366 protein-coding genes, 5 tRNA genes and 4 pseudogenes (2 of these 375 cut by a window edge) are annotated in these 461,373 nt (G+C 71.5%); 164 read left to right on the plus strand and 211 right to left on the minus strand.

The features are described from left to right. A protein-coding gene (locus OV090_RS25900) for a hypothetical protein (protein WP_267707287.1) crosses the window boundary here: on the minus strand, nt 1-357 show its 5' portion. The gene continues 315 nt to the left of window position 1, outside the view; 357 of the gene's 672 nt are visible here — the first part of the coding sequence; its start codon is at nt 355-357; its stop codon lies off the left edge, out of view. 361 nt (nt 358-718) lie between these two features. On the opposite strand from OV090_RS25900, the gene OV090_RS25905 reads away from it, so the two are divergent. Together OV090_RS25905 and OV090_RS25910 are read left to right on the plus strand one after the other, a co-directional pair. Continuing rightward, entirely contained in the window at nt 719-2,317 is a 1,599-nt protein-coding gene (locus OV090_RS25905) for an ABC transporter substrate-binding protein (protein ID WP_267707288.1), read from the plus strand. Nucleotides 2,318-2,737: 420 nt separating this feature from the next. Next, nucleotides 2,738-2,893, plus strand: a complete 156-nt coding sequence (locus OV090_RS25910; protein WP_267707289.1) for a hypothetical protein — start codon at nt 2,738-2,740, stop codon at nt 2,891-2,893. A 48-nt stretch (nt 2,894-2,941) separates the two neighbouring features. On the opposite strand, the gene OV090_RS25915 is transcribed toward OV090_RS25910, so the two are convergent. After that, nucleotides 2,942-3,739, minus strand: coding sequence for a hypothetical protein (locus OV090_RS25915; RefSeq protein ID WP_267707290.1), 798 nt, complete (start codon nt 3,737-3,739; stop codon nt 2,942-2,944). A gap of 168 nt (nt 3,740-3,907) precedes the next feature. Between OV090_RS25915 and OV090_RS25920 the strand changes: the two genes are divergently transcribed. The 5 genes from OV090_RS25920 to OV090_RS25940 all read left to right on the plus strand — a co-directional run bounded on the left by OV090_RS25920 (nt 3,908) and on the right by OV090_RS25940 (nt 10,533). After that, the gene (locus OV090_RS25920; protein ID WP_267707291.1) at nt 3,908-4,810 is read left to right on the plus strand and encodes a DUF1732 domain-containing protein; all 903 of its coding nucleotides are present in this window, start codon (nt 3,908-3,910) and stop codon (nt 4,808-4,810) included. Next, nucleotides 4,800-5,471 carry a guanylate kinase gene (gmk, locus tag OV090_RS25925; RefSeq protein ID WP_267707292.1) on the plus strand — a complete coding sequence of 224 codons (672 nt, stop codon included), beginning with the start codon at nt 4,800-4,802 and terminating at the stop codon, nt 5,469-5,471. Before OV090_RS25920 ends, gmk begins: the two co-directional genes overlap by 11 nt. Next, nucleotides 5,468-7,789, plus strand: a complete 2,322-nt coding sequence (locus OV090_RS25930) for an HD domain-containing protein (RefSeq protein ID WP_267707293.1) — start codon at nt 5,468-5,470, stop codon at nt 7,787-7,789. The genes gmk and OV090_RS25930 overlap by 4 nt, the downstream gene beginning before the upstream one ends. 115 nt (nt 7,790-7,904) lie before the next feature. Then, the gene (locus OV090_RS25935; protein ID WP_267707294.1) at nt 7,905-8,081 is read left to right on the plus strand and encodes a hypothetical protein; all 177 of its coding nucleotides are present in this window, start codon (nt 7,905-7,907) and stop codon (nt 8,079-8,081) included. A 325-nt stretch (nt 8,082-8,406) separates the two neighbouring features. Further along, nucleotides 8,407-10,533, plus strand: coding sequence for a hypothetical protein (locus OV090_RS25940; protein WP_267707295.1), 2,127 nt, complete (start codon nt 8,407-8,409; stop codon nt 10,531-10,533). A gap of 612 nt (nt 10,534-11,145) precedes the next feature. Here OV090_RS25940 and OV090_RS25945 read toward each other — a convergent pair. Together OV090_RS25945 and tmk are read right to left on the minus strand one after the other, a co-directional pair. Further along, entirely contained in the window at nt 11,146-11,439 is a 294-nt protein-coding gene (locus OV090_RS25945) for a hypothetical protein (protein ID WP_267707296.1), read from the minus strand. Nucleotides 11,440-11,566: 127 nt separating this feature from the next. Next, the gene (gene tmk / locus OV090_RS25950) at nt 11,567-12,190 is read right to left on the minus strand and encodes a dTMP kinase (RefSeq protein WP_267707297.1); all 624 of its coding nucleotides are present in this window, start codon (nt 12,188-12,190) and stop codon (nt 11,567-11,569) included. A 329-nt stretch (nt 12,191-12,519) separates the two neighbouring features. On the opposite strand from tmk, the gene OV090_RS25955 reads away from it, so the two are divergent. Then, on the plus strand, nt 12,520-13,362 hold the full coding sequence (locus OV090_RS25955; RefSeq protein WP_267707298.1) for a hypothetical protein: 843 nt from the start codon (nt 12,520-12,522) through the stop codon (nt 13,360-13,362). A gap of 234 nt (nt 13,363-13,596) precedes the next feature. On the opposite strand, the gene OV090_RS25960 is transcribed toward OV090_RS25955, so the two are convergent. Further along, nucleotides 13,597-15,183, minus strand: a complete 1,587-nt coding sequence (locus OV090_RS25960) for a L,D-transpeptidase (protein ID WP_267707299.1) — start codon at nt 15,181-15,183, stop codon at nt 13,597-13,599. Between OV090_RS25960 and OV090_RS25965 the strand changes: the two genes are divergently transcribed. The 3 genes from OV090_RS25965 (at nt 15,182) to OV090_RS25975 (ending at nt 19,111) form a co-directional block, all read left to right on the plus strand. Next, complete coding sequence (locus OV090_RS25965) at nt 15,182-16,045, plus strand: MoxR family ATPase (protein ID WP_346660402.1); 864 nt, start codon at nt 15,182-15,184, stop codon at nt 16,043-16,045. The genes OV090_RS25960 and OV090_RS25965 overlap by 2 nt on opposite strands. Before the next feature lie 4 nt (nt 16,046-16,049). Next, nucleotides 16,050-17,306, plus strand: coding sequence for a VWA domain-containing protein (locus tag OV090_RS25970; protein WP_267707301.1), 1,257 nt, complete (start codon nt 16,050-16,052; stop codon nt 17,304-17,306). A 497-nt stretch (nt 17,307-17,803) separates the two neighbouring features. Further along, a complete protein-coding gene (locus OV090_RS25975; RefSeq protein ID WP_267707302.1) occupies nt 17,804-19,111 on the plus strand; it encodes a hypothetical protein in 1,308 nt (435 codons plus the stop codon). 105 nt (nt 19,112-19,216) lie between these two features. On the opposite strand, the gene OV090_RS25980 is transcribed toward OV090_RS25975, so the two are convergent. After that, nucleotides 19,217-20,008: an alpha/beta hydrolase gene (locus OV090_RS25980; protein ID WP_267707303.1), complete on the minus strand. Its 792-nt coding sequence runs from the start codon at nt 20,006-20,008 to the stop codon at nt 19,217-19,219. A gap of 91 nt (nt 20,009-20,099) precedes the next feature. On the opposite strand from OV090_RS25980, the gene OV090_RS25985 reads away from it, so the two are divergent. Further along, on the plus strand, nt 20,100-21,512 hold the full coding sequence (locus OV090_RS25985; protein ID WP_267707304.1) for a hypothetical protein: 1,413 nt from the start codon (nt 20,100-20,102) through the stop codon (nt 21,510-21,512). A gap of 62 nt (nt 21,513-21,574) precedes the next feature. After that, nucleotides 21,575-22,105 carry a hypothetical protein gene (locus tag OV090_RS25990; RefSeq protein ID WP_267707305.1) on the plus strand — a complete coding sequence of 177 codons (531 nt, stop codon included), beginning with the start codon at nt 21,575-21,577 and terminating at the stop codon, nt 22,103-22,105. A gap of 280 nt (nt 22,106-22,385) precedes the next feature. On the opposite strand, the gene OV090_RS25995 is transcribed toward OV090_RS25990, so the two are convergent. Beyond that, nucleotides 22,386-24,362 carry a CocE/NonD family hydrolase gene (locus OV090_RS25995; protein ID WP_267707306.1) on the minus strand — a complete coding sequence of 659 codons (1,977 nt, stop codon included), beginning with the start codon at nt 24,360-24,362 and terminating at the stop codon, nt 22,386-22,388. 50 nt (nt 24,363-24,412) lie between these two features. On the opposite strand from OV090_RS25995, the gene OV090_RS26000 reads away from it, so the two are divergent. Further along, a complete protein-coding gene (locus OV090_RS26000; RefSeq protein WP_267707307.1) occupies nt 24,413-25,555 on the plus strand; it encodes an ATP-dependent 6-phosphofructokinase in 1,143 nt (380 codons plus the stop codon). Between the two features lie 84 nt (nt 25,556-25,639). Here the strand turns inward: OV090_RS26000 and OV090_RS26005 are convergent, their stop codons facing one another. The 8 genes from OV090_RS26005 to OV090_RS26040 form a co-directional block, all read right to left on the minus strand. Continuing rightward, a complete protein-coding gene (locus OV090_RS26005) occupies nt 25,640-26,233 on the minus strand; it encodes a hypothetical protein (protein WP_267707308.1) in 594 nt (197 codons plus the stop codon). A gap of 122 nt (nt 26,234-26,355) precedes the next feature. Next, complete coding sequence (locus OV090_RS26010; protein ID WP_267707309.1) at nt 26,356-27,213, minus strand: hypothetical protein; 858 nt, start codon at nt 27,211-27,213, stop codon at nt 26,356-26,358. A gap of 132 nt (nt 27,214-27,345) precedes the next feature. Then, nucleotides 27,346-28,287: a ribulose phosphate epimerase gene (locus tag OV090_RS26015; RefSeq protein WP_267707310.1), complete on the minus strand. Its 942-nt coding sequence runs from the start codon at nt 28,285-28,287 to the stop codon at nt 27,346-27,348. Nucleotides 28,288-28,396: 109 nt separating this feature from the next. Further along, entirely contained in the window at nt 28,397-29,359 is a 963-nt protein-coding gene (locus OV090_RS26020) for a hypothetical protein (protein ID WP_267707311.1), read from the minus strand. A 219-nt stretch (nt 29,360-29,578) separates the two neighbouring features. Next, nucleotides 29,579-30,469, minus strand: a complete 891-nt coding sequence (locus OV090_RS26025) for a hypothetical protein (protein ID WP_267707312.1) — start codon at nt 30,467-30,469, stop codon at nt 29,579-29,581. Between the two features lie 18 nt (nt 30,470-30,487). Continuing rightward, a complete protein-coding gene (locus OV090_RS26030) occupies nt 30,488-30,778 on the minus strand; it encodes a hypothetical protein (RefSeq protein ID WP_267707313.1) in 291 nt (96 codons plus the stop codon). A gap of 243 nt (nt 30,779-31,021) precedes the next feature. Beyond that, on the minus strand, nt 31,022-33,406 hold the full coding sequence (locus tag OV090_RS26035) for a hypothetical protein (protein ID WP_267707314.1): 2,385 nt from the start codon (nt 33,404-33,406) through the stop codon (nt 31,022-31,024). A gap of 22 nt (nt 33,407-33,428) precedes the next feature. Next, a complete protein-coding gene (locus OV090_RS26040; RefSeq protein WP_267707315.1) occupies nt 33,429-34,037 on the minus strand; it encodes an RNA polymerase sigma factor in 609 nt (202 codons plus the stop codon). Between the two features lie 378 nt (nt 34,038-34,415). Here OV090_RS26040 and OV090_RS26045 point away from each other — a divergent pair, with 378 nt between their 5' ends. Then, on the plus strand, nt 34,416-35,135 hold the full coding sequence (locus OV090_RS26045) for a hypothetical protein (RefSeq protein WP_267707316.1): 720 nt from the start codon (nt 34,416-34,418) through the stop codon (nt 35,133-35,135). 176 nt (nt 35,136-35,311) lie between these two features. Here the strand turns inward: OV090_RS26045 and OV090_RS26050 are convergent, their stop codons facing one another. The 5 genes from OV090_RS26050 to OV090_RS26070 form a co-directional block, all read right to left on the minus strand. Beyond that, complete coding sequence (locus OV090_RS26050; RefSeq protein WP_267707317.1) at nt 35,312-36,109, minus strand: ATP-binding protein; 798 nt, start codon at nt 36,107-36,109, stop codon at nt 35,312-35,314. A 202-nt stretch (nt 36,110-36,311) separates the two neighbouring features. Next, nucleotides 36,312-37,556 (minus strand): pyridoxal phosphate-dependent aminotransferase, encoded by a 1,245-nt coding sequence (locus OV090_RS26055; RefSeq protein WP_267707318.1) that lies wholly within the window; start codon nt 37,554-37,556, stop codon nt 36,312-36,314. A 133-nt stretch (nt 37,557-37,689) separates the two neighbouring features. Beyond that, on the minus strand, nt 37,690-38,637 hold the full coding sequence (locus OV090_RS26060) for a terpene synthase family protein (protein WP_267707319.1): 948 nt from the start codon (nt 38,635-38,637) through the stop codon (nt 37,690-37,692). A gap of 533 nt (nt 38,638-39,170) precedes the next feature. Continuing rightward, nucleotides 39,171-40,388: an ATP-grasp domain-containing protein gene (locus tag OV090_RS26065; protein ID WP_267707320.1), complete on the minus strand. Its 1,218-nt coding sequence runs from the start codon at nt 40,386-40,388 to the stop codon at nt 39,171-39,173. A gap of 52 nt (nt 40,389-40,440) precedes the next feature. Continuing rightward, a complete protein-coding gene (locus OV090_RS26070) occupies nt 40,441-41,877 on the minus strand; it encodes a sigma-54 dependent transcriptional regulator (RefSeq protein ID WP_267707321.1) in 1,437 nt (478 codons plus the stop codon). Between the two features lie 129 nt (nt 41,878-42,006). Here OV090_RS26070 and OV090_RS26075 point away from each other — a divergent pair, with 129 nt between their 5' ends. After that, on the plus strand, nt 42,007-42,939 hold the full coding sequence (locus tag OV090_RS26075) for an alpha/beta hydrolase (protein WP_267707322.1): 933 nt from the start codon (nt 42,007-42,009) through the stop codon (nt 42,937-42,939). A 165-nt stretch (nt 42,940-43,104) separates the two neighbouring features. After that, nucleotides 43,105-44,070 (plus strand): Rieske 2Fe-2S domain-containing protein, encoded by a 966-nt coding sequence (locus OV090_RS26080; protein ID WP_267707323.1) that lies wholly within the window; start codon nt 43,105-43,107, stop codon nt 44,068-44,070. Between the two features lie 93 nt (nt 44,071-44,163). Here the strand turns inward: OV090_RS26080 and OV090_RS26085 are convergent, their stop codons facing one another. The 4 genes from OV090_RS26085 to OV090_RS26100 form a co-directional block, all read right to left on the minus strand. Continuing rightward, entirely contained in the window at nt 44,164-45,030 is an 867-nt protein-coding gene (locus tag OV090_RS26085) for a thioesterase family protein (protein WP_267707324.1), read from the minus strand. Between the two features lie 130 nt (nt 45,031-45,160). Beyond that, a complete protein-coding gene (locus OV090_RS26090) occupies nt 45,161-45,961 on the minus strand; it encodes a hypothetical protein (protein WP_267707325.1) in 801 nt (266 codons plus the stop codon). Then, nucleotides 45,949-46,362, minus strand: a complete 414-nt coding sequence (locus OV090_RS26095) for a hypothetical protein (RefSeq protein ID WP_267707326.1) — start codon at nt 46,360-46,362, stop codon at nt 45,949-45,951. The genes OV090_RS26090 and OV090_RS26095 overlap by 13 nt, the downstream gene beginning before the upstream one ends. Next, complete coding sequence (locus OV090_RS26100; RefSeq protein ID WP_267707327.1) at nt 46,359-46,907, minus strand: RNA polymerase sigma factor; 549 nt, start codon at nt 46,905-46,907, stop codon at nt 46,359-46,361. The genes OV090_RS26095 and OV090_RS26100 overlap by 4 nt, the downstream gene beginning before the upstream one ends. A 206-nt stretch (nt 46,908-47,113) precedes the next feature. Here OV090_RS26100 and OV090_RS26105 point away from each other — a divergent pair, with 206 nt between their 5' ends. Then, a complete protein-coding gene (locus OV090_RS26105) occupies nt 47,114-48,385 on the plus strand; it encodes an ETX/MTX2 family pore-forming toxin (RefSeq protein ID WP_267707328.1) in 1,272 nt (423 codons plus the stop codon). Between the two features lie 174 nt (nt 48,386-48,559). Here OV090_RS26105 and OV090_RS26110 read toward each other — a convergent pair whose 3' ends face one another. The 6 genes from OV090_RS26110 to coaE form a co-directional block, all read right to left on the minus strand. After that, nucleotides 48,560-49,651: a phosphatase domain-containing protein gene (locus tag OV090_RS26110; RefSeq protein ID WP_267707329.1), complete on the minus strand. Its 1,092-nt coding sequence runs from the start codon at nt 49,649-49,651 to the stop codon at nt 48,560-48,562. Continuing rightward, on the minus strand, nt 49,648-50,712 hold the full coding sequence (locus OV090_RS26115) for a phosphate acyltransferase PlsX (RefSeq protein ID WP_267707330.1): 1,065 nt from the start codon (nt 50,710-50,712) through the stop codon (nt 49,648-49,650). Before OV090_RS26115 ends, OV090_RS26110 begins: the two co-directional genes overlap by 4 nt. A 176-nt stretch (nt 50,713-50,888) precedes the next feature. Then, on the minus strand, nt 50,889-51,677 hold the full coding sequence (locus OV090_RS26120; protein WP_267707331.1) for a nucleotidyltransferase domain-containing protein: 789 nt from the start codon (nt 51,675-51,677) through the stop codon (nt 50,889-50,891). Nucleotides 51,678-51,725: 48 nt separating this feature from the next. Next, nucleotides 51,726-52,667 (minus strand): nucleotidyltransferase domain-containing protein, encoded by a 942-nt coding sequence (locus OV090_RS26125; protein WP_267707332.1) that lies wholly within the window; start codon nt 52,665-52,667, stop codon nt 51,726-51,728. Nucleotides 52,668-52,867: 200 nt separating this feature from the next. Beyond that, nucleotides 52,868-53,968, minus strand: coding sequence for a CaiB/BaiF CoA-transferase family protein (locus tag OV090_RS26130; RefSeq protein ID WP_267707333.1), 1,101 nt, complete (start codon nt 53,966-53,968; stop codon nt 52,868-52,870). Nucleotides 53,969-54,438: 470 nt separating this feature from the next. Next, nucleotides 54,439-55,155, minus strand: a complete 717-nt coding sequence (gene coaE, locus OV090_RS26135; protein ID WP_267707334.1) for a dephospho-CoA kinase — start codon at nt 55,153-55,155, stop codon at nt 54,439-54,441. Between the two features lie 47 nt (nt 55,156-55,202). Here coaE and yihA point away from each other — a divergent pair, with 47 nt between their 5' ends. Further along, complete coding sequence (gene yihA / locus OV090_RS26140) at nt 55,203-55,886, plus strand: ribosome biogenesis GTP-binding protein YihA/YsxC (RefSeq protein WP_267707335.1); 684 nt, start codon at nt 55,203-55,205, stop codon at nt 55,884-55,886. A 237-nt stretch (nt 55,887-56,123) separates the two neighbouring features. On the opposite strand, the gene OV090_RS26145 is transcribed toward yihA, so the two are convergent. Together OV090_RS26145 and OV090_RS26150 are read right to left on the minus strand one after the other, a co-directional pair. Continuing rightward, nucleotides 56,124-56,867: a hypothetical protein gene (locus tag OV090_RS26145; protein WP_267707336.1), complete on the minus strand. Its 744-nt coding sequence runs from the start codon at nt 56,865-56,867 to the stop codon at nt 56,124-56,126. Next, a complete protein-coding gene (locus tag OV090_RS26150; RefSeq protein ID WP_267707337.1) occupies nt 56,864-57,475 on the minus strand; it encodes a sigma-70 family RNA polymerase sigma factor in 612 nt (203 codons plus the stop codon). The genes OV090_RS26145 and OV090_RS26150 overlap by 4 nt, the downstream gene beginning before the upstream one ends. 246 nt (nt 57,476-57,721) lie before the next feature. Between OV090_RS26150 and OV090_RS50910 the strand changes: the two are divergent. From OV090_RS50910 to OV090_RS26165, 4 genes and pseudogenes are all read left to right on the plus strand, one after another. Next, nucleotides 57,722-58,201, plus strand: a pseudogene (locus OV090_RS50910) (lyase family protein); the annotation flags it as partial. 197 nt (nt 58,202-58,398) lie between these two features. Further along, a pseudogene (locus OV090_RS50915) lies at nt 58,399-58,515 on the plus strand (hypothetical protein); the annotation flags it as partial. Nucleotides 58,516-58,578: 63 nt separating this feature from the next. Next, nucleotides 58,579-59,097 (plus strand): hypothetical protein, encoded by a 519-nt coding sequence (locus OV090_RS26160; RefSeq protein ID WP_267707339.1) that lies wholly within the window; start codon nt 58,579-58,581, stop codon nt 59,095-59,097. Nucleotides 59,098-59,151: 54 nt separating this feature from the next. Then, on the plus strand, nt 59,152-59,550 hold the full coding sequence (locus tag OV090_RS26165) for a hypothetical protein (protein ID WP_267707340.1): 399 nt from the start codon (nt 59,152-59,154) through the stop codon (nt 59,548-59,550). A gap of 128 nt (nt 59,551-59,678) precedes the next feature. Here OV090_RS26165 and OV090_RS26170 read toward each other — a convergent pair whose 3' ends face one another. The 9 genes from OV090_RS26170 to OV090_RS26210 form a co-directional block, all read right to left on the minus strand. Further along, on the minus strand, nt 59,679-59,885 hold the full coding sequence (locus tag OV090_RS26170; protein WP_267707341.1) for an MbtH family NRPS accessory protein: 207 nt from the start codon (nt 59,883-59,885) through the stop codon (nt 59,679-59,681). Beyond that, the gene (locus tag OV090_RS26175) at nt 59,882-60,829 is read right to left on the minus strand and encodes a M14 family metallopeptidase (RefSeq protein ID WP_267707342.1); all 948 of its coding nucleotides are present in this window, start codon (nt 60,827-60,829) and stop codon (nt 59,882-59,884) included. The genes OV090_RS26170 and OV090_RS26175 overlap by 4 nt, the downstream gene beginning before the upstream one ends. Next, on the minus strand, nt 60,826-65,118 hold the full coding sequence (locus OV090_RS26180; protein ID WP_267707343.1) for a DEAD/DEAH box helicase: 4,293 nt from the start codon (nt 65,116-65,118) through the stop codon (nt 60,826-60,828). Before OV090_RS26180 ends, OV090_RS26175 begins: the two co-directional genes overlap by 4 nt. A gap of 11 nt (nt 65,119-65,129) precedes the next feature. Next, the gene (locus OV090_RS26185; RefSeq protein WP_267707344.1) at nt 65,130-65,474 is read right to left on the minus strand and encodes a hypothetical protein; all 345 of its coding nucleotides are present in this window, start codon (nt 65,472-65,474) and stop codon (nt 65,130-65,132) included. 229 nt (nt 65,475-65,703) lie between these two features. Then, nucleotides 65,704-68,031, minus strand: coding sequence for a hypothetical protein (locus OV090_RS26190; RefSeq protein WP_267707345.1), 2,328 nt, complete (start codon nt 68,029-68,031; stop codon nt 65,704-65,706). Beyond that, complete coding sequence (locus OV090_RS26195; RefSeq protein ID WP_267707346.1) at nt 68,028-68,870, minus strand: hypothetical protein; 843 nt, start codon at nt 68,868-68,870, stop codon at nt 68,028-68,030. The genes OV090_RS26190 and OV090_RS26195 overlap by 4 nt, the downstream gene beginning before the upstream one ends. Further along, the gene (locus OV090_RS26200; protein ID WP_267707347.1) at nt 68,867-70,714 is read right to left on the minus strand and encodes a sigma 54-interacting transcriptional regulator; all 1,848 of its coding nucleotides are present in this window, start codon (nt 70,712-70,714) and stop codon (nt 68,867-68,869) included. Before OV090_RS26200 ends, OV090_RS26195 begins: the two co-directional genes overlap by 4 nt. A gap of 7 nt (nt 70,715-70,721) precedes the next feature. Next, nucleotides 70,722-71,789, minus strand: a complete 1,068-nt coding sequence (locus tag OV090_RS26205; protein WP_267707348.1) for a hypothetical protein — start codon at nt 71,787-71,789, stop codon at nt 70,722-70,724. Between the two features lie 22 nt (nt 71,790-71,811). Continuing rightward, complete coding sequence (locus OV090_RS26210) at nt 71,812-73,644, minus strand: serine/threonine-protein kinase (protein ID WP_267707349.1); 1,833 nt, start codon at nt 73,642-73,644, stop codon at nt 71,812-71,814. Nucleotides 73,645-73,893: 249 nt separating this feature from the next. Between OV090_RS26210 and OV090_RS26215 the strand changes: the two genes are divergently transcribed. From OV090_RS26215 to OV090_RS26270, 12 genes are all read left to right on the plus strand, one after another. Then, nucleotides 73,894-75,738: an AMP-dependent synthetase/ligase gene (locus OV090_RS26215; RefSeq protein WP_267707350.1), complete on the plus strand. Its 1,845-nt coding sequence runs from the start codon at nt 73,894-73,896 to the stop codon at nt 75,736-75,738. 128 nt (nt 75,739-75,866) lie between these two features. Beyond that, nucleotides 75,867-75,940, plus strand: a tRNA-Val gene (locus OV090_RS26220). 86 nt (nt 75,941-76,026) lie between these two features. After that, nucleotides 76,027-77,799: a threonine--tRNA ligase gene (thrS, locus tag OV090_RS26225; RefSeq protein ID WP_267707351.1), complete on the plus strand. Its 1,773-nt coding sequence runs from the start codon at nt 76,027-76,029 to the stop codon at nt 77,797-77,799. 242 nt (nt 77,800-78,041) lie between these two features. Further along, on the plus strand, nt 78,042-78,752 hold the full coding sequence (gene infC, locus OV090_RS26230; protein ID WP_267712087.1) for a translation initiation factor IF-3: 711 nt from the start codon (nt 78,042-78,044) through the stop codon (nt 78,750-78,752). Between the two features lie 169 nt (nt 78,753-78,921). Next, complete coding sequence (gene rpmI / locus OV090_RS26235; RefSeq protein WP_096333201.1) at nt 78,922-79,125, plus strand: 50S ribosomal protein L35; 204 nt, start codon at nt 78,922-78,924, stop codon at nt 79,123-79,125. A 3-nt stretch (nt 79,126-79,128) separates the two neighbouring features. Then, nucleotides 79,129-79,485: a 50S ribosomal protein L20 gene (gene rplT, locus OV090_RS26240; RefSeq protein ID WP_096333202.1), complete on the plus strand. Its 357-nt coding sequence runs from the start codon at nt 79,129-79,131 to the stop codon at nt 79,483-79,485. Nucleotides 79,486-79,668: 183 nt separating this feature from the next. After that, the gene (gene pheS, locus OV090_RS26245) at nt 79,669-80,748 is read left to right on the plus strand and encodes a phenylalanine--tRNA ligase subunit alpha (RefSeq protein WP_267707352.1); all 1,080 of its coding nucleotides are present in this window, start codon (nt 79,669-79,671) and stop codon (nt 80,746-80,748) included. Beyond that, a complete protein-coding gene (gene pheT, locus OV090_RS26250; protein WP_267707353.1) occupies nt 80,745-83,285 on the plus strand; it encodes a phenylalanine--tRNA ligase subunit beta in 2,541 nt (846 codons plus the stop codon). Before pheS ends, pheT begins: the two co-directional genes overlap by 4 nt. Before the next feature lie 344 nt (nt 83,286-83,629). Beyond that, a complete protein-coding gene (locus OV090_RS26255; RefSeq protein WP_267707354.1) occupies nt 83,630-85,927 on the plus strand; it encodes a Tex family protein in 2,298 nt (765 codons plus the stop codon). A gap of 50 nt (nt 85,928-85,977) precedes the next feature. Continuing rightward, nucleotides 85,978-86,565 carry a hypothetical protein gene (locus OV090_RS26260; protein WP_267707355.1) on the plus strand — a complete coding sequence of 196 codons (588 nt, stop codon included), beginning with the start codon at nt 85,978-85,980 and terminating at the stop codon, nt 86,563-86,565. A gap of 159 nt (nt 86,566-86,724) precedes the next feature. After that, nucleotides 86,725-87,807, plus strand: a complete 1,083-nt coding sequence (locus OV090_RS26265) for a hypothetical protein (RefSeq protein WP_267707356.1) — start codon at nt 86,725-86,727, stop codon at nt 87,805-87,807. Nucleotides 87,808-88,176: 369 nt separating this feature from the next. Further along, complete coding sequence (locus OV090_RS26270) at nt 88,177-88,950, plus strand: hypothetical protein (protein WP_267707357.1); 774 nt, start codon at nt 88,177-88,179, stop codon at nt 88,948-88,950. An 82-nt stretch (nt 88,951-89,032) separates the two neighbouring features. On the opposite strand, the gene OV090_RS50920 is transcribed toward OV090_RS26270, so the two are convergent. Continuing rightward, nucleotides 89,033-91,237 carry a tetratricopeptide repeat protein gene (locus tag OV090_RS50920; RefSeq protein ID WP_267707358.1) on the minus strand — a complete coding sequence of 735 codons (2,205 nt, stop codon included), beginning with the start codon at nt 91,235-91,237 and terminating at the stop codon, nt 89,033-89,035. A gap of 58 nt (nt 91,238-91,295) precedes the next feature. Beyond that, nucleotides 91,296-92,897 carry a hypothetical protein gene (locus tag OV090_RS26280; protein WP_267707359.1) on the minus strand — a complete coding sequence of 534 codons (1,602 nt, stop codon included), beginning with the start codon at nt 92,895-92,897 and terminating at the stop codon, nt 91,296-91,298. Nucleotides 92,898-93,036: 139 nt separating this feature from the next. Here OV090_RS26280 and OV090_RS26285 point away from each other — a divergent pair, with 139 nt between their 5' ends. Next, a complete protein-coding gene (locus OV090_RS26285; RefSeq protein WP_267707360.1) occupies nt 93,037-93,978 on the plus strand; it encodes an FHA domain-containing protein in 942 nt (313 codons plus the stop codon). A 41-nt stretch (nt 93,979-94,019) separates the two neighbouring features. Further along, nucleotides 94,020-96,110 carry an ATP-dependent DNA helicase RecG gene (locus OV090_RS26290; RefSeq protein WP_267707361.1) on the plus strand — a complete coding sequence of 697 codons (2,091 nt, stop codon included), beginning with the start codon at nt 94,020-94,022 and terminating at the stop codon, nt 96,108-96,110. Between the two features lie 389 nt (nt 96,111-96,499). On the opposite strand, the gene OV090_RS26295 is transcribed toward OV090_RS26290, so the two are convergent. From OV090_RS26295 to bcp, 4 genes are all read right to left on the minus strand, one after another. Beyond that, on the minus strand, nt 96,500-97,021 hold the full coding sequence (locus OV090_RS26295; RefSeq protein ID WP_267707362.1) for a hypothetical protein: 522 nt from the start codon (nt 97,019-97,021) through the stop codon (nt 96,500-96,502). Nucleotides 97,022-97,027: 6 nt separating this feature from the next. Continuing rightward, a complete protein-coding gene (locus OV090_RS26300; protein WP_267707363.1) occupies nt 97,028-98,008 on the minus strand; it encodes a glucokinase in 981 nt (326 codons plus the stop codon). Nucleotides 98,009-98,479: 471 nt separating this feature from the next. Further along, nucleotides 98,480-99,517 (minus strand): hypothetical protein, encoded by a 1,038-nt coding sequence (locus OV090_RS26305; RefSeq protein ID WP_267707364.1) that lies wholly within the window; start codon nt 99,515-99,517, stop codon nt 98,480-98,482. Nucleotides 99,518-99,991: 474 nt separating this feature from the next. After that, on the minus strand, nt 99,992-100,798 hold the full coding sequence (bcp, locus tag OV090_RS26310) for a thioredoxin-dependent thiol peroxidase (protein ID WP_267707365.1): 807 nt from the start codon (nt 100,796-100,798) through the stop codon (nt 99,992-99,994). A gap of 590 nt (nt 100,799-101,388) precedes the next feature. On the opposite strand from bcp, the gene OV090_RS26315 reads away from it, so the two are divergent. From OV090_RS26315 to OV090_RS26325, 3 genes are all read left to right on the plus strand, one after another. Next, complete coding sequence (locus OV090_RS26315) at nt 101,389-102,186, plus strand: hypothetical protein (protein ID WP_267707366.1); 798 nt, start codon at nt 101,389-101,391, stop codon at nt 102,184-102,186. Between the two features lie 3 nt (nt 102,187-102,189). After that, complete coding sequence (locus tag OV090_RS26320) at nt 102,190-102,717, plus strand: cytochrome c-type biogenesis protein CcmH (protein WP_267707367.1); 528 nt, start codon at nt 102,190-102,192, stop codon at nt 102,715-102,717. 81 nt (nt 102,718-102,798) lie between these two features. Continuing rightward, a complete protein-coding gene (locus tag OV090_RS26325) occupies nt 102,799-104,442 on the plus strand; it encodes an FHA domain-containing protein (RefSeq protein WP_267707368.1) in 1,644 nt (547 codons plus the stop codon). 217 nt (nt 104,443-104,659) lie between these two features. On the opposite strand, the gene OV090_RS26330 is transcribed toward OV090_RS26325, so the two are convergent. The 4 genes from OV090_RS26330 to OV090_RS50925 all read right to left on the minus strand — a co-directional run bounded on the left by OV090_RS26330 (nt 104,660) and on the right by OV090_RS50925 (nt 108,446). Continuing rightward, nucleotides 104,660-105,217, minus strand: coding sequence for a TerB family tellurite resistance protein (locus tag OV090_RS26330; RefSeq protein WP_267707369.1), 558 nt, complete (start codon nt 105,215-105,217; stop codon nt 104,660-104,662). A gap of 125 nt (nt 105,218-105,342) precedes the next feature. After that, nucleotides 105,343-106,560: a choice-of-anchor L domain-containing protein gene (locus OV090_RS26335; RefSeq protein ID WP_267707370.1), complete on the minus strand. Its 1,218-nt coding sequence runs from the start codon at nt 106,558-106,560 to the stop codon at nt 105,343-105,345. 303 nt (nt 106,561-106,863) lie between these two features. Then, nucleotides 106,864-108,159 (minus strand): sigma 54-interacting transcriptional regulator, encoded by a 1,296-nt coding sequence (locus tag OV090_RS26340; RefSeq protein ID WP_267707371.1) that lies wholly within the window; start codon nt 108,157-108,159, stop codon nt 106,864-106,866. A 62-nt stretch (nt 108,160-108,221) separates the two neighbouring features. After that, the gene (locus OV090_RS50925) at nt 108,222-108,446 is read right to left on the minus strand and encodes a hypothetical protein (protein ID WP_267707372.1); all 225 of its coding nucleotides are present in this window, start codon (nt 108,444-108,446) and stop codon (nt 108,222-108,224) included. 94 nt (nt 108,447-108,540) lie between these two features. On the opposite strand from OV090_RS50925, the gene OV090_RS26350 reads away from it, so the two are divergent. Then, nucleotides 108,541-109,212, plus strand: a complete 672-nt coding sequence (locus OV090_RS26350; protein ID WP_267707373.1) for a hypothetical protein — start codon at nt 108,541-108,543, stop codon at nt 109,210-109,212. Here the strand turns inward: OV090_RS26350 and OV090_RS26355 are convergent. The 4 genes from OV090_RS26355 to OV090_RS50930 all read right to left on the minus strand — a co-directional run bounded on the left by OV090_RS26355 (nt 109,197) and on the right by OV090_RS50930 (nt 114,140). Next, on the minus strand, nt 109,197-110,030 hold the full coding sequence (locus OV090_RS26355) for a succinate dehydrogenase/fumarate reductase iron-sulfur subunit (RefSeq protein WP_267707374.1): 834 nt from the start codon (nt 110,028-110,030) through the stop codon (nt 109,197-109,199). The two genes, OV090_RS26350 and OV090_RS26355, sit on opposite strands and share 16 nt — an antisense overlap. 13 nt (nt 110,031-110,043) lie before the next feature. Beyond that, a complete protein-coding gene (locus OV090_RS26360; RefSeq protein ID WP_267707375.1) occupies nt 110,044-111,957 on the minus strand; it encodes a fumarate reductase/succinate dehydrogenase flavoprotein subunit in 1,914 nt (637 codons plus the stop codon). A 24-nt stretch (nt 111,958-111,981) separates the two neighbouring features. Continuing rightward, nucleotides 111,982-112,755 (minus strand): succinate dehydrogenase cytochrome b subunit, encoded by a 774-nt coding sequence (locus OV090_RS26365; protein WP_267707376.1) that lies wholly within the window; start codon nt 112,753-112,755, stop codon nt 111,982-111,984. Between the two features lie 350 nt (nt 112,756-113,105). After that, nucleotides 113,106-114,140, minus strand: coding sequence for an FHA domain-containing protein (locus tag OV090_RS50930; protein ID WP_267707377.1), 1,035 nt, complete (start codon nt 114,138-114,140; stop codon nt 113,106-113,108). 506 nt (nt 114,141-114,646) lie between these two features. On the opposite strand from OV090_RS50930, the gene OV090_RS26375 reads away from it, so the two are divergent. The 7 genes from OV090_RS26375 to atpC all read left to right on the plus strand — a co-directional run bounded on the left by OV090_RS26375 (nt 114,647) and on the right by atpC (nt 121,107). After that, a complete protein-coding gene (locus OV090_RS26375) occupies nt 114,647-115,108 on the plus strand; it encodes an ATP synthase F0 subunit B (protein ID WP_267707378.1) in 462 nt (153 codons plus the stop codon). Nucleotides 115,109-115,110: 2 nt separating this feature from the next. Then, nucleotides 115,111-115,809 (plus strand): ATP synthase F0 subunit B, encoded by a 699-nt coding sequence (locus tag OV090_RS26380; protein ID WP_267707379.1) that lies wholly within the window; start codon nt 115,111-115,113, stop codon nt 115,807-115,809. 58 nt (nt 115,810-115,867) lie between these two features. Next, the gene (gene atpH, locus OV090_RS26385) at nt 115,868-116,419 is read left to right on the plus strand and encodes an ATP synthase F1 subunit delta (RefSeq protein WP_267707380.1); all 552 of its coding nucleotides are present in this window, start codon (nt 115,868-115,870) and stop codon (nt 116,417-116,419) included. 80 nt (nt 116,420-116,499) lie between these two features. Continuing rightward, nucleotides 116,500-118,038 (plus strand): F0F1 ATP synthase subunit alpha, encoded by a 1,539-nt coding sequence (atpA, locus tag OV090_RS26390; RefSeq protein WP_267707381.1) that lies wholly within the window; start codon nt 116,500-116,502, stop codon nt 118,036-118,038. 1 nt (nt 118,039) lies between these two features. Beyond that, nucleotides 118,040-118,966 (plus strand): ATP synthase F1 subunit gamma, encoded by a 927-nt coding sequence (gene atpG / locus OV090_RS26395; protein WP_267707382.1) that lies wholly within the window; start codon nt 118,040-118,042, stop codon nt 118,964-118,966. Between the two features lie 75 nt (nt 118,967-119,041). Beyond that, nucleotides 119,042-120,667, plus strand: a complete 1,626-nt coding sequence (gene atpD / locus OV090_RS26400; protein WP_267707383.1) for a F0F1 ATP synthase subunit beta — start codon at nt 119,042-119,044, stop codon at nt 120,665-120,667. A 20-nt stretch (nt 120,668-120,687) separates the two neighbouring features. Beyond that, on the plus strand, nt 120,688-121,107 hold the full coding sequence (atpC, locus tag OV090_RS26405) for an ATP synthase F1 subunit epsilon (RefSeq protein WP_267707384.1): 420 nt from the start codon (nt 120,688-120,690) through the stop codon (nt 121,105-121,107). 652 nt (nt 121,108-121,759) lie between these two features. On the opposite strand, the gene OV090_RS26410 is transcribed toward atpC, so the two are convergent. Together OV090_RS26410 and OV090_RS26415 are read right to left on the minus strand one after the other, a co-directional pair. After that, the gene (locus OV090_RS26410; protein WP_267707385.1) at nt 121,760-122,749 is read right to left on the minus strand and encodes a hypothetical protein; all 990 of its coding nucleotides are present in this window, start codon (nt 122,747-122,749) and stop codon (nt 121,760-121,762) included. A 30-nt stretch (nt 122,750-122,779) separates the two neighbouring features. Beyond that, entirely contained in the window at nt 122,780-122,944 is a 165-nt protein-coding gene (locus OV090_RS26415; RefSeq protein ID WP_267712141.1) for a hypothetical protein, read from the minus strand. On the opposite strand from OV090_RS26415, the gene OV090_RS26420 reads away from it, so the two are divergent. Genes OV090_RS26420 through OV090_RS26440 form a run of 5 tightly spaced genes read left to right on the plus strand, consistent with a single transcriptional unit; the run spans nt 122,891 to nt 127,001 of the window. Then, the gene (locus tag OV090_RS26420; RefSeq protein WP_267712088.1) at nt 122,891-124,564 is read left to right on the plus strand and encodes a hypothetical protein; all 1,674 of its coding nucleotides are present in this window, start codon (nt 122,891-122,893) and stop codon (nt 124,562-124,564) included. The two genes, OV090_RS26415 and OV090_RS26420, sit on opposite strands and share 54 nt — an antisense overlap. Continuing rightward, entirely contained in the window at nt 124,548-125,231 is a 684-nt protein-coding gene (gene lipB, locus OV090_RS26425) for a lipoyl(octanoyl) transferase LipB (RefSeq protein WP_267707386.1), read from the plus strand. The genes OV090_RS26420 and lipB overlap by 17 nt, the downstream gene beginning before the upstream one ends. After that, nucleotides 125,228-126,097: a HEAT repeat domain-containing protein gene (locus OV090_RS26430; RefSeq protein ID WP_267707387.1), complete on the plus strand. Its 870-nt coding sequence runs from the start codon at nt 125,228-125,230 to the stop codon at nt 126,095-126,097. The genes lipB and OV090_RS26430 overlap by 4 nt, the downstream gene beginning before the upstream one ends. After that, nucleotides 126,094-126,876: a hypothetical protein gene (locus tag OV090_RS26435; RefSeq protein ID WP_267707388.1), complete on the plus strand. Its 783-nt coding sequence runs from the start codon at nt 126,094-126,096 to the stop codon at nt 126,874-126,876. The genes OV090_RS26430 and OV090_RS26435 overlap by 4 nt, the downstream gene beginning before the upstream one ends. After that, on the plus strand, nt 126,873-127,001 hold the full coding sequence (locus OV090_RS26440; protein ID WP_267707389.1) for a hypothetical protein: 129 nt from the start codon (nt 126,873-126,875) through the stop codon (nt 126,999-127,001). The genes OV090_RS26435 and OV090_RS26440 overlap by 4 nt, the downstream gene beginning before the upstream one ends. Nucleotides 127,002-127,082: 81 nt before the next feature. Here OV090_RS26440 and OV090_RS26445 read toward each other — a convergent pair whose 3' ends face one another. From OV090_RS26445 to elbB, 4 genes are all read right to left on the minus strand, one after another. Then, nucleotides 127,083-129,026, minus strand: coding sequence for a DUF692 family multinuclear iron-containing protein (locus OV090_RS26445; protein WP_267707390.1), 1,944 nt, complete (start codon nt 129,024-129,026; stop codon nt 127,083-127,085). Nucleotides 129,027-129,433: 407 nt separating this feature from the next. Continuing rightward, nucleotides 129,434-129,877, minus strand: a complete 444-nt coding sequence (locus OV090_RS26450; protein ID WP_267707391.1) for a hypothetical protein — start codon at nt 129,875-129,877, stop codon at nt 129,434-129,436. Nucleotides 129,878-129,938: 61 nt separating this feature from the next. After that, nucleotides 129,939-130,862, minus strand: a complete 924-nt coding sequence (locus OV090_RS26455) for a hypothetical protein (protein ID WP_267707392.1) — start codon at nt 130,860-130,862, stop codon at nt 129,939-129,941. 36 nt (nt 130,863-130,898) lie between these two features. Beyond that, nucleotides 130,899-131,588: an isoprenoid biosynthesis glyoxalase ElbB gene (gene elbB, locus OV090_RS26460; RefSeq protein WP_267707393.1), complete on the minus strand. Its 690-nt coding sequence runs from the start codon at nt 131,586-131,588 to the stop codon at nt 130,899-130,901. A 64-nt stretch (nt 131,589-131,652) separates the two neighbouring features. Here elbB and OV090_RS26465 point away from each other — a divergent pair, with 64 nt between their 5' ends. The 4 genes from OV090_RS26465 to OV090_RS50935 all read left to right on the plus strand — a co-directional run bounded on the left by OV090_RS26465 (nt 131,653) and on the right by OV090_RS50935 (nt 135,317). Next, nucleotides 131,653-132,654: a hypothetical protein gene (locus OV090_RS26465; protein WP_267707394.1), complete on the plus strand. Its 1,002-nt coding sequence runs from the start codon at nt 131,653-131,655 to the stop codon at nt 132,652-132,654. Then, nucleotides 132,651-133,247 carry an RNA polymerase sigma factor gene (locus tag OV090_RS26470; RefSeq protein WP_267707395.1) on the plus strand — a complete coding sequence of 199 codons (597 nt, stop codon included), beginning with the start codon at nt 132,651-132,653 and terminating at the stop codon, nt 133,245-133,247. Before OV090_RS26465 ends, OV090_RS26470 begins: the two co-directional genes overlap by 4 nt. Continuing rightward, nucleotides 133,244-134,059, plus strand: a complete 816-nt coding sequence (locus OV090_RS26475; RefSeq protein WP_267707396.1) for a hypothetical protein — start codon at nt 133,244-133,246, stop codon at nt 134,057-134,059. The genes OV090_RS26470 and OV090_RS26475 overlap by 4 nt, the downstream gene beginning before the upstream one ends. Nucleotides 134,060-134,159: 100 nt before the next feature. After that, nucleotides 134,160-135,317, plus strand: coding sequence for a choice-of-anchor L domain-containing protein (locus OV090_RS50935; RefSeq protein WP_267707397.1), 1,158 nt, complete (start codon nt 134,160-134,162; stop codon nt 135,315-135,317). A 421-nt stretch (nt 135,318-135,738) separates the two neighbouring features. On the opposite strand, the gene OV090_RS26485 is transcribed toward OV090_RS50935, so the two are convergent. After that, a complete protein-coding gene (locus tag OV090_RS26485; RefSeq protein WP_267707398.1) occupies nt 135,739-137,661 on the minus strand; it encodes a M1 family metallopeptidase in 1,923 nt (640 codons plus the stop codon). A 319-nt stretch (nt 137,662-137,980) separates the two neighbouring features. Further along, a complete protein-coding gene (locus OV090_RS26490; protein ID WP_267707399.1) occupies nt 137,981-138,709 on the minus strand; it encodes a Bax inhibitor-1 family protein in 729 nt (242 codons plus the stop codon). Nucleotides 138,710-138,886: 177 nt separating this feature from the next. Here OV090_RS26490 and OV090_RS26495 point away from each other — a divergent pair, with 177 nt between their 5' ends. The 8 genes from OV090_RS26495 to OV090_RS26530 all read left to right on the plus strand — a co-directional run bounded on the left by OV090_RS26495 (nt 138,887) and on the right by OV090_RS26530 (nt 146,848). Further along, on the plus strand, nt 138,887-139,378 hold the full coding sequence (locus tag OV090_RS26495) for a YkgJ family cysteine cluster protein (RefSeq protein WP_267707400.1): 492 nt from the start codon (nt 138,887-138,889) through the stop codon (nt 139,376-139,378). Further along, complete coding sequence (locus tag OV090_RS26500; protein ID WP_267707401.1) at nt 139,375-140,367, plus strand: ATP-binding cassette domain-containing protein; 993 nt, start codon at nt 139,375-139,377, stop codon at nt 140,365-140,367. Before OV090_RS26495 ends, OV090_RS26500 begins: the two co-directional genes overlap by 4 nt. Before the next feature lie 52 nt (nt 140,368-140,419). Continuing rightward, nucleotides 140,420-141,226: an ABC-2 family transporter protein gene (locus OV090_RS26505; protein ID WP_267707402.1), complete on the plus strand. Its 807-nt coding sequence runs from the start codon at nt 140,420-140,422 to the stop codon at nt 141,224-141,226. Nucleotides 141,227-141,329: 103 nt separating this feature from the next. Then, nucleotides 141,330-142,115 (plus strand): ABC-2 family transporter protein, encoded by a 786-nt coding sequence (locus OV090_RS26510; RefSeq protein ID WP_267707403.1) that lies wholly within the window; start codon nt 141,330-141,332, stop codon nt 142,113-142,115. A 531-nt stretch (nt 142,116-142,646) separates the two neighbouring features. Continuing rightward, nucleotides 142,647-143,543 carry a tetratricopeptide repeat protein gene (locus tag OV090_RS26515; RefSeq protein ID WP_267707404.1) on the plus strand — a complete coding sequence of 299 codons (897 nt, stop codon included), beginning with the start codon at nt 142,647-142,649 and terminating at the stop codon, nt 143,541-143,543. A gap of 47 nt (nt 143,544-143,590) precedes the next feature. Then, the gene (locus OV090_RS26520; protein WP_267707405.1) at nt 143,591-145,120 is read left to right on the plus strand and encodes a PQQ-binding-like beta-propeller repeat protein; all 1,530 of its coding nucleotides are present in this window, start codon (nt 143,591-143,593) and stop codon (nt 145,118-145,120) included. Between the two features lie 137 nt (nt 145,121-145,257). Next, entirely contained in the window at nt 145,258-145,866 is a 609-nt protein-coding gene (locus tag OV090_RS26525; RefSeq protein ID WP_267707406.1) for a flavin reductase family protein, read from the plus strand. A 58-nt stretch (nt 145,867-145,924) separates the two neighbouring features. Further along, nucleotides 145,925-146,848, plus strand: coding sequence for a hydroxymethylglutaryl-CoA lyase (locus OV090_RS26530; protein ID WP_267712089.1), 924 nt, complete (start codon nt 145,925-145,927; stop codon nt 146,846-146,848). Between the two features lie 295 nt (nt 146,849-147,143). Here OV090_RS26530 and OV090_RS26535 read toward each other — a convergent pair whose 3' ends face one another. Further along, nucleotides 147,144-149,150, minus strand: coding sequence for a hypothetical protein (locus OV090_RS26535; RefSeq protein ID WP_267707407.1), 2,007 nt, complete (start codon nt 149,148-149,150; stop codon nt 147,144-147,146). 111 nt (nt 149,151-149,261) lie between these two features. Here OV090_RS26535 and OV090_RS26540 point away from each other — a divergent pair, with 111 nt between their 5' ends. From OV090_RS26540 to OV090_RS26555, 4 genes are all read left to right on the plus strand, one after another. Continuing rightward, on the plus strand, nt 149,262-150,455 hold the full coding sequence (locus OV090_RS26540) for a cysteine desulfurase family protein (RefSeq protein WP_267707408.1): 1,194 nt from the start codon (nt 149,262-149,264) through the stop codon (nt 150,453-150,455). Continuing rightward, nucleotides 150,452-151,531, plus strand: coding sequence for a tRNA 2-thiouridine(34) synthase MnmA (gene mnmA, locus OV090_RS26545; RefSeq protein WP_267707409.1), 1,080 nt, complete (start codon nt 150,452-150,454; stop codon nt 151,529-151,531). The genes OV090_RS26540 and mnmA overlap by 4 nt, the downstream gene beginning before the upstream one ends. After that, entirely contained in the window at nt 151,528-152,313 is a 786-nt protein-coding gene (locus OV090_RS26550; protein WP_267707410.1) for a ribonuclease III domain-containing protein, read from the plus strand. Before mnmA ends, OV090_RS26550 begins: the two co-directional genes overlap by 4 nt. 469 nt (nt 152,314-152,782) lie before the next feature. Then, nucleotides 152,783-154,009 (plus strand): ATP-grasp domain-containing protein, encoded by a 1,227-nt coding sequence (locus OV090_RS26555; RefSeq protein WP_267707411.1) that lies wholly within the window; start codon nt 152,783-152,785, stop codon nt 154,007-154,009. Nucleotides 154,010-154,220: 211 nt separating this feature from the next. On the opposite strand, the gene OV090_RS26560 is transcribed toward OV090_RS26555, so the two are convergent. The 8 genes from OV090_RS26560 to OV090_RS26595 all read right to left on the minus strand — a co-directional run bounded on the left by OV090_RS26560 (nt 154,221) and on the right by OV090_RS26595 (nt 164,429). After that, entirely contained in the window at nt 154,221-154,718 is a 498-nt protein-coding gene (locus tag OV090_RS26560; protein ID WP_267707412.1) for a hypothetical protein, read from the minus strand. Nucleotides 154,719-155,092: 374 nt separating this feature from the next. Continuing rightward, entirely contained in the window at nt 155,093-156,727 is a 1,635-nt protein-coding gene (locus OV090_RS26565; protein WP_267707413.1) for a VWA domain-containing protein, read from the minus strand. A gap of 274 nt (nt 156,728-157,001) precedes the next feature. Next, entirely contained in the window at nt 157,002-159,209 is a 2,208-nt protein-coding gene (locus OV090_RS26570; RefSeq protein ID WP_267707414.1) for a prolyl oligopeptidase family serine peptidase, read from the minus strand. 117 nt (nt 159,210-159,326) lie between these two features. Continuing rightward, nucleotides 159,327-160,256 carry a tRNA glutamyl-Q(34) synthetase GluQRS gene (gluQRS, locus tag OV090_RS26575; protein ID WP_267707415.1) on the minus strand — a complete coding sequence of 310 codons (930 nt, stop codon included), beginning with the start codon at nt 160,254-160,256 and terminating at the stop codon, nt 159,327-159,329. Continuing rightward, entirely contained in the window at nt 160,253-160,759 is a 507-nt protein-coding gene (locus OV090_RS26580; RefSeq protein WP_267707416.1) for a hypothetical protein, read from the minus strand. Before OV090_RS26580 ends, gluQRS begins: the two co-directional genes overlap by 4 nt. 444 nt (nt 160,760-161,203) lie before the next feature. Continuing rightward, complete coding sequence (locus tag OV090_RS26585) at nt 161,204-161,893, minus strand: hypothetical protein (protein WP_267707417.1); 690 nt, start codon at nt 161,891-161,893, stop codon at nt 161,204-161,206. A gap of 314 nt (nt 161,894-162,207) precedes the next feature. Further along, complete coding sequence (locus tag OV090_RS26590) at nt 162,208-163,281, minus strand: hypothetical protein (RefSeq protein WP_267707418.1); 1,074 nt, start codon at nt 163,279-163,281, stop codon at nt 162,208-162,210. Nucleotides 163,282-163,712: 431 nt separating this feature from the next. Then, entirely contained in the window at nt 163,713-164,429 is a 717-nt protein-coding gene (locus OV090_RS26595; protein ID WP_267707419.1) for an NUDIX hydrolase, read from the minus strand. A 105-nt stretch (nt 164,430-164,534) separates the two neighbouring features. On the opposite strand from OV090_RS26595, the gene OV090_RS50940 reads away from it, so the two are divergent. Next, a complete protein-coding gene (locus OV090_RS50940) occupies nt 164,535-167,378 on the plus strand; it encodes an ATP-binding protein (RefSeq protein ID WP_267707420.1) in 2,844 nt (947 codons plus the stop codon). Then, a complete protein-coding gene (locus OV090_RS26605) occupies nt 167,375-168,355 on the plus strand; it encodes a response regulator (RefSeq protein WP_267707421.1) in 981 nt (326 codons plus the stop codon). The genes OV090_RS50940 and OV090_RS26605 overlap by 4 nt, the downstream gene beginning before the upstream one ends. A gap of 46 nt (nt 168,356-168,401) precedes the next feature. Here the strand turns inward: OV090_RS26605 and OV090_RS26610 are convergent, their stop codons facing one another. The 5 genes from OV090_RS26610 to OV090_RS26630 form a co-directional block, all read right to left on the minus strand. Then, entirely contained in the window at nt 168,402-168,965 is a 564-nt protein-coding gene (locus tag OV090_RS26610) for a TlpA disulfide reductase family protein (protein WP_267707422.1), read from the minus strand. After that, a complete protein-coding gene (locus OV090_RS26615; protein ID WP_267707423.1) occupies nt 168,965-169,528 on the minus strand; it encodes a sigma-70 family RNA polymerase sigma factor in 564 nt (187 codons plus the stop codon). The genes OV090_RS26610 and OV090_RS26615 overlap by 1 nt, the downstream gene beginning before the upstream one ends. 329 nt (nt 169,529-169,857) lie before the next feature. Further along, nucleotides 169,858-171,867: a HEAT repeat domain-containing protein gene (locus OV090_RS26620; protein ID WP_267707424.1), complete on the minus strand. Its 2,010-nt coding sequence runs from the start codon at nt 171,865-171,867 to the stop codon at nt 169,858-169,860. Nucleotides 171,868-172,105: 238 nt separating this feature from the next. Then, a complete protein-coding gene (locus OV090_RS26625; RefSeq protein WP_267707425.1) occupies nt 172,106-174,829 on the minus strand; it encodes an amidohydrolase family protein in 2,724 nt (907 codons plus the stop codon). A gap of 123 nt (nt 174,830-174,952) precedes the next feature. After that, nucleotides 174,953-175,339 carry a hypothetical protein gene (locus tag OV090_RS26630; RefSeq protein ID WP_267707426.1) on the minus strand — a complete coding sequence of 129 codons (387 nt, stop codon included), beginning with the start codon at nt 175,337-175,339 and terminating at the stop codon, nt 174,953-174,955. Between OV090_RS26630 and OV090_RS26635 the strand changes: the two genes are divergently transcribed. Continuing rightward, a complete protein-coding gene (locus OV090_RS26635) occupies nt 175,338-176,762 on the plus strand; it encodes a choice-of-anchor L domain-containing protein (RefSeq protein ID WP_267707427.1) in 1,425 nt (474 codons plus the stop codon). The two genes, OV090_RS26630 and OV090_RS26635, sit on opposite strands and share 2 nt — an antisense overlap. Nucleotides 176,763-176,896: 134 nt before the next feature. Here OV090_RS26635 and OV090_RS26640 read toward each other — a convergent pair whose 3' ends face one another. Then, the gene (locus tag OV090_RS26640; protein ID WP_267707428.1) at nt 176,897-177,868 is read right to left on the minus strand and encodes an NAD-dependent epimerase/dehydratase family protein; all 972 of its coding nucleotides are present in this window, start codon (nt 177,866-177,868) and stop codon (nt 176,897-176,899) included. Nucleotides 177,869-177,888: 20 nt separating this feature from the next. Between OV090_RS26640 and OV090_RS26645 the strand changes: the two genes are divergently transcribed. Then, nucleotides 177,889-178,863: a LysR family transcriptional regulator gene (locus OV090_RS26645; RefSeq protein WP_267707429.1), complete on the plus strand. Its 975-nt coding sequence runs from the start codon at nt 177,889-177,891 to the stop codon at nt 178,861-178,863. Between the two features lie 8 nt (nt 178,864-178,871). Here OV090_RS26645 and OV090_RS26650 read toward each other — a convergent pair whose 3' ends face one another. Together OV090_RS26650 and OV090_RS26655 are read right to left on the minus strand one after the other, a co-directional pair. Beyond that, complete coding sequence (locus tag OV090_RS26650) at nt 178,872-179,759, minus strand: hypothetical protein (protein WP_267707430.1); 888 nt, start codon at nt 179,757-179,759, stop codon at nt 178,872-178,874. 271 nt (nt 179,760-180,030) lie between these two features. Continuing rightward, nucleotides 180,031-183,810, minus strand: a complete 3,780-nt coding sequence (locus OV090_RS26655) for a serine/threonine-protein kinase (RefSeq protein ID WP_267707431.1) — start codon at nt 183,808-183,810, stop codon at nt 180,031-180,033. A gap of 623 nt (nt 183,811-184,433) precedes the next feature. Between OV090_RS26655 and OV090_RS26660 the strand changes: the two genes are divergently transcribed. Beyond that, on the plus strand, nt 184,434-185,225 hold the full coding sequence (locus tag OV090_RS26660) for a hypothetical protein (RefSeq protein WP_267707432.1): 792 nt from the start codon (nt 184,434-184,436) through the stop codon (nt 185,223-185,225). A gap of 145 nt (nt 185,226-185,370) precedes the next feature. Here OV090_RS26660 and OV090_RS26665 read toward each other — a convergent pair whose 3' ends face one another. Together OV090_RS26665 and OV090_RS26670 are read right to left on the minus strand one after the other, a co-directional pair. After that, the gene (locus OV090_RS26665; protein WP_267707433.1) at nt 185,371-186,258 is read right to left on the minus strand and encodes a hypothetical protein; all 888 of its coding nucleotides are present in this window, start codon (nt 186,256-186,258) and stop codon (nt 185,371-185,373) included. Nucleotides 186,259-186,417: 159 nt separating this feature from the next. Next, nucleotides 186,418-188,985 carry a VCBS repeat-containing protein gene (locus tag OV090_RS26670; protein WP_267707434.1) on the minus strand — a complete coding sequence of 856 codons (2,568 nt, stop codon included), beginning with the start codon at nt 188,983-188,985 and terminating at the stop codon, nt 186,418-186,420. Nucleotides 188,986-188,993: 8 nt separating this feature from the next. Between OV090_RS26670 and OV090_RS26675 the strand changes: the two genes are divergently transcribed. Then, nucleotides 188,994-189,833 carry a class I SAM-dependent methyltransferase gene (locus OV090_RS26675; protein WP_267707435.1) on the plus strand — a complete coding sequence of 280 codons (840 nt, stop codon included), beginning with the start codon at nt 188,994-188,996 and terminating at the stop codon, nt 189,831-189,833. Between the two features lie 177 nt (nt 189,834-190,010). On the opposite strand, the gene lnt is transcribed toward OV090_RS26675, so the two are convergent. The 5 genes from lnt to OV090_RS26700 all read right to left on the minus strand — a co-directional run bounded on the left by lnt (nt 190,011) and on the right by OV090_RS26700 (nt 196,262). Next, nucleotides 190,011-191,714, minus strand: a complete 1,704-nt coding sequence (gene lnt / locus OV090_RS26680) for an apolipoprotein N-acyltransferase (protein ID WP_267707436.1) — start codon at nt 191,712-191,714, stop codon at nt 190,011-190,013. A gap of 4 nt (nt 191,715-191,718) precedes the next feature. Continuing rightward, on the minus strand, nt 191,719-193,527 hold the full coding sequence (gene aspS, locus OV090_RS26685) for an aspartate--tRNA ligase (protein WP_267707437.1): 1,809 nt from the start codon (nt 193,525-193,527) through the stop codon (nt 191,719-191,721). Nucleotides 193,528-193,555: 28 nt separating this feature from the next. Then, nucleotides 193,556-194,452 carry a metallophosphoesterase gene (locus OV090_RS26690; RefSeq protein ID WP_267707438.1) on the minus strand — a complete coding sequence of 299 codons (897 nt, stop codon included), beginning with the start codon at nt 194,450-194,452 and terminating at the stop codon, nt 193,556-193,558. Between the two features lie 85 nt (nt 194,453-194,537). Next, entirely contained in the window at nt 194,538-195,278 is a 741-nt protein-coding gene (locus OV090_RS26695; protein WP_267707439.1) for a phosphoadenylyl-sulfate reductase, read from the minus strand. 417 nt (nt 195,279-195,695) lie between these two features. After that, nucleotides 195,696-196,262 (minus strand): hypothetical protein, encoded by a 567-nt coding sequence (locus OV090_RS26700; RefSeq protein WP_267707440.1) that lies wholly within the window; start codon nt 196,260-196,262, stop codon nt 195,696-195,698. Nucleotides 196,263-196,408: 146 nt separating this feature from the next. Here OV090_RS26700 and OV090_RS26705 point away from each other — a divergent pair, with 146 nt between their 5' ends. Together OV090_RS26705 and OV090_RS26710 are read left to right on the plus strand one after the other, a co-directional pair. Beyond that, on the plus strand, nt 196,409-197,098 hold the full coding sequence (locus tag OV090_RS26705) for a Bax inhibitor-1/YccA family protein (RefSeq protein ID WP_267707441.1): 690 nt from the start codon (nt 196,409-196,411) through the stop codon (nt 197,096-197,098). An 88-nt stretch (nt 197,099-197,186) separates the two neighbouring features. Further along, entirely contained in the window at nt 197,187-197,762 is a 576-nt protein-coding gene (locus tag OV090_RS26710; protein WP_267707442.1) for a hypothetical protein, read from the plus strand. A 126-nt stretch (nt 197,763-197,888) separates the two neighbouring features. On the opposite strand, the gene OV090_RS26715 is transcribed toward OV090_RS26710, so the two are convergent. From OV090_RS26715 to OV090_RS26730, 4 genes are all read right to left on the minus strand, one after another. After that, nucleotides 197,889-198,968, minus strand: a complete 1,080-nt coding sequence (locus OV090_RS26715; protein ID WP_267707443.1) for a hypothetical protein — start codon at nt 198,966-198,968, stop codon at nt 197,889-197,891. Then, nucleotides 198,965-202,129: a VCBS repeat-containing protein gene (locus OV090_RS26720; protein WP_267707444.1), complete on the minus strand. Its 3,165-nt coding sequence runs from the start codon at nt 202,127-202,129 to the stop codon at nt 198,965-198,967. Before OV090_RS26720 ends, OV090_RS26715 begins: the two co-directional genes overlap by 4 nt. Nucleotides 202,130-202,563: 434 nt before the next feature. Then, nucleotides 202,564-203,649, minus strand: a complete 1,086-nt coding sequence (locus OV090_RS26725) for a hypothetical protein (protein WP_267707445.1) — start codon at nt 203,647-203,649, stop codon at nt 202,564-202,566. Next, nucleotides 203,646-206,879: a VCBS repeat-containing protein gene (locus tag OV090_RS26730; RefSeq protein ID WP_267707446.1), complete on the minus strand. Its 3,234-nt coding sequence runs from the start codon at nt 206,877-206,879 to the stop codon at nt 203,646-203,648. Before OV090_RS26730 ends, OV090_RS26725 begins: the two co-directional genes overlap by 4 nt. 357 nt (nt 206,880-207,236) lie before the next feature. On the opposite strand from OV090_RS26730, the gene OV090_RS26735 reads away from it, so the two are divergent. From OV090_RS26735 to OV090_RS26755, 5 genes are all read left to right on the plus strand, one after another. Beyond that, nucleotides 207,237-209,081: a SpoIID/LytB domain-containing protein gene (locus OV090_RS26735; protein WP_267707447.1), complete on the plus strand. Its 1,845-nt coding sequence runs from the start codon at nt 207,237-207,239 to the stop codon at nt 209,079-209,081. A 131-nt stretch (nt 209,082-209,212) separates the two neighbouring features. Next, entirely contained in the window at nt 209,213-211,405 is a 2,193-nt protein-coding gene (gene rlmKL, locus OV090_RS26740; RefSeq protein WP_267707448.1) for a bifunctional 23S rRNA (guanine(2069)-N(7))-methyltransferase RlmK/23S rRNA (guanine(2445)-N(2))-methyltransferase RlmL, read from the plus strand. Nucleotides 211,406-211,594: 189 nt separating this feature from the next. Next, complete coding sequence (locus tag OV090_RS26745) at nt 211,595-212,599, plus strand: DUF4215 domain-containing protein (RefSeq protein WP_267707449.1); 1,005 nt, start codon at nt 211,595-211,597, stop codon at nt 212,597-212,599. Nucleotides 212,600-212,706: 107 nt separating this feature from the next. Continuing rightward, nucleotides 212,707-213,966, plus strand: coding sequence for an OFA family MFS transporter (locus OV090_RS26750; RefSeq protein WP_267707450.1), 1,260 nt, complete (start codon nt 212,707-212,709; stop codon nt 213,964-213,966). An 82-nt stretch (nt 213,967-214,048) separates the two neighbouring features. Next, the gene (locus OV090_RS26755; RefSeq protein ID WP_267707451.1) at nt 214,049-214,738 is read left to right on the plus strand and encodes a hypothetical protein; all 690 of its coding nucleotides are present in this window, start codon (nt 214,049-214,051) and stop codon (nt 214,736-214,738) included. 137 nt (nt 214,739-214,875) lie between these two features. Here OV090_RS26755 and OV090_RS26760 read toward each other — a convergent pair whose 3' ends face one another. The 5 genes from OV090_RS26760 to OV090_RS26780 all read right to left on the minus strand — a co-directional run bounded on the left by OV090_RS26760 (nt 214,876) and on the right by OV090_RS26780 (nt 219,597). Further along, nucleotides 214,876-216,504 carry a hypothetical protein gene (locus OV090_RS26760; RefSeq protein WP_267707452.1) on the minus strand — a complete coding sequence of 543 codons (1,629 nt, stop codon included), beginning with the start codon at nt 216,502-216,504 and terminating at the stop codon, nt 214,876-214,878. 152 nt (nt 216,505-216,656) lie between these two features. Then, on the minus strand, nt 216,657-218,165 hold the full coding sequence (gene hxsB / locus OV090_RS26765) for a His-Xaa-Ser system radical SAM maturase HxsB (protein WP_267707453.1): 1,509 nt from the start codon (nt 218,163-218,165) through the stop codon (nt 216,657-216,659). Beyond that, nucleotides 218,162-218,389 carry an HxsD-like protein gene (locus OV090_RS26770; protein WP_267707454.1) on the minus strand — a complete coding sequence of 76 codons (228 nt, stop codon included), beginning with the start codon at nt 218,387-218,389 and terminating at the stop codon, nt 218,162-218,164. The genes hxsB and OV090_RS26770 overlap by 4 nt, the downstream gene beginning before the upstream one ends. Further along, complete coding sequence (gene hxsD, locus OV090_RS26775) at nt 218,386-218,868, minus strand: His-Xaa-Ser system protein HxsD (protein WP_267707455.1); 483 nt, start codon at nt 218,866-218,868, stop codon at nt 218,386-218,388. The genes OV090_RS26770 and hxsD overlap by 4 nt, the downstream gene beginning before the upstream one ends. A 117-nt stretch (nt 218,869-218,985) precedes the next feature. Then, nucleotides 218,986-219,597 (minus strand): NADPH-dependent FMN reductase, encoded by a 612-nt coding sequence (locus OV090_RS26780; protein WP_267707456.1) that lies wholly within the window; start codon nt 219,595-219,597, stop codon nt 218,986-218,988. Nucleotides 219,598-219,644: 47 nt separating this feature from the next. Here OV090_RS26780 and OV090_RS26785 point away from each other — a divergent pair, with 47 nt between their 5' ends. Then, on the plus strand, nt 219,645-220,982 hold the full coding sequence (locus OV090_RS26785; protein ID WP_267707457.1) for an FAD-binding oxidoreductase: 1,338 nt from the start codon (nt 219,645-219,647) through the stop codon (nt 220,980-220,982). Between the two features lie 168 nt (nt 220,983-221,150). Here the strand turns inward: OV090_RS26785 and OV090_RS26790 are convergent, their stop codons facing one another. Next, nucleotides 221,151-221,594 (minus strand): RpiB/LacA/LacB family sugar-phosphate isomerase, encoded by a 444-nt coding sequence (locus tag OV090_RS26790; RefSeq protein WP_267707458.1) that lies wholly within the window; start codon nt 221,592-221,594, stop codon nt 221,151-221,153. Between the two features lie 77 nt (nt 221,595-221,671). Between OV090_RS26790 and OV090_RS26795 the strand changes: the two genes are divergently transcribed. Continuing rightward, nucleotides 221,672-222,412, plus strand: a complete 741-nt coding sequence (locus OV090_RS26795; RefSeq protein WP_267707459.1) for an SDR family NAD(P)-dependent oxidoreductase — start codon at nt 221,672-221,674, stop codon at nt 222,410-222,412. A gap of 51 nt (nt 222,413-222,463) precedes the next feature. Beyond that, the gene (locus OV090_RS26800) at nt 222,464-222,946 is read left to right on the plus strand and encodes a hypothetical protein (RefSeq protein WP_267707460.1); all 483 of its coding nucleotides are present in this window, start codon (nt 222,464-222,466) and stop codon (nt 222,944-222,946) included. Nucleotides 222,947-223,045: 99 nt separating this feature from the next. Here OV090_RS26800 and OV090_RS26805 read toward each other — a convergent pair whose 3' ends face one another. Beyond that, nucleotides 223,046-224,800 carry an ATP-binding protein gene (locus OV090_RS26805; RefSeq protein WP_267707461.1) on the minus strand — a complete coding sequence of 585 codons (1,755 nt, stop codon included), beginning with the start codon at nt 224,798-224,800 and terminating at the stop codon, nt 223,046-223,048. A 162-nt stretch (nt 224,801-224,962) separates the two neighbouring features. Between OV090_RS26805 and OV090_RS26810 the strand changes: the two genes are divergently transcribed. Together OV090_RS26810 and OV090_RS26815 are read left to right on the plus strand one after the other, a co-directional pair. Beyond that, complete coding sequence (locus tag OV090_RS26810) at nt 224,963-226,540, plus strand: MYXO-CTERM sorting domain-containing protein (protein WP_267707462.1); 1,578 nt, start codon at nt 224,963-224,965, stop codon at nt 226,538-226,540. 352 nt (nt 226,541-226,892) lie between these two features. Continuing rightward, a complete protein-coding gene (locus tag OV090_RS26815) occupies nt 226,893-228,119 on the plus strand; it encodes an MYXO-CTERM sorting domain-containing protein (protein WP_267707463.1) in 1,227 nt (408 codons plus the stop codon). 101 nt (nt 228,120-228,220) lie between these two features. Here OV090_RS26815 and OV090_RS26820 read toward each other — a convergent pair whose 3' ends face one another. From OV090_RS26820 to OV090_RS26830, 3 genes are all read right to left on the minus strand, one after another. Beyond that, nucleotides 228,221-229,402, minus strand: coding sequence for a radical SAM protein (locus OV090_RS26820; protein ID WP_267707464.1), 1,182 nt, complete (start codon nt 229,400-229,402; stop codon nt 228,221-228,223). Beyond that, nucleotides 229,402-231,930, minus strand: coding sequence for an aspartate kinase (locus OV090_RS26825; RefSeq protein ID WP_267707465.1), 2,529 nt, complete (start codon nt 231,928-231,930; stop codon nt 229,402-229,404). The genes OV090_RS26820 and OV090_RS26825 overlap by 1 nt, the downstream gene beginning before the upstream one ends. 131 nt (nt 231,931-232,061) lie before the next feature. Continuing rightward, on the minus strand, nt 232,062-232,913 hold the full coding sequence (locus tag OV090_RS26830) for a sterol desaturase family protein (protein ID WP_267707466.1): 852 nt from the start codon (nt 232,911-232,913) through the stop codon (nt 232,062-232,064). A gap of 272 nt (nt 232,914-233,185) precedes the next feature. Between OV090_RS26830 and OV090_RS26835 the strand changes: the two genes are divergently transcribed. Next, entirely contained in the window at nt 233,186-234,631 is a 1,446-nt protein-coding gene (locus OV090_RS26835) for a TIGR01777 family oxidoreductase (RefSeq protein WP_267707467.1), read from the plus strand. A 55-nt stretch (nt 234,632-234,686) separates the two neighbouring features. Here the strand turns inward: OV090_RS26835 and OV090_RS26840 are convergent, their stop codons facing one another. Beyond that, nucleotides 234,687-235,919 (minus strand): DUF4215 domain-containing protein, encoded by a 1,233-nt coding sequence (locus OV090_RS26840; protein WP_267707468.1) that lies wholly within the window; start codon nt 235,917-235,919, stop codon nt 234,687-234,689. A gap of 278 nt (nt 235,920-236,197) precedes the next feature. On the opposite strand from OV090_RS26840, the gene OV090_RS26845 reads away from it, so the two are divergent. Continuing rightward, the gene (locus OV090_RS26845) at nt 236,198-236,494 is read left to right on the plus strand and encodes a hypothetical protein (protein WP_267707469.1); all 297 of its coding nucleotides are present in this window, start codon (nt 236,198-236,200) and stop codon (nt 236,492-236,494) included. Here the strand turns inward: OV090_RS26845 and OV090_RS26850 are convergent. The 6 genes and pseudogenes from OV090_RS26850 to OV090_RS26875 all read right to left on the minus strand — a co-directional run. Then, nucleotides 236,481-237,947: an AMP-binding protein gene (locus OV090_RS26850; RefSeq protein ID WP_267707470.1), complete on the minus strand. Its 1,467-nt coding sequence runs from the start codon at nt 237,945-237,947 to the stop codon at nt 236,481-236,483. The genes OV090_RS26845 and OV090_RS26850 overlap by 14 nt on opposite strands. A gap of 39 nt (nt 237,948-237,986) precedes the next feature. Further along, nucleotides 237,987-238,796: an ADYC domain-containing protein gene (locus tag OV090_RS26855; protein WP_267707471.1), complete on the minus strand. Its 810-nt coding sequence runs from the start codon at nt 238,794-238,796 to the stop codon at nt 237,987-237,989. Between the two features lie 277 nt (nt 238,797-239,073). Next, nucleotides 239,074-242,436, minus strand: a complete 3,363-nt coding sequence (locus tag OV090_RS26860) for a serine/threonine-protein kinase (protein WP_267707472.1) — start codon at nt 242,434-242,436, stop codon at nt 239,074-239,076. Between the two features lie 253 nt (nt 242,437-242,689). Then, nucleotides 242,690-243,859 carry a metallophosphoesterase gene (locus OV090_RS26865; protein WP_267707473.1) on the minus strand — a complete coding sequence of 390 codons (1,170 nt, stop codon included), beginning with the start codon at nt 243,857-243,859 and terminating at the stop codon, nt 242,690-242,692. A gap of 215 nt (nt 243,860-244,074) precedes the next feature. Beyond that, nucleotides 244,075-245,169 carry a hypothetical protein gene (locus OV090_RS26870; protein WP_267707474.1) on the minus strand — a complete coding sequence of 365 codons (1,095 nt, stop codon included), beginning with the start codon at nt 245,167-245,169 and terminating at the stop codon, nt 244,075-244,077. Nucleotides 245,170-245,591: 422 nt separating this feature from the next. Further along, nucleotides 245,592-246,077: pseudogene (locus OV090_RS26875) on the minus strand (thioredoxin domain-containing protein); the annotation flags it as partial. A gap of 768 nt (nt 246,078-246,845) precedes the next feature. Between OV090_RS26875 and OV090_RS26880 the strand changes: the two are divergent. The 3 genes from OV090_RS26880 to OV090_RS26890 all read left to right on the plus strand — a co-directional run bounded on the left by OV090_RS26880 (nt 246,846) and on the right by OV090_RS26890 (nt 248,904). Beyond that, nucleotides 246,846-246,922, plus strand: a tRNA-Arg gene (locus OV090_RS26880). Nucleotides 246,923-247,212: 290 nt separating this feature from the next. Then, on the plus strand, nt 247,213-247,455 hold the full coding sequence (locus OV090_RS26885; RefSeq protein ID WP_346660403.1) for an acyl carrier protein: 243 nt from the start codon (nt 247,213-247,215) through the stop codon (nt 247,453-247,455). Between the two features lie 864 nt (nt 247,456-248,319). Further along, entirely contained in the window at nt 248,320-248,904 is a 585-nt protein-coding gene (locus tag OV090_RS26890; RefSeq protein WP_267707477.1) for a hypothetical protein, read from the plus strand. Between the two features lie 39 nt (nt 248,905-248,943). Here OV090_RS26890 and OV090_RS26895 read toward each other — a convergent pair whose 3' ends face one another. Next, nucleotides 248,944-249,240, minus strand: coding sequence for a hypothetical protein (locus OV090_RS26895; RefSeq protein WP_267707478.1), 297 nt, complete (start codon nt 249,238-249,240; stop codon nt 248,944-248,946). Nucleotides 249,241-250,454: 1,214 nt separating this feature from the next. On the opposite strand from OV090_RS26895, the gene OV090_RS26900 reads away from it, so the two are divergent. Beyond that, the gene (locus OV090_RS26900; protein ID WP_267707479.1) at nt 250,455-250,784 is read left to right on the plus strand and encodes a hypothetical protein; all 330 of its coding nucleotides are present in this window, start codon (nt 250,455-250,457) and stop codon (nt 250,782-250,784) included. 53 nt (nt 250,785-250,837) lie between these two features. Here OV090_RS26900 and OV090_RS26905 read toward each other — a convergent pair whose 3' ends face one another. Further along, nucleotides 250,838-251,308, minus strand: a complete 471-nt coding sequence (locus OV090_RS26905; protein WP_267707480.1) for a hypothetical protein — start codon at nt 251,306-251,308, stop codon at nt 250,838-250,840. Nucleotides 251,309-251,558: 250 nt separating this feature from the next. Here OV090_RS26905 and OV090_RS26910 point away from each other — a divergent pair, with 250 nt between their 5' ends. After that, entirely contained in the window at nt 251,559-252,422 is an 864-nt protein-coding gene (locus tag OV090_RS26910; RefSeq protein WP_267707481.1) for a hypothetical protein, read from the plus strand. Nucleotides 252,423-252,517: 95 nt separating this feature from the next. Here OV090_RS26910 and OV090_RS26915 read toward each other — a convergent pair whose 3' ends face one another. Further along, nucleotides 252,518-253,303 (minus strand): NAD-dependent protein deacylase, encoded by a 786-nt coding sequence (locus OV090_RS26915; protein WP_267707482.1) that lies wholly within the window; start codon nt 253,301-253,303, stop codon nt 252,518-252,520. A 119-nt stretch (nt 253,304-253,422) separates the two neighbouring features. Beyond that, a complete protein-coding gene (locus OV090_RS26920; protein ID WP_267707483.1) occupies nt 253,423-253,596 on the minus strand; it encodes a hypothetical protein in 174 nt (57 codons plus the stop codon). 177 nt (nt 253,597-253,773) lie between these two features. On the opposite strand from OV090_RS26920, the gene OV090_RS26925 reads away from it, so the two are divergent. Then, nucleotides 253,774-254,352: a hypothetical protein gene (locus tag OV090_RS26925; RefSeq protein WP_267707484.1), complete on the plus strand. Its 579-nt coding sequence runs from the start codon at nt 253,774-253,776 to the stop codon at nt 254,350-254,352. 30 nt (nt 254,353-254,382) lie between these two features. Here OV090_RS26925 and OV090_RS26930 read toward each other — a convergent pair whose 3' ends face one another. From OV090_RS26930 to OV090_RS26945, 4 genes are all read right to left on the minus strand, one after another. Continuing rightward, nucleotides 254,383-255,297 carry an alpha/beta hydrolase fold domain-containing protein gene (locus tag OV090_RS26930; RefSeq protein WP_267707485.1) on the minus strand — a complete coding sequence of 305 codons (915 nt, stop codon included), beginning with the start codon at nt 255,295-255,297 and terminating at the stop codon, nt 254,383-254,385. A 6-nt stretch (nt 255,298-255,303) separates the two neighbouring features. After that, nucleotides 255,304-256,800: a GMC family oxidoreductase N-terminal domain-containing protein gene (locus OV090_RS26935; protein WP_267707486.1), complete on the minus strand. Its 1,497-nt coding sequence runs from the start codon at nt 256,798-256,800 to the stop codon at nt 255,304-255,306. Further along, complete coding sequence (locus OV090_RS26940) at nt 256,797-257,411, minus strand: isochorismatase family protein (protein ID WP_267707487.1); 615 nt, start codon at nt 257,409-257,411, stop codon at nt 256,797-256,799. The genes OV090_RS26935 and OV090_RS26940 overlap by 4 nt, the downstream gene beginning before the upstream one ends. A gap of 81 nt (nt 257,412-257,492) precedes the next feature. Next, nucleotides 257,493-258,404, minus strand: coding sequence for a LysR substrate-binding domain-containing protein (locus OV090_RS26945; RefSeq protein ID WP_267707488.1), 912 nt, complete (start codon nt 258,402-258,404; stop codon nt 257,493-257,495). A 299-nt stretch (nt 258,405-258,703) separates the two neighbouring features. On the opposite strand from OV090_RS26945, the gene OV090_RS26950 reads away from it, so the two are divergent. Together OV090_RS26950 and OV090_RS26955 are read left to right on the plus strand one after the other, a co-directional pair. Continuing rightward, entirely contained in the window at nt 258,704-260,062 is a 1,359-nt protein-coding gene (locus OV090_RS26950; RefSeq protein WP_267707489.1) for a DUF4215 domain-containing protein, read from the plus strand. A gap of 48 nt (nt 260,063-260,110) precedes the next feature. Further along, nucleotides 260,111-260,239: a hypothetical protein gene (locus OV090_RS26955; RefSeq protein ID WP_267707490.1), complete on the plus strand. Its 129-nt coding sequence runs from the start codon at nt 260,111-260,113 to the stop codon at nt 260,237-260,239. Between the two features lie 21 nt (nt 260,240-260,260). Here OV090_RS26955 and OV090_RS50945 read toward each other — a convergent pair whose 3' ends face one another. Beyond that, on the minus strand, nt 260,261-262,321 hold the full coding sequence (locus OV090_RS50945; protein WP_267707491.1) for a TlpA disulfide reductase family protein: 2,061 nt from the start codon (nt 262,319-262,321) through the stop codon (nt 260,261-260,263). A 435-nt stretch (nt 262,322-262,756) separates the two neighbouring features. On the opposite strand from OV090_RS50945, the gene OV090_RS26965 reads away from it, so the two are divergent. Next, the gene (locus tag OV090_RS26965; RefSeq protein ID WP_267707492.1) at nt 262,757-262,978 is read left to right on the plus strand and encodes a hypothetical protein; all 222 of its coding nucleotides are present in this window, start codon (nt 262,757-262,759) and stop codon (nt 262,976-262,978) included. Between the two features lie 107 nt (nt 262,979-263,085). Here OV090_RS26965 and OV090_RS26970 read toward each other — a convergent pair whose 3' ends face one another. From OV090_RS26970 to OV090_RS26980, 3 genes and pseudogenes are all read right to left on the minus strand, one after another. Next, nucleotides 263,086-264,396, minus strand: coding sequence for a hypothetical protein (locus tag OV090_RS26970; protein WP_267707493.1), 1,311 nt, complete (start codon nt 264,394-264,396; stop codon nt 263,086-263,088). Nucleotides 264,397-264,545: 149 nt separating this feature from the next. Beyond that, nucleotides 264,546-264,779: pseudogene (locus OV090_RS26975) on the minus strand (50S ribosomal protein L7/L12); the annotation flags it as partial. Nucleotides 264,780-265,146: 367 nt separating this feature from the next. Next, the gene (locus OV090_RS26980) at nt 265,147-265,689 is read right to left on the minus strand and encodes a hypothetical protein (RefSeq protein ID WP_267707495.1); all 543 of its coding nucleotides are present in this window, start codon (nt 265,687-265,689) and stop codon (nt 265,147-265,149) included. Nucleotides 265,690-265,932: 243 nt separating this feature from the next. Here OV090_RS26980 and OV090_RS26985 point away from each other — a divergent pair, with 243 nt between their 5' ends. Continuing rightward, a complete protein-coding gene (locus OV090_RS26985) occupies nt 265,933-266,157 on the plus strand; it encodes a hypothetical protein (RefSeq protein ID WP_267707496.1) in 225 nt (74 codons plus the stop codon). A gap of 103 nt (nt 266,158-266,260) precedes the next feature. Here the strand turns inward: OV090_RS26985 and OV090_RS26990 are convergent, their stop codons facing one another. Together OV090_RS26990 and OV090_RS26995 are read right to left on the minus strand one after the other, a co-directional pair. After that, a complete protein-coding gene (locus OV090_RS26990; protein ID WP_267707497.1) occupies nt 266,261-266,785 on the minus strand; it encodes a hypothetical protein in 525 nt (174 codons plus the stop codon). 326 nt (nt 266,786-267,111) lie between these two features. Further along, nucleotides 267,112-267,414 (minus strand): hypothetical protein, encoded by a 303-nt coding sequence (locus tag OV090_RS26995; RefSeq protein WP_267707498.1) that lies wholly within the window; start codon nt 267,412-267,414, stop codon nt 267,112-267,114. Nucleotides 267,415-267,916: 502 nt separating this feature from the next. Between OV090_RS26995 and OV090_RS27000 the strand changes: the two genes are divergently transcribed. From OV090_RS27000 to OV090_RS27010, 3 genes are all read left to right on the plus strand, one after another. Then, entirely contained in the window at nt 267,917-269,731 is a 1,815-nt protein-coding gene (locus tag OV090_RS27000) for a peptidoglycan-binding protein (protein ID WP_267707499.1), read from the plus strand. A 2-nt stretch (nt 269,732-269,733) separates the two neighbouring features. After that, nucleotides 269,734-272,520, plus strand: a complete 2,787-nt coding sequence (locus OV090_RS27005) for a hypothetical protein (RefSeq protein WP_267707500.1) — start codon at nt 269,734-269,736, stop codon at nt 272,518-272,520. A gap of 173 nt (nt 272,521-272,693) precedes the next feature. Then, complete coding sequence (locus OV090_RS27010) at nt 272,694-273,383, plus strand: SUMF1/EgtB/PvdO family nonheme iron enzyme (protein ID WP_267707501.1); 690 nt, start codon at nt 272,694-272,696, stop codon at nt 273,381-273,383. A 298-nt stretch (nt 273,384-273,681) separates the two neighbouring features. Here OV090_RS27010 and OV090_RS27015 read toward each other — a convergent pair whose 3' ends face one another. The 3 genes from OV090_RS27015 to OV090_RS27025 all read right to left on the minus strand — a co-directional run bounded on the left by OV090_RS27015 (nt 273,682) and on the right by OV090_RS27025 (nt 275,335). Further along, a complete protein-coding gene (locus OV090_RS27015; RefSeq protein WP_267707502.1) occupies nt 273,682-274,029 on the minus strand; it encodes a hypothetical protein in 348 nt (115 codons plus the stop codon). A gap of 484 nt (nt 274,030-274,513) precedes the next feature. Next, a complete protein-coding gene (locus tag OV090_RS27020) occupies nt 274,514-274,786 on the minus strand; it encodes a hypothetical protein (protein WP_267707503.1) in 273 nt (90 codons plus the stop codon). Between the two features lie 261 nt (nt 274,787-275,047). After that, nucleotides 275,048-275,335 carry a hypothetical protein gene (locus OV090_RS27025; protein ID WP_267707504.1) on the minus strand — a complete coding sequence of 96 codons (288 nt, stop codon included), beginning with the start codon at nt 275,333-275,335 and terminating at the stop codon, nt 275,048-275,050. Between the two features lie 399 nt (nt 275,336-275,734). On the opposite strand from OV090_RS27025, the gene OV090_RS27030 reads away from it, so the two are divergent. From OV090_RS27030 to OV090_RS27045, 4 genes are all read left to right on the plus strand, one after another. Continuing rightward, entirely contained in the window at nt 275,735-275,974 is a 240-nt protein-coding gene (locus tag OV090_RS27030) for a hypothetical protein (RefSeq protein WP_267707505.1), read from the plus strand. Nucleotides 275,975-275,997: 23 nt separating this feature from the next. Continuing rightward, nucleotides 275,998-276,300 carry a hypothetical protein gene (locus OV090_RS27035; protein ID WP_267707506.1) on the plus strand — a complete coding sequence of 101 codons (303 nt, stop codon included), beginning with the start codon at nt 275,998-276,000 and terminating at the stop codon, nt 276,298-276,300. Nucleotides 276,301-276,335: 35 nt separating this feature from the next. Further along, nucleotides 276,336-279,158, plus strand: a complete 2,823-nt coding sequence (locus tag OV090_RS27040; RefSeq protein WP_267707507.1) for a hypothetical protein — start codon at nt 276,336-276,338, stop codon at nt 279,156-279,158. Nucleotides 279,159-279,751: 593 nt separating this feature from the next. Beyond that, nucleotides 279,752-279,988 (plus strand): hypothetical protein, encoded by a 237-nt coding sequence (locus OV090_RS27045; RefSeq protein ID WP_267707508.1) that lies wholly within the window; start codon nt 279,752-279,754, stop codon nt 279,986-279,988. Nucleotides 279,989-280,099: 111 nt separating this feature from the next. Here the strand turns inward: OV090_RS27045 and OV090_RS27050 are convergent, their stop codons facing one another. From OV090_RS27050 to OV090_RS27075, 6 genes are all read right to left on the minus strand, one after another. Further along, complete coding sequence (locus tag OV090_RS27050) at nt 280,100-280,648, minus strand: hypothetical protein (protein WP_267707509.1); 549 nt, start codon at nt 280,646-280,648, stop codon at nt 280,100-280,102. 173 nt (nt 280,649-280,821) lie between these two features. Further along, nucleotides 280,822-281,004: a hypothetical protein gene (locus OV090_RS27055; RefSeq protein WP_267707510.1), complete on the minus strand. Its 183-nt coding sequence runs from the start codon at nt 281,002-281,004 to the stop codon at nt 280,822-280,824. Between the two features lie 311 nt (nt 281,005-281,315). Then, nucleotides 281,316-281,663 (minus strand): hypothetical protein, encoded by a 348-nt coding sequence (locus OV090_RS27060; protein WP_267707511.1) that lies wholly within the window; start codon nt 281,661-281,663, stop codon nt 281,316-281,318. A gap of 61 nt (nt 281,664-281,724) precedes the next feature. Beyond that, complete coding sequence (locus tag OV090_RS27065) at nt 281,725-282,459, minus strand: tyrosine-type recombinase/integrase (protein WP_267707512.1); 735 nt, start codon at nt 282,457-282,459, stop codon at nt 281,725-281,727. After that, nucleotides 282,456-283,013, minus strand: a complete 558-nt coding sequence (locus OV090_RS27070) for a hypothetical protein (protein WP_267707513.1) — start codon at nt 283,011-283,013, stop codon at nt 282,456-282,458. Before OV090_RS27070 ends, OV090_RS27065 begins: the two co-directional genes overlap by 4 nt. A gap of 65 nt (nt 283,014-283,078) precedes the next feature. Further along, nucleotides 283,079-283,279 (minus strand): hypothetical protein, encoded by a 201-nt coding sequence (locus tag OV090_RS27075; RefSeq protein ID WP_267707514.1) that lies wholly within the window; start codon nt 283,277-283,279, stop codon nt 283,079-283,081. 846 nt (nt 283,280-284,125) lie between these two features. On the opposite strand from OV090_RS27075, the gene OV090_RS27080 reads away from it, so the two are divergent. Beyond that, complete coding sequence (locus tag OV090_RS27080) at nt 284,126-284,449, plus strand: transposase (protein ID WP_267701425.1); 324 nt, start codon at nt 284,126-284,128, stop codon at nt 284,447-284,449. A gap of 83 nt (nt 284,450-284,532) precedes the next feature. Then, nucleotides 284,533-285,096 (plus strand): DDE-type integrase/transposase/recombinase, encoded by a 564-nt coding sequence (locus tag OV090_RS27085; protein WP_267707515.1) that lies wholly within the window; start codon nt 284,533-284,535, stop codon nt 285,094-285,096. 326 nt (nt 285,097-285,422) lie between these two features. Here the strand turns inward: OV090_RS27085 and OV090_RS27090 are convergent, their stop codons facing one another. Next, nucleotides 285,423-285,926 (minus strand): hypothetical protein, encoded by a 504-nt coding sequence (locus OV090_RS27090; RefSeq protein WP_267707516.1) that lies wholly within the window; start codon nt 285,924-285,926, stop codon nt 285,423-285,425. A gap of 182 nt (nt 285,927-286,108) precedes the next feature. Here OV090_RS27090 and OV090_RS27095 point away from each other — a divergent pair, with 182 nt between their 5' ends. Continuing rightward, a complete protein-coding gene (locus tag OV090_RS27095) occupies nt 286,109-286,918 on the plus strand; it encodes a hypothetical protein (protein WP_267707517.1) in 810 nt (269 codons plus the stop codon). A gap of 338 nt (nt 286,919-287,256) precedes the next feature. Here the strand turns inward: OV090_RS27095 and OV090_RS27100 are convergent, their stop codons facing one another. Next, a complete protein-coding gene (locus OV090_RS27100) occupies nt 287,257-287,742 on the minus strand; it encodes a hypothetical protein (RefSeq protein WP_267707518.1) in 486 nt (161 codons plus the stop codon). Between the two features lie 234 nt (nt 287,743-287,976). After that, nucleotides 287,977-288,714 carry a DnaJ domain-containing protein gene (locus OV090_RS27105; protein WP_267707519.1) on the minus strand — a complete coding sequence of 246 codons (738 nt, stop codon included), beginning with the start codon at nt 288,712-288,714 and terminating at the stop codon, nt 287,977-287,979. A 22-nt stretch (nt 288,715-288,736) separates the two neighbouring features. Here OV090_RS27105 and OV090_RS27110 point away from each other — a divergent pair, with 22 nt between their 5' ends. Beyond that, nucleotides 288,737-289,756, plus strand: a complete 1,020-nt coding sequence (locus tag OV090_RS27110; protein ID WP_267707520.1) for a hypothetical protein — start codon at nt 288,737-288,739, stop codon at nt 289,754-289,756. Between the two features lie 194 nt (nt 289,757-289,950). Continuing rightward, a complete protein-coding gene (locus tag OV090_RS27115) occupies nt 289,951-290,736 on the plus strand; it encodes a DDE-type integrase/transposase/recombinase (RefSeq protein ID WP_267707521.1) in 786 nt (261 codons plus the stop codon). Between the two features lie 368 nt (nt 290,737-291,104). Here OV090_RS27115 and lepB read toward each other — a convergent pair whose 3' ends face one another. Together lepB and lepA are read right to left on the minus strand one after the other, a co-directional pair. Beyond that, on the minus strand, nt 291,105-293,444 hold the full coding sequence (gene lepB, locus OV090_RS27120; RefSeq protein ID WP_267707522.1) for a signal peptidase I: 2,340 nt from the start codon (nt 293,442-293,444) through the stop codon (nt 291,105-291,107). 9 nt (nt 293,445-293,453) lie between these two features. Continuing rightward, nucleotides 293,454-295,265, minus strand: a complete 1,812-nt coding sequence (gene lepA / locus OV090_RS27125; RefSeq protein WP_267712090.1) for a translation elongation factor 4 — start codon at nt 295,263-295,265, stop codon at nt 293,454-293,456. A gap of 282 nt (nt 295,266-295,547) precedes the next feature. Here lepA and OV090_RS27130 point away from each other — a divergent pair, with 282 nt between their 5' ends. The 3 genes from OV090_RS27130 (at nt 295,548) to OV090_RS27140 (ending at nt 298,569) form a co-directional block, all read left to right on the plus strand. Continuing rightward, nucleotides 295,548-296,636: a hypothetical protein gene (locus tag OV090_RS27130; protein WP_267707523.1), complete on the plus strand. Its 1,089-nt coding sequence runs from the start codon at nt 295,548-295,550 to the stop codon at nt 296,634-296,636. A gap of 149 nt (nt 296,637-296,785) precedes the next feature. Next, entirely contained in the window at nt 296,786-297,175 is a 390-nt protein-coding gene (locus tag OV090_RS27135) for a hypothetical protein (protein WP_267707524.1), read from the plus strand. A gap of 269 nt (nt 297,176-297,444) precedes the next feature. Beyond that, entirely contained in the window at nt 297,445-298,569 is a 1,125-nt protein-coding gene (locus tag OV090_RS27140; protein ID WP_267707525.1) for a hypothetical protein, read from the plus strand. A gap of 102 nt (nt 298,570-298,671) precedes the next feature. On the opposite strand, the gene OV090_RS27145 is transcribed toward OV090_RS27140, so the two are convergent. From OV090_RS27145 to OV090_RS27155, 3 genes are read right to left on the minus strand one after another with little or no spacing between them, the layout of a single operon-like run. Further along, on the minus strand, nt 298,672-298,929 hold the full coding sequence (locus OV090_RS27145) for a hypothetical protein (protein WP_267707526.1): 258 nt from the start codon (nt 298,927-298,929) through the stop codon (nt 298,672-298,674). Between the two features lie 46 nt (nt 298,930-298,975). Continuing rightward, nucleotides 298,976-299,428: a D-aminoacyl-tRNA deacylase gene (gene dtd, locus OV090_RS27150; RefSeq protein ID WP_267707527.1), complete on the minus strand. Its 453-nt coding sequence runs from the start codon at nt 299,426-299,428 to the stop codon at nt 298,976-298,978. Between the two features lie 7 nt (nt 299,429-299,435). Further along, nucleotides 299,436-300,308 (minus strand): UbiA prenyltransferase family protein, encoded by an 873-nt coding sequence (locus tag OV090_RS27155; protein WP_267707528.1) that lies wholly within the window; start codon nt 300,306-300,308, stop codon nt 299,436-299,438. Nucleotides 300,309-300,358: 50 nt separating this feature from the next. On the opposite strand from OV090_RS27155, the gene murJ reads away from it, so the two are divergent. The 6 genes from murJ to OV090_RS27185 all read left to right on the plus strand — a co-directional run bounded on the left by murJ (nt 300,359) and on the right by OV090_RS27185 (nt 308,428). After that, a complete protein-coding gene (murJ, locus tag OV090_RS27160) occupies nt 300,359-301,969 on the plus strand; it encodes a murein biosynthesis integral membrane protein MurJ (RefSeq protein ID WP_267707529.1) in 1,611 nt (536 codons plus the stop codon). A 635-nt stretch (nt 301,970-302,604) separates the two neighbouring features. Continuing rightward, nucleotides 302,605-303,558, plus strand: coding sequence for a COX15/CtaA family protein (locus tag OV090_RS27165; protein WP_267707530.1), 954 nt, complete (start codon nt 302,605-302,607; stop codon nt 303,556-303,558). Nucleotides 303,559-303,652: 94 nt separating this feature from the next. Then, complete coding sequence (locus OV090_RS27170) at nt 303,653-304,051, plus strand: CBS domain-containing protein (protein WP_267707531.1); 399 nt, start codon at nt 303,653-303,655, stop codon at nt 304,049-304,051. Between the two features lie 831 nt (nt 304,052-304,882). Continuing rightward, entirely contained in the window at nt 304,883-305,635 is a 753-nt protein-coding gene (locus OV090_RS27175; RefSeq protein ID WP_267707532.1) for a lysophospholipid acyltransferase family protein, read from the plus strand. Nucleotides 305,636-305,739: 104 nt separating this feature from the next. Then, complete coding sequence (proS, locus tag OV090_RS27180) at nt 305,740-307,278, plus strand: proline--tRNA ligase (RefSeq protein ID WP_267707533.1); 1,539 nt, start codon at nt 305,740-305,742, stop codon at nt 307,276-307,278. 214 nt (nt 307,279-307,492) lie between these two features. Beyond that, on the plus strand, nt 307,493-308,428 hold the full coding sequence (locus OV090_RS27185; RefSeq protein WP_267707534.1) for a hypothetical protein: 936 nt from the start codon (nt 307,493-307,495) through the stop codon (nt 308,426-308,428). A gap of 99 nt (nt 308,429-308,527) precedes the next feature. Here OV090_RS27185 and OV090_RS27190 read toward each other — a convergent pair whose 3' ends face one another. The 4 genes from OV090_RS27190 to era all read right to left on the minus strand — a co-directional run bounded on the left by OV090_RS27190 (nt 308,528) and on the right by era (nt 314,680). Next, nucleotides 308,528-310,198: a vWA domain-containing protein gene (locus OV090_RS27190; RefSeq protein WP_267707535.1), complete on the minus strand. Its 1,671-nt coding sequence runs from the start codon at nt 310,196-310,198 to the stop codon at nt 308,528-308,530. A 215-nt stretch (nt 310,199-310,413) separates the two neighbouring features. Continuing rightward, nucleotides 310,414-312,072: a vWA domain-containing protein gene (locus OV090_RS27195; RefSeq protein WP_267707536.1), complete on the minus strand. Its 1,659-nt coding sequence runs from the start codon at nt 312,070-312,072 to the stop codon at nt 310,414-310,416. A gap of 197 nt (nt 312,073-312,269) precedes the next feature. Beyond that, nucleotides 312,270-313,742, minus strand: coding sequence for a ribosome biogenesis GTPase Der (der, locus tag OV090_RS27200; RefSeq protein WP_267707537.1), 1,473 nt, complete (start codon nt 313,740-313,742; stop codon nt 312,270-312,272). After that, on the minus strand, nt 313,739-314,680 hold the full coding sequence (era, locus tag OV090_RS27205; RefSeq protein ID WP_267707538.1) for a GTPase Era: 942 nt from the start codon (nt 314,678-314,680) through the stop codon (nt 313,739-313,741). The genes der and era overlap by 4 nt, the downstream gene beginning before the upstream one ends. A gap of 214 nt (nt 314,681-314,894) precedes the next feature. On the opposite strand from era, the gene OV090_RS27210 reads away from it, so the two are divergent. Together OV090_RS27210 and OV090_RS27215 are read left to right on the plus strand one after the other, a co-directional pair. Then, the gene (locus OV090_RS27210) at nt 314,895-315,242 is read left to right on the plus strand and encodes a PilZ domain-containing protein (RefSeq protein ID WP_267707539.1); all 348 of its coding nucleotides are present in this window, start codon (nt 314,895-314,897) and stop codon (nt 315,240-315,242) included. Nucleotides 315,243-315,302: 60 nt separating this feature from the next. Beyond that, complete coding sequence (locus OV090_RS27215; RefSeq protein ID WP_267707540.1) at nt 315,303-317,207, plus strand: hypothetical protein; 1,905 nt, start codon at nt 315,303-315,305, stop codon at nt 317,205-317,207. A 114-nt stretch (nt 317,208-317,321) separates the two neighbouring features. Here the strand turns inward: OV090_RS27215 and OV090_RS27220 are convergent, their stop codons facing one another. From OV090_RS27220 to OV090_RS27235, 4 genes are all read right to left on the minus strand, one after another. Beyond that, nucleotides 317,322-318,179, minus strand: a complete 858-nt coding sequence (locus tag OV090_RS27220; RefSeq protein WP_267707542.1) for a PAS domain-containing protein — start codon at nt 318,177-318,179, stop codon at nt 317,322-317,324. Nucleotides 318,180-318,277: 98 nt separating this feature from the next. Then, nucleotides 318,278-321,742: an efflux RND transporter permease subunit gene (locus tag OV090_RS27225; protein ID WP_267707543.1), complete on the minus strand. Its 3,465-nt coding sequence runs from the start codon at nt 321,740-321,742 to the stop codon at nt 318,278-318,280. A gap of 34 nt (nt 321,743-321,776) precedes the next feature. After that, complete coding sequence (locus OV090_RS27230; RefSeq protein WP_267707544.1) at nt 321,777-324,959, minus strand: efflux RND transporter permease subunit; 3,183 nt, start codon at nt 324,957-324,959, stop codon at nt 321,777-321,779. Nucleotides 324,960-324,982: 23 nt separating this feature from the next. Beyond that, nucleotides 324,983-326,326, minus strand: coding sequence for an efflux RND transporter periplasmic adaptor subunit (locus tag OV090_RS27235; protein WP_267707545.1), 1,344 nt, complete (start codon nt 326,324-326,326; stop codon nt 324,983-324,985). 298 nt (nt 326,327-326,624) lie between these two features. Here OV090_RS27235 and OV090_RS27240 point away from each other — a divergent pair, with 298 nt between their 5' ends. Both OV090_RS27240 and OV090_RS27245 read left to right on the plus strand, forming a co-directional pair. Beyond that, nucleotides 326,625-327,203: a DUF4203 domain-containing protein gene (locus tag OV090_RS27240; RefSeq protein ID WP_267707546.1), complete on the plus strand. Its 579-nt coding sequence runs from the start codon at nt 326,625-326,627 to the stop codon at nt 327,201-327,203. 62 nt (nt 327,204-327,265) lie between these two features. Continuing rightward, nucleotides 327,266-327,664, plus strand: coding sequence for a glycine cleavage system protein H (locus OV090_RS27245; RefSeq protein WP_267707547.1), 399 nt, complete (start codon nt 327,266-327,268; stop codon nt 327,662-327,664). Nucleotides 327,665-327,730: 66 nt separating this feature from the next. On the opposite strand, the gene OV090_RS27250 is transcribed toward OV090_RS27245, so the two are convergent. Next, nucleotides 327,731-329,284, minus strand: coding sequence for a right-handed parallel beta-helix repeat-containing protein (locus OV090_RS27250; protein WP_267707548.1), 1,554 nt, complete (start codon nt 329,282-329,284; stop codon nt 327,731-327,733). A gap of 377 nt (nt 329,285-329,661) precedes the next feature. Between OV090_RS27250 and OV090_RS27255 the strand changes: the two genes are divergently transcribed. Both OV090_RS27255 and OV090_RS27260 read left to right on the plus strand, forming a co-directional pair. Further along, nucleotides 329,662-330,651, plus strand: coding sequence for a DUF2157 domain-containing protein (locus tag OV090_RS27255; protein WP_267707549.1), 990 nt, complete (start codon nt 329,662-329,664; stop codon nt 330,649-330,651). Continuing rightward, entirely contained in the window at nt 330,648-332,273 is a 1,626-nt protein-coding gene (locus OV090_RS27260; protein WP_267707550.1) for a GDYXXLXY domain-containing protein, read from the plus strand. The genes OV090_RS27255 and OV090_RS27260 overlap by 4 nt, the downstream gene beginning before the upstream one ends. 456 nt (nt 332,274-332,729) lie before the next feature. On the opposite strand, the gene OV090_RS27265 is transcribed toward OV090_RS27260, so the two are convergent. The 8 genes from OV090_RS27265 to OV090_RS50955 all read right to left on the minus strand — a co-directional run bounded on the left by OV090_RS27265 (nt 332,730) and on the right by OV090_RS50955 (nt 341,890). Further along, nucleotides 332,730-333,302, minus strand: coding sequence for a YqgE/AlgH family protein (locus OV090_RS27265; protein ID WP_267707551.1), 573 nt, complete (start codon nt 333,300-333,302; stop codon nt 332,730-332,732). Nucleotides 333,303-333,414: 112 nt separating this feature from the next. Beyond that, nucleotides 333,415-333,499 (minus strand) — tRNA-Leu (locus OV090_RS27270). Nucleotides 333,500-333,726: 227 nt separating this feature from the next. Continuing rightward, a complete protein-coding gene (locus OV090_RS27275; RefSeq protein ID WP_267707552.1) occupies nt 333,727-334,518 on the minus strand; it encodes a hypothetical protein in 792 nt (263 codons plus the stop codon). A gap of 59 nt (nt 334,519-334,577) precedes the next feature. Then, nucleotides 334,578-335,975, minus strand: coding sequence for a hypothetical protein (locus tag OV090_RS27280; protein ID WP_267707553.1), 1,398 nt, complete (start codon nt 335,973-335,975; stop codon nt 334,578-334,580). A gap of 266 nt (nt 335,976-336,241) precedes the next feature. Continuing rightward, complete coding sequence (locus tag OV090_RS27285; protein WP_267707554.1) at nt 336,242-337,138, minus strand: isoaspartyl peptidase/L-asparaginase; 897 nt, start codon at nt 337,136-337,138, stop codon at nt 336,242-336,244. Then, entirely contained in the window at nt 337,135-338,682 is a 1,548-nt protein-coding gene (gene ybeY, locus OV090_RS50950; RefSeq protein ID WP_267707555.1) for an rRNA maturation RNase YbeY, read from the minus strand. Before ybeY ends, OV090_RS27285 begins: the two co-directional genes overlap by 4 nt. Further along, nucleotides 338,679-340,559, minus strand: coding sequence for an HD family phosphohydrolase (locus tag OV090_RS27295; RefSeq protein ID WP_267707556.1), 1,881 nt, complete (start codon nt 340,557-340,559; stop codon nt 338,679-338,681). Before OV090_RS27295 ends, ybeY begins: the two co-directional genes overlap by 4 nt. Nucleotides 340,560-340,627: 68 nt before the next feature. Next, nucleotides 340,628-341,890: an adenylate/guanylate cyclase domain-containing protein gene (locus OV090_RS50955; RefSeq protein ID WP_267707557.1), complete on the minus strand. Its 1,263-nt coding sequence runs from the start codon at nt 341,888-341,890 to the stop codon at nt 340,628-340,630. 364 nt (nt 341,891-342,254) lie between these two features. Between OV090_RS50955 and OV090_RS27305 the strand changes: the two genes are divergently transcribed. Continuing rightward, the gene (locus tag OV090_RS27305) at nt 342,255-343,316 is read left to right on the plus strand and encodes a KamA family radical SAM protein (RefSeq protein WP_346660427.1); all 1,062 of its coding nucleotides are present in this window, start codon (nt 342,255-342,257) and stop codon (nt 343,314-343,316) included. Between the two features lie 21 nt (nt 343,317-343,337). Here the strand turns inward: OV090_RS27305 and OV090_RS27310 are convergent, their stop codons facing one another. From OV090_RS27310 to OV090_RS27330, 5 genes are all read right to left on the minus strand, one after another. Continuing rightward, nucleotides 343,338-343,943 carry a hypothetical protein gene (locus OV090_RS27310; protein ID WP_267707559.1) on the minus strand — a complete coding sequence of 202 codons (606 nt, stop codon included), beginning with the start codon at nt 343,941-343,943 and terminating at the stop codon, nt 343,338-343,340. Continuing rightward, entirely contained in the window at nt 343,940-344,299 is a 360-nt protein-coding gene (locus OV090_RS27315; RefSeq protein WP_267707560.1) for a hypothetical protein, read from the minus strand. The genes OV090_RS27310 and OV090_RS27315 overlap by 4 nt, the downstream gene beginning before the upstream one ends. Nucleotides 344,300-344,428: 129 nt before the next feature. Beyond that, on the minus strand, nt 344,429-346,102 hold the full coding sequence (locus OV090_RS27320; protein ID WP_267707561.1) for a metallopeptidase TldD-related protein: 1,674 nt from the start codon (nt 346,100-346,102) through the stop codon (nt 344,429-344,431). Nucleotides 346,103-346,381: 279 nt separating this feature from the next. Beyond that, on the minus strand, nt 346,382-347,695 hold the full coding sequence (locus OV090_RS27325; protein WP_267707562.1) for an SGNH/GDSL hydrolase family protein: 1,314 nt from the start codon (nt 347,693-347,695) through the stop codon (nt 346,382-346,384). A gap of 705 nt (nt 347,696-348,400) precedes the next feature. Beyond that, a complete protein-coding gene (locus OV090_RS27330) occupies nt 348,401-349,474 on the minus strand; it encodes a PhoH family protein (RefSeq protein WP_267707563.1) in 1,074 nt (357 codons plus the stop codon). A gap of 42 nt (nt 349,475-349,516) precedes the next feature. On the opposite strand from OV090_RS27330, the gene mazG reads away from it, so the two are divergent. From mazG to OV090_RS27365, 7 genes are all read left to right on the plus strand, one after another. Then, nucleotides 349,517-350,440 carry a nucleoside triphosphate pyrophosphohydrolase gene (gene mazG / locus OV090_RS27335; RefSeq protein ID WP_267707564.1) on the plus strand — a complete coding sequence of 308 codons (924 nt, stop codon included), beginning with the start codon at nt 349,517-349,519 and terminating at the stop codon, nt 350,438-350,440. A gap of 229 nt (nt 350,441-350,669) precedes the next feature. After that, nucleotides 350,670-351,272 carry a hypothetical protein gene (locus OV090_RS27340; RefSeq protein WP_267707565.1) on the plus strand — a complete coding sequence of 201 codons (603 nt, stop codon included), beginning with the start codon at nt 350,670-350,672 and terminating at the stop codon, nt 351,270-351,272. Nucleotides 351,273-352,896: 1,624 nt separating this feature from the next. After that, nucleotides 352,897-353,466: a hypothetical protein gene (locus OV090_RS27345; RefSeq protein ID WP_267702518.1), complete on the plus strand. Its 570-nt coding sequence runs from the start codon at nt 352,897-352,899 to the stop codon at nt 353,464-353,466. Further along, nucleotides 353,373-354,443, plus strand: a complete 1,071-nt coding sequence (locus OV090_RS27350) for an integrase core domain-containing protein (RefSeq protein WP_267702519.1) — start codon at nt 353,373-353,375, stop codon at nt 354,441-354,443. The genes OV090_RS27345 and OV090_RS27350 overlap by 94 nt, the downstream gene beginning before the upstream one ends. Continuing rightward, the gene (gene istB / locus OV090_RS27355) at nt 354,440-355,228 is read left to right on the plus strand and encodes an IS21-like element helper ATPase IstB (protein WP_267702520.1); all 789 of its coding nucleotides are present in this window, start codon (nt 354,440-354,442) and stop codon (nt 355,226-355,228) included. The genes OV090_RS27350 and istB overlap by 4 nt, the downstream gene beginning before the upstream one ends. 436 nt (nt 355,229-355,664) lie before the next feature. Next, nucleotides 355,665-357,590 carry a hypothetical protein gene (locus tag OV090_RS27360; RefSeq protein ID WP_267707566.1) on the plus strand — a complete coding sequence of 642 codons (1,926 nt, stop codon included), beginning with the start codon at nt 355,665-355,667 and terminating at the stop codon, nt 357,588-357,590. Nucleotides 357,591-357,700: 110 nt separating this feature from the next. Beyond that, on the plus strand, nt 357,701-359,086 hold the full coding sequence (locus OV090_RS27365; RefSeq protein ID WP_267707567.1) for an adenylate/guanylate cyclase domain-containing protein: 1,386 nt from the start codon (nt 357,701-357,703) through the stop codon (nt 359,084-359,086). A 133-nt stretch (nt 359,087-359,219) separates the two neighbouring features. Here the strand turns inward: OV090_RS27365 and gltX are convergent, their stop codons facing one another. Beyond that, nucleotides 359,220-360,710: a glutamate--tRNA ligase gene (gene gltX / locus OV090_RS27370; protein WP_267707568.1), complete on the minus strand. Its 1,491-nt coding sequence runs from the start codon at nt 360,708-360,710 to the stop codon at nt 359,220-359,222. Nucleotides 360,711-360,766: 56 nt separating this feature from the next. Here gltX and OV090_RS27375 point away from each other — a divergent pair, with 56 nt between their 5' ends. The 3 genes from OV090_RS27375 to OV090_RS27385 all read left to right on the plus strand — a co-directional run bounded on the left by OV090_RS27375 (nt 360,767) and on the right by OV090_RS27385 (nt 364,455). Then, nucleotides 360,767-361,600: a methyl-accepting chemotaxis protein gene (locus OV090_RS27375; RefSeq protein WP_267707569.1), complete on the plus strand. Its 834-nt coding sequence runs from the start codon at nt 360,767-360,769 to the stop codon at nt 361,598-361,600. Between the two features lie 236 nt (nt 361,601-361,836). Continuing rightward, nucleotides 361,837-363,216: a hypothetical protein gene (locus tag OV090_RS27380; RefSeq protein ID WP_267707570.1), complete on the plus strand. Its 1,380-nt coding sequence runs from the start codon at nt 361,837-361,839 to the stop codon at nt 363,214-363,216. A 483-nt stretch (nt 363,217-363,699) separates the two neighbouring features. Beyond that, nucleotides 363,700-364,455: a CPBP family intramembrane glutamic endopeptidase gene (locus tag OV090_RS27385; protein ID WP_267707571.1), complete on the plus strand. Its 756-nt coding sequence runs from the start codon at nt 363,700-363,702 to the stop codon at nt 364,453-364,455. Nucleotides 364,456-364,464: 9 nt separating this feature from the next. Here OV090_RS27385 and OV090_RS27390 read toward each other — a convergent pair whose 3' ends face one another. The 7 genes from OV090_RS27390 to OV090_RS27420 all read right to left on the minus strand — a co-directional run bounded on the left by OV090_RS27390 (nt 364,465) and on the right by OV090_RS27420 (nt 374,989). Further along, nucleotides 364,465-366,189 (minus strand): serine/threonine-protein kinase, encoded by a 1,725-nt coding sequence (locus tag OV090_RS27390; RefSeq protein WP_267707572.1) that lies wholly within the window; start codon nt 366,187-366,189, stop codon nt 364,465-364,467. A 50-nt stretch (nt 366,190-366,239) separates the two neighbouring features. Next, nucleotides 366,240-368,063, minus strand: a complete 1,824-nt coding sequence (locus OV090_RS27395) for an ABC transporter substrate-binding protein (protein ID WP_267707573.1) — start codon at nt 368,061-368,063, stop codon at nt 366,240-366,242. Between the two features lie 40 nt (nt 368,064-368,103). Further along, entirely contained in the window at nt 368,104-368,838 is a 735-nt protein-coding gene (locus tag OV090_RS27400) for a tetratricopeptide repeat protein (RefSeq protein WP_267707574.1), read from the minus strand. A 113-nt stretch (nt 368,839-368,951) separates the two neighbouring features. Continuing rightward, a complete protein-coding gene (locus OV090_RS27405; protein ID WP_267707575.1) occupies nt 368,952-370,742 on the minus strand; it encodes a serine/threonine-protein kinase in 1,791 nt (596 codons plus the stop codon). A 170-nt stretch (nt 370,743-370,912) separates the two neighbouring features. Next, nucleotides 370,913-372,061, minus strand: a complete 1,149-nt coding sequence (locus OV090_RS27410; protein ID WP_267707576.1) for a hypothetical protein — start codon at nt 372,059-372,061, stop codon at nt 370,913-370,915. A 71-nt stretch (nt 372,062-372,132) separates the two neighbouring features. After that, complete coding sequence (locus tag OV090_RS27415) at nt 372,133-373,392, minus strand: choice-of-anchor L domain-containing protein (RefSeq protein WP_267707577.1); 1,260 nt, start codon at nt 373,390-373,392, stop codon at nt 372,133-372,135. Between the two features lie 172 nt (nt 373,393-373,564). Further along, nucleotides 373,565-374,989: a choice-of-anchor L domain-containing protein gene (locus tag OV090_RS27420; RefSeq protein WP_267707578.1), complete on the minus strand. Its 1,425-nt coding sequence runs from the start codon at nt 374,987-374,989 to the stop codon at nt 373,565-373,567. An 841-nt stretch (nt 374,990-375,830) separates the two neighbouring features. Between OV090_RS27420 and OV090_RS27425 the strand changes: the two genes are divergently transcribed. The 5 genes from OV090_RS27425 (at nt 375,831) to OV090_RS27445 (ending at nt 379,589) form a co-directional block, all read left to right on the plus strand. Next, nucleotides 375,831-376,121 carry a hypothetical protein gene (locus OV090_RS27425; protein ID WP_267707579.1) on the plus strand — a complete coding sequence of 97 codons (291 nt, stop codon included), beginning with the start codon at nt 375,831-375,833 and terminating at the stop codon, nt 376,119-376,121. 72 nt (nt 376,122-376,193) lie between these two features. Then, the gene (locus OV090_RS27430; RefSeq protein WP_267707580.1) at nt 376,194-376,730 is read left to right on the plus strand and encodes a hypothetical protein; all 537 of its coding nucleotides are present in this window, start codon (nt 376,194-376,196) and stop codon (nt 376,728-376,730) included. Nucleotides 376,731-376,854: 124 nt separating this feature from the next. Next, the gene (locus tag OV090_RS27435; RefSeq protein WP_346660428.1) at nt 376,855-377,574 is read left to right on the plus strand and encodes an HTTM domain-containing protein; all 720 of its coding nucleotides are present in this window, start codon (nt 376,855-376,857) and stop codon (nt 377,572-377,574) included. Nucleotides 377,575-377,638: 64 nt separating this feature from the next. Then, nucleotides 377,639-379,324, plus strand: a complete 1,686-nt coding sequence (locus OV090_RS27440) for a hypothetical protein (protein ID WP_267707581.1) — start codon at nt 377,639-377,641, stop codon at nt 379,322-379,324. Nucleotides 379,325-379,370: 46 nt separating this feature from the next. Next, entirely contained in the window at nt 379,371-379,589 is a 219-nt protein-coding gene (locus OV090_RS27445; RefSeq protein WP_267707582.1) for a hypothetical protein, read from the plus strand. 11 nt (nt 379,590-379,600) lie between these two features. Here OV090_RS27445 and OV090_RS27450 read toward each other — a convergent pair whose 3' ends face one another. Together OV090_RS27450 and OV090_RS27455 are read right to left on the minus strand one after the other, a co-directional pair. After that, nucleotides 379,601-380,941 (minus strand): AgmX/PglI C-terminal domain-containing protein, encoded by a 1,341-nt coding sequence (locus OV090_RS27450; protein ID WP_267707583.1) that lies wholly within the window; start codon nt 380,939-380,941, stop codon nt 379,601-379,603. A gap of 50 nt (nt 380,942-380,991) precedes the next feature. Then, entirely contained in the window at nt 380,992-381,888 is an 897-nt protein-coding gene (locus OV090_RS27455; RefSeq protein WP_267707584.1) for a hypothetical protein, read from the minus strand. Nucleotides 381,889-381,996: 108 nt separating this feature from the next. Between OV090_RS27455 and OV090_RS27460 the strand changes: the two genes are divergently transcribed. Both OV090_RS27460 and OV090_RS27465 read left to right on the plus strand, forming a co-directional pair. After that, complete coding sequence (locus OV090_RS27460; protein ID WP_267707585.1) at nt 381,997-384,441, plus strand: VIT domain-containing protein; 2,445 nt, start codon at nt 381,997-381,999, stop codon at nt 384,439-384,441. Between the two features lie 16 nt (nt 384,442-384,457). Further along, nucleotides 384,458-385,567, plus strand: a complete 1,110-nt coding sequence (locus OV090_RS27465) for a succinylglutamate desuccinylase/aspartoacylase family protein (RefSeq protein WP_267707586.1) — start codon at nt 384,458-384,460, stop codon at nt 385,565-385,567. A gap of 73 nt (nt 385,568-385,640) precedes the next feature. On the opposite strand, the gene OV090_RS27470 is transcribed toward OV090_RS27465, so the two are convergent. From OV090_RS27470 to OV090_RS27490, 5 genes are all read right to left on the minus strand, one after another. Then, nucleotides 385,641-387,788 carry a hypothetical protein gene (locus OV090_RS27470; RefSeq protein WP_267707587.1) on the minus strand — a complete coding sequence of 716 codons (2,148 nt, stop codon included), beginning with the start codon at nt 387,786-387,788 and terminating at the stop codon, nt 385,641-385,643. A gap of 185 nt (nt 387,789-387,973) precedes the next feature. Further along, nucleotides 387,974-389,320: a DUF4340 domain-containing protein gene (locus OV090_RS27475; RefSeq protein ID WP_267707588.1), complete on the minus strand. Its 1,347-nt coding sequence runs from the start codon at nt 389,318-389,320 to the stop codon at nt 387,974-387,976. Beyond that, complete coding sequence (locus tag OV090_RS27480; RefSeq protein ID WP_267712092.1) at nt 389,317-391,275, minus strand: GldG family protein; 1,959 nt, start codon at nt 391,273-391,275, stop codon at nt 389,317-389,319. Before OV090_RS27480 ends, OV090_RS27475 begins: the two co-directional genes overlap by 4 nt. Beyond that, nucleotides 391,275-392,141, minus strand: coding sequence for an ABC transporter permease (locus OV090_RS27485; protein ID WP_267707589.1), 867 nt, complete (start codon nt 392,139-392,141; stop codon nt 391,275-391,277). The genes OV090_RS27480 and OV090_RS27485 overlap by 1 nt, the downstream gene beginning before the upstream one ends. Before the next feature lie 2 nt (nt 392,142-392,143). Beyond that, the gene (locus OV090_RS27490) at nt 392,144-392,905 is read right to left on the minus strand and encodes an ATP-binding cassette domain-containing protein (RefSeq protein ID WP_267707590.1); all 762 of its coding nucleotides are present in this window, start codon (nt 392,903-392,905) and stop codon (nt 392,144-392,146) included. Nucleotides 392,906-393,155: 250 nt separating this feature from the next. On the opposite strand from OV090_RS27490, the gene OV090_RS27495 reads away from it, so the two are divergent. The 4 genes from OV090_RS27495 to OV090_RS27510 all read left to right on the plus strand — a co-directional run bounded on the left by OV090_RS27495 (nt 393,156) and on the right by OV090_RS27510 (nt 399,166). Then, a complete protein-coding gene (locus OV090_RS27495; protein ID WP_267707591.1) occupies nt 393,156-394,364 on the plus strand; it encodes a hypothetical protein in 1,209 nt (402 codons plus the stop codon). Nucleotides 394,365-394,581: 217 nt separating this feature from the next. Continuing rightward, nucleotides 394,582-395,883, plus strand: coding sequence for a Glu/Leu/Phe/Val dehydrogenase dimerization domain-containing protein (locus OV090_RS27500; protein WP_267707592.1), 1,302 nt, complete (start codon nt 394,582-394,584; stop codon nt 395,881-395,883). 298 nt (nt 395,884-396,181) lie between these two features. Next, a complete protein-coding gene (locus tag OV090_RS27505) occupies nt 396,182-398,296 on the plus strand; it encodes a M13 family metallopeptidase (protein ID WP_267707593.1) in 2,115 nt (704 codons plus the stop codon). 204 nt (nt 398,297-398,500) lie between these two features. After that, complete coding sequence (locus OV090_RS27510) at nt 398,501-399,166, plus strand: crosslink repair DNA glycosylase YcaQ family protein (RefSeq protein WP_267712093.1); 666 nt, start codon at nt 398,501-398,503, stop codon at nt 399,164-399,166. 325 nt (nt 399,167-399,491) lie between these two features. Here OV090_RS27510 and OV090_RS27515 read toward each other — a convergent pair whose 3' ends face one another. Beyond that, a complete protein-coding gene (locus OV090_RS27515) occupies nt 399,492-399,950 on the minus strand; it encodes a ubiquinol-cytochrome c reductase iron-sulfur subunit (RefSeq protein ID WP_267707594.1) in 459 nt (152 codons plus the stop codon). Nucleotides 399,951-400,033: 83 nt separating this feature from the next. Between OV090_RS27515 and OV090_RS27520 the strand changes: the two genes are divergently transcribed. Further along, on the plus strand, nt 400,034-401,170 hold the full coding sequence (locus OV090_RS27520) for a hypothetical protein (protein ID WP_267707595.1): 1,137 nt from the start codon (nt 400,034-400,036) through the stop codon (nt 401,168-401,170). A 225-nt stretch (nt 401,171-401,395) separates the two neighbouring features. Then, nucleotides 401,396-402,379 carry a M28 family peptidase gene (locus tag OV090_RS27525; RefSeq protein WP_267707596.1) on the plus strand — a complete coding sequence of 328 codons (984 nt, stop codon included), beginning with the start codon at nt 401,396-401,398 and terminating at the stop codon, nt 402,377-402,379. A gap of 101 nt (nt 402,380-402,480) precedes the next feature. Here OV090_RS27525 and OV090_RS27530 read toward each other — a convergent pair whose 3' ends face one another. Next, complete coding sequence (locus OV090_RS27530) at nt 402,481-403,482, minus strand: hypothetical protein (protein WP_267707597.1); 1,002 nt, start codon at nt 403,480-403,482, stop codon at nt 402,481-402,483. A 481-nt stretch (nt 403,483-403,963) separates the two neighbouring features. Between OV090_RS27530 and OV090_RS27535 the strand changes: the two genes are divergently transcribed. Then, nucleotides 403,964-404,431: a hypothetical protein gene (locus OV090_RS27535; RefSeq protein WP_267707598.1), complete on the plus strand. Its 468-nt coding sequence runs from the start codon at nt 403,964-403,966 to the stop codon at nt 404,429-404,431. A 245-nt stretch (nt 404,432-404,676) separates the two neighbouring features. Here the strand turns inward: OV090_RS27535 and OV090_RS27540 are convergent. The 5 genes from OV090_RS27540 to OV090_RS50960 form a co-directional block, all read right to left on the minus strand. Next, nucleotides 404,677-404,749, minus strand: a tRNA-Lys gene (locus OV090_RS27540). 43 nt (nt 404,750-404,792) lie between these two features. Then, nucleotides 404,793-404,865, minus strand: a tRNA-Glu gene (locus OV090_RS27545). Between the two features lie 100 nt (nt 404,866-404,965). Continuing rightward, nucleotides 404,966-405,778, minus strand: coding sequence for a hypothetical protein (locus OV090_RS27550; protein WP_267707599.1), 813 nt, complete (start codon nt 405,776-405,778; stop codon nt 404,966-404,968). 280 nt (nt 405,779-406,058) lie between these two features. Then, nucleotides 406,059-406,814 carry a hypothetical protein gene (locus OV090_RS27555; RefSeq protein ID WP_267707600.1) on the minus strand — a complete coding sequence of 252 codons (756 nt, stop codon included), beginning with the start codon at nt 406,812-406,814 and terminating at the stop codon, nt 406,059-406,061. 321 nt (nt 406,815-407,135) lie between these two features. Beyond that, entirely contained in the window at nt 407,136-407,777 is a 642-nt protein-coding gene (locus OV090_RS50960; protein ID WP_267707601.1) for a TrmH family RNA methyltransferase, read from the minus strand. A gap of 51 nt (nt 407,778-407,828) precedes the next feature. On the opposite strand from OV090_RS50960, the gene OV090_RS50965 reads away from it, so the two are divergent. The 5 genes from OV090_RS50965 to OV090_RS27585 all read left to right on the plus strand — a co-directional run bounded on the left by OV090_RS50965 (nt 407,829) and on the right by OV090_RS27585 (nt 414,107). Further along, on the plus strand, nt 407,829-408,200 hold the full coding sequence (locus OV090_RS50965; protein ID WP_267707602.1) for a hypothetical protein: 372 nt from the start codon (nt 407,829-407,831) through the stop codon (nt 408,198-408,200). Between the two features lie 58 nt (nt 408,201-408,258). Then, nucleotides 408,259-410,394: an NAD(P)-binding protein gene (locus OV090_RS27570; RefSeq protein WP_267707603.1), complete on the plus strand. Its 2,136-nt coding sequence runs from the start codon at nt 408,259-408,261 to the stop codon at nt 410,392-410,394. 331 nt (nt 410,395-410,725) lie between these two features. After that, the gene (locus tag OV090_RS27575) at nt 410,726-411,403 is read left to right on the plus strand and encodes a hypothetical protein (protein WP_267707604.1); all 678 of its coding nucleotides are present in this window, start codon (nt 410,726-410,728) and stop codon (nt 411,401-411,403) included. Nucleotides 411,404-411,496: 93 nt separating this feature from the next. Continuing rightward, nucleotides 411,497-412,903: a pyridoxal-phosphate dependent enzyme gene (locus tag OV090_RS27580; protein ID WP_267707605.1), complete on the plus strand. Its 1,407-nt coding sequence runs from the start codon at nt 411,497-411,499 to the stop codon at nt 412,901-412,903. Between the two features lie 19 nt (nt 412,904-412,922). Then, nucleotides 412,923-414,107: a cystathionine gamma-synthase gene (locus tag OV090_RS27585; RefSeq protein ID WP_267707606.1), complete on the plus strand. Its 1,185-nt coding sequence runs from the start codon at nt 412,923-412,925 to the stop codon at nt 414,105-414,107. Nucleotides 414,108-414,482: 375 nt separating this feature from the next. On the opposite strand, the gene OV090_RS27590 is transcribed toward OV090_RS27585, so the two are convergent. From OV090_RS27590 to OV090_RS27600, 3 genes are all read right to left on the minus strand, one after another. Beyond that, nucleotides 414,483-414,995, minus strand: coding sequence for a DUF2505 domain-containing protein (locus OV090_RS27590; protein ID WP_267707607.1), 513 nt, complete (start codon nt 414,993-414,995; stop codon nt 414,483-414,485). Nucleotides 414,996-415,319: 324 nt separating this feature from the next. Then, complete coding sequence (locus OV090_RS27595) at nt 415,320-415,739, minus strand: AgmX/PglI C-terminal domain-containing protein (RefSeq protein WP_267707608.1); 420 nt, start codon at nt 415,737-415,739, stop codon at nt 415,320-415,322. Nucleotides 415,740-415,775: 36 nt separating this feature from the next. After that, nucleotides 415,776-416,474: an OmpA family protein gene (locus tag OV090_RS27600; protein WP_267707609.1), complete on the minus strand. Its 699-nt coding sequence runs from the start codon at nt 416,472-416,474 to the stop codon at nt 415,776-415,778. A 536-nt stretch (nt 416,475-417,010) separates the two neighbouring features. On the opposite strand from OV090_RS27600, the gene OV090_RS27605 reads away from it, so the two are divergent. Beyond that, complete coding sequence (locus tag OV090_RS27605; protein ID WP_267707610.1) at nt 417,011-417,619, plus strand: hypothetical protein; 609 nt, start codon at nt 417,011-417,013, stop codon at nt 417,617-417,619. A gap of 165 nt (nt 417,620-417,784) precedes the next feature. Here OV090_RS27605 and OV090_RS27610 read toward each other — a convergent pair whose 3' ends face one another. The 10 genes from OV090_RS27610 to OV090_RS27655 form a co-directional block, all read right to left on the minus strand. Further along, on the minus strand, nt 417,785-418,390 hold the full coding sequence (locus OV090_RS27610) for a hypothetical protein (protein WP_267707611.1): 606 nt from the start codon (nt 418,388-418,390) through the stop codon (nt 417,785-417,787). A 7-nt stretch (nt 418,391-418,397) separates the two neighbouring features. Continuing rightward, nucleotides 418,398-418,955 carry an NINE protein gene (locus tag OV090_RS27615; protein WP_267707612.1) on the minus strand — a complete coding sequence of 186 codons (558 nt, stop codon included), beginning with the start codon at nt 418,953-418,955 and terminating at the stop codon, nt 418,398-418,400. Continuing rightward, nucleotides 418,952-419,575 (minus strand): hypothetical protein, encoded by a 624-nt coding sequence (locus OV090_RS27620; protein ID WP_267707613.1) that lies wholly within the window; start codon nt 419,573-419,575, stop codon nt 418,952-418,954. Before OV090_RS27620 ends, OV090_RS27615 begins: the two co-directional genes overlap by 4 nt. Nucleotides 419,576-419,599: 24 nt before the next feature. Then, nucleotides 419,600-421,762 (minus strand): PBP1A family penicillin-binding protein, encoded by a 2,163-nt coding sequence (locus OV090_RS27625; protein ID WP_267712094.1) that lies wholly within the window; start codon nt 421,760-421,762, stop codon nt 419,600-419,602. Next, entirely contained in the window at nt 421,663-422,022 is a 360-nt protein-coding gene (locus OV090_RS50970) for a hypothetical protein (protein ID WP_267712142.1), read from the minus strand. Before OV090_RS50970 ends, OV090_RS27625 begins: the two co-directional genes overlap by 100 nt. 238 nt (nt 422,023-422,260) lie before the next feature. Further along, complete coding sequence (locus tag OV090_RS27635) at nt 422,261-423,703, minus strand: hypothetical protein (protein WP_267707614.1); 1,443 nt, start codon at nt 423,701-423,703, stop codon at nt 422,261-422,263. 35 nt (nt 423,704-423,738) lie between these two features. After that, on the minus strand, nt 423,739-426,135 hold the full coding sequence (locus OV090_RS27640) for a transglycosylase domain-containing protein (protein ID WP_267707615.1): 2,397 nt from the start codon (nt 426,133-426,135) through the stop codon (nt 423,739-423,741). 138 nt (nt 426,136-426,273) lie between these two features. After that, on the minus strand, nt 426,274-426,783 hold the full coding sequence (locus tag OV090_RS27645) for a hypothetical protein (protein ID WP_267707616.1): 510 nt from the start codon (nt 426,781-426,783) through the stop codon (nt 426,274-426,276). Continuing rightward, nucleotides 426,780-427,424: a hypothetical protein gene (locus OV090_RS27650; protein ID WP_267707617.1), complete on the minus strand. Its 645-nt coding sequence runs from the start codon at nt 427,422-427,424 to the stop codon at nt 426,780-426,782. Before OV090_RS27650 ends, OV090_RS27645 begins: the two co-directional genes overlap by 4 nt. After that, entirely contained in the window at nt 427,421-428,083 is a 663-nt protein-coding gene (locus tag OV090_RS27655) for a sigma-70 family RNA polymerase sigma factor (RefSeq protein ID WP_267707618.1), read from the minus strand. Before OV090_RS27655 ends, OV090_RS27650 begins: the two co-directional genes overlap by 4 nt. A gap of 149 nt (nt 428,084-428,232) precedes the next feature. On the opposite strand from OV090_RS27655, the gene OV090_RS27660 reads away from it, so the two are divergent. The 3 genes from OV090_RS27660 to csrA all read left to right on the plus strand — a co-directional run bounded on the left by OV090_RS27660 (nt 428,233) and on the right by csrA (nt 433,634). After that, the gene (locus OV090_RS27660) at nt 428,233-431,298 is read left to right on the plus strand and encodes a DUF4175 family protein (RefSeq protein WP_267707619.1); all 3,066 of its coding nucleotides are present in this window, start codon (nt 428,233-428,235) and stop codon (nt 431,296-431,298) included. 134 nt (nt 431,299-431,432) lie between these two features. Then, nucleotides 431,433-433,133 carry a hypothetical protein gene (locus tag OV090_RS27665; protein WP_267707620.1) on the plus strand — a complete coding sequence of 567 codons (1,701 nt, stop codon included), beginning with the start codon at nt 431,433-431,435 and terminating at the stop codon, nt 433,131-433,133. Nucleotides 433,134-433,418: 285 nt separating this feature from the next. Further along, nucleotides 433,419-433,634: a carbon storage regulator CsrA gene (csrA, locus tag OV090_RS27670; RefSeq protein WP_267707621.1), complete on the plus strand. Its 216-nt coding sequence runs from the start codon at nt 433,419-433,421 to the stop codon at nt 433,632-433,634. Nucleotides 433,635-433,965: 331 nt separating this feature from the next. Here the strand turns inward: csrA and OV090_RS27675 are convergent, their stop codons facing one another. From OV090_RS27675 to OV090_RS27685, 3 genes are all read right to left on the minus strand, one after another. Beyond that, entirely contained in the window at nt 433,966-434,964 is a 999-nt protein-coding gene (locus OV090_RS27675; protein WP_267707622.1) for a hypothetical protein, read from the minus strand. 406 nt (nt 434,965-435,370) lie between these two features. Beyond that, nucleotides 435,371-435,757, minus strand: a complete 387-nt coding sequence (locus tag OV090_RS27680) for an aldehyde dehydrogenase family protein (RefSeq protein WP_267707623.1) — start codon at nt 435,755-435,757, stop codon at nt 435,371-435,373. Further along, nucleotides 435,754-436,740: an aldehyde dehydrogenase family protein gene (locus tag OV090_RS27685; protein ID WP_267707624.1), complete on the minus strand. Its 987-nt coding sequence runs from the start codon at nt 436,738-436,740 to the stop codon at nt 435,754-435,756. The genes OV090_RS27680 and OV090_RS27685 overlap by 4 nt, the downstream gene beginning before the upstream one ends. Nucleotides 436,741-436,785: 45 nt before the next feature. On the opposite strand from OV090_RS27685, the gene cls reads away from it, so the two are divergent. After that, nucleotides 436,786-438,255 (plus strand): cardiolipin synthase, encoded by a 1,470-nt coding sequence (gene cls, locus OV090_RS27690; protein WP_267707625.1) that lies wholly within the window; start codon nt 436,786-436,788, stop codon nt 438,253-438,255. A 99-nt stretch (nt 438,256-438,354) separates the two neighbouring features. On the opposite strand, the gene OV090_RS27695 is transcribed toward cls, so the two are convergent. Both OV090_RS27695 and OV090_RS27700 read right to left on the minus strand, forming a co-directional pair. Further along, nucleotides 438,355-438,957 (minus strand): hypothetical protein, encoded by a 603-nt coding sequence (locus tag OV090_RS27695; RefSeq protein ID WP_267707626.1) that lies wholly within the window; start codon nt 438,955-438,957, stop codon nt 438,355-438,357. 43 nt (nt 438,958-439,000) lie between these two features. After that, entirely contained in the window at nt 439,001-442,939 is a 3,939-nt protein-coding gene (locus OV090_RS27700; RefSeq protein ID WP_267707627.1) for an adenylate/guanylate cyclase domain-containing protein, read from the minus strand. Between the two features lie 186 nt (nt 442,940-443,125). Between OV090_RS27700 and OV090_RS27705 the strand changes: the two genes are divergently transcribed. Continuing rightward, nucleotides 443,126-444,172 carry a hypothetical protein gene (locus tag OV090_RS27705; protein WP_267707628.1) on the plus strand — a complete coding sequence of 349 codons (1,047 nt, stop codon included), beginning with the start codon at nt 443,126-443,128 and terminating at the stop codon, nt 444,170-444,172. A gap of 121 nt (nt 444,173-444,293) precedes the next feature. On the opposite strand, the gene OV090_RS27710 is transcribed toward OV090_RS27705, so the two are convergent. From OV090_RS27710 to OV090_RS27745, 8 genes are all read right to left on the minus strand, one after another. Further along, a complete protein-coding gene (locus tag OV090_RS27710) occupies nt 444,294-444,758 on the minus strand; it encodes a hypothetical protein (protein ID WP_267707629.1) in 465 nt (154 codons plus the stop codon). Between the two features lie 18 nt (nt 444,759-444,776). Beyond that, complete coding sequence (locus tag OV090_RS27715; protein WP_267707630.1) at nt 444,777-445,664, minus strand: hypothetical protein; 888 nt, start codon at nt 445,662-445,664, stop codon at nt 444,777-444,779. Between the two features lie 62 nt (nt 445,665-445,726). Next, complete coding sequence (gene recJ / locus OV090_RS27720) at nt 445,727-447,430, minus strand: single-stranded-DNA-specific exonuclease RecJ (protein WP_267707631.1); 1,704 nt, start codon at nt 447,428-447,430, stop codon at nt 445,727-445,729. A gap of 105 nt (nt 447,431-447,535) precedes the next feature. Further along, entirely contained in the window at nt 447,536-448,942 is a 1,407-nt protein-coding gene (gene secF / locus OV090_RS27725) for a protein translocase subunit SecF (protein ID WP_267707632.1), read from the minus strand. Nucleotides 448,943-448,953: 11 nt separating this feature from the next. Beyond that, nucleotides 448,954-451,095 (minus strand): protein translocase subunit SecD, encoded by a 2,142-nt coding sequence (gene secD / locus OV090_RS27730; RefSeq protein ID WP_267707633.1) that lies wholly within the window; start codon nt 451,093-451,095, stop codon nt 448,954-448,956. A 30-nt stretch (nt 451,096-451,125) separates the two neighbouring features. After that, the gene (gene yajC, locus OV090_RS27735; protein WP_267707634.1) at nt 451,126-451,494 is read right to left on the minus strand and encodes a preprotein translocase subunit YajC; all 369 of its coding nucleotides are present in this window, start codon (nt 451,492-451,494) and stop codon (nt 451,126-451,128) included. Between the two features lie 99 nt (nt 451,495-451,593). After that, nucleotides 451,594-452,853, minus strand: a complete 1,260-nt coding sequence (gene tgt, locus OV090_RS27740) for a tRNA guanosine(34) transglycosylase Tgt (RefSeq protein WP_267707635.1) — start codon at nt 452,851-452,853, stop codon at nt 451,594-451,596. Nucleotides 452,854-452,903: 50 nt separating this feature from the next. Beyond that, the gene (locus OV090_RS27745) at nt 452,904-453,836 is read right to left on the minus strand and encodes a C-type lectin domain-containing protein (RefSeq protein WP_267707636.1); all 933 of its coding nucleotides are present in this window, start codon (nt 453,834-453,836) and stop codon (nt 452,904-452,906) included. 65 nt (nt 453,837-453,901) lie between these two features. Here OV090_RS27745 and OV090_RS27750 point away from each other — a divergent pair, with 65 nt between their 5' ends. After that, nucleotides 453,902-454,903 (plus strand): NAD-dependent epimerase/dehydratase family protein, encoded by a 1,002-nt coding sequence (locus OV090_RS27750; protein ID WP_267707637.1) that lies wholly within the window; start codon nt 453,902-453,904, stop codon nt 454,901-454,903. A gap of 63 nt (nt 454,904-454,966) precedes the next feature. Here the strand turns inward: OV090_RS27750 and glgP are convergent, their stop codons facing one another. Further along, entirely contained in the window at nt 454,967-456,646 is a 1,680-nt protein-coding gene (glgP, locus tag OV090_RS27755) for an alpha-glucan family phosphorylase (RefSeq protein ID WP_267707638.1), read from the minus strand. A gap of 34 nt (nt 456,647-456,680) precedes the next feature. Continuing rightward, nucleotides 456,681-459,302, minus strand: coding sequence for a glycoside hydrolase family 15 protein (locus OV090_RS27760; protein ID WP_267707639.1), 2,622 nt, complete (start codon nt 459,300-459,302; stop codon nt 456,681-456,683). Here OV090_RS27760 and OV090_RS27765 point away from each other — a divergent pair. Further along, a protein-coding gene (locus OV090_RS27765; RefSeq protein ID WP_267707640.1) for an alpha-amylase family glycosyl hydrolase crosses the window boundary here: on the plus strand, nt 459,301-461,373 show its 5' portion. It continues 390 nt past the right edge of the window; the window shows 2,073 of its 2,463 coding nt (coding positions 1-2,073); its start codon is at nt 459,301-459,303; its stop codon lies off the right edge, out of view. The genes OV090_RS27760 and OV090_RS27765 overlap by 2 nt on opposite strands.

The following is a 461,373-nucleotide window of genomic DNA, read 5'->3' on the forward strand; positions in this document are numbered from 1 at the left end:
CATCGCCCGCTTCTTGCCCTTCTCGTCGGCCTTGTCCGTGATCCAGATGTGCGGCTGCTTGCCGACCGGGCACTTCTCGCCCTCGGGACACACCGGCGGCTCGTAGATGTCCTGGACGAAGCCCTTGAGCTCGATCTCCTGGCCGGCGTCGCCGACCTTGACGTTCTCCTCGAGCTCCTTGCGCAGGCCGTAGACCGACCAGGCGCCGTCCTCCCACTTCTCGGTGACCTTGCCCTCGTCGAAGTCGGGCGGGGGCGGGAGTTCAAACTTGACGTTGTCCGCCGCCGACGGTCCCTCGTCCTCCTGGGACTTTTTGACCTTGGGAGCCGGCTCGCCTCCGCAGCCCCATGGAGCCATGCAGAGTGCGGTCGTGATCAGGAGCGTAGAAGCAGAGCGCATCATCGGGAGCGTCGTCCTCCGAGCCTTCCCGCGGGGGAAGGCCGACAATCCTGGCTGTATCACGCGCACGCGCGTAGTTTCAAGTGCTCGGGCCGTTTGGTAGACGATGGGGGTGCAATTGCCGAGCGACGCCCGGGCCCCACGCGCGCAGGTGGCGGCCCCACTCCCGGTCCGCCGCCGAAGACCGAGAGAGCGGGGCAAGCAGGCCCTCCTGGGATCTCTGACGGCGGCGTGCCTCGCGCTCGCGGGCGCCTGCAGTAGCCCGCCCGCGGAGCCGGCCCCCGCAGAGGGTCCGAGCGAAGTCCGTCCGCAGACCCCGGTGATCTCGCCTTCCGCCGAAGACACGGTGGTCGTCGCGGTGCGCCGCCTGCCCGCGACCCTGGACCCGTTCGCGGAGCTCGACCCGTGGGGCCAGCGCGTGGTCGACGACCTGCTGTTCGAAGGCCTCGTCCGCCGCCAGGGGGACGGCGCCCCCTGGATCGAGATGGCGCTCGCGGACCGCTGCGAGGTCGACCACGACCCGGCCGGCCGCGGGGTGGTGTGCCACCTCCGCGAGGGCGCGCAGTTCCACGACGGCTCGCTGGTGACGCGCGAGGACGCGCTCCTCAGCGTGAACCAGTGGCTGGGCCCGCGCGGGCAGGGGCTGCGCCAGCGCCACGGGCTCGACGGGCTGCGCGCGGCGGTGGCGGCCGACGGACCGCCATCTGGCCCCAAGGACAGCTCGGGTCGATGGCTGCGCCTGGTGTTCGAACACGACGACCCGCTGATGCTCGAGAAGATCGCGGCGATCAAGATCGTGCCGCGCGGCCGCGTGGCGCAGGCCGATCAGCCGATCGGCTCGGGGCCGTTCCGCTTCGTCGCCGGCGACGACGTCCACCTGATGCTCGAGCGCACGACCAAGGCGCCGGGGCTGGCGGGGCGGATCGTCCTGCGGGCGATCGACGACGGCGCGGCGGCGCTGACGGCCCTGCGCCGTGCGGAGGTCCACGTGCTCGCCGAGGTGGCGCCGATCCACGTGCCCAAGGAGCTGGCGAAGCCGGCGATGGCGGCGCGCTTCGCCGCGTATCTGGTCAGCCCGGCCCGCTTCGATCTTCTCCTCTTTAACCTGCGCGAGGGCCCGCAGTCGGGGCCGCGGATGCGGGCGGCGCTCGACCTCGCGGCCCCGCGCGGGGAGCTGGCGCTGCAGGTCTACGGGCTGCCCGGGCTGCCGGTGACCGCGCCGGTCGACCTCCACGCGCCCGCGCCGATCGACCTGGTGGCGCTCGCAGAGGGCCGCGACGGCGAGGCGGGGCTCGGGCCGCTGATGACGCCGCCGACCGCGACTGCCGACACCAACGGACGCGCGGCGGCCGACGCGATCTTGAACGAGCTCGGGTGGATCCACGAGCGCGGGGTTCGGCGGCGCCAGAGCGCGGTGCTGCGCCTGCCGCTGACGTGGGACGCGAGCCCGGGGCTGGCGACGGGGGTCGCCCGCGCGCTGCGAGGGGCGTGGAAACAGCTCGGGGTGCAGGCGCCGAGCGTGACCGCCAGCTGGCCTTACGTACAGGCGAACCTGCTGCGCGCCGGCAAGTTCAGCGTGGCGCTGGCGCGGCTGGCGTCGGGCACCGATGTCGATCTGTACCCGTGGTTTCACAGCCGCGGCGCGCACAACCTGACCGGGGTGGCCGACCAGACGCTCGACGCGGCGATCGACACGTACCGGGCGGCGCAGACCCGGATCGACCGCGACCGGGCGAAGCAGGCGATCGCGGCGCGCCTCGGGGAGCTGCGCCCTGCGATCGTGCTGCACGCGCCGCTGGCGGTGACGCTGCTGTCGCGCACGCTGACCGGGGTGCAGTTCGTCGACGACCTGCCGCGCCTCGATCGCCTCGGCTTCGCGCCGGGCCGGACCGACGACTCGTGGATCCGCGAGCCGTGAGCGGGGAGGCGCGCTCGCGTGACGTGAACGCTCGCGCGCGTGGGTGACCCGCGCTCGCGTGACGCGAGGGCTGGGCGCGCGAGATGACGGGAGAGGCGAGGCGCGGCGAGCGATCGGCGACTTCGCTGGCCAAGCGAGGGCCCGCGCGAGACCGACGCGCGAGGAGCGAGCGGCGATCCGCGCTCGCATGACGCGAACCCTCGCGCGAGGCGGACGGTGCGCGCGTCAAGAATCCGGCGAAGCGGGCCTCCGCTCGCGGTCGTGGCTCGAGATCGGCGAATGTGGATCGAGCGGATCGCGGTCGCTCGGCGAATTTGCGGCTGAATCGGGCTCCTGCGGCCGCTATTCGCCGAATTGCCGAATTGTTGAGGCGGGTGCGACACGCTGCTACTAGCGGGTCAACACGAGGAGCGCAAGCAAATGGCGACCTGGATCCTGTTCCTTCACCTCCTGTTCCCGACCGCGCCGGCCGCCGGTGCCGCTGACCACGACGACGAGGCCGGTCTGCGCTACCGCGGGCTCGAGCAGATGTTCGCCCGCTTCGACGCCGAGGCCGAGAAGGACGACGAGGGCTGATGGTCTTTGCGACATGCTCGTGGGAGCATGTCCGATGGGGAATGTCCTTTAGAACCTGTACAAGACGCCAGCCGAGCCCAGCAGGTGGGTCTGGTGGCGCGGCAGCGGGGCCTGGCGCAGCGCGGCGCTCTCGCCGGCGAACAGCTGGCCGGTCGCGCGAGTGCGGGCCAGGTCGGTGATAACCCCGTAGCCGCGGAGCGAGAAGGTCAGGGCGATGCGGCCGAGCAGCAGCTCGAGGTCGGCGCCGACCCGGACGGTGAACGCGCCGACGATCTGGGCGCCCGCGCGGCCGCCCTCCAGCTCGTAGCGGATCGCGTGCGCGAGGCCGCCGACGCCGGCGTCGAGGGCGAAGTGGCCGATGTCGCCGCGCGCGAGGAAGAGCAGGGCGCCGAACTCGGCCAGCAGCAGGTCCTGCGAGATCAGGTCGTTCTCGCTGCGGTAGCGCACCGAGCCCGAGCGCACCGCCACCTCGAGGGCGATCGGCGGGCGGATCCGGACCCGGCCCAGCGCGCCCACCCCGCCGGCCGCGACCGAGTTGCCGAGGTAGCGCGCGTCGAGGTCGACGACCCGCGGGCGCAGGGGCGGGATCTGCAGGCCGACCCCCTCGACGCCGATCGCCCAGCGCCGCACCGGCACTCGCTCGCTGAGCCGCGGGTGAGCCGGGCGCGCCGGGACAGGCGCGGGAGCGGCGGAGGCCGCGGCGCCGACCACGGGGCCCGGGGCAGGACCGCCGGGGTCAGGCGAGGCCGAGGGTCCCGCGGCGTGAGTCGGGACGGCGAGGCCGACGGCGAGGACGGCCGACAGGGCCCACGGTCCGCGGGCGGGGATCTCGCGAGCTCGGACCATGCGCCGGCGGGAGCATAGGCGCTCGGGCGCCCCCCGCGGTAGCCCCCTGCAAGGCCCTGCAGGCGATCCTCACGGCACCGACGCGTCGGTGCGACCGACCCCGGCTTCCCCCACAACTTGCGGCGGGGGCCGCGGAGGCGATAGTGAGCAGAGGTGCCGCTTCGCAGCATGACAGGGTTCGGCGCGACGAGCTGCGTCACCGAGATCGCCGGACAACCGATGCGGCTCGGGGTCGAGCTCCGCTCCGTCAACCAGCGCTTCCTCGAGGTGAAGATCCGCCAGCCGTTCGGCGCGGCGGCCGAACACGCGCTGCGGCGCAAGGTGGAGGCCCGGCTGCGACGCGGTCGCGTCGACGTCTACGTCCACCTGCAGGCCGCGCTCGGGGCCGCCGCGCTCGGGCCCGCGGAGCTCGAGCGCGTCGCCGAGGTGCTGGCGCAGGCGCGGCAGATCGAGGTCCACGCGCAGACCATCGGCTCGGGCGTGCTCTCACCGTTCACCGCGCTCGACGTCCTGCGCCTGCTCGCGGCTCGCAGCGGCGGCGCGGGCGAGGCCCCGTCCACCGCGCCTGCCGAGCTCGACGGCCTCGTCGACCTGGCCCTCGATGCGCTGTGCGCCATGCGCGAGCAGGAGGGCGCGGCCCTCGAGGGGGCGCTGCGCGAGCTCGCCGGGGCGCTGCAGGGCCACGCCGAGGCGCTGCAGACGGCCCGCGCCGGCGAGTCGGAGCGGCTGCTGACGCGCCTGCGCGAGCGGGTCGCGGCGCTGTGCGAGAAGGCCGGCGTGAGTCCGCCGCCGCCGGAGCGCCTGGCCCAGGAGGTTGCCGCGCTGGTCCAGCGCGGGGACATTGAAGAGGAGCTCGCGCGCATCGACAGCCACCTCGGTCAGCTGCGCTCGACCCTCGACGCCCCGGCCCAGGTCGGGCAGGGCAAGGTCCTGGATTTTCTGGCGCAAGAGCTGTTCCGGGAGCTGACCACGATCGGCAGCAAGATCACGAGCCACGCCGGCTCCGCGCTCGTCATCGCCGCCAAGGGGGACGTGGAGCGCATTCGTGAACAGGTTCAGAATGTCGAGTGATTACAAAGGTTTGCTGCTCGTTGTTTCAAGCCCTTCTGGAGCCGGCAAGACGACCCTCTGCCGGCGCCTGCGGGACGAGTTCGCGCAGATCCAGTTCAGCGTCTCGTACACCACGCGGTCGCCGCGCGCCGGCGAGGTGCACGGGCGCGAGTACTTCTTCGTCGACCGCGACGCCTTCACGGCGATGGCCGCGCGCGACGAGTTCGCCGAGTACGCGCTGGTCCACGGCAACAACTACGGGACGTCGGCTTCGCTGGTGCGCGAGGCGCTGGGCAGCGGCACCGACCTGCTGTTCGACATCGACTTCCAGGGTGGGCGCCAGCTGCGGCGCTGCTTCCCGGGCGACGTGGTGCTGGTGTTCATCCTGCCGCCGTCGCTCGGCGAGCTGCAGCGCCGGCTGCAGGGCCGCAACACCGACGCGCCGGAGGTCATCGAGCGCCGCCTGCGGGTCGCCCGCGACGAGCTCAGCCACTACGGCGAGTACGACTACGTGATCGTCAACGACGACCTCGATCGCGCCTACGCCGCGCTGCGGGCGATCTATATCGCCGAGGGCCACCGCTGCGCGCGCCAGCGCAGCGCGGCCGAGGCGGTGCTGTCGGGGCAACAGGTGCTGGGCATCGCCCGCGGGGCGAGCGGCGCCGGCAAGGAGGGCGCGTGAGCGAGACTGCCTGTGAGCGGCCGTCGGAGCCGAGCGTGACGACCCTGCTGGCCGAGCTGCGCGACCACGGCGTGACCGACACGAGCGCGGTCGAGAAGGCCTTCGCCCTGGCGGAGAAGTGCCACGCCGGCCAGGTGCGCAAGAGCGGCGAGCCGTACCTGACGCACCCGCTGCGGGTCGCGGAGACGATCGCCCGCCTCGGCCTCGATACCAGCAGCGTGGTCGCGGCGCTGCTGCACGACGCGGTCGAGGACAGCGATCTCTCGGTGTTCGATCTGACCGAGCAGTTCGGCGGCGAGATCGCCAGCATCGTCGACGGCGTGACCAAGCTCGGCAAGGTGCCGTATCTGTCGCGCCAGGAGCAGCAGGCGGAGAGCTTCCGCAAGATGTTGCTGGCGATGAGCCAGGACATCCGCGTGCTGCTGGTCAAGCTCGCCGACCGGCTCGACAACATGCGGACCCTCGAGCACATGCCGGGCGACAAGCGCCAGCGGATCGCCCGCGAGACCATGGAGATCTACGCGCCGCTGGCCAACCGGCTCGGGATCCAGTGGATCCGCACCGAGCTGCAGGACCTGTCGTTCCGCTACCTCGAGCCCGCCATCTACGACGGCGTGCAGAGCAAGATCGACGGCCTGTTCGCCGGCGCGCCCGAGTTCGTGGCCCGCGGCCTGGCCGAGCTGCAGGCCGCGTTCCTGCCCCCGGCCGGGGCGATCGCGCCAGCGCCGGCGCCGAGCGACCAGCCGGAGGACGAGCGCGTCGAGTGGCCGGAGGGGCTGTTCGGCCGGGCCAGCGTGCGGGCCAGCGTGCGCCGGCCGTACCAGGTCTACCGCCTGTCCGAAGAGCAAGACGAGGGCGTCGACCAGGTCTCGGACCTCGTCACCTTCCACATCATCACCCGCGACCGCGCCGGCTGCTACGCCGCGCTCGGGGTGGTCCACGGCCGCTTCACGCCGGTCCCGGGCCGCTTCCGCGACTACATCGCGCTGCCGCGGCAGAACCACTACCAGGCGCTGCACACCGCGGTGATGGCCCACGGGGTCCGGCTGACCCTGCAGATCCGCAGCGAGAGCATGGACGACGTCGCCGAGAAGGGCATCGTCTCCGAGTGGCGCCGCGACCGCGCCGGCTCGAAGGGTTGGCAGAACCTGACCTGGCTCAAGAGCCTGATGGACTGGCAGGGCGAGGTATCCGACCCGCACGAGTTCATCGCCGCGGTCAAGGCCGACCTGTTCGCCGACGAGGTGTTCGTGTTCACCCCGCAGGGCGACATCCACACCTTCCCGCGCGGCGCCACGCCGATCGACTTCGCGTTCGCGATCCACACCGACCTCGGCAACCACTGCTCGGCGGCGCGGATCAACGGCCACATGGTGCCGCTTCGCTATCAGCTGCGGCAGGGCGACACGATCGAGATCATCACCACGCCGAACCCGGCGGTGCGCAAGGAGTGGCTCAAGATGTGCCAGACCTCGCGCGCGCAGGCGCGGATCAAGCAGTACCTGCGGCAGCAGGAGCGCGGCCGGCTGCGCGCCCTGGGCCGCAGCCTGCTCGACACGGAGCTGGCCGGGCGCGGGCGCAAGCTGTCCGACTTCGAGGCCCAGGGGCAGATGGCGAGCCGGATCGCCGACCTCGATCTGCCGAAGGATCTGCGCAGCGAGGATGGCTTGTACGAGGCGCTCGGGGCCGGGCAGGTCACGCCGGCGGTGGTCGCCGACGCCCTGGCGCCGGTCGCCGACGAAGAAGACAACCTGTTCAAGCGCGTCCTGCGGCGGATGTCCGGCAAAAAGCCGGGGCCCAAGCTGCCGGGCTTCGGCCGCCTGGCCCCCGGGCAAGGCGCTCCGGGCTCGCCGCTGCTGGTCACGCGCGAGCGGATCGAGGCCGGCACCAGCGGGGCGCCGATGATCCAGCTGGCGCCGTGCTGCTCGCCGCTGCCGGGCGATCCGCTGATCGGCTACTTCATCCCGGGCAAGGGCATCGCGGCCCACGTCGAGGGCTGTCCCGAGGCGCTCGGCCGGATCGCCGAGCGCCGCCTCCACCTCGCCTGGGAGTCGGGCCTGGAGATCGACGGGCCGGTCACCCTCGAGGTCCGCACGACCGACACCGTCGGCCTGCTCGCCGAGATGAGCCGGGCCTTCTCGCACCATGGGATCAACATCAAGCAGGCCAACTGCCGCGCCTACGACAGCGGCCGGCGCGCCATCAACACCTTCCAGACCACCGTCCGCAGCCTCAAGCAGCTGTCGTCGCTGATGGCGACGCTGCGGGACATCACCGGCGTGCTGGCGGTGGAGCGGGTGTTCTCACGCGCCGATTGAGCCAAAAGCACCGGGCGGGCAGGGGGGCCGGCGGGCGCAGGCCCCGTGTGCGCGCGGTTGACAAGCCCGATAAGCCCGGTTATCCCTCCGCCCTCCCGCAAACAGGACCTCCGCGATGGCTTCCTTCACTGCAGTCACCAAGCGCAAGCGCGCTCGTCGTAACAAGAACGCTGGCCATGCTCGCAAGATGAAGCTGGGCAAGCACAGCACGCTGTCCGCCACGGAGCTGTTCGCGGCTCTCGGCGAGCCCGGCAAGGCGGCGCCCAAGGGCGCCGCGCCGGCGAAGGGTTGAGCTCGCCGCTCGCCCTGCAGAACTCAGGCGCACGCCTGCGCGCGCGAGATCGCCGCGGCGACGCCGCCGGTGCCCTTCCACGGCCGTTCGCGGTTCACTGCGCCCGTCGCCCGATCTCCTCGATCGGACGGAACGGGTGCGGAACCGCGAACGAGACGGGTTTCGTGGGGGTGCACGGGCGGGGTCGCACGGCCTCGTGGTTTTCGTCGCGAACGAACCATGCGAAGGTCGCCGTGGCGCCGGGCGCCGGGCCCGCTGTGCGCTTGATCAACTACCTAGCAGCGCATAGTCTCGGAGCGCGACTTCCCTCCCTGCTGGAGAACCCATGACGACAGCGACGACCGGCGCGCCAACTCTCTCACCGGGAACAGTGATCGACGGGACGTACACCCTCGGCGCGGTGGTGCGAGAGCGCGGCGGCAGCGTGACCTACGAGGCCACGGACCTCAGCGGTGGTCAGGTGGAGGTCAGCGTGTACGCGGCCGGCTGCTTCGTCTCGCCGGTGGCGCTCGAGCGCAGCCTCCGCGAGCTGCGCCAGCTCGAGAAGGTCCAGTCGCCCCTCATCGTGCGGGTGATCGACACCGGCAAAATGTCGCAGGGCGGGATCTACGAGGTCCACGAGCGCCTCACCGGGGTGCCGCTGTCCAGCGCGGGCAGCCTGCCTCCGGCCGAGGTCGCGCAGATCGTCCACGACGTCGCCGCCGCGCTGGCGGCCGCGCAAAAGGTCGGGGTGGTCCACCGCAACCTCGGGGCCGACTCGATCCTGCGCGAGGGCAGCGACATCCGCCTGTTCAATTTCGCCGTCGGCGATCCGCAAGGCGGCGTCAGCTTCGGCGCCATCGATTGCATCGCGCCCGAGCAGGTCGAGGGCAAGAACATCGACGAGCGCACGCTGGTGTACAACCTCGCGGCGCTGACGTACCGCCTGCTCGCGGGCCAGTCGCTGTTCACGACAGAGGACACGGGCACTGCGCTGCTGCAGCACGCTGCCAGTCTTCCCCTCGAGACCTCGATGCCGGCGCCGCTGTTCGCGGGCCTGGCGAAGGATCCCAAGGCGCGGCCGGCGTTGTCCAAGTTCCTCGGCGATCTCGGCGACATCGTCCGCGACTTCCCGCGCGACCCTCGCGAGCAGGACGACCCTATGAACGACCCCGACGCGCTCAATCCGGATCGCGCGGCCCCCAGCGGGGCTGCCACGCCCACCCCTGAACCCGCCGCGGCCACGCCGCCGCCGGCCGCCAAGCCGGTGCTCGGCGCGCCGCCGTCGGTCGGGCCCAAGATCGGCGCGCCGCCGTTGTTGGGACCGCCGACGATCGGCAAGCCGCCGGGCGTCGCGCCGCCGAGCGTGGCTGCGCCGACGTTCGCCCCGCCGAGCGTGGCGCCGCCGACCCTGTCGGCGCCCAACCTGTCGGCGCCGCCCGCCGCGGCCCCCAGCGCCACCGCGGGCACGCAGAGCGCCAAGCCCCGCACGCGCGGCTGGACCATGTTCATGGAGGCGACCGACGGCGAGTCCGGCGGCGCCCCGGCGCCCGGCGTGCCGGTCGGCGGTGCGTTGCCGGTGGCGACCCCCGTGGCTGCACCGGCCCCCGTGGCTGCGCCGGCCCCCGCGCCCGTTCAGGCGGCTGCCGCCGCGCCCGCGGCCGCGAGCGGCGAGGTCAAGCCGAGCACGCGCGGCTGGACGATGCTGATGGACGAGCCCGAGGCCGATCCGGCCACGCTCGCCGTCACCACGCCCGCGGCGGCCAGCGCCCCGGCGCCCGCCAGCCCGACAGTGCGCGGCTGGACGATGCTCGAGGAGCTCAACGACTCGCTGCCGGGCGTGCCCCCGCCGGCCGCTGCGCCCGCGCCCGCACCCACGCCCGAGAAGGCGGAGCCGGCCCCCGCGGCGGCTGCTGCGGCCGCCGGCGGTGCGCCGAGCTCGCGCGGCTGGACCATGTTCATGGAGGCCGAGCTGCAGGGCAAGGAGGAGCCGAAGGCCGAGCCTGCGGCCGCCGACCCCGAGTTCTACGACGGCCAGGTCACCACCGACTCGGGCACCGTCGTCGCCTTCGCCCCGACCGCAGGGGCCCCGCAGGCCCGTCCGCGCGCCAGCGAGGCGCCGGCCGACCTGTCCCCAGGGACAGAAGAGATGACCTCGTTCGGCTCGCGCTTCCGCAGCGCCGAGGCCGAGGCGCCGGCGCCCGCCGAGGCGGCCCCGCAGACGCCGCCCGACCTGCCGAGCTTCGCCGGCAACTCGAGCTTCGACTTCGGCGGCCTCACGCCTCCGTCCAAGCCGCAGTCCGAGCCGGCCAAGCCGACGGTGTCGGCCGCGCAGCCCTCGACCCCGCCCGAGTCGGTGTTCGCCACCGCCGAGGCGGCCGAAGGCGCAGGCGGCGGCTCGAAGGTGCTGATCATCGTCATCGTGGTGCTGGTGATCGCCGCGGTCGCAGTGATGGCGCTGACGAGCTCCTGAGCCCACACGAGGCCAGGGAAGGGGCGTCCGGCAGGCCATGCCGGGCGCCTCTTCGCGTTCGTGGCGGTGCGGGTCTCTCGACTGCTCGACCCTCGCGTTCGTGCAGTGCAGCCTCTCGGCCGCACGACCTTCGCACTCATGGCGGCGCATCGCTCGACCGTTGCGCTCATGGCGACGCGTCGCTCCATCGTTTCGGCGTACATCCGTGCGTCCTCGGCCGCTCGAGCTTCGCGTCTTTTGACCGCTCGACTTTAGCGTCGTGGCGGGTTGTGTCGGTGGCTCGGCGCGCACAGCGACACGATCTCGCTCTGCAGCGGCGGGCGACGACGAAGATCTGTAAATCTTCGCCCCGCAGCAGCGACCTCAGGGCCGAGCTCGAGCGCCAGTCTGTGCGGCTGCGAAGGCCTCTCACCGCATATCCCGACCGCCGTTCATCTTCGGGCCGTGTCACCCGCAAATGCCGGCTCAAAATCCCGAGCGCGCCGGTCGATCTACAGCTCGCCTCGAGCGCGAAGGGCCTGTCCTCGTGGACAGGCCCTTCATCTCAGGTCCGTTCCGACATGTCCCCGAGGACATGCCCCTATGGACATGCTCCTTCGGCCAGACGCGTGCTCAGGCCTGCTCTTCTTCGTCGATCTCCGGCAGCTGGTACACGATCGTGCGGTCCTGCTGCTGGCCCTCGACGACCTCGACTTCGCCCTCACCCTCGACCTCGCCTTCACCCTCGCCGGCGTCGACATCAGTGTCGACGATCTCTTCGTCCGCCTCGGCCTCGGCCTCGACCCCCTCGTAGTTGTCGACCACCGACTCGGTGGCGACCGGCGTGGGGCTCGACACAGGGATGTTGAGGGCGTTGCCCGCCTTCCAGTCCTCGATGGCTCTGCACAGCACGGCGTAGTCGATCATCGGCGGCATGGTAGTCCGCGGGCGTGGCGCCGCGCAACCTGGTCGGCCCGCCCATGCGCCGGTGATACGCCGGGTTCGCGGATCCCGGCGCTCGCGGCTGACGGCAGTCGCCCGGGGCCGGCCACGCCTACAGCCCGCGCTGGGCGCAGACCTCGCCGATCTGAGCCGTGACCTGATCGGGGGGCAGAGTGCCGTCCAAAACCACGATCTCGCCCAGGTCTCCGCGCTCGCGGGCCGCGTCGTAGAGGCGGGCGACGCGGCGCTGCAGCTCGAGCGCGTCGAAGCGCTCGCTGACGGCGGCGCCCTCGGCGGCGCGGCGCTGGACGCGGGCGAACGCCACTTCGGCGGGCACGCGGAGGAAGACGTAGAGATCGGGCGCCGGGGCCGCGTGGTTGATCGAGCGGACCCAGTCGAGATCGCAGTCGAGGGACTGGTACGCGAGCGAGGACAGGAGGTAGCGATCGGAGACGACGACGCAGCCGCGGCGGCGGGCCGGATCGATCTCGTGCGCGATGTGCTCGAGGCGATCCGCCGCGAACAGGAGGGCCAGCGCCGCGGGATCGATGGGTTCGGCCTCGACGTGGAGGCGCTCGCGGATAAGCCGGCCGATCGCGCCGCCGCTGGGCTCGCGGGTCTCGTGCACCTCGTGGCCGCGCTGTCGGAGCCAATGCGCCAGCGCGCGCGTCTGCAGCGTCGTGCCGCTCCCGTCGATCCCCTCGATGGCGATGAAACGTCCGCCTGACTCACGCATCGCGGACGAGCCTAGCAAAAGTCGCGCGCGCCTTGGCGCGTCCGGCCTCGGTCGCGGATTCCTCGCTCAGGGAGCGCCCGCGTGGCACACTCGCTCCGGCCCAAGGAGTCTTCGCCTGTGAATCAGCACCCGCCGTCCTCCACTGTACCGCTGGGCAGCTCGCAGAACCCCGCCCAGCCGCAGTACGTGCCCGCACAGCTCGGCGTGGCAGTGCAGCTCCCCGGGTCCTCGCGCAGCCCCACCCGGGCGCGGCGCCGCTGCCGGGGCAACAGCCGTACCCGCAGGCGCAGCATCCGCCGCCGGGCGCCTATCCCCAGGGACAGGTGCCGATGGCCGCCCAGCAGCACCCCGGCCAGTACCCGCCGGGGCAGTATCCACCGGGCCAGTACCCGCCCGGTCAGTACCCGCCGCCCGGCCAGTACCCGCAGGGCGCCTATCCCCAGGGACAGGTGCCGCAGCAGCCGGTGCAGCAGGCCCACCATCACCCGCAGTCGGGTCCGGTGCCGCCGCCGCCCGGCAACGCCCGCATGGACGAGCTGCAGACCGGCGGCTCGCGCACCGTGTTCGAGTTCACGGGCACCCACGCCAAGCCCGAGGCCGGCGGACGCACCTTCGTCGGCAGCCTCGACAGCATGCCTGACCTGTCGCGCGAGCGACCCGAGCGCATGGCCAGCAACCTCAGCCCGGGCATGCCCTCGTGGCTGATCGTGCTCGTCGGCCTGCTGGTCGTCGGCGGTGGCGCGGCCTATGCCGCGTTCCTCGGCGGCAAGGCCACCGAAGAGACCGTCAACGCCGCGCCCGCCGAGACGCCGCCGCCCGCCGCGACCGCCGGGACCCCGCCGGCCGCGGTCGATCCCGCCGCCGCCGCGGGCACGCCGCCCGTCGCGGGTGTGCCTCCGGTCGCAGGGACGCCGCCTGCTGCCGGGACGCCGCCTGCCGCGGGCACGCCGCCCGCTGCCGGGACGCCGCCGGCGACCACGCCGCCTGCGACCACGCCGCCCGCGACCACGCCGACTCCCACGCCCGAGCCGGCCAAGACGACGCCGAAGAAGACGACGCCGAAGAAGACGACGCCGAAGCCGGAGCCGCCCAAGGAAGAGCCCAAGAAGACCATCAAGCCGAGCAAGCCGCCGCGCGAGGGTCTGGGCGACCTCCCGCCGCCGCCCAAGTGAGCGTTACGCGGCCGGCGTGCCGCAGCGTGAGCCGCGAGAGGGCCCTGTCCCGGTGGACAGGGCTCTTCGTTTATGTCGCAAGAGACATGTCCCCGCGCGCAGCAGCCGTCGCCGCGCCGGGCGCCCCGGAACCGCACGGCTCAGCGTGGGGTAAACCTGTCGTTCGCGCCATGCCCCCGGAGACATGTCCCCGAGGCCCTGTCGCGTCGAACCTGTCCTCGAGAACCTGCCCGATCAGACACCCGGCGGCTCGGCGCGGGCGACCAGGACCTCGTCCTCGCCGGCGGGCTCGACCTCGGTCCGGCGGTCGGGCGACGGCTCCAGCCCCTTGCGCACGCGCACCACGCTGCCCGGGCGGTCGCCGTGCTCGTAGGCCGTCATCCAGCCGGGCGGCAGCTGCGGGCCGGTGCGCTCGAACACGTAGCGGGCGTCGCGGGGCGACAGGTTGACGCAGCCGTGGCTCTTGCGGTGGCCGAAGCCGTCGTGCCAGTACGCGCCGTGGAGGGCGAAGCGGCGGAAGAAGTACTGCACCCACGGCACGGCCTCGACGTGGTACGGCGAGTCCTCGGCGTCCTCGGCGCGGTTGCGCATCGGCCCGTAGGCGAGCTTGTTGCGGATCCGGTAGACCCCGCGCGGCGTGGCGGTGTTGGGCTTGTGGCCGGTGCCGCTCGACACCAGGGTCACGAAGATCGGCTGCTGCCCGCGCATCACCGCCAGCGTCTGCTGACCGACGTCGACGTCGACCCAGGTCTCGTCGTCGCGGATGTCGTCGAGGGCCGGGCCGTCGACCCATAGGCGCAGCTTGTCGGCCTCGACGTAAGCGGACACGCCGGGGCCGAAGTGGTCGGGGATCTCGAACCACCGCGCCCCGCCGCCGCGCAGCGGCTCGGGCTTCACGTCGAGCGCCTGGTGGTACTCGAGCTGACCGTCGAGCGCGGCCTTGAGGCTCGGCTGGCGCCGCAACACCGCCTCGCGGGAGACCGTCCACGCGGCCGCGAGCCCGGCCGGGATCGGGCGCACGGTCAGCTCGCGGCCGGAGAACTCGCTCGGCTTCTCGAACTTCAGCCCCTCGAGCGGCACGACCTGCTCGGCCCCGTCGAGCATCACCTTGCCGTGGCCGGGGATCTGGATCTCCTCGACGAACGCGTACTGATGATTGGCCGCCAGGATCTCGAGCGGCTCGGCCCCCTGCGTCAGGGCGAACTTGCTCTTGTAGCGCGGCACCTCGACCAGCAGGTTGCCCTGCCGATCGGCCCGCGGCTTGGCGTAGATGAAGGGCACCAGCAGGCCCTCCGGGATCAGCGGCTGCAGCACCGGCTCGCGGTCGTCGGCCACCGCGTTCTTGAGGCAGGCGTAGCTGTCGTGGTCGACGCGGGCCCAGCCCTCGCCGGGGCAATCTGTCCCCGAGACCAGCTCGAACACGGAGAAGGTGCTGCCGCCGTCGATGCGGCCGCGCATGTCGCTGCCGTGGCGCGGCGCGGCGTAGACGACGATGGTCCGCGCGGCCCCGCGGATGCCGAGCGGGAGCGGCCGCGTCACGACCTCGGGCGTCGCCACCTTCGGCGCCTCGCCGGGCGCGGCGGCCGGGCGCGGCGGCTCCGATGGGGCGTCGCCGGGTTCGGCCCAGGGCTCGTCGTCCGCGTGCGCGGCCTCGCGGACGGCGCCCGGACGGCCGACCGCCACGTACGCGTCCTCGTCGCCGTCCTCGTCGCAGCTCGGCCCGAACGTCAGCAGGGCGGCGGTGGGACCGATGGGCAGCGCGAGGCCGGCGAGGGCAGCCAGCCAGGCGGGGCGTGAGGTTCGTACGGGGGGGGCGGACATGATCGGGGCGGGGGTTGTGCCAAGCTCTTCGGAAGTGCAGAGCTTCTCAGGGACTTCCGAGTACATCGTCTCTCCCGAACTGTCGCGCGCCGTCGACGTCGCGGTCGCACTCGGCCGGCCGCTGCTCGTCAAGGGCGAGCCCGGCACCGGGAAGACGCTTCTGGCGCGAGATATCGCCAATTTCTTCGAGTGTCCACTGGAGCGCTGGCATGTCAAATCGACGACGAAAGCGGTCGACGGACTGTATCAGTACGACGCGGTACGGCGCCTGCACGACTCGCGGTTCGGCGACGGCGACGTGCGCGACATCTCTCGCTACATCAGCATGGGGCCGCTCGGCCGCGCGTTCGCCAGCGAGCGGCGGGTCGTGGTCCTCATCGACGAGATCGACAAGGCCGACCTCGAGTTTCCGAACGACCTGCTCCATGAGCTCGACGCGATGGAGTTCACCGTCCCCGAGACCGGCGCCGTCGTCGCGGCCCGTCAGCGGCCGATCGTGATCATCACCAGCAACAACGAGAAGGAGATGCCCGACGCCTTCTTGCGCCGCTGCGTGTTCCACTGGATCGAGTTCCCCGACAAGGCGCTCATGGCGCGAATCGTCCGCGTCCACCACCCGGACGTCGAGGACAAGCTGCTCGCCGGCGCGCTCGAGGCGTTCTACACCCTGCGGGCGGTCGAGGGCCTGCGCAAGCCGCCGAGCACCAGCGAGCTCATCGACTGGCTGTCGGCGCTCCGCCTGTCGGGGATCGACCCGGCGAAGCTGCTGGGGGCCAAGATCCCCTTCCTCGGCACCCTGCTCAAGAAGGAGCAGGACATCGACAACGTCGGCCGCCGCCTGAAGGCGAGGACAGGTTCCTGAGGACATGTTCGCAACGCCATACGAATCGCCCGGCGGCGCCCTGTTCCTCGAGTTCTTCTACGCGCTGCGCTCGCGCGGCGTGCCGGTCAGCACTCACAACTGGCTGGCGCTGCTCGACGCGCTGTCGCGCGGCCTCCATCAGAACTCGCTCGACGGCTTCTACCAGGTCGCGCGCTGCCTGCTGGTCTCGTCGGAGGTCCACTACGACGAGTTCGACCGCGTGTTCGGCCAGGTCTTCCGCGGCGTCGAGGCCGACTTGCGCGGGCTCCTCGCCGGCGTCGAGGCGTGGCTGCAGGACCCGAAGGCGCTGGCCGAGCTCGACGAGGCGACCCTCGCCGCGCTCAAGGCCCTCGACCTCGAGACGCTGCGGCAGGAGCTGCTCGATCGGCTCAAGCGGCAGAAGGAGCGCCACGACGGCGGCAACACGTGGGTCGGCACCGGCGGCACCTCGCCGTTCGGCCAGGGCGGGCAGAACCCGGCCGGCATCCGCGTGGGCGGGCAGGGCGGCGGCCGCTCGGCGCTGGCCGTCGCCGACGCGCGGCGGTTCCAGGAGTTCCGCAAGGACGTCGTCCTCGACACCCGCCAGATCGCCGCGGCGCTGCGGCGCCTGCGTCGGCTGTCGCGCGAGGACGGCAAGCTCGAGCTCGACCTCGACGAGACGATCGACGCCACCGCCCGCAACTGCGGCGACATCGAGGTCGTGCTGACCCCCGAGCGCCACAGCCAGGTGCGGACGCTGCTGCTGCTCGACGTCGGCGGCAGCATGGACCCGCACGCGCACCTGGTGTCGCGCCTGTTCAGCGCGGCCCACCAGGGCGGCGGCTTCAAGGAGCTGCGCTCGTACTACTTCCATAACTGCGTGTACGGCCGCGTCTACGAGGACGCCCAGTTCCGCAAGCCGGTGCTCACGAGCAACCTGCTGCGCGAGCTCGACCACAAGTGGACGGTGATCGTCGTCGGCGACGCGTACATGCACCCGGGCGAGCTGACGATGACGAGCGGCGACTGGTGGGAGTCGAACCGCGGCCCCTCGGGCCTGACGTGGCTGGCCCGCATCGCCGACCGCTTCCCGCGCTCGGTGTGGCTCAACCCCGAGCAGCCGAGCCTGTGGCGCTCGGGCACGATCGCCGAGATCGCGCGGGTGTTCCCGATGTTCCAGCTGACGCTGGCCGGCCTCGACGACATGGTCAAGTTCCTCCGCCGACCGACCGTGAGCGCCGAGCGGCGCATGCTGATCCAGCGGCTCGCGCGCGCGGCCTGAGCTCCGCGCCGGGCTGCATGTCCTGAAGGACAGGTGGTGCGGACCGGCGCGCGAGCTTCGCCGGTCGCTTGCGCTGACATGTCGCGAAGGACATGTGATGGGGGCGAGGACGGACGCGCGGCGGCGCATGATCTGGCCGAAAGGTCGGAGAGAGCCCCTCTCCGAGATACGTCCCCGGGGCGCGGTCGTTGATCTGTCCGAACGGACAGGAAATGCTTCACCGAGGTCGGCTCGCGCGGGCGAGGCCTGGCCGAACGGACATGGAGGGAGTACCTCGCCGCGAGGCTCCCACCGGACGCCGTCGTCTCCTGTCCGATCGGACATGAACCGCTGCGCCGAGGTAGACGGCGCGTGCGCGGTCTCGACCTGACCGAACGGACATCTGCGTCCCGCTCGGTGACGACCTGACCGCGCGGACATGGCGAAAAGCGCCCCCGATCTGCGCCGCGTTCGCCGCTGCGCCCTCTCGCGCGCGCGTCGCCGCTATAGTCGCGGCCGTGAAGCGAAGCTCGCGCAACTTGTTGATCGGCGGCGGCATCCTCTGTGCGACCTGGGCAGTAGTGGTTCCGCTGATGCTTCGAGAGAGCTACAGCGAAACCTACCTGAAGGGCCCGGTCGTCGACACCTGGTCGGTGCCCGCCCTCGATCCGCCGCCGGTCGTGCTGCCCGGCGCGCTCTGGGCCTCGATCCCCGCGCGCACCGCCGACGGCAAGGTGGCGGGGTGGATCCACGAGGGCGCGGAGGGCAAGTTCGTCGCGCTCGAAGAGGCCACGGGTCGCGTGCTGTGGCAGGCCGCGACCGGCCCGGTGCCGGCCGACCTCGTGCGCAAGAACGGCTGGGCGGTGAATGAGCGCGTACCGGCGGTGGCGCTGACGCTCGCCGGCCCCGGCGCGTACCTCGTGGCCGGGAACCGCACGTGGATGCTCGTCGCCGAGGGCGGCGCTTCGGTCAAGTCCGGCGAGTTCCCGCCGCAGGTCCCGCCGGCCACGGGCGCCGCGTGCCTCGTCGACGGCAACTTCTGGATCGGCATCGCCGACGAGCGCGACGGCGGCATCATGCTCAGCGCCGCCGGGGTGTTGGCCGACGTCCGCAGCGATCGGCCCGCGGGTTGCCTGCACGCGGGCGACCCCACCAGCGAGCTGAGGATCATCAGCCCGCTGCAAAACGCCCACGCCGATCCAACGCCGTACGCGGCCGACGATAACGTCCGCGGCTATCCGCCCGAGCTCTGCGGCAGGTACAGCAAGTCGCAGTATAAGCGGGTCGGCAACGCGTGGTGCTCCGACCTCCGGACCACCGACGGCGATCCCAAGCGATCGGTGCTGCTTCATATCAGCGACGTCGCGTTCCGCCAGGAGGAGGACTGGTTGCAGGTGCGCCTGCCGAACTCGGCGGACGCCATCGACTTCAGCCCCTCGATCACCGGCTTCGAGCTGTCGTGGCCGCGGGCCTTCTTCAACGGGACCGCGTACCGCGGCGTGACCGTCCAGAACAACCCGTCGTCGACCTCGTTCGAGGCCAAGAAGGTCGAGGCGCGCACCGAGGTGACCGAGATCGTGGCCTCGATCGCGCGCACCGGCGAGCTGCAGTGGGCGCGTAGCATCGGGCGCGGCGATCTGCCCAACGTGTCGCCCACCTTCGCCGACAACTGGTATTACGCGCGGTCGCTGCTGCTCGCCTCGCACCCGGGCTCGCCGTCGCAGACCCTGTACGTGTTCAAGCCCGGGATGCTGCTCGCCGTCGATCAGGCGACCGGGGCCCCGCGCTTCCAGGTCGGCGCGCCGCTGCCTCCGCCCACCTGGTGAGCCCCGGCTGCCGGGTCCCGCGCCCCGTGGCCGCGCCGCCTGGCGGTCGTTCAGGACATGTTTCGAAGAGCATGTCCTTCAAAACATTTCGCATCGGACATGTTTTTAAGAACCTGTCTCGGCGAGCAGCTCCTCGACGATCGCCGCGACCTCTGCCGGGCGCTCCGCCTGGACCGTGTGGCCGGCGCCGGCGATCGTGCGCAGCTCGGCGCCGAGCTTGTCGGCCACGACGCGCCCCGCGGCCGCGAGCGCCGGCGAGTCGGCGCCGCCGACGACCACGCGCGTGGGCAGGCGGAGGCCGCCGAGCTCGTCGAGCAGGGCGGGGCGCGAGGCCCAGGCATTCACCGCGCGGGCCATGTCACGTCGGTCCATCGCCTGCAGGTGGGCAGTGGTCGTGCCGCGCACGTCGGCCGCGGCGTCGGGCGCGTGCAGCCCGGCGAGGATGCTGGTGAGGACAGGGCGCGGGCCCAGCGTGCGCAGGATCGTCGCCAGCGCGCCGAAGGTCAGGCGGTCGCGCGCGCTGGCGGCGTACGGGTTGGCGGCGATGAGCACCAGAGCGCCGACCAGCTCGGGGCGCACGCGGGCCAGTTCGACGGCCGCGGCGGCGCCGAGCGAGGTGCCGACGACGATCGCGTCGCGGGCGGCCAGCGTGCCGAGCACCGCGGCGAGGTCGGCGGCCAGATCGGCGGTCGAGAACGCGCGGGTGGTGCCGTGGCTGTCGCCGTGGCCGCGCAGGTCGACGTTGACGACGCGCGCGCGCGTGGCGAGCCGCGCGGCGACGGCGGCGAAGCTGCCGCGGTGGGCGAGCAAGTTGTGGGCGAGGACGACGACGCGGGCCCCGCTGCGGCCGAGCTCGTCGAAGACCACGCGCTGACCCTCGCGGACGATCGCCGGCATGATCCCTCGTCTGCCACGACGTCGCATGAGCAGGCAAGTCCGCGGTTGAGCCGTCGCGATGCCTGCGTTACCGTGGGGTGAAGAGCCCTCCGTGCCGGTCCGCATCATCCCAGGCGCCGTCAGCACCGATCGCCTGCGCGCGCTCGTGATCGCCAGCGGCGACGCGCAGCCCGCCCTGACGATCGAGGCGCTGCAGGGCGGTCCCGCGCCGGCGCTGAAGATCCGCGCGCACGCGGCCGGCGACTCGCGCATCGATCAACACATCCGCAAGGCGGGGCTGTCGCTGTGGGTGTGCGAGGCCGAGGGCCTGCGGCCCGGCGCCGATTATCACCTGCGCGCCGGCAGCGAGCGGCCGGTCCACGTCAAGACGTTCCCCGCCGAGCTGCCGAAGGCCGGCATCTCTCTGGCGCTGGCGAGCTGCTACTACGAGGCGTTCGGGCGCCACAAGGACTACTTGCAGGTGCTGCAGTCGGCGCCGAGCTACGGGCCGCTGGCGGCCAAGCTGCTGGTCGGCGACAACATCTACGTCGACGTCGGCGCCGCGCCCGGGCAGGCCCGCAGCGGCGCTGAGGAGACCGTGGGGCGCTACTTGCAGTACTACTGGCGCAGCGGCTACGCCGACGTGCTGTCGTACCTGCCGACCTTCTGCCTGTGGGACGACCACGAGCTGTGGAACAACTACCCGGAGTGGCAGATCCACCTGGCGCGCAGCATGGCGAACGCGCGCGCCGACTACACCGCGGCGGCCCTGGGCTCGCTCAAGCTGTTCCAGTCAGTGCTGAACCCGCCGCCCGCGGCGCGCTCGGGCCTGTCGTACCGCTTCGACATCCCGCCGGTGTCGTGCTTCGCGCTCGACCTTCGAGCCGGCCGCACTGTCATGAAGACCGCCAGCCCGCGCATGACCAGCGAGGCCGAGCTGGTGGCGTTCGAGCGCTGGGCCGCCAACCTGAAGGCGCCGGGGATCGCCCTGTTCGGCCAGCCCCTGTGGATCGCGCGCGGCAACTGGATGGACTACCAGCCGCCCGACTTCTCGGCCGAGTACTCGCGGATCTGGCGGGCCCTGACGAACGCGCCGTACGACGTGCTGGTGCTCTCGGGCGACGTCCACCACAGCCGCCTGCTCGAGCTCGACACCGCCAAGGACCGCAAGGTGTGGGAGCTCGTCAGCTCGCCGGCGTGCATGATCCCGACCATGGAGTCGATCGGCGCCCAGGCGTTCGACGTGCAGGACAAGGGGCTCCTGACGTTCCCGCTGGCCTATCCCGGCGGCCCGGCGGGCCCGCCGAACCTGCGCGCGTACCACTTCGGCACCGAGATCAGCAACACGGTCGCCTTTATCAAACTCGCGCCCGCCGACGCCGGCGGGATCGCAGTGACCACCTGCTTCATGGACCTGACGACCAAGACGGTCGCCCGCAACACCCGGCCGCGCGTCGCGGCCCCGCTGGCGGCGCCGCAGCCGGAGTGGTGCCAGACCACCTTCGTGCTCAAGAAGCGGGCGTGAGCTGGGCTGTCTGGAAGGGCAGGTTTGTATGACCAGGTGCGATCGGGCATGTCCGAACGGGCATGACGCCGGGGACAGGCGTGGCTGAGCGCCCGCGCGGGCGGGTCCGCTGCCACGTGTGCGGGACGCGATGGAGCGTGCGCCCGGGGCCGCCGGAGAGCCCACGGACCGAGGCCGAGGCGTGCCCCGCCTGCGACGCGCCGCTCAAGCTCGTCGCACCGCTCGGCGAGGGGCTGGCCCGCGGGCTCGTGCTGCTGGCGGCCGGCTTCCCCGCGGAGCAGAAGCACTTCCGCACGATCGGCAGGTACCTGGCCGAGTTCACCCTCACCGAGGGCGACATCGAGCAGCTGCTCGCGCTGGCGGCGGCGCTCGACTACGACGCGTGGGCCGCCGACAACGCCCGCCGCCTGCGGGCGCGTGACAGCGCGAGGGTGCGCGCCGTGTCGCGGTTCCTGCCACGCGTCGCCGCCCTGGCCGAGAGCGGAGCGCTGGCGCAGGCGATCGCTCCGGCCGCCGTGCGGCTGAAGCGACGCTACCGCGCCGAGCGCGAGCGACACCTCGCCGTGTTCGCGGGCCGCAAGGCGCGAGGCTGAGAAGGCGACCGCGCGGGCGTGTCGAAGATCGGCGCAGCCGACGCGAGCCAGGAGCTCACCGAGCCGGACCAGGCGCGGACCTGAAGGACGTGCGCGGATGGACATGTCCATGGGAGCATGCGCGATCGGCCATGCTCGATCGAACATGTCGACCAGGACATGTCGCATCGGCCTGGACCGGGCTCGCTCCGAGAGCGCGAAGCGTCGGCGCCACGCCCACGTGACGCGCCTCTGGGCCGTCGGCCTCGCCGCGCCCACGGAGAGCCCGCCGGAGTACGCGCTACTTCGCCGCCGGCGCCGCGCCGAGCACCGGCAGGCGCACCCGGCTGGCGTGGGCGCCCGCGCGGTGGACCTTGTGCGTCGCTTTCTTAAAATCGCGGGCCTCGGCCTTGAAGATGTTGGGCACGAAGGTCTGCGGGTTGCGGTCGACCAGCGGGAACCAGGTGCTCTGGACCTGGATCATCACGCGGTGCCCCTTCTTAAACGTGTGGAGCACGTCGAGCAGCGGCACGGTCACCTTCGTCATCTTGCCGGGCACGAACGGGGCCGGCTTCTCCGCGCTGTCGCGGAAGCGGCCGCGCACCACCTCGCTGCGGACCAGCATCTGGTAGCCGCCGAGCTTGCCGTACTTGATCTCGTCGCGCTCACCCCTGGTGGCCCCGGTGGTGCCCGGGAGCACGTCGATGAGCTTGACGATCCAGTCGGCGTCCGTGCCGGTGGTCGACACCCACAGCTCGGCATCGACCGGGCCGGCCACGGTCAGGTCCTCGGTCAGCGGCGGGGTCTCGTAGACCAGCACGTCGGGCCGACGGGCGGCGAACCGCTGGTCCTCGGTCATGTACTCCTTCGTCATCCCGCTGGCGATCTCCTGGGTGAAGGGGACCGGGCGGGCCGGGTCGCTGTCGAACGCGTCGAAGCCGGACCTGGTCTTGGGGACATCCGCGGTCAGCGAGCCGCCTTCCCCGAAGTACATGTCCTTCGCGCCAGCCTGCGGCGGCCAGGCGGGGAAGCTGCGCCACGTGTTCGCCCCGGTGTCGAACAGGTGAGCCTCGCCGCTCGGCGGGGCGCCGACGCCCTTGAGGAAGTGCTCGAAGAACGGCAGCTCGAGCCGCTCCTGGTACTCCCGCGAGGTCTTGGCGCCGAACTCGATGTCGCCGAGGCGCTCACCCTCGGTGCGCGACCAGCCGCCGTGGCCCCACGGGCCCATGACGAGGATGTTGTAGGCGCTCGGGTCGTTGTGCTCGACGGTGCGGTAGATGTTGAGCGGGCCGTACAGGTCCTCGGCGTCGAACAGGCCGCCCACGACCATGACCGCGGGGGCGACCTTGCGCAGGTGCGGCAGCAGGTCGCGCCTCTGCCAGAACTCGTCGCGGTTCGGGTGCTCGAGCATCTCGTTCCAGAACGCGATCTCGCCGTGCAGGTGGCGCTCCTGCAGGTTCTTCAGGGGACCGGCGTCGAGGAAGAACTGGTAGCCGTCGCCGGTGCCGTGGTCGAAGCGGCGGTTCCACTCGGTGGTCGGCTCCGGCCGCGGCTTGCCGAACGAGGAGAAGAAGTTGAAGGTGTGCGGCAGGAAGAACGCGCCGTGGTGGTGGAAGTCGTCGTACCACCAGTCGGCGATCGGCGCCTGCGGGCTGACTGCCGCCAGCGCCGGGTGCGGATCGATCATGCCGGCGGCGGCGTAGAAGCCGGGGTAGGAGATGCCGTAGAGGCCGACCTTGCCGTTGTTGGCCGCGACGTGGGCGACCAGCCAGGCGATCGTGTCGTAGGTGTCGGTGCTCTGGTCGACGTCCTTCGGACCTGACTTTTGGGCCAGGTGCGGCGTCATGTTGACGAACTCGCCCTCGGACATGAACGCGCCGCGGACGTCCTGGTCGACGAAGATGTAGCCGGCGCGCAGGAAGATCGGGCTCGGGCCGATCCGCTCGGGGAACTTGTCCGCGCCGTAGGGGCTGCAGCTGTAGGGGGTGCGCTTCAGCAGGATCGGGTAGGTCTTCGAGGTGTCCTTCGGGATGTAGATCGCCGTGTGAAGATGCACCCCGTCGCGCATCGGGATTCGCACCTCGCGCTTGGTGTAGTGCTCGGCCAGGTAGGCGGAGACCGCCTGGCCCTGGCTCGCGGGCGGCGCGGGCGCGGCGACAGACGCCGCCGGGGCCGGTTCCGGGCACGGGGCGCCGGCTGCGGGCGCCTGGACGGTGTAGGCGGGTCGGCACGCCGCGAGGGCGAGGGCCACGGCGAAGGCACGCTGGGCGACGCTCACCGCTCCGGTATACTCCGGCCTCCGCGCGGCGGACAGCCCACGAGCAGCCAATGAGCATCGGAATTCTGACGAGCGGGGGCGACGCCCCGGGGATGAACGCGGCCGTTCGCGCCGCTTTTCGCTGCCTCAAGATGCGCGACCCGGACTGCGAGATCGTGTTCTTCCGCGACGGCTTCCGCGGCCTCGCGCGCCGGCTCGACTCGTCGTCCGATCGCAACGTCGACCGCCGGGCGGTCCGCGACATCATCCACCGCGGCGGCACCTTCATCGGCACCGGCCGCGTGCCCGAGCTGCTGCTGCCGCCCGAGGGCCACGCGAGCTACGCCGAGCGCGTGGCGGCCCGCGACGACTTCCTCAAGGTCGCGGCCATCAACCTCTACCAGATGCGGGTCGACAACCTGATCGTGATCGGCGGCGACGGCTCGTTCCGCGGCGCTCGCATCATCGGCGAGGCGTTCCGCCAGCACTTCCCGCGCCGGCCGTTCCGCGTCATCGGCATCCCCGGCACCATCGACAACGACCTGCACGGCACCGAGTACTCGATCGGCTACGACACCGCGCTCAACAACGTGGTCGACGCCATCCGCAAGCTGCGTGACACCATCGAGTCGCACCGCCGCGCGATCATCCTCGAGGTCATGGGCAACACGTCGGGCTGGCTGGCCCTGCAGTCGGCCATCGCCGGCGGCGCGGCGGTGGTCGCCATCCCCGAGGTCGAGGAGACCTGGGACCACGACCGCATCGTCCGCTCGCTCGACGCCGGCGTCCGCCGCGACTACCGCTACTTCATCATCGTCGTCGCCGAGGGCGTGCGCCGCCGCGCCGGCGAGGACTGGTGCGAGGGCCTGAAGCACAAGCTCGAGTCCGACCGGGCCATCGAGTCGCACCTCGGCCACCCGATGGAGGTGCGCATCAACTCGGTCGGCCACATCGCCCGCGGCGGCAGCCCGACGGCGCTCGACAACACCCTGGCCGGCCTGCTCGGCTCCGGCGCCGCCGACGTGGCCCAGATCGGCGGCCTCGAGGGCCAGCCGATCGTCGAGGGCGACGTGATGGTCGGCTGCCGCGGGCCGCGGACGATCCTGACCGGGCTCGACGAGGTGATCGACCACTCGCCCCGCCTCGTCACCCGCGACAGCGAGCTGTACCAGCTGTCGCAGCGGCTGATGCTGAGCGCCGAGCAGCCGTTCTGAGGCTGGCGCTTCGGGCAGGTGCCGAGGGGCATGTCCGAAAGGGCATGTCGCCGGGGACCTGCCCATAGGGACATGCCCTCGGGTTCAGGTGCCGGCCGGCGCGGCGTGGGCGGCCAGGGCCCGCAGGACCGCCAGCGCCGCGTCGAGCTGGGCGTCGGTCGGCAGCTTGTCCCACGGCCAGATCAGCACGACGATGCCGTTTTGGACCATCAGGTAAGGGCGCGGCAGGCCCTCGAGCGCGGTCCGCAGCGGCGCGTCGCACAGAGCAGCGGCCCGCCGCGGCGGCGAGGCGTGGGTGGCGAAGCGGGCGTCGAAGGCGTCGTCGCCGGTGCGCACGCGGTCGCCGGGGCGCCGCGCGGTGTAGGCGATCGGCGAGCTGAGGGCGAACACCTCGATCACGACCCATGGGCTGCGGTCGATGCGAGCCTCGAGGAACACGCCGAGGTCGCCGTGGGCGAGGGCGCCCTGGCTGAGGTGAAAGGCGACCTGGTCGGCGTTGCCGATGACCGCGAAGCCGCCGGCGCGCTCGACGAGGTGCCAGCCCCGCCGCTCGGCGAGGCCGGACCAGCGGGCCCGGTCGCGGTCGAGGGCGCGGCGGTGGCGGTACCACAGGTTGCCCAGCAAAAAGCCCGCCAGCGCCGCGAGGATGGCGTTCAGGAGCAGGGCCATGGGCGACATGCCGGCGATCATTGCGGCCGCAGTTTAACACGATCGCGGCGCGGGGGCCGCGCGGCACGGCTGGCCGAAGAGACAGATCGTCAGGCCCGCAGCCGCGCGCGGCGGGTGGCGCGGCGGCGACCTCACGCGGCGCGACAGACCCCCAGGTCGGCGTACTCGGGCGGCGGCGCGGCGTCGTAGGGCTGGCACTGTGGCAGCTCGGCCGGGCAGTTCGGCTGGCTCAAAGAACAGAGCGGAGCGCAGCAGCGCTCGCCCGCGCAGCCGCTCACGAGGTCGGCCGGATCACACACGTGCCCGGGCGCGCACTCGGTCTCGCCGGCGCAGGGCACCCCCGCACCCGCCGGCTCGCCCGCGGGCGCGTAGCGACAGATGAAGCCGTCGACGCTGCTCGAGCGCACGCACAGGGTCGCCGGCGGCGGGCAATCCTGCGCCAGCGGATCGCACAGCGGGTAGCAGAGGTAGCTGGCCGACTGCTGCACGTAACAGCGCGCGTCGGGGTCGACGCAGCCGTCGTCCTCGTCGCACAGGCCGAGGCAGCGGCCGCGCAGGTCGGCGTTGCTCTCGAAGTACCAGCACATCAGCCCGGGGCCGCAGTCGTCGATGCCGCTGTGCGGGTAGCCCTGGGTCTCGCACGGCTCGCCGAGCCCCGCCGGATCGGCGGCGAGCGGGACACAGCGCGCGCCGTTCCAGTCGTCGCCCATGTCGGCGGCGAACGGGGTGCACTTGTGGCCGGCCGGGCAGTCCTGCAGCCGCGGGTCGCAGTGAAAGCCGTCGCTCGGCAGCTCCGGCTCGCTGGCGCCGGTGCTGACGGGAGTGGTGCCGGTGGTGCCGGTGGTGCCGGTGGTCGGATCTTGCACCTCTGTGGTCCAGCGCTGCCCGCCGCTCGTGGTCGTGCCGGCGTCGGCGGTGGTGCCCGCGGGGCCGACGGGAGCGCCCGCGCAGGCGCAGGCGAGCAGGAGAAGGACGGCCGAGGTGCGCACCACCGCGAGTGTAGCGCGCCTCGTCGAGGGGCAGGGCGAGGACGCCAGCGAGCGAGCTCGCGACGCCGCTCGCGGCGAGCTGCGACGCCGCGGCGGGATCGAGTCACCGCATCGCCGCGGCCCGACGCTCACTCACCCGGGCAGCGCGCAGACACCGACGTTCTCGTACTTCGGCGGCGGATCGGCGAGCGCGGGAAGGCACTCCTGGCCCTCACCGGGGCAGGTGTTCGGCTGGATGAGGTCGCAGAACGGCACGCAGCAGCCGTAGGTCATCGGGTCGCACTCGGCCGTGAGCTCCGCGGGCAAGCACGCGAGGCCGGGGTCGCAGACGTTGATGTACTCGCACGGATCGAACAGCTCGCCCTCGTCGAGGCTGAGGTCGGGGACGCAGGTGAACACGTCCCGGGACGGGTGCTGGTAGCAGGCGTCGCCGGGCTGGCAGTCCTGCAGCAGCGGGTCGCAGGTCCCGAGACACAGGCTGAGGACGCTGTCGCCGGACACGTTGCAGAAGGCGTCGGGGTCCTCGCAGGTCGGCTCCTCGAAGCTGCCGCTGCACCACGGCACGCAGGTGCCCTGCAGGTTCTGGTCGACCCAGAAGCAGATCAGGCCCTCGTCGCACGAGTCGACGCCGGAGTTGACCGCGCCGACGACGGTACAAGGATCGCCGGCCTGGTCCGGCTGCGGATCGATCGGCACGCACTTGAGTTGGTGCCAGCCGTTGTCGCCGCCGTCGCCGTAGCCGGTGCACTTCTGGCCCTCCGGGCAGTCGTCGGCGAACGGATCGCACTCGACCGGCCCGAGGTCGGCCGGGTCGGGGATGGTGGTGCTCATGACGCCGCTGGTGCTGGTGCTGACGCCGGGCGGGTCCTCGCTGGTGCCCTGCGACGGATCGCCGCTCGTGCCCGGACCGCCGCTGCTGGCGGTGCCGTCGCTCGAGCTCGAGCTGTCGAACATGCCCGGGGTCGTCTTGCCGTCGGTCGGCTCACCGCCCGGGCCGGCCGTGTCGGTGTCGGCCTTGGGGTCGCCGCAGGCGAGCAGGACGAACAGGGGGAGCGCGAAAGATCGGGTGGACATGACGATAACCTCCTTAGGAGCGGTGGACCGGCGATACGTGTGGATGTCCTTCGACATGCTTCATCGGGCATGTCTCATGGAACATGTAAAATAGGACCTGCACGAAAGGCTAGGGCATGGGCAGGAGGCACAGGCCCAGGTCCTCGTGGCCGGCCGGGGCCTGGCCCTGCTCGAAGTACGGCGTGCACTCCTGGCCCGCGCCGGGGCAGCTCGGCGGGGCGGTCAGGTCGCAATACGGGAGGCAGCAGCCGATCGCGTCCTGGTCGCACTCTGCGGCGAACTTGGCCTCGATGCAGAGGAGGCCGGGGTCGCAGAAGTTGACGTATTCGCACGGGCCGAACAGCTGGCCCTCGTCGCCGCCGGCGTCGATGACGCAGGTGAAGCCCTCGCCGTGCGGGTGGGGGATGCAGGTGTCGCCGGGGTTGCAGTCGGGCGCGAGCGGGTCGCAGTTCGGCAGGCAGAGGATGAGCACGCCGTCGCCGGAGAGGCTGCAGGTGGCGTCGGGCTGCTCGCAGCCGGGCTTGTCGGGCGAGCCCGTGCACATGGCGAGGCAGGTGCCCTGGAGCGTGTCGGGGTCGACGTTGAAGCACTGCATGTGCTTGTCGCAGGTGTCCTCGCCGCTGACCCCCGAGCCGATGACGCTGCACGGCTCGCCGAGGCCGTCAGGGTCCGGGACGATGTCGACGCACTTGAGGGCGTTCCAGCTGCTCCCGTCGTCGTCGGCCCACGGCATGCACTTCTGTCCCTCGGGACAGTCCTCGACCCACGGGTCGCACTCGATCTGCGGACCGCCGTCGGGCCCGGGGATGAACGGGGTGGTGGTGAGGGCGTCGGTGGTCGGCTCGGGCGCGTCGGTGGTCGGGCTGCCACCGGTGGGCTCGGTGGTGGTGGGCGCGGGCAGGGTGGTCGCCGGCGTGGTGGTCGACGCGGTCGTCGTGCCGCCGGAGGTGTCGGGGACGGGACCGGTGGTGGTCGCGGGCTCGCCGGTGGATTGATCGTCGGTGTCCCCGGTGGGCCGGGCGACGCAGGCAGCGAGGACGAGCGAGAGGAGGACGAGCGGGCGGCGAGTCATGAGCGACGATCCCTGGTGAAGATGGATAGGTGTCTGAAAAGTCATGTCACGATGGACATGTCCGAAAAGTCATCAGTGGCGGCGTTGCGCGGGTCGAGGCGACAAGGGCGTTGCGGCGTCGCGCCGCGCTGGCGCGCGCGGGGAGGCTCGGGTGAGGAGGGGACGCAAGAGTGATGTGTCCTGGACGGCGGGCTCGATCGCGTGGATGGACGTGAGAGGTCACGGGAGGGCGCACTGGCCGACTTGCTCGAGGCCGGGCGGGGCGTAGCCGGGGGGATACCAGGCGACGCACTCCTGGCCCTGGCCGGGGCAGGTGTTCGGGAGGTCGAGGTCGCACAACGGGAGGCAGCAGCCGGACGCCATCGCGTCGCACTCGACGGCGAACTCGGGCTCGGCGCAGTGCAGGCCGGGGTCGCAGGCGTCGCGGTGCACGCAGGGATCGAAGGCCTGGCCCTCGTCGCCGCTGGCATCGAGGGCGCATACCCAGCGCTCGTCGTACTTGTCGTGGAGGCAGAGCAGGGCGTTGGGGCAGTCCTGGGCCAGTGGGTCGCAGGTGGGGAGGCAGAGGTTGAGCACGCCGTCGCCCGTGATGGCGCAGAAGCTTCCCGGGGCGCAGAGGGGCTCGTCGGACGAGCCGGGCGAGGCGGCGCAGTGGGCCACACAGGTGCCCGTGCTGGTGTCCCAGTCGATGAACTGACACATCACGCCCACGTCGCAGGTGTCCTCGCCGCTGGCGATCGGGCCGAAGACCTCGCAGGGCTCGCCGACGCCGGCCGGATTCGGCACCACGTCGACGCACTTCAGCGTCTCCCAGCTGTTGTCGCCGTCGGCCGAGTGCGGGGCGCACTTCTTGCCCGCGGGGCAGTCCTGCGCGAAGAGGTCGCACTCCTTCATGCCGCCGCCGTCAGGCGCATGGATGAAGGGGTTACTGCCGGTGGTGCCGTCGCTCGAGCTGGTGGAGGTCGTGGGCTCGGCCGAGGTCCCGGTCGTCGAGGTGGAGCCGGTGATGGTGAGCGCGGCGGTCGAGCCGTCGCTGGCGCTCGCGCCCGGAGCTTCGGGGCTGCCGGCGCAGGCGGCGAGGAGCAAGACGATGGATGGCCCGCGGGACATGTCCGAACGGTCCGGCGATCAGGGGGCGACCTCGTCGGGCGAGGGGCACCCCTGGTCGAAGGGACAGGTCGGATTGGGCCGGGTCGACAGGGCGATCGCGCCGGCGGCTGCAAAAGCTGTCCGTAAGGACATGTCCTCTTCGGCAGGCCCGAGCGGGCGCTTCAAGGGCTCGACGCGGGCGGTCGGGGCGAGGTAGGCGGATACGCGGCTCGGCTCGACCGTCAGGCGCGTCGCGGCAGCGACGAGCAGGCCGGTCCAGACACAAAGTCGCGCGATGCTGGCGGTGCGCGTGCGGCGGGAAACTGACATCTCGCCTGCATTGTGACCCGGTTCCGCGGCAAAAGAAATAAAACGAAAGGTAGTTTTTGAAGAATAAATGGTGCAATTGTCCCGATGTCCGATCGCCGTCCGGGTCGGTTTCGGGCACGCGTGCGCCGGTGCGAGACGCGGTGGCGCGGCTCGACGGGGCCTTGAACCGGGAGAAGAGCGGCTGGAGCGAGTTTCGTCGAGCCTGTCCTTGGAGACAGGTCGGGGCTCGCCCGGGTCCACACCTCAGGGCAGGTAGGTGCGCAGGAACTCGAGCCGCTCGGTCCACAGAGTGGCGTCGAGGCGCAGGCCGCTGTCGGCGTCGGGGTCTTCCTGCAGCTCGGCCAGGACGCGGGCGGCGGCGTCGTAGTTGCGCGCGCGGGCCTGGGCCTCGAGCAGCATCAACATGGCGCCGCGGCGCAGCTCGGAGGTCGCGAGCGGGTGCTCGTCGTCCTCGGGGTGGAGCGCGCGCTGCAGCGGCTCGATGGCGGCGGCGCCCTGCTGGACGTTGAGCAGCTGGCGGCCGAGGAGGTAGCCGCCGAGCGGGGCGTAGCGCGGCAGCGCGGCGATCTGCTCGGCCGCGTAGAGGCGCAGCACGGCCTCGCTCGGGTGCTCGGGGTTGGGCTCGAACGGATCGAAGTAGGCGAGGACGCGCGGCGCGAGGGCCGGGTCGGCGGCGCCCATGCGCTTGATCTGCAGCTGGCGGACCTGGTTGTCGCCGAGGCCGCGGGTGAGCGCGCGGTCGTAGTAGGTGAGCGCGACCGGGAGGTCGAAGCGGGCGAGAGCGAGGTCGCCGAGGCGCTCGTCGACCAGGGCGGCGATGGTGTCGGTGAGGTCGGTGATGCGCGAGAGCTCGGCGAGGGTCGCGGCGGCGGCGTCCTGCATGCCGGCTTGCGCCTCGGCCTGGGCCAGCAGCAAGCGGTGCTCGGGCTGCTCGGGCTCGATGCTGCAGAGGTCGCGCAGGACGTCGATGCGCTCGGTCTCGAGGCCGCGGTGGTGGGCGAGGTTGGCCTCGGCGAGCAGATCGGCGGCCCGGTGGGCGCACGGGCGCTGGAAGATCGGCCGCTGCTTGAAGCGCTGGCGCAGCGCCTCGATGTCGCGGGCCCGCAGCGGGCGCGCGCGCAGGAAGGCCAGCCACTCGACCTCGAGCGAGTCGAGGGAGGTGCCGTAGGCCAGCTCGAAGTCGCCGGCGGTGCCGTAGAGGCGGAGGAAGGGGTCGACGCCGCGGGTGTCGATCAGCCAGCGGGAGAACGAGCCGGCCGCGGTGTAGGCCCGCCGCGACGACTTGCCCCAGAAGCCCAGGCCCATGATGTCCCCGAGGACAGGTCGCAGCTCGAGCCGGTCGAGGATCGCGGCCTGGTCGTGGAGGTCGAGGCCCGACTCGCTGCGCGGGGCGAACGCGGTGGCGAAGCCCTCGATCAGCGCGAGGTTGACCCGCAGGCCGCGCCACGACACCGCCGACGAGGTGCCGAACAGCGGCTCGCCGACGGTGTACGAGAACACGTGGGCGAGCTCGTGGTGGAGCACGCGGTGCGGGAAGGCCTGCTCGTTGAGGTAGATGTGGCCGCGCCACGGCGGGGCGACCTCGGTGTTGCCGGCGCCGATCCAGGCCCGCTTGAGCTCGGGGGTGGGGAACACGAAGCTGTGGACCGGGGCCCGCGGCTCGCGGCCGATCTGCGCGGCGAGCCGGCGCCAGGCGAACTCGTGCTCGGCGGCGAGCAGGTCGATGTCGCGGGCGGCGGCCGAGTTGGCGGCGTAGTGGATGACGAAGTGGTCGGTGACGCGGGTGCGCGGCAGGGCGTTGGCCAGGCTGGCCTCGGTGGCGTGGAAGCCGTTCTCGGCGGCGAACACCCCGAGCAGCGTGCCGGGCAAGAGGCAGGCGAACAGGGTGGCGACTGTGAACGGCGAGCGGCGCAGGCTGAGGCCGCGCAGCTGCAACTTGAGACCTGGCCCCAAGGTCAGGCTGAGCAGCGCGAGCGCGGCGCCGGCGATCAGGAAGTTGTAGGCGCGGAACCACCACAGGCGGGCGGTGATCGGGATGGCCTCGTCGTACAGCGGGCCGGCGAAGTAGCCCCAGAACGGGTCGATGGCGTAGACGACCGGGTCGACGTAGATCCGCCACAGGCCGAGCACCAGCGTGAACAGCAGCGGCACGCCGGCGAGCAGCAGCTGGACGCCGCGGCGGTCGGCCAGGACGCCGCCCCACAGCCCGGCGACGAGGCCGAGCAGGCCCGACGCAGTGGGCAGGACGAGGAACCACAGCAGGCCGCCCGGGAGGTCGCAGTTCACCTGCCAGAAGTTGGCGAGGATGAAGGCGCCGAGCGAGAGCGTCAGCAGGCTGCAGAGGTCCCCGAGGCCGCGCAGGAACAGTAGCCGCAGGCGCTCGCCGGATGTCTGAAGGGACAGGGCGTGCGGGTCGGCGGCGTGGGCCTGCCGGGTGTCACGCACCGCGTCGACGCCGACGGCCAGGGCGAACAGGCTGATCAGCGGGGTGAGGACGAGCGCGCCCTCGTAGCCGAGCGCGCCGAACAGCGGCTGGGTGGTGAGCCCGAGGGTGAAGAGGAGGATGAACCACCGCCTGCGCAGGACCGGTGCGGTGAAGTGTCGACGGACGGCGGCGTGGATCGACATCGAGGCGCGCTCACAGTGGTTCTTACCCGATCTGGCCGCGGACGGCCGCAGCCCAGGCGTCGAGATCGCCGAGGCTGTCGCGCAGCTCGGCCGCGCCGTCCTCCAGCGCGGTCATCGCCGCCTCGAGCAGCTGCTTGGCCCGGCGCAGACGGGTGCGGATGGTGCCTTCGGGAACCCCCAGGATGTCGGCGATCTCGCGCGCGCCGAGCTTCTCCCAGAAGTAGAGCTCGAGCAGGACCTGATGATCGAGCGGGATCCGCCGCAGGCCGAGCAGGAGCAGCCGCTCCTCTCGCCGGCGCGCGAGCAAGGTGGCCGGCGTGGGCCGCAGGTCGTGCACGCTGGTGAGGCCGAAGTCGAGGCGCGCCCCCTCGCGCAGCTTGCCGCGCAGGTGCTTGTAGAGGACGTTGTGAGCGACCGCGAACAGGAAGGTGCGGAAGCTGGAGTCGCCGCGGATCCGCTCCTTGCTCTCGAGACAGGCGAGGAAGGTCTTCTGCACGAGGTCGCCGGCGTCGTCGTCGACCTTGTTGCGGAAGAAGCGGGCGATCGCGGGGTAGTGGCGCTCGAACAGCTGGACGCCGGCCTTGCTGTCGCCGCCTCGCCAGGCGACGTAGAGCTCTTCGTCGGGCTGCATGCCGAACGTCAGTGTACCGCAGGCCGGCGGACGCGGCGGCCGCACGGGCCGGCGCGACCGCCGTAAGCCGGCGCGCGTCCCCGGCTCGACCTCACTTCGCGCGCGCGACGGCACCGCACGGGCGCTTCGGAAAATTTCGCCGAACGCGGAGACACGCGAGCGACGACATGCGCCGCACGGCGTCGCGTGGGCGACCTCGAGGTCCCCGGGTCGCGCGCGCGTTGGCCGACGACGGGGAAAATTGGCAATCCGAATTGGCGGCTTGTTGAAAATTAGAATCAAACTTGGAGATGAGAAAGGCCACTTTCTGGCCGCCAGGCGATGGATTGAATTGGTTTTTGAAAATGAATATCATTACCTGGCGACATCGTTGCCGACATGACCACGCGAATTCTTGCCCGATCTCCGCTGTGCCTCCTCCTCGTGGCCGCGCTCGCTTGCAGCGCGGAGCCGACGACCACGACGGAGGCTCCCGCGTCCGCCACCGAGGCGGCGACGACGACGACGACGGACGCCGAGACCTCCGAGACGTCCGAGGCCGGTACCTCCGTGGCGACGACGAGCACTGCGACCACGCAGGAGCCGACCACCGACGCGAGCACTGCGGCGAGCGCGACTGCGACGACGAGCGAGCCCTCGACCACCACCGAGGGCTGCGCGGGCGAGGCGACCGACGAGTGTACGGGCTGCATGCGCGAGGCCTGCTGCGAGGCGCTGGCGGACTGCCAGGGCGACCCGGCGTGCGTCGCCTGCGTGGCCGGCGAGGACGGCGACGCGTGCGAGTCGACGCCCGAGACGCACGCGCGCGTCGACGCGTACCTCGAGTGCAAGGGCGGCGCGTGCCAGGAGGCCTGCATCGGCGCGCCGGTGGGCTCCTGTGAGGACGCGCTGGCCGAGCTGGCGCAGGACGAGTGCACGACGTGCCTGGGCGCGAGCTGCTGCGACGAGGTCGCTAGCTGCCACGGCAACGCGGTGTGCTGGACCGGCTGCTTCACGGTCCACGACGACGCGGTGTGCCACGGCGATCCCGACGGCCACGCGCTCTACCACGCGCTCAGCGCCTGCGCGTCGGGGTCGTGCCAGGCGGAGTGCTTCTAGAATTTAAATTTCCAGCTGGCCGGAGGCGGATCGCTCTCTGCCGCGAGCGTACACGCGGCCCCGCCTCCGGTCGGCCGGATCCTTGTCGCCCGTAGCGGGCGAATGGGTCTGGCTCTCGGGACATGCGCGCGAGGGCATGTCCCGACGGGCATGCTCCCAAGGGCATGTCCGCAGGGTCAGTTGCCGGAGACGTTGCCCATCGAGGCGTTGATGTACGACGGCAGGACCACGCGCACCTCGGTCTGCGAGGTGTGGAACTGGACGGGGAGGGCAGTGGCGCCGGCGATGCTGCGGCGGATCGCCGGGATCCCGCGGCCGATCTGCTCGAGCAGGCCGAGGTGACGGGCGGTGGCGGCCAGCAGCGGGTTGCGCGGGAACGAGGCGCCGCCGTGCTGGGCCAGCTCGTCGAGCGAGATCGGGAGGGCGAGGCCGCCGGGGCTCCAGATCTCGAGGCGGTCGTTGAAGATCCGCAGGGACACGCGGCCGCTCAGGCGGTAGTCGCGGTGGACGAGGGCGTTGACCAGCGCCTCGCGCACGGCCTCCTCGGGGTACTCGGGCGCGAGCTCGGACGGGACGAGCAGGTTGGGCGCGGCGCGGGTGTTGGCGCGCACGAACTCGAGGCCGAGGCGGACGAGCTCGGCGAGGCTGCCCTCGGCGTCGAGCCGCGCCGCGACCGGGTCGGCCAGCGCGGCGCCGCGGATCCGCACGATCGAGACGCCCCACTCGGGGCGGGCGACCTGCGGGGCTGTCCCAAAGGACATGAGGCCGACGACTGTGGGCGTGGGCTGACCGGCGGTGACGCCGATGAGGCCCAGGCGCTGCGCGGCCCGCTCGTGGACGCCCGGCTCGGTGCCGAGGCCAGGGACGCGGCGGCGGACGTAGGCCTCGAGCGCGGCGAGGTCGAGGTCGTCGACGCTGGTGCCGGCGACGGGGCTGCGCTCGAAGCCGAGCGGCGTGGGGGCCACGAGGCTCATGCCGGGAGTGTAACCGGCCTTGCGTCCGGCGTGGCCGCGCGGTTCGGCGCGGCCTCGCCCGAGGCAGCGAGCTCCGCGTGACGCAACGGGCGCGTCGCGCGGTGCAGCGGGCGATCGCGGGCAGCAGAGAGCGACGAGCGGTCGACGAGCGACCGTCGCGCCCGAGATCGCGGCGACGCAAGAGGCCTGCGTCGCCGGCGCGTCAGCGGGAGGCTCGGTTGTAGGCCTCGAGGCCGGCGCGCAGGATCTCGAGGCAGCGCGCGAGCTTGTCGCGGCCGAGGACGTAGGCGATCCGCACCTGGTTCTTGCCGAGCCCGGGCGTGGCGTAGAAGCCCTCGGCGGGCGCCATCATCACGGTCTCGCCGCCGAGGTCGAAGTCGCGGAGCATGAAGATGCAGAAGTCTTCGGCGTCGGCGACCGGCAGATCGGTGATGAGGTAAAAGGCGCCGGTCGGCGTGGGGCAGGAGACGCCGGGGATCGCGTTGAGGCCGGCGACGATGACGTCGCGGCGGGCGCGGTACTCGTCGACCATGGCGCGCATGTCGGCGGCCGGCGTGCGCAGGGCGGCCAGCGCGGCGTACTGATCGACGGTGGGCGGGGACAGGCGCGCCTGGCCGAAGCGCAGGCAGGCGGAGTACAGCGCGGCGTTGCGGGTGACGAGGCAGCCGACGCGCGCGCCGCAGGCGGAGTAGCGCTTGGAGACGGAGTCGATCATCACCGCGTGATCGGCGAGGCCGGGCACGGCGAGCACCGAGGGGGCACGCGGCGCGGGAGCGTCCGGGGCCGTGGGCTCGTCGGGGTAGACGAACTCGCGGTAGACCTCGTCGACGACGAAGAAGATGCCGGCCTGGAGGCACACCTCGCCGAGCGCGGCGAGATCGGCGGCGCTCAGCACCATGCCGGTCGGGTTGCCCGGCGAGGGGATGATGAAGGCGCGGGTCTTCGGGGTGATGGCGGCCCGCACGCGCTCGGGCGGGACCGCGAAGCTGTCGCGCGCGTGGGTGGAGACGGGCACGACCTCGACGCCGAGGAGGTGCGAGAAGCCGCGGTAGTTGGTGTAGTAGGGCTCGGCGACGAGGATCTGGTCGCCGACGTCGCAGACCGCCGCGATGGCGAACAGGAGCGCCTCGCTGCCGCCGACGGTGACGAGGATCTGGCTCGGGGTGATGGGGCCGCCGCCGCGCGCGGCGTCGAGGCCGTTGTAGTGCTCGGCCAGAGCTGTCCGATAGGCCAGGTAGCCCTCGGACGGGCTGTAGGCGACGACGCTCTCGTCGTAGGCCCGGTAGGCGGCGAGCATCGGCTGCACGGTGGCGAGGTCGGGCTGACCGATGTTGAGGTGATGCACGGTGACCCCGCGCGCCCGCGCCTGATCGGCGTAGGGGGTGAGGCGGCGGATCGGGGACGCGGGGGCGTCGAGCCCGCGGCGGGACAGGCTGGGTGCGGTCATGGGCACGCGGAGTGTGAGACGGTTTGCCGCCGTTGAGAAGACCGCCGCGACCAGGGCCCGCGGACGGGCGCAAACGCGGCGCAGGCAGAGGCCCGGGCGGCGCGCCTCGCGGACCGCGGCCGGTGCGATCGCGTCAACGCACGGCGCCGTCTTCCCCGGGGTGGTAGCGGCCGGTGCTGCGCGCCCAGTCGTCGTGCCCGGCGATGAAGTGGATCAGCACCTGGACGTAGCGGCGCAGCTGCTCGTCGATGTCCTCGTCGAAGCTCGGCAGGTCGGCGACGAGCCGCGAGAACTCGCGCATCTCGATGTTGTGCAGCTGGACGGTGCGACTGATCGCCTGGTCGAAGCTGAGGCCGTCCTCGTGCATGAGCACCAGCACGGTGTTGTTGACCTCGCCCTTCGCTCGCTCTTTCTCGACGGTGTAGATGTCGTTGGCGAAGCCGACGATGGTGCTGGCGGTGCGCTCGAGCGCCCGCACGGACTCGTGCTCGAGCACGTCGGGCGGGAGGAAGATGTGCTCGGTCAGCTCGCCGAGGAGGAAGCCGGTGTGGAGGCCGACGGTGATCTGGCGGATCTTGTTGTGGCTGGCGAAGGCCGGCACGACGCCGGCGGCGCGGTACTTGGCCTCGTCGATGAAGGCCTTGAAGAGGCGCTCGACGCAGGCGGAAAACCGGGGGATCCAGTTGGGCACCCGCAGCTCGAGCATGCGCTCGCGCAGGTCGCCGAAGGCCTGGGCGATCGGGTCGACGAGCTGCGGGCGGGCGCCGTCGCGGAACACGCCGAGGAGGGTGCGGAGGTAGGCGGCGACCAGGACGGCGCCGTGGATCTGCTCGAGGCGATCGTCGAGGCAGCAGAACAGGGTGGTCCAGTCGACCGCGACCTGCAGCGCGACCATGTCGGCGGTGGCCGGGAAGGTGCGGGCCAGCAGGTGGCCGATCCGGCTCTCGCGCAGGGCGTCGATGTGCTTCTGGCTGCGCGCGAAGCCCATCGCCTGGGCCCACTCGACGGTGCGCTCGTGGATCCTGTCGGCCGCGGGGTGGACCGACGGTTGATAAGGACACTCGAGCGTGGGGAGCTGCATGGCGCGCGGTCGCGGTACCGACGCGGAAGCGAAGCGGTTCGTCGCGACCTGCTGCCCGCCGATGGCCACCAGCGCGGGCCCCGTCCGGTTCAGCGCCGACGACGTAGCAATCGCTTCGAGGCGGACGCTGAACGGGCTGGCTGCGAACTGGGGAGGCATGGGGGTCTTTCGGTCAGCGTCTGTGATCCTGCGTCGGATCACTCGTCGCAACAAGCTGGCGCACGCTTGCACCTGCCTCCGCTGCTTTGTAGACACTCCGACGACCACGCCACTCCAAGCTATACCGGATCCGCGTGTGGACCGCACTTTGGCGACAATTGGGTGGGGTAGTGTGCACGCGGCACTGCACCCACTACGGCCGGCTTTCGCCACGCCGCCGGCACCCACCTGCGGAGCCGTGACCACGGGGGCGATGCAGGTGTGACTGCGACTGGAATGCGTGTCAGTACATCGAATCGCGCAGAAGGCGCGGGGGCGATCCCCGGCCCTCCGCGCCCGCGGCTGTCTCTCGGGTCAGCCGCCCTGGCAGCGGCTCATCCGGCGAAAATTTGGAGGTTTTCGCCGATGTCGTCGCTGATCGACACGAGCGCCTGCAGCTCGGGGTGGCGCAGCATCAAGAAACCGTCAGACACGAGGGTGTTGCGCCAGTTACGGCGCGGGGCGCCGACGGGCAACAAATTGTCCCAGACGATGTGCTCGCCGTAGAGTTTGCGGATCCGGTCGAGCCCGACGATTCGCTGGATCCGGCCCTGACCCAAAGCCCGCTTGTAGATCGTGCTGACGTTGTACTTGCGCTCGATGTTGACGTCGAAGCGCCCCCAGGCGACGGCCCGACCCCATTCGCGGAATACGTCGAAGTCGCAGGCGTAGTTCATCTGGTCGACCTGGTGGGCGCCGGGCGGACGGGCGCCGATCTCGCCGAACACCACCTCGCCGTCGGCCTTCAGGTACCACTCCATGTGGGTGAAGCCGGACCGGAAGCCGAGGGCGCGGATGACGTCGTGCCCGAGTTTGACGCCGCCCGCGAGCGCAGGCTGGTCGACGTTGCGCAGGGCGATCACCTGGGGGCTGACCCACTCGTTGCTGCGCGCGACGAGCGGCCGCGGGCGGTACCAGGCGACGTTGAAGTAGGCGACCTGACCCTCGATGCAGACGGTGTCGAAGGTGAACTCCGAGCCGTCGACGAACTCCTCGACGCTGACCTCGGGGACATGTCCGAGGCGCGGCAGCACGGCCCGCAGCTCGTCGGCCGAGTCGACGCGGTAGGTGTCGGCCGAGCCGGCGCCGGCGATCGGCTTGATGATGATCGGGAAGCCGATCTGCTCGGCGGCGTCCCAACACTCGGCGGTGGTGTTGCAGCGGACGTGCTTCGGGGTGCGCAGGCCGGCGGCGTCGAGGACCTGCTTCATCCGCTCCTTGTCGCGGAACGGCAGGGTCTCGGCGACGCCGAGGCCGTCGACGCCGAGGCCCTCGCGCAGGCGCGCGGCCAGGAGCATGCCGGGCTCCCACAAACACTCGACCTTGTCGATCCGGCGCGCCTCGGGCCAGCGGCGCACGGCCTCGACCACGGCGGCCTCGTCCCACAGCGAGCGCACCTGAAGATAACCGGCGAGGCGCTCGCGCACCGACTCGGGCAAGGCGCTGGGGTGCTGGTCACCGACGCCGTAGACGTGCGCGCCCACGTCGGCGAGGCCGCGGGTAAAGCTGGGCATCTCGCCGGGATAGCCGGGGGACAAGAGCAGGATGTTCATGCGAAAGCTCCCGCCTCGATGGGTATCAGGGCGCCCGGGCGGGCGCAACGATTCAGCTCTGCTTGAGCTGCCGCTCGAGGCTGATCCCGAGCCGGTCCATGCGGCGGTAGAGGGCCTGGCGCGACAGCCCCAGCTCGGCGGCGGCGCGGGCGATCACGCCGCCGTGGGTCTCGATGGCGGCGATGATCGAACGCCGCTCGGCCTCGATCTCCTCGTTGTTGCCGACAGCCGCCGGTTTGGCGTCCGACGTGGGGTGGCTGCGCGGGGTGACGGTGCCGTCGGCGGCCGGCGCCTTGTCGTCGAGCCCGAGGTCGGCGGGGGTGACCTCGCCGCTCTGACACAGCAAGGTGGCGCGCTGGATCCGGTTCTGCAACTCGCGCACGTTGCCAGGCCAGTCGTGGCCGAGCAGCGCGCGCATGGACTCGTCGCCGAGCCGCAGCGGGTCGCGCCCGGGGCCGACCTGAGACTGCAGGAAGGTCTCCGCGAGCGGCAGGACGTCCTCGCTGCGCTCGCGCAGCGGGGGGATCCGGATCTCGATGACGTTGAGGCGGAACAGCAGGTCCTCGCGGAACACGCCCTGGGCGATCATCTGCCGCAGGTTGGCGTTGGTGGCCGAGACGATGCGGACGTCGACCTTCTTGGTGCTGGTGCTGCCGAGCCGCTCGAACTCGCCGGTCTGCAGCACGCGCAGGAGCTTCATCTGGCCCTTCTGCGACAGGTTGCCGATCTCGTCGAGGAACAGGGTGCCGCCGTCGGCGGCCTCGAAGCGGCCGATCCGGCGCTTGGTCGCGCCGGTGAAGGCGCCGATCTCGGCGCCGAACAGCTCGGCCTCGAGCAGCTCGTCGGGCAGGCCGCCGGCGTTGACCTTGACGAACGGCTGCAGCTTGCGCGGGCTGTTGGCGTGGACGATCTCGGCCAGCTTCTCCTTGCCGGAGCCGTTCGGGCCAGTGATGAGCACCGGCGCGTCGGCGCGGGCGACCGAGGTCGCGAGCGAGACGACGCGGTGCATCGCCTCGCTGGCGTAGACCAGGCCGCACAGGTCGTAGTGGCGCTGCAGCTCGTTGCGCGCGCGGGCCGACTGGGCCCGCAGGCGGTGGTTCTCGAGCCCGAGCTCGCGCATGCGCAGCATGTTCTTGACGGTGGTGACGACCTTGGCGTCGTCCCACGGCTTGCCGAGGTAGTCGGCGGCGCCCTCCTTGACCAGCTGCACCGCGGTCTCGAGCGAGGTCCAGGCGGTCATGAGGAGGACCGGCAGGTCGGCGTCGAGGCGCTTGATCTCGCGGAACAGCGCCGCGCCCTCCTGGCCCGAGGTCGAGTCTGTCTGAAAGTTCATGTCCTGAACGACAGCCCCGACGTCGCCCCGGGCGATGATCTCGAGCGCGGCCTGCGGGGTGTGGGCGACCTGAGTGCTCATCCCGTGGACGTCGAACAGGATCTCGAGGGCCGTACAGACCGAGGGGTTGTCGTCGACGATGAGCACCTGCTGCATGACCAGGGTTTTACCCTTCCTTGATGCGCTGCGGGTATTTCGCGGCGAGCGCGAGCCCACGCCGGTTTCGCCCGCGTCCGCACGGCGGTCCTCGCGCCTGGGCGGCCCCGGTGGTACCTCTTGGACGGCATGGAAGCGAGCTTCCCGACGACTACTTTGTCCGTGGGCGGACTACAGTTCACCGCGCTGGAGGGATCGCGCTCGTCGGCGCGGGACCGCCGGCGGCCGCTGGTGCTGTGTCTGCACGGCTTTCCCGACCATCACCGGACCTGGCGGCTGCAGATCCCGGCGCTGGAGGAGGCGGGCTTCCGCGTGGTGGCGCCGCTGCTCCGCGGCTACGAGCCGTCGTCCCAGCCGATCGACGACGACTACCACACGATCCGGATGGTCGAGGACGTGCTCGGGTTCATCGAGTACCTCGGGTGCTTGCGCGTCCACCTGGTCGGGCACGATTGGGGGGCGGTGATCGGCTACCAGGTGGCGGCGCGAGCGCCGGAGCGGCTGTCGTCGCTGACGACGATGGCGGTGCCGCATCCGAAGCGGCTGGCCTCGGTGGCGGCGCTACGGCTGCTGCCCCGGCAGCTGCGCAACTCCTGGTACATGTTCTTCTTTCAGCTGCGGCTCCTGTCCGACGTGGCGCTGCGGCGCAACGACTTCGCGCTGGTCGACAAGCTGTGGCGCGACTGGTCGCCCGGGTTCACGCCGCCGGCCGAGGAGATGCGGCTGCTCAAGCGCACGTTCCGCCAGCCGGGGGTGGCCGCGGCGGCGCTCGGTTATTACCGCGACATGTTCGACCCGATCACCCGTGCGGCCGCGACCTCGCGGGCGCTGATGCGGGCGCCGGTGTCGGTGCCGACGCTCGCGCTGACCGGGGCCGACGACGGCTGCCTCGACACGCGGCTGTTCGACCTGATGCGGAACGAGGACTTCCCCCACGGCCTGTCGGTGCAGCGGATCGCGGGGGCCGGACACTTCCTCCACCAGGAGCGGCCGGACGAGGTCAATCGGCGGCTGGTCGACTTCCTCCGTCGCCACGAGCCGGGCGACGTCGGCTGCGACTAGGTCGCCGCGTGCGCATCGCCGCGGCTTGGACGGCGAGCTCCCGACCGGGCTGCAGGTGAACGTGGTTCGCACGGCGGTGCGCCGCGGAGGGCGGCGATAGCGGCGCCCGTCACACTCCCGCGGTGCGGGGGCTGCCCACGTTTGCCCGCACAAGGGGGCTCCGAGATGAGCAGTCGCTTTCCGTTCACCGCCAACCCGATAGGTTGGTTCATGGTCGCCTACTCCGACGAACTGAAGCCGGCCGGCGTGATGCCGCTGCACTACTTCGGGCGCGAGCTGGTGCTGTTCCGCGGGCAGGACGGGGCCGCCCGTGTGCTCGACGCCCATTGCCCCCACCTCGGCGCGCACCTCGGGCACGGCGGCTGCGTCATCGAGAACAACATCACCTGTCCGTTCCACGGCTGGCGCTTCGACGGCTCGGGGAGCTGCGTGGGGATCCCCTATGCGAAGAAGATCCCGCCCGCCGCGATGCTGCGCCGCTGGCCGGTGAGCGAGAAGAACGGGATGATCTTCGTCTACCACGCGCCCGAAGAGTCGTACGCGCCGACCTGGGAGGTGCCGGCGCTGGCCGAGCACGAGTCGCAGGCGTGGACCAGCTACACGCGCCGTCGCTGGCGCGTCCGCACCAACGTCCACGAGATCGTCGAGAACGCGTTCGACGTGGCCCACTTCTGCTTCGTCCACGGCGCGATCCGCCTGCCCGAGTCGAAGGTGACGATGAACGGGCCGCTGTTCCAGGTCAACTCGCACACCGCCTTCGACACCCCGGCCGGGGTGATGGAGGGCGACATCGACATCGACACGTACGGCTTCGGCATGTTCACCGCGCGCTACAGGGGGCTGATCGAGGGGCTCATCATCGCCTCGCTGACGCCCATCGACGACGAGTTCGTCGACGTCCGCTTCACCTTCACTGTCAAGCGCGTGCCCGACGAGTCTGCCACCGCGTTCGTGACCCAGCAGTTCGTGGAGGACGCCTGCCACCAGTTCGAGCAGGACATCGCGGTGTGGGAGCACAAGAAGTTCCTGGCCCGCCCGCTGCTGTGCGAGGGCGACGGGCCGATCGGGCTGTTCCGCAAGTGGGCCCGCCAGTTCTACCCGGCGGCGACGCTGCGCGCCCGGGCGATCTGACCGGGTGAAGGATTGGACATGTCGTGACGGGCATGTCCGAATGTGCATGTACTCTGGGACATGTCCGCGAGGGCATGTCCGAGAGAGCGCCGCTCAGCGCGACGGCGGGAGGGCCGGGCGCCGGCGCAGCACCATGCGCTGGTTGCCCCAGGCGACCAGCCGGCCCTCGTCGTCCCAGATCTCGATGTCCGCGGTGGCGTAGCCGGCCCGCGCGCGACGGCAATGGGCATGCGTCAGGAGCCACTCGCGGCGGGTGTCCTCGAGCCAGTGGACGGTGAGGTCGAGGCTGGGGGCGACGGTGTCGGCGAGGACGGGGCCGCCGATCTGGAACATCGCCGGGGGCATGGTATCGACGAGCGGCGGCAGGGCCAGCGGATCGAGCTGTCCGTCGGCCGAAGTCTGCGGGACCAGGTGGCGGTACCAGTAGGCGGCGCGGTCGAGACCCGGGGCCCAGCGATCCTCGCGCCACCACGGCTGGCCGAGCGCGCGCCGGCAGTCGTAGTTGCGGAAGAACGGCGGAGAGCCGCCGCTCTCGCCGCGCGCGTCGATCGAGGGCAGCTCGTGCGGGCCGGGCAGGGCGGGCGCGCGGACGAGGCCGAGCTCGGGGCCCGGGCGCTCGCGGCCGAAGGTGGCGACGACCTCGAGGCCGGGGGACGGACCGCCCGCCGCCGACAGTGCAGCGCGGACCTGGGTGGCGAGCTGGCCGCGGCGCAGGACGACGACGTCGATGACGAGCGGACCCTCGCCGACGGGCACGCAGAAGATGGCGGTGGCCGACAACGGCTTCAGCGTGGGATCGTCGAGCTCGGCGGCGATCGCCCGCAGGGCCGCGGTCATGAGCACGCCGCCCGAGGGCATGAAGTAGTTCCAGTGCGGTGGGAGGTCGAGGACGTAGCGGCCGGGGCCCTCGGGGCTGCGGACGACGGCGGTGTCGCGCGCGAGATCGGCGGGGTGCGTCATCGCCCGCGATGATAGCTGGAATGCCACCGAGAACAATGTTCCACGGCGCGCCCGGGCGGGTGAGCGTTGCCGCGGGGCGCCGGCGGCGAGGCACGCGGCCTGGCGTTCGGAGCATGCCGCGAGAGACATGTCATCTCTGCGACCCCAGCGCGCGCAGGCTGGCGCGGAGGTCGGCGGTGCGGGCGAACATGCTGCGGCGGAGCTCGAGCTGCGCGAGGCCGGCGACGCCGAGCAGCGACCAGCCGCCGATGATGAGGCCGCGGATCCACAGCCGCGGCAGCGGCAGGCCGACGAACAGCGGGATCAGGTCGCTGACTGCGAAGATGCCGGCGGCCGCGGTGACGAGGAGGAACGGGCGCGCCGCGGCGCCGCCCCACAGCGGGTGCAGGGCGCCGAGCAGCCACACGCCGGCGACCAGGACCACTGCGTCGCACAGCTGGACGAAGCCGAGGTGGTAGAGCCTCGGGCCGGTGATCGTCGGGTAGACGGGGCTGCCGTGGCGGACCACGGAGGCGACCTGGAAGGCGACGGCGAGGCCGACGAGGACGGCGGCGGCGAGGGCCCAGCGCCACGGTCGCGCGAGCGGAGGGACCAGCGCGCCGGCGACGATCTTGCGCCGGGCGTCGAGCAGCGAGGCGCACCACATCGCGTTGGACAGGGCCATCAACCACGTGGCGAGGCCGGGGCCGATGATTGCGTGGAGGGTCTCGCCGCCGACCGCGAGCCAGGCGGCGCACGCGAGCCAGACCCACGCGCGCCGCGGAGGATCGCCGGGCTTGTAGGCGCGCGCGACGGTGACTGTGAGGACGATTGCGACGAGCCCGAGCAACGGCACCAGCACGCCGGCGTCGAGGACGACGCGAGCGACGGCTCCGACGGCGCACAGGCCGAGGAAGGCGGCGAGCAGGCGCGGGCGGCTCAGGTCGCGCACAGCTCCCTCCACAGCGACGCGCCGAGCGCGAGCTGCTGGCGCACGAGGCCGGCGATGTCCTCGCCGACGAGCGGTCGCAGGTGCGTGAACAAAGACGCGCCGATCGACTCGACCTCGGGCCACGCGATCGGCAGGTCGGGGGCGTCGGTGCGGGTGAGGTCGAGCGCGCGGCGAGCGACCGCGGGTCCGAGCAGCGGGTTCAAGCGCGCGAGGATGAAGGCCTCGGGGCGGGCGAGCGCGGCCTGCATCGACCGGCGATCGTCGGCGCCGAGGGTCGAGACGGCGGCGAGCAGGCGCGCGCGCGCCTCGGCATGCAGCTCGGGCGTGCGCGCCGCGGCGCGGGCGTGCTCTTCGTCGACGGCGAGCGCGGCGAGCAGGGCATCCAGAGAGCGGTCGGTCATGGTCGTCCCTTCTCCACCCAGGTGAGGAGGATGGCGTCGCGCGCCGCGAGCTTATCGAAGCGAGCGCGGGCGCGGGCGAGTCGGCGCTTGATGGTCGCCAGCGACACGTCGCAGGCGTCGGCGACCTCTTCGAGCTCCATGTCGTCGAGGTAGCGCAGGGCGAACGGGATCCGCTCGTCGACCGGCAAGCGCTCGATGACGCTGCGGACGCGATGGACGGCGAGGACGACGTCTGGGCTGGCGGTGGCGGCCGGCGGATCGGGCAGGGGCTCGTCGGCGCCGGCCCAGCGCAGCCACCAGCGGCCGCGCTTGCGACGGATGTGCTCGCGCGCGACGTACACGGCGATCCCCGTCAACCAGCGCGGCAGCACCTCGGGCGCGCCGCGGACGCGATCGATGCCGCGGAAGGCCCGGAGGAACACCTCCTGCATCAGGTCGGGGGTCTCGGGGTCGAGGCCGAGGATCCGCGTGAGCACGCGAGAGACGTGATCGGCGTGGCGGTCGAACAGGTCGGTGATGGCTCGCTGGCGCTGCGCGTCGCTCAACCTTCACACGCCTCGCGAGGGTGATGCGCGACGCGGACGGGGAAGTCAAGCGCGCGCCCGCGCGACGACCTGCGAGCGCCGACTCGCGAGCGCGAGGACGCGACGAAAAATTGCTGAGCCGCGATCACGACGGCTCGCCACTTAACGGGACCCGCACCCGGCGCGCCGTCACGGCCGCGGGTCTGCGGAGCATTGGGAGGGTGGAGATGCCGACGATTACGGTCGAGATGGTGCGAGAGATGAACAAGCGGCTCGAGGCGCGCGGTTCGGCGCTGGCGATCGCCGAGCGCGAGTACCCGGACGCGCTCTACGACAAGAACCTGATCGCGCAGCCGGGTACGAGCGACGTGGCGCCGCTCATCATCGACGAGATCACGTACACCAACTGCGGCTCGGCCAAACAGTCGATCACCGCGGCGGTCGAGAAGAAGGTGGTGGACACCGTCTCGGTGAAGAAGACCCACGGGGTCAAGCTCGGCTGGAAGGTCGGGTTCGAGTTCAGCCTCGGCATCAAGTTCAAGAACGAGGTCGAGGTCGGCTACAACTTTCAGTCGGAGGACACGCAGACGACGACGGAGGAGATCCTCTACAAGTTCTCGACGCCGATCGACGTGCCGCCGATGAAGCGCGTGGTGTTCCAGGCGGTCGTGCAGCAGGAGAAGGTCAAGGACGTCCCGTTCACGATGATGGTGTTCCTCAAGGGCGGCGCGGTCTCGATGGTGCCGAAGGGGCTGGTCAAGCTGACCCGCTGGTACAACGGCACCGACCACTTCTACACCGCCGACGTCGAGCACCCCGAGGACCACGGCTACCAGGAGGAAGCGTCGCCCGGGTACCTGTTCCGCACGCAGGTCGCCGGCACCGTGCCGCTGTACCGCTACTGGAACGGCACCGACCACTTCTACACCACCGACTACAACGAGCTCCGCGAGGGCGCCCACGGGTGGAACAAGGAAGGGATCGCAGGCTACGTGTACGCGTCCGCGCAGCACGGCGCGGTGCCGCTGTACCGCTACTGGAACGACGAGGACCACTTCTACACCACCGACTTCAACGAGCTCGGCGAAGGTCGTCACGGCTACAAGCGCGAGGGCATCGCCGGCTACCTCGTCCCGCAGTCGGTGATCGAGAACGGGGTCGTCCAGGACGTCACTGCGCTGCTGCCCGAGCTCGCCGATCGCACCTTCGAGATCGCCGGCACGTTCCGCGGCGAGTCGACGGTGCGCCAGGCCAGCATCCTCCTGCTCGAGTCCGAAGCGACCGCCCAGGAGTGCCAGATCCTGGCCAGCAAGCTCGGCGGCGGCAGCAACGCCCGCTCGGCCCCGAAGGGCTTCTACGAGGTGCGCACGCCGGAGGCCGAGTTGGTCGGCAAGCAGCCGATCCAGCCGAAGGCGACCCCGAGCCCGGGGGTGCGGCTGGAGGCGAAGCCGGTCAAGACGATCCAGGCCTCGAAGCCGCCGCGCGCCGGTCGCAAGTGATCCTCGACCGCCGCCGCGCCGGCCCCGGCCTCCGGCGCGGCGATATGTCTATGGGGACATGTTCGATATGAAATGTCTATAAAGACATGTCCTGTATGACATGACCGTTGGTGACGCGGTGCTCGTACGCGGGAGCCGTTCGCGTCGCTCGTCGCTCGTCGCTCGTCGCGAGAGTCAGTCGAGCAGGCGGATGCCGAGGAAGCGGTGCTGCTGCCGGCGGAAGCGGGCCTCGTGGTAGATGCCGAGGTAGTTGATCTCGGACTCCCAGCGCGGGCCCGGCCGCTGCAGGTTCTCGAGCGAGCCGATCGCGTCCTCGAACGCGTGGAGGAAGCGCGGCACCGGGCGGCCCATGGTCGACTCGGCGGCCGCCAGCTCGCGCGACATCCGCTCGATCGTGCCGAAGTGGAGCACGCCGCGGCGCATCAGGTCTTGCAGCGAGTTGGCCAGGCGCTCGGGGGTGTAGCCGTCGGACTCCATCGCCGCGGTGACCGCGAGCAGGCCGCGCGGCTCGAGCGCGCCGGCCTCGAACAGCACCGCCGCGCCCTGGAAGTAGTTGTAGATGGCGACGACGCGCGCGCCGTAGCCGGCGAAGCGATCGAGCGGCGAGCGGCGCTCGAGGTGGATGAAGATCCGGCGGACCACCTCGCCGGAGCCGAACAGCTGGCGGTGGTACGCCATGATCTCGTCGACGTCGCCGCGGTAGACCTTGCAGGTGCTGAGGATCGCCGCCAGGCCGACGGCGTCGATGCGGCCGGCGAGGATGTCGGCGTAGACGCTGTAGATGAACGCGTCCTGCTCGGCGTCGTCGCCGAACAGGTACTCGTCGACGTGCTCGGCGGCCATGTGGCTGAGCAGCAGCGCCTTGAGCTTGTAGCCGACCTGGCCGCGGATGGCCCGGAAGCGGCCGCGCAGCAGGTTCTCCAGGTTGGGCTTGAGGATGAACATGTCGGGCTCGACGCCGTCGAGCGCGAGCTTGGCGGTCAGGACCTTGCGCATCTGCCGGGGCGAGCCGCTGATGAAGGTGACGCGCCGGTGGCTGCGCTCGCGCGGGTCGAGCAGCGCGCGCAGGAGGGCGCTGGCGCCGGCCACCGCGACCTTGTCCTCGGCCTTCTGGCGGAAGGTCCGGATCAGGTCTTTGACCGTGTCGAACTCGGTGCGCAGGTAGGTCTTGTCGAGGTCCCAGCGCAGGTGCATGAAGCGGCGCGGCTGCAGCGCCTGTCCTTCGGGACTGGTGGGCTCGGACGGGTCGGTGGGATCGGTCGTCATGTCGCCTCCGGGTCGGGCGGGCTCGCCGGCGACGCGCTCAGGCCGTGGAACTCGGCCACGCCAGCGCTGATGGCGGCGATGACTTGCAGGCGGTCGATCTTGGCGCCGAGGCGGATCGCGTTGAGGAAGGCGCGCCGGCCGGAGTCGGCCTGGGTGACCATCACCGCGCGATCGAAGCCGAGCAAGGGCGCGCCGCCGTAGTTCTCCCAGTCGGTGAACTCGCGGATCGCCGAGATGCCGTCGCTCAGCATCTGCACGCCGACCCGCCACTGGAACTTCTCGGCCGCGCGCCGCAGCAAGCTCTCGCCGGTGGCCGCGACGCCCTCGAGCGTGCGCAGCAGGACGTCGCCGGAGAAGCCGTCGGTGACGATGACGTCGGCGTCGCCCGAGGTCACGCTGTCGGCGCGGATGCAGCCGACGTACTCGAAGGCCGGCCGGGCGGCGAGCAGGCGGCGATGGGCCTCGCGCGCACGGGCGGGCGCGTTGGAGATGCCGTGGCCGTTACACAGGAGGGCCACGCGCGGGCGATCGATGCGCGAGATCTTGGCGGCATAGGCCGCGCCCATGGCGGCGAAGGTGACGAGGTCGTCGCCGCTGCACTCGACGGTCGCGCCGACGTCGAGCAGCAGCGCGAACAGGTCGGACACCGGGCCGTGCGGGCGCAGGGTCGGGTAGACGGCCGCGAGGGCGGCGTGGGGGACGCCGGGGATCCGGCCGAGGATCTGCTGCGCGCTGGCGACGATGAGGCCCGGCGCGCCGGCCGAGACGAACACCGCGCTCGGGTCGCGGGCGGCGATCTCGAGGCCGACGACGACGCTGTTGCGCGGGGCCTGGCGCAGCACCTCGGCCGCGTCCAGGTCGGGCTCGCAGCGGTCGCGGGCGTGGGCGACGCGCAGGCGCTCGGCGTCGTGGGCGATCTTCGCCAGCGCCGACGTGATGTCGGATTCGTCGCCGACGACGGTGATCTGGTGATCGAGCTGCAGGCTGGCGATCGCGGCGGCTTCAAGCGCCTCGCGCCCGCCGTCGCGACCTGCACAGCTGTCGAGGACGATGTGAGCCACGGCGTCAAAGCTGTTGTAGCAGAGTCCGGGGGGCGGGCGTGCGGCGGCGCGGGGCCGATCCCGGGCCCCGCTGCGGACGAGCGCAAGCTCGGGCAAGCAGGCCCGGCGGGCCGTGGAGCACGCGATGGGCCGCCGGGGTCGGGCGGGACACGAGCGGGCGCGCAGCGGCGCGGCGTTCACAGGCGTCGACGCCGCAATTCGACCAACCACGCCTCGCACGCGACCTCGTTCGGGGGATCGGCCGGCAGCGGGCTGTGCTCCAGGGCCGCCTGGAGGTCGGCCTCGAGCCTGGGCCAGGCGGCGCGGTGCAAGGCGTCGATTTCCTGGGATACCGCGCCCTTTTCGGCGCCCTCGACCTTGATGCGGATCAGCGCGAGCGCGTCGTCGTAGCCGTAGAGCGGGGCGAGGCGCCGCAGGTCGGCCTCGAGCTCGCCGGTGCGGAGCAGGTGGACCCCCGTGAGCGCGACACGGTAGGCGTAGAGGAGGCTCTTCGCCCGCGGCACCGGCTCGCGCTCGTGCTCGCGGCACATGCCGCGGAAGAAGCCCTGGTAGTGGCGGATGAACCGGCGCGACACGGCCCCGCGCGCCAGCGCCTGCAGCTCCTCGATCTCCGGCGACTCGTAGAGCTGAAACGGCGTGAGCAGGCGCTCGATCATGTTGCCGTTCCCGGAGAGCAGCAGGGACAGCGCGCGGCCGACCTCGGTGAGGCTGAGGTCGCACTCGAGGCCCTCGAACTCGGTGAGGCGCTCGACGGCGTCGTTCGGCCGGCGCAGGCCCAGCAGCGAGCGCGTCGGGGCGATGAACACGCCCTTGAGGTCGAGGTCGCTGTCGGGCGAGCTGAAGCCGTAGTCGTGGCTGCCGGTGACGCCGCACTGGAACACGTCGCCGGGCACGGCGCAGGTGAAGATGAAGCGGCGCCCGAGGTCGAGGTCGGGCAGGGCGTTGGGCGGCAGATCGACGGTCATGATGGCCTTACGGACATGTTGGAACGGGCATGTCCTTTGGGAAAGACGTCAGGAGGGGCCGCGCGCGGACACCTGGGCGAGGGCGCGGCCGACGAGGTCGGCGCACAGGGCGTCGAGGGCGGCCTCGTCGGGCGCGAGCGGCAACGGCGAGCCGGCGACCGCCGCCTGGGTGCGCTGGTGGAGGGCGTCGGCGGCCTCCATGAGCTTGTCGTAGCTCCACGCGCCGCCGCGGATCGACAGCAGCTCGTCGCGGTCGTCGCGGCGGACCTTGAGCGTGCCGGTCTCGACGATCTCGGCGCCCATGCGCAGCAGGCGGATGAGGTGCATGCCGTGCTTGGTGTCGTAGCCGTACTCGGCCTCGAGCGCGCTGCGCCTGGGGTTCCGCGTCTTGAGCCAGCTCTGGTAGGCCTCCCACTCCTTGCGCGCGGCCTTGTAGCGGCGCTCGCGGTCGAGGACGCCGAGGAAGTTGGTGGTGAGGTCGGCCTCAGCCATGCGCCCGTCGGCGAGCATGGCCTCGACCGCGCCCATCTGGTCGCGCGAGATCAGGCGGGTCTCCGGCAGGTCGAACTCGGCGCGGGTCGGCTCGTGCGTGGGCGGGTGCATGACCCACTTGCGGTGGGTCTTGATCCGCGCGAGCTGGCTCATCGCGTAGCCGGAGAAGCTGTCCTTGACCCGCAGCGACAGGAACCTGTCGCGCTCGGCCAGCAGGCGCTCGCCCAGGGGCGTGCACACGGTGTGGCAGTCGGGCGGCGTCCACAGCAGCTCGAGCACCGTGGGGTTGGCGGCGGCGGCGAGGCGGCAGTACTTGCGGATCTCGAAGCGGACGTGATCGGCCGACAGCTCGATCTGCTCCGGGCCGCCGATGAAGCCGTGGTACCAGGCCGCCGGCCCGACGAGGATGCCCTTGAGGTCGACGTCGGAGGTGGGCGTCTGGAGGCCGTAGGCTTGCGAGCCGTGGACGGTCTCGTAGAGGAGCAGGCTGTCGGCCATGAGAGGGCGACGATAGCACGGGGCCATGCTGCCGGCCGGGGGCCTGCGGTGCGCGTGTTCGTGGAGTGAGCGGCGTTCGGCGGGGCGCGTGTCTCTGGGGACAGGTTGCGTCGCTGCGGTCGAGTTCGCGCGCGGCGGTGCTTTCGGGACAGAGCGAGCGCGAGCCGGCGGGGCGAGTCGCGGCTGGTCTTCGGGACAGGTCAGCGGCGCGCGAACTCGGCGAGGACGGCGTCGGTGTCCTGGCCGAGCGCGGGGGCGCTGCGCTCCGGGGTGCGGCCCAGCGAGGGGAAGAACGGACCGACGCCGCGGAACGAGCCGGCGGGGGTCGGCGTCGCCTCGGTGAGGTCGTCGAGGCGCGGCTCGTGCGGGGCGGCGTCGAGGTCGTGGACCGGCCAGACCGGGAGGTCGTGGGACGCGAGCAGGGCCAGCCAGTGGTCGCGCGGGTGGCCGGCGAGGTGCTGCTCCATCGCCGCGGCGGCCTCCTGCCCGGCGGGCCCGGTGTCGAGGCCGAGGCCGGCGAGGTCGGGGCGGCCGACGACCTGGGCGAAGGCGAACCAGAACTTGGGCTCGAGGCAGCCGACCGACAGCTCGCGGCCGTCGCCGCAGCGGTAGGCGCGGTAGGCCGGGGCGCGACCGCCCAGGACGGCCTCGGACATGCCGCCGCCACCGCCCGCGCGCTCGGCCCAGGCCCAGGTGACGAACGGCAGCGGGCCCGAGAGCAGCGGCTGTTGGACGAGGCCGCCGCGCCCGGTGCGAGCGCGCCGCAACAGGGCCGCGAGCACGCTGCTGCAGGCGAGCAGGCCGCTGGTGACGTCGGCCAGCTGGAGGCCGACGATGCCCTCGGTCCGCAGCGCTCGCAGCAGGCCGGTGAGGCCGGTGAAGTTGAGGTCGTGGCCGACCGCCGAGCTGACCGAAAAGCCAGGTAGCGAGCAGAGCACGAGGCCGGGGTTGTCGGCCAGGAGCTCCTGCTCGGGCAGTCCGAAGCGCGCCATGGTGCCGGGACGGAAGCTCTCGATCAGGACGTCGGCGCCGGCGGCCAGGCTGCGCAGGGCGGCCGCTCCCGCCGGAGTGCGCAGGTCGAGGCCGACCGACTCTGCCCCGCGAAAGAAGGCGATGAAGCCGGCCCCGACGCCGTCGATCAGCGGCGGGGCGTGACGCATGAGGTCGCCCGTGGCCGGATCTTCGACCTTGATCACGCGCGCGCCGAGGTCGAGCAGACAGCGCGCGAGCACGGCCCCGGGCAACATCCGCGAGACGTCGACGACCACGGTGCCGGCGAGAGGGAGAGAGTCGCTCGTCATCGCCTCCGGCTATATCACGAGCGGCCCAGGGGAGCGGCGAGGCGGCGACGGGGCGAGCGGCGAGGCGGTGAGCGGCGAGGCGGCGACACGGCGAGCGGCGCGGCGGCGCGGCGGCGACGCGGCGAGGCAGTGACGAGGCGAGGCGGCGAGCGACGATCTGGCAGGCAGCGAGCAGCGACCCGGCGACACGGCGAGCGGCGCGGCGGCGAGGCGGCGACGAGGCGAGGCGGCGAGCGAGGATCTGGCGGCAGCGAGCGGCGACGCGGCGAACGGTGAGCGACGAGGCGGCGAGCGGCGTTTCGGCGAGCGACGAGCCCAGCAAGCGCCCCGGGCGGCCGCAGCAGGGCGACCGCGTGCGCGGACTCTTTGGAACATGTCCGAGCGGTCATGCTCCGAGCGACATGTATTTGAGAGCATGCGCGAACGGGCATGTCCGATGGGACAGGCCCTTCAGGACAGCGTCGCCGGGCTCAAGGCTTGGGCAGCGGCGGCGGGCGCGGGGGGCCGCCGGCGGCCGGGCGCGGCGGGGGCGGCGGGACGGCGGGCCGGGCGGGGCCGCCGTCCTTGGCCTCGCCGGCGGGCCGCGGGATCGTGACGCTGCGCAGGGCCGGCAGGAGGTCCAGGACCTGCTGCTTGAGGTGCCCGAGGTCCTTGTCGTTCTCGAGGATGAAGTGGGCGCGGGCGCGGCGGGAGGCGTCGTCGAGCTGGGCGGCCAGCCGGGCGCGGACCTCGGGCTCGGTGAGCCGGTCGCGGGTGACGACGCGGGCGATCCGCTGCGCCTCGGGGGCCGAGACCAGGATCACTGCCTTGACCTGCTTGTCGAGGCCGGTCTCGAACAGCAGCGGCACCTCGTAGACGACCAGCTTGTGCCCGGTGGCGGACAGGGTGGCGAGCACGTCCTGGAAGCGCTCGCGGATCCGCGGGTGCAGGATCGACTCGAGCTTCTGCCGCAGGGAGGGATCTTTGAAGACGAGGGCGCCGAGCTTGCGGCGGTTGAGCTCGCCGTTGTCGTCCAGCACGCCCTCGCCGAAGGCCGCGACCACCGCGCCGAGACCCTCGCTGCCGGGGGTCACGACGACGCGGGACAGCTCGTCGGCCGAGACGACCGGGATCCCGCAGTCCTCGAAGATCTCGGCGGCGGCGGACTTGCCGCTGCCGATCCCGCCGGTGAGGCCGTAGACATCCATGACCTCGGAGCTTAGGTGGCGGCGCGCTTTTAGTATAGTCCGCGCCCATGACCCAGCCGTCCAAACCCGAGAAGAGCAGCACAGGCGGCTGGCGCGTGACGTCGGCGACGTTCGAGCGCAGCGCCGACAAACTGGGGGCGGCACCGCCCGGGGATCTGCCCGAGATCGCCATCACCGGCCGCTCGAACGTGGGCAAGTCGAGCCTGCTCAACGCGTTCGCAGGCCAGCGCGCGCTGGCTCGCGTGAGCTCGACGCCGGGGCGCACGCAGCTGCTCAACTTCTTCCGCGCGACGCTCCGGCATCCGCGCCACGGCGACATGGGGCTGCGCTGGGTCGACCTGCCCGGATACGGCTACGCGGCCGCGCCGCACGCGGTGCGAGCGTCGTTCGGGCCGATGATCGAGGGCTACCTGCGCAAGCGCGAGGCGCTCAAGGGGCTGGTGCTGCTGATCGACGCGCGCCGCGAGGTCAGCGAGTACGACCACGCGCTGCTCGACTTCATGGCCGACCGCGCGCTGTGGACCATCGTCGCGATCACCAAGGCCGACAAGCTCAGCAAGAGCGAGCGCGGGCTGGTGACCAGCGGCATCGCTCGCGCGCTGGAGCTGCCGCGCGGGCAAGTGCTGGTGACCAGCGCGACCAGCGGGCTCGGGTTCACCGACGGCGGGCTGGCCGAGGCGGTGGCGCGACGCCTGCGAGCGGACGCGCCGGACCTGGCCGAAGAGACATAGAGGCGCCCTACAGGCGAACGCTCCGTTTGCCGGCGAGGGCATCGGGCCCGCAGCAAAGGGGCGCCGAGCGGGACCGAGAGCGAGAGTCCGTCTACGCCGACGCGGGGCGGGCATCGAGTCCCGCTACTGTCGGAGGGGTGCGTTCACCCGCAGCATGCATCCAGTCGCGTGAGGGCGCCGCGGGCTGACCGATGAGACATGCGCTCGGGGCATGCCTGAACGGACATGTCTCGGAGGTCAGCGAGCGCGCGGGGCGTCGGCGCTGGTGCGGACCAGGTGGCCGAGCTCGAGCAGGGCCTCGAGGCTCTGCTCGAGGCTGACCTCGCCGACGCGGTCCGGGTCCTCGCGCAGGGTGTGACGCACGCCGCCCACGTCGAACACGACCTGCGGGCGGCCGTCGGCGCCGCGGCCGAGGTGGTAACGGGAGCCGCGGTACAGCTGCACGCGCTCGGGGAGCGCGTCGGCGCTGGCCTGGTCGCGGTGGTCGATGACGCGGCGCGGGCCGACCTCGTAGATGACGTCGTCGCCGGTGGGCAGCGCGACCGGCTGCAGTGGGCTGCTGTCCTCGGGGACATCCACGAGCCGCACCGCGAGGTCACGCGGGCCGGCGTCGCGGGTGGGAGCGGCCGGGCCGGGCAGGGTGCGCGCGACCAGGAACAGGCCGAAGGCGGCGGCGCCGGCGGGGAGCATCAAGGCGCTGCCGCGGAGGAAGTTGCGCCACCGCGACGGCTGCGGCGCAGCGGCCGGCTTGGGCGCAGTCTCGCGGTCGATGGCGTCGAGCTCGAGCAGGACGCGAGCTCGCAGCGCCTGCGGGGCGGTCGCCCGCGGCAGGTCGCGCAGGAGCTGGCGGATCCGCAACTGCTCTTCGGCGACCTCACGCAGGGCAGGATCGCGGGCGAGCTGGGCCTCGACTTCGGCGCGCTCGGCTTCGGTGAGCTCGCCGTCGATGAAGGGCTGGAGCGTGTGAAGATCGTGGCTCATGAGCGGGCAGAAGCGGCGCGGTTGCGGTAAGCGTCAAGAGATACGGGGGCGTCGGGTTCTTCGGCGAGGCCGGCGTCGACGGCGTGACGGTAGAGCAGGCTGTGCAGCTGCCGGCGTCCGCGGTGGATCCGGCTCATCACGGTGCCGATCGGGCACTCCATCGCCTCGGCGATCTCCTTGTAGGAGAGGCCCTCGATGTCGGCGAGCACCACCGCCATGCGGTAGTCGGGCGGCAAGCGCTGCAGCGCGGCGTCGATCTCCTCGCGCAGGTGGAGCTGCGAGGTGGCGGCCTCCGGGCTCGGCGGGGCGGCGATGGGACCCTCGCCGACGGCCGCGAACTCCTGCTCCAGACCCTCGGCGAGCGCGCGCTCGCGGCCCTGGCGGTGGTAGCGCGTGATGAAGGTGTTGCGCAAAATCGTGAAGACCCACGCTCGCACGCTCGATCCCGGGCGGAAACTGGCCCAGAAGCGATACGCGCGGACCAGGGTCTCCTGCACCAGATCTTCGGCTTCGGCGCGGCTGCGGGTGAGCCGCAAGGCCGCGCCGAAGAGGCTGTCGACGTGGCCCAGCACGGTGGACTCGAAGGCCCTGCGAGCGGTGGCGTCCATGCGGTCGGGGTACCGGGGGGGGTTGGAAGTTATTTCAGGCCGGAACGCCGGTCCGTGAAATCGGGGCGTAAAACTTGGATGGGCCTGCGGCGGCTGCGCGGGAAGTGGTCGAAATCGTGCGCTTTCTCGTCGCGCTGGGGTGCTCGGGAGGCGGGGGTGCGACAAGCGCGCGGTTAAGCTCTCGCCGCCATGGAAGCCGTGGATCGCTACGACAGCCCCCTCGCCACCCGTTATGCCACGCCGGCGATGGTCGCCAACTTCAGCGACCGACGACGGGCGCTGCTGTGGCGCGACCTGTGGATCGCCCTGGCCGAGGCGGAGCGGGCGCTCGGGGTGCCGATCTCGGACGCGCAGGTGGCGGCGCTGCGGGCGGCCCGCGAGCGCATCGACTTCGCCCGGGTGGCCGAGCACGAGGCGCGGCTGCGGCACGACGTGATGGCCCACATCGAGCACTTCGGCGAGGTCGCCGGGGCCGACGCGGGCAAGGTGATCCACCTCGGAGCGACGAGCTGCTACGTGGCCGACAACGCGGAGCTGGTGATGATCCGCGACGGGCTCGAGATGCTGATGGACCGGCTGGTGGCGGCGCTCGACGCCCTGGCGCGGTTCGCCGGTCAGCACCGGTCGCTGGCGACGCTGGCGTACACGCACTTCCAGCCGGCGCAGCTGACGACGGTCGGCAAGCGGGCGTGCCTGTGGGCCCAGGATCTCGGGCTCGACCTCGAGACTCTCGAGCAGCTGCGCGCGCGCCTGCCGTTCCGCGGGGTCAAGGGCACCACCGGGACGCAGGCGTCGTTTTTGGCGCTGTTCCACGGCGACCACGCGAAGGTGCGGGCGCTCGATCGGGCGGTGGCGGAGGCGATGGGCTTCGCCGGGTCGATCGCGGTCAGCGGCCAGACGTACACCCGCAAGATCGACACGTGGTGGTCTCGGCGCTGGCCGACGTCGCCGGCTCGGCGGCCAAGATCGCGGTCGACCTGCGGCTGCTCGCGCACAAGCGAGAGGTCGACGAGCCGTTCGAGGCCGATCAGGTCGGGTCGTCGGCGATGGCCTACAAGCGCAACCCGATGCGGAGCGAGCGGATCTGCGGGCTCGCCCGGTTCGTGCACTCGCTGGCGACGAGCCCGCGGGAGACGCACGCGAACCAGTGGTTCGAGCGCACCCTCGATGACAGCGCGAACCGCCGACTGACCATCACCGAGGCGTTCCTGGCGACCGATGCGATCCTCAACCTGTTGGTCGACATCACCTCGGGGCTGGTGGTTCACCCGCCGGTGATCGCGGCCAACATGCGCGACGAGCTGCCGTTCATGGCGACCGAGAACGTGTTGATGCGGGGGACCAGCGCCGGTCACAGTCGACAGGAGCTGCATCGACTGGTCCGCGCCCACAGCCTCGAGGCGGTGGCGGGGATGAAGCGCGGCGAACCCAATGACCTGATGGCGCGCATGCAGGCGGACGCGGTGCTGGGACCGTTCGTCGACGCGGACCTCACTGCGCCGGCGCGCTACGTGGGGCGGGCGCCCGAGCAAGTCGACGAGTTCCTGGCGGAGTTCCTCGGGCCCTTGCTGGCACGCCACGAGGCGCGTCGCGGTCGCTTCTCTGCCGGTGTGCGGGTGTAGCGGACGAGCGGCCGGGACGGGCCGCGCGAGGCGTGTGCTATCCTCCGCGCGCCCATGAACCTCCACGTGCATGCCCCCTGGCTCCGCGCCGCCGGTGACGAAGACAACGCCCCCGACGAGGAAGCCCTCGACGAAGAGTACGACGAGGACGAGGACGAGGACGAGGACGACGACGAGTACGAGGACGACGAAGAGGGCGAGGACGAAGAGGACGAAGACGAAGAGGACGAGGACGAAGAGGGCGAGGACGAAGAGGACGACGAGGAAGAGGACGACGAGGACGACGACGACGAGGAAGAGGACGACGACGACGACGACGACGAGTACGAGGACGACGAGGAGTACGACGACGACGACGAGTACGACGACGACGACGACGAGGATGACGACGACGACGAGGAAGAAGAGGACGACAAGGAGAACGACAAGGACCCCGGTCGCTTCGTCGTGTAGCTAGCCGCTGGTCGAGCGCGCCCCCCGAGTGCGCGGCCACGAGATGCCGCGCCCGTTTCTCCTCGAAAAGCCCCTGGAACTATGTCCGGGAGCAAAATCGTTCAGGGCCCGCCGTGATCCGTGCGGCGCTACTCCTCGGGCTGGTCCATGCGCTTGCGCAGGCTCAGCGGGCGCATGTCGGTCCAGACCTCGTTGATGTAGGCCAGGCACTCTTCTTTGAGCCCGGACTTGCCGGCTTCGCGCCAACCGAGCGGGATCTCGCGATCCTCCGGCCAGATCGAGTACTGCTCTTCGTGGTTGACGACGACCTTGTAGCGGGTGGTGTCTTCGCTCATGCGCCGCGATCGTAGGCGGGCGGGCGCTCGAGCTGCAAGGCGGCGGTGAAGTAGGCGCACACGCCGGACACATCGTTCTCGACCCAGGGCGCCGGATCGCGCGGATTGAAGCGCCAGAACACGCTCGGCGCGCGCCAGTGCTGACGCCAGCTGGCGAAGATCGTGAACGTCTCGACGCACACCGCCCACGTGCCGTGGACGTGGTGCTGGTGATCTTCCTGCTCGCCGGTGAAGGTGTCGAAGATCCGGCTGGCGAGGCGGAAGTAGCGGTGGTGCGGCTGAGCCCGGCGAAAGGTCCGGCACAGCCGGCGATACGTGGCGTAGGCGCGCCGATCGGTGACGCGCGCCGGGATCAGCGTGCCCATGAACGAGTGGAAGTTGGCGGCGACGACGAACTTCTGCGCGCCGAACAGGCGATCGAGGGCGGCCGTCTCGGGCTCGCTGAGCGGATGCGGGCCCCGGTAAGTGGCGTCGCCCGGGCGATCGGAGCCGGCCCCGGGCAGCCAGCTCGGACCGGCGCCGCCGGGGCGCGGATAGTTGCGGTTGAGATCGACGCCGTGGGCGTTGCCTCGCAGGTGCGGCAACCGTCCGTGCCCGCCGGCGGCGAAGGTGCGGGCATAGCCGTCCGGGTTGATGCTCGGCACCACCCACAGCTCGGCCTGCGAGCGCAACGAGACGAGGCGCGGATCGCCGTCAGCGAGCGCGCGCAGCAGGCCGATGGCGACCCGGCCGGCGATGAACTCGACGCCGTGGATGTTGGCGCCGCAGAAGACACGTGGCCGATCGGACAGGGTCGAAGGGACACGTACGGCGACCAGCGGTCGGCCCTCGACGCTGGTGCCGTACTCGACGAGCTCGCCCCCGACACGGGCCGCGAGGGCGGCGACCTCGGTCGCGCGGCCCTCGGGGCTGGGGTAGGGAGCGAGCTCGTCGGCGGGGTTCACGTGCCCGGCTCTTCGGCCAGCGGGAGCACCGACTCGAACTCGAGCGGGTCGAGCCGGATCTCGGTGGCCTCGCCGCGCGGCGCGTCCTCGAAGTCCTCGGGCAGCGGCGCCCGCAGGTCCTCGCGCGTGTTCTCGGCCCGCTCGAGCGCGAGGCCGATGCCGTCAACGACGACGGCGGTGAGGACCGAGTGGCAGCGCTCGATCTCGGAGTCGTGGATCCGGAACAGCGTGCTGGCGTCGCGCACGGTGAGGTCGCGGATCGACCGGCCCTCAAGGCCGAGGTAGTCGCGCAGCAGGTTGCGGATGCTGGACGACTTGTGGCCGTGGACGCGCCCGAGGTTCAGCTGAACCTTGGTGTACTCGCGGTCGTCGGCGTCGGCGGTGGCCGAGGCGGCCGGCCGCGCCGGAGCGCTGACGGGCGTGTGCTGCCGCGGCGGACGAGTGGGCGCGGGGCTCGGCGCGGCGGCCACGGGCGCGGCGACAGGCGCGGGCGGCGGTGCGACGGGCTCGGGTTCGACGTTGGTCGCGCCGAACTTGCTGTCGTCGAAGTCGCGCGCGGAGTACTTGCTCGACCAGACCTCCCAGAAGTCCTTGTGCGGCGGCGCGGTCAACTCCGGCGGGGCCGCGGGGGCGGCCTTCTTGCGGCGACGACGGCGGCGACGCTTCTTCGCGTCGGCGTCGGTCTCGCCGGGTTCGGCGGTCGGACCCGCGGCGACTTCGGCGTCGGCGTCGGCGTCGGCGTCGGTCTCGGTCTCGGCCTCGGTATCGGACTCGGACTCGGTCTCGTCGTCCTCCTCGGTCTCGACCTCGGCCGACTCAACCTCGGCGTCGCGCCGCGACACGTCCTCGAGCTCGACCTCGCCCTCTTCCTGCAAGGTCTCGATCACCGCCTGGCGACGGTCGAGCAGCGCGAACTCGTCGATGTTGTCGAGCTCGCCGAACTCGCTGGTGACGACCTCGAGCTCGGCCTCGTCGATGTCGATGACGATCTCCTCCTGCGAGGGCCGCCGCGGGGCCGGCGGGGGCAGGGGCTCGGGCGCGGCCACCACGGGCGGAGCCGCGGGACGCGGACCCTCCAGGCCCGGACGGCCCCGCCGCTTGCGCCGGCGCTTGCGGCCGCCGGGCGCCAGAGCGAGGTCATCGTTCCTGGCCTCGGGGCCAGCCTCGCCGGCGGACGCCTCGGCCTCGCCGGACTCGTCGTCGCCCTCGTCCTCGCCGACGACGCCACCGGCCTCGCTGACCGGCGCCGTCTCTTCACCCGGGCCGCCGCGCCGCCGACGCCGCTTGCGACGCCGCTTGCGCCGCTCGCTGGCCTCGTCGAACGACTGGCCGGGGGTCGCCGTGCCGATCAGGTCGCCGGCGCCACCTGGCGTTGCGACCATGTCCGCCGGGACAGGCGCGGGCTGACTGGTCGCGTCGAGCTCGACCCCGCCCGGGACCGCGGCGCGGACGCCCGGCTGGATGTGGGGCCACTGGACGAAGCGACCGCGGTCGCCACGACGGCCGCGGAGGCCGAAGGGGATCCAGCGGCCGGTCTCGCCGGTGCTCTGGACCAGGTCGACGGAGGGCGCGGCCACGGGCGCGGCCCCCTGCACGGCGGTCGCGGCCTCGGCGGACGCAACCTCGGCGGCCGGAGTGAGCGGCGCTTCGGCGTCGCGGCGCGGACGGCGGTCGTCGTCGCGGCGCGAGCGACGGTCGTCGTCACGGCGCGGTCGACGGTCGTCGTCGCGGCGCGAGCGACGGTCGTCGTCGCGGCGCGGTCGACGATCGTCGTCGCGACGCGGGCGGCGATCATCGTCGCGGCGCGGGCGATCGTCGTCGCGGCGCGGACGATCGTCGTCGGCGCGGCGGGGACGATCGTCGTCACGGCGGGGACGATCGTCGTCGGCGCGGCGGGGACGGTCGTCGTCACGGCGGGGACGGTCGTCGTCACGGCGGGGACGGTCATCATCACGGCGCGGGCGGTCATCATCACGACGCGGGCGCTCGTCGTGGGAGCGCTCGTCGGCGCGACGAGGGCGGTCGTCGTCACGGCGCGGGCGCTCGTCGTGGGAGCGCTCGTCGGCGCGACGAGGACGCTCGTCTTCGCGGCGCGGACGCTCCTCCTCGCGGGGGCGCTCGTCGGCGCGGCGCTCTTCGTCGCCGCGGGGCTGCTGCTCGTCGAGGCGCGGGCGCTCGTCGTCTCGGCGCAGGCGCTCCTCGTCGCGGCGGCGGCCGAACCGCTCGTCGCGCTCGGGCCGGCGATCGCGGCGGTCACGACGATCGTCGCGGTCGCGGCGGCCGAAGCGATCGTCGCGGTCGCGGCGCTCGCGGTACTCGGGACGACCGGCCGGGCGCTCCTCGCCGTCGCGCGACTCGTATGTCCGCGGGGACAGGTCGGCGCGGGGCGCCTCGCCGTCGACGGGGGCGGCCTCGGCGGCCGGACGCTCGCCGTCCTCGACCTGGGCCTGCGGGGGCGGCTGCTTCATCGCCCGCTCGAGCAGGAGGCCGATGACGCGCTCGCCGCGGGGGTCGGCCATGAGGTTGCGGGCCAGGAGGACCCACTCGGGCGAGACCAGCTCGGGGAAGCGCTTGCTGATCCCGTCGAGCTTGACCTCCATGCGCTGCGCCGCCAGCTGATCGGCGGGCGGCAGGAAGCGCTCGCGGAACACGATCGTGTCGTACTGCAGCTTGAGGTAGTAGAAGTTGCCGAGCTCGCGGGCGTGGATCAGCGAGATCGCGGTCCCCGTGCGGCCGGCGCGGCCGGTGCGGCCGGTGCGGTGGATGTACACCTCGGCGGCCTCGGGGAACGAGTAGTTGATGACGTGGCTGACGTGGCTGATGTCGATGCCACGCGCCGCGACGTCGGTAGCGACGAGGAAGCGGAGCTTGTGCTCGCGCATCATCCCCATGACCTTCTCCCGCGCCGCCTGCGTCAGGTCGCTCGACAGCTCCTCGGCCTGGTAGCCCTCGCGCCGCAGCACCGAGGCGACCAGCTTGGTCTCCTCGCGCGTGTTGCAGAACACGATCGCCCGCGCCGGCTCCTCGACGACGATGACGTCGAGCAGGTCGCGGGTCTTGATGGCGCCGCTGACGATGTAGTAGGCGTGGTCGATCTCCGCCGCGGCGACCTGGTCGCCGGACAGCTGGACCTCGACCGGCGACTTCATGTAGCGCTTGGCGATCCGCTGGATGTCGCTCGGGATCGTGGCCGAGAACAGCGCGGTGAGGTGCTTGCCGGTGCAGGCGTCGAGGATCGCGCGGATGTCCTCGAGGAAGCCCATCGACAGCATCTCGTCGCACTCGTCGAGCACCACTGTGGCGACCTTCGAGAGATCGAGCGAGCGGCGACGGATGTGGTCGAGGACGCGGCCCGGGGTGCCGACGACCGCGTGGACGCCGGCCTTGAGCGCGGCCAGCTGCGGCTGCATCGGCGTGCCGCCGTAGATCGGCAGCACCTCGACCGGGGTCTCGACGGCCAGGCGCCGCAGCTCGTCGCAGACCTGCTTGGCGAGCTCGCGGGTCGGCAGCAGGACGAGCAGCTGGACGCCCGTCTGCTGGGCCGGACGCGGGTCGAAGCGACCGGCGAGCCAGGGCATGCAGAAGGCGCCGGTCTTGCCGCTGCCGGTGTGCGACTGGACCAGGACGTCGTGGCCGGCGTGCAGGGGCGGGAAGCTCAGCGCCTGCACGGGTGTGGGACGGGTCCAGCCCATGCGAGCGATCGCTCGCCGCAGCGCGTCGGGCAGCTCGAGCTCGTCGAACGACTCGGGCAGCTTCGGCGGCTCGGGCTCGGCGACGGCCTCGACCGGAGCGTCGATCGCGGGCGCCGATTCGGCGGCGACCGCCTCGTCGACGGGCGCGTCGGCAGCGACCGGAGCCTGGTCGACGGGCGCGTCGGCAGCAGCCGGGGTCTCTTCGGCAGCGATCGCTTCGGCGTCGGCCGGGGCCTCGTCGGTGGCGACCACTTCGCTGGCCGCGTCGGCGACGACGGGAGCATCGGGGGCTGCCTCGTCGGCCGCGATCGCGGTCGCCTCGGACGGGGCATCGCCGGTGGCGTCGGCGACCGCCGCTTCGAGGGCGTCAGGCGCATCCGCGGCGATGCTCGGCGCAACGGCCTCCGCGGGGGCAGGGGCCTCGTCAGCAGCGGCTTCGGCGGCCGGGTTCGAGATCTGGGGGGGAACGGAGTCGCTGGGAGGCGGGGACTGCTCGGCGGCCTGGGCGGGCGAAGCGTCGGACCCGGCGTCCTCAGCGGACGGGGAAGCGATCGGGGCTCGGTCCGGCTGGTCGCCGGACGAGGGATTTTGGGACATGGTGAGGAATCCTAGAGCGCAAGGAGCTCCCGGCGTGCGTCGGCGTGTCGTCGACCCCGTTCGGCAAACTCGCGATGAAGCGCGATGAGCCGATCGATTCGTCGTCCGAGATCGGTATCCGAGCCGGCGCATAGCGCCTGGGTCTCGCGGAGGAGGTTGGAGAGATCCGCCGCAGCATTCGCGTCTTCCTCGGCCCATCGCTGGGGCTTCTGGTCGAACAACGCGACCAAGCGATCACGGAGAAGATCGATGCGATACCCGCACTCGACCGTGGCCGGTCGGGCCACGATGTCTTGTTGCGCGAGCCCCGCGTAGATCCCAACCAGTGCGTAGAGGATGGCGACAACGGCGGCCACCACCCACAACACAATGAGTTGCCGATCACGAGTAAGACGTCCTGGGGCGGCTTGGGTCAGTGCGCGGCAAGTCTCCCAGGTTCCCCCCAAGGGGTCAAGCGGCCCAGCGGCGCCCGAGGCGCTTGTCGACCCACGCCGCCGCGGGTGAGGCCGCTTCGGGTGAGGCGCCGGGGCACCAGGCTGGCTCACAACTCACGCCGGCACCGAAGCTGTCTTTTATGCCAGGTGGCTACTCGGCCGCGGCGGCCGCCGCTCGGGCGACGAAGCGGACGATCTGATTCTGCGGCACGCGCAGCGGGCTGGAGACCGGACGGATTCGGCGGATCTGGCAACCCTCTCCGGACAGACAGGTGCCGGGGGCGTTGAGGTCCAGCGGCTCGCCGTCGGGATCGAGGAGACCCTCGCCGCTCGTGAGGTCGAGGGGGATCACCCGGCTGTTGCTGACGAAGTCGTCGAGCTCCAGGGTGTACACGGAGCCGGAGGTCAGGAGGAGGGCCTCGTCGTCCAGGTCGGCGACCAGGAGCCCGTCCTCCTCGACGAGCAACGGGCTGTCCTCGCGGAGATCGACGACGACGATCGGGGCCGGGCCGGTGGCGCTGTTCTGCGGGGTGGCCATCGGCAGCGCGGTCACGAGGTAGACGCCGGGGTTGACCGGGAGGACGAACTGACCCTCGACGGTGGGGGTGTTGTAGAAGTACGGGCCGAGCAGGGTGTTGGGGTCTTCGCCCCGGATGACGCGCTCGGCGAGGACCTCGGCCGGCATGCACGCAGCGCCGTCGCAGTCTTTTTGCCCGGCCTTGCCGCGCAGCAGCACGCGGGGCACGAGCTCCTGCTCCGGCAACTCGGTGGCGTCGGAGGTGATCGTCGCGGGCATGAAGGTGGAGCGGAACAGCGAGCCGACCGGTGGTTCGATCCGCAGCGTGTAGGCCTGCCCGTTGCCGCTGGCAGGGCCGGGGCTGAGGTTGACGCTGCAGGCTTCACCGGCGGCGTTGCAGTCGGCGGAGCCGTAGTTGACGCGCACGGTGCCCTGCTCGTCGGCGCCGCTCAGCGGCATGCAGGCGGCAGCCGCCCAGGTGGCCGGGTCGGGGACGGCGAAGTCGCCGACGATGGAGATCGGAGCCTTGATCGGGCACGTCTCGGGCGCAGCGGGCGGTGGTTTGGTCGCGGCCTCGGCCAGGCACGAGGTGTCGCAGCAGGTCCACTCCTGCCCGGCCTTGTTCTTGAAAAGGCGCGCCGGCGTGCCCTTCAGCGGGACCAGGACCTCGACCGCGCGCTGCCACGTGGGCAGGCAGATCCGCCCGAGCGGAGTGCTGCCCATGGTGTCGCCGACGAGGAAGGTCAGGACGACGCGGTAGTTGAGGCGCGGCAGCCCGATCCGGGCGTCCGGAGTGGTGCTGACGACGAACTCCATGGTCCGGTCGGCGGCCGGATTCTCCTCGCAGTAGGTGTAGACCCACGCCGACACTGCGGCGTCGTCCTTGGCCTCGGCGGTGATCGGCTTGATGGCCGGCCGGTCGGTGAGGTCGAGCGCGCACTGCTGCAGGTCGACGCGGCACACCTGGCCCTGGGGACACTCCGCGTCGCGCTTGCAGCCGCACCGCTTGCCGTTCCCGTCGGGGTCGGCGTAGCACTGGAACGGCTCGGGGCACTGGCCGCTGGTGGCGCAACTCGGATAGGACGAGTTGACGATCGTCTCGACCGAGCAGGTCGCCGGGGTCTGGCCGATCGGGTTCGGGTCGCACACCGGCGTCTCGGGGTCGCCGTCGTCGGCCCGTCCGGCGTGGCGCATGTTGACGACCACGGTCGCCGGCGGCTCGAGCGGCGGCTCGCTCGCCAGTGGGCCGTCGGGGAAACGGATGTTGCCGAGCACCCGGCGGTGACACTCGCGGATCGTGCGGATCGTGAAACTGTCGTCGCCCGCCTCGACGGTCTTCTTGCGCATCAGCTGGCGCGCGACGATCCCGCGGCCCCACAGGAACGGCTGGTCGCCGGCGACGTCGTCCTGGTACGTCAGCTTGGCGTAGAGCGGCTGATCCGCGTTCTCGTCGCCGACGTCGTAGCGCGGCCAGGCCTTGAAAAGCACCGGATCGGAGTCGACCGAGCCGTCGAGGGTGGGCGGCGGAAAGCTGAGGTCGGTGACGACGAAGGGGGAACGGGCGAGCCGCGACGGCTGCTGCAGCTCGATGCTGGCGGCCACCGGGACGCCCTCTCCGGTGTCTTCTTCGAGCTCGTCAAGCGGCCATTCCTCCAGCTCGATCCGGAGGCGGTCGCGGATCGCGTCGCGGTGGACGTAGTAACGGTTGGGCACGCGATCGAGGATTCGGCTGAGCGCCTCGTCTTCGCCGAGGAGCTCGAAGCGGAACGGCGGCTCGACCGTCTGCACGTCGATGGCGATGCCCTCGGGCGGCGGCAGCCCGTTCTCGAAGCAGATGTTGTTGCTGCAGACCTGTCCCGCGAGACAGTCCATGTCGGACTTGCACGAACGGTCCTGGTCGTCGGGCGCCTCGGTCGAACACGCCGCGGCCAGCACGGCCGCGACCAGCGGCCGGGCCTTCACGACGACTCCTTCTCCGGCCGGCACCGCTTGAAGCAGTCGTGCTTGTCGTCGTTGGCCGGGGCCTTGTCGCAGCTGAACACGTAGTGGGTGCTGTCGTACGTGGCGCCGTTGTCCATGTCGGGGACGCCGACCTGGCGCGCGAGCCCGTCGGGCCTGAACCACGCGCGGTCGCTGACCATCACCGTCAGGGTGTGGAAGCCCTTCGACAGCCGCGTCCGACCGCCGTTGCACAGGTCGATGCCGGTCTGGTCGCCGCCGACGACGAGCTGGCGGAGCTGCGGGTCGCGGCGTCCGGCCGGCTTGTACGGGGTGTCCAGGCGGTCGAGCTGCCGCTCGGGGTCGTAGTAGCGCAGGTAATCGACGAAGTTGTACGGGTACCAGGTCCCCTGCGGCAGGTCGAGGAGCAGCGCGGCGAAGATCTTGTCCTTCGCCTCGCGGGTGCGCGGGTCCTCGTCCTGATCCTCGACGAACAGGACGAGGTCGAACCCCTTGTTGTCCTTCTGCTCTTCGGGGCAGGTGCAGAAGGCGTAGGGGTTGGTGATGGTGTTGTCGAAATCGTCGATCTCGGTGTAGGCGGGGTCGAGGAAGTGCGGCGAGGCCTCCCGCGGATCGGACTCGCCGGGCTGCGGGCACACCTGCGGTATGTCGTCGTCGAGGTTCGGATCGCAGGCCGTCTCGCCCTCCACCGAGAGCAGCACCGACTCCAGGATCCGCACCGCGTTGCGGTTCGTGATCGCCGTCTTCTCGAACACGATCTCCTTGTCGGGCAGGACGCACGAGAGCGCGCCTGTCGCAAGGGACAGGGCGACAAGGACAGGTCCGAGGACGGGGCGATTCATCGCGGGGCGGCTCCCTTGTCGCCTTCCTTCTCGAGGTGGCGGAAGATCGTGCGCGGGTCGACGCCGAGGTCGCGGGCGGTCTTGGTGCGGTTGCCGGAGTTCAGCGCGAGCACGCGGTTGATGTAGTCGCGCTGCCACAGCTCGCGCGCCTCGGCGAGCGGGAGGATCTGCTCGGGGTTGGCGATCTCGACGGGCCCCGGCTGACCGGGCACCTCGATCTCGAGGTCGAGGTCGCGGGCCGTCAGCGACGGGCCGTCAGCCAGCACCAGGGCCTTCTTGATGTGGTTCTCGAGCTGGCGGATGTTGCCCGGCCAGGCGAAGCGGAGCAGGCCGCGCTCGGCGCTGGCGTCGAACGGCCGCGCCGGATCGATCTTCGACCCGTACTCGCGGGCGTAGCGGGTGACGAAGTAGCGGGCGATGAGGAGGATGTCGTTGCCGCGCTCGCGCAGGGCCGGCAGGTGGATGTCGATGACGTTGAGGCGGTGGAACAGGTCCTCGCGGAAGCGGCCGGCCTGGACCTCCTTGGCGAGGTCGCGGTTGGTGGCCGCGACGACGCGGACGTCGATCGGCTGGGTGCGGGTGTCGCCGACGCGCTGGATCTGGCGGTCCTGCAGCACGCGCAGCAGCTTGACCTGCAGCTGCATCGGCATCTCGCCGATCTCGTCGAGGAAGATGGTGCCCTTGTCGGCCGCCTGGAACTTGCCGACCTGGTTGGTGACCGCGCCGGTGAAGGCGCCCTTGATGTGGCCGAACAGCTCGGACTCGATCAGGTTCTCGGGGATGGCGCCGCAGTTGACGGTGACGAGCGGCCCCTTGGCCCGCGGCGAGCGGTTGTGCAGCTCCTGGGCGATGAGCTCCTTGCCGGTGCCGGTCTCGCCGGTGACGAGGACGTTGATGTCGGTACCGGCGACCTTGTCGACCCGCTTGAACACCTCGATCATCTGCGGACAGGCGCCGATGATCTGGCCGAACTTGACCTGGTCGAGGCGCTTCTGCAGGCCGGCGCTCTCGTCGCGCAGCTCGCCGAGGGTCTGGGCGTTCTTGATCGAGAGCGCGGCCTGGGTGGCGTAGACGCGCAGCATCTCGAGCTGGCTCGGCTTGAACAGGTTCACCACCGAGTTGTTGCCGACGTAGATCAGGCCGATGAGCTCGCCGCGCACGATCATCGGCGCGCACATCACCGAGCACAGCTTGAGGTTGATGACCGACATGCTGTTTTGGAAGCGGCCGTCGTTCAGCGCGTCGGAGATGATCTGCGGCTCGCGCGAGGTGATGACCTCGCGCAGGATCTTGTCGCTCAGCAGTTGCTCGGGATCGTCGACCGGCTGGCGATCGAGGCCGCGGGCGACGCGGATGGCGTAGCGCTCGCCCTCGATCAGCACGAGGAAGCCCTTGCTGGCGCCGGTCAGCGAGACGACCTGATCGATGAGCTCGGACAGCAGGCCGTCGAGGCTGCTCTCGGCCCGCGCCAGCAGCTCGGAGAAGCGCTGCAGGTTGCGCATGGCGTCGATCTGCAGGCGCGCGGCGCTCTCGGGGTCGGCCGCGGGGGCCGGCGGGTCGACGGCCGAGAAGGTGACCTCGACGTTGCCGATCAGCAGGACGTCGCCGTGGCGCAGGACGTGCTCGCGCAGCTTCTTGCCGGCGATGAAGAACACGGCGCTGCGGCTCGAAGACTCGACCTTGAAGCTGCCGGCGGTGTGCTCGAGCGTGCAGTGCGAGGGTGCGATGTCGGGGCCCTGCAAGACGAGGTGGCAGTCGCGCGAGGAGCCGATCTGCGTGATCCGGTGGCGCAACAGGAAGCGCTGGGTGACGCCGTCGGGGCCGGTGTATTGCAGGTGGGGCATGCGGTTCTCAGAAGCGGATCTTGACGCCGAGACCCCCGCCGCCCGGGACGAACGTGGGAGCCGGCGCCACCTGCAGGATATCACTTCTGCGCAGCTCGCTCGACCGGGGGCCGGGCTTGCCCGAGGGCGCTTTGCCGGGCTTTTTGCCGGCTGCGTCGTCGTCGTCGCCCTTGAGCTCGCTGCGCGGCACTCGGACCCGCTTGGCCGTGGTGAACGGGCGGAACAGGATCTGCGCGAGGACGATGTCGAGGGCCAGGGCCCCGAGGAAAATCGTGCCCATCGCCTGCTCGGCGTTGCGCAGGGCCAGGCCGGGACCACCGTCGGGTAGATCGCAGACCAACGAACTGTCCTGGAAGCCGTTGAGCCGCTCGCAGGCGGTCACGCGCCGGATGAACAGGCCCAGCGCCGCGGCTCCGATCGCCAGCTCGCCGCCCAGGAAGATGCCGCCGAGGGCCTTGTTGCCGTTGTAGAAGTGGCCGACGCCGAACGGCACCAGCGCGACGGCGCGGTTGCGGGCGACCTTCTCGACGACCTCGACCTCCTGCTGCTCGTAGGCCTTGCGCAGCTGGTCGTGATCGCGGCCGAGCGCGCTGTGGCGGACCTTGAGCTCGTCGAGGTCGGCGATGCAAGCGGCCCGCTCGCCCTTGCACATGTTGAAGCTGGCCCGGTCGCGCTCCTCGCGGAGGCTGTTGTAGAGGTCGTAGAAGGCCTTGCTGTGGGTGTCGGCCGGCGGCCGCCAGTCGGGCGAGGAGGCCAGCAGGCGCTTGATGTAACCGGTGGCCCACTCCTGGCTGACGGGGGCGATGTCCGGGTCCTGCAGGGTGGCGTCGGAGAGGTAGCGCAGCGCGGCCTCCTCGAGCAGCGGATCGCCGAGCTTGCGCCCGTCCACCAGCATCGGCTCGAGCAGCGCGCGCACGCGGGCCCAGTTGCCCTGCGTCCACGCCTGGATGGCGGCGTTGACCTTGTCGACCTCGGTCGTCGGCACGAGCGGCGGCGCGGGGGTGGTCGGCGGACGCGCGTGGACCGGCGACGTGACGGCGACACCGAGAGCGAGCGAGCAAGCGAGGAGGCGCATGCGGGATCGGTGGAACGCGGCGCTAGAGCGGCGTGAGGGCGATGGGGAACGAATTGCGGCCGGGGCCGATCCGCTGCTTGAAGGTCTTGCCGGCGTAGCCCTGCGCGCGCACCTCGATGACGATCTCGGCCTCGAGCTGGACGCCGAGGTCGATGTCGGGGAAGCGCTCGACGTCGAGGAGGTGCGGGCGGGTGTCGGGGCAGGGGCCGCTGACGCACACGACGGTGGTCTGCTGCGGGTTGCCGGTGAAGTCGAGGATCGCCTTGACGGGCTTGACCGGCAGCTCGATCGGCGTGCCGGGGCGACAGTCGCCGCGCTCGACGGTGACGTGGCCCTTGTACTTGGGGCCGGCGACGTGGACCAGCGCGCGCTCGCCGGGCAGCTCGAACTCGACGACCTCGTTGCGCAGCGGCTGCTTGAGCTTGCCGATCTGCAGCGAGTGCAGGCCGCCCTGCAGCAGCACGACCGGCATGCCGACGATCCGCACGGAGCACGGCGTGGTGGTGGACGCGGCCTTCGGCGTGGCCTTGGTCGGCTCGACGGGGCGCACGCCGGCGCTCTTGCGCGGGGTGGGGGGCTCGACGATCGCCTTGGGCTCCTCGCGCGGCGGCTCGCTCGGCTTGGCGGTCTTGTGCTCGGGCCGGACCGCCGTCGACGGGACGATGCTGCCGCCCGGGCCCTCGTCGCCGGGGCGGAAGTTCTCCTCTGTCGGCGGGGTCATGTACAAAAGGACAGCTCCGCCGCTGACCGCCGCCGTGGCCAGCAACGCGGCGCCGCCGGCCATGAGCCGCTTGACGGTGCGCTCGCGGGTCCGCAACCGCGAGAGCATCAACTTGGCCTGCTTCTGGTCGCGCTCGAGCTCGAGGACGCGGCCGAGCAGGCGGATCGCCCGGGCGCTGTGGCCGGCCCGGGTCGCGCCCTCGGCCCGGGTCATCAGCGCGTTGCAGATGCGCTTGTCGAGCTGATCGACGTAGCGGTCCGGATCGGTGAAGTAGGTGGTGACCTCTTCCTGGGTGGCGGTGACGCCGACTTCTTCGAGGTAGCGCTCGAGGTCGCGGACGAGGTCGTCGGCGGTCTGGTAGCGCTGCTCCGGCTCGCGCGCGAGGGCGCGGTCGATGATGGCCTCGAGCTCGTCGTCGACCAGCGAACAGATGATGCTGGGCCGCGTGTACTCGGCCTCGGCGATCCGCGCGAGCACCTCGTGCGGGTTGCGGCCGGAGAACGGCAGCTCGCCGGTGGCCAGCTGGTAGAGCATGACGCCGACGGCGAACAGGTCGGTGCGCGAGTCGATCGGCTTGCCGTTGATCAGCTCCGGCGCCATGTAGGCCGGGCTGCCGAGCAGCTGGCCCGTCATGGTCAGCTTCTGATGGTCGATGATCTGGGCGATCCCGAAGTCCATCAGTTTGATGCAGCCGTCGCTGCGGATCATGACGTTCTCGGGCTTGATGTCGCGGTGGACGATGCCCGACTTGTGCGCGTGGCCGAGGGCGGCGCACAGGCGGTGGATGATCAGCGCGGCGAGGGCCGGCCGCGGCCGCCAGCGCGTGTCGAGCCACTCGCGCAGGGTCATGCCGTGGATGAATTCGGTGACGAGGTAGCTCTCAGCCTCGCTCTCGCCCGAGTAGTCGTAGATCTCGAGGATGTTCTCGTGCCGCAGCTTGGCGACCGTGATCGCCTCGCGCCGCAGCCGGGCCCGCGACTCCTCGCGCCCGGCCATGTGCGGGTGGAGGACCTTGATCGCGACCTCGCGGCTCAGGACCGTGTCGATGCCGCGGTAAACCACGGCCATGCCCCCATGCCCGACCTCGCTCTGGATCTCGTACTTGTCGAGCTTGGTTCCGACCAGGGTGGGCATCGCGGGAAGAGGACTCCGTCCGTGTACTACAGATCGACCCCGGAGGGGCACAAGGCCGGTTCCGCGCTGCGGGCAGATCGGCTCCAGGGGCGATTTTTCGGCCCCGGAGAGGCCGATGCCCGGGCGCAGAACGCGACCGGACGGGGACGGACCGGCCCTTAGACACCACGTCCGCGCCCCTCTCCGGCGCGAAGGTGCGCCCGGGCTCCGCGCGCCGGGCCGATCCGTGGTAGGGGAAAGCAGCGTTCCATGCCCCGCTCCGGTTTCGTGCCCCAGCCCGCCGAGGGGCTGACTTTTCCCAGCGCCCTGGACATGTTCGCCGCGCGCGTGCGACGCACACCGGCGGCCACGGCGCTGCGCTACAAGCTGCGTGGGAGCTGGCACACGCTTCAGTGGCGTGATTGGCACCAGGCCAGCCGGGCCATCGCGGCCGCGCTGGTGCGCATCCACGGGGTCCAGCCCGGCGACCGGATCGCCATCCTGGCGCGCACCCGCGTCGAGTGGGCGCTCGTCGACCTGGCCATCGCCATGGCCGGCGCCGTCAGCGTGCCCATCTACCCCAGCGTGACGCCCGAGCAGGCGGCGTACATCCTGCGCGACTGCGGCGCGCAGCTGGCGTTCGCCGACAGCCCCGGCTGGCCCGAGCGCCTGCGTGGGCGCGACCACGCGCTGCGCCACACGTTCTGCTTCGACGAGGCCGGGCCGCTGGCGGCCGACTGGAGCTCGTTCGAGGCGCTCCAGACCGCCGGCGAGGGCGCGCTGCCAGGGACCGAGGCGGCGCTCGAGGCGATCGCCGAGGAGCTGTCGCTGACCGACGACTTCACGTGGGTGTACACGTCGGGCACCACGGGCCGCCCGAAGGGCGCGGTGCTCACCCACCGAAACATTGTTTACGAGGCGTGGGCGATCAAGAGCGTGATCGCGGCCGATCACGCCGACGAGCAGTTGATGGTCCTGCCGCTGGCCCACGTGTTCGGCCGCCACCTCCTGTGGGGTGCGGTGGAGCAGGGGGCGGTCTCCGCGTTCGCCGCCGACCCGGCCGAGCTGGAGCTGGATCTCGTCGCGGTCGCGCCGACCTTCATGGGCGCGGTCCCGCAGATCTACGAGCGCCTCTACGCGCAGATCCGCGCGGAAGTCGCCGCGGCCGGCAAGCTCGCCGAGGCCAGCTTCGCCTGGTGCCTGCAGGTCGGCCGCAAGGTCAGCATGTGCCGCCAGCGCGGCCAGGCGGTCCCGGGCGCCCTGGCGGTCAAGGCGAGCGTGGCCGACAAACTGTTCTTCGCCCGCATCCGCCAGCGCCTCGGCGGTCGCCTGCGCTTCTTCGTGTCGGGCGGGGCGCCGCTGGCCCGCGAGGTGGCCGAGTTCTTCCACGCGCTCGGGGTCCTGATCCTCGAGGGTTACGGGCTGTCGGAGACGACCGGCGCCTGCACCGTCAACCGCCCCGACCGGTTCCGCTTCGGCACCGTCGGCCCGACCATGCCGGGCTGCGAGCTGCGGATCGCCGACGACGGCGAGGTGCTGGTGCGCGGGCCAGGGGTCATGCGCGGCTACCACGACCTGCCCGAAGAGACCGCGGCGGCGATCGACGCCCAGGGCTGGCTGCACACCGGCGACATCGGCGAGCTGCACGACGGATTCCTGACGATCACCGACCGCAAGAAGGACCTCATCATCACCTCGACCGGCAAGACGATCGCGCCGCAGCCGCTCGAGCGGCGGCTCGAGCTGGCCGAGGGGATCGCCCACGCGCTGGTGGTCGGCGACGGGCGGCCGTACCTGGCGGCGCTGATCGCCCTCGACGAGGAGGCGATGCTGGCCCGTTCGCGTCAGGAGGGGCTGGGCGCGCGCCGCTTGGCCGATCTCGTGCGGCACCCGCGGATCTTGCAGCTCGTCCAGGGCCACATCGACGCGCTCAACGCCGATCTCGCCGGCTACGAAGCGATCCGCCGCTTCTCGGTGGTGACCACGCCGCTGACGATCACCGGCGGCGAGCTCACCCCGACCGGCAAGCTGCGCCGCCGCGAGGTCCAGGACCGCTATGCGGCCCAGATCGCCGCGCTCTACCCGGATTCCGGGCAGCGGGCGGTGGCCGGGTGACTCGGCGCGATGACCGCGAGGCCGGGGGCGCGGCTGTCGGCGACCGTTTCGCTTTGTGCTTGACGTCCCCGGGCGGTTGCGCTACCTAGGCAGCCCCTCGCCGGCACCGGCGAGCAGCACGAAAAAGCAGGGCCGTAGCTCAGTTGGTTAGAGCGCTACCTTGACACGGTAGAGGTCGACGGTTCGAATCCGTCCGGTCCTATGGAACGCCGCTGAGGCTCGCCTCAGCGGCGTTTTTCTTGTTTCTCGCTCGCTCCGGCGGCTCGCCTTGTGTACGCTTCGCGCCCCATGGCGGACGAACACGCGCAAGAGATCGAGCACATGATCGACCCTTCGGTGCCGAGTCTGTCGCCGGTCGAGACTTTGCGGCACAGCGCGGCCCACGTGATGGCTTCGGCGATCAAGCGGCTGTGGCCGGAGGCCAAGCTGGCGTTCGGGCCGCACACCGAGGACGGCTTCTACTACGACATCGACATGCCGCACCGCCTCGTGCCCGAGGACTTCGCGGCGATCGAGGCCGAGATGCAGAAGGAGGTCGAGGCGCGCCACCCGTTCGTGCGCGAGGAGATCGCCCGCGACGCCGCCATCGAGCTGTTCCGCGGCCTGAACGAGACCTACAAGGTCGAAGCGATCGGCTCGATCCCCGCCGGCGCCACCCTGACGCTGTACCGCAGCGGCGACTTCGTCGACCTGTGCCGCGGCCCCCACGTCAAGAGCACCGCCGACGTGCGCGCCTTCAAGGTGATGAGCATCGCCGGGGCCTACTGGCGCGGCGACGAGAAGCGGCCGCAGCTGCAGCGCGTGTACGGCACCGCGTTCGCCGACCGCAAGGAGCTCAAGGAGCACCTGCGTCTGCTCGAGGAGGCCAAGGCCCGCGACCACCGCAAGCTCGGCAAGGAGCTCGGGCTCTTCTACTTCGACCCGATCGCGCCGGCGAGCCCGTTCTTCACCGGCCGCGGGGCCACGATCTACAACCTGCTGCAGGCCTACGTGCGCGGGCTGTACCGTCGGCACGGCTACCAAGAGGTGATCACCCCGCAGATCTTCGACATGGATCTGTTCCGCACCTCGGGCCACTACGATCACTACAAAGAGAACATGTTCGCCTGCACGGTGGACGAGCGCGAGTTCGGGGTGAAGCCGATGAACTGCCCCGGCCACTGCGTGCTGTTCCGCCAGTCGCACCACAGCTACCGCGATCTCCCGCAGCGCCTGGCCGACTTCGGCCGCCTGCACCGCTATGAGCGCGCCGGCGTGGTCCACGGGCTCACGCGCGTGCGCAGCTTCTGCCAGGACGACGCCCACATCTTCTGCACGACCGACCAGGTCGGGCAGGAGATCGCCAACGTCACGGCGATGATCCTCGAGTGCTACAAGACCTTCGGCTTCGACCGGCCGGACATCGAGGTCAGCACCCGCCCGGCGTCGTTCCTCGGCGAGCTCGAGACGTGGAACCGGGCCGAGGCGGCGCTGATGGCCGCGCTCGACGGCGCCGGCCTGCCGTACACCATCAATCACGGCGACGGCGCCTTCTACGGGCCGAAGATCGACTTCAAAGTCCGCGACGCGCTGCGCCGCAGCTGGCAGCTCGGCACCGTCCAGCTCGACTTCCAGCTGCCCGAGCGGTTCGGCCTCGAGTACGTCGCGCCCGACGACTCGCGCGGCCGGCCGGTGATGATCCACCGGGCCATGCTCGGCAGCCTCGAGCGCTTCTTCGGCGTCTACCTCGAGCACGTGGCCGGTCGCTTCCCGACCTGGCTCGCGCCGGTGCAGGTGGCGATCTTGCCGATCACCGCGGCGCACCACGCGTGGGCCGGCGAGGTCGAGGCGGCGCTGGTCGCCCGCGGCCTGCGGGTCCACACCGACCTGCGCAACGAGAAGCTCGGGCTCAAGATCCGCGAGGCCACGCTGCTGCGCGTGCCGACGATGCTGGTCCTCGGCGACAAGGAGGTCGAGGGCAGGGGGGTCGCGCCGCGCACCCGCGACGGTCAGACGGGCGCGCTCGAGCCCCTGGCCGGCTTCGTCGATCGCATGGCCGAAGAGGCCCGGATCCCGTCCTGAAGTCGTGATGGCGCGGTCACGAATGTGACGGCGCGGGCACAGTCACGGACGAGGCGGGCCGGGCTGGGGCCCGCCGCGCGCACCGTCCCGGACGCCGCCGTGGTCGGCTACGCGGGGCGCAGTGTGCTGCGTGTCGAAGGGGCTTGACGGCGCGTCCAGAATTGCACACAAAATGGCGCCCCGGCTGAGGAGGTGCGCGAAGCTCGCCTCACTCGCCGCTTTTCTCTTGAAGGAGTACCGCCATCGGCCGCAGACAACAGAAGCCCAAGCCCCGCGTCGAGACCCATCGCGTAGGTCGCCGGATCCGCGTCAAGGAAGTCCGGGTGATCGACGCCAATGGCGAACAGCTTGGGATCATGCTCACCCAGGATGCCATGGCGCGCGCGGAGGAAGCGAACCTTCAGTTGGTTGAAGTCAACCCGAAGGCCAGCCCTCCCGTGTGCAAGATCATGGACTACGGGAAGTTCAAGTACGAGACCGCCAAGCGCGACCGCGAGGCGAAGAAGAACCAGAAGACGACGGAGCTCAAAGAGGTCAAGTTCCGCCCGAAGACCCATGACCACGACTTCGACTTCAAGACCCGGCACATCCGCCGCTTCTTGGACGAAGGCGACAAGGTCAAGCTCGTCGTCCAGTTCCGCGGTCGCGAGATCACCCACCCCGAGACGGGTCGTGCGATCCTCGAGAAGGTGATCCGCGAGCTCGTCGACGTCGCCACGGTGCTCCAGCTCGCGCAGATGGAGGGCAACCGTATGAACATGGTGCTCGCCCCCAAGCCGCAGCGCCCGGGCGTGGTGAAGCCCAAGCCGCCCGAGGGCCCGATCGCCCGTCCTGTCGCTCCGCCGGCGCCGGCGCCGTCCACTGACGGCGAGGACGACGACGAGGGTTACGACGACGACTTCGACGACGACACGACGGGTCTCGACGACCCGGACGCTGACGCCGCCAACTAATCCGGAGCACGGCGGGGCCGTCCGCCTGCTCGAATCCGTGAGTCAACACAAAACCAGCGGCCAGCCCCGGACCTCGCGTCCGTGGGCGAGCTGGGGTATCTCCAGCCCCCCGTCACGCTTCAAGGCGCCCAGCGCCTGAACTGGCCCTCGCTCTCTAGAAGACGCCATCATGCCCAAGATGAAGTCCCACTCCGGCGCGAAGAAGCGCTTCCGCTTCACCGCTTCCGGCAAGGCGAAGCGAAAGCACTCGCACAAGAACCACATCCTCACCAAGAAGCACAGCGACCGCATTCGCAAGCTCAAGGGCATGACGATCGTCTCCGAGCCCGACCAGCGGCGGATCGAGATCATGCTTCCGAATGGGAGGACCTGAACCATGCCTCGCGCAAAACGTGGATTTAAGGCGCGGCGCCGCCGCAATCGTATTCTCAAGGCCGCGAAGGGTTTCCGTGGCGGCCGCTCGCGGATGTTCCGCCGCGCGCTCGAGGCAGTGCATCACGCGTGGATGCACATGTACACGAGCCGCAAGGGCCAGAAGCGCGTCATGCGTCGGCTCTGGATCGTCCGCCTCAACGCCGCCGCTCGTCTGCACGGCCTCAGCTACAGCCGCCTGATCGAGGGCCTCGGCAAGGCCGGGATCGTCCTCGACCGCAAGGTGCTGTCCGACCTCGCGGTGTTCGACAACGCGGCGTTCGGCAAGGTCGTCGCCGAGGCTCGCGGCGCCCTGGCGTAGCGAACCCTCCTCCTCGGGCCCGTCGTGCTGCTCGCGCGTCGGGCCCGAGTCGCGACCTGAACCCGGCGCGCCGCGCCAGACCGCGGCACGCTCTCGCCCCTGAGACATCGTTCGAGCCGCGCTGCCGGCTCGTCGCCGTTTAAGCGGGCGGCGAGGCCGGCGGAAAAGAGGCACACTCTCGCCATGCCAGCACGTTTGGCCACGCAGCTCGCGGCCTTCCAGGAGGCGCTCGCCGGCGTCGACTCCGAGGCCGCGCTCTACGAGCTCCAGGTCGCCTACCTCGGCAAGAAGGGCACCGTCACCGCGCTCCGCGGCGAGATGGGCAAGCTCCCGCCGGAGGAGCGCAAGGGCTTCGGCGCCGAGTGGAACCGGGTCCGCGACGCCATCGAGGCCGCGCTCGAGGAGCGCCGCACCTATCTCAAAGACCAGGCGCGCCGCCTCGACCTCGCGCGCGTCGAGGACCTGACGCTGCCGCCGCTGCGACCGCCGGCCGGCACGCTGCACCCGCTGTCGCAGACGCGCCGGCGCCTGAGCGAGAGCTTCCAGCGGCTCGGCTTCTCGCTGGCCGTCGGCCCGCACGTCGAGCACAGCAAGTACAACTTCGACGACCTCAACGTGCCGAAGGACCACCCGGCGCGCGACATGGCGGACACCTTCTTCGTCCGCCCGCACCGCCACCCCGGCTTCGACGACCACTCCGACAACGACGCGGCGATGCGCCTGCGCGCCGGCGAGCTGGTCCTGCGCACGCACACGTCGCCGGTGCAGGTGCGGACGATGCTGGCGCAGAAGCCGCCGATCCGGATCGTCGCGCTCGGCACCACCTTCCGCTGCGACGACGACGCGACCCACAGCCCGATGTTCCACCAGATCGAGGGCCTCTACGTCGACCGCGGGGTGACCATGGCCGACCTCAAGGCGACGCTGATGGACTTCACCCGCGACTTCTACGGCCGTCGCCTCGACGTCCGCTTCCGGCCCAGCTTCTTCCCGTTCGTCGAGCCGGGCGCCGAGTTCGACATCGGCTGCCCGTTCTGCGGCGGCGAGGGGTGCAACCTGTGCAAAAGGACAGGTTACATCGAGATCGGCGGCTGCGGCATGGTCCACCCGGCGGTGTTCGAGGCCTGCGGGATCGACCCCGAGGTCTACACCGGCTGGGCGTTCGGCTTCGGCGTCGACCGCATGACGATGTCGCAGCACGCGGTCCCGCACCTGCGGCACATGTTCGAAGGTGATGTCCGGTTTCTGGAGCAGTTCCCGTGAAGATCTCGCACCAGTGGCTCAGTGAAATGTTCGCCGAGGGCGCGCTCGAAGCGGCGCTCGCGGCCTGGTCGGCCGAGGGCAAGGCCGCGGCCTACACCCGCCTGCTCACCGGCCTCGGTCTCGAGGTCGAGGCCGTCCACACCGTGGGCGAGGGCGTGCGCTCGATCGTGGTCGGCGAGATCCGCGGCAAGTCGCCGCACCCGAAGGCCGACAAGCTGACGGTCGTCGAGCTGTTCGATGGGACAGGTGTCGTCCAGGTCGTGTGCGGCGCCAGCAACCTGCCGCCGCTCGGCGGCAAGGTGGCGTTCGCGCCGGTCGGTGCGGTCCTGCCGGGCGGCCTGGCGATCGGGGCCCGCGAGCTCCGCGGCGTGCCGTCGCAGGGCATGATCTGCTCGGAGGCCGAGCTCGAGATCGGCGCCGACGACAGCGGGATCCTCGTGCTGCCCGAGGACTGGCGCGCGGGCGATCGCCTGGTCGACCGCGTGCCCGGGATCGTCGACACGGTCCTCGAGCTGGGCGTGACGCCGAACCGGCCCGACGCGCTCGGGCACATCGGTGTGGCCCGCGACGTCGGCACCAAGCTCGGGCTGCCGCTGCGGCCGCCGCACGTCGACCGGCCCGAGGCGGCGAACACCCCGGGGCTGGTGACGATCGCTGCGCCGGAGCTCTGCGGGCGCTACCTCGGGTATGTCCTCGAGGGCATGTCCGTTCAGCCATCTCCGCTGTGGATGCGGGTGCGACTGCACCGCGTCGGCCTGCGGGCGATCAGCAACGTCGTCGACGTGACCAACTTCGTGCTGATGGAGTGCGGCCAGCCGCTGCACGCGTTCGACCGCGATCGCCTGGCCGAGGGCCGGGTGGTGGTCCGCCGGGCCGAGCGCGAGGAGCCGATGACCACGCTCGACGGCACGCAGAAGCTGCTGACGACCGACGATCTGGTGATCGCCGACGCCGGCGCGCCGCAGGCCCTCGCCGGCGTGATGGGCGGCGCGCAGTCGATGGTGCACGCGGGCACGCACCACCTGCTGCTCGAGGCGGCCTGGTTCGCGCCGCCGGGGATCCGCGCGACCGCTCGCCGCCACGGCTACGCCACCGACTCCAGCTACCGCTTCGAACGCGGCGTCGATCACGGGGTCGGGCTCGAGCGGGCGGCCCTGCGCGCGCTCGGGCTGCTGCTCGAGCTGGCGGGCGGCCGCTGCACTGCCTGGACCGATGCGGCCGGCGAACGGCCGCAGCAGCCGACCATCCCGCTGCGCCTGCCGCGGGTCGCGGCACTGCTCGGCGTCGAGGTCCCGGCCGACACTGCCCGCGCGGTGCTCGGCGGCCTCGAGGTCCAGGTGCGCGAGGACAGCCCCGAGGCGTGGACCTGCGTGGCGCCGACGCACCGCCCGGACCTCCGCCGCGAGGTCGACCTGATCGAGGAGCTGATGCGCTTCCACGGGCTCGACAAGGTGCCGGCGCGGCTGACGGTGCCGGCCGAGGCGCGCGCGGCGGCCCACAGCGACCCTATCACCGAGCTCGGCGATCGCCTGGCCGAGGGCCTGCGCGACGCCGGCCTGCACGAGCACGTGGCGATGGCGTTCGTCGCCGAGTCGAAGATCGAGTTCTTCACCGTACCGCCCGAGCGGCGCGTCCGCGTCGAGAACCCGATGCGCGCGGCCGGAGTGATGCGCACGCACATGCTGCCGGGGTTGCTCGACGCGCTGACGCACAACGTCGCCCGCCACACCCGCCCGGTTCGCCTGTTCGAGGTCGGCCGCACCTACGCCTGGCCCGAACGACCTGTCCCGAAGGACGGGCCGACGGCGGCGATCGACGTCCTGCTGCCGCGCGAGCGCGCGGTCGCGGCGGCGCTGATCTACGGCGGGGCGAAGGGCGGGGCGAGCGCACGCGAGATCACCGGCGCGGCCGTGCAGGCGCTCGCGCGCGTGGGCCTGCGGGCGCGGCCCGTCGATCCGCCCGCGCCCGCCGCCCACCTCCACCCGGGCGTGCAGGCGGCGCTGGCGGTCGACGGCGCGGTGGTCGGCGAGGCCGGCGAGGTCCACCCGGACCTGGTGCGCGCGTGGGACCTGCCCGAAGGGACACGTGTGTACTACGCCGAGATCGACATCGAGGCGGTCCCGCCGCGCGTGACCGCGACGGCGCGCGATCTGCCGCGCTTCCCGTCGACGGCCCGCGATCTCTCGCTCGAGATCCCGCTGACCCTGAGCGCGGCGCGGGTGGTCGCGGCGCTGACCGCCGCGGCCGGCCAGGTGCATCGCACCGCGATCGAGGCGGGCCAGCGCGCGAGCGGCAAGACGACCGCCGGCGAGGTCCGCCTGGCCACCGACTCGTTCGGCGAGCCGGCCGTCGAGGTGCTCGAGGACTACCGCGGCGCCGGTGTGCCGGTCGGCCATCGCGCGCTGCTCCTGCGCCTGCACTACGCGGCCGAGCAGCGCTCGGTCACCGACGACGAGGCGCAGGCGCTGCACAACGCCATCGTCGCCGCGGCCTGCGAGTCGCTGCGGGCCTCGGCGCCGACGGTGCGCCCGCGCTGAGCGGGAGGCACGCGAGGGCATGGCGCCCGCACATCGCCTGTCCGTGAGGACAGGCGGTGTCGACGCATGACATGTCCCCGAGGACACGTCCATCGCGTCATCGGTGCGCTTCGATCACCTGTCCTGATGGACAGGTCCGGGTGTCGCGTCGGCGCGGCTTTGCTGGCCACAGGTCGCGTGCCTCGCAGCCGGTCGCTCGCCCTGTCGAGATCACGCCGGCGAGATCTTCCAGCAGGCCGCGAATCCCGGGTCTGGCGGGGGCGAGGGGAGGATCGGCGCCCGTCGGCGCGACCCGCACGGGGGTCGACATCGGCCGGCTCCGTGTGCCAGGTTCCCCGCCCGCGATGACCACCCCGGCCGAATTCAATCCCGTCCCCGTGCTCGCCCGCGACCTGCAGCTGCCCGAGCGGGGCGTCGCTGCCGTGGTCCGACTGCTCGCCGAGGGCGCGACCGTGCCGTTCATCGCCCGCTACCGCAAGGAGGCCACCGGCGGGCTCGACGAGGTCCAGATCCGGGCGATCGAGGAGCGTCGCACCTACGTGCTCGAGCTCGAGGATCGCCGGCGCGCCGTGCTCGACACGATCGCCGCGCAGGGGCTTCTGACCGACGAGCTGCGGGCCAAGATCCTCGCCTGCGACACCAAGGCCGCGCTCGAGGACCTGTACCTGCCGTTCAAGCCCAAGCGGCGCACGCGGGCGATGGTGGCGCGCGAGCGCGGGCTGCAGCCGCTTGCCGATCGGATCCTCGCCCAGCCCGACGACGGCGATCCGCAGAGCGAGGCGGTCAAGTTCATCAAGACTGAGCTCGAGGTGCCCGACGTCAAGACCGCCCTGGCCGGGGCGCGTGACATCGTCGCCGAGGTCCTGGCCGAGTCGCCCGAGGTGCGGGCGATGGTCCGTGAGGCGTTCGCCAAGGAGGGCACCGTGCGCTCCGAGGTGATGGCCGACAAGGCCGGGCAGCCGACCAAGTTCGAGCAGTATTACGAGCACGAGGAACCGGCCGCGAACATGCCGTCGCACCGGTTCCTGGCCGTCCGTCGCGGCGAGCAGGAGGGCGTCCTGCGGGTCAAGATCGGCGTCGGCGCCGAATCCATCACCCCGCGGATCGAGGCGCTGGCCAAGGCGCGTGCGGGCACTCCGTTCCACGCCGAGATGGTGGCCGCCTCGCGCGACGCGTTCGTGCGCCTGCTGGCGCCGACGATCGAGACCGACGTGCGCATCGAGCTGAAGATGAAGGCCGATCGCGAGGCCGTGCAGGTGTTCGGCGACAACCTGCGCGCGCTGCTGCTGGCGGCCCCGTTCGGCGGCCGGCGCGTCATCGGCCTCGACCCCGGCCTGCGCACCGGCTGCAAGTGCGCCGCGCTCGACGAGACCGGCACCTACCTGGCCCAGGTGACCCTCTACACCAGCCAGGGCGCGGCCGCGGCGGCGCGGGCCGAGCAGGAGCTGGTCGCCTTCGTCAAGACGCACAAGCCCGACGCGATCGCCGTCGGCAACGGCACCGGCGGGCGCGAGGCCGAGGCGTTCGTGCGCGCGGCGCTGGCCACGGCTGGCCTCAAGGACATCATCGTCGTGCCCGTCAGCGAGGCCGGCGCGAGCGTCTACAGCGCCTCCGAGGTCGCACGCGAGGAGCTGCCTGACCTCGACGTGACGATCCGCGGCGCCGTCTCGATCGCGCGCCGCTTGCAGGACCCGCTGGCCGAGCTGGTGAAGATCGATCCCAAGGCGATCGGCGTCGGCCAGTACCAGCACGACGTGTTCCAGCCGCTGCTGGCGAAGAAGCTCGATCAGGTGGTCGAGAGCTGCGTCAACGGCGTCGGCGTCGACCTCAACACCGCGAGCGCGCCGCTGCTGTCGCGGGTGGCCGGCCTGCGACCCACCGTGGCCAAGAGCGTGGTCGAACACCGCGCCCGCAACGGCGCCTTCGCCAGCCGGCAAGCGCTGCTGACGGTGCCCGGGCTCGGGCCCAAGACCTTCGAGCAGGCGGCCGGCTTCCTGCGGATCCGCGGCGGCGAGCACCCGCTCGACGCGTCGGCCGTCCACCCCGAGCGCTACGCGCTGGTCGAGGCGATCGCCACCGACCTCGGCGTGCCGCTGGCGAAGCTGGTCGGCGACGCCGCGCTGGCCGCCAAGATCCCGGTGGCGCGTTACGCCACCGACAGCGTCGGCGAGCCGACGCTGCGCGACATCGTCGCCGAGCTCGGCAAGCCCGGCCGGGACCCGCGCGATCGCTTCGACCCGCCGAAGTTCCGCGCCGACGTCACGACCATGAACGACCTGAAGGTCGGCATGACCCTCGAGGGCGTCGTCACCAACGTGACTGCCTTCGGCGCCTTCGTCGACGTCGGCGTCCATCAGGACGGCCTCGTCCACATCTCGCAGCTCTCCGACCGCTTCGTGAAGGACCCGCACGAGGTCGTGAAGGCCGGCGACCGCCTCAAGGTGCGCGTGCTCGAGGTCGATCTCGAGCGGAAGCGCATCGCCTTGACCGCCAAGAGCGAGGCGCCGCGTGGACAGGCCCCGCAGCCCAAGGTGCACGAACGCACGCCGCTGAACAAGGGGCGGGGTCCGAAGCCCTCGGAGCAGCCGCGGGCCCAGCAGACCTTCAGCAACAACCCGTTCGCGCGCCTGCGCAAGCCGTGATCCACGCGAGCAATCCCCCTGCGGGACCGCTATGATGGGGCGTTCGCCCCATGTCCGACGAGACGCCCGCGATCCGCGCCCATTACGCCAAGCTGGCGCTCAAGCGCCTGCGTGCCTATCCCGAGGGCAAGGGCAGCGGGATCCGTGAGCGCGTCGGCAGCGAGCGCCTGACCGCGATCCGCGACGCGGCGAGCCTCGACTGGGTGCCTGCGGCGACGGTCGTCGCGCTGTGCGACGCCATCCTCGAGGTGCTGGGCGAGGAAGCCGCGCGTGGGTTCTGGACCGACCTCATGCGTGACAGCTACGACCACGGGATCCTGAAGCCGCTGACGATGCTCGCCGGCTTCGGGCTCGGCAAGTCGGCGATGTCGGGGCTCGTCAAGACTGCGCCGCGGGCGTGGCTGCTCTCGAGTCAGGCGTGCGGGACCCTGGAGGTCATCGACGACGCCGCGGGGCTCAAGCTGCGCAGCCACGACATGGCCCCTGAGATCTTGCACAGCCGCGGCTTCCTCTGCGTGTTCTACGGGGCGTGTCGGGCGATGCTCGACGTGCTGAAGAGCCGCGCGAGGCTGGAGATCTACGCCCACGAGGTCGACGGGCAGCCGCAGCTCGGGTTCAGCTTTCAGCTCGACCCGTAAAACGCCGCCGGAGAGGCGCGAGCCAGGCGGTGCCGACGCCGTCGCTCGCGGGCAGGGGCGTCAGGGCGAGTTCGCCCACACGCGCGTGCGGGCCCGCGGGTGCGCGTCGCTGCCGCGACGGCGCCGCTTTGTGATAGCTTCCCGTCCCCAGGAGACAGCATGTTGAAGCGCTCGTTGTTCATCGCCGCGGCTTTTGGCCTGTTCGTGGTCGCCGACGCCGGATGCAAGAAGCAGGAGGAGTCGACGGCACCCGACGAGGTCGCCGAAAGCACCCCGAAGAAGAAGGGGGTGAGCGAGGACAACGAGGACAGCATGGTCGCCGCCGGGCCGTCTTCGAGCGAGGGTGAAGGCGAGTCCGCGCCCGCGACCACCGACATGGACGCCGCGGTCGCCAAGGAAGACGCCAAGGTCAAGAAGCCGGAGGTCAAGGAGGTCTGCAAGACCAAGACCGTCGGCAAGGGCAAGGCGAAGAAGAAGGAGACCACCTGCGAGATGGTCGACAGCAACCCGAAGCTCAGCGCGTCGATCGGCGTGAACTCGCTGATCAAGGGCTTCGAGTGGGGCATGAGCCCCGATCAGGTGCTCGCCAAGCTGGGTGAGTCGATCAACAAGTACTTCGACGACCAGCTCAAGGAGACCAAGAACCCGATGGATCAGGATCGGATCCGCAAGGAGCGGAACGATCAGATCAACGAGCTCAAGAAGGGTCACATCAAGTTCGCGTCGTCGACCAAGCACAAGTGGGGCGTCTCGCTCATCCAGTACGAGTTCGCCGACGACAACAACGAGGAGATGATCTGGGTCAAGGAAGGCTCGAAGCTGCGCAAGTTCTACTTCTTCAAGGACGGCCAGCTGTGGAAGATCGTCTACGCGTTCAACAAGGAGAAGTGGCCGGACAAGGACTACGCGGGCGTGGTCGACGGTTCCTTCAAGAAGTGGTTCGGCGTCAACCCGGCCGCGAAGACCAAGCAGGACCCGAAGACCGCCGCGGTGCTGCTCCGCTACAACGAGTGGACCGGTGAGAAGAACGAGAAGGTCCGCTCGTTCGACATGACCGAGGTCCACGGCGTCGTCGTCGTCGCCGTCGTCGACGGCGTGCAGGAGACCAGCATCGGCGAGCGCCTGCCCAACATCAAGGGCGACGACAAGTTCACCGACACCGTCGGCGACGTGCTCGGCACCTCCGATGTCGCCTACGACGAGAAGGGCAACATCATCGAGGGCAAGAACCCGGCCAAGTGAGCCGCCCGGCGCCGATCGGGTAGACGATTCAGGCGCCCTGTCCCGACGGCCATGTCCTCGCGGCCCTGTTCTTCGGAGCAGGGCCGCGGCGCTTTCTGGGCCCGGTGGCGCTCGCGCTGTCGGTCGTTCGCCTCGCGCTCGCGCCGACGTCCGGCCCGACGCCGCTTCACGGCCGCGTGACGATGGTGTTTCAAACATGTCCCGAGAGACATCCTCTCGCGGCCTTTCCGCGTCGCGGGTTCGCCGCGACGGGCGGTCTCACGCGGGCGCGGCAGCGCGAGCGGAGCGGTTCGGCGGATCGGGCCCGGTGAAGCGACGACGTCACGGATGGGCTTGCGACCGCGAGTCCGCCGCGCTACACGCCCGCCGATGCGACGCATGACCTTGACCTTCTTGATGACTTCGCTGCTCGCCTGCGGTGAGACCGGCGACACCACGACGACGACCGGGACCGTCGTCACTGCCGGTGACGACACGACCACCACGAGCGAGACCGACTCGACTGCGAGCGAGCCGACGACGGCGAGCGAGCCGACGTCCGGCACCGAGGGCGCGAGCGAGACGGGCACCACGACGAGCGACACGACCAGCGTGACGACGGTCGAGACCACCGAGGCCACGACCGTGGACACGATCGCGACGACCGCGGTGGACACGACGAGCGAGACGACCGGCGAGACGACGACCGAGACGACCGGCGAGATGACCGGCGAGACGACCGACACCACGACCGACACCACCGGCGACACCGAGGGGACCTCGCCCCTCGTGATCGCCATCGTCGACGCTTACCTCTACGCCGACTGCATGCCGGTGTCCGAGCCCGATCCGGTCCAGGGCACCTGGTACGTCGAGTTCGACAACACCGACAACCCGAACGACACCGCCGCGGTCCTCACCGGCGCCTCGCTGTCGCTCGCGGGCGCCGACCCGCAGGTGATCGAGCCGATCCAGGTCCAGCCGCTCGAGAGCCCGCCGCTGCCCGCCGGCGAGTACATCAGCGTCGAGATGGCCAAGCTGCCCGGCATGGCCCACAGCGCCTGCGAGCACTGCGACGAGTTCTACGACCTGGTGCTCGAGTACGACGAGGACGGGGTGAAGCACCACGTCCTGGAGGAGGTCACGATCTCCTGCTCGTTCTGAGCGCGACCGCCTCGTTCGCCGAAGAGACATGTCCTGAGGAACATGTCTCCGAGGGCATGCCCCTGAGGGCATGCCCTCAAGTTCAGCGAGGCGCTCGGGCCTTTGCGGGCAGGTCGTCCCACTCGAGGTAGCTTCGGGCCATGTCGTACTCGAAGAAGGCCATGCGGCGGGTGTCGAGGACCTTGCGCATCAGCTCCTTCGCGCCGGCGGTGTTGCCGCTGCGCCAGCGGCGGAGGGCCTCGTAGAAGTAGGCCTCGGCGCGCTCGCCGGAGTCGGAGGCGCCGCGCAGGAGGTCGTCGAAGCTGAGCTTGCCCTGGGCGTGCTCGGCCAGGCGGGTCGGCCAGCGCTCGCCCTTGTAGGCCTCGAGGAACGCGATGACGCCCGGGTCCTGCGGCCGGTTCTGCCGCGCCGCCATCTCGTGCAGCCACAGCGCGAAGTACAGCTTGAGGCTGCCGCGCAGGTCCTCGCGCGGGGCCGCGGCGCGGAAGATCGCCAGAGCGTCCTCGTAGTAGCCGTGGCTGACGAGGAAGATCATCGGCTCGGCGTAGGCCTCGGCGCGGCCGTCGGCGGTGTCGCGGGCCTGGCGGAAGTCGGCCACCGCCTGCTCCACGTCGCCCATGTAGAACAGCAGCTTGCCGCGATCGATGAGCCGCGAGGCCCGCTCGCCCGGCGGGATGCTGGGGAACGCGATCAGCTTGTTGAGCTGGCGCAGGGCCGTCTGCATCTCCTGCTTGGCCTCGTCGGCCTTGCCCTCGCGGCGGGCGATCGCGGCCAGCTGGGCGCGGCCTTGCGTCTCCCAGCGCAGGCGCAGCAGCTGGTTGTCGAACGGCAGGCCGAGCAGGGTCTCGTAGTGGCGGCGGGCCTCGGAGACCTTGCCGTCCTTGAACTCGATGGTGCCGAGCAGGTCGAGCGCGGCCGGCTGCGGCTCGCCGCGGACGCTGCGCTGCAGCAGGTCCTTGGCCCGGTCGACGCTGCCTTGCTCGTAGAGCGCCTCGGCGAGGGTGTACTGGGCCTCGGCGAGGCCGGGGCGGATCGGGCGGTCGCGCCACAGCTCGACCGCGCGGGCGTGGAACTTCTCGAGCTGGGGCATGCGCGCGAGCGCGGCGTCGAGGTCGATGGCGGCGATCCGCTCGAGGCTGGTCTGCTGCATCGAGGCCAGGTCCTGCCAGGCGTCGAAGATGTCCTCCTTGAGCTCGACGGTGCGCCGCAGGTGGGCGATCGCGGCGTCGACGAGGCCCTGCTTGCGCAGCGCGCGGGCCAGCAGCAGGTGCGCGAACGGATCGTCGGGGAAGCGCTGGACGGCCCGCCGCGCCAGGTTCTCGACGATGCCCCAGCCCTGGGTGAGGAAGGCCGGAGGTATCCTTTCGGACATGTCCTCGTCGTCAGGCAGGAACTGACGCGCCAGCTCGAGCAGCGGGCGCGCGCTCTTCTTGGCGTTGCGCGCGCTGTCGAGGTACTCCATCAACTTGCGCGTCGGCATGTCGAGCTCGACGCGGGCCAGCGCCTGGCCGGCGCCGTCGAAGTCGTCGGCGCGCAGGTAGAGGCGCGTGACGAGGTAGCCGGTGACCTCGGCCCGGTGGCGCGCGGCGAGCCCGAGCTCGAGGTTCTCGCTGCTGCTGGCGACCTCGATCGCGGCCTCGTAGCGGGCGACGTAGAGGTCGGTCAGGCGCTGGACCACGAACGGGGCCGGGAAGTCGGCGGCGATCTCCTCGAGCGACTCCTCGAGCTCCTCGTGGCGCAGCACCGGCTCGTCGGAGAACGGGCTGTTGCGCACCACCCAGCCCTCGATCTCCGTCCAGCTGGCGATCGCCCGCTTGCGCACGTCGTCGTCGCCGAACTGCTGCTCGATGGCGGCGGCGAACAGCGCCGGCGACTCGTTGCCGCGGCGCGCCGCGGCGACGTAGATCCGGTGGGCCGCGGCGCACAGGCCGGGCTCGATCTGCCGGGCCCCGCGGAGCTCGCTCGGCCGCCACAGCCCGGCCGCGAACTGCAGCGCCTCGACCGCTTCCTCGGGGCGCTCGTCGTCGAGGGTCTTGTCGATGTAGCGGACCAGGAAGTCGAGCAGGACGCGGCGGAAGTCGGCGCGCTTGGGGCTGTTCTCGGGCAGCAGCGCGAACTGGTTGAGCGCGAGCGCGAAGTGGTCGAGGTCGGGGATCGACTTGGGCGCCTCTGGCGCCTGCAGCTCGCCGCGCGGGGCCCGGGCGCAGGCGGGCAGCAGCGGGGCGGCGGCGAGCACGAGCGCGAGCCAGCCCGTGAGAGGCGAGGTGCCGGAGAGAAAGAGGCGCACGATGTTGAGTGTACGCAGACCCTCGGTCCGCGGCCACCCAGGAGGGGCGCGCGGGCCGCTATTCGCGGCCGGGCGTGCGCTCCGCCCACCGCAGGGTCAGCATGAAGGTGTGCACCGCGCCGGTGTAGCGGCCGGCGTTGCTCGGTCGCCCGCGCCCGGCGAGCACGAGCGCGGCGTCGTCGCTGTTGATGTCGCCCCCGGCGGCGGCGAACCGGGTCGCGGCCGCGGGATCGAAGTCGCCGGGCCGGCCGGTGCTGCTCGGCAAGTAGAGGTCGAAGCCGTAGCCGGGCACGATCTGCAGGTTGCTCGAGCCGACCCGCAGCGGCACGCCGACGGTGATGCCCGCGCGCCAGCCGTCGTTGTTGCCGGGCTCGCGCGCGGTCCTGCGGACCACCGGCGACGAGAAGTGCCCCCCGAGCACCGCCGCGAGGTTCGAGCGGGCCTGGTAGGTGGTGTAGATGTCGAAGCCGAACAGGTCCTGGCGGCCGCGATAGCGCGTGCTCTCGGGCAAGAGCACGCTGTTGCGATCGAGGCCGACGAGGCTTATCTGCTGGCTGCCCGGATCGGCGCAACTTCGCACGCCCGCGCCGCGGCCGACGACGTCGTTGCAGAGGTCGATCCAGTAGAGGTTGGTGTCGATGTGCCAGAACCGGCCGCGATCGAGGACGAAGGCGGCCCCGATCGCGGCCTCGCGGCTGACTCGTTCGGTCATCGTGGCGTCGATCGGGCTGGCGACGCTGCACGGCAGCACGTCCGAGTCGGTGCCCTCGGTGGTGTCGGGCCGGCACACGAGGGCGTCGCCCGCGAGCGTCAGGTCGCCGCCGCGCACGAGCGGGCGCGTGCGGTAGCGCAGGCCGAGCGTGACGCGATCGCTGACGTCGACGGCGAGGCCGAAGGTGAGGGCGACATCGAAGCCGGCCGGCCTGTTGTCGCGGTCGGGCAACCACCGCGTGCGCCCGTTGAAGCCGACTCGCTCGGCGCACAGCGGGTTCTCGACGCGGTTGCAGCGCGGGCCGTCGTCGCGGTGCTCGGACAGGACGGTGCTGTTGTCGTACGAGAACCGCTGGCGCAGCCGCGGCAGGTGGATGCCGATGCCGATCCGCAGGCTGGCGAGGATGTTCCACGCGACGGCGACGGTGATGTCGGTGCGCTGCGTGGCGGCGCCGCCGTTGAGCTTGCAGTTGGGATCGTCGCGGCGGCAGAAGAGCGGGGGGCGGCCGTCTTCCTCGGGCGCGAGGTGCCAGCGCAGGCGATCGTCGCTGGTGTAGTGGATCTCGCTGCCGAGATCGTAGGCGCCGATCCCGACGGCGAACGGCTCGAAGTAGAGGCTGCCCCCGACGAAATAGCCGCCCAGCGGGTTGTTGAGGTTGATGCGCGGGCCCAGCTCGCCGGTCGGGGTGCCGTCGGCGGCGACGGCTTCGCGCCGGATCCACCGCTGATCGAGGCCTCCGGTGCCGCTGAACTGGAAGCGAAAGCCCTTCATTCCGGCGAGCATCGCCGGGTTATGGTGAAGGGCCGTCAACGAGCGGCTGGCGGGGCCCTGCGGCTCCGCGCCGCCGAGTCGCTGCGCCTGGCCGGGGGCGGCGTGCGCGAGCGCCGGCACGCCGAGGAGGCCGGCCGCGAGGAGGCCGCAAAGGAGGTTTTGCGCGATTTCGCGCACACGCCCGCGGACGGATCGGAGGACTCGTGGTCCGTCCGAGGTTCGCCGCGTCCGTCGCCGAGAGCGCATCGCGGGGGGCAGGATAACCCGGTTTGACCGCGACGGCCGCAGTTGACCCGCGCGCCATCAACTTCTTAGGATGCCGGGGCGTACCGAGGACCACGCTCGCGCCACCCGGGCGAGCACCTCGGGGGGGACGTGCATGAGCAAGACGCTGCGCCAGTTCCAATGTCGTGATGACCTCTGGGCCCGGGTCGAGGCCCTCGCCAAACGCCGTGGGATCGCCACCGACGATGTCGTCCAGGCGGCGCTGCTGCAGCTGTTCAAGGGCGCGGCCAAGGGCAAGAAGGACGAGAGCTCGGGCATGACGGCCCCGCCCCCGGCCGGCCCCAACACGCCGCCGCGCTCGGTGCTGTCGACCCAACCCGGGCATCCCGGCGCCGCTCGCCCGGGCTCGGCCCCGCTGCCCAGCGCGGCCCCGGTGCCGCGTCCGCCTGGCGTGCGGCCCCCTCCGTCGGGTCCGATGACCTCGCCGCCGCCCGGCCCCGCAGCGCCGCCTGCGAGCATCAGCTCGAGCCAGAATCGCTCCCCGAGCGCGCTGCCGCAGCCGCGTCTGCCCAAGCCGGCGACGGCCCCGTCGACGCCGGTGCCGCCGCCGGCGTCCATCCCCGCGGCCCCGCCGACCCTCGGCGCGCCGAGCCCCGCCAAGGTGGCACCGTCGCTGCCGCGCCCGCCGACCGGGGCCTCGCGCCTGCCGCCCCCGACCGGCGCGCCGGTCAGCAAGCCGCGCCCGCTGTACGTGCTGTTCGAGGGCCAGTGGTACGAGATCGACAAGGAGGAGTTCGTGATCGGCCGCGGTCAGAAGTTCTCCGACCTGGCGATCAAGGACGCCAACATCTCGCGCCGCCACGCGTCGGTGGTCCGCCGCGGCCACGACTACTTCATCAAGGACCTCGGCAGCACCAACGGCATCGAGTTCGAGGGTCAGCGCGTCGACAACCACAAGGTCAACGACGGCAGCGTGTACTTCCTGTGCGACCACGAGCTGCGGTTCACGTTCACGCCGCCGAACCCGAGCTGACCTGAGAGACCTGTCTCTCGCTACCTGAACGATCGGTCATCGTGCCGCCGCGCGACAGCGAGGCCGGCGAGCTCGGCACCCTGCCGGGCGTCGGCCCCAAGACCGCCGCCAAGTTGGCCGCCCACGGGCTTCACACGCTGGCCGACCTGGCCCGCGTGGTGCCCTCGGGCTACCGCGACCGCCGCCACCGCACGCCGCTGAGCCAGGCGGCCGACGGGGCCGAAGCCGCGGTGGTGGCGACGATCCGCAAGTTCTCTCAGCGGTTCTTCCGCGGCCGCTTCTTCGCCGGGCTCGACTGCGTGGTCGAGGAGGGCGGCCGCGAGATCGGCCTGCAGTGCCAGTGGTTCCACCGCGTCGGCGGCCTGGCCGAACGCGCGCAGGCCGGCAAGCGCGTGCTGCTGGTCGGCCGCGTCAGCCGCAAGAAGGGCAAGCTGGCGCTGATCCACCCCGAGATCCGCGACCCCGAGGCGCCGGGGCCAGCGATCTCGGTGCGCTACCCGGAGGTCGAGGGCGTCGGCGAGGTGACTCTGGCCAAGCTGTGCCGGGCGGCGATCGAGCGGCTCGGATCGTCGCTGGTCGATCCCCTGCCGCCCGAGCTGTGTGCACGCCTCGGCCTGATGCCGCTCGCGCCGGCGCTGGCGCTGCTGCACGCGCCCGACGAGGCGCTGCCGGCCGAGGCCATCGCGGCGCTGCAGGCCGGACGCTCGCCGGCGCACCGGCGCATGCTGTTCGAGGAGCTGCTGGTGGCCCAGCTGGCGCTGCTGCGCCGCCGCGCGGCCGCGCAGGCGCTGCCGGTTACGGTGACGCTGCTGCCGGACGAGGGCACCCGCCGCGAGCAGCTGCGCGCGTGCGTGCCGTTCGAGCCGACGCGAGCGCAGTGGGCGGCGATCGACGAGATCGAGGCCGACCTGGCGCACCCGCGGCCGATGCTGCGCCTGCTGCAGGGCGACGTCGGCTCGGGCAAGACTCTGGTGGCGTTCGCGGCCAGCGCGGGCATCGTGGCCGCGGGCGGGCAGGCGGTGTGGATGGCGCCGACCGAGATCCTGGCGCAGCAGCACACGGCGACGCTGCGCCCGTGGTGCCTGGCGGCGGGGATCCGCCTGGCGCTGCTCACCGGATCGATGACCCGCGGCGAACGTGCGGCGGTGGTCCAGGCGGCGGCCGCGGGCACGGTCGACCTGGTCGTCGGGACACACGCGCTGCTGACCGAGGACGTGCAGTTCCGCCGCCTCGGGCTGGTGGTGGTCGACGAGCAGCACCGCTTCGGGGTGCGCCAGCGGGCGACGCTGCGCGACAAGGGCCGGGCGCCGCACCTGCTGGTGCTGACCGCGACGCCGATCCCGCGCACCCTGGCGCTGTCGCTGGTCGGCGAGCTCGACGTGTCGACGCTGCGCGAGGCGCCGCCGGGCCGCCGCCCGCCCGACACGACGCTGATGGCGGGGCCGGTGGCGCGGGCGCGCTTCCGTCTGGCAGAACATGTCCGCCGGGACATGTTGCAGGGCTTCGTGGTGTGTCCGCAGATCGAGGCCGGCGCGCGCGAGGCCAGCGACGTCGACGAGGCGGCGGCGGAGCTGCGGACGTTGCTGCCGGGCAAGCGGATCGAGGTGGTCCACGGCCGCGTCGAGCCGGCCCGCCGGGCGGCGGCGATGGCCGAGTTCCGCGCCGGGGCGATCGACGTGCTGGTGGCGACGACGGTGATCGAAGTCGGGGTGGATGTCCCCGAGGCCAGGTTCATGCTGATCGAGCACGCCGAGCACTTCGGCCTGTCGCAGCTGCACCAGCTGCGCGGACGGATCGGCCGCGGGACCGCCACGTCATGGTGCCTGCTGCACACCGGCGCCGAAGCCGGCAGCGCCGCGGCGCGCCGCCTTCAAGTGCTGGCCGACACCCACGACGGCTTCGTCGTGGCGGAGCGCGACCTGGCCGAACGCGGCCCCGGCGAGCTGTTCGGGCTGCGCCAGGCCGGCCGCGTGGCCTGGGCCGGACTCGCCGGCGAGGGGGTGGCGCTGCTCGAGGCGGCCCGCACCGCGGCGAGCGAGCTGCTGGCGCGCGACCCGGGGCTGAGCGGCCACGCGGAGCTGCGCGCGCGGGTCGAACGCCACGCGCGACCCGAGGCCGGCGACGCGGGGTGATGCGGCAGCTGTACCTCGGGACAGGTTCTGGCGACCTGCGCTTCAGGACAGGACGGACGCGCCGAGTGCGTGCGGCTCAGCATGCCCCTTCGAACATGCTCGAAAGAGCATGATCATCGAGACATGTCCATGCAGACATGTCGATTAGGACATGTGATGCACGTGAGGCTGCGCGGCTCACGACGGTAGGCGAGCAGGAGCAGGCGGCGAGCGTGAGGGCACAGCGCTTCGCGCAATGTGCAAAGCGCGAGGTGGCGGCTCAGCGGATCGATTGGGATATTTCCGGCGCGTGAAGCTGCGCGGCTCACGGAGGTGGACGAGCCAGGAGCAGGGGGCGAGGGCGAACGTGAAGTCGTCGCGCGTCGCTACGGTGCGGAGCGCGAGGCGGCTCAGCGGATGGTCGCGGGCTCCCAGGTGTGGACGAGCCACATGTAGCCGGCGAGGGCGAGCGTGAAGCCGACGAGGTAGATCGGGCCGATCGTGCGCCAGCGGTCGCGGGCCCGCGCCTCGGTGAGGCGGACGACGCCGGCGCGATCGAGGCTGCGGGCGAGTTCGGGCCGCTCGTCGGGCGGGAGGTTGAGGTCGACGAGCAGGCGCGGCATGAGCTCGGGCCGCAGGCGCTCGATGGCCTCCCAGGCGTCGTCGGCGAGCGCGGGGTCGGGGCCGTGGAGCGCCCTCACCACGCCGGGGACCTCGTAGTAGAAAGCAGTGACGATGCCCGACAGGCCGGTGACCATCGCGACCAGGTTGAGGCTGATGTAGAACGGGTCGTCGAGGCCCAGGACCATCAACAGGTAGACGTAGAGGCCCGCGAGGTAGAGCGAGACGAGGCGGCCGCCCCAGCTGAGGAGCCAGCGGTTGCGCACCTCGGCGCGATAGCCTGCCACCAGGACGTCGACGCGCGTGGCCATGGCGCCTCAGCCGAGACCGGCGATGCCGGCCCCGAGCAGGCCGACTTCGGTGTTCTTGACCACTGCCACGTGCATGTCGCGGAGCAGCGGGCTCATGCGGCCCTTGTCGCCGAAGGCGGCGACGAACCGGCCCTGGCGCAGGCGCGGCAGCAGCTTGCCGGCGATCCCGCCGGCGACGTAGAGGCCGCCGGTCGGCAGGACCTTGAGCGCGAGGTTGCCGGCCTCGGCGCCGTAGAGGTCGAGGAAGATGTCGACGGCGCGCACGCAGGCCGGGTCGCCGCCAGCGAGGGCGCGCTCGCCGATGACCGCGCCGGGGTCCTCGGCGGCCATGCGGGCGCGGGTGTCCGAAAGTTCAGGTTCGAGGCCCTCGGCGACGACGAACTCGTAGGCGGTGACGAGGCCGGGGCCGGACACGATCCGCTCGTAGGAGACGCGGTGGTGCCGCTTCAGCAAGAAGCGGAGCAGGGCGATCTCGAGCTCGTTGCGCGGGGCGAGGTCGCAGTGGCCGCCCTCGCTGGCGACGAAGCGCGGACCTCCGGCGGTCGGCACGAGCACGGCCTCACCGAGGCCGGTGCCAGCGCCGATCAGGGCGATCGGGCCCGCCGGATCGCGCTCGCCCTCCTGCAACACCTCGAGGTCGTCAGGGCCGAGCACGCGCAGGCCGAGCGCGACTGCGGCGAAGTCGTTGACCAGCGCGACCGACTGCAGGCCGAGCTCGCCGGCCAGGACGTCGGCGTCGATCTGCCAGGGGAGGTTGGTGACGCGGCTGCGCCGGTCGACGACCGGGCCGGCGACGCCGAAGCCGGCCCGGGTGATGTCGGGGACGTTCGTGCGGGCCAGGAAGTCGCGCACGATCGGCGCCAGGCCGGGGTGCTCGGCGCTGACGTAGCGCTGACGCTCGAGGACGTGGAGCCGACCGTCCGCCCGCCGCTCGAGCACCGCGAGCAGGGTCTTGGTGCCGCCGATGTCGCCCGCGAGGACACGCATGGGCCCACCGATAGCACGTCGCCCGCACGAGCGCGAGCGAGGCAGAGCGGCAGGGCGGGGACGGGCCGAAACGCGCGCGACTGCGGTCGACGATGCCCGAACGGTGGGCGGGTCGCAGCGCCCGGCACGACCGCCGGGACCGCGACCCGCAGGCGGCGGACGGCGAGGCGGCGGTCGCACTCCGCCTGACTTTCACGGCATGTCCTAGAGGACAGGTAAGAGCGCTCCGGAGTAGGACGCATGTCCTTCACGACATGTCGCCGAGGACATGTGGGACCGGCCCATCGGCGTACGTCGCCTGTCTTTCATGGCATGTCGCCGAAGACATGTGGCGCCGGCCTTTGCAGAGGTCGCCGTCTCTCGTGACATGGCGCCGAAGGCGTGTAGAGGCGGCCTTCGGAGGACTCGCCTGGCTTTCATGACATGGCGAGAAGAACCTGTCTGACTGTCTTTCGGAGCATGTCCTCCGGGTCAGCGCGGGCGGGCGTCCATGGTCGCGTCGAGGGCGATCCGGCGCGGGGCGGCGCCGGCGAAGCGGACCTCGGCCCAGTCGCCGTCGACGCTGAGGGTGGCCTCGGGGAAGGCGTCGCCGGCCAGCGGGGCCTCGAGGGTGAGGCGGTGCACGGCGTTGTCGCGCGCGCGGGCGATGAGGATGAACTGGGCAACGTCGCCGCGGGTGCCGCTGGGGATCAGCTGCGCCCGCGGGAGCGCCCCCTGGCCGCGGCGCCAGTCTTCGACGAGGGCGACCTGAAAGGCAGGCAAGTAGCCGGCCTGGAACCGCTCGCCGTCGCGGGCCACGACCTGGTACCAGCGCAGGCAGACGCGCGCGGGCTGGCCGGCGGCGCCCGGTAGGGGCGAACGGTCGTCGCAGCGATCGAGGGCGCCGAGGACGAAGAGGCTGCCGGAGCGGCGCGCGAGGGCGAAGCGCTCGCTGGTCGGCGGGACGCGGGCGGCCGGCGCGGCGAACAGCGGGGCGCGATCGGGGACCAGCGCGGCGGGGACCCACGCGAGATCGGGCGGCAGCAGCTCGGCCTGGTCCTTGGGCCACTGGACGGTGCGCGTGCCGCCGTCGGGGCTGCGGCCCTGGACGGTGAGCGCGACCAGGACTGCGCCGTGCGTCGGCAACAGATCGCCGCCGGGGACCGGGGCGGGCGCCTGACGCAGGGTGCGATCCCGCGGCGAGCCGACGACCGCGGCGAAGGCCCAGCGGGCGACGAAGCGCATGGCGTCGTGAATGGTGGTGACCTGGCCGACGACGGCCCCCACCGAGGTCGGTGCGCCCTCGACCGAGGTGCCGAGCGACATGGCCTCGGTGGCCGCCAGCACGCCAGGCCCGGGGCCGAGCAGGTGCGCGCCGAGCCAGTAGCCGCCGCTGGTGGGTGCGGCGGGCGCGGCAGGCGCGGGCGGCTCGGCGGCGGCTGTCGTACAGACCAGGGCGCAAAGGACAGGCACGATCGGCCAGGTCCTCGAGGACAGGCGGCGCAGGACCGGGCGGGACGGCGCGCTCATGACGAGCGGAGGGTACCGCAAAGCCCGCGCGAGCGGGATCTGCTGGGGCCCGGTCTTTCTTTCCTGCGTCGCGGGCGCGGCCAGGAAACGAGGGGCGGCGACGGCGTGAGGATCCCGGGCGCGGCGGGGCAGGGACGCAGGCGTCCACGAGGGCGGCGGATGCGGCGGGCGCAGCGATTGCCCCGTGCAAGGGGCGTGACGCGCACGATGTCCGTCGTCGCGGGGAGCCGATGAGGGCGACCGCGGTGACGGACTTCGGCTTCGAGGCCCGCGGTCGACGACCTGGGTAACCCCGACAGGGGCTCGCTCTCGGTCGAAACGCAGCAAGGCCCGCGACGAAGCGGGCTCGGCAGTGCGGGCGTCAGCTCTTCACGAGGTCGCGACGAGGCGTCCCGAGCCAAGCCGAAGAAAAACACGCCGGCCCTCGGCGGCGCGACGCGCTCCGGACTTGGAGGCGCGCCGAGGGCGGGCGTGTCAGGCGGGCAGAGCCGCGAGCAGGGCGTCGGCGTGGCCGGCGGCCTTGACGGGGCTGTGGACGGCTTCCAAACGGCCGTCCGGGCCGATCACGAAGGTGCTGCGGATGATGCCCTGGACTTTGCGCCCGTACATCTGCTTCTCACCGTAGGCGCCGTATGCGGCGGCGACCTGGTTCCCCGGGTCGGACAACAACGGGAAGTTCAGGCCGAACTTGGCCCGGAACTTGGCGTGCGAGGCGAGGCTGTCGCCGCTGACGCCGAGCACGGTCACGCCCGTGGAGGCGAAGCGTGTCTGGCGGTCGCGGAAGTCACACGCCTGCGTGGTGCAGCCGGGGGTGTTGTCGCGGGGGTAGAAGTAGAGGACGACCCGGCGCCCGGCGAAGTCGCGCAGGGCGTAGGTCTTGCCGTCGTCCGCTGCGAGCGAGAAGGGCGGCGCGGGGTCGCCAGGCTTCAGTCCAGGGCCTATTTCTTCCTCCTCTTCGGAGCGGCTGGACGCTGCCTTCTTGGCCGGGCCCCGCTTGGCGGCCTTCTTGGCCGGAGCGGCCTTGGCAGCCTTCTTGGCGGCGGTCTTCTTGGCAGCCGTCTTCTTGGCGGCCTTCTTGGCCGGGGCGGCCTTGGCGGCCTTCTTGGCCGGAGCGGCCTTGGCAGCCTTCTTGGCCGGAGCGGCCTTGGCGGCCTTCTTCTTGGCAGCCTTCTTGGCCGGAGCGGCCTTGGCAGCCGGGGCGGCCTTCTTGGCGGCCTTCTTGGCCGGGGCTTTCTTGCTGGCGGTCTTCTTGCTGGTCGCGCTGGTAGTGCGAGGTGGCATGGCTCTCCGTGGCGTTGAGTTGTTCAGCCACGGCGAGTCTACAGACACAGCATCAAAGAACAACCAGCGGCGACGATGTCGCGGCGCCGTCGAGGCGGCTGTCGGCCCGACCGTCGCAACGCTGAAATGTCGCCACCAACACACGCTCGTGCGCAGGTCCCGTCCGATCGGACAGGTCGCGTGCGGACGGTGATCGAGGCGATATCTCGTGGATCGAGGCAGGGATCGATCCGCGTGGCGGCGACGCGGCGCCAGTCGGCGCGGCGATCGTCGAGGCCCAGCTCCGACGGTCGAGCAGGCGACGACGCGTGATCGGGGCAGGGGAGAGATCCGGCAGCGAGCCGCGGCGAGTCGGGGCCACCGAGCGGACGCAAGCCTCCCCCCGGTGGCCGGTAGCGAGGAGCCGGCCGCGGACCCGAGCCGGCGCGGCCGAGAGCGCGGGCTCGAGTCGAAGGTCGCGCCCGCCTGCAGACGCGTCGCAGCGGGGCCTGGCGGCCGCTCCCGCCGCTGGCCGCGCGGACCGCCGGCGCCGCGCTTTACACGGGCGCGGGCGGCCGGCTAAAGTGGCGACCGAGCTCAGGATCTTCGATATGTCCGCACTGCGATCGTCCCTCGGTGTTCTGGCCAGCCTGATCGTCCCCCTGTCGCTGATGTCCTCCGGCTGCGGGGGCGACGGGAAGACCCTGGCCGACAAGCTGGCCGAAGACCCCGAGAAGAAGATGCTGGAGGACGCCGGCTACGTGAAGAAGGAGATCAAGCGGCCGCCTGCAGGTCTCCCCCCGCCGTCCGACGAGGAGTTCAAGGCCTGGGACCGCAAGGACCCGGAGGGCGAGAAGCACCTGCACAAGTTCGACAAGGCGAACTTGAAGAAGATGCTCAACTACTTCGGCGAGCTCGAGTGCTTCCGCGACGAGATGAAGAAAGAGGGCGCCAAGGGCGCAGGTGCGGAGCCGGGCAGCCCGACCGAAGAGCAGTGGTACCAGTTCAAGCAGAACTTCATCCCGCTGGTGAACACCTGGCAGCAGCGCCTGTTCTCCAACGAGCCGCGGATCCTCGAGAAGTCGAAGCTCATCGGCCACTTCCTCGAGGCCCACGAGCTGGTGATGCACGGCTACCCCGACGCGTTCAACAACAACGACCAGAACGCGGTCGCCCAGGCCGACGCCCACTGGCTCATCATCGAGAACAAGATCACCAAGTACCTGAAGAACATCACCGACGAGCCGCTGCCGAAGCCGGATCTCAACGACCCGAAGCAGAAGGAAGCCCACGACAAGTTCTGCCTGGCGGCCCTGAACCCGCCGAAGAACACGGGCAAGGCCAAGGTGAAGCACGTCGGCGGCGGCGGACGCGGCCCCAAGAAGCTGAACATGGGCAGCGAGGACTGAACCATGGCCGCCGCGCCCGCCCCGGCGCCGGCTTCGGGCCCTGCGGCGCCTGAAGCGGCCACCAGCGTCCGCCCCGAGGCCGAGGCCGAGGCGCTGATGCTCGAGCTCAGCCACGATCTGATGTCGCCCTACTGCCCGGGCCGCACGATCGCCACCTGCCCGTCGCCCCAGGCGCGCAAGCTCGAGGCGCAGATCCTCGACCAGGCGCGCCACGGCGAGTCGCGCGAGACCATCGAGAACACCCTCGTGGCGCGCTTCCCCGACATCCGCGGCTATATCGGCCGCCCCGAGCTCGTGTGGGGCACGGCGGTGGCGGCGTTGGTGGCGTTGACGCTGCTGTTCTTCGTCGCCCGCCGCTGGGTGCGGGGCACGCAGCGCACGGCGGCGGCGGCGGCCTCGCCGGACGCGGCCGCCCTGGCCCGGCCCGGCGCGGCCCGCAGCGCCTCGGCGCCCACGGGGAGCCCTGGCGGGCCGTCACAGCGCGAAATCGATGCTCTCGACGACGCGCTCGACCGCGTCGACGAGTTCTAGCACGCCGGCCTGCGCCCGCCGGGGCCGACTGTCCCGGGTGCAGGTCTTGAGCATGCGAGGGCTCCGCGGTAAGAGCGGTCTGTGCTGACGGTAGTAGTCCACGAAAAGGGCGGCCAGACCCAGCGTTTCGCGTTCGCAGGCGAAGAGTTCACGATCGGTCGCGAGGACGACAACGACCTCGTGCTCGACCGCGTCAACGTGTCGAAGCATCACCTGTGCTTCCGCAAGATCGAGGGCCGCATCGAGGTGGTCGACCTCGAGAGCACCAACGGCACCTATCTCAACGGTCGCAAGGTCCAGAGCCCACGCACGGTCCGTCGCACCGACCGCGTCTACGTCGGCGACTACATCCTGATGCTCGACGGCGAGGACACTGCGATCGTGCTGTCGGCGGCCGACGACAAGCGCCGCCGCGAGGAGCAGGACGACACCGGCCTCGTGACGTCGGCCCAGCGCGTGGCCGCGGCCGGGGTCGAGAGCACGTACCTCGACGGCCTGGCGGCGCAGATCCACCAGACGCTGCTGAAGGCGGTGCCGCGGATCGATCCGATGACGTCGGGCGAGGTCGGCGAAGAGGAGCGCAAGGAGGTCATCGAGCTGGTCGACGGGATCCTCGCCGACTTCCGCGACTCGCAGCAGATCGAGGCGACGGTCGACGTCGGGCCGTTCCGCGAGCGGATCCTGCGAGAGATGCTCGAGTGGGGCCCGCTCGGCGACCTCATGCGCGACGACTCGGTGCGCGAGATCCAGGTCGTCGGCACCGCGCCGATCCACGTCGTCCGCGACGACGGCAACGGCGAGCGGCTCGAGCTGCGCTTCACCGGCGAGCGCGCGCTGCTGATGGCGATGCAGCGGATGTGCAAGAAGCGCGGCCTGTGGGTCGAGGGCGCCCACGTCATCGAGGGCATCGTCGATCACGGCTTCTACCTCTACGCGCTGCTGCCCCCGCACCCGGCGCGGCAGTACGTGATCAGCCTCCGGCGCATGCGCACCGACGCCAACAACCTGACCGCGCTGGTGCAGGAGGGCGTGCTGTCGGCCGACATGCGCGAGTTCCTGGTGGCGGCGCTGAAGTCGTGCCGGCGCGTGCTGGTGTGCGCCTCCGGCGGCGTCAACCTCGACCGCTTCATGCGCGCGCTGGTCGGCGAGATCCCGGAGTCGCTGCGCGTCGCCTGCATCTCCGACTCGGGTCGGCTGGGCAGCGCCCGCAAGGGCTGGATCCCGGTGCGCCGCCTGACCGAGGCCAACGACAAGATCGAGCTCGGGCCGGTGCTCGGGGTCCTGCTGCGCGGCGGGCTCGACCTGCTCATCTCGCAGCAGTGCGGCCACCAGGACGCGGCCGCGGTGATCGACGCGCTGGCGGGGGCGAGCCGCGGCGCGGTGGTGTCGCTGTGGGGCATCAACACCGCCCACGCGCTGTCGCGCCTGGCCGCCCTCGGCACCGCGTCCGGCGGCGCCGTCCAGGGCCTGACGCTGTCGCTGGCGCACGCGATCGACGTGGTCATCCGCCTCAACAGCGGGGTCAACCTCGAGTCGATGCAGGTGATCGAGATCATCGAGCCCGACACCCGCGCCGACAGCAGCATCGAGTACCGCCAGCTGTTCGTCACCGGCAAGTCCGAGGACGGCGCGACCGAGTTCAAGGACACGCCGGCGCTGCAGCAGGTGCTGCGCAAGATGATCAATCAGGGCGGCGAGGTGCCGCAGCGACTGCTGCGCAGCTGAGCTCCGCGCGAGCTCGTGCCTTCACGGGCGGCGAGCTCGCGCGCAGTCGGGGACATGTACCGCAGGACATGTCCCCTTCGACATTTCCTTTCGGCCCTGTCCACGAAGACCTGCCCGCGAGGACAGGGGAGGGACGCCGCCGCCCGGACGTGCGAGACCCGCGGAGCGCCCCCCTCGGGGAGCCGCGCCGCGGGTCGCGGAGGAGAAGGGGCCGGCTTCAGCCGAGCTGCTTGTTGAACTCGGCGATCGCGGGGCCGCCGAGCTGGTTGGCGATCTGCTCGATCAGGGCGCGCTCCTCGTCGGAGACAGTGCCCATGTTGAGGAAGCCGCCGCTGGCGCCGGCGACCTGGACGCAGAGGTCGACGATGTTGGCGGCCCGGGCGCCGCCGACGGCCTCCTTGAGCACGGCGATGGTCTGGTCGAGGAAGGCCTGCGACGGGCGCTCCTCCAGCAGGCTCTCGACGGTGCGGAACGCCTCGGTGCCGGGCTGGATCCCGCGGCCGCGCAGGACGTCGAGGATGGCGGTCCGCTCCTTGCGGCTGACCGAGCCGTCGGCCCACGCGACGTGGACGAGCGGCAGGAGGTCGAACACCTTGAGCTTCTCGCCGGTGAAGCCGAGCGCGGCGATCCGGTCGGACAGCGAGAGGGTGTCGTTCTTGCGGTCGTCGCGGAGCTCGCCGGCCGCCTTGTCGAGCTGCTCGCGGAGCTGCTCGCGGAGCTCTCGCTCGCGCTGCTGGAAGTACGCGTCTTCGTTGTCGCTGGGCGTGACGGACATGCGCCAGGGACGCTACCAGGGGCCCGCTGCTTGTCAATTGGATCCGGCCGGTCCTGCCGGGGCGCGAGCGAGCGCCCGGCTGAGCCGGCCGGAACGGAGGCGGTGACGGGCGATGCGGACGCCGATCAGCCGGGCGGCATGGTGCTGGGCTTGCCGGTCGGCTCGCAGCCCCACTTGAAGTTGTCGAGGAACACGTAGCTGTCGAGGATCGAGTCGCTGATGTCCATGATGGCGAACACGACCGTGATGGTCTCGCCGGGGCTGACGCCGGCGGTGGTCTGCAGCCAGTTGGTGCCCGCGTGCTGGCGCATGCAGGTGTTCTGGAACTGCGGGATCGGGTTCTGGCCGCTCGGGTCGTCCTTGAACTCGAGGAAGCCGGCGTTCAGCGAGATCGGGTTGCCCTGCTGGTCGAACGAGATGTTGCCGGTCCACTTCTCCGACTCGAGCCAGCCGATGTACATGTCGTTGAAGGCCGACTGGTAGTAGTCGGGGTACTCGACCGAGAAGAACGCGAAGTCGTAGCTGAACGAGGTCACGTCCTGCGGGACCTGCATGACGAAGCGCAGCTCGGTGTAGTCGTTGGCGCCGAAGTTCTGGAACTGGCCCTGGATGGTGTTCGAGCAGTCGCCGCTGCCGAGCAGGCCGGCGTTCTGCGTGCAGTCGCCGCCGACGTCGTTGGTGCGCAGCGGAGGCGGCAGGTTGTTGCCGGGGTCGAAGGCGCCGACATCGGCGTTGCAGAAGGTGGGCTCGAGGTTGAAGTCGCCGACCGGGGTCTGGTTGTTCAGCTCCGAGACCAGGCCGCTGCCGATGACGGCGTAGGAGGCTCCTTCGCGCGGGTTGAAGGTGCCGCCCTGACCGAACACGTAGCGGACGCCGATCGCCCCCGGGGAACCCGACTTGGTGGCCGTGACTTGCAGTTCGCCCGGACAGTTGAGGCCCATGGCCAGGAAGGGATCCTGGGTCCCGTTGTCGCACGGCACGTGGTCGGGAATGCTGCACATGCAACCAGGGTCGTTGGGGCTGTTGCACGGCTCGACGCCGGTGTCGGCCATGCCGCCGTCGGGCGAGGCCTCGAGGTCGAACTTGGGCCCGGCGGTGCCGGGGCTGGTGGTGGTGACGGGCTCGCTCGTGACCCCGTCGGTCGCGCCGTCCGTCCCCCCGGTCTCCGTCGCGCCGTCGCTGTCGCTCCCCCCGCCGCTCGGCAGGGTCGTGGGGAGCGTGAGGATCCCGGAATTGCCCGGTAACGTGGTCGCCGAATCTTCAGCATCCTTGCTCTCACAGGCGGCGAGGCCGCCGATCCCCGTGAGGCCCGCGAGAACAACGTTGAGGCTCAATTTCCGCATGACGCCACGGTACCCGGGTCGTCCGAGGCGCCAATAGCCAAATCCGGCGGCCACTGCGCCTCGCCGCGGGGGTGTCCCGGGCGTCGGCAACCGCCCCCAGGCGCCGGATTGCGCCAAAGCGCTGTTTGGCAGGTATTCACCGCAATCTGGGTACATCACTGGGAAAAACCTGGGATGCGAGGTGATCGGCCTCACGACATGTGGGAGGATCCGATCACAAGGTAACGACCCGCCCACAGGTGTGGGCCTCTGCACGGGATGTCCTTGGGGGAAGGTCGCATGGGACATGTCCTGAAAGACATCTCATGCGGCCTCGTCCTTGAGCCAGGCGCACAGGGTCGAGCGCGGGACGTCGAGCTGGGCCGCGGCCTTGCGGATCGATCCGGCCTCGCGCACGACCAGCTCGAGCATGCGCCGGTGCATGGCGGCGTAGGTGCCCCGGGGCACTGCGAGCGCGTCGACGGCGGTGGGCGCCGCGGGGCCGGCCGGGAACAGCTCGTGAGGACCGAGCGGGCCGTCGTGGACGGCGGCGGCGCGCAGGAGGATGTTGCGGAGCTCGCGGATGTTGCCGGGGAAGCGGCGGAGGGCGGCGGCGCGGAGGCCCTGCTCGGTGACGCGGACGGGTCGGCCGAACTCGGCGGCCAGCTCGGCGGCGAAGTGGGCCATGAGCTCGGGGATGTCGCCGGGGCGCTCGGACAGGCCAGGGATGTCGACCGCGAGCACGCCGAGGCGGTGATAGAGGTCGCTGCGGAACCGGCCCTCGGCGACCAGGCGCTCCATCGGCTGATGAGTGGCCGAGACGACGCGGACGTCGATCGCCTGCTCCTGCTCGCCGCCGACGGGGACGACGCGCCGCGTCTCGAGCACGCGCAGCAGCTTGGCCTGCAGGCCCAGCGGCAGCTCGGCGATCTCGTCGAGGAAGAGCGTGCCGCGGTGGGCCCGGACGAACGCGCCGACGTGGGCCCGCGCGGCGCCGGTGAAGGCCCCGCGCACGTGGCCGAACAGCTCGCTCTCGAACAGTCCCTCGGGGATGGCGCCGCAGTTGACTGCGACGAACGGGCCGCCGGCGCGCGGCCCCTCGGCGTGCAGGGCGCGGGCGGCCAGCTCCTTGCCGGTGCCGGTCTCGCCGCGGAGGAGCACCGCCTGGGCGAGGCCGGCGAACTTGCGCAGGCGGGCGAGCATGTCCTGAAAGACAGCCGAGCTGCCGATCATGCCGGGCGGGTTGGCCAGGCGCGGACGCGGCGCGGCGCTCTGGGCCACGACGGTGGCCTGAAAGCCGCCCAGGCCGAGGCGCACGCCCGGCGCCAGCCAGGCGCGCTGGACCCGGACGCCGTCGACGTAGGTGCCGTTGGTCGAGCCGAGGTCCTCGACGACCATGCCGCGGCCGTCGCCGCCGATCCGCGCGTGCCGGGCCGAGACGGTCGGATCGCCGATCCGCAGGTCGGCCGAGGGGGCGCTGCCGACGAGGATGATGCGCGCCGGGTCGAGCGCCACGGGGCCGCCCGCACGGTCGAGGTCGAGGGCGAGGGCGAGGTCGCGGGCCGGGTCGGACTGGCGCGGATGAAGGTGGAGGGTGGTGGCTTCGGAGGACGCTTGCACACGAGTAGGTCGCTGCGAGCCGGCCGAGTTTTGCAGCGCGCGCGAAAAATTGTTGCAGCGCTTCAAGGCGCGGGGGCGGCGCGGCGCGGACGCAGGCGCAGCATGGCCTCGCGCGCCTCGTCGGGAGCCTTGCACCACACTGCGCTGTGACCCGCACGCGTCGACTCGACGCCCCGCTCGCAGTCGACCACACCGGCGCGGACGATGTACTCGCCGAGGTGGACGAGGAAGTGACGCGCGGTGCCCTCGGCGTCCGGGCCGTAGTAATCCCAGTAGAAGATCGTCACCCGCGCGAGTGTGACCCGAGACGCGCGCGGACGACAACAGCGGCCGCGGCCGTGGCCGTTTGACGGGCCCGGAGGCTCCGCGTAGCCTGCCTTCGTGCGCAAGACGTGGCTTAGACATGGAGTGGTAGCGAGTGCGGTCGTGCTGACGGCGGCGCTGGCGGCGTGTGGGGACAGCGGCGGCGATTCGAACTCTGCCTCGGCCGGCAACAGCCAGAGCCAGGGCTCGAGCGAGGGCTCGGAGCCGACGAGCGAGGGGTCGCTGTCGGGCACGATGTCGGACTCGGAGCCGACCGACTCGGGCATGAGCGCGTCGGGGACCGGCACGACCGAAGTCAGCGGCAGCGGCAGCGACAGCGAGACTCAGGGCGGCGGCGGCTCGGGCAACGAGACCGAGGGCATGTCCTCGGGGACAGGTCAGGAGAGCCAGGGCGGCTCGGGCGGGTCGACGTCGACGTCGACCGGCGAGGTACCCGGCACCACCGCCGAGCCGGTCGACTGCGAGGCGGCGATGAGCAAGGACGAGTGCGTCATGCTCGGCTGCCTGCCGGTCGAGGGCCAGGCGTTCGAGTTCGACGGCGCGATCTGGTGCCTCAACGATCCGCTGAGCTTCCTCGGCTGTCTGCCGCAGATGGGCTGCGACGACGCGATCACGACCGTGTGCAAGGGGCAGAACATCTACCAGCTGCCCAGCGGTTGCTTCCCGGGCAGCTTCGAGGCCTGCGACCCGCCGCCCGACCCGGGCATGGACGGCTACCCGAGCTGCTGAACCTCGAGCCGCAAACGCGAACGCGGCCGGCGGGGGTCCCGTCGGCCGCGCTGCGGCAGGCTCCGGCGCAGGTCAGTCGTTCGTGACCTGGGCGCGCATGTACTCGAGGTGAGCAGCTCGATCGCGTCGAAGCTGATCTCCTTGGGGCAGGCCTCGGAGCACTCGCGGTGGTTGGTGCAGGCGCCGAAGCCCTCGAGGTCCATCTGCTCGACCATGCGGAGCACGCGGCCGCGGCGCTCGACCTGGCCTTGCGGCAGCTTGACGAGGTGACCGACCTTGGCGCCGGTGAACAGCATCGCGGCGGCGTTGGGGCAGGCGGCCACGCAGGCGCCGCAGCCGATGCAGGCGGCGTAGTCCATCGCCTCGTCGGCGTTCTTCTTGCCGATCGGGGTGGCGTTGGCGTCGACGGTGACGCCGGTGTTGACGGACACGAAGCCGCCGGCGGCGACGATGCGGTCGAGCGAGCCGCGGTCGACCACCAGGTCCTTGATCACCGGGAACGCCTTGGCGCGCCACGGCTCGATCGTGATGGTGTCGCCGTCCTTGTAGGTGCGCATGTGCAGCTGACAGGCCGTCGTGCCCTTGCGCGGGCCGTGCGGGCGGCCGTCGATCACCATCGAGCACGAGCCGCAGATGCCCTCGCGGCAGTCGTGGTCGAACGCGACCGGGTCCTGGCCTTCCTTCGTCAGCTTGGCGTTGAGCACGTCGAGCATCTCGAGGAACGACATGTGCTCGTTCACACCCTCGAGCTTGTAGGTCTGCATCGACCCGGGCGTGTTGGCGCTCCGCTGGCGCCAGATCTGCAGGGTGAGGGTCATCGTCTTCGACATATCAGGCGTAGCTCCGGGTCGCGAGCTTGACGTTCTTGAACTCGAGCGGCTCCTTGTTGAGCCGCGGCGCGCTGCCCTCGCCGGTGTACTCCCACACGGCGGCGTACGAGTAGTTTGCGTCGTCGCGCAGCGCCTCGCCGTCGGGGGTCTGGAACTCCTCGCGGAAGTGGCCGCCGCACGACTCGTTGCGCTCGAGCGCGTCGAGGCACATCAGCTCGCCGAACTCGAGGAAGTCGGCGACGCGGCCGGCCTTCTCGAGCCACGGGTTGAGCTCCTCGTTGGCGCCGGGGACCGCGACGTCGGACCAGAAGCGGGCCCGGATCTCGGGGATCTTCTGCAGCGCGACCTTGAGGCCCTCGGCGGTGCGGCCCATGCCGCAGTAGTCCCACATCACGAGGCCGAGCTCGCGGTGGAACTCGTCGACGGTGGTGCGGCCCTTGATGCCGAGCAGGCGGGTCGTCTGCGCGCGCACGCCGGCGAGGGAGCGCTGGACCTCGGGGTGGTCGACCGTGATCTTCGGCAGCTTGGCCTGCGCGAGGTAGTTGCCGATGGTGTACGGGATGATGAAGTAGCCGTCGGCCAGGCCCTGCATCAGCGCGCTGGCGCCGAGGCGGTTGGCGCCGTGGTCGGAGAAGTTGGCCTCGCCGAGCACGTGCAGGCCGGGGATCGTGCTCATCAGGTCGTAGTCGACCCACAAGCCGCCCATCGTGTAGTGGACGGCGGGGAAGATCCGCATCGGCGTCTTGTAAGGATCTTCGCCGGTGATGCGCTCGTACATCTCGAACAGGTTGCCGTAGCGGTCGGCCACGACGTTCTGACCGAGGCGGCGGACGGCGTCGCCGAAGTCGAGGAACACGGCCATCTTGCTCGGGCCGACGCCGCGGCCCTCGTCGCACACGGCCTTGGCCGCGCGCGAGGCGACGTCGCGCGGGACGAGGTTGCCGAAGCTCGGGTAGCGGCGCTCGAGGTAGTAGTCGCGCTCGTCTTCCGGAATCTGCTCGGGGCGGCGGACGTCGCCTTTCTGCTTGGGCACCCACACGCGGCCGTCGTTGCGCAGCGACTCGGACATCAGGGTAAGCTTCGACTGATAGTCGCCGCTGACCGGGATGCAGGTCGGGTGGATCTGGGTGAAGCAGGGGTTGGCGAACCCGGCGCCGCGCTTGTGGGCGCGGTAGCTCGCGGTGACGTTGCTGCCCTTGGCGTTGGTCGACAGGTAGAAGACGTTGCCGTAGCCGCCGGTGGCGAGCACGACGGCGTCGCCGACCCACCCGCGGGTCTCGCCGGTGACGAGGTTGCGGGTGATGATGCCGCGGGCCACGCCGTCGATGACGACCAGGTCGAGCATCTCGTGGCGCGCGTACATCTTGACCTTGCCGAGGCCGATCTGGCGCTCGAGCGCCTGGTAGGCGCCGAGCAGCAGCTGCTGGCCGGTCTGGCCGCGGGCGTAGAAGGTGCGCGAGACCTGGGCGCCGCCGAACGAGCGGTTGGACAAGAGGCCGCCGTACTCGCGGGCGAACGGGACGCCCTGGGCGACGCACTGGTCGATGATGTTCACGCTGATCTGCGCCAGGCGGTAGACGTTGGCCTCGCGCGCGCGGAAGTCACCGCCCTTCACCGTGTCGTAGAACAGGCGGTAGATGCTGTCGCCGTCGTTCTGGTAGTTCTTGGCGGCGTTGATGCCGCCCTGCGCGGCGATGCTGTGGGCCCGGCGCGGGCTGTCCTGGAAGCAGAAGCAGTCGACGTTGTAGCCGAGCTCTGCCAGGCTCGCGGCCGCCGACGCGCCGGCGAGGCCGGTGCCGACGACGAGGATGTTGTACTTGCGCTTGTTGGCGGGGTTCACCAGCTTCATCTCGAAGCGGTGACGGTCCCACTTGCCCTCGATCGGGCCGTCCGGGATTTTGGCGTTGAGATCCATGGCGGTGCGGTGGAGCGAGGGGCGTTAGAGGTGGACGAGGCCGGCCTGGACGGCGATCGGGAAGGAGAGGTTGCCGAGCACGACGACGGCGGCGATCGCCCGGCCGATGTTGATGTTGCGCTCGCGCGCGGCTGTCCCCTTGGACAGGCCGAGGGTGTGCAGCATGCTGGCGACCGCGTGGCTGAGGTGCATCGCCAGCAGCAGCTGGGCGACGATGTACGTGCCGGCGATCAGCGGGTTCGTGAAGCCGCGCACGAACATGCTGTAGACGTCGTGGCGCACCAGCTCGGGCGGGAGCTTGGCCAGCAGCTGCTCGTTGTCGTTGCGCACCCACGTCTGGGTGGCGACGTCGAGGACCTCGTGCAGGTTGAAGTCGGCCGGGTTGGTGGCGCCGACGGTGAAGTGCAGCAGGTGGTAGACGATGAACGCCAGGACCACGAGGCCGCTCAGCAGCATGAAGCGGGCGGCGCTGCTGGTGATGCGGTAGCGCCGCGGCACCGCGTACGCCTGCGGGCGGGCGGCGTTGTTGAGCCCCTTGAGCCGCACCGCGGCCAGCACGTGCAGCACGAGGCTGACGAGCAGGACGGCGCGCACGCCCCAGAGCAGCGCAGGCGTGCCCTTGAGCGTCTGCGCGTAGTGATTCATGGTGTCGGGCCCGAGATAAATCTGCAGGTTGCCGAGCATGTGCACGACGAGGAACCCGACGAGGATCACGCCGGTCGTCGCCATGACGATCTTGGCGCCAATCGTGGATCGGGCGAGGGTGCTCAGGCGTCCGGGCCGCTTCGCGTCTGTCATGGGATTGTCCGGTTGAGGCCAGCTGGGCGACCAGGACGGAGGCGCGGGGTGCCGCATGTCGCGACCCGCAGGACGCGGGCGCTGGCGCGGCGGAAGGCCGTTCCGGGCCTGGACGCAATGGGGCAGATAGCACAGTCGCACGGCGTTGGCTCCGTCAAAGCGCGGTCTGCGGTCGTGTGCATGCGCAAGCGCCAGCGCACCGCGCGGACCGCCGACGACGGCCGTCACGGCCGGCCGCAGCCGCGGACCTGTCGGCACCGCAAAACGGGCGCGCAGCGGCGAAAATTGGCCGACTCCGCGCGAGGACATATGGCCATGGCAACTCGGCAAGCGCCGGAGGCCGTCGGCCGTCAGTGGACGCGGATGCGCTCGGCCGGGGTCCAGCTCAGCTCGAAGTGGCCGAGCATGACCGGCTCGTTGTGGCGGAGCCGGACGACGCTGTGCGACGGGCCCTCGGTCTCGTGGCCCGGGCGCACGCCGTTGGTGCTGGCGAGGTCGTAGACGAGGAGGGAGTTGGGGCCCTCCTCGGTGACGAGCGCGTGGACGCGGGACAGGTTGCGGCCCGAGCCCGCGAGCGAACAGCGGTCGCTGTAGCGGCCGATCAGGAGGCCGCGCTGCAGCTGCTCGCTGTCGACCTCGAGCTCGCGCGAGGCCTCGGCGCCGCGCTGGGACTTCGACTTCAGCGAGCGCAGGCGCAAGATGCCGCGCGGTTGCGGACGGGCCTCGACGTCGATCGGCCGGTAGCCGCCAAGCTGGGCGACGCTGGGCTCGGCCATCGCCGAGATGGCGAGGCGGATGCCGCCGCCGTCGCGGTCGATGCCGGTGAGGCGCTGAAAGGCCTGGTCGGTGTTGCCCTCGAGCAGCGACAGCCCCGCAGGGCCGCCAGGCAGTACGACGAGGCCGGTGCGCCCGAACGACAGCGCGACGTGTCCGAGCGCGGAGAAGCCGGGCACGCGCTTGCCGTCGGCGAGGACGATGCCGGCGCGGCCGCCGAGGTCATAGCCCCGCAGACGCAGAGCGCCCTGGCCCGGCCACGCGGTGAGCAGGATATGGCGCAGGCTGACGCGTGAGTCGTGCGGGATCGATAGGGTACAGCGGTTGTGACGGCCGAATACGAGGGCGTAAGGTAGGCTCTCGGGCCGGCGGATGGCGCGTTGGCCGACCGGGAAGCCGAGCTCGTTGGTGACGACCACCAGGGTGTCACCGGTCGGCGTGCTGCGGACCATCTCGGCGACCACCCCGCGAGCCCGCCCGAACACGTCGATGAGGTCGATCGGCCGCGTGTCGCCGCGCAGATCGGCGTCGATATCGCGATCACTCTCGTCGTCGTCCGCGGCCAGGGGGCTCATCGCGCGGTCGTACGGGTCGGGCCGTTTGCTGCTCACGGACCAGCAGCGTAAGCGACGGTGGCCGCGAGCGCTATGCAAATTGTCTCCGCCGGGCGGCTCAGGGCGCCTGGCGGCGCGGGCCTGGGGGCGGAAACAGCCGAGCGGGCGAGGCCCGCGACGAGGGTCCGAGGTGCGCCGGCTCCGACGCCCGTGGCCCCACAATTCTCACGTCCCGCGACGGTTTATGCGCCCGATTCAGGAGCGCCGTCCAGACCTGTCCCAAGGGACGATCGAGAGGTCTGGGGATGGCCCCAGGGCGGTGTGCAAGGCCCTGCGACACGGCGCTCGCATGTGAGCTCGCGTCCGTTGACCACCCGCATTTCGCGTGGTAGATGCCCGCCGCTTCTCGGATCTGCCAGCGCGCTCGTCAAAGCCGCCGGATTCTCTCGGGCCGAAGGACTTGCGGCCCCCCCGGTGGCCCCGACAGCGCCAGTGCCAGCGCAAAGCATCGCTCCGCCAGCCTCACGGCCCGCGGGCGGCCCCCCGAACAAGCTCACGGCCCCATGCACGCACCTCTCTTCGCCGCAGCAGCCGCTCCCGTCGTCGACATCGACGGCACGTTCTTCATCCAGGCGGGCATCTTTCTCCTGTTGATGGCGATCCTCTATCCGCTGCTGTTCAAGCCGTGGCTCGCCACGCAGGCGCGGCGCGAGCAGGCGATCACCGGTACGACGGCGGCGGCGACGGATCTCCGCGCCCGGGCCGACGAAGAGGGTCGCCGCTACGACACCCGCCTGGCCGAGGCCCGCGCCCGCGCCGCCGGGATCCGCTCTGAGGCCGTGAAGGGCAGCGAGGGGGAGCGTCAGCGCCAGCTCGCCGAGGCGCGCGCCGCCTCGGGCAACGAGTCCGAGGCCCTGCGCGAGCGCCTGAACCGCGAGGCCGAGGAGGCCCGCGCCACTCTGGCGACGCGGGTCGAGGATCTGGCCCAGGATATCGCCACCAAGTTGCTCGGGAGGACGGTGTGACCGTGCGTCGCGCGCTTCATCAAATCCATGCGCTCACCAGCCTCGCCATTGGCTCGTTCATCTGTCTGATCGGGCAGGTGGCGTCGGCCTCGCCCGCCGGCCACGAGCCGGTCGGTCACGAGGCCGCCGAGGCCGCCGCCGAGGCCGTGCACGCCGTCGAGCACGGGGCCCACCACGCCGGCATCACCTGGTTCAACTGGCCCAACGCCGCGGATCACCGCATCGGCCTGGTGTACCTGCTGATCAACTTCCTGGTGCTGGCGTTCCTGCTGCACCGGCTGATCATCCGCAAGCTGGTGGCCGACAACGCGGCGCGCCACGACGCGATCAAGACCCAGGTCACGGCGGCGCAGCAGGCGATGTCCGAGGCCGAGTCGGTGCTCTCGGAGTACAAGCGGCGGGTCGACCGCCTCGACCAGGAGACGCGCGAGATCCTCGAGCAGGCCCGCGTCGGCGCCGAGACCGACCGCCAGCGGCTCATGACCGAGGCGCGCGCCGAGGTCGAGCGCTTCAAGGCGCAGGCGATCGCGGCGGCGCAGCGCGAGGTCGCGGTGCGCAAGCAGGCGGTCGAGAACGAGGTCCTCGACCGCGCGATCGCCCGGGCCGAAGAGATTCTGCGCACTCGCTTCACCGACGCCGACCAGGCCCGACTGGTCGACGACTACGCGGTCGAGGTCGTGAACGGCCGCCCGGCCGCGTGACCGGCCCATTTCTCGGCCTCCGGGCCCCGACACCGAAACCACTCCAGGACGAGCTCTCATGATCCCCGGCAGCCTTGCCCGTCGTTACGCCCGCGCGCTCCTCCAGCTCGCGGACACGCCGATCCAGCGCGAGATCTTCGGCCGCGACATCGCCAGCTTCGTCCGTGTCGCCGCGACCAACGAGCTCGGCAAGCCGTCGCTGCTGACGGTGCTCGAGTCCGGCGCGTACCCGGTGCCCGAGCGCCACGCGGTGCTGCAGAAGGTGCTCGAGCGCATGTCGCTCGACGCGACCGTCACCAAGTTCCTGCTGTTCGTGTTCGATCGCGGCCGGATCGCCGGCGTGACGCAGATCGCTCACCAGTACGCCGAGATGTCGGACGCGCTGTCCGGCCGCGTGCACGCCAAGCTGACCTCGGCGCGGCCGCTCCCGACCGACGCGGTCAACAAGATCAAGGCGGCGCTCGAGCGCGCCACCGGCAAGACCATCCTCCTCGAGTCCGCCGTCGACCCCGAGCTCATCGGCGGCGTCGTCACCCAGGTCGGCAGCGTCGTCTACGACGGCAGCCTGAAGACCCAGCTCGGCAACCTTCGCACCTCTCTCCGCGGCTAGCCTCCGGCTTCTCCGCGACACCGTCACCCCATCGATCCCAACTTCAGGTCCAGCCGCCCGGCGGACCGCGCGAGCGCACCATGGATATCAGAGCCGACGAGATCAGCCGCATCATCAAGGAGCAGATCCAGGGCTACGAGACCAAGGTCTCCGTCGAGGAGACCGGCACCGTCCTGACGGTGGGCGACGGCATCGCCCGCGTGTACGGCCTCGACCAGGCGATGGCCGGCGAGCTGCTCGAGTTCCCCCACGGCGTGAAGGGCATGATCCTGAACCTCGAGGAGGGCAACGTCGGCGTCGCGCTGCTCGGCAACGACCAGCTCATCAAAGAGGGCGATGCCGTCAAGCGCACCAAGCAGATCATGAGCGTGCCGGTCGGCGAGGCGCTGATCGGCCGCGTGGTCAACGCGATCGGCGAGCCGATCGACGGTGGCGCGCCGCTCTCCGGCGTCGAGATGAAGGTCGTCGAGGTCAAGGCCCCCGGCATCATCACCCGCAAGTCGGTGCACGAGCCGATGCAGACGGGCCTCAAGGCCATCGACTCGATGATCCCGATCGGCCGCGGCCAGCGCGAGCTCATCATCGGCGACCGCCAGACCGGCAAGACCGCGATCGCGATCGACACGATCATCAACCAGAAGGGCCAGAACATGGTCTGCGTGTACGTGGCGATCGGTCAGAAGCAGTCGACCGTCGCCATGGTGGTCGACCGCCTGCGCCGCGAGGGCGCGATGGATTACACCATCGTCGTCGCCGCGACCGCGTCCGAGTCGGCGCCGCTGCAGTTCCTCGCGCCGTACACCGGCGTGACCATGGGCGAGTTCTTCCGCGACCGTGGCGGCCACGCGCTGCTGGTGTACGACGACCTGTCGAAGCAGGCCGTCGCGTACCGCCAGCTGTCGCTGCTGCTGCGCCGCCCGCCGGGCCGCGAGGCGTACCCGGGCGACGTGTTCTACCTCCACAGCCGCCTGCTCGAGCGCGCGTGCAAGCTGTCGGAGGCCGAGGGCGCGGGCTCGCTGACGGCGCTGCCGATCATCGAGACGCAGGCCGGCGACGTGTCGGCGTACATCCCGACCAACGTCATCTCGATCACCGACGGCCAGATCTTCCTCGAGTCGAACCTCTTCTACCAGGGCATCCGTCCCGCGGTGAACGTCGGCATCTCGGTGTCGCGCGTCGGCGGCGCGGCCCAGGTCCCGGCGATGCGCCGCTACGCCGGTCCGCTGCGCCTCTACCTCGCGCAGTACCGTGAGCTGGCCGCGTTCTCGCAGTTCGCGTCCGACCTCGACAAGGCCACGCGCGACACTCTGGCCCGCGGTCAGCGGCTCACCGAGCTGCTCAAGCAGGACCAGTACCAGCCGCTCTCGGTCGCTCAGCAGGTCATCTCGATCTTCGCCGGCACCCGTGGTCACCTCGACGAGCTCGAGCTGGCCGAGGTCCGCGCCTTCGAGCGCAAGCTGCACGCGTGGCTCAAGGACAACCGCGCGGACGTCATTGACGCGGCCAACAAGGCCTCGAGCAAGACGGAGCTGGTCGAGCTCGACAACCTGCTCGAGACGGCGATCAAGACCTTCAAGGCCGAGTACCTCCGCGACCCCGCGCGCAAGCAGAAGGCATGACATGGCCAACCTGAAGGAGATCCGGAACCGGATCACGTCGGTCAAGAACACGCGCAAGATCACCTCGGCGATGAGCCGAATCGCCGCGGCGCGCCTGGTGAAGGCGCAGCAGGCGGCGATGGGGGCGCGGCCGTACGGCGAGCGCCTCGATCAGGTGGTCGGCTCGCTGGTCGCCAGCCTCGGCAGCGGCGAGGGCGAGGGCGAGGCCGGAGAGGCCGGCGCGGCGCATCCGCTGCTGCTGAAGCGCAGCGGCAACGGTCGCGTGGTGATCGTCCACATCACCGCGGACCGCGGCCTGGCGGGCGGCTTCAACGCCAACCTCAACCGCGCGGTCGGCAACTTCATCCGCAAGGAGCGCGAGGCCGGCAACGACGTCGTGCTGCTGACGGTGGGCAAGAAGGGCCGCAGCTTCTTCCAGCACAGCGGGCAGCGGCTCGTCCGTCACCACGACGCGCCGACCCTCGGCGACCTCGTCGTCAAGGCGAAGATGGTCGCGGCCGAGGTCATGGCCATGTTCACCGGCGGCAAGGAGGGCGGCGACACCGAGCTGCCGCAGGTCGACCGGGTGTACTTCGCGTACAACTACTTCAAGAACGTGCTGACGCAGCAGCCGAAGATCGAGGTGCTGCTGCCGTTCGAGTCGCGCGAGGTCGTCAACGACGAGCGCGTGCTGCCGGTGCTCGAGCCCGGGCGCGACGCGCTGCTCGGGCACTTGCTGCCGATCGCCGTCGAGTCGCGGCTGCAGCAGGCGTTCTTCAACTCGATCGCCGGCGAGATCGCCGCCCGTCGCACCGCGATGGACTCGGCGTCCGACAACGCGACCCAGCTCATCCGCGAGCTGACGCTGTTCTACAACCGCGAGCGCCAGGCCGCGATCACCAAGGAACTCATGGAGATCATCGGCGGCGCCGAGGCCCTCAAGGGCTAGACGGGCCAGCCGGCCCGAGCGCCTCTCGAATTTCCGCCAGTCTTCTCGGCCCGCCGGGCCGCCTTTCGGAGCACCATGTCGAATCTGCCGCCTCCGCCGTCCAACCCGCCGTCCAACCCCCTGGGTAAGGGCAGCATCTTCAACACTCCCGCGTCCTTCCTCGGCGGCGCCAAGCCGGCGAGCGGCACCCCGCCGCAGAGCGCGACGCCCGGCGTCAACACCGGCAAGATCACGCAGGTCATCGGCCCCGTGGTCGACGTCGAGTTCTCCGGCTCGCTGCCCGAGGTGTTCACCGCGCTGAAGGTGACCAACCCGCGCATCAACGACGTGGTCGACAACCTGACCCTCGAGGTCGCGCAGCACCTCGGCGAGCGCACGGTGCGTGCGATCGCCATGGACACCACCGACGGCCTCGTCCGCGGCATGGAAGTCCGCGACACCGGCAAGCCGATCATGATGCCGGTCGGCAAGGGCGTGCTGGGCCGCATCATGAACGTCACCGGCGACCCGGTCGACGAGCAGGGCGCGATCGAGGCGACGGAGTTCCGCCCGATCCACCGCCACGCCCCGCCGTTCACCGAACAGAGCACCAAGGCCGAGATCCTGGTCACCGGCATCAAGGTCATCGACCTGCTCGCGCCCTACCGCCGCGGCGGCAAGATCGGCCTGTTCGGCGGCGCCGGCGTCGGCAAGACGGTGCTCCTGATGGAGCTCATCAACAACGTCGGCAAGAAGTTCGGCGGCTACTCGGTGTTCGCCGGCGTCGGCGAGCGCACCCGCGAGGGCAACGACCTGTACTTCGAGATGATGGAGTCCGACGTCATCAAGGCCGACTGGGACCACAAGACCCGCAAGGTCCACAAGGTCGACAGCGAGCACAGCAAGGTGGCGCTGGTCTACGGTCAGATGAATGAGCCCCCGGGCGCCCGCGCTCGCGTGGCCCTCAGCGCCCTGGCCCAGGCGGAGTACTTCCGCGACGAGATGGGCCAGGACCTGATGCTCTTCATCGACAACATCTTCCGCTTCACGCAGGCGGGCTCCGAGGTGTCGGCGCTCCTCGGTCGTATCCCCAGCGCGGTCGGTTACCAGCCGACGCTGGCGACCGAGATGGGCGGCCTCCAGGAGCGCATCACGACGACCAGCAAGGGCTCGATCACCTCGGTGCAGGCGATCTACGTGCCCGCCGACGACCTCACCGACCCGGCGCCGGCGACCGCGTTCATCCACCTCGACGCGACCACGGTGCTCAGCCGCGCGCTGACCGAGATCGGCATCTACCCGGCCGTCGACCCGCTCGACTCGACGAGCACGATCCTCACCCCCGAGGTCGTCGGCAAGGAGCACTACGAGACCGCGCGCAAGGTCCAGCAGATCCTCCAGAAGTACAAGGAGCTGCAGGACATCATCAAGATCCTCGGCATGGACGAGCTCTCGGAAGAGGACAAGCTCACCGTCGCCCGCGCGCGCAAGATCCAGAAGTTCCTCAGCCAGCAGTTCGACGTCGCCAAGGTGTTCACCGGCAACGACGGCGTCCAGGTCGAGCTCGCCGACACGATCCAGAGCTTCCGCGAGATCGTCGAGGGCAAGCACGACAGCCTGCCCGAGGACGCGTTCTACATGGTCGGCGGCATCGCCGACGCGATCGCCAAGGCCAAGCGCCTGGCGGACGAAGAGGCCAAGAAGGCCAAGGCCGCCGGCTGAGCCGGGAGTAACCCACCACCATGGCCGAGACCACGATTCAGCTCGACATCCTCACGCCGCTGGGCCCCAAGCGCCACGGCGTGGTGGTCCCCGGGGTCGAAGTCCCCGGCCTCCTCGGCGAGCTCGGCGTCCTGCCCGAGCACGTCCCGTTCATCACGCCCGTCGTCCCCGGCGTGGTCCGCTTCCGCGACGGCGGAGAGTCGGTCCGGATCGCCGTCGGCGCCGGCTTCCTCGAGGTCACCCGCGACAACCGCGTGGTCATCCTCGTCGAGCGCGCGCTCGAGGTGTCCGAGATCGACGCGAACAAGGCCCGCGAGGACCTCAAGCGCGTCCAGGCCGACCTGTCGCACGACCTCGGCTCGATCGACGCGGCAGAGCACCGCAAGCTCGTCACCGAGCAAGGCTGGCTCGAGGCCCAGATCCGCGCGACCCAGCCCTGAAGGCCCACGAGGCGAACGAAGAGACCGCGCGCGAGGCGACTCGCCGCGGTCTCTTTGCTTTTCGGGCTCGCGGGCAGTCGCGGGGAGGGGCCGAGCGAGTCTCGCGGCTCGCCGTCGGCGGTGCGAGGGAAGTTCCGGCTGCTCTCCGTCAGCAACGCGATCGACGTCACCGTGAGTCCGCCCGACCAGCCGCTCGACGGGCGCGAGCTGGTCGAGCGCAGCGCGGCTTCGTCGACGATCTCGACGCTCCTCGTCCTGCGCCCTCGGCCGATGACACCGACAGCGTTCCGCGAGCAGGAGCGCCTCGGGCAAAGCGAGCGCCCGGTCACCGCCGGTCATGCGCCCGGGGCGATGAGATCGATGGCGACGAGCCGGCGCGCGCAGGCTCGCTTCGGGAGGGACTCAGACAGCCTGCGAGCTCAAGGCACACGGCCCGCGTCCTGCGGTCCATGGCGGGCCATCCGTGGCTGCCAGCGTGATGCCGGACCTCGTGGGCGGCCGTCGGAAGGGCGCGGGAGGACGGCGACGCCGCGGCCCGCCGGGGCGAGCACGAGCGAGCCCCCGCAAGACCTTTTAGACAGGTCCTCGGGGGCAGGTTCGTTGCGACAGGTGCGAAAGAACAGGTCCGTGGGAGCAGGTCCCACGGGACAGGTCACTGCAGCACGGCCGGCGAGGCCTCGACGACCGGAGCCGGGGCGCGGCGGACGCTGCGCGCGGGGGCGACGCGCTCGGGCACGTCGACGAGCCCGCGCAGGAGCTCCTGGACCAGCGCCTCGTAGCGCAGGCCGGCGGCGCGGGCGACCCGGGCGACCACGCCGGCGCGGCGCAGGTCGGGGCAGGGCTCGGCCTCGAGGATGACCTCGTTGTGGCGCGGGTGGACCAGGATGTCGACGCGCGCGGCCCCGCGGACCAGGCCGAGAGCGCGGGTGGCGTGCTCGGCGAGGTTGCCGATGCCCTTGAGCTGGCTGCGGGTGAGGCCGGGTGGGCAGGTCATGGCGCGGATCTGCGCCAGATCGTCGGCCTCGCGCACGACCTCCATTGCGCCCAGGACCTTGCCGTGCAGTAGCACGACCTGGACTTCGCGGCCCAGGACGGCCCGCTCCAGCAGGAATTCGCCCCCGCCGTCGGCGGCCTCGGTGGCACCCGCGACGGCGTCGGCGTCGGTCAGCAGACGCACCCCGGCCGCGTGACTGCCGCGACGGGGCTTGAGGACGCAGGGCCAGCCGAGCAGGCCGAGGTCGTGGCGGCTGGGCGGCTGAGCGCCGCCGAGGGCCAGCGTGGTGGGGACCGGGAGGCTGTGATAGGCCAAGATCTGGCGCGCCCGCAGCTTGTCGTAGGCGAGGCCGGCGGTCTGCGCCGAGGGGCCGACGAACGGGATCTTGCGCAGCTCGAGCAGGGCCTGGATCCGGCCGAGCCCGCCGGCGAGGCCGTGGGCGGCGAGCAAGCAGGCGCGCAGGCGGGTCCGCCGCAGGGTGACGTCGAGCGCGTCGTCGGCGGCCAGCGAGACGGGCACGAGGCCGAGCCGGCCCAGCGCTTCCGCAAGATCGCTGCCACTTTCGCGGTCGATTTGGCTATCATTGTCCGCGCCCACCGAGCGAGCGGTGGCGGTCGAGATCAGGACGCCGACGTTGTGCGCACGCATGTCGTCCGCGGCTAGCAGACTCCGACCTCGTCACGCAAATTTTCTGCACAACTCTCCGTCGCCGTCGCCCGGCGCGCCGCAGTCGTACACATGACCTTCCTTGAAGCTGCGATCGAAGTCCTCCGCCTCGAGCCCGAGCCACTGCACTTCTCCGAGATCGTGAAGCGAGCCGTCGATCGCAATCTGCTCTCGCACGTGGGTCGTGATCCGGTCGCAGCGATGCAGGCGAGCCTCAACGCGGCCGTCCGCGGAGACAGCGCGCTGCTCGTGCGCAGCAAGCCGGGCTACTTCCAGTTGCGCCCGGGTGCCGCGCCGCCGCCCGCGGCCGTACCCGAGCCGCCCGAGCCGCCCCCGGCTCCGGCCCCTCCGCCCGCCCCGGCTCCGACCCTCGAGCTGCCCTTCGAGGCGCCTCCACCTCCCGCGAAGAAGTCGAACGATGTCGGAGCTTTGCAGCCAAAAGTTGAAGCGAATTCGATGCTGACTGAAGACACCCGTGACGAGGAAGAGACGAGCGAGGGCGCCGAGGAGGGGACGACCGAGGAGGGCGGCGGTCGACGCCGTCGCCGGCGGCGGGATCGATTCGGCGTCCGCGGCGAAGCTCCGGCCCCGCAACAGGTGGCGATCAAGCCGAGCCGCCGCGGGGTCGACACCGGCAAGCGGACCGAGGTGCTGCAGCGCGTGACCCCCAACCTCGAGTTCGAAGCGCCCAAGGGCGCGGGCCTCGACGGCGTCACGGACGTGGCGGTGGTGATGGCGAACGCGATGTCGCGGCTGGCCGAGGAGCGCCCCGAGCTGCGCACGGAGCTCGAGACCATGCAGCGCCCGCCGCAGCCTCCGCCGCCGCCCGCGAGCCCGCCGGCGGTCGAGCACCGCAGCCTGCGTCGTCCGGGTCCGATCGGCGCCCCGCCGCCGCGTCAGCAGCAGCCGCAGCCCCCGCCGCAAGCCGCGAGCGACGACGAGGATCGCCCGGGTCGCCGGCGTCGCCGTCGTCGCCGCCGCGGTCGCCGCAGCGAGGGCGGGCTGAACGAGCTCCGCACGGTCCGCGACGAGGCCTCGGAGTCGCTGCTGCAGCAAGTCGCGCAGGTGATGACCGACGCCGGGCCGCGCTCGCTGCACATCCGCCAGATCGCCGAGACCCTCGCCGGCATGGGCGTGCTCGGCGGCGAGATCTCGGAGATCGAGCGCGCAGTGACTGCCGCGATCCTGCTCGACATCCGCCACGGCGGTCGCGCGTCGCGGTTCATCGCCCGCGGCGACGCCCGCTATCAGCTGCACGCGAGCCGCGTGCCCCCGGCGGTCACCACCGCCGAGCAGGCGCTGCACGCCGCCATCGCCGCGCTCAACAACGAGATCGCCAACGCGTTCGTGCAGTGGTTGCAGACGCTTGGGCCGCGAGGCCTCGAGGCCGTCGCACGGATCTGGCTGACCCGCGAGGGCTATCCGGTGCTGGCGACGCTGCCCCCGAGCCGCGGGATCGCCAAGCTCGTGATCGGCGACATCGAGGGCGAGTCCGACTCGGAGTCCGAGGAGGAGGAGACGAACCCGAAGCTGCTGGCGCTGATCCTGCCGCGTCGCGCGGGGATCGACGCGTCGGCGTGGGCGGGCGATCTCGAGCGGACGCAGGCGAGCGGCTGCCTGGTGTTCTGCATGGGTGACGCGCCGCCGGAGGCGCCGTGGGGCGACTCCCGAGTCGTCACCGCCCACGAGCTCGCCGCGTGGCTGCGCGCCCAGGGCGTCGGCATCAGCCCGTTGCCGGTGGCGATCGGCGCGCTCGATCCGACCGTGCTCGAGTCGATCAGTGGCCTCGACACCTGAATCACTGCGCGCCGTGTGGCTCGGCCGCATGGGCTTCGACGAGGCGCTCGCGCTGCAGCTGGCTGCGCGCGAGCGCGTGATCGCGGGCGAGCCCGGGGTGCTGTTCCTGGTCGAGCACCCGCCGGTGCTGACGCTGGGTCGCCGCGGCCGACGCGAGGACATCCTGTGGTCGGAGGAGCAGCGCGCGGCCGCAGGCGTGTCGGTCTACGAGGCGCCGCGCGGCGGCGAAGTGACGCTGCACGGGCCGGGTCAGCTGGTGGCCTATCCGATCGTGGCGGTGGGCCGGCGGATCCGCGAGCATATCGTGCGCCTCGGGGACGTGGCCATCGCGGTCCTCGGCGAGCTCGGGGTCGACGGCTGCGAGTTCCGCATGGAGCACCCGGGCGTGTGGCGCGGATCCGAGAAGCTGGCGTCGATCGGGATCCACGTGAGCCGCGGTGTGGCGGTGCAGGGGATCTCGATCAACCTCGCGGTCGACCCCGAGCTGTTCGGCGCGCTGGTGTCGTGCGGGCTGCACGGCGTGACCGTGACCAGCGCGGTCGCGGTCGGCGGGCGAGCGACCTCCGTCGAGGCGGCCGCTCGCCGCTTCGCGGCCGTCTACGCGGCGCAGTTGGGCCTGCCGCTGGTCTGGGAGGACGCGGAGGGGTATGGTAGCGATCGACGATGATCCGACTCCGCGCGGCGCTCGCCCTCGTCCTGTTCGCCTCGGCGTGCGGTGAATCGGACGGCGGCCGCTACCCGGTACGGCTGAGCCTGGCGCTCCCCGGAGAGGCGGCTGACCTCGAGAGCCCGGTGTCCGAGGCGCTGCAGGTAGCACTGCGCGACAGCGCGATCTTCGCTCCGGACGGGGCGTCCGGGTCCACGGTCCACGGCGAGGCGACGCTGACCCGCGAGGCCGCCGAGGCGCCGTGGATCCTCCACGTGGGCATGGCGGTGCCCGACGACCTGCGCTCGAAGTTCGCGGTGTCGGCGATCACGAGCTCGGCGTCGGCCGGCACGGACGCGTTCCGCCCGTCGCCCGAGGCGCTGGCGGAGGCGGCGCGGCGGGCGATCACGGGGCTCGAAGCGCAGTGTCGGCTGGCCCGCGGCGACGCCAGCGGGCTCGAGGTGCTGCTGTCGTCGGGCGAGCCGTCGCAGATCCTGGTGGCGCTCCGCTACGTGAGCGACCGCGAGGCGAGAGAACACGCGGGCCGACTGTTGCCGCTCCTGCGCAGCGAGGACACGCGCGTGCGCATGGCGGTGCTGGATGTCCTCGGCACGGTGGGGACTTTCGACCACGCTGCGGCGATCGTGCGCGAGGTGCATCGCCTGGACCCAGGGGCCACGCGCGAGGCGTATCGGGCCCTGGCGCGCCTCGGCGGGACCGATGCCGTCGGTTTCCTGCGATTCGCGGCCGCCAACGAGGATGATCCCGAGCTGCGCGCGGAGGCGGAGCGTGCGCTTTCATCGGCGCTTTCCGGAAAGCCGCCGAGTGCCGCGGAGGTCCCGCGTGGTGTAGATCTTCCGAAGTTAGCGCGAGGGCACCGGCAATGACGCTCGCTCACATCCGTGCGGTCCTGATCTGTCTCACCGGCGTGCTCGCCGCGACGCCGGCGCGAGCGCAGGAGCCGACACCGGCGCCCGCACCTGCTGCTGCGCCGGCAGCTCCCGCGCCCGCCGCACCTGCGCCCGAGACTGTGGCGACCCCGAGCGCGACGCCGGAGGCCGGTGTGCCGGTGCCACCGCCGTCGGCGACGCCCCCGCCGGTCGCGCCGCCAGTCTCCGTGCCGCCGACCCCCGCGCCCTCGACCGCAGCTGCCTCCGCGACCCCGTCGACGCCGGGCGCCGCGCCCTCGTTCGACTGGGGCGGGCGTCAGGTCGAGCCGCTGCCAGCGCCGCCGACCCCCGCCGATCCAGCGAAGATCCGGCGCGACTCCTGGCGCGGCCGCTTCTGGATCGCGCCGCGGCTCCTCATCACGGGTCCCATCGGCGGCGACAAGCCGGCCCGGCCGACGCTGCTGACGATCGGCGGCGGCTTCGACTTCGGCGTCCGCCTCAACAACCGCTTCGGCTTCGGCATGGGCCTGTCGGGTCAGACGCACACCAGCATCCGCACGACGCTGCCCGGCACCACCGACAAGACCATCAAGAACGGCGGGATGTTCTTCTTCGACCCGGTGTTCGTCCGGGTGTACTTCCTGAAGAAGCGCTTCCAGCCGCTGCTCGAGTTCGGCGTCGGCTACGCCCGCGCCAAGATGCCGCTCGGCGATGTGCTGCACGGGGCCCAGATCCGCGCCGGCTCGGCTTCGACGCGTGGGTGTCGAGCCAGGTGACGATCGGCTTCACGACGGTGTACCGGATGATCGCGCTCAACATGCCGAAAGACGGCATCACTCCGGCACACTGGGAAGTCGGCCACGCGCTGCAAGGCGCGCTGCAGCTCGGACTGCACTGGTAGGCGCGAGCGCAGTGGGTCCTCGCCAGCCGCTCTAAAGGGCGGCTGAGCAGAGCGCGGCGAAGGACTTCGCCGCAGCCAATTTCAGCGAGCGCCGAGGACTGCGCCGCGTTCGCCGAGGTCGGCCAACAGGACGCTGACACGGCCGAGGAGCTCACCGTCGAGCGCGCTGCCGGTGGCCGCGGCGGCCTCGTGGACGGCCTGCTCGACGGTGGTGCCGCGCACCAGCAGGGCGTCGAGCAAGGCCTCGGCGAGCGGGCTCAGCTGCAGGGTGCGGACGGTGTGCTCGCGGTCGCGGTAGAGCAGAAGGGCGGTCGGCTCGCGGCGAGGGACGGCGTCGGGCTCGTCCGTCAGCTCGTGGACGGCAAAGGCGAACCGACCCAGGCGGGCGCTCGGATCGAACTCGAGGCGAGCGTCGAGGGCGAAGGGGCGCGAGTCCGCGGGCGGGCGCAGCGGCGCAGCTCCGACCTCGTGGGCCAGGAGCTCGTGACGCGCGAGGTCGCCGATCCAGGCTGGCGCCTGGGGCATGCCTTCGGGGACATGTTCGATCGACCAGCGAGAAGCCGCCCACGCGGCGAACTCGCCGGGCAGGTCGCGGAGGAGGCGGGAGCGCGGGCCGAGCTTGGCGAGCCAGGCGTCGGCGTCGGCGTCGAAGACGGCCTGGCCGCGGGCCGCAGCGGTGCGCGGCAGCAGGTCGGCGAGCACACCCCGCACCTGGCGACGGATGAGCTGGCGGTAGACCAGGAGCCGCTCGGGGTCGACCCCGGCCAGCGAGGCGACCACCGCCGGACCGACGCCCCGCTCGCGCAGGAACTCGGACAGCTCGGCGCGCGTTGTCGGCTCGACGTCGAGGTCGACGATCAGCCGCGAGAGCGCGCGCTGAATGTCGTCGAGCTCGGGGCTCGCCTCGAGCCCGAAAGTTCCAGCTTCAAGCCCCGGTGAGGGGACGGCGTCCACGGCCTGCGGGAGGTGGGTGGAATGCATGTCCCCGAGGACATGCGCCGGGTGACTCGCCGTGGAAACTTCGAGTGCGGGTTGCCCGAGAGCTGCGGGATGGGAGGCGCGCATGTCCCCGCGGACATGTTCCGTTTGAGTTCCCAGGGAGCCGTCCAAGGGTGCTCGTTCAAAAATGTCCTTTTGGACATGTCCTTGCGACCCGGTCGCTCGGTCGGCCAGCGCGGCGTCGTAGATCGCCGCCAGCTCGCGGACCTCGGCCACCAGCTCCGCGTACTCCGGGATGTTGTGGTCGCGCTCGTAAAGGACGGGCAGGGGGCCGAGGCGGGCGACGACGCGGCCCATCAGGGCGCGCACCTCCGCAGGCACCGGCGCGCCGTGGGTGTCGATGACGAGGCCGCCGAGGTGCGGGCGGACCTCGCCGCCGGCGACGTGAAGGCGGACGACGCGCTCGAGCGGCAGGTCGGCGACGAAGGCGTCGGCGTCGAAGCCGTGGTTAGTGGCGTTGACCACGACGTTGTTGACGTCGAGCAGCAGGCCGGCGTCGGCGCGTTCGAGCACCTCGTGGAGGAACTCGAGCTCGCGGGCCGCCAGAGCGGCGCCGCGATCGGCCCCGGGCGGGGCGCCGGCCGCCGCGTAGTAGCTGATGTTCTCAAGCGCGAGCGGCCGCGCCAGCGCGTCCTGGGCCCGGCGGATCTGGTCGGCGACCTGCTGGGCCGCGCGCCTGGAGAACGGCAGCGGCAGGAGGTCGTGCAGGCACACGCCGTCGCGGCCCGTCCAGCACAGGTGATCGGTGTGCTCGGCGACGCCGAGCGCGTCGAGGAAGGCGCGCAGCTCCGAGAGGTAGACGTCGTCGAGGCCGGTCGCGGCGCCCACGTTGAGCATGAGGCCGTGCGTGAGGAGCGGGCGGCGCTCGGCGATGGTCGCCAGGGCGGCGGGGAAGTAGCCGCCACGGCGCATGTAATTCTCGGGCGAGATCTCGAAGAACGCGAGCGCCGGGTCGACGGGCGCGGCCAGGGCCTCGTCGAGGAAGGCCCAGCGCAAGCCGAGGCCGATGCCGGTCGGGCGGTTCATCGTCGTCTCATGTGCGCTGGTCGAAAGGACAGGTCAGAGGACCGTCCGGGTACGCTCTCGGACTGGTCGAAAGGACAGGTCACGGACAGGACTGACGAGGATGACCAGCCCCAGTGCTCGTCCGGCTGGTCGAAAGGACAGGTCACGGACAGGGTTGACGAGGATGACCAGCCCCAGTGCTCGCGGGGCTGGTCGAAGGGACAGGTCACAGACGGACAGGACGCGGATGACCGCCTGGCTGCGCGCCCGGGCGGGTCGAAGGGACAGGTCACAGACGGACCGGACGCGGCGACCGCCCGGCTGCGCGCCTGGGCTGGTCGAAGGGACAGGTCCGAGACAAGACCGACGCGGACGGCCGCCCGGGGGCGCGCCCGGGCGGGTCTAAGGGCAGCCTGCGAGTTCGGCGATCAGCCGCAGGTGCCCTCGCCGCAGGCGGCCTCGCCTTTGGTCTTCTTGGCGGCCGGCTTCTTCTTCTTCTCGGTCTTGGTGGTGGTCGGCGAGGCCGCGGTGTTGGCCGGGGCGGTGGCGGTGGCGGTGGTCGCCGGGTCGGCGGCGGCGGGCTCGGTGGCCGCGGTCTCGGTCGGCTTCGAGGCGGCGCAGGTCGTGTCGCCCTTCACGCCGCTGCAGCCCTTCTCGCCGCCGCAGCCCTTCTCGCCGCCGCAGCTCTTCTCGCCCTCGGCGTGGCCACCGCAGCTCTTGTCGCTGTCCCCATGGCCCTTGCACGACTTCTCGCCCGCGGCGCCGGTGTTGCCCGGCACTTCGGTGGCGTCGGTCTGGGCCTTGTTGCAGCCGCCGAGAGTGAGGCCAGAGCCGAGCAGGGCGAGGGTGGCGGAGATCGTGCGAATATCCATGATTGAGTGCTCCTGTGCGTTCGTTACGGGGATGGACGCGCGTCGGATCGTCGCGCGTCGGTCACTTGGCTGCGGCCGCGGGCGCGGGCTCGGCAGCGGGCGGGGATGGGGTTGCAGCGGCGGGCGACGGGGCGGTCGAGCCGGCGGGGTTCGGGTCCGTCGACGGGCCGGTCGCACCGGGGGTCGCCGCCTTGCTGTCGGGTCGGGCGACGAACTCGAGCGAGACCGCGGCCTCCTTGGCGACCTTCGGCGAGAGCTGCTCGAGGGTCTTGGCGGCCAGCTTGCTGAAGCCGGTGCGCGGGCGGACATCGTACTCGTCGAGGCCGATGGTCAGCGGCTCGACGCTCTTGACGTGGACCTCGCGCAGCGCGTCGCCGTCGTAGCGGAAGACGGCCTCGAGCTTGACCGACTTCTCGGCCTTGCGCTGGTGGAGCAGGAAGTCGCCGCTGGCGGTGAAGGTGACGGTGCGCTCGGGGCCTGTCACTTTGGACAGGTCCGTGACGGAGGCGTCGGTGATCCGCGTCAGCGCGAACTCGACGACGGTATTCTTGGCCAGCTCCTCGGCGGGCGTGTCGGGCGAGATCTCGAGCCACTGGCGAGCGTGCTGGTTCTGAGTGTCGTCCTTGACCTCTTCACCGAACTCCTTGCCCGCCTCCGGAGCGGTGCGCTGGTAGAGCTCGAGGTCGCGGAGATCGACGCGCACGAGGCCGCGTGACTTGGCGAGGTCGGCCGGATCGAGCCAGACCTCGCCGCTGAGGGCCGAGGCAGGGACCTTGCCGCGGATCTTCTCGATCGGCGCTTCCATGTCGAAGCCCAGCTTGCCGGTCGCGCCGTCGATGGCGAGGTGCACGGTGGTCGGGGCCGGCGGCGGCGGCTTTACCTCGAGCTTCTCGGCCTTGGGCGCCAGCTTGACCGGCTCGCCGCCGCCGCACGCGGAGGCGAAGACGACGAGGAGGACGAGAGCACGGGGGAAGCGGCGCGGCATCGAGAACTCCTCGGCAACGGTGCGACCGGGCGAATGTTACACGGGCCCGGTCGCGCCGCGCAGCCAGCCGGCGAGGGTCGCAATCGCTTGCTCGATGCCGGCGCCGACGTCGCGCGGGCCAGGGCCGAGCATGTAGGCGGGCGTGGAGACGATGCGGAGGCGCTCGTCGACGATCGCGCGATCGACGGGGCAGACCTCGTGACGGGCGCCCAGCGCGGTGACGGCCGCGGCGGTGCCGGCGTCGTCGCCGATCGTGAGGCGAGCGCCGCCGATGCCGAGCTTGTGCAGCACTGCGGCGAGGATCGCGGGGCTGATGCAGATGCCCACCAGCGGCTTGCCGCGCGAGAGCGCCTCGCCGACCAGGCGCACCAGCTCGGTGTCGACGTCGGCCTCGGGGCCGCGGGCGGCGAAGTCGCTGAGGTTCTTGGCGACGCCGAAGCCGCCCGGGAGGACCAGCGCGTCGAGCTCCTCCATGCGCGCGCGATCGAGCGGCTCGACCTTGCCGCGGGCGATCCGCGCCGACTCGACGAGGATGTTGCGCGCCTCGCCCGTGGGCTCACCCGTGAGGTGGTTGACCACGTGCATCTGCGGACGATCGGGGGCGAAGCAGCGAGACTCCAGACCGGCGCGCTCGAGGAAGTAGAGGGTGAGGACGGCCTCGGTGATCTCGGCTCCGTCGAGGTAGCCGCAGCCGGCCAGCACGACTCCGACGCGTTTTTGCTGCATCGCGGGGACCTTACCACGAGATGCGACTGGCCAGGCGCGGCCCAGGCGACGCATCCTGGGGGCGGTGCTCGTCACCCTGACCATCGCCGGCCTGCTGCTTGCGCCCGCGCCGGCGCCTCCGTCTCCGCGGCCGCTGCGGGAGGCGCTGCGGGTCGAGCCGGGCGCGACGTGCTTGACGGCGGACGCGCTCGCCGATGCTGCGACGACCTGGCTCGGACGCGACACGGTCGATCCATCGGTCGCGCGCATCGATGTCCGCGGCGATCCGGCGCGGCCGCACTCGGTGGCCATCGCGCTCGAGATCCGCGGCGAGCTCGTGGAGCGCACGCTCGATCCGCCGCGACCGACGTGCAGCGACCTGCATGCGCTCGTCGGTCTGGCGATCGCCATCGCAGTCGACGCGGCGGTGCTCGAAGGCCTCGGCTACGAAGTCATCGAGCCGGGCGAGGGGAGCGTGCCGCAGGCGCAAGACCCGGAGCGACCGCCACTGCAACGACGCTCGCGGCGCGGCGAGGCGAGCGAGGGACCGGTGCGGCGCGCGTCGGTGTCGGTGGTCGCGGCGGTGCGCGGCGGGGCGTGGCTCGGGGTGTTGCCGGGGCTCGCCGGCGGAGGTGGGGCGCAGCTCGAGCTCGGGTGGCGCAGGTGGGTCGACCTGCGTGCAGGGCTGTTCGGCGGCTACGGGGGTCCTCGCGCGATCGACGCTGACACCGTGGTGAAGCCGAGTCTCGTGGGCGGTCGGCTCGACGTGTGTGCCGCGCTTGCGCGTCCGCGTGTGCGGCCCCGCCTGTGCTTCGGGGCAGCCGGCGGCGCGCTGCAGAGCGGCGCGAAGACGCCCGGCGTGCAGGCCGTGGTGGCGCCGTGGGTGGCGTTGATGGTGGCGCCGGAGCTGCGGATCTGGGCCACCAAGCGGTTCGCCATCGACTTCGCGGTCGACCTGGTCGTCCCCGTGGTCCGGCCGGTGCTCGCCGAGCGCGATCCGAGCAAACAAGGTATGGTCGGTGAATCGCTGCCGGTGCCGCCCGTGGGCGCCGTGGTGAGCCTGGGCATAGCGTTCACGATCCGGTGAAGGATTTGACGGACACGCGACATACAGCCAAGCGTGACGGCTCTCAGGTCCTCGATGCGGCGCGCCTGTTCCGCGACCACGCGGAGTTCGTCGCCAACTTCGCGGTCCGCCTCGGGGTCGGCCGCCCCGAGGTCGATGACGTGGTCCAGGAGGTGTTCCTGGTCGCGCACCGCCGCGGCGGCTTCGTGCCGGGGCCCGCGCGGCCCACGACCTGGCTGGCCGAGATCACGCTGCGGGTGGTGTCTGCGAGCCGCCGCAAGCGCCGACGCTCGTGGGAGGACGCCGACACCGAGGCCGTCGCCGCCGCGACCGCGCAGGCCGGCAGCTCCCCTGGCGAGCAGGCCGAGGCCAGCGAGGCGCTGCGCCGGGTGCAGCAGGCGCTCGACACCCTGGAAGAGGGAAAGCGCGCCGTGTTCATCCTCTTCGAGCTCGAGGGCGAGAGCTGCGAGGCGATCGCCGCGGGCCTGGGGATCCCCATCGGAACGGTGTATTCGCGGCTTCACAAGGCCCGCAAGCAATTCATGGAGGCCCACGCCCGCCTCGTCGCGGCGCCGCCTCGGCCGCTCGCTCGCTCGCAAACGGTGACGTCATGAACCAAGAGCCCACCCGCCTCCTCGACGACGTGACGGCCTCCGCCGGGCTTCGCCGCGACCTCGCGGCCGCCGCACGCCACCGCGTGCCCTACGACGCCGGCGCGGGCGCGGCCCGCTTCGAAGCCTCGCTGGCCAAGGGCGCCGGCGCGGCCTCTTCGAGCTGGGGCGCGGGTACGTTCGGGATCGGGGCGCTCATCCTCGGCGGGCTGATCGGCGGCGGCTTGTGGCTGTCTCAGCCGCCGGCGCCGACGACCCCGACGACTGCGATCGCGGGGGCAGGGGACGGGCGGCAGATCGAGGCTGTCGATGAGGACATGTCCGCAAAGCCAGCTGCGCTGCCGACACCATCGGCGCCGGAGGCTGTCGTTCAGGACATGTCTCCAGAGCCAGCCACGGCATCGGCCGACGCGCCCGAAGAGGTCGTCGAGGACATGTCCGAAAAGCCAGCAGTGGCGTCGGCCCGCAGCGAGGCGAAGAAGGCGCGGACGGGCAAGTCGGGGCGCGCCGAGGCGGCGCGCGGGGGGAGCCGGGCCGGCGACGGCGGGGCCGATTACCTCCGCGAGGCCCGAGGCCTGCAGGCGGCCCGCAATTTCCTCGGGCGCGATCCGGCCGAGGCGCTGGCCCGGGCCGAGGCGGGGGCGGCCGAGTTCAAGGCCGGGCAGTTCGCCCAGGAATGGGAGGGCGTGGCGGTGCTGGCCCTGTTCGAGCTGAGCCGCAAAAGCGAGGCAGAACGGCGCGCAGCGGCGTTCTTGAAGCGGTTCCCGAACGGGCCCTACGCGGCCCAGGTGCGCGAGGCGCTGGACCGACCGTGAGCGACGGCGGGCGGAATCGTCCGCGTTCGCCACAGATCTCACATGCCAGGCCGCCGCTGGGCCGGTGCCGTGAGTTGACTCCGGTGGCATGCTCGCCAAAGTGCGCTCCCCCCACTCTGCGCTGATCGTGGCCGCGGCATGCCTGCTCGAGAGCGGCTGTCTCATCACGGTCTTCGTCAAGGACGCGGGGGACGAAGAGTACGCGACCGGTGGGGGCGCCGGCTCCTCGGCAGCCAACGACCAGATGACCCAAGAGTCAGGTGTGGACGACACCTCGACCACCACGGGCGAGCTGACGACCACCGACCCACTGATGACGACGACAGTCGGCTTCGACGTCGGCGAGCAGGACCACTGGGAGTTCTGCGCCTCGGTGCTGGTGCCGTGCGACGCGGACAACGAGGACATCGACCACGCGCTCGGCCTCAATTGCGAGGGCGGACTGCAGACCGACGGGGCGCTGACGTGGTCGGGTCCCGACAGCTCGCGTCGGGTGCTGTCGGAGCAGCTCGGCATCACGGACGTGTTCGCACCGACCGAGGGCGCACGCCGCGTGGTGCTGTCGACCGGCGACGCGGGCCACGTGCTGCTGTCGCTGGCGCAGATGCCGAGCCTGGGCGACTGTCCGATCTCGCAGACGTGTCCGTCGACCGACTGGCCAGGCAACGACCTGTCGGAGCTGCCGCCGCCGATCGAGACGATGCCGCTGCAGTGCGAGGCCAACAAGCAGCCGCCGGGCCCCGGTGACTGCAGCGAGACGATCCTGACCCAGTGGGGCCTGGGCGGTGAACCGCTGGTCGCGTACGACTACACGGAGCTGCGCTTCAAGGCGGTGGCGCCGTCGTACACGGCCGGGTTCGCGTTCGACTTCGCGTTCCTGACCTCGGAGTACCCGCCGCGCTTCCCCGAGGGCCACAACGACATGTTCGTCGCCTGGGTGGCGAGCGAGCGCTACACCGGCAACATCGCCCTCGACCCCGACGGCAACCCGATCGCAGCGGAGACGCTTCCGTACGAGATCAAGCTCGACCCGATGCCGGTCGCCTGCGACGACGATTGCGTCGACATCCCGCTGCGGGAGTTCGCCTTCGAGGGCCACGCCGGGACCGCCTGGTATGAGGGCGAGGTCGGCATCAACCCCGGCGAGTCGATCGAGGTCGTGTTCGCGCTCTTCGACGTCGGCGACCCGATCGTCGACAGCGCGGTGCTCCTCGACGGGGTCCGCTGGCTGTGCGCCCCCCCGCCCGCGAGCATCTGAGCTCGACTTCGCGGCAATCGAAAAAAAAATCTCGCGACCGTGAAGGACGGTCGAGGCTCCGGACATGAAAGAGATGTGAGCCACGCACGAAGCTCGCGCCTCGGGTCCACCCGGAGCGCCCTTCCTCTCCGCGTCTGCCCGAGCGGCGGCGCGGGGTGCCGCGGTCCACAGTCCGAACTCGCCGAGCCCCGCGCTTCCCGATCACGGCGGGGGTTGTATGGGGGGTCCGAACACCGCTCACATCGTCGGGCGCACGTCGTCGTCGCGCCCTGGAGTCCGCGGGGGTCTCGTCGAGTCTCGGACATTCTTGTGTAGTGGTGCGTCGGAGCACTGGGGGGTGCTCCGCCGCGGCGCGCGTCAGACAACTGACGCGCGCTTTTTTTTGCGCCGAGAATGACATGTCCCGAAGGACATGTCACGATCAAGGCACGCCGAGCAGGGCGTCGAGGCTGCCGCGGGTGATCGCGTGGTACCCGGGACGGGCGACCGCGAAGACCTCGCGGGCCAGCGCTGCGCCCTCGGGGGTGGCGAGCAGAGCGTCGTAGATCGGCAGGACGTACTTGCGGCGGCCGACGCCGGTGAGAAACTCGCGGATCCGCGCGTCGGCAGGGCGATAGCCGTGACGGGCGGCGAGGATCAGCCACTCGGACAGCAGCTCGGCGTTGCCCGTGGCAGTGAAGTGGTAGGCGGCGTCGAGCTCTGCGAGGAGCGCGGCGGCCGGGCGTGGGCCGTCGGTCAGCGGCAGGGCGCGGAGAAAGTGGATCCACTGCAGGGGCGAGAAGGCGCGCGCGTCGATCTTGCTGCCGGCAGCGAAGTCCCGCGCGCCGTCGGCGGCCAGCGTGAGCGCGGCTGCCTGCGGATGCGGCGCGTCTTCCGGCAAACCGGGCGCCTCGAGCCAGAGGTCGACGTCGGGGGCGGTCTGGCCAGGGAGCAGCGGCGCCTTGAGCTCGGCGCCCAGGAAGGCGCGGAACGCCTCGGTGGTCTGGCCGGTGAAGGCGTGGCGATCGAACCAGGCGCGGACGAACGGATCGAAGGCGTCGCGGCCGTAGGCCTGCTCGAGGCGACGGAGGAACAGCGCGCCCTTCTCGTAGGCGACGTCGGTGACCGCGTCGTCCGGATCGCGGCCCGAGAGGTCGAGGTGGAGGATCTGGTCGCCTGGCCGATCGGCCATGTCCGCGAGCTCGATCTCGAGGTGCTCGCGCCCGAGCACGGCCTCGATCTCGGCGCGCTCGCGGCCGTAGATGGCCTCGAGGATCCGCCGCTCGACGTAGACTGTGAAGCCCTCGTTGAGCCAGAAGTCGCGCCAGGTCGCGTTCGTGACCAGGTTGCCGGACCACGAGTGGGCGAGCTCGTGGGCGATCAGGGACACGAGGGAGCGATCGCCGGCGAGGATGGTCGGGGTGACGAAGGTGACGCGCGGGTTCTCCATGCCGCCGAACGGGAAGGCGGCCGGCAGCACGAGGACCTCGTAGCGACCCCAGCGGTACGGCCCCACCGCCGCCTCGGCGGCCGTCAGCATGGCCTCGAGGTCGGCGAACTCGGCGCGGGCGCGCGGGAGCACGCCGGGCTCGGCCCACACTGCCGTGCGCGGGCCGAGCTCGACCGACTCGAGCCGCCCGACCGCGAGCGCGAGCAGATAGGCGGGGATCGGCTGGTCGAGCTTGAAGGTCCGAAGGACATGTCCGTTCGGACCTGTCTCGTGAGACAGCTCTTCGGCGGCCATGACTGCGCGGTACGGCGCGGGCGCGGCGATCTTGGCCGCCACGGCGACGCGGATCCCCGGGCTGTCCTGGCACGGCACCCACGAGCGGGCGTGGATCGCCTGCGACTGGGTGTAGAGGAACTCGCCGGCGCGATCGCTGGTCTGCTCGGGCCCGAGCCACTGCAGGCCGGTGCTGGCAGGGCTGGTGCGGTAGTGGACGCGCACCCGGTCGGCGCCGGGGGGGAGGTCGATGGTCAGAGCTTGGCCGAGGAGCGGGTGGGAGCCGGCGAGCTTGTGCGTGGTCGCGACCCAGTCTGTCCGATCGGGCAGGTGCGCCTCGACCCGCTCGATGGTCAGGTCGCGGGTGTCGAGCACCAGCGGGGCGTCGGCGACGGTGCGGGTGAGCGCGAGGGTGGCGCTGCCGCGGAGGACGTGGGCGTCGAAGTCGACGGTGAGGTCGAGCTCGACGGCGTCGACGCGGACCTCGTCGGGGCGCGCGAACGAGTGAGGATCGCGGCCGGGCTGGGGAACGGCGGGGAGCTGCACGACGGTGGCGGGCGGAGTGACTGTCGGCGTCGCCGGCGGAGGCCCGGAGCAGGCCGTGACGGTGAGCGCGGCGAGAGCGACGAGGAGACGGGGCAAGACGCCGTATTGTAGCGGCTCGACCGGGACGGCCTAAGCGCGAAGAAGTGAGTCGGCGCCGCGAGCGTGACGCACGCGGCTGCGCAGCTCGGCGCCGCGATCGTGGCGTACGTTGGCGGCGCCGAGCGAGGTGAAGCAATGCGCGTCGCCTCCGCGCTCTTGCTGCGTGAGGCGTCGCCCGCGACGGTGCGGCCGCGGCTTCTCGCGATGGGGAAGGTCGACGCAGCGATCGCGGCGCAGGCGGCGAACCTGCGGGCGGAGAAAGCGAAACGGGCGCGGGGGGAACCCGCGCCCGTTCAGGCGTTGCGGTGCGCGGAGCTCACTCGCGGCTGAGCGAGAGGAGCAGGCGGAGGACGTACCAGAACATCAGGGCGACGGAGGCGAACAGGGCCAGCGCGGCGGAGATGTACTGATTCTCCTCGTAGTGATGCACCACGTTGGAGGTGTCGTAGAGGATGTAGCAGGCGGCCAGGATGATCATGCCGATCGTGAAGCCGAGCCCGAGAGTGAACCCGAACAGCAGGCTGGCGACGATCAGGCCGAGGACGCCGAAGCTGACGATCATCAGGGCCGAGCGCATCCACGAGAAGTCGCGCTTGGTGGCGAGGACGATGCCGGTCAGCGCGGCGAACGTGGCCAGGGTGGTCACGCCGGCGGTGAGGATGATGTTGTTCTCGGGGCCGCTCAGGGCCTGCGCGACGAGCAGCAGGGGCAGGAAGATGACCGCCTCGAGGACCACGTAGAGGCCGAGGCCGAGGTACTGCATCGGCTTGGAGCGGGCCGACTGGGCCAGGTGGGTGGCGACGGTGCCGACCAGCATGAAGAGGCCGAGGACCACGAGCCAGCTGGTCGTGCTGCCGGTCATCTGGATCGCCAGCTTCAGGGTCGCCGGGGTCCGGAGGAGCACGAACTCGAGGGCGACGAACAGGGCGATCGCGCCAGCGAGGTGGATGTACGTGCGCTCGATGAACTTGGCGCGGCCCGCGAGGGCGGCCTGGGGGGTGGCGGTGTCGGCGTAATACGGCTGCTGTTGCTGGTTGAATGACACGGGGGCGGCCTCCTCGACCGTGAGAGCGGGCCTCACGGTACCTGAGAAATGCGATCGGTGGAGGAGATTAGCCAGGGACTCCCACCGGAGCAAGTCCGCGCGCGTCCGCGAGCCGGGGCGGGGGCGTGTGGCGGCGAGGCTCGCGTCGCGCTCCAAGGTGCGCTACAGCCCCCCACGATGCCGCCGCGCGACCCCCTCGGGCCCCTGATGAACCTGAACGTCGGCCACGTGCCCCTGGTCGCGCTGCAGCGCCTGGCCAATCGCATGCGCGCGGCGAAGATCCCGGTCACCGCGCTCACGGAGCAGAGCTCGGTGGATCCGGAAACGGGCGCCGTCACACGGGCGCTGACGCTGTGTCACAGCTGCGCAGGGACGTGTTGCACCAGCCTGCGCGTGCCGATCACCCGCACCGACGCGCGCCGCCTGGCGCGCCACGTCGGGACGACGATCCCCGGGCTGAAGCTGTATCCGCGGCAAGGTGGCGAGGAGGAGGCGGACGACGTCGCCGGCTACCTCACGCTCGGCGATCGGCCGTGCCGCTTCTTCGCGGCGGGCTGCACGGTGCACGTGGCGCGGCCCGACGTGTGCCGGAGCTTCGGCCTCAACGCGTGCACGAAGGTCGGCACCTTCGTGCCCCTGCAACAGGTGGCGCGGCGAGGCAAGGCATGACGGCGGCGATGGTGCGCGTCGAGGGGCTGTGCAAGCGGTTCTCGGTGCCGCGGCGCGAGGCCGGGCTGCGCGCCGCGCTGCGGGCGCTGGTGCGGCGGGAGTACCGCGTGGTCGAGGCGGTGCGCGACCTCGAATTCTCGCTGGCGCCGGGCGAGCGCGTCGGCTTCCTCGGGCCCAACGGCGCCGGCAAGACGACGACGCTGAAGATGCTGGCGGGGCTCATCGTGCCGTCGGCGGGCCGGGTCGAGGTCGCAGGCTTCACGCCGAGCGACCGCCGGCCGGAGTTCCTGCGCCGCGTCAGCCTGGTGATGGGCCAGAAGCGGCAGCTGAGCTGGGACCTGCCGGCGATCGACAACTTCGAGTTCAACCGCGTGGTCTACGAGATCGATCCGGTCCACTACAAGCGCCGGCTCGAGGAGCTGACCGCGCTGCTCGACGTCGGCGAGGTGATGCGCCGGCCGGTGCGCCAGCTCAGCCTCGGCGAGCGCATGAAGTGCGAGCTGGTGGCCGCGCTGCTGCACGGGCCGCAGGTGCTGTTCCTCGACGAGCCGACGATCGGGCTCGACGTGTCGATGCAGCTCGGGATCCGCGAGTTCATCCGCCGCTACAACGCGGAGCACGGGGCGACGGTGATCTTGACGTCGCACTACATGGAGGACGTCGCGGCCCTGTGCCCGCGGATCCTGGTGATCGACGGCGGCCGCCTGCGCTTCGACGGCAGCATCGAGGCGCTGCGGCGGCAGATCCGGCCGCTGCGGCGGGTCTCGGTGCGGGCGGCGGCGCTGCCGGACGACCCGACTGCGATGGGGCGCGTGGTGCTGCGCGAGGGCGGACGACTCGTCCTCGACGTCGCGCCCGAGCGGGTGCCGGAGGTGGTCGGCGCCCTGGTGGCGCTGCCGGAGGCGCAGGACCTGGCGGTCCAGGACGCGCCGCTCGAAGAGGTGATGCGCGCGCTGTTCGGGCGCGAGGAGGCGGCCGAGCTCGGCTGAACGATCGGGCATGCCCGCGGCGCCAGGTACAGAAGGACATGCGCGAAGGAGCATGTCCCAACGAGCAGCCCAGCTGGCGCGCGTGATCGCGGCGGTGTGGCGGATCAGCCTGGCGGAGGCGATCGCCTACCGGGTGTCGATGCTGATGTGGGTTCTGACGACGACGTTCCCGCTGGTGTCGCTGGCGCTGTGGTCGGGGCTGGCGGCGGGGGGCCCGATCGGCGACTACGCCCGCCCGGACTTCGTGGCGTACTTCGTGGCGGCGTTCCTGATCCGCCAGTTCACGGCCAGCTGGGTGGTGTGGGAGCTGTCGGGGCAGATCCGCAACGGCGACCTCAACACGCTGCTGATGCGGCCGATGTCGCCGATGATTTACCACGCGATCCAGAACCTGGCGGCGCTGCCGATCCGCTGCGCCCTGGCGTTGCCGATCGGGGTGGTGGTGCTAGTGCTGGCCGGCGGGCTGGCGTGGCCGAGCCCGGGGTCGCTGGCGCTGCTGGGGCTGTCGCTGGCGCTGGCCTGGCTGCTGAACCTCGCGGTCCACGTGGCGATCGGCTGCCTGGCGTTCTGGGTGACCGAGTCGACGGCGCTGTTCGAGGTGTGGCTGGGGCTGTACCTGGTGCTGTCGGGGGCCGCCGTGCCGACCAGCCTGTACCCGGCCGGCCTGGCGGAGGTGGTGCGCGCGCTGCCGTTCCACGCGTCGCTCGGCTTCCCGGTCGAGCTGGCGATCGGTCGCGTGACCGGGTCCGAGGTGACGCACGGGCTCCTGCTGCAGGCGTTGTGGGTGGCGGGGTTCGGCTTGCTGGCCGCCGTGCTGTGGCGCCGCGGGGTGCGGGCGTACGAGGGGGTCGGGGGGTGAGCCTGTCGTTCTCGACATGTCTCGAAGCGCAGCCGCGGGAGGCGCGCGCGTGAGCTCGAAGGCGGCGGAAAGGACAGGTCCGATGAGACATGTCCCTCGGGCCATGTTCTACCTGCGGCTGGTGGCGGCCCAGCTCGAGATGAGCACGCTGACGGCGCTGCAGTACCGGCTCGGGTTCTGGACGGAGGGGCTCCTGGGGCTGCTCTGGAGCGTGATCGGGATCGCGCCGCTGTTCGTGGCGGTCGATCACCTGGGCGCGGTCGAGGGCTGGGGTCGGTGGGAGCTGGTGGTGCTGACAGGGTGCTTCACGATCCTGTCGGGGCTGTTCACGGCGGTGCTGCAGCCGGCGCTGCGCGAGAGCATGACGCACATCCTCAAGGGGACGCTCGACTACGTGCTGCTGCGGCCGGCCGACGGGCTGGTGCTGTGCCTGACGTGCGCGTTCCAGCCGTGGCACCTGGTGGAGGTGCTGGGCGGGCTCGTCCTGGTGATCGCGGGGCTGTGGCTCGGGGAGGTGGAGGTGACCGCGACGGGGCTGCTGGCCGGGCTGGCGACCGGGGCGGCCGGATTGATGGCGCTGTACGCGTTCGGGGTGCTGGTGCTGTGCGCGTCGTTCCGGGCGCTGCAGCTGCAGGCGCTGACGCACGTGATGGAGGCGCTGATGGACTTCGGTCGCTGGCCGGCGCAGGTGTTCCCGCCGGTACTGCGGCTGCTGTTCACGTTCGTGATCCCGCTGCTGGTGATGACGAGCTACCCGGCCGAGGCGCTGCTCGGCCGCCTGTCCTGGGGGACAGTCGCGGAGCTGGCCGCCGTGAGCGCGACGCTGCTGGTGCTGGCCCGCCTGGCGTGGGTGCGATCGGTGCGCGGGTACACCTCGGCGTCGAGCTGACCGGGAGGCGGGGGCAGGCGCTACGGGGCACGCCTGTCCTCTTGGACAGATGGGCAGCCTCGAAGCGAGTCGTGTCAGGCGGGGCGACATGGCCTGAAGACCATGTCACAAGCATCGCAAGCCCCGGCGAAGCGCGTCGCAGCGCCGCGTATACGGACATGGTCTCTAGGACATGTCTTTTAGGTCATTCACTCGTCACTCGCTCGCTTGCGGGCCGGCAAAGCAGTGCCTCGAGGCAGGTGACATGGTTTCGAGGACATGTCTCTGGGAACTCTTTTTGAAGGTGGCCCGCCTATGGTCCGTGCCGATCGGGGGGCGAGGCGGTCGGCGGGCCGGCGGGCGCCGGCCGGGCAAGCGAGGGGACGGTCGCAGGTTGCGCCGTTGGCGCAGGTCGCGGCAGGGGCCTCCGGAGGGGTCGCAGGCGCCTGCGCGAGGCGCGGCGGGGGGCCGCGAGGGAGGTCCGGCGCGGGCCCGGGGCCGGCCTGGGCGGCGATGGTGGACAAAGCAGCCACGGCCCGGTAGACAGCCCCGGTGAGCGAAGAAGACAAGGCGCCACCGACCGGGCAGGGCGTGCGCATGGAGCTGCCGACGTGGGACCACAGCCGCAGCAAGCGCCGCGGCGGCGACGCGGGCCCGACGGAGGACGCTTTCGTCACCGGCGTGAAGGAAGCAGGGCGCACGGCCAAGGCGCGCAGCGGGCTCGTGATCGGCGGCGTGGTCGTGGCGCTGGCGGTGCTGGTCGGCGTCATCGTGATCTTCAACAGCCGGCAGACGGCGTCGGCGACGGCGACGCGCCAGCTGGCGACGGCGGCGCGCTACGAGTCGGAGGCCGAGGTCGGCGATCCGGCGCTGCTGCTCGGGGCCAACAAGGGCAAGCCGGTGGCGCCGATCGTCAAGGACGAGGCGGAGCGGACTGCGGCGGTCAACAAGGCGCTCGACGAGCTCGACGCGTCGGCGGCCAGCAGCGACGCGGCGCAGGTCGGGGCGCTGGTGCGGGCTTCGGGGCTGCTGCGCGCGGGCGATCCGGCCAGCGCCGAGGCCCTGTACCGCGAGTTCCTCGGCAAGGCCGGCGCCGGCCACCCGCTGCTGTACTCGGCCCGCGAGGGGCTGGCGTTCGCGCGCGAGGCTCAGAACGACCTCGACGGCGCGCTCGCCGAGCTCGAGACGCTGGCCGGACAGAAGGGCGCGTTCTACCGCGACATGGCGCTGTGGCAGAAGGGCCGCATCCTCGAGCGCCAGGGCAAGACCGAGGCGGCGCTCGAGGTCTATCGCCAGTACATCGCCGAGTACCCGCTGCAGCAGCCGTCGATCGCCCAGAACGAGGTGCGCAAGCGGCTGGAAGAGCTCGATCCGCAGGCGCTCGCCGGTCAGCCGCCGTCCGACTCGCCGATTCAAATGGTGGACGCACCGGGAGCGCCGACCCCGTGACGCGCGCGGCCCGGGCTTACTGTCTCTGGGGACATGTCGCTCTCGCCATGTCCCTCGGGGCATGCGCGGGCGAGACCCGCACGGTCATGCCTCACCCCGAGCTGACGCCCGGCGCGCGCGCGAACCTCGAGCTGGCGCGGGTGCAGCAGATCGCGCTGCACGACTACGGCGTGCTCAACCCCGACGAGTTCGCCGGCGTGGCGCCGGATCCGGGTCGCCGGCTGATCTACGTCGGCACGCGCGCGGGCACGCTGCTGGCGCTGTCGATGGAGACCGGCGAGGTGGTGTGGGAGCAGCAGTTCCCCGGGGCCATCTCGAGCGTGCCCAAGCTGGCGGCCGACGGCGAGCTGATGCTGCTCGGGACCGACAACGGCGACCTGCTGGCGATCGAGCTCGACACCCGCAAGACGCGGTGGAGCTACTCGACTCTCGGGACGATCCGCAACGAGCCGCTGGTCCGCGGCGGCACGGTGTTCGTCGTCAACTCGCGCGACCAGGTGTTCGCGCTCGAGCTGACCACGGGGGCGTGGCGCTGGCAGTACGAGCAGCCGTATCCGACCGAGTTCACGGTCCACGGCCACGCGGGGCTGTCGTTCCTCGAAGCCGAGGTGACGCAGGCGCCGGACCAGGCCGCGAGCGCGAGCGGGATCTCGGCCGAGGCGGTGCTCGGCGAGGGCGGCGCGGCCGAGGACGAAGAGGCGGAGACCAGCGGCGACGCGCCCGCGGAGGGCGACGATGCGGCCGTTGCGGGCATCGGGGCACCGAGCGGCGCCGGGACTGCTCCGCCGGTGACGAGCGCGGCGCCTGCAGGCGGCGCGGCTGCACCGGGCGCGGCGCCTGCGGGTGGCGCGGCTGCGCCGGTCGCCGGTGCGCCTGCCGGCAAGAGCGGCGAGGCGGCGAAGGCGGCCGGGAATGGTTCGACCGGTGGTCCGTCGAGTCCGTCGAGCCCGCCGAGCGGGACGATCTTCACGGGCTTCAGCAACGGCAAGGTCGCGGCGATCGGGGCTCAATCGGGCGAGCCGATGTGGCTGGCGAACGCGGCGCCGCCGGCGGGCGGGGACTTCGTCGACGCCGACGGCACGCCGCTGATCCTCACCGACCGCGGTGAGGTCGTGGTCACCGGGCAGAGCACGGGCGTGTACGGGCTGGCGCTGAGCGACGGGCTGCAGCGGTGGTACCGGCCGCTGCGCGGGGCGGGGTCGGTGGCAGCCGGTCCGCGCGGGCTCATGATCGTGGCCTCGGCGCTCGAAGGGGTCTTCGCGCTCGAGCACGGCGGCCGCGTGCGCTGGCGCCAGCAGTTGAACCCGGGGTTCGTGCAGACGCCGCTGATCGTCGGTGACATCGCGTTCATCGCTCACTCCGACGACGGCCTGCTCGCCTACGACGTCGAGACCGGCGAGTTCCTCGCCAACCTCAACACGGGCAGCGGGATCTCCGGTCCGCCGGTGTACGACGGCGAACTGGGCCGCTTCTACACGATGTCGAACCGGGGGATGCTGGTGGTGTTCCGCACGGTCGAGGACGACGCGCGAGGCTTCGTGCGCGGCGCGGTGGAGTCTGTCCCTTCGGTCAGGTGATGCCGCGGCCGCGGATGTGAGGGTCCAGACGGGGCTGGTGCGGAAGGTCGACGGGCTTTTCTGCTAATCACAGGAGTATCCCCGTCCACACCGAGATCCCCGCGCCGAGCATCGGCGCCGCCGAGACGTACCGGCTGATGACCGACTTGGTCGCGCCGCGGCCGATCGCGTGGGTGTCGAGCGTGAGCGACGAGGGCCGCCGCAACCTGGCGCCGTTCAGCTACTACCAGGCGGTCTGCTCGCGGCCGCCGATGGTGGTGTTCAGCGTGGCGTGGTGGCCCGACGGGCGCATGAAGGACACTCTGACCAACGTGCTGGCGACGCGCGAGATGGTGATAAACCACGTCACCGACGCCCACGCGGAGGCGATGAACGCGACGTCGGCGGCGTTTCCGCCCGAGACCTCCGAGTGGGACGCGTGCGGAATCGCGGCCGAGCCGGCTGCGGTCGTTGCGCCTCCTCGAGTGGCTGGTGCTCTGGCCTGTCTCGAGTGCAAGCTCGTCCACGCGCTTCCGCTGGGGGGCGGCGCCCCCGGCAAACCGTCAGCCACACTGGTCGTGGCCGAAGTGGTTCATTTCGCCGTCGCCAGCGAGCTGCTCCGTCGCGACGCACGCGGCCGCCTGCTGCCGATCGACGCGGGGCAATTGCAGTCGATCGGCCGCCTCGGCGGGATCGCGTACACTCGCACGACGGATCGCTTCGAGCTTTTGCGCCCCGAGGCGCCCGGGAGCAAGGCCAGTGACTGATTCGTCCGAACGACCCTCCGGAACCGATACCGTCGAGCCGACGCGCCTGTTCGGGTCGATGCCGGCGGAGGTCTCGATCTACGAGGTCGGACCGCGCGACGGGCTGCAGAACGAGGCGACGATCCTGTCGGCCGACCGCAAGATCGAGATGATCGAGGGCCTGGTCGACGCCGGCGTGAAGCGCATCGAGGTGACGAGCTTCGTCAACCCGCGCTGGATCCCGGCGCTCGCCGACCACATGGAGGTCGCGACCCGGATCCGTCGCAAGCCCGGCGTCACCTACAGCGCGCTGGTGCCGAACCTCCGCGGCCTCGACGCGGCCTCACGCGCGGGCATGCAGGAGATCGCGGTGTTCATGGCGGCGTCGCAGACGCACAACCGCAAGAACATCAACAAGACCACGGAAGAGGCGCTGGCGACCTACCGCGAGGTGGTCACCGAGGCGCGGTCGCGCGGGATGACGGTGCGCGGCTACGTGAGCACGGTGTACGGCTGCCCCTACGAGGGCGAGGTGCCGTTCGAGCAGGTGCTGCGGGTCGGCAAGAGCCTGCTCGACATGGGCTGCTACGAGCTGAGCCTCGGCGACACGATCGGCGTCGGCACGCCGCGACAGGTCGAATACATCCTCGACGGGCTGCTGCACGCGGGGATCCGGCTCGACCAACTGGCGGTCCACTTCCACGACACGCGCGGCACGGCCCTGGCCAACATCACGGTGGCGCTGCAGCTCGGGATCCGCACGGTCGACTCTGCGATCGGCGGCCTCGGCGGCTGCCCGTACGCGCCCGGCGCGTCGGGCAACGTGTCGACCGAGGACGTGGTGTACATGCTGCACGGGATGGGCTGCCGCACCGGCATCGACCTCGATCGCCTGGTCGCCATCAGCGCCCGCCTCGGCGGCCACCTGGCTCGCGAGCTGCCCAGCAAGTACCTCAAGGCCCACCTCGGCCACTGCGCGCGCGTCGGCAAGCCGCTCGTGTGAGACGCACTTTCGCCCACGTCGAGGCAGGCGAGGGTCGGCGACGGGCGTTCGAGACGGGCTCGTAGCGACTCTCGAGCTTCCGCGACGGGCGGACGCCATGGGCCTCACCGTTGTGCGCGAGCGTCCGCGACCGCGCTCGACCGAATGAGTCGCGGCCCTCGGGTGCATGACCGCGGACGACCTCGACGGTGGGCCCGAGCGACATGTCTTCGGGACATGTGCGTTCGAGCATGTCCGAATGCGCATGCGCCAACGGGCATGCCCTTGAGGACATGCCCGTCAGGTCAGGCGCCGATCACTTACCGCGGGCCTTCTCGATCACGATGATGCGCTCGAGGGCGGCGGCGACCTCGTGGGTCAGCTCGTGCAGGCTGCGCGGGTCGACCGGGTTGCTCGAGCCCGAGGCGAACACGATCAGCGGCACCTTCTCGCGCAGCAGGACGGGGAGGACGAGGATGACGCCCTCGACGCCGCCGAGCGCCGAGAAGAAGGCGGCGTCGATCGGGGTGTCGGTCCGCATCGAGCCGAAGTAGGGGGAGCGGCGCTCGATCACGCCGGAGAACACCGAGGGGCCGCCGGCGGGGATCCGGATCTGGCGCACCGCCTCGACCAGCAGGTCCTCGCCGCGGGCGTCGCGGCCGCGGATCTCGCCCTTGACGTGGACGAACATGATGACCCGCGAGAAGCCCTCGGCGAGGAAGTCGAGCAGCAGGTCGGTGACCTCGTCGCGCGACTTGACGGTGGCGAAGCGCGGCAGCAGGCGGTGGAACGCCTCCGGCGACAGCGGGATGATCTCGTTGGCGGCGGTGAAGCTCGGCGGGATCCAGGTCTGGGTCTTGGCGGCGTCGAAGGTCGCCTCGCCGGTCGTGGACTCGGAGGCGCCGCCGCGGTCGGACTCGAGGTCGTCGAGCGGGATGTCGAGGTCGTCGGCGTTGCGGGCCGCGCCGGACAGCGTCTCGGCGGCGCTCTCGGTGCCCGGCTCGGTGCGGCCGCGCGAGGTGTCGACCTCCTCGGCGGGGCGCAAGGTCGCCATCGCGCCGGCGATCACCGGGACGGCCTTGCCGTCGGCCGGCTCGGCGGCGGTCGTGGCGGGGCTGGCCGAAGGGACAGGTACCGTGGGCGCCGTCGACACGGGGCTCACGGAGTCAGGCTCGCGGGGGATGCTGCCCGAGATCGATCTGGACGACGAGCTCTGCGCGGCGGGGTTCGGCGCGGTGATGCTCGAGGAGGAGAACGGCTGGGTGACGTTGCCCGGAGCGGGGCTGGCCGAAGAGACAGGTGTGGCAGCGGCCGCCGGCGGCGCGGTCAGGTTGGACGAGCCGACCGGCTGGGTGACGTTGCCCGCGGGTGCGGTGGCGGAGGCGGGCGTGGCGGCGAGCGCCGCGGCGAGGCTCGAGGAGCCGGCCTGCTGGGTGACGTTGCCGGGCGGGCTGACCGAAGGGGCAGGTCCGCTCGCGGGCGCAGTGACGGTCGGCGCCGCGGCGGTGACGGCCGGCTGCGGCGGGATGCCGTACGGCGAGGGCGCGAAGGCAGCTGCCGGCAGGACTGCGGCGGGTCGCGGAGCGCCGGGCATGAGGACGGCCGACGGTTGGAGCACGGCGGCGGGGCGGATCGCGGCGCCGCTCGGTGCGGAGGGACGCGAGGCGTTCGGGCCCGCGACGACCCCGGCGGCCGGCGGCTCGACGACCGGCGGAGTCGGCACGACCGGCGCTCCGTTCGAGGGCGCGCCGACCGTGGGCGGAGTCACCGTCGGCACGTTGATCACCGCGGCCGGAGCGGCGCGGCTCTGGCTGGCCCCGGGGACAGGTGCGGATCCGCTGGGGGGGATGACCGCGGCCGGGGTCGCAGCGGTGGCCGGCTTGGTCGCCTGCAGCGAGGGCAGGGTGGGCGCCGGGATGCCGTAGTGATGAGCGATCGAGGAGCGGATGACCCGCAGCGGCGCGACGGCGCGGACCAGGTACGCGCCCGTGTGCGCCGAGATGGCGTCGACCGCTTTCATGTCGGTCGGGTCGACCATCGCGAGCGTGAGGTTGCCGGTCTCGTCGCTCGAGATCGGGAGCACGGCGTGGCGCGCGGCCAACTCTCCGGGGATCCGATCGAGCGCGGATCGATCGACGCCGTCGAGGATGCTGGCGCCCACCTTGGGGATCATCAGCTTGCTGTGAAGAAAGCCGACGACGCTGTCTTCATCGGCGAAGCTGTGCGTCAGCAGAGCTTCGACGAAGGAGAGCTTGCGCTCGGCGCTCGTGGCCTGTACCGCGGCTAACTGCTCGTCGGAGAGCAGGCCCGCTCTCACCATCATGGTCCCGAGGAGACTCACGCGCTGTGATGATTCAACGCCGGAGCCCATCACGTCAACAAGCCGGCGTAACCGGGGCTCCACGCGCCGGGCCTCGTGCTATAGCCGCCGTGGGTGCGCTACCTCGACCACAACGCGACGACCCCCCTCGATCCCCGGGTTCGGGACGCTGTTATCGCCGCGCTGGCGGATCCCCTCCTTCAAGGGAACCCGGCCAGCGTCCACAGCACCGGGCAGCGCGCCCGGGCGGCCGTCGAACAGGCGCGCCGCGCGGTCGCTCGGGCCCTCGGGGCCGAGGCGCTCGAGGTGACGTTCACGTCGGGGGGCACCGAGGCCGACAACCTGGCCCTGATCGGCGCAGCCCGGGCGCTGCGGGCCGCCGGGCGCCCTTGCGGACTGCTCACGTCGCCGCTCGAACACCCGGCGGTGCTGGCCGCGGCGGGCCGCCTGCAGCGGGAGGGGCACCCGCTGGCGCTGGTCGCGGTCGACGCCCAGGGCCGAATCGAGGCCGACGCGCTGCGCGCCGCCCTTCGGGCGAACCCGGAGACCGGAGTTGTCTCGCTCGCAGCCGCAAATCACGTGCTCGGCAACACCTACGACATCCCGGGGCTGGTCCGCGTCGTGCGTGAAGTCGCGCCGACCGTCCTGGTCCACTGCGACGCTGTTCAGGCCTTCGGCAAGCTGAACCTCGACTTCCACGCCTGGGATCTCGACCTCCTCAGCGTCAGCAGCCACAAAATCTACGGCCCGAAGGGGGTCGGCGCGCTGGTCCACCGCCGCCGGCTGGCGCTCGACCCGCTGCTCCTCGGCGGACAGCAAGAGCGCGGGCGCCGAGCCGGCACCGAGTCGGTCGCCAACCTCGCCGGCTTCGGCCTCGCGGCTCAGCTCGCCGCCGCCGAGCTGCCGGCCCGCCACGCCCACGTGGTCGCGCTCGCGGACCGGTTGCGAGCTGGCCTTGCGAACATGTCCGATGCGACAGTCCACGGCGACCGCGAGCGCAGGGTCGGCAACACGGTCAGCGTCGGCTTCGAAGGTTGCGACGGCCAGCTGCTGGCGATGAACCTCGACCTCGCCGGGATCGCGGTGTCGTACGGGGCGGCCTGCAGCTCGGGCACGCCGGAACCATCGCCGGTGCTGCTGGCGCTCGGGCTGACGCCGGCGGCGGCCCGCTCGGCGCTGCGGATCTCGCTCGGCGCGGGCAACACCGAGGACGACGTCGACGCGCTGCTGGCGGCGCTGCCGGAGGCGATCGCGCGCGTCCGCGGGGCCGAGGGCGGCGGCGACTGGCGCGAGGTGACGCCGTCATGAGGATCGTGTGCGCGATGTCCGGCGGGGTCGACTCGTCGGTGGCGGCGGCGCTGCTGGTCGAGGCGGGCCACGAGGTGGTCGGCCTGACGATGCGCCTCTACGACGCCAGCGGCCACGAACGCCAGGGCCGCGGCGGGTCGTGCTGCTCGCCGGCGGAGATCGATCAAGCGCGAGACGTGTGCGCGCTGCTCGGGATCCCGCACTACACGGTCGACGAGCAGGAGCGCTTCACTGCCCACGTGATCGACGACTTCGCCCGCGAGTACGCCCGCGGCCGCACGCCCAACCCGTGCGTCCGCTGCAACGAGCACGTGAAGTTCGGGCCGCTGGTGGCCCGCGCTCGCGCGCTCGGGGCCGAGGCGCTGGCGACCGGCCACTACGCGCGCCTCGAAGACGGGGCGCTGCTGCGCGCGGTCGATGCGACGAAGGACCAGAGCTACTTCCTGTTCGCGGTGCCGCCGGCGCTGCTGTCGGGGGTGCGGTTTCCTCTCGGGACATGGCACAAAGACCAGGTCCGCGCGAAGGCCCGCGCGCTCGGGCTGCCGAGCGCCGACACGCCGGACAGCCAGGAGCTGTGCTTCGTCGGCGGCCGCGACCACGGCGAGGTGGTCGAGGCGCGCGCGGCGGCGCTGGGCCTCGGCACGGCCGCTCTGGCGCCCGGCGAGGTGGTGGACGCGGAGGGCCGCGTGCTCGGGGCCCACGGCGGGATCCACCGGGTGACGATCGGCCAGCGCCGCGGCCTGCGGATCCCGGGCACGTCGCCCCGCTACGTGCTGCGCGTGCTGCCGGAGCAGCGCCAGGTGGTGGTCGGCGACGCGGCGTCGCTGCAGACGCACGCGCTGACGCTGGCCGAGTTCCGCCGGCTGGCGCCGCTCGGCGAGCGCGAGGTGGTGCGCGCGGAGGTCCAGATCCGTCACCGCGGCCGACCTTCGGCGGCGCGCGTCGAGCTGGCGGGCGACCGCGCGACCGTGGTGTTCGACGAGCCGGTCCAGGCGGCCGCGCCGGGCCAGGCGGCGGTGGTCTACGCCGGCGAGCGCGTGCTCGGCGGCGGCTGGATCGCGGAGACCGCAGGATGACCGAGCTGCTCGAGGACCTGCCCGATCGCCGCGGGGCGCCGACCTGGCCCGACAACCAGGTCCGCCTGGCGCCGCTGCAGGAGCGCCTCGGCTACGCGTTCGTCCGCCCGGCGCTGCTGCGCGTGGCCCTGACGCACCCGACGTGGGTCAACGAACACGCGCGCTCGGGCTGGCCGAGCAACGCGTGCCTCGAGTTCTTCGGCGACTCGGTGCTGGCGCTGCTGTCGACCGAGGCGCTGTGGCGCCGCTTCCCCGATCTGTCGGAGGGCGTGCTCACGCGCCTGCGCGCGAGCCTGGTGTCGGCGCCGGCGCTGGCCGAGGCGGCGCGGCGGATCGAGCTCGGACCGCTGCTGTGGGTGGCCCATCGTCAGGCCGAGCTGCGCGAACACGACGGGTCGCTGGCCGACGCGGCCGAGGCCGTGCTCGGGGCGGCGTTCCTCGACGCCCGCGCGGCCGGCCGCGATCCGCTGGCGTCCGCCGGCCTGGTGTTCCAGGCGCTGCTGGGGCCTCGCCTCGCCGGTCTGCGCTCCGACGACGGCAAGCCGGCGAAGGCCCGCCTGCAGGAGTGGGCCCAGGCGCGCTGGCGCCGGCCGCCGATCTACGTGCCGCTCGGCGACCGCCCGACGCACGAGCGCTCGCAGTGGCGGGTGCGCGCGGAGGTGACCTGTCCCGACGGACAGATCGTGGTGCTGGCCGAGGGCGAGGGCCCCAACCTGCGCGCGGCCGAGTCGGCGGCGGCCGAGGCGGCGCTCGATCGGATCGACCGCGGCGAGCTCGGGTGACGGCTTGGTCGTTAGGCGGCATGTCCTTCGGGACATGCCCACTGCAGCGAAACGCGGGGCTAGTGGCTGTCCTTCGGGACATGCTCCCTGCGGCGGGGGAGGAGACTGTCCTGCGGGACAGGTTCGGCGAACGAGTGGATAAGTCGTCTGAAAGGACAAGGAGCCCTCGATCCATCGCGTGGGCTGTCCCCGAGGACATGTCTCGTGCGCCGGCTTCACGCTGTTTCGGAAGCTGAGGCTCGGGCCCGCCTTGGCGCGCGGGTCGCCCTGGATCGCTCCTGTCTGTCGGTCGGCCGCGGATCGCCTCGCCGGTCACGCGCTCGCGACTTCGAGGTCCGGACATGGTTCTGCTGCCCGTCGGCCCGAGCGCGGCCAGTCCCCGGGCGTGGGCCCGCCGGGGCCTGACGGAGGATCCCGCAGGCCAGCGCGTCGCCGCGCGGCCGCGGATCTGGCATGATCGCGGCCGCGCATGCCCGTCCACGTCCTCTACGTCGCCCCGTTCTACAGCGCCAACATCCTGCAGTGCCTCGACGCGCTGGTGTCGCTGCCCGATGTCCGGATCGGCCTCATCACCCATGAGCCCGAGACGACGCTGCCCGAGCGCTACCGCGGCCGCGTCGTGGGTCACTACCAGGTCCGCGACTGCCTCGACGCCGAGCAGCTGATCGCCGCGGGCAAGGCGTTCCAGGCCGGGTGGGGCCGGGTCGACCGCCTGATCGGGTTCCTCGAGCAGATGCAGACCCCGCTGTCGATCGCGCGCGACAAGCTCGGGATCCCGGGCATGACCGAGGCGGTCGCCCGCAACTTCCGCGAGAAGAACCGCATGAAGGCGAAGCTGCGCGAGGCCGGGCTGCCGGTGGCTCGCCAGGCGCTGATCGGCTCGGCAGAGGACGCGCGCAGCTTCGTCCGCGAGGTCGGCTATCCGATCGTGCTCAAGCCGCCGGCCGGCCTGGGCTCGCGCGCGACGGTCCGCGCGACCGACGACGAGTCACTGGCCTCGGCGCTGGCCGAGCTGTTCGTGACGCCGTCGAACCCGGCCCAGGCCGAGGAGTTCGTGCGCGGCGAGGAGCACACGTTCGAGACCGTCACGATCCAGGGCAAGCCCGTGTGGCACTCGTCGAGCTACTACCTGCCCGGGCCGCTGCAGGTGCTCGAGAACCCGTGGATCCAGTACTGCGTGCTGCTGCCCCGCGAGCAGCTGCAGCCCCACGCGCAGACGTTCCGCGCGCTCAACGTCCGCGCGCTGCAGGCCCTCGGGATCGGCACGGCGCTCACGCACATGGAGTGGTTCCTGCGCGCCGACGGGTCGATGGTGATCAGCGAGGTGGCGGCCCGTCCCCCCGGCGTGCATCTGATGCCGATGATGGGGCTCTGTCACGGGGTGGACATGTGGCAGAAGTGGGCCGAGCTGATGGTGTTCGACCGCTTCGAGGCGCCGCCGCGCCAGTTCGCGGCCGGGACGGCGTTCTTCCGCGGACAAGGTCCGGGACAAGTGGTCCGCGCGGTCGAGGGACTCGCCGAGGCGCAGGAGCTCGCCGGGGCGTGGGTGGTCGACCGCAAGCTGCCGAAAGTCGGCCAGCCGCGCGCGTCCGGCTACGAGGGCGAGGGCTACGCGCTCGTGAAGGGCGAGACGACCGAAGAGGTGGTGAACGCGCTGCGCGGGCTGGTCAGATCGGTGCGCGTGGTCCTCGGGTGAGGAGAGCCCGCGCTGCCCGCTTCGGCCAGGCGGTGGGCGTACCGCCTGGCTGAAGGGGCATGCTCGCTAGCGCATGCTCGCTCGGACATGTTCCGAAGCGCATGCTCGAAAGGACAGGAGCGGGCTGTTCAACCCGCTCCTGCGGTATGTCGGAGAGACGCGGCCCGGGTCCAGCGCGCTGCATCGCGCCGGTAGCACCATCTGAGCGCGGTCACTCCTGGCCGGACCAGCGCTCGAGGAACATGGTGCGCGCGGCCTCCATCTCCGGCGAGACTGGCTTCTCCGAGGGGAAGCCGGTGACCAGCAGCCAACGACCGGTGAACGCCGAGGCCGAGTAGTAGGGCGGCTCGGCGGGGAGGAGCAGGCGTGGATCCTGGAGCGCGGCGAACATCGCGTTCTGATCGGCGAACTCGAACACGAACAGCCACACGCGCGGGCTCGTGGCCGTGAACACCCGGTGGCTCTGCACGCCCCGGGCCTTGAGGTCGGCCTCGGACAGCGGGGTCGGCAGCTCGAGCGGCTCGACGGGGTTGTGGTCGAAGCGCAGGCGCGACAGGGGGAAGCCCTCGAGAGCGCCGCCGTCGGCGGCCGGCGACGGAGATGTCTTTGTGGACATGTCCGAAGGACAAGGTGACTCGCCGGCGCCGGTGCAACCGATCACCGCCGAGGCCGCCAGCGACAGGGAGAAGAGCGCAGCACGCGAAGACACCGCCGGAGGGTAGCGCCGCGCGGGACGCGAGGCAAACGCCGCTCGGGCGGCCCTGGAGGCGCGGTTGCGGTAGTCGAGGTCGTTGCGAGGCCGGGTGATGACGACGAAGGCGCGGCTCACGGCAAGTCGATGCGGCCCATGCGGTCGTGACGACCGGCGACCGCGAGCTCGCGGGCCGCCGGCGGGTCGCCGGCGCGGGCCGGTCGTGACGACCGACGAGGCCGCGACGCGCGGGCTTGCGGGCGGGTCGATGGCGCGGGCGGGTCGTGACGACCGACGAGACCGCGACGCGCGGGCTCATGGCAGGTCCATGCGCTCAGGAAGGTCGTGGCGCGGGCCGGTCGTGACGACCGACGATGCCGCGACGCGCGGGCTCACGGCTGGTCGATGCGATCGAGAAGGTCTTGGCGCGGGCCGGTGGTGACGACCGGCGAACGCCGCGGCGCGGGCGCGGGCGGCAGGCCGCTCACGCGATCGACGGTCGGCGCGGCGGGCGTCGGCTCACCGGCGTGGCCCGAGAGCTTGGCGAGGGAGCGCTCGAGGGCGAACACGAGGGTGCGCTCCTCGGCGAGGTCGGGGTCGCTATCCTGGCGGTAGAGCGAGGCGAGGGCGTGGACGAGCTGGTAGGCGCCCTCCTGATCGTTCTGCTCGTGGTGCAGCGTGGCGGCCCGGGCGAGCGCCGTGGCCTGGTCGACGAGCCGCGCGCCGCGGACGAGGCCGACGCTGGCGTTTGAACCTGGCTTGTAGACCAGGTCGACCGCGGAGCTGCGCGGCTTGCCGACGGCCGCCTCGGTGTACGCGAGGCTGACCTGGCCGAGCGGGCGATCGGCGACTGCCTTGGGCGTCGGCAGGTTGCGATCGGCGGGGCCGAAGCCGACGAAGATGGCGCCCTTCTTGCGACTGAGGAAGATGGTCTCGACGCTGAGGCGGATCGCGCCGCCGGGCGCCCACTCGATCGCCTTGCCCGGGATGCCGTAGACCCCGGCGATCTTGAGCCCCGCGGCCGGCTTGACCTCGAGCTGGAGGTCGTGGGCGAGCTCGGTGACCATGGTGTCGAAGTCCTCGCGGAAGACCTTGGTCATGCGCGCGGCGTCGGGGAAGAAGAACAGGTTGCCGCCGCGCACGCTGCTGATCGCGGTGGCGAGCTCGGCCCCGAACTGGACGCCGACGCCGATGGTGGTCAGGCCGATCCCGCCGCGCGAGCCGTCGCGCGCCATGCCCATGAAGCTCTGCTTGTCGGTGGCGCCGACGTTGGGCCGCTCGTCGGTGAAGAGCATGACGCGCGTGGTGCCCTTGAAGCCGTGGCCGCTGCGCCGCGCGAGGTCGTATCCGACCTGCAGGCCCTCTTCCATGGCGGTCGAGCCGGCGCTCTCGATGCCGGCGATGCGGGCCGCGATGGCGCGCTTGTCCTTGGCCGCCGTCGGCGACATGTGGACGTGGGCGCGGTCGCCGTAGAGGACGATCGAGAGCTGGTCGTCGGGCCCGAGCTGATCGAGGACCCGGTAGAGGCTCTCGCGCACGAGATCCAGCGGCTGGCCCGACATCGAGCCCGACTTGTCGATGACTGCGACGAGGTTGAGCGGGGCCCGCTTGAAGGTCTTCGGATCGAGGCCGGAGCTGAAGCCGAGCTGGGCGAGGTACTGCACCTCGGGCTGGGCCAGCAGCGCGGCGCCGGTGGCCTCGCCGACGGTACAGAGCAGCTGATCGCAGGCGCGCCCCGCCGCCAGCGGGAGGTCGTGCTCGCTGAACAGACCCTCGGGCGTGAAGGTGTTGGGGTGCGGGATCTCGCCGGCCTTGGCGCGATCGCGGAAGTACTGGATGTCCTGGGCGCCGCCGGGAGTGGCTCCCATGGCGGGCGACGGAGCCATCACGTCGGCCGAGAAGTCATAGGCCTTCATGCGATGGTGCGACTCCTTGCGCTCGCGCTCCCGTTCGGGGGCTGCCTCGGCGGCGGTGGTGAGGAGAGCGAACGCGGCGAGACAGACGAGGGAGCGCAGAGGGATCGGCATGACGGCCCGCGCACCAACGTGCAGGCCGGACGGCAGGTCTACGGAGAAACGCACTGGCCGCGCGGCTGCGGATGCGGACCGCCGGGGGCTGGCGACCCTGCATGGCCGCGAAGACGCACGGGGCGGAGCGACGCGCAGGCTGTCGCATCGGACATGTCTATATGGCCATGTCGTCAGAAACATGCCTCTCAGGGCATGTCCTCGGGAGCATGACGCGCGAAGCCCCGCGACTTCATGGGCGAGGTCGCGGGGCTTACGGGGCGGCGAGCCGCGGTCAGAGGGTCATGCCGAGGTTGTGGACGACGAAGCCCCAGAGGTCGGTCCACTCCTCGATCTGCTTGCTGGTCGGCTTGCCGGCGCCGTGGCCGGCGCGGACGTCGATGCGGATCAGGGCCGGCTTGTCGCCGGACTGGGCGGCCTGGAGGGCGGCGGCGAACTTGTAGCTGTGGCCGGGGACGACGCGGTCGTCGTGATCGGCGGTGTAGACGAGGGTGGCCGGGTACTTGGTGCCGGCCTTGAGGTTGTGCAGCGGCGAGTAGGCGCGCAGGGCCTTGAACTGCTCGGCGTCGTCGGAGGAGCCGTAGTCGGACACCCAGGCCCAGCCGATCGTGAACTTGTGGAAGCGGAGCATGTCCATGACGCCGACGCCGGGCAGGGCGACGGCGAACAGGTCGGGGCGCTGGGTCATGGCGGCGCCGACGAGCAGGCCGCCGTTGCTGCGCCCGCCGATGGCGAGCTTGCCCGGCGAAGTGACCTTCTCGGCGACGAGGTACTCGGCGGCGCCGATGAAGTCGTCGAACACGTTCTGCTTGTGAAGCTTGGTGCCGGCTTCGTGCCACGCCTCGCCGTACTCACCGCCGCCGCGCAGGTTGGCGACCGCCAGCACGCCACCGAGCTCGAGCCACATGAGGTCGGGGACGGAGAAGCCGGGGGTGAGGGCGACGTTGAAGCCGCCGTAGCCGTAGAGGTAGGTCGGGTTCTGGCCGTTGCGTTCGAGGCCCTTCTTGTGGGTCAAGAACATCGGCACCTTGGTGCCGTCCTTGCTGGTGTAGAAGACCTGGGTGGTCTCGTACTTGCTCGGATCGAAGGCGACCTTGGGCTGCCGGAAGACCTCGCTGGTGCCGGTCTTGAGGTCGTAGCGGAAGATGGTGGTCGGCCAGGTGTAGCTGGTGAAGGCGTAGAAGGTCTCGCCGTCCTTGGCGCGGCCGCCGAAGCCGGCGGCGGTGCCGAGGCCCGGCAAGGTGATGTCGCGCTCGAGCTTGCCGCTCTCGTTGAACACGCGGACCTCGCTGCGCGCGTCCTTGAGGTACGAGGCGATCAGCTTGCCGCCGACGTGGCTGACGCTGCGCAGGGTCTCCGGCGCCTCGGGGACCAGGACCTTCCAGGCCGACGGGTCGCCGGCGTCCTTCTTGGCGGCGTCGATGGCGACGACCTTGCCGCGCGTGGCGCCCTGCGTGGTCTGGATGTAGAGGTTGCTGCCCTTGCTGCCGACGAAGGTGTACTCGGCGTCGAACTTGTTCAGCAGCTCGACGACGGGCTTCTTGCCGACGCCGCCCGAGAGGTCATGGACGAACAAGGCGTTCTTGTCGGCCGAGCCCTCCCACACGCGGATGACGAGCCAGCGGCCGTCGTCGCTGACCTCGCCGCCGAAGCCCCACTGCGGGTGATCCTTGCGCTCGTAGACGAGGATGTCCTTGTCCTGCGGGGTGCCGATCTTGTGGTAGTAGAGCTTCTGGAACTCGTTCTTGCCCTTGAGCGCCTCGCCGTCGCCGGGGGCGTCGTAGCGGCTGTAGAAGAAGCCCTTGCTGTCCTTGGTCCAGGCGGCGCCGCTGAACTTGATCCACTTGAGGTGATCGTCGAGGTCCTTGCCGGTCGCGATCTCGCGGACGCGGTACTCCTGCCAGTCACTGCCGGCGGCGGCGAGGCCGTAGGCGACGTACTTGCCGTCCTGGCTGATCGCGGTGCCGGACAGGGCGACGGTGCCGTCCTGCGAGAGGGTGTTGGGATCGATGAGGACGCGCGGCTCGGCGGCGAGGCTGTCGGCGACGTAGAGGACGCTCTGGTTCTGCAGGCCGTCGTTGCGGCTGTAGAAGTACTTGCCGCCCTCCTTGTAGGGGACGCCGTAGCGCTCGTAGTTCCACAGCTCGGTGAGGCGGGTGCGGATGGCGTCGCGCTGCTTGATGCTGCCGAGGACGCCGAAGGTCAGCTTGTTCTGCGCCTCGACCCAGGCGCGCGTCTCGTCGGTGTCGAGCTCCTCGAGCCAGCGGTACGGATCGGTCACCTGGGCGCCGTGGTAGGAGTCGACGGTGTCGCCTTTGCGCGTGAGCGGATAGTCGTAGGCCGACTTGGCGGCCACTTCGCCGCCGCCGCTGCCGCCACCGGGCGGGGCGTCGGCGGGCCCGGGGGTCGAGGCTGCGGGCTTGCAGGCGGCGAGAGCGAGAGCGGCGGTGAACCACGCGAGGGGCGAGAGGCGGCGATGCATCGGCAGAAGACTCCGGAGAGGGCTCGGGTTTTTTATCGACCCGCGGCAGCGCGGACAAGGCTTCGCGGCGGCGACGTCGGTCGACTCACGGGGCGCCCGAGGACGGGGTCGGCGTCGTCACAGGCCGGCGAGATCGAGCGGCTGCGGCACCAGGCCCGCGAGCGGATCGGCGGCGGAAACGGCGGTCAGGAGCTCTTGCGGCCGCACTTCGCGGACGTCCGGGGGCACGAGGCCCACGCTGCGGGCCAGCGCCGCGAGGACGCCCGCCGGCGAGGCGCCCGCCTCGCGCAAGGCGCCGAGATCGGGGGCCCCGTCGCGCTTGCTGAGCTTGGCGCCGCCGGCCCCGAGGATCAGCGGGACGTGGGCAAAGCGCGGCGCGGGCAACTCGGGGTTCAGGGCGCGCAGGAGGTGGAGCTGACGCGGGGTGCTGTCGAGCAGATCGGCGCCGCGGACGATGTCGGTGATGCCCATGTCTGCGTCGTCGACGACGACCGCGAGCTGGTAGGCCCAGGCCCCGTCGCCGCGGCGCAGGACGAAGTCGCCGACGTCACGGGAAATGTCCTGGTGGTAGGCGCTGCACAGACGATCGACGAAGCCGACGCTGCCCGGCGGGACGCGCCAGCGGATCGCGGCCGGCCGGCCGGGGTGCGACTGTCCGTTGCGACATGTCCCGGAGTACACTGGCTCTCCGGTCATGCTGGTGACGGGAAGGGCCCGCAGCTCGCGCCGGGTGCAGGTGCACGGATAGACGTCGAGGCGCGCGAGCGCGGCGGCGTAGCGGTCGCCGCGCTCGGACTGGCGGTAGGGGGCGAAGGGGCCGCCGACGTCGGGACCCTCGTCCCAGTCGAGCCCGAGCCAGCGCAGGTCGAGCAGCAGCTGGGCCTCGAAGTCGGGCCGGGCGCGCGTGAAGTCGACGTCCTCGATGCGCATGACGAAGGCGCCGCCGCGCGCGCGGGCGTCGAGCCAGGCGAGCAGGGCGGTGCGCGCGTTGCCGAGGTGCAGCGGTCCGGTCGGGCTGGGGGCGTAGCGACCGCGGACGGCGCTCATGAGCGAGGAAGATACGCCGCGGGGATCGGGCAGTCGTCGCGCTCGTCGGTCCAGAGGATCGTGAGGATCCACCAGCGCCGCCCGTCGTGCCTCAACTGGACGCTGTTGATGCCGCGGTAGAGCAGATGATCGCCGCCGTCGTCGGTCCGGCTCTCGTAGGTGGTGAAGACGTGGGCGATCCCGGCGAACACCTCGGTGCGGCGGAACAGCTCACGCTCGACGAAGCTGCGCAGGCCCTGCTCGCTGATCCGGAGCTGCACCCGCTCGACGAACTCGGGGACGCTCATGTCGTCGATGTTGTTGGCGTGGACCTTGATCAGCCGGCCGTGCGGGACGCACAGGCTGGCGAGACGCTCGGCGTCGGGGCCGCGGCCGTCGCTGAAGGAGACCGAGGCGTACATGGCGCGGATGATGGCGTCGATCGAGTTGACGTCGTCCGCCAGCGCGGGCGGGTGGCTCGGCCAGGGACCGGAGCCTGCCGCGAACACCGCGGCGACGGACATGACAGCAGAGGACGAGGACGAACTCGGGCCCGGATCGACAGGCATACCCTTCACTATACCTGAGCGAGGACGCGCGCAAAGGGGCCCACAGGCCACGTGGACGCGCCAGGGCGGAAAACCGGCCGCAGCAGGCCTCGGGGCGGTGGACGGCCCTCGAACGAAGTTCACATCGCTCGCACCGGTCGCGGGCCCGCGCCCCCGCAGCTCCAGTGCGCGCGCAGCGGCCCCAAAGCCGCCGGTGCGATGGGTCACGGGCGCGGCACGCGATGTCGGGTTCGATCGTGCATGCTCTCAAGGGCAGGTCCGTTCGGGCATGTCTCTTGAGGCATGTTCTGAAATACCTCCCACGAAGCGGCGGCGCGCGGGACGGCGGGCTGTCCGATCGGGCAGCTCGCTCGTTGCGCGAGCCTCCAGCGGGATGGCGGGCGCTCCGCGTCCTCGCGCTCAGGGAGGGGCGGCGTCGAGGGCGACGCGATCGGGCCAGGCGCGCAGGGTTCGAGGGGCGCTGGTGGCGTCGCCGGCGAGCAGGCCGCGGCCGGCGAGGACGACGCGGATGGGGGCGGGATCGAGGCGCGCGAGCGCCTGGCCGGGGGTCTCGCTGCGGCGGCGATCGCCGAGCTCCGGCGGGCCGGCCTGACCTTCGAGCCAGCGGCGCAGCTTGCCGCCGGCGCCGGCGGGGACGAGGGCCAGGCGATCGTCGGCGAGGAACACCACGTCGTGGGGGAAGCCGCGCGCGGGGTCCGGCTCGGCCAGAGGTCCGGCGGCGGTGGTGCGGCTGGTGACGCCCCAGGCCCGCGCCAGCGTGGCCTGCAAGACGGCGAGGTCGCAGCGGACGCGCACGATCCACACGACGGCGCCGCCGGGATCGTGAAGGAGGAGCAGTTCGCGCGGGGTCAGCCCGGCGTCGCGGAGCTGGCGGCGGAGGATCTGCAGCTGGGTGCCGAGGAAGCCGAGGCCGAGCGCGGCGACGACCGGCATGCCCGGGGTGGTGGCACTGGCGCGCGCGAGCTCGGCAGCGGCGGCGTCGACGCCGGGATCGCCGAGGTCGAACAGGCCGGCGACCCGGGCGTCGACGGGGATCCACTCGAGATCGCCGATCGTGTCCTGGCCTTCGGGGCATGTCTGTTTGGACATGTCCTGGGGGGCCTGGGCGATCGGACCTGTCGCTTGGGGCATGTCCGCCGGCTGGTCTGCCGGTCGGGGATCGACAGACGGGCTGCCGCAGGCGACGAGCGCGAGGAGCAGGGCGCGAGCCAGGGACAGGGGCGGCCTGCGGGGCGAGCTCACGCGACGGCGCACGGTGGAGGGTCCGGCCTCGGCTCGCGGCTGGCTCACGCAGGGCGAAGCGGCAGCCGCACTCCTGGGCGGCTGGCTCGCGCGAGGCGAAGGGACGGCAGCAGGCATACGCGGCTCGCTCGCGGAGGCCGACGCGGGCCCAGGGGCGGCGCTCACCCGCCGCCTCCGCGACGCAGGGACGTGAGATCGTCGGCGGCGAGCTGGAGGCGGCCGCGGACGATCGGCCCGTCTTGCGTGTAGGCGACGGCCTTGTAGAGGTCGCGCAGCACGTCGGTGGCGGCGCCGGCGGGGACGCGGGCCTCGAGGGCGGCGGCGGCCTCGGCGACGTCGCCCAGCGGCTGGAGGATGACCTCGCCGTCGATGCCGGCGGCGTCGTGGCGGGGCAGCGAGCGCGCGGCGTCGCCCTCGACGAGGCGGCGCAGCGACAGCTTGGCGACCCCGACGTCGTCGCTGAGATCGAAGTGGAGCATGGCGCCCTGGACGTAGAGCTCGAGCAGGAGGGCCGGGTCGGCGGCGACGACCTCGCCGATCGTGCGCGTGAGCTCGGACGGCGGCAGGTCGCGGGCGGCCGTCAGGGGGCTGAGGCCGTTGCCCATCTCGGTGAGCGAGAAGGCGCCGAGCAGGTCGTCGGCGAGGAAGACCAGGCGCCACGGGAACACCAGATCCGGCGCGAGGCCGGGGGCGCCGCCGACGGCAGCCTCGGGCGCGGTCGGGCCGGGCGTCCACACGGCCAGGCCCTCGACGGTCTCGACCTCCATGCCGCCGCTGCGCAACCAGGCCTCGACGTCGGCCCGCGGGACGAGCAGTCGGCGCACGAGGTAAGGGCCGCGCGCGAGCACCGGCTGCATGACGACGAGGTCGCGCGCGAGCCACTGCTCGGGCGGCGGCGCGGCCGGTCCGATGAGCGCGGCGAGGCCGGACTCGAGGCTCAGCGGGGCACGCAGGAGGGCCAGCGCGCGCGGCGGCAGGGCGAACAGCTCGCCGAGCGCCTCGGGCTCGAGGTCGGCCGGGAGCCGCATATAGGCCACTGCGGGCGAGTCGGGGTCGAGCCAGGCGAGGACGCGCCGCTCATCGGGGGTGGCGGGCGCGGGTGGCTCGGCGGGCGCGGCGGCGCTCGTCGGCGCCGGCTCGCTCGCGGGCGCAGGCGCGGGCGCCGGGCGCTCGGGCTCGGCGCGACCGCAGGCGACGAGGAGGGCGAAGGCCCAGGCGGCTGACCACGAGGACATGGCCCGAGAGACAGATGTGGACGGCGACCGCGCCTGCGGGGCAGAGAGGGGCGCGAGGGACATGTCGGGCGGGGTAGCGGCGGATGGCCGCTGCGGTGCTGCGCGCGAGCCAGGAGAGGGCGGTGCGGAGGACATGTCGTCAGGGGCAGGGAAGGACGGCCGCTGCGACACGGCCCGGGGGACAGGAGTCGATGGCGCGAGGGACATGTCGTGAAGGACAGGGAAGGACGATGACTGCGGCATGGCCCGTGGGACAGGAGACGATGGCGCGAGGGACATGTCGTGAGGGACAGAGGTGGATGCCCCTCGAGACATGGTCTCTGGGACACCCTCAGGTGGCGCGAGGGACATGTCGTGAGGGACATTTCCCTTCGCACCTGCTGCCACGGACATGCCCGAACGAGCATGACCCCAGAGCCATGTCCCGAGGGTCAGCACAGGCGCCAGGTCCTCCCGGCGCGGACGAGGCGGTGCGGCAGGTCGGCGACGCGGGCGGGGGCGGGGACGCCGTCGCCGGGCAGGTCGGGGTAGGCGGGGTCGTGCGGCAGGACGACGACGAGCTGGGCCTCGCCGTTGGCGTCGGGCTGCAGGAGGCCCTTGGGGAGGATCGGCTCGTGGACGGCGGCCGACGGGAGGCCGACCAGGCCGGCGCGGCGCTCGTCGGCCAGGCGCATGACGGTGCACAGCGTCGGCGGCGGGAGGTCGACCTCCTCGCGGGCCCAGGCGGCGAGGATCTCGGCGGGGGTGGCCCAGCGGCCCTCGTGGGTCTCGTGGCCGTCGGCGGCGGCGTCCTCGGCCTCGCCCTCGGCCAGGCGGGCCACGTAGAAGCGGGCCAGGTAGCGGCGCGGCTCGGCGGTGGGGGTGAGCCAGGTGTCGAACCAGTGGAGGTCGTGGGCGTCGAGGACCACGCCGGCCTCCTCCCGGCACTCGCGGCGGGCCGCGGCGTCGAAGGCCGCGTCGCTGCCCTCCGGGCCGTCGCCGGGGTCGACCGCGCCGCCGGGGAAGACCAGGGTGTCGGGCATGAACGGGCTCTTGGCGCTGCGCCGGAGCATGAAGACCTGGGGGTCGCCGGCGGCGCGCTCGCGCAGGAGGACGACGGTGGCGGCGAGCCGCACTCCCGCGAGGCGGCCAGGGTCGGTGAGCGTCATCGGCGCGGCAGACTAGCAGGCGTGACCGGGGGGCGCGAGACGGCGCCGCGCGATCTCGACCTCGGGCACCAGGCGGGGAATTTTGCTAAGCATGCCGCCTCACTCGTGGCCCAGGGCTCCAAGACCACCTCGCTGCCGCGCCTCGGCGACGCCGAAGCGACGGTCCGTCTCGGCACTGACGGCGCGCTCGGCGCCTACAGCGAGATCGTCGCGGCGCTGGCGATGCCGGCGGCCGTGCTGACGCCCGCGGGCCTCATCCTGGCCGCCAACCCCGGCCTCGCCGAGGGCCTCGCCGCAGCAGACCTCAGCGGCGAGCCGTTTTTGGCCTACATCGCGCGCGCCAGCGAGCGCAGCGCGTTCGGGCGGGCCTTCACGGGGCTGCGCGGGCGACCCGCGGGGCATAATTTCTCGCTCGAGCTGACGCTGGTGCCGGGCCGCGGGCGGGCGTGGCCGTGCGCGGTGCGGGCCAGCAAGCTCGCCAGCGACAACGTGCTGCTCACGTTCACCGCGCCGGAGCGGTCGCAGACGCCCGACGTCGGCCGCGCGCTGGCCCGCTGCCTCGAGGCGCTCGACCAGGGGCTCTTGCTGCTCGACGGGGCGGGGATGATCGTCCACGCCAATCCGGCCGCGCGGGCGCTGTTCGCCGGCGACGTCCGCGGGCGCATGCGGCCTGGCGCGGAGGACATGTCCATGCGGACATTGTCCTCGGAGCAGGTGGCGCGAGCGGGCGATGCCGTCGACACGGGAGCGTCGACAGGCGCCGCGGACGGGCGGGTCGAGCGGAGCCGCGACGGGGCGTCGCGGGCCGCGGGATCGGGCGCGCCGGGCCGCATCGCAGGCGGAGAAGTCGAGGCGCGCGTGGCCGGAGCCGGCAGGGTCGGGCTTTCGGGGCGGGGACGACCGGGCGCAGAGGACATGTCCGCCAGGACCTGGCCTGGGGGACAGGAGGCGGCCGCCCGGAGCGAGGGCGGTGCGCGAGGGACCGCGGGGCTCGATCGCGCGGCGCCGCCACGGCATGGCGCGGAGGATGTGTCGGGGAGTCCTGGCGTCGCTCGGAGCGAAGCGGCCCAGCGCGGGACCGCGGGGGCCGAGCGTGCCGCCTCGCCGGCGCGGCAGCGACATGGCGCGGAGGACATGTCCGGGAGGCCCTTGCCTTCGGGACAGGACTCGGAGGCCAGGAGCGGGCCGCACCTGGGCGGGCGCAGCCTGCTCGAGCTGGCGGAGCCGGCGGCCGCGCGGGCGCTCAGCGAGGCGCTGACGCAGGCGCGGGTCGGCAACTGGCACGGGGAGATCGAGCTGCGCCGCCTCGACGGGGCGCCGCTGCCGGTCGAGCTGTCGCTGGCGGGCGGGCGCGAGGAGGGGGCGCCGACGGTGGCGCTGCTCCGCGACCTCCGCGAGCGCCGGCAACAGGACTTCGAGGATCGCCTGCTGGCCCAGGTCGACCGCCTGCTGGTGTCGACGGCCCGACCGCACGACAACGTGGCCGCGGCCTGCGGGGCGATCATGGACTCGCTCGGCTTCACCCGCGGGGTGGTGCTGGCGCGCGTGGGCGAGGGCTGGCAGCGGTGGACGCTGCGCACGGGCTGCGCGCCGCGGGTCTCGACGCTGCCGGCCGAGAGCGATCCGCCGGCGGCGTGGGGCAGCGGTCCGGCGGTGGTCGAGATCGACGCGACGGAGCCGACGCACCGGCGATGGTTCGGCGACCTCGAGGGCCGGCGCCACGCGCTCCGCCTGGCGCTCGGGGCCAATCCCCGGGTGGCCGGGTTCTTCGTGCTGGCGGGCGCCGGGCCGCGCGACGCGCCGCCGCTGCGGCTGCTGGCGCTGCTCGCTCCGCAGCTGGCGCTCGGGCTCGAGGGCGGACGGTTGATGATCGAGACGGAGGCGCTGGCGGCGTACCAGGCGCTGCTGCTCGACCAGACCAGCGTGCTGATCAATTCGATCGACGCGTCCGGGCGCGTGGTGACGTGGAACCGCGCCAGCCAGCAGCTGCTCGGGGTCTCGGCGGAGGCGGCGCGCGGGCGCAAGTTCGGGGTCGAGGTCGCGCGACTGGCCGAACCTGCCCGATGGGACAGCTTGTGGGAGAGCCTGCGGAAGGCCGGCGCTATCGCCACCGAGGTCGCGGTGTTGGCCGAGGGCGGGAAGGAGATCCCGCTGCACCTCGAGGGCCGATTGCTGCGCGGGGCCGACGACCCGGGCGCCGGCGCGGTGCTCGTCGCGCTCGACCTGCGGCGGCGCCGGGCGCTCGAAGACCAGGTGCTGCGCACGCAGAAGCTGGCGGCGGTGGGGCTGTTGGCGGCGGGGATCGCCCACGAGATCAACAACCCGCTCAGCGGCGTGGTCGGCTACAGCCGGCTCCTGCTCGAGAAGCCGCTCGACCCGAACGTGCGCGAGAAGGTCGAGAAGATCGCGGCCAGCGGCGAGCGTTGCCGCAAGATCGTCGAGGGCGTGCTGCTGTTCTCGCGCCAGCGCGAGGGCGGCAAGCGCCGGCCGCTCGACCTGAGCGGGCTCATCGACCGCGTGATCGGCATCGGCGAGTACCAGTGGCGGATGCACAACGTCCGGATCCTGCGCTCCGGGCTGCAGGCGGCGATGATCGTCGGCGACGCCGACCAGATCGAGCAGGTGTTCCTCAACCTGTTCTCGAACGCGGTCGACGCCATGCCGCGCGGCGGCCGGATCCGGATCCGCCTCGATCGTGAGGACGGCCGCGTGGTCGTCGAAATCGCCGACGAAGGCTGCGGGATCGCCCCGGAGATCCTCGACCGCATCTTCGACCCGTTCTTCAGCACCAAGGACATCGGCAAAGGCACCGGCCTCGGGCTTGCGATCTCCTACGGAATCATCAAGGACCACGGAGGTGATATCCTCGTGCGGTCGCAGCCCGGACTGGGTACGACCTTCACGATCCACCTCCCGGACGCCCCCGAAGGGCAGCCCCCCAGCGTATGAGCCGCGGACGTACACCAGTCAAAGACACCTACTCCACCCACGACGTCGCGCGGATCTGCTGCGTCACGCCGACCACCGTGATCCGCTGGATCGAGGACGGCCTGATCCCGGCCTTCAAGACGGTCGGCGGCCACCGCCGCGTGCGCCGCGAGGACCTCGAGCGCGTCTGTCAGGAGCGCGGGATCCCGTTCACGGTGCCGACCGGCGACGAGGTCGGCCGCCTGCTCGTGATCGACGACGAGCCGGTCGTGCTCGACCTGGTCCGAGATGTCCTCAAGGACCTGTCCCATCAGTTCGACGTCGAGGTCGCCCGCGACGCGTTCGACGCCGGCCGCCTGGTGGCGACGTTCCGCCCGCAGCTCATCTTCCTCGACCTGATGATGCCCGGCGTCGACGGCTTCGAGGTGTGCGCCCGCCTCAAGCGCGACGCGTCGACGATGCACACCGAGATCATCGCCATCACCGGTTACTACACCGAGGCGAACATGGAGCGGATCCTGGCCGCCGGGGCGTCGGCGTGCCTCAAGAAGCCGCTCGACGTCACCGAGGTCCGCCGCCGCGTGGTCGAGGCGTTCCACCTCCGCGACGAGCCCCGCATCGAGCCCTCGACCGACCCGCGCGAGAACTCGAAGGTGCTGCTCGTCACCCAGAACGCCGACTTCCGCGCGAAGGTGAAGGAAGAGCTCGAGCGCGCGACGCCGCCGCTCGAGATCAAGACCGCCCAGACCGGCGCCGACGCGCTCCTGGTCGCCCAGGCGGCCCCGCCGCGCTACGTCATCCTCAGCATGACGGTGCCCGACCTCAAGAGCACCGACGTGATCGCCAAGCTGGCCGCAGGGCCAAGCAACCCGCAGATCATCGCGGTCCACGACACGCCGACCGACGAGATCCGCGCGGCCGCCCGCGCCGCCGGAGCCCGCATGTGCCTGCCCACCGCGGCGGTGGCAGGCAGCGTGCGCGAGCTGCTCGGGGTCTGAGGCGAAACGCTTTCGGGACATGTCGCGGCGGACATGTCCCGAAGCGCTAAGGCGCGGGCTCGGCCAGGGCGGCGGCCAGAGCGGCGGCCAGCTCGGGGTCGCCGGTGGGGATGAGGCCGTCGCGGCGCCAGCGGAGGTTGCCGGCGCGGTCGATCAGGTAGCTGGCGGGGTAGCCGATGACCTGGAACGGGCCGCTGACCACGTTGCGCTCGTCGTGGATCACCGGGTAGGTGAGGCCGAAGCCCGACACCATGGTGCGCAGGGTCTTGGCGTCGCGGGCAGCGTCGGTGCTGACGCCGAGGACGGTGAGGCCCTCGGGTTCGTGGCGGACGTGGAGCGCCTGCAGGTCGGGCAGCTCCTCGCGGCAGGGGTCGCACCAGGTGGCCCAGACGTTGAGGAGGACGACGCGGCCGCGCAGTTCGGCGAGGCTGAGCGGCTCGCCGCGCAAGGTGGTGCCGGCGAAGGGCGGGACGGGAGCGCCGAGCGCGAGCACCGGGGCAGCGCCGCCGGTCTTGCCGGTGGTTCCGGCAGCGGGCTTGCCCTCGCAGGCGGTGACGAGCACCAGTCCCAAGAGACAGGTGAGGAGGGCGCGGGGGCGAGGGGCGAGCATCAGGCGGCAGCGGCGTGGAGGCCGTGCTGCTGAGCATAGTCCGAGAGCTGGTCGCGGAGGAGACGGCGCGCGCGATGCAGGCGGCTCATCACGGTGCCGAGCGGACAGCCGAGCTGCTCGGAGGCCTCGCGGTAGGCCAGGCCGTGGAGATCGACGAGCTCGACGACCTCGCGGTAGTGCTCGGGCAGAGCGGCGAGCGCGGCGGCCACCTCGTCGGACAGGCCCTCGGCGTGCCACGCGGCCTCGGGCGCGCTGCAGGCGTCGATCCGGGCGGCGTCGAACAGGTGCTCGGCGATGTCGCTGCGGCAGGCGGTGACGTCGACGACGCGCTGGTGGCGGTGCCGCGAGATGAAGGTGTTGACCAGGATCCGCGACAGCCAGGCGCCCAGGCTGCCGCCGGGCCGGAAGCGGTGCCAGTTGGCCCACGCCTTGGTCAGGGCCTCCTGCACCAGGTCCTGAGCCTCGCTGCGCTGCCGGGTGAGGCGCATGCCGACGCTGGTCAGGCGCGGCAGGTGGGGGTTGATCTGGGCCAGGAACTCGTCGGCAGGGGTCACGGCTCGCATACCCGACCTATTGAGCAAGTCTGGGTCCAGACAGAAAATCGTGTGGTTGCGAGAGGTTGAGGTGGAGGCGCGGATCGGGGCGGCGAGGGCGATTGCTTTCTCGGCGAGAAAGCAACTTCTGATGACTTCGGGCCGCCGGCCGGTCGGCTGCACCGACCGCGATACACGATTCGCAACGCGGGGGTGCGGAGGCATCGCGGTGGCCCGATCGCCAGGAGAGGCGGGCTGAACGCCGAATGGCGGCGGAATTGGCGAGGACGGCGAGGGTCGCTTCCTTACTAAAGGAAGATCGCCCCACCGGTGAGCAGCATGCTCAGGCCCGCTCGGCGCTAGTCGAAGACGATGCGCGGGCTGGTCGCCTCGGCGGGTGGACCGGCGAGGTCGCGGATCGTGGCGTCGGCGAGGCCTGGGCCGAAGGCGAGGCGGAGCGGGCCGAGGGTCTCGGCGGGGGCCTGGAACTCGTGGCCGCGCAGGCGCAGGGCCAGCCACGGGCCGGTCTCGCCGGGCGGGGCGAACACGAGGCCCCAGGCGTCGCAGCGCTCAGGGGCGCGGGCGAGCTCGACGGCGCGGAGGACGGCGGGTTCGGGGTCGCGGGCGGCCATCAGCGCGAGCTGGGGCGCGAATTCGGGGTCGGGCCGCTCGCGGCAGGCCAGCGCGAGCGCGGCGCTGGTGCGCACCCGCGCGGAGGCGTCGCGCAGGAGGCCGGCGAGCAGCGGATCGGCGGCGCGCGGCGAGGCCCAGGCGAGGGCGCCGGCCGTGCAGGCGCGCACGCCTGCGTCGGCGGTGGCGGCCTGCTGGGCGGCGACGCGCAGGAAGGTGGCGCCGCCGTGGCGCTGGCGGGCGAGGGCCACGACGGCGAGGCAGCGATCGGCGCTGGCGAGCGACGGATCGGCGGCCCAGAGGCCGAGGCTGGTCGGGAGCGCGGCGTCGACGGCGGTCCAGCCGGGGGCGCTGGCGAGCGCGAGCAGCCAGGGGCGGCGCCACTCCGCGCTGCCGGCGAGCCCCAGGCGCAGGCCGGCGGCGCCGCCGAGCCAATCGGGAGCCCGCGCGCCGAGAGCCGCGCCGGCACGCAGGCGAGCGGCGGGATCGGGCTCGGCGAGGGCGCTCTGCCAGGCGTCCCTTTCGGCGTCGGCCGGCCACGGCGCGGCGAACACTGCGGCGGTGCGCGGCGGGTCGAGGGCGGCGAGCAGGCGCCGGACTTCGCGCTCGAGCGGCGGCTCGAGGCCGCGGGCCAGCGCGGCGGTCAGGGCCGGGCGGGCGGCCTCGCCGAGGCCGAGGAGGGCGTCGAGCGCGGGCTGGCGGAGGGCGTGCGCCTCGGTCTGGCGCAGCGCGTCCTCGCGCAGGCGGGCGACCAGACCCTGGGCCAGCGCGGTGCTCGGGGTGCGTCGGCGCGCGATCGCCTCGGCGACGTGGCGCGGGAGCAGGTTGCGCGGCGGGGCGTCGAGAAGGCGCAGCAGCTCGGCGTCGACGTCGAGGCCGTCGGGGCCGTCGCCGGGTTTGCCCGCAGCGGCGGCGGGGCCGGGCAGGGCCGCGAAGGCGTGCAGGAGGCTGCGGCCGACGTAGGTCTCGTCGCCGACCTGGAGCGCGCGCAGCAGGGCCGGGGCAGCCCGGGGGTCGCGCAGGCGGGCGAGCGCGTCGGCGGTGTCCTGACGGACCTGCGGGTCGGGGTCGACGAGCAGGCGGGTGAGCGGCAGGGCGCCATCGGATCGGCCGCTGCGCGGATCGTCGGGGCCGAGGACGCCGAGGCCGTGGGCAGCGGCGCGCCGGACCTCGGGGGCGGGATCGGAGAGCTTGGCGATCAGGTTGGTGCGGACGATCGCAAGCTGGTCTTTGGGCCAGCTCGCGGCCGCGAAGGTGCGCATCGCCTCGGCGCGGATCAGGGCGTCCGGGTCGCGCAGGGCGGTGAGGAACAGCTGCAGGCGGTCGGGGTCGGGGGCGAGGACGACGACGCGGAGGGCGGCGACGCGGAGCGCGGGGTCGTCGAGCTCGCTCTGCCAGATCTTGCGCGCCGCCGGGGCACAGGCGAGCAGCTGGCGCTCGAGGCAGGCCTGGAGGACCTCGCGGCGGACGGCGCTCGAGCGGTCCTCGAGCGCGGCGACGAGGATCGGTGCGACCAGCGGAGTGGCGAACACGTCGAGGTCGCGCACTGCGGCGACGCGCCGGCTGTCACGGACGAGCCGCAGCTCGCTCTCGGGCGCGCCGACCAGCGGCTCGGCCGCCCGCGAGACCTCGGTCGGCCACAGCGGCCAGCGCCGCGCCGGCTCGGCGGAGGCGTCGGTAGCCAGGAGCGCGGCGACGGTGGCGACGACGAGGACGAGGGAGCGACGGGACGGCCGCACCGAGGCGGTGAAAGAGGCGACGGTCGCGGCGACGACGAGCCGGACGGCGGCGAAGAAGGACCGCCCGGACGGGTGCGGCGGAACGGCGCGCTGCGAGACGGCCGCGGAGGCGCGACGCGAGCGCTGCCCAGCCCGTCGCAGCGACGCGAAACGCCCCGGCCCGAAACGGACCGAGGCGCGGCGAGAAGAGCGGCCTGGAGACACCGGGCGCAAGTTTAGGCGGTCGCGACCGGCGGCGCTACGGCCACGGGTTGCACATGTTGTTGGGCCCGAGGACGATGTCGCTCGTCACGCGCGGCTGCAGCTTGCTGTTGTTGAAGCTGTAGCCGAGCACGCCGGCGATCGACTCGAACTGGGTGCCGACGGGGCAGGCGTTGTTGAGCTGCATGTCCTTGACCGCGTCCGACAGCTGGTCGTCGATGCGGAGGTTGCCGGTGACCGCGAACTCGTCGAAGTCCATCGGCGCGTCGGGGTTGAGGACGGTGATCGTCAGCATGTCGACCGAGACGAGCATCGACTGCAAGGTGACGGCGTCGGCACCGCCGGTGGCGATGTCGGCCGGCTCGACCGGCAGCGGGTCGAACGGCAGGGCGTTGCCGGTCTCGACGATCGAGACCTGCGGGTACGAGATCTCGTCGAGGCCGAAGTACAGCTCGTAGGTGCCGGTGACGTCGACCTTGTCACCGACCTTGACAGCCGGCGAGGTGTTGCCGGTGAACACGAAGATGCCGGTGTAGGGCATCTGCGTGCCGGTCTCGATGTGGAAGCCGCGCGAGGTGCCCGTCAGCGGGCGGATGCCTGTGACGTAAGCGTCGACGATCTTGACGACGGCGCCGTCCTGCGGGTGCTGCGGGTGGTTGGGATCGCGGATGGCCTCGATCGTGATCGGGCACGGCGAGTAGCCCGGGTTGGCGGTCGGGCAGGTGTCGCACTCGTCGCCCTTGCCGTCGTCGTCGCCGTCGGCCTGGTCGCCGTTGGCGACGCGGATGCAGTTGTCGGCGCCGTTGGGCACGCCGTCGTCGTCCATGTCGTCGGCGTCGATGAAGGTGCAGGTGTCGGTGTTGTCGAGCGGGCACGGGTCGCAGGCGTCACCGGCGGCGTCGCCGTCGGCGTTGGGCTGCACGCCCGGCTCGATGAGGAGCGGCGGGTTGAACACGCTCGGGCAGTTGTCGTCGGCGTCGGCGATCGCGTCGCCGTCGAGGTCGTCGGCGACCGCGAGGCCGTCGTACTCGCCCGGACGCGAGGGCACGCAGGTCGGCTCGTCGTCGGGCGTGCCGCAGAAGAACAGCGGGTAGGTGGTCTCGATCGCGGCCTTCATCTGCGCGTACGTGACGCCGCCGGTGTCGCCGCTGACGCAGGCGGTCTTGGCCCGCCCGCACACGTCGATGTCCTCGCAGGTCATGCCGTTGAAGCCGGCCATCACCGCGGTGTCGCCGTAGAGCGGCAGGCCGCCGCGCATGACGAGGACGACGCCCGGGAGCTCGCTGCGGACCACGGCGGCGTGGCGCTCGAGCTCGGCGCCGTCGAACACCCCGATGTCGCCGGCGTAGCCGGGCCGCAGCAGGCCGATCGCGTTCTCGCTGCCGGTCGCCAGGGCGCCGTTCAGCGTCGCCATGGCCCACAGGTCGCGGTCGCTGAAGTGGTTGTCGTAGTAGGTGGTGTTGAGCTCGTCGGCGCAGCGGAGCTCGCGGAGCATGTTCATCGAGCCCGAGGCGACCCAGTCGGTGCCGAGCGCGAGCGGGACGCCGAGGTTGTCGAGGACGGTGACCTGGGCGGTGTTGCCGTAGAGGACGATGTTGGAGCGCGGCGACCAGACGATGCGCGCGCGGTCGGGGTGGATGGTGGCGCTGTCCTCGGCGGTCAGGCCGATGGCGTGGATGATCGCGGTCTGGCCGGCGATGATGTCGCTGGTGCCCTCGCTGAGGCACACGAACTCGTTGCGCGCGTAGTCGTCGATGCCCTCGGCGATGTGCGGCAGGTAGGCGTTCTCGTCGGCGATCTCGGAGGTCAGCGTGATGTCGGGGTAACCGCCGCACATCGACCCGTTCTGGTAGCCGTTGGTGTCGCCGAGCGGGAAGGTGTCGCTGTTGGCGACCGGGATCGGCAGGCCCTCGAGCAGGCCCATGTCGAGGTTGCGGAGCAGGCCCGGGCGGCCGCCCGCGGCCGCGGTCGAGGTGGCGCCGCTCATGATGAAGCGGAACTCGGCCGCGAGCATCTCCTGGGCAGAGGCCCCGCCGGGGACGGTGAGCTTCTGGTGGCCGTTCTTGCCGACGCGCCAGTCGTGGCGGTGCTCGTAGCGGTCGACGCCCTCGCCGATCGGGGCGTTGGCGGCGAAGCTGATGTGGTCGTGGGCGTTGATGAGACCGGGCGAGATGACGCCCTTGGCGCAGCCGAGTTGGGTCGCGTTCTGGGCCTCGGGGAGGTCGAGACAGTCGCAGCCGACGCAGGCGATGACGCCGCCGGAGTCGACCAGCACGGCGCCGTTCTCGTAGACGACGTCAGGGGCGAGGACGGTGCCGCGGATCAAGGTGCCACCTGGCCCTTGGGCCAGGACCTCGCAGGTGCCCTCGGCCGGCGGGACCAGCGGCGGGGCGTCGCACTCGACGACGCCGTCGACCGGGCCGCCGGTGTCGGTCTCGCCGTCGGTGTCGGTGTCGGTGTCGGTGTCCGTCCCGGTCTCGGTGGTGGTCCCGGTCTCGGTGGTGGTGTTGGTCGTCTCGGTGGTCGGCCCCTCGGTGGTGGTCGGGACCGTGGTGACCGTCACATCGCTGGTGGTGTCGGTGGTGGTCGGGGCCGTGGTCGTCGGCACGTCGTCGGTGTCGGTGCCGGGTCCGGCGGTGGTGCCGGTGGTCGAGGTGTCCGTGTCACCCTCGGTCACGGGGGTGCTCGTATCGTCGTTGCAGGCCGGGAGCGAAATCGCGCTCACCAGCAACACCAGGCTGGATCGGGTCCCAAAGTGCATCGAGCGGCACGATACCCGGTTCGTTCCCGCCAACGCAATGACGCCGCCGTCATGAACGAGTGTCCGTTGCAGGAGCAAGTGACAGCGAGGTGTCACGCCCTCACGAGACACCCAGGTCGGCAGTCACGGACGGGTCACGCGTGAGTTGACGGAAGAAGGGCCCACGTGCATGCGCAAGGGCTTTTTGGCATAGCTTGCGCGCTCGCGTCCCGCGAGCCCGGAGGAGCACGCGATGTCTCGTTCTTCACGAATCACCGGGCCGTCCGCGGCCGCGATCACCACGCTGCCGCTGTGGGCACTCCTCGCTTGCGGGGGCGGTCCAGCCGCCACGACCAACGGGTTCGCCTCGGCCACCGAGTCCACCACGAGCAGCGCGTCCACGGCGCCCGGCACCACCTCGTCGTCGACCGGCGACACGTCCACCGGCGAACCGACCACCGGGCCGGAGCCGACGACGGCGGCGACGACGACGACGACGACCGAGGGCGTCGTCACCGAGACGACGACCATGTCCGGAACACCATGTTCTTCGGACCAGGAATGTAAAGACAGCCCGGACGGCCCGGTATGCGACCTCGACGCCGGGGTGTGCACGCGGCCGTGCGAGCCGGGCGAGCAGGAGGCGTGCTACGGCGGCCCTGACGGCACCCAGGACATCGGCGCGTGCGTGTCGGGGGTGCGGACGTGCCTCGACGGCGGCCTCGGGTTCGGCGCCTGCGAGGGCGCGGTGTGGCCGACGCCGGAGGTGTGCGGCAACGCGATCGACGACGACTGCGACGGCGACGCCGACGAGGACGCCGACGAAGACGGCGACGGCTGGGGCGTGTGCAGCGGCGATTGCTGCGACGTCGCCAGCGGCGCGTGCGCCGACCCGGAGCTGGTCAACCCCGGCGCGTACGAGTACGTCGGCAACACGGTCGACGACGACTGCGACGGCAACACCGACGAGGAGGCGCCTAGCTGCGACGCCGCCCTCGCCAGCGACTCGGCCGACCCGCTGGACTACGCGCGCGCGCTCGACCTGTGCCAGATGACGGTCGAGAACCCGCCTGACCCGAAGGACAGGACGTGGGGCGTGATCGGCGGCAAGTTCAGCCTGGCCGATGGGTCAGGTCTGCCGGCCGCCGTGTCGCGCTCGATCCGCCCCGGCTTCGGCGACAAGATCGCGCCGCAGAAGCACAGCCGCCTGATGGTGCTGTCGAGCGGCAACGCCGCCGACGCCAACGACACCAAGCCGCCCTTCGTGAAGTTCGAAGGCGGCGCCAACCTCGGCACGACGAGCCCGCCGCCGCAAGACTGGTGGACGGCGATCGGCGGCAAGCTGCCCAACCCGCCCGGCTGCAACGTGCCGCAGGTGCCGTCGGCCAACGACCCGATCATGCTCAAGCTGCGGATCCGGGTGCCGACCAACGCCAAGTCGTTCTCGACCAAGATGTACTTCTTCTCGGCCGAGTACCCCGAGTACGTGTGCAGCCAGTACAACGACTTCTTCGTCGCGCTGGTCGACTCGGACGCCGAGGGCAACCCCGACGACAAGAACGTGGCGATCTACGACGACGGCAATACGTCGTGGCCGATCGGCGTCAACCTGGTCAAGGTCGCCGAAGGCCTGTTCACCCAGTGCCAGGGCGGCGAGGTCGGCTGCGCGGCGCAGGGCGTGCCGACGTCCGACTACAACGGCTGCAAGAACACGTCGGAGCTGATCGGCACGGGCTTCGACCAGAACGACTTCTCGACCTGCGATCCGGCGCAGACGATGATCGGCGGCGGCACCGGCTGGCTGACGATGACCGGCAACGTCTCGCCGGGCGAGGTCATGGAGATCCGCCTGGCGATCTGGGACACCGGCGGCCACATCTTCGACTCGGTGGTGCTGCTCGACGCGTGGGAGTGGTCGCTCGACCCGGCCGAGCCGGGCGTGACGCCGGGCTGAGGACCACGGCTCGGGAGCCGCTGCGCGCAGCGAGCGTGCAGCGGCGGGGCATGTCCCTTTGGACATGCCTTGAAGGGCATGCTTTTTGAACCATGCCCCATCGGACATCGACGCATCGATCGCGGCAACCCGGCTCACGGGCGGTCGGCGGCCGCGACGGGCCGCGGAGCGAGGCCGTAGCGCTCGCGGGCCCAGGTGGCGACGCGGGCCACGGACGCCTCGACGGGGGGGGCCGACCAGCCGAAGGCGGCGCGGAACTTCGAGTCGTCGAGCTCGAACGGGACCTCCCACTGGTAAATCATCTCGTCCATCTCATGCATCATCGGCGAGACCAGGCCGAGCGTGCGCACGAGCCAGCGCGGGACGACAGTGACGTCGACGGCGCGGTCGAGGGCGCGACCGAGGCGCCGGGCCAGGCTGCGGGTGCTCTCGGCGGGCGGCGTGGGGATGTGCCAGATCTGGCCGAAGCCGCGGTCGCTGGTGCCGAGAGTGACGAGGGCGCGGGCGACGTCCTCGACGTCGGTGTACGCGTGCGGGAGGTCGGGATCGCCGAACACCTGGCCCTTGCGCCCAGCGATGATTCGGCGAAAAAAGTGGTCGCTCCACACTGCGTAGGCCAGATCGGCGCCGAAGAAGTCGCTGGCGCGGGCGATCGCCACCGGGACGTCGCCGCGGCGATCGGCGGCGAGGCGTAGCTCGGCGAGCTGCACGCGCAGCTCGCCCTTCTTGCTGCACGGAGCCAGCGGCGAGTCCTCGCGCATGGGCCCGTTCGGCCGGCCGTACATGTAGAGGCAGTCGAGCGCGACCAGGCGCGCACCGGCGTGCTGCGCACCGTGCAGGGCGCCGCGGGCCATCGGCAGCAGCTCCTGCGGCCAGCGGTGATAGGCCGGGTTCATGCAATCGTAGACGATCGCGGCGCCCTCGGTGGCGCGGCGGGCGAAGTCGAGGTCCCGGATGTCGCCGGCGACGAGCTCGGGGCCGACGCCGACCGCCGTGCGACGGACCTGCCGGACGCGCAGGCCGCGGGCGCGCAGGAGTTCGACGACGCGGCCGCCGATCTGGCCGGCGCCGAGGACGACGTGGAGCGGTGCGGAGGTGGTTTGCATGCTGCTAGGATGATCGTTGCATGAGCGCAAGAAAACCCGCATCGCCGCAATCGTTCTCGGCAAAATTGCAAGGAGGCGAAGAGGGCCGCTGGGACGACGTGCGCGTGTTCCTGGCGGCGCATCGCCTGCGCAACCTCGGGGCGGCGGCGCGACGGCTCGGGGTCGACATCTCGACGGTGAGCCGCCGCCTGACCGCGTTCGAAGCGACGGTCGGGGCGCGGCTGTTCGACCGCGGGCGCCATGGGCTGACGCCGACGCGCGCCGCAGGGGCGGTGCTGGTGGCGGCGGAGGCGATGGAGCTGGCCCACGCACGCCTCGGGCGCGAGGCTTCGGCGGTCGAGGCGGCGCCGGAGGGGGTGGTGCGGCTGTCGGCGCCGCCTGGCTTCGCGGACATGTTCGTGATCCCGGCGCTGGCGGTGCTGCGGCAGCGGTTCCCCGGGATCGTGGTGGAGCTCGAGACGTCGGTGCGGGTGGTCGACCTGACGCGCGGCGAGGCCGATCTGGCGCTGCGATCGGTGCGGCCGACTTCCGCCGAGCTGGTGCTCCGCAAGGTGATGCACGCGCGCTCGGTGGCGCTGACGTCACCGACGCTGGCGCGCTCGCTCGGGGTGCTGCACGACTGGAGCGCGGCGCCGTGGCTGGCCTTCGACCGCGACCTGGCCAGCTTGCCGGCGGCGCAGTGGATCGCGCGCCACGTGGCGCGCCCGAGCGTGGTGCTGCGGACGAGCCACTACGCGAGCCTGCTGGCGGGCGCGGCCGCGGGGATGGGCGTGGTCCTGCTGCCGACCCCGTACGCGCGCGTGCGCGAGTTGGTCGAGGTGCGCCACGACGCGACGCTGGCGGCCAGCGCGGCGCTCTGGCCGGTCGACGATCTGTGGCTGGTCGGGCACAAGTCGCAGCGCGAGTTGCCGCGCGTGGCTGCGGTGTGGCAAGTGCTGACGGAGACGCTCGGGGTGGTCCGCGAGACGGAGCCGCGTCGCGCAGGTAAGAGCTGAGGCGCGCGTCAGCGGCGGCGTTCGAGGCGGTAGCGGGTCGAGCCGCGGACCGCCATGACGATGCCGCCGATCAGCATCGCCAGACCGACCCCGAGGACCACGGAGCCGACCGTGCGCTTCTCGTCGCGACCGATGGCGGTGAGCATGGTGCCGCCCAGCGTGGCGCCGGCGCCGTAGCCCGCCAGGAGCATGCCGCCGATCAACAGGCCGCGCCGGCCGGGCCGGACGCGGGCGACGTACTCGCCCTCGAGGTCCTTGAGGAAGAAGGTCTGCGACGGCAGCATCCGATCGCCGCCGAAGTAGAACGGGTAGCCGGCGCGGCCGTCGATGATCTTGCCGCACGGGGCGCGACAGACGGAGCGAGCCCCGGCGAGCCCGGCGCGGGCTGCCTGCGGGTTGGCGGAGCCGATCGGGGCCACGGCCTCGAGCAGGTGGACGTCGCCGGGGCGCGTGAGCTCGATGTAGATCCGCGGGCGGCTCGGACCCGGAGCCACTTCGTCCTCGGCGACCGCGGCGCTGCTGTCTGCAGGGACATGTCCCTCAGGACTTGTGGTGGCGGCGCCGGCGAAGGTGGTCGAGGCGATGTCGGCCCAGAGGATCGTCCGCGCGCCGCCGGTGAGCTGGATGATGACCTCGCGGTCCTGGTGCAGCTCGAGGATGGTGCCGCGCAGGACGCTGCCGTCGCGCAGGATCACCGTGTCGTAGACGGCCGGCGGCGGGAGCTCCTGCGCAGCCACGGGCGCGGGCGCAGGCTCCACGACGCGCACGGACTCGGCGACGGGGGCGACGGGGGCGACGGGGCCGACGGGGCCGGGCTGCTGCGCGCGGGCGGGCGCGGGGGTGCCGGTGAGCGCGAGCGCGACGATGGTGACGACGGCGGCGCTGCGGCGGGGCATGGGTCGACGTTCTAACACGCCGGGACCGAATGCATCACTGGACGGGTTCGCGCTCGGATTCCAAGCCATCGGAGTGCCGGTACTCGATGCGACGTGTTGTTGTTCCGGCGGCTGGGATTCGGGCTGGGCGGACGCACGAGCTCGGCAGGAGCGGAGCGGGTTTTCGGCCGCACGGTGCGGGTGCTTCGAGCGACGGGTGCTCGCGGCTCCGTCGCCGATCTCGCGTCTTTCCTCGGGTGCTTCGCGCTTCGGGCCCGATGGCTCGGTGAAGTCACTCGACTGATTCGCGCTCGCTCTGGCACGCGGCCGCGTTGGCCTCGGCGAGCGTCGGAGGTTCGCCGAGGAGCTGGCCGCGCTGGCGCGCCGACAGACACACCGGCGAGGCGGCGCGCAGGCGGGCCTTCAAGGTCGCGGGGGCGAAGTCGGCGGTCCACAGCCGCAGCTGGCCGTCGTCGCCGGCCGAGGCGAGGTGCGGGCCGGTGGGCGACCAGGCCAGCGCGCGCACGGGGCCCTGATGGCCGGTCAGCACCACCGGCTCGTCGCGGCCGTCGAGCGGCCACACACGCACGGTCGCGTCGTCGCTGGCGGTCGCCAGCGCGGCCCCGTCGGGGCGCCAGGCCAGCGCGCGCACCGGGCCGCTGTGCTCCTCCAGGACCGTCGGGGCGCCGCCGTCGAGCGCCCAGATCCGGACCCGGCGGTCCCACGAGCCGCTGGCGAGCCGCTGGCCGTCGGGCGCGAACGCCAGCACGGTGACGCTGCCCGAGTGCGGCCCGAGCTCGCGCGAGGCGGCAGACAGATCGCCGGTGCGGTAGAGCCGGGCGGTGCGATCGGCGGCGCCGGTGGCGAGCATCTGGCCGTCGGGCGAGAAGGCGAGGGCGGTGACGCTGCCGCGGTGGCCGGTCAGGGGGCGAGCTGTCCCGTCGGCCAGGTCGATCAGGCGCGCGCCGTCAGGCAGTGCCAGGGCCGCGCGCGCGCGGTCGGCCGACACCGCGGCCGCAGCGGCGCCGGGGTCGAGCGGGCGGGGCGGGAGCGGCCGGCGGGCGTCGTCCCAGCCCTGGAGGGCGCCGGCGCGGGTGACCGTGAGGACATGTCCGTTCGGACCTGCGCCGAGGAACAGGCTCGGGGCGGCCGGGCCGGCGAGGGCGACCGCGAGGGCGACCGGCTCGCGCGCGGGGCCGCTGCGCTCGGGGTCGAGGGAGGTCCGGGCGGTCGCCTGGGCTGGGACGGATGAACCTGTCTGGGAGAGCATGTCCTGCGCGACATGTCCGTCTGGACCTGCTCCGAGAGACTGGTCGTGGTTCTTCCCGTCGGCGCTCCGCCGGCTCGAGTCGGCGTCGTTCCCGGGACCTGGCACGGAGGCCAGGCCCGCAGCGGCCAGGGCGGCGGGGGCGAGGCGGAGGGCGCGGCCGTCGGTGCGGACGGCGTGGAGGCCCGCGGCGGTCCACACCAGGTGATCGACGGGGCCCCCGAGCGGGACGGCGCGGACGAGCGGGTCGCCGCCGCGGACGCGCCACACGCGGGCGGTGCCGTCGCGCGAGGCGGTGACGACGTGGTCGCCGGCGGGGCTGAAGCCGGCGGCGACCACCGCTTCGCCGTGGCCGCGGAGGATCAGCGGCATGTCCCCGGGGACAGGTCCGCCGGCGACCGACCACACGCGGGCGGTGCCGTCCTGCGAGGCGGTGACGAGGCGGTCGCCGCCGGGGCTCCAGGCGACGGCGTAGACCCGGCCGTCGTGGCCGCGCAGGGTCCGCTGGGGGGAGCCGGCGGAGCTCCACAGGCGAGCGCTGCGGTCGAGCGAGGCGGAGGCGAGGCGATCGCCCTCGGGGCTCCAGGCGAGGGCGACGACCTCGTCGGTGTGGCCGCGGAGCAGCGCCGGCGCGCCCGAGCCCAAGGCGTCCCACACGCGCACGAGGCCGTCCTGGGCCCCGGTGGCGAGCTTGCGGCCGTCAGGGCTGAAGGCGGCGCTGCGCACCGCGCCGCTCGGGTGCGGCAGCGAGCGCGGAGGGCCGCCCCGCAGGTCGACGATCCGCGCGGCTCCGTCGGCGCCGGCGGAGGCGACGAGGTGACCTGCCCGATCGAACAGGACCGCATGGACAGGCCCCTCGTGGCGCGCGAGCTCGCGTGGGCGCGGGGGCGCGGCGTCGAGGTCCCAGGCGCGCACACGGCCGTCGCCGCCGCCGGTGACGAGGGTGCGGCCGTCGGGCGCGAGGGCGAAGGCCCGCAGGTCGTCGCCGCCGCCGGCGGGCAGGCGCACCGGCGGGTCGCGCCACACTGCGGCCCCGTTCTCGGCGCCGCTGACCAGCTCGCCGGCGGGCGCGAAGGCGACGGCGCGGACCGGGCCCTGGTGCTCGTGGATCTTCAGGACATGGTCGTCGGGCCAGGACCAAAGGGTCACCTGACGATCCTCGCCGGCGGCGGCGACCCGGGCGCCGTCGGGGCTGAAGGCGGCGGTGAGGAGGGCGGCACCGCGGCCGCGCAGGACTGCGGCGCTGACCGGCTGCTGCAGGGCCCACACGGCCGCGGGCACCCAGCCGGACGCGGCGGCCGGATCTTCGACCTCGCGCAGGAGCGCCAGCACGGTGGTCGGATCGCCGCGCGCGCCGGCGAGGGCCTGGGCCAGGCGGTTGGCGTCGCGAGCCCGCGTGGCCTCGTGGACGGCGCGGCCGGTCTGGCGCTCGGCCTCCTTGCGCTGGGCCTCGGCCTCGCGTCGGCGCCGTTCGGCCTCCGACAGCGCGTGCTCGGCGAGCGCGGCGTGGGCCTCGGCGTTGAGGCGCTGGGCCTCGGCGGCCGCGAGCGCGTCCTTGAGCGCGGCCTGGGCCCGCTGTGCCTCTGCGAGCTGGGCCTTGGCGTCGATGAAGGCCCGGTCGCGCTCCTGCTCGGCGGCGGCCCGCTCGTCCTCGGCGGTCCGCCGCTGGCGCTCGGCGGCGGCCTCGGCCCGCTGGGCCTGCGCGGCGGCGTCGGCCCGCTCGCGCGCGACGGCGATGAGGCCGACGACCACGCCGACGACCGCGAGGCCGACCAGCGCGGCGCCGCGACGGATCCGCCACGCGCGCTCCGGGTCGCGCTCGAGCTCGTCGAGCAGATCGTCGATGCTGGGCCAGCGGGCGGCGGGGTCGACGGCGAGGCCGCGGAGGATCGCGCGCCGCAGCCAGGCGGGCACCTTGCTGTCCTCGGGGACAGGTGAGACTGCGCCTGCGAGCACGCGGCGGACCAGCTCGAACAGGTCGCGGCCGGCGAACGGTGGGGCGCCGTAGAGGGCCTCATAGAGGGCGACGCAGAACGAGAACTGGTCGCTGCGGGCGTCGACCGGCCGGCCGAGGTGCTGCTCCGGGGACATGTAGGCCGGCGTGCCGAGGATCGCGCCGGTCTGGGTCAGGGTGGTCGACAGCTCGACGGGCGCGCCGGCCTGGACGAGGCTGGCCGCGAGGACAGGTGCCGGCGCGGGCCCGTCTTGCGGCTCGTCACCCGCGTGGCGCACGAGGCCGAAGTCGCCGACGCGCACGCGACCGTCGTCGCCGACCAACACGTTAGCCGGCTTGAAGTCGCGGTGGACCAGGCCGGCGTGGTGGGCGGCGGCGAGGCCCCGACCGGCGGCCACGAACACCTCGCGGATCTCCCGGATGTCCCGCGGGACAGCTTGCAACCACTCGCGCAGGTTGGGCCCGCGCACGAACTCCATGGCGACGTAGACCTGCTGCTCCCAGGCGCCGACCTCGTGGACCGCGACGACGTTGGGGTGCGACAGGCGGGCCATCGCCTGGGCCTCGCGCAGCAGCCGCGCCTGGTTGTCGCTCGATTCGCCCGAACGCAGCAGCTTGACCGCGATCCGGCGGTCGAGGCGCTCGTCGTAGGCGGCGTAGACCACGCTCATGCCGCCGGCGCCGATCTGCCGCAGGACGGTGAAGCGGCCGATCTTGGCCGGCGCGGCCTCGCCGGGGAACAGGCGGGCCTTGATCGCCTCCATCGCCAGCCGCTCGGGGGCGAGCGCGTCGCCGCGCCGCGCCTCGCTCGCCAGGCGGCTCAGGTGGCGCGCGTCGTCCGGCGACGGCACGACCGAGGACTCCGGCGGCGTGGCCGTGTCGGCCTGCTCGAAGCTCGCTGACTGCCGACCCGCACGGGCCGTGGACTCTGCGCCTGCCACTGCGAGGACCAGGATCCCGGAAACTGCCCCGAGCTTCAACGCGCCCGCGCGTCCGGCAGGCCTTGTCCGGAGAGAGGGGTGGTCTACCATCCGAACGACGTGCCTGCCGCGATCCCCGCCGCCGTCGTCCGGGCGCCCCCGCGCGCCCCCGCGGGCTCCGCCCGGGCCTGGGCGACCGAGGAGCCCCTCGCGGGCGAGCCGGCAAAGGCGAGCTCGGCGTCATGCGAGGCGGGCGGGTCGGAGGACGCGGCGCCGGTCGGAGCAGACAGGTCGGCATGTGCTGTCCAGACGGACAGGTCGCGGGACGAGCCAGGTCGAGCGGGCAGGTTCGCATCGGATGTCCGAACGGGCAGGCGCTCCGAGATGGATGTCCGAACGGACATGTCGCATCGAACAGGTAAATTTCGCGCGACAGCGATTGGCAGCTCCGGCACGGCCGCTGGTGGCGGGCCGCGCTGACGACCTGGATCGGGCTGGCGCTGACCGCCGCGCCGGCGCCGGGCTTGGCCGCGCCCCCGGAGGGCCGATCGGACATGTCCGAAGAGACACGCGTCGGCGAGGCCGGACCGGCGCGTGCCGGGGCCCAGGACGGGGTCGACGAGGCGGCGGAGCTGTCGGCGGCCGCCCAGGCCCGGCTCGCGGCCGGTGACCGCGACGGGGCGATCGCGCTGTGGCAGCGGGCGTTCCGGGCCCTGCCGGGCGGGTTCGGCTACGCGCCGCGACGGGCGACCGCGGCGCTGGCGATCGCCGACGCGCAGGAGGCAGGGTATCGCGAGACCGGTGACCCGGCCCGACTTCACGCCGCGATCGCGGCGCTCGACGCCTACCTCGGCGGGCTCGACCCGACCGACGACGAGAACCGCGCCGGGGTCGAGGGACGACGGGCTGAACTTTGGGCCATGTACCGAAGCGCATCCGCGCCGGAGGGCCCACGACCGGCCCCGAAGGTCGAGCCGGTGCGCCGCGGGTTCGACCGCAAGGCCGGGCTGGCGGCGGCGGGGCTCGGCAGCGCGGCGGTGGTGGCCGGCGTGGTGGCGCTGGCCGGCGGGCTCACCGGGCGCGCGGTCGACGAGGAGCTGAAGGGCGTGACGGCCCGGCCGTGCGAGGGCGACGACCCGCTCGATCCGTGCGGCAGCGACAGCGCCCGCGAGCAGCAGAAGACCGAGCTGGTGGCCGAGGGGCTGCGCGCGAACCGAATGGCGCTGGTCGGCGGGATCTTGGCGGGGGCCCTGCTGACCGCGAGCGTGACGGCGCTGATCGCCGGGGCGATCCGCGGCCGTACGCGCGTGCAGGCGCGAGCAGGCCAGCTGGTAGTGCGCTTCTGACGGGCAGGTTTGGCTCGCCGCGTGAGCATGGGCTCCGGCGGTGTGTCGTCTGTCTGAAGGGACATGTCTCTCGTTCCCCGCGCAGGGCCCCGGTTGCTCAGGGACACGTGCCGACCGTGCTCCGGCTGACTGAAAGGACAGGTCGCTAGAGCGCCGAGCACAGGCCCAGGCCTGCCGGCAGGCACGCGTCGTCGAATTCGGGGCTGCTCACCGGCCACGGCGCGCAGCTCGTACCCGGCAGCGCCGCGCCGCAGGTGTCGGGGCTCCCGAGGTCACACACGGGCGTGCAGCAGAGATCGTCGGCGCAGCCGGGCACCAGCGCCGCCGCGACGCAGGCGGTGCCTTCGCTGCAGAAGCCAGACGATTCACAAGGTTCGCCCGCCAGGCTCTGACCGCCGTGGGGGGTACAGGCGAAGCGCGGTAGCTCGGCCGCGATCTGGCAGCCCTGGCCGGTCGGGCACGTGGGCGCCCGCGGATCGCAAGGGAACAGGCACACGCCAGCGACGGCGCCGTTCGCGAAGCAGATCGCGCACGCGTCGGAGCACGTCGGCGCCTGCGGAGAACCGCCGCAAATCTCGTGACAGCGCCGGCCCTCCTCGTCCTCGCCGAGGAATCCGTGACACACGGCGCCGCGCTCGCACGTGTCGATGGGGTCCCATTCGGCCGCCTCGCAAGCGCCGCCGACGGGGGTCGCCGGCTCGGCGACCGGCACGCAGCGCGCGTCGCCCCAGGGACCGATGATGAGCGCCTCCGGCTTGCACTTCTGGCCCTCGGGACAGGTGTCCTGCCAAGGATCGCAGGGGGCCGGCAGATCGGGCGAGGGGACGAAGTTCATCGAGCCGCCGGTGGTCGGCGCGTCGCCGGTGCTCTCCGTCGCCGCCGTGGACGAACCCGTGGTCGGCCCGCTCGTGCTGCTCGCGGCGCTCGTCGAGGTCGTCGCGCTCGCGCCCTCGCTCGTCGGCGCCGTCGCGCCCGGACTCTCGGGACCACAACCGTAAACGAGCAGGGCGAAGATCGCTGGCGTGAGGCGCATCGCCGACGGCATAGCACGTCGGCCCGGCCGTTCCCATCGGTGACGACGCTGGGCAGCGGCAGCCGGCGGCGAGACGAGGGGAGGCGCGCGTCGCCGCGCTCGTCGGTCGCCGCCGATTCACCAGGACATGTCTGAACGGGCATGTCCTTGCGAACATGCTCATAAAGACATGCTTTTTCGGGCATGCCGTCGGCGCCGGCGGGCGAGCAAGAGGCCGAGGCCGAACGCGAGGCCGCCGCTGCCCGGAGTGTCGCGGCAGCTGCAGCCCAGGCCGTCGTCGACCGCGTCGCCCTCGGGGCCGGAGCTGGCCGTCTCGTCGCCACCGGGCCCGCTGCACGCGTCTTCGCTGCAATCCCCGGGGCAGCTCACCGAGTCTTCGACGGGGTCGCACACGCAGTCGCCGCACGCGCCGCAGTCGGCCTGGCACGGCGGCTCGCCGGGGTCGCAGATGCCGTCGCCGCACACGCCGCAGTCCTCGGGGCAGTCTCCCCACTCCTCCGGCAGACAGACACCGTCGCCGCACCAGCTCCCTTCGGTCGGTTGCTCGCAGCCCTGGCCGCAGTCCATCCAGCAGTTGTCGGGGTCCTCGTTGCCGTCGCACACGCAGTCGCCGCAGATCGAGCAGTCCCACGGACAGTCGTCGATGCTCTCGCTGCCGCTGCACAGGCCGTCGCCGCACACTTCACAGTCGAAGGAGCACGACTGTTCGCTCTCGAGGGCGTCGCAGATGCCGTCGCCGCACACGCTGCAGTCCTCGGGGCAGCCGATCGCGCTCTCCTGGTCGGTCTGGCACACGCCGTCGCCGCATATGCCGCAGGGCGTGCAGTCGCAGCACGACTCGTCCTCGTGGGGCTCGCACACGCCGTTGTCGACACAGTCGGAGCAGTCGACGGGGCAGGTGACGACGTCTTCGAAGCCCGTGCATACGCCGTCGCCGCAGGTGAGCATGCAGTTCACGCACAGCAGATCGTGGCCATCGTCGCATTCCTCCCCCGGGTCGATCATGTCGTTGCCGCACAGGTCCTGCCGCTCGACGAGGACCGACGTCGCCGGCTCGCTGCAGCCCTTGTTGCCGGCGGCGTCGACGGCACACAGCCGCCACACCAGAAGGTCGTGCGCGACGGCCCAGCTCCCGGGCACGTCGAGTCCGATCCGCCATAACGACTCGCCGTACCACTCGGCGGGGACGAGCATCTTGGCCGGATCGTCGTCGGCCAGCGTGGCCAACTCCGCCGGGTCGGCGAGGTCGAAGGCGAGCTCGAGGTACGGCAGCCGCCGCAGGTGCGCGACGCTTGTCTGGCTGTGGATGTTGTAGGTCGGCAACATCGGGTCGTGCTGGAAGTCGTGCCAGAGCGCGGGGGTGCGGCCGTCGTCGACGCGAGCGCGGAAGAACAGCAAGCCCGGAGACGGGAGCGGGTCCGGCAACGGCTCGAAGATCCCGATCCGCGGCGGTGTGCTGTCCTCCGGGACATCGGGTCCGCCGAACAGGACCGCGTCGGGGGCCTGGTCACTGCGCACTGCGACGGCGAGGTCCGCCCGGCGATCGCGGTCGAAGTCGGCGATCGCCACGCCGAAGCTGGCCGCGAGCTCGAGGCTCGGCGTGAACGCGGCGCTGTCGGGCGCGATCGGGACCAGCGAGCTGCCGTCGTTGCGCATCAGTCGCGCGTGGACATCGCCGGGGTTCTGCTGCGGGCCGAGGACGACGATGTCGGGCGTGCCGTCGTTGTCGAAGTCGAGGCTCGCGGCGTCGAAGTCGAGGCGCAGCGGGTTGTCGACGAGGGCCCAGTAGGCGCCGGGGTTGTCGACGAACCCGCCGCCGCCGTCGCCGACGAGCACGGTGTTGCGCGCGCCGCCGAAGCCGTCTTGCAGGGTGACGAGATCGAGCCTGGCGTCGGCGTTCAGGTCGAGGACGGTGAAGGCGCTGTTGATCTGTTTGTTGGCCAGCGGGGCGATCGGGTGGACGACGAACACGCCGGCGTCGTTGCGCAGGGCCAGCGCGGGGCCGGGACCGCGCGAGGCGGCGAGGATGTCGAGATCGAAGTCGTTGTCGAAGTCGAGCAGCTCGACGTCGAACGACCACGACAGCAGCGAGCCGGGCAAGAACGCGGCGCCGTCGCTGAAGCCGCCGACGCCCGCGCCGAGCCACAGGCGCAGAGGGCCGCCCGTGTCGCCGATCTGGCCGTAGGGCTGCGACACGCCCCAGTCGGCGGCGACCACGTCGAGGAAGCCGTCGCCGTCGACGTCGCCGAGCTCGAGGTCGCCCACGCTGAAGGGCGCGCCGTCGAGGATGTCCTGGCGCATGAACACGCCGTCGCCGAGGTTGAACAGGACGTAGCTCGCCCCCGAGTAGGCGACGCCGACCACGAGGTCCGGGTCGCCGTCGCGGTCGAGGTCGCCGGCCTTGATCACGTAGGCGTTGTCGGGCCCCTCGAACACGCCGGGCAGCAGCGAGAAGCCGAGCCCGCCGTCGTTGTGGACCAGCGCGTTGAGCTGCGCGTCGGCCTCGCCGCCGAGCTCGTCGCCGCGGCTGTTGGCGAACACGAGATCGACGAAGCCGTCAGCGTCGATGTCGACGAGTTCGACCTTCTGCGCGACCCCGCCACCGTCGTCCGGTACAGCCCGGTTCGGGTCCGGCTGCCAGGGGGCGGCGGCCGCACCTCGCGAAATCGCCATGCACAGCAGCGTGAACGTCGCCTTGCGGCGCGAGGAGGAAGCTGAGGCTATCATCGCCGGCCATGATACCGCCGGCCGCGACGCAGCCCGATGCCGAGAAGATCGACCTCTCGGGGGTGCAGGAAACGCTGCTCATCACGCTCCACGCGCGCGCGCTCGAGAGCCGCTCGCCCGATCCGATCCTCCGCGACGAGACTGCCGAGCGCCTGGTCGACACCATCGCGTACGACTTCGCGCGGCTGAAGTCGGCCCAGGGTGACCGCTTCACCACGTCGGTGCGGGCCAAGCAGCTCGACGCCTGGACCCGCGAGTATCTGGCGGCGCACCCCGAAGCGACCGTGCTGCACCTCGGCTGCGGGCTCGACAGCCGGATCGACCGGGTCGCCCCGCCGCCGACCGTGCGATGGTTCGAGGTCGACCTGCCCGACGTGATCGCGGTGCGCCGGCGCCTGTACCCCGAGCAGCCGAACGTGCAGATGATCGGCGCGAGCGTCACCGACCCGGACTGGTTGCAGCAGCTCCCCGACGACAGCCCGACTATGGTGGTGGCCGAGGGCCTGCTCATGTACTTGACCGCGGCCGAGGTCGAGGACCTGCTGCGCCGGATCATCGTCCGCTTCCCCGAAGGCCAGGTGCTGTTCGACGCCCTGGGCTCGCGGGCGCTGCGGGCCCAGGGCCTGCACCGCAGCCTGCGCAAGACCGGCGCGCGGCTGCAGTGGGGCCTCGACGACCCGCACGAGCTCGAGAGCCACGTGTTCGGCCTCGAGCTGATGGACGAGTGGCCCCTGGTCGGCTCGCCCGACGTGGTCAAGCTCGGCTGGATGCAGCGCAAGGTGCTGCAGTGGTGCGCGAAGCGGCCGCGGATCGCCAGGATGCACCAGGCGCTGCGCTACCGGTTCTGAGGCGGGGTCGGATGGCACCAAGGACATGCCCTTGCGAGCATGTCCTTGCGGTCATGCTGCTTCGGACATGCTCGCATGGCGTTCCGGACATGCCCTGGCGAGCATGTCTGTTACGTCATGCCGCTTCGGACATGCCCTTGCAGACATGACCTCGGGGCCACCTCTGCACTGCCGCGCTCACTCGCGCCGGCGGCCGCGGAGGCCGATCCCGCACAGGCCGAGGAGCACCAGCGCGTTGAACAGCTCGCCGGTGCGGGTGTAGAGCGTGCGATAATCGGGGTCGATCATCGGCACCTCGGCGACGAAGCCGGAGGCGGGGAGGGGGCCGTCCTCGTCGGGGTTGGTCGATTCGATGCGCTGCAGCACGCGGCCGACGGGGTCGACGTAGACGCTGATGCCGGCGTTGACGCTGCGCAGCAGGGCCCGGCGGTTCTCGATCGTCCGCAGGACCGCGAGGCCCATGTGCTGGTCCTGCTCCTTGGACTTGCCGAACCACGAGTCGTTGGTGAGGTTGACGAACGCGTGGATGCCCTCGGCCGCGACCCCGCGGGCGAACCGCGGCAGGATGTCCTCGTAGCAGATCAGCGGGCCGAGCCGCCACTCGTGCTGGCCTTCGGGACCTGTATGGACGCGCAGAGCCTTCGGGCCAGGTCCCGGGTTGATGTGCGAGGCGGAGGGGACCATCTCCTTGAACCAGTGCGGGTCGACCAGCGGCGTGTACTCGCCGAACCACAGCGGATAGACCTTGTCGTAGTTGTCGCCGAGGCGGCCGTCGGCCTCGAGCACGCGGGCGGTGTTCCACGCGAACTCGCTGACCTTGCGGTCGGCGGTGACGACTCCGAACACCAGCGGGATGGTGAAGTCGCGGCGGAGGCGGCGCGGGTTGGCCTGCGGCAGGTCGAAGCCGTCGCCGCGCGCGAGCGCGTAGGAGAACGGGTAGGCCGTCTCGCCCCACAGCAGGACCTCGGCGCCCTCGGCCTCGAGGCGGGCCGACTCCTGCTGCTCCTTGCGCAGGATCTGGAACTTCATCCGCGGGTTGCCCCACTCGGTGATGCCGAAGTTGCCCTGGACGACGCCCACCTTGAGCTTGGGCGACTCGGCGATCATCGCGTCGATCTGGGCCATGCGGACCGCGCCGTACAGCGGGGTGCCGACCAGCGTGGCGCCGGCGACCGCGAGCGCGCGGCGGTTGACCGTGCCCGCCAGCAGCCAGTCGCGCAGGGCGGCGTAGAGGCCGGCGTTGATCAGCAGCTGCACCAGGCCGACAGTCGTCACGCCGCCGATCTCGGCGACCTGCAGCCACAGCGGCTGCCAGCACCACATCAGCGCCAGGTACGACGGGAAGATGTGCGGCAGCACGGCCTCGCCGGCGACCCACACCAGCGGCGCGAGCAGGAGCACGTCGCGGCCGGTCCGCCGGCGCAGCCAATTGAGCGCGGCGGCGGGGACGGCCCACTGCAGGCCCTGGAAGGCGGCGAAGATGAAGTGGACCAGCAGGGTCCCCCACGTGGGGAAGTCGGCGAAGCGGATCAGCAGCTCGGTGAGCCAGAAGAAGCCGAAGAACACGGTGGCGACGCCGCACAGCCACCCGAGCCAGAACGCCTTCTTCGGCGCCAGGCCCTCGATCGCGGCCAGCCAAAACACCCAGCCGACGAAGCCGAGGTACCACTGGTTGTAGTCGGGCGAGCCGAGCACCATGCAGGCGGCGCACAGCAGGACGCTGGCGACGCGCAGGAGGCCGCGCCGCCGTGGCGGCAGCTGCTCGAGGCGGGTGTGAAGAGCTGTCTTCTGGGACATGTTCTTCGGGACCTCCAACACCGCCACCGCCGCGCGCAGCGACGCCGACGGCGCGGACGGCAGTGTCGGGTCGGCCTCGGACATCGGCTCAGCTCTCGGGGGTGGCGGGCAGGTCGCGGTGGCCGATGTAGAGCTCGGCCAGCTGGGCGTCGTCGGCCCCGCTCGGGCAGCCGGTCATGAGGTCGGTGCCCTTCTGCGTCTTGGGGAAGGCGATGACGTCGCGCAGGCTCTGGGCGCCGCACATCAGCATGCTGAGGCGGTCGAGGCCGAGGGCGATGCCGCCGTGGGGCGGCGGGCCGTAGCGGAAGGCGTCGAGCAGGAAGCCGAACTTCTGCTGGATCTGCGCCTCGGACAGGCCGAGCACCTGGAAGATCTTGGCCTGCACCTCGGACTGGTGGATCCGGATCGAGCCGCCGCCGACCTCGTTGCCGTTGAGCACCAGGTCGTAGGCCTGCGCGAGCACCTGGCTCGGGTCCGAGTCGAGCAGCGCGAGCTGGTCGAGGCGCGGCGAGGTGAACGGGTGGTGGGAGCTGACGTAGCCGCGCTCGCTCTTCTCGAACAGCGGGAAGTCGGTGACCCAGAGGAACCGCCACGGGTCGGAGTTCGAGTGCTTGACGAGGTCGAGGCTGTCGCGCAGCTCGAGCCGGAGGGCGTTGAGCGCGGCGTGGACGGTGTGCGGCTCGTCGGCGACGACGAGGACGACGCTGCCCGGCTCGGCGCCGACGCGGGCGCTGATCTCGGCCTGGAACTCGGCGGAGATGGCCTTGGTGAGCGGCGAGTTCCACGACCCGCCCTCCTGCACCTTGGCCCACGCGAGGCCCTTGGCGCCGCCGGACTCGCGCTTCTTCACGAGCTCGGTCAGCTTGTCGATGCGGCCGCGCGACAGCGACTCGCTGTGCGCCGCGGGCACGACGATCGCCTTCACCAGCTTGGCCGCCTCGAAGATCTTGGCGCCTGACTTGTGGGCCAGGTCGGTGATGTCGACGAACTCGAGGCCGAAGCGGAGGTCGGGCTTGTCGCTGCCGAAGCGGTTCATCGCCTCGGCCCAGGTCATGCGCGGGAACGGGTCGGGCAGGGTGACGCCGAGGACCTCGCTCCACGCGCGGCGGATCAGGCGCTCGATCGGCGCGAACACCCGCTCGGGCGTGGCGAAGCTCATCTCCACGTCGATCTGGGTGAACTCGGGCTGGCGATCGTTGCGCAGGTCCTCGTCGCGGAAGCAGCGGCAGATCTGGAAGTACTTGTCCATGCCGGCGACCATGAACAGCTGCTTGAAGATCTGCGGCGACTCGGCCAGCGCGTAGAACATCCCCGGGTTGAGCCGGCTGGGGACGAGGAAGTTGCGCGCGCCGCCCGGGGTGTACTTCACCATGTAGGGCGTCTCGAGCTCGAGGAAGCCCTGCTCGGCGAGGGTGATGCGCGTGAGCGTGGCCAGGCGCGAGCGGAGGATGAAGTTCTTCTGCAGGCTGGGCCGGCGCAGGTCGAGGTAGCGGTGCTTGAGCCGCAGGGCCTCGCTGGCGTCGAGCTTGTCGTCGTCGGCGACGTTGAACGGCAGGGTGTCGGCCGGGGAGAACACCTGCAGCTCGGTGGCGTTGACCTCGACCTCGCCGGTGGCCATGGCGGCGTTGCTGTTGTCGCCGCGGGCGACCACCTCGCCCTTGACGGCGACGCAGAACTCGCCGCGCAGGCCGTCGGCGGCCTCGTAGGCGGCGGCGTCGAGATCCTTGCCGAACACGACCTGGGTGATGCCGAAGCGATCACGGAGCTGGACGAAGATCCGCGCGCCGAGGTCGCGGCGGCGATGGACCCATCCGAAGAGGACCACGGTGGCGCCGACGTCAGCGGCGCGCAAACTGCCGCAGTCGTGGGTGCGGCCGTGTTCGAGCAAGGTGGACATGGCCCGGGAATGTAGACGATGTTCGCGGTCAGTGCGAGCCAGTTCCGGTGAGGATCGGCCCCTCCGGCTCGTCCGCCACGAACCCGCCGCCGTCCCAGCGGTGATAGGTGCGGGTCACGCGGCCCGGTCGAACGGTGTAAAGGGAGTAAGCGCCGTGACGACCTGGCTTTTGTGACAGATAGGTGCCCGAGCCGACGCCGTGCACCGGGACGGGGACGCCGCCGGGGCCGGGCAGCGCGCCCTCGAGGCGCCGGTGCTCGTGGCCGTGGAGGACGAGCTCCGCGCCGTGCTCGGCGATCACCCGCCCGAAGGCGTCGAGGTCGAGCAGATCGTGGCGCGGCTTGGCCACGCCGCGCACCACCGGGTGATGGATGAGGATCACCCGCGCCAGGCCCTCGGCGCGGAGCGTGGCCAAAAACCGGCCGAGGCGGGCGAGCTGCTCGTCGCCGACCCGGCCGACGGCGTAGAGCGGGAGCGAGGGGATCGCGGTCGACAGGCCGACGAGGGCGACGTCGCCGAACCGCTGGACGAACGGATAGTCGCTGCCGGGCTCGCGCTCACCCTCCATGAACGTGGACATGTAGTGCTCGAACCGGTGCGACCGCACGGACCCGCGGGTATAGGCGTCGTGGTTGCCGGGGATGACGGTGACCGGCATGCCCACGGCCTCGAGGTGGCGCTTGACGTGCTCGAACTCGGACTCGAGCGCGAGGTTGGTCAAGTCACCCGTGATCACCAGCCGCTCGGCCCCGTGCGCGTGGGCCGCGGCGACGATCTTCTGGAACATGCCGCCGTCGTACTTGCGGCTGCGGTTGAACAGCAGGTTGACGCCGCCGGTCAGCCGCTTGTTGAAGAACCGCTGCGGGGAGTTGCCCGCCAGCTCGAGCAGGTGGATGTCGGAGCAGTGGACGAAGCGCAGGGGCATGGCGGCTCGGGGAGGTTGGTGAGGACAGGTCGGTAGGGACAGGTCGGTAGGGACAAGTGCGCAGGGGCATGCCCCGAGAGACAGGCTAGAGGTGGTGGATCCCGCACTCGGTCTTGCCGGTGCCGGACCAGCGACCGCCGCGCTCGTCGTCGCCCGGCGGACGAGCGGTGCAGGGCTCGCAGCCGATGCTGGTGAAGCCGGCGTCGAGCAGGGGGTTGTAGGGCACGTCGTGGTCGAGGAGGTAGCGCCAGGTGTCCTTGCGCGTCCACGCGACCAGCGGCGCGACCTTGACGACGAGGCTGCCGTCGGCGCGCCGGGCGGTGCCGAGGATCGGGGTGCCGGCCCGCGTGGCCGCCTGATCGCGGCGGATGGCGGTGATCCAGACGTCGAGCTGGTCGAGGACGCGGCGCATCGGCTCGACCTTGCGGATCTCGCAGCAGGCGTCGGGATCGCGGGCGAACAGGTCAGGGCCGTGACGCTCGGCCTGGGCCCGGATGCTGACGAGCGGCTCGACGACGCGGATGTCGGCGCCCTGGGCCCGAAAAGCCTCGCGCACCGCGAGGGTCTCGGCGAACAGGTAGCCGGTGTCGATGGTGTAGACGGGGACGTCGGGCCGGACGCGGCGCGCGAGGTGGATCAGGGCGCAACCCTCGGGCCCGAAGGCGGAGCTGAGGCCGATCCGCTGCCCGGCCCAGCGCTCGAACACCCAGGCGAGGATGGCCTCGGGCGACTGACCCTCGAGCGCGGCGGACTGCTCGGCGAGGTGCTCGATCTCGCGTCCCGAGTCGAGGCCGCCGCTGGCGAGGTCGGATCCGCGTTCAGTCACGTGGGGGTTGTAGCACCGATCGACGGGCGAACCGCCTTTCGAGCGGGATGGTGTTCGTCACGACGCGCGAGCAATTCGCCCTCGACGTGGCCGCAGAGGCGGAGTTGGCCGCCCGAAGTCCGGATTTTGCCGCGGGTGGCTGCAGCGGCGAGCCGAGCGCGAGATCCGCTGCTCGGGCGGGGGCTCGTCGCCGCTTGCGAGCCGGGTCGCGTGCTCGCCCGCGCCCGCGCCCGGCGGCTTCAGCCGCGAGCCCGGCAGGGTTCGCTCGGGCTCGGTGTGCGTCTGTTTCATGAGACATGCCCCGAGAGACAGCCGCTCAGCATCCGGCGCGGCCGATCGAGGCTGGCCCTGGGGGCATGTCCTCGAGGACAGGCTGGCTGCAGACCGGCTCGCCGTCCGCTCGGCCCGCGAGCCGGGTCAGGGGCCGAGGCGCTGGTCGAGCGGGATGGTGATCATGATGCCGTCGATGCGGCCGATCGCGCCCTCGGCGACGACGAACATGCGGTAGGCGAGGAAGCGCTGGTCCTGCGGCTGGCGGGCGATGGCGGCGTAGTTGCCGGGCGGGAAGGTGCCGGAGACGCTGTAGCGGCCCTGGGCGTCGGTGCGCGCGTGGGCGATCTTCGGGCCGGGGTTGTCGAGGTTGAGCGAGACGCCGGCGAGGCGGTGGATGCCGACCTCGACGTCGGCGACGCCGATCCCGGGCTCGGAGGTGTCTTCGGCCTCGGTCAGGACCTTGCCGCCGACGTGGACGACGCGCGATCCCTGGGCGTCGGCGAACGAACAGCGGGCCGCATCCGGCGAGACGCCGCCGTCGCGCAGCGGCGGCAAGCGAGCGTCGGGACAGGTCATCGGCCTGCCGTAGGCCTCCTGGTGCGGGTAGCGATAGCTGGGCCCGCCGCCGACGGTGACGCGGTTGGAATTGCAGGCGACCAGCGACAGGCCGAGGCCGAGGCCGGTCGCAAGCACGCGGAGGCGGGTCGACATGACCGCAGTGTGCCCGCGCCGCTCCCGGCGCGCCATGATGAGGCCGGATGAGGCCGGATGAGGCCGGATGAGGTCGGACGAGGTCGGCCGAGGTCGGCTGCCGCGCAGCGTTGACGGGGAGGGGCGGCTTGTGGCCAGATGGGCCGATGTCGGAGCGGCTCCGCGATCCCCTGGGCATCGACCTGCACGCCGGCGTGGGCCGATTCATGCATTCGGTCTACGCGTGGATGGCCGCCGGGGTGGGCCTCAGCGCCGCCACGGCGATCGCGCTGGGCAGCGAGCCGCGCCCGGAGCTGGCCGCGGCGAGCGAGCTGCGGGTGCTGTTCTGGCCGGGCCTGGCCGTGGCGGTGCTGGTGATCGGCGCGCGCCTGCACCGGCTGCCGCCGACGGTCGCTCGCGTCGCGTTCCTCACGTTCTCGGTGCTGCTCGGCGCGGCGCTGGCGTGGCTGGGCTCGGCGACCCACGTGACGGCCGAGCAGGTGACCACTGCCGCCGGAGTCGCCGCCGGGGTGTTCGTCGGCGGATCGCTGGTCGGTTACTACAGCCGCCGCGACCTCAGCCCGTGGGGCGCCGCCCTGGCGACCGGCCTCATCGGCGCGCTGGTGGCGATGTTCCTCGACGCCGCGGCGCTGCGCCAGCCGGGCCTGCACGTGCTGCTGCAGGCGCTGCTGGCGGTCGTGTTCGCCGGCTTCGTCGCCTACGACGGCCAGCGCGTGAAGCAGATGTACCGGACGCACGGACGCCGCGAGAACCTGGCGGTGGTCGGGGCGCTGAAGCTGTACCTCGACTACGTCAACCTGACTCTGGCGACGCTGCAGGTCACGTCGGGCCAGTGAGGCCGCGGGCACGGCCCCGCGCGTGAACGGTGGCCGCGAGCGGCCACCGCTGCCATGGTTGCGCCTGCAACGAGTCAGGAGGACCACCATGGGAGCTGTACGACTGCATCCGTCGGCGGCGCTGCTGTGTGCGCCGCTGTTGTTCGCCTGCGGGGAGAGCAAGCCGGGCGCACAATCGAAGAGCATCGCGGCGGCGTTCGAGACGCAGAGCGATCCGGCCGAGTCCGCCAAGAAGGCCGGCGAGGACATGCGCCGGCTGAAGGAGAAGGTGGAGGCGGATCGCGCGAAGGCGATCGTGGCCGACATCGACAAGGCAGCGACGGTGCCCGAGTCGCTGCCGGCCGACATCAAGACCGCCTGCGCCGAGATGCGTGCGGCCTACGACGCGTTCGTCGGCCACCGCCTGGGCGGCGACAAGGCAGAGGCGGACAGGTGGGCGGTGATGAAGGACGTCGACCTCGACCCGGCCCAGGAGTTCTGCGTGGCCCAGAACAACCTGCGCTTCGCGGCCTGTCAGACGCACGCGTTCCGCGAGGCGGCCCCGGGCATCGCCCGCGAGCGCGCGCAGGAGCTGATCGACACCTGCGCCAGGAAGACGGGGGCTCCGACGCGGGCGGAGCTGAAAGAAGCGGAGCGCGCCGGCAAGACGCTGAAGCCGTCGTGAGGTTCGCCGGGCGGGTTTGCGGCGAGCTGTCGATCGGGACATGTCGAGACGGACATGTCCGATGAGACTTGGCCTTCAGGGCATGTCGAAACGGACATGTCCGAAGGATGTACCGGACCCGTCGCGTCAGCGGTCGCCGTCGTCGGGACGTCGCGTCAGCGCCCAGCCGATCCGGGCCTCGCGGCGCGCCGAGCCGTGCAGGCGCAGCGAGTATCGGCCGGCCGCGAGCCGGGCGGTGATGCGCTCGCCGGCGCCGACGGTGACGGCCAGGTCGGTGCCGCACTGACTGCACGGGAACAGCGAGAGCGCCAGCGAGGGCGCCAGCGCGGGCTCGTCGGTGATCACTGCGATGTCGTAGGTGCCCTCGACCGGGACGACGAGGCTGCGCATGACGACGACGTCGCCGCCGTAATACGGGCCGATCGCGTCCTCCTGCTCGCAGGCGAGGAGGCGGAACTCGGCGGCGTACTCGCCGTCCCACGCGATCTCGGGGGCGCCGCACTCGCTGAGCTTGGGATCGGCGTGCTCGTGCAGGCAGTCGCCGCCGTCGGCGGTGAAGTCGTCGATGGTGCGCGCGAGGTCGACCTCGAAGTGGTTTTTGAAGGCGCGATCGATGGCGCCCTCGCGAGCGACGAGGCCGAGGCCGGCGTACATCGTGAGGAAGACGTCGAGGCCGAAGCGGGCGATCAGGTAGCTGGTGAAGGCGCCGGCGACGTCATAGTCGAGCGGGGCGATCCAGTTGGCGCTGACGAACTTCCACACGTCGCGCGGCCGCTCCGGCTGCGGCGAACGCCAGGCCTCGAGGCCCTCGTAGGCGCGGGCGAGGCCCTCGACGAAGATCTGCGGGCCGACGCCGTAGGCGAACGAGACGCTGTGGACGAGCTCGTGGTCGAGCGGGGCGACCTTGGAGTAGACGCCGTCGTAGACGGCACAGCCGGCGACGGCGTCGGGGCAGGGGGTGCGCTTGCCGAAGTCCTCGGGATCGAGCCAGTAGTAGGTGAAGCGATCGTCGCCGATCGGCGGGTCGACGCCGAACTCGGCGGACACGCGGGCGACGAAGTCGTCCATGTGCGCGAGGGTGCCGCCGCACAGCTCGAGGCCGGGGTCGGGAGCGACGCGCACGTGCACGCCCTCGTGACGCACCGGCGGCAAGGGGTCGCAGGCGAGGCCGAGGGCGGCGAGGACGAGGGAGAGTCGACGGGTCATGGCCGCTGCCTCACGATCGCGACGCCGGCGCCGCTGCGCAGGCCGAGGTCGAGCAGGCCGTCGCCGTCGAAGTCGGCGGTGACGATGCCGGACAGCCCCTTGAGCTCGAGGTCGTGACGCACGAAGGTGGTGCGACCGTCGAGCTCGCGCCGGCCGATGTGCAGGGCGTCGCCGGTGCCGGCGAGGATCTCGAGCTGACCGTCGCCGTCGAGATCGACGACCGCGCCGGCGCCGGCCTTGGCGAACAACACGTCGGGCCGAGTGACTGCGCCGCCAGGCGATCCGTGGACTGCGACGAGGCCGCCGGCGACGAGCATGGCGAGCTCGGGCCGACCGTCGCGGTCGAGGTCGCCGGCGCCGACGAAGCCGCCGCCGCTCAGCGAGTGCCACGGGCGCGGCTCGGCGAAGCGACCGTCGCCGAGGCCGGGGTGCAGGACGAGGCCGTCGCTCTGATTGGCGAGGAGGTCCAGGCGGCCGTCGCGATCGAGGTCGATCGTTCGGACGCTTGGGGCGGTGCTCTCGAGCGCGATCGGGGACCAGGACGGATCTGCGAAGCCGCCGTGGCCGTCGCCGCGGAGCACCGCGTACTGCGGATCGGGCAGGCCGGCCCAGGCGAGCAGGTCGAGGCCGCGGTCGCCGTCGAAGTCGGCGAGGGCGATCTGGGTGAACACGCGGGGCAGCTCGAGCAGCGGGGGCTCGTCGGGCCGGGCGGCGCGCCCCGGCTCGAGCAGGCGGAGGTCGGAGCGCCAGCCGTCGGCGCGCTGGGCGACGACGATCATCTCGGCGTCGCCGTCGTGATCGAGGTCTTCGACGGCGGCGCTCCAGATCCGCTCGGCCCCCGGCAGGAGGTCGCCGAGCGCGCGCTGTTGCACCGGGGAGAAGCCGCCCTGGCCGTCGCCGTGGGCCACCGCGAGGCCGCGCCCGACGCCGAGCAGATCGAGCGCGCCGTCGCCGTCGAGGTCGGCGAAGCGGTAGCCGAGGTCGCCGGTGAAGACCGGCTCGTCGGCGATGGCTGTCCCGAAGGACATGTCGTAGACGCGCGCCGGCTGATCGATCTCGTCGACCAGCAGATCGAGCCAGCTGTCGTCGTCGAGCCGCACGACGCGGGTGCGCCCGCTGCTGCCCGGGAGGCTCTGGCTCGCCAGCCGGTTCCAGCCGCCGGTCTCGGTCTGCAGCCACAGGCTCAGCAGGTTGCGGGTGGCGCCGCCGCTGCTGTCGCTCTGCTCGGCGAGGATGTCGAGCCGCTCGTCGCCGTCGAAGTCGTGGAGGTCGATCTGGCTGCAGCCGCTGCGATCGATGCGGGTCGGCTCGCCCGGTGGCTCGCCGAACAGGTCGTCGACGCGCAGCATGCCGACGCTGGTGCAGAGGATGGCGTCGAGCCGGCCGTCGGCGTCGAAGTCGTGGAGCGCGAACTCGACGACGCTGCCGACACCGTCGAGGGTGATGGTGCGCGGCTCGTCGCCGCCGTCGTCGAACCGCAGCTGGTTGCCGGCGATGACCAGGAGGTCCTGCGGGCCGCCGTCGCCGCGGTCGACGGTGGCGACGGGGCCGAGCAAGCCGGTGAACGGGCGCGAGGCGAGCTCGCTCAGGCTGCCGTCAGCGGTGAGCTCGACGTGATCGAGCCGGCTGCCGGACCCGAAGAATTGCTTCAACAGCAGCTCCTGGCGGCCATCGCCGTCGCGGTCGACGACGATGACGCCGGTCAGGCCGGGGACCTCGATCAGCTCGCCTGCGACCCATTCGTCCGCGGTCTCGCCGGCGATCACGAGCTGTCCGTAAGACCAGGCGACGAGCTCGCGGCCGGGGCGCTCGTCGAGCTCGCCGACGACCACTGCGTCGACGCGCGGCAGCGGGGCGAGGTCGATGTCGACGACCTCGTCGACGCCGGCGCGCCACAGCTGGAGGTTGGCGGTGCGATCGAGGTCGACGACGGCGTCGGCTTCGGCGGCGGGGACGACGGCGATCTCGTCGTGGCCGTCGTCGTCGAGGTCGAGCGGGAAGGCGCGCCGGGCCGGTCCGGTCTCCCACCGCGGCGCGAGCGAGAAGCCGGGGGCATCGGGGACGACCCGCCCGAGCTCGCGCCCCGAGCGGCTGGCGTAGACGAGCTCCGCCCGGCCGTCGCCGTCGAGGTCGCCGGCGGCGAGGGCCGCGGCCCGCTCACGCGTGGCCCCGACCTGATCGACGCCGCGCCGCAGGTCGAGGCGCTGCATCGTAGATGTCTGATGGGACAGGACGTAAAGGACATGTCCTCCGGTACCGTCGGCGACCGCGGCCAGCGCCCGCGGGTCCGGATCGGTGGGCCAGCTGGCGCGCGCGCGCAGGCGGCCGGCGCCGTCGCCGTAGAGGACGCTGACTGCGTCGGCGAGGGCGTCGGCGGTGGCGAGGTCCTGGGCGCCGTCGCCGTTGAAGTCACCGGCGACGACGGCGAACGGGGCGACACCGACGGGGTGCCGCGGGCCGAGCGAGAGGCCGCCGGCGCCGTCGCCGACGACGAGCTGGACCGCGGCCTCTTCGGCGAGGGCGACTGCGAGGTCGCGCCGGCCGTCGCCGTCGAAGTCACCGTCGGCCAGAGCGACGGGGCCGAGGCCGACCTCGAGCGCGACGAACGGCTTGAGGTCGAGCAGGACGCCGAGGCTGTGCGCGTCGCGGTGGAGGGTGACGATCTCCGCGGGGCCGCGGCCGTCGAGGTCGACCGCGCGCGGCGCGGTGGGCCCGGGCACGAGGGTGGGATGGAGCCGGGCCGGCGCGAGCTCGCGGGCGCCGCGGTTGCGCAGGACGGCGACTGCGTCGTCGTCGGGGGCGGCGGTGACGACGTCGAGGCGGCCGTCGCCGTCGAGGTCGACGAGCGCGAGGCCGTCGATCGCGGCGGCCACCGACCAGGTCGTGGCTGTCCCCGAGGACATGTCCTTGCCGCCCCAGACGACCGTGATGGCGCCGGCGTCGGGGCTGGCGGCGACGAGGTCGGCGACGCCGTCACCGTCGAGGTCGGCGACCTCCACTGCCTCGGGGGCGAAGCCCCAGCGCGAGGCCACTGCAGCGCCGAGGTCGAGGCAACGGCCGCCGAACAGGCGATGGCCGCCGTCGCAGGCGTCGTCGCGGACGCAGGCGAGCGCGCCGGCGCACGCCGCGAGGCCGAACCACACGAAGACCGAGGGGCGCATCAACCCGAGCATCACGAGAGCACTGCCCGGGGCGGGTTGTAAAGCGCTGCGTCGGACGGGCTTCGGACCGCGAGGGCCGGCGCGGGGCTCGCCGGTCGTGGTCCCCGGTATGGCGAGAGCGACGCGGTCCTGGCTGGAGCGGCGTCCGGGCGCGTCCGAAGGCCCGCCGAGGCGAGCGCGGTCGAGGTCCGTTGCTGCTGGAGCCGTGCGCGGCGGCGCGCCGAACGGGCTGTGGTCGTCACACCTGTCTGGATCGACACGTCGGCCGGCGACGGGCGCCGCGGCGAAGCGTCAGGGGGGCGCGAGCAGTTCGGCCTCGCGCTCGGAGGGTCTCGTGGGGGCTGTTCCATCGGACAGGTGACGAGCGCGGCAGAGGGCATCCAGGACATGATTCATCGGACATGCCTCATCGGACATGTACGATCGGGCATGCCTCAGCGCGGGGTCGGGTCGTCGACGCGGGTGATCGACCAGGCGACGCGGGTGTCGACGGTCGTGAGGCCGTGGAGCCGCAGGGCGTGCCGGCCGGCGCGCAGCTCGACGCGGGCCATATCGGTGGTCTCGTGCACGGCAGGCTCGTCGTCGCAGCGGCCGCAGCCGACCACGCTCAGCGTGTGGAAGCCGGACAGGTCGCTCTCGCCGACGCGCGGGTCGGTGACGATCTCGAGCTCGTACGTGCCGTCCTCCGGGACGTCGATGCTGCGCAGGATCAGCAGGGAGTCGCGCCCGAACGGGCCGAGCGCGTCGGGCTCGTCGGCGGCGATGCGACGGTACTCGGCGTGGTGCCGGCCGTCCCAGGCGATCCGCGGGGCGTCGCACTCCATGATCTTGCGATCGTAGGCGAGGTGCGGGCACCGCTCGCGCTCGGCAATGAACTCGGCGACGCTGTCGGCCAGCGAGACGCCGAAGTAATTGCGGAACACGCGATCGATGCCCGAGCGCGAGGCGAGCAGCGGGAAGTGGGGCAGCGCCGCCTGGAATTTGGCGGGGCCGTGGCGATCGAGGAGGTAAGCGACGAAGGCCCCGGCGTCGTCGTAGCTGAGGCCGAACCACAGGACCGCGAGCAGCGAGGACCAGATGTCGCGGCTCGTGATCATGGTGGGCCGCATGTCGTAGACGCCGCCGCCGAGGCCCTCGTAGGCGACGGCGAAGCCCTCGGCGAAGAAGCTCGAGGTGTCGAAGCCGAACAGGTGGACGAGCTCGTGGTCGAGCACCGCCTCGCGAGAGTAGATGGTGTCGAAGACGGTGCAGGCGGAGACCTCGCGCGGGCACGGCGAGAGGTCGACGAAGTCCTCGGCGGTCAGCCAGTAGTAGGTGAAGCGATCGTCGCCGGTCGGCGCCGGGACGCCCGTCTCGGCGGCCATGCGCGCGACGAACAGGTCCATGTGCGCGAGGTTGCCGGCGCACGGCCCGAGGCCCGGGCTCGCGGCGATCCGGACGTGCTGGCCCTCGAGGCTGGGCTCGGGCAGGCGGTCGCAGGCGGCCAGAAGCGCGAGCAAGGAGAGGAGACGGACGGTCACGGCAGCTGCCTCACGATGGTCAAGGATCCGGTGCCCCATCCGATGAGGTCGCGCAGGCCGTCGTCGTCGACGTCGCGGACCCGCATGATCTGGGAGCCGCCGGGCACGGGGTAGCGGTCGAAGCGGAAGCCGCCGTCGCGGTAGCGGCCGACGTGCACTGCGTCGTCGTTGCCGGCGACCAGCAGATCGAGCTCGCCGTCGCCGTCCATGTCGGCGATGTCGACGCTCCTCGCGCCGTTGAAGATCGCTTGCGGCGGCGCGGCCGTCACGCCGCCGCGAAGCCACAGGAGCTGCTGCTGGAACCCAGGGGGCGCGCTGATGAGGAGGACGACGGCCGCCATGTCGGGCCGGCCGTCGCGATCGAGGTCGCCGACGGCGAAGTCGTACGGGTTCACTTCGGTCCACCGGCGAGGCGCTTGGAAGCGGCCGTCGCCGAGGCCAGAGGCCACGTCGAGTCCGAAGCTGTAGGACAGCAGATCGAGGCGGCCGTCGCCGTCGAGCTCGATGAGCCCGCCGACGTTGAAGGACTCGCCGAGCTCGAGCTCGTCCCAGCGAGCCTCGGCGAAGCCGCCCTCGACTCCGCGGAGATTCGCGGTGCGCCGGACCGTCTTGCCCCCGACGCCCCCGGCCGGGCCGACGGGACCGCCGGCGAGGGCCTCGACGGGGCCGACGACGAAGAGGTCGAGGCGGCCGTCGCCGTCGAGATCGCCGGGGAAGAAGTTGACGAACCGCTGCGAGGGGAAGCGGAGCAACCGCTGCAGACGGGGCTCGCCGTCCTCGAGATCGACGCGGACCAGCTCGGTGTGGTCCTGGGCGAGCGAGCGGAGGGTGAGGACGAGCTCCTCGGCGGGGTCGTCGTCGAGCTGGAAGGCCAGGACCTGCAGGCTCGCGACATCGGCGGCGAGGAAGTCGCTCTGCAGCTCGGTCGGCCCGAACCCGCCGTCGCCGTCGCCGAAAGCGAAGCCGTGACGGCTGGCGCCGGAGAACAGGCCGGAGTGGAGGAACAGGTCGATGGCACCGTCGCCGTCGAAGTCGCCGGGCTCGGCGCCGAATCCGCTGCTGAGCCGGGTGCGCGGGCGAGCGGCAATGGCTGGCCCGAGGGACATGTCCTCGGCGACCAATTCGGATCTCGAGCTGTGACGCAGGAGAGCCAGCCGGCCGCCGCCTCGTTGGATCAGACGCGGAGCTCCGAACGCCTCGGTCACGGCCCGGGAGGCGAGCTCGCGCCAGGCGTGGTCGTCGCGGAGCCACGGGGTCAGGACCACGCGCTGGACACCGCTGGCCGGACCGTCGGTGCTCAGGGCGACGACCTCGGTGCGCCGGCCGTCGCCATCGAGGTCGAAGAGGGCGAGGCGCTCGCAGCCGAGCGGGTCGAGCACGACCGGAGCGCCCGGCGAGGGCCCGAACAGGTCGGGCATGAGGACGAGCCCCGGGTTGGCGCACACCATGGCGTCGCGCCGCGGGTGCTCACCGGGGACGAGGAGGAGGTCGACTGTGCGGGCGCTCGCCGGCGAATCGATCCGCCGCGGGGCGTCGAGCTGCAGGTCCTCGATCAGCAGCATCGAGTCGGAAAGATGGACGACGAGGTCGGTGCGGCCGTCGCCGGCGAGATCGACCGCGGACAGGCCGACCGGGAAATCATCGAGCGAGACCTCGCTCTCGACGGCGAGGGCGCCGTCGGACCCGAGGTGCAGGGCCTGGAGCGAGAGGTTGTCGGCGAACACGAGGCGGTCCCGATCGGCGGCGTGGACGACGGCGTACGCTCGCGGCTCGCTGGGCTGCAGCGCGGGCACGCCGGGGGCGAAGGTGCCGTCGGGGAGACCGCGGAGGACGGCGATCGTGCGGCCATCCCACAGCACGAGATCGTTGCGGTCGTCGCCGTCGAAGTCGGCCGCGACCGCGCCGCGCAGCGGACCGCCGAGGTTCGAGTCGAGCTCGAGGTCGAGCGCCTCCGACCCGCGCGCGACCTCGAGGGTGCGCGACGGCGGATCCTCGGGATCGATCGGCGCGGACGGATCGGGCTCGGGCTGCTCCTGGAGATCGATGAGCAGCTCGTCGACGCCGTCGGCGTCGATGTCGAGCGGGACAGTGCCGCCGGTGCGCTGGCGCTGCCACAGCGGCTCGACGTGCAGACCGCGGGCGGGCACGAGCTCGCCGAGGCCGGCGGCGAAGCCGGCGTAGAGGAGCGAGTCGCGGCCGTCGCCGTCGAGGTCGCCGACCAGCAGGTGGTTCGGCTGCGCGGGCGGAGTACCGGTGAGGACGACGCCGCGGCGGGGATCGATCCGCTGGATGTTGCCTGTCTGATCGGACAGGACGAAAAGGGCAGGTTGCCCGTCATCGCCGGGCGCGACGGTGAGGCCGTGCGGCTCGGGATCGATCGGCCAGCGGCTGCGCGCGCGCAGGCGGCCCTGGCCGTCGCCGTGCAGGATGGTGACGTCGTCGGCGAGCACGTCGAGGGTCGCGAGATCGATCGCGCCGTCGCGGTCGAGATCGGCGGCGACGACCGCAGTGGGCGCGAGGCTCACTGCGTGACGCGGGCCGGTCACGAGGCCGCCGTGACCGTCGCCGAGCAGCACCTGGACCGCGCCGGCGTCGGCGACTGCGACCGCGACGTCGAGGTGGCCGTCGCTATCGAGGTCGGCGATCGCCAGGTCGCGCGCGCCGGTCCCGACGCTGACGGGAGGATCGGCGACGAGCCCGCGGACGACCGTCACGGCGCCGGCGGTCTCGCTCACGACCACGAGCTCGGAGGGACCGGCGGCGTCGAGATCGGCGGCGACGAGGCGGCGCGGGCCGTCGCCGACGGCGATCCGCTCGGGCTCGGCCAGCGCCCGCCCGCCCTGGCCGCGGAGGACGACGATCTCGGCGCGGCCGGGCAGGGCGGTGGCGACGTCGAGGCGGCCGTCGCCGTCGAGGTCGGCGACCGCGAGGTCCTGCGTGGAGCTGCCGATCGACCAACTCGTGGCTGTCCCATCGAACATGTCCTGAACGCCACGCGCATCGGCGCGGCCCCAGAACACGCCGACTGTGCCGCGGGCGCCGCCGCCGACGACGAGGTCGGGGCGGCCGTCGCCGTCGAGATCGGCCACGACCGTGGCGTTGGCGGTGAGGCTCCAGGTGTAGGTGCGCGCGCCCGCGAGATCGAGGCACAGCGCGCCGGCCCCCGTGCGGGCGCACGGATCGGCGGGCTGACAGGCGAGAGCGAGCGCGCCGAGCCCGAGCGCGCTCACGAGCCTGGTCCACGGCGATACCCCGCGTCGGGCGCGTCGATCCGCTTCCATCACGTCAGCGACGATCAGAACCGTAGCGCGCTCGGAGCATTCCCGCCGCTGCTCACGAGGCGCGGGCCCAGTGCGGTAGACGCCTGAACTGCAGGTCGGGAGACGGCGCCGGCCCGCTGCCGCGGTCGAAAGGAAGCGGAAGACGGCCAGGAGCGGGTGGATGCGCGAACCGCAGGCGAGTGCGGGGAGCGCGTGATGCCGCGGATGGAGAGGCCCTGGAGGCATCGGGCACGCCCCTGAGTGCACCTCGACTTCTCTTGTAGCGCGAAAGCGCCCCGGGCATGATGACGGGTGGAGGTGTCTGTCATGACCCGCGCCCCGTTCGTCGTGCTGCTGTCGCTCTCGGCCTGTGATCCCGCGCAGCCGGACGGGGAGGTGGCGCGGACCGAGGTCCTGGATGGCCTTTCGGACCTGTCGGAACAGCCAGGCGCGCCGCGCGGCATGGCGCCCACGAAGGACAAGGGCTCGCCGCTGCCCGAGCCGCTGGCGGCCGTGCCGACGCCGATCGGCCAGGCCTACTGCAACATCGTGGTCGAGGGGGTGTCGCGCGCGACCGAGACCGACTACCTGCCGCACGTGATCACCTGCGAGAACGGCGGGGCCAACCTCGAGGCGCTCAAGGCCCAGGCGATCGCGGCCCGCTCGGTGGCCTACTACGCGATGGCCAACGACGGCCAGATCTGCGACGGCCAGGGCTGCCAGGTGTACGGCTGCGGGACCGAGCCGAAGCAGGTCGCGTACGACGCGGTGGCGGCGACTGCCGGGCAGTACCTGTCGTACAACGACTGGCTGACGTACGCCTTCTACGTCGCGGGCGACAGCCAGCAGCCGGCGAGCTGCATCGACACCGACAACGGGACGGCGTCGGCGACCGAGAAGTGGGTGACCTTCAACGAGGGCAACACGGTCTACGACGTCGACCAGACCGAGCTCGGGTTCGTGTTCCCCGAGGACCTCAACTCGAGCGGCTACGGGCAGAACCGCGGCTGCATGTCCCAGTGGGGCGCGCGCTGCCTCGAGAACACGAAGGGCTACAAGGTCGCCGACATCCTCCGCTTCTACTACGGCGACGACATCGAGATCTTGCAGGCGCAAGGAGCGTGCGTGGTGCCGCCGAACACGCCGGCCGAGGGCACGCTCGACGCGGCCGACTGCGCGGCGGGGGTCCAGGGCTGGGCGTGGGACCCGGATCAGAAGGACACGCCGGTCGACGCGATCGTCAGCTTCATGGCGCCGCACGGCGATCCCAACGCGATCGAGGTGACGGTGAAGGCGGACCAGCACCGCGACGACCTGTGCCAGGTGCTGGGCTCGTGTGCGCACGGGCTGTCGCTGGGGCTCCCGCGCAGTCTGCTCGACGGCGCGTCGCACCCGGTCTACGTGTACGGGGTCGACCTCGGCGGCGACGAGCCGACGCAGCTCGACGGCAGTCCGCTGCAATTCGCCTGCGCGCCGCCGGAGCTGCCGCCAGGGGTGCGCCGCCACGTGCCCGATCCGGCGGCGCTGGAGGCGTGGTCGCTGTCGACGCTGTGGCAGATGGCCAAGGTCGACGACGCGACGCTGAACGCGATCCCCGAGTGGCAGGCGATCGCCGGCGCGCCGGCGCTGGTCCAGGTCGCCGGCGACCCGACGCTGTGGCTGGTCGACGTCGGCTTCCGCCGCCGGATCGCCAGCGCCGAGGTGGCGGCGGCGTGGCAGTTCGACGCCGCGACCGCGCAGACGATCCAGGCGGCTGACCTGATGGCCATGCCCCAAGGGACAGATGTGTGGCCGGCGCCGTTCCTGGTCCAGGGGACAGGTTCGGCGGTGTACATGCTCGACGATCCGCAGTGCCCGCCGGACGGCGATCCGTCCGATCCGCTGTGCCCGGTCGAGGGCGGGACCACCGGGGGCACGGGGGGCGGCACGGGGACGGGCGGGGACGAGACCGGCAACGAGGTGCCGACCACCGACGGGATCCCCGGCAGCGGCGGCGAGCCGTCGTCGACCGGCGGCGAAGCGACCGGCCCGGCCAGCGGCGGCGCGCTGCCGCCGGGCTACGGCCAGGACGACGGCTGCCGGATCGGCGGCGCGGCGCAGGGCGGCCTGGCGCCAGGTCTGTGGGCCCTGCTCGCGCTCGCCGGCGCCCGTCGGCGCCGCAGACCGGCGTGAGCGAGGCCCACGTCGCAGATAGCGCACCGCGCTGGATGTCCGTGAGGTCAGCTCGCACGCCCGGCGCAAGTCGACGCACGCACCGGCGGACTCGCGTGCGCGCGCGAAAGTCGCTATAGCCCGGGCGCCACGTGAACGAGCACAACTTCTTCGCCAGCGCCCCGCAAGGCCTCCTCGAGCTGCTCGCCGACGAGCTTCGCGCGCTCGGTGCGACGGCGATCCGGCTCCAGCCGGCCGGCGTGTACTTCCGCGGGCCGCTGGTCGTCGGCTACCGCGCGTGCCTGTGGTCGCGGCTGGCCGGACGAGTACTGCTCGAGGTCGGCGTCGGGCCGGCACGCGACGCCGACGAGCTGTACACGACGGTGCAGAGGGTCGACTGGCGCCAGCACATGTCGGCGCGCGGGACGATGGCGGTCGACTTCACCGGCGCCAACGCGGCGATCGTCCACACCCGCTTCGGCGCGCAGCGGGTCAAGGACGCGATCGTCGACCAGTTCAACGCCAAGGCCGGGATCCGCCCCGACGTCGCGGTGAAGCGCCCGGACGTGCGGGTCAGCGTCCACCTGCGCAAGCCGGCGTCATCTGGCATCAAGGGCATGTTCCAAGAGACATCCCACGACGAGGCAGTGATCTCGATCGACCTCGCCGGCGAGGGCCTGCACCGCCGCGGCTACCGCGAAGAAGGGGCCGAGGCGCCGATCAAGGAGAACCTGGCGGCGGGGATGCTGATGCGCGCGGGCTGGCCGGCGCTGGCGGCCGCGGGCGCGCCGCTGGTCGACCCGATGTGCGGCTCGGGCACGCTGCTGATCGAGGCGGCGCACATGGCCTGCGACCGCGCGCCCGGGCTCGGGCGCGAGTACTTCGGTCTGCTCGGCTGGCGCGGCCACCAGCCGGCGCTGTGGACCGAGCTGCTGACCGAGGCGCGCGCGCGCGCGGCGATCGGGATCAGCAAGGTGCCGCCGATCTTCGGCTACGACGGCGACGCGGCGGCGGTCAAGGCGGCGGTCGCCAACGCGGCGCGGGCCGGGCTCGGCGGGCGGATCCGCGTCGAGCGGCGCGAGCTCGCGGAGCTCGTGGCCCCGGAGACAGGTCCTTCGGGACAGGAACGAGAGGCCATGGGGCTGGTCGCCACCAACCCGCCCTACGGCGAGCGGCTCGGGGTCCGCGCCGACATGCCGGCGCTCTACGAGCTGCTGGGCGAGCGGCTGCGCGATCACTTCGGCGGGTGGAAGGCGGCGATCCTGGCGCCCGACCTCGAGCTCGGGCACGCGATCGGCCTGCGGGCCGAGCGGCGCCACGTGCTCTACAATGGGGCGATCGCCGTCAACCTGCTGCGCTTCGACGTGCCGCGCGAGGCCCCGCCGCCGCGCAAGTTCACCCGCAGCGAGGGCGGCGAGGCGCTGTTCAACCGGCTGCGGAAGAACCGCAAGCAGCTCGGCAGCTGGGCAGCGCGTCACGGGCTCGAGGCCTACCGGCTCTACGACTCCGACATCCCCGAGTACGCGATTGCGGTCGACCTCTACCGCGACTGGGCCATGGTCCAGGAGTACGCGGCGCCGGCCGAGATCGATCCGGTGCGGGCCGCGGCGCGCCTGCGCGAGGCGCTGCGCGTGATCCCGGACGCGCTCGAGATCCCGGCGACGCAGGTGGTGTGCAAGCGTCGCGAGCGGGCCAAGGGCGGCGGGCAGTACGGCCGTCGCGACGACGCGGGCGACATGCTCGAGGTGCGCGAGGGGCCGGGTCGCTTCCTCGTCAACCTCACCGATTACCTCGACACCGGGCTGTTCCTCGACCATCGCGACACCCGCGCGCTGGTCGGCCAGACCGCCCGCGGCAAGCGGTTCCTCAACCTGTTCGCGTACACCGCCTCGGCGTCGGTCTACGCCGGCAAGGCAGGCGCGCTGTCGACGACGTCGGTCGACCTGTCGAGCACGTACTGCGCGTGGGCCCGCCGCAACCTCGAGCTCAACGGGCTGCGCGGGCCGCAGCATCGCGTGGTCGAGGCCGAGTGCCGCGAGTTCATGGCCCGCGAGCTGCGCCGCTACGGGGCCATCTTCCTCGACCCGCCGACGTTCTCCAACTCGAAGAAGATGGAGGGCGTGCTCGACGTGCAGCGCGACCACGTGGAGCTGATCCGCGGGGCGGTGCGCCTGCTCGAGCGCGACGGTGTGTTGATCTTCTCGACCAACTACCGCCGCTTCCGCCTCGACCAGGAGCGCCTGGCCGACCTCGACATCGAGGACCTGTCGGCGTCGACGATCCCCAAGGACTTCGCGCGCAGCCCGAAGATCCACAAGTGCTTCCGGATCACGCCCCGGCGCTGAGCGACGGCGAACCGCGAGCGGCACCTGTCCTTTCGGAAAGCTTCCCCGTCAGCCGCGAGCGAGCGTGACGTCGACGGGGCCGCAGGGAGAGGTGGCGGCGGCAAGCGCCTCGTCGTCGGGCGTGAAGGTTGTCACGAGCGCGGACAGGCACGCTTGGCACGCGCGCGCGGCTGTGCCATAGGCCGCGGCATGCACGTGCGGAGCTTCGTGGCGTTCCTGTCGTTGTTGCCGGCCTGCGGCGGCGATCCGGCCGACACTGGGCTGACTGTCGGCATGTCGGCGAGCGGGGCGACGTCGGCGAGCACGAGCACGAGCACGGGCGATGGGACGACCGCGGGCGACGAGACGGACGGGCCGACGACCGCGAGCGACCCGACCACCGGCGACACGACGGCCGTCGCGCCGACGACGACCGAGGCGACGTCGACCTCGACCGGGCCTGGTCCTTCGGACATGTGCGGCAACGGCATCGTCGAGGGCGAGGAGGAGTGCGACCTCGGGGCCGCCAACGCCGACGACGCCGCCTGCACCGCGGGCTGCGAGCTGGCGGCCTGCGGCGACGGTCTGGTGCGCGACGACGTCGAGCAGTGCGACGACGGCAACCTCGCGCCGGGCGACGGCTGCGACCCCGAGTGTCAGTTCGAGAGCCAGGGCGAGGACACCGAGGTGGTGCTCGAAGGCCTCGCGTTGATGATCCCGAGCGACCTCTACGACGGCAGCCAGGCCTCGATGGTGTGCGTCGATCTGGCGATCGCCAAGGTGGGGGTGGTCCACGACGTGCGGATGAAGATCGGGGCCGACCACCCGCACGTCGGCGACCTGGTGTTCAAGCTGTGGAGCCCGAAGGGCACGGTGCTGACGCTCCTGAGCCTGCCCGGCGGCGCGGAGGCGGCCGACGACGGGATGTCCGACAGCACCGAGAACTCGGACATCGATCCGGTGTGGCCGGTGGCGTTCCGCGACGACGGCACCGACGCCGAGTTGATGGGCCACACGATCGGCATCGACCAGGCGGTATGCCGCGACGACGGGGTCTGCGAGTACGCGCCGAGCCCTGGCGCCGGGCCCGGCGAGGACTTCGGCGACTTCGTCGGCGAGCCGTCCGAGGGCACCTGGCGCTTCTGCGCCGGCGACTCGGCGTTCGCCGACAAGGGCACTCTCGAGTCGGTGACGCTGACGGTGGTCGTCGGCTGAGCGCGGCGATCCACGCGCGGGTGTCCCCGCGGGCGACGCGAACGCCGACGAGGCAAGCGGCGACGGGCGGCGGTGCCGACGCGCCGCCGATCTGGCATCGTGGAGGCGTGCGCAGCCGCTGGACGATCCCGCCCGCCGCCGTGGCGATCCATCTGTGTGTCGGCTCGGTCTACGCCTGGAGCGTCTTTAATAAACCGATCGAGGCGCTGCACCCGGCGTGGCCGAAGGGGGCGGCGGCGTACACTTTCTCGATCGCCATCGCGCTGCTCGGGCTGTCGGCGGCGTTCGGCGGCACCTGGCTCGAGAGACATGGCCCGAAGCGCGCGGCGACTCTGGCGGCGTGCCTGTTCGCCGGCGGCCTGGCGCTCGGCGGGCTCGGGGTGTGGCTCGGCTGGTTGTGGCTGCTGTTCGTCGGCTACGGAGTGGTAGGCGGCGCCGGGCTGGGGCTAGCGTACGTGTCACCGGTCAGCGCGCTGGTGAAATGGTTCCCCGACCGGCGCGGGCTGGCGACGGGGATGGCGGTGCTCGGCTTCGGCGGTGGGGCGCTGATCGCCGCGCCGGTGAAGGAGCGGCTGATCCAGTCGGTCGGGGTGGCGTCGACGCTGTGGATCCTCGCGGCCGTGTACTTCTTCGTGATGATGGGCGCGGCGCGGGCGCTGGCTCGCCCGCCCGACGGCTGGCGCCCGGAGGGATATGTCCCAAAGGCCATCCAGCTCGGCGGCGAGCCGGAGCTGACGATGCCGATGGCGGTGCGCACGCGCCAGTTCTGGCTGCTGTGGGGCATGCTGTTCATCAACATCAGCGCCGGCATCTCGATCCTGGCCCAGGCGTCGCCGATGATGCAGGACATGTTCCAAAGGACACCCGAGCAGGCGGCCGCGATGGTGTCGGTGATCGCCGGCTTCAACGCGTTCGGCCGCATCTTCTGGGCGTCGCTGTCGGATCGGATCGGCCGGCGCGCGGTGTTCTCGATCTTCTTCGCGGTCCAGGCGGCGCTGTTCGTGACGATCCCGCAGCTGGCCGCCGGCGGGCAGTGGCAGCTGTTCCAGCTCGCGGTGGTGGTGATCTTCACGATGTACGGCGGCGGCTTCGCCACCATCCCGGCGTTTTTGGCCGACATGTTCGGCGCCCGCAACGTCGGCGCGGTCCACGGGGTGATCTTGACCGCCTGGAGCGCCGCGGGCGTGGCCGGGCCTATCCTCATCACGTCGATCCGCGAGTCCCAGCTCAAGGCGCTGCCGCCCGGCGGCTCGCGGGTCGAGCTGTACGCGTCGACGCTGCAGATCATGGCGGTGGCGCTGCTGGTCGGCCTGGCGCTGACGCTGGCGGTGCGGCCGCTGGCGCCCGCGAGCGCGAGGCCGGCGTGAGGGTCATCTGGCCTGGGGGACAGGTCGGGACGGTATTCGGCGGCGGACTTGCGCGGGGCAGCGCGGCGTGCGAAGTGGGTGTATGCACGCGTGTCTCCTTCGAACTCCGGCGCTGGCGCTGGCGCTGGCGCTGGCGAGCTGCGGCGGCGACGGCAAGACGACCGCCTCGGGCAGCACGACGGGCACGAGCACGACGACGGGCACAAGCACGACGACCGGCACGGGTACGACGACCGACGCGAGCCCGACCACCGGCGAGGCCAGCACGACCTCGGAGACGACCACGTCCGGGGCGACGACGGGGGTCACGACGTCGACGAGCACGACGACCGGGTCGACCACGGCGGTCTTCAGCACCGGGCCCGACGAGACGCCCGGCGAGACCGTCGGCGAGCTCGGCTGCTGCCTGGCGCCGATGCGACCGGACTGCGCCGACGCGGCCTGCTGCGCCGGCGGCAAGTGGTCGTGCGCCGAGTGCGACGCGCCGGGCGAGGTGTGCCCGCCGGCGTGCTGCGATCCGGCTGCGAAGCCGCCGTGCTTCGAGGGCGCGAGCTGCTGCGAGGACGGGGCGTGGGCCTGCAACGACGACGGAGGTCAGTCGACGTGCGCGGCGCCCGGCGATCTGTGCCAGAGCGAGGCGTGCTGCGTGCCAGGGACCGAGCCGGACCCGCCCTGCGTCGAGGGCGCGAGCTGCTGCGAGGGCGGGGTGTGGGAGTGCAACGACGACCTCGGCCAGCCCGTGTGCACGGAGCTCGCGCCGCTGTGCGAGTGAGGCGCGGAGAGCCTTGTTGCCCGTGCCCTTGAGGACATGGACCTTCGAGCATGCTCCTCACGCCATGTCCCGGAGAACATGTTCGCGTCGCCATGTCGTTTCCGACATCCGCGGTCGGGACGGCCTGCTCGCCGCGCTCAAGCGGGGAACGGCGCCTCGAAGCTCGTAAACGCGTGGTGGACGCGGACCGCGTCGGCGCGGTCGAGCGCGTCGACCATCTCGGCGGCGGCGGCGGAGCGGTCGTCCGCGACCGCGAGGACGGCGGGGGCCAGGTTCACGAGGTCGCCGACGCCGCTGGCTCGCTCGAGCGCGGGCTCCAGCAGCGCCAGCGCCTCGGCCAGGTGCCCGAACTCGGCCAGCTCGACGAGGAGGGGCGCGAGCGCGTCGGACCGCATGGGTGCGAACTGGGCGAGCGCCAGCGCGGTCTCGATCCGGTCGGTGGCGAGGTAGGCCGGCACGAGGCCGGGCTGGACGGCCTCGATCAGCGAGACGAGCGCCTCCTCGCCGACGAAGGCGCGCTCCATCAGCGCCTCCGCGCGGGCGACGTCGCCGCGGCGGGCGAAGGCCGTAGCGGCGTGAAAGATCCTCACCCCGCGGCGACCGATCCCGAACCGCGTCGCCATGTCGGGCGCGGCGCACCACTCGTCCAGCGCGCGCGCGAGGGCCCGCTCGCCGCGGGGCGTGAACCATTTCTCGTCGATCTCCGGCTCGAGAGTGCGGGTCCCGGCCTGGACGTCGGTGAGGAACTGCCGCTCCTTCTGCAGCACCGCGGCGTGATCGGCGGCGATCGAGGCGGCGAGGGTCAGGAGCTCGGCGCGGGCTCGTGAGCGGTCATGTGCGCCGCGCAGTGCGATCAGCTCGAGACGCGCCTCGTACACCTCGAAGCTGGTGATGAGGCCCAGGGCGTACTGCTCGTCGAGCTCGGCCGCGCCTGCTTCGGCCCGCGCGCGCCACTCGGCGGCGCGCGGATGATCGGGCGCCAGGCGAGCGACGAGAGCGTCACGGGCGACGCTCTCGCCGGGCCACCGAGCGAGCGCGGCCTCGACGTCGCCGCTGCGCACCAGCGCGACCAGGACGTCGCGCCGCACGAAGAAGTCGAGCTCCGGTGCGATCGCTTCGAGCTCGCCCGCCGCGGCCGCGCTGGCGATCACGGCCCGGCTCACGTACAGCGGCAAGGGGCCGCGTAGGTCGACGAGCTGTCGGGCGGCCTCGGCGGCTGCGAGGTCGCCCCGGCGCGCATGGACGATGCGCAGCGCCGCCGCCATGGCGCAGCGGCTGGCCTCGTTGCGGTGCGGCAGTACGCGCGCGAGCGTGGCCAGGTGCGCGGCTTCCTCGGCCTCGGGCAGCCGCGCGCGTACGAGGTACCACGCGAGGTCGGCCGTGCCTCCGAACTCGCCCAGGCGCTCGTACACACGCTCGCGGGCGACGGCGGCGACGGCGGGATCGGTAAAGTCGTCGACGAGGAGCAGCTCGACGAGGTGGCTCTCGTGCGTGGCGCAGGCGTAGCCCTCGCGCAGTGCGGCGGACACGAGCTCCGGCCGCCCGCGCGCCGCCTCGGCGAGCCGGCTCAGCGCGGTCGCCCGCGCGAACACGCTGTCGACGCGGAACCCTCCCGCCCACGCCCGCGCGAGCGCGACGTCGCCGACAGCCAGCGCCACCTCGCCGAACGTCCACCCGAGCGCGTGGACGTAGTCGATGACGGCGCGGCCCGGCAGCTCGTCACACCAGCGCTCGAGGCAGGTCTCCGCGGTCGACTCGTGGGTCACGGGACCGAGGGTAGCAGAGGCGCTTCAGCAGTGGGCCGGGCCGGGGGCCGATGGCGGCGAGTGACGTGGCCCGAGGGGCCTCTCCGGGGATGCCCGTTCGGGCATGCTCGATCGGGCATGTCCGCACAGGCATCCGAAAGCGCAGCCCGACCTCACGGCGCCGGCTGGACGAAGTGATCGCGGCTGCGGACGGTGGTCCAGCGGTCGAAGATCGCCAGGGTCTCGGCGTCGGCCTCGGCCAGCTTCTCGAACAGGTAGTCCTGGATGCCCTTGTGCACCGCGCAGACGTTGCTCTCGCGCATGCGGCCGAAGATCGAGCCCTGGCTCTTGTGGTTGAAGCTGGGGATCGTGCCGCAGTAGGGCTGGTAGGTGCAGTGGAGGCAGTCGGGCTGGCCGTCGAGGTTGGAGGCGATGGTCATCGCCCGCACCGTCTCGTGGCCGACCAGCTCGCGGAAGCTGCTGGTGCGCACGTCGCCGAGGTGGAACGTGTCGTCGCCCATCTCGTGCAGCATGCGGCCCTCGTCGCAGGTGAACACCTGGCCGTCGTAGTTGTAGGCCAGCGCGCCGATGCCCGCGCCGGAGGGGCTGCGCAGGTCGAGGAAGTTGGGGTCCTCGCCGCGCAGGATCTTGGTGAGGAAGATGCTGGCGTAGCGCTCGAGGATCTGCACGCCCTGCTTGTTGAGCTCGATCATGTAGTCGACCGCGCGGCGGTAGTACTGCATGTAGTCGCCGCGCGGGTACTCGAGGCGCTGGCGGGTGCGGTCGGCGAAGCCGAACGGGTCGATGGCGCGGAGGAACAGCGCCTTGCAGCCGAGGCCGACGTAGGTGTCGACGACCTCCTTCCACAGCGGCAAGGTCTCGCGCGTGGTCGTGAGCAGCGCCTCGACGTGGTAGAGCGTCGGGTCGAGGCCGGCGGCGGCGTAGGCCTCGTTGATCCGCTTGATCCAGCGGACCGCGCGCTGGTGGGCGTCCTGGGTCGGCAGCTTGCGCTGGGCGTTGTGCAGCTTCTCCGGCCCGTCGATGCTGGTGCACAGCTGGACGCGGTGGGCGATCAGGTACTCGAGCTTGGCGTCGTCGAGCAGGGCGAAGTTCGAGACCATCGTGAACTGCAGCCGCTTGCCGTGGGCGCGGTTCTGGTCGACCGCGTACTCGATGGCGTGCTTGACGACGTCGAAGTTGACGAGCGGCTCGCCGCCCTGGAACTCGATGGTGACGAACGGGCTCGGGCTGCGGAACACCAGGTCGATCGCGCGCTCCGCTGTCTCACGGGTCATGTCCGTATGGACCTGGTCCATGTTGGCCCGCGAGGCGTGGCAGTAGACGCAGGTCTCGTTGCAGCGCAGGGTGACGACGAGGATGTGCAGGTTGGGGCCGCCGGCGAGGAAGCTCTTGCGGGCCCGGATCCGCTCGGCCGCGGCGCGCACGTCGTAGTGGGCGCGCAGGAAGTTGCCGGCCTTGAGGCGGGCGTGGAGGTCGCTGTCCTCGGGGACATGTCCCTCGACGAACTGGGCGAACTCGGGGGCGGTCAGCAGCAGCCAGTTGCCCTCGAGGTTGGTGACGAGGACGCGGTCGCCGACGGCGCGCCAGCGGAAGTAGGCCTGGGTGCCGGCGCGCGGGCGCAGCTGCACGAGGGAGGGAGCTGGCTGAAGGGACAGGTTCACTTGGCGCCTCCGCGCTGGACGGTGAGGCCGAGGGCGTGGTTGCCGAGCTCGCCGCGCAGGCGCCGGGCGAGGTCGGGGTTGGTCGGGCGCATGCGCACGACCCAGTGGTCGTCGGTCTGCTCGAGGTCGAAGGCGGCGAAGCGGGCGAACGCCTTGACGGCCTGGTCGACGGCCTCGCCGCTGTAGAGCTGGCGGGAGAAGCGGAGCTCGTGGACGTCGCTCACGGCGCGCCCTCGCTCTCGGACTTGGGCGACTTGCGGCCGTGCTTCTCCTCCCACGACATGGCGATCCCGAGCGGGTCGTCGAAGCCCTGGTCGCTGAAGTCGAACTTGGCGAGGTCGTCGAGGCTCGGCTGGCCCATGGCGCCGGCCAGCGCCTGCATGGTGGCGGTCTCGATGAGGACGCGGTTGTCCTGGGCGATCTGGTGGCGGAAGGCGCAGGACAGCAGCTCGTTGGCGAACTCGCCGATCAGCGCGCGCAGGGCCTCGGGCGCGGCCGCGCCCGCCTTGACGGTCAGGACGACGCGCACGCGCGCGGGCTCGGGCCTGTCCAAAAAGACATAACAGCGATCGATGAAGACGTAGGCGGCGCCGTAGATCGCGGGGAGCGGGTAGAGCTCCTCGTCGACGAGGAAGTGGACGGCGGCGGCCTGCTCGTCGGCGACGACGAGCCCGGCAGGGGCGCCTTCGATGGGCGTGGTCATGACGCCGGGCACGATATCACGCGGCCGCGCGGTCACGAGCGCGGCCGCGAGAGTTGAGACACGGGCCTCACGGCGAGATCGTGGCGATGCGGGGCCCGGGACGAGCCCGGTTCGCGGCTACGTGTGGGCGCCGGCGACGCCGGCCTCGACGCCGGGGCCGAGGCGGCGGGCCGCTTCGAAGGCGCCGCGCACGACCGGGGCGTAGCGGACGACGTCGTAGGCGACCCGGCGGATCCGGTCGGCGACGAGGTTGTTGACGAGGTTGCCGGCGGCGTCGAAGTCGACGGTCCGCGCGGCCACGTGGTACGGCAGGGTGAAGCCGTGGCACCAGGCGAAGCTGGTCTTCACCGCGGTGATCGACATGTCGCCGCCGCCGCCGCCGGTGACCGCGAGGACGCCCGCGAACTTGCCGGCGAGCTCCTCGTAGAGGAAGTCGAACCAGTTCTTCAGGCAGCCCGACATGTTGCCGTGGTACTCGGGCGTGCAGATGACGAAGCCGTCGGCCCACGCGGCGTGGCGGCGGATCATCTGCACCCCCGGCAGGTCGTCCTGGCTGCGGTCGCCATAGACCATGACGGGGAGGGCGAGCTCGTGGAGGGGGACGACCTCGACGGTGGCGCCGGCGGCCGCGACGGTCTCGGCGGCGATGCCGACGACGGCGCCGACGCGGCTCTCGATCCGGCTGGAGCCGCTGACGATGGTGATCTTGGCGCTGCTGCCGACGGACACGGCGCGAGCATAGCGGACCGGCGAACGCTGCTCTACACTGCGAGCGCGTGAGCGACCGCGACGAGCCGACAGTGGCGGGATGGGGCAACCTCGCAGTGCCCGGGCACGAGGTGCTGAGCGAAGACCTCGAGCGCGCGACGTCGGACGCGGTCCTGAGCCGCGGGCTGGGCCGCTCCTACGGCGACTCGTCGCTGCCGCCGCCGTCGCGCCGCGAAGTGGTGGGAACGCGCCTGGCCGATCGAATCCTCCACTGGGACGGGCGCACGGGGCTGCTTCGCGCGGAAGCGGGCTTCTCGCTGTGGGAGTTCAACCGCCTGTTCCTGCGCCGCGGGTGGTTCATCGGCTCCACGCCGGGCACACAATTCGTGACTCTCGGCGGCATGGTGGCCTCCGACGTGCACGGCAAGGGGCACCACAGTCACGGCTGCTTCGGCTCGCGTCACGTCCGCTCGCTGCGCATGCGCGTGCCCTCCGGTGAGCTGGTCGAATGTTCACCCGAGCGCGACCCCGAGCTGTTTTGGGCCACGATCGGCGGGATGGGTCTGACGGGTCACATCCTCGAGGTCGAGTGCCAGACACAGGCGATCCCGTCGCCGTGGATTTGGAGCGAGTCCGAGCGGGTCGACGACATCGACCAGTTCATCGACGGCCTCAAGGAGGCGGGCAAGACCTGGCCGTTCACCGTCGGGTGGATCGACTGCCTGTCGCGCGGCAAGCACATGGGCCGCGGGCTGCTCGATCGCGGCCGCTGGGCCACGCCGGAGGAGACGGGCGGGCGGCCGCTGCCGGTCACGCGCCGGCTGACGCTGCCGTTCATGTTCCCCGAGTGGGTGCTGCGCTGGAAGCTGACCACGCAGGCGTTCAACACCATGTGGTACTGGCGCCACGTGCCGCGGGTGAAGAAGAAGCTGTGCCACCCCGACAGCTTCTTCTACCCGCTCGACGCGATCCTGCGGTGGAACCGGATCTACGGCCGCCGCGGCTTCACGCAGTATCAGTGCGTGCTGCCCGACGAGGCCGGGCGCGGCGCTGCCCGCCGCTTCCTCGACCTGCTGACGCGCCGCGGCGGGGCCTCGTTCCTGTGCGTGATCAAGGACGCGGCCGCCGAGGGGCAGGGTATGCTCAGCTTCCTCCGGCCGGGGATCTCGATCGCGGTCGACTTCGCCGTCCGCGACGACACCCAGAAGCTAATCGACGCGCTCAACGAGCTGGTGATCGCCGAGGGCGGGCGCATCTACCTGTCGAAGGACGCGTTCACCCGCCCGGAGCACTACGCGGCCATGGACCCGCGCCTGCCGCAATTCCTGGCCGTGCGCGACCGCATCGACCCCGAGCGGACGATCCGCTCGGCGCAGTCGGTGCGCATGTTCGGCGACCCGCCGTGAGGCTGGCCCGGCGGGCATGTCCTGGCGGGCATGTCGGATCGGGCATGGTGCTCGGAGCATGTCGTGAAGGGCATGTCGTCGGGGACATTCCCACGTGTTCAAAAGTACATGGCGCGTAGGACATGGCGCCTGCGACATGGCGCTTGCGATATGGCGCTTGCGACATGTTCAACGGCGGTGGCGGCGGTCGACGGCGGCGAGGCGGGCGACGCCCTCGCGGCCGCGGTCGCCGGGGTCGGTGGTGAACCAGGCGCGCAGGATCTCGTCGGCGAGGTCGTCGGTGAGCAGGCGGTGCGACAGGCACAGCACGTTGGCGTGGTTCCACACCCGCGCCGCGGCGGCGGTGGTGGCGTCGGTGCACAGGGCGGCGCGGATCGTGGCGACCTTGTTGGCGGCGATGCAGGTGCCCGTGCCGGTCCAACAGAGGAAGATCCCCTCGTCGCACGTGCCGGCGGCCACGGCCTCCGCAGCGGCCTCGGCCGCCTCGGGCCACGAGACATCGCCGCCGGTGAAGGCGCCGAAGCGCACCGGGGTGTGGCCGTGGATCTCGAGGAGCCGCAGGAGCGCGGCATGGACGGGGTAGGTCTCGTCGGCGCAGACTGCGATCTTCACGACCTTCCCACCTAGCGCGGGCGGGCCGGAACGCAAGCCCTTGCGCGCGTGCGCGGCACCTGCGAGCCTCCCCGGGCATGCGAGTGGTGTTCCTCGGAGCCACCAAGGGGATGGGCCGCGCGCTGGCGCGACGCATGGTCGAGCGCGGCGATCGGCTGTTCCTGCTCGGGCGTGAAGGCGAGGAGCTGCAGCGCAGCGCGGCCGACCTGGCGGCCCGTCACCCGCAACATGCGCCGGTCGGGACGCACGCGTGCGACCTGGCGTCGTCGGCGACCTTCGCGGCGGCGCTCGACGCGGCCGAGGCGGAGCTCGGCGGGTTCGACACGGTGGTGGTGACCGCGGGGCTGTTCGCCACGCAGGACGCGATGGAGGCCGACGTGGCGCTGGCAGAGCAGGTGCTGGCGGTCGACTTCACCGGCACGGTGGTGTTCTGCGAGCACGCCCGCAAGCGCCTGCTGGCCCGCGGCGGCGGGACGCTGTGCGTGTTCTCGTCGGTGGCCGGCGAGCGCGGGCGCAAGCCTGTCGTGCTCTACGGGGCGGCCAAGGCCGGGCTGTCGCGCTACCTCGAGGGGCTCGACCACAAGTTCCGCGCCCAGGGGCTGCGTACGGTGACGGTCAAGCCGGGGTTCGTGAAGACGGGGATGACTGCCGGCCTGAAGCCGCCGCCGTTCGCCGGGGAGCCCGAAGCCGTCGCTCAGCAGGTGCTGCGGGCGATCGACGGCGGGCTGCCGGTCGTGTACACGCCGTCGATCTGGCGCTGGGTGATGCTGGTGATCCGCTGGCTGCCGCGCTTCGTGATGCGCAAGATCGGGTTCTGAGGCGGGGCGGATTGTTGGCGCCGGTCGGAGCGGGTGATACCGTCCGGCGTGATGATTCGTAATCTCGTAGGTTCCTTCCTCGTCACGCTGTCCCTGGCCGGGGCTCCGTTCCTCACAGGCTGCGCGGGTAGCCGGGCCTCGGTCATTACCCCCGAGGAGGTCCAGACCCATGGCACGTATACCTTTACGGCCCCGCCCGCAGAGGTGTTTGCCGCCACGCTCGGCGCCCTCAAGACGCTCGGCTATCCCATCGCGGTGACGAACGAGGAGAAGGGCATCATCAAGACGGAGCGGAAGTTCATCCGCGCGATGGCGGTGGGCGGGAACTACTCGGCGCAGGCGATCGACTTCACGCGTCAGTACTATCTCCGCCTCGAGTCGAGCGACGGGGCTAGCACCTCGGTCACCGCGGATCCCAAGGTCTACATGGGCGAGCGCGACGTCAGCGGCGACAAGGTGTGGGTGCTCGAGGGGCCGGAGGGCGAGCGCGAGCTGTGGAAGCGGCTGTTCACCGAGATCCAGTCGAACCTCTAGTGCCTGCGCCAGCGGACATGTCTGAACAGACACGTCCGTGAGGACGAAAACGAAGGGACATGCTCGCGCGAGCATGTCCCTTCGCGCATGCTCCGAAGGTCAGGCGGCGGCGAGGCGGGGCAGCCACAGGATGACTGCGGTGCCGCCGCCCTCGCGGGCCTCGATGCGGAGGTTGCCGCCGTGGGCGTCGATGATCTCGCGGCACAGGGGCAGGCCGAGGCCGGTGCCGGTGCGCTTGGTCGAGTAGAACGGCAGCAACACCTTGGGCAGCAGCTCGGGCGGGATGCCGGGGCCGCGGTCGAGGACCTGGATCTCGTCGCCCTCGCGGTGGGCGCGGAGGCGGAGCGTGACCTCCTCGGGCGGACCGCCGGCCTCGACCGCGTTCTTCAGCAGGTTGATGAGGGCCTGCTCGATCTGGCTGCGGTCGACCGCGTTGACGGTGTTGAGGTCCTCGGGCGCGGCGTCGATCTTGAACTGGACCAGCTCGTCGAGGCGGTCGATGAGGCTGCGCCACTTGGTGCTCTCGAGCCGCGGGCGGGGCAGGCGGGCGAATTGGGTGTAGCCCTTGAGGAACTCGCCGAGGTGCTTGCTGCGCTCGGAGATGGTGTCGATGATGCGGTCGAGGCGGGCGTCGCGGGCCTCGGCGGCGTTGATCAGGCGGGCGGAGTGGAGCAGGGACGAGATCGGCGCGAGGGTGTTGTTGATCTCGTGGGCGATCAGGCGGATGACCTTCTTCCACACCTCGACCTCCTGGCGCGCGAGCTCGCGGGTCAGGCGCTTGAAGGCGTAGGCGGTGTGCGGCCGGCCGCTGATCTGCACGTTGCGCATGACGAGGTGGTAAGCCTCGAAGTCGCCGCCCTGGTGGTCGACGGTGAAGATCGAGTCGCGGCCGCGGCCGACGGCCTCGCGCAGCTCGTTGGGCAGGCCGGTCAGGAGGTCGGCGAAGCGGGCGCCGACGAGGCGGCTGTCAGGTAACTTGAGCCATGTCTGCGCGGCCAGGTTGGCGTAGTCGACGGCGCCGTGCTCGTCGCACAGGATGTAGGCGGTCTCGGTGACTGCGAGCAGGGTCTCGAGCAGGATCTCGCGCTCCTCGAGCTCGAGCTTGGTCTGGCGCAGCTCGGACAGGTCGGTGATGACGCCCTCGATCGCGGTCGGCTGGCCGGCAGCGTCGAGCACGCCCTGACCCTGGGCCCACAGCCACTTGCAGGCGCCGGAGGCGGTGTGCAGGCGGTAGGTGACGCGGAACGGGCGGCGGTCGCTCAGGGCCTGCTGGACCTGCTCGCGCATACGGTCGCGGTCCTCGTGATGCACGAGCCCGATCAGCTGGACGCGGCCGGAGATGAACTCGTCGGGGGCGTAGCCGGTGAGGTCGTAGCAGCCCTCGCTGATGAACTGCATCGACCACTCGGGATCGTTGGCGCAGCGGTAGACGACGCCGGGGAGGTTGGCGAGCAGGGCCTGGAGCGAGCTCTGGCTGTCCGAAAGCGCAGGTACGACGCGCTCGCGCAGCTTGAGCGCGGCGGAGATCCGGGCCGACAGGACGGCGCGGCTGCACGGGAGGACCGCGAAGTCGCTGGCGCCGGCGCCGACGAGGACCTCGGCGCGCCCGTCGTCGTCGGTGAGGGCGAGGATCGGCCGCGGCAGCTGGGCGAGCGCCTCTTCCACGCCGACGAGGTCGCAGGTGTCGAGGATCGTGAGGCCGATCCGCGCGCGGTCGTAGCCGGTCGTGAGATCGGTGACATGCACGACGGGGCGGCCGCGGGCGCGGAGCAAGCTGTGGAGGTCGTCGAAGAGGGCCGGGTCGCGGGTGACGACCAGGACGGCGGGCGAGACGTGGGGATCGGCGGCTGTCACTGGGGTGGCCCGAGGCGCTGCGGCTGCGGAGCGCCGGTCGTGGCGACAGGGTACCCGCCCGCGATCGCGGTGAGAAGTCGCCGCGTCAAGGCGCGGGCGCGCGGGCCAAAGACGGCCCAGACGGGGCTTTACGGCCGCGTCCGCCGCGGGTAGCGTGGGACCATGTTGACTTTCGTCGCTGGTTTGTCGATCGCGGTCGCGTCGCTGTCGCTGGAGGACGCGGCCGCGGCGCCGCTGCCTCGTATCGTGCCCGGAGCGCCGCTTTCGGCCGACACGCCGTGGGCCCTGGCGCCCGCGGACGGGCCGCGCAGCCACTTGGAATCGCTGTTCGGCGAGGGCTACGACCCGACCCTGGTGGCCCCGCTGCGCGACGGCAACCTGGTCTACGACGGCGAGAGCCTGGCCCTGAGCTTGCTCGACCAACAGGGCTTGCCGCTGCCCGCGCTCGATCATGAACCGACGGCGGGGATCCTCTACCTGGCGATGGACGGGATCACGTTGCGGCCCAAGTGCAACGGGTTCCACCCGCAGACGGCCAACGCGGCGCTCAATTGCTCGCCGCTGGTCGGCAAGGAGACGGTGTTCCCGAAGCCGCCCGGCGGCGAGAACACCAAGGCCGTGGTGATGCAGAAGCTGCAGAACTACTACGAGCCGTTCAACCTGGTGATCACGACCAACCGCCCGCCCGACTACCTGCCGTACACGATGGCGGTGATCGGCGGGACGTCGCAGAACGCCGGCCAGGGCAACGGCGTGTGCGGGATCGCCAACGTCGCCTGCGACGGGGCCAAGCGCAACCACGTGTCGCTGTCGTTCCCCGACAGCTGCGTCGGCGTGACCGCCGAGGTGGCGGCGCAGGAGACGGCGCACAACTGGGGCCTCGAGCACACCGACGTGCAGCAGGACCTGATGTATCCGTTCGTCGCCGGCGGCAGCTCGTTCCGCGACGATTGCATGGACATCTCGCACGCGACCGGCAGCGGGGTCACGCAGTGCACGTACGTCCACGAGCTCTACTGTCCGGAAGGCCAGGGCGAGCAGCAGAACTCGCACGGCGAGCTGCTCGGGGTGTTCGGAGCGCGCGCGGCCGACACCGTGGCGCCGGAGATCCTCAGCGTGTCGCCGGCCGACGGCACGACGTTCACCGTCGGCGAGTCGTTCCTCGTGACCGCCGACGTGACCGACGACAACAACATGCTCGGGGTCAAGTGGAGCTGGCTCGAGGGCCTGCCGCCCGACTTCGCCGAGACCGGCTACTCGCGCTGCACCAACGACGTGTGCAACGACAAGTACGCGGCGTGGCGCCCGATCGACGACCCGTGGGACTTCATCCAGCTGACCAAGCCGCCGGCCGGCACGTACACCTTCAAGATCGAGGTGATGGACGCGTACGGCAACGGCGACAGCCAGACGCTCACCGTCACGGTGGCGCCCGCGGAGGGGACGACCACGGGCGAGCCGGGCACCTCCGGCGACGACACCAGCGGCGGTGACGACACGACCGACGGGCCCGCGCCGACCACCAGCGCCGGGACCTCGGAGGGCGACGACACCGGGCCGGCAGATCCGAGCGGAGGGACCGGGGTCACCGGCGCGACCGGGGCCAGCGGCCTGACGGGCGACGACGGCGGCGAGGGCGAGGACGGCTGCAACTGCCGCACCGAGGACGGGCCGCGGGCCTCGTGGCTGCTGCTGCTGGCGGGGCTGCTGCCGCTGCGCCGCCGGGCCCGGCGCGGTTGAGCCGTCGGCGCCGGCTGACCGGGTCGTTCATACAGGAACGAAAGGCCCGGTTCGCAGGGACAGGTCGTTTGGCGCAGGGATGAAAGGCCATGTCCTCATGGACATGGCTTTTCGTGCATGTGAATCGGAGCGCTCGCTACCGTCGCGCTCTCCCGGGCTCGGCGTGGGCGTGGCCCGCTCGCCGGTTCCCGGTAGGCGAGAGGAGGTCCCCGGGGCGGATCGCCGGACCGAGCGGTCATGGCCTGACACCGGCGTCGTGGCGTTGCCGGTGTTCCCGACGGGCCAGACCGGCCGGTGAGGTCGGGCGCACGCCTCCGCGGCCCGTGGCACGTGACGTGCAAGAGTCCCCGCCATGGCTTCCAATTCTGCAGCGATCAAAGCGATGTCCCTCGCGCTGGCCGGCGCGGCCCTGGTTCCGAGCGAGGCCGAGGCGTGTTCGCCGGACTACTGCTCCTACGTCGACGGCTGGAGCTCGCTCGAGGTGGTGAGCACCTCGATCCCGACCGACGGCGTGCTGCTGCTGCAGGGCGTGCGTCACGGCTCCATCCCCGAGGAGGACTGGCTCGACAAGGTCGACCTGACCGTGACGCGCGACGGCCAGCCGATCGCGGGCGCGGTCGAGGCCTCCGGAGTGCGCGACGTGCTGCTGTGGCGACCCGCCGAACCCCTCGAGCCGGGGGAATTCAACGTCCTGGGCAGCCTCGACAACCCCGACGTCCCTTACTACGAAGGCTGCGCGCCGGACCTGCTCGAGCTCGCCTTCGGCTTCACGGTCGAGGCCGATCCGTCCGCGCCGCTGAGCGCGCCGAAGGCCTCGATCGTGGAGAACCTGCTCGTCTCCGAGAGCGAGGACCTCGAGGACTTCGTGTGCTGCGACGGGGCGTTCCCCTACAGCTACGCGTTCGACTGCGGCGGCTCCGGCACGTACGTCGAGTGGAGCGAGGGCTTCTGCGCGGCGCAGCGCGGGTTCGGCAGGCTGCATGTGCAGGTCAGCGTCGAGGTCGATCTGCCGCCCTCGACCGACGCGCTGGTGGTGCGCGAGCTTGTGGTCGACGGGCAGCCGATTCAGCCGCAGTTCTACAGCTCGCTGAACTTCAGCGACTCGAAGCCGTTCTGCGTGGCGGCGCGGCTGCGCAACATCGCCACCGGCGAGACGGTCCTGTCCGAAGAGACATGTCATGGGGCCGACATGGCGGCGCAGCTCGGCGACCACGCGGTCGATCCGTCGGCGGCCCTGGCGGCCCAATGCGCCGCGGAGGCCTACACCTGCGCGGTCGAGAATGACCAGTGGGACCCGTCGCAATGCACGCCGTGGCCCGCGGGCGAGGCGACGACGAGCGACACCAGCGGCGACCCGACCGAGGGGCCGACGAGCGGCGGGCCGGACAGCGAGGGCTCGGACGGCAGCGAGGGCAGCGAGGGCAGCGAGGGCAGCGAAGGGCCGGCCTCCGGCGGGCAAGGCGAGCTGGTCGATCACGGGTGCGCGTGCGACAGCACGACGCCGAGCCCGCTCGGGGCGCTGATGCTGGTCGGGCTCGGGCTGCTGCGGCCGCGCCGGCGCCGGCGCGTGCTCGGCTGAGGTGCGGGAGTCTTGGGACATGCTTTTATGGACATGGCCTGAAATGCATGGGCATTGGGCCATGCTTTCATGGCCATGTCCGAATCACCATGTGCGAGAGGTCAGGCGCCGTCGTCGTCGCGGCCGGGCTCCTGGCGCACGCCGAGGGCGTCGGCCTTGCGCGCCTCGGCGCGGCGACGGGCCTGGTAGAGGCGCACGCCCTCGACGGTGATCTGGCCGACCGCCGGGCCGTCCGGGGCGCGCGGCGGCGCGGCGGCGGGCTCGGCCGAGACGGCGGTGCGGGCGGCGCCGTGGCGGCGGAACTCCTCGCGCCAGGAGGACAGGCTGCGGTCGGAGACGGTGGGGTCGCTGGGGTCGTCGAGGATGGCGCGCACGACCGGCTCGGGGTCGACGAACTGCGGCGCGAGCTCGGCGGGATCGTAGGCGGCGCCGCGATCGAACAGGCCGCCGCAGATCGGGCGCAGGCGGCAGACGCCGCACGCGGGGGCGTAGAGGTGGCCCCAGGCGGTCTGACGCACGGTCTGCTTGTCGTCGAGGAAGTGGACGACGCGCTCCTCGCCCTTGACGATCTTGCGCGTCTCGGTGCTGGCCCACGCGAACTCGCCCATGTAACACAGCGGGACTTTTTCGACGCGGAAGGTGCGGCCGCTGGCGTGCAGCAGCCGCATCGCCCGCGCGAGCGAGAGCTCGAACTGCTCGAGCCGCGGGACGAACTCGGCCTGGTTGACCTCGGCCCGGCCCATCGAGGGGTCGAGGTTGTTCCACACGAAGTGGCGGACGTACGGGTGGTGGGCGAGGAAGTGGCGGATGTTGCGATCGAGGTGATCGGCGTTGAGGCGGTTGATGACGCAGTTGACGTGGACGTCGATGCCGACCTCGTGGGCGCGCTCGAGGGCGGCGAAGGCCTTTTCGAGGGTGCCGGGGGCGCCGCGCAGGCGGGCCTCGATCTCGGGGACGACGGAGTAGATCGAGACGTGAACGCGCCGCACGCCGGCGTCGGCGAGGGCGCGCGCGAAGGCAGGATCGGCGAGGCGCGTGCCGTTGGTGATCAGGCGGACGTCGAGGCCGCGGCCGCTGGCGTAGGCGGCGATCGCGGGCAGCTCGGGGTGGAGGGTCGGCTCGCCGCCGGTGAGGATGACGCCGAAGTAGTCGCGGGCGACGAGGTCGTCGACCAGCGCCTGCATCGACTCGAGGGTGTGGACGTAGGGGGTGGCGGGGTTGCTGCAGAACCCGCAGAAGTGGTTGCAGTGGCGGACGACCTGGATGTAACCGAGGTTGGCCATCAGCGCCCACGCAGCGACATGGCGATCTTGAGGATGTCGGTGAGCACGCCGGCGGCCGTGACTGCGCCGCCGGCCCCCGCGCCCTGGACGAGCAGCGGGTAGGCGCGGTGGCGATCGGTGGTGAAGGCGACGAAGGCCTCGGTGCCGCGCAGGCGCGCGGCCGGGTGATCGGGCTCGACCTCGACGGGGCCGACGCGCACGGCCGGGGCGCCGGCGGGGGCCGACGGGTCGATCTGGGCGAGGTAGCGGAGGACGCGGCCGGCCTGGCGCATGCGCTCGATGCGGGCGGCGACGGCGTCGTCGTGCTCGGCGAGGGCGAGGAAGAACCGCTCGAGGTCGTCGTGGCCGAGCGCCTCCGAGGGGGCGAACGGCTCGATGGCGACTGCGTCGAGGTCGAGCTGCATGCCGAGCTCGCGCGCGAGGATCAGGGCCTTGCGCGCGACGTCGAGGCCGGACAGGTCGTCGCGCGGGTGCGGCTCGGTGTAGCCGCGCGCGCGGGCGTCGCGGACCGCGTGCGACAGCGGGACGCCGCGCGACAGCTCGCCGGCGAGGTAGCCGAGGGTGCCGGAGAAGCTGCCCTCGATGCGTAGGATGGTGTCGCCGGTGCGCACGAGGCCCTTGAGGGTGTCGATGACGGGGAGGCTGGCGCCGACGGTGGTCTCGTACTCCCACCGTCGGTGCCGCTCTCGGGCCATGTCCATGAGGCCCTGTCTTATGGGCCAGGTAGCGGCGAGGGGGCGCTTGTTGGCGCTGACGACGTGGATGCCGCGCGCGAGGGCGGCCTCGTAGACGGCGGTGGTGTCCTCGGCGGTGCAGTCGACGAGGATCGGGACGGGCAGCCGGCGCAGGCGATCGAGGAGGGCGGGGATGTCCGGAGGGACATGTGATTCCTGCAGGCGAGCGTCCCAGCGCGCGAGCGGGATGCCGGCGGGGTCGAAGACTGCGCGCCGGCTGTCGGCGAGGCCGGCGAGCTTGATCAGGACGTCCTGGTTGCCGGCCAGGGCCTGCTGCTGGGCTGCGAGCTGGTAGAGGAGTTCGCGGCCGACGGTGCCCTTGCCGAGGACGAGGAGGTTGACCTCCTGGGCGGCGAGGTTGAAGGCGGCGTGGACGGTGCGCACTGCGGTGGCGGTGTCTTCGCCGTCGATGACCGCGGAGATCGAGCGCTCGCCGGCCCCCTGGGAACTGGCGCGGACGAGCACGCCGATCTGGCCGAGAGCGCCGAAGAACCGGCCGGCGACGTTGGGGGTGCGGCCCATGGCCTCGCCGACGAGGGTGAGCAGGGTGACTGGCTCGCGCACGCGGATCGGGGCGAGCTCGATCGGCTCGCCGTCGGGGTTGCGCCCGAACTCGGCGGCGAGGGCGGCCTCGGCCCGCGCAGCGTCGCTGCGGGCGACTGCGACTGCGACGGCGCGGTCGCGCGGGGCGGAGGTGGCGACCCACACTGGCACGCCGGCGTTGGCCAGGGCGCGCAGGGCTCGCTCGCCGATCCGCTCGTGACCGAGGCGCCGCCGCGTCTCGAGGTCGAGGAGCGCGAGGTCCTCGGTCGAGACGACGCACACCGGGCGCCGCTCGTCGCGGGCGCCGACGGCGTCGATGAGGGTGCCCGGATCGTCGGGGCGGGCGGTGTTGCGGACGCGCAGCGGGATCTGGGCCTCGATCAGCGGGGCCATGGTGCGCGGGTGGAGGATCATGCCGAGGTCGCCGAGCTCGAGCGCCTCGGCCTGGCTGAGGTGCGCGACCGGGTAGGCCTCGAGCACCAGCTCGGGGTCGGCGGTCATGACCCCGGAGACGTCGGTCCAGATCTGCAGCTCGGCGGCGCCGAGGATCTGGGCCAGCAAGGCGGCGGTGTAGTCGGAGCCGTTGCGCCCGAGGGTGGTGGTGCGGCCGTCGCGGGTGCGGCCGAGGAAGCCGGTGTGCACGCTGACTGCGCCGCTCCACGCGGCCGACAAGGCGCCGAGCTGCAGCGCGGAGGCGCCCAAATCGGGGGTGGCCTGGCCGAAGCGGTCGTCGGTGACGGTCCAGTCGCGCGCGTCGACGCCGACGGCCGGGACGCCCCGCGCGGCCAGCAAGGTGCGCACGACCAGGACGCTGGCCCGCTCGCCGAACGACAGCGCGAGGTCGCGGGTCTGCAGGGTCCGCTCGCGCACGAGGCCGACGCCGAGCAGGAGCTGCCGCAGCGGGCGCATCAGCTCGGCGATCCCGAGGGACAGGTCCTCGGGGACATGTCGCAAGAGACCTGCGCGATCGAGCCTGTCCGTGAGGTCACGCGCGACGTTGACGACGAGCGCCTCGATGGCGTCGACGTGCGGGTCGCCGGGCAGGCCGGCCGCGGCCGCGTCGACTGCGGCGATCAAGCGGTCGGTGGTGTCGGCCATGGCCGAGACGACGACGGCGACCGGGCCGTTGTCGCGCTCGCGGGCGATGAGATCGAGGGCCTGGAACAGGCGATCGGCGGCGCCGACCGAGCTGCCGCCGAACTTCATCACGCGGAACGGACGGGCCTGGCCGGGTTCGTGCTGCGGCGTCATGCGCCGGGAGGATATCGGAAGCGGACCCAGACGGGCAGCCGCGGCGCGGCGACCGGCGCTCGCCGCGGCTGCCGCCCGCGGCCCCCGGTCCTGCTGTCGCTATTACGGTGCGGCTGCCCGGGAGCGACGGCTCAACGCCGCCGGTCCTCGGCCCGCGTGCGACAGATGTGGTCCCACAGCGTCAACGCCTCGCCGAAGTTGACCTCGGCGTTGGCGTGGTGGCGGTTGTGAAACGCCGAGGTGTTGACGAACAGGCGCGGCAGCGTCGCCTCCAATGCGCGGAAGGTGACGCCGCAGTGCAAATAATAGTTGAGCAGGACGAATCCCACGACCAGAGCGACGTAGGTCGGGCCGAAGTGGGTGGCCCACGGGAACGCGACCAGGAGGATCGGCCAGAAGGTCATGACCGATTCGACCGGGCCGACGGCGAAGCCGGCGAACGGGGTGGGATCGCGGTAGACGTGGTGGCCGCGGTGGAACGGGAAGAGGAGGCGGGTGTGCAGCAGGCGGTGCTTCCAGTACAGCCAGGCGTCGAGGACCAGGACGCCGAGCAAGGTCTGCCAGACGACGGCCGACAGGCCGCCGGCCTCGGCCAGCGACCACACCAGGCCGATCGGCTCACCGGCGTCGGCGCGAGCCATCGGCCAGGCGGCGAAGCAGGCGGCGATCCAGGCGGCCAGGGCGGTGTCACCGGCGCTGCGGCCGATCAGCGGCGAGCGCCGCCGCGGGCCTTGGATCCGCTGGCCGCGACCGACGGCGAACAGAGTGGCTGCGCCGGCGCCGAGCAGCACGAGGCCGCCGACGGCGGCGAAGGCGAGCAGGAGGGACTTGTACCAAAGGACAGGTCCTTGCGGACAGGCGAGACCGGCGAGGGTGGCGAGCAGCACGACGGTGCGGTCGACCGAACCTGCGAAGCCGCGGCCATGGTTGGAGAAGACGGAGGCGTCGGCGGCAGGGCGGAGGAGGTCGGTCAGGCGCGGCATCGTCGCGCGACCAGTGGATGAGATCGCCGGCGCGCTGTCCAGGGGGTTCCCCGCGCGGTTCGTCGCACGGCAGGAGTCCGGGGCGTTCGTGCGGTCGCGGCCGGTCGCTCGCCCCCACTCGCACGGCCGCGACGTCGATAAGTGCCGTGGCGTCATCCCCGGATCTTCGGGTCGCGGGTCGCCTCCGCGGCAGCGCTGCGTCCCGCGGCCGCAGCCGCGCTTGACGCTCGTCCGACGTGTGCCACATTTGCCGCCCGACGAGCAGGGAGCACATGCACATTCTGGTCACGGGCGCGACGGGGTTCGTCGGACGGGCGCTGGTCCTCCGATTGCTGCGAGATGGCCACCACGTGCGCGCCTGGGTGCGGTCGCCGCGGCGCGCGGCCGATCTGCTGGGCGCCGAGGTCGAACTGGTGGCCGCGGGCGACGAAGCAGCGCTGGTCCGCGCGCTGACGGGCTGCGAGGCGGTGATCCACCTGGCAGGCGAGTCGGTGGGGGTCGGCCGGTGGACCGCGGCGCGCAAGCGCGAACTGTGGGACAGCCGGGTAGCGCTGACGGAGATGCTGGTGCGGGCGATCGCCAGGGCGGAGCCGCGGCCGCGCGTGTTGGTGTCGGCGTCGGCGGTCGGTTACTACGGCGATCGCGGCGACGAGGAGCTCGACGAGACGTCGCGGCCGGCCGACGACTTCCTCGGCTCGATGTGCCAGGCGTGGGAGGCGGCGGCCCGCAAGGCCGAGGCGCACGGGGTCCGGGTGTGTACGCCGCGGCTGGGGCTGGTGCTGGGGCACGGCGGGGGGGTGCTGGGCGAGCTGCTGCCGATCTTCCGCGCCGGGCTCGGCGGGCCGCTCGGCTCGGGCGAGCAGTGGTTCCCGTGGATCCACCTCCACGACCTGGTCGAGCTGCTGACGACGGCGATGACCGACGCACGCTACAGCGGGCCGGTGCTGGCGGTGGCGCCTCAGCCGGTGACCAATTTGTGCTTCTCGCAGGCGCTGGCCGAGTCGCTCGGTCGCAAGGCCCGCCTGCCGGTGCCGCGCCTGGTCCTGCGCATCGTCAAGGGCGAGGCCGCGGACGCGCTGGTCGCTAGCCAGCGCGCGGTGCCGGCGCGCACTCTGGCGCTCGGGTTCGGATTCCAGTTCCCGACGCTGCCGGCGGCCCTGGACGACCTGTTGGGCGGGCGCGACCGGCCTCACTTCGCGCCGGCCGAGATGGCGCCGCCGAGCCCATACCTGGCCCGCCGCTCGACGACGACGGTGCTGCGCCAGTCGACGGTGGTGGCGGCGCCGAACTCCGCGGTGTTCGCGTTCTTCTCGCGCGCGGAGAACCTCGGGATCATGACGCCGCGCGCGGCGGTGATGCAGATCCTGACGCCGCGGCCGCTGATCGTCGAGGCCGGGCGCCACATCGACTACAAGCTGCAGGTCGGCCCGGTGCGGGTGCGCTGGACCACCGAGTTCGAGCTGTGGGAGCCGGACCGCCGCTTCGTCGACGTGCAGACGCGCGGGCCGTTCGCGGCCTGGTGGCACGAGCACCGCTTCGCGCCGCGCGAGGACGGCGGGACGCAGATGGACGACACGGTCTACTTCCGCCCCCCGCTCGGGCCGATCGGCCGGATCGCGGAGGCGCTGTTCGTGCGCCCGCGCCTGCGCGAGATCTTCGAGTACCGGGCGCAGGCGATCCGCCTGCGCTTCGGCGCGCACCCGGCGACGGATGTCTGATGAGGCATGTCCTGATGGCCATGTCTTATCGGACATGACCGTCAGGACATGACCCTCAGAACACGGCGATCGCCACGGTGCCGAGGAACGGGGTCGGTGGGTCGTCGGCGCTGCATAACGGCATGGGCGCGCCGTTGAAGGCGAGCTCGACGCCGGGGCCGGTGGCCAGCCAGCCGCCGAGGTTGCGCGGCATGGTGTTGCCGGCGAACGGCATCAGCAGGACGCGCGCGTGGGTCGATTGGCCCGCGGGCGCGATCGCCAGGGCGTAGCCGTCGCCGAGGCTGGAAGGGCAGATGGGGGCCTCGGAGGCCTTGGGCTGGCTGTCGTCGCCGAACGCGTAGAGGACGTCGAAGAGCGGGTCGGGCTTGTCGAAGAGGAGGTCGGTGAGCTCGACCTTGCGATCGTGGGAGGAGAACTTCCACTGATCCGCAGGCGGCTTGGTGGAGGTCATGTCGGACGGCGTCCAGGCGAACATGGAGGGCGGCTTGAGCCCGAACCGCAGGTACTGCACGCCGGCCTGGTCGCGCAGGAGGACTGCGATCCGCTGGCCGGGAGCGGTGGCGCAGGCGTCGAACCAGTCGGGGCCGGCGAGGTCCTCGTCCTCGGTGTTGGTCATGCGGAAGCAGCTCTTGAGCTCGCAGGTCTCGGAGCACAGCGCGAGCAGGTCGGCGAACACCGGGTCGCTCGGGTCGCACTCCTCGCGGTCGGGCTCGAACACGCCGTCCTTGCACGAGAGCTTGCAATCGCCGGTGCAGCCGTCGAACGCGTCGGTGTTGCCGTCGTCGCACTGCTCCTTGCCCGTCTGAAAGCCGTCGCCGCACGCTGCGAGGGTGCAGGACGGGGTGCACGCATCGTCGGGCACGCCGCCGGCGTCGCAGGCCTCCTGGCCCTCGTGCACGATTCCGTCGCCGCACTCGGCCACGGTGCATTGGTTGGTGCAGTCGTTGCCGTCGATGTCGTCGCCGTCGTCGCACGCCTCGCCGGGATCGAGGACGTTGTCGCCGCAGCTGGACGGTGCGGGCCCGGTGCCCGAGTCCTCGGTGTCGACGCCGGTGGTGAGCGGGGGCTCGCCGGTGAGGGTGGTGCCAGGGCCGGTCGTGGTGGCGGGCTCGTCGGTGGTCCCCGTGTCGGTGCTGGTCGTGAGGACAGGTTCGGTGGTGGCCGCGGAGGCGCTGAGCCCGTCGCTGTCGCGCTCGAACCCGAAGGCGGGGTTTGCGATCTGGCAGCCGCCGAGGCCGACGAGACCGGCGATCCACGCGCTGCGATGCATCCATGTCAGGCCGTGCATGGGAGCACGATACCAGGCGAGCTCGACAGGCAGACCGCTCGCTTGCAGACGGGCCGGAACCGCGGGACGCATCGGTTGTCTCGGCGCTCGGAGGACGTGCGATGCGAGCGAGCGCGCGGCGACGGATCGGTCAGACGGTAGTGTGTATGGTGATGGCGTCGACGGGGATCAATTGCGCCCCTCACGGCCACGAGACAATCGAGATGGAAGCGGCGCCGCAGCCGGACTGGACGAGCTCCAGACGGACGGATTGCCCGGATCGAGGGCACACGGCGCTGATGAGCAGCGTCGACGCGGAGGACGAAGGGGCGCTCGACGCGGCGCTCGATCTCGCCCGGGGCGTGCTGGCGCTCGAGTCGTACGAGCAGCCGCGAGCCTGTCACGCGCGCCTGGCCGAGCGCCTGCGCGTGCAGTACGACATCGACTACCGCAACGTGGGCGCCTGCGGTGTCGACCCTGCGGTGGTCGGCCACGCTCGCGGCTACAACGCGATGATGCACCGCCACATCGCCGACAGGCACGGGTCGGTGGTCGAGGCGGTGGCCCACGAGGTCGGGTGCCTCAGGGGCGGCTGAGCCGGGCCTTGATCACCTTGCCCATGGCGTTGCGCGGCAGGGCATCGACGAACCGGACGTCGCGCGGTCGCTTGTGCGGGGCGAGCGCCCGCGCGACGAGGTCGACGAGCTGCTCGCCGGGCGGAGGGCGCGCCGGATCGCGGGCGACGACGAAGGCGACGATCCGCTCGCCGAGGTCGTCGTCGGGCACGCCGACCACCGCGACCTCGGCGACGTCGGGGTGCTCGAGCAGGCAGGTCTCGATCTCGCCGGCGCCGATCTTGAACCCGCCACATTTGATCAGGTCGGTGGCCCGGCGACCGACGATCCGATAGGCGCCATCGGGGGTGCGGGTGGCGAGGTCACCGGTGTAAAACCACCCGTCGGCGTCGCGCACTGCCGCGGTGGCGTCGGGCCGGCCGAGGTAGCCGGCGAACACGCTGGGGCCGCGTACGGCGATCTCGCCGAGAGTGGCGTCGTCGGCGACGTCGAGCGGGCGCCGCTCGTCGTCGACGAGCTTGACCTCGACGCCAGGGAGGGGCGGACCGACGAGACCTGGGCGCGGCGGGCCCGAGGTCGGGACGGCGCACACGATGAGGGTCTCGGTGAGGCCGTAGCGCTCGTAGACGCCGCGACCGGTGAGGGCGGCGATCCTCCGGTGCTCACGCGCGGAAAGGGCGGCCGAGCCGGAGATCAGGAGGCGCGCGGCCCCGAGATCGGCGGCGACCGAGGGATCGCGCTCGGCGAGATCGGCCAGGCGGACGTACATGGTCGGCACCGCGAACAGCATCCTGCCGCCGCGCAGGGCCGCGGCCAGCGGGGCGGGCTCGAAGCGCGGCTCCCAGTGCAGGCGGCCGCCGATCCGCAGGCTGCCGAACAGGCCGAGCACGAGGCCGTGGACGTGGAACAGCGGCAAGGCGTGGACCACGGTGTCGGCGGCCGTCCACGCCCACGCGCGCACGAGGCCGTCGATGTTGGCGGCCACGCCCGCGGCGGTGAGCACGGCCCCCTTGGGCGCGCCGGTGGTGCCCGAGGTGTAGATGAGGAGGAGGGGGCGGTCGTCGGCGCGGTGAAACTCTGGCTGAACTTCAGGACATGCTTTGTCGGACATGTCCTCGTCGACAGGCAGGGCAAGGCCGAGCGGGCCGGCGGGGGCCTCGTCGGGGCGGGCGGCGAAGCAGCAGCGCGGGGCCGCGTCGGCGGCGATGTGCGAGCACTCGCGCTCGCCGAGCCGGGGGTTCAGCGGGACAGTGACGACGCCGGCGAGCGCGCCGCCGACCAGAGCGACGACGGTGCCGAGGTGGGGCTGGGTCCACACGCCGACGCGGTCGCCCGGGCGGACGCCGGCGCGGGCGAGGGCCTCTGCGTGGCGACGCGCGGCGGCGAGGAGCTGGCGATCGGTGTACGTGGCGTCGCCGACGGTGAGCACCGTTCGGCCGTCCGGGTGCGCGAGGCAGGGGAAGAGGGCGTCCACTCCTCGATGCGTGTCGCAAATCCCGGGCCCGGTTGCAAGTCACTGCACCATCGGGACGTAGGTCATCCACTCGCCGTCGGCGAGGTCGTAATTGCCGCAGCGCGGCAACGTGCAATCGATCTCGGTGCCGGCGATCCGGGCCTCGTCGAGGCACAGGGCCCCGTCCGCGGTCCACACGGCCTCGATCGCGGCCGGCTCGGCGGTGAGCTCCACCGTCCCCCCGACGTTCTCCCACTGGATGGGCGTGCCGTCGGCGGTGTAGCTGTGACCGTCGCCGCAATAATCGGCGGTGATCATCTTGAGGGTCGCCTGACGCCGCGCAGGGGTGGTCTTGCTGCTCTGGGGGCCGTAGCCGAGCAGCGACAGCTTGGCCGCGGCCGAGCCGGCGCAAGCGATGCTGAACCACCGCTGTTCCGGGTCGGGGCGGACCTCCTTGGCCTCCATGTCGTAGGTCTCGCCGCCGAGGACCAGCGCGATCGGGGCCCGCGGGGAATCATGATACCCGGTGCAAACATTCCGCTCGATGTGATGACCGTCGACATAGACGAGGCCGTAGGCGTCGACGTCCGGGGCGCCGTCGGCCCAGCGGGCGACGCGGGCGTGCGAGGCGATCATCACGGTTGCGAACGTCTGCCCGCCCGTCCCGAGGTAAATGCGCGTGCCGAGCAGGGCCTGGCCGGCGAGCGCGGCGCCGCCGGCGTCGCGGAGGACCAAGGCGTCGCCGACGACGTCGAGCCGGTCGAAGCCAGCGGCCGCGGCCGCGGGACCGGGCGCGACCTTCACGATCCGCAGGCCGGCGGCGTTGGCCTGCCCGCCGAGGTGGAGCTCGTGGATCGAGCTGCCGAACACCTCGGCGGCATTGAATCCGCACTGCCAGATCGGACAACTGGAGCCCTTTTCGCCAATTCGGGGATTGGTGACACCAGGGTCTTCGACTATCAATGTCTTATCAATGTCACAGGCGGCGAGCAGTCCGCAAAAGGCCGTCGCAGCACGGATTCCATGACAGTTTCTTGATTTCACAACAATCCCTCCACTCCCTCTCTATGCAGTGTCGGGCCGCTTTCAAGCCCGAACGAAGGGTGGATGTGATCCGCGCCCACACTCGCAGCGTGAGCCGATGTTTTCAGGGCTCTGCGCGGCGGTCGCTGCGACGCTGCGAGAGCACGCCGTCGAGGGCGCGGATCTCGGCGAGTCGCCACGCGTATTCGTCGCCGCCCTCGAGGTACCAGCGCATCGCGTCGGTCAGCAACACGCCGGCGCGGTCGAGGTCGTCGGCGGCGGGCCGCGGCGCGTTCACCAGCACTTCGGCGAGCACGACGCGGGCGCGAGCGAGGCGCTGATCGAGGAGGACGTCGCGGGCGGTCGCCCGGGCGGCGACCAGGCCGTCGACCGCGGCCCGCAGCGCCTCGGCGGCGCCGTCGCGATCGCCGAGCGCTCGCAAGTGCAGCCCCAGCACCAGCTCGAGCTCGGCGGCCTCGCGCTGGCGCCACCACGAGTCGCCCTGGCGGGTGGCCAGGATCCGCCGCAGCTCGTCGACGGCGGCCTCGTGCTCGCCGCCCTCGAGCGCGGCAAAACCCCGGATCAGGGCGACGTCGACGCCGCGGATCAAGTCGCCGTCGAATGGCTCGCTGGCGAGGAGCGCGGCGGCCTGCCGCAGCACCTGCCGCGATTCGTCGGAGTCGCCGGCCTCGCTGCCGAGATAGCCGAGCATGGCCAGGCAGCGGGCGCGCGGGGCCGGATCGCCGGGCGAGAAGCGGACCAGGGCGTCGCAGCCGGGCCGCAAGATCCGGCGGGCGGCCTCGGGGTTGCGGATGTACGCGCTGGCGGTGATCCGGGCCTCGATCGTCTGCGGATGCGCCGGGCCCAGCTCGCGCTCGAAGATCCCCACGGCCTCGGTCATGTCGTGCGCGCGCGCCTCGCCGTCGTCCTCGAGGATGGCGAGGTTCATCAGGCTGTAGGCGATCTCGAGCGGCGCGTCGTTGCTGGCCCGCTTGACCGCCAGCGCCTCGGCGTAGAGCTTGCGCGCGGCCTCGACGTCGCCGCTGGCGAAGGTGACGACCGCGGCGTTGTTGAGCAGCAGGCCCTGCAGGTGCCCGGGCTGCGACAGACGCGAGATGAAGGCGCTGTAGTGGCCGAGGTCCTCGAGGGCGCGCGCGGCCCCGCCGGGCAAGCGGCCGCGCACGAACAACATGTGCGCCATGGCCTCGGCGGCGACATAATCGACGCCGGCGGACAGCGCGGTGTGCATGGCGGCCTGCAGCATCTCGAACTGCGGCTCGACCATGGCGGTGCGATTGAGCGAGAGGCGGCCGCGGTGGAGCAGGGCGCGCGCCAGCAGGGGCTTGTAGCCGATGCCCTCGGCGTCGGCGAGGAGCTGATCGGCGAGCTCGAGGGCCTGCGAGGTGCGGCCGATGTGCTCCAGGTTGACGACGCTCGTCAGGCCATCCTCGACGGAGGTGACCCGGCGGCGCACGTCGGGATCGTCGGGAGGGGCGACCTCGGCCTGGAGAGAGGCGAGGTCGTTGCAGCGATCGATGGCGGGGAGCTTGTGGGTGAGCTCGAGCGCGTGCACCGCGACGCTCTGGTCGCGCTCGGCCAACAGCGCGCCGGCCTCGGCCAGAGCGGCCTTGCGCTGGGCGAGACAGGCCATGCGCCGATCGACGAGCTCGTCCGACTGCTCGCCGCGCCGCCGCGCCTCGCAGGCGTCGGCGTGGGCGCTCGACCACTCGTTCATGTACTTGTCGAGCCGCTCGGTGACCTGCGGCCACATCTCGTTGATGAAGGCCGGGCCGGCGGCGACGAACGCCTGCTCGGCGGCCCGCCGGCGCTCGCCGTCCCAGACGCCGTGGATCTCGGCGGTGCCGTGGCTGCACGGGTCGATCCGCGGCTCCTGCGTCTTGGCGGCGAAGAAGCCGGCGAGCGCGGCGACGCCGGCGAAGGCGAGGCCGCCGACGTAGGTGCGGCGGCCGATCGCGCGGTTGCGGTCGAGCGCGCGCAGCAGGGCGTCGAGCCCGGAGAACCTGTCCTTCGAGTCAGGTCGGAGGCCGCGCAGGACGACGCTGTGGACCCACGCGGGCACCCGCGTCAGCCGCGGCGGGTCGCGCACCTCGCCGCGCGCGACCGCGTGGGCCAGCTCGTGCACGGTGTCGCCGGGGAACGGCAATTGATTGTAGAGCGCCTCGTACAGCGAGACGCAGAAGGCGAACTGATCGGAGGCAGGGCCGACGAGGCGGCCGCTGAACTGCTCCGGAGGCATGTACGCGGGCGTGCCGACGACCTCGCCGCCCTGGGTGACTTTCTCGGAGACCGCGTTGCGATCGCGGCTCAGCGAGCCGGTCGAGCGGGTGTGCTCGCCGCTGGCGTCCTCGCCGGTCTGGCACAGGCCGAAGTCGAGGACGCGGGCCCGGCCGTCCTCGCCGATCATGACGTTGCTCGGCTTGAAGTCGCGGTGAACGAGGCCCACCGCGTGCGCGGCGGCCAGGCCGCGACCGGCCTGCAGGAAGACGTCGACGATCTCCTGCCAGGTCCGCGACTTGCTCGCCAGCCACACCTGGACGGTGACGCCGCGGATGAACTCCATCGCCACGTACACGTCGGCGCCGTCGGTGCCGACCTCGTGGACGACGACGACGTTGGGATGCGACAGCCGGGCCATGGCCTGGGCCTCGCGCAGCAGGCGGAGCTGGGCGCGGGCGCTGTGCTTGGGATCCTGCGGGCGCAGGACCTTGATCGCGACCTTGCGATCGAGGCGATCGTCGTAGGCGGCGTAGACGACGCCCATGGCGCCGGTGCCGATCCGCTGGAGGAGGACGAAGCGACCGACTCGCCGGCTCAGCGCCGAGGCTTCACCGGCGCGCGCGAGCAGCTCGAAGTCCGGCATCGGCTCGCTCGGGTTCAACAGGGCCCGCACGCGCGCGAGCCGGGCGCCGGAGCCGTCGAGCGGGGCGTCGAGGGCGACGTCGGTGAGCACCTCGTCGTCGCCGTCGAGGGCGAGCGAGCGGGCGAGGGCGTCGAGCAAGGACTCCCAGCCGGCGGTGGCCAGGCCGCGCAAGCTTTCGACCTCGGTCTCGCTGGCCTTGCCGTCGCGGAGCGATCGCTTGAGGGCGCGACGGATCCGCCGCGCAGCTGGCAACGCCAGGGTGAAGTCGAGGCCGCCGCGACGAATGGCCCGCTGCACGAGCCCGACCTCGGCGGAGCCGGCGAGCTCGCTGAGGAGGTTGGCCAGCCGCCGCGCGGCGCTGTCCTCCCGCGCCTGGTTGCGGGCGCTGCTGGCCGGCGGCCGATCGATCATGGCCGCGACGAGGGCGATGACGAGGTCGCTGCGCCCGGTCCGACCGTGGGCCAGGGCGTGCCCGGCCGCGACGCTGAGCAAGGCATCCGGGTCCGGCGAGGGCTCCTTCTGCGCGAGCAACCACGCAGCTTGATCGAGCCGATGCAGATCGGCGCTGCTGAGCGAGTCACGCGGGCTCGGAGCGGGCAGGGACATCGGGCGGAGCAGCCTTTCAGTATGACTCCAGTCACAGGTACGTCCCACTCCGACCCGGCGAGCAGGGTCGACCGGATCACCCGGGGGTGCGAAGACCGCCGCACACCCGTATGTCGGATAATTACCTCCTCATTACACTTTGGACCCAGATCGCTCAGGACGCCGGGAACCAGGCCTTCCGCCCCGGTTACCGCAATCCTCGACAAGCGATCTCGGCCTGCCTGACCATGGGGTCTCTAGCCCCCATGCGCGATCAGGCGCGCGCGAGTTCGATCCGGGTCAGCTCGGCCGGCGCGCCGACGCGCATCGGCGGACCCCAGTAGCCGGTGCCGCGGCTGACGTAGATGGCGGTGTCCCGGACGCGGTGCAGGCCGGCGACGAACGGCTGCTGCAGCGGCACGAGGAAGTTGAAGGGGAAGATCTGGCCGCCGTGGGTGTGCCCAGAGATCTGCAGGGACACGCCATGCTCGGCGGCCTCGTGGACCTGGCGCGGCTGGTGGGCGAGGAGCACGAGCGGGCGGGCCGGATCGCGGCCGGCGAGCGCCCCGGCGAGGTCGGGGCCGTGATCGGGCAGGAAGTTGCCGCCGGTCGGGTCGTCGATGCCGGCGAGATCGAGCGTGGCGCCGTCTTTCTCGATGCTGACCCGCTCGTTGCGCAGGACCCGCACGCCGAGCGTGGCGAGGTGCGCGACCCATTCGGCGGCGCCCGAGAAGTACTCGTGGTTGCCGGTGACGAAGTAGACGCCGTGCCTGGCCTTGAGCCGGGAGAGCGGCTCGAGCAGATGCCCGAGGCGGGCGACGGTGCCGTCGACGAGGTCGCCGGTGATGGCGACGACGTCGGGCTCCATGGCGTTGGTCTTGGCGACCAACTCCTCGAGGAAGGCGCGGCCGATGGTGGGGCCGACGTGGACATCGGTGATCTGGGCGATGACGAAGCCGGCGAAGGGGTCGGGGAGACCCGCGAGCGGGACCTTGACCGGCTTCACTGCGATCGGCCGCAGCACCGACCAGACGCCGTAGCCGGCGGCCCCGAGGGCCCCGGCGCCGACCAGACCGCCGAACAGCCGGGCCAAAAATTGCCGCCGCGCCGGGTCGGCGGGGGTGCCTGCGAGCCGCTCGATGAGCCAGGCGAGGCCGCGGACGAGGTCGGCCGGGATGAGGAGGACGAACAGGAGGAACATCAGCCCGAGCCAGCCGTAGACGACCCAGGAGATCGGGGTGGCGACCTCCCGCGGGAGCGACCGCGAGGCCATCTGAAACAGCGGGAAGGCGAGGGCGAGCGCCACGATGGCCCAGCCGAGGACGCGTCCCCAGGGCGCGGGCCAGCCGATGTCGCGCACGAGTCGAGCCCACAGGTAGTAGTGAATCCCCGCGGACACGGCGAGGACGAGCCCGAGGAACACGACCATCCGGCTGATCGACATCCCGTCGATCTTTAGCAGGGCGGCGCCCAGATCCGACGCCGGTCTGCCCCTGCGGAGGCTGCGCACTCGTGCGCTCGCGGGTCAGGCGAGAAGGTGAGGGCGGAGATGGCCCAAGAGACAGGCGCATCATGCGGTCCCGGAGGCGCGCGCCGCTGGACTTCAAGGCGCGTCGTCGGCGGCTGCGCATGCGAGACGGCCGCGGGCGACGCCGGGGCTCAGCGGTAATTGATGTCGACGTAGCCCGGCGTGCGGCGATACGGGAGCGTGAGCTGGAGGGGCCAGCCCTCGTGCTCGGCGAGCCGGAGCCAGCGCGACTTCCTCTTGGCGAGCGCGGCGATGGTGGCGGCAGTGACTTCGTCGAGCGACCGCATACCGGCCTGCAGCGTCAGAAAGTTGAGTTGCTTGAGGTCGAGGTCGAGGAGGCCGGCGATCGAGACGTCCGCGGCGACGACGAGGTCGAGGACGCGCAAGATGGGAAAGCTCGCGAGGTCGGCGATGCCGGTGGCGTTGGCCTGGGTGTGCAGCGTCGTCAACTTGGGCAGCCGGGCCAGGACTGCGAACCCGTCGAGCTTGCCGACCAGGCGCAGGGTCGCGAGGCGCGTCAGGCTGGCGAGGGGAGTGAGGTCGCAGTCGGGAGTGACCTCGAGCTCGAGCCAGCGCACGTCCCGGGCGGCCTCGAAGCCGGCGAGGGTGGCGAACGGCCCGGCGTTGCGCAGCCGCAGGTCCTGGCGCCCGGCGAGCAAGCGCCGGCCGAGCTCGAGACCGAGTCGCGGCCAGGCCTCGCGCACGGCCCGGGCGGCGTGCTCCTCGAAGCTCTCGCCGTGGCGGCCCTCGTCGCCGCACAGCGCGAGCAGGGCGTCGAGCTCGCCGGCCTGACCGGCAGCACCGCGGGCCGCGGCGAGCTTGCTCGCGTGGCCCTCGCAGGTGGCCCGCAGCTCGCTCGGCTCGAGGCCGAGGACCTCCGCGCAGTACGGCAAGGCAGCGTCGAAGTCGACGACGATCCCGCGGTCTCTGGCGGTCTCGAGGAAGCCTTCGACGAACTCGATCTGGACGGCCGGGGTGGCGTCCTCGGCGTCGAAGGCACAGTCGACGTCCCAGGCGAGCTCGCGCAGCGGATCGACCTTGGGGCGCTTCGTGGCGGCCTTCTTGGCGGCTTTCTCGGCGGCCGGTTTCTTGGCGGTCTTCTTGGCCGCCGGTTTCTTCGCGGCCTTCGCTGTCGGTTTCTTGGCGGCGGTCTGCTTCGTCGCTTTCTTGGTCGCGGGCTTCTTCGCTGCCGCCGTCTTCTTGCCGGTGCTCGGCTTCGTGGCCATGCGCGCGATGCTACCCGATGTCGCTCGCGCACGGCGAGCGAGGGCGACGAAGGGGACAGGCACGACCGACCGCGGCGACCGCTCCAGCAGTCTTATCGCGCAGCGACCCGAGCTCTCAGAGCCCGCCGCCAAGCTCGGACCGAGAGGTCGCGTGCGCGTCGCTCCGGCTCATCAGTCGAGGCGCGACGGTGCCGGGGCGAACTCCAGATCGACCCGGTGCATGACGGACGTGGCCGTCGCGCGCTATCGTCAATGTACATTAGGACATGTCATGACATTCGTGCTGCCCTGGATGCGGCCGCCCGAGCCTCGCGGGTGGACCTCCATGCGCGCGGCGACGGGTAGGCGATTGCCCTGTTCTCGCCCGAGGACCCGCGGCGTCCTCGGCGAGTTCGAGTGATATGCGACGCCTACGACGCCGTCGCGTCGAGCAGGCCGGACAGCCACTGCCGGATCGCCGGCTCCTTCGGGACGCCCGCGAACGCATCCACCGGTTGGCCGCCCTTGACGACGACGACCATCGGGATCGACGTGAGGCCGAACCGCTGGGGGATGCGCGGGTTGGCGTCGGCGTTCACCTTGGCGAGGATCCAGGCGCCGTTCGCCTCGGTGGCCAGCCGCTCCAGCACCGGCGAGAGCACCGAGCACGGCCCGCACCAGGAGGCCCACAGGTCGACGATCACCGGCACCTGCAGCGACCGCTCGACGACCTCCGCCTGGAAGGTCGCTTCGGTGACGTCGATGATGGGCGAGCCGGCGGGTGCCGCGGCACGGTCCGGCGAAGACGCGGAGGCGGGAGCGGACGCAGGTTCGCTGGCGGCCGCGAAACGGGCCTTCAGGGCGGACAGGTCCGCTTCGGACAGCGCGGCCGAGATGACTGCTTTTCGACGTGAATCTGGCTCTGTCACACATTCATCCTAGCACGCCCGTGCCCGGGCATGTCGCGATGGGCCATGTCGCGCGCAGCTCGACTGCGCCCATCGCGAACGCGGCTTGCTCGAGCGACGTCTCGTTCGCTGAGGGTCTCGGTCGGGCCGGGCCGCAGGCGATCGGGAGGCATCATTCGCGCCGGTACACCGCGACGGCCTGGGCGAGGGCAGGGCATTCGTCGAGCCACTCGGCGCGTGGAAGGCGGGTGTCCCGTGAGCGGCTGTGCGGTCGAGCGGACCGCAATCGGCAAAGACAATCTGGCCATCATCGAGGTCGTGCGCGAGATGACGGGGCTCGCCAACGCCACGCTCGCATCGGCGTCGAAGCTCCCTCGCGTTGCTCGTCCGCGAATCGAGTTGCGCCTCTTGACCGGCCTCGGGACCGCGGCCCGCGCTCGCTCGTCGCGCAGCGCCAGGTCCAACCCAGCGGATCACCCGCTCCACCCGCGACCAGACGCCCCCCGCGCCACCGGCGGCGTCGATCGTGGCGCGGCCGGCTCCGGGTCCCCGGTCACGTCACAGGCGATCAGCGCGTCGCAGAAGGCGAGCAGCGAGACGAGCGCTTCCGCACGATCATGCGGGGCGCGGCATGGCGCCCGAGTCAAGGCCCTCGGGCCGGTGGCTCCCGCGACCCTCCCCGGCCTCTCGTGCCCTGCTTCCAAGATCGGCCGGGGGACCCCCCGCGGCCCCCTCGCGCTGCTTTCGGCTCTTGCGGAGATGGGGTACTTCGGCCACCCTCCCGGTCTCGCTCGCATAGCTCAGTTGGATAGAGCGACAGTTTCCTAAACTGTAGGTCCCAGGTTCGATTCCTGGTGTGGGCGCCACGGTCCAGTCCCCCTCGAGGGGGCTGGACGGTTTAATGAAGCGGGGCCGGGTTGGCTGCCGGCACGATCGCGGAGCTGCCGATCGAGCTCGTCGCTCACCATCGCTACGCCTGTGTGGCTGGCCGCGGCGCATAGGCTCGAAAGGCTGCGGCGCTCATCGCCCGCGCCAGCCAGCCCTGCATTCCAGCTCATGGTGCGGCCGCGCGGTTTGGAGTTGTCGAGCGAGTCCGCGAGGAGCCGCGGCGCGCAGGCCCTGATGGCCTGTACCGCGCGCTTCATCGAGCTCGGCCGTGTGCTACCGTGCCCCTCTCAAGAGAGGCGATGACCATGTCGCGACCATCATGCAGATCCCTTCCGAGACCATCGACCTGGACACCCGGCTCGAGGCGTACGGCATGAATTCGATTCTGGCGGTGCAGCTGTTCGGCGCCATCCAAGACGAGTTCGGCATCGAGATCGAGCCGGGAGAAGCCTTCACGATCCGGACGACGACCGACCTCGTCGCGCTGGTGAGCCGGAAGCTCGCCGGATAGGCCAAGACGGTGACGGCCTGACGCGCGGGCCCGTATCCCAGCCGCAGCCTTGGGCACGAGAGCCGTGGCCCTGCGTCGGGCTCGCCGTTGACCACGAGCGGCCACGTCGCGGTTGATGTAGACAGCGATGACGATGTCGTTACCACGTTCGTGGCGGCGCCAGTGATGTCTCGCCAAGCGTATCCGGTGGGCGTCCAATGGGCGCCCTGTAAATCGATAGGGTCGCAATCGTATTGGGCGGCTGCTCGGGCCGTTCGCGTGTACGTGGATCAAGAGCCTGGACAGTGGCAATCGCTGCCGTTTGGCGACACACGAGCCCGTCGTTCTCTGCTAACAGCGCAGGATGGATCGATCGAATGTCTTCGAGACATGTTTTATGGGGCATGTTCTTCGGGATAGTCGCGCGGACGGCGAACGCGACGGATTCGCGGCGCGGCTCACAAGCGCGAGGACGCGGCACGAACTCACCGCTCCCAGGCCCAAAATTTCGTCGGCCTGACGCGATCTTCGGGCGGATCACCTTGTCTTGCAACCGCGTCACCCGCGGCGGCGCCGAGCTCGTCGCCACGCTGGCGCCGACGGCATAGCGACGCGTCCGCGGCGCGGCTCGCCGAGCTCGTCAGCCTGACGCGAGCCTCGGGCGGGACGCGCTGCCTTGCTTCCGCGCCGTTCGAGGCCGCGCAGGACCGCGTCGTCATGGCTGTGTACGCTGGCCGTCGCAGGGGCGGCCAACGCACGCTGACATGCCGAGCGCACTCAGCAGGACCCTGGGTTGGCGGCGCGTCGGCGCGCAGCGGCGTCCAGGAGACATCGGGCGGATCCGCACGTTGATCGCGGTGGCCGGAGTTGGGACAACGAATGAGCATGCGGTTCCGTCACCCTCGCTCCGCCCCGAAGCTCCTCGGCCTGGCCCTCGCGCTCGCAGGGGCGTCGGCGTTGTCCTACAGCGTGGCGGCGGCGCAGAAGCAGAAAGAGCCGGGCAAGAAGGACGCCCCCGCGTCGCCGCCCGGGCCGGTGCCGGCAACGCCGCCGCCCGCGACGACGCTGCCGCCCAAGGTGGTGGCCAACGATCTCCGCGACCTGCTGGTGACCTTCAAGGACGCGGGCGCGCTGAAGCTGCGCTCGAGCTTCAACAGCTCGCAGCTCGGGACGAAGTTCGCTTCGGACGTGCTCGAGATCGAGGGATCGAGCGGGGTGACCGTCAGCGAGCGCGGCAAGTGGAGCTTCTCGCCGCCGACGTTCAAGGTGTCGATCGCCATGAACGCGGAGGCCCGCGCGGCGCTGGACCTGTGCCTGAGGCTGGTGACGGCGCCGGCCAACGGCCGCGCGCTGACGCTCGAGTTCATGCGCCTGAACTCGCCGGCGGTCGACGCTTACTCGCTGTCGTCGACGGTGCTCGACGTGATCCGGCCGCTCGAGATGGGCTTCATCAACTGTTCGCTCGAGTGAGGGCGACCGCGGCGCCCCGCCGCCCGCGCGGCCAGCGGCTCACCGCACCTCCGCGCACTCCCACGCGTCGTCGGCGATCTCCCAGATCCGCTCGCCGCACGCCTCGCCGGAGGCGAGGAGATCGCGCGCGTGGCCGGAGGCGAGACGGACCACCAGGCTCATCGGGCGCGCGGGCGTGTCCGCGGTGTCGCCCTCGCAGCGCACGTTCCAGCGCAGCTCGCAGCGGACCGTGACTTCACATTGATTGTGGACCCGCAGCGACATCCCGCGCGGGCTGGCTTCGGGCGCGACCTGGACGCACTCGGACACCGACTGCGCAGCGTGACTGGTAGACAAGGACGCGCCGTACGCGAACGACGCGCACGACACCGAGAGCAAGATCCGGCGCATGACAACCCCTTTGGCGCGGCGATCGAGGGACCGTCGCAGGCCGGCTATCGACAGCGGCTCGGGCAGGAGGTTCCCGGCCCGATCGAAACGACGGGGCGCGACGTCACGCCCCGTCTTCATTCGCGATGCGGGGCAGTCCGTGTCTTGTCTTTTAAACATGTCCTGAACGACATGTTCTTCCAGACATCGTTGAAAATTGCCTGAAGAGTAGATGTTCGAAGGACGGCGGGTCGTCGCTGGCACGTCGGCGCGGCGGACCGGTAGCCAGCACTACGGGCGCGAGACAGGTGCTCGGGGGAGTGACAGCCGCAGCCGACGTCGGGCTCGGTCTCGCCAGGCGCGTCGGTCCGGGCGGCTCCCCGCACGAGGAAAGCGGCTGCAGGGCGCAGGCACGCGGACCTTCGAGGGCGCGCATGTCGACGGGTGCGAGGGAGACGTCGACAGTCGACGCAGTGTCGGCACGTCTACGTACATGCTTGCGCCCCGTGAGTCTTGGCCCTCACGCCGTGACAGCGAAGCCTGCTCGAGTGGCACTTCGCGTGCGTCGCGCGGGGAATGATGGCACCAGGAGACTTGGAATATTCGCAGGTGTCCCAGAATCGCACTCGTACCCGGCGCAGCACGGACAGATGTCCGGTGAAACTAGTTTCGCCTCGACGACCTCCAAGGCAGCCCTGCGAGCCGCTGCGGGCGTCCGAGGCACGGAGGGCAGGAGAGGGCGACCGGGAGAGCCAGGCCGCGGCTGGAGCTCCTGGAAGATTTTGAAGCGGCTCGCGAGACCGTCGGGGCGGTGTTCCGCGAGGACTTCGTGTGCTCGTCGGGTCGCACGCGGCGATGTCGGAGGTGTACCTGCAACCATCCAGACTTTGCGTGGAGCCAACCCGGCGCAGCGGGGACGAAACCGCGTTCGCGCCCGGAACTGGCGGGTGCTTTGAATCAGTCGGCGAGGCGTGGCGGCATCAACGCGCCTGCGTGAGCCGAGCAAGCTCGGGCACACGTGGCCGCCCAATTATTCCTCGTACGCGGGGAATGGCGTGTCCGATCGAAGTCGGCTGGCCGATGCAGTTCGACGCGCTATGACTGTCATGCGACGCGGCGTGCATGATAGCAACGCTCCCGCGCCGCGTGTGGATGACCCCCCAACCCCAGGCGGCACCACCATGCAATCCATCGGCGCCCCCGTCAACGTCTACAAAGGCCAAGCAGCGCTCCGGCGCGGCGTCGTGGCCTCCGAGGACCCGACCGGCATCTCGGTCGTCCTGGCTCCGCAGGCGGAAGAACACCTGCCGATGCTGTCCAGCAACGGCTCGCTCGTCGTACCGCGGCGGCCGCAGCCCGAGCTGGTGTTCTTCTCGTGGGACGAAGTCATCGAGGACGACAGGAGCGGCCCAGTACGCAGCATCGTCCTGCGCGACCGCCACTACGACGGGTCGCATTCGCTGGCGCCCGCGAACGATGCCACGGGCCGCGGCTGCACCCGTTCGACGTAGCTTCATCCGTCGACGCGCTCGACAAGCCCGCGCGCTCGCCGGAGCCGAGCGCTTCAATCGAGGTACCATTCGCCGTTGGGACACGCGCGGGCGACGTACTGATCGCCGACCTGAAAGCCCCGCGCCAGGGCGGGATCCGCGAGGCGGATCGCCAGTGTGGCGCGATACAGCCAGCCGCGGTCGTTGGCGCGGGTGAGCGGCTCCAGAGCCCGCACGGCGACATCGGTGATGAAGGTGTCGGCCTGGTGGCCGTTTTCGTCTTCGTTGGACTGCCGTTCGGCGGCAGCCTTGAAGTCGCTGTCGCCGTATTCCGTGAGCAGCTGCGCAGCGAAGGTGCGAGCACGCGAGGCCATGGCCGCCGGGATGGGCCCCACGGTCAACGGTGTGCCCGCATCGACGCCGCGTGGCTTGCCAGTGAGCAGCCAGTCGACGGCAGCCATGTCCGGGTGGTACTCGGTGATCTCGAGGACGATGAGGTCGTCGGCGACCTCGGAGATCTTGATTCGCTGGTAGTCGCTGCCCATGGCGTCCGCCGAGCATAGCCAGCGCTCGTATCGCGTGGAAGGTGCCGCGTCAGGTGCCTCGCGGCTGAAGGCCAAGGACTCGGGGCTCAACCCGAGCCCTTTCACCCGCGAGGAATCCCCGAATTGCTCGGGCATCTCGCTGCGAGCTCGATCTTCTTTCACTCCCGCTGGATGTCTCGTACACCCCTTGTCGGGCCCTCAGACCCGCGTAAGCTCGGGGCAGTCGGCGACGGCGGAGACCCGATGGCCCATGGCTGAAGAGCGTTACCGCGTTTCACGAGACATCTCCAGGATTGGGAGCCCGGAACGACTTCCGACCCTGGAACGCGCACCGCTCTGGTTCTTCGACTGGATGCTGGCGAGGGTCCTCGCGGGAGAACCCGTCGACATCGGCGAGCAACAGCTCCGCACCTTCCAGGAGGGCTTTGTCCCTGCCGAGTTCGACTTCTCCAACCTTCGTCGACACGTGTGCGTCGCCGCGATCGCGTTGCTCGCGGGCCTGCCCATGGGGGCGAGCCCCGCGGCGGGGCTGGAGTTCGCGCACCGCACCTGGAACGGCGGCCGTCAGGATCTGGAGACCGCCATCGAAGGCTGCGGCGCTGCGGCTGCCGCGTGCGACGGGCGCGAGCTGGCGTCGTGGTGGGAACGGGCGCAACGCCAGCCATCGCTGGACTGGGTGGAGTCGTTCGAGGAGACGCTCTTCCTGCTCGATCCGTCCCGGGTCGAGCTCGCGCCACAAGCTCTCGCGGCCGGCGTCGCACGAGTCGCGTCCGGGCCGCTCGCCTACGCATCGAGCATCTCGACGGCTCCTCTCGTGTGCGCGCTGTGGCACTGCACGAAGGCGCGAGATCCCGTTCGCGAGCTGCTGTCGGGACGCGTGCAGGAGCTCGATGAGGTGGTGTTCGGGAGCGAAGGCGAGGCGCCGCTGCTCAAGATCGGAAAGCTCGTGCGAAGCGGGCACGGCGTGCTCCTTCGCGTCCGACTCGGCCGCGGAGTCGAACTCTCTCTCGCCGACGAACAGGGGTTCCGGGCGCGGATCGTCCACTCGTGGGCCCACATTCGCCGGAGCTTCCGCGAGGTCACCACCGGAGCGCTCGTCGAGTTCATCCGCTAGGATGGGCGTCCGAGAGCGGGCCGCCAGCGATGGTCGCGTTGGCCACGAGAACCGCGGAGCGGCGGCGAGCGACGCGATGAGTCGAGACGCGGCCGTCAGGCCCGCGCGGCCGCGAATCGCTGCCACAGGGCCTGGAGCGCGACGGCGGCGCGGGAGCGCAGACGATGGTCGACGAACCGCGAGACCTCGCTGTCGCCGGGGTTGATCTCGACGGTCGGGATCCCCTGCTCGTGCGCCTCGATGACCGGCGCGGCGATGTACGGGAAGACGCTGGTGGTGCCGATCGACACCACCAGGTCGAAGCCGAGCCGGGTCTCGCGCTCGTACGCCTCGGTCGCGTCGGGCGGCAGGAGCTCGCCGAACAGCACGACCTCGGGGCGCAGGACGTGGCCGCAGGCCGGGCACATCGGCGGGAGCGACAGGGCGTGGTAGTCGCTGACGCTGTCGCGGCGCGAGCAGCGGGTGCAGACGATGCTTCGCGCGTTGCCATGGATCTCGATCACCTGCCGCGAGCCGGCGTCGCGGTGAAAGCCGTCGACGTTCTGCGTGAGCACCCAGGTCCCTGGGATCTCGCGCTCGATCGCGGCGAGGATCTCGTGCCCGAGGTTGTGCCGCGCGCCGATGCAGGCGGCCCCGATCTGGGCGATGTACTTCCAGCACACCTCCGGGCGCGACTGCAGCATCCGCCCCGACAACGCGACCTCGATCGGGAAGCCCTCGTCGGTGTCCTTGCGCTCGTAGAGGCCGCCGATCCCACGGTACGTCGGCAAACCCGAGTCTGCCGACATGCCGGCGCCGGTGATGAACAGGATCCTCTTCGCGGTTTGGAGGAGCGCGGCGACGGCGTCGACGGTGGCGGCGGGGAGGTCGTCTTGCGGCATCGTCGTTCGAGAGTACGTGAAAGCAGTCGAGCAAGGAATCGGCACGGGTCGCCCCGAGCAGCTGAACTGAAGAGGAGTCAGCGGTCGGCGACCGACGAAAGCGACCGAGCTGGCTGTGGTTACTCGGCGTCGATCCGCCAGATCACGGTCTGTGGCGCGGACTCGGCCGCTCTCGTCATCAGCCACAGAGAGTCGCCCCAGACGACCGCCGACAGGCCGAGCTCGAAGTCGATGTAGGCGAGGGCGCTGAAGCGGAGGCCGAGCGGGCGCCGCCACAGCTCGGTGCGCTTCAAGATGTCGGGGACGTCGGGGTCGGGCGCGAGGTCGGAAGCGACGAGCTCGCAGGGATGCTTGACGACGTCGTTCCAGACCGAGGCGCAGTCGCGCAGGTCTTTGGATCCGACGGACGCGCTCGGCCGTGGTTCAGCGCGTCAGGCCGGCCGACGCGCGCACGTGCTACCGTGGCGGCCGTGCCGATCCTCGCGCTGCTCGTCTGCCTCGCCGCTCCGATGGGGCCCGAGGAGGCGGCGCGCGTGCAGTTCCACGAGCAGCGCGTGCGCACCCAGCTCGCGGGCATGGGCCTCGTCACCGGCTGGGCCGTCGTCAACATCGTCTCCGGCGTCGCCGGCAACTTCACCACGACCGGCGAGGTCAAGTACTTCCACCAGATGAACGCGCTGTGGAACACGGTCAACCTGACCATCGGCGCGATCGGCCTGTACAACGCCCGTCGCGACCGCGAGCGTGAGCGCGGCCTGTCGCTCGCTGCGCAGCGCGAGCAGGCCAGAAAGAGCCAGGGCGTCTACTCGATCAACGTCGCGCTCGACGTCCTCTACCTGATGGCCGGCGCCACCACGCTCGAGCTCGGGCGCGTCCACGACCGCCCGCGCCTCGTCGGCTACGGCGCCTCGATCCTCGTGCAGGGCGGCTTCTTGCTCGCCTTCGACGCCCTGATGATCGCCGCCCACGGCGCCAACCTGCGGCGCGTGCGGGCGTTCGCGGCCCCGACCGCGACCGGCGCCCTGATCGGCCTGCACGGCGCGTTCTGATCGTCCCGAGTCCGGATGCGCGGGCTGTCGCTAGCGCTCCATGTGCTCGTCGAGAAACGCAGCCGCTGTGTCGAGGGCATGCCGGGCGCCTTCCAGCTGTTCCACGTTGAGCTGGAAGACGTGGTGCATGTCGGTCCACTCCTGCAGCGTGACGTCGTGGCCCGCGGCGCGGGCTCTCTGCGCGTAGCCGACGGCGTCGTCGTACACGATCTCCTCCGAGCCGACCTGGATCAGCAGCGGCGGCAAGTGATCAGGGATGCCAAGCATCGGCGAGGCGCGAGGATCGTACGCCGAGGTCGAGCCGACGTAGCCCCTCGCCGCGCTGCGCAGCATCGCCTCGTCCAGCAGCCGTTCGCGCGCGGCGCGGGCGCGCATGCTGGCGCCGCTGAAGGTCAGGTCGGTCCACGGCGAGAACACCACCGCGGCCGTCGCCTTCCTCGTCCTCGCCCGGGTCGCCAGGGTGAGGCCACCGCCCGCCGAATCACCCACCACGCCCACCTTGCCGAAGCGGTACGCGAGGTGGTCGAGGGCCGCGGCCGCCAGCTCGAGGGCAGCGGGCAGCGCAGTCTCGGGTGCCAGCGGGTATTCGAGGATGAAGGTGGTTCGCCGGGCCCGCGACGCGATCTGGCTGACGAAGCCGCGGTACGCCGGCGCAGTGCCGAGGACGTAGGCGCCGCCGTGCAGGTACAGCAGCACCTGGTCGCCCACGGGGTTCTCGGGCGCGCAGATCCATCCGGGCACCAACGGATCGGAGGAAGGATGCAGCGCCACGTCCGGCGCCGGCGGCGTCATCGCCAGGAAGGCGTCGTAGGCCACGCGCGGCGACGCCTTCGCCGACGGCGAGGACCAGAAGCGGCTGAACATGTCGTGCAGGCCCGGCATGGCGTCACGGTCGTGGCGCGAGAGCGGGACCACCTCGGTGTGGAGCATTGATTCTTCCAGCATGGGACCTCACGGTGCGGCGAAGACACGCCGGGCGATGTACTCGGCGATCATCATCGTGGTCAGGTTGGTGGGCGCACTGGGGATGCCCGGCATGATCGAGGCGTCGACCACCATCAGGCCCTCGACGCCATGGACGCGGCCTTCGCTGTCCACGACGCCGTCGTCGCCCATGGGGACGGTCGAGGTCGGATGGGCGTAGGCGTCCAGCTGGCGGACGATCACCGGCTCGAGGTCGGCGTCGGCGATGGACGAGCCCGGGGTCATCTCTTCGGCGACGAGGGCCGAGAGCGCCTTCGATCGGCCGATGGCCCGGGCGATGCGAACGCCTTCCACCATGCGCCGAGGATCGCGTTCGGTGCTCAGGAAGTTGTACCGGATGCGCGGCGCGGTGCGGGGGTTCCTGTCCACCAGGCGCACGTGACCGACGGACTCCGGCTGGGTGACCGACACCGCCAGCACCAGCGCGCCGCCCGTCGGCGATTGCGCCGGGTCGATCAGGTGCGTGGCCGACACGTGCAAGTCGAGGTCGCCCGGCGTCGCCTCCGACGAGGCCGCCCAGAGGATGGCGCCCGCGGCCGGGAACATGTTGTTCGCGCCAGGCTTCAGCGCGTAGATGTTGTAGTAGAACAGATGCTCCTGCAGGCGCTCGCCCACCGGCAGGTTCGCAAGCACCGGGATGCCCCGAGCGTCGAGCTGCGCGGCGGGGCCGATGCCGGAGCGCATCAGGATGGCGGGGCTTCCGAACGCGCCGGCGGACAGGATCACCGTGCCCGCGCGATGCGCATGGCCGTCCACGTCCACCACGCCCACGGCACGGCCGCCCTCGACGAGGACCCTGTCGATCTCGACGCCGCCCCGGATGGCGAGGTTGGGACGGGCGCGCACGCCGTCGTCGAGGAAGGCGATGCCCGTGTTGATCCGGCGGCCCGAGATGACGTTCAGCGGGTAAGGGGAGACGCCCTCCTGGTCCGCGCCGTTGAAGTCCTCCACGTAGGCGAAGCCACGCTCGACGGCGCCGGCGACGAACGCGGCGAGCGCCGGCGTGAGTTCGTCGCGCCGGCGCTGGCGGACGGGCAGGGGGCCATGGCGGCCGCGGTAGCGGTCGTCGCCGTCGGGCGTGTTCTCGATCGACTTGAACGCGCCGAGCACGTCGTCGAACGTCCAGCCCGCGAGGCCGCGTGCGGTCCACTTGGCGAAGTCCGCCGGGCGCGCGCGAATCGCCACGGCCGCGTTCACGCCGGAGCAGCCGCCCAGCGCCCGGGCGCGCAGCGCAGGGATGATGCGCCCACCCGCGCCGGTCTCCGCCTGGTAGCCCCAGTCGTGCTCGTTGTCGCCGCCCGCGTGGTCGGCGTTGTAGATCACCGCAGGGAACTGGTTGGGGCGGTAGGCGTTGCCGGCCTCGAGCAGCAGCACCTCGCGCATCGGTTCGGCGCTGAGGCGGTTCGCCAGGACTGCGCCCGCGGAACCACCGCCGACGATGAGGACGTCACGCGCCGCGTTCATCGCCCGAGCCCTGCGGCTACCTGGGCCATGAGCGTGGCGAACGGCATGTCCAGCGCGGCATAGACCTCGCCGGCCTTCGGGTCGGCGTTGTCGCCCATGATCTCGACCATCAGCGTCGCGTAGTCGGAGACCTCGATGCCCAGCGCGGTGAGTCGCGCGAGGCCGGCTTCGTGCTTGTAGCTGCTGAACGTGCCGCAGGCGTCCAGCGCCACCACCGGCTGGTAGCCTTCGTCGCGCGCCGAGATGGCCGGCAGCGACGCGCACACCTCGAAGCTCAGGCCGGCGATGATCAGATGATCGCGGCCGGCCGCCTTCACCTTCTCGACGAAGCGCGGCTCGTCCCACGCGTTGACGGTGGAACGATCGAGGATGTCGGCGTCGCCGAGGGCCGCGCGCAGCTCGGGGATCGTCGGGCCCCACATGCTGTCGCGGGCGGTCGTCACGGCGATGACGGGCAGGCCGAGGGCCTGCGCGGCCTTCGCCAGGCCCACGACGTTGTGCTTCAGTTCGCCGACGCCGATGTCGCGGACGCCGGTGAACAGGCCGACCTGGTGGTCGATCAGCAGCACTGCGGTGTTGTCTCGGGTCATGCGGGTGCGGGTGTTGGCCATGGCGCGAGCATTGGCCAGGCCGCGCCGCGGAACGAGCCCCCGCCGCTGGACGCTGCTTACAACCGTTTGGATGATGCCGGCTCAGTCGACCGCGACGGCCGCGGGAAAGCCGTCGGCGAGGTGGTCGATGAAGGCACGCAGTCCGGCGCTCATGCCGTGACGGCCCGGCATCAGGGCCGAGATGGTGGATTCGTCCGCGTGCCAGTCGGGCAACACGCGCACCAGCTCGCCGCGCTGCACCTCGTCGCGGCAGACGTAGCCGGGCAGCGCGACGATGCCGAGGCCTGCTTTCGCGTTGCTCTTCAGGGAGACCATGCAGCCCGCGTGCACCCGCGGCGTCAGCGGCAGCACGAACTCGTCCTCGGAGAATTCGTGGCGCAGGTGCCAGCACGGCGCCACGCTCTCGCGCATCATGAACAGGCTGGCGTAGGGCGCCAGCGCGCCGGGCGACGCGGGCGTGCCGTGCTGCGCGAGGAAGGCCGGCGACGCGTAGAGGTACCAGGGCACCCTCGCCAGCGGCTTCTGGATCAGCGACGAGTCGGGAAGCGGCCCGGAGTGGCCCCGGATGGCGAGGTCGAAGCCCTCGGCGATGATGTCGACCTGCTCGTCCGTCACGTGCTGGATGAGGTTCACCTTCGGGTACTTGTGAAGGAAGGCGTTCACCATGCCGGGCAAGGCCACCTGCGCGATGGCCTGCGCCGCCGTGTAACGCACGGGCCCGGCGGGCTCGGTGAGCCGCTGCTTCATCGCCATCTCGGCCTCCGTGGCCTTCTCCAGCATCTGGACGGCGTGGCGGTAGAACTCGCGGCCAGCGTCGGTGGCGGTGACCTTGCGGGACGTACGCGCCAGCAAGGTCACGCCCAGCGCAGCCTCGAGCTGCTGGATGCGGTGGCTCAACGTCGACGTGGGCACCAGCAACGCGCGGGCCGCCGCGCTGAAGCCACCGCGATCGACGACCTGCACGAAGAAGTGGACGTCGTTCAAGTCGAGCATGCGCGTACCGTGGGTCGCCCCGGGTTATCGGGGGCAGCATGGCAGCTCGTGCGGGCACGGCCAAGCGTCGATCGCCGGCGCCGCCTGGTGCGCCGGCCGCGAAGCGACAGCGCGTCGGGTGCCCTTCGGCGCGGACGTAGCGACGGCTTCACGGCGCTTCGAGAGCGCGCGCTGTGACGGGCCTGCGCGAACGATCGCGAGGCGACAGCAATTCGCGCAGAGGGGCGGGGCAACCCGCCAGAAGTCGCCTTTTCGCGGCTGCGCAGCGGCCTGCGACGTGCGAAGATGGCCGGGTCACGATGTCCCTCCGCCGGCCGATTGCCCCCTGGATCCTCGTCCTTCTGCTGGATGCGTGCGTCTTCGACGGCTCGGGGCTAGGCGCCCAGGACGAGGGCGCGTCCGCGACCGGCATGCCCACGGAAACCAGCGGGCCGACGACGACGACGCCGACCACGTCGGACACGTCGATCGCTAGCACCGCCGGCGCAGTCTGCGGCGACGGCGTCGTCGATCCCGGCGAGGAGTGCGACGAGGGTCCCGACAACGCGGACACGGCCGCCTGCACGAGCCACTGCACCCACGCTGCATGCGGCGACGGCTTCATCGGGCCCGGCGAAACCTGTGACGACGCCAATACCCTCGGAGGCGACGGATGCTCGGCGGCCTGCGTCTCCGAGTCCTGCGGTGACGGCGTGGTGCAGCCGGACGCCGGCGAGGAGTGCGACGAAGGGGAGGGCAATGGCGCCGGTCAGGCGTGCAACGGCATTTGCAAGCACAACGTCTGCGGCGACGCCGACATCGGGCCCGACGAGGCGTGCGACGACGGCAACCAGGACGCCGGCGACGCCTGCACGACGGAGTGCAAGCCCGCGGCCTGCGGCGACGGCGTCGTTCAGGTCGGGGTCGAGGCGTGCGACGACGGCAACGCGGCCCAAGGCGACGCGTGCCTGTCGACGTGCGTCGCCGCGAGCTGCGGAGACGGTGTGGTCCAGGAAGGCGTGGAGCAGTGCGACGACGGCGATGGCGACAACGCCGACGAGTGCATCGACACCTGCAACAGTGCGAAGTGCGGCGATGGGTTCGTGCACACCGGACAGGAGGAGTGCGACGACAACAACGTGAGTGACGGCGACGGCTGCAGCAGTGCGTGCGCGAGCGAGTCGCGGCGCGTGTTCGTCAGCAGCCAGGAGTACAAGGGCGACCTCGGCGGCATCGCTGGCGCCGACGCGCTCTGCCAGGGGCTGGCCGACTCGACCAACCTGGGCGGGACCTGGAAGGCATGGATCACCGCCGATGAGGGTCCGGACAGTTCGCCGTCGGCCCGGTTCGTCCACTCGCCCGGACCGTACCGCCTGCTCGACCAGGCCAAGACGAAGATCGCCGACGACTGGGCCGACCTCACCGACGGCACCCTCGGTGCTCCCATCAGCGTCTACGAGAACGGCCAGAACGCGGGCGGCGAGACGCGGGTATGGACGAATACCCTCGCCAGCGGGGCAGGCTTCGTCGGCATCCAGGACTGCGTGGGTTGGGAGAGCACGAGCAACCTGGCGCAGGGGTTCCAGGGCGACCGGACCCGGACCGACGCCGGGTGGTCGAACACCAACACGAACGAAGGTTGCGACAAGACGAAGCGGTTATTCTGCTTCGAGCAGTGAAGCGACAGGTCGCCGACGTCGCGCGCCCGCGGCGAGGCGCCGCTCGTCATGGGGCCGCAGGACGGCCTCGCCCGACTCGGGGTCGCGGCTCCGGGCGCGTTCGTGCCGCTCGGCGAGGACGGGCCCGAGTTCCTGCGCCGCGAGCTGCGGGCGCTCGGCGTGGCGAGCCCGCGCTAGCGAGGACGCCGACGGGGCAGTTCACCCGGCAGGACGCACGAGCTTGGAGGCAGGCGCCGAGGCGCGCTGACGCAGCGCCTCGATGCGCCAGGTGAACTCCTCGACCAGCCGCTCCGTGGCGCCCTCGTGCGTGAAGACGATCCGCCCGTCATGATCGACGAAGAGGGTCAACGGCAAGGTGTCGTAGCCGTTATCTCTGGCGTAACGAGTGCCGAGCAGGACCTCGAGCCGGAGGCCGCGCTCGGCCAGCCACGCGGCGAGGTCGTCGGTCTTGGTGTCGACGTTGACGGTGCCGACGACGACGTCCGGCGCGCCGGCGAACGCGTCGGCGAGGTCTTGCAGGGCCGACATCTCGGCCACGCAAGGGCCGCACCACTTCGCCCACACGTTGATGACGGCGATGCGCCCGCGCAGCGACTCGCTCCGCACCTCGCCGCCGCCGAGCCGCGGCAGCACGAACGGGGGCAGGGGCTTGGGCTCGGCGATCGCGGTGGAGAGGAGCGCCGCGCGTCGGCGGTCGCGGACCGCGGCCTCGAGCTTCTGGCGATGGGCCGCGTACCCGCGGTCATCACCGTGCTGGCGCTGATACAGCCGCTTCAGCGGCTTGTCGCAGATCTCCTCGCCGCGCCAGCGCGAGAGGCCCTCGGCGAGCAGGGCCTCGGCGTCGGCGATCCGGTCCTCCGCCTCGGCCAGCGCGGCCATGCGCACGAACAGCTCCGGCGAGGTTCGCTTGCCCTGCGACCACGCCGCGTCGAGCTCCGCGCGGGCCTCGGCGCGGCGACCCTGGGCGAGCAGGACGGCTCCGAGCGCGCCATGCAGCGCCGTCGAAAAAGCGGCGGTCTCGCTGTCGACGACGGCCTGGTCCGAGAAGGCTGCCCGCACCAGCGCGACTCTGGCGTCGAGGCGTTGCAGGGCCAGGCGGGCGATCGCCTCGGCCTCGGTGCGATAAGGCGTGCGCTCCGCCAACTCGACCGCGGCGTCGGCGAGGCTGTGGATGTTGCGCTGCTCGTGCGGTGCCCACGCTTGCACGGCCGCGAGCAGTGCCTCGGGGGCGGCGGCATCGTCGTCGCGGACCAGCCGGTATCGCTCATGGTACACGTCGCCGAGCAGGGCCGGGCGCGACGGCGGCCGGGCGATGAAGGCGTCGAGCTCGCGCCGGAGGTGCTCGTCGGCCGCGGGATCGGGGGCGCCTTTCTGCCGCCGCTCATAGCGCGCCTCCCAGAGCGCGGCGAGCCGCTCGTAGCGGGCCCAGTCGGCCTGCTGGTAGGCGGGGAAGCGCGCCACGAGCTCGTCGGAGAGCGCCTCGTATGTCTCTTTGAACATGTCCTGAGAGGCTTGTCGTGCGGCCATCAGCGCCTCGGGCGCGTCGCCCCGCGTCAACAGGAGCAGCCGCATGTCGGCCTCGATCGCCGCGCGCTTGTCGGCGGCGTCGCGGTGATCGGCCTGCCGGATCGCCGACCAGAGCGTCGAACGTATCGCCGCCGAGTGGGGCGACAGCTCGAGGGCGCGACGCACCAGGACCTCGGCCTCGGCCGGGCGACGGCGGTTCAGCAGCCACAGCCCCGGGAGGAACTCGGCGTCGACGCAGCGCGGATCGGCGGCGCGCGCCTGTTCGGCGAGGGCGAACACCCGCTGCGTGTTGACATCGGGCGTGTTGAGGGTGAAGGCGAGCTCGAGCGCGTGGAGCTGGGCCGAGGTCGGTCCGGGCTGCGCGGCGAAGAACGCGGCGGCTTCGCTCTGCGCGGCGTGGACCACCAGCGCACGCGCGAGCAGCCACGTGGCGTCCGGGTGGTCGGGCAGGGCAGTCTGGGCGACGCGAGCGGCGGGGATGCTCTCGGCTTCGCCGCGGCCGGGGTGATCGACGAGAGCGCCGGCGCGGGCGAACAGGGCCCACGGGTCACCTGGTCGTTCGGACAGCATGGCATCGGCCAGCGGGACCGCGTCCTCACCCGAACGCGCCACGCAGAGGAGCGTCCATGCCTGCAGCGGGGCGCTGTCGGGGTACTGCAGCCGCAAGGTCGCCCCCTCGCGCGCGCAGCCCCACCAGTCGCGGCCGTGATACCCGCGGCGGACCCGATCCACAGCAGCCGCCGCGGGGTCCGCGGCGGCTGCGACAGAGGCAAGGTGAGGATCGCCAGGGGCGGCCTGAGGGCTACAACTCGCCAGGAGTAGCGCGAGGCCGGCGACCGGACGTGAGAGCGAGCGAAGGCGAGGGTGACAGGGCGACGCGCTGGAGGTGACCACTGCGGGGCCAATACGTCCGCCGAACGGCCCGGTTCTGTCATGTTTGTCCGCGCCACGCGGCACCGGCTCTGTCCCGCTGCCGAGCCGTGCCTCGGAGGTCGCGGCGCAAGACGACGAGAGCAGGGCGCCGCGCGACTGCACGGGCTGCAGGGTTGATGTCCCGCTGTCCGAGCGGGACCGCGTCCTGCTGCCAAGATGTGGGCCCGGCGCTCGAGGCCGCCGACGCATCCGTCCCTTGCGCGACGCTGCGGAGCTGCGTGCTAGCATGACCGAATGAGCATCCAGCATGACCGCATGAACGTCGAGCACACCGATAACCAGGACGAGCGGCAGGATATCTGGCGACGCGTCTACGCCCACGTGTTCTCCGCGGCTTTCATGCAAAGGCTCTCCGACCCGAGCCTTCTTGACGAGAAGCCGCTGGATGAAATCGCCCAGGATGCCGCAGACCTGGCGATCGCCAATATCCCGACGACACGGACGCGGTCGATCTAGCCCCGCGGCCAGGCGCTCGCGCTCCACGGGGGACGGTCCGGTTCGCGCCAGAATGAACGCGCACGTCCCCGGGACCGCTCGAGGTGCAGGGGACCAGGGCTGCTCGCTCAGCGACGGCGAGCCTGGATCGCATCGAGCGCGTCGCGTTCGTACGCGCGACCGGAGGTCGCGGCCGCGTCGGCCTCGGCGAGCACGAGCGAGCCGTCGGCGAGCGCGCGGAGGATCGCGTCCGCAGGCGCGGCGATGACGTGGGCGTCCTGGGAATCGGTGGGGAGCGCGATGAACCGGATGTCCCGGCCGAGGACCTCGCACAGGGTGTTGAGCAGGCCGAGCACGGCGGGCACGTCGAGCCAGTCCGACCGGTCGCCGGCAACGATCTCGAATGTGCATTCGGGCATGAATGCACGCAGGCGATAGGCGTCGCGCAGCTGATCGGGATCCGCGTCATCGTCGTCATCGTCGTCGTCGTCGTCGTCGTCGTCGTCGTCGTCGTCCGACTCGACATGGGGAACCTCCTCGAACACGACGTCGTCGAGCACCGGCGCGACGAGTCCGGCGAGGCGGCGGAGCAGGCAGTCGTGGCCGTTGGGGTAGACGTCGGTCTCGGCGTCGAAGATGAGGCCCGGGCCGACGGTGACGCCGGGGTCATCCGGGGGCGGCGCGTCGTCGCCGAGGTTCGCGTCGTCGTCGAGGTCCGCGGCGCTCGCCGGCGCCGCGGTGTGCCTCGCCAGCGCGTCGAGCAGGCACCGGCGGTTATCGTCGTCGCGCACGACCTCGAGCATCGCGCGCAGCTCGGCGGTGACGTCGGGGCGCACCAGCCGGCCGAGCGCGTTCGCGGCGTCGGCCAGCGCGGGGTTCCAGCCGCCGGGGAGGGCCGCACGCGCGACCGCGATCACGCGGGCGAGCGGGAGGTGCGCGAGCGAGCGCTGCCAGCTGCCGAAGTAGGCGGCACAGGTCGCGTCGTCGACGAGCCGGGACGCGAACAGCGCGTCGAGGGCAGGCTCCGGCGGGATCCGCGGGTCACTCGCTATCGCCGCGGCGAGGCCCGTGCACACGCCGCGGGGTAGCCGCTCGTCCGCGAGGCATCGCGCGAGCCAGGCGGTGAGAGGAGCGAGCAGAGGCGGCTCGCGCAGGAGCTCGGCGATGATCGCACCGTACGCGCGCCCGACGTCGTGCGCCTCGTCGTGCGTGACGTTGGCGAGGGCACGTACGAGGTCGTCCAGCGCGCCGAGGTCGCCGCGGCGGATCCGGTGGGCGAGCAGACCGGTCGGTGCATGCTGCGACGAATACGAGTCGAGCGCGGCGCGAGTGGTCGCTAATCCCAGATCGAGCCGCGGTGCCCGCCCCGGGGTCGGCTGGACGTCGACGTACAGGAACGGGAGACCGCTCGTGCGGCGGATCGGGGTCGGCTCGCTCACCGCCCGAGAGTACCGCGATCGTCGGCCCCTCGTAACTCCGGTAGTTCGAACGCGCCCAGCCGAAGGTCTTGACCGCGCGGCCCCAGATCAGGTCGACGAACGTCGACGTCGCACTATCTTTCGCCCTGAGCTCCGCCCACCTCTGGCCATCACTTGAGATCGACAGTGGCACCAGCGTCTGTGAGCTGCTTCCTCATTTCCTCAGCGTCGCTTTTGGGGACACCGTCCTTGAGGGTCGTCGGAGGGCTCGCAACCAGATCCTTCGCCGCATCGAGGCCGAGACCGGTAAGCTCCCGAATCACCTGGATCACCTGGCCCACATTGTCCCCCGCAGCCAGCAGAATGACGTCGAACTCGGTCTTCTTCGGCGCAGCGTCCTTCGCCCGCGTGATCTCAGCCATGACAAGACTCCTTTGGATCCTGTGCCGCGCCTTGGTATCAGGCACTTGATGTAATAAAAACGAGAAACTGGGGGGCGCAAACGCCCTGTTTTCGACTCAACAGAACACAATCATGACAAGCGCTCGACACGGCGGGCAGGGCTCCACGGCGCTCGACGAGGCGTGCAGTCGGGCCGGGGCACGTCGAGGCGGGTCCGATCGTCAGGCACGGGAAGCTATTCGTCGACTCCGGGTGGAGCAGGGGGCCGAGCTCGCGTTCGCGGCGCCTGCAAGGGAGCCGCCCCGACCTCGCGGTTGTCTCGGCCGCCCCGGTGGAGTCGCTGCGGACGGCACGCGAACTCGCCGCGAATCAGCGCGACTCAGCGCGGCCCGCGAGCGAGTCGACGATCAGCGCCGCCGATTGCTCGGGCGTGTGCGCTTCGGTATCGATGCGCAACGACGGCGGCGGCAACGGCGGAAACGCGAAGCCGCCGGCGCGCTCGATCGAGCGGTACAAGGCGACATCGGTGAGCTTGCCGAAACGACGCCGGCTGGGCTGGTCGAGCCGCTGGGCGATGGCTTCGGGCGAACACAGGAGTTCGACGAACACCATCTCGCCGCCGTGCGCGCGCACCGATTCGGTCAAGGTCTCGATCAGCGCCGGATCGACGCTGGCTTCGGGATGGAAGGTGAAGACGAACGAGCGTCCGGCCGCGGCGGCTTCGGCGAACGCTGCGCTCCAGATCGCCGCGCGCAGGCGGCGGAAGCCGGGGCTGCCGAACTCGAACAAGGCCAGCGCTGCGTCGACCGCCAGATGGTTGTGGAACAGCGGGATGCCCAGTGCCTGGGCCACGTGGGTGCCGATGGTGTGCTTGCCGGAGGCGGCCGGGCCATGAATGAAGACGACGTGCATGGGGCGGGGAGGTCTTGCGATTCTTATACCGGATGCGTCCGCTCGCGTATGGGTGTGCGGTGACCTGCAGATCGGCGCGATTCACGAAGCGGCAGGAACCGTCTCAAGGATCACGAGGTAGCCAACCTCGAGAAAACAGGGGAGGTCGGCGCCGGTGTATCCGCCGCGTTGCGTGAACGCGACAGCATCGTGCTGCGCTGTACTGCGCCCACGACGGAGTCGCGGCGTGCTACTTCCGTCGATGTGAAGTTCCCGCCGATTGACCCGCTGCACACACCCCTCCTTCTCGGGAAGAGCCTGCAGAACAACCTCGAGTTTCAACGCCAGAAGCGTGAGCTCCTGCAGATCTTGACGGAGCGCAGCCAGGAGCCGTCCCCGGCGGCGGTAGACGAAGTGAAGCGAAGCCTGGAAGCGCTGCAAGACGAGGCCGAGAAGCTCGTCGGTACGCTCGTGGCGAAGCTCTCCTGAGGCGCACCCGTCTCGCGCGTTCACGAACGCAGAACGGGCCCCGACGTGGGACGCGCTCCCGGCCAGGGCCGCGGCGCCGTCCGCGTCTTCGACGACCTCGCGGTCAGTGCAGGCGGAAGCCGCAGTACTGGCGGTGCGCGTGCGCCGTGACGGCCTTGACCACGGTCGACTCGCCGCCGCAGCCCTTGCAGGTCATCGTCTCGGGGAGCTGGGCCGGCGGCCCGAACGACCCCGCCGACAGCGAGCTCGACACGAACACCTCTTGCTCGAGATCGACGCGGCCCCTGACGCGGCCTCTACCGACGGCGGCGAGCAACAGCTTGCGCGCACGCCGGCGAGAGACGCCCAATTCGTCGGCGAGCTGGGCGAACGACACGCGCGGGATCGTGTTCGCCACCGCCACGATCATGTCCATGCGGGCCTCGTTGCGGCGCCGCCCGTGCGCCTCGAGGACAAGCAGCAGGCCCGGCAGCATCAGCGCGCCGAGGCCGAAGACGATCCACGCGGTCCCGCCGTTCGTGTCCCAGCCACGGCGCTCGGCCAGCAGCATGTTGACGCCCATCGCGTTGCACGTGCCCCCGAGCACGAGGAGAGCGATGCCGATGCGTACTCCGGGCTTCTCGAACACGGTGATTCACCGTGTTCGCACCGCCGGGCAGCGTCAAGCGCACGCCCGAGACAGCGCGCCGCGGCCGAGGACTGCCCGCCCCGCCGCGGCTCGAGCTCGACGAGGGGAGCGCCCCGGTCCTCGCTCGGATGTGGAGCCGCGCCACGAGCCCGGGGGTGTCGCCGGGCCCGGAACTCCGTCCGCGTGCGCGAGCGCGGCGATCTTCAACGTCTGAAAGCGCGGCGACTCGAAATTCCACGCCATCGTCTGGATGGCCTCACAATGGAGTGGGTGACCGGGAGCTTCCGCGATGGCCGCGACGAGTTCCGCATACCCGTAATCCATGGCTAGCAAAGCATGGCTCTGCTCGACCCGATCGCCGTCGCGGAGCAGGGCGGGGAGCGTGCCGCGCTCGACCGCAGGATCCACGCGGCCGCGCGCCGCAGCATCTCGGGTCGCGCACGATCGGCGAGGATGGCCGCCAGCGGCGCCTCCGCGCGAGGATCGGCGAGGATCTCCAAGGTAGTGGCGATCTCGTCGCGCTGGTCTCCCTCGAGATCCTCGGCGCCGAAGCGCGAGAGCAGCCGCTCGGTCCAGGACCGATCCTGGGCGTCGCGGATCTTCGTGTGCGGGATGCGAGCGTCAGACATCGATGCTTCAGAGCTTAGCGTCCCGAGCACACCAACCGGCCGATACCGTCCGGCCGTCTGGTTCGGCGACCGCGGCTCACGGCGCATACTGCCAGGCCATCGCTACACGAGGACACGGAGCGCTATGAGAAAGCTCGAGCGACACCAGCCCACGTCCGGCGCGACCGAGGGATTCGACGGCGCTCGCGCGCCCGGGGCACGATATAGCGATCCACCGCGGTCCCGTTGGCGAGCTCGCCGTTCGCACGCACGCCGGCGTCCGCCACGATCACCGCACCCGTCGCGGCCAGCGTGCGGTCAAGGCTCATGCTCCGACCCTAACGCGCGCCGCCGGCGGAGCTGGGCCTCGGCCGCGGTGTCCTGGGCGCGTCGCGTTCGGCTTGGCGGCGTGGCCGCCTGGCTCTGGGTTACATGGGCGATTGCGCGCGATGCAGTGACTGCATTGGCGGCCGCTAGGCGACGTACAAGCGCGTATCTTTGCGGGTCGCGCAGCATGTTTTCCATGCCCCACGAGATCGCCATCGGCTCACGCGGCCGCCGGATCTACCTCGTGTCATCGTACGAGGTCCCGAGGGAGGCCTTCTCGAGCATCGCGGAACTCGACCCCTGGTGGCCGGGTGCGCCTCGGGGTGCTCGCGTCCGGGTTCGCCGCCTCTCCTATCGGGAAGCCCTCTCGCTGCTCAGCGTTGCGTACGAGGACTCAGCGAGCGCCCGCGACCTTCGCGGGCTCGTGGACGACCCGTTTTTAAGTTCTCGCGATAACGGGTGGGTCATCGACCAGATCGCCAACCGCCTTGACCACGGGTCTCTCGTCCTTGTCGAGCTCGTCGAGTCGGGGCCGGGGTGGACCGGGACAGGCGTCTCGCCGCCTCGGCGCAAAGACGACGAGGCGCTCATCCCGGTGCCCAAGGCGTGGAGCACGGTCCTGCGCGTGAAAGTCATCCTCGATGACGGAACGCCACTGCCGGGAGCCGTTGTGGCGCTTACAGCGCCAGACGGCCGAGCGAGCGAAGGACCGGCGACCCAGCGGGGCGAGGCAGAACTGGCGGAAGTCACGGCCGAGGGGGTGGGGCGGGCCGTGGTCCGCCCCGCACAGGTTCCGCGGTGGCGAGCAGGCAACGACGAGATGGTCTCGTCGGAGCACATCTTCGACTTCTCCTTCGACGCGCCGATCGCCGCCCAGGTCGCCACGGGAGCGACCCGCACGATCGTCCTCCGGCGTCCGATGATCGAACGCGTCGACGGCGAGGGCCTCGGGTTCGCCCTCGACTCTGCGCTCCTGGTCCCGCTCGACGACGACCTAACACCCACGCCGGCGCTGGCCACCGTGCTCGCGCGACTTCACCGGGCCGCGACGCTGCGCCTGCAGCTCGTCGGGCACGCGAGCGCCGACGGCTCCGCGAAGAGCAACGACGAGCTCGCGCGCCGGCGGGCCGAGTGCGTGCGCCACCTGCTCCTCGGCGAGCGAGATGCCTGGGTAGACCTGGCGACCGACCACGGCAGCCCGGCGGACATGCAGCGCCTCCTGCGGTACCTCGCCCGGGTCCACGACTGGCCGACCGAGCCCGGCCGCGTCGACGGCGACATGGACGCCGACGTCGAGGCCGCGGTGTCGGCGTTTCAGTCGACCTACAACCGCGTCTTCGACGCCGACATCCTCGTCGACGGCGTCATCGGCCGCGAGACCCTCGGCGCGCTGTTCGACGTCCAGCGACACGAGCTCGAACATCAGCTCGCGGCGCTGGACGTGCCCGACGAGGCTCCGCGGTGTTTCACGCCGACGGGCCTCTCGTCCGCCGGCGCCCGCGTGCTCGCGCACCCCGGCATCCCGCGGTCGCAAGCCGCGGCCGGCCAGCGGCGGGTCGACCTCTTGCTCATCGATGACATCGTCGCCTGGCGCGAGCACCACGGCATCGATCGGCTCTACGACGTCGCCCGCTTCCGGCCCGTCCCGATCTCGCCGCTGACGATGGGCCGCAGCGACCTCATCGTCCAGCTCGTCGACCACTACGGGCGGATCCTCGCCGGCGAACCTTACCGCGTCATCACCGACGAGGAAGAGCGCGAGGGCACCAGCGACAACGAGGGCATCGTCACCGAGCGCGGTCTCTACGGCAAGTTCGTCCGCCTCGTGTGCGGCCAGGCCGTCCTCGTCGTCGACGAGCCATACCACCTCACCGCGAAGGGCCGCCACGAGCGGGTGCCCCCACAAGACGACGGTGACGACGACGACGATGCCCCGTGGAGAGACGCACCGCTGCCTGCAGCCGACGACGATGACGACGGGGACGGCGCTGCGGACGGGGAGGGGGACTGATCATGGGCGACCCGGCACTCGACATCACGACCGAGGACCTCGGCTTCGTCTGCGACGATCCGAACTGCGAGCTCGCCGGCGGCGCGCTGGGGCTCACGGCGGCGGAGATCCAGGCCCGCGTGCTCGCCCTGCGCGCGAAGCCCAGCGCCCCGGCGGACGACGAGCCCGAGGACGACGAGCTAAACGAAGCCGAGGACCTCGAGGACGGCGAAGTAGAGGAGGAGGGGGACGGGGACGAAGAGGCCGCGGACGACCCGGCCGACCCGACCGCGATCGACCCGCTCGGCCAGGGCGCGCCGTGTCCGCTGTGTCGCGCCGCTCAACCTCCGCGCCGCGGCAAGCTGCTCGCCATCCCCAACCGCGGCGTGTATGCGCGGGTCCTCGCCGCTGCGACCGGGCTGTTCGGGCTGCGCTACTGGCAGCTCGTCGAGTCCGACTCGACCACCGGCACCAACCGTCTCCTCGACGCCCAGCGCCACGCGCTCGGCGACGCCACGAAGAGCAAGGCGACCCGCTCGTTCGTGATCGGCCGCAAGCTGATCACCGCGGTCGTGCTCAAGGAGCTGCCCTTCGACGGCCACCTGCTCCGCTTCGGCAACCGCGACGCGGCGGTCCACACGTTCACCACGATCCCGGCGGCCAAGGGCAAGAAGTCCTACAAGAAGAAGGCCTGGGTGCAGGGCGAGGCGAAATACGGCATCGAGCACGCGCCGCCTGGGTCTGCTGCGCGGGCCAACCCGGTCTACGTCCGCGAGCTGCAGGAGGACTTGATCTGGCTCGGCTACCTGTCGACCTCTCGCGGCAGCGTGACGCCCGGGGAGTTCGACGTCTTCACGCTCGGCGCGGTGCTGGCGTTCAAGCAGGACCTGGTCGAGATCTACGGCGTCGCCACCAGCGACAAGCGGCTGTCCGTCGCCCCGGGCAGCGTGCGTGCCGGAGAGTTCTCGACGGCGATCTTGTCGCAGCCGAAGTTCGTCTCCCCCGTGCGGATCATGCTCGACTGGCTGGGCGCCCTGCGCGGCGGCGGCAAGCGCAAGGGCGTCCTCGTCCTCACCACCGCTCTCGTCAACAACGTCCAGAACAACCTCGCCAAGGCGAAGACCGCCAAGAAGTTCCGCGCCTACCTCGAGCGGTTCGAACAGCACCGGGCCACGCTCGCCGCGCTGGTGGAGAGCTGGCCTCACGTGGCCGCCCTCGAGGCCGTCGATCGACCGTTCTTACCGTTCGCACCCAAAGCGGCGAGCAAGACCACCGACCAACTCGCGGCGGTCCCGTCGGGCAAACAACCGAAGCACGCCGACGCTCGCGCGCTCACGGCCGATCCAGTCTGGTCCTCGGAGGAGTACAACGCGCGGGACAAGAATCGGAAGTTCTTCCTGTCCGACTTGAACAAGGCCCTCGATGCCGTCAAGAAGACGCTCGCCAACCTCGACGACCTGCGCGCTCGCATGGCGGCGCTCACCCCTCCGGCCGAGGTCGCTGCCGAATGGTCCACGGCGAAGTCGGCCGCCGAGCAGACCCTCACCACCGTGACGACCCTGCTCGGCCTGGTGCGCTACTGGATCCTCGACTCGCCGACGCAGGTCACCGCCTGGCTGTCGCACATCGTCGAGATGGGCACCGTCGACCAGCCGACCGCGGTGTATCTCAAGGCCCTGCGCGAGGGCGGCAAGATCGGCCCCAGCCGCCGCCCGGCCTATCAGCTCCAGCCGCTGACGAGCAAGGACGACTTCGCCACCCCGGACGAGCTGGCGACGTTCTTGCGGGAAGAATGTACGAAGCGGACGCCGAACTCGCCCGGGGCCAAGAGCACGACGATGCCGGAGATCGTCGCCCTGCAGTTCTTCGGGAACGAGACCGGCCTGAAGTTCACCCACAGCCTCGCGCCCTTCAATACGCGGACGGAGGACAAGAACACCCGGCTCGTGATGCTCGGCGTGGACACCAATTCGTACCGCAAGGGCAGCTTCGACGCGGTCTTCCACGCGGGCGGCGACTGGTTCTGGAGTCGCGGCTGGGGCGTCGGCCAGGCGACCGAGGCGAACGGCACGCTCGACGGACTCCAGCTGCGCCGGGGGCTCCCCATCCTCCCCCCAGGCGCGGACGCAGTCCAGCACCCGAGGGCCTACGTCGACTGCAAGACCAGCATCACCGACGCCATGTCGCGCAAGGTCCTGGCGAAGTACAACCGCACCATGCGGCGCGACTGCACGTTCAGGGACGCTCTCGGCGGCTCCTACTACGACTGCCACTCTTGCCTCAAGCGGTTCTTCGACGAGAATCTGACCGGGAGCGGTGAGTATGGAGAGGGCGGCGTCTTCGTGCCGAAGAACGAGACCGTCCTGGGCAGTCCTGACCACTCGGACGGATTCTTCGTCGACCTCGAGCGCTACACCCCCTTCGCTCGGGGCAAGGACGGCGTCGAGGACCCGGACGCCGCGCGACGATATCGGAGACTCTTCCGCGAGGAACCGGGCCCGGTGGAGCCGAACGTGGCGGAGGTGCTGCGCAAGATGAACGGCAAGACCACGATCGCCGCCGCCGCCGAGGGGGTGGCCAAGGCCGCAGGCACGGACAAGGCCGCGCTCGTCGCCGCCGTGCATGCGCACGTGGAAGCGCGGTCGCAGCTCCCATGTTCATGGCTGCACGTGCGCATCCGTTACGCTGGGAAAGGGGAGCAGGCGTTCAGCTCGCTCGTCGACCTCCTCGACGTCGTCGGCGACCTCAAGTCCAGCAACGAGACCGTCATCAAACACATCAAGGAAGCCTCCGCGCTGCGACGCTCATGACGATGCGACAGGCCGTGTATCTAACGCTTTCTTTCATCACGCCGTTCGCCTGCGGGTCGGCGCCGAGGGCGACCGACGCGCCGGCTCAGGCTCAGGCAGCCCCCGCCGCGGCGGTGCCTCCGAGCGAGGCCCCGGCCCCGACCACGCCGCAGGACTGCGCAAGCGAGCCTGGGATGGTCTTCATCGCCGGCGGCGATACGGTCTACTCCGAGGACCGCAAGACCTACCACGTCGACGCCTTCTGGCTCGACCGCACCGAGGTGACGGTGGCGGCCTTCCGCAAGTTCGTCGACGCCGGTTACTCGCCGCCGTTGTCGGCGACCGGCCAGCGCGCGGAGCTCGCCTGCACCTGGCAGATGACCGACGCCGACGACATGCCGATCAACTGCATCGACTGGCACCAGGCCGAGGCGTACTGCCTCTGGGCGGGCAAGCGACTGCCGACCGCGCAAGAGTGGGGCTGGGCGGCGCGTGGGCGGGAAGCCCAGCGCATGTTCCCCTGGGGCGACGCGAAGCCCAGCTGCGACCTGGCGGTGCTCGACCTGGGCAAGCGACGTGAGGACGGCCGCATCGGCTGCGATCGCAAGCGACCCTGGCCGGTCGGCAGCAAACCGGGCGACACGACTCCAGACGGGGTGGTGGACATGTTCGGGAACGTCGGCGAACCGACGTCGACGGGCAACACGGCCAACGAGAAGTCGACCCGCATCATCCGCGGATCGTCGTTCGCCACAGGGCACTGGGCCGACATGGCCATCGACGAGCACGGTGGATACTCGGTGCGCGAGGCGTGGTCCGACAACACGGGGGTGCGTTGCGCGAAAGACGCCGGCCCCAAGCCTCCGTGCCACCCCCCTACATAGACTCGCTTCGACGATTCGCGGCCGCAGTCGACCATCATCGCCCCGCCGACAGGTAGCCGGCGCGGACGATGGCCTCGCCCTCCGCCGCGTCCTGAACGCCACCGCAGCCGCGCTCTCGCCCGACTGGCGTGGACTACATCGTTGCGAACTCTTCGCATCGGTGGCCGACGACCTGCTCCTCGTTGCCGATTCTCTGGATGGTTGGGTTGCTCATGCTCTTGATTCACGGACTCGCCCTGCTCTCTAAACTTCGCGGGGGCCGTGTCTCACACGACATTGGCAGGTAGGGGGGCGGGCGCTAGTGGCCGTGGGGCGCCTGATCATTCCTGGCGCGCCCGCAGGCCTGCAGCCCGAGCTTGATAACGCGGCGCTTCAGCGCGTGCCGAGTGATGCCGAGCGACTTGGCGGCGCCAACCAGCGAGCCAGCGCGCTCGAGTGCAACTTCGCAAAGGCGGCGCTCGGCGGCCAGGAGGTCGAAGCTCTTCAGCATGATCTGGAGCGGTTCCGGAGCAACGGGGTCGTTCATAATTGTCGGGCTCGCGTCGACGGCCGCCGATTCTTCTGACGGCGCGTGAGGGAGCTCGCCGTTGATGTCGGCTTCGAGGATCGGCGCCGAGGGGACACCGAAACCGTGGCGCACGAGCACCGCCAGCTGCTCGAGCGCGCGCGACCGCCTACAGCGGCCACCGGTTCCTGGTGCCCTGGGCGTGCTCTTCGCCGGCCCGGCATCTGCACCGGCCCGGGGGGGGCGAGCTCGGTCCGCTCCAGAGGAGGCCCGGGCTGGGCGGTGACCCACCCGGCGCGCCCCGGCGCAGGTTCGCACGCCATCGCCTCAACGCCGGGGTGGTGCCACGATTCACGCGGCACGCCGAAGATCGACGCACCCGGACAGGCCTCGAGCTCGGCCTGCTTCGCCGCCTCGCCCTCGGCCTTGGTGGCCGGCAGCGGCGGCGGCACGCGACAGCCGAGCAGGGTAGGCAGCAGGAGGACGCAGGCCAGAGCCGCGAGAGGCTGCCAGCTCCGCGGTGCGACGATCGGGACAGTCCTCGTCACGTTCGCGCAGCGTAGCCCATATCGGCGCCTCCGCGAGGCTCACTCGTCGCCCAGCGCGAGCAGACCTGCCGGGTGGATTATTCCTGTACTTGCGGGCGGGTCCACACCGACGAGGGGATGGGGGCCCACGCTCCAGTCGACAGCGACAGCGCGAGGGTCCTCGGCTCGAGATCGGCAACGGGCGCCACGAGCTCCGGATCGACGGTGCCGATGACCTCGGCGACCGGCGGCGTGACGACCACGACCACGGGGAGCAGCTCGTCGGATTCGGCTGCCGGGACCACCGCCGACGAGCCGACCACGGGCTCGATGACGAGCACGATCAGCTCGACGGGGACCACCGCCGACACGAGCTCCGATACCACCACCGGCCGCCGGCCTCGCCGCCGAGTACACCCCGGTGCGGCAGTGGCTGGCCGAGGAGGAACGAACCGAGCCGGTGGCGCAGGTGCTGCGGCGCCTGGCGAACGCCGAGACGTGGCGGGTCGGCACCTTCAACGTGATCGCGGCGATGGCCTCCTGGACGAGCCTTACCGCGCGGCGTTTCTCGCGTGGGCGAGGCACCCCTGGTGGCCCAGCTGATGAACTCGAGCGTGCGTGCAGCGCACGCCTCAGTCCGAGAGTAGAAGCGCTTCGACGCACGCCCGGGCGCGTGCCAGCGCGGCCGCCCATTCACTCCCCGACTCGGGCAAGAGCGGCCCTGCCGGGTACGCCTTGCGATAGGCGACCCAGCCGTACCACTCGTGGGGCTTCCAACCGGAAGCCTTGTAGCTGCGACCGTCCAGCACCTCCGGAGTCTGGAAGGTGCCGTCGTACAGCAGGGCGCGCACTTTCCCCCCGTCTCCGCCATACTCCTCGGAGAGCCCGAGGCGGTACTCGACGTATGCCCCTTTGGGCACCTCCATCTCCTTGGCCCACGGGGTGAGAGAGAAGCGCTTGCACTCGCGGGTTTCGGCGCCTTCGTCGGCGACGAACTTTGGGGGAGGACGTCGACTTACGATGGCGACAACTGCTGCCAGCCCCACAGCGAGCCCAAGCCCGAACAACAAGACGCGCCCACCGCCGCCAGGTGGGGCGTCCATGCTGCGTTCAGCTTGCGCAACCGGGTACTCGTTCCACACGAGCTCGAGTCTACGAGCCCTCGCGCACGTGTTACCTCGGCCTCGGCGAGGTTGGGACCCGAGGAAATACCCGCTCGGCGGGCGCTAGTGGCCGCGGGGCGCCTGATCACTCCTGGCGCGTCCGCAGGCCGTGCAGCCCGAGCTTGATAATTCGGCGCTTCCACGCGTGCCGAGCTCGTGGCGCTGGTGCGCGACCCGGTCGACCCCGGGCGCTCGCCGCTGTCGCCCGCGGCCCGGCGCGAGCTGCTGGCCGCCGACGTCCCGACCCACGAGCGGCCCGGCGAGCGCTACGGCCTCGCCGTGCGCGTGCGCGTGGCCGCCGGCGGTGCGCCGATCTACGGCCACAGCGGCGCGACCGGCGACTCGCGGCCGACCTGGTCTTCGCGCCAGATCGAGGGTTCGCGGCGGCGGCGCTGAGCAACAACGGCGACCCGCTGCGCATGACCCTCGCCACCCTGACGCAGGAGCTGCTGGGGGTCCCGCCCGAGCGCGCGGCGGCGATGGGGCCGGCGCACCTCCACACCGGCACCTACCGCGCCGACCGGTTCGGCGAGGAGGTGACGATCTCGCGGCGCGGGCCGGGTCTACGGCTGGCGGCGCCCGGGCTGGCGCTCGCCGACGTCGCGCTCGCTTCGTCGCGCCGGGCCGGCCGGAGCTGGGCGGCTTCACCTTCCTGTTCGCCGGCGCCGACGCGCGCCAGCGACCTCCGCGGACACATCTTCGTCGGCGCGCGGGTCGAGTAAGATCGAGGCCCGCCGCGAGAGCGTAGACGACAGCGATGCGATCGATCACACCCGCGCTCCTGCTCGCCTTTGCGACCTGCTCCCGCCCCGCGGGGCCGCCCGACGAGCCGACGCAGGATGCGAGGCCCGTCGCGGGCGCGAGCGAGGGCGAGGGGGCTGCCTCGGGGTGTGATTCGGTCGAGTGCTGGCGCGAGCAGGCGGCGCAGGCGGAGCGGATCGGCGCCCTCGACGTCGCCGCGGCGCATCGTGAGCGGGTGTTCGCGCTCGTGCCCGATCGGCCGTCGCTGTCCGCGTGGGTCGAGCCGCTGATCGACCAGGGCGCGCTGCAGGCTGCTCGCACGGCGTTGACGGCGGGACGGGCGGAGGCGGCGCGCCAGGGCGAGTCGGACTGGGTGGCCGCGATCGACGCGCGCATCGCCTCGCTGCCGAAGGAGCCGTCGGACGCGGCGGCGGTGCGCGAGCTGAGTGAGATCTTCGCCCGGGAGTCGGCCGCGATCGGCGAGCCGATCGAGGCACCCGTCCGCGTCGGGCCGGCCGAGCTCGCGCACGCCGGCGAGCTGCAGTGGCGGCGCGGCGACGAGGTCGGGGCCCGGCGGACCTGGGCGCGGGCGCGGACCCTGCTGCGCGAGCGCGGCGCGGCGGTGGAGGCCGTCGCAGTCGAGACCTGGTTCACGAGCCAGGTGCTGTGGCGCGGCGAGCGGCTGGCGCTGCTCCGCCGTTACACGCCCGTCTTCGACTACTCGGCCAGCCAGGCCGGGGCGCTCGACCTGGTCGCGGCCGAGCCGGGCACGCCGCTGCTGCGCCGGCTCCGCTTCAACCGCCCGGCCGAGGTCGCCGCGTTCTCGGCCGACGGCCGCACCCTGGTGCGCGACGAGGCCGGCGAGCTTGTCTTTCAGGACATGTCCTCGGGGACAGTCTTTCGGCGCGTCGCTGCGCAGCCCGACGGGCCGGCGCACGCGCTGGCGGTGGTCGGCTCGGGCGACGCCATGCGGGTGCTGGCCGCCCACGGGGACGAGACCGTGCTGTGGGACGCCGCCGGCGCGCCGCTGCAGCGGTTCAGGCTGGATGGCACCACGCCGACGATCATGCGGGTCTATCGGGCCGGGCAGGGCACCCGCCACGACAACATCCTGCGCGACTCGCCGACCTGGCCGGTCTCGCTGGCGCTGACCGCCGACGGGTCGCGCGTCGCCATCGGCGGCTCCGACGGCAAGGTGCGGCTGTTCGGCCGCGGCGGAGGCGAGCCGCGCGAGCTCGCGTTCGCCTGGAAGTACGTCGAGCACCGGCACATGGGCGGCAACCCCGACCTCAACAGCCCGCTGGCGCTGCGCTTCAGCCCCGACGGCGCGCAGCTGGTGGCCGTGCACAAGCACGGCGACATCCTGGTCTGGGACGTCCGCTCCGGCGCCCTGCGCAAGCACGTGCGGCCGACCTGCAGCGTCGAGGAGGCGCGGCGCGTCGTCAACCGCTGGGCCGAGCCCGGCGAGCCGCAGCGCGAGGCCACCGCCGAGGAGCGCGAGAGCTGCGGGCGCGCTGCGGCTGCGGCGCTGTCGCCCGACGTGACGCTGGCGGTCACCGGTATGGATGGGGTCCGGCTGCGCGACGCGAGGACCGGCGCGCCGATCGCCCTGCACCTCGACAGCGAGCTGCCCGATCAGTACTTCGCCGTGTCGTCGAGCGGCGCGGTGGCGACGGCCGACATCTACGGCGCCGTCCACCGGATCGAGCCCAAGGGGCCGCCGCAGGCGCTCGCGCTCAAGCGCCGCACCACCCCGGTGCGCCCGTGGATCTCGAGCGACGGCCGCGTGTTCGCCCAGTTCGCCATCGGCGACCCGGTGGTCGCCTGGGACCTGGTCGCCCGCCGCCGGCTCGAGCTCGTCGCCGACGACCGGCACCAGGTGCTGGCGCTGTCGCCGACGGCCTCGCACGTGGCGGTGCACACGGGCGAGGCGATCGAGCTCCGCCAGGTCGGCTCGCATCAGGCGATCGCGCGCGTGCCGGCCCGCGCCTCGTCGTTCGACGGCAAGGTGCAATTCAGTAGAACTTCGGGACATGTCCTCGTGGACATAGAGGATGGCCAGGGCGGGCGGAAGATCGAGCGGATCGAGCTGCCGGCCGGGACGCGCCACCCGCTGCGCCTCGACGCCCCGGGCCGCCTGCAGCTCAGCCCCGACGGGCGGTGGATCGCCGGCTGGCGGCAGGACGCGCCGCTGAAGATCGTCCGCGCCGCCGGCGGCGAGGTCGTGGCCAGCCTCGACGACAAGGTCGAGCGCGTCGCCTTCGCGGCCGACGGCTCGTTCGTCGCCTGGCTGGTCCAGCCCGACGGCACGATGGAGGGCGTGCGGGTGCGGGCCCGGTGGCTCGACGGACCTGGCCCCGAGGACACCCACGAGCTCGCCCTCGGCGCCTGGGGCACCTGGCTCGCGGTCGCGGGCGAGGAGGTGCTGGTGCTGCGCCACGACGCGGCGCTGACGCGCTGGCGGCCTCGCACCGGCGCGCGGGAGGACCTGAAGCGCGACGCGCTGGCCGGTTCGCTGGAGGTCGCGGTCGCCGACGACGGCAAGCACCTGTTCCTGAGCGGCTACGGCCGGGTGCTCGTGCACGACAACGACGCCGCGCTGACCAGCCGGCTCACCGTCGCCTCGCTGCTGTCGGGCGGCTGGCTGGCGGTCGGCGGCGCCGGGGCGATGGACGGCAGCGAAGACGCGCCCGACCACCTGATCGCGCGCGTCCGCGGGGCCGGCGAGGAGTTCGTGGCCCCGGGCCGGCTGGCGTGGGACGGCCTCCACGTCGCCGGCCTGGTCGCGCGCGCCCTCGCCGGCGACGACCCCGCCCCGCCGCTGCGCCTCGCGCCGTGAGGCTCGAGAGCATGGCCTTCAGAGCATGCTCGGGGGCGCAGCTCACGGCTGGGCGAGGCCGGCCGGCACCTCCGGCTCGCGCCACGCGGCCGCCTGTGTGCTTGCGATCTGGAATCGCCCGCCAAACCCCGTCGGAATGGTGCGAGAAGCACTCTGCACCGAGCTGCGCCGGATCCGCGAGGACTGCGACCAGCGGCTCGACGATCGGGAGGAGACCGAAGCGCCCATGATCCGCCGCCGCATCGCGCACGCGCGGGAGAAGATGCTCGCGGCATGGCGCGCCTATCAGCTCGGCGAGCTGCTCAAGGCACGTGAGGCCGCCGGCCTCGCCGCCGAGCTCGCCAGCGAGTACACACCGGTGCGGCGGTGGCTGCTGTGCGAGGCCCGCGACGCGTGGCGGCGGGTCCAGGACGGCGGGGTGGTCGAGGGCGGGCGGGTGCTGTTCCGGGTGCCGTTCGCGATCACGGCGGCGGCGTTCGACCGGGCGGGCCGCGAGGTGCTGATCGCCGGCGAGGCGGAGCTGTGGCACCTGGCGCTCGACCCCGAGCCGCGACTGTTGGCCCGCTTCGACCTGCGGCCGCTGCGGGGCGCTGGTGCTCGGGCCCGAGGGTCGCTCGCGGCCGCGGGCCGACGCGCTCAACGCGGCGCTGTGCCGCCACGGGACGCTGCTCGGGGTCGGCGACGTCGACGCCGAGCTGGCGCGGCTCAACACGGCGTCGACGTTCCACGAGCCGAAGCCGCTCGGGCTGCGTCGCGCGCGGACCCTCGCCGCGCACGCGCAGGGGGTCAAGCGGGCGCGCAAGCTGCCGCGGCTGTGGCCGCCGAAGTGATGCGGCGTGTACACACGGACGAGCGCGAAGGTGGGCGAGCGCCCGGCCGACGCCGGGCGCTCGCTCGAGCGATGAATGTGGTTCATCGCTCGCGCCCCTGACCTGAACGGATCAGGGCGGGGTCTGCGGCAGGTCGATGCCGTGGAAGGCGACGTTGAGCGAGCTCGAATTGCGCGAGATCGTGACTCTCACGAAGAACAGCGCGTTGCTGGTCGTGTTGGTGGTCACGTCCGCCCACAGCGTATTGTTGGACGTGGCGCTGCTCGAGTTCGAATCAATCCCCGCGGTCATCGACGACGGGTTGGTCGCATTCTCCGCGCGGTAGTACAGCTGGGCCGTCACCTGCGAGCCCGTGGCCGTCCCGTCGGTGTCGCGGTACCACAGGCGCAGGTTGCTGATGGAGTAGGTATCGAGGGCGCTGTGGCCCTTGTCCGTCACGATCGGGCACCACAAGGTCGCGGTGCCCGAATCGCTGCCCGTGAAGATCCACGAGCCGTTGGACAGCTGGAGGATGGCGTCGTCATCAGGCGACTCGGGGCTGCAGGCCGAGGCAGGGACCCGGGTGTACAGGTTGGCGGCGGCGGCTTCGGACTCGAAGCCGGGCGCGACGGTGACGAGCACGGCGGCCGCGAATGAAATGAGCAGGGATCGATCCATCATAGGTTCATCACTTTCCAGGGACATGCGTCCCGTATTGCTATTCTCGGTTCTGGTTCAGGTCCAAGGAATTAACCGGGAGGCGGTCGTCCGGCTGCCATGCACCCTCTCGGAGAAGGCGCTGAAGGCCGCGGCGACGGTTCCTCTTGTTGTATGCACCAGCGAGCTCGCGGCGATCACGGCTTGAGCAGCCACTCGGCGAACTCGATGTTGTCGAGCAGGAATTCCTGCCCGACCATCTTGCCGGCGAGCACGAAGCGCACCGCGTCGTCGACGTCGCCGCAGGCCGTGAGGCTGAAGAGCGCGGCGGCGCAGCTCAGCGCGGAAGTGAAGAAGGTTCGGGTCCGTTCGGTTCGCATGACTCCCTCGGCGCGCCAGGGAGGTTCGGCCCGGCGCTCGCACAGGGATATCGACCCGCCACGGATTTCAATTCGCTACGCTCGCCAGAATTCGCCGGAGCGAGATTTTTGCCGCAGGACAGCGCGAGCTCCCGGGTAGATCCACCCGCGCCGTCACGGGACGCTCCGCAGCAGCGCCAGCCCCACCGCACGAAGGCGAGCGTGACGCCGAGCCGGGCTGATTTTTCGAGGGGCTCGCGCAGGAGCAGCGCGTGGCCCGGCCCGAAACGGGCCGTCGTTCAGAGAGCAGCGGCGGTGGTTGGCGACGGGGCTCAGCGCGGTTGGGCGCTTGGCGGCGGTACACATGTTGTTGTCGGCCGGGCGAGCTCGCCGTTGATGTCGGCTTCGAGGATCGGCGCCGAGGGGACACCGAACCCGTGGCGCACGAGTACCGCCATCTGCTCGAGCGAGGCGCCACTCGAGAGTTGCTCGCGGATCCAGCCGGCACGCGCGACCGCCCACAGCGGCCACAGGTTCCTGGTGCCCTGGGCGTGTCCTCCACCGACCCGGCGCGGCTCGGGCATGAGCTCGCGTTCCACCCACTTGCGGACGACGGGGGAGGGCGCTCCGGCGGCCGTGACAACCTGTTCCTGGCTGGCAAATTGGGCAGATACCTGCACATGCGCGCAGCATCACAGAAACAGGGCACGTGCCAAGGGCGCCAAGCCCGCCTTCGCCGCCTCACGTTCGCGGATGGGCCCGGTAGTACTCGGCCGCGAGCCAACCGAGGTCGAGCTTCGTGTAGCGCTGCGTGCTGCTCAGGCTCGCGTGTCCCAGCATCTCCTGAATGCTTCGCAGGTCGCAGCCTCGCAGCAACAGGTGCGTGGCGAAGCTGTGGCGGATCCCATGAGGCCCCACGCGGATCTTGGCCCCGACCGCCTTGCAGCGGCGATACACCAGCTCTCGAACGGTGCGGTCGCTAAGCCGGGTGCCGTTCCTGCCGAGGAAGAGGGGCGGGGCTGGCGCGTTGAGCCACTGGCGGCGTACCTCGAGGTACTGCTGCACCGCTGCCGCGCCGAGGGTTCCAATGGGAACAATGCGGTCCTTGTCCCCCTTGCCGCGCACCACCCGGATGGTCAGCTCGTCGCCATCCCAACGAAGATCATCAACATCGAGCGCAACGCACTCGGCGACGCGTAGACCGGCCCCGTAGAGCACCTCGAGGACCGCGCGGTCACGGAGGCCACGAGCGCCCTGGGCATGGCCTGGCCCTTCAATCATGTTCTCAAGGTCATGTTCCCCGAGCACCAGCGGCAACCGCTCCGGAATCTTCGGCCGGCGGACCAGCATCACCTCGTTGTCGTCCAGTTCGCCGCTCTCGCGCAGGAAATCTCCGAAGCTGCGCAGGGCGGAGATGGCGCGGGCGGCCGTGCTCGCAGCCGTCTCGCCGAACCTCTCTGCGAGGTGTGCCCTCACTTCAGCTCGGGTGAGGTCGCTGAGCGCGGCGGGCCGGCCGTGTCGGCGCTCGACTCCGTTCGCAAACTCGCGTCGGTGATGCCCGGCGGAGGGACGCGCTTCGACCGGAGCCACCGGGCGAGCTGTTCCTCGTCGAGGTCGATGATGCGGATGTAGCAGGTCGTTTGCTCGGCGGTCTGGATCGCCAGGTGGTCGGTCGGGCCGAGCTCGAGGAGCTCGGCCGAGCTCGGCGCGGTCGTCAGCGTCGCCGCGCCACCTCGTTGCGCGCTCGGCGGGTTCGACTCGGCCGGGTTGTCCGAGCCCAGCACGAAGTACCGGTCGGCGAGACCCACCGGCCCGTCGGTCCAGACCTGCACGAGCGAGCTGGTGCTCTTGGCCTTGCGACCGAGCAGCTCGGGCCGAAACCTTCCGACCCGTGCCGTGGTGAGACGGCGCGCTCGCATGTCGCTCGGGTCCTGGCCTGCGCCCGCCTCGGGCGTCCAGGGCATGGTGAGCTCGGCGAAGATCGCCGGGTCGAAGGAGGCTCGGACGGTGTAGTAGCGCTCGTCGCTCATGGCATGTCCTTTGGGTCAGAATGTTCTGGCGCCGCCCTGGCGCCGCTGCGCGCCGACCGCGGACGTCAGTGCTTCTTGCAGCCGCACGCCTTGCCGGCGGCGCAGCTGTCGCAGCAGGGCTTCTCGAAGCCGCCCAGGCGGATGACCAGCTGCTGGCCGCTGATCGCGTTCGAGGCGGTGGCCAGGTTGTCGACCTGGATGAAGACCGACGAGTCGAGGCCGACGATGTCGACGTCCGTGCAACCGGTGTAGCTGCGGAGCGGCACCTCGGTGCAGCTGTCGCCGCACCGGAACTGGGACCCGTAGATGAACCGCCGCGGGGCCCACTCGCGCAGGGGGCGCCCTGCATGGAGAACGCGCCGGAGGCGTTGCTGGGGCCGACCCAGATCTTGAAGTTGACGTGCTTGTAGTTCTCGCTGTCGTTACCGCCGTTGAAAGCGAGCGCGCCCCAGAGGCAACGCGGATTGAACGGCAGCGAGTAGTCCTGCGTGCGCAGGAGGATGGACTGGCCCGGCGCGACGTTGAAGTTCGCCACGAACGTCGTCGGGAGGCCGTTCGCGGTCGTGCCGGTCGGCGTGAGGAGGGTGGGGACGAGGTTGAGGTCGGGGATCCCGAAGTCGTCGCGGACCTCCGCGTAGGACTTGAGGAGCACGGCCAGCTCGATCCAGCGGAGGAGGCAGGGGTTCGGGCAGAAGCCGCAGTTGGCGATGTACTGCGACTTGATGAGGGTCATCAGCTCGCTGCACTCCGGGAACGGCGGCGTCTCGGGCACCTGGGGCTGCGGCGGAAGCTGCGGGGCCGGGGCCGAACCGGGCATGACCACGAGCGTCTGGGTCGGCACGGACTGGGTCGGCAGGCTCGCGACCGGCACCTTCTGGTACCCGGCGATCTGGCAGATCGAGTCGACGCTCTCGGCGGCGGCGTCGACGTACTGCCCGAGCCCGGCGCGGCGCAGGTTCTGGACGATGGTGTTGAGGTCGTTCATTGCGGTGCAGCTCCTTGAGCCACCGGCTCAGGCTCGACGCCCTCGTTCACCTCTGAGGGAGTGTTTTGGCTCAGCTGGAATGGGACACGCCCCGGCCTGGTAGAAGGAGCCGGGGCAAGGACCGCCCATGAGCAAGAAGACACGTCGTCACCACACCCCTGACCAGAAAATCAACCTGCTGCGTCGACACCACCTCGAGAAGGTGCCGGTGTCGGAGGTCTGCGAGGGCGCCGAGCTGCAGCCGAGCGTCTTCTACGGCTGGCAGCGCCACCTGTTCGAGCACGGCGCGGCGGCCTTCGGGGAATCTCGCAAGCGCGTCGAGACCAGCCGGGAGCAGGAGCTGCTCGCGGAGAACGAGCGGCTCAGGGCCCGTCTGGCCCGCAAGGACGAGGTGATCGCCGAGGTGACCGAGGAGCTCGTCCGCACAAAAAAATCTGTTGGGGAGCCCTGACGGACCGCTGGGTTCCCCACGACGAGCGCGACCAGGTCGTCGACTTCGTGCATCGGATGTCCGAAAAGACAGAGGTGCCGCTCGTGAAGTTTGTGGGGTGGCTGGGCATCGTCGCCGTCATCACCATCGCCCGCGTCTACTACTACCTGTGCTCCGTCCTCGACGGCTACAGCCGATACGTCGTGCACTGGGAGTTCCTCGAGCGCATGACCGAGGCCGACGTCGAGCTCATCCTCCAGCGTGCCCTCGAGGCCCACCCTGGCGCTCACCCGCGGGTCATCTCCGATAACGGCTCGCAGTTCATCGCCGGCGACTTCCGCCGCTTCATCGACCTCGCCGGCCTGACCCACGTCCGGACCTCGGTGAACTACCCGCAGGCCAACGGCAAGATCGAGCGGTATCACCGGACCCTCGACAAGAACACCATCCACGCCGTCACGCCCGACGGCGCCCACGCCACCATCGCCACCCGCATCGACCACTACAACAACCACCGCCTTCACAGCGCGATCGGCTACGTCAGCCCGCGCGACAAACTCCTCGGACGCGAGACCGAGATCTGGGCCGGCCGCGATCGCAAGCTAGAGGCAGCCCGAGAGCTCCGACGCAAGCGCCGAGAATTGGACCACCTCGGCACCGCCGCGTAACTTCTCTCGACCCTCCACTTCACCCTCAGCGTCTCCGTTCGTCAACCCACCCTCTGTCCCGTTCACGCTGAGCCAATACAGGAGGAGATCGAAGAACAGCGGGACCTCGAGTTGAGGTGACCGAAAAAACAGGTAGCCCCCGGCGCGCAGGACCTCGAAGGTCGAGCTCGAGGCGGCCGATGCGGGTCGAATGGTGATCAGCGCTGCCGCCCCGGCAGCGTCTTCGCCTCGGGCGGGCCACCGGAAGATGGGGCCGCCGACGGTCTCCTGTTGGAGCACGTGGAAGCGACCGTCGTCGCTCCGACCGATGACGCGGGCCCGCAACATCACGAGCCCTGCGGAATCGACTTCAGGATGGCGTCGGAGATCGTGGTGCCGACCTGGGCGAGGCCTGCGCCGGCCATGATGCCGAGCGACGTGCCGATGCCCGCGTACCTCGAGGCCGTGTCGACGCGAACGCCCTGCTGCCGCTCGAGGTCACTCGGCTCGGTGAGCACGTAGGACAATCCGGCCCCGAGCACGCCGACGATGTACGGGATCGACTTGGCGAGGCCCGGGTAGTTCGGCATGACCGACGGGAGGACGAGCTCGCCGATGAACCCGACGCCAGCGCCCGCGGTGGTCAGCACCATCGTCGTCCCGCTGATGTCGGCCACGCTGCGCTCGAGCTGGTTGCCCAGCGAGGCTGCGTAGGTGTTGGCGCGCTCGGTGAGCTGGGCCGTCTTCTCCTGCGCGTCCTTCACTTCACCGCGAAGGAGCGCGTTCTCCACGTGGGCGCGAGCCAGGTCCTTGGACTCCTTGTCGGCGCCCTTGCCGAGGGTCTTGAACACGTCCTCGAGCGCATCGCGAAGGGGTTTGGGAGCATGAAGCGCAGCAGACACAGGACCTCCATCTCATCGAGCACGACCGCGGCTCGGTGAGATGAAGGTGACGAAGTTGATGATGCGAGTCGCCGGTATTTAGGCTAGTCCGATCACATGATTTCCGGTAGGATGGCGCGAGAGTGCGAGCGGTGAACTTGGAGCTGACGCCCATCCATTGTGCGCAGATCCGCAAGGGACTGCGGCTGTCGGTCAAAACTCTCGCCGACGTCCTGGCGGTGTACCCCAAGACGGTCGACAACTGGGAACGGCGCCAGCGCAGTTGGGCGAGCGGCCTCGCCGGCGACTTCATGGCTGCGCTCGGATTCGCAATGTGCCATCTGGGCCCTGATCAAGCGTGGGGCCCTGCGTGGCTGTCTCGGCGTCAACGACTCGTCTGGATCCTCCGCGCTGCGGCAACAGCAAGCCGCGATAGCTGTCTGGGCAGAGTCTCGATGGTCCCGACATTCCTCGAGGCGCTTCAGCCGCAGGGACGCATCCGCTACCGTGTCGCCGCCCGCGACGAGCTCGAGGTCGAAGGGGAGGGGCCATCGCCGCGCGTCTGCCTCCGCGTCCGTCGACGACTTGGGCTCCAGATGAAAGAGCTCGCGCAGCTGCTCGCGGTCAGCGACAACACCATCGCCACCTGGGAGCGCGGGCAGCCGGTGCATGGCCTCGAGGCCGACGTCTATTGCGCGCTGGACGCGAGCCTGCAGCGACACGACCGGGCGGCGGCGTGGGGCGCTTCAGGCCTGGCGCGGCACCGTCGCCTGATGCATGTCCTTCAACACGGCCTCGCGGCGGATCCAACGACGTGCCCCGCTCCGCCGCCCGAGCTGTGCCTGCCAGAGCCCTTGCCGCTGTTGCCCGGGACGATGCTCCGCGTCCGCCCGGAGAACCTGGACAGGAGGGAGTCGTGGACGATAGACGGAAGCGACCCAGCGAAGCGATCGAGGCCCTGAAGGAGGAGCTCGACCACCTCCTCGACGCAGCTCGGGAGACCGCGGCACGCCTGGAGCAGGCGTTCGAGGGCCTACGGACGGCAGGTCAGCACGCCCGCGCGATTCTCCGTAATCTTTGGACGGGGAGCGCGCGAGGGTAGGGTTGTCCCTAAGTAGGCTAGGCGCGTCAGCCTCGGCGACCGCGGCCTCTGCCCGGATGCTCGTCCGGCTCTGGTGAGGGCGCTCCACGTCGAGTCTCTAGCAGCGACGGCGCCCAAGGGAGGTCACTCGCCTGCTTCAGGAGGGGGACCGTCCCCCTCGCCGGGCTTGCTCGGAGGGTTGGCTTGGCGGACTCCTCGTCAGCAGAGGAACTCTCCATCCTCGTCGAGAAAACATTCGAGCGACTCATCACCTTGAGTGATCGTGAGTTCGGCCAGCGTGACGTCGATGTCCTCGATCGTGGCGGTCCAATTGGAATTCGGGCAGACACCGGTCGCCACGTCTGGGATCTCAAAGAGGGCGTCGATAGTCTCGCTCTCCAACAAGAGCTGGAATCCGATCGAAAAATCGCTCGGTACCTCCTTGCTGGTCGGTTCGTTCCCGCCGAAATTCGCGCACATCACCGTATGCGTGGCCAACAAAAAGAAAGTGAGTTCGACAAATTCGTGCTTCTTTAGCCCGTCGAGCGTGCCGGAGATGCCGACGATCAGCTCGTCGCCGTCGGCTTCCAGGATCAACGTCGGGCCAGCGACGAAGTGAATGTCAGCCGCCCACGCAGGGGTCACGGCGACGAGGTCGACGAGCAAGAGAGACGAGACCAAGGCGGCGGATTTTGGCATGGACATGGTCGGTGGTTCCTGTCACATCTCAGTCTAGATGAGCTCGCTAGCCCGTGGAGCACAGGGCGACGCCTGTCTGCACGGGTCGACGGAAACGTCGTCTCGCCGGGCCGGCCGCGAATATGGATGCTTTTGCGCAGAGGGCGCGGTGAGCCCGTGGAGACGCCCTGGAGGTCTGCTCCCTCGCACTCGGCGAAGGCCGTCAATCGAGCGGAGGCGCGGTGCAGCCGGGCTGGCTGGTCATCGGTCGCCAGGCGCGCTCTGGATTCTTGAAAGAGCTGCTGCAAGGTCTGCGTGGCCGCGCTCGGGCCACACGACGTCGAGGAACACCAGGAGGTCCCCTGCGAGCCCCTCGCGTCGCACGCCGTGGCCTCTCACCCTGTAGGGCCCGAAATTATTCGCTCGCAGGGGAAGGCCGATCGTTTCGTCGGGCCGTGCATATCGCCACACCGGGTCTGGTTCAACCGAGACGATGCGCAGCAACAAGTCCCCGGGTGGCGAACCGCGCCCCCCGCCGCCGAGGACGTGGAGCAGGGCACCCACCGCCGCGCCCTGGGGGACGTCGACGAACATTTCTTGCGTGCCCTCGGGTCGTGGCACGTTGATGCGCGTCCGGCCGCCGCGCAGCATCGTCAGGAACGGGAAGCTGATTTCCCGGTACTCGTCGACGCCGGGTGGAGCAGGGGGCCGAGCTCGTGTTCGTGGCGCCTGCGGGGGAGCCGCCGCCCGCCCTGGGGGCGCGGGCGTCTCCATTGCGGTGCCTGTCTCGCTGTGTGCTGATTCAGCGAGACGGTCTATTTCACGATTCAGCGTATCGCGGGCGACGTTTATCTGCTTCTGGAACTCGTCGAATTGCGTCGAACTCTTGTGGTGATCGGGGTGAAAAGCGAGCGCCAGGCGGCGATGCGCCCGTTTGACCTCGTCGCGGCCCGCGCAGGCGCTTACGCCCAAAATCTGGCGCGCTTCATCGAGCGTCACAATAGAGGTGATAATAACTGAATTGATCCGGATCGAATTGAAGAAAATCCCCCAATATGCGATGCTGCAAAATGTGGCGCTGGACGATGACCTGCGAGCGGATAATGGTTCCGATGAAACCGGATCTTTCTCTGGGAGTTCGGACGCGCCGCGAACCTTCAGCCGCCTGGTGGTGACGCAGGTGCAGCGAGGCCCGCCCAGCCGTCTCGCGCGCGAGCTCGGGGTGCAGGGACGGCCGATGTTGAGCGTGTTGATCGCGCCGACGCCGCCCGCGCTCGCGCGGCAGTCGCTCGAGGTTCACGACCGGTCGGCGCGCCTGCGCGTGTTCGTAGACGGCGCGGAGGTGACCGACACCTTCGACGACCTGGGCGCGGACCTCCCGCACGCGAGCAGCGCGACGCCGCTACAAGACGTCGAAGTCGTCGGGCTGCGTCAGCAGGTCGAGGAGCAACGCACGAACCTGCGGCAGCTGGAGTCGCAGACGAGCGCCGCAACGCGATTCCTCGAGCTCCTGATGAAGGAGATCGCGGAAGCACAGGCTCGGCACGCCAAGGTACAGACCGCGCTCGAGCAGGCAACGAAGACGACGCAGGGGCACGCCCAAGACCTGCAGGACAAGGAGATGCGCCACGTCCTCGCGCAGGTCGAAGAGCTGCACAGGCTCGACAAGGAGCAGGTGAAGAAGCTGCACGAGCTCGCGCAGGAGTCGATCACCATGATCGGGGTGTCGACGCAGTTGCAGGCGGCGATGCGCGCGAGCCTGCGGCCCCAGACCTGGCGCGACACCATCACCGCCACCAAGGAGCTCCTGCAGGCCGTCGCACAGGGTCCGGTGGCTGTCCTGGCGACGGGCTGGATGCAGTCGATGGTTGCGCAGAAGCGCGGTCACGACGTGTCGGTGGCGCAGGTCCTCCCGGTCACCCACACGGCCGCGGTCGTCGGCGACTTCCTCGAAGGACAGGTTCCGCTCGAGGCGGTTGCGCACGTGCTGCAGACCCACCTGGCGCGCGCGACCGTGGTTCAGCAGGGGCGCGGCTCATAGAGATCGGCCGTACCGATCTCGCTGAACAACCACACAGGGGCCGATCTGCGTGACTCGCGGACCCCGGCTGAACTCCATTTTGCCGATAATATATATTATGTTAAGTTAAAGAGAACGGGCAGCCAGGGGGGCCTCACAGCATGTCGGTCGTCGACTTCGTGCACAGGCTGTCCGAAAAGACAGAGGTGCCACTCGTGAAGTTCGTGAAGTGGCTGGGCATCGCCCGCGCCAAGTTCTACGAGTGGCGCCGCCGATACGGCAAGCTCAACGAGCACAATGGCAAGACCCCGCGCGACCACTGGATCGAGCCCTGGGAGCGTCAGGCGATCGTCGACTATTTCGACACGCACCCGCTCGAGGGCTATCGGCGGCTGACCTTCATGATGCTCGACGACGACGTCGTCGCCGTCAGCCCTGCGACCGCCTACCGCGTCCTGCGGGCGGCCGGTCGCCTCGATCGTCATCGACCGAAGCCGAGCAAGAAGGGCACCGGCTTCGTCCAGCCCCTCGGCCCGCACGTGCACTGGCACATCGACATCGCCGTCATCACCATCGCCCGCGTCTACTACTACCTGTGCTCCGTCCTCGACGGCTACAGCCGATACGTCGTGCACTGGGAGTTCCTCGATCGCATGACCGAGGCCGACGTCGAGCTCATCCTCCAGCGCGCCCTCGAGGTCCACCCGGGCGCTCACCCGCGGGTCATCTCCGACAACGGCTCGCAGTTCATCGCCGGCGACTTCCGCCGCTTCATCGACCTCGCCGGCCTGACCCACGTCCGGACCTCGGTGAACTACCCCCCAGGCCAACGGCAAGATCGAGCGGTATCACCGGACCCTCGACAAGAACACCATCCACGCCGTCACGCCCGACGGCCAATTCTCGGCGCTTGCGTCGGAGCTCTCGGGCTGCCTCTAGCTTGCGATCGCGGCCGGCCCAGATCTCGGTCTCGCGTCCGAGGAGTTTGTCGCGCGGGCTGACGTAGCCGATCGCGCTGTGAAGGCGTAACTTCTCTCGACCCTCCACTTCACCCTCAGCGTCTCCGTTCGTCAACCCACCCTCTGTCCCGTTCACGCTGAGCCAATACAAAATCAACCCGAGCTCCTGCTCGATGGATGATGACATCCGGTGATTGATGAAGCGCGCCGCGTTCGTCGAGCGCGGACAGCAAATCGCTATGATCTCGAGCTCACTAACGGAAACGCTCCCGCTCTCGCGCCGAATCTGCCAGTAATTCCCGCCGGCTCGCCAGCTCGGTTCCGACGCGCCGCGGCGGCGAGCTCCTGGTCGTACGGCGCTACCGTCGTCCTGTTTTTGTAAAAACAAGCCGATCGACGCCGTCGTGCGCTCAGCGGATCGGCAGCCAGAAGCGGCTCAGCGGCAGCCAGATCCGCTCTGCGCGGCCCTTGACGTTGCCGCGCGGTACGTACGGCTGCGGGCGTTCGGCCGCCGGGTCGACGAAGTTGCTGGCGTCGTGGGCCTTCTGATACGCGCGCTTGGCCAGTTCGCGGGCCACCTCGGGCGTCGGGCACAGGCCCGCGCTGCACTGCATGCGGATCACCACCTCGGTCGCCGGCACCGCGAATGCGTATTGCGTGCCGTTGCCCGAGGCGGCGTCGCCGACGACGGCGCCGCTGGCCACGCTGTCGTCGACGCGGGCGTTCGGGATCTCGGCTTGCAGCGCGGCCAGCTTCTCGGCCAGGCCCTCGGTCGGCCGCAGCCACACCCACACGCCGAGGCTGTAGGCCACGTCGCGGACCGTCGCGTCGAGGCGGATCCGGTCGTACTCGTAGCGCTCGGCGACCGGGCTGATCGGCATCTCCTTGTAGCCGGGGATGTCGCCGGGCGGCAGCAGCTCGGGCAAGCGCGTGCGGTCCTTGATGACCGAAGGGACATGTCCTTCGGTGCTGCGGACCAGCGCCAGCAGCTCGCGGTCGCTGGCGCAGCGTTGACGGCCGCACTCGAGGCTGAACGCGACCTGGCCCTTGGCATCGGCGCGCACGTACGTGAACTTGTGCTCGTCCTCGACCAGCCAGCCGTCGTCGCCGGCCTCGTTGACGGCCTGGCGCGCGAGCGTGCGCGAGCTGCTGACGGACGCCAGAGCAGCATCGCGGACCAGATCGACGCCCTCGTCGGGGGCCCGCCACGCGCGCAGGCGGACCAGCCCGGCCGGGGTCGCCGGCTCGGCGCCGGTCTTGCTGTAGCGGCGCTCGATGAAGGTCTCGGCGGTCGCGCTGCGGCTGGTCCAGTGCTGCGAGTAACGGGCGGTGTTGTCGCCGTCGAGGATCTGGCGCGCGTCCTGGCTGCGGTCGCGGTTCCAGCGCTCGACCACCTCGGCGACCTTCTCGGCCACGCGGCCCGGCGAGCGGCAGATGGCGTTGCCGCAGCGCAGGCGCATCACCGCGTCGGCGGCGTTCAGGCGGAACACCACGTCCTGGGCGATGTCGCCGGACTTGAGCGTGAGCGTGACGACGTCGCCGCCGATCCGCTGCAGGCGCTCGCGCAGCTTGGTGTTGCCCTTGCTGCCGATCCGCTCGTCGCCCTCGATGAGGGACGCAAAGCTCGCCTCGGTCCCCTCGCCTGCCGTCAGCGCGCGGTACACCGCCTCGCCGCCGAGCACCGGCTCGCGCCAGATCTCGAGCTCGAGGCCGTGCGCGTCGCTGGCGTGGTCGGCGATGTAGAGGATGTGATCGAAGCTGGCGTCGCCGCGGGCCGACACGTCGTCGGGTCGCGTCAGCGAGAACAGCTTCTCGTCGGTCAGGTCGCGCAGGTCCTTGACGCTGAGCAGGCCGTCGGCCGCGACGGCCTCGACCTGGCGGGTCCAGGCCAGGCTGTCGTGGCTCTCGTTGCGGTTGTCGCCCATGACCAGCAAGTGGCCCTCGGGCACGGTCCACTCCCCCACCCTGCGGGCTCCGGCGCGCGGATCGAGGTTGGTCTTGTAGCGGACCACGTAGGTGTGGCCGTCGACCGTCTCCTCGAACAGCTCGCAGTGCGGGACCTGCTGCGTGCCGCTATCGTCGCGGCACTTCTCGGGCAGCTTGGTGCGCCTCAGCTCCTCGAACTCGGCGTCGCCGTCGCGGCGGATGCTGACCTTGTTGCCGTCGACGCGGATGGTGTCGCCGGGCAGGCCGATGACGCGCTTGATGAAGTCCTCGGACTCGTCGATCGGGTAGCGGAAGACGACGACGTCGCCGCGCGCGATGTGGCCCCAGCGCTCGCCGACGACCGTGGTCGTGAACGGGATCTGGATGCCGTAGATGAACTTGTTGACGAAGATGTGATCGCCGGCGACGAGCGTCGGCATCATGCTGCCGCTCGGGATCTTGAACGGCTCGTAGAGGCACGAGCGCAGGCCGAGGGCCACCAGGACTGCCACGCCGACGTTCTCGATCGTCTCGCGCAGCGGGCTCTTGCGGGCGAAGCTGGCGTGTTGGTGCAGCAGCTCGTCGAGCCGCTCGGCCTCGTCCTCGGCGCGGTCCCACTGCTTGGCCTCGCGGTAGCGGGCCAGCGCGTCGGCGCTGTCGCGGATCGCCTGCGCGGGCTCGGGGGCGATCCGGCCGGCGTACTTCTTGAGGATCCGGTTGGCCTCCTTGACCAACATTCCGGCGGCGGCCTTGACGCTGCCCGTCGAGCGGCGCCCCTCGGGCTTGGCCGGGCGCGGCTCCTGCGCTTGCTGCGGCGTGGTCACGGAGACTCTCTAGTCTAGCTTCAGGATCGCGTGGAAGGCACCTTGCGGGATTTCAACGTTCCCGACCGCCTTTAGACGCCGCTTGCCGCGCTTCTGCTTCTCCAGCAGCTTGCGCTTGCGGGAAATGTCGCCGCCGTAGCACTTGGCGAGCACGTTCTTGCGCAGCGCCTTGACTGTGGTCCGGGCGATGACGCGGCTGCCGATCGCGGCCTGGATGGCGACCTCGAACTGCTGCTGCGGGATCTCGTCCTTCATCTTGATGCAAAGGTCGCGGCCGCGGTTGTAGGCGTTGTCGCGGTGGCTGATGAGCGAGAGCGCGTCGACGCGCTCGCCGTTGACCAGCAGGTCGACGCGCACCAGCTCCGCGCGGCGGTACTCGCCCTGCTCGTAGTCGAGGCTGGCGTAGCCGCGCGACAGGCTCTTGAGCTGGTCGTAGAAGCCGAACACGACCTCGGCGAGCGGCATCTCGTAGGTCAGCTGGACGCGCTTCGACGTCTGGTACTTGATGTCGAGCTGGATCCCGCGGCGGTCCTGGCACAGCTTGATGATCGCGCCGAGGTACTCCTCCGGCAGCTGGATCCGCGCGGTGATCATCGGCTCTTCGATCGCCTCGTAGTCGCCGATGTCCGGCATCTTGGCCGGGTTGTCGATCACCGACTCGGTGCCGTCCTTGAGGTACACGTTGTACTTCACGCTCGGCGCGGTGGTGATGATGTCGAGGTCGTACTCGCGCTCGAGCCGCTCCTGGATGATCTCCATGTGCAACAGGCCGAGGAAGCCGAGGCGGAAGCCGAAGCCCAGGGCGACCGACGTCTCGGGCTCCCAGGTGACGCTGGCGTCGTTGAGGGTGAGCTTGGCCAGCGCGTCGCGCAGCTCGGAGTAGTCGGCGTTGTCGGTCGGGAACACGCCGGCGAACACCATCGGCTGCACGACCTTGAAGCCGGGCAGCGGCTCGGCCTTGGGGTCGTCGGCGGCGGCCACGGTGTCGCCGACCTTGGAGTCGACGACCTCCTTGACGTTGGCGACGAGGTAGCCGACCTCGCCCGCCGATAGCTCGGGCATGCTCGTGATCTCGGGCGCGTAGGCGCCGACGTCGATGACGTCGTAGCCCTTGCCGGTCGCCATCATGCGGATCTTGTCGCCGGCGCGCAGGCGGCCGGAGAACACCCGCACCATCGAGATGACGCCCTTGTAGCTGTCCCACCACGAGTCGATGATGAGCGCCCGCACCGGCCGCTCGACGTCGCCGTGCGGCGGGGGGATCCGGAGGATGATCGCCTCGAGCAGGTCCGGCACGCCGAGGCCGGTCTTGGCCGAGACCAGCAGCGCGTCGCTGGCGTCGAGCCCGACCGCCTCCTCGATCTGCTTCTTCACGCCCTCGACGTCGGCGCTCGGCAGGTCGATCTTGTTGATCACCGGGATGATCTCGAGGTTGGCGTCGAGCGCCATGTAGACGTTGGCCAGCGTCTGCGCCTCGACGCCCTGGGTGGCGTCGACGACCAGCAGCGCGCCCTCGCAGGCGGCCAGGCTGCGCGAGACCTCGTAGCCGAAGTCGACGTGCCCGGGCGTGTCGATCAGGTTCAGCGCGTACGTGACGCCGTCGTACTTGTACGACATGCGCACGGCCTGGGCCTTGATCGTGATGCCGCGCTCGCGCTCGATGTCCATGCGATCGAGGTACTGCGCCGTCTTGTCGCGCTCGGTCAGGAGACCGGTGGCCTCCATCAATCGATCGGCGAGCGTGCTCTTGCCGTGATCGATGTGGGCGATGATGCAGAAGCTGCGGATCGTGGGCCGCTCGGGAGCGGTCGGATCGACCATACGTGGAACGGACTTGCTCATGTCAGGTGGCGGAGCGGTGAGCGGGGTGCGGCGCGGACGTCGTGGAGCGAAACCGGGGGCGGCCCGGTCGCGGGGGCCGTGAAATTCGGGTGCGGCGCGAAGCGCCCTGGTGCGGCGCAAGGAAACCGTGGTCGGCCGCGACGATCGTCAGCCGCGGCTAGTAGCACAAGACGCGCCGGCGCGCCTGCGCCGGCGCCGCGGGCGGGGTCACATTTGCCCTCGGCTTGCGAGAGGCGCCCGCCGTCCCCTAAAGTGTGTCCGGTGATCCCCTTCCTCGCTCGCCCGGCCGCGCTGGTCCTCGTCCTCGGGCTCGCCGGCTGCGCGGGCAAGGCCAAGGCCACCGCCGCCCCCACCGCCGAGTCCACCCCCGACAACGAGCCGCCGCACAAGATCGAGCCGATCCTGCCAGTGCGCCAGGTCGCGCTGATCCCGCTGGCGATCGACGGCCAGCACTGCGACGCGGCCGGCAAGCGCGTGCAGCAGCAGGACTCGAACTACGACGGCCGCGCGGACATCGTCACCCTGATCGGCGGCCGCGCGCCCGACGAGGGCCGCACCCGCTGCCAGCAGGCCGACCTCAACTTCGACGGCCGCCTCGACGCGTTCCTCCACTTCGACGAGACCGGCGAGCTGGTCCGTGAGCAATACGACCAGGACTTCGACGGCCGCATCGATCTCGGACGCCATCACGAAGACGGCAAGCCGACTCTCGACGAGCAGGACACCGACCACGACGGCTACGTCGACGCCTGGCGCCGCTACGACAAGGGCCGCCTGGTCCGCATCGACGCCGACCGCGACCGCGACGGCAAGCCCGACGTGTTCACGTTCTTCGTGCAAGGCAACATCGACCGCGTCGGCTACGACACCGACGGCGACGGCAACGTCGACGCGTGGGATCAGGACGTCGCTCGCCGCGCGAAGCTGGCGCTCGATCGCCGCCGCAAGGCCGACCGCGAGCTCGGCAGCGAAGATTTCGTCGACGCGCCCAAGGCCGAGGAGGCCAAGCCCGAAGCCGCCGCCGAGGCCGACAAGAAGGGCGGCAAGGGCAAGAAGGCCGACGCGAAGCCGGAGAAGACCGAGGCGAAGAAGTCGAAGGACGACAAGCCGGCCGACGCAGGCAAGACCGACACGAACGCGAAGCAGCCGAAGAGCGGCGACAAGCCGGCCGACGCAGGCAAGACCGAGGCGAAGCCGAACAAGCCGGCCGACGCAGGCAAGACCGAGGCGAAGCCGAGCGAGGCGAAGCAGCCCGCCGACAAGCCGGCCGAGAGCGCGAAGGATCCCAAGCCGGCCGACAAAAAACCGTCGACGCCCGCGGCGCCACCTGCGACCGACAAGCGCAACTGATTCAGGCCGCGCACGTGGTTCGTCGGTGCAGCGATCGCTACCCCGACGATGCCATGGGAAGCCGCTCGTGGGCAGTGATTCGCCCCGCGCTCGACGTGGGTCCCCCTCCCCCCTCGCTTGCTGCGAGGCTCCGCGCTATCATCGCGGCGATGGAGCAGAGGGATCGCGCAGGTTCGGAGGAACCAGAGGCCGTTCTGGACGAGACCGCCGTCGACCCCGGTGACGACGATTACGGTCCACCGTTCGAGCGCCGCAGCTTCGGCGGCGAATTCGTGTGGGCCCAGGGCCAGGGCTACACGGCCAAGGTGCTGCGCGTCCGGGCCGGCGAGGTGGTGGCGATCTCGACGAAGGGCCGCCGTGACATGACGGTGATGTTGACAGGCGGCCGCGCCCTGCTCGAGACCCGCGCCGAGGACAACGTCGATCGCGTGGAGCTGCTGCCGGCGACGCCAGTGGCCATCGCCGAGGGCGAACACGCGTACCGCCTGGTCGCGGTCACCGACGTCGAGCTGTTCACGATCTACAGCGCGAAGAACTGATCGGCTTCGCCGCGGTCACCGACTTCGAGCGGAGCGCCATCTGCGAAGGTTCGCGCCGCTGGGTCACGGGCGTCGCGCTGTTCGCTAGCTCCAGCGAAGCGCGGTGTCTGGTCGCGGTCATCGACGTCGCGCTGTTCATGATCGACGGCGCGAAGAACTGCTCGACGAGTCCGCGGCGCATCGCCGCGAGCGCGATGAACCGAGCGCGACGGACTGCGCTCGCGCGCCGGCTCGTGGCGTGATGCTCGCGGTGCGGGTATGGTCGGCGCGTGCGCACGCCTCCCCTGCCCCGCTGGCCCGCGACCTGGCCGAGCGCGTGGGTCGCCCCGCTGGTGCTGGCGGCGGCGTGGTCGATCGCGCTGGCCAACGAACCCGAGCTGGCGGCGCAGCGCGGGCTGGTGTTCGCCGGCGGCCCGTTCGTGCTGCTGGCCGGGCTGCACGCGCGGCTCGGCGGCTACCTGCACGCGCCCGAGCGCGAGCGCCTGCTGCCGCTGCCGATCGAGCCGGCGCGTCACTTCCGCTCGGCCGGTCCGGCGCATCGCCGCGGCCTGGCGCTGACCATCGTCGCCGGCGTCGGCGCGATCGCGGCGGCGACGCTGCCGGACGTCGCGCGCTGCGGGTGGCTGATCGCCGACTTCCTGTGGCTGGCGCTGGCGGCGATCCTCATCGAGCCGGGCATCGCCGGTGTGTCGGCCTATGCCGGGCGGCGCTTCCCGGCGGGGCACTGGGTCGCGGAGGCGCAGCAATTCGGCGCGGGGGGCTGGACGGCCGAGGAGGCGGCGGTCCACCTGTACGCGCCGGCGCTCGGGATCGGGCTGGCGACGCTGGTGGCGATGCCGGGGCAGCTGACCCTGGCCCGCCTGGCCGAGCGCGGGGCGGCGAGCTCGCAGCACTGGACGCTGCTGGCGGCGCCGATGCTGGCCGCAGGGGTCGTGCGACTCACGGCCGGTCGGCTGTACGCGGCGGGGCTGTGGGAGGCGGTGCCGTGGCTCAGCGAGGCGACGCGGCGCCTGGCCGGGACCGGCGCTCCGGCGCCGCGGCCGGCCTTCGTCGCGCACATGCACAACCCGGTGCTGCAGCTCGGCACGACGCAGCTGCTGCGCCTCTGTCCGCTGCTGCGCGTGCGCCTGGCGGCGCTGCTGCTGGTCAGCGGCTGGCTGGTGGTCCGCGATCTGCCGCCCGACGCGCCGCGGATCGCCCTGTGGTGCGCGCTGGCGGCCCTGTGGTTGAGCCCGCTGCAGGTGCTGGCGCGCGAGCGCCGGCGCAACGCGGCCCTGCTGGCCGCCCTGCCCCTGCCCGCGCCCGAGCGCACCGGTCGCCTGCGCGGGCTCGAGGGCGCGTTGCTGGCCCCGCCCGCGGTGCTGGGGGCGTTCCTGTTCGTGCGCTGGCTTTGAAGACCTGTGCGATCGGGCATGTTCGAGCGGACATGCTCTTACAAGCATGCTCTTTAGGACATGTCCGAACGAGCATGACGCTGCAGCGCGCCGCGGCCGGCCTCACTTGTCGCGCACGACGGTGAACTCCATCATGCGGCACGGCAGGTCCGTGCGTGGGTCGTGCTCCATGCCGGCGACGGCGCGGCGGCACACGCGGTCGCTCTTGCGGTCACCGGTGCTGACCTGGGTGGCGATGGCGTAGGCGCTGCCGTCGGCGCCGACGCAGAAGGCCGTGACGTTGCGGCGGCTCTCGCCGACCCTCATCGAAGCGCAGGCCGAGGAGGCGAGAGCGACGAGCACGAACAGGGCGGTGCGCATACGCGGCGACGTTAGCGCCCCGCGGGCGGTCGCGCCAGCGACGGGCTCACTGGACCTGGCCGGCGACGCTGCGCAGCAGGAAGGTGACCGGGCCGTCGTTGACGAGCTCGACCTCCATGTGCGCGGCGAAGCGCCCGGTGGCCACCGTGAGGCCCTCGGCCCGCAACGCCTCGGCCACCGCCTCGTAGAGCGCGCGGGCGCGCTCGGGCAGCTCGGCGCCGTCGAAGCTGGGCCGCCGCCCCTTGCGCAGGGTGCCGGCCAGGGTGAACTGCGAGATGACGAGGACGCCGCCGCCGACCTCGGCGAGGGTGCGGTCCATCGGCGTGGCGCCGGGGAAGAACCGCAGCGAGGCGATCTTCTTGGCGGTGGCGACTGCGTCGGCCTCGAGGTCGCCGCGCTCGACCGCGACGAGCAGCATGGCGCCGAGCTCGACGGCCCCGACGACCTCGCCGTCGACCCGCACCGCCGCCCGCGAGACCCGCTGGATGACCGTCAGCACGCGAGCCTCAGATCCACCCGTACAGGATCGCGGCGGTCAGCAAGATCCAGACGACGAAGTTGATCATGAACAGCGGGTCCTTCAGCATCTCCTCGGTCGGCGACTCGGCCTCGCGCCGGGTGGTCGAGAGGTAGATGAAGCGGGCGATGCCCACCACGCCGAACACCGCCGTGTAGGCCAGGCGGTTGGTGCCGAAGATCTCGAGCACGTGCTCGCTGAGGGTGTAGGCGACGTAGAGGCCGACGGTGGCGAAGCCCAGCGCGTAGAGGATGATGCGCAGGGTGACGAGGTCGTAGGCGGCCAGCGCGGCGCGCTGCTTCTGCGGATCCTCGGCGCCGGCGAGCTCGTGGGCCCGCTTGCCGAACCCGAGGAACATGGCCAAAAGGCCAGTGCAGGCCAGGAGCCACGGCGAGGCCGGGATCTGCAGCGCGAGCGCCCCGGCCAGCACGCGCAGGATGAACCCGGCGGCGATCGACAGCACGTCGACGTAGGCGATCTGCTTGAGCTTGAAGCTGTAGGCCAGGTTGAGCAGGAAGTAGCCGCCGAGCGCGGCGGCGTAGAGCGGCTGCAGCCAGTAGCCGAGCGCGAGGCAGACCGGCACGCAGATCACGGCGAAGCGGCGCGCGACGGCCTCGGGCAGCTTGCCGGAGGGGATCGGCCGGTTGCGCTTCTTCGGGTGGGCGCGGTCCTTCTCGACGTCGACGAGGTCGTTGAGGATGTAGACGCAGCCGGAGATCAGGCAGAACAGCGCGACGGCGCCGGCGGTGACGAGCAAGCTCGTGGGATCGGTGAGCCGCTGGCCGTACATCAGCGGCACGGCGACGAAGAGGTTCTTGATCCACTGACGCGGCCGGAGCGTCTTGATGAGCGCGAGGAGCACGGGGCCGGGACTATCGCACGGCGCCGCCGCGTGTTCTACTGCCGCGCCACGTGCCATCCGCCCTCCAGTCGTCCGGTTCGATCAGCGCCGCGGTCGCCGCGTCGCGCGTCCTCGGGCTCGTGCGCATGTCGCTGCAGTCGCGCCTCATCGGCGCCGGAGCGCTCGCGGACACGTTTTCGGTGGCGTTCCGGATCCCCAACCTCCTGCGCGACCTGCTCGCCGAGGGCGCCCTGTCGAGCGCGTTCGTCCCCACCTTCACCGCGTCCCTGGTGCAGGAGGATCGTGAGCGCGCGTACCAGCTCGCCAACCTCGCCCTGGCCGGGATCCTGCTCGTCACCGGGACGCTGACGCTGCTCGGGGTGGTGTTCGCCGAGCCGCTCGTGGTCGCCATCACGTCGGGCTGGAGCGCGGAGAAGATCGCCGAGACCGCCGCGCTGACGCGCGTGATGATGCCGATCCTCGCGCTCGTGAGCGTCGGCGCGGTGTGGGGCGGGATCCTGAACGCCCAGCGCAACTTCCTGCCGTTCGCCCTGGCGCCGGTGCTGTTCAACCTCGTCAGCATCGCCGCCGGCCTCGGGATGTGGCTCGCAGGGCTCGGCGGCCAGGCCGCGGTGATGGCGTGGAGCGTCGGCACGCTGCTCGCCAGCGTCGCCCAGGCGGTCGTGCTCCTGCCTTACCTGCGCCGCCTCGGCTACCGCGTGCGACCGCAGCTGCGCGGCCTCGTGCACCACCCGGGCGTGCGCCGGATCGTCTCGCTGATGCTGCCGGCGATCGTCGGCGTGGCCGCGGTGCAGCTCAACGTGTTCGTCAACACCCGCTTCGCCGCCAGCCTGGGCGACGGCGCGGTGGCGCAGATCGAGTACGCGTTCCGGATCTTCTTTTTGCCGATCGGCGTGTTCGGGGTGGCGCTGGCGACGGTGACTGCCACGCAGGTGTCGGAGGAGGCGGCCCGCGGCGACCGCTCGGCCCTGATCGCGCGCACCGGCGAGGGCCTGTCGGCGGCCTGGCTGCTGACCTCGGCGAGCACCGTCGGCCTGGTGCTGCTGGCCCACCCGATCGTGTCGCTGATCTACGAGGGCGGCCGCTTCGGCGCGGCCGAGTCGGCGGCGGTGGCGGTGATCCTGCAGGCCTACGCGCTCGGGCTCGCGCCGTACAGCATGGTCAAGATCGTGGCGCCGGCGTTCTACTCGATCGACCGCCCGCGAGTGCCGCTGATCGCGTCGGTCGCGTCGGTGACCGTCAACATCGGCTTCAACGCGCTGACCTACGAGCGCCTCGGCGCGCCCGGCCTGGCCCTCGGGACATCCCTCGGCGCGCTCGTCAACCTGACCCTGCTGCGGGCGTTCTATCGCCGCGAGATCGGCGGCCTGGCCCGCCCCGGTCGCTGGCGCGAGTTCGCGGTGCTCGCGGCCGCCAACGCCGGCCTCGGCGCGGTCGTGTGGGCGGCCTGGACCGGCCTCGCGCACGTGCTCGCGGGGCCGCTCGCCGCCCTGCCCCGCCTCCTGCGCGCGCTGATCGGCGCCGGAGCGCTGGGGGTGGTGATCGCGCTGGGCTTCGTGGTGTTCGCCGCGATCGCCCGCGCGGGCAAGTACCCGGGCGGCGCGCAACTGTGGCGGCTGCCGGCCGGGCTCGTGCGCCGCCTGCGACGGCGCCGCGGATAGCGGCAGGCTCGCGACCGGCGGAGGCGCATGTTCGATAGGACATGCGCTTCGAGCAAGGATCTATCGGACATGTTCGAGAGGACAGGCTCTTCAGGACGTGTCGATGAGGACATACTCGTCGCGCGCGACCGCCGGACCGCTGCACCGCGCCGACGCGTCGTTCGCCAGCTTCGCGCGGCTCACGATCGTGACGCGCGCCGGCCTGTTCGGGTGAACGCGACTCGAGGCGGTCGAAGATGCGTCGTGAGCGATCCGGTGATGGCGCCCGCCGACGTGTCGCGCCGCGTGCATGTTTGTGGCGCGCTTCGTCAGCGCCGTGAGCGAGCCGGTGGTGGCGCCCGCCGACGCGTCGCGCCGCGCATGTTTGTGGCGCGCTTCGTCAGCGCCGTGAGCGAGCCGGTGATGGCGCCCGCCGATGTGTCGCGTCGTGTGCGTGTCCGCGGTGCGTTACGTCAGCGACGGCGCTCGCACGCTCGGCCGGCGCAGCTCGCGGACTGCACGCCGCGACGCCGCCCGCGCAGGACGAGCGTAGGCTCCCGCACGCGTCGGCCGCCGCCTCGACGTCGCACGAACTGCGCCCGTGACGGCCGGTCGCGGGCCTTTCCGGCGGGCGAAAAAGCGAGTATGGAGGGCCCGTGGCCGCCGCTCGCGCACGTTTTCGCAGCCTCGCCTGGGGTACGCTCGCATACACCGTCCTCGTGATCCTGTTCGGCGCGGTCGTGCGGATCACCGGCTCCGGGGCGGGCTGCGGGCAGCACTGGCCGACCTGTCACGGCGAGGTCGTGCCGATCAGCCCCACCATCGAGACGGTCATCGAGTTCTCGCACCGCGTCACCTCGGGGCTGTGCGGCATCATCGTGCTCGCGCTGCTGGTCGCGGCGCTGCGCGGCTTCCCGCGCGGGCACGCGGCCCGGCTCGGGGCCTGGCTCGCGCTGGTGTTCACGATCACGGAGGCGCTGATCGGCGCCGGCCTGGTGCGCTTCGGCCTGGTCGGCGACAACGACTCGGTCGCGCGGGCGCTCGTGATGGCCGCGCACCTCCTCAACACGTCGCTGCTCACCGGCGCGCTCGCGCTCGCGGCCTGGGCTGCGAACCGCGAACCGGGGCCGCCCGCCCGCAGCGCCTCGCCTCGCGTCCGCTGGCTGGTCTGGGCCAGCCTTGGCGGCCTCATGCTCGTCGGCATCAGCGGGGCCGTCACGGCCCTCGGCGACACGCTTTATCCCGTCGAGGCCGGCGCTCTGAGCGAACGATTGCAGCGCGACCTCGGAGCGGGCGCGCACTTCCTTCAGCGCCTGCGACTGATGCACCCGGTCCTGGCGTGCGGCCTCGGGTTCTTCACCGCGGTGATCGCTCATCACCTCGGCAACACCGCGGCGCCGGCCGTCCGCCGCGCGAGCGCGTGGGTGATGATCCTGGTGTTCGCCCAGCTGGCGGCGGGAGTCCTCAATGTGATGCTGTCCGCCCCCGGCTGGATGCAGGTGCTGCACCTCGGCCTCGGGACGGCGCTGTGGGTCGCTGCAGTGCTGTTCTCGCTCGAGCTGCTGAACGCCCAGGCGGGCCCCGACGGGCGCCCGCGCCCCGACCGATGACGTCACGTCAACCGGCCGGGCGACATCACACCGCACCGCCGATGTGGGCGGGCCGCGGTGGATCCGGCCGCGGTCTCGGCTAAAGTGTTCGGCAATGGCTGATCGGCCCGTCTGCGAGCTCATGCGCGCCCTGCCCTCCTCGGTCCTGCCCGACGAGGCAGCCGCTCCGGCGCTCCAGCGCATGCGCAGCGAAGGTGTGGCGCTCTTGCCCGTGCTCGACTACGGCGAGCTGCTCGGCCTCGTGTACGAGCGCGACCTCGCCAGGCTCCGCGGCGAGCTGCTCGGCCGCCGGCTCGTGCGCGACGTGATGCGAGGCGACCCGCCCGTGGCGCCGCCCTGGCGCAGCGTCGACGCGGTGCTGCGCCTGATGCTCACCCACCGCTCCGAGGCCGTCGTCATCAGCGATCGCGGCCACCTCGTCGGGCTGTTCACGCTCGACGACGCGGCCCGCCGCTGCGGTGCCCTGCTCGACGCTGCCGCGCTGCGGCATTGAGCACGAGCGGACGGGCGCGCGCCCTGGATGCAGGGACGCGTTCGGGCGACTTCCAAAGGATGCGAGCCGCGGTGAACTGCGGTGTTCGCCGCACCCGACTGCGGAAGATGCAGGCCGCGAGGCGGTGCACCGCAAGTGACGTCCGAGGATGCGAGCCGTGAGGCGGTGCGGCCGTGAGCGACTCCGGAGGATGCGAGCGGCGAGGCGGTGTGGCCGTGAGCGACTTCCGAGGATGCGAGCCGCGAGACGGCCGTGAGCGACTTCCAAGGATGCGAGTCGCTAGGTGGTGCCGCACGCACGACTTCCGAAGATGCGAGCCGCGAGGCCGCGCGGCCGTGAGCAACTTCCGAGGATGCGAGCCTCGAGGCGGTGCAGCGCGCACGACTTCCGAGGACGCGAGCCGCGAGGCGGCATCGGTCCTTGGTGACGCGTGCGGGCTGCGACTTCGCGCGTGGGCGCGAGCGTGGCGGACGCCGCTCGATCCGTCTCGCTCCCCGCAGGACGTCGCCGTGCGACAGCTCATGCTCACGAGACCAACGGGCCCAGGGGGCTGCGGCCACTGACAGCATTGGGAGTCGGGAGTGCGTGCCCCGGCCCGCGGGAAGATGGGCCACGCGGTCGGCGGTCGCACGACCGACCCCCTCGTTGAAATCGGCTTGGGTTGACGGCGCCACGGATGGTGCCAGGTGGTTTCCCCCGCCGCGCGTGCTCGCCCGCCGCTCGCAACGCCGCGGCGCGGCGGCGGCCTGCGCGGCCCGCGGCGCTTGGCACGTCGAAAGGCTCGTGGCATGACGGCAACGTCCCGTTTCAGGGCCCGCCTGCATGCCGCGCATGTCCGCTTCGCGCACCATCATCCTGTCCATCTGGACGTACCTGCTGATCTTCGGCCTCGGCGGCCTCGCCTTCTGCCTGCAGTGCGTGCTGGCCCCGCTCACCTGGCCTTTCGACCATGGCCGAAGGATCACGGGGCGGCTGTTCCGGCTGGCGGCCATCGGCGTCACCAAGCTCAACCCGCTGTGGGACTTCCGGCTCCATCGGCCGCTGCCGCCTTACCGTCCGCGGCGCACGGTCGTGGTCAGCAATCACTGCTCGCAGACCGACCCGTTCCTCATCTCGCACCTGCCGTGGGAGATGAAGTGGCTGGGCAAGGCCTCGCTGTTCAAGGTGCCGGTCCTCGGCTGGGCGATGTTCCTCGCCGGCGACATCCCGGTGGTGCGAGGCGACCGCGGGTCGGCCAAGGGGGCGATGGCGCGGTGCCGGCGGTACCTCATGCGCGACACGCCGGTGATGATCTTCCCCGAGGGCACGCGCGCGCTCGGCGACGAGATGGGGCCGTTCAAGGACGGCGCCTTCCACCTGGCGATCGAGACCGGCGCCGACATCCTGCCGATGGCGGTCGCGGGCACCGCCGCGGCGCTGCGCAAGCACGACTGGCGTTTCGGCCAGGCGCGGGCCTACGTGGCGGTCGGGACCCCGATCTCGACCCGCGGCCTCTCGCTCGAGGACCTGCCGGCGCTCAAGGAGCAGGTGCGGGCCGAGATCGTGGCGCTGCGCCAGCAGATCACGCCGCTCACCGGCCCCTGAGGCTGCGCGCTCGCACGGTCCCCTGCCCCGGCGCCGCGCCCGTGTGCGCCAGGACGTGACGTCGCGGGCTTGCCACCTCGCCGCGCGCTCGGCATCCTCCGCGCATGAAACAGGGCGCCCGAGCGGAGCAGCAAGAGGATCAGGTCGGCAAGGCAGGCGGGAAGATCACCCCGCGCGAGACCGACTACCCGCAGTGGTACCAGGACGTCATCCGCGAGGCCGAGCTGGCCGAGCCGGCCAAGGTCGTCAAGGGCTGCATGGTCATCAAGCCGCACGGCTACGCCATCTGGGAGAAGCTGCAGCGCGACCTCGACGGCCGCTTCAAGGCGACGGGCCACCAGAACGCCTACTTCCCGCTGCTCGTGCCGCAGAGCTTCATCACCAAGGAGGCCGAGCACGTCGAGGGCTTCTCGCCCGAGCTCGCGGTCGTCACCCACGCCGGCGGTGAGAAGCTCGAGGAGCCCTACGTCATCCGCCCGACCAGCGAGACGATCATCGGCTACTTCTTCTCGCGCTGGATCGAGAGCTACCGCGACCTGCCGCTGCTCGTGAATCAGTGGGCCAACGTCATGCGCTGGGAGAAGCGCACGCGGATGTTCCTGCGCACCACCGAGTTCCTGTGGCAGGAGGGGCACACCGCCCACTCGACGCACGAGGAGGCCCAGGCCGAGGTCATGCGCATGCTCGACGTCTACGGCGACTTCGCCGAGCAGGTCATGGCGATGCCGGTGATCCGCGGCATCAAGACCGACAGCGAGCGGTTCGCCGGCGCGGTGCAGACGACCTGCATCGAGGCGCTGATGCAGGACGGCAAGGCGCTGCAGGCCGGCACCAGCCACGACCTCGGGCAGAACTTCGGCAAGGCGTTCAACGTCATGTTCCAGACCGAGGCCGGCGGCCGCGACTACGTGTGGCAGACGTCGTGGGGCGTCAGCACGCGCCTGGTCGGCGGGGTCATCATGACGCACGCCGACGACAGCGGCCTGGTGCTGCCGCCGCGCGTCGCCCCGATCCACGTCGTCATCGTCCCGATCTACAAGAACGACGAGGAGCGCTCGCAGGTGCTGGCGGCCGCCGAGTCGATCCGCGCCCAGCTGGCCGACGTCGACCTCGCCCCGCCGCGCAGCCGTCACCGCGACTTCATCGAGGTCGTGATCGACGACCGCGACCTGCGGCCCGGCAACAAATTCTACATGTGGGAGCGCAAGGGCGTGCCGGTGCGCGTCGAGCTCGGGCCCAAGGACCTCGCCAAGGGCCAGGTCTGCGTCAAGATGCGGGTCGACACCGCGGCCGGGCGCGGCAAGGAGTTCATCGCCCAGAACGAGTTCGTCGCCACCATCAAGGAGCGGCTCGACCGCTTCCAGGACGAGCTGCTGCGGATCGCCCGCGAGCGCCTGCAGGAGCGCTCGCGCACCATCGACACCTGGGACGAGTTCCTGGCCGCGTTCGCCGGCGAGAAGAGCACGTTTGCCTGGTGCCACTGGGACGGCACGCGCGAGACCGAGGCCAAGATCAAGGAGCAGACGCGAGTCACGATCCGCTGCATCCCCCTGCCCGGCCACGGCCCCGCGCCCGAGGAGGGCCGCTGCGTGTTCTCCGGCAACCCGAGCGCGCGCCGGGTGCTGATGGCCAAGGCGTACTGAGCTGTCCGTTCGGACAGGTGGGTGTCGCCGACCTGTCCCTTCGGTCCTATCGCGGAACGACGTCCCGGACTGCGCGCGAAATCGTCGGCGCTCCCGGGACGCCGGCGCTCTGGGGCGCGGAGCTGCCCGTGCCTCCCGGGCGCGGATCCCGCCTGCGCGGACACGCGCGCACCTGAGGCGCCTCCCTCGCCGCCGGATCGCCGACAATGATCGGGTGCGCGTCTGGCCGGTCCTGCTGCTGCTCTCGTGCTCGCGGCCCAACCCGCTGTTCCTCGTCGGCGGCGCGAGCGGCGACATGTCTTCAGGGACAGATCTGACGACCACCGCCGCCGCGACCACGGACATCGGCACGACCGCGCCGTCCACCACCGGCACCACCGCCGGGGTGACGACGTCGACGCCGACGACCAGCACCACCGGCGAGCCCTTCACCACCGGCGAGCCCTCGACCACCGCAGTCTCCTCGTCCACGGGCGACGAGCACCCGGCCTGCGGACCGTTCTCCGAGCAGCGCCTCATCCTCGACCCGCCGCTGCCCGAGCCCCAGTGCGTCATGGTCACCGAGTACTTCGGCAAGGTCACCAAGACGGACGACGACGGCACCATCGCCCTCTGCGCCGACGCCCTCTGCGCCCTGTGCCCCCTCAGCGTCCCGCTCGACCCGGACCTGGCGCTCCACGTCGACGACGGCGACTGCCTCCGGGTCGCGCACCAGGGCGAGTGGGCGCCGGGCGACCCCGAGGCGCCCACGGGCTGCAAGACCACCGCCATCGCCCTCTTCGACGACGCCAGCATCTACCCGCTGTACGCCGCGTCGTCGCGGGTGGTCGACGCTCCGGGCTTCCTCGACTCGGCCGTCCGGCTCGACGTCCAGCGCGAGGCCGGGACGGTGTGTGCCTGCGGGGCGGACGACTGCTGTCTCGAAGGACAGGCCGAGCACCTGCGCCTCACCTTCACCGATCACGGCGAGCCCGTCGGCACTCTCGGGCCGGACGAGTTCGCGACGGTCGACCTCGAGGGCGTCGGCTACCTCGTCGCGGTCATCCGCGCCCACGCCAAGGGCTACTTCGACGCGGTGACCCAGCGCTGCGTCGCCGACCCCGAGACCGCCTTCATCGACTGGCACATGCTGCGCGTCGACGGCCCGTGAACGAAAGGACATGTCCGCGGGGACATCCATCTCGCCCGTGGAAACGCGCGAGGCGCCCACGCACCGGCGAGAGCGCCTCGTCAGGGACGCCGCCCCGGCTCACAGCATCGGGCAGTCCTGGTCGGCCTTCGGCGACAGCTCGCAGGTGGCCTGGATGGTCGTGCCGGCGGACGCGGGCGCGCTGCGGATCAGCTTGAACTCGAGGTTGAAGCCCTCGCCGACGCAGTACGGGTCCATGTCGTCGAGCTCGCTCGGGGTCTGACCGCCGCGGTCGATCAGCTCGGCGAAGCAGACAGTCTCGCCGGCGGGGGCGACCCACACGCCGTCGACCTCGTCGCAGAGCGGGATGTCCTGGCGCGAGTCCTCCGCGGCGTTGATCTCGGTCAGCACGCACGAGGGGTCGACCACCGGCGTGCTGGGGTCGACGTCCTTGACGCACTTCGTCATGCACGCCGGCTTGATCTGCTCCTCGAGCTTCTTGGCGATCTCGCGCAGCGCCTCGGAGTAGTCATCCTGGCAGATCGAGAACAGGTTGCGATCCTCGCCGACCTGGAACGCCTCGGCGAACTCGCGCTCGCGCACCGGCGGGACCGCCGTCTGCGGCTTGTCGGGGTCCATCTCGTTGGGCAGCGTGCAGCCGGCCCCGATGCCGAAGAGGTCCTGGAACTCGGGGTCGTCCGAGTCCTGGTAGACGATGTCGGCGTCGCGGGTCTCGTAGCCGGGCGGCACGCCGGCGATCAGCGCGACCAGCACCTCCTGGTCGGGCTGCTTCATCTTCTTGTCGTCCTCGAGCCTCTGCAGGAAGTTGACGTACTTCGACAGCGGCTGCAGCACGGCCTGGTCGTCGGACACGCCCTCGGTGCCGTCGACGCCGTAATTCGCCGAGTGGCAGCCTTCGTACGTCGGCCCGGCGCCGTCACACTTCACGCCGGCGTTGAAGCACACCGCGCTGGTCGCCTGCGGGTCGTCCGGGTTGGCCCAGAAGGTCTTGTTGGTGGTGAAGACCTCGCCGAACTCCGGGTTGTAGGAGCAGTCGAGCTCGTCGGTGATGAACACCACCGAGAGGATCGCCTGGTCGCGCAGGAAGCCGTAGTTGGTCGGCGAGTCTTCGTGGCTGGCCTGAGCCAGCGCGAGGTACATCGACTCGAGGTGCGACTCCATGCCGCAACCCGACACGCCTTGCGGGCCGAAGCACTGGAACGCCTCCACGGTGCTCACGTCGTCGGGCAGGTTCGTCTGCCCTTCGATGCGCTCGATCCACCGGCGCGGCGCCACCTCGCCGTCGGAGAACTGCGTCTCGGTCGGCTTGATCCGGTCGGTCAGGGCCGCGTCGTCGAGCTTGCAGTAGTCGCTGCAGGCGTAGCCGTAGTCGTCCATGTTGAAGGTGAAGTCGCCGAGCGCCATGCGATCGAGGCAGCTCGACAGCACCAGCTTGCCGCCCTCGGGCTTGGTCTGCGCCGCCTTGCACAGCGGGTTGCCCGAGTCGGTGGTGGTGATGCCGATCCGGTAGTTGGCGTCGACGTCCTCGCGCTCGAGCACGCCGATGAACGCCTCGAAGTTCTTCGACAGCGTGGCCTGCTCGTCCGCCATCGAGCCCGAGTTGTCGATGACGAACAGGATATCGACGTCCTTGTTGATCTGGACGTTGACGGTCTCGTCGTCGACCTGGGTCTTGTCGTACGTGACCTTCTTGACCGGGTGTTCGAGACAGCCGGCGAGGAGACCGGTGACGAGGGGGAGCGAGACGATAAGGGCGGAGCGGAGCGACATCGGAACCTCCGCGGCTCTCGATGCGTCTCCCAGGCCACTGCAGAAAAGCTGGAGTTACGCGCAGTTGCGTCGGGGACCCGAGGCAACGTGGTTGCGAGGTTGCAGGCGCTTCGACAACCAAGTTGGCGCAGGCCCCCGGACTTCGCCGCGCCCGAAAGCGAGAAGGCGCCCTCGCCTCGCGGCGGGAGCGCCTCCATCGTCGAGCGAGCCGGGGCTCAGAGCATCGGGCAGTCGTTGCCCGGGTTCGGCGACAGCTCGCACGCGGCCGAGATGGTGGTGCCAGCCGGCGCCGCGGAGGTGCGGATCAGCAAGAACTCGAGGTTGTAGCCCTCGGCGACGCACTCCTCCGACAGGTTGTCGATCGTGCTCGGCGTCTCAGTGCCCGGATCGATGAGCTCGACGAAGCACGCGGGCTCACCGGCCGGGGCCTTCCACTCGCCGTTGACCTCCTCGCACGGCACGATCTCCTTGCGCGTCATGGCGGCGGCGTTGTCCTCGAAGATCTGGCAGTTCGGCTGCAGGATGCCGTCCGACGGATCGGTGTCCTTGACGCACTTGGTCATGCACGCCGGCTTGATCTGGTCGCGGATCTTGTTGGCGATCGCCTCGAGGGCGTCCGAGTAGTCGTCCTGGCAGATCGAGAACAGGTTGCGGTCGCCGCCGACCTGGAACGCCTCGGCGAACTCGCGCTCGCGCACGGGCGGCACGGCGGTCTGCGGCGGGGTGCCCGGCAGGGTGCAGCCCTTGCCGATGCCGAACAGCTCGTTCTCGGCCGGATCCGACTCTTGCTCGTAGACGATGTCGGCCATCATCTTGTCGTAGCCCGGGGGCACGCCTGCGATGAGCGCGACCAGGACCTCCTGGTTGAGGTCGAAGGTCTTCTTCTGGTCCTCGAGGTTCTGCACGAAGTTGATGTACTTCGACAGCGGCTGCAGCACGGCCTTGTCGTCGGGCACGTCGACGTTGCCCTCGATGTCGTAGTTGGCCGAGCGGCAGCTGTCGTACTGCGGGCCCGCGCCCTCGCACTTCACGCCGGCCCGGAAGCACACGGCGGAGGTGGCGTCCGGACGATCCGGGTTCTCCCAGAACACCTTGTTGTCCTTGAAGATCGCGTCGAACGCCGGGTTGTACGAGCAGTCGAGCTCGTCCGTGATGAACACGATCGAGAGGATCGCGGCGTCGCGGATGAAGCCGTAGTTGGTGGCCGAGGTCTCCTGACCGGCCAGGGCCAGCGCCTTGTACATCGACTCGAGGTGCTGCTCGAAGCCGCAGCCCGACACGCCCTGCGGGCCGAAGCACTGGAAGGCCTGGATCGTGCTGACGCCCTCGGGGAGGTTGGTCTCCCCTTCGATGCGCTCGATCCAGTTGCGCGGCGCCTTCTCGCCGTTGGAGTACGCCGTCTCCGTCGGCTTGATCTGCAGATCGTCGCCGGTGAGGTCGCAGACGTCCGTGCAGGCCGCGCTGGAGTCCTCCATGTTGAAGCTGAAGTCGCCGAGCGCCACGCGATCGACACAGCTCGACAGCACCAGCTTGCCGCCCTCGGGCTTGGTCTGGGCGGCCGGGCAGCGCGGGTTGCCGCTGTCGGTGGTCGTGATGCCGATGCGGTAGTTGGCGTTCACGTCCTCCGCCTCGAGCACGTTGATGAACGAGGCGAAGTTCTTGGCGAGCAGCGCCTGCTCGTCGGCCATCGACCCGGAGTTGTCGATGACGAACAGGATGTCGACGTCCTTGTTGATCGCGATGGCGACGTTCTCCTGCGCCTCGGAGCTCTTGTCGTAGAGCACCTTCTTGATCGGGTGCTCGAGACAGGCGGTGAGCGCCAGGGCAGCGCCGGCGGTGAGCGAGAGACGACTCAGGGAAGTAACGCGCGACATGAGGGTTCTCCAGGGAGGCCGGAGGCGGACGGTGTGCCCTACCATCGCAAAGGTGGCCCCGGCTTGTAAAGTCCGCGAACACTCCAGGTGATGGGGGCGCGCAGAGCGGAGCCCCGCGCGCGAGCGCCCGGCGTAGCCTCACATGGGGTCCGGCCGTCACCCATTTGAGACATCGAGCTCGAAGCGGCTGTCGTGACTCAGTCGGCGGTCTTGTTCGCGCCCCGGCCCCGCTCGCTGTTGGTGCGCCCGCGGGCGCGAACCACGAGCCGCACGGGGATACCGCGCAGGTTCCACCGGGTCCGGAAGCGGCGCAGCAGGTAGCGCTCGTAAGAGGCCGGGAGGCAGCGCCCGTGGTTGGCCGAAATGACGATCAGCGGGGGATCGCTCTCGGCCTGGGTGGCGAACAGCAGTTTTACCGGTTTTGGCCCGAACATCGGCGGCGAGTGCTCGGCGACGGCGGCGGCCAGCTCGGCGTTGAGATCCGCGGTGGAGATGTGCTTGCCCAGCGCGCGCGCGGTGAGCAGGCAGGCCTCCATGAGCTCGCCGAGGCCGCGGGCGTGGCCCTGCCCCGCGTCGCGCCCGGCGCCGGTGATCGAGGTCTTGATGATGTAGGGCCGCTCGAGGAACTGCAGCTCCTCCTCGGCCTGGACCTGCACGGCGTGCGCGGCCTTTTTGTCGCGCGCGACGAGATCCCACTTGTTGAGGCAGACGACCACGCCCTTGCCGCGCTCGTGGGCCATGCGGGCCAGGCGCTGGTCCTGGTCGGTGACCCCCATGCTGGCGTCGACGATCAGCGCGACCACCTGGGTCCGCTCCATCGTCCGGATCGCCTTGATCGCGGCCAGCTTCTCCATGGCCCGCTCGATCTGCTTGCGCCGCCGCAGCCCGGCGGTGTCGATGAGGACGATCGGCTGCTTGTTGAACTCGAACGGCAGGTCGATCGGGTCGCGGGTGGTGCCCGCCTCGGCGTTGACGATCACTCGCGGCTCGCGGAGGAGCGCGTTGATGAGGCTCGACTTGCCGGCGTTCGGGCGGCCCATGAAGGCCACGCGCGTGCCGACCAGCGTGCTGGCGATCGCGCCCTCGAGGGCCGGCTGCTGGACCTGGGCGAGCACGCTGTCGTGCAGCTCCACGGCGTTGCGCCCGTGCGCGGCCGAGACGGCGAGGATCGGGAAGCCCAGCTCGTGCGCGGCCTGGGCCGCGATCTCGAGCGCCGGGTTGTCGCACTTGTTGACGACCACCAGCACCGGCCGGCCCGAGCGGCGCAGGATGTCGGCGATCTCGCGGTCGTCGGCGACGATACCGTCCATGGCGTCGACGACGAACAGGATGAGGTCGCTCTCCTCGATCGCGATCTCGGCCTGGACGCGGATCTGGCCGCCGAGCGACTCGTCTTCGAAGTCGAGGCCGCCGGTGTCGACGATGACGTAGCTCTTGCCGTCGTGGTTGACGACGCCGTACAGGCGATCGCGCGTGACGCCCGGGCGGTCCTCGACGATCGCCTTGCGCGCGCCCACGAGGCGGTTGAAGAGCGTCGACTTGCCGACGTTCGGCCGGCCGACGATCGCCACCACGCTGGTGCGACGACCCGCGTCTGCGCTCGGCGCCGGCTCGCCCTCGGTGAATTCTTCGCCTGGTCCTTCGACCAGCTCGTCGTCGTGCTCGCTCATGACAGGCCTCCCACGGGCGCGTGCAGGCCGAGGCGCTGCATCAGCGCCGGGTCGCGGGTCCAGTTCGGGGTCACCTTGACCTCGAGGTAGAGTTCACAGGGCCGCCCGGTCAGCTCGGCGATCGCCCGCCGGGCCGACATCGAGATGGCCTTGATGGTCTCGGCGCCGCGACCGATGACCATCGGCTTCTGGCTCTCGCGCTCGACGTGGACGCTGGCGTGGACGATGTCCCGCGGCGGCTTGCGCTGCTCCTTGAACGACTCGATGGTGACGGCGCAGCAGTACGGCAGCTCGTCGCGCAGGTGGTCGAACAGGGCCGCGCGCACGCGCTCGCCGGCGTGCCAGCGGACGGCGCGGTCGCTCAGCTGATCCTCGGGGAACAGCGGCTCGGCGACCGGCAGCGCGGCGACGACGTGCTCGCGCAGCTGCTTCAGGCCCTCGCCCGCGGTGGCGCTGATCGGGATGAGCGCGGTGAACGGGTGCAGCGTCGACCACTTGTGGAGGATCGGCAGCAGCAGCCCCTTGTCCTCGATGCGGTCGCACTTGGTCAGCACGAGGGCGATCGGGCGCCCGGCGGCGGCGATCGAGGTGAGCGCGGCGGCGGCCGCCGGACCCGGCTCCCACGCCTCGGCCGCGGCGATGTCGGCCAGCAGCGGCGCCTCGGCGAGCATGAGGACGAGGTCGACCGCCTGCGCCCCGCGCAGCGCCTCGTCGACCATGAACTTGTTGAGCGCCGATTTGGCGCGGTGAATACCGGGGGTGTCGACCAGCACGGCCTGAAAGCCCGGCTCGGACCACACGCCGAGCAGGCGCTCGCGGGTGGTCTGGGGGAAGCGGGTGGCGACAGCGAGGTCGCTGCCGACCAGGGCGTTCAAGAGCGTCGACTTGCCGACGTTCGGCCGCCCGCACAGCGCGACGGTACCTGCCCGAAAGGACATCTCTTCAGCGGACTCTGGCGTCCGATCGGTTTCCATGGCCAAAAGTCCGGGCTTTATGGGGGATGGCGGCAGCCGACGCAAGCGCGCGGCGCGGCCCGCGGGCAGACCTCGCGCACGCGCGCAGAAAACACACTACCGTCCCGTAGTTCCTGACGCACCCCGGCGCACATGTAGGATATTTGTGTTCATGCACCGACCCGGCGATTCTCCGACCATGCGTGTCGCCCAGGAACGCCGTGGCTCGTCGCGGATCGACAAGGTCTTCCCAGTGCTGGTCTTTTCGGAGGAGGTCGGGGAGCAGTGGTGCGTCGCCCGCAACATCTCCGAGACCGGCATGTTCATCGAGATGCCGGAGCCGCTGCCGCTGCGGACGAAGGTGATCATTCGCTTCCAGATGCCGGGCGACGAGGCCGCGATCTGCGCGATCGCGCGCATCCAGAACCACTATTACCTCCAATACGCCGGCACCGACGGGCTGCGCGCGCTGACCGGCGCCGGGCTGCGCTTCCTCCGCTTCGTCCCCGAGATCGGCGCGCCTGTCCCCGAGGACCGGCTGCACTGAGCCGTGGGCAGGCAGCGTGACAAATTTGGGGATCTCCCCTGCCCTTGGTACCCAGCCGGCATGCCACGGCGCGCGCTGCTCCTTTCGACCCTGGTCGCCGCCTGCGCCGGTGAGCCGCGGGTCGAGGTCCTGACCCGCTCGTCGGCCGACACGCTGCAGGCCCAGGCCTGGGCCGACCGCTACGAGCTGTGGTTCGCCCAGGCCGCGGCGCTCGCCGACGGCGAGCTCGACGCCGCGGTCGCGGAGCTGCCCATCGACGAGCCCGAGCTGGCCCGCGCGCCCAAACGCAAGGCCAAGGCCGCGCCGCCGCGCGAGTCCGAAGCGACAGTTCCCGAAGAACAGGAACTTTCCGACAGGGTCGATGCGCCAGGTGTCGAGGGCCAGCCGGTCGCGCCGCCGACCACCGCCGACGAGCTCGCGCGGGTGATCGCGGCGCTGCGCGACGGGCCGCACCGCGACCTCGGGCCGCTGGCCCGCGCCCTGGCGGCCGCGCCCGCCTCGCTGTGGCCGGCCGTGCGGACCGAGCTGCTGGCGCCGCGGACCGCCCGCAAGGCCGACTACAAGGCGATGCTCTCGGTGATCGGCGGCGACGTGCCGAACCGCTACGGGCACTTCGAACTGGCGTGGAAGAAGGCCCACGGCCACCACGGGGTCAAGCTGTCGGAGGACTGGTTCACCGACCTGCTGGCCCTGCCGTCGCGCCAGGTGTCGAAGGTGCTGCGGCCGATCTACCGCGACTGCGTGATCCAGGCGGCGCTGCTGCGCGCGGCGGCGACGATCGGCGCCGAGCCGGGGCATACCGACGAGGTCGTCGAGGTGCTGCTGGCGGCCGCGTACCTGCACGAGAGCACGTTCCGCGACGAGGTCGGGCGGGCGATCCGCCGCCTCGGCGATCCGGCCCTGCCCGGCCTGCTGCGGCGCTCGGTCCGTCCGCCCCTGCCCGCCGACGAGGGCGAGGCGCAGGTGGTCAAGGACTCGGTCGCCTACCGCACCGCGGAGTACGCCGGCTACCAGATCGATCGCATGGACCGGGCCCACCCGCGCAAGGCGCTGCAGGCCGTCAGCGACGAGCCGGCGCGGCTCGCCGAGCTGCTCGCGGCCTACGGCATGGTCCGCTCGGGCGACGCGGCCGGGCCGCTGCTCGACTTCGTCGACGCCGCGATCCCGCCGGTCCGCGAGGCCGCGCGCCAGGCCTTCCTGGCCTATGTGTCCGGACCGGCGCCGCGGGCCGAACGCAAGCTGCTGCGCTTCGTCGGCGGCGGCACCGGCGAGTCGGCGGCGCAGCTCACCTACCGCGACCTGGCCCGGATCGCGATCATGAGCCGGATCGCCTCCAATCACCCCGAGCTCGCCGAGCCCGACTGCCGCTCGGCGCCGAAGGACAGCGTGATCGCCGAGGCCTGCGAGGCCCAGCCCGAGCGGCTGGCGCAGGCCTACTTCCAGCGCCTCGACGACGGCCGACGCGAGCGCGAGCGGGCCGAGATCGCGGCGGCGCTGCGCGAGCCCGATCGCGCGGCCGCGATCGCGATCCTCGATCGCCTGCTCGCCGACGATCCCGGCCTCAGCGCGCGCGCCGAGCTGGTGCCGACCTACGAGCAGGCCGCCGCCGAGGCGACCGCCGCCGGCGATCTGGCGCTCGGGGCCCGGCTGTGGCGCAAGAGCGCCGCGCTGCTGGAAGACGTCGAGCCCGGCCGCGCCGACGCGCTGCGGGTGCGGGCGCTCCTGGCCGAGGCCGACCTCGCGGGCACCGAAGAGGGCCGGCGCATGCTGTTGGCCACCGCCGCCGAGCTCGCGCCGGAGGACCCGGAGCTGCAGACCCGCCTCACCGCCAGCGTCGAGCGGCAGGAGACCGCGGCGACGGAGATCCGCACGCGCCTGGCCTACGGGACAGGTCTCGCGGTCGGCGGCCTGTCGCTGCTGCTCGGCCTCGGCGGGCTGTTCACCCGCTCGCGCGCGCGCGCGTGAACGAGCGGGCCGGCGTCCCACTCGCTTGCCTCGAGGACATGCTCTTCAAGGCATGTTTCCGAGTACATGCCTCCGAGAGCATGGCCTCGAGCACATGCCCGCAAGGACACACGCTCAGCGGCGCCTCGCGCCGCGGCCGAGCACCTCGGTGACGGCCTCGCGCATGGTGGCGAAGATCGCCACGCCGCTCCAGTCGGCGTCGAGGCCGACCATCGCCTGCGCGACCTCCGGGCGGATGCCGGTGACGAGCACGCGGGTGCCGAGCAGGCGGGCGGCGCGGACCGACTGCAGCAGGCCGGCGGCGACCTGGGCGTCGACCGAGCGCACGCCGGTGACGTCGAGGATCGCCGCGCGTGCCCGGTACTCGGCCACGCCGTCGAGCAGCGCCTCCATGATCGCGCGGCCGCGTTCGCGGTCGATGGTGCCGATCAGCGGCAGCGCGATCACGTTGTCGGCGATCGGGACGATCGGGGTCGACAGCTCCTCTAGGACCGAGCGCTGGACCTCGATGATCTGCTGCTGCAGGGCGTTGCGCTCCTCCTCGGCCCGGCGCCGCTCGCTGATGTCGGTGGCGACGCCGCCGACGCCGTAGAGCTCGCCGCGCGCATCGAAGATCGGGAATTTGACCGACAGGTAGACGTGCATGCCGTCGGCCTGCGGGATGAGCTCCTCGACCTCCTGCGGCTCACCGCTCTCGCACACCCGCAGGTCGTTGCGACGGTTCTGCTCGCCGGCCTCGGGGCCGAAGATGTCGTGGTCGGTCTTGCCGATCAGGGCGCCGGGCTGGGCGCCGGCCAGGCGCTCGTAGGTCAGGTTGCACACGGTCAACCGACCCTCGGTGTCCTTCACGAAGATCACCGCGGGGCAGTTCCTGATGACGGCCGTGAGCAGCTCGTTGCGTTCGCGCAGCGCGGCGTTCTCGGCGAGGAGCGCAGCGAGCTCGGGCGAGGAGTCAGGGCTGGAGGCAGACATGGGCCTCGACAACTATCCCCGCGCGAACCGCCGGTCAGGTGTTCTTTCTGCGCGCCGACGGACGTTGGCGGTCACACAGGGCGCAAGTTCGAGTTCGCTCAGCGCGCGACGCGTCGCCACACCGAACGGCCCGCGCGGGCGACGTCGTCGATCAAACTGTAGGTGGCTGGCAGGAAGATCAGCGTCATCACCGTACTCGACGCCAGTCCGCCTACGAGGATCAACGCAATGGCGTGATAGTAGACGCCTGCAAGCGTGGGGTGGTGGATCATCATCGGCACCAGGCCGAGCACCGTCGTGCCTGCAGTCATCAAGATGGGGCGCAGGCGATCGGCTCCCGCCGCGGCGAGCGCCGCGTCGCGGGTCATGCCGGCGGCGCGCAGCTGGATGGCGCGGTCGATCAGCATGATGCCGTTGTTCACTGCGATGCCGATGAGGATAAAGAGGCCGATCATCGCCGTCGTGTCGACGGTCGTGCCGGTCCACCACATCAGCCACGGGGCGCCGACGCAGCCGAGCAGGCAGGTGGCGAGGATCGCGAACGGCTGCAGGAAGCTCTCGAACAGCGAGGCCATCACCGCGTAGACCAGCAGCAGGCACAGGCCGAGGTCGATCAGGACCTCCATGTTCGATCGCTGCGTGCGACCCCAGCGCGACCACTCGCCGCTGCTGTAGCCCGCAGGGAACACGAAGCTCTCCATCGCCTTCTTGACGAGCTCGCGGTTCTTCTCCGGCTCGGGGGTGAAGAAGCGGGCCTTGACCTTGACCTGGGTCTCGCGGTCGAGGCGTTGGATGAAGAACGGGCTGCGGGTCGGCTCGAGCGTGGCGATGCCGCCGACGGTGACCTCGCCGCCGTCGGCCAGCGGGATCGGCAGGTCGCGCAGCTCCTCCATCGTGGGCCCGTCCCCTGCCCCGCCCGTGCGGTTGCCGGCGGACAGGCGCAGCTCGATCTGGCCCTCGGGGCTGCGCACCTGGCCGAGCGGCGTGCCCTGAAAAGCAGTCTGGATCAGGCGGGCGACGTCGTCGGCGCGCAGGCCGTAGCGGCGCAGCAAGGCCCCGTCGAGCAGGACGTGGAGCTCGCGCGAGCCCTCGTCGTAGGGGCCGATCACGGTGTCGACGCCGCCCGACTCGGGGTTGTCGGCGCTGCCGCGCGGCAGGGTCGCGCGCAGGTGCGAGGCTGCCCTTTCGGCCAGGTCCATGAGGACACCCATGTCCTCGCCCTTGATCGCCAGCTCGATCTCGTGGCGGTCGGGGTTACCGCGCATCTGCCCGCGGTTGTTCTCGCCGACCAGGTAGCGCACGCCGGCCTGCTCGGGGAGCGCCTGCTTGACCGTCTTGGTGAACGCTTCGGCGTCGGCCTCGGAGGCGGCGCGGGCGATCGGGTGGACGTCGCAGCGGGCCCAGAAGTCGGAGTAGGCGCACGATATGTGGGTGACCGCGAGCGCGTCCTTCTTGGCCAGGATCGCCTCCTCGACCACCCGCACGCGCTCGCCGATCTCCTTGTAGCCGGGGCTGCCGACGAACTGCATGCTGACCTCGACCCAGTCGGGCTTCGGGTCCATGTCGGACAGGTTGTAGGTCAGCAGCCGCGACGGGACCACTGCACTCGCGGCGAGGCCCAGGCCGAGCACCAGCGCGGTCCGGCGGAACCGCAGGGTGAGCGCGATCAGGCGCCCGTAGGCGGCGGTCAGCGGGCCGAGGATGCGGCCGCTGCGACCTGTCCCTTCGGCCACCCCGCCGCGCTTGAGGATCGTCGGCATCACCAGCGGCACCAGCGTCTGGCTGACGAACAGGCTGCACAGCAGCACGATGGCGAAGGTGAGGCCGAGCGGGGCCAGCAGCGCGCTCATCGGGTTGGCCGGGTCGCCGAACACCAGCGGCAGGAACACGATCACGCTCGACAGCGTCGACGCCACCGTGGCCAGGCCGACCTCGCGCCCGCCGGCGCGCACGGCCGCCTTCGCCGGCAGCCCGCGCTGGGCCTGCAGCTCGATCGCCTCGGTGATCACGACCGCGTTGTCGACCAGCATGCCGACGCCGAGCACGAGGCCGAGCAGGACGATGCAGTTGAGCTCCTCGCCGCGGATGAGGAGCACCCCGCAGGTGGCCAGGATCGTCAGCGGGATGCACAGCGCCGCCACCATCGTGACGCCCCAGCGGCGCAGGAACAGCCACAGCATGGCCACGCCGAGCACGCCGCCGTAGATGCCGGTGTCGCGCAGGTCGGCCAGGGTCTTGAGGATGATCTTGCCCTGATCGTGGTAGACGACCGCCGAGATGCCGCCGAGCCGCGGGCTGGCCTGCAGCTCCTCGACCACGCCGCCCACCGCGTGGGCGACGTCGACCGGGCTGGCCCCGGCGTCGGCGTAGACCGAGAGGTCGACGCCCAGGCGGCCGTCGAGGCTGCGGAAGTTGCGGTTCTCTCGCGGGTGGACCTCGACCCGCGCGACCTCGCCGACGCGCGCCGGCGGGGTCGCGCCGGTCTGCCCGACCGTGGCCGGGGCGACGCCTGCCCCCACTGGCGTGCTGGTGTAGACGCCCGGGCCGACGCTGGCGGTGTTGCTGCGCGCGCCGACGCCCTGCGGGCCCTGAGCCGTCAGCGAGGCGGTGGCCGAGACCGCCGGCGCGGCCGCGGCGGCAGCTGTCCCGGAGGACATGCTCGAAGAGGCAGCCGTGCTCGTGGACGAAGCGGTGGTGCGCGGCGCCGTGGTCGCCGCGCTGGCGGCGGTTGTCCCTGCACCGCGGCTGCGGGCCACGGGCAGGGCCGCGAACGCCTGCGGGTCGGCGTCGACCGGCGGGGCGCGCACGCCGGGCTGGGTCGCGTCCTCGCGCAGGACGCCGAGGCTGCGGCCTTGTCGGGCCTCGCGTACGGCGGTGCTGACCGCCTGGGCCGACACGCCGGCGCGGCGCAGGGCCTCGAGGTCGAGGGCGACCTCGAGCTCGCGCGGCTCGACGCCCTCGAGCTCGACGCGCGAGACGCCGGGGATCCGCTCGATCGGCCGCACGACGTGGCGCTCGATCAGGTCGTAGGAGCGCGTCAGGTCGCTGTCGCTGGCGAGGCGCAGCTTGACCACCGCGTCGTCGGAGCGGCCCCACGAGTCGAGGGTGACGCGCGTGATCGCGTCCGGCAGGGTGCCGCGGATGCGATCGAAGCGCTCGCGGATCTCGGCCTTGCGGGCGGCGATGTCGGTGCCGGCGACAAACTCGAGGTTGACGCGCACGCCCCAGCCGCCGCTGCCGACCTGGATCCGCTGCAGCCCGCGCAGGCCGGCCATCGCCTCCTCGACCGGCCGGATGATCTCGCGCTCGACCAGCTCGGGGCTGGTGCGCTGGAGGTTGATGCGCAGCGACACGCGCGCGGTGCCGCCGGCCGGCAGGAAGGCCAGCGGCAGGCGGGCGGTGGCGATCGCGCCGAGGACCAGGATCGCCAGCAGCAGCATCCCGATCATCACCGGGCGGTCGAGCGCGAGGTCGCTGAGGCTGGCGCGGCCGGCGATCTGCGGGCCTGCCTTGGCGGACATGTCCTCCGCGCCAGGGCCGATCGGACCTGCGTTCGGGGACATGTCCTCGGTGCCAGGCCGCCGGTCCGCGCTCACGTCAGTCCTCCCCCGCCATGTCGGCCCAGGCGTCCTGGCGCTTGCCGGGCAGCAGGCTGTACAGGCACGGGATCACGACCAGGGTCAGCAGGGTCGCCGCGGTCAGGCCGCCGATGACGGTGACCGCGAGCGGCTGGCGCAGGGCCGCGCCGTCGCCGACGCCGGCCGCCATCGGCAACAGGCCGAGCACGGTCGTCGCGGTGGTCATGACGATCGGCCGCAGCCGCAGTCGGCCGGCCTCGAGCAGCGCCGGGCCGACCTCCATGCCCTGGCCGCGGCGGTAGTTGACGGTGTTGACGAGGACGATCGCGTTGTTCACGACGATGCCGCCGAGGATGATCGCCCCCATCCCGACCATCGCCGAGATCGGGGTGCCGGTCAGGACGCAGGCCCAGGCGACCCCGACCACCGCCAGCGGGACGGTGCCCATGATCAGCAGCGGGTGGTGCAGGCTCTCGAAGCTCGACGCCATCACCACGTAGATGAGGAACACGGCGATAAGTGCCGCAAACATCATGCTTTTCATCGACCCGCCGAGCGACTCGGCCTGACCGCCGAGCTCGGCCTGGACGCGGCCGTCGTTGGGGTCGTGCTGGGCGAGGACGTCCTCGACGCGGGCCGCCACCGTGCCCAGGTCCTCGCCGGTGAGGCGGGCGCGGATCCGCAGACCGCGGCGCCCGTCGAGGTGCCGGATCTCGGCGGGGCCTGTCCCTTCGATCAGGTCGGCGACCGCGGCCACAGTGACCGGGACGTCGCCGATCACGGCCACCGCGATCTTGCCGACATCGGCGGCGCGGGTGCGGTCGACTTGCGGCAGCTGCACGCGGACGTCGAGCTGGCGGTCGGCCGCGTGCATCTTGGTCGCGATCTCGCCCTGGACCGCGCGCTGGACGGCGAGCGCGGCCGCGTCGACGCCGAGGCCGAGGCGGCTGAGGCGCTCGCGGTCGAAGTCGACGCGGACCTCGGGGCGGCCGGCGAGGTCGTCGGGGGCGACGTCCGCCAGGCCCTCGATGGCCCGCAGATCGGGCAGCAGCGCCAGCGCGTGGGCGATCGCGCGCTCGGGCTCCTCGCTGAAGATCCGGACCTCGATCGGGGCATCGAACGAGAACAGCGCCGGCCGGCCGAGCCGCAGCGTGGCCTCCGGGTCGGCGGAGGCGCTGGCCATCGCCAGCATCAGCGACTCCTCGAGCGCGGCCTCCTCCGGCGCCGGCAGGCCCGGGTGCAGGCGCACGTTGACCTGGGCCAGGTGGGTGCCTGCGACCGTGCCGGTGGCGCTGTCGCCAGCGGTCATGCTGCCGACGCGGGCGAACACCTGCGCGACCGCCTCGTCGTGCTCGACCGCGGCCGCGACCCGGCGGGCGACGTCGGCGGTGCGCTCGAGCGAGCTGCCCTGCGGCAGCGAGATCTGGACGAAGAACTCGCCCTGCTGGATCTCCGGCAGCAGCGTGCTGCCGAGGCTCTGCAGCTGCTGGAACGCCATCACGCACAGCGCCATCGCCAGCGCCACCACGGTGAAGCGCCAGCGCAGCGCCGCCTTCAGCGCCACCGGGTAGGCGCGCTCGATCGCGGCGTAGGCGGCGGTCAGCGGCGCCGTCAAGATTCCGAGGACATGTCCGATCGCCCATGTCGCAAGGCGCAGGCCGCGGAACACCAGCGCGAACGGGGCCAGCAGCCAGGCCACCAGCGAGCGCGGGGCCGGCTCGCCGGCGTCGTCCCCTGCCCCGCCGCCGCCCAGGCTCTGCAGCACCGGCACCAGGGTCAGGCTGACGAACATCGACGAGACGATGCTGAGCGACACGGTGTAGGCGAGGTCGCGGATCAGGCGGCCGGCCACGCCCTCGACGAAGGCCATCGGCAGGAACACGGCCACGGTCGTCAGCGTGGACGCGATCACCGACGCCGCGACCTCGGTGGCGCCGCGGATCGCCGTGCTCCCGGCGGCGCCGTGCGGGTCGCGCTCGCGCACGCGGGCGATCGACTCGAGCACGACGATGCTGTTGTCGACCAGCATGCCGACGCCGAGCGCCAGGCCGCCGAGGCTCATCAGGTTGAGGCTGACGCCCAGCATCTGCAGCGGCACGAAGGTGACCAGCAGCGAGATCGGGATGGCGGCGGCGATGACCAGGGTGGCCCGCAGGTCGCGGAGGAAGAACAGCAGGACCAGCACCGCCAGGGCCCCGCCGAGCAGGGTGTTGCTCTGGACCTCGGCGATCGCCGACTCGATGAAGGCGGCCTGGTCGCTGAGCACCAGCACCTTTTGACCTGACCCGAGGTACAGCTCGGGCAGCGAGCCCTGGACCGCCTGCGACACCGCCACGGTGTTGGCGTCGCCCTCGCGGTAGACGGCCAGCTCGACCGCCTCGCGGCCGGCCACCAGCGCCAGCTCCTCGCGCTCGACCGGCACGCGGGCGATGTCGGCGACGTCGCGCAGGCGCAGCTCGGCGCCGTCGCGGCTGCGGACCACGACCTCCTCGAGCTCGGCCGGCGCGCGCGCCTCGTGGACGGTGCGCAGCAGGTAGCGGCTCTTCTGCTCCGACAGCGCGCCGCCCGGGCGGTTGACGTTGTCGCGGCGGATCGCCTGGGCCACGTCGTCGGCGGTCACGCGCAGGGCCGCCAGCCGCTGCGGGTCCATCTCGACGCGGATCTCCTCCTTGTCGCCGCCGTGGATCTGCACCGCCGCGACCCCAGGGATCTTCTCGAGCGCGCGCTTGACCCGGCGGTCGGCCAGCTCCCACAGCTCGGCCGGGCGCATGTTGTCGCTCGAGACCAGCGCCAGGCGCAGGATCGGCTCCTGCGCCGGGTCGTAGCGCAGCACCACCGGCCGCTGCACCCCGGTCGGCAGGACCACGCGGTCGAGCTTCTCGCGCACGTCGTCGAGGCCGCGGTCCATGTCGGTGCCCCAGCCGAAGTCGAGCACGACCTCGCTGATGCCCTCGCGCGAGACCGACTCGACCTGCACCACCCCGGGCACCGCGCTGACCAGCTCCTCGACCGGCCGCGTCAGCAGCTCCTCGACCTCCTGCGGGGCCGCGTCCGGCATCTCGGTGCGGACCGTGACGCTCGGGTAGCTGAGGTCGGGCAGCAGCGCCAGCGGCAGCCGCGTCAGCGCCACCAGGCCGAACACGACCAGCGCGACCAGCACCATCGTGGTCGTGACCGGCCGCCCGACCGCGCCTGCCACCATGCCGCGCGGCCGCGCCTCGCCCGTCACCGGACCCCTGGCGTCGCTGCGGCCGCCTGCCCCTTCGGACCTGTCTCTTGCGCCCTGGCCTCGGGGACCTGGCCCTTGGCACCTGCCCCTTCGGACCTGGCCTCGGGGACCTGGCCCGAAGGACCTGCCCCCGCGGACACACCGATAGCCGCGGCCTGGCCCGCCTCGGCCTGCGCCGCCTGGCCGGCGGAGCCCTGCGCGGCCTGGCCCGCAGAGCCGGCCGGCGAGGCAGCGGCGCCCTCGGCCTTGGCCGCGCCGCTCTCGGCCTTGCTTTCACCCTTGCCCGCGCCCTCGGCGACGGCGCGCACGGGCATGCCCTCGGCGATGCCGGTGCCGGCGTCGACGACGATCTGGGCGCCCTCGGCCACGCCGCCGCGGATCTCCGCCCGCTCCTCGCCGACCAGCCCGAGCTCGACCGGACGCCGGCGGGCTCGTCCGTCCTCGACCACGTACACGTGCGGCTTGCCCTCGACCTCGACGATCGCGCCGCGCGGCACGCTGGGGGCCGACTCGCGGATGGCCACGCGCAGGGTCGCGCGCGCGAACGCCCCGGGCACCGCGCCCGCGGGGAAGTTGCGGGCGCGGACGACGAACTTCACCGTGCCGGTCAGTGGGTCGACGACCGGCGCGCGCCGCTCGACGCGGGCCTCGAAGCGGGTGCCGTCCTGCAGCTCGACGACCGCCGGGGCCCCCGCCTGGACCGCGCTCGCCTCGCGCTCGGGCACGTGCAGCTCGAGGTCGAGGGCGCTGAGATCGGCGATCGTGTAGAGCGACTTGGAGGTGGTGGCGAGGTTGCCGACGTCGATGTGGCGGCGGGTGATGGTGCCGGCGAACGGGGCCGAGACGGTCGTCTGCGAGGCCTGGTGGCGCGACACCTGGGAGCTGGCGAGCGCCGACTCGGCGGCGTAGCGCTGCTTGTCGAGCTCCTCGCGCGACAGCAGGCCGCTCAGCTGCTCGAGCCGCTGCAGCTCCTTGGCCGCGTTCTGGGCGCTGAGCTTGTCGCGCGCGGCCTGGAGCTGGTAAGCGCGGCCGTCGAGGCGAGCCAGCAGCTGACCCTCGGCGACGCTGTCGCCCTCTTCGGCCCGCAGGTCGAGCACCACACCGGGCTGCAGCGCGACCAGGTCGGCCGCTCGCAGGGCCCGCAAGGTGCCGGCGCCGCGGTAGTGGCGCTCGATGGTGGCCGGCGACAGCGTGGTGACGGCCACCGCGAGGGCCTCGGCCTCGCCGCCGCGACGACCCTTGCCGGGGCCGCCCGGACCCCCGGGACCGCCGGCTCCGGCCTCGCCGCCGCAGGCGAGCGGTGTCACGGCCAGGACTGCGATCAGGAGGATGGAGCGCATGGCGCTTTCGTTCAGCCATACCACGACCGCAGGCTACGGGGATAAACCCCCGATGTGTCCGTCCTCGCAGCGAACGGTGAAACATCCTGACGGGGAGCCCGGTGCGCACCGACGTGTCGGTCCGACGGGTGACGAACCGGCCACGACCATGCAGCCCGCCCTTCATCCTCTGGAAGCAGCGCTCGCCGCCTGCGGGACGGCCTCCGGGAGGACCGCAGGCGAGGATCGCAAGCCTCGAACACCGGCCGCGGCCGGCCGTTATTTTGCCCTGTGCGGCTGCGGTCGCTAGGGTCCGCGCGTGCCGCTCGGTCTGCCCCCCGTCGTCGCGCTCCTGGTGGGGCTCGTGCACTGCATCGCCGGTTACAGGTTGTTCCCGCTGGTGCTCGGCATCTACGGCCTGGTGTTCGGCGTCGGCGCCGGGTCCGCGCTGGCCGAGATCTGGTTTCCGGGACAGGTCCTCACGGCCAGCCTGATGCAGGTCGGCGCCGGCCTGCTCGGCCTCGGGGCGGTGCTGGCGTACTTCCGGGTCGGCGTGTTCGTGATCGGCGCGGTCGCGGCGTTGCTGCTGACCTGGGCCGTCGCGCCGGTGGTCGGCGGGGTCTCGTGGCAGGTCCAGCTGCTGCTGGCCTGCGTGGCCGGCAGCGCCAGCGTGGTGGTGACGCGGGTGGTGCTGATCGTCGCCACCGCGATCACCGGAGCGGCCCTGGTGGTGCGCAGCGCCGAGGTGATGGCCGAGAGCCCCGTCCGCTGGCTCACCGACCTCACCACCCTGCCCTGGACCGGCGCCCTGCCCGATGCCATCCCCGAGGTCGTCGCGTGGGCCGCGCTGGCCCTGCTCGGGATCGCGGTGCAGCTCGCCACGACCGCGCGCCGCTAGACGACCACCAGGCTCGTCCGGACGTTGCTGGCGCAACGCTCGCGTGGGATAACGCGGTCCCGATGCCCCCCGTCCACCCCCGTCGATACGCGCGCAACCACGTCTGGGCCGAACTCGACGGCGACAGCGTGCTCGTCGGGCTCAGCGCTCGCGCGCTCGACCAGCTCGGCGAGATCACCGACTTCGCCCTCCGCGTCCAGCCCGGTGACGAGCTCGCGCCCGGCCAGTGCTTCGCGGTGCTCGAGAGCGCCAAGGCGGAGATCGAGCTGTTCACGCCGCTGTCGGGCGCGGTGGTCCGCGTCCACGAGGGCCTCGACCTCGCGCCCGCGACCATCAGCGACGACTGCTACGGCGAGGGCTGGATGATCGCGGTGCGCCCGCCCGACCTCAGCGAGTTCACCACCCTGCTCGACGCCGAGGCCTACAGCGAGCTCCTGAAGACCGCGGCGGCCTGCGTGTGAAGCTGTCCCGCGGGACAGCTCGTCGATAGCTGGCCTTAGGGACAGGTCGCGGCTCGCACCGCGCGGTCACCGGAGCAGTTCGAAGGCGCCGCGGCTCGGGGGGTCGTTCCAGCAGCCGAGGTTGTGGTCGGCCACGACTTCGGGCAGCGGCGTGCCCGAGCCGACCGCCGGGCTGGCGGGCGTGGGATAGAAGTTGCTGGCGAGGTCGACCAGCAGCGGGTCCTCGCCCGCGATCGCCCCGGTCTCGGGGACCGGAAGGTCGCCCGCCGGGCTCGACTGATCGGGCGCATCGGCGGCGTACCAGAGGTTGGTCGTGAAGGTGAAGGTCTCGGGCGCAGTGTCGCCGCCGATGTTGACGTACGTCGAGATGTCGGCGCGGTCGAACACGACCAGGTTGTTGATGAACCGCCCGTTGCTCGCTGGCGCGAACGTGAACTGCGGGTCGGACACCGTCTCTTGCAGGATCCGCAGCAGCCAGTGGTGCGGGCGGATGATCGTGTTGTGGGCCGCCAGGCAGTCGACGCAGCCGACGAACGCCAGCGGCGTCTCCCCGCCCTGGATCAGATTGGAGACCACACGGATGTCACGGGCCTCGGCATTGTCGCCGTCCTGCGTCAGCGGTGGGCGGAAGAACTCGAAGCCGGTCGAGCCGCCCATGTTCACCGCCCGCTGGCCGCAGTCGAGCATTCTGTTGCCGCGGATCTCGATGTCCTCGCTGCCGCCCTTGGTCTGCACCGCGTTGCCGTCGTTGTTGGCGAACAGGTTGCCGAGGATGAGCCCGCGGTGACAGCCGACGTGATCGATGGCGCTGCCGCCGGCGCCGCAGCGCTCGAACTGACCGTTCAGGACCCAGAAGTCGTTGACGCCCGACAGCTTGAGGCAGTCCTGGTTGCCGCCCTCGCCGATGTCGTGGATGAAGAGGCGCTCGAACGCGACGAAGCGGGTCGCCTCCGGATCGTCGACTGCGCCGCCGTCGTCGACGTTGATGCCGTTGCCGGTCGCGCCCATGATCTCGAGGTCGTGGATGACCAGGTGGCGGACGCGCGACAAATGCAGGGCCTCGCCGCCGCCGGCGATCAGCGGGGGCAGGCCGAACTCGCCGCCGAGCCAGATCGGGGCGTCGGCGGTGCCCGCGAGGTCGCTGAGGAAGATGTCGGGGCCGAAGGTCTCGCCGAGCAGGCGGATGCCGGTGCCCGGGGTGGCCTTCGCCGCGGCGGCCTCGACGGTCTGGCACGGGCTGTCCTGGGCGCCGCAGTCGGGCCCGTCGACGCCGCGGGTCGACACGTAGATCAGGGTGGTCGGCTGCTTGAAGGTGGCGAAGTGCAGCGGGTCGCCGCAGAGCGGGTGGACCGGGCCGTCGGTGTCGGGGGCGTCCGTGGACGCTCCTTCGGTCGTGCCGGGGTCGGTGCTCGTCGCGGTCGCGCTGGTCGAGGTCGTCGAAGTCGTCGGGGCCTCGGTCGGATCGGCCGACGAGGGGCTCGTCTCGCTCGCGCCGGAGGACGCGGTGGTCGAGGACGTCTCGCTCGTCGCGGTGTCGGTGTCGAGGGTCTCGCCCTTCTCGCCGCCGCAACCGGCGAGCGCCAGCGCGGTGCACAAGGTCGCGGTCTTCGCGGGTCGCATGCAGCGAACATAGCCGAGCCCGGCGTCCGTGACATGGACGGCCGGCGCGGCCCCTCTTGCGGCCGCGCGTCCGCGCTCGTGATCGGATGTCTCGAAGGACAGATCATTCGCAGACCTCTGCGCAGCGGCCTGCACGTCGCTCTGCCGCCTCGGTGCGCATCGTCAGCGCGACGGCCCGCCTGCGCGACCGCAGTGGCATGTCTCTTGCGCCCGATGCCGTGACCAAGATGCGCGCGACTCCGCGGCCGCGGATGTATTCCCCGGATCGCGAGGCCGTCCCCGCCCTGTGTGACGTCGTCCTCGGATCGCGGCCCGCGAGCCCGAGCCGGGCGCGACGGCCGTCGCGGCCCGCGGATCGCCGTGCTAGTGTCGCCGGCGTGACCGACCCACTCGCCGGCCCGCCGCTCGCAGTTCGCCTGCACGCGCTCGCGGCGGCAGGCGTGCTCGATCCGGCGGCCCTCGAGCGCTCGCTCGAGCTGATCGTCCGCAAGCCCACCGCCGACGCGTGGTACCGGTTCGCGCGCTTCCACCTGATCATCCTCGGCACGGTGCTGGCGGTCGCCGGCGCGCTCTTCTTCGTCGCCGCCAACTGGGACGTATTCACCCCGCACGCGCGGATCGGCCTGGCCGCCGCGGCGATGGCCGCCGCCACCCTCGCGGGCGGCTGGATCGGCCTCGACAAGCTCAGCGGGCGGGCCCCGGCGCTGGCCGGCGGGCTGCTGTTCGGGCCGCTCCTGGCCCTGGTCGGTCAGGTCTACCAGACCGGCGCCGATGCGTTCGAGCTGTTCCTCGCGTGGTCGGCGGTGCTGGCCGGCTACGCGCTGGCGACCCGCTTCGTCGGCGCGTGGATCACCGCGCTGCTGCTGGCGGCGGTGACGAACTACCTGTGGATCGATCAGGCGCTCGGCAGCCACCCGTTCGAGTCACCGGGTCTTTGGGCCAGCATCGTCGGCGCCGCCGCCCTGTCCGCGCTGGCGCTGGACCGCCGGGTGCGCCGGGGCCCCGGGGACGCGATCGGCATGGTCGCGCTGACGATCGGCTGGAGCATCACCTTCGCCCACGGAGCGGTAGCGATCGTGGCGGACGGCTGGCCCTTCGGACAGGTCGTGGCCCTGATCCTGGCGCTGGGGCTCCCGCTGGTGATGATGCGGCTGGGCAGTCAGCAGGGTGACTTCGGCCTCGAGCGCCTGGCGGTGGCGCTGCTGTTCGGCCTGCTCACGGTCGCCGAGGGCAAAGTGGTGTTCGACGTGCTCGACGCCGAGATCGGCGGGCTCCTCATCATGGGCCTGCTGCTCAGCGCGCAGGGCTACGCGGGCGGCGAGTGGCTCCGCGCCCGCCAGGCGCGCGAGGAGGAGGACGTTTCGTGAGCACGCGAAGGCTGCTCGAGCAGCTCGCCGACGAGGGCCTGGTCGACCGCGCCGCGCTCGACGAGGCCACCCCGCTGGGGCAGCGGACCCGCGACGCGCTCGCCGGGCTCACGGGCGAGGGCCTGCGACTGCAGCAGGCCGGCGCCTCGGTGTCGGTGTGGCTCGGGGCGCTGCTGCTGGCGACCTTCCTCGTGCAGATGGATATCACGGAGGTCGTGCCGCTCGGCCTCGCGCTCGGCGCGGCCGGCCTCGGCCTGGCGGCCGTGCTCGCGCGCGGCTCGGCCACCTTGCTCGAGCTGCAGCTGCGCTGGATCGCCACCATCGGCGGGCAGGTGCTGATCCTCGCCAGCCTGGGCGAGGTCGTCGGCGACGACGAGAGCCTGTGCGTGGCGACGATCCTGCTGCAGGCGCTCACGGTGTGGCTGATCCACGACCTCGCCATCGGCGTCGCCTCGATCCTGGTCGGAGCCGGGGCGCTGCTGGTGCTGGCGGCCGAGCTGCGCGTCGGCGCGTTCGGACATGGTCTTTTGGCCCTGTTCCTCGGGACATGTATCTGCGGCCTGTGGGTGCTGCAGGCGCCGCTGGCGGCCCGGCTCGGGCGGCTGTGGCAGCCGCTGGCCTACGCGCTGCCGCTGGCGGTGTGGGCGCCGATCACGATCGGGGCCGGCAGCCGCTACGATCACGGCGACGCGGACGCGCTGCCGATGTTCCTCGGGGGGTGGGCGGTCGACGCGATGCTGCTGTCGGCCGGCTGGGCGGCGCTGTCGACCTGGCTGATCGTACAGGCGGGGCGCGAGCGGCCGGAGCTGCGCGGCGGGGCCCAGAGAGCGGCCTACGCCGGGATCTGGCTGACCGCCCTGCTCGGCCTCGACACCCCGGGTCTCAGCGCCGGCCTGACGCTGCTGCTGCTCGGGCAGCTGCGCGCCAGCATGAACCTGCGCCTGCTCGGCCTGACCGCGATCGGCAGCTTCCTGTTCTTCTGGTACTACGAGCACGGCTCGACGCTGCTGAGCAAGTCGATCGTGGCGGTCAGCCACGGCGCGCTGTTCCTGCTGCTGGCGGGGCTGCTGCGCCGCACCGCCGACCGCCCGCGCGAGGGCCGGGCGCGCCCGCTGGCGGCGCGGATCGGCGACCTGCGCTGGCTGTCGCTGGCGCTCGGGCTGGGCCTGGCGATCCCCGGCTACGTGGTGGTGCAGAAGGAGCAGGTGCTGGCGTCCGGCGAGACGGTGCTGCTGCGGCTCGCGCCGGTCGACCCGCGCTCGCTGATGCAGGGCGACTACATGGAGCTGCGCTACGCGCTGATCAACGAGCTGCCCGACGTCGACGCCATGGCGCCGCGCGGGGCGCTGCTCGTCACCCGCGACCTCGACCACGTGGCGCAGTTCGTCCGCGTCGACGACGGCCGCCCGCTCGCCCCCGGCGAGCTACGCCTGCGCTACCACAAGCGCGGCAGCGAGGTGAGCCTCGGCGCCGAGACGTTCCTGTTCCCCGAAGGCGAGGGCCGCACGCTCGAGGCGGCCCGCTACGGCGAGCTCGCCCTGGCCGAGGCCGGCGACAGCGTGCTCGTCGGCCTGCGCGACGAGGCCCGCCGCCCGCTCGGCACGCGCCTGCACGACCGCTGAGCGCGTGGAGCTGTACAGCCTCGGGCGCGCAGCCGCCGAGCCACGACATCGCGACGCGAGCGGCTCGCCGGTCACGCCCCGCGCACGCGGCCTCGCTAGCGCGGCCACGCGCGATACCAAAGGGCTCGATCGCTGCACTCGAGCGTGAGCCGCTTCGCTGATGCGCGCCGGGGCGCGCGAGTCGCTCCTGCTCCCGCGGACGACATGTCTCCAAGAGCATGCTCATTGCGGCATGAGCGATCCGCCATGCACAGAAGGTCATGTCTTGAAAGACATGCAAACGCGGGACCCGAGCTCGCCGCGCACGCTGCCCCGCGCGAGGCTCTGCGCCCGCCCCAGTCACGCCGCTCACGCCCGCGACGCGCCGCTCAAGCCCACGACGCGCGTCTCGAGACACGCCGCTCACGTCTGCGCCGCCCGCCGCTCACCCCTGCGGGGCGCGGCCCGAGCCGCCGCTCACGCCTGCGGCGCGCGGCCCGAGCCGACGCTCGCGCCGATCAGCCGCGCCGGGTCGATGCCCATCGTCGTGAGCGCGTCATGCCACATGACCTCGGGCGCCGTGTCGAACAGCCACGGCACCGGGACCCCGGGGGCGTCGCTGGCGGGCTCGCGCAGGGGCACCGCCAGCCAGCTGCCCTGGGCCATCTCCGACTCGAGCTGGCCCGGGCCCCAGCCGGCGTAGCCGAGGAACACCAGGTAGTTGCGGCCGGCCCCGCCGAAGCGGTTGTCGCTGACGCGGCGCACGCCCTCGAGCGAAGCGGTGAGGAACGCTCCGGGCGCGACGTCCTCGGCGAGCGGGTCCCACTGCGACTGGTCGTGAAGGAGGAACGCGCGCACCGGCTCGACCGGACCGCCGAGGCGCAGCCCCTGATCCGCCGGCCCTTCCCAGTGCAGGGTCACCGCGTCGGCGAACTCGGCGATCGTGGTCGGCAGCCGGTGATTGATGACCAGGCCGAACGCGCCCTTCTCCGAGTGGTCGATGATGAGGACCACCGAGCGCACGAAGTTGGGATCGACGAGCTGCGGCACCGCGCACAGCAGATGGCGCGAGAGACCGGCCCCCCCGGCAGGGGACCGTTCAGCCGGCGATCGCACGACATCGATGGGCACGGGCATCGTTTTGGCACGAAGCCCGCGAGAGTGCCAGAGGTCGGACTCGAACCGACACGAGGGGCTACCTCAACGGATTTTGAGTCCGCCGCGTCTACCGATTTCGCCACTCTGGCGCGAGGAGCGGCGAAGCGTTTAGCACGGGCGCCGGCCTGCTCGCAAGCCTGGGGCGCACCGACCCGGCGACGCGTCACGCTGCGCCGCCGTCGCCTCCGGCCGGCGGCCGCCCAGGCGGGTTTTGGACCGGTTCACGCAGCCTCGCCGCCGGGACGTGCTCGCCGCCCCTGCCCGTCCGTGCGAGCGCCTGCGGAATCACCGCGTCGAGGCTCGCCCTCGCGGCGCCTCACGGCATCTCGGGCTCGCCGAGGCGGACCTCGACGTGGCCCGGTCCGGCGTCGAGCCAGATCTTCACGTGCCCGCCGCCGACCGCGCGGCGGAACGAGCCGCTGGTGATCGTCGACACGGTGCCGGTCTGGACGCGGATCTGTTCGCCCTCGAGGACGAGGTCGAGGTCGGCGTCGGAGCGCAGCCACACGCGCACGTCGCCGCGGGCGCGGACCACCACGTCGTTGCCGCCCGCGCCCGCCTGCCACACCTCGACGGTGCCGTGGCGGGTGCGGAGGTCCATGTTGCCGGCCGACTCGACGCGCACGCGGCCGTCGCCGGTGCGCACCGCGACCCCGCCGTCCCCGCCGTCGATGTCGACGTCGCCGATGTCGACGTCGACGCCGATGTTGCCGACCACGCCGACGACGTCGACGTCGCCGAGCCCCGTCTGCAGCTCGAGGTCGAGCGTGGGCGGCAACCGGATCTCCTCGACCTCGAGGTCGACCTGGTCGTCGACCGCCAGCGGCACCAACGCGCCGAGCCGGGCGAACCCGCCGGTCACTTCGAACAAGAGCCGCGGCGTGCGCGCGTTGGCCTTCGCCACCTTCTCGCTACCGCCGGCGGCCCGCCACTCGCCGCGCAGCTCGAGGCCGGTGGCCATCGGGTCGCCGACCACCGTCAGCGGCGTGTCCGGCAGGCCGACCCGCACCGCCTGCACCTCGATGAGCGGCCAGGTCGCCTCGACCTCGGCCTCGCTGCGGTAGCCGAACACGCAGCCGACCAGGCTGGCCGCGAGCGCGGCCGACATGGCCGTGCGGACATGTCCCGAAAGCCACTGTCCCAAGAGCCAGGTCCGGAAGGCCAGCATCAGAAGTACACCCCCATCCCGGTGCCGAGCTCGAGCGTGATCGCGTGCTTGGGGATCGCGCCGTCTCCGCGGTAGTAGCGGGCCGCGCCGAGCGGAGCGCTGATCCGCGGGACGATGTCGATCGACCAGCGGTCGAGGATGAACAAGCGAAGGTCGAGCTGACCGTACGGGATGGCCGCGACCGCAGCGGTGCGCGGCGGCTTCTCGCCCTCGGGCACGGCCGGTGGCGCACCGCCGGCGAACACGCCCTGGACGATCGCGCCGGCCGCCAGCGACAGCCACACGCGCCCGCGCTCGAGCACGCGGTACTGCAGCCGCGGCCCGCCCTGCAGCGCCGCCCGGCCTGGGCCGAACTTGAGGCCGAGGTCGGTCAGACCGACGCTGAAGCGCGGCGCGACCTGGCCGAGCACGCCGACGTTCCAGTCGGCGTACAGCTGAGCCGCCGGATCGCCGGCGCGCATGCCCACGGTCGCCATCCGCCGCAGCTCGAGCGACACCTTGTGGCGGGTGTGCGGCCTCGGCGTGCGCTTGCCGATCGCGCCGGCGTAGGCGTCCATCACCTGCGCCATGTAGAGGAGGTGCAGGCCGCCGGTCAAAAGCCCGAGGCCGGCCGCGCCGACGACGTCTGTGGCGAAGGTGCGGCCGTGGGCGCCCGGCGTGGCGGCGTCGGACGGATCGCGGGTGAGCGCGAGGCCGAGGGCACCTGCCCCGAGAGACAGGGTCCCGAGCAAGAAGCCGGCCCCGCGCGCGTACTCGCGGTTGACCATCTGGCCGAGGCCGGGCACCAGCGCCGACAGGATCGGCGCGACCGGGCGGCGCCAGTTGCGGTCGCGCGCGGCGGTGGATCGACCGACGCGCACCACCGGACCCGGCGAGGGCCCCTCGTCGCGCACCATCGCCAGGCCGGTCGGCCCGACCTGCACGTGCGTGCGATCGACCACCGGCACCACCAGGCCGTGCGGCGCGGTCGGGCTGCGGACCACGTACTCGCCCGGCGCCCCGCGCAGCAGGATCGTCTGGCCCGGCCCGACGGCGTACGACCCGAGCAGCTTGCCGCGCGGCGACGTGACGACGACCTGCCCGCCCTGCCCCGCGCCCGACAGCTCCAGCGTCGCCTCGCCCGGCTCGGGCGGCGGCACCGTCACCGGCGCCGGCCCGCTCGGGCCCATCGGCGCGACGGTCGGCGCGGGCGCCTCGCTGGCCAGCGGAGTGGAGCTGTCCGTCGGGACCTGCTCCGAAGCACCTGTCCCCGGCGACATGTCCTCGGAGACCTGTCCCTTGGCCTCACCGGCCGGCGGCGCCGGCTGCCCCGGCAGCGGGCCCCAGGGGACCCCGGACGCGCTCGAACCGGCGGCCGGCGGTGCGGCCAGGGCGACGATCAGCGCGCAGCGGAGCACCCGCCGGTTATAGGCGCCCCTCTGCCCCGGCGTCCAGTGCCCAGATCGGCGCCCGCCGGCTGCAGGCCGCCCTCCGCGGCACACCAGCCGGTGCCTGTCCACGAGTTCAGCCGCGACACCCGACCTGCGCAGCGGCCGACCTCCGGTCAACCCGCCGACGCAGGACACTTCAGCCGCTCGGGCGAACGAACGCGTGTGCGTCGACCGCCCCGTCTCCTCGCGCGATCGCCCGGTTCATCTCGCCGCGCCGGGCCAACCCACGAAGCTCAGACCGACAGGCCGGCGTCGACCGCAGCGTCGCCTCGCGCGATCGCCCAGCTCATGTGCTGGCTGGCGTGGACGACCGCCGCGGTGCCGTCCGGACGCAGCAGGACCAGGCCGACGGCGGCCCCGTCCCAGCGCGACGACACCTCGCGGACCAGGCCCGCGGCGAGCGGCGGCACGGCCTCGCCGGCGGCCCCACGGACCCGCTGCAGCGCCGCGTAGGCGAGCACGTGGGTCAAGATCGCCTCGCCCAGCCCGGTCGTCGCGCAGGCGCCGAGCTCGGGGTGGGCGTAGAGGCCCGAGCCGACCATCGGCGTGTCGCCGACGCGGCCCGGCAGCTTGTACAGCACGCCGCCCGTCGAGCCGGCCGCGCACAGATCGCCGCGCGCGTCGAGGGCGACGGCGCCGACTGTGTCCGCGCGGTTGTCGAGCTGCTGGCCGGCGCGCACCGCAGTGAAGTGGGCCTCGGCCTTGGCGGTCCACACCTCCTCGCGGCCGAAGTGGCCGACCCCGCGCTCGCGGGCGAAGCGGGCCGCATTGTCGCCGACCAGCAGACAGTGGCGCGTCTCGTTCATCACCAGCGCCGCCAGCAGGATCGTGTCGCGGACCTCGCGGACCCCCGCGACCGCGCCCGATCGCAGGTCGCGCGAGCGCATGATCGCCGCGTCGGCCTCGAACACCCCGTCGGCGTTCATGCACGCGCCGCGACCGGCGTTGAAGCCCGGGTCGTCCTCGAGCGTGCGCACGGCCGCGATCACTGCCGCCTCGGCGCTGCCGCCCGCCAGCAACACTGCCTGCCCCGCCGCCGCGGCCGCGCGCGTGCCGGTCACCGCCGACGCGCGCAGGTCCTCCGCCACCGTGCCCGCCCCGCCGTGAACCACGATCACTGGTGTCGTCACCGCGTCCTCCTGCTGCGCCGCTCCCGGCGCGCGTCGATGCCGTAGGGCCGCGGCACGTCCGGCGTGTCGGCTGCCTGCAGCGCGCGGCGCTCGGCCCGATGCATCGCCCGCGCCTCGCCGCGCCCGCCGTGGTCGTGGCCGAGCAGGTGGCACAGGCCGTGGACCGCGAGCACGGTCGCCTCGTCGATCGCGGCCGCGGCCTCGGCTGAGTGTTCGACCATGTCCGGAAGGACAGGCTCTTTCGGACCGGTCTCGATGACCAGGCCCCAAAGGACCTGTCGCTTGACACCTGTCCGTTCGGTCATGCTGGAGATGCCGAGGCGAGCCCGCGCCTGGCGCCGGACCGCGTCGACGCTGATCACGACGTCGCCCGCGACCCCCCCGAAAGCCTCGTCCGGCCCGAGCGGCCCCGCCGGGAACGACAGCACGTCGGTCGGCCCGACCTTGCCCATGTGCTCGGCGTTGAGCCGGGCGATCGCCGGATCGTCGACGAGGTGGCAGGTCACCGCCGCGTCGGCGCCGATCCCGAGCCGCCGCGCGGCACGAGCCACCCGTCGCGCGAGCGCCTGCACGAACCACCGCGCGACCTTGCGCCGCGGGGCGACGGTGAAGCGGATCCGGCCGCGACCTGGCGCGGAGGACATGTCCTCGATCTCGGCGTCCAACTCGCCTTCCGCATCGTCGGCGTCGGCGTTCGGCTCGCCTTCCTCGTCGTCGGCGTCCCCGGCCTCGGAGAGTTCATCAGCGCCGGGCCCGTCGTCCGCGCCTGCTTCGCCCTCGCGGTCCGTGTCTGCGAGCTCGTCGCTTTCCTCGCCATTGAAGGAGCCGTCAGCGTCCGCGCCACTCTCGTCGTCGTCGGAGGTGTCGTCCGCGTCTACGCCAGTCTCGTCGTCAGAGCTGTCGTCCGCGTCCACGTCGTCGTCCGCGTCCGCATCGTCGTTCTCTTCATCGGACGCGTCGTCCGCGTCCGCATCGTCGACCTCAGCGTCCGCATCGTCGACCTCATCGTCATCCGCGTCCGCATCGTCGACTTCGTCATCGGACGCGTCGTCCTCGTCGTCGGACGCGTCGTCGGACGCGTCGTCCGCGTACGCATCGTCGTCCTCGTCGACGGAGACGTCGTCCCCTTCCTCGGAGACGTCGACCTCGCCGTCGAGGGCTTCAGTTACATCGTCAGAGCTGTCGTCCGCTTCGTCGGCCATGTCCTCGTCGTCGGAGAGGTCGTCCGCTCCGTCGAGCGCGTCGTCCTCGTCGCCGGAGTCCTCGTCCGCTTCGTCGGAAAGGTCGTCGGACCCGCCCTCTGCTTCGTCAGTGATATCGCCCTCGTCGCTCGAGCGGTCATCCGCTTCGTCGGACCCGCCGTCTTCGTCGGCGAAGTCGTCCACGGCATCGGAGCTGTCGTCCGCCTCGTCGCTCAACGCCTCGCCCCCCGCGTCGTCCGAGGTTGCCTCCGCGCCGCTCGCCTCGTCCACCGGCGCGCCCCCACGCCGAGCATCGAGCCCCCCTGCTCGCGCCTCGTCATCCTTCTTCCTTCGCGTGCTCACTTGCGGCCTCCGGACAGGTCGAGGCGGTCGTAGACTCGCGCGCCGACGAAGACCTCGAGCACCACTGGGTCGAGCTTGCCGGAGCGGGCTTCGGCGTGGAGGATGTCGAGCGCCATTTGCACGGGCACCGCTTTTTTGTACGGGCGGTCGGCGGCGGTCAAGGCGTCGAAGATGTCGGCCACCGTCATCATGCGGGCCTGGATCGGGATCGCCGCGGCCGCGGCGCCGCGGGGATAGCCGCTGCCGTCCATGTATTCGTGGTGCATCCCGGCGATCTCGGGAACCCGCCTCAGCCGCTGGCCCCACGGGATCTGGCGCAGGAACTCGAACGTGTGGCGCACGTGGTTCTGCACCTCCGAGCGCTCCGTCTCGGTGAGGCTGCCGCGGGCCACCCGCAGCGCCGTCAGGTGGGCGTCGTCGAGGATCCGCAGCACCTTGTCCGGCGTGTGGCTGCGGGCCGCCGCGACCTCGTGGATCTCCGCCTCGACCGCCTCGGGCAGCAGCGCCGGCTCGTTGGCGCGGCGCACCACCTCGCGCCAGCGCTCGATCTGCAGCAGCTCCGCCGTGAACGCCCGCCGCGCCGCCTCGACGTCGATCGAACCGTCGCGCATGGCGATCAGCTCGCGCTCGGCCAGCCTCAGCCGCGCCGCCGTGCGCAGGTGGTCGAGGCGCTCCTCGACCAGAGTCAGCTCCCAGTCGAACAGCTTCTTCGCCTTGACCAGCACGTGCTCGCGCACCCCGACCTTGCCGAAGTCGTGCAGCAGCCCCGCCACCTCGATCTCGCGCAGGTCGTCGGCCGAGAACTTCACCGCCGCCAGCGGCCCGTCGGAGCGGTCGACCGCCTTCGCCAGCGCCACGGTCAGGTCGGCCACGCGCTGGCTGTGGCCGCTCGTGGTCGGGTCGCGCTGCTCGATCGCAGTCACGCTCGCGCGCACGAAGCCCTCGAACAGCGCCTGCACCTCCGCGTACAGGTTCGCGTTCTCGAGCGCGACCGCGCCCTGGGTCGCCAGCGCCAGGCAGACCCGCTCGTCGGCGGCCGAGAACGGCCGGGTGCGGCGGCCGAAGTCGGCCGGCCAGGCCAGCGGGTGGCGCCCGTCCTTGGCGTTGATCAGCTGCACCGCGCCGATCACCTGGCCCTCCGGCGCGCGCATCGGCACCGTCAGCAGCGAGCGCGTCTGGTAGCCGAAGCGCTCGTCGAACGAGCGGTCGTGGGCGAACGTGCGGCCGAGCGCGGTGCGACCTGTCTCCGAGTACATGTCCTCGAGGTTGATGATCTGCCCGCTCAGGACGCACGCGCCGACCACCGACGCGTCGGACACCGGCAGGGTGTGGTCGCGCAGATCGGCGGCGACCGAGTCGTTGTGGGCGACGCGGAAGCGCACCGTCGCACCGTCGTCCTCGACCACGTAGATCGAGCCCGCGTCGGCGCCGGTGATCGCTCGCGCGTGGCGGACGATCAGCTCGAGGACGCGACGTGGGTCGCGCTCGCGGTTGAGCGCGAGGCCGACGTCGACCAGCTGATCGGCCACGCGGCTCTGCAGGATGGCGTCGACCGCCAAGAGCGCCTCGTCGATGGCCCGCCGCAGCCGCGCCGGCGAGGTCGGCAGCGCCAGCGCGTGCGCGCGGTGGGCCGGCATCCGCCCCAGCGCCGCGGCCAGCGAGCGCTCGGGGCCGACCACCAGCACCACGTCGAACTCCGGCGGCACGAAGCCGAGCGCCTCGACGATCGCCAGCCGGGCCCGGCCGCGCCCGATCACCGCGGCGCGCAGCGTGCCGCCGAGGTCCGTGACGTACTGCACCCGACCGAACGCCGGATCTCTGGCCAGGTGCCGGAGATAGGCGAGCACGTCGGGGTAACGCAGCAGCCCCTCGTCCATCGGGCTGAGCGTACACCGGCGCGGCGCAGCGCCATGCACACCTTCGCCTGCACCACCGACGTGAGGACTCAAGACCCCACGACTGCCGGCTTTTGTGCCGGCCCCTGCAGCCAGAACACCTGCAGGTCGCCCTTGCCCTTGACCGCGATGCTGCCCCGCGGAACGCACGTAAACCGGCCCTGGAGGGCCGTGGCGACCGCCTCGGACACCTGGATCTCGCCGACCTGGCCGAGCGATTCCATGCGGCTGGCGGTGTTCACGGTGTCGCCCCAGAGGTCGTAAATGAACTTCCGCCGGCCGATCACGCCGGCGACCACCGGCCCGCAGTGGAGCCCGATGCGCACCCCGAGCGCGAGCTCGCGCGCGGCCACGAAGCGCGCGAATTCGTCCCGCATCGCCAGCGCCATCTCGGCCATCGCCGCCGCGTGATCCGCCCGCGGCGTCGGGATCCCCGCCACCACCATGTAGGCGTCGCCGATCGTCTTGATCTTCTCGAGCCCGCGCTCCCCGGCCAGCGCGTCGAAGCGCGAGAAGATGTCGTTGAGCAGCTCGACCACCACGTCGGGCGGCCGCTCCGACGCGAAGCGCGTGAACTCGGCGATGTCGGCGAACAGCACCGTCGCCGCCTCGAAGCGCTCGGCGATCGGGTGCATCTTCTGCTTGAGCTGCTCGGCCACGCGCTCGGGCAGGATGTTGTGCAGCAGCTCGTCGGCGCGCTCCTTCTCGCGCTCGAGCTGGGTCAGCAGCATCGCCGCCCGCTCCTGATTGCGCCGCGCCCGCTCTCGCGCCCGCTCGAGGCTGTCGACCGCCATGTAGAGGAACAGCGCCGACGCCATCAGGTGAATCAGGTGGACGAAGAACGGCCGCACCAGCGTGTCCACCGACTGCCGCGGCGGCAGCACCCCCGCGCTCTCGGCCAGCACGAACCCCAGCGCCGCCGCCGCCGACAGCGCCAGGTAGACCCACAGCGCCCCCGCGCGCAGCAGCAGCGCCGCCAGCATCAAGATCGTCAGGTACGCCGCCAGCGACGGACTCTTGAGCCCGCCGTCGAACCACACCGCGATGGTGACGAAGCTCCACAGAGTCACCACCAGGCCGCGGCTGACCGCGCGCACGTGGCCGCGACGGACCACCACGCGCAGGCCGACGAACAGCGCGATGACCACCAGGTTGATGCTCATCAGCGGATCGATCGCCTGGCTCGCCGCCTGAAAGACGGTCGCCGCGCCGATCGCCGCCGCGGTCGCGACGAAGATCCGGTCGAGCATCACGCCGATCCGGCGCTGCTCGTCGACCTCGCCGTCCCACACCGTCTGCTCGACGACAGGCACACGCCGAGGGTAGCGAAAGCTCGCCCCCGCGTGTTGACGCACCCGGACGCCGCGGCTAGCCTCCCGCGCGATCGTGGCCGACCGGGACGACGACGCGGAGGCGCCGCAGCGCAGCGATTCCTGGCGCCTGGACGCCGGACCCGAAGCCCGGGCATCGACCGCGTCGCGCGAGCGGGGGCCCGTGCCCCGAGCGTCCGGTCACGCCCTCGCCAGTCGCCCCGCCCCCGACGACTCGTGCCCGGCCGCGGACTCAATCCATGCTGCGGCGGCCTCCGGGCGCGACGAACCGAGCCGTGACACGGCCGTCGCCGCTGCCCAGTCCGGCGAACCGGGCCCTCTCGCAACACCCGCGCCTCGCAAGCGGCTGGAGCTGCGGCGGGCCGCCGATCTGGCCGCACTGCCGCTCGCCCCGGCCGACCGGGCCCGCGACGCCGAGGCGGCCGCCAGCTTCCACGTCAAGGCGCCGCGCCGCTACCTCGAGCTCATCGATTGGGCGGACGAGCGCGACCCAATCCGCCGCCAGGTCATCCCGAGCGCCGAGGAGTTGGTCCACGACCCGCGCGAGCGCGAGGACCCGATCGGCGACGCCGCCCACAGCCCGGTCCCGCGGCTGACCCACCGCTACCCCGACCGCGTCCTGCTGTACCCGACCTATCAGTGCGCGGTGTACTGCCGCCACTGCTTCCGCAAGGAGTCGCTGGCCGACGACGACGCCGCGACCTACACGATCGACACCCTCGAGCCGGCGCTGGCCTACATCGCCGAGCACCCCGAGATCCGCGAGGTCATCCTCACCGGCGGCGACCCGCTGATCCTCGCCAACGAGCGCCTGGAGGAGCTGCGGCGGCGGATCGAGGCCATCGGCCACGTCCGGCTGTTGCGCCTCCACACCCGGATCCCGGTGGTCCTGCCCGAGCGCATCAACCCTGGCCTGGTGGCCGCGCTCAAGGGCCGCCTGATGGTCTGCGTGGTCACCCACTTCAACCACGCCCGCGAGATCACCGAGGCCACAGTCGCCGCCGCCCGCACCCTGCGCGAGGCCGGCTTCATGCTGCTCAACCAGACCGTCCTGCTGAAGGGCGTCAACGACGACGCCGAGGCCCTGCGGACGCTGTTCCGCGAGCTGGTCTACGCCCTCGGGATCCGCCCCTACTACCTCCACCACTGCGACTCGACCCGCGGCCTGTCGCACTTCCGGACCACCATCGACCGCGGCCTCGAGCTGATGACCGCCCTCCGCGGCCACATCAGCGGCCTGTGCCTGCCCCACTACGTGCTCGACCTGCCGGGCGGCGATGGCAAGATCCCGCTCGGCCCGAGCTACGTGGCGGCGCGATCCGGCTTCGAGTGGAAGTTTAAAACTTATGACGCACGCACGCGGGATTACTCGGAAATCGTGACCGAGAACCCGCCGCGCGATCGCTGAAGCGCCCGATCTGCGGCGACTTCAGTGCGCCCCGGAGTCCCAGCGCCAGCCCGGCCGGATGAAGCCGAGCCAGCCCGCGTCGTGGACCTGCAGGCGGATGCGGGCCCGAGGGAGCATCTCCGGGTCGTCGGGCCAGTCTTCGTAGGCCTCGTCGAACTCGCGCTCGTCGACCGCATGCGCCGCCACCAACGGCGCCACCGCGGTGGCGAACACCATCGGATCGCCGGGGATGAACACGTAGGCCTGGTTGGCGTAGCCGAGCAGCCCGCCGACCGGCTCGCCGCGGAACAGCAGCGGCTCGCCGGCCAGCATCGCCGCCTCGAGCGCCGCCTGCTCCTCGGCCGTGCAGGCGACCTGGCGCCCGAAGCTCAGCTCGCGCAGCTGCCGGCAGCGCGACTCCCACGCGGGATCCTGCGCGAGAGCCTGCGCCTCCGCCCGCTCGAGCGGGCAACCGTCGACCAGGGCCGCGAACCCGCGATCGAGCAGCGACCACAGGTCGAGCACGACCGCGACCGCGAAGCCGGCGGTGTCGGGCGGCGGCCCGGCGTCCGGATGCACCGTGGTGACCCGCAGGACGACCTCGCGGTCCGCCGCCGACTCGATCTGGATGCTGTACAGCTCGCTCATCCCCTGCTCCGTTCCCGCCGCGTCGTCTCCGACCGCTCCAGCCTGACGATCCCGGCGCTCATGCCCCGGTTTCGCTGCGTCGTCCCCAGCCGGTCCAGCCAGACGAGCGCGGCGACATGCCCGACCGTCAGCCCGACCGTCGCCGCCAGCAGCCACCACGGCGTCGCCAGGCGCAACGCATCCGCCCGCACGAACGCCACTCCAGTGACGACGCCCAGCAAGGCGAGGTTGCCGACGACGTGGCTGAAGACCGGATAGCCGCCGCCGCCCAGCCAAACCGCGCCGCTGTAGGCGATCCGCAGCGACGTCTGGAGGTTCCAGACGAGGAACAGCCCGGCGAACACGAGCGGCCACATCCCTTCGAGGCTCGCAGAGGCGGCCGCCAGCGGCAACGGGTCCTCGCGGACCGGCCGGGCCGAACTGGCCGCCCCGATGACCTCGGGGCGAGCAGCACCGCGCGCCCCGAGCGGGCGCGCGGGGCCCCCTCAGTTGAGGGGCTTCTTCCGCTTGCCGCGCTCGCGCAGCCCGCCCTTGCGCCCGCGCGACCCGTCGTCGGCGAACGGCGGCGGCAGCAGCGGGTCGTGGTAGCCGGTCGTGCTGCTCTGCTGCAGCTCGAGCTCCGACAGCAGGACCGGCGGCGCGATCCCGCTGACCGGGATCGAGCCGCTCTCGGCGTAGCAGAAGCCCTGGTCGGTCTCGCGGTCGCGGCCGAACGCCGTGATCTTCTGCAGCGCGGCCAGCGGGGTGCCGATCAGCTCGACGTCGCGGATCCGGCGGACCTTGCCGGTCTGGGCGTCGACGAGATAGACCTCCGCGAGGCTGCCCTTGAAGGCCTGGAAGTCGTAGTCCGAGGTCGACGTCTCGCCGGCCAGCACGCGCTGGATGATGACCCCGTGGCGGCGGCCCTGGGCCCGCGCCAGCTCGATGAGGCGGGTCCGCAGCGCGTCCCACGACTCGCCCGAGCCCGGCGCCCCCTCGACCACCAAGGTGCCCATGCGCGCCATCGGCCGCTCGACCCCGTCGTGGCGGCCGTGGCCGTTCGAATGGTCGCTGCCGGGGATCGGGCTGCGGCTCTGCAGGAAGCCCTTCAGCACCCCGTCGTCGACCAGCAGCGTGCGCCGGGCCGCCACGCCCTCGTCGTCGACGCGGTAGTGGCCCCACAGCGGTTCGCGGCCGCAGTGCGTCAGGGTCGGGTCGTCGAACACGTGGATCCCGCGGGGCAGGATCCGTTCGCCGCGCATGCGGGCGAACGTCTTGCTCTCGCCGCGGGCGATCAGCCGCTCGCCCTCGAGGCGGTGGCCGAGCGCCTCGTGGAACAGGGTGCTCGCGGCCTGGCCCGACAACAGCGCCGGACCGATGAAGGCCCCGGGGCTGTCGGCCGCCCGCAACGCCGCCAGCTCCTCGAGCACGTCGGCCAGCAGGCGCTCGAGGTGCGCGCGTTCGGGCACCTCGTCGACCGCTCGCAGGTACAGCTGGCGCGAGCCCTCGACGTACACCCCGTCCTCGGTCAGCACCCAGCCCTCGAAGCCGAGCTGGATGTACACGTCCTCGGTGAGGACGCTCGTCCCCTCGCTGGTGACCAGCCAGCGGTGGACCCGCTCGGCCGACAGGCTGATGCTCGGGTCGTAGACCTCCGGGTGGTCGAGGAACCGCCGCGACAGCTCGACCAGCGTCTTCTCCCACTGGGCCCGCGGGAACGGGTCGTGGTGCAGCTCTTCCTTGTGGACGACCGGCCGCTCGCGCGTAAAGGAGCTGATCTCGTCGCGCAGGAACTCGCTGACGGTCGCCTTGCGGTGCTCGTAGTAGTCCTCCAGCGCCTCGTCGAACTTGATCTGGGTCAGCTTCCACAGCCCGATCTGCAGCGCCTGGAGGTTGAGGTCGTCGGGCGCGTCGACCCAGTCGCTGCTCTCGCGGTCCTCCGAGCGGTCGCCGAGGCCGCCGTCGATGACGTTGTCGAACTTGTGGCTGCCGACCCGGACGTCGGCATAGAGCTGACCGGCCGTCGACTCGCGCGAGCGCAGCAGCGCCCCGTGGGCCGCCCGCAGGCGCAGCGCGTGGACCCGGCGCAGCGAGTACTGCATGAAGTACGGCCGGGGCGAGCCGGGCACCACGAGGCCCCCCATCGACCGCTTGAGCTCCCGCTGTAGGACCTCGAGCACGGCTTCGGGGTCCGGTAGGGGTTGATTCGGGTTGTAGGGCGGCGAAAGACGCGATACGGCGGTCATTGGGGTGTCCGGGGGGGCTGGGCCTTGCACGCATAGCCGTGCCCGGATCCCAAGGCAAGCAACCCCGCCTGGCCCCCCTCAAACCCTCCCGGCAGCCCGCGGCGACCGATGCGCGCCGGTACGCGTGACCGGACGCGTCCGAGGGGCCGGGCGTGAAAACGCGCAGCGCGCGGCTTCGCGCGTCGCCCGCCGCGCACTTTCGCGGCGAACGCGCTACTCGTCGATGACCGCGGTGAACAGGTCGGCGATGACGGTGTGGCCTTGCGCCGTGGGGTGGATGCAGGTGAGGTCGAACCAGTTCTGCTGGCCCGGGCCGCGGTAGCACGGCGCGCTCGGGTCGCCGGCCTTGAAGCCGTGGCCGCAGAAGTTCTCGAGCATGAAGACCATGTCGGTGCCGGTCTCGACGGCGACGCTCATGAACTGCTCGTTGAAGCCGACCATCACGTCGATGAGCTCGGCCGGGTTCTGCCACGGCTTGTCGAACCCGCCGAGGCCCGCCGCCGGGCAGGCCATGAGGTCCGCGGTGCCGTCGGTGAACTCGTAGACGTTGGCGAACACCAGGAACACGCCGTTCGGGAACTTCGCCGGGTCGTCGACGAACCAGTGGGCGGTCTGGCGCAGCAGGTCGGCCGCCTCGGCGGCGTTGGCCTTGACCTCGTCGAGCGGGGTGCCGTTGGCCCCGTCCTTGGCGATCGCGGCGATGTCGTTGCCGCCCATGGTGGTGATGACAAGCGTCCGCTTGTCGAACATGTCGGGCGGGAAGCAGTCGTCGACCTGGTTGCCGGGCGGCAGGAAGTCGTCGGTGCGCGCGCCCCACTTCGAACACGACACGAAGTCGCCCGACTCCTTGACCAGGGCGACGCCGTCGATCGGGTTGACCTGCTTCCACAGCGCGTTGGGCGGGGTCAGGCCGAAGCGATCGACCAGCACGTCGGCCAGCTTGGAGCGGTAGTAGTCGTCGCCGAGCGCCGGCGGGGTGCCGACGGTGACCGAGTCGCCGATGAACACCACGCGCTCGATGTCGGTGATGTCCTGGTGGTTGGTGCCCTTGCAGTGCGAGCCGATGATCGGGCCGAACTGATCGTAATCGAGCTTCAGCGCGGTGTCGGGGTTGGCGAAGCCCTCGAGCAGACAGTCGGAGTCGGACGGCTCGCCGGTGGTGCCCGTGGTCTCGTCGCCCGTGGTGTCCGAAGTCGTCGAGGTCGAGGTCGTCGAGGTCGTGCCGTCGGTCGAGGTCACCGGGCTCGTGGTGCCGGTGGTGCTCGTGGTGCTGGTGGTCTCGTCCCCGGTGGTCGGCCCGGTGGTCGTCCCGTCGGTCGCGCTGTCGGTCGCGCCCTCGCTGCCGCCCGTCTCGGTGGGAGGCGCCTCGTGGGTCGGATCCTGACCGCTGGTGCCGAGAGTGTCGGTGCCCGTCTCGCTGCTGGTGTCCCCGCCGGTCGGCGCGGTCGCGCTGGCGTCTTCGGTCTCGCCGCACGCCGGCGCGCCGACGGCGAGGAGGAGGGCGAGGAGGCCCGCAGGCCGCGGCAATGTGACAGCGAGACGACAGTCGTAGTTCACCACGTCACACTACTCGAACGGCCGCGAGCCGATCCACACAAAACCGCGACGCGGTCGTGACACCCTCCGGGGTCTGGAGCCCGAGGACACCTGCCACGCCCGGCGGTCTTCATGCACGCAGCCCCGTCGCCGCAGCCCGCGATGCCTCGCATGAAGCGGACGTCATGCGGACGCCCCAGCGAGGCATGCCACTTCACTCACGAGCCGCAGCGCATCCTCGGCCCGCGTCACCCGTGGCCTGGCGCTCCGCGACATGCCGGAACCATCCCTTGTGCTGCCGAGTGAGGCCTCTATACGCGCTCTGCGGCGACGGCGAACCGCGACATGCCGGAACGTCCCTCGCCCTGTCGAGTGAAGCCGCCCAGATGACGGCGCGCCGCGACCCGCCGAACGTCCCCGACACGCGCACTCGCAGACGGCGATCCGAGACATGCTGGAACCGTCCCTCGCGTTGCCGCGTGAAGCTCGACAGGCGCCTGCCCATGGCCAGGCAATCCTCCAGCCGCGGAAGATGCATCTCCGACACGGAGACCCGGCACCGGCCTCGATGTCCGCCGCTTCGACGCCGCGCCGTGACGCCCCGGGCGGCGGCGTCGAGTCACCCGCGGCAGTCGGCGCCGCGCCCTCGGCTCTCGCCGCATCGACGCCCGTGCGAGCGCAGGCGAACGCGCGAGCTCAGGAGCGGCCTTCGCCTGCGCCGTCGTCGTCGGCCGGGGCCTCGGCGGCGTCGCGGGGGGCCTCGGCGTCGCGGGGCCCTTCGGTCGGCCGCCCGGGCTTGCCGGTGGTGGCGCGGCGGCGCTGATCCTCGCGGTCGTAGGCGAGGATGATGCGCTGGACCAGCTGGTGGCGCATCACGTCGGTGTGCGTGAAGCTGCAGAACGCGATGCCATCGACCCCGCGGAGCACTCGCAGCGCGTGACCGAGGCCGCTGCGCTTGCCGTAGGGCAGGTCGTTCTGCGTCGGGTCGCCGGTGACGACCGCGTGCGTGCCGGCGCCGATGCGCGTCAAGAACATCTTCATCTGCTCGGGCGTGGTGTTCTGCGCCTCGTCGAGGATCAGGAACGTCTCGCTGAGCGTCCGCCCGCGCATGTACGCCAGCGGCGCGATCTCGATGATGCCCTGCTCCATCATCCGCATCACCTTCTGCACGTCGAGCATGTCGTGCAGCGCGTCGTAGAGCGGGCGCATGTACGGGCTGACCTTCTCCTCCATCGTGCCGGGCAGGAAGCCGAGGCTCTCGCCGGCCTCGATCGCCGGACGGGCGAGGATGATCCGCCGCACCCGCTTGTCGAGCAGCATGCGCACGCCCATCGCCACCGCGAGGTAGGTCTTGCCGGTGCCGGCCGGCCCGACCCCGAAGGTCAGGTCGAAGCGGCGCAGGCAGTCGACGTAGTGCTTCTGCGCCAGGCTGCGCGGGGCGATCGGGCGCCCGCTGCCGCTGCGCGGGATGATCGTGTCGTCGAACAGCGAGCGCAGGTCGACCCGCGGCTCGTTGCGCATGACCTCGAGCGCGCGCGGCAGGTCGCCGGGGTGAATCGGCGTGCCGGCGCGGGCCATCGCCACCATCTGGCGGAGCAGGCGCTCGACCAAAGCGGCCGCGCCGTCGTCGCCCTCGATCGTGACGTCGCCGCCGCGGACGTGGAGCGTCACCCCCGCCGCCCGCTGCAGTTCTTCCATCGCTTGCCCACCGACCGAGCCGAGGACGAGCTGGAGGGGGACCTGATCTTCGAAGCTGAGTCGGATGGTCACTGGGGGGTTCAGGCGTGAGCCGCCCGTGGTAATGGGCTGCCAGTGAAGCTACCACGCGACCCTTCGGAGGCAAAGCCGGACTCGCCGGCGGGCGCGGCCGAGCCCGCCGGACCGGATCACCGCGCCCTCGGCCTGCGCGACGGCCTCGACGGCCTGCGCGACCTCATGGACCGCCTGCTCGCCGACCCGGGCGGCTGCCCGTGGGACCGGGCCCAGACGCTCGACACCCTGCGCCCCTACCTCATCGAGGAGGCTTATGAGGTCCTCGACGCGCTCTCCGACCCGCAGGCGCACCGCCGCGAGCTCGGCGATCTCCTGTTCCAGATCGTCTTCCAGTCGGCCCTGCGCGAGCGCGAGGGCGCGTTCGACCTCGGCGACGTCGTCGCGGCGATCCGCGACAAGATGATCCGCCGACACCCGCACGTGTTCGCGCCGACCGCGGAGGACGCGCCGCGCGACGCCGACGACGTCGCTCGCCAATGGGCCCAGCTCAAGCGCGCCGAGAACATGTCCGAAGGGACAGAGCGCGGCCCGGCCCGCCCGCTCGCCGGCGTCCCGCGCTCGCTGCCGGCGCTGCAGCGGGCGTGGCGGCTGCAGGACAAGGCGGCCGCCGTCGGCTTCGACTGGCCGACGATCCAGGGCCCGGTCGACAAGATCCGCGAGGAGTGGGAAGAGCTCGAGCGAGCGCGCGCCGAGGGCCAGCCGAAGGCGATCGAGGAGGAGTTCGGCGACCTGCTGTTCGTCCTCGTGCGCTACGGCCAAAAAATGGGCATCGCCGCCGAGGACGCGCTGCGGGGCACCTGCGCCAAGTTCGAGGCGCGCTTCGCCTACGTGATGGAGCGCTGCCACGCCGCCGGCATCGAGCCCGAGGCCGCGGGGCTCGAGCGACTCGACGGCTGGTGGGACGAGGCCAAGGCGCGGGCGCGCGCCGGCGGATCCGAGTCGGATGTCTCAAAGGACAGCTGAACTTCAGCCTGCGCGAGCGCGGCGGACCGATCGGCCCGCCGCGCCCCGTCGCCGGTAGTCGCCGCCAGCGGGCGGTAGAACGAGTCCCAGGCGCGGGCGCGCGCCGGCGAAGCCGACGGGCCGGATGTCCCGAAGGACAGCCGAGGCCGCGCGGCCGCGATCACAGCCGAGCCCGCCGCGCCTTCGCCCGCGCTGGCCCGCTCCTCGCCGTCCGCTATGCTGGCAAGAGATGGCTCCCCCCCAGATGAGCGCGTATCGCCGCTGCGAACCCGACGAAGAGTCGCTGGTTCCGGCCGCGCAGCGCCCGCTGGGTGAGGCCTGCGACGCCCTCCACCTCGCCCTGCTGACCCTGGAGAGCCAGGACGCCGAGGACAACCCGGAGCGCACCGCGGCCCAGGCCCGCAGCTTCCTCGCCGAGGCCGTCAACGCGCTCAACCGCGCCCGCGTGTTCGTGCCCGGCGTCTTCAGCCACACGCCCTCGGTCATCGCCGCCAGCGAAGCCGAGCCGGTGGTCGAGCTGGCCCGCCTGCATCAGATCGCCACCCGCCTGCTCTGGTACAACCACCGCTTGCTGCCGGCGCGCATGCAGGGCCCGCTGCAGCCCGAGGACGAGGCCCAACTGGCGACTCTGGTCCGCGCCCTCGGCCGCACCGCCCGCGCCGCGCGGGCGCTGCGCCACGCCTGGATCGCCGCCGCCGCGATCCTGGCCGTCCTCCTCCCCCTGGGCCCCTTCGCCATCGGCCTGGGCCTGGTCAGCTGCTTCGCCCTCGTGTGGCTGCTGCAGGCGGTCTCGGCCCTGCGCGGCAGCCCGGCACTGCCCGAACGGGTCTGAGGAGGCCCGCAGCGGCGTCCGGCCTTCGCGCGAGGCGTGCGAGGCGGCGCGGGCAAGCTCTGCATGCTTTCAGGCCGGCCGCGCCGAGAAGCCGCGCGGGTGCCATCGATGCTTCGTCAGGTGCCTGGCGCGCCTGGGAGGCCGCGCGAGCGCCGTTCTTGCTTGTTGAGTGCCTGGATGGCCGTGCGAGCGCCATTTCAACCTTTTGAGTGCCTGTCGCCGCCCGAGCGCCCTGCCTACGTCGTGAGTGCCTGTCGCGCCAGCCCTCGAGACCGGCCCGCGGAACCGCCACGACCACCCGGCGATCGCCGTCCGCAGCGCCGCCTGCTCGAGAGCACGCGACGACCTCGTGCGCACAGAGTCGGCCCGCTCGCAGCAGCATCCTGCTCGCCTCAGCACCGCGCTCTTGCCGATTGCCCCGCCGGGTCCTCGCAAATCGGCTCTGGCCCGCAGCCCCGTCCGATGCCCTGAGCTCGCGGCGCCGACCTCCCACGGCATAAACCACTGACCAGGTCGTCGCAGGTCGGAGGCGCACCTGCAGCACCCTGCTTGGCGCCCGTCGAGCCCGTCCGATGCCCCTGCCGCTGCCCTGAGCTCGCGGCGCCGACTCCTGCCGCGCGGCTCGCCGACAGCGTCGGGGCAGGTCGGAGCAGGACCCGCAGCGCCCTCCGTTTCGCCAGTTCGTCGAGCCCGTGGCGCCGACGCATCGCGGCAGCCGCCCTGCTTCGATCGCCTCGTCGTGGTCGACCCGCGAACCTCCGCCCGGCATTCGACGCGCCCCGCACTCCCTCGTCGGTGCCCCTGCAGATCTCGCTCGCAGCCTGCCCCCGCGTTGCGCGTCCGCCGCGGCGTTTCGCGTCCCTCGCCGGGCCGGCACCAGACCTGTCTCAAAGGACATCCCGCAGTTCGCCCCACGCCCCTCGCGGCCGCGGCGCACTTCGGAAGTGCAGCGGACGTCTGCGTGGCCCTGTGCCCATGATTTTCGCCACCCGCGCTCGTGGCGGCGCCCCGTCGCCGGCAGCCTCAAGATGTCTCTCGAGCCATGTCTTGAAGACCATCCAAGGACGCATGCGGCGAAACTTTCATCTGCCCGTCACGGCCTCACGACCGCGGCACGGCATGTCCCTTCAAACATGTTTGAAAGAACGCACGCAGGCGCCACACGACGGAGCCGCATCCCCGTCGCCTGATGCCCGCCCTCTCGCTGCAGCTCGCAACGTTCCCCGCCCGCTCGAGCCCGCGAGGGCAACCTCTCGCCCCCAGCGGCTCGCCTCTCGCTGCTGCTCGCATCGTTCGCCGCCTGCTCGCGCCCGCGAGGGCAACCTCTCGCCCACAGCCGCCCGCCTCTCGCTGCTGCTCGCATCGTTCGCCGCCTGCTCACGCCCGCGAGGACAACCTCTCGCCCACAGCCCGCTGTCAGTTCTCAGCAGCAATCCCCCCTTCGGGGGCGAATTTCTCACCACCTTTCCCCCCTCTGGGGACCGAGTTTCTCAGCATCTTTCCCCCCTGCCGGGGGCTGAGTTTCTCACCACCTTTCCCCCCTGCGTGACCGAGCGGGTACCCCGCTCCCGAGTCCGGCGAGGAAGCCGGGCGCGAGGAGCCCATGGCGTACCGAGAGGTCACGATGATCGAGATCAAGGAAGTTCTAAGGCTGAGGCTTCTCGGCGTCGCCAAGAAGCGGATCGCCGCGCAGTTGCGTCTCGATCCGAAGACCGTGCGGCGCTACCTCGAGGTCGGTGAGGCGCACGGCGTCGTCGCCGGCGGTGGCCGCGAGCAGCTGACGGATGCGCGGCTGGACGCCGTGATCGCCGAGCTGAAGAAGCCGGTGCCGCACGAGCATGGCGAGGCGTGGCGGGCATGCGAGCGCGAGCGGACCTTCATCGAGGGGCATCTCCAGCACGACGTGCGGCTGACCAAGATCCGCAAGCTACTGCAGCGGCAGGGAGTCGTCGTGCCGTACGCGACGCTGCACCGCTTTGCCACGCAGCAACTCGGCTTCGGCAAGAAGGCGGCGACGGTGCCGCTCGTCGATGGCAAGCCCGGCGACGAGCTGCAGAGCGATCCCGGCAGTGTCGGGATGTACGAGCCGACGGCAGCGGCGTGCGGCGCAAGATCAAGGTCCTCGTCTTCTCGCCGAACGTGTCGCGCTACCGCTTCGTCTATCCGATCGAGCGCGAGACCGTCGAGGAGGTGATCGCAGCGTGCGAGGCCGCCTGGGCGTTCTACGGCGGCGTCTTCCGGACGCTGATCCCCGACAACCTCAAGGCGATCGTCCAGCGCGCCGACCCGATCGAGCCGCGGCTGTGCGAGGCCTTCCTCGAGTACGCGCAGGCACGCGGCTTCGTGATCGACGTCGCGCGGGTGCGCAGGCCGCAGGACAAGGCGCGAGTCGAGCGAGCGGTCCGCGACGTCCGTGACGACTGCTTCGGCGGTGAACGGATCCGCGACCTCGCGGCCGCACGGGAGCGTGCCGAGCGATGGTGCCGGGACGAATACGGCGCGCACCGCCACAGCACCACCGGTCGGATGCCGCGCGAGCACTTTCTCAATGTCGAGGCGCCGGTGCTGCTGCCGGCGCCGGAGCAGCCCTACGACGTGCCGCGGTGGTGCACGCCGAAGGTCGCGCGCGATCACTTCGTCCAGGTCGAGCGCGCACTGTACTCGATGCCCACGCGGCTGATCGGTCGCACGCTGCAGGCTCGAGTCGATCGCAGCAGCGTCCGCTTCTACGATCGGAGCACGCTGATCCGGATCTGTCGGCGGCTGCCGCCCGGCGGCCGCAGCATCAACCCTGAGGACTTCCCGAAGGAGAAACGAGCCTACGCGATGCGTGATATCGAATTCTTGCAGAAGCAGGCCGACGAGCTCGGCCCCAACATCGGCGCGTACGTACGGCGACTGCTGTCCGGCCCGCTGCCTTGGACCAGCATGCGCACCGTCCACGGCGTGCGTGGCCTCGCCGAGCGCCACGGCGTCGCCGTCGTCGATCGCTGCTGCGGCATCGCACTCGCGGCCGACATGCTGAGTCTGAAGCGCCTTCGCGCCATGGTCGAGCGCGACGTGAAGCCCCAACCCATCCCCCTCGACCGGCCGACACCGCCGGCGAGATTCCTCCGACCCGCGCAGATCTACGCGCTCTCGGCCAACACCAAGCATGGAGAACCGTCATGACCGATACCATCTCACATGACCTTAAGGCCATCCTCAAGCGACTCAAACTCAGCCCCCTGCTATCGACGCTGCCCGAGCGGCTCGCCCTCGCACGCCAGCAGAAGGTCCCTCACCAGGACTTCCTGCTGACGCTGCTCACCGACGAGGTCAGCCGCCGGGACAGCATCTCCGCCCAGCTCCGCGGCCAGAAAGCGCGTCTCGATCCCGAGCACCAGCTCGAGGGATGGGACAGCACCACTCGGGTCCACTTCGATCAAGAGCTGTGGGCCGAGCTCTGCTCGCTGCGTTTCGTCGAGGCTCGCGCTCACGTCGCGCTCGTCGGCCCCGTCGGTGTCGGCAAGACTTTCCTCGCGCACGCCCTGGGCAACGCCGCCTGCCGCCGTCAATACAGTGTCCTCGCCTACCGCTGTGATCGATTGCTCAAGAACCTCCGCCACGCTCGACTCGACGGCTCCTACGACGCCGAGCTGCGCAAGATCCTCGCCGTCGACGTGCTGATCCTCGACGACTTCGGCCTCGACGCGATGGACGCGACCGAGAGCCGCGACGCCTACGAAATCTTCACCGAGCGTCACCGCCACGGCTCGATCATCGTCACCTCGAACCGTGGCCCTGACGAATGGCTCGCAGTCTTCGCCGACCCCGTCCGCGCCCAGGCAGCGATCGATCGCTTCACCAGCAACGCCTACGACCTCGTCATCGAAGGCGAGTCGTACCGAAGCCGCCAGAAACCCTCGCTCACCCGTCCGCCGAAAACTGGATCCCGCTCGCGCACGCGAGCATGATCCCCCTCGTCACGCAGGATGGACCAAGGGGGAAAGGTCGTGAGAAGGCCGGGGTCCCATGCTGGTGAAAACCGACACAGCCCGCCCGCTCTCTCGCCCATGCCCGCCACGTTCGCCGCCTGCTCGCGCTCCCGCGGGGAGCCGTTCTTGCCCCACGAGCGGCCCGCGCACCCTCGGCGCGACTTGCACGGCCGATCTCTCGACCGCCGCGCGCCACCTCACATGTCCCCGAGGACAGACCCCTCGATTCGGGAGCGCGCCCGCGAACAAGCGCCGCGGAGCGAGCGACGGCCCCGGGCGAGACGCGTCGGAGGTCACAGAGCCGGCCGGCCGGCCCGGGTAGGCGCGACTCGGAGCGGGGCCGACAAGCGCGTGACGCAGGGCAAGCGCCCCGGCCTCCGCGCGCGCCGGCGCAGGCAGTAGCGTCGGCCCTCTGATGTCGAACCGGCTCGCTCCTGCTCTCGTCCTCGCCCTCCTCTCCGCCTGCGGCGACGACACCTCCACGTCCACCGACGGCGGCAGCGCGACCAGCTCGGGCACCACCACGACCAGCACTTCCGGACATGTCCCCACGACCAGCAGCGCCGCCGACCCGACCACCGGCGCTTCGGACTCGCTGAGCGCCACCGGACCGACCACCGGCGACACCGTCACGCCCACCACCAGCGGCGACACCACCACTGCCACCACCGGCGACACCACCAGCCCGGCCACCGCCACCGAGACCGCCACCGACGTCACCGCCACCACCGACGCGACGAGCACGACCGCCGCCACCGGCGACACCACCGGCGACACCACGCTCGATACCACCACCATGACCACCGGCACGCCGGGCTGCGCGGACGTGACGGACTGCCCGGCCGAAGCCTCCGAGTGCCACGCCCCCGCCTGTCAGGCGGGCGTCTGCGACGAGGTCGCCCTGCTGCCCGGGGCGCCGTGCGCGACGGGCGTGTGCGACGGCGACGGCACCTGCGTCGAGTGCGTCCTGCCCGAAAACTGTCCCATGGGCCAGCTCTGCATCGCCCAGCAGTGCGTCCCGCCGACCTGCGACGACGGGGCCGAAAACGGCATGGAGACCGACGTCGACTGCGGCGGCCCCGTCTGCGCCCCGTGCAGCCCGGGCGGCGCTTGCGAGGACGACAGCGACTGCCAAAGCGGCGTCTGCACCGGCCAGGTCTGCCAGGCGGCCGCCTGCGACGACGGCGTCGAGAACGGCGGCGAGTCCGACGTCGACTGCGGCGGCCCCGACTGCCCGCTGTGCGGGACCGACGACGCCTGCGACGACGACCTCGACTGCGAGAGCCAGGTCTGCACCCTCCAGGTCTGCCAGGCGCCGACCTGCGACGACGCCCAAAGGAACGGCCAGGAGACCGACGTCGACTGCGGCGGCCCCACCTGTCCCGAGTGCCAGGATGGCGAGAGCTGCCAGAGCGGCACCGACTGCGACAGCGGCGTCTGCACCGGCCAGACATGCCAGCCCCCGACCTGCAACGACAACGTCCACAACGGCCAGGAGACCGACGTCGACTGCGGCGGCCCCACCTGTCCCAAGTGCCAGAGCGGCGAGGACTGCCTGGTCGACGCCGACTGCGACACCGACGCCTGCGAGAACGGCCAGTGCGCCGACCCCCTGCCCGCCTGCGCCTCGGCGCCCGCCGATCCTGCTACCGGTCAGCGCTGCCCGCTGTTCATGCCCTGCGCCAGCAACAGCGAGTGCGGCGTGTTCCAGGGCTGCCAGCAATGGTTCTGTAACCCGAGCAAGACCTGCGAGCTCAACGCGCTCAGCAACTGCGGCACCACCAAGGGCGGCAACTGCAACGCCGGCGTGATGTTCACCCAGACCGACGACCCGCCGGTCGACAAGCGGTTCCTCCCGCCCGACAACGTCAATTTCCGCGAGGTCGCGACCCTCGCCTTCACCGTCTACAACAACACCGCCAGCGCCCTGCGTCTCGACAAAATCCCGCTCACGCTCGAGACCATGGGGGGCGGCAGCGCCTTCGACGTCTCGTCGGCCAAGCTCTACCAGGACAGCGGCGGCGCCGAGTTCAGCGTCGGCGACCTGTACGTCCACCTCACCGGCAACCCGTTCTCGTTCCCGGCCAACGGCGTGCTCGGCCCGGCCGCTGGCAGCGCGGCCTCGCAGGTCAACGCCGGCCAGTCGAAGCGCTTCATCATCACCCTCGCCTTCGCCAAGGAGAAGACCTTCATCGCCGGCCGCTCCTACCGCGTCAAACTGGTGAACCCCGCGGGGGTCACGTTCAAGGTCGGCTTCAACGGCCCCGACTACGTCGGCACCAACTGCGGCGTCCCACCCGAGGGCTTCATCGGCGCCTGGGTGACCGCGCAGAACCCCTGACGCCCACATCCAGGGCGAGAACGCACATGTCCCCGAGGACATCTCGGCCCGCGCGGCGCGCAGCGGGCTGAGCCTCGCCAGCCTCGCCCCGGCGCGGTACTCTGGGACGCGTGCCGGAGCGCGTCTACGACCCCGCGTTGACGAAGGCGCACCTCAGCAACCGCTTCGCGCTCACCCTCGTCCATTACTTCTGCGAGCGCTTCGGCGAGGAGGTCGCCGACCGGATCGTCGAGGGCGCCGGGCTCAGCCTCGAGTATCTGCAGGACCCCGAGCGGTGGACCTCGGTCGAGTTCGACCGCCGCTTCTGCGACTCCGCTGCCCGCCAGCTGTGCGGCCTCGACGCCTCGCCGGGCTACGACCACCCGCTGTGGCTGCACTGGCGTGACGCCTCGGCGTCGATGATGCAGCGCCAGGACATGGGCCCGATGTGGCTGCTCCTGTGGGCGCTGCAGGGCCCCGGCGAGTTCTTCGGCGACATCGAGCGCATGTACACCCGCGGCAACCGGATCACCCGCATGCAGCTCGTCGACCGCCGGCACGGGGCCGCCCGCGTGCGCGCGGTGATGGACCACGAGATCGCCGACCGCCCCGGGGCCTGCTGGAGCCGCCGCGGCTTCTTCGCGGCCATCCCGACCATCTGGAGCCTCCCGCCGGCGCAGGTCGAGCACCGCGAGTGCATCCACCTCGACCCGGCGGTGCGCCACTGCTGTTACGACATCTACTACGACGAGCGCATCGTCGACGACCCTGCCGCCGAGCTGCAGCGCCTGCGCGCCTACGTGCGCGCCACCCTGCCCGACCTGCTGCGCCGCCTCGACGCATCCGCGCTCGAGCGCCGCGACGCCGAGCTGACCCAGCGCAAGCTCGCCAACTACTTGCCGGCGCACGTCATCGAGGCCATCCGCATCAACCCCGAGGAGGAGGTCCGGGTCGGCGGGCGGCTCACCGAGGGCGCGGTGCTGTTCGCCGACGTCAAGGACTTCACGCGCCGCTGCAGCGAGCTCGGGCCGGGCGCGGTGGTCCGCCAGCTCAACCGCTACTTCGAGCACATGGACGCCATCATCCTCGCCCACGGCGGCATCATCGACAAGCGGCTCGGCGACGGCATCATGGTCGTCTTCATCGACCCGCGCGGCCTCCGGCCGGTCGGCGAGCTCGCCGTGGCGGCGGTGCGCTGCGGCCTGGCGATGCTGGCCGAGCTGCCGGCCTGCAACGCCGGCATCGTCGACGACGGCGGCCGCCCGCTCGAGCTGCGGATCGGCGTCGCCGCCGGCCCGCTGGTCCACGGCAACATGGGCTCGCCCGCCCGCCTCGAGCACACCGTCATCGGCGAGACGGTCAACCTCGCCGCCCGCCTCGAGTCCGCCGCCACCCCCGGCCGCCTGCTGACCCAGCCAGGCTTCCTTCAGAACATGTCCCTCGGGTCATCCTGCGACCATCGCGTGATCTACGCCAAGGGCTTCGGCGAGGTCCCCGCGGTCGAGCTGACGCCCTGAGCCGCGCTGCACGGAGCCGAGCAAGTCCGGCGGGCGCGGCCTGGACATGCCCCTTCGCGCAGGTGCGAACGGACATGCCCCTTCGCGCATGATCCGGCGGACATGCCCGTTCGGACATGCCCGCCGGGCCTGCTCAGCCCTTCTGCGCGCGCAGCAGCGCGACGACGTCGCGGATCCGCAGGCGGCAGCGGTCCTTGCCGCACAGCGCCATCGTGTCGAACAGCGACGGCGAGGCGGTGCGGCCGGTGACCGCCACGCGCAGCAGCATGAACAGGTCCTTGTTCTTCCAGCCGTTGCGCTCGCAGAAGCCGCGGGCGAACGCGTCGAGGGCCGGCGCCGTGAAGGCGCGCGCCTCCGCGTCGCGCTCGATGTCCTGGGCGAACGCCTCGAGCGTGGTCGCGACCTCGGCGGGCGTGCGGTCCTTGACCTTGAGCTTGTCGATCACCGGCCCGTAGTCGAGGCTGCCGCCGAAGAAGAACGACAGGTACGGGATGAAGTCGTCGAGCCGGTTGACCCGCTCCTGCGCCTGGGCGAGCAGCGGCAGCAGGCGCGCGCGCGACAGCGTGCGCTCCATCAGGCGGTCGTAGAGCGTGTCGACCGACATCGCGCGGATGTCGGCCCCGTCGAACGCCTCGAGCTTCTTCTGGTCGAACACCGGCCCGCCGGCGCTGACGCGCGACCAGTCGAAGTGCGCGATCATCTCGTCGACCGTGAAGCGCTCGCGGTCGTCGCCCATGCTGTAGCCGAGGTTGGCCATGAAGTTCAGCATGGTCTCGGGCAAGTAGCCGAGGTCGCGGTAGTGGAACACCGAGACCGGGTTCTTGCGCTTCGACAGCTTCGACTTGTCCTCGTTGCGCAACAGGCCGAGGTGGAAGAACTCGGGCGCCTCCCAGCCGAAGGCCTTGTAGAGCAGCACGTGCTTGGGCGTCGACGTGATCCACTCCTCGCCGCGGATCACGTGGGTGATGCCCATGTCGTGGTCGTCGACCACGTTGGCCAGGTGGTAGGTCGGGAAGCCGTCCGACTTGAACAGCACCTGGTCGTCGATCAGGCGGTTCTCGAACCGGACCTCGCCGCGCAGGTGGTCGACGAACACGGTCTCGCCGTCGTCGGGGACGCGCAGACGGACCACGTGCGCCTCGCCGGCCGCCATCCGCGCCGCGGCCTCCGCGGGCGAAAGCGAGCGGCACTGGCCGTCGTAGCCGAGGGTCGACTGCTTGGCGGCGATCTGGTCGCGGCGCAGCTGGTCGAGCCGCTCCTTCGTGCAGAAGCACGGGTACGCCTCGCCCTTCTCGACCAGCTTCTGGATCTCCCGCCGGTACAGCGGCAGGCGCTCCGACTGGCGGTACGGGCCGTGCGGGCCGCCGACGTCGGGGCCCTCGTCCCACTCGAGGCCGAGCCAGCGCAGCGCCTCGAAGATGGCCGCTTCGCTGCCGGCGGTGTAGCGCTCCTGATCGGTGTCCTCGATCCGGAGGATGAACTTCCCGCCGTGCTTGCGGGCGAACACGTAGTTGAACAGGGCGATGTAGGCCGTGCCGACGTGCGGGTCGCCGGTCGGACTGGGGGCGATCCGCACGCGCGGAGGCAGGCGCCCAGGCGGCCGCGCGCCGTCTTGTCCGGTCATGACCGGCTCCTACCACGGGGCCGCCGGGCCCAGTACACTGCGGGCACGTGAGCGAAATGACGACGGAGACCCAGATCTTCAACGCGGTGTGGTCGGTGATTCGCCGCCGCATCCTCGACCGGGGGGTCTCGGCCACCGAGCTGTGCGACAACGTGATTCGCCGGCTCGGTCGCCTGCACCGCGCCGAGGGCCGCCTGCGCGCGGGCGACACCGTCCTCGACCAGGACAACACGCTGCTGCCGCTGCTCGCCCGGGCCACGAGCCTCGGAATCACGCTCTACCACGGCAACCGCCGGATCGCCTCGACGTCGGCCCTGGGCGTCGGCAAACCCGGCGAAATCGGCGGCTACGCCGACGCCGAGCTGGTCGACGTCGTGCTGCGCAAGCGCGAGATCTTCAAGGGCTCGCTGAAGCGCAACGGCCTGGTCTATCTCGTCACCGCCCGCCCGCTCTACCCCACCACCTCGCCCGACGAGACGGCGCCGATCGGCATGATCGAGGCCTTCCAGTCGGAGCAGTCCTTCTACGAGTCGCTGGTCGCGGCGGCCCGGATCGGCGTCGAGCAGCGCACGGCGGCCCAGGAGGAGGCCGCCGACGGCATGGAGGGCGTGATCCATTTCCTCGACGACGTCGCGCGCCGACTGCAACTGCTGGCGCTCAACGGCAACATCATCGCCGCGCAGGCGGGCGAGTACGGCCGCGCGTTCCGCGTCGTCTGCCGCGAGCTCGGGACGCTCGCCGATCGGGCCAAGGGCACCGTCACGGACGTTCGCAAGCTGATGCAGACGATGGGCCTCGAGGCCGGCGAGGGCCACGGCGAAGAGTTCGGGCGAGCGCGGGGGAGCGGCGCTGCGGGCACCAGCGAGGGCGATCCGCCGCTTTCCGTGTGACCCGGACGACCTGTCCCATGGGCCTGGGCCCAAAGGACTCCCGGTTCAAACCCGAGAATTCACGGCACTCGCAGCCCATTTAGCCCATCTTGCGAGCGGCCGGCCTTGCGACCATCGCCCGTGACGTGCCCGTGCGGGCGGGGCCATCCCCGGCAAAATCCTCCAATTTGGGCTTGTACTTCCAAATCCGGGCATGCTACGTCACTGGCCCAGCGGCCCAGGTCCGGAGATAAGCCATGGACCAGATCTTCGAGAGCCATTTCGGTGGCAACCAGAGCTCGAACGGCGGCGAAACTGAGGCCTACTGCCCCAAGTGTCGCGCCGACACCACGCACGTCATCCTCGAGAGCTACGGCGATGAAATCCGCCGCGTTCAGTGCGGCGTCTGCGGTGATATTCACTCTTTCAAGCCTCCGCGGGGCCGGGACGACGAGAGCCCGGAGCCGCTGAGCGTGTCCCGGCGCAAGAGTATGAAGAAATTGTCCTGGCTCGACGGGGTCCACACGTACGACGTGAATAACGCCGTTCGGTACAGCCCCAAGGCGCTTCTCCAGCTCCATCAGATCGTCGTTCACCCCACCTTCGGCGTCGGCTACGTCAGCGAGCTGATGGGCGATAACAAGGCGGAGGTGATGTTCCGCAGCGATCTGACGCGCCTTCTGGTCCACGGCCGCGGCGAGTCCGCCGACGAGCGCCGGGGCGAGCGGGTCTCCGGAGAGGAAGTCCGCCAGCTGCTCGGCCTCGAGATGGGTCCCTCGCCCGAGGAGATCGCCGCCCAGCGCGAGCGCCGCCAGGCCGAAGAAGACGCCGAAAAGCGGGCCGCAGCCGAGCAACGCAAGGTCCTGGAGGCCCAGCGCCGCGAGGAAGAACGCCTCCGCCGCGAGTCGGAGCGCGACCGCAAGCGCAAAGAGAAGGAAGACGAGAAGCGCCGCAAGGAAGAGGACCGCGAGCGCGTGAAGCTCGAAAAAGAGCAGGCCCGCAACGCCGCCAAGCAGGCCAAGGAAGACGAGAAGCGCCGCAAGGAAGAAGAGCGCACCCGGGCCGCCGAGCAGAAGAAGCAGGACGCCGAGCAGAAGAAGCAAGACGCGATCACGGCCAAGGAGACCGCCAAGCGCGAGGCCGAGGAGCGCAAGAAGGCCCAGGAGGCCGAGAAGGCCAAGAAGGTCCTCGAGAAGGAAGCCGGCCGCAAGGCGAAGGAAGCCGAGAAGGCGAAGAAGGCCAAGGACGCCGAAAAGGCCAAAGAGAAGGCCAAGAAGGTCAAGGACGCCGAGAAGGCCAAGAAGACCAAGGACGCCGAAAAGGCCAAGAAGCAGAAGGCCCCGGCGAAGAAGCCGGTCGCCAAGAAGCCCGCCGCCAAGAAGCCGGTCGTCAAGAAGGCCGCCACCAAGAAGCCGGCCGCCAAGAAGCCCGCGGCGAAGAAGCCCGCCGCCAAGAAGCCGGTCGTCAAGAAGGCCGCCACCAAGAAGCCGGCCGCCAAGAAGCCCGCGGCGAAGAAGCCCCTGGCGAAGAAGCCCCTGGCGAAGAAGCCCGCGGCGAAGAAGCCCGCGGCGAAGAAGCCCGCCGCCAAAAAGCCCGCCGCCAAAAAGCCCGTGAAGAAGCCCGGCAAGCGTAAGTAGCCGCCGCGCCCGCGATTTCGAGCCCCGGTCGACCACCGGGGCTCGTTTCGTTGGTCGTTCCGGCTTCGACCTCGATTCGTGGCATGAGGCGCGATTCATCGGATCGACCACCGCTCAATCGCGCGGCCCCGATTCGCCTCCCTGCCGGTCCCCTGCCCCCAAGGCGATCGATTTGGCCCCGTGACAGCGGGGAATCACCGCAGTCTCGATTCGAGGAGCGTCGCGCTCGATTCGTCCTGTAGCGATTCCCCGTCGGCGCCGCCCAAAACCTGTCGCTCGCGCCCGACAGGGGATCTCAGCGGACACGCGCGCCCTCGCGCGCGTGCGGGGGTGGCCCTCGACCCGACCGCGCTCCCGCCATGCCCCTCGCCGCCTCAGGGCCTCGCGGCGCGCCCGGCGGCTCCCTCCGGCCTCCCCCTCCGACGGGGTCGTTTTGGCCGATTGCTTGGCGGCTGACGCTGGCTCGCGCAGGCTTGGCGGTGCATGGCCCGTGCACAGCCGCCTCGGCCGCCGCCCCCTCGCGCGCGGAGCGCCTTCTGGGAGCATTTCTCGGCGCGCATCGATCCGTTCACCAGCGCGGTCCTCGTGTTCCCGCTGTTGCTCGTCTATCAGCTTGGGATCCTCGGCTCCGGCGGTCTCGGCCTCAACGGCGTCGACTTCGTCACCAAGGCGCTGATCGAGCTGTGCGCCCGCGACCTCGGCAACTACATGGCCGCGCTCGGGGCCGGCCTGCTCGGCTACGCCGCGATCCTGGTCATCCTGCGCAGCTACGGCCGCTTCAGCCCCCAGCGCTTCGTGCCGATGCTGGTCGAGTCCGGCTTTTACGCCTCGACCATGGGCACCCTCATCCTGCTCGTGATCCACCGCTTCGCCGAGCTCGTGCCCGGGCTCGCGGTCGCGGCCCGCACCAGCGTCGCCGACATCGCAGTCATCTCGGCCGGCGCGGGTCTCCACGAGGAGCTCATCTTCCGCGTCCTGGGCATGGGCGGCATCGGCTTCCTGCTCTCGGGTCTGACCGGCCGGCGACGCGCGTGGCTCGGCGCGCTGGTGCTGTCGTCGCTGATCTTCAGCCTCGCGCACCACGTCGGCCCCGCCGGCGAGCCCTTCACCTACGCCGCGTTCGTCTACCGCACCCTCGCCGGCGTCTTCTTCGCCCTCGTCTATCAATTGCGCGGCTTCGCCGTGGCCGCCTGGACGCACGCGCTCTACGACGTCTACGTGCTCAGCCTGCACGGCTGACGCGCGCTGTCACTTCTTGCTGGTCGGCAGGAAGATCGAGCTCCCGCTGTTCTTGGCCGGCAGCTTGAACCTGTCGTCGGGCTTCGTCTCCGCCTTCGCGGCGGGCTTGCCCTCGCCGGTCTTCGGCCGCGGCTTCGCCTTCGGGCGCGGCTCCTCGACGACCTCCGCCTCGGCCGCCCTGGGCCCGGCCTGGAAGCGAGCGAGGGCCGCCCGCGCCTCCGGATTGCCGCCGTCGAGCGCCAGCACGTCGCGGTAGGCCTTTTCGGCCGCGCCCTTGTCGCCCGCCTGCTCGAACTGCCGCGCCACCTGCAGGCCGATGAGCACCGCGATCTTGCGCTCCTGCGCCGACGCCCGGCTCTCGCCGCCGGGCACCGTGTGCAGCTGGTAGCGGACCGCCTCGAGCCCCTCGCGAGCCTTGCCGAAGTCGCCGTCGAGGATCAGCGCGTCGACTTGATCGAGGCGCGCCGCCACCCTCGCCGCGTCGAGGCCGTCCTCCTCGCTGGCGTTGGCGGCCTTCCCTCCCCCGCCGAACATCAACACCGCCGCCACCACCGCTGCCAGCGCGCCGGCCCCCATCACGATCCACCGCGTCGAATTGCTGCGCCGCTCGGTCGGCATCGCCGCGGTGATCGACGGGCCCTCGGCCTCGCCGTCGAGCTGGGCCAGGTCGGCCGCGCTGACGCTGCGGCTCACGACCGCCGATTGCCGGCGCTTGCGCGACATCGGCTTCATCGACCCCGACGGCAGCTCGCGCCCGATCAGGCTCGACGACGGCGCCACGTCGGGGACCATCGCCAGAGTCGACGCGGTCGCGCTCGGGTCGGCGCCCTCGGCGAGCGGCAGGCGGAACAGGTGCGACGGCACGCAGTCGACCAGCGCCTGGGTCAGCGCGTTGGCGTCGAGCGGCCGCGCCTCGGGATCCTTGGCGATACAGCGATCGATGAGCTGCGCCAACTCGGGCGGCACCTCGCTGCCGGGCGGCAGCTTGACCGCCAGCGGCGCCGGCTGCTCGTGGACTTGCTTGTAAAGCAGCGCCTGGTTGTTGTCGGCCACGAACGGCGGCGCGCCCGCCAGCATGCGATAGAACAGCAGCCCGCACGCGTACACGTCGACGCGCTCGTCGAGCGCCTCGCCGCGGACCTGCTCCGGCGCCATGTAGTTGGCAGTGCCGAGTACCTGCTCGGTGGTGATATCGCGTTGTTCGCCCTCGACCAGCTTCGCCATGCCGAAGTCGAGCAGCTTGACGAAGTTGGCTCGACCCTTGCGGGTGATGAGCATGATGTTCGCCGGCTTGATGTCGCGGTGCATCAGCCCGCGGCCGTGCGCGTAGCCGAGGGCCTTGAGGATCTGCGCCGCGATCGGCACGAACTCCGCCAGCGGCAGGTAGCCCTTGCGATTCAGGAAGCTCAGCAGCGGCTCGCCCGACAGGTACTCCATGACGAGGTACGGCGCGCCGTTCTCTTGCCCGTGCCCCAGGACTTCGACGATGTTCGGATGCTGGATCGCACTGAGGCGCTCGACCTCGCGATCGAAGCGGGCGCTCGCCTCGGAGTCGCCGGCCAGATGTCCGGCGAGGAACTTGATCACGACCTCGCGTCGCTGCTCGAGGTCGTGGGCCAGATAGACCACGCCGACGCCGCCGCGAGCGATCAGGCGATCGATCTCATACTTGCCGCCGATCCGCGCCCCGGGAGCCGGATCGAGGGTCGTGCGCGAGCGAATGGGTTCGACCACGGAAGCCTCAGCTTCCGACTATACCCCGACAGCGGGAGCGACGGTGCGCTCTACGGGAGATCCACCCACATGCCTTCGGCACTGGGCGCGGGTTCCAATACGTACATGCGTTTGGGGTCCAGCACCCCTACGCCCGGCATGCCCATGTCCTCGTCGATCCCCCAACCGAGCAGGTTCACGCGGACCTCGCCCGCGGTCAGGTCGAAGTCAAGCGCTCCGCTGACGCCCTTGAGGTCCACCGTCCCGCCGTCGACGAGGATGTCGCGGGCCTTCTTGATGAAGGTGAGCGACAGGCCCATCACCTCGCCGAAGCTGACCGTGGTGCCCTGCTCCTTGTCGGCCAGCTTGGCGATCGCGGCGGCCACGTGCTTGCCGTCGATCGGCTCGCCCTCGGGCACGCCGGCCATCGCCAGCATCAGCACCATCGCTCCGTCGTAGCTGAGCGACGCGGCCGTGATCGGGGCCTGGTCGTTGAACCGGATCTTGTAGCGGATGTTGAAGTTGTTGAAGTTGGCCTCATCGAAGATGATCGGCGCCACGCCCTCGGTGATCTGCGTGAGCACCGGCTTGAGCGGCGCCGGGGCCTTGGCGATGAGCTCGGGCAAGGCCGCCACGACCCCGTGCGAGACGACGAAGCGCGGCAGCGGCGGATCGGGGTTCTCGGCCGACCATGCGTTCATGAAGCCGAGGATGATGTCGATCGCCTCGGTCGTGCCGATGATGCCGATCGTGTCCGGGTGCTCGCCGGGCGCGCCCCAGGCGTTGGCGATCACGGTCCCGTACATCTGCAGCAGCTCGGTCTGGGTCAGGCCGACCGGGTTCGGGTACTCGTGGTTCGAGATGTCGAGCATCGGGTCGTTCATCTCGAGGCGGAGCGTCGCGTCCTCGTGCAGCGAGGTGCCGTAGGCGTCGCTCTTGTAGAGCAGCGCGACCTTCTGCGGCGCCGGCGTGAGCTGCGGGATGCGGTCGGCGAACGCGTTGGCCTGGTACACGTCGCTCGGGATCGTGCGCCACACCAGGCCGTCGTCCTCGAGGTCCGTGATCTCCTTGGCCGAGGCCGTCGGCGAGATCAGCAGCGTCCCGCTGGCCTTGGCCTGGTCGGCCAGGTGCAGCACCAGCTCGCTGAAGATCGGCCCGACCACCACCGGCGCGCCGATCGTCTCGCTGAGGTGGGTGAGCGACGCGGTCGCCCGGGTCGCCGAGCCGGCGTCGTCGCAGCCGATCCACGCGATCTTGAACCCGCCGGGCAGATCGGTGTTGGCGTTGAAGTCCTCGACCGCGAGCTGGACAGCGTTCTGCAGCGGCAGCACCAGCGCGTCGAACGGCGGCGAGGTCGCCATGATCGAGCCGACGAACACCACGTTGTCGGTCGGCTTGTCGCTCGGCCAGTGGAAGGTCTGACACTCGGCGGTCAGCGCAGACACGCACACCCCGGCCTTGCCGCACACGTGGTCCTCGCCGAGCGCCGCGACGCACTCGCTGTGGACCGTACACGCCACCTGCCCGCCGGTCGTCGTCGTCTCGGTGTCGCTCTCGGTCGTCGTGCTGGTGTCGGTCGTGCTCGTGGTCGTGCTCGTCAGCGCGTCGGTGTCGGTCTCGCTGGTGGTCGTGGTGACCGGCGGATCCGTGGTCGAGGTCGGCGGCAGCGACATCGTCGGGCTGGTGCCCGGATCGCTGCTGGTCGTGTCGTCGCCGCCCGGCACGCACTTGTTGCCCGCGCCGCACACGTAGCCGTTGCCCGCGCCGACGCAGTCGTCGTCGACCTTGCAGTCGGCGAACTCGGTGATCGCAGTACATGCCCCGAAGGCCAGGCCGCACGCGAGCCCGGCGAGCCCCAGCGGCAACGTGCGAAGCGAAACAGGCGCGGTGAACACGGGCGACCTCCTGCGTGGGCGAAGCGAAAAGCGGGTGCGATCAGAAACGGGCGACCAGGCCGGTGCCGGTCGGCAGGACGCGGCGCTGGGCCACGGCAGAGGACTTGCCCTTGCTGATGCCGACGGCCAGGAGGGCCACGCCGGTGAGCGCGAGCACTGCGCCGCCGATGATCAGCACGTCGGTGGCGATGGCCAGCCGCTCGCCGCCCTGCTTGAGGTCCTGGCGGGCCGCGTAGTCGTGGGTGGCGTCGAGCTGGTTCTGTTTGGACAGGGTCAGGCCGCCCAGCACGCCGCCGATGATCAGCGCCCCGCCGCCGACCCCGAGCAGGCCAGCGCCGGTCAGCTTCATCTTCCGCCACTTCGGATCCGGCGCGGCGGGCTGGGCCGCCGGCGGCTCGGGCTTCGGCCCCTCGGCCACCGGCGCCGGCGCCGGCGCGGCCTCGACCTTCTTCTCGCCCGGGTCGGTCTCCTGCAGGATGCCCTTCAGCACCCGCAGCCGCTGCAGCGCCAGGTCGCGCGCCTCGATCTCGACCCCCGGCTCCTTGACGAAGCGCTGGTAGTAGTCGACCGCGGAGCGGATGTCGCCCTTCTCCTCGTAGACGCGGCCGATGTTGAACAGGTAGTTCGGGACCTTGTCGATCGCGTACGCCTCCTCGAACAGGCGCACCGCCGCGTCGTAGTCCCGGGCGTTGAAGCGCTCGATCGCCTGCGCGCTCAGGTCGGCCGCCGACGGCTGGGCAGCCGCCTGCTCCTTGGAACCTGTCGCGGAGGACATGGCCGCGAGGACCTGTCCCTGAGTTCCGGGGACGACCCCGGCGACCAGCGACCCCGCCAGCGCCGCCGCGACCCCACGTTGCGCACCTCCACGGACTCGCGCGCGACCTCGCATCACTTGTTGCCTCCGACAGGTAGGAAGATACCGCCGTCGTCCTTCTTCGCGACCGGCAAGAACGGGTCCTTGGCGGGCGCCGGCGCGGGCTGTTTCGCCCCCGCGGGCTCGGGCGCGGGCTCGGGCGTCGGCGCGGGCGCGGGCGTGCCGGCGGGCTCCGGACCCTTGCTGCCCGGCCTGGCGCCGGCGGGTCGGGCCTTGCCTGCGCCGGTCCGCCCCTGCCCGCTCGGCTCCGGCTCGACCGGCGGCGGCGGCTCGCTCGCCGCGGTAAGGCGCGCGATCGAGGTCTTCGCCTCGGCGTTGCCGGCCTCGATCGCGAGGATGTCGCGATAGGCGCTGAGGGCCGCCTCCACGTTGCCCTCCTTCTCGAGCCGCTGGGCGAGCCCGAGCGTGCTGGCGACCGCGATCCGGGTCAGGCTCGTCTCGGCGCGGCGCTTCAGCGGCGGGTACGCCTCGAGGTCGCGGGCCATGCCGTCGAGGTGGCGGCGGGCCTTGTCGAACTCGCCGCCGAGGATCTCGCGCTCGACCTGATCGAGCTGGGCGGCCATGCGCTTCTCTTCGGTCACGCCGGTGCCGACCACCGGGGTCGTCGGGCTCCCGCCGTTCCACAGCGCCGCAGTGGCCACGCCGCCGAGCAGCACCGCCAGGACCGCGCCGCCGATGAGCACCCAGCTGCGCGTGCCCGAGTCGGGCTCGGGCGCGACGATCGTGGTGGCGAAGCCGCCGCTCGCCTGCGACGGCGGGATCGTCGGCATCACCAGCGCCCGCGTGCGCCCGCTGCCGCGGGTCCGGTACGGCGCGGTGCGCAGCAGGTCGGAGGTCGGCGTGGCGACGATGCTGCCGGTCGAGTGCGACGTCGCGGCCACGCCCTCCGCCACCGGCAGGTGGAACATCGACGCCGGGCACGAATCGATCATCCCCTCGACCATCTCGTTGGCGTCGGCCGGGCGCTCGTCGACCTGCTTGGCCAGGCAGCGATGGACCATGGCGATCAGGTCCTCGGGCACGCCGTGGTTCGGCGGCAGGACGTCGCCGAGCAGCGGCGGGGCCTGGTGGACGTGCTTGTACAGCAGCGCCGCGTTGCCCTCGCCCTCGAACGGCAGGCGCCCCGCCAGCATGAAGTAGAACAGGACGCCGAGCGCGTAGACGTCGACCCGCACGTCGAGCGTCTCGCCGCGGATCTGCTCGGGCGCGATGTAATTCGCGGTGCCGACGATCTGCTCGGCCGTCACCTCGCGCTCGCCCTCGACCAGCTTCGCCATGCCGAAGTCGAGGATCTTGACGTAGTTGGCGCGGCCCTTGCGGACCATCAACATGATGTTGCTGGGCTTGAGGTCGCGGTGCATCAGCCCGCGCGAGTGGGCGTAGCCGATGCCCTTCAAGATCTGGGCGGCGATCGGCACGAACTCCTCGACCGTCAGCCGACCCTTGCGCGCGAGGTAGTCGCTCAGCAGCTCGCCCGCGAGGTACTCCATCACCAGGTAGGCGACGCCGTTCTCGTGGCCGCAGTCGTGCAGCGCGACGATGTTGGCGTGCTGCAGTTCGCCGAGCCGCTGGCCCTCGCGCTCGAAGCGAGCGATCGCCTCGGCGTTGTCGATCCAGTTGGGCGCGAGCACCTTGACGACGACGTCTCGCTCGCCGCCGTCGAGCGACACCTGCCGCGCCAGGTAGACCAGGCCGATGCCGCCGCGCGCGAGCAATCGGGTGATGTGATACTTGCCGGCGATGGTCGCCCCGATGAGAGGATCGACCGGTTCACGGGTGGCGCGAGGCTGTCGCCGGGTCGTCATAAAGCGCTTGTCACGAAGGGCTCGGCGCAGGAGCGCCCCCGCAGCCTTCACGGTTCACTATATCCGCGCGGCCCCTCGCTGTCGCGTCACAGTTCCGATCGGCGGACGTCTCCAGATTCGCGCCGCGCGGGCCGCGCCGCATGACACCGAGGCAAAGCCGGCCGGCCGAACTAATCACAACTGGCGCCATTGCTGAGACAGTCCTGGAAGTTGCAGCGACAGCGCACCTGACCGCCTTGCGGCAGGTCGGTGGTCCAGCCGTCCTTGAGACAGTCCTGAAAGTTGCAGCGCGTGGTCGCCGTCCCGAGGCCCGGGATGTCGGTGCTCCAGCCGTCCTTGGGGCAATTGTTGAAGCTGCAGCGGGTGCTGGCGCTCTGGCCGTCGGGCAGCTCGGTGCGCCAGCCGTCCTTGAAGCAGTCGCCGAAGCTGCAGGTCGTGCGAGCGCTCTTGCCACCGGGGAAGTCGGCGACCCAGCCGTCCTTGAGACAATTGCCGAAGTTGCAGCGGACCCGCACGTCGCCGTCGGGAGTGTTCACGGTCCAGCCGTCCTTGGCACAGTTGCCGAAGTTGCAGCGCCCGGCCGCGAACACCGAGGCCGCGACGTAACTCGCGCCGCGAGCGGCCATGGCCGCCTCTTCCTTGGCCCGCGCGGCCTCCTCCTGCGCGCGCCTGGCCTCCTCCTCGCGCGCGCGCTTGAGCTCCGCCTCCTCGTGCTTGCGGTAGGCGACCAGATCTTTCTGCACGCCGGGCCACTTCAGGCGGGCGGCGTCGCCGCCGGCGCGCTTGAGACAGTCGCCGGTGAAGCCGATCACCGCGTCGGCCGGGATCTTGGACCGCAGCTTGGGACACGCGGCCACGAACGCGGCGTCGGCCTCCGGCCCCTGGAGCGAGTCGAGCGCGCGCAGCAGCTCGAAGCTCGGCGCCTGCTGCATCGCCGCGTCGAGGTAACCGGCCGCCTCGCGCGACAGCACCGCCAGGTCGACCTTGCCGCTCGCGGCCGCCTGCGATCCCTCGAGCGCGCGGACCTTGTCGGTGAACGCGATCGCGGCGGCCTGGCGATCACCTGTCCCTGCGGACACCTCGCCGCGAGCGGCGTCGAGCTCGGCCAGCAGCGCCTGCTCGCGCTTCTCGGCCTCCGCCGCCGCCTGCTGCCGCTGCTCGTCCTGCTGCCGCTGGGCCGCGGCGGCCCGCTCGCGCGACGCCGCCTGCTCGGGCGTCTCGGCCTGGGGCTGCGGCTTGGCCCCGAACAGCGCCCCGAACTGGGCGCAGGCGACGAGGGTGGAGCACGACAGGAGGAAGACGACCGCGATGCGACGCATGTGGCCCGCACGGTACAGTCAGACCCCGCAGGTCGTAAAGCGGCATCCGCGCGCGCGGACGAGCCGGGGCCCTACTGCGGCGCGATCCCGCAGCCCTCGACCTCGTTCGGCAGGCAGCCCTCGCAGTCCCACGCCCAGTTATCGAGGATCGCGGTGGTGTCGTAGAACGAGTCGCCCATGTCGAACACCGCGAAGGTCAGCGAGAAGGTCTCGCCCGGCTTCACGCCGCCGTTGGCCCGGTACCAGCCGGTCGCGCCGCCGTCACGGATGTAGCCGGTGCCCGCGAGGTGCTCGTCGTACCCGTCACAGGCGGGGTCGTCCGCGTCACACTCCCCGGCGAATTCGACCGGCCACAGCGCGGTCACCGTGAGCGGCTGGCCATCGACGAACGCGACGTTGCCCGTGTAGCTCTCGGAGGCCTGCCAGACGACGAAGATGTCGTTGTACTGGGTGTCGACGAACTCGGGGAACTCGGCCGAGAAGAACGCGAAGTCGAAGCGATAGCCGCGGGCGTCGGCGATCTGCCCGGCGGCCTTCGCCGGGGCGGTGAGCTCGAAGCCGAACCATAGCTTGTCGTCGGCGTCGCCGCCGCCGCTCTGCCACTGGCCGAAGATCGTGTTCGAGCAGTCGTTCGCGCCGTCGCAGTCGACGTGGCCGAGCGAGCCGGGACTGCCCTTGGCCGGCTGCATCGGCGGCGGCATCGCGTCGCTGTCCCACGGGTCGCCGAACGCGACGTCGTTGTAGACGTCGCCGTCCTCGACGATCACCGCGCCCTCCAGATCGGGCGGCGGCAGCAGGCCCGAGCTGATCAGCAGCACCTTGTCGCCCTCGCGCGCGCCCCAGAACGGCGCCTTCGTGTCCGGATCGACGAAGCTGCCGTACGCGCGCGCGACCTGCCAGGCCCGCTTGCCCTGCAGCTCCGGCGCGGCGTCCATCGCGAAGTTGGCCGCCGGGACCGCGTTGGCGACCGACCACGGCACGCCGAGCGACCCGCAGTCGAGCCCGAGAGCGTGCAGCGGCTCGTCGGAGTCGGCGTCGCACGGCAGGTGCACCTGCGCCAAGGGACAGGCCGCTCCCTCGGTGTCGCCGCCCGTCTCTCCGTCGGTGGTGGCGGCCGTCACCTCGCCGGTCGGCTCGGTGCCCTCGGTCTCACCTGTCGAGCCGCCACTGATGTGGCCCGAATCACCGTGGGTGACGGTCGCGTCGCTGTCGACCACCGTATCGCCGGTGTCCGCGTCCCCGCCCGACTCCACCCCGCCCCAGCCGTTACACGCGGCGCCTATCAGCGCGCACGCGCCGAGCCGAGTCCATCGTCCGCTGAATCCAAGCATCGTCCGTCCTCAGTAAGTCAGGGGTAATGCGACCGTGAGGTCCCATCACGTATGTAGCAGAACCCCTCCGCGGCGCGAGGACGGCGGCGCGCGGTCGCGACGGACCCCGGAGACATGCCCCGGGGTCCGTGCTTCGAATCTCAATTCAGGCCGCGTAGCGACCCGTCGTGACTCACTGCGGCGCGATCCCGCAGTCGTCGACCTCGCTGGGGATGCAACCCTCGCAGTCCCACGACCAGTTGTCGAGGATCGCGGTGGTGTCGTAGGTCGAGTCGCCCATGTCGAAGATCGCGAAGGTCAGCGAGAAGGTCTCGCCGGGCTTCACGCCGCCGGTGGCCTTGTACCAGCCGGTCGCGCCGCCATCGCTGATGTAACCGGTGCCCTGCAGGTGCGGGTCGCTGCCCTGGCAGTTCGGGTCGAGGAATTCACACTCGCCCTGGAAGTCGATCGGCCACAGCGCAGTGACGGTGAGCGGCTGACCGTTGATGAAGGTGACGTTGCCGGTGTAGTCCTCCGACGCCTGCCACACGACGAAGATGTCGTTGTAGTCGGTGTTGACCCACTCCGGGAACTCGGCCGAGAAGTAGGCGAAGTCGAAGGTGTAGCCGTTGGCGTCGGCGGTCTGGCCGTTGGAGATCGCCGGGGCGGTCACCTCGAAGCCGAACCACATCTTGTCCTCGGCGTCGCCGCCGCCGAGCGCCCACTGATCGGCGATGGTGTTCGAGCAGTCGTTGGTGCCGTCGCAGTTGGTGAAGCCCATCGGATCGGGGCTGCCGTTCACCGCGGTCATCGGCGGGGGCATCGTGTCCGAGTCCCACTGGCCGCCGAACGCGACGTCGTTGAACACGTCGCCGTCGGGCACGATCACCGTGCCCTGGGGATTCGGCGCCGGCAGCAGGCCCGAGCTGATCAGCAGCACCTTGTCACCCTCGCGCGAGCCCCAGAACGGCGCGTTGGTGTTCGGGTCGATGAAGGTGCCGTACGACTTGGCGACCTGCCACGACTTCATGCCCAGCATCGGCGGCGCGGCCTGGAAGGTCGCGTTGGCGACCGTCACTGCGTTCTGATTGTTGGTCCACTGCCCGCCGAGCGACGTACAGTTGAGGCCGATCGCGTGCAGCGCGTCGTCCGAGTTGGCGTCACACGGCAGGTGCATCTGCGCCAGCGGGCACTCCTCGTCCGACGTGTCGTTGGTGTCGTTCGTGTCGTTCGTGTCGTTCGTGGTGCTGGTGCTGGTATCGGTGGTGGTCGTCGTGGTGTCGACGCCCTCGGTCGTGGTCGAGGTGGCCTCGGTGGTCGTGCCGGGCTCGGTCGAGGTGCCGGGATCGGTCGAGGTGCTGGTGTTGCCCTCGGTCCCGTCCGTGGTCGTGCCCGGCCCCGTCGTGGTGGTCTCGCCCTCGGAGTCGGAGTTCGAGCCCGCGGTCGTCGACGTGGGCAGGGTGTCGCTTTCGCTGTTGGAGTTCGAACCCTGGGTGGTCGTCGTCCCCGGCCCGTCGGTGTCGGTCGAGGTCGCGGTCTCGCCCGCGCTGGCGGTGATGCCGCCATCCACGCTGTCACCGCATGCGCCGAGCAGGACCAGGACGCTCAGTCCCGTCACACGCCAATCACTGTTCATCGTCATCGTCGGATCCTTCGCGAGAGAAAAGTCGGGACCTTGTGGGTCGAGCTCGCTTCTATCAGAGACCCGCGCGCCACTGCTAGCGCGTTTCCACACGCGGAGCACTCCGCAGGATTCGACGGCACGTGGACATGCGTCCTGCGATATGTCCGAAAGGACAGCCCAGGCGGAGCCGCGGGTCACGACGCGGCGGGCCAATCGTTCCAGGTGCGAGCCATGGAAGGCTCGCGCGCCACACGTTGAACGCGTTGAACACCAGAGACGCGAGGATGTCGACTCATCACGGAGCGCGGTCGAACTCGACGGCGGCGCGCTCGCCCCATGGATGACTCCGGTTCAATACCACGGCCCCGGCGCCCACTCGTCACAGCATCGGCGCGCGGCCCGGCCGCCACCAGCCTCAGGTGTTCGAGGTTGCAGTCCACCAGCAAACGTTCGTGTCGCTCTCGCAAGGTTCGCAGCTCGGTCCGAATTGCCTCCAGTAGCGGCACATCGGCAGTGTCCGGGGGCGGGACATGGATCGCCTCTTCTTCACCAGGGATCGGGAGCGCGGAGGTCGGCGCTTCGACCTCCGCGAAGATGTCCGCGAGTTCATGTAGGACGTCGGGGGCGACCGGCCGCGGCGGCTCGCCGCCGGCGGCTTGTTGCAGGCGATCGCGCAACGGCTCGAGCGACCGCGGCATGCGGCCCTGGCCGACCCGGCCTGAAATCCCCCGCACTGCCAGCGCCACGTCGAGGTTCGGTCGCCGCAGCAGCGCTGCGTGGAGCCGCATCACCGCTCACCGGGGAGATCGAGCGCTCGCCCGCACGGGACGTGTCGATGCGGATCCCGTCGAACTCCAGCGCGACACCGCCACGAAGCCGATGCGGAAGCGGCCGCTCTTCGTGCGGTCGTCGTCCTTCGTCGACGATCACCGCCGCGTCGCTTCGTGTCGATGAGCCGGCGGTCCATGCCGTCGGCGAAGTCGTCGACGTCGATGACGAGCCGTCCGGCTTCGAGCACGAAGTGGATTCGATCGCCTGCTGCACCCGCTCACGGAAGCACGCGATCGGATCGGCGAATCAGTGCACCAGGCCCGCGAGCGCCTCGGCCACCATGCTGCGGCGATGATGCCGCGCCCGCGCGGGGCTCGACAAGACGCGGACCGGCGTGGCAAAAGCGGGTTCTCAGGCTCCGGCGCGCATGAACGCTCTTCGCCCCCGCCTCCGCGATCGGCTGTGTGTCGCCGCCTTCATCCTTCTGTGGATCGCGCCGACCGCCTATCACGGCCTGTGGCGGGCCCCGCTCCCGGGCGAGCCGGCGCTGCTGCACGACTGGCACGACGTCGCCTGCCTGTTCCCCAACCGGCCCAAGGTGTGGAACATCTACTTCGTCGAGGTGCAGCGGTCCGGCCGCCGCGACTGGGAGCAGCTCGACGAGACCCTCGACTTCGGCATGGAGCCGTTCGGGCACCGCACGCGGCTGCACCGCTTCCTCGTCGCCTGGGGCGTCCAGCGTGACGCCGGTCGACGCGAGGTCGCCGACTACCTCGTGGCCAGCGATCGCGGGCGGCACCCGGAGCTGCCGCCGATCGTCGGCCTGCGGTTCGTCTGGACCGGCTTCGTCCCCAAGCCCGACGACATGGCCCAGGGCGCCTGGAAGCGGCCGCCGCTGGCCCAGGTCCCGCGGCACGAGCGGCGCATCCTGTCCGTCCACGACTACCCGGAGCGCGCGCCATGAGCCTCCTCGCCCGCGCGCGCGCCGGCTGGGAGCGCTTCTGGTACGAGCCGGTCGACGTCGTCCGCCTCGACGCCTTCCGCCAGGCCTTCACCTACACCTCGTCTTCTACACCTTCGCCTGGACCCTGCACGCCGGCGAGTGGCTCACCGCCGTCGGCTACCACCCTTCGCCGGCCGTCGACGCCTACTACGCCCCGCACGTCCCGCTGCTCACCGGCGCCACGCTGTGGCCGTTCTTCGCCGTCTACTTCGGCGCCATGTTGGCCATCATCTTCGGCTGGGCCCGGCGCGCCGCCACCTGGATCGTGCTCGCCGGCCTGCTGTACGTCTCCCTGGCGGACCCGATCAGCGCGTTCACGATCAACCGCCTCTACGTGTTCGGCTTCCTCGTCCTGGCCTTCGCGCCAGGTCCTTCGGGACAGGGTCCCGAAGCCAGGATCCCCGCGTGGCCGATCCGCGTGCTGCAGGTCTCGCTGCTGATCCACTACGTCGCCTCCGGCCTGTGCAAGGCGCTGCGGGGCGACTGGCTGGCCTACAGCGACGTGCTGTGGGTGCAGGTCCAGGGCGTCTACTGCACCGAGGCGGCCGCGTGGCTGCTGCGCGTCCTCCCCGCCGGCGCGTGGACGATCCTCCAACACGCCGCCCTCGGCTTCGAGCTGTTCGCGCCCCTCGTGCTGATCCCACGCCGCCTGCGACCGCTCGGCTTCTTGCTCGGCGTCGGCCTCCACGTTGTGGTCGCCGTCACCATGTATCAGCTCATCTACTTCAGCTTGCAGATGATCAGCCTCTACGTCGTGTTCGTCGAGCCGACGCGGCTGCGCCGGTGGCTCGCGCGTCTGTCCTGAAGGACACCTCGCGGCCTCGCGCCTGGCACCGCCCTGCGACCGGTCAAATACTGCCATGTCGGCCATGACCGACGTCCCGACCGCCCGCGATCTCCACGCCCCAGCGGACATGGTGCGCTGGTACGCGCCGCTTCAGCTGTTGCAGACGGCCGCACGCGTGACGGTGTCGACGGTCCTCGGCGACCAGCTCGATCGCCGGATCTTGCGGCCCACGCCGACCCACGAGCTCACCGACTTCTCGCACCGCGACCAGCTCGTGCTCGACTTCGTGTCCGACTCGGGCGACGGCTGGAACCCGACCTACGCGGTCGCCTACTGGGCCACCCGGCCGATCCTCCGCGTCCAGGGCCCGGACGGCCGCGCCTACGAGCTGCCGCGCGCCAGCGTCCTCGTGTTCGGCGGCGACCAGGTCTACCCGACCCCGAGCCGCGCCGCCTACGAGCAGCGGCTCGTGCTCCCGTACGAGTGCGCCTTCGAGCGCAGCGAGCCACCGCACCCGGTGCTGTTCGCAGTGCCCGGCAACCACGACTGGTACGACAGCCTCGCCACCTTCACCAAGCTGTTCCTCGACAAGCAGTGGTTCTGCGGCTGGCAGGTCCATCAACGCGCCAGCTACTTCGCCGCCCGCCTGCCGCACGACTGGTGGCTGGTCGGCGTCGACGTCCAGCTCGGCTCCGACATCGACGCCAACCAGGCCGACTACTTCCGCGCACTCGCCGAGCGCATGGGTCCGCGCGCTCGCATCATCCTCTGCACCGCCGAGCCGCACTGGGTCCGCGCCCACGAGCAGCGCGACCGCCAGGCGCGGGCTCGCCGCGTCCGCGACGGCAACCTCGTCTTCCTCGAGCGCCTGTTCGGCCAGCGGATCCGCGTGTTCCTGTCCGGCGACCTCCACCACTACCGCCGCCACGCCAGCGCCGACGGGCAGGTCCAGAAGATCACCGCCGGAGGCGGCGGCGCCTTCCTCCACCCCACCCACGTCCTCCACGACGACTCGCTGGCCGGCGGTTACGGCCTGCGCTGCGCCTTCCCCGATCATGCGGCCTCGCGCCGCCTGGCCTGGCACAACCTCGCCTTCCCGCTGAAAAACCCGACCTTCGGCGCAGTCACCGGCCTCCTCTACCTCCTAATTGGCTGGAACATGCGAGCCGCGCTCGGCGGCCCGCCGCCGGCCGAGTTCTTGCCTGCCCTTTCGGACATGTTGAGCGCCACCCTGCGCTCGCCGTGGGCCGCGCTGTGGCTGCTCGCCACCGCCGCCGCGCTGGTGTGGTTCGCCGACGCCCGCCGTCCGCTCCTGCGCGTGCTCGCCGGCCTCGGCCACGCCGCCGTCCACGCGTTCGCGGTGCTCGCCCTCGCCTGGCTCGGAGGACAGCTCGGCCGCGCACTCTCGCTCGAGTGCAACGGCCCTGGCGAGCTCGGCCTTAGCCTCGCCCTCCTGCTCGGCCTCGGCTGGCTGGTCAGCGCGGCGATCTTCGGCGTCTACCTGCTCGTCGCCGTCAACCTGTTCCGCCGCCACGGCAACGAGGCCTTCTCGTCGCTGCGGATCCAGGACTTCAAGCACTTCCTCCGCCTGCACATCCGCCGCGACGGCGCCCTCGTCGTCTATCCGATCGCCCTGCGGCGCGTGCCGCGGCGCTGGCGAACCATGATCGGCACCGATCCGGGCCAGCCGAAGCGCATCCCCGACGATCCGCACCCCGACACGCGCCCCGGCCTCATCGAGGCCCCCATCGTCCTCGGACCCGGTTGACGCCGCCGCGCGCCGGCTCGCATACTGCCGTCACCGAGGCCCATCCATGGAAGAGCTCATCCAGCAGATCGTGTCCAAGACCGGCATCTCCGAGAGCAACGCCCGCAGCGCGATCGAGACGGTCACCAACTTCCTCAAGACCAAGCTCCCCGCCCCGCTCGCCGGGCAGGTCGACGCGGCGCTCGGCTCGGCCGGCGGCGCCCTCGGCAACGTCGACCTCGGCAACATCGGCTCGAGCATCGGCGGCCTGTTCGGCAAGAAGTGAGCCGTCGGCTCTCAGCCGACCGAGAACGGATAGCGCACCGCGACGTCGCCCGCCGCCGCCACGATCGTCGGGAACGTCCACGACTTCACCGCCGTGGTGATGCAGCTCTGCACCCCGGCGTGGTCGACCGTGCTGTTCTCGATCGACGCCGCGCGGACCTTCCCGCCGCTGCCGATCGTGAACGCCACCTCGACCTTGCCGGTGGCCGGGCCGTCGCGGAAGCACTTGCGCACCTCGGGCGTGTGCCGGCGGATGACGCCGCGGATCAGATCCTGCCCCACCGCCGCCGTCCACTCCACGCTCTGGCGCGGCGTCTCGCGGACGTCGGGCACCGCCGCCTTGGTGAACGCCGCCTCCTTGCGCCCCGTGCCCGGAGGCCCGCGCTTGCGCTTGGCCGCGAGGCCCGCGAGCAAGTCGCCGAGGTCGAGGTCGACCACCGCCTCCGCCACGCCTCCGCCGCCGCGGATCGTCTCGCCGAGCCCCAGCCCCGCGATCGCCCGCGGCACCGTCCGGGTCGCCGCCGCCCACGCCGAGTCGCTCTCCGGCGACGGCGCGTAGTTGCGGATCGACGCGTCGAGCGACGCAGTGTACTCGCGCAAGATCCGGTCGAACTCCGCCAGGCCGAGGAAACCTGCCTCTCGGGACCTGTCCTCGAAGTCCTGTCCTCTCGACCCGGTCACCGCCGGCGCGTCCGGCGTCGCGGGCGTCGGCTTTTCCGCCGGCGTCGGCAGCGTCGCGCGGACGATCGACGGACGCGGCCCCTCGCTCCCCCGCTCCGCGACCGCGCCCGGCTCGGACGACTTCGGCGAAGTCGGCGGCAGTTCGGCGGTGTAGCGGATCAGCCGCTCCTGCAGCTCCGGATCGTCCCAGCGCGGCGGCTCCGCCCTCGGCCCGTAGAGCCGGACCAGCAGCGCCATGGTCAAGAACAACGCCAACGACGCCGCCTGGGCCAGCCACAGCGGCCACTCGACGACCGGCCGCCACTTCACCGCCGGCTCGGGCGGCCCCGCCCGCAGCTCGAACGTCAGCGGCCCGACATGAACGATCGCACATGTCCCGTGCGCCAGCTCCAGCGTCTCGACGGCGACCAGCGGCCGCGCCTCCGCCTCACTGGTCCGTAGCTCGCCGGTCGCCTCCGCCGGCACGCACAACAGCGGCGAATCGCCGCGCAGCGCCACCAGCGTCCAGCACCCCTCCGCGTCCGCGCCGGCCACTGCCACGGTCGCCTGCGCCTTCGGACCCTCGCCCACCCGGTACGCGCGGACCCGACCACCCACCACTGTCACATCGACGATCGTCGCGCCCTGTCGGGCCACGACCTCGACCACCAGCGGACGGGCGCGTTCGGTCACGGGCGCTTGGACGTCGCCCCGCCCGTGAAGTTCCCGTTCGCCCGCGCCCCTCATGGCGGCACCAGCGCCACGCGCGAGGCCGTGGCGTTGAAGGCCAGCCAAACCCCCTCGACGGGCCCGTCCGGCCCGGCGAGCTCATCCACGCTCGGCAGCAGCTCGGGGTGACTGTCTGCGCAGCCCTCTGGCCCCTGCACCATCGCCCACAGGTTGTAGTTCGCCCCCGACACCTCGATATCGACGGTCTCGGCCGACGCGCGGGTCAAGAACCCCGACACCACGCCGTGAAGGATCGCCTGCGGATCGGCGGCGTCGTCGAAGTTGAACGTGACCTGCGTCTGCAACATGTTGATCGGCGCATCGGCGGCCCCGAGCGGCAGCGCCAGCTCGACCGCGCTGGTGCGGAAGCAGGTCGGCTCCGGCGCGTTGAGCGACGCCGCGTTCTTGCTCGCGAACACAGTGGGATCGACCCCCAGGCACGGCGCCTCGGTCACGACCTCGACCGGCAGCTGCAGGCTCACCCCGTCGGTCGGCACGCACGTCTGCGCCGTCAGGTCGCACGACTCCGTCTCGCCGAGCACCGCCGCCAGCGCCGCGGGATCGAAGTCCGCGAAGTGCAGCACCAGGTTCAGCTCTCCGTCGTCGATCTGCTGCGTCAGCCCGAACATGTTGACGAGCCCCGTCACGTCGAAGCAGATGTCGGAGAACAGGTGCGGATCGATCAGGCGCAGCGAGTCGATGCGGAAGGTCCGCGGCTCGGGTGACGCGCCCGTCGTCGACGTCGAAGTCGTCGGCTCGCCCGTGGTGGTGGACGTCGTCGTCGTCGACGTCGCGCAAGCCGCCTCCGTCGCACAGCCGAGCTGCGGCGGACGATCGTGGAAGCAACCTGGCATCACCAGCGCCGCGCCGAGCGCGAGCGAGCTGCGAACGATCGGGGCCGTCGTCGTCACCGATCTTCAGTATATCCCGACCGCGCGCGCGGGGCCCGTCATCGCCGCCGCGGAACTTTCCCGGCGAGGCCCTGTCTCCTGGCCCGCTGCTGTTCGTGGAGGTTCATCGTGGTCCGTCCGCTCGCGCTCTCGTCCTTGTGGTCGCTGCTCGCTCTCGCCTGTACCCCCGTCGCCGACGGTGACGACCCCGAGCTCGACGCTCCTGAGGACAGCCCCGATGCGACCGCCCCGGTGCTGCGAACCGGCCCCGAAGCCTCCACCTGCAGCGGTCCTCGGCCCACCGAGCTCGTCCCCCTCGATCCCCTGGTCGCGCCCGATCAGGCCCAGCTCAAGATCGCCGACGGCAACGATCGCTGGCTCGGCCTCCCGCTCCAGGCCATCCGCTACGACACGGTCGTCGTCGGCACCCTCGCCGAGACCACCGTCACCCAGACCTTCGTCAACCCGCGCAGCGAGCGTCTCGAGGCCATCTACAGCTTCCCGCTGCCCGACGACGCCGCCGTCGACGACTACTGGATCCGCCTCGGCTCGCGCTCGATCCACGGCCTGCTCAAGCGCCGCGAGGACGCCCAGCGCACCTACGACGAGGCCCGCCAGGCCGGTCGCACCGCCGCGCTCCTCACCCAGGAGCGGCCCAACATCTTCACCCAGGCCGTCACCAACATCGGCCCCGGCGAGACCATCGAGGTCGAGATCCACCTCGTGCAGCCGCTGCGTCAGCGCTCGGGCCGCTACTCGCTCGCGCTGCCGACCGTCGTCGGGCCGCGCTACAACCCGGCCGGCGCCGTCGCCGACGCCGACCGCATCACTCCGCCCGTGCTCGCGCCCGGCGTCGACTCCTGCGTCCCCGTCGAGATCACAGTCGACATCGACACCACCCTGCCGGTCGCGGACGTCGCCTCGAAGCTGCACTCAGTCACCGTCACGCCGCACGCCCAGGGCGTCGCAGTCGCCCTCGCGCGCGGCCCCGTGCGGGCCGACCGCGACTTCGAGTTGAGCTGGCGCCTCGCCGGCGCCCAGCCGCGCGCCGAGATCATGGCCCAAAAGACAGACGACGGCGGCGGCTACTTCGCCCTCACCGTCCAGCCGCCGCAGGGCTTCGACGCCGGTCGCTCGCGGCCCCGCGAGCTCGTGTTCGTCGTCGACGTGTCCGGCTCGATGGCCGGCGTCCCGCTCGACACCGCCAAGTCCGCGATCGAGCGCGCCCTCGTCGGAATGCGCGGCGACGACACCTTCAACCTCATCACCTTCGCCGGCAGCGCCCTGTCCTTCGAGCCAGCCAGCGTCGCCAACACCGCCGACAACCGCCAGCGCGCCCTCGACTTCCTGGCCCACGCGCGCAACACCGGCGGCGGCACCGAGATGCTCACGGGGGTCGCCGCCGCGCTCGACGTCCCCAAGGATCCCGAGCGCCTCCGCATGGTGCTGTTCATGACCGACGGCTACATCGGCAACGAGCAGCAGATCTTCGAGTCGCTCGCGGCCAAGCGGCGCGACGCGAGGGTGTTCGCGCTCGGCGTCGGCAGCAGCGTCAACCGCTTCCTGGTCGAGGGCCTCGCCCGGGTCGGCCGCGGCGCCGCCACCGTCGTCGGCCCCAGTGAGCAGCCGACCGCCGTCGTCGACGAGTTCTACGAGAGCATCGATCGACCTGTCCTCACGGACATCTCGATCGACTGGGGCGGCCTCGACGTCGAGGACATCGCCCCCGTCCGCCTGCCCGACCTGTTCGCCGGCCAGCCGCTGGTCATCCACGGCCGTTACAGCGGTGCCCTCGCCGGCGAGGTCAAGGTGCGCGGCAAGCTCGGCGGCGCCGACGTCGAGCTCCCGGTCAAGCTCGCCGGGGCGCGGGTCAGCGAGCACGACGGCCTCGCCAGCATGTGGGCGCGCAAGCGGATCGACGACCTCAGCCTCTACCCGTTCAACCAGCACCCCGGCGAGCTCACCGGCGAGGCGCGTGACGCCGTCGTCACGCTCGCCCTGCGCCACCGGATCTTGACCGCCTACACCGCCTTCGTCGCGGTCGACGAGCGCCGCGAGCGGCAGCCCGACGGCACCCTGCGGACCGTGCAGATCCCCGTCGAATCTCCTTTCGGCGTCGACATGAACGCCGCCGGCGAGGGCACCATCGGCCTCGGCTCCACCGGTCTCATCGGCAAGGGCGGCGGCGGCACCGGCAGCGGCTACGGTCGCGGCGCCGGCGCGGGCTTCGGCGGCCGTGGCACGCGAGTGCCGACAGTGCGCCAGGCCAAGGCCGAGGTCATGGGCTCGCTCGACAAGGAGGTCATCCGCCGGGTCGTGCGGGCCCACGTGGGAGAGGTGCGCGCCTGCTACGAGCAAGGCCTCAAGCGTGACCCCAACCTCAAGGGCCGCGTCACCCTCGACCTGCGCATCGAGACGAGCGGCGAAGTCAGCAGCGCCAGTGTGGTCGAGGACACCCTCACGGAGAACGGCGTCGCGGCCTGCATCGCCGCCGCCGCCCGCCGCTGGAGGTTCCCCGGAGACGCGCCCAACGTCGCCACTGTGCGCTACCCCTTCGTCCTCGAGCCCGGCTGAGGCACACTTTAGAGGCATGACGACCTCATTCGCGCTTGGCGACGTCGTCGCCGCTCCTGGCGAGCTCGTCCACGGCTGGTTCGAGCTCGCCACCTTGCCCACCGGCCACCGCGAGCGACTGCCCATCGTCCTCGTCCGCGGGCGCGAGCCCGGGCCGACGATGTGGGTCACGGCCAACATCCACGGCGACGAAGTCACCGGTCTCTCGGTCATCCACGCCCTGCTCGAGCAGGACCTCGCCGATCGGTTGCGCGGCACCCTCGTCGCCATCCCCAGCCTCAACCCGGCCGGCCTGCACGCGCGCCAGCGCGTCTCCTACCTCGACCGGCGCGACCCCAACCGCCTGTTCCCCGACTTCCCGCCGGAACCCGGCCAGGGCAGCGATCACCCGGCAGTGCTCGAGGCCGGCTACGCGCGCCTGTTCGCCGAGATGCGCCGCGCCGACTACCTCGTCGACCTGCACTGCTACGGCCTGCGGGCTTGCTGCTTCATCATCCGCGATCGCGTCCTCTACCGCCGACCCGAGGATCTGCCGGCCGCGCGCGAGCTCGCCGATCGCCTCGACGCCCTGTGCAACTGGTCCGGCCTCCCGGTCGTCAACGAGATCCCGAGCGACCGCTACCTGCAGGCGCGGCTGCACCGGTCCGTCAGCGGCACCGCCCTGCTGCAGGCGGGGATCCCCGCCATCACCGTCGAGCTCGGCCTGACCGGCGCAGTCGACCCGGCCGCGCGCCATGCCGGCATCGTCGCCTGCCGCAACGTCCTGCGCGGCGCCGGCATGTTGGCCGGCGAGATCGAGCCGGTGGTCGGCATCCCGATCCCGCGGGTCGGCTTCCCGGTCATGCGTGATCTGGTCCCGCGCGCGCGCGCGACCGGCATCGTCCACTACCACGTCGAGCCCGGCGACCTCGTCTCCGTCGGCGACCGCCTCGCCACCCTCAGCGACATCCACGGCCGTCCGCTGCCCGCCGGCGGCGACGTGCGGGCCGACGTCGACGGCTGGATCCTCGCCCTCCCGCACGGCGTCCTCTGCTACGAGGGCGAGGCCGTGGTCCACATGGCCGTCCCCGACACCGGCCCGCCGGTCGAGCTCGACCCGAGCTACGATCCCGCGAGCGCCCGCTGACGCGCCTGCCCGATCGGGCATGTCCCCGGGACCATGCCCTCCGGGACATGCCCTCGCGGACATGCCCCGGAGGTCAGTCGTCGAACAGCGGCACCGGCACCAGCGTCGTGTCCTTCAGGCGGGTCTGCAGCTCCTCGATGTCGGCCGGCTTCACTCCGTAGGTGCCGATCATCGTCATGTGGCCCTTGAAGCTGTGGGCCTCGTGGAAGCGGACCAGCGCGTCGAACGCGGCGTGCAGCACGCTCTTGTGCTGCGGCGTCTGCTTGTGCGGCACCAGGGCCAGGTACAGGTCGAGGTCCTTGGGCGCGATCTCGGTCAGCTCGGTGAAGATGCGGACCGTCGTGCCCTCGATGCCCTCGGGGCGGATCGAGTCCTGCGTGATGCGGTAGACGAACTCGCTGCGCACGCCCTTCGTCATGTGGAACACGACCACCTGGCGGTACGGGATCCCGGTCGTGCGGCTCTGCTGGTGGGCCAGGTCGATCGCCTTCGACACCAGGCGGCCGACGCGGACCCCGCCGACGGCGACCACCACGGTGCGCTGCTGCGGATCGATCACCGTCGACTCGACCGTCTCGAGCACGCGGCGGACGTAGCGGTAGCCGCCGCGGATCAGCGGCCGGTGGTTATAGACCAGCACCACAGTGCCGACGAGCACCAGCACCACCCACACCAGGGTGCGCAGCTCCTCGAGGTGCGAGCTGCTGGCCGCCCACAGGCTGAGCAGCGCGTACGACAGCGCCGACACCCCGAGGAACGCCGCCACCGGCACGCGCGTCCCGAGCAGCGAGATGTTCCACGGCGCCGTGTAGACCCGCCGCTCCTCGCCCTTGAAGCGGCGCAGGAGGATGAACGCCGCCATCCCCGAGAACATCACCAGCCCGAACATCGCCTTGTGCCAGCGGTCGAGCGACAGCGGGTTCCAGTCGGACTGCGTGCCGAGCAGCAGCGCCGCGGCCAGCAGCAGCCAGTGCAGCCGCGCCAGCGCGCCGCGCTCGTTCGGGGTGATGAGCGCGCGCGGCAGCAGGTTGTCGCGCGTCATCGCCAGCCACAGCCCGCGCGACCCGGCGAGCCCGGCGTTGACCGCCCCGATCAGCATCAGCGCCGCGCTCGCCACCAGCGCCGCCTGCCACGCCCCGCCGACCCCCGACACCCCCGTCAACGAGGTGCCGACGTGATAGCCGAGCGCGCCCACGAGGTCACCGCTGCGCGACAGCAGCACCTCGGGCGGCAGCAGCAGGAACACCTGCAGCGCCAGCGAGCCGCCGACCACCAGCAGCGTCAGCAGCATCGCCCAGTAGATCTTCGGCACGTCGCGCTGCGGGTTCTCGAGCTCCTCCGGGATGTTCATCACCGTCTCGACCCCGGTCGCGCTGAGCACCCCGTTGCCGACGCCGGCCAGTAGGATCGGCGCCGAGATCATCGCCAGGCCGGGGATGATGCCGATGTCGAACGTCGCGTCGAGCGGCACCGCCGGGGCCGCCCGGCCGTAGCCCGACCACACCGACGTCCAGTCGACGCCCTGCAGCGCCAGGCACACGTAGCCCGCCACGATCGTCGCGCCGATGATGAGCAGGTTGACGAGGAAGATCGCCTTCGACACCCGCACGCTCGGCTTGAGCCCGAGGTTGTTGAGCCGCAGGAGCAGCCCGATCGGCGCGAACGTGGCGATGATCATGTCCGGCACCACCGCCGAGAACAGCAGCGCCACGAAGGCGATCAGGCTCTGGCGCAGCGCCACGTAGCGCCACTCCCCCGGGGTCACCCAGATCCCGAAGCCGATCGCCGGCAGCGCCGACAGGGCCACCACGCCGATCGTGCCTGTCCCGAGGACCACCTGGCTGAGCGCCGTGATGTGGGCCCCGTAGGCCAGCAGGCACGCCAGCGTCGACACTGCGTACGAGATCGAGATGATCACGCCGACGAACGCCGACACCGCCACGGCCAGCTTGCCGAGGTGGCCGAGCGCGTAGCGGGTCATCATGTACGTGCCGCCGTTCGACAGCGTCAGCAGCACCGCCTCGATGTACAGCGGCGCGAGCAGCAGCAGCAGCACGTACAGGCCGACCTGCACGACCGGCGTCGCGTAGCCGACCCCCGCCGCCAGCAAGAAGCCCGACACGAAGTAAGGCGTGCTGAGCGGCTGCGGCCCGACAAGATAGAAGCCCTCACGCCAGGAGAGGCGTGGTCTGGAGGGCTCCTCGTCTGCTTCGCTCCCCATGCGGCGCCATGCGACTTATGCCCGCGCCGGCCGGCGATGACAACCGATCCAGGCCACTGAACCGACGCCGGTCCGCCGCCGCGGGCGAAAATGCACACAGCCCGGAGCGGGCGCCGCCGGGCTGTGTGAGGCCGATTTGCGGGCGTCCCGCCGGGCCGCGAACTCGAGTTCCGCCGATCGGGCGGCTACTTCTTCTCGAGCTTCGGCGCCGCCGGCTTCGGCTTCGCCGGGGCCGCAGGGCTCGCAGGGCTCGCAGGGCTCGCGCCGCTGCCCGCGGGCGCGTCCTTGAAGAACTCCGCCTTGGCCTTGCGGATCTGTTTGAAGCTCGCGTCCGAGATCACGTAGAACCACTTGCCGAAGCGCGCCGACAGCTGCTTGGCCCGCTTGGCGCCCGCGGCGTCGTCGGGGTTTCCGCCGGCGGTCGCCTTGGTGTCGAGCGTCGGGTCGTAGAACACGTCGACGAACATGTAGCGGTTGGCGTCCTTCTTGGCCGCCGCCTCGTCCTCGGGCTTGGGCGCCGCCTCGCCGCCCTCCTGGCCGGCCGTGAGCGCCAGCCCGGAGTCGTACGTGACCTCGCCGAAGTAGAGGTTGTAGACCACACCGTCGTCGCAGATGGCCTTGACCTCGCCCTCGTTGCCGTAGAGGCGCGAGCCGTCGCGGGTGACGAAGAAGCCCTTCGACTGCAGCGCCTGCAGCGTCAGCATCTCCGGCCGCGGGCGCACCCCGACGATCTGCAGGCGGTCGAGCCCGCTGATCGCCTGCTTGACCTTGAACGAGTCGAGCTCCTTGCCCGCGATCGGCGTCGACCCCTCACCGAGCAGCCAGATCGCGCCCTCGGGGTCGGCCGCGTCCTTCTTGACCAGGAGCGGATCGCTGCCGGTGACCTTGCCCTGGCTCTCGTCGACCTTGTACGTGTCGCTCATGAACGACACGACCTGATCTTGCTCGAGCAGCAGCAGGTCCTTCTCGATCCAGTCGGTGAAGTTGGTCGAGATGTCGACGTCGATCTTGACCGCGTACACGCGCTTCTGGTCGGGCAGGCGGACGTAGCGGTAGCCCTCCTTGTCCTCGACCTTCTTGCCGACGATGACGTCGGACAGCACCGTGCCGGACGCGTCCTTGATCGTGATCCGCTGCCCGCGCTCCTTCGCGTTGGGGTCGGTCGGATCGTCGAGGCCGTAGCTCGACTGGTCCTCCGGGCGGTCGCCGCGGTAAATGTCCTTCTTCACGTCGATGAAGGACGCCGCGGCCTTGCCCATGCGCTCGGTGCCGTCGGCCGGGTAGTCGTTGTGGCTCGGGATGGTCCAGCGACCGTCCTTGAGCTCGACCTTGAACGACGTGTTGCGGGCGGCCGTCTCGTCCCAGCCGATCACCTCGAGGCTCGCGGCCTGCGACGGGTCGGTGAAGCTCGGGAACAGCAGCTGGCCGGTGTCTTCGTAGCTGACCTGAGGGGCAGGTCCGGGGCGCATCGCCACGGCGCCGCCGAGGCTGGCGACGGCGACGACGACGGTCAGGATGGTCGTGCGGTTCATGCGGCACCTCGCTTCCGGGAGCTCGGGATCGACTCGGCCTCGCGGCCGCGCTTGCGCAGCCACACGCCGAAGCCCAGCAGGATCGGCAGCAGCAGCGGCGTCGTGCTGGCCAGCAGGCGGACCTTCGCGCGCACCGACTCGACCGACTTGTCGCGCTCGTTCTCGGTGGCCTTGAGCGCGCGCGCCTTGTCGCGCTCGATCGTCTCGCGCTTGGCCGCCAGGCGCCGGTTCTCGGCCTCCTCGCGGCTCTTGAGCAGAACGGCCTTGGTCGTCTCGTCGAGCGACGCGTCGTCCTGGATCTTCTTGACCGCGGCGTCGAGCGCCTCCTGGGCGCCCTTGAGCTCGGCCTCGGCCTTGGCGTTGGCGGCCTCGATCTCGGCGTTGCGCTTGTCGTCGGCCTCCTTCGTCAGCGCGTCCATCGTCGTCATGCGGCGGTACTGCGCCTTGCGCCCGCGCAGCTCGACGAGGCCGGCGTCGCCGGTCAGCGTGTCGATGGCGTTGAGAAGGAACGTGACGTTGTCGAACCGCAGGTCGTCGATGCCGTCGCCGTCGAGGTCGCCGCCGCGCTCGTTGAGGACGAAGAACTGGTCGCCGAAGATGTCGAGGTCGGCGACCACGATCACGTTCTTGCCCTTGCTCGCCGCCTCGCCCGACGTCTCGCCGGCGGTGATGTGCGCGGCGATCACCTCGCTCGCGCCCGTCATCGTCCGCTGGCGCGGCAGGATCGGCCCCTGGAGCCCGAACAGCATGTGCCGCTCGGTCATCTCCTCGAACTTGTTGTAGCCGCCCCTCGTGCCCGTCTGCAGCAGAGGCACGAACTGCGCCTCGAACCCGGCCGCCGGCTTGATCGCGCCGCCGAACAGGACCACGACCTCGTTGATGCCCGCCACGACCGGATCCTGATCGTTGAACGGCTTGGTGCCGTCGGGCCGCTCGGTCACGAACACCACTTGCGGCGGGCTGCCGGCGAAGCGCGGGTGCGGGTTGTCGGTGTCGAACACGATCTTGTCCGACTCCCAGCTCACGCCGATCTTCTGCAGGAAGCCGAGGTAGTCGCCCTTCGGCTCCCCGCCCTGGTCCTGCATGCCGAACATCATCCCCTGGTTCTGCCCCGGGGGCGGCAGCATCGGCTCGCTCGGCGACAGGCGCATGTCGAACAGCGGCATCGGGTCGACGGTGAGCAGCGCCGGGCGGCCCTCGTCGATGTACTTCTTCAGGTGCTCGAGCTGCGCAGTGGTCATGCTGCTCATCTGCGGCACCAGCAGCACGTCGACGTCCTTCGGGATCTCCGCGCCGGGGTTGAGGCTGCGGACCTCGTACTGCTTCTTGAGCTCGCCGATGACGCGCCAGGCCGGCTGCTGCTTGCGCGCCTGCAGGTCGAAGTTGCCCATGATGGTCGCGTCGGTGCGCAGCACCCCGACCACCTTCTTCTTCTCCTGCGTGACCGTGCGCAGCGCCCGGACCAGCTCGTACTCGGGCGACATGCCGCGGTCGATGAACGGGATGGTCTGCTCGTGCGGCCCGCTGGTGACGGCCACGCCGAGGAACACCTGCATCTCCTGCACGCGGTCGCCGTCGCGGTTGGCGACCACCTGCGGGCGGATGCCGTACTTCTCCTCGGCCTCGACCGCCTCGTCGGAGAACGACGACGGCTCGACGATGCGCACGGTCAGGCCCTCCTTGCCGCGGGCCTCCATCTCGCGCAGCACCGACAGCAGGCGGGCGCGCACCGTCACGTAGTCGCGCGGCACCTCGCGCGACACGAACGCGTGGATCGCCACCGGCCGCTCGGGCGTGACGGCGTCGATGAGGTCGCGGGTGGCCGAGGTGACCTGGTTGAGCTTCTCGGCGGTGACGTCGGCGCGCACGTTGGCGCGCTGGGCCATGTAGGTCAGCGAGACCGCCGTGACGGCGATCGACGCGAAGCGGATGAAGCGATGGACGCGCGGGTGCATCACCAGTGCCTCCGGGACAGCAGAAGACCGCAGAGATAGAGCGCGACGGCGGTGCCGCCGGCGAAGAACACGACGTCGCCGAGGCGGAGGACGCCCTCGCCGAAGCTGGCGAAGTGCGCCGGCGCGTCGAAGGCCCCGAACAGGCCGGTGAAGCCGGGCACCACGTCGCCGAGCCACAGCACCACGCCGACGAACGCGCCGACCAGCGCCGCGTAGCCGGCGTGGATGCCGGAGCCGAACGCGACCAGCCAGCCGAGCGAGGCCAGGCCCGCGAGCAGCGCGACGCCGATGACGCCGCCGCCGATCGCCACCGACTGTGCCAGCGCGAACGCGGCGCAGCCGAGCACGCCGAGCACGAACGCCACCGTGACGTTGGTCGTCAGCAGCGAGCCGATCATGCCCACCGCCACGAACAGGGTGCCCATCAGCCAGTAGCCGAGGAACGTCGAGAACATCAGGCCGACGTCGGGCTCGCCGAGGTAGGCCAGCACCGCCACGTTGGCCAGGCTGAACGCGAGGCCGATCGACAGCACGCCGACGGCGCCGAGGAACTTGCCGAGCACGACCTCGGTGTCGCGCACCGGCAGCGTCAGCAGCAGCTCGTCGGTGCCCGCGCGCCGCTCGTCGGCCCACAGCGTCATCGTGATCGCCGGCACGAACAGCATCAGGATCACCGGCATCTGCCGGTTGAGCGTCGCCAGATCCGCGAGGTTGCGGTCGAAGAACTCGCGCGGCCAGAACGCCGCCCCGGCGCACAGGGCGATGAACAGCGTGAGGAACACGTAACCGGTCGGGTTGCCGAGGAAGCTGCGCAGCTCCTTGCCGGCGATGCCGAGGATCACGTCCTTCGAAGACGTGGTTGCCATGACTACGCGGCCTCCTTGCGCCGCTTGTCCATCAACGCGTAGAAGCGCTGCTCGACCGTGCTGCCGGCGCGCAGCTCGTCGAGCGTGCCGGAGAACACCAGCCGGCCCTCGCCGACCACGATGACCTCGCTGGCCACCGCCTCGACCTCCTGCAGGATGTGCGTCGACAGCAGGATCGTCTTGGTCCGCCCGAGCTCGCGGATGAGCTCGCGGACGTCGCGGATCTGCAGCGGATCGAGGCCGCTGGTCGGCTCGTCGAGGATCAGCACCTCGGGGTCGTGCAGCAGCGCCTGGGCCATGCCGACGCGCTGGCGGAAGCCCTTCGACAGCTTGCCGACCGGCTTGTCGAACACCTCGGCGATGGCACACTGGCGGGTCACGCGCTCGATCGCCGACTTGAGGCCGTTACCGAGCCCGCGGACCCGGCCGACGAACTCGAGCGTCTCGCGCGGCGTCATGTCGCCGTAGAGCGGGCCGTTCTCGGGCAAGTAACCGAGGCGCTGGGCCATCTCGATGCGCTGGTCCGGGTGCGTCGGGTCGAAGCCGAGGACCCTGGCGCTGCCGGACGTCGGCGCGAGGTAGCCGGTCAGGATCTTCATCGTCGTCGACTTGCCGGCGCCGTTGGGGCCGAGGAACGCGGCGACGGTGCCCTTGCGTACCTCGAAGGTGACGCTGTGCAGGGCCGCGAAGTCGCCGTAGATCTTCGACAGGTTCTCGGCGCGGATGGTCACGCTGCGACTGGAATTCGATTCGGGCGTGGTCATGCGTGCTGCTCTCGCGGGGGCGGCCGCGCGCGCGGCCGCTCGGGTCGCACGCGACGGCCGGTCTGCAAGGGAGCGGGGCTCCGCGGGGCTCCGCGGTGGCTCCACGTGTGGATCCGGGACAATCCGCGGATCCGCGGCACGTGCGGCGGCGCGGGACCTACCCGCGCGCCCGCATGTGTATTCCTTCCGACCCAAACTGACAAGCACCAATTTCCCAAGCATGCCGGGCTTGTGGCATAGGCTCTCGCCGATGCCGGTCTCGCCGCGCCCCCGCAATTTGCCTCGCCTCCCCCGCGGATTTCAGCGCTGGCTGTCGCCTGCGTGCGGCCTCGGCCTCGCGCTCGCATTCGCGTGCGGCGGCCGCCCCCCGACCGAAGCTGCGCCGTCGGCCAGCGCCCATCAATCGCTGTCGGCCGGCACCAGTCCTGCGCCCGAGCCAACGCCCGCCGCGCCTGCGCCCGCCCCCGCGCCGGCGCCCGCCGCCCTGGCGGCGGATCCCCCGCCCAGCGCGCCCGCCGGCGCCGGCGGCACCGCCCCGCTCAGCGCCGAGCAGCGGGCGACGATGTTGGCTGGCCCCGAGGACAGCCTCATCGAGACGCCGATCCACTACATGAAGAGCAACGAGGTCCGGCACGACGTGTTCTTCCCGTACGTCGCCGGCAAGGGCGGCGTCTACGTCGGTGTCGGCTCCGATCAGAACTACACCCTCGCGGCCGCGGCCGGCAGCGAGCTGATCTTCCTGCTCGACATCGATCAGAGCGTCGTCGACCTCCACCGCTGCTACGAAGCGCTGATCGAAGCCTCGCCCGATCCCAAGATCCTGTTCGATCGCTGGAAAGCGGAGGCCGAAGGCGACAGCGCCAAGATCCTCGAGACCGCCTACGCCGGCCTCCCCGACGCCGATCGCAAGCGCATCGTCCGGCTCTACCGGGCCGCGCGCGAGACCGTCTATGTCCACCTCGATCGCGTCTACCGGCGCCGTCAGGGCGAGCAGCCGACGGCGTGGATGTCGAACCCCGAGATGTATCAATACATCCGCGGCATGTTCCTCGCCGATCGCGTGCGCATGATGGCCGGCGACCTCACCGGCCCCAACTCGTTGCAATCGGTCGGCGCCGCCGCCAAGGCGATGGGCCTGCCGGTGCGCATCGTCTACTTCAGCAACGCCGAGGAGTACTTCGACTACAACAAGCAGTTCGTCGCCAACGTCGAGGCCCTCGCCGGCGACGAGCAGTCGCTGGTCCTGCGCACCATCTACAGCAAGAAGTGGGTCCACGCCGACCAGCTGTGGGCCTACCAGGTCCAGCCGCTGCCCGACTACCGGACGCGCCTCGGCGACCGCAAGAACCGCTCGCGCAACCCCATGCTGCGCTACGCCGAGATCGACGGCACCCTCAACAAGGACACCGGCGTCAAGGGCCTCAGCCTGATCGCCCTCGCCCCGCGCGGCGCCGGCTGACGGGCGCGCAAACCTTCGCGCATCGCCGTCGCCGTGCCCGCCGTGGGCCCGTTCCCTGCAGCCTCGCCGGCGCCGCGCGTCCGGTCTTTGCGGCGGCATACACGACGTCGATGTGCCCGTCTTCACCTGACGCGTGCGCGCGCCCGGCGACGGTGCGAGCCCTCACGGCCCCGTCCTCCTCGCCGCCTGCGAGGCGGCGGCTAAAGTCGCCGCAGTCATGACGCGCCTCGTCGACCTCAGCCCCGAAGCATTCGCAGCGCACCTCACCTCGCTCGGCCGTCGCCGCGCCTCCTTCGTGCACGACAACGGCGTCGTCCGCAGCTCGCACCCCGAGCTCGCCGATATCGCGACCCATCTCCTCGGTGACACCCGCGACTATCACCGCCACGAAGGTGTCTTCCTCGAGGTCGGCGCCACCACCGGCGCGTTGTTCGGCGCCTTCGTCCACAACACCACCCGCGGCCAGGGTCAGGGCGGCCTGCGTTACTGGCCCTACGGCGACCTCGCCGGCTTCCTCAGCGACGGCCTGCGCCTGTCGCACGGCATGACCCGCAAGAGCGCCCTCGCCGGCCTGTGGTGGGGCGGCGGCAAGGGCCTCATCGCCCGCCACATCGACCACCCCTACCACGACGTCGGCTTCCGCGAGCGCCTCTACACCGAGTACGCCGGCTTCGTCGCCAGCCTGCGCGGCTGCTACATCACCGCCGAGGACGCCGGCACCGGCCCCGCCGACATGGCCGTCGTGCACCGCGGCACTCGCTTCGTCACCTGCATCCCGCCCGCGCTCGGCGGCGCCGGCAACCCCTCGCCCGCCACCGCCAAGGGGGTCGTGTGCGCGATGGAGGGCGCCCTGGCCCACCTCGGCCTCGGCGACCTCGCCGGCAAGAAGATCGTCATGCAGGGCACCGGCAACGTCGGCGCGGCGATGATCGGCGAGCTCGTGCAGCGCGGTGTCGGCTCGATCCTCGCCAGCGAGCTGTCGCCCGCGCGGCGCGAGCAGCTGGAGCGCGAGTTCGCCGGCGCCCCGCTCACCGTCGTCCCCGCCGAGCCGGGCGACAACCGGATCCTCGCCGAGCCGTGCGACATCCTCGCGCCCAACGCTCTCGGCGGCGTCCTCAACCCCGACACGATCCCCGGCATCCAGGCCCGCATCGTCTGCGGCGCCGCCAACAACCAGCTCCTCGACGACGTGCGCGACGGCGAGGCCCTGCGCGCGCGCGGCATCGTCTACGTGCCCGACTTCCTGTGCAACCGCATGGGCATCGTCTACTGCGCGAACGAGCAGTACGGCAAGGTCCCGCACGACGCCGCCATCGAGCGCCACTACGGCCGCGACTGGGACAACGCCGTCTACGTCGTCACCCGCCGCGCCCTCGAGCTGGCCGAGCGCGAGAACATCACCTCCGCCGCCGCCGCCAACCGCCTCGCCGACGCCCTCGCCACCGAGCCGCACCCGATCTGGGGTCACCGCTCGCGGGCCATCGTCGCCGGCCTCGTCGCCGACGGCTGGGCCGACTGACCTGCCCCTTCGGCCAGGCTGTAGTTCTGTCTCTTCAGCCATGTGCCGACGATCCTCGCGCCACCACGCGACCTGGCCCTTCGGATAGCCTGCGCCCGGGGGCCGGCGACCCTGCCGCACGATCCGGCGGCGTGGCGGCCCGCCCGACCTGTCCTTTCCGCCAGGCCCGCGCGCGAACCGGCGCCCGGCCCCAGGTGTCGCCAGGTGCCCCTGGACCTGCGGGCGTTCGCGCCGCGGTGAGTTGTCTAACTTCGTGAAACCCGCGGCGCGTGAGCGCGCTGTGGCATCGTCCCGCCCGATGTCACGCCTCTCGCCCGCGCATTGCGTCCTGGCCCTGCTCGCCCTCGCCTGCGAAAAACCCGCCAACACGCAGCCGCCCGCGCCCGTCCCCGAGCCTGTCGCCGCGCCGCAGCCCTCGCCGGTGCAGCGGGCCAACCTCGTCGCGCGCGAGCCGGTCGGCGCCGGCGTGCTCGCGGCGCTCGACACCAACGTCGACCCCTGCACCGACTTCTACCAGTACGCGTGCGGCGGCTGGCTGCGGAAGACCCCGCCGCCGGCCGACAAGCCCCGCTACGGCCGCGGCTTCGGCGAGGTCACCGACCGCAACAACGAGGTCCTCAAGGCCATCCTCGAGCGCTCGGCGGGCGCCAAGTCGAAGGACCCGATCGAGAGCAAGCTCGGCTCCTTCTACGCCGCGTGCATGGACGAGCCCGCGATCGACAAGGCCGGCATCGCCCCGATCAAGCCCCTGCTCGCGCGGGTCAAGGGCGTCAAGGACGCCAACACCCTGATGACCGTCGTCGGCGGTCTGGACGCCGACCTGTTCGGCGGCCACGGCCCCCTGTTCGACCTGTTCGTCGAGCCCGATCCGAAGCGCCCCGACGTCTACGTCGTCTTCGTCGACCAGGGCGGCACCGGCCTGCCCGACCGCGACTTCTACCTCAAGACCGACGAGCGCACCAAGGCGCTGCTGGCCGCCTACCAGGCCCACGTCGCGCGCATGCTCGGCTTCCTCGGCGACGCCCCCGAGGTCGCGACCGACCTCGCCGCCAAGATCGTCGCCTTCGAGACCGCGCTGGCCGAGCTGCAGACCCCGCGCGATCAGATGCGCGACCCCGACAAGACCTACAACCTGCTCGGCGTCGAGGGCCTGAGCAAGCTCGACCCCGAGCTCAACTGGGCCGGCTTCTTCAAGTCGTTCGGCTACACCAAGCTCGGCGCCGACCTCAACGTCACCGTCCCCGGCTACTTCGAAAAGCTCGGCGCGCTGCTCCGCGGCACCGACCCGAGCACCCTGCAGGCCTACCTGCGCTGGCACATCCTCCGCGTCAGCGCGGCCGCCCTCAGCAAGGACATCGTCGACGCCGACTTCCAGTTCACCTCGGCGCTGACCGGCGCCAAGGAGCTGTCGCCGCGGTGGGAGCGGTGCGTCGGCTGGGCCAACATGGGCCTCGGCGAGCTCGTCGGTCAGGCCTTCATCAAGGAGCGGTTCGCCGGCGCCAGCAAGGACATCGCCCTCGAGATGATCGCCGCCATCGAGGAGGCGTTCGCCGCCGGCCTCCCGGCCCTCGCGTGGATGGACGACGCCACCCGCCAGCGCGCGCTCGAGAAGGCCAAGGCGCTGCACAACAAGATCGGCTACCCCGACAAGTGGCGCGACTACGGCAAGCTCAAGCTGCAGCGCACCGGCCACGCCGGCAACGGCCAGGCGATCCGCAAGTTCCTGCTGCAGCGGGACTTCGACCGGGTCGGCAAGCCGGTCGACAAGGGCGAGTGGCACATGCCGCCCGCGCTGGTCAACGCCTACTACAACCCGAGCGCCAACGAGATGGTGTTCCCGGCCGGCATCCTCCAGCCGCCGTACTTCAGCGCCGACTTCCCGATGGCCATGAACTTCGGCGGCATCGGCATGGTCATGGGCCACGAGCTCAGCCACGGCTTCGACGACCAGGGCCGCAAGTTCGACAAGGACGGCGTCCTGCGCGAGTGGTGGGACCCGAGCGTCGCCTCCAAGTTCGAGACCCGCGCCAAGTGCATCGAGAACACCTACGGCGGCATCGAGGTGCTGCCCGCGGTCAAGCTCAACGGCAAGCTCACCCTCGGCGAGAACATCGCCGACTTCGGCGGGATCAAGGCCGCCTACGCCGGCTACAAGCTGCACGCCAGCAAGAAGCCGGAAGAGCCGCTGATCCAGGGCCTCACCTCCGAGCAGCTGTTCTTCATCGGCTTCGCCCAGGGCTGGTGCACCCACGAAACCCCCGAGAGCCAGCGCCTGCGCGCCACCGTCGACCCGCACAGCCCCCCCAAGCAGCGCGTCAACGTCCCCCTGGCCCACTTCTCGACCTTCGCGGAGACGTTCCAGTGCCAGCCCGGCGCCGCCATGCGCGCCAAGGACACCTGCGAGGTCTGGTGAGCCGCCCGCTGCGCTGCCGACCGGGCAGCGCTTGACGCAGGTGACGAAAGGACATGTCCTCCAGGGCATGTCCTTTCACGCATGCCTCGAAGGACATGTCCTCAGAGACAGCGAGAACCGCGATCGTCGAGCGGATGACGGCTCCCTCGAAGCGGCCCGCCCGGAGTCCGCAGGCCCGTCGCGCGCCGACAGACTGCCGGCGAGATCCGCCGCCAGCCAATCGGCGGTCGCCTCGACCAGCAGCGCTACGCCTACGTCCGCTGGACCGACTCGCCGCTGGCCGGCTCCGCGCTCGCCGCGCCCGAAGCCTACGTCGAGCTCGCGCGCCGGTTCTTCCGCTGGAGCGGCCCCGCCAGCCTGGCCCACTTCCAGGCCTTCTCCGGCCTCGGCGTCAAGGCCAGCAAGGCAGCGGTCGCCTCGCTGGACCTGCGACCTGTCTCCGAGGACAGCCCGCTGCTGGCCGTGCCCGAGCACCTCGAGGCCCTGCGCGCCTTCGTCCCGCCCGAGACCCCGGTCTACCGCCTCGTCGCCAGCCTCGACGGCCTGCTGCTGCTGCGACGCCAGCTCGACCTCCTGCTCGAGCCCGCCGACGTCGCGCGCGTCGAGGCCATCGGCGGCCTGCAGGACCTACCGAGCCACGCGATCCTCGACCGCGGCCGGATCGTCGGCCTGTGGGAGTACGACCCCGAGCGCGAGGACATCGCCTGGACCAGCTTCGTCCGCCCCGACGCAGCCCTGCGCGCGGAGGTCGAGCGCACCGCCACGATGATCCGCGAGCACCTCGGCGACGCCCGCTCCTTCAGCCTCGACAGCCTCGACAGCCCCGAGAGCCGCAAGCCCCGAATCGCCGCCCTGCGCGCCGGCTCCTGATCGCCCCGTCGATCGGACGTTCTCATGGCACTGAGCATGGCTCAATCGCCATGTCTCGAGAGTCATGTCCTCGCAGACATATCCATTGTAACACTGCGAATAGGACATGTTCTGCACGCCATGTCCATGAAGACATGCCCCATTCGACATGCCTCATGGGAAACTGCATATCAGACATGTTTTAAACGACATGTCACTCAAAACATGTTTTTTAGAGCATGTTTCAACGTGCCGGATCGAGCGCGCAGAAGCCGTCAGGCCGCAGCGGCGCGCTCGCCTGGCGCCCACCGATCTTCGCGTCCGCGCGGCGCAGCCGACTCGCGCCCTACGCCACGCGGAAGCGCAGCGTCGAGCCGTCGGACGTCACCGCGAACTTCTCGAGCGGCGCCTTGGCCGGCCCCTTCAACACCGCCCCGTGGGCGTCGAAGCGCGAGCCGTGGCACGGGCAGTCCAGGCTGCGCTCGGTCGCGTTCCAGCCGGGCGTGCAGCCCATGTGCGTGCACTTGAGCAGCAGCGCCTCGAAGCTGTCGCCGTCGCGGACCACCAGCACCGGCTTTTTGACCCCCGCCACCGCGAGCGTCATCACCCCGCCCGGCTGAGTCAGCTCGGGCGCGTCTGCGAGCGCGATCGCCACCTCGCCGCCATCGGCCGGCACCTCGTGCGCGGGCGGCAGCTTGCCGGCGCAGCCGATCACCACGAGGCTCACCACCCCCGCGCTCGCGCCCAGCAGCTCTCGCCGCGTGTACACCGACGAATTCGCCTTCGGTCCTGCGTCTGCTCTCATGGCCGAGACATACACCGCGTGCGCGGCATCGGCCACTCCGGTGGCGCTGGAGCTCGTGCCCGCGATCGAGGCAGCATGTCCGCATGACCGCGGACCGGCGTGAGCTCCGACGACACACCCCGGTCGCGCGGGTCCTGCTGCGCGCCGCCGACCTGCTGCACCGCAGCACCACGCGGGTGCAGGAGGCCGCCGCCGACCTCGATCACATCCTCGCCGGCCAGCCGATCACCCTCGTGCCCGCGCTCGACCGGGCCTTCCGCGACGCCGGCCTCCACCACGACCTCGGCCTCGCCTTCCTCGACCTCCGCGCGCCCGACCTCGAGCGGATCGAGCGCCTCGGCGCGGCCACCAGCGGAGCTCTCGGCGTCGCCAGCCTGGTCCGTGACGGCCGCGCCCGCGAAGCCGCGGTCGTGCGCCTCGCCCACCGCGTCGATCGCCTCGGCACCGCCTTCCTCATCAACCGCCTCAACGACTACGTCGGCCCGGTCGGCGGCCTCGCCTGGACCGGCTTGCAGCCGCGCCTGACCGCGCGACACGCCGCGCTGGTGGTCCGCTGCCTCCCGCTGATCGACCGCATGTCCGAGTGGGTCCGCGCCGGCGTCGACCAGCGCCGCGCCCTGCAGCAGGTGGTGCGCAGCCCCGCCGCGCGACCTGCCCTTTGGGACAGCCTCCGCGACCGCGACCTCGCCCTCATGCGCGCCGCCGCGCGGGTCCTCGTCAGCCTCCACCGCGGGCAGCCGGAGATCCGCGACGTCCTCGCCGCCGCGCTGGGCCGCCGCGATCAGCAGCTGCGGATCTGGGCCGCCCAACTCGCCTTCGACCCGGCCGTCACCCCGTCCTCCGTCCTGCAGGAGCTCGCCCCGAAGCTCTCCGCCGATCGTAACCCCGCCGTCCGCGTCGCCGGCGCGCGTGGCTTCGCCGCCCGCGACGACCGCGACGCCCTCGTGCGGGCCACCTTCGACCCGCACGGGCTGGTGCGTCATCACGCGCGGATCCTCCTCGCCGGCAAGTTCGGCGCCATCGACTACCGCGGCCGCGCCCTCGCGGTCCTCGCCGAACCGGACGCCGCCCGCACCGCCCTCGTCGGCGCCCTCGCCAACCTCTCGGAGTTCGGCCGTCGCCCCGACATCCCGCTCGTCGCCGCCTTCGTCGCCGACGCCCGCCCCTCGGTCGCCCGTGAGGCCCAGCGCACGCTCGAGCTCCTCGAACGCCTGCCCTGATCGCGCCGGGTCGAGAAGATTCAAGAGACATGTCCATTAAACCATGTCGTAACGTACATTGCTCAATGAACATGTCCTGAATACATCACGAGCCGCACCGGCGCTCACGGCTCCGCCCGGTCGACCCCGACCCGGCCGGGTCAGGCGGCCTCACCCGCGGTCCGGCGCCGACGCCGACGTTTCTCCTTGCGCGCGCCTGGTCGGCAGGGCATGCCAGGGCCACCCATGCACCTCCGCAGCCTCCTCGCCTGCGCCGGTCTCGTCCTGGCCTGCGGTCGCCCCGCGGGGTCGCCGTCATCGGGCCTCGCGGCCAGCGGCGACACCGGCGAGCGCTTCTCCGGCGCGGCCGCGCTCGCGCGGGTCGACCGGCTGCTCGAACGCTACCCGCGAGCGCTCGGCGACGCGCGGCGGGCGGGCGCGATCGAGGCCCTCGCGGCCGACCTGCAGGCAGCAGGCGCCGCCCAGGTCGACCGCCTCGAGCACCGCGGCGCCGACCCGCTCACCGGCGCCAGCTTCGACATGACCACCCTCGTCGGCCACGTGCGCCCCGAGGCGCCGCGCCGGTTCATCCTCGCCACGCACTTCGACACCCGCCCGTGGGCCGAGTCCGACCCCGACCCATCGCGGCGCGACCAGCCGATCGTCGGCGCCAACGACGGCACCAGCGGCCTCGCCGTCGTGCTCGAGCTCGTGCCGCTGCTCGTCCGCCAGCTCCCGCCGGACATCGGCGTCACCGTCATCCTGTTCGACGGCGAGGAGCTCGGCCGCCCCGACGTCGGCCCCTACTTGGCCGGCTCGCGCGCGCTCGCCACGGAGGTCCTTCAGGGTCGCTTCCCGCTGGTGGCCCGCGCCGAGTTCGGCGTCGTCCTCGACATGGTCGGCGACCGCGACCTGCGGATCCAGCCCGACCGCGCCAGCCTGGCCCAGCACCCGGCGCTGATCGAGCGGATCTGGTCGATCGGACAGGCGCACGGCTTCACCGCCTTCGACGCCGCCCCGCTGGCCGTGCCGTTGCTCGACGATCACGTCCCGCTCCACGAGGCCGGGGTGCCCTCGATCCTTCTCATCGACTACGACTACCCCGCCTGGCACACCCACGCCGACACGCGCGACAAGCTCGACGCGCGCAGCCTCGGCGCGGTCGGCGAGACCCTGCGCCTCGCCTTCCTCGATCTCGCCGCCCATCCGCTGCCCGGCCCTCGCGGTTGACGGCGCGGGTCATGGCGCCGACCCGGTTCAGCTCTCGCGGCCGACGCAGCTCGCGTGCTGCAGGGGCAGGTCCATCGTAGCCCTCGCCACAGCGATTCGGTTCAGCGGCTCCCGCGGTTGACGCAGCTCGCGTGCGCGCCCGTGCAGTCGGCAGTGCAGAGCCCGAGGTTCTCGCCGCAGTCGAGCTTGCACGTCTCGCGGTCCGTCTCGACCTTCTGCTTGCCGCATCCGCGCTCGCACTGCGTCTGCACCTTCGCGCACGCGCCCTCGCAGGTCGCCCGCGCCGCCTGGCACGTGCCCCCCGCGGCCGTTCCGGGGGTCCCCGCGGCGCTCGGCCGCGTCGGCGGCGTGCTGGTCGGCGTCGCAGTCACCGTCGGCGGGGCCGGCCGGGGCGCAGTCATCACCGTCGGCGCCGGCGCGACCGCGAACCACCCGCTCGGCACCGCGTCGAGCGCCACGTCGACCACGCTCGCCGAGTTCTCGCAGGTCAGGCGGCAGGTCGCCTGGTCGGTCGCGCTCAACTTGACCGGGCCCTTGCGACATGTCTCGAGGCACATGGCCAAAAAGCTAGACGGTCCCACGCCGAGGCTCGGCCGCGCCACCGAACCGGTCGCCACCGCGATCGGCCCGCTCGGCGCGGCGCTCGGGTTCGGGCTCGCCGGCCCGATCGTGGTCGCGCCCGCCCCGCCCCGCGTCCCGGCCGTGTCCTCGACCTGGTCGCACTCGAGCTGGCAGGTCGCGCGATCGTCGGCCGACAGCGTGCGATCGGCCGCGCACTCCGCCTTGCATGCCGCCCGCCCGGTCACCACCGGCGTCGGCTTTGTCGCCGGCGTCGTCGGCCGCGGCGCGGGCGTGGGCTTCGGCCCCGCCCCCGTCTTCGTCTGCGCCGCGATCTGCGAGCGGATCAGCTCCGGATCGGTCGCCGCGTCCTGCTCGCAGTCGAGGCGGCACGTCGCCCGGTTGGTCTCCGACAGCCGGGCGCGGTCGCACCGGTTCAAACAAGCCGACAGGGAGTCGGCGGGGGCCGCTGCGGCCAGCGTCGCGCCCAGGCCCATGGCCACGAGGAAGCTGACGGCGACAGTCGGGCCTCGTGCGATCCGCATGGCGAAACCTCCGGTGGCGAGCTCAGCGCCAACATAACAGAAGATCTCGGGCCGGCCAGTTTCCGCCCTGCCGCGGCCCTCGACACGCGAGGCGCCGTCCGCTCCCAGGGCCTCGCGGCGCTGTGCCTCGCCAAGGGTTTGAGCGCGTGGCGTGCGACCGTGAGCCCCAAGTCGCCACGACGCGCGCGCCTGGCCGCGCCGAGGAGACGCTGGACACAGCGGTGCTGGCGCACCTCGAGCTCGAGGCAACCTCCCCGAAAATTGGCGCGGCCGTTCCCACTCGAGAAGAAGCGGCTTCACCACAAGCTCCAGCGCGACATCGCCTCGACCTTCTCTGTACGTTGCCGATCACTCATGGTCTGCGGCCACACTTCATATCGCCGCGGCGTCGAGCGCGTCGCTCTCGGCGAGGAGCGCAAGGGTTGGCGGGAGATCTGGCTCAAGATCCGATTTGTCAACGACACCCGAGCCGGCATGGTTCGTGTTGCACTTCCCCATCAAGGGGGGCGGCGACGGGACGATCAAGCGCCGCAGCGTCATGGTTCACGCCGAAAAAATCGCCGCCAGGGATGGCGGCGAAGCACGCTGGCTTCGGATCTGCGACGACGTTGCGGGCTGCGCTTACGTCGCGCGGCTCGCTCCGGGGCAACTGCTGGAAATCGAGCCGTTTCAGGACGCCGTCGAAGCCGACGGCGCGCCGCTGGTCGCCGAGGTCTGGCGGCTGTCGGCGCTCCGCTTCGACCGTCACCCGGCCGAGCTCTGGCTCGCCGACGACTTCACGCCCGCAGCCCGCGAGCTCCGCGGGCGCCCGCTCTTCGCCTTCCGCGAGCACCCACCCCTCGCCCGACGAGGCGGCACTCGCAGCCCGCGGCGCGTCGAGCTCGAGCCCGCGGAGCGCCTGGTGTTCCCCATCTCGACGGTCCCCCCGCCACGAACCCGCGTGCCGTAGCCGTGCGGCCGACAGGCGACGCGATCGGCCGGCGCCCGCCGGCTCGGATGACCCCCTCGGCCTTGGCGGCCCTGGACCATCCGCTCGGTCTCGACGGGCGCGGCGGGCGCGGCCAGGACGCTTTTCTACGCCCTGGACCCTCGATATTCGGATTTGCAAACGACACGCTTCCTCCGATGCGGGTGTTGCACCGAAGAGAGCGTTGTGATGGGTCCGCCGAGGTACGATCTCAGCGGTATCACAGATGAGCCCGGTCGGGATCGAACCGACGACCCACGGATTAAAAGTCCGTTGCTCTACCAACTGAGCTACGGGCCCAGAGCCCCTGAGGCGGGCTCAAGGGGCCCAGCCGCGCGCGAGACGACCCTGACGGGATTCGAACCCGTGTTGGTGGCGTGAAAGGCCACTGTCCTAGGCCTCTGGACGACAGGGTCACGAGCGCCACGCGCGGCTGGGACCTGCGGCTTGTACTCGACTGTGATGCGGCCCGCAAGCGCCTCGTAGAGAGAACCGCGTGCGTTAGCCCCGCCGCCGTTATTTCGCCTTCACGTCCTTCTTGGCCTTCGCCGGCTTCGCCCCCGCCGGCTCGGCCGTGAGTCCGCCCGCCGCGCCCGAGGTTCCGCCCGACGTCGCGGGCGGCGCGGCGCTCACGGTCGCGTCGACGGGCGACGCGGCCAATCGCGGCTTCACCAGCAGCGACTTGCCGCTCGCCACCAGCACGCTCTTCAGCGCGTCCCAGTGGGCCGGGTCGGTCTCGTACAGCGCGAAGTAGCCGTACTTGTCGTTCGCGTCGCGCAGCACGAACCACCCGCGCACTGCCGGCGCGCCGGTGGCCGCGTCGGCCGGCACCGAGTAGGCCCCGGTGTACACCTTGCCGCGCGTCCCCTCGTCTTCCCACGTCGCCGTGCCCTTGGCGATCCCGCGCAGCTCGAGCACCTGATCGCGCACCGCCGTGGCCGCCGCGTTCGGGTACTCGAAGAAGCCGACCGCCGCGTAGGCCAACGGCTGCCCGCAGCTCGTCGCCTGGTCGGGCGCGATCGCCTGGGCGTAGAACGGGTTCTGCTCGGCCAGCTCGACCCCCTTCGGCATCCGCACCAGGATCCGCGTGCCGAACAGCGCCGTCGGGTTGTCGGCCAGCGCGGGCTGACACGGCGGCGGACCGGCCGGCGCGGCCCCGGCTCCGCCTGCCTCCCCGCCGGCCTCGTCGACCCGCCGCGCCGGCTTGCCCTGAGGACCTGTCCCCGAGGACATGGCCCCGGAGCCAGTGCTTGCGCTGGCGCTCACGGCACAGCCGGCGAGCGGGGCCCACGCGAGCGCGAGAGCGAGAGACAGGGCGACGCGCGACATCGAGATTCTCCTTGGCGTGACGGGCCCGCGGCCCGGCGTGGCGCGATCAGACCGCGTGCCGCCGGCGAAGTCAATCCACGGACGAACCCGACGACCTCGACGAGAACGATGTCTGGCGAACACGACTGGCAGTCGACCTCGCTGCCACGTCGATCTTGCGATCGCTCGCTGCGCCCCTCGTCATCATCGAGCGACGGTCTCGCATGCGCTCCCGTAAAAACGACAGCGGCCCCGCGCCGGAGCGCGGAGCCGCGGGGACGCGCCTTGCGACGCGCTCAGCTCACTTGCCCTTCTTCTTGCCTGCGGGCGGCGTCGGGGCGGGCGGCGCCGCGATGTTCGGCCCGATGCGGAGGCGGTTGCCCGACTCCTGGAAGGTCTTGGCGAGCGCGTTCCAGGCGTTCGGATGCGTCTCGAGCGCGTACCAGAACGTGTAGCCGGCCTTCTCCTTGATCACGAACCAGCCCTTGATCGGCGGGTTGCCCTTCGAGTCCTCCGGGATCGAGTACGAGCCGGAGTAGTCGCGGCCCTTCTCGGTCTCGTCGGCCCAGGTGACCTCGCTCGGCGGCACGCCGCGCGCGGCCGTGATCGTCTCGTCGCGGACCTGCTTGACGGTCTTGGCCGCGTCGGCCTGGAAGTAGCCGAGCGCGCCGAAGCTGATCACGCCGTCGCACGTGGAGACGGTCTCCTTGGTGGCGATGCGGGCGAAGAACGGGTTCTCCTCGACCAGGTCCATGCCCTTCGGCAGGCGCAGGATCACGTTGTCGGCGAACACGGCCTTCGGCGTGTCGCCCACCTCGGCGTCGCAGACCTTCTGCGACGTATCGGGCTCGCCGGCCGCGGCGCCCGTGTCACCGCCGGCCTCACCACCGGACTCACCACCCGCTTCACCGCCGCCGGAATCACCACCTCCGGCGGATGCACCGCCGGCGCCGGTCTCGCCCGGTGGAGTCGTGCCGTCGGGGGTCTTCTTGCCACAGCCAGCCACCGCCAGACCGAGCACCAGGACAGGAACAGCCAGAGTTCGAAGCAGCATCACGTTTCGGGTTCTCCTCTGAGAGGCCGGCACGGTAACACAACTCCAGCCCCGGCGCCTCGTCCGCGATATGTCACGCACGAGTCGCTACTTCGATGTGGCGGATCCGCACGCGCAGCGAAAAGCCCGCCGGCCATGAAATCTCGCGTATCTGGCGGCAAGCGCTCCCGGCCCACGCGCGCGGCAGTCCGGGCGCATGGCCCATCGCACCTGTTCGATCGCACAGCCTGCGGCGGCGCCACCGCCTCCCCTTCAATCACCGTTCGCCGCACCGCGGACGCGCGCCAGGTTGCGCTGGCGCACAGTCTTGCGCCCGCGCGAGCATCAGTCGCCCCCTGTCCCAAAGCGCAGGCTGTAGAGCGCCACGCCGAACGCCACGCTCACGTTGAGCGACCCCTTGAGCCCGAGCATCGGCAGCGCCAGCACGCGCTCGCAGCGGGCCAGGATCCGCGGGTCGACGCCCGACACCTCGTGCCCGACCACCAGCACGATCGGCGACCCCGCGCGCTCCTCGAGCGCCGCGAACCACGGCGTCGCCCGCGGCCCGCCCTCGAGCGCCCACAAGCGATACCCGGCGTCGCACAACCAGGCCGCCGCCGCCGCGCCGTCGCGGTGCAGCGTCCACGGCACCGTCTTCTCCGCGCCGAGGGCGGTCTTCGCCATCGCCGGGTGATCGGGCGTGGGCGTGAACCCGGCCAGGTGCATGTGCTCGAGCCCGGCTCCGTCGGCGGTGCGGAACATCGAGCCGACGTTCTTCAAGCTGCGGACGTTGTCGAGCAGCGCGTGGACCCTCGGCCCGTTCGCCTGCGCCGGCGCGCGCGCCTCGTGGGTCTCGTACGGCTCGGGGTCGACGGCCGTCGGTCCGCCGCAGTGCGGACACGACTCGCCGAGCGGGCTGCCCTCGGCCACCGGGAAGCGGAGGCGGCAGCTCGCGCGCTCGCATTGACGGGCGATGAAGCGGGTCACCGGGCGCGAGGGTAGCAGCGTCTGGCGGCGACCTGCTAAAGTGTCGTCGACGTGGCCTACCGCGACGATCGTGAGGCGCTGCTCTTGCAGCTCGCCGCGCTCGAGCAGGAGAACGAGCGGCTGCGGCGCGAGCTGGCCGACGCCGACACGCGCGCCCGCGGCGTCGCCGACGACACCCGCGAGCGCCGCCGCTCCGGCGCCCACAAGACCTGCGTCATGTGCGGCGGCGTCACGCTGCTGCCCGTCGCCATCTTCGCGGGCCACGACACGCGCGCTCCGTTGCCGCTGCACATGAGCACCTTGCGGTTCACCTCCCCGAGCGGCGGCTTCACCCACTCGGCGCCGGTCCATTCGCTCGCCTGCTCCACCTGCGGCTTCATCCACAACTTCATCGACATGACGCATCGGACCCAGGGGGGCTGAACATCCGAGGAGGACCGCTCCGGGCGGAAGCGAGCTACCATCGCCGACCTCTGCCGCCATGTCTGCCGGCCCTCCCACTCGCCCCCGCAAGCTCGCCGTGTTCGGCGGCGGGCTCGGCTCGCTCAGCGCCGTGTTCGCGCTCACCGAGCTGCCCGGCTGGCGCGAGCGCTACGACATCACCGTCTACCAGATCGGCTGGCGCCTCGGCGGCAAGGCCCGCAGCGGCCGCAACCTGCGCGCGCACGCCCGCAGCGAGGCGCTCGGCCACCACGTCTGGTACGGCTGGTACGACAACGCCTTCGCCCTCGCGCGGCGCGTCTACGCCGAGACGCGGCGGACCCCCGGCGCCCCGCTCGCGACCTTCAAGGAGGCGTTCAAGCCGTGCGACCACCTGCTCCTCGGGACAGGTGACCGCTTTGACCGCACCCCGCCGTGGAAGATGAGCTTGCCGCGCGGCGACAGCCTGCCCGGCGACGGCGCCACCCAGCCGAGCGTGTGGCACTTCGCCCAGACCTTGCTGCTCTGGGCGATCGACTGCATCCCGCGCCTGCACCCGCAGTACTCGACCTGGTCCGCGATCGTCCCGCGCTGGCCCGACGCCTCGCGCTCGCTGTGGCCGGCATTGATGCGCCGCGCCGGCGGCCAGGGCGTGCGCGCCTACGACGGGTTCGACCCGCAGAGCCCCGACTACGACGGCCTGCTCCGCCGCGCCGCCGCGGCCGTCCACGCCGAGGACGCCCCGAAGACCTCGCGACAGCGGCGCGCCTGGGCCCAGCCGCTCACGCACTGCGGCGAGCACAGCCTGCGCGCGCTCGTCGGCCTCGGCGCGCGCCAGAGCCACCCGCAGTTCACGATCATGGTCGACCTCGCCCTCGCCACCGTGCGCGGGATCCTCCACGACGGCCTCGATCGCGCCGGCTTCTCCGCGATCGACGATCAAGACCTGCGCGCCTGGCTGCGCCGCCACGGCGCCTCCGAGGAGTCGCTCGCCAGCACCGTGCTCGTCGCCCTCTACGCCGACCACATGTCCTATGAGTCAGGCGACGTCGAGCGCCCCGTCGCCGCCGCCGGCGCCCTGCTCCGCGCCGCGCTGCGCCGCTACCTCGCCTTCTCCGGCGCGCTCTACTACACCCCCGCGGCCGGCCTCGGCGAGGTCCTGTTCGCCCCGCTCTACCGCCTCCTGCGCGACCGCGGCGTCCGCTTCCGCTTCTTCCACAAGCTCAAGCACCTCTGCCCCGATCCGAGGCAACCGGCAGTGTCGGCCGCGGTCGTCGGCCGCCAGATCGAGCTCGCGCCCGGCGTCGACGACTACGAGCCGCTGATCAAGGTCAAGGGTCTGCCGTGCTGGCCGAGCCGCCCGCTCTACTCGCAGATCGTCCTCGGCGACGACCCAGTGATCCAGGCCATCGACTTCGAGGCCAACGAGTCGCCCGAGGTCGAGGAGGTCGTCCTGCGCGCCGGCGTCGACTTCGACGACATCATCCTCGGCGTCCCGCCGCCCGCGCTCGCCGGGGCCGCCCGCGAGCTCGCCGCCCGCGACCCGCGCTGGGAGACCATGCTCGAGCACACCCACTCGATCGCCGCCATGGGCGCGCAGCTGTGGCTCTCGCCGACCTGGCCGCAGCTGCTGGGCGCCCCGGCGCAGGCCGGCGCCGGCGGGATCGTGCGCACCGAATTGCCGCGGTGGGTCAACCTCTCGACCGCCGCCGTCTACGAGGGCTGGCCGCGCGAGCACTGGCCGGGCGCGATCGCCTCGCTCAGCGGGCCGCGCCCCGAACGCTCCGCCGACGGCAGCCGCGAGCCCGTGCGCGACATCGCCGAGACCTGGCTCAAGAGCCATCCGCGCGCCCTGTGGCCCGAGGCCTCGCTCGCCGGCGCCGACGAGTTCAACTGGGAGCTGCTGCTCGACCCGCAGGGCCGCGCCGCCGAGCACCGCCTGGCCGCCCAGCACTGCTGGACCACGCAGAACGCCAGCGATCGCCAGATCGTCACCCTCCCCGGCGATCCGCGGCACCGCCTCGGCGCCGGCGACAGCGGCTTTCGCAACCTCTGGCTCGCCGGCGATTGGGTCGGCGGCGGCCTCGACCTGGCCTGCGCCGAGGGGGCGGTCATGGCCGGGCTCCAGGCCGCACGCGCGCTCAGCGGCGAAGCGATCGTCATCCACGGCGAACGCGACGGCCTCGACCCGGAGTGATTTCGCGAGCCGGCCGTGCCCCGAGCGAGGCACGGTCGTGAGGCGCCAGCGGGCCGCACCCTCGGCCAGTCGCCATCGCCGGGCGGGAATCCTTGTCGTCACGAGCGAGGCGCACCGCCCGGCTCTGGCGAACCGTCGCCCGTGCGGCTCCAGCGTCGGCCGCCCGAGCACCCTCTCGCTCCCCCGCGGCGAGTGGCCGCCCCCTGCACGATCCGTCCGCGCGCGCCGCGGACCGGTCGTGCGCAGCGTCCTGCGCCTGACCGGCTGCCGGCACGGACCGCGATCGGCCGGAGACTTTACACCTCGCCGCGCTCGGTTGATCCTGACGTCCGTGCGCTGTCTTTCCGTCCTGGTCGCGCTCGCGCTCGCGCTGCCGACCGCCGCGGCCGCCGCTCCCGCGCGCAGCATCGGCAACGAGGGTCTCAGCGATCCGCGCCAGCGCCAGCTCCCTGCGCGGCATCGCCTGCGGATCGCCATCGTCGCCGACTGGGTGCGCGCCAGCCAGGCGTGCGACGACAGCCCCAAGCGGTGCGAGCGCTTCCACTTCGCGCCGCTGCTCCTCGACTTCGCCTATCAGCTGCAATTCGCCAAGTACGCGATGTTCCGGCCGAGCATCGGCATCGGCTACAACGTGGGCAACTCGCGCAACGCGATGCCCGCGGTGCTGCAGCCGAGCCTGTTCGCCGGTTATCAGGGCAAGATGTTCGGCGCCGCCGCCGGCTGGAGCTTCATCTTCCCGTTCCCGACCGTGGCCAACCAGGACAATGGTCATCAGGGCCTGGCTCAGCCGGCGCTGTGGGGCAACCACGCGCTGCAGCTCGAGCTCTCGCTGACCAGCCGGCTCGACCGCGGCGCGCTCAACTTCGGCCTGCGCGTCGGCGGCATGAAGACGCACCTCATCCACCTCAACCTCGACCTCAAGCGCTGGTACCCGATCGTCACCTTCAGCCTCGGGTGGTATTTCGAGGTCGGCAAGCGGAGGAGCGCGCGCGCGGCCGCATCACCGTGAGCAAGACCACGCGCACCCTCGCGCCTGCGCTCGCCACCTGACGCAAACCCCCGTATCTTCGTCGCGCGCGCGCGACGACGCCGCGGAGGGTACATGAGCAACAATACGTCCCGGTCCGAGCGGGCGCTGATGAAGGGCGCCCGGGCCGACGTCACCGCCGCGATCGGCAACACCCCGATCGTCCGTCTCAATCACGTCACCGAGGGCCTCACGTCCGAGGTCTACGTCAAGCTCGAGATGTTGAACCCGGCTGGTTCGATGAAGGACCGGGTGGCGCTCAACATCATCCGCGACGCCGAGACGCGCGGCATGCTGCAGCCTGGCGGCACCATCGTCGAGGCGACCAGCGGCAACACCGGCGCCGGCCTGGCGATGATCGCCTCCACGCGCGGCTACAAGTGCATCTTCGTCATGCCCGACAAGATGTCGCGCGAGAAGATCGACAACCTCAAGTCGTACGGCGCCAAGGTCGTGCTGTGCCCCACGGCGGTCGACCCCTCCGACCCGCGCAGCTACTACTCGGTCTCGCGGCGGATCGTCGAGGAGACCCCGGGCGCCTTCTACGCCAACCAGTACCACAACCCCGCCAACCCCGAGGCGCACTACCTCAGCACTGCGCCCGAGATGTGGGAGCAGACCGGCGGCGAGTTCGACGTGTTCGTCTCGGGCATGGGCACCGGCGGCACGCTGTCGGGCTGCGGCCGGTACTTCAAGGAGAAGAACCCGGCGGTCAAGATCGTCGGCGTCGACCCGGTCGGCTCGCTCTACTACGAGTACGTCAAGACCGGCCGGCTCACCAAGCCCTTCAGCTACTACGTCGAGGGCATCGGCGAGGACTTCCTGCCGTCGACGATGAACCTCAACATCCTCGACGAGATCGTCCAGGTCGACGACAAGGAGTGCTTCATCATGACGCGCGAGCTCGTGCGTCGCGAGGGCATCTCGGTCGGCGGCTCGGGCGGCGCCGCGGTGCTGGGCGCGATCAAGTACGCGCGCACGCTCAAGCAGCCCAAGCGCCTGCTGGTCCTGCTGCCCGACAGCAGCACCAAGTACCTCAGCAAGATCTTCAACGACGACTGGATGCGCCAGAACGGCTTCCTCGACGAGGACGAGGCCAGCGGCTACGTCGCCCACATCCTCAAGCGCAAGCCCGGCCGCACGATCACCGCCACCCGCGACACCTCGGTGCGCGTGGCGATCCAGACGCTCAAGGAGAACAGCATCAGCCAGCTGCCGATCCTCGACGAGCACGGCCGCCACTGCGGCATCGTCAGCGAGCTCGACCTCCTCAACTTCCTCGTGCGCAGCGAGGGCCGCCTCGACGAGCCGCTGGCCGACCTCGTCAACAGCGACTACGCCACCGTCACCCCGCACACGCGGATCCAGCTGCTGCGCAGCATCTTCAACGACGCCAAGGTCGTGCTGGTCACCGAGGGCGACCGCCTGCTCGGCCTCCTCACCAAGATCGATCTCATCGACTACCTCGCCTCGCAGCAGTAGCCCGAAGGGACATGTCCGCATGGCAGTCTACGACCCCGCCTCCGATCACGTGCCCGCCGGCGCCCGCTTCGAGACCCTGGCCATCCACGGCGGCCAGCACCCCGAGCCCGTCACCGGCGCGGTGATGCCCCCCATCTTCCAGACCTCGACCTACGCCCAGCGCGGCCCCGGCGAGCACAGCGGCTTCGAATACAGCCGCACCCACAACCCGACCCGCTACGCGCTCGAGCGGGCGATCGCCTCGCTCGAGGGCGGCGCCTACGGCCTCGCCTTCGCCTCGGGCCTGGCCGCCACCAACACCGTCCTGCAGCTGCTGAGCGCCGGCGATCACGTGGTCGCCGGCGACGACATGTACGGCGGCACCTTCCGCCTGTTCGACAAGGTCCTGCAGCGCCAGGGCTTGCGCTTCAGCTACGCCGACCCGCTCGACCCCAACACCTTCGCCGCGGCGATCACCCCGCAGACGAAGCTGGCGTGGCTCGAGACGCCGACCAACCCGATGCTCAAGCTCGGCGACGTCGCCGCGATCGCGGCGATCTGCCGGGCCAAGGGCGTGCTGCTCGCGGTCGACAACACCTTCCTGTCGCCGGCCTTCCAGCGCCCGCTCGAGCTCGGCGCCGACATCGTCGTCCACAGCACCACCAAGTACATCGGCGGCCACTCCGACACCGTCGGCGGCGCCGTCGTCTGCCGCGACTCCGGCCTCTACGATCGCCTCGCGTTCCTGCAGAACGCCGTCGGCGCGGTCCCCAGCCCGCACGACTGCTTCCTGACCCTGCGCGGCCTCAAGACCCTCGCGCTGCGCATGGAGCGGCACGCCGCCAATGCGGCCGCCGTCGCCGCCCACCTCGAGCGCCACGCCAAGGTCGAGCGCGTGATCTACCCCGGCCTCGAGAGCCACCCGCAGCATGGCCTCGCGCGCCAGCAGATGCGCGGCTTCGGCGGCATGATCTCGATCTACCTCAAGGGCGACCTCGAGGCCTCGCGCCGCTTCCTCAAGGCAGTGCGTGTGTTCACCCTGGCCGAGAGCCTCGGCGGCGTCGAGAGCCTGATCGAGCACCCGGCGATCATGACCCACGCGTCTGTCCCCAAGGACACCCGCGATCGCCTCGGCATCGCCGACGGCTTCATCCGGATCAGCGTGGGCATCGAGCACGTCGACGACCTGATCGCCGACCTCGACCACGCCCTCGCGGCCGTCTGACCGGCGCCTGCGCCGACATCGGCCGGGGAAGGTCCTCGCGGAGGACGTCCCCGGCCGTTTCATTTCTTAAAGGCCAGCCCCGACTGCGCTTGGCATTGGTGGACCTGTCCTTCAGGACAGCCACGCCGACCGTGCTCGGCATATTACCTGGCTTTCAGGACAGCTCTGCCGCTCCACCGCTCGAGCCCGCCAGGCCCGACTCGCACTCGGCTGGATGGCTGTCTTTCCGGACAGCCTCCCGAGCCGCCGCTCCGCGCGAGCGCCAAGCGCCCCACTGCCACCTGCCTCGACGGATAGCCTGTCTCTCAGGACAGCCTCTCGGCCGACCCGACAGCCAGCGTCCGCGGAGTTCGCAGCAGCGACCCGCGCGTCGCCTCAGCTCGCCGGGTGCGCCTTCAGCCACTCGCGGGTGTACGCGAAGTTCTCGGCCATGCTCTTCTCGATCTCGCCGAGCAGGTAGGCCTCGAGCTTGCCGCCGACCAAGGGGATCCGCGCATCGCAGTGCCCGCGCCACACCCGGCGCAGCTGGCCGCTGGGCAAGGTCTCCCACGTGTACTCGCCGCCGTAGTCGACCAGGTTACCGATCACCGGCACCTGGATCGTCACGCTGTAGCGGCGCAGCGCCGCGTTGAACTCGCCGACCTCGGTGACTGTCGACGTGCCCTGGAACAGCCGCTTGAGCGCCCCCGGTAGCTCGCGGTCGGCCGCCAGCTGCAGCTTGCGCCGCACGATCAGGCTCGGGCCCTCGCCTTCGCGCTGCAGGTCGCGCCGCACCACCGTCAGCCGCATGCGCTCGTAGAGCCCGCGGGCGTAGTCCTCGTCGAAGAAGAACACCTCCCACAGGCGCTCGGGGGAGGTGTCGAACACGTGCTCGATGGTGTGCCGCACGCCCGCGAGTGTAGGCCGCCGACGACGCCATCGACAACGCTGCGCCCGCGACCTGTGACACGCATCCCGGCTCCTGCTCACGCGTCAGGATCGTTGCCTCGGGACAGGCCCGGGATACCTCGCTACGGGCTCCTGCCCGCTCGGCGGGCAACCCAGGGGCTCAGGGCGTGGCCTCATCCCTCGCCCGCCGTCACGAACGCGACGAGCGTCCACCACCGGGCAAGCCTCATGGGCCTGCACGACGGGGACGCTCGTGAGTGAGTGGCCGAGCCGCCGGGCGGACCGCGAAGCTCGCGGCCGCCACGGCCTCGCTCCGAGTCAGCGTCAGCTGGTCGGCGCGGCGGCCTCTTCCTCGGCCGGCTTGGGCTCGTTGGCGCGGAACTTCCAGCTGAACGTCGCCTGGCCGTCGCGCTGGTCGACCGGGTCGAGGATCAGGCCGTCGATCGCGTCGACGATGCACTTGCTCAGCGACTCGGACGCCTTGGTGCGCTCCTTGTCGGCGACCACGTTGATGATCTTGCCGGTCTTCTTCTCGACCGTGAAGTTGACCACGACCTCGCCGTCGGTCTTCGGGTCGGTGGTTAGGGCCACGTCGTAGCAGTCCTTGACGGCCTTGTTGCGCGTCTCGAGGAGGCTGCGGGTGTCGTTCTTGTACGTCTCGGCGTCGCGGGCGACGCAGCTGCACCCCGGCAGGACCGCGGACGCAGCGACGAACAGAAGGCTCAACATCGTGCTCTTGGGCATCACGAACTCCTTATCTTCGCAATCTCGCGGTGTGACTCACTTGGCGGGCGCGGGCGGCGGCGGCGGCGGGCCACCGGCGTCCTCGGTCTTGGTCTTCTCTTCGATGACCGTCTTCTCCCCCGACTCGGGGTCGATCGCCACGCGCTTGCGGGTCACGTCCTGCTCGACGATGTTGAACTCGACGCGGCGGTTGTTCTCTTTGCCCTCTTCCGTCGACTCGTCCGACAGCGGCTTGCTCTCGCCGAAGCCCTTGGCCGAGAACATCTCCTTGGGGAGCCCGCCCTTCTTGACGAGGTACTCCATGACGGCCTTGGCGCGCTTGTCGGACAGCTTGAGGTTGTACTTGTCGCTGCCCTCGCTCGAGGTGTGACCCTCGATCGCTATCTTCTTGATGTGGGGGTTCTCCTTGATGACCGAGATGATCTCGGTCATCAGGCCGTCGGACTCGGGACGGATGGTCGCCTTGTTGAAGTCGAACTCGATCTTCTCGTTGATCTTGATCCGGTTCTCTTCGACCACGACCCGCTTCGGCTTCTCCTGCACGACTTTCGGCTTGGGCGGCGGCGGCGGCGGATCGCCGACGACCGACAGAGCGGACGCGTCTTCGAAGATCGTCGGGCCACAGGCCGCGAGCGGAGCGGTCGCCGTGAGCACGAACGAGGCGACGAGCGCGAACTTCAGGCCCGACGTGGCCGGGCGGAAGTTCCCGCGATGGGGGTTGCGAGCGAAAATCATGAGGGGTCTCCCGATCGATGGGTAGCGAAAGAACCGCCCAATACGGGTTTTTAGGCCGTCCGGGCGTCTTCGCGGGGGCATTTTGAACACATGTCATCGCCGGTGCAACGAAATGACTCGCTCCCCCTGGGAGCCGCGAGTAGCCTTGTCGCATGCTCGCGCTCTGGAGGCCCCTCCCGGCCGGCCTCGCCCTCCTCGTCGCCGCCCTCCCGCCCGCAGTCGCGGCTGCCCCGGCCGCTGCGCCTATCCAGCGGCCCACGAACGCGGTTTCGGGAACCTCGGGCCCGGCCCCTGCCCCTGTGGAACCGGCCCCCGCAACAGCACCCCCGGCCGAAGGGGTGCCAGCGCCGCCGAGTGATGCCGGCGCGAACCCGCCCCAGCCCTCGACAGAGCCCGCCCCGGCCGATCCCGGCGCGGCGCCGGTCGCGCAACCCGCGACGCCGGCCGAAACGGGGGGTGCACAAACCCCGGGGCTCGCCGAGTCATTGCTCGGTCCCTCGGTCAACCAGCACCCGACGAAGCGCCCCAGCCAGCCGGTGCAAACCGAGGCCGAGGCCGCTGCCGCCGAGGACGCGGCGGTGGCAGCCGTGTACCGCGACCTGTTCCGACCCAAGCACAACCCCGGCCGGTTTCACATCGTCGCCCGCGCGCAGTACAGCATCGGAAGCAGCTTCGGCAACAGCGCCCTGTCCGGAAGGACAGGCGGCGCCCAGGTCGACATCGGCCAGAGCTTCAACTTCATCGGCTACGCGCTGACGCTGCGCGGCGAGGGCGGCACCATCGATTTCGGCGCCAACGGCCGCAGCCAGATGACGGGGCTCCTCGGCGGCGGTCCCACGCTGACGCTGGGCCGACTCGGCTTCCTGCAGCGCGGCTACCTCGACTTCCGCGTCGGCTACGACTTCTTCTTCGCGCCCACGCGCGAGCGCCTGCTCGAAGGCGGCGCCGCCCGCCTGCCCGCCATGCTGCCGCACGGGCCCCGCGCCCAGCTCAACCTCGGCCTTCTGCTGAGCCCCGACCGCTCGCGCAAGCTGTTCCACGGGGTCGGCCTCGGCCTCGGCTACCAGGTCCTCGTCGGCTCGTTCCGCGGCGATCTCCCCCCGTCGCAATTCCTGCAGTTCGCCCTCCACTACTCGGGCGGCTGAGCTCGCCGGCCGGCTGTCGGCAGCAGTGGGCGAAGCGGCGAGCCGCTTTGAAGATGTTCCTGAGGACAGGCGAGATCGGACAGGTCGTTCGGACCAGGTTCGAACCGAGCTCGCGTCAAAGACTCGGCGCACACCCTTTGCCGCGCCTGAGCTAACTTCCCCGCCTCAGCGGTACAGCCCGGCCCGGGTCGCCCGAGACAGCGCGCCCTCGAAGCGATCGAGGCCCGCGCGCAGGTGCATCACCAGCCGCTCGATCCGCGCCGACTCCTTGCGAGCCTCCCGGCTGGTGCGGCGGAACGCGTCCCGTTCCTCGAGCGCCCCGCGGACTGCCCCGACGGACAGGCCGAGCCGCGTCAGCGTCTCCTGGTCGGCCTCGGGCAGGCCGTCGACCATGCCGAGCCAGTCCCACACGCCGCGGCGGGCGTTGACGAGCGCCAAGTCGACCTCCTCGAGGCGATCGAGGTCGGAGCCGTCGCCGACGTCGACGCGCGCCAGCCACGGGTTGCGATCGGCGGCCTGCCACGCGCGCACCGCCTGCAGCGGCTCCTCCAGCGCGGTGCGCAGCAGTCGGGTCTCGTCGAACAGGCGGGCCAGCGCGGGCGACAGGTGGGCGCTCGTCACCGCCGGCAGCTCGGGCGCGTCGGCCAGCGCTCGCAGCTCGCGCGAGAGGTTGGCGCGCTGCCGCTGCGCCTCCACCAACGAGCCGATCGGGTGCCGCAGCGACACCCCGATCATCAGCACGAACACGCAGTAGACGAAGAAGACGAGCACGGACCCGTCACATGTGCTGCAGCACGCGGGCCTTCTGCTGCGTGAACTCTTCGTCGGTGAGCAGCCCGGCGATCCGCAGCTCGTTCAGCTTCTCGATGCGGGCGATGACCTCGTCGACCGCGGCGGCGCCGCGGGCCGGCGACTCCTGTCCCGAGGGACCTGTCCCTGGGGCCATCTGGCCGGGCGGCTGGGTCCCGGGCGGATAGACGCCCGGGTAGACGTTCGACGGGTACGCGTGGCCCTGGTGCGGGTAGCCGGGCTGCGGGTACCCGGGCGGGTACTGCGAGAAGTTCGGCGGGTAGTAAGCCGGCGCCGGCGGCAGCATGTTGACGACCACGGGCGCGCCGCCCAGCGCGTTGTTGCCGTTGTAGCGGCGGTTGAACTCGTCGCGGTCCATCAACGCGAGGATGATGAACTCGAAGAACGCGATGATCGCCGGGATCAGCGTCCACGCGAACGCGAGGTAGACGATGCCCGCGCCTACTTGACCGAGGTAGAACTTGTGCGCTCCCCAGCCGCCGAACAGCGGGAAGGCCAGGATCGACGCGATGTTCTTGTCCTTCATCCTTGCCCCTTCACCTCGCCCACTTGAGCTTGTCGCTCCGCCAGCGTGGGAGCCAGCACTGCGTCAGGATTGTCTGCCAAGGTGTACACCCACTCGCCGGTGTCGAGGCTGAGGTCCTCGACGACCTCGCCCTGCTCTTTCATGTGTACCAGCGTCGACACCAGCGCCACCTGGGTCCACTTGAGCTCACTCTTGATGCGTTCGAACGTGGTCGGGCCGGTCCCGCGCAGGATCGCCCGCACGCGCCGGCTGCGCTCGGCGATCACCGAAGGATCGACGCGGGCCGGCAGCGCCGCGGTCCCCGACGAACCCGCCGAGCTCGTCCGCTTGGCGAACGCCAGCACGGCCAGCCCGGCTCCGGCCGAGAACAACAGGTTGGTCAGCACGAGGCCGAGCACCGAGAACGGGAACAGGCCGAGAGTGATCGCGCCGAGAGCCATGCACGCCGCGCCGCTGCCGAGCAGCACGCTCCACGGCGTCGCCACGCTGGTCACGCTGCGCGTCGCCAGGGCGCTCGAGAGCGGCGCTGGCGCGGCCTGAGACACGACCCCGATCCCCGGCTGGACGATCTGGACCCGGCCGTGCTCGACGACCAGGTCGACGACCTTCTGCGCGCTCATGCTTCGTACAGTAGCATCAAGACTTCAACCTGGGTCGTCATGGACGCTCGGGAGCCCGTTCTTGGGCTCTTCGGGCGCGGGCGCCTCGGCGGCAGGCGCGGCGTCGGCGTGCTCGTCGCCGTCCCCGTAGAGATCGAGGACCACGTCGCCGGTCGGCAAGGCCGCGGGCTCCGCGGTCTCGATCGGCTCGGTCCCGGCGATGAAGTACTCCTCGAGCACGTCCTCGGGCTTGGCGTCGGCGGGCGCCAGGAGGCCGGTGCGACGGTCGATCGTGCGCACCTGCACCGACGCCGGCGGCACGAACGGCAGCGGCGGCTGATTGGCCTCTGCAGCCTTCATCGCCGCGATCCAGATCGGCAGCGCCGCCTTGCCGCCGGTCTCGCCCTTGCCGATCTTCTTCGGCACGTCGAAGCCGACCCACGCGACCGCCACGTGGCGCGGCGTGTACCCCGCGTACCATGCGTCGCGGTGCTCGGCCGAGGTCCCCGTCTTGCCGGCCGAGGGTCGACCCAGCGCGCGCGCGGCCTTGGCGGTGCCCTCCTCGACCACGCTCGTCATCATCGAGGTCAGGATGAAGACGATGTCGTCGCGCAGCGCCTGCTGCGGCGCGCGCTCGGGTGTCCACGCCGGTTCGCCGGGGATCTCGATCTTGCGAATCACCGTCGGCTCGAGCTGCGAGCCGCCGCGCGCGAGCGTGAGGTAGCCGGAGAGCACATCGATCGGAGTCAGCTCGCTGACGCCGAGCGCGAGCGCGAGGTTGCTCGCCAGCTCGCCGCGGATCCCCGCCGCTCGCGCGAAAGTGTGCGCGGCTTCGAAGCCGATCGCGTCGAGCAGCTTGATCGCTATCGTGTTCACCGAGTGCGTCAGCGCGACGCGCAGACGGATGTCGCCGCGGTACTCGTCGGCCTCGAAGTTGGTCGGCCGCCACTTCTCGTAGATCTCGGGCGAATCGTTGACGATCGTCGCCGCCGTGTACTTCTCGGTCGCCAGCGCCGCGCCGTAGACGAACGGCTTGAACGACGAGCCCGGCTGGCGCTTGGCCGCCGTCGCGCGGTTGAAGTCGCCGCGCTGGTAGTTCTCGCCGCCGACCATCGCCAGCACCTCGCCGGTGTCGACGGCGGCCACCAGCACGGCCGCCTGCGGACCCGAGCCGATCTCGCCGTGCGCCGGCTGGTCGGCGGTCGGCAGCGACACGATGCGCACCATCGCCACCCCGCTGGCCGGGAACTGCTCGTCCGTCGACAGCTTCGGATCGTCGTAGCGCGTGCCCTCCGGCACCCGCACCAGCACGCGATGGTCACCGACCAGCACCACGAACGAGTCGGCCGCAGTGCTCGCCTCGCGCGGCTGGATCAGCCCAGGCAACACCGCGCCGACCTGCAGCGGGCCCTTGCCCTTCTCGAGCACCTTGGCCTGCTGCTTCTCGGGCGTCGGCTTGATCTTGTGGCCGTAGCCCTGGCGGCGATCGAGCGCGACGAGCCCCTCCATCAGGCCCTTGTGGGCCTCGGCCTGCAGCTTGAGGTCGACCGTGGTCGTCACCGTCGCGCCGAGGCGATCGAGCCGCTCCTGGCCGTAGGTCGCGATCAATCGCTCGCGCGCCGCGTCGACGAACTCCTGCGCGCCCGCGACCACCACCGCGTCCTGCGTCTGCGGGCTCAGCTCGAGCGGCCCCTGGATGAACTTGTCGGCCTCGAGCGGCTGGATCCACCCGTGCCGCACCATCTGCTGCAGCACGTAGACCTGGCGCTCCTTCGAGCGCTGCGGATCCTTGAGCGGCGACGACTTGCCGGGCGCTTTCGGCAGCGAGGCCAGCAGCGCGGCCTGGCCGATGTTGATGTCGCGGACGCTCTTGCCGAAGTAGAAGCGGCTGGACTCCTCGATGCCGTAGCGCCCGTGTCCGAAGTAGATCTCGTTGAGGTACAGCTCGAGGATCTCGCGCTTGCTGAGCGCGCGCTCGAGCCGACGGGCCAGCAAGATCTCCTGGATCTTGCGCTCGAAGGTCCGCTCCGGCGACAGCAGGAAGTTCTTCACCACCTGCTGCGTGATCGTCGACGCGCCCTGGCGGATCTCGCCGGCCTCGATGTTGCTCAACATGGCCCGCACCATGCCGAGGTAGTCCATGCCCTCGTGGTTGTAGAAGTCGGCGTCCTCGGCGGCGAGGAACGCGTTCTCGACGTGTGCCGGGATGTCCTCATAGCCGACAGCGTGCGCCGTTCGCTGAAGATCTCGCCGATCACCACGCCGTCGCGCGAGACGATGCGGGTGACCTGCGGCGGCCGGTAGTCGCGGATCGCGGCGACGTCGATGCCCTCGATCCCGCGGCCGTAGTACCAGAACACGCCGGCCACCGTACCTGCCCCGAGGACCATGCCGGTCCCGGCCAGGCCGAGGCACCACAGCCCGATCTTTCGCAGGCGCGAGCGACCTGTCCGCGGCGCGTCGTTCACGGCGTACTCCTCCTGTCGCCTTGTACTCCTACGCCCTGCCGCCTGATTCCGGACATCGAACTCTGCATGGTTCCAAGCACGACGCCCGCCGCCCTGTCAATCTCTCGGCGCGTTCGCCTCCGCAACGCCGATTCGCACCCGTCGGCGTGGGCTCCGCCAGCGCCCCGGCGCGCGCCGCCCCGGCCGGGCGCAGGCGAGTACCTGTCTGATGGGTCAGTAGCGAAGGGACATGTCATGATCACCAGCCGAACTTGCCCGCGACTCCGAGGAGCAGGAGCCCGCCACCGCCGACGAACCCGCCGGCGGGCTGACGCGCCGCTGCCGTCTCTCCGGGCGCGCGGCGGACCTGGTACTGGAACCCGGCCTGGGCGAACACGTCGAGCCAGCGCAGCACCGGGACGTTGAGGTCGAAGCGGGCCAGGCTACCCGCGGGATCGATGATGTCGAACCCGAGCTTGCCGCGGTGCGCGTGCAGCAGCGACAGCTGCACGACCTCGAGGTCGATGCCGAGGCGCGTCTCCCAGGTGTGCCCGAGCGGGCCCGGCCGGTAGCGGTAGCCGGTCTCGAAGAAGGCGCCGTCGTCGTGGGCGAAGCGGATCGCGCCGTAGCCGCCCACGCCGCTGAGGTCGTTCTGCAACACGAAGCTGTACTTCGGCAGCGCAGTGGTCGCGAAGTCGGGCGGCAGGTCGCCCGGGTAGGCGACGAACTGCGCCTGCATGCGCTGCATCGTGTAGAAGACGTCGAAGTAGGTCGGGTCGTAGCCCCGGTCGCCCACTGTCAGCTCGGCGACCACGCCGAGGCGGGCACGGCGACGACGACCGAGGATGAACTCGGTGTCGAGCCCGAGGTGCATGCCCTTGCCGAGCCCGGGCATGAGGTTGAGGTCGAGATACGGCGTGACGAGGAACCGCCAGCGATCGGTCCAGCGGTAGCTGAGGTCGAGGCCCATCGCCATCGCCCCGAGCGAGCCCGTGGTCTGCAGTCGGTTCTTGCTGTCGACCGTCAGCGCGTCGGCGCGACCGTCCCACGGCACCAGAGTGCGCGGCGCGTACGGATCGCCAAACACCGAGAACCCGAGCGCCGCGCCGGCCCAGTCGGCCGCGATGCGTGTGCCGAAGATCTGCTGGCCCCCGAGGTCGCCGGCCACGAACGCGATCTCGGCGCCCGCCGGGTGCTCGAGCAAGAGGCCCTCGATGCGCGCGTCGAGGTCGACGCCGCTGCGCCGACGATCGAGGTCGAGGCTGTTGGCGTAGCCGCGGACCATGCTGCCGTGCCCGACCTGCACCCGCTGGAGGTCGCCGACGCGCAGATCGATCAGCACCCGCCCCTCGCGGCCGAACACGTAGTCGCCGCTGTACTGCAGCCGCTGCAGGATCGCCAGGTAGTCGCCTGCCTCGTCCCACTCGGTGTTGCGGACCACCGGCCCCTGCTCGGGATCGCGGTCGTACATGCGGATGTGGACCGGCGCGCCGAGGCGCAGCTGCACCGGCGCGATGTCGCGGAGGTCGAGGCCGAACGACGGCTCGGCGCTGAAGATCGGGTCCTCGGCGACGAACCCGAAGCCGGCGCCGAAGCGGATGTCGCCGTGGACCTTGCGCACCTGATACTCCGGCGGACGCGGGCTGGCGTCGGCCTCGATCAGCACCTCCTGCGCCGAGGCGCGGGCTGTCCACAAGGACATGCCCGCAAAGACAGCGACGTGGAGGACGCGACGGCTCATGGCTGTCGTCTCGCCGGGCGGCCTTCGTCGCCCTCGTCCAGGCCGCCGATGACCTCGAGCGTGGCGTCCTCGAAGCCGGCCTTCGGCCCGCGCGGCTTCGGCTTGCCGCCGGTGGCGGCGGCCAGCGGCTCGGCGTCGATCGACAGGTCGACGATGTCCTGCCCGTCGTCGAGCAGACCGGTCAGCGAGCGCTGCTGGGCCGACGCGGCCAGCAGGCGCTCGATCTCCGCCATGCACTCCCTCTTGCTCGCCAGCTCGGTCGCGTCGAACACCACCCCCTCGTCCTTCCACTGTTCGAACGTCTCGGGGTCGAGGCGCCCGCGGCCGTGCATGATCGCCAACAGCCGCTTCAGCTTGGCCTGAAACGCCGGCGAAGGGGCGCCCTCGCAGTAGTGGACGTGGCGGCGCACCGGGCTCGGGAGCATCAGCGCGAGGTAGGCGGCCTCGGGCGGCGTGAGGTCGACCGGCGCCTTGGCGAAGTAGTGTGAGGCCGCGCGGGTGATGCCGTACACCCCGGGCCCGAACTCGATCACGTTGAGGTAGAGCTCCAGGATCCGGTTCTTCGACAGCGACTGCTCGACGTACCAGGTCAGGAACACCTCCTGCATCTTGCGCGACAGCGTGCGCTCGTGGCTGAGCAGCACGTTCTTGACCATCTGCATGGTGATCGTCGACGCGCCCAGGCGGACCCTGCCGGCCTCGAGGTTGCTGCGCAGCGCGGCGCGGAACTGCGAGGTGATGAAGCCCTTGTGCTTCCAGAACCCGCCGTCCTCGGTCGTCATCACCGCCGCCAGCATGTACGGCGAGATCTGGTCGAGCGGCGTGTAGTCGGACGAGCCCTCGCTGACGTCGACCGAGCGCTCGGTGCCGTCGCGCATGACGACTCGATGCAGGAGCGGCCCGTTGAGCCGCGTCGCCGACACCAGCTCCGGCACCTTGACCGGCTTGCACGTCTCCGGCTTGAGCTTGGCCGAGAGCACCAGCGCGTCGAGGTCGCGGAAGTCGATGTCGGCGCTGATCTCGAACTCGAAGTCGCCCTTGAGCTGGAAGCCCTGCAGGCTCGGCACCAGCTCCGCCGGGATCGCGTTGAGGAACTCCTGACAGCGGACCTTCGGCATCGTCAGGTCGGCCCGGTAGTGACGCGCTGCCGGATCGTCGGCGTGGACGAACTCGCCGGACAGCGCCAGCTTCACCGGGCCGCGCTGCAAGGTCGCCTGCTCGATCTTCACCACCCGCTCGCGCGGATCGACGTCGGCCGCCAGCCCGAGCGAGAACCCGAGGCCGCGGACCGGCTGGCGCGCCAGCAGCGGGTGGTCGACGTTGAGCCCCGCGATCTCGAGGTCGCCGACGAGGTTAGCCTTGCCCTCGGCGAACGCGACCTTGAGATCGCCGCCGATCGTCGCCGACTCCGACTCGATGACCGGCAAGCGCGCGAGCACGTCGGGGACGCGCCCGAGCTTGAACGCGTCCATGTTGAGGTTCACCGTGCCGTCGGACAGGTCGCGGGCCACGTCGCCGGTGAGCGCCCACAGCGGCGCCGAAGCGTCGTGCTGCTCGTCGCCGGTGACCTCGTCGGAGAAGCCGCCGGCCAGATCGACCCGCACCCGGCTCGCCGAGGCGTCGGCGAGCGTCACGTCGCCGCGGATCTCGGCGACCGCGATCTGCGGGGTGATCGCCGTCGCGGCCCGCTCGACCGCGATCGTCAGGGGGAACGCGCTGTCTGTCCCTTGCGACAGGTCGAGGTTCGTCGCCAGCGCGGCCGCTCGCAGCGCGCGCTCACCGACCGTGGCCTCGACCTCCGCCAGCTTGAGCGCGGCTGCCCGATCGGTCAGCTGCACCTCGGCCGCGGCCACGCCGCGCAGCGTCAACGCACGGCCGCCGAGGTCGTCGCGGAGATCGAGCTGCAGCCGCTCGAGGGTCGCTTTCGGCGGCACCAGCTTGACCCGGCCCTCGCCGCCTTCGCGGGGCGCCGACAGCCGCGCGCGCAGGTCCCGGGCGTAGTCGCGGAGCGTGCCCCCGTCGCCCGTGAGCCGCCCGCCCACGGCCCGCACGCGGTCGACGACGACCTGCCCGGACCACAGGGCATCGCCGTCGATGCCGATGTCGATGCGATCGACGGTGAGCGACGCATCCGGGCCGAACGTCAGCGTGACGCCCTCGACCACGACGCTGTCGAAGTCGACCAGGTCGAGCCGCGCGATCGTCACGGGCACCCCGGCGATCTTCTGCAGGCGCTCCAGCGCCTTCTCATGCACCCAGCCGTCGCCCCAGCGGGGGAACGTCGCCACTGCGACGGCGAGTCCGCCGAGGACCAGCACACCGAGCGAGCCGCCGATGAGCGCGACGCGGCGCCAGCGGGGCCTCGGGCTCTTCGTGGGCTCAGGGGTGGTCATGGCCGGACTCGCCGGGGCGGCGAAAAGGCGGCTCAGATTACCGCCCGCCCGCGCTCCGAGCAAACGAGCAGACGCCGCGGAGCGCGGTGACGCCCCTGTACGGAGGCGGACTCGCGCGGTCACGCGGCGCCGGTCGCTTCAGCTCGGCTGCTTGCCACACTGGATGGCGAAGAAGATCTTGCCCTCGAGGTGGCGCACGCCGCCGACCAGGAGCAGGCCGTTGTCGTCGATCGCGTAGTCGGTGTCGACGAGCGGCGCGTCGCGCCCGGGCGCGAGCAGGTTGGCGTGCAGCTTGAGCTTGCTGTTGACCTCGCCGAGCAGGCTGAGCTTGAGCTGGAAGCCCGACTTGAGCGCCGCGAGCCCAGGCTTGTCGACGCCGAGGCGCAGCGCCTTGGTCTCGAGCAAGCGGAAGCCCTTGAACGCCGCGAACGAGTCGTCCTGCAGCTGCTCCTCGAGGAACTTGAGGTCCGCGGGGATGATGCCGTCGCCGTCCTTCTGGACCAGGAACGCGGTGACCTTGCACGCGACGGTCTTGACCTCGGCGTGCGCCACGTCCGGCACGAGGTAGACGCTCCCGACAACGCCGGGGAGCAGGACGGCAACGACGGACGTGGCCAACAGCCGCTTCGTGGTCGACTTGTACATCATAAGGAACGCTCACTGCTGCTAGGGTCGTCGTCGGAGATCCAGATCACCGTGGTCGTGTTGCGCTTGCCCTCGATCTCGCTGATGCGTCCCGACTTGACGCCCCAATCGATCCGTTGAATGTGCGCCGGCCCGCCGTTCGGCTCGGGCAGCACGAGCTCGTGCTCCTCGGCCGCCGGCTTCGAGCTGTCCGCAAGGACAGGTTGCTCGGGCGCCGCCTTCGTCGCGACGGTCGGCGCTGTGTCCGCCGGGCCGTCGACGGCGCCGCGCCCGCTCCACAGCACTGCCACCACCCCGGCCACCGCCGCCGCCGACGCCACGGGCACGAACACGGGGCGCAACGCCCCGCGCAGCCGCGCCCACAGCGACGGCGCCGGCTCCGGCGCCTTCTGCAAACGGAGATCTCGGTCGAGGGTGCGCTCGATCTCGTCCCAGATCTGTTCAAACCGCGCCTCGGGCACCTTGGCCGCCTCGGCCTCGAAGCCGGCGACCACGGCGCCCTGAAGCGCCTTCAACCCGGCGAGGTAGGCGCTGGCCTCCGGGTTGGTCGTGAGCAGCCGCTCGACTTCGGCGCGCTCCGGCGCTGAAAGCTCGTCGTCGAGGAAGGCGTTGAGTTGCTGCGGGTCGAAGTGCGGCTCGGTCATGGCAGCATGGCTTGTGGTGCTGGGACGCGCTCAGCGTCGGAATCTTCATCGGTCCCGGTCGGCCCGCTCGGCACGTAGCCCAGCCGCTCGGTGAGGAGGCGCTGCATGTTGCGCCGGGCATGGAAGAGCCGGCTCATGATCGTGCCCTTCGAGCAGCCCATCGTGCGCGCCATCTCTTCGTACGACATGCCCTGGAGCTCGCGCATCACGATCACGGCGCGATGCTTGTCACTGAGGTGCTGGAGCCCGTCCTGAACCGCCTCCAGGATCTCCCTCCGCTGCACCAGGCTGGCGGGATCGCCGAGCGGCGACGGCGGCACGTACGCAGTGTCACCGTCGTCGTCGTGGCGCAACCCGTCGTCGAACTCGAGCTCCTTGTGGCGCCGGTTCTTGCGGATGTGGTCGATGCAGAGGTTGGTGACGATCCGGTACAGCCACGTGTAGAAGCTCGAGTTGCCCTCGAAGTTGTGGAGATACCGGTGGACCTTGATGAAGCTCTCCTGCACGACGTCGAGCGCGTCTTCGGGGTTGCGCAGGAACCCGTACGCGATCGAGTAGACCTTGCGCTGGTAGCGCTGCGTCAGGAGGCGGAAAGCTTGCCGGTCGCCCTGGCGACACGCTTCGACCAGGGCTTGGTCGTCGGCTTCTGGAGGAACCACGTGAGCGTCCTTCTACGAGCGCGCGGCCGCCCTATTCAGAGCGCGGCCGGCGCGCGGGGGAGTTGCCGGAGCGCCTGGCGGATCCGGACCGTGACGAAGTGGTTTAAGGGGGATATACCGAAGAGCGACCGACGCTCCCGCCGGCCCTCATGAACGTCCGTCCCCCGTCTCTGCTCGAGTTCCTGACCGCCGTTCGCCGGGTCGTGCGTCGGCGGGAGCTCGCGGCGGCGGCGCTCCACAGCGCGGCCCTCCTGATGGCCCTGGCCGTGGTCGCGGCCGGGCTCGCCGGCTGGACCTTTCGTGGCGATCTCGCCGCCGCCGGCTGGCTCGCCGGCGCCGCCGTCACGCTCTTGGCCCTGTTCGGACGCGCCTGGCGTCGGATCCTCGCACTGACTGGGACTCCCCATCGGACGGCGCTTACCATAGCCCAATTCCGAGGGGCGCTCACGCGCCGTCCCCGCGAGGCGTCACCTTTTCTCCGCTCGGACGGCTCGCTGCGGCGCGAGATCCTCGGGGCCACCGAGCTCCTGCTCGCGGGGCCGGGCGGTCACCTCGGCTCGCAGGACCTCGCGGCCGCCTATGTGCGCCAGGTCGAGTGGTCGCTCACCGAAGCCCGGCCCGAGCTCGCGGCTCCGCCGGCCAACCTCCGCGTCCCCGCGCTCGCCACCGCGCTCCTCGCCCTGCTCGGGGCCGTGCTCGCCGGCTATCCCGAGTTCGCGCGCGGGCTCGAGCTGGCGCTCGCAGCCGAGGACGGGCGCCCGCCGGCCCCGCCCGAGCCGGTCTGGTCCGCGCTCAGCCTCACCCTGCGCTACCCCGAGTACAGCGGACGGGTGCCGCGACAGCTCATCAACCCCAGCGGCGCCGTGCGAGCGCTCGCCGGCACCGAGACCGAGGTCGAGCTCGAGACCCGCAAGCCGGCCAGCGCCGTGCACGTGGTCCTCAGCTACGACCAGGGCCCGCTGCCGGAGCCGCCGGCCCCCGAGCGCATCGACCTGTCCCAAGAGACAGACGGCAAGTGGCGCGGCCGCTTCGTCGTGCGCGGCGCGGGCAGCTGGCACGTCGTCGTCACTCCGAGCGACAGCGAAGAGCCGGCCCGCTCGGCCCCTGCCCCGCTCGAGATCGAGGCCGACGAGCCGCCGGAGATCGAGCTCTTGCCCCTGCCCCGCTCGCAGAGCGCCCCGAGCGAGCTCGACAGCGTGGAGCTGCGCTTCAAGGCCCGCGACGACTTCGGCATCGCCAGCGCGGTGCTCGTGTTCGAGGGCGGCGACGGCCAGCCCGTGCGCCTCGACGCCGGCGCCCCGCCGCCGCGCGCTCGCACCTGGCAGCACCGCTATGCCTGGGACCTGTCGACCCTGCCCGTCGAGGATCGCGGACGACTCACCTACTGGATCGAGGTCCGCGACAACGACCCGGGGCTCGGCCTCGTGCCGCTGGTCGACCCGCCCGGCAAGATCGCGCGCTCGGCCAAGCTGACCCTGCAGATCCGCGACCAGGAGACCGAGCACGCCGAGAACCTGGCCGACCTCGCCGCGCTGCGCGACAGCGCCGTCGATCTGCTGGCGCGTCGCATGCTGACCGAAGAGCCAGGTCTGTCCCGCGCCGACGATCAAGCGCCCGCCGAGGACGGCGACCCGGCGCGGCGCATGACCGGCATGCGCGAGCTGCTCGCCGCCTCGGGCGGCCTGCTCTCGGCGATCAGCACCGCCATCGACGCGCTGTCCGTCGACACCCTGGCGCCGCCGCGCGACGTCGCGATCCTGATCGGCGTCCACAAGCGCTTGATGGAGCTGCACCGCCGCGAGTCGGCCGAGCACGAGGAGCTCCCGCCCGGCGCCGAGGACGAGCGCCCCGACGCCGCCGCGCGCACTCTCGGCAAGCTGCTGGCGACCAATCGGCTGCAGCTGACCCAGCTCGAGGACGAGGTCATCCGCCTCGACGACCTGGTCGACAACGAGCTTCTGGCGCAGATCGAGCAGCTCGTGGCCCGCCTGCAGACCTCGCAGCAGAAGCTCGTCGACCTGCTCGAGCGGCTCAAGGCCGGCGACGAGAGCGTGCGCGGCGAGGTCGATCAGCTGCAGCAGCGGATCCGCGAGGACCTGCGCCGGCTGTCGGAGGCGCGGGCCAAGCTCGACAAGGAGCTCGGCCAGGAATTCCTCAACACCGACGCCTTCGAGGCGATGGCGGAGCAGCTGCGCCAGCAGGACGTCGGCGAGCAGCTGCGCCAGGGCGACGTCGACGGCGCGCTCGACCGGGCCCGCGGCGTCCTCGACGAGCTCCGGCAGCTGCGCAGCGGCGTCCAGGATCGCATGGCCTCGGGGCCAGCTGCCGCGATGACGCCCGAGGAGCGGGCGCGCATGGAGTTGATGCGGGAGATCAGCCGGATCCAGGACGAGGAGACCGGCCTGCGCGGCGAGAGCCGCTCGCTCCACGAGCAGTGGCGCAAGCAGGCCGGGACTCGCCCCCTCGATCAGGCGACCGCGCAGCAGGCCGCCAAGCAGGCCGCCGCGATCGGCAAGGCGCTCGACGGGATCAACGACGCTCGCCTCGGCCGCGACGGTCGCCGCGCCCTCGAGGACGCGCGCGAGCAGCTGCAGCGCGTCGCCGCCGAGACTCAGGCGAGCGAGCCCAAGGCCCTCGCCGCCGCCGAGGCCGCGCGGTCCGCCGCGCAGGCGCTCGAGCGGGCGGTGGCCGGCGCGGGCGACGACTCGCAGGAGCGGCGGCAGCTCGGGCCGCTGCGCGAACGCGGCGATGCGCTGCGCAAGCTGCTCGAGGGTCCGCTCCCGGCCCCGACCGAGGGCCTCGACGAGGCCGCCCAGGCCCGCTTCGACGCCCTGGCGCAGAAGCAGCAGGGTCTGCGGGCCCGCGCGGGTCAGGTGCTCGAAGGTCCCAACGCCCGCCACCTGCCCGACCCCGGCAAGCAGGCGATGCGCGGCGCGATCTCCGAGATGGACTCCAGCAGCGGCGCCCTCGGCGAGCGCCGCGGCGGCCCTGCGGTCGAGCGCCAGAGCGGGGCGCTCGGCGGCCTGCAACGCGCGCTCGACAGCCTGCGCGACAGCTCGTCCGCGCCGCAGACCACGCCCGACCCCGACGAGGTCTCGACGGAGACCGAACGCGACCGCTCGCTCCGCGACGAGCTGATGGAGGCCATGAAGGAGCGCGCTCCGGAGGGCTTCCGCGGCTCCGTCGAGCGCTACTACGAGGAGCTCCTGCGATGACGTCCCGGCCCTCTCTGCGGCGCTGCGTCGCCCTCGTCCTCGCCCTCGCCGGCTGTGAAAGCGTCGGTCCTCGAGGACATGTCGCCACGGACATGGCCGAAGCGCCCGGTTCGCAGGGACATGGTGCTTCAGCCATGCCCGAAGCGCCAGGTCCTGAAGGCCATGTCCTCTCCGCCAGGGCCGAAGCGCCAGGTAGCGTCCCCTCCAACCTGGCCGATGCGACCGGTCCCAAAGACCCTGTCCTTCTCGCCAGGGCGCAAACGACAGGTGCCGCGCTCGCGCTCGCCGGCCCGGACGCGAGCGACGCCGACGCCTGGTCGGACCTCGCCGAGCGCTTCGACGGAGCGATCAACGCCTGGGACCTCGCCGACGCCGCCGACGCCGTCGCAGCCATGCCGCTCGGGTCGGCCCGCGACGTCAAGGCGGGCGTGCTGGCGTTCCATCGCGCCGCCTACCCCGAGTCCGAGTCGCTGCTGGCCGGCGCGGTCGCCTCGGGGCAGCTGCCGCCGGCGGGGGCGCTGCGCGAGGAGGCCCAGCACTACCTCGACCTCGCGCGCGGGGCTCAGCGGGCGCTCGGCCCGGCCACGCGGCTCACCAGCCCCGACGGACAGGTCGAGGTCGTGTTCGCCAACGCCAAGGACGAGCTCATCGCGCCCTACCTGTTCGCGGCGATGGCCGAGGCGCGCCAGGCGTTCGCCGCCGACCTCGGCATCGAGCCCGACCACCCGGTGCGCTTCGAGATCCTCGACGACGCGGTCAAGCTCGCGCTCGTCTCGCCGCTCACGCGCGAGAACGTGTACACGACCGGCACCGTCGGCATCACCAAGTACCGGCGGATCGTCATGGTCTCGCCGCGGGTGATGCTCTACGGCTACGGCTGGATCGACACCGCAGTCCACGAGTACGTCCACTACCTCGTCACCCTGAAGACCCGCAACCGCGCCCCGGTGTGGCTGCAGGAGGGCCTGGCCAAGCTGCTCGAGACGCGCTGGCGCAGCCGCGAGCCGCTGCCGCTCGAGCCACCCGCGCGCAAGTTGCTGGCCAAGGCGCTCGCGGCCGACGACCTCGTCACCTTCGCCGAGATGTACCCGTCGCTGGCGATGCTGCCGTCGCAGGAGCGGGCCGCCCTCGCCTACGCGCAGGTCCAGACGATGCTCGGCGTGCTCCACGAGGAGCACGGCGGCGCCGGCATCGACGAACTGCTGCGCCGAGTCGCTGCCGGTGAGGACGCCGAGGCCGCGCTGGCCAGCGCGTGGGGCGACAGCTTCGAGCGCTTCGACGCCCACTGGCGCGACGTGATGAAGAAGCGGACCGCGGGCAAGCCCGGCGGCGCGCTGCGCAAGCTGCAGTTCCTCGCGCCCGAGCAGCAGGCCGCGGCCGAGGCGGGCGAAGATCTCTCGCTGCTCGGCGACGTGTTCTCGCATCTCGGCGGCGGCGCGGCGCGTCAGCACGCGCGGCTTGGCGTGCTGCTCACGCTTCGCGGTCACCTCGGCGCCGCGGCCAAACAGTACGAGAAAGCGCGGGCCTCCGACGCGCGCGTGCGCGACGATGCCAAGCTCGCGCGGCGCCTCGGCGAGCTCTATCTCCAGCTCGGCAAGGCCGCTCGCGCGGTGCCGCTGCTGCGCCGCGCCGGCGAGGACGACCCCGAGCAGCCGAACCTCGCCGCCGCCGAAGGGCGCGCGCTGCGACTCGTCGGTGACCTCGCGGGCGCTCGCCTCGCGCTCGCTCGAGCGTTGCGCGTGAACCCGTTCATCCCGGCGCTGCACTGCGACCTCGCGCAGGTCGCCACCGATCCCGTCGAGCAGCAGCGCGAACAAGGTCTGTGCCGCGAGTGACTGCGCGTGGCGGCGACGCATGATCGCCGCGCGCGGCAGGCACCTCGAAGACGCCGCAGCTCGAGCCGCTGGAGGTCGTGTTTTTCTACCTGGTCCTTGGGCCAGATCGATGCCCGCTCAAAACCGCGCTCTCCGGCGAAAGTCGGCTCAACCGAGCGGAATCAGCCTCTCAGGCGCGAAAGAAGCTCTTGCAGAAAACCCGATATTCCTCAATAGCTATCCATACGAAGATCGCTTCGTCGTGATACTCATGAGCGTGCACCCGCTCCGCCACGGAGGGTTTCCATGTTGACGCTAACCAGAAAAGTCGGGCAGAAGATCCGGATCGGGGACAACATCGAGATCGTCGTCCGAGAGATCCGCGGCCGTCAGGTCCGCCTCGGCATCTCGGCCCCGCAAGGCCTCCCCGTCTATCGCGAAGAGCTCTATCAGCAGATCGCGCAAGAGGGCGTCAAGGGCACCCTCGCCGCCGCCCAGGAGCCGCAGGACGGCGAAGAGTGAATCGCGGCCGGCGCCGAAGAGCGAGCGCCGGAGCTTCCCCCAGATACAGGTCCTCGAGGACAGCCGGTCTTCAGCGACTGTCGGGACGGCCTGCCACCGCGCGTCGTCCCGTCAGCAACTGCCGCGCGTCGCGGACCCACGCCGTTCGCCGGCCGCTGTCACGGACTGTGAGCCGCGAACCCGAGAGTGAATGCCGCCGCGAAGTTCGATGACGTTTCGTCGGCCGCTGCGATGACAACAGACTGCGAGCCGCGACGCCGAGCGCGAAGGACCGCTTCGAAGCGAGCCGCCGAAAGGCACCCCCTTCGCTCGACATGACCTGCCCTTCGGGTCATGTCTCGAAAGACAGCAAGGTCCACTCGCCGCCGAGCAGCGCCGCGTGGACCACCCGGAGCGCCGACAGCCACGCCTCCGCGCGGTCGCTCGCGGCGACGCCGAGCGCGATTCGCCGCGCTCCCGCGGGCGAGGTCGCCTGCGTCTCCACCAGCACGCGCCGGCCCTCCTCGACCCGGCGGAGCAGCCACGGCAGCCAGGCGCTCGGATCTTCGAGCCGGACCACCAGCGCTGCGCCCTCGGGCAACGCGGCGCACTCGGCGTAGACGCGGTCGGGTGTGTCGCGCTCCCCGATGGCCCGCAGCGGCCACCCCAGCGCCCGCGCCAGCGCCTCGGCCCCGCCGTCGGCCCGGTGGAGGAAAACCAGCGTGCCGCTCGGGATCGCCAGCGCCATCGCGTCGAGGTCCTCGCGGCGGCTCGCGTCGCGCGTGATCGCGGGCGGCGGACCGCGCCGACGCGGCGACTCGGCGCGCCCGTTCCAGCCGGAGCCGGCGATCCGGCGCGGCCAACCGACGCGCGGTTCGGCCTCGACCGCGAGCGGACGCAGAGCGGCCAGGCGCACACCGGCGCGCTCCTCGGGCGCGTCGTCGTCGATCTGAATCTCGATGTCGATGTCGCCGCCCGGGTGGCGCCGGAGCTGCCGCGGCGGCTCGGGCTCGTCGAGCGCGATGTTGACGCTGTCGCCCGGCTCGAACCCGTCGACGCCAGGGCGCGCGCGCACCGAGGTCATCTCGCTAGCTGTCTCTCCGACCAGGTGCCACATGACCTGGTCGACCACCAGATCGAACTTCACCGACTCGCCCAGGGCGAGGTCGGCCTGCTGCTCGCACGAGAGCACCTCGACCAGCGCGTCGAACACGACCTCGCCCGACAGCGCCCGGCCCAGAGTCGCGCCGCCCTGCGTATGCAGGAAGCGCAGCGGCTGGTCGGTCTCGATCACGACCTCGCCCGGACGGCTGGTGGCCGCCTCGGCGAGCAGGCTGGCGAGCAGGCCCACGGCCGAACCATAACAAATGCGCGCGTCGCCAGGAGCCCCGACCGCAGGTGCGCCCCGCAGGCGGCCGCGGCGCGACGACCGCGGCAACCAGGTAGCCCGCGGTTCGGCAACCCCGGGCCACGACGCGTCACGAAGCGCCAGGCCCGTCGATCCGCCCGGCGAGCTGCGACGTATTCGCCTCTCGCGCCCGACAGCGGGCCCGTCTCAGCGAGGCCGCTGGCCTGCGCTCGGCAGGCCGTGCGCAGCAATCAGGTAGCCTGACCGCGAGGCCGCGGCCCGCAGCGTGGCGATCGCCATCGTCTGCGAACCGCGAGGATCAAGGACGTGGGCCACGACGCGGGCCGTCGCCGCGGCCTCGATCATGCTGCGCAGCGACCGCCTCCTCGACGGTCCGCAACAACTTCCTTCACTCGGCGCGACGGGCCTGTGACTGCGGCTGCAGGAAGTGACGCATGCCGGCGACGCTGCGCGTGTAGCCGAGGCCCGACATCTTCCAGCCGACCCACGGTCCGCCAGCGGCGGTGGACAGACCGCGGTTGACCCCCACCATCCCGGCCTCGATGCGATCTGCGACCGCGTCGAGCTCCGGCCCCGGGGCGCCCCACACGCTCGCGCCGAGCCCGTAGCGCGTGTCGTTGGCGAGCTGCACCGCCTCGTCGACGTCGCGGGCGACCTGGATCGCCACCACCGGGCCGAAGGTCTCGTCCTTCACCAGAGTCATCTCCGGCTTGAGGTCGGTGACGACGGTGGGCGTGAGGTAGTAGCCGGGCTCCTGCACCTGGCCCTCGATCACGAACGTCGCGCCGTGTCGGCGGGCGTCGGCCAGCTGCTCCACACCAGGTCGCGCTGACGGGCGCTCGCCATCGGGCCGAACGCCGTCGACTCCTCGCGCGGGTCGCCGGGCTTCACCGCGCGCACGAGGTCGGCGACGCGGCGGGTGAACTCGGCGGCGACGTCGGCGTGGACGATGATGCGCTCGACGCTGACGCACACCTGCCCGGCGTTGCGCAGCGCCTCGTCGGCGGCGTGGCGGGCCGCGGCCTGCAGGTCGGCCCCGGGCAGCACCAGCATCGGATCCTTGCCGCCGAGCTCGAGCACCAGCCGCTTCATCGTCGCCGCCGCCTCGCGCATGATCGCCTGGCCGGTCGCTATCGAGCCGGTGAACGCGATCATGTCGACGTCGCTGGCGACCAGCGCGGCCCCGACCTTGGCTGCCCCTTGGACCAGGCCGACCAGTCCTTCGGGCAATGTCTCGGCGTACAGGCGGTGGAGCAGCGCGCCGGTGTGCGGCGTGTACTCCGACGGCTTGAACACCGCCGCGTTGCCGGTGAGCAGGGCCGACAGCAGCAGGTTACTGGGCGTCGCCACCGGGTAATTCCACGGGGCGATCACTCCCACCACGCCGAGCGGACGCCAGCGCACGCGCATGCGGATCCCGCTCTCTACCCCATCGTCGTCGGCGAGCGCCTGATCGGCGGCGCGGACGAACGACTCGACGCGGGCGGCGATGCTGCGGGCCTCGGAGCGGGCCTCGCGGATCGGCTTGCCCATCTCGTCGCTGATCGAACGGCCGAGCGCGTCGGCGTGGTCGCCGATCGCCTGGGCGAGCGCACGGATATGGCGCGCGCGCGCGTCCGCGGCGGTGTTCGCCCAGGCGCGTTGGGCCGTGCGGGCGCGGGCCACGGCCTCGCGGACGCCCTCGGGCGTGGTGCAGTCGACCGGCTCGAGCGGCTGGCCGGTGGCCGGGTTGTGCGGGACGAGGCGCTCCAGGGACATCGACGTAACTATAGCTGCCGCTCGCCGCGCTACACTTGTCGCCCGTTGCCTGAAGTCTTCACCGAGCTCTGGTTCATCCAGCTCGTCACCGTCATCTACGTGATCGGCATCACGGCGCTGGTGCTGCTGGAGCGGCGGCGTCCGAGCGCCGCGCTCGCGTGGCTGCTCGCGCTGATCTTCCTGCCCCTGTTCGGCCTGTGCCTCTACTTCCTGCTCGGGCGCGCCGGCGTGCGGCGACGCCGGCGATTGCGAGCGCGGCGCAGCGTCAACCCGACCGACGTCACGCGCGGCCTGTTGCCGCTCGAGACGCCGCTGGAGGAGCTCGAGCAGCCGCTGCGCGGGCTCGTCGCCCTGGCCCTCAACAGCTCGGCCGCGCCGCTGCGGCGGGCCGGTGCGGTCGAATTGCTCGCCGATCCGGCCCAGGCGTTCGCCGCCATGGAGGCCGCGATCGCCGGCGCGGCGCGGCAGATCCACATCGCCATGTACATCTGGCGCGACGACGAGACCGGGCGGCGCTGGATCGACCTCCTGTGCGAGCGCGCGCGCGCGGGCATCGAGGTCCGGCTGCTCTACGACGAGTTCGGCTGCCTCGGCACCCCGCGCGAGCTGTTCGAGCGCGTGATCGCGGCCGGCGGGCAGGTGCTGACGTTCGGCGCGGTGCGGCTGCGCTACCGCCCGCTCATGATCAACTTCCGCAACCACCGCAAGATCGTCATCGTCGACGGCGACCTCGGCTTCACCGGCGGCCTCAACGTCGGCGACGAGTATCTCGGGCGCGGGCTCGGGGCCCGGCCGTGGTCGGACCTCCAGGTGCGGATCACCGGCGACGCCGTGGTCGGCTTGCAGGCCATCTTCCTCGAGGACTGGCTGGCCGCGCACTCCGACGATCACGCCGAAGATCCGAAGTTCGCGCGCCAGCTCGCCGACCTGCTCGCGCGCCCCCCGGGGCACTCGTGCGGGCCGATGCTGCAGGTCGTCCCGAGCGGCCCCGACCTGCCGTTCATCGACGCGATCGCGGCCCAGTTCACCGCCGCGATCGCCTCGGCGCAGGAGCGCTGCTGGATCGCCACGCCCTACTTCGTGCCCGACGAGCCGCTGTCGCTCGCGCTCAAGACCGCGGCCCTGCGCGGCTGCGACCTGCGGCTGCTCGTGCCTCTGCCGCGCAACAACGACTCGACCCTCGTCAGCCTCGCCGGCGCCAGCTACTACGACGAGCTGCTGGCCGCCGGCTGCCGGATCTACGAGTACCTGCCCGGCATGCTGCACGCCAAGTACCTGCTCGTCGACGACCGCGTGGCCGCGATCGGCTCGGCCAACATGGACGTGCGCAGCTTCTACCTCAACTACGAGGTCACCGCGCTGTTCTACGACCGCCGCCTCACCCTCGACCTCGCCGAGGTGTTTACCAAGGAGCTGGCCCAGGCGCTCGAGGTGCGGCCGGAGGCGCGCAAGCAGCTGTCGCTGCCCCGGCGTCTCGGCGAGGGCTTCGCCCGCCTGCTCTCACCGCTCCTGTGAGCCGCCCGCAGCCTGTCCGTGGGGACATGCTCGATCAGGCATTGTCCCTCGGACATGCTGCATCGAGCATGCCCGATAGGACATGTCCCGGCATTGATGTCAGCTCGGCGCCTCGACGCCGAGCTCGCGCATGTGCTTCTCGAGCTCGGCGCGCAGCTTGTCGGGGGTCATGCCGAGCTTCTCGGCCGCGCCGTCGAGCGAGTACGTGAACTTGCCGATCTTGACCCGCGCGCTCGGCCCCATCGTCACCCGCCCGTTCTTCAGCACCGGCGACGGGTCTTCGACGCCGATGTACACGTCGCGTTCGGTCAGCGACGGGAACGCCGCGCGGGCGCGCTCGAACAGGCCCTGCTGGTCGCCGCTCATCTTGTCCTTCGGCAGCTTGCGCAGGTCGGCGACCACGCCGGCCTCGAGCTGACCGTCCTCGAAGGACGCGCGCGAGGCCTTGATCACCTCCTTGACCTCCGGCGCCGAGCGAGCGGCCTTGCGGTGGAAGTTGCGCAGCTCCTTGCGGCCGGCCTTGCCCTCGGCCGGCTGCCACTGCAGCTTGCCGCCGGCGTCCTCGACGGCCGCGGGCGCGTCCTCCTGGGCCAGCTCCGTGTACCAGTCGGGCAGCGCAGTGACCTGCAGCCACAAGTACGTCACGACGCCGCCGGCGAGCAGCAGCAGGACCAGCAGGACGATCGCCAGCTTCTTCCACATGGGGCGGCAACCATAACAGATGCCGCCGCCGCGGCCCCCGCCCTCACCCGCCGGCGGCCGCGGCCGCCAGCGCCGCCAGCAGCACGTCGTCGACCTTGTCGACCAGGTCGTCGTGCAGCGTCTTCAGGCGGGCTCGCGCAGTGGGGTCCTCGGGGAACAGGCGCGCCATGCTGAGCCCGGCGCGCAGCTCGAGCGCGCGCGCCCCCTGCTCGCGCGCGAGCTCGAGGGCCTCGTGCAGCAGCAGCGAGGCCTCCTCGGTCTCGCCCATCGAATGCACGAGCTCGGCGCGCTGGCGCATCAGCTCGGCCTCCCACCAGCGGGCCCCGCTGAGCCGCGAAGACTCCATCGCCTCGCCGATCACGCTGAGCCCCTCGTCGACGCGACCCGCCCGCACGCACAGGTCGGCGAACACCGAGAACGTCCACGGCATGAACATGCCCATGCCGGCGGCCTGCAGCTCGATGAGCGCCTGGCGCAGCAGGTCGAGGCCCTCGTCGTGCTGGCCGAGCTCGGCCATCGCCCAGGCGCGGATGGCGTCGGCGAAGCTAACCCACGCGCCGAGAGTGGCCTCGGCCTTGAGCTGATAGACCTGGTCGGCGTGGGTGCGGGCGCCCTCCACGTCGCGCAGGATCTGGCGCAGGATCGACGCGACCACCAGCGCGAACGTGGTCGAGAAGCCGTGGCCGAGCTCGCGGGCCAGGGCGATCGACACGCGGCTGCGCTCGAGCGCCTCGGCGGTGCGGCCGAGCATCCACAGCGTCAGCGACAGGATCGCCAGCGCGGCGATCCTCGGGTCGTGGATGTAGAGGTGGCCGAGGTTGCGGTCGAAGTCGGGGGCGTAGAGGACGATCGAGCGCTCGAGGTGGGCGCGCGAGCGTTCGAAGTCGCCCTGGTGGAACAGCTGCGTGCCGAGCCCGCGGTGCGACACCAGCAGCGGCACGCGCTGGCGCCGGCGCTCGGCGAACATCAGCATCTGCTCGGCGAGCTCGCGGGCCACGTCGAGCTGGGCGCGCACGACGTAGTGCTGCCACAGGCCGAACAGCACCGGGAACAGGTGGCGCGTGTCGCCGACCTCGCGGCACAGCTCGCGGGCCCGCGCGAACGTCTGCTCGACCTCGTCGGAGCCGAAGCCGAGGGTCGCGACCTGGGCGTTGCCGAGGCCGATCTGCAGCCCGATCTCCTGCTCGACCCGCTCGGGGCTCTCGGGCAGGTGGCGCAGCAGCTCGATCGCGTGGCTGTAGTGCTGCACGGCTTCTTGGCCGGCGTCGTTGCGGATCGCCTGCTCGCCGGCCCGCTGCAGGTAGAGCACCGCGCGGCCGATGAGCTCCGGGCTCGGCCGCCCGCCGCCCGGCACCAGCGCCGACGAGGCGACCACGCGATACCAGTGGTGGGCGAGCAGCGGGTAGTACAGCTCGAGCTTGCTGCCGTGGGAGCGCTCGAAGTGCTCGGCGACCGCCTGGTGCAGCTGCTGCCGCTGCGCGAACGGCAGCAGGTTGTAGGCGACCTCCTGCGTCAGCGCGTGCTTGAACAGGAAGGTGCCCTCGGCGGCGTGCGGCTTGGGCACGAGCAGGCCGCGGCGCTCGAGCGCCTGCAGGTACTCGGGCAGCTGGGCCTTGTCGACCTCGATCGGATAGATGGCGCGCAGGAGGCTCAGCGAGAACACGCGCCCGAGCACCGCGCCGACCTTGAGCACCAGCTGGTGCTGCTGCTGCAGGCGATCGATGCGGCTCGTGATCACCGCCTCGAGGTTGTCGGGGAACTTGGCGGTGCGCAGGTCACCTGCCTCATGGGACAGCAGGCACTCGCCGTTCCAGATGGTGATGAAGCCGGCGTCGCGCAGCGCCGAGGCGAGCTCCTCGGAGAAGAACGGGTGGCCCTCGGCGCGCTCGTAGATGAAGCTGGCGACCTCGGGCGGCAGGCGCGACACGCCGAGGCGGCGGCACACCAGGTTCTCGGTCTCGATCAGCGACAGCGGCTGCAGCTGCAGGTGATAGGTGCCGTGGTCGGCGAGGATCTGGCGCAGCTCGGCCGCGGCGGTGTCGTTGTCGACCGGCCCGGTGACGATCACGCACAGGAGCGGCTGGACCTCCTCGCGCACGTCGGCGAGCAGCGCCCACGAGGCCGAGTCGAACCGCTGGGCGTCCTCGAGCAGCAGCACCGCGGGGTTGCCCTTGAGGTGCGCGAGCAGGATCTGGACCAGCAACATGCGGGTCTGCTCGGCGCGCGCGCGGCCCTGCAGCGACGCGGTCCGGTCGTTGTCGACGGCGTCGACCGGCAGCACCGCGCCGAGCAGCGGCGCCCGCGGCACCGCCCCGGGCACCAGCCGCCGCAGCCCCGAGATCACCCGCTGCCACGGGTCGGAGCCCTGATCTGTCCCTTGGTTCAGGCCGAAGATGGTGGCGAAGATCGGCAGCCACGCGTGGTACGGGCCGGCCGCGTCGCTGATCTCGCGCGCGCCGAGCAGGCGCATCGCCCCGGCGGCCTCGGCCTGATCGAGCAGGTCGTCGGCCAGGCGCGTCTTGCCGAGCCCGGCCTCGCCCTCGACCACGATCGTGGCGCTGCGGCCCCGCAGCACCTCGTGCAGGCCGTTGATCAGCACGCCGCGCTCGCGCATGCGGCCGACCAGCGTGGCCTTCGGGACGCCCGCCACCGGCAACGGGCCCGAGACGGCGCGCTCCTTCTGGCTGCGCCCCGGCAGCCGCGCGCTCGCCGGGGTGTAGATCGAGATGGTGCCTTCCTTGCCCTTCACCGAGATCGGCGGCAGGCTCTCGAACAGGAACTGCCCGCGGGTGGCGACGAAGGTGTAGTGGTCGCACAGCACGGCCTTGCCGTCGCCGGCCTGCATGAGCCGCGCGGCCAGGTTGACCACGTCGCCGAGGACCGTGTACTCGCAACGTTCGACGCTGCCGACGGTGCCGCAGAAGGCCCGCCCCGAGGCGATACCGCAGGTGGCGCGCCAGCCGAGGCGCTTGTGCAGCTCGCGGACCTGCTGCGCCGCCTCGATGGCGCGCACCGGATCGTCCTCGTGGGCCAGCGGCGGCAGACCGAACGCGACCAGCACCGTGGTCCCGTGATCGTCGACGCTGAGGTGGCCGATCGTGCCCTCCCACGCCTCGACGATCTGCTGCACCGCGATCATGACCTCTTGCGCCTCCATCAGCGGCGTCTGGTGCTTGAGGTCGGGGAAGTTGATGAACAGGACGCTGAGCCGGCGCAGCTCGGCGAGGAAGCTGCTCTGCCCGGCCGACAGGCGGGCGATCACCGCCGGCGGCACGTAGCCGCGCAGCGCCGCTTCGGCGGCGTCGGGCATCTGCGGGCGCACCAGCGGCGTCGGCACCACCGGCTCGCGCAGGTCGGCGACGCGGCCGTCGCCGTGCTCGCCGCGCGGCTCGCCGTCGACGCGACCGCCGAGCATCGACCACACGCGGCGATCGACGACCACCTCGCCCGGCTGCGCCAGCGCCTGGGCGCGCCGCACCGCCTCGATCGCGGGACCGACGAGCACGAGCTCCCAGCGCCCGCCGAGGCCGCCGACGTGGACCAGCGCGATCCGTCCGGCGGCCAGGCCGATCCGCAGCGACAGCTCGATGCCGTCGTCGATCGGGCACGCGTGCAGAGCGGCCTGGATCGCCAGCCCGCACGCGACCGCGGCCTCGGCCGCGCGGGCCGACGAGCCCTCGGCGACCCATACGGCAGTGAGCGCGTCGCCGGCGAACTTGACGACGTCGCCGCCGTGCGCCGCGGTGATATCGATCAGCCGACCGAAGTACGTGTTGAGGCCCGCGGCCACCTTCTCGACGCCCGCGGGCCCTTGCTTGGCGAGCGCCTCGGTCAGGGCCGTGAAGCCGGAGACGTCGGCGCAGAGGACTGCGGCGGCTACGATCTCGGCTTGCGGTTGATGCAGCGGACGCGGATCGACGGAGAGCCGCCGCGTGACGATTGCCGGGATGTAGCTCGCCAGCGCTTTGAACAGCTCGGGCAAGGTCGGGCGGCATCGTACCAAAGCCGCTCGCCTCCGGCGCGTCGTCCGAGAGATTGCGTCACCCGGATCGTGACCGCGAAACCGGCGCTCGGCGGCGACCGGCGGGACCCGCGGAGCCGGCCCCACCCTCGAGCTCACATGCGCCAAAGTGCGAAGACGGGCGGCTCCTTGTGTATTGTGGGGAGGATGCTAGGAGCGTCCAGGCCCACCCCGACCCTCGTCCGGCTCTCGCTCGTGCTCGCCGCCGCTGCGCACCTGGGCGCGTGCGCCGGCGGAGATCCTGGGGCCGGGTCGGGCAACCCGTTCGACAGCCAGGGGAACGGCAGCAACAGCACGCCTGCGACCGAGACCGGGCAGCCCTCGAGCGACACCGACCCCACCCCGACGGTCGGCAGCATGTCCGACTCCGAGACCACCGCCCCGACCGGCCCCGGACCCGACCCGACCGGTGGCGATCCCACCGGCGACCCGACCGTCGGCACCTCCACCCTGCCCGACCCGGACTGCGTCGACGACGACGGCGATCTCCACGGCGAGGGCTGCGAGGCCGGGCCCGACTGCGACGACGCCATCTACAACTCCTGGCAGAGCTGCGGCACCTGCGTCGACCAGGACATGGACGGCTTCTGGGTCGGCTGCGACCAGTACGGCCCCGACGACCCCGGCCCCGACTGCGACGACGCCAACCCCGACGCCTCCGACGCCATGGACTGCGAGTGCGCGGTCACGCCCCCCGACAAGGCCTCCGACACCTGCGCCGAGGCCATGGCGGGCAGCCTCGGCGTGATCGCCGAGGGCGGGGTCGTCCCGCCGATCAAGGGCTCGATCACCGGGATCGACAACGGCCCCGGCAACGGCCAGGAAGACTGGTTCTGGGTCGAGTTCCCCGAGGCGATGGCGATGGGCAACCGGCCCAACGCCGGCAAGCTCGTCGCCACCTTCGCGGTCAACCCGGGCGACCCCATGAACCCCGACTACCGCCTCGAGGTCTACACGGCCTGCAACAAGATGCCGTTCGAGGGCCTGAACGCGACCTACGGCCCCGGCACGCCGCCCGCCCGCGAGTGGGAGTTCTTCGACGCCCACACCCCGCCGAACCCGAACCCCAACCCCAACCCGAACTACCTCAACAACGTGCCGTGGCCGGCCAAGGTGTTCATCCGAGTGATCCGCGTCGCCAACGACCAGTCGTGCAGCGAGTACACGCTGCAGGTCTCGCGCATGCCGACCTGAACGGGCGGCGCTCGGCGAGCCTGTCCCGAGCGACCTGTCCGTTCGCACCTGCCCGCTTCGACCTGCCCTCGCGGCCCTGTTTCCACGGACCTGCCCCTCCAGACCTGCCCTCGGGGTCAGCTCAGCGCGGCCGCGGCAGCGCGCGGGCCAGGCGGGCGTACAGGCGCGCCGCCCCCTGCCAGGCGATCGGGCACAGGTCGTAGGTCTCGCCGTTCTTGAGCGCGACGACGAAGGTGTCGCGCTCGCCGGGCGGGCGCGGCTCGACGTAGATCCGGGCGATCTCGCGGACCCGCAGGCGGACCCGGCGGCCGCGCTCGCGGACCGTCAGGGTGCGGCCGAACAGGTACGGCGCGCGCGGCAGGACGGTGCGGATCAGGTTGCCGACCCACTGGTTCAGCCACAGCAGCAGCACGATCAGCGCGAAGCGGATGATCCAGCGCCGGCCGTCGACCGCCTCGACCCACGCGTCGGGCAGGCGCGCCAGCAGCACCGCGATCGAGGCCGACAGGAACACGAGGCCGACGAGGAAGTCGCTGAGCTTGCCGGTCCAATCTTCGGGCCGGGCGGCGCGGAGGCGGATGAACACGAGGGACCCCGGGGCGCGCTACGAGGCCACGTCGAGCTTGTAGAACCCGCCGAGGACGTCGTTCTGGTCGACGACCACGAAGTAGACGCCGGGGTCGAAGTTCCACGTCAGCGAGAAATTCGAGGTGCCCTGCTCCGCCATCGACGTGCAGGTCAGCTCCGTCGCGCCGCCGCAGCCGGTGCGGATGCTGAGCACCGGCGCGAACGAGACGTCGGCGGCGATCGTGAAGGTGATCGCGCCGGGCGTGAACACGTTGAGCTGGAACATGTTCTCCGCGCCAGGTCCACCGCAGCGGCCGTCGACCGTGCCGGCCCGCCCGCCGAGCACGTTATTCCACGTGAAGAGGCCGCCGATCTCCTGGTTGATCTGCATCGAGTGGACCGGGCATCCCTCGATCGGCGGCGACGTGTACACCACCTGCATCGCGTAGTGACCGTCGGTGCCCTCGGGCGAGTCGACCGTGACGAAGTACTCGTGCCCGGCCTCGGCGAAGAAGTGGCGGAACGGGACGTCGCCGTAGGGCGCAGCGCACACGCGCGGGAGGTTGTTGTCGTCCATGTAGCAGCCGTCGCGCGTGACCCGGAGCGTCGGCGTGAACTCGGTGCTCGGCTGCATGAGCAGCAGGACGTCGGTGTTGGCGGCCGGCGCGATGAGGTACGTGTCCTCGGCCCCGCCGTCGTTGATACCGTCGCCGCACCAGCCTTCGACGCGGCTCGGGCCCTGCAGTCGCCCGCGCACCTCGATGTTGGCGAGCGGCAAGACGATCGGGTTGTCGCAGCCGCCCTCGCGCGGATCGACCGGCGTCACGCCGGTGCCGCCGTCGGTGTCTTCGTCGGCGGGGCCGCTGCGAGCTCCGCAGGCGAGGATCAGGCTGACCGCGAGGGCCGTCACGCCAGGGGCCGTCACGCGCCGGGACCGCAACCGAAACACCGTCATCCCATGAGTGTAGCGCCGAGGGGATCGGGGCGTCAAAACCCGCGCGCAGGCCACATCGATTCGACCATCAACTGGAGCCGCACCCGGCCGCGAAAGCTGGAGCGCAGCGGCGCGAACAGGAAGGCCACGCGCTCGCCCGGCGCCAGGTTCGGGTGAACGGCGGCCTGGCCGAAGGCGATGGCCTCGAAGCCGATTTTGCCCTGCCGCAGGCCCATCGACAGGTGCCGGCCCTTCAGCACCCGAACCCGCTCGATGACCGCGTCCTCGCACAAAAACCGCGGCGGCGCGAACCCGACCCCGTAGGGCGCGAGCTGCTCCAGATCGACCAGGAGCGGCTCGTCGATGGCCTCGAACGGCAACACGCCGTCGTGCTCGACCGCCGGGTCGCCCAGCTGCCGCTCGCGGATCTGTTCGGCCACCGCGGCGTCGAAGGCCTCGACGAGCGCGGGGATCTGGGCCGGATCGACGCTCACCCCCGCGGCCGCCCGGTGACCGCCGTACCGCCGCAGGTACGGGGCGCAGGCGCGCAGCGCGGCGTGCACGTCGATGTCGCCGGCGGTGCGCGCCGAGCCGCGGGCCTCGCCCCGCGCGCGATCGACGGCCAGCACCAGCGCCGGCCGACGGTACTGCGACACCACCCCGGCCGCGGCGATGCCGACGATGCCGTGCAGCCACGACTCGCCGGCGACCACGATCCCGCGCCGCTCGGGCGTCCGCGGATCGGCCGCCAGCATCGCCAGCGCCTCCCGGACGATCGTGTCCTGGTGCTCGCGGCGGTGGATGTTGAAGTGCTCGACCCGCTCGGCCATCGCGCGCGCCTCGGCCGAGCTGCGCGCGCGCAGCAGCAGCAGCGACGGCTCGGCCGGACCGAGGCGCCCCGGCGCGTTGAGCCGCGGGCCGAGGCGGAAGCCGAGGTGGGTCTCGTCGATCGGGTCGTCCTCGCCGACGCCGGCCGACTCGAGCAGCGCCCGCAGCCCGGGCCGGCGGCGCGACGCCAGCACGCCGAGGCCGTGGCGCACGAGGATCCGGTTCTCGTCGACCAGCGGGACCATGTCGCAGATCGTGCCGAGCGCGACGAGGTCGAGCCACGCGCGCGGGTCGGGCAGCGCGCTCTGGGTCTTCTTGGCCATCGCGCTGCGCAGCGACGCGCACAAGTAGAACGCCACCCCGGCGCTGCACAGGCCCTTGAACGGGAAGCCGCAGCCGGGCTGGTGCGGGTTCAGCAGCGCCCGCGCCGGCGGCATGCGCTCGGGCACCTGGTGGTGGTCGATCACCGCGGTCGGGACGCCCTGTCCTTCGAGCCAGGCGAGCGCGTCGTGATCGGACGTCCCGCAGTCGCCGGTCAGCACGACCTGGGCCCCGGCCTCGCGCAGCGCCCGCGCGTCGTCGAGCTGGAACCCGTAGCCGCCCTCGCGCGAGGCCGCGCGCGCGACCACGTCGATGCCGAGCGCCTCGAGGTAGGTGGTGAGGATCGCCGTCGTCGTCACCCCGTCGACGTCGTAGTCGCCGAACACCCCGATCCGCATGCGCTTCTGCTGCGCCGTCTGCAGCAGCTCGAGCGCCGACTCGAACCCGGCCATGGCGGTCGGCGCCCGCAAGTCGGCCAGGCGCGGCCGCAGCACCCGGGCCTGCGCTTCGGGGCTGGTGACGCCGCGGCCCAGCATCAGCGCGACCGCGTGCGACCCGACCCCGAGCGCCCCTGCCCTGTCCCGAAGTTCACCTGCCTCGGGGGACATGCCCCGAAGGACAAGTGGCGGCGGGGCCGGCCGGGGCGCGTCCACGGGCGCCGGCCGGGGCTTCGTCAGCGCGAGCCGCGAGCTCATGCGTGAGGCTCGCGGAGCTCAGCTCTGCGGCCGCTGGCGGCGGCGGCGGCGGCTGGCCTTGGCCGGTTCGTCTCCGTCCTCCGCACCCACGCCTTGCCCCTTGTCTGCCTCGCCCTCGCCCTGCGACGCGGCCTTGGCGGCGGCCTCGGCGCGCAGGTCCCCGATCGCCCGACCGGTGGCCTCGTCGATTTCGGCGTTATCGGCCGCCAGCACCGTGCCCGCGTCGACCGTCGCCGCCGCGGCGTCGTCGGCTGTCAGCAGGTGGCCCTCGCCGCCGTAGAAGCGGCGGTTGACCCACAAGAAGACCGGGCAGGCGATGAACAGCGACGAGTACGTGCCGACGACGATGCCGATCATCAGCGCGAACGCGAAGTCCTTGATCGTGCCGGAGCCGAGGGCCCAGGTCGCCAACACCACCAGCAGCGTCGTGCCGGAGGTGAGGATCGTGCGGCTCAGGGTCTCGTTGAGCGCGATGTCGGTGGTCTCCTCGATCGGCGTGTCGCGGCTCAGCGCCACGCGCTCGCGGATGCGGTCGAACACGACGATGGTGTCGTTGATCGAGTAGCCGACGATCGTCAGCAGCGCGGCGATGGTCTGGAGGTTGAACTCCTTCCACGTCAGCGCGAACGCGCCGACCGTGATGAAGGCGTCGTGCGCGAGGGCGAGGATGCCGCCCGGCGCGAAGCGCAGGTCGAAGCGCAGCATCACGTAGAGGAAGATGAAGCCGAGCGCGTACAGCAGCGACTTGACGCCGTCGGCCTTGAGCTGGCTGCCGACCTTGGCGCCGACCGTCTCGGACGACACGATCGAGGTGACCGTGCCCTGCCCCAGCGCCTTGTTCAGCTCGTCCTGGATCTTGACGCCCATGCCGACCAGGCTGACCTCGACCGGGAACTCGTCCTGCTTGCCGGTGCCCTTGTCGACCTTGCCCTCGCAGCCGGCCTTGGAGAGCACCGCCTCGAGCTCGCTGTAGACCGGCGCCGACTCGAACACGAAGAACATCTTGCTCGCGCCCTCCTGGTACGACATCGGGCGCTTGAGCTTGGCCTTCGGGTAGGCGTTGACGGCCTCCTCGCAGCCCTTGGCGGTGGCCATGTCGATCGAGGCCACGTCCTTGACGTGGACGATGACCTGGTTGTCCGCGTCGGGCACGGTGACGGCGGAGGCGCTCTCGAATCCGGCGGCGTTGAGCGCCTCGCGGACGTCCTGGATCGGCACCTCCCGCGCGAGCTGCAGGCGGGCCGAGGAGCCGCCGGCGAAGTCGATCCCGAAGTTGAGGGCCGTCCCGCGCGTCGTGTAGTTGTAGGCCATCGTCGCGATGCTGACGACGATCAGCACGAACGACAACGCGATGAAGTACTTCGCCGTCTTGACGAAGGGGAACCGCGTGCCTGGCGGAATGAGCTCGAAGAACTTCTGCGCCATGGTGGTGTGCCTCAGATGGACACGCGGTCGAAGCCGCGGCGGTTGGCCTGGAAGTCGAAGAAGAGGCGCGTGCAGAACACGGCGGTGAAGATCGAGGTGGCGATGCCGATCAGCAGGGTGATGGCGAAGCCGCGGATCGGGCCCGAGCCGTACTGCCACAGCACCACGCCGGCGATCGCCGTGGTGAGCTGCGAGTCGAGGATGGTGGTGAAGGCGCGGTCGTAGCCGGCCTCGATGGCGGCGCGGGCGGTGTAGCCCTCGCGCACGAGCTCACGGATGCGCTCGTAGATGATGACGTTGGCGTCGACCGCCATGCCGAGCGTGAGGACGATGCCGGCGATGCCCGGCAGGGTCAGCGTCGCCTGGAAGAACGCCATCGCCGCCAGGATCAGCAGCACGTTCAGCACCAGCGCGAACACGGCGATGAGCCCCGACACGCGGTAGTAGACGGCCATGAAGCCGACGACGGCGCCGAGGCCGACGACGAAGGCCCAGAAGCCGCTCTCGACCGCGTCCTTGCCGAGGTCGGCGCCGACGCGGATCTCGAACTCCTTGACCAGGCGGGCCGGGAGGCTGCCCGACTTCAGCACCTTGACCAGGTCGTTGGCGGTGTCGCGGACGCTCTGCCCGGGCGTCTCGCCGACAGTGATGCGCACGTTGCCGCCGGGGATCCGGTCGTTGAAGACGGGGTCGGACATGACCGCGTCGTCGAGCATGATCGCCATGCGACGGCCGATGTTGTCGCCCGACATCTGCTCGAAGCGATCGGCGCCGAGGCGGTCGAGCTTGAGGTCGACGCCCGGGAGGCCGGTCTGCGGGTCGGGGCTGACGTTGGCCGCCAAAATGCTCTCGCCGGTGACCTCGGCGCGCGACTTGACGACGAAGGTGCGCCACACGCGGGTCGGCTCGCCGCGGATGACCACCGAGTCGGGGCCGTACGCGACCAGGTGCGAGGCCGGCAAGCGCCACTTGACCGGCAGCTGGTTGAAGAAGTCCTCGAGCGTCTTGCGGTCCTTGGCGTAGAAGGCCCACACGTTCTCGACGTTGTGGCCCTTCGGGCTGCCGTAGTTCGACAGCTTGTTGACGCTGATGCCCATGCCCGGGCGGACCTGGCCGCCCTCGAGCAGCGCCTGGAAGTAGTTGCGCTGGTTGGGGCCGAACGGCAGCTCGTCGTCGACCATGCGCATCTCGAGCACGGCCGCACGCTCGACCACCTTGAGCAGGCGGCGGAAGTCGGACGAGCCCTCGAGGATGTTGTCACGCGAGCGCTCGCTGAGCTTGACCTCGACGGTGTCGGGCGCGGAGGGCCGGCCCGGATCGTCGGGCAGGATCTCGAGCTCGACGCCGTTGCCGAGCCGCTCGTCGATGATCGTCTGCTCGATCATCTTGCCGGTGAACAGCTGGCCCAGGAGGTCGCGCGCGACCTTGTCGGTCAGCGTGACGCGGAAGGCGCCCGGATCTTCGTCGCTGTCGGCGAGGATGACCTGGCTGGCGCCGGCCTGCTGCAGCAGCGGCCGCAGGCGGTCCTCGGTGTCGCGCCGCGCGGCCTTGATCTCGGTGGTGGTGTCCGACAGACCCGGCAGCTCGATCACGATCTGGCGGTTCTTCGGGTAGATGTTGGGCTCGGCGATGCCCATCGCGTCGATGCGACGGCGCACCGTCTCGAGCGCCTGCGCGACCGCGTGCGAGCGGTGCTCGCCGATCCGCGTGTCGGACATCTTGAGGTGGATGACGCCGGACGACTCGTCCTGGGTCTCGACGCGCTCCATGTCGGTCAGCGCGACGCCCATGACGTCGTCCTCGGCGGTGGCCACCTGCGCCGGGTCGGCGAACTTGATGTCGAGGCGGTCGATGCCCTGCCGCTCGATGTCGACGGCGACGCCCTTCTTCTCCTTGAAGCCGGCCTCGAGCTCGGCCGCGATCTGGTCGAGCTTGTTCTCGAGCGCCTCGTCGACGGCGACCGAGTACTCGAGGTGCAGGCCGCCCTGGAGGTCGAGGCCGAGCTTGAAGCGATTGTCGAAGGTGCTGGTGAGCCAGCCCGGCAGCTCCTTGTCGGTCCCGAGGATCTGGGCGATCGACGGCACCACCATCATGACCGCCGTGGAGATCATGAGGAGCAGCAGCAGGGCTTTGGTCTTGAGGAACTTACGCATCGGTCCGCCTTGCTTTTTGCCGGGAATTCCTCACTTGGGGGCCGCCGCGGCGGCCTCGGGCTTGCTCGCAGCCGCCTCGGGATCGAAGCGGTCCGCGATCTCGGCGCGCAGGACCTTGAGCTTGACCCGCTCCGCGACCTCGACCATGGCGATCGGTCCGTCGAGGCTGCTGATCCGGCCGATGATGCCGCCGGTGAGCCGCACGGTGTCGCCCGCGGCCAGCTTGTCGAGCCTCCCCTTGCGCTCCTTCTCTTGCTTGCCCATCGGGCGGATCAAGATGAAGTAGATCGCCGCGAACATCAGAATCGGGACGATGAACCCGCTGAGTGGGTTCGAGGCGGCGGGGGCCTGGGCGAGGATGGTGGCGAGCATGGCGATGGTCCGGACGGGAGTATCCACGGGGGCGCCTGCGTTCTGACGCCGCCAGGGGCGGCCGACGCGTGCAAAAACGCAGGCCGGTCACCGGTCGCAGGGGGGTACCAAAGAACCCCGGGCCTGTCACGCCGGTTCCGGCGCCGGGACGGCGGCGTCGGCGACCCCGTCGACGTTGCCCTCGCCCGCCGCGCCTTCGGCGTAAACGGTCGAAATGATGGACAAAAATTCGCTCTCGAGGGCCTCGAAGCGGCCCGAGCGCAAGGCGCGCCGCAGGGCGCCGACCCATTGTTGATAGAAGTACAGGTTGTGGATCGTCGCCAGGCGGCCGTACAGCGGCTCGTTCTGCTCGTGGAGGTGGCGCAGGTAGGCCCGGCTGTAGCGCGCGCAGCAGCGACAGCGGCAGGCGGCGTCGACCGGGGCGTCGTCGTCGCGGAAGCGCGACTGGCGGATGTTCAGGCGGCCCGAGAACGTGAACAGCTGGCCGTTGCGGGCGTGGCGGGTCGGCATGACGCAGTCGAACATGTCGATGCCGGAGCGCACCGCGGCCAGCAGGTCGTGCGGGGTGCCGATGCCCATCACGTAGCGCGGGCGGTCCTGCGGCATCTCCGGGCCGACTGCGGCCATCGTGGCGTGCATCTCGGGGATCGGCTCGCCGACGCTGAGACCGCCGAGCGCGAGGCCGTCGAACGGCAGGTCCGCCAGCGCCTTGAGGTGTTCGCGCCGCAGGGCCACGTTCGTGCCGCCCTGGACGATGCCGAAGCAGAGCTGGCCGGGCTGCAGGATCTCCCCGCGGCGGCGCGCCGCCTCCTCGGCCCAGCGGGTGCTGCGGTCGACCGCCGCGCGGATCAGCGCGGGCTCCGCGTCGGCCGGCGGGCAGTGGTCGAGGATCATGCAGATGTCGGAGCCGAGCGCGGCCTGGGTGGCGAGCACGCTCTCGGGGGTCATGCGGTGGCGCGAGCCGTCGAAGTGGGTCTGATAGGAGACCCCGGCGTCGTCGATCTTCTGCAGGCCGCGCAGGCTGAACACCTGGAAGCCGCCGCTGTCGGTGAGGATCGGCCGGTCCCACGCCATCATGCGGTGGAGGCCGCCGAGCGCGGCGACGCGGGCGGCGCCGGGGCGATGGCCGAGGTGGTACGAGTTGCCGAGGATGATCTGCGCCCCGACCTCGCGCAGGTCGTCGGCGTCGAGGCCCTTGACCGCGCCGTAGGTGCCGACGGGCATGAAGCACGGCGTGTCGATCGGGCCGTGCGCCGTCCACAGCCGCCCGGCCCGCGCCGGCGAGCCCGGCGCCTGCGCCTGCACCTCGAAGGTGCCCGGCGGGCGCGGCTGCAGGCCGGATGTCTCACAGGACAGGTCGAGGCGCGGGTCGGCCCGGGTCGTCATCGTCGGCAAGGAATGCCACACCGGGATCGCCGCCGCAACGCCCGCCGCGCTCACGGCGGCGGGGCCGCGCGGCAGGCGTAGCCGACGCCCGGGCTGAAGCAGGCGCGGTCGTTCCAGCCGCCGAGCATGTAGAACATCTGGCCGCAGTTCTCGCGCGGGCAGGCCTCGTCGAGCGCGTCGACCGGCTCGCACATCGGGTCGCAGGTCGCCGAGTCCGGCTGTCCCATCGACCAGGCGGAGTAGTCGACCGGGCTGCCGTCGCTCCACTCCCATTGCGTCGGGTCGGCCTCGCAGCCCGTCCAGTGCGGGTCGGCGCGGCGCAGGCCGATCCAGAACGTGCCCATCGGATCGCCGCCCTCGTACAGCGCCTCGACCTGCGCGCGCGCCCACAGGTCGTCGGCCTCGCCGTGGATGCTGAGCAGGTCGACGGTCCAGCCGAGCGCGGAGCAGGCCGCGCGCGCGGCCACCCAGTCGATCGCGTCGACCTTGCAGAACCAGTACGGCGCCCCGTCGCGCTCGGCCAGCGCGCAGCCGTGGCATTCGTGGTTGACCGGCGAGAACTCGTCGACGATCTCGTCGCAGTCGTCGTCCTCGCCGTCGCACACCTCGAGCGAACCGGGGAAGCGCTCGGGGTCGTGGTCGTCGCAGTCGCCGCGCTCGGCCGAGGTCCCCGGCGGCTTGTCGCACGCGATCTGGGCCGGCTCCACGCCCCAGTCGTCGCCGTCCTGGTCGAGGTACCACTTGCCCGGCGGGGCCGTCGTCGGGCAGCCCTTCGAGCTCTCGTCGGTGTCGTCGTGGACGTCGCCGGTGGTGGCCGTCGTCGTGCTCGTGCCGGTGCCCTCGCTGGGGTCGTCGCCCTCGGTGCTCCCGCCCCCGCTCAGCGCCGGCGGCACGTCGACGAAGCAGCCGGCGGCCAGCGGCAGCGTCGGCGTGACGGCGAGGAGGAGCGTCCGCGTGACGCTGCCGTGGCGGGGGGACCACATGCCGCCCACCCTACCACGCCGCGCCGGGCTTCACGTCACGCGGAGATTGCGGTTTCATCGCCGGCATGTCCGCAGCTCCCGTGCTCGTGACCGGCGCAGCCGGCTTTATCGGTCATCACGTCGTCCGCCTGCTGACCGAGCAGGGCCGCACCGTGCGGGCGGTGCTGCGCCCGGGCGAGGATCCGCGCAACCTCGCCGGCATCGACCCTGCCCTGCTCGAGCGCGTCGAGGGCGACGTCCTCGACGCGGCCCGCATGCGCGCGCTGGTCCGCGGCTGCGACGTCGTCTACCACCTGGCCGCCGTCTACCGCACCTGGGTACCTGACCCGAAGGTCATCTACGACGTCAACGTGACCGGCTCGGCCAACGTGCTCGCCGCCGCCGCCGAGGCCGGGGTGCGCAAGGTCGTGTACACCAGCTCGATCGCCGCCGTCGGCGTGCGCGAGGACGGCGTCCCCTCGGACGAGGCGACCCCGTTCAACCTGTGGGCCGGCAGCTTCGACTACGTGCGCTCGAAGTACCTCGGGCAGCAGGTCGCGCTGGCGTTCGCGCCGCTGGTCGACGTCACGGTCGTCGGCCCCGGCATGCCGCTCGGCCCCGGCGACGTCGGCCCCACCCCCACCGGCAAGACCCTCGTCGACGCGCTCAGCGGCCGGATCCGCGTGTGCTTCGCGGGCGGGCTCAACATCGTCGACGTCGAGGACGTCGCGCGCGGCCACCTGCTCGCCGAGGAGCGCGGGGGCCGCGGCGCGTGCTACCTGCTGACCGGCCACAACCTCACGATCTTCGACCTCATCGCCGAGATGCGGCGCGTGCTCGGCATGCGCCACGCGATGTTCGCCACCCCCGTCCCCCTCGCCAGGGCGGCCGGCTGGGCGCTCGAACGGCTCGCCGACCGCGTCACCGGCAAGGAGCCGCTCATCACCGCCGGCTCGGTCGCCTACGCCAGCCAGGCGCTGCACTTCGACAACCGCAAGGCCCGCGAGGAGCTCGGCTTCACCGTCCGCCCGCTCGACGAGACCCTGCGCCGCGCGGCCGAGTGGTTCGCCGCCAACGGCTATCTCTAGGGACATGTCCTCCTAGGCATGCCCGCGAGGACATGCCCCATGGCGCATGTCCTTTCGGCCAGCCTACCAGCGCGGCGCGTAGGCCCGCTCGAGGTACTCGCCGACCATGCGGTGGGCGTTGAAGTAGCTGGCCGCGAGGGCGATGCTGGCCCGCATGCGCTCGGCCCAGCGCTCGGGCGCGCCGAGGTACAGCGGCAGGATCTCCTCGTCGAGCACGCGGTACAGCTGGGCCGCGTCGGCGTCGTCGCTCGGGTGCCCGGGCGCGAGCACCCAGCCGGTCTGGCCCTCGACGTAGCCCTCGCACCACCAGCCGTCGCGCACGCTCAGGTTGGGCACGCCGTTGTGGGCCGCCTTCATGCCGCTGGTGCCCGAGGCCTCGAGCGGCGCCATCGGCGTGTTGAGCCACAGATCGACGCCGGCGGTGATGAGCCCGCCGAGGCGCATGTCGTAGCCGGGCAAGAAGGCGATCCGCACTGACGGCAGGACGACCTCCTGCTGGCGGAACACGGCCTCGATCATCCGCTTGCCCTCGAGGTCGCGCGGGTGGGCCTTGCCGGCGAACACGATCTGCAGCGCGCCCCAGCGGCTGGCGATCTCCCGCAGGCGCCGGACGTCGCGCAGGACCAGCAGCATGCGCTTGTAGGCGGTGGCGCGACGGGCGAAGCCGATGGTGAACCGCTCCTCGCCGAAGTTGTGATCGCCGTGACGGTTGATCTCGTCGACGAGGGCGCGCTTGGCCTCGCGGTGGGCGGCGACGATGGCGTCGGTCGGGATCTTCTGCGCCTGCCGCAGGGCGTGGGCGTGCCGCCGCCACTCGGGGATCCAGCGGTCGAACACGGCGCGCATGGCCGGGGCGGTCCAGGTCGACGAGTGGACGCCGTTGGTGATGGCGTGGATTGTCCGCCCGGGGAACATGCCGGTCGAGACCTCGGCGTGACGGTACGACACTGCGTTGACGAAGCCGCTGAGCTCGATGCCCAGGGCGCTCATGTTGATCTCGGCGCTGTGCGGCGTCGGCAGCTGGGCGTACAGCTCGACCAGATCGGGCCCGAGCACCGCCGTCGCCAGCGCCTTGGGGAAGCGGTCGTGGCCGGCCGGGATCGGCGTGTGCGTGGTGAACACGCAGCGCTCGCGCACCGCCGCGATCGCGCCCTCGAGGTCGTCTGTCCTCGCGGACAGCTCGAGCGCCAGCAGCTCGAGCGCCAGCAGCGACGAGTGGCCCTCGTTGAGGTGGTAACGGGTCGGCGTCAGCTCGAGCGCGGCCAGCAGACGGCGGCCGCCGAGCCCCAGCACCGCCTCCTGCTGCAGCCGGTAGCGCTCCTCGCCGCCGTACAGGTGATCGGTGATCCGGCGGTCCTCCTCGCCGTTGCCGTCGACGTCGGTGTCGAGCATGTAGACCGGGACGCGCCCGCCGCCGGCGCCGTGGATCCACGTACGCCAGGTTCCGACCTTCACCTCCCGCCCCTCGATGGTCACCGCGACCTGCGTCGAGACGCGCTCGAGGTGGTGCTCGGGCAGCCACTGGACGTCGCGCTCCTGCTGGTGGCCCTGCGCGTCGAGGACCTGGCGGAAGTAACCCTTGCGGTACAGCAAGGTCACCGCGACCATCGCCACGCCGGTGTCGGCCGCCGCCCGCAAGTGGTCACCGGCGAGGACCCCGAGCCCGCCGGCGTAGGTCGGGAGCTCGCTCGACAGGGCGATCTCCATCGAGAAATAAGCGACGAGCAGCGGCGGCGCGGTCATCCTCGCCGATGGTGGAGCGCCGCGCGCCGCTGGGTCAAGCGCGCCGTCGCCGTCGCCCTCGCGCCAGCGCGAGCAGCAGCAGCGCCCCCGGCGCTCCAGGTCCGCCCGACGTGCATCCGCAGCCTTCCTCGCTCGACCCGCCGGTCAGCCCCGCAGTCGCAGAGACGCTGCCCGCGCTCGTGACGCCCGACGTCGACGTCGGCGCCTCTGTGGTCGTGCCAGTCGTCGTCGTCTCCCCGGTGGTCGGCACCGCAGTCGTCGTGTCGGGCTCGCCGGTCGTGGTCGTGTCGCCGGTGTCGGTGCCGGTGGTGCTCGGCGCTTCTTCCTCGACGAAGTACGCGCCGCAGGCAGGATCTGCGAACGCGCCCGCGCGGTGGGCCAGCGCCAGCGCGTAGGCCCCGGCGCCGAAGCCGAGCATCGGCGAGTTGAACTTGTACACCCCCGTCTTCTCGTCGAACGTCTCGGCGGTCATGTAGTAGTTCGTGGCCGCCTGCTCGCGCACCCACTCGATCAGCGCGTCGGCCCGCGCCGCCTCGCCGGCAGCGCGCAGGGCGACCGACCCGCGCAGGTCGGTGATGACCCACTCCGCGCTGTCGTAGTCGCTGCCCCACGGCGTCGCGTCCTCCATCATCGCGTGGTCCCAGCGGTCGTCGTTGCGCGACCAGCCCGGCCCGGCGTCGACGCGCAGGTGGTCGTCGAGCGCGGCGAAGGTCGCCTGCGCGATCGGCCCCTGCGGGTCGAACAGGCCCATGGCGATCGCGTCCCACACCGCCGCGTCGAAGTAGCCCTCGCCGGTCGCCAGCTCCTCGACGCTGCCTGCCAGCGCCCCGTCGCCGTCGGTCGCGCGCGCCGCGATCGCGGCGCGGATCGATTCACCTGTCTTTCGGTACATGTCCGCACGGGCAGCGTCGCCGCGGCGCTCGGCGATCGCGGCCGCGTCGCACAGGCCGCGGGCCGCGGTGATGCTGGTGTACGTGAACCGGCGCTGGCGCCCGAGCCAGTGCGTCTCCCAGATCGACGAGTCGGCGCGGATCATCCCGGTCTCGGGGTCGACCAGCGCGACCAGCACGTCGGCGACCTTCGTAGCGATCTGCTCCCAGCGCTCGTCGGCCAGCGAGGTGTCCCCGGTCAGCACCTCGTAGGCCCGCAGCGCCCACAGGAACAGGCCGAAGCCGTCGAACTCGAGGTTCGGGCCGAACGCGTTGAAGTCGGTCTCCTCGACCCCGAAGCCGAAGTAGCGCACCAGGCTGATCTGGTACGGCGGCATCGCGTACGGCTGCAGCTCCGACCACTGCTGGAACCGCCCGGCCTCGGCGTCGAGGTAATAGGTCAGGGACGCCCTGGAGTGCTCCTGCATGCCGAGCGCCGCCATCGCGGCGGTCGCGTAGGCGCCGTCGCGGATCCACGAGTACGTCCACTCGCCCGGCGGCAGGCTGGCCAGCACCCCGCCGCGGCCGTGGTGCTTGATCCACGCCGGCAGCACGGCCGGGTCGTCGTCGAGCCCGGGGAAGCGGGTGCGCCGCGGCTCGCCGTCCTGGCTCAACCACTCGCGGGCGAACGACCTGTCCTCGAGGACCTGTCCCATGTGCAACATCGCGACCGCCTGGCGCAGCATCGGCACCTCGATCGCCGACAGGCCGTCGGGCAGCTTCGACTGGTCCTGGTGGAGGTCGGCCCACACGTTGCGCTCGCGCGCCAAGAGCAGCTGCGGGCCGACGCCGTCGACCCACGCGTCGAGGCTGGTCTCGGCCTCCGCGCCGGCGAACGGGTCGCCGCGGTGAATCGCCGCGATCCCGACCCACTTCTCCGCGCCCGGAGCGAGGTCGCCGACGTTCCACTGGAACGCGGTCGTCGCGTTGTCGACCGCGTTCGGCGGCGGCGCATTGTCGGGCAGGTCGGCCAGGCCTTGATCGACCAGCGCGAACAGGTCGACGCCGGGCCCGACCCCGCGGTGGACGATCGGCGCCAGCGCCTGGGTCACGATCGTGCCGGCGAACCCGCGCTCGCGGAAGCGGGCCTCGTTGCCGCCGACGAACTCGACCGTCTCGCCGTTGTTGCCGATGTCTTCGTGGACGTCCCACGGGCGGTTGGCGCGGCCGAACCCGAGGTGAAAGTTGTGCAGGGAGAACGCCTGCACCCCCTGCAGCGGCTGCTGCCCGGTGTTCTTGAGGCGCAGCAGCAGCACCATCCCGGCCGCCTCGAGACCCTGCGGCGCGAACGCGAAGGTCGTCGCCTCGAGCGCCCCGAGCGGCTGCACCATCGAGACGATGCCGGTGCCGACCGCCTCGCTGTCGCTCCACGCGTAATAACCGCTGGCGTCCTCGTCGACCGGCACCGACGGCAGCCACAGCTGCTCGCCCTCGGCGCGGACCCCGAAGTACGCGTCGTACAACACGTCTCGGGTGTGGATCGTCGCGAATTGTTCGCCGTCCCAGATGTCCTGGCCCTGATCGTCGATCTCCGGCTCCTCCGCGGCGAAGGCGTGCTCCCTGAGCTCGGTCACCTTGCCGGCCTTGAGGTCGACCAGGAGCGCGCCCCAGCCGTTGCTGCTGGGCAGCGCGAAGCGGGTCCGCTGCGGCTCGGCGGCGATCGCCGGCGCGGCGATCGAGGTCGACGCCAGCGCGACCAGTAGGGCGACGGAGGAGGATCGAGTCATGACCCGCCCACACTACCGCGCGGGCGCGGACGCTGTCTCGTCGCGCGGCGTGTTGCTATCGTCGGCCCGCATGGAGCGTCCGCCGATCCGCCTCCTCCCCGCCCTGCTGCTCCTTGGCGCCTGCTCGTCCGGCGCGCCCACGCCGGGCGAGACCGACGGCGCCACCACGGGAGGACTGACGAACAACCCGAGTAGTTTCCCGGGCACCGACGCAGCCCCGACCGCGACCACGGACCCGACCACGGGCACCACCAGCACGAGCACCACCGACGGGCCCACCAGCACCACCGACGATCCCACCGACGGCGGCGTCCTCGCCTGCCCCGCCCGCTTCCGCTTCGATCCGCCGTCGGGCGGCGACAGCCCGCGCGTGGCCGGCGAGTGGCACGGCTTCGACCTGGCCTCTGCGACATGGCTTGAAGGTCCTGACCCAGATGGCATGTATCAAGGGACAGTCGATCTCCCGCCCGGCCTGCACGGCTACAAGGTCGTCTACAGCCAGGGCGGCGCCGACCAGTGGGTCCTCGACCCGGGCCAGGGCCGGCGCAAGTACGTCGGCGGGACCGAGAACTCGGCGATCCTCGTGCCCGACTGTCGCCTGCCCGGCGCCGACGTCGTCACCTCTCAACCCGAGCGGCCCGGCCCGGGCGCAGGCGTCTACAAAGCCACCCTGCGCTACGTCGACGGCCTCGCCGGCGCCGGCCCCGCGCCGGGCGAATTCACCGCGAGCTTGCGCACCGGCAGCGACACGCGCCCGCTGACGGGCGAAGAGTTCGTCGTCGATCCTGCCACCGGCGACATCACGATCGCCCTCGCCGATCTGCCAGACGGCAAGCACCGCGTCACGGTCACCGTCGCGTCTGCCGACGGCCACGCCAGCGAGCCGACCCTCTTGCCCTTCTGGATCGAGGCCGAGGCGTTCCGCTGGGACGACGCGCTCGTCTACATGGTCCTCACCGATCGCTTCCGCGACGGCGAGCCCGGCGACAGCCCCGGACCGACGCCGATGGCCGATCCGCGCGGCGACTGGGACGGCGGCGATCTCGAGGGTCTGCGGGCCGCGATCGCCGACGGCACCCTCGATCAGCTCGGCGTGCGCGCGATCTGGCTGACCCCGTTCCAGACCAACCCGCAGGACGCCTTCAAGGCCGCCGACGGCGTCCACTGGGTCACCGGCTACCACGGCTACTGGCCGATCCGCGCCCGCGAGGTCGACCCGCGGCTCGGCGGCGAAGCTGCCCTTTCGGCCATGATCGACGAGGCGCACCGCCACGGCATCCGCGTCCTCCAGGACTACGTCATCAACCACGTCCACGCCGAGCACGAGTACATGCAGGCCCACCCCGAGTGGTTCCGCACCGGCTGCGTGTGCGGCACCCCCGGCTGCGACTGGACCGAGAAGGCGCTCGAGTGCATGTTCGCCGACTACCTGCCGGACATCGACCACAGCGTCGGCGAGGCCAACGCGCAGTTCGTGGCCGACGCTGCCTGGTGGCTCGACGAGTTCGACCTCGACGGCCTGCGCGTCGACGCGGTCAAGCACGTCGAGGAGGCCGCGACGCGCAACCTCGCCGCCGCGGTGCGCGAGGGCTTCGAGCGCGCCGGCACCAAGTACTTCCTCATGGGCGAGACCGCGATGGGTTGGAACGACTGCCCCGACCCGTGCAACGACGACAACTACGGCACCATCGCCCGCTACGTCGGCCCGTTCGGGCTCGACGGCCAGTTCGACTTCGTGCTCTACCACGGCGTCAGCTACCGCACCTTCGCCTGGGGCGACAGCGGCATGCTGCACGCCGACTACTGGGTGCAGCACGGCCTGGACAAGTGGCCCGCCGGCGCGGTCATGACCCCGTACATCGGCAGCCACGACACCCCGCGCTTCGTCAGCCACGCCGACTACCGCGGCCAGGACGGCCAGCACGACAAGGGCGTGCCGGGCAACCAGTGGGACAACACCGCCCTCGCGCCGAACGACCCGGAGCCCTACCGCCGCACGCGCCTGGCCCTCACCTGGCTGTTCGGCCTGCCGGGCGCGCCCCTCCTCTATTACGGCGACGAGTACGGCCAG

Source organism: Nannocystis sp. RBIL2 (genome assembly GCF_026626745.1).
Classification (GTDB): domain Bacteria; phylum Myxococcota_A; class Polyangia; order Nannocystales; family Nannocystaceae; genus Nannocystis.

What these genes read in the sequence shown, in the direction of transcription:
- OV090_RS26710 (WP_267707442.1), top strand. Translation starts at nt 197,187, where the DNA reads ATGGGAGCTGTACGACTGCATCCGTCGGCGGCGCTGCTGTGTGCGCCG.
- OV090_RS26700 (WP_267707440.1), bottom strand. Translation starts at nt 196,262, where the DNA reads ATGTCGACCCGCCTCCGCGTGCTTGCGACCGGCCTCGGCCTCGGCCTG.
- OV090_RS25920 (WP_267707291.1), top strand. Translation starts at nt 3,908, where the DNA reads ATGACAGGGTTCGGCGCGACGAGCTGCGTCACCGAGATCGCCGGACAA.
- OV090_RS26205 (WP_267707348.1), bottom strand. Translation starts at nt 71,789, where the DNA reads ATGCGCCTCCTCGCTTGCTCGCTCGCTCTCGGTGTCGCCGTCACGTCG.
- OV090_RS27515 (WP_267707594.1), bottom strand. Translation starts at nt 399,950, where the DNA reads ATGAGAGCAGACGCAGGACCGAAGGCGAATTCGTCGGTGTACACGCGG.
- OV090_RS27705 (WP_267707628.1), top strand. Translation starts at nt 443,126, where the DNA reads ATGCTAGGAGCGTCCAGGCCCACCCCGACCCTCGTCCGGCTCTCGCTC.
- OV090_RS26525 (WP_267707406.1), top strand. Translation starts at nt 145,258, where the DNA reads ATGACCGACTTGGTCGCGCCGCGGCCGATCGCGTGGGTGTCGAGCGTG.
- OV090_RS26510 (WP_267707403.1), top strand. Translation starts at nt 141,330, where the DNA reads ATGTTCTACCTGCGGCTGGTGGCGGCCCAGCTCGAGATGAGCACGCTG.
- OV090_RS26145 (WP_267707336.1), bottom strand. Translation starts at nt 56,867, where the DNA reads ATGAGCCACGATCTTCACACGCTCCAGCCCTTCATCGACGGCGAGCTC.
- OV090_RS27695 (WP_267707626.1), bottom strand. Translation starts at nt 438,957, where the DNA reads ATGTGGAAGAAGCTGGCGATCGTCCTGCTGGTCCTGCTGCTGCTCGCC.
- atpC (WP_267707384.1), top strand. Translation starts at nt 120,688, where the DNA reads ATGGCCGAGACCACGATTCAGCTCGACATCCTCACGCCGCTGGGCCCC.
- OV090_RS26330 (WP_267707369.1), bottom strand. Translation starts at nt 105,217, where the DNA reads ATGTCCGTCACGCCCAGCGACAACGAAGACGCGTACTTCCAGCAGCGC.
- atpG (WP_267707382.1), top strand. Translation starts at nt 118,040, where the DNA reads ATGGCCAACCTGAAGGAGATCCGGAACCGGATCACGTCGGTCAAGAAC.
- OV090_RS27470 (WP_267707587.1), bottom strand. Translation starts at nt 387,788, where the DNA reads ATGGGGAGCGAAGCAGACGAGGAGCCCTCCAGACCACGCCTCTCCTGG.
- OV090_RS26195 (WP_267707346.1), bottom strand. Translation starts at nt 68,870, where the DNA reads ATGAATCGCCCCGTCCTCGGACCTGTCCTTGTCGCCCTGTCCCTTGCG.
- OV090_RS27220 (WP_267707542.1), bottom strand. Translation starts at nt 318,179, where the DNA reads ATGTCTGCCTCCAGCCCTGACTCCTCGCCCGAGCTCGCTGCGCTCCTC.
- OV090_RS26905 (WP_267707480.1), bottom strand. Translation starts at nt 251,308, where the DNA reads ATGGGCAGCGACTACCAGCGAATCAAGATCTCCGAGGTCGCCGACGAC.
- OV090_RS26795 (WP_267707459.1), top strand. Translation starts at nt 221,672, where the DNA reads ATGCGAGTGGTGTTCCTCGGAGCCACCAAGGGGATGGGCCGCGCGCTG.
- csrA (WP_267707621.1), top strand. Translation starts at nt 433,419, where the DNA reads ATGTTGACGCTAACCAGAAAAGTCGGGCAGAAGATCCGGATCGGGGAC.
- OV090_RS27250 (WP_267707548.1), bottom strand. Translation starts at nt 329,284, where the DNA reads ATGCGACCCGCGAAGACCGCGACCTTGTGCACCGCGCTGGCGCTCGCC.
- OV090_RS27550 (WP_267707599.1), bottom strand. Translation starts at nt 405,778, where the DNA reads ATGTCGCGCGTCGCCCTGTCTCTCGCTCTCGCGCTCGCGTGGGCCCCG.
- proS (WP_267707533.1), top strand. Translation starts at nt 305,740, where the DNA reads ATGAAACAGGGCGCCCGAGCGGAGCAGCAAGAGGATCAGGTCGGCAAG.
- OV090_RS27210 (WP_267707539.1), top strand. Translation starts at nt 314,895, where the DNA reads ATGCGTGTCGCCCAGGAACGCCGTGGCTCGTCGCGGATCGACAAGGTC.
- OV090_RS26910 (WP_267707481.1), top strand. Translation starts at nt 251,559, where the DNA reads ATGGCTGAAGAGCGTTACCGCGTTTCACGAGACATCTCCAGGATTGGG.
- OV090_RS27485 (WP_267707589.1), bottom strand. Translation starts at nt 392,141, where the DNA reads ATGGCAACCACGTCTTCGAAGGACGTGATCCTCGGCATCGCCGGCAAG.
- OV090_RS26300 (WP_267707363.1), bottom strand. Translation starts at nt 98,008, where the DNA reads ATGCGTGTCCTCGCGGGCGACATCGGCGGCACCAAGACCCTGCTCGCG.
- OV090_RS26085 (WP_267707324.1), bottom strand. Translation starts at nt 45,030, where the DNA reads ATGACGCACCCCGCCGATCTCGCGCGCGACACCGCCGTCGTCCGCAGC.
- OV090_RS27640 (WP_267707615.1), bottom strand. Translation starts at nt 426,135, where the DNA reads ATGACCACCCCTGAGCCCACGAAGAGCCCGAGGCCCCGCTGGCGCCGC.
- OV090_RS26355 (WP_267707374.1), bottom strand. Translation starts at nt 110,030, where the DNA reads ATGACCCTCACCCTGCAGATCTGGCGCCAGCGGAGCGCCAACACGCCC.
- mnmA (WP_267707409.1), top strand. Translation starts at nt 150,452, where the DNA reads ATGAGGATCGTGTGCGCGATGTCCGGCGGGGTCGACTCGTCGGTGGCG.
- OV090_RS27580 (WP_267707605.1), top strand. Translation starts at nt 411,497, where the DNA reads ATGAGCAACAATACGTCCCGGTCCGAGCGGGCGCTGATGAAGGGCGCC.
- OV090_RS27100 (WP_267707518.1), bottom strand. Translation starts at nt 287,742, where the DNA reads ATGTCCATGCCAAAATCCGCCGCCTTGGTCTCGTCTCTCTTGCTCGTC.
- OV090_RS27495 (WP_267707591.1), top strand. Translation starts at nt 393,156, where the DNA reads ATGCCGGTCTCGCCGCGCCCCCGCAATTTGCCTCGCCTCCCCCGCGGA.
- OV090_RS26945 (WP_267707488.1), bottom strand. Translation starts at nt 258,404, where the DNA reads ATGCTCGACTTGAACGACGTCCACTTCTTCGTGCAGGTCGTCGATCGC.
- OV090_RS26050 (WP_267707317.1), bottom strand. Translation starts at nt 36,109, where the DNA reads ATGAGCCTCGTGGCCCCCACGCCGCTCGGCTTCGAGCGCAGCCCCGTC.
- OV090_RS26130 (WP_267707333.1), bottom strand. Translation starts at nt 53,968, where the DNA reads ATGACGAGCGACTCTCTCCCTCTCGCCGGCACCGTGGTCGTCGACGTC.
- OV090_RS27685 (WP_267707624.1), bottom strand. Translation starts at nt 436,740, where the DNA reads ATGTCCCTGGAGCGCCTCGTCCCGCACAACCCGGCCACCGGCCAGCCG.
- OV090_RS26865 (WP_267707473.1), bottom strand. Translation starts at nt 243,859, where the DNA reads ATGTCGATCAGCCGGATGGTCGTGTTCCTCGGGCTCGTCCTCGCCGTG.
- OV090_RS26500 (WP_267707401.1), top strand. Translation starts at nt 139,375, where the DNA reads ATGACGGCGGCGATGGTGCGCGTCGAGGGGCTGTGCAAGCGGTTCTCG.
- hxsD (WP_267707455.1), bottom strand. Translation starts at nt 218,868, where the DNA reads ATGACCACGCCCATCGAAGGCGCCCCTGCCGGGCTCGTCGTCGCCGAC.
- OV090_RS26065 (WP_267707320.1), bottom strand. Translation starts at nt 40,388, where the DNA reads ATGAACATCCTGCTCTTGTCCCCCGGCTATCCCGGCGAGATGCCCAGC.
- OV090_RS27570 (WP_267707603.1), top strand. Translation starts at nt 408,259, where the DNA reads ATGTCTGCCGGCCCTCCCACTCGCCCCCGCAAGCTCGCCGTGTTCGGC.
- OV090_RS27600 (WP_267707609.1), bottom strand. Translation starts at nt 416,474, where the DNA reads ATGATTTTCGCTCGCAACCCCCATCGCGGGAACTTCCGCCCGGCCACG.
- OV090_RS27275 (WP_267707552.1), bottom strand. Translation starts at nt 334,518, where the DNA reads ATGTCGGCCGCGCTCGCGGCCAGCCTGGTCGGCTGCGTGTTCGGCTAC.
- OV090_RS26030 (WP_267707313.1), bottom strand. Translation starts at nt 30,778, where the DNA reads ATGTCAGTTTCCCGCCGCACGCGCACCGCCAGCATCGCGCGACTTTGT.
- OV090_RS25910 (WP_267707289.1), top strand. Translation starts at nt 2,738, where the DNA reads ATGGCGACCTGGATCCTGTTCCTTCACCTCCTGTTCCCGACCGCGCCG.
- OV090_RS27425 (WP_267707579.1), top strand. Translation starts at nt 375,831, where the DNA reads ATGCGGATCCCGTCGAACTCCAGCGCGACACCGCCACGAAGCCGATGC.
- OV090_RS26105 (WP_267707328.1), top strand. Translation starts at nt 47,114, where the DNA reads ATGCCGACGATTACGGTCGAGATGGTGCGAGAGATGAACAAGCGGCTC.
- rpmI (WP_096333201.1), top strand. Translation starts at nt 78,922, where the DNA reads ATGCCCAAGATGAAGTCCCACTCCGGCGCGAAGAAGCGCTTCCGCTTC.
- OV090_RS26170 (WP_267707341.1), bottom strand. Translation starts at nt 59,885, where the DNA reads ATGAGCGAAGACACCACCCGCTACAAGGTCGTCGTCAACCACGAAGAG.
- der (WP_267707537.1), bottom strand. Translation starts at nt 313,742, where the DNA reads ATGAGCGAGCACGACGACGAGCTGGTCGAAGGACCAGGCGAAGAATTC.
- OV090_RS27215 (WP_267707540.1), top strand. Translation starts at nt 315,303, where the DNA reads ATGCCACGGCGCGCGCTGCTCCTTTCGACCCTGGTCGCCGCCTGCGCC.
- OV090_RS26720 (WP_267707444.1), bottom strand. Translation starts at nt 202,129, where the DNA reads ATGCGCCCCTCGGTCTTCGTGTGGTTCGGCCTCGCGGCGTGCGCCGGC.
- istB (WP_267702520.1), top strand. Translation starts at nt 354,440, where the DNA reads ATGACCGATACCATCTCACATGACCTTAAGGCCATCCTCAAGCGACTC.
- OV090_RS25965 (WP_346660402.1), top strand. Translation starts at nt 15,182, where the DNA reads ATGATCGGGGCGGGGGTTGTGCCAAGCTCTTCGGAAGTGCAGAGCTTC.
- OV090_RS26000 (WP_267707307.1), top strand. Translation starts at nt 24,413, where the DNA reads ATGAGCATCGGAATTCTGACGAGCGGGGGCGACGCCCCGGGGATGAAC.
- OV090_RS26375 (WP_267707378.1), top strand. Translation starts at nt 114,647, where the DNA reads ATGCACGCACCTCTCTTCGCCGCAGCAGCCGCTCCCGTCGTCGACATC.
- OV090_RS27400 (WP_267707574.1), bottom strand. Translation starts at nt 368,838, where the DNA reads ATGTCCTCCGCGACAGGTTCCAAGGAGCAGGCGGCTGCCCAGCCGTCG.
- bcp (WP_267707365.1), bottom strand. Translation starts at nt 100,798, where the DNA reads ATGCCACCTCGCACTACCAGCGCGACCAGCAAGAAGACCGCCAGCAAG.
- OV090_RS26665 (WP_267707433.1), bottom strand. Translation starts at nt 186,258, where the DNA reads ATGCGCCTCACGCCAGCGATCTTCGCCCTGCTCGTTTACGGTTGTGGT.
- OV090_RS27195 (WP_267707536.1), bottom strand. Translation starts at nt 312,072, where the DNA reads ATGTCGCGCGTTACTTCCCTGAGTCGTCTCTCGCTCACCGCCGGCGCT.
- OV090_RS25940 (WP_267707295.1), top strand. Translation starts at nt 8,407, where the DNA reads ATGACGACAGCGACGACCGGCGCGCCAACTCTCTCACCGGGAACAGTG.
- OV090_RS26585 (WP_267707417.1), bottom strand. Translation starts at nt 161,893, where the DNA reads ATGTCCAAACAGACATGCCCCGAAGGCCAGGACACGATCGGCGATCTC.
- OV090_RS26980 (WP_267707495.1), bottom strand. Translation starts at nt 265,689, where the DNA reads ATGCACGTCGTCTTCATTCATGGCCCGGCCGCCTCCGGCAAGCACACC.
- OV090_RS27415 (WP_267707577.1), bottom strand. Translation starts at nt 373,392, where the DNA reads ATGCTTGGATTCAGCGGACGATGGACTCGGCTCGGCGCGTGCGCGCTG.
- OV090_RS27410 (WP_267707576.1), bottom strand. Translation starts at nt 372,061, where the DNA reads ATGCGTCGCATCGCGGTCGTCTTCCTCCTGTCGTGCTCCACCCTCGTC.
- OV090_RS26080 (WP_267707323.1), top strand. Translation starts at nt 43,105, where the DNA reads ATGAGCAGTCGCTTTCCGTTCACCGCCAACCCGATAGGTTGGTTCATG.
- OV090_RS26430 (WP_267707387.1), top strand. Translation starts at nt 125,228, where the DNA reads ATGATCCGACTCCGCGCGGCGCTCGCCCTCGTCCTGTTCGCCTCGGCG.
- OV090_RS26070 (WP_267707321.1), bottom strand. Translation starts at nt 41,877, where the DNA reads ATGCAGCAGGTGCTCATCGTCGACGACAACCCCTCGGTCTGTACGGCC.
- lnt (WP_267707436.1), bottom strand. Translation starts at nt 191,714, where the DNA reads ATGTCCGAGGCCGACCCGACACTGCCGTCCGCGCCGTCGGCGTCGCTG.
- OV090_RS27375 (WP_267707569.1), top strand. Translation starts at nt 360,767, where the DNA reads ATGACGACGGAGACCCAGATCTTCAACGCGGTGTGGTCGGTGATTCGC.
- OV090_RS26890 (WP_267707477.1), top strand. Translation starts at nt 248,320, where the DNA reads ATGCGGTTCCGTCACCCTCGCTCCGCCCCGAAGCTCCTCGGCCTGGCC.
- OV090_RS26120 (WP_267707331.1), bottom strand. Translation starts at nt 51,677, where the DNA reads ATGACCGTCGATCTGCCGCCCAACGCCCTGCCCGACCTCGACCTCGGG.
- OV090_RS27635 (WP_267707614.1), bottom strand. Translation starts at nt 423,703, where the DNA reads ATGTCCTTGTGGACAGCCCGCGCCTCGGCGCAGGAGGTGCTGATCGAG.
- OV090_RS27230 (WP_267707544.1), bottom strand. Translation starts at nt 324,959, where the DNA reads ATGGTGGCAGGCGCGGTCGGGCGGCCGGTCACGACCACGATGGTGCTG.
- OV090_RS26735 (WP_267707447.1), top strand. Translation starts at nt 207,237, where the DNA reads ATGACCCGCGCCCCGTTCGTCGTGCTGCTGTCGCTCTCGGCCTGTGAT.
- OV090_RS26305 (WP_267707364.1), bottom strand. Translation starts at nt 99,517, where the DNA reads ATGAGCGCGCCGTCCCGCCCGGTCCTGCGCCGCCTGTCCTCGAGGACC.
- OV090_RS26670 (WP_267707434.1), bottom strand. Translation starts at nt 188,985, where the DNA reads ATGATAGCCTCAGCTTCCTCCTCGCGCCGCAAGGCGACGTTCACGCTG.
- OV090_RS26095 (WP_267707326.1), bottom strand. Translation starts at nt 46,362, where the DNA reads ATGACCGACCGCTCTCTGGATGCCCTGCTCGCCGCGCTCGCCGTCGAC.
- OV090_RS27525 (WP_267707596.1), top strand. Translation starts at nt 401,396, where the DNA reads ATGCACCTCCGCAGCCTCCTCGCCTGCGCCGGTCTCGTCCTGGCCTGC.
- OV090_RS26260 (WP_267707355.1), top strand. Translation starts at nt 85,978, where the DNA reads ATGTCCGACGAGACGCCCGCGATCCGCGCCCATTACGCCAAGCTGGCG.
- OV090_RS27145 (WP_267707526.1), bottom strand. Translation starts at nt 298,929, where the DNA reads ATGCGCACCGCCCTGTTCGTGCTCGTCGCTCTCGCCTCCTCGGCCTGC.
- OV090_RS27005 (WP_267707500.1), top strand. Translation starts at nt 269,734, where the DNA reads ATGGGCGACCCGGCACTCGACATCACGACCGAGGACCTCGGCTTCGTC.
- OV090_RS26025 (WP_267707312.1), bottom strand. Translation starts at nt 30,469, where the DNA reads ATGTCCCGCGGGCCATCCATCGTCTTGCTCCTCGCCGCCTGCGCCGGC.
- OV090_RS26800 (WP_267707460.1), top strand. Translation starts at nt 222,464, where the DNA reads ATGATTCGTAATCTCGTAGGTTCCTTCCTCGTCACGCTGTCCCTGGCC.
- OV090_RS26180 (WP_267707343.1), bottom strand. Translation starts at nt 65,118, where the DNA reads ATGTCCCAAAATCCCTCGTCCGGCGACCAGCCGGACCGAGCCCCGATC.
- atpH (WP_267707380.1), top strand. Translation starts at nt 115,868, where the DNA reads ATGATCCCCGGCAGCCTTGCCCGTCGTTACGCCCGCGCGCTCCTCCAG.
- OV090_RS26755 (WP_267707451.1), top strand. Translation starts at nt 214,049, where the DNA reads ATGCACGCGTGTCTCCTTCGAACTCCGGCGCTGGCGCTGGCGCTGGCG.
- OV090_RS26580 (WP_267707416.1), bottom strand. Translation starts at nt 160,759, where the DNA reads ATGTCCGTCGCCGCGGTGTTCGCGGCAGGCTCCGGTCCCTGGCCGAGC.
- OV090_RS27440 (WP_267707581.1), top strand. Translation starts at nt 377,639, where the DNA reads ATGACCGACGTCCCGACCGCCCGCGATCTCCACGCCCCAGCGGACATG.
- OV090_RS26935 (WP_267707486.1), bottom strand. Translation starts at nt 256,800, where the DNA reads ATGAACGCGGCGCGTGACGTCCTCATCGTCGGCGGTGGTTCCGCGGGC.
- OV090_RS27745 (WP_267707636.1), bottom strand. Translation starts at nt 453,836, where the DNA reads ATGTGGTCCCCCCGCCACGGCAGCGTCACGCGGACGCTCCTCCTCGCC.
- era (WP_267707538.1), bottom strand. Translation starts at nt 314,680, where the DNA reads ATGTCCTTTCGGGCAGGTACCGTCGCGCTGTGCGGGCGGCCGAACGTC.
- OV090_RS27385 (WP_267707571.1), top strand. Translation starts at nt 363,700, where the DNA reads ATGGCCCGTGCACAGCCGCCTCGGCCGCCGCCCCCTCGCGCGCGGAGC.
- recJ (WP_267707631.1), bottom strand. Translation starts at nt 447,430, where the DNA reads ATGTCCCCCGAGGCAGGTGAACTTCGGGACAGGGCAGGGGCGCTCGGG.
- OV090_RS27645 (WP_267707616.1), bottom strand. Translation starts at nt 426,783, where the DNA reads ATGATGTACAAGTCGACCACGAAGCGGCTGTTGGCCACGTCCGTCGTT.
- gltX (WP_267707568.1), bottom strand. Translation starts at nt 360,710, where the DNA reads ATGACCGGACAAGACGGCGCGCGGCCGCCTGGGCGCCTGCCTCCGCGC.
- OV090_RS26450 (WP_267707391.1), bottom strand. Translation starts at nt 129,877, where the DNA reads ATGGATATTCGCACGATCTCCGCCACCCTCGCCCTGCTCGGCTCTGGC.
- OV090_RS26455 (WP_267707392.1), bottom strand. Translation starts at nt 130,862, where the DNA reads ATGCCGCGCCGCTTCCCCCGTGCTCTCGTCCTCCTCGTCGTCTTCGCC.
- OV090_RS26555 (WP_267707411.1), top strand. Translation starts at nt 152,783, where the DNA reads ATGCCCGTCCACGTCCTCTACGTCGCCCCGTTCTACAGCGCCAACATC.
- OV090_RS26110 (WP_267707329.1), bottom strand. Translation starts at nt 49,651, where the DNA reads ATGACGACCGATCCCACCGACCCGTCCGAGCCCACCAGTCCCGAAGGA.
- OV090_RS26365 (WP_267707376.1), bottom strand. Translation starts at nt 112,755, where the DNA reads ATGACAGACGCGAAGCGGCCCGGACGCCTGAGCACCCTCGCCCGATCC.
- OV090_RS27620 (WP_267707613.1), bottom strand. Translation starts at nt 419,575, where the DNA reads ATGAGCGCGCAGAAGGTCGTCGACCTGGTCGTCGAGCACGGCCGGGTC.
- tmk (WP_267707297.1), bottom strand. Translation starts at nt 12,190, where the DNA reads ATGCGTGAGTCAGGCGGACGTTTCATCGCCATCGAGGGGATCGACGGG.
- OV090_RS26060 (WP_267707319.1), bottom strand. Translation starts at nt 38,637, where the DNA reads ATGCAGCTCCCCACGCTCGAGTGTCCTTATCAACCGTCGGTCCACCCC.
- OV090_RS27040 (WP_267707507.1), top strand. Translation starts at nt 276,336, where the DNA reads ATGCGATCGATCACACCCGCGCTCCTGCTCGCCTTTGCGACCTGCTCC.
- OV090_RS26125 (WP_267707332.1), bottom strand. Translation starts at nt 52,667, where the DNA reads ATGGCCGACAGCCTGCTCCTCTACGAGACCGTCCACGGCTCGCAAGCC.
- OV090_RS26285 (WP_267707360.1), top strand. Translation starts at nt 93,037, where the DNA reads ATGCCGGGGCGTACCGAGGACCACGCTCGCGCCACCCGGGCGAGCACC.
- OV090_RS26315 (WP_267707366.1), top strand. Translation starts at nt 101,389, where the DNA reads ATGTCCGCACTGCGATCGTCCCTCGGTGTTCTGGCCAGCCTGATCGTC.
- OV090_RS26020 (WP_267707311.1), bottom strand. Translation starts at nt 29,359, where the DNA reads ATGACTCGCCGCCCGCTCGTCCTCCTCTCGCTCGTCCTCGCTGCCTGC.
- OV090_RS26955 (WP_267707490.1), top strand. Translation starts at nt 260,111, where the DNA reads ATGGGGCCGCAGGACGGCCTCGCCCGACTCGGGGTCGCGGCTCCGGGC.
- OV090_RS27595 (WP_267707608.1), bottom strand. Translation starts at nt 415,739, where the DNA reads ATGCCCAAGAGCACGATGTTGAGCCTTCTGTTCGTCGCTGCGTCCGCG.
- OV090_RS27490 (WP_267707590.1), bottom strand. Translation starts at nt 392,905, where the DNA reads ATGACCACGCCCGAATCGAATTCCAGTCGCAGCGTGACCATCCGCGCC.
- OV090_RS25915 (WP_267707290.1), bottom strand. Translation starts at nt 3,739, where the DNA reads ATGGTCCGAGCTCGCGAGATCCCCGCCCGCGGACCGTGGGCCCTGTCG.
- OV090_RS26950 (WP_267707489.1), top strand. Translation starts at nt 258,704, where the DNA reads ATGTCCCTCCGCCGGCCGATTGCCCCCTGGATCCTCGTCCTTCTGCTG.
- OV090_RS27345 (WP_267702518.1), top strand. Translation starts at nt 352,897, where the DNA reads ATGATCGAGATCAAGGAAGTTCTAAGGCTGAGGCTTCTCGGCGTCGCC.
- OV090_RS26830 (WP_267707466.1), bottom strand. Translation starts at nt 232,913, where the DNA reads ATGCCGCGCCTGACCGACCTCCTCCGCCCTGCCGCCGACGCCTCCGTC.
- OV090_RS26445 (WP_267707390.1), bottom strand. Translation starts at nt 129,026, where the DNA reads ATGAACCGCCCGACCGGCATCGGCCTCGGCTTGCGCTGGGCCTTCCTC.
- OV090_RS26520 (WP_267707405.1), top strand. Translation starts at nt 143,591, where the DNA reads ATGTCCCTCGGGGCATGCGCGGGCGAGACCCGCACGGTCATGCCTCAC.
- OV090_RS26900 (WP_267707479.1), top strand. Translation starts at nt 250,455, where the DNA reads ATGCAATCCATCGGCGCCCCCGTCAACGTCTACAAAGGCCAAGCAGCG.
- OV090_RS26550 (WP_267707410.1), top strand. Translation starts at nt 151,528, where the DNA reads ATGACCGAGCTGCTCGAGGACCTGCCCGATCGCCGCGGGGCGCCGACC.
- OV090_RS26840 (WP_267707468.1), bottom strand. Translation starts at nt 235,919, where the DNA reads ATGCACGGCCTGACATGGATGCATCGCAGCGCGTGGATCGCCGGTCTC.
- OV090_RS27170 (WP_267707531.1), top strand. Translation starts at nt 303,653, where the DNA reads ATGGCTGATCGGCCCGTCTGCGAGCTCATGCGCGCCCTGCCCTCCTCG.
- OV090_RS26645 (WP_267707429.1), top strand. Translation starts at nt 177,889, where the DNA reads ATGAGCGCAAGAAAACCCGCATCGCCGCAATCGTTCTCGGCAAAATTG.
- OV090_RS27245 (WP_267707547.1), top strand. Translation starts at nt 327,266, where the DNA reads ATGCCCCCCGTCCACCCCCGTCGATACGCGCGCAACCACGTCTGGGCC.
- OV090_RS26270 (WP_267707357.1), top strand. Translation starts at nt 88,177, where the DNA reads ATGCGACGCATGACCTTGACCTTCTTGATGACTTCGCTGCTCGCCTGC.
- OV090_RS26815 (WP_267707463.1), top strand. Translation starts at nt 226,893, where the DNA reads ATGGCTTCCAATTCTGCAGCGATCAAAGCGATGTCCCTCGCGCTGGCC.
- OV090_RS26660 (WP_267707432.1), top strand. Translation starts at nt 184,434, where the DNA reads ATGTCCGAAGAGACACGCGTCGGCGAGGCCGGACCGGCGCGTGCCGGG.
- OV090_RS25990 (WP_267707305.1), top strand. Translation starts at nt 21,575, where the DNA reads ATGACGCCGGGGACAGGCGTGGCTGAGCGCCCGCGCGGGCGGGTCCGC.
- OV090_RS27315 (WP_267707560.1), bottom strand. Translation starts at nt 344,299, where the DNA reads ATGTGGCCGCTCGTGTTCGCCGGGCTGTTCCTCGTCTGGAACCTCCAG.
- OV090_RS26040 (WP_267707315.1), bottom strand. Translation starts at nt 34,037, where the DNA reads ATGCAGCCCGACGAAGAGCTCTACGTCGCCTGGCGAGGCGGCGACAGC.
- OV090_RS26940 (WP_267707487.1), bottom strand. Translation starts at nt 257,411, where the DNA reads ATGGCCAACACCCGCACCCGCATGACCCGAGACAACACCGCAGTGCTG.
- OV090_RS26535 (WP_267707407.1), bottom strand. Translation starts at nt 149,150, where the DNA reads ATGATGGTGAGAGCGGGCCTGCTCTCCGACGAGCAGTTAGCCGCGGTA.
- OV090_RS25935 (WP_267707294.1), top strand. Translation starts at nt 7,905, where the DNA reads ATGGCTTCCTTCACTGCAGTCACCAAGCGCAAGCGCGCTCGTCGTAAC.
- OV090_RS26410 (WP_267707385.1), bottom strand. Translation starts at nt 122,749, where the DNA reads ATGCGTGCGCACAACGTCGGCGTCCTGATCTCGACCGCCACCGCTCGC.
- OV090_RS27650 (WP_267707617.1), bottom strand. Translation starts at nt 427,424, where the DNA reads ATGACCGAGCCGCACTTCGACCCGCAGCAACTCAACGCCTTCCTCGAC.
- OV090_RS27190 (WP_267707535.1), bottom strand. Translation starts at nt 310,198, where the DNA reads ATGTCGCTCCGCTCCGCCCTTATCGTCTCGCTCCCCCTCGTCACCGGT.
- OV090_RS27530 (WP_267707597.1), bottom strand. Translation starts at nt 403,482, where the DNA reads ATGCGGATCGCACGAGGCCCGACTGTCGCCGTCAGCTTCCTCGTGGCC.
- OV090_RS26825 (WP_267707465.1), bottom strand. Translation starts at nt 231,930, where the DNA reads ATGACGCCGCAGCACGAACCCGGCCAGGCCCGTCCGTTCCGCGTGATG.
- OV090_RS27070 (WP_267707513.1), bottom strand. Translation starts at nt 283,013, where the DNA reads ATGAGCGACGAGCGCTACTACACCGTCCGAGCCTCCTTCGACCCGGCG.
- OV090_RS26475 (WP_267707396.1), top strand. Translation starts at nt 133,244, where the DNA reads ATGAACCAAGAGCCCACCCGCCTCCTCGACGACGTGACGGCCTCCGCC.
- OV090_RS27475 (WP_267707588.1), bottom strand. Translation starts at nt 389,320, where the DNA reads ATGAACCGCACGACCATCCTGACCGTCGTCGTCGCCGTCGCCAGCCTC.
- OV090_RS26915 (WP_267707482.1), bottom strand. Translation starts at nt 253,303, where the DNA reads ATGCCGCAAGACGACCTCCCCGCCGCCACCGTCGACGCCGTCGCCGCG.
- atpA (WP_267707381.1), top strand. Translation starts at nt 116,500, where the DNA reads ATGGATATCAGAGCCGACGAGATCAGCCGCATCATCAAGGAGCAGATC.
- OV090_RS27035 (WP_267707506.1), top strand. Translation starts at nt 275,998, where the DNA reads ATGACCCTCGCCACCCTGACGCAGGAGCTGCTGGGGGTCCCGCCCGAG.
- OV090_RS26295 (WP_267707362.1), bottom strand. Translation starts at nt 97,021, where the DNA reads ATGGCCACGCGCGTCGACGTCCTGGTGGCAGGCTATCGCGCCGAGGTG.
- OV090_RS26005 (WP_267707308.1), bottom strand. Translation starts at nt 26,233, where the DNA reads ATGTCGCCCATGGCCCTGCTCCTGAACGCCATCCTCGCGGCGCTGGCG.
- OV090_RS26870 (WP_267707474.1), bottom strand. Translation starts at nt 245,169, where the DNA reads ATGGCCACGAAGCCGAGCACCGGCAAGAAGACGGCGGCAGCGAAGAAG.
- OV090_RS26565 (WP_267707413.1), bottom strand. Translation starts at nt 156,727, where the DNA reads ATGCCGATCCCTCTGCGCTCCCTCGTCTGTCTCGCCGCGTTCGCTCTC.
- OV090_RS25955 (WP_267707298.1), top strand. Translation starts at nt 12,520, where the DNA reads ATGGCCGCCCAGCAGCACCCCGGCCAGTACCCGCCGGGGCAGTATCCA.
- OV090_RS26075 (WP_267707322.1), top strand. Translation starts at nt 42,007, where the DNA reads ATGGAAGCGAGCTTCCCGACGACTACTTTGTCCGTGGGCGGACTACAG.
- OV090_RS26965 (WP_267707492.1), top strand. Translation starts at nt 262,757, where the DNA reads ATGAGCATCCAGCATGACCGCATGAACGTCGAGCACACCGATAACCAG.
- OV090_RS26505 (WP_267707402.1), top strand. Translation starts at nt 140,420, where the DNA reads ATGTCCCAACGAGCAGCCCAGCTGGCGCGCGTGATCGCGGCGGTGTGG.
- OV090_RS26265 (WP_267707356.1), top strand. Translation starts at nt 86,725, where the DNA reads ATGTTGAAGCGCTCGTTGTTCATCGCCGCGGCTTTTGGCCTGTTCGTG.
- OV090_RS26055 (WP_267707318.1), bottom strand. Translation starts at nt 37,556, where the DNA reads ATGACCGCACCCAGCCTGTCCCGCCGCGGGCTCGACGCCCCCGCGTCC.
- OV090_RS27520 (WP_267707595.1), top strand. Translation starts at nt 400,034, where the DNA reads ATGACCGCGGACCGGCGTGAGCTCCGACGACACACCCCGGTCGCGCGG.
- thrS (WP_267707351.1), top strand. Translation starts at nt 76,027, where the DNA reads ATGGCGGACGAACACGCGCAAGAGATCGAGCACATGATCGACCCTTCG.
- OV090_RS26215 (WP_267707350.1), top strand. Translation starts at nt 73,894, where the DNA reads ATGCCCCGCTCCGGTTTCGTGCCCCAGCCCGCCGAGGGGCTGACTTTT.
- OV090_RS26845 (WP_267707469.1), top strand. Translation starts at nt 236,198, where the DNA reads ATGAGCAGCGTCGACGCGGAGGACGAAGGGGCGCTCGACGCGGCGCTC.
- OV090_RS26200 (WP_267707347.1), bottom strand. Translation starts at nt 70,714, where the DNA reads ATGCCCCACCTGCAATACACCGGCCCCGACGGCGTCACCCAGCGCTTC.
- OV090_RS25970 (WP_267707301.1), top strand. Translation starts at nt 16,050, where the DNA reads ATGTTCGCAACGCCATACGAATCGCCCGGCGGCGCCCTGTTCCTCGAG.
- OV090_RS26610 (WP_267707422.1), bottom strand. Translation starts at nt 168,965, where the DNA reads ATGCTCGCCCCTCGCCCCCGCGCCCTCCTCACCTGTCTCTTGGGACTG.
- secF (WP_267707632.1), bottom strand. Translation starts at nt 448,942, where the DNA reads ATGGCGCAGAAGTTCTTCGAGCTCATTCCGCCAGGCACGCGGTTCCCC.
- OV090_RS27380 (WP_267707570.1), top strand. Translation starts at nt 361,837, where the DNA reads ATGGACCAGATCTTCGAGAGCCATTTCGGTGGCAACCAGAGCTCGAAC.
- OV090_RS26615 (WP_267707423.1), bottom strand. Translation starts at nt 169,528, where the DNA reads ATGCGAGCCGTGACCCCTGCCGACGAGTTCCTGGCCCAGATCAACCCC.
- OV090_RS26635 (WP_267707427.1), top strand. Translation starts at nt 175,338, where the DNA reads ATGTCCGGAACACCATGTTCTTCGGACCAGGAATGTAAAGACAGCCCG.
- OV090_RS26745 (WP_267707449.1), top strand. Translation starts at nt 211,595, where the DNA reads ATGCACGTGCGGAGCTTCGTGGCGTTCCTGTCGTTGTTGCCGGCCTGC.
- OV090_RS27225 (WP_267707543.1), bottom strand. Translation starts at nt 321,742, where the DNA reads ATGTCCCCGAACGCAGGTCCGATCGGCCCTGGCGCGGAGGACATGTCC.
- OV090_RS26210 (WP_267707349.1), bottom strand. Translation starts at nt 73,644, where the DNA reads ATGCCCACCCTGGTCGGAACCAAGCTCGACAAGTACGAGATCCAGAGC.
- OV090_RS25960 (WP_267707299.1), bottom strand. Translation starts at nt 15,183, where the DNA reads ATGTCCGCCCCCCCCGTACGAACCTCACGCCCCGCCTGGCTGGCTGCC.
- OV090_RS26570 (WP_267707414.1), bottom strand. Translation starts at nt 159,209, where the DNA reads ATGCATCGCCGCCTCTCGCCCCTCGCGTGGTTCACCGCCGCTCTCGCT.
- OV090_RS26625 (WP_267707425.1), bottom strand. Translation starts at nt 174,829, where the DNA reads ATGCACTTTGGGACCCGATCCAGCCTGGTGTTGCTGGTGAGCGCGATT.
- rplT (WP_096333202.1), top strand. Translation starts at nt 79,129, where the DNA reads ATGCCTCGCGCAAAACGTGGATTTAAGGCGCGGCGCCGCCGCAATCGT.
- OV090_RS26650 (WP_267707430.1), bottom strand. Translation starts at nt 179,759, where the DNA reads ATGCCCCGCCGCAGCGCCGCCGTCGTCACCATCGTCGCGCTCGCGCTC.
- OV090_RS27665 (WP_267707620.1), top strand. Translation starts at nt 431,433, where the DNA reads ATGCCCGAAGCGCCAGGTCCTGAAGGCCATGTCCTCTCCGCCAGGGCC.
- OV090_RS27760 (WP_267707639.1), bottom strand. Translation starts at nt 459,302, where the DNA reads ATGACTCGATCCTCCTCCGTCGCCCTACTGGTCGCGCTGGCGTCGACC.
- OV090_RS26320 (WP_267707367.1), top strand. Translation starts at nt 102,190, where the DNA reads ATGGCCGCCGCGCCCGCCCCGGCGCCGGCTTCGGGCCCTGCGGCGCCT.
- glgP (WP_267707638.1), bottom strand. Translation starts at nt 456,646, where the DNA reads ATGACCGCGCCGCCGCTGCTCGTCGCTTATTTCTCGATGGAGATCGCC.
- OV090_RS26705 (WP_267707441.1), top strand. Translation starts at nt 196,409, where the DNA reads ATGTCGGAGCGGCTCCGCGATCCCCTGGGCATCGACCTGCACGCCGGC.
- OV090_RS27055 (WP_267707510.1), bottom strand. Translation starts at nt 281,004, where the DNA reads ATGCGAACCGAACGGACCCGAACCTTCTTCACTTCCGCGCTGAGCTGC.
- OV090_RS27585 (WP_267707606.1), top strand. Translation starts at nt 412,923, where the DNA reads ATGGCAGTCTACGACCCCGCCTCCGATCACGTGCCCGCCGGCGCCCGC.
- lepA (WP_267712090.1), bottom strand. Translation starts at nt 295,265, where the DNA reads ATGGTCGATCCGACCGCTCCCGAGCGGCCCACGATCCGCAGCTTCTGC.
- OV090_RS27080 (WP_267701425.1), top strand. Translation starts at nt 284,126, where the DNA reads ATGAGCAAGAAGACACGTCGTCACCACACCCCTGACCAGAAAATCAAC.
- OV090_RS26715 (WP_267707443.1), bottom strand. Translation starts at nt 198,968, where the DNA reads ATGACCCGTCGACTCTCCCTCGTCCTCGCCGCCCTCGGCCTCGCCTGC.
- OV090_RS27660 (WP_267707619.1), top strand. Translation starts at nt 428,233, where the DNA reads ATGAACGTCCGTCCCCCGTCTCTGCTCGAGTTCCTGACCGCCGTTCGC.
- aspS (WP_267707437.1), bottom strand. Translation starts at nt 193,527, where the DNA reads ATGTCCACCTTGCTCGAACACGGCCGCACCCACGACTGCGGCAGTTTG.
- OV090_RS27340 (WP_267707565.1), top strand. Translation starts at nt 350,670, where the DNA reads ATGGCTCCCCCCCAGATGAGCGCGTATCGCCGCTGCGAACCCGACGAA.
- OV090_RS27505 (WP_267707593.1), top strand. Translation starts at nt 396,182, where the DNA reads ATGTCACGCCTCTCGCCCGCGCATTGCGTCCTGGCCCTGCTCGCCCTC.
- yihA (WP_267707335.1), top strand. Translation starts at nt 55,203, where the DNA reads ATGACCCAGCCGTCCAAACCCGAGAAGAGCAGCACAGGCGGCTGGCGC.
- OV090_RS27310 (WP_267707559.1), bottom strand. Translation starts at nt 343,943, where the DNA reads ATGAGCGAGCTGTACAGCATCCAGATCGAGTCGGCGGCGGACCGCGAG.
- OV090_RS27135 (WP_267707524.1), top strand. Translation starts at nt 296,786, where the DNA reads ATGGAGCAGAGGGATCGCGCAGGTTCGGAGGAACCAGAGGCCGTTCTG.
- OV090_RS26690 (WP_267707438.1), bottom strand. Translation starts at nt 194,452, where the DNA reads ATGCCCCTGCGCTTCGTCCACTGCTCCGACATCCACCTGCTCGAGCTG.
- OV090_RS25980 (WP_267707303.1), bottom strand. Translation starts at nt 20,008, where the DNA reads ATGCCGGCGATCGTCCGCGAGGGTCAGCGCGTGGTCTTCGACGAGCTC.
- OV090_RS26860 (WP_267707472.1), bottom strand. Translation starts at nt 242,436, where the DNA reads ATGTCCCTGCCCGCTCCGAGCCCGCGTGACTCGCTCAGCAGCGCCGAT.
- OV090_RS25945 (WP_267707296.1), bottom strand. Translation starts at nt 11,439, where the DNA reads ATGATCGACTACGCCGTGCTGTGCAGAGCCATCGAGGACTGGAAGGCG.
- OV090_RS27445 (WP_267707582.1), top strand. Translation starts at nt 379,371, where the DNA reads ATGGAAGAGCTCATCCAGCAGATCGTGTCCAAGACCGGCATCTCCGAG.
- OV090_RS26015 (WP_267707310.1), bottom strand. Translation starts at nt 28,287, where the DNA reads ATGTCCACCCGATCTTTCGCGCTCCCCCTGTTCGTCCTGCTCGCCTGC.
- OV090_RS26530 (WP_267712089.1), top strand. Translation starts at nt 145,925, where the DNA reads ATGCCGGCGGAGGTCTCGATCTACGAGGTCGGACCGCGCGACGGGCTG.
- coaE (WP_267707334.1), bottom strand. Translation starts at nt 55,155, where the DNA reads ATGGATGTCTACGGCCTCACCGGCGGGATCGGCAGCGGCAAGTCCGCC.
- OV090_RS27615 (WP_267707612.1), bottom strand. Translation starts at nt 418,955, where the DNA reads ATGAAGGACAAGAACATCGCGTCGATCCTGGCCTTCCCGCTGTTCGGC.
- OV090_RS26150 (WP_267707337.1), bottom strand. Translation starts at nt 57,475, where the DNA reads ATGGACGCCACCGCTCGCAGGGCCTTCGAGTCCACCGTGCTGGGCCAC.
- OV090_RS26605 (WP_267707421.1), top strand. Translation starts at nt 167,375, where the DNA reads ATGAGCCGCGGACGTACACCAGTCAAAGACACCTACTCCACCCACGAC.
- OV090_RS27010 (WP_267707501.1), top strand. Translation starts at nt 272,694, where the DNA reads ATGGTCTTCATCGCCGGCGGCGATACGGTCTACTCCGAGGACCGCAAG.
- OV090_RS27480 (WP_267712092.1), bottom strand. Translation starts at nt 391,275, where the DNA reads ATGCACCCGCGCGTCCATCGCTTCATCCGCTTCGCGTCGATCGCCGTC.
- OV090_RS26995 (WP_267707498.1), bottom strand. Translation starts at nt 267,414, where the DNA reads ATGTCTGACGCTCGCATCCCGCACACGAAGATCCGCGACGCCCAGGAT.
- OV090_RS26595 (WP_267707419.1), bottom strand. Translation starts at nt 164,429, where the DNA reads ATGACGCTCACCGACCCTGGCCGCCTCGCGGGAGTGCGGCTCGCCGCC.
- elbB (WP_267707393.1), bottom strand. Translation starts at nt 131,588, where the DNA reads ATGCAGCAAAAACGCGTCGGAGTCGTGCTGGCCGGCTGCGGCTACCTC.
- atpD (WP_267707383.1), top strand. Translation starts at nt 119,042, where the DNA reads ATGTCGAATCTGCCGCCTCCGCCGTCCAACCCGCCGTCCAACCCCCTG.
- OV090_RS27295 (WP_267707556.1), bottom strand. Translation starts at nt 340,559, where the DNA reads ATGGACGAGGGGCTGCTGCGTTACCCCGACGTGCTCGCCTATCTCCGG.
- OV090_RS26820 (WP_267707464.1), bottom strand. Translation starts at nt 229,402, where the DNA reads ATGGCCAACCTCGGTTACATCCAGGTCGTCCGCCACTGCAACCACTTC.
- OV090_RS26630 (WP_267707426.1), bottom strand. Translation starts at nt 175,339, where the DNA reads ATGGTCGTCGTCTCGGTGACGACGCCCTCGGTCGTCGTCGTCGTCGTC.
- OV090_RS26640 (WP_267707428.1), bottom strand. Translation starts at nt 177,868, where the DNA reads ATGCAAACCACCTCCGCACCGCTCCACGTCGTCCTCGGCGCCGGCCAG.
- OV090_RS27500 (WP_267707592.1), top strand. Translation starts at nt 394,582, where the DNA reads ATGACGCGCCTCGTCGACCTCAGCCCCGAAGCATTCGCAGCGCACCTC.
- OV090_RS26930 (WP_267707485.1), bottom strand. Translation starts at nt 255,297, where the DNA reads ATGCTGGAAGAATCAATGCTCCACACCGAGGTGGTCCCGCTCTCGCGC.
- OV090_RS27360 (WP_267707566.1), top strand. Translation starts at nt 355,665, where the DNA reads ATGTCGAACCGGCTCGCTCCTGCTCTCGTCCTCGCCCTCCTCTCCGCC.
- tgt (WP_267707635.1), bottom strand. Translation starts at nt 452,853, where the DNA reads ATGACGACCCGGGCCGACCCGCGCCTCGACCTGTCCTGTGAGACATCC.
- OV090_RS26335 (WP_267707370.1), bottom strand. Translation starts at nt 106,560, where the DNA reads ATGCGGAAATTGAGCCTCAACGTTGTTCTCGCGGGCCTCACGGGGATC.
- gmk (WP_267707292.1), top strand. Translation starts at nt 4,800, where the DNA reads ATGTCGAGTGATTACAAAGGTTTGCTGCTCGTTGTTTCAAGCCCTTCT.
- OV090_RS27465 (WP_267707586.1), top strand. Translation starts at nt 384,458, where the DNA reads ATGACGACCTCATTCGCGCTTGGCGACGTCGTCGCCGCTCCTGGCGAG.
- OV090_RS27750 (WP_267707637.1), top strand. Translation starts at nt 453,902, where the DNA reads ATGTCCGCAGCTCCCGTGCTCGTGACCGGCGCAGCCGGCTTTATCGGT.
- OV090_RS26435 (WP_267707388.1), top strand. Translation starts at nt 126,094, where the DNA reads ATGACGCTCGCTCACATCCGTGCGGTCCTGATCTGTCTCACCGGCGTG.
- OV090_RS27175 (WP_267707532.1), top strand. Translation starts at nt 304,883, where the DNA reads ATGTCCGCTTCGCGCACCATCATCCTGTCCATCTGGACGTACCTGCTG.
- OV090_RS26810 (WP_267707462.1), top strand. Translation starts at nt 224,963, where the DNA reads ATGTTGACTTTCGTCGCTGGTTTGTCGATCGCGGTCGCGTCGCTGTCG.
- OV090_RS27430 (WP_267707580.1), top strand. Translation starts at nt 376,194, where the DNA reads ATGAACGCTCTTCGCCCCCGCCTCCGCGATCGGCTGTGTGTCGCCGCC.
- OV090_RS26835 (WP_267707467.1), top strand. Translation starts at nt 233,186, where the DNA reads ATGCACATTCTGGTCACGGGCGCGACGGGGTTCGTCGGACGGGCGCTG.
- OV090_RS26590 (WP_267707418.1), bottom strand. Translation starts at nt 163,281, where the DNA reads ATGTCCTCGTGGTCAGCCGCCTGGGCCTTCGCCCTCCTCGTCGCCTGC.
- OV090_RS27405 (WP_267707575.1), bottom strand. Translation starts at nt 370,742, where the DNA reads ATGACGACCCGGCGACAGCCTCGCGCCACCCGTGAACCGGTCGATCCT.
- secD (WP_267707633.1), bottom strand. Translation starts at nt 451,095, where the DNA reads ATGCGTAAGTTCCTCAAGACCAAAGCCCTGCTGCTGCTCCTCATGATC.
- OV090_RS26360 (WP_267707375.1), bottom strand. Translation starts at nt 111,957, where the DNA reads ATGGATCTCAACGCCAAAATCCCGGACGGCCCGATCGAGGGCAAGTGG.
- OV090_RS27235 (WP_267707545.1), bottom strand. Translation starts at nt 326,326, where the DNA reads ATGCGCTCCATCCTCCTGATCGCAGTCCTGGCCGTGACACCGCTCGCC.
- OV090_RS26035 (WP_267707314.1), bottom strand. Translation starts at nt 33,406, where the DNA reads ATGTCGATCCACGCCGCCGTCCGTCGACACTTCACCGCACCGGTCCTG.
- OV090_RS26675 (WP_267707435.1), top strand. Translation starts at nt 188,994, where the DNA reads ATGATACCGCCGGCCGCGACGCAGCCCGATGCCGAGAAGATCGACCTC.
- OV090_RS26165 (WP_267707340.1), top strand. Translation starts at nt 59,152, where the DNA reads ATGAACCTCCACGTGCATGCCCCCTGGCTCCGCGCCGCCGGTGACGAA.
- OV090_RS27000 (WP_267707499.1), top strand. Translation starts at nt 267,917, where the DNA reads ATGCCCCACGAGATCGCCATCGGCTCACGCGGCCGCCGGATCTACCTC.
- OV090_RS26495 (WP_267707400.1), top strand. Translation starts at nt 138,887, where the DNA reads ATGCCGCCGCGCGACCCCCTCGGGCCCCTGATGAACCTGAACGTCGGC.
- OV090_RS26255 (WP_267707354.1), top strand. Translation starts at nt 83,630, where the DNA reads ATGACCACCCCGGCCGAATTCAATCCCGTCCCCGTGCTCGCCCGCGAC.
- pheS (WP_267707352.1), top strand. Translation starts at nt 79,669, where the DNA reads ATGCCAGCACGTTTGGCCACGCAGCTCGCGGCCTTCCAGGAGGCGCTC.
- OV090_RS27050 (WP_267707509.1), bottom strand. Translation starts at nt 280,648, where the DNA reads ATGATGGATCGATCCCTGCTCATTTCATTCGCGGCCGCCGTGCTCGTC.
- OV090_RS26045 (WP_267707316.1), top strand. Translation starts at nt 34,416, where the DNA reads ATGACCACGCGAATTCTTGCCCGATCTCCGCTGTGCCTCCTCCTCGTG.
- gluQRS (WP_267707415.1), bottom strand. Translation starts at nt 160,256, where the DNA reads ATGAGCGCCGTCCGCGGTCGCTACGCCCCCAGCCCGACCGGACCGCTG.